At 70.2% G+C, this 452,301-nt stretch carries 434 protein-coding genes, 4 tRNA genes, 5 pseudogenes and 1 other annotated feature (2 of these 444 running past the window's edge); of the genes and pseudogenes, 234 read left to right on the forward strand and 209 right to left on the reverse strand.

What is annotated here, in order from left to right; translation table 11 throughout:
• From prfA to LXM90_RS22680, 3 genes are all read right to left on the reverse strand, one after another.
• On the reverse strand, positions 1–830 hold the 5' portion of the coding sequence (gene prfA / locus LXM90_RS22670; protein ID WP_020091507.1) for a peptide chain release factor 1. It extends 256 nt beyond the left edge of the window; 830 of the gene's 1,086 nt are visible here — the first part of the coding sequence; it begins with the start codon at positions 828–830; the stop codon falls past the left edge of the window.
• Between the two features lie 221 nt (positions 831–1,051).
• On the reverse strand, positions 1,052–3,313 hold the full coding sequence (gene ptsP / locus LXM90_RS22675; RefSeq protein ID WP_020091506.1) for a phosphoenolpyruvate--protein phosphotransferase: 2,262 nt from the start codon (positions 3,311–3,313) through the stop codon (positions 1,052–1,054).
• A 186-nt stretch (positions 3,314–3,499) separates the two neighbouring features.
• Positions 3,500–4,735, reverse strand: a complete 1,236-nt coding sequence (locus tag LXM90_RS22680) for an aspartate kinase (protein ID WP_020091505.1) — start codon at positions 4,733–4,735, stop codon at positions 3,500–3,502.
• A 226-nt stretch (positions 4,736–4,961) separates the two neighbouring features.
• Here LXM90_RS22680 and ubiG point away from each other — a divergent pair, with 226 nt between their 5' ends.
• The 6 genes from ubiG (at position 4,962) to LXM90_RS22710 (ending at position 9,162) form a co-directional block, all read left to right on the forward strand.
• Entirely contained in the window at positions 4,962–5,723 is a 762-nt protein-coding gene (gene ubiG / locus LXM90_RS22685; RefSeq protein ID WP_020091504.1) for a bifunctional 2-polyprenyl-6-hydroxyphenol methylase/3-demethylubiquinol 3-O-methyltransferase UbiG, read from the forward strand.
• A 46-nt stretch (positions 5,724–5,769) separates the two neighbouring features.
• A complete protein-coding gene (locus LXM90_RS22690; protein ID WP_020091503.1) occupies positions 5,770–6,342 on the forward strand; it encodes a YbhB/YbcL family Raf kinase inhibitor-like protein in 573 nt (190 codons plus the stop codon).
• Between the two features lie 133 nt (positions 6,343–6,475).
• Entirely contained in the window at positions 6,476–7,096 is a 621-nt protein-coding gene (locus LXM90_RS22695) for a PAS domain-containing protein (protein ID WP_234081061.1), read from the forward strand.
• A 177-nt stretch (positions 7,097–7,273) separates the two neighbouring features.
• Complete coding sequence (gene ykgO / locus LXM90_RS22700) at positions 7,274–7,399, forward strand: type B 50S ribosomal protein L36 (protein ID WP_003601867.1); 126 nt, start codon at positions 7,274–7,276, stop codon at positions 7,397–7,399.
• Between the two features lie 138 nt (positions 7,400–7,537).
• Positions 7,538–8,149, forward strand: coding sequence for a tetratricopeptide repeat protein (locus tag LXM90_RS22705; protein WP_012317156.1), 612 nt, complete (start codon positions 7,538–7,540; stop codon positions 8,147–8,149).
• Positions 8,146–9,162, forward strand: a complete 1,017-nt coding sequence (locus LXM90_RS22710; RefSeq protein WP_020091501.1) for an alpha/beta fold hydrolase — start codon at positions 8,146–8,148, stop codon at positions 9,160–9,162. The genes LXM90_RS22705 and LXM90_RS22710 overlap by 4 nt, the downstream gene beginning before the upstream one ends.
• Positions 9,163–9,198: 36 nt before the next feature.
• Here LXM90_RS22710 and pyk (LXM90_RS22715) read toward each other — a convergent pair whose 3' ends face one another.
• The 3 genes from pyk (LXM90_RS22715) to LXM90_RS22725 form a co-directional block, all read right to left on the reverse strand.
• Positions 9,199–10,635: a pyruvate kinase gene (gene pyk, locus LXM90_RS22715; protein WP_020091500.1), complete on the reverse strand. Its 1,437-nt coding sequence runs from the start codon at positions 10,633–10,635 to the stop codon at positions 9,199–9,201.
• A gap of 139 nt (positions 10,636–10,774) precedes the next feature.
• Positions 10,775–11,257, reverse strand: coding sequence for a DUF1036 domain-containing protein (locus LXM90_RS22720; protein WP_026604677.1), 483 nt, complete (start codon positions 11,255–11,257; stop codon positions 10,775–10,777).
• Positions 11,223–12,542 (reverse strand): glycerate kinase type-2 family protein, encoded by a 1,320-nt coding sequence (locus tag LXM90_RS22725; RefSeq protein WP_205833368.1) that lies wholly within the window; start codon positions 12,540–12,542, stop codon positions 11,223–11,225. The genes LXM90_RS22720 and LXM90_RS22725 overlap by 35 nt, the downstream gene beginning before the upstream one ends.
• 190 nt (positions 12,543–12,732) lie before the next feature.
• On the opposite strand from LXM90_RS22725, the gene LXM90_RS22730 reads away from it, so the two are divergent.
• From LXM90_RS22730 to LXM90_RS22740, 3 genes are all read left to right on the forward strand, one after another.
• Positions 12,733–13,497 (forward strand): N-formylglutamate amidohydrolase, encoded by a 765-nt coding sequence (locus LXM90_RS22730; protein WP_020091497.1) that lies wholly within the window; start codon positions 12,733–12,735, stop codon positions 13,495–13,497.
• 62 nt (positions 13,498–13,559) lie between these two features.
• Positions 13,560–13,868 carry a DUF1244 domain-containing protein gene (locus tag LXM90_RS22735; RefSeq protein WP_020091496.1) on the forward strand — a complete coding sequence of 103 codons (309 nt, stop codon included), beginning with the start codon at positions 13,560–13,562 and terminating at the stop codon, positions 13,866–13,868.
• Between the two features lie 130 nt (positions 13,869–13,998).
• Positions 13,999–14,277: a DUF2312 domain-containing protein gene (locus LXM90_RS22740; protein WP_026604676.1), complete on the forward strand. Its 279-nt coding sequence runs from the start codon at positions 13,999–14,001 to the stop codon at positions 14,275–14,277.
• Between the two features lie 353 nt (positions 14,278–14,630).
• Here the strand turns inward: LXM90_RS22740 and LXM90_RS22745 are convergent, their stop codons facing one another.
• Positions 14,631–15,668, reverse strand: a complete 1,038-nt coding sequence (locus tag LXM90_RS22745; protein ID WP_020091495.1) for an aspartate-semialdehyde dehydrogenase — start codon at positions 15,666–15,668, stop codon at positions 14,631–14,633.
• Positions 15,669–16,029: 361 nt separating this feature from the next.
• Here LXM90_RS22745 and LXM90_RS22750 point away from each other — a divergent pair, with 361 nt between their 5' ends.
• The 3 genes from LXM90_RS22750 to LXM90_RS22760 all read left to right on the forward strand — a co-directional run bounded on the left by LXM90_RS22750 (position 16,030) and on the right by LXM90_RS22760 (position 19,169).
• Positions 16,030–16,833, forward strand: coding sequence for a hypothetical protein (locus tag LXM90_RS22750; RefSeq protein ID WP_042675206.1), 804 nt, complete (start codon positions 16,030–16,032; stop codon positions 16,831–16,833).
• A gap of 136 nt (positions 16,834–16,969) precedes the next feature.
• Positions 16,970–17,392 (forward strand): hypothetical protein, encoded by a 423-nt coding sequence (locus LXM90_RS22755; protein ID WP_020091493.1) that lies wholly within the window; start codon positions 16,970–16,972, stop codon positions 17,390–17,392.
• 157 nt (positions 17,393–17,549) lie between these two features.
• Positions 17,550–19,169 (forward strand): gamma-glutamyltransferase family protein, encoded by a 1,620-nt coding sequence (locus LXM90_RS22760; RefSeq protein ID WP_020091492.1) that lies wholly within the window; start codon positions 17,550–17,552, stop codon positions 19,167–19,169.
• Positions 19,170–19,173: 4 nt separating this feature from the next.
• Here the strand turns inward: LXM90_RS22760 and LXM90_RS22765 are convergent, their stop codons facing one another.
• From LXM90_RS22765 to ruvA, 8 genes are all read right to left on the reverse strand, one after another.
• Positions 19,174–20,142: a hypothetical protein gene (locus tag LXM90_RS22765; RefSeq protein WP_020091491.1), complete on the reverse strand. Its 969-nt coding sequence runs from the start codon at positions 20,140–20,142 to the stop codon at positions 19,174–19,176.
• A gap of 75 nt (positions 20,143–20,217) precedes the next feature.
• Positions 20,218–21,576: a DUF817 family protein gene (locus LXM90_RS32105; protein WP_020091490.1), complete on the reverse strand. Its 1,359-nt coding sequence runs from the start codon at positions 21,574–21,576 to the stop codon at positions 20,218–20,220.
• Between the two features lie 13 nt (positions 21,577–21,589).
• Positions 21,590–22,237 carry an alpha-ketoglutarate-dependent dioxygenase AlkB gene (locus LXM90_RS22780; protein WP_020091489.1) on the reverse strand — a complete coding sequence of 216 codons (648 nt, stop codon included), beginning with the start codon at positions 22,235–22,237 and terminating at the stop codon, positions 21,590–21,592.
• The gene (locus tag LXM90_RS22785; protein ID WP_026604675.1) at positions 22,238–22,876 is read right to left on the reverse strand and encodes a 2,3-bisphosphoglycerate-dependent phosphoglycerate mutase; all 639 of its coding nucleotides are present in this window, start codon (positions 22,874–22,876) and stop codon (positions 22,238–22,240) included.
• Positions 22,877–22,893: 17 nt separating this feature from the next.
• A complete protein-coding gene (gene dapB, locus LXM90_RS22790) occupies positions 22,894–23,691 on the reverse strand; it encodes a 4-hydroxy-tetrahydrodipicolinate reductase (RefSeq protein ID WP_020091487.1) in 798 nt (265 codons plus the stop codon).
• A 119-nt stretch (positions 23,692–23,810) separates the two neighbouring features.
• Complete coding sequence (gene bfr / locus LXM90_RS22795; protein ID WP_012317139.1) at positions 23,811–24,308, reverse strand: bacterioferritin; 498 nt, start codon at positions 24,306–24,308, stop codon at positions 23,811–23,813.
• A 44-nt stretch (positions 24,309–24,352) separates the two neighbouring features.
• Complete coding sequence (locus LXM90_RS22800; protein WP_083916283.1) at positions 24,353–24,625, reverse strand: (2Fe-2S)-binding protein; 273 nt, start codon at positions 24,623–24,625, stop codon at positions 24,353–24,355.
• Positions 24,626–24,818: 193 nt separating this feature from the next.
• The gene (gene ruvA / locus LXM90_RS22805; protein ID WP_020091486.1) at positions 24,819–25,436 is read right to left on the reverse strand and encodes a Holliday junction branch migration protein RuvA; all 618 of its coding nucleotides are present in this window, start codon (positions 25,434–25,436) and stop codon (positions 24,819–24,821) included.
• Between the two features lie 131 nt (positions 25,437–25,567).
• Here ruvA and LXM90_RS22810 point away from each other — a divergent pair, with 131 nt between their 5' ends.
• The 16 genes from LXM90_RS22810 (at position 25,568) to LXM90_RS22885 (ending at position 39,270) form a co-directional block, all read left to right on the forward strand.
• Positions 25,568–26,200, forward strand: coding sequence for a YceI family protein (locus LXM90_RS22810; RefSeq protein WP_020091485.1), 633 nt, complete (start codon positions 25,568–25,570; stop codon positions 26,198–26,200).
• Positions 26,201–26,397: 197 nt separating this feature from the next.
• Positions 26,398–26,802 (forward strand): hypothetical protein, encoded by a 405-nt coding sequence (locus LXM90_RS22815; RefSeq protein WP_234081062.1) that lies wholly within the window; start codon positions 26,398–26,400, stop codon positions 26,800–26,802.
• Positions 26,803–26,991: 189 nt separating this feature from the next.
• Entirely contained in the window at positions 26,992–27,306 is a 315-nt protein-coding gene (rplU, locus tag LXM90_RS22820; protein WP_010683509.1) for a 50S ribosomal protein L21, read from the forward strand.
• A gap of 84 nt (positions 27,307–27,390) precedes the next feature.
• Positions 27,391–27,657 carry a 50S ribosomal protein L27 gene (rpmA, locus tag LXM90_RS22825; RefSeq protein WP_012317134.1) on the forward strand — a complete coding sequence of 89 codons (267 nt, stop codon included), beginning with the start codon at positions 27,391–27,393 and terminating at the stop codon, positions 27,655–27,657.
• Positions 27,658–27,843: 186 nt separating this feature from the next.
• A complete protein-coding gene (locus LXM90_RS22830; RefSeq protein WP_020091483.1) occupies positions 27,844–28,440 on the forward strand; it encodes a GNAT family N-acetyltransferase in 597 nt (198 codons plus the stop codon).
• A gap of 88 nt (positions 28,441–28,528) precedes the next feature.
• Positions 28,529–29,557 (forward strand): GTPase ObgE, encoded by a 1,029-nt coding sequence (gene obgE, locus LXM90_RS22835; protein ID WP_020091482.1) that lies wholly within the window; start codon positions 28,529–28,531, stop codon positions 29,555–29,557.
• Between the two features lie 70 nt (positions 29,558–29,627).
• On the forward strand, positions 29,628–30,743 hold the full coding sequence (proB, locus tag LXM90_RS22840; RefSeq protein ID WP_020091481.1) for a glutamate 5-kinase: 1,116 nt from the start codon (positions 29,628–29,630) through the stop codon (positions 30,741–30,743).
• A gap of 158 nt (positions 30,744–30,901) precedes the next feature.
• Positions 30,902–32,200 carry a glutamate-5-semialdehyde dehydrogenase gene (locus LXM90_RS22845; RefSeq protein WP_020091480.1) on the forward strand — a complete coding sequence of 433 codons (1,299 nt, stop codon included), beginning with the start codon at positions 30,902–30,904 and terminating at the stop codon, positions 32,198–32,200.
• A gap of 19 nt (positions 32,201–32,219) precedes the next feature.
• On the forward strand, positions 32,220–32,879 hold the full coding sequence (locus tag LXM90_RS22850) for a nicotinate-nucleotide adenylyltransferase (protein WP_026604674.1): 660 nt from the start codon (positions 32,220–32,222) through the stop codon (positions 32,877–32,879).
• 129 nt (positions 32,880–33,008) lie between these two features.
• The gene (rsfS, locus tag LXM90_RS22855; protein ID WP_085986769.1) at positions 33,009–33,341 is read left to right on the forward strand and encodes a ribosome silencing factor; all 333 of its coding nucleotides are present in this window, start codon (positions 33,009–33,011) and stop codon (positions 33,339–33,341) included.
• A gap of 15 nt (positions 33,342–33,356) precedes the next feature.
• Complete coding sequence (gene rlmH, locus LXM90_RS22860) at positions 33,357–33,851, forward strand: 23S rRNA (pseudouridine(1915)-N(3))-methyltransferase RlmH (protein WP_020091477.1); 495 nt, start codon at positions 33,357–33,359, stop codon at positions 33,849–33,851.
• A gap of 12 nt (positions 33,852–33,863) precedes the next feature.
• Entirely contained in the window at positions 33,864–35,219 is a 1,356-nt protein-coding gene (locus tag LXM90_RS22865) for a murein hydrolase activator EnvC family protein (RefSeq protein WP_234081063.1), read from the forward strand.
• Positions 35,219–36,556 carry a S41 family peptidase gene (locus tag LXM90_RS22870; protein WP_020091475.1) on the forward strand — a complete coding sequence of 446 codons (1,338 nt, stop codon included), beginning with the start codon at positions 35,219–35,221 and terminating at the stop codon, positions 36,554–36,556. The genes LXM90_RS22865 and LXM90_RS22870 overlap by 1 nt, the downstream gene beginning before the upstream one ends.
• A 175-nt stretch (positions 36,557–36,731) precedes the next feature.
• Positions 36,732–37,967 carry a divergent polysaccharide deacetylase family protein gene (locus LXM90_RS22875; RefSeq protein ID WP_020091474.1) on the forward strand — a complete coding sequence of 412 codons (1,236 nt, stop codon included), beginning with the start codon at positions 36,732–36,734 and terminating at the stop codon, positions 37,965–37,967.
• 94 nt (positions 37,968–38,061) lie between these two features.
• A complete protein-coding gene (locus tag LXM90_RS22880; protein WP_020091473.1) occupies positions 38,062–38,616 on the forward strand; it encodes an RNA pyrophosphohydrolase in 555 nt (184 codons plus the stop codon).
• A 24-nt stretch (positions 38,617–38,640) separates the two neighbouring features.
• Positions 38,641–39,270, forward strand: a complete 630-nt coding sequence (locus LXM90_RS22885; RefSeq protein ID WP_234081064.1) for a DUF2939 domain-containing protein — start codon at positions 38,641–38,643, stop codon at positions 39,268–39,270.
• Positions 39,271–39,299: 29 nt separating this feature from the next.
• On the opposite strand, the gene LXM90_RS22890 is transcribed toward LXM90_RS22885, so the two are convergent.
• Both LXM90_RS22890 and LXM90_RS22895 read right to left on the reverse strand, forming a co-directional pair.
• On the reverse strand, positions 39,300–39,686 hold the full coding sequence (locus LXM90_RS22890) for a hypothetical protein (protein ID WP_020091471.1): 387 nt from the start codon (positions 39,684–39,686) through the stop codon (positions 39,300–39,302).
• Between the two features lie 24 nt (positions 39,687–39,710).
• Complete coding sequence (locus LXM90_RS22895; protein ID WP_020091470.1) at positions 39,711–40,142, reverse strand: response regulator; 432 nt, start codon at positions 40,140–40,142, stop codon at positions 39,711–39,713.
• A 207-nt stretch (positions 40,143–40,349) separates the two neighbouring features.
• On the opposite strand from LXM90_RS22895, the gene LXM90_RS22900 reads away from it, so the two are divergent.
• The 4 genes from LXM90_RS22900 (at position 40,350) to LXM90_RS22915 (ending at position 43,996) form a co-directional block, all read left to right on the forward strand.
• Positions 40,350–41,024, forward strand: coding sequence for a YoaK family protein (locus tag LXM90_RS22900; protein ID WP_026604673.1), 675 nt, complete (start codon positions 40,350–40,352; stop codon positions 41,022–41,024).
• A complete protein-coding gene (locus tag LXM90_RS22905; protein WP_234081065.1) occupies positions 41,021–42,034 on the forward strand; it encodes a WD40 repeat domain-containing protein in 1,014 nt (337 codons plus the stop codon). The genes LXM90_RS22900 and LXM90_RS22905 overlap by 4 nt, the downstream gene beginning before the upstream one ends.
• Before the next feature lie 92 nt (positions 42,035–42,126).
• The gene (locus tag LXM90_RS22910) at positions 42,127–42,651 is read left to right on the forward strand and encodes a DUF2937 family protein (protein ID WP_020091467.1); all 525 of its coding nucleotides are present in this window, start codon (positions 42,127–42,129) and stop codon (positions 42,649–42,651) included.
• A 106-nt stretch (positions 42,652–42,757) separates the two neighbouring features.
• Complete coding sequence (locus tag LXM90_RS22915) at positions 42,758–43,996, forward strand: hypothetical protein (RefSeq protein ID WP_020091466.1); 1,239 nt, start codon at positions 42,758–42,760, stop codon at positions 43,994–43,996.
• A gap of 4 nt (positions 43,997–44,000) precedes the next feature.
• Here the strand turns inward: LXM90_RS22915 and LXM90_RS22920 are convergent, their stop codons facing one another.
• Both LXM90_RS22920 and LXM90_RS22925 read right to left on the reverse strand, forming a co-directional pair.
• Positions 44,001–45,014, reverse strand: a complete 1,014-nt coding sequence (locus LXM90_RS22920; RefSeq protein ID WP_020091465.1) for an alpha/beta hydrolase — start codon at positions 45,012–45,014, stop codon at positions 44,001–44,003.
• Between the two features lie 115 nt (positions 45,015–45,129).
• Positions 45,130–46,512, reverse strand: a complete 1,383-nt coding sequence (locus LXM90_RS22925) for an RsmB/NOP family class I SAM-dependent RNA methyltransferase (RefSeq protein ID WP_020091464.1) — start codon at positions 46,510–46,512, stop codon at positions 45,130–45,132.
• Between the two features lie 155 nt (positions 46,513–46,667).
• On the opposite strand from LXM90_RS22925, the gene LXM90_RS22930 reads away from it, so the two are divergent.
• Positions 46,668–46,841, forward strand: coding sequence for a hypothetical protein (locus LXM90_RS22930; RefSeq protein ID WP_020091463.1), 174 nt, complete (start codon positions 46,668–46,670; stop codon positions 46,839–46,841).
• A 21-nt stretch (positions 46,842–46,862) separates the two neighbouring features.
• On the opposite strand, the gene panE is transcribed toward LXM90_RS22930, so the two are convergent.
• The 3 genes from panE to LXM90_RS22945 form a co-directional block, all read right to left on the reverse strand.
• Positions 46,863–47,807 carry a 2-dehydropantoate 2-reductase gene (panE, locus tag LXM90_RS22935; RefSeq protein WP_020091462.1) on the reverse strand — a complete coding sequence of 315 codons (945 nt, stop codon included), beginning with the start codon at positions 47,805–47,807 and terminating at the stop codon, positions 46,863–46,865.
• 7 nt (positions 47,808–47,814) lie between these two features.
• Positions 47,815–49,308 (reverse strand): IMP dehydrogenase, encoded by a 1,494-nt coding sequence (gene guaB / locus LXM90_RS22940; RefSeq protein WP_020091461.1) that lies wholly within the window; start codon positions 49,306–49,308, stop codon positions 47,815–47,817.
• A gap of 218 nt (positions 49,309–49,526) precedes the next feature.
• Positions 49,527–50,417, reverse strand: coding sequence for a DUF3313 domain-containing protein (locus tag LXM90_RS22945; protein WP_020091460.1), 891 nt, complete (start codon positions 50,415–50,417; stop codon positions 49,527–49,529).
• 207 nt (positions 50,418–50,624) lie between these two features.
• On the opposite strand from LXM90_RS22945, the gene LXM90_RS22950 reads away from it, so the two are divergent.
• On the forward strand, positions 50,625–52,073 hold the full coding sequence (locus LXM90_RS22950; protein ID WP_020091459.1) for an MFS transporter: 1,449 nt from the start codon (positions 50,625–50,627) through the stop codon (positions 52,071–52,073).
• Here the strand turns inward: LXM90_RS22950 and LXM90_RS22955 are convergent, their stop codons facing one another.
• From LXM90_RS22955 to LXM90_RS22970, 4 genes are all read right to left on the reverse strand, one after another.
• Positions 52,074–52,601, reverse strand: a complete 528-nt coding sequence (locus tag LXM90_RS22955) for a DoxX family protein (RefSeq protein WP_020091458.1) — start codon at positions 52,599–52,601, stop codon at positions 52,074–52,076.
• A 74-nt stretch (positions 52,602–52,675) separates the two neighbouring features.
• Entirely contained in the window at positions 52,676–53,842 is a 1,167-nt protein-coding gene (locus tag LXM90_RS22960) for a multidrug effflux MFS transporter (RefSeq protein ID WP_042672169.1), read from the reverse strand.
• A gap of 192 nt (positions 53,843–54,034) precedes the next feature.
• On the reverse strand, positions 54,035–55,321 hold the full coding sequence (locus tag LXM90_RS22965) for an MFS transporter (protein WP_020091456.1): 1,287 nt from the start codon (positions 55,319–55,321) through the stop codon (positions 54,035–54,037).
• Between the two features lie 29 nt (positions 55,322–55,350).
• Positions 55,351–55,767 (reverse strand): MarR family winged helix-turn-helix transcriptional regulator, encoded by a 417-nt coding sequence (locus tag LXM90_RS22970; RefSeq protein WP_020091455.1) that lies wholly within the window; start codon positions 55,765–55,767, stop codon positions 55,351–55,353.
• A gap of 159 nt (positions 55,768–55,926) precedes the next feature.
• Here LXM90_RS22970 and LXM90_RS22975 point away from each other — a divergent pair, with 159 nt between their 5' ends.
• Positions 55,927–60,771 (forward strand): NAD-glutamate dehydrogenase, encoded by a 4,845-nt coding sequence (locus tag LXM90_RS22975; RefSeq protein WP_020091454.1) that lies wholly within the window; start codon positions 55,927–55,929, stop codon positions 60,769–60,771.
• 4 nt (positions 60,772–60,775) lie between these two features.
• Here the strand turns inward: LXM90_RS22975 and LXM90_RS22980 are convergent, their stop codons facing one another.
• Complete coding sequence (locus LXM90_RS22980; RefSeq protein ID WP_020091453.1) at positions 60,776–61,951, reverse strand: MFS transporter; 1,176 nt, start codon at positions 61,949–61,951, stop codon at positions 60,776–60,778.
• Between the two features lie 153 nt (positions 61,952–62,104).
• Positions 62,105–62,605 (reverse strand): MucR family transcriptional regulator, encoded by a 501-nt coding sequence (locus LXM90_RS22985; RefSeq protein ID WP_020091452.1) that lies wholly within the window; start codon positions 62,603–62,605, stop codon positions 62,105–62,107.
• 318 nt (positions 62,606–62,923) lie between these two features.
• Here LXM90_RS22985 and LXM90_RS22990 point away from each other — a divergent pair, with 318 nt between their 5' ends.
• On the forward strand, positions 62,924–64,702 hold the full coding sequence (locus LXM90_RS22990; protein WP_020091451.1) for an outer membrane beta-barrel protein: 1,779 nt from the start codon (positions 62,924–62,926) through the stop codon (positions 64,700–64,702).
• A 7-nt stretch (positions 64,703–64,709) separates the two neighbouring features.
• On the opposite strand, the gene LXM90_RS22995 is transcribed toward LXM90_RS22990, so the two are convergent.
• A complete protein-coding gene (locus LXM90_RS22995) occupies positions 64,710–65,414 on the reverse strand; it encodes an SDR family NAD(P)-dependent oxidoreductase (protein ID WP_020091450.1) in 705 nt (234 codons plus the stop codon).
• Between the two features lie 58 nt (positions 65,415–65,472).
• On the reverse strand, positions 65,473–65,961 hold the full coding sequence (locus tag LXM90_RS23000; protein WP_020091449.1) for a nucleoside deaminase: 489 nt from the start codon (positions 65,959–65,961) through the stop codon (positions 65,473–65,475).
• Positions 65,962–66,107: 146 nt separating this feature from the next.
• Here LXM90_RS23000 and LXM90_RS23005 point away from each other — a divergent pair, with 146 nt between their 5' ends.
• The 4 genes from LXM90_RS23005 to rsmD all read left to right on the forward strand — a co-directional run bounded on the left by LXM90_RS23005 (position 66,108) and on the right by rsmD (position 69,069).
• A complete protein-coding gene (locus LXM90_RS23005; protein WP_020091448.1) occupies positions 66,108–66,299 on the forward strand; it encodes a CsbD family protein in 192 nt (63 codons plus the stop codon).
• A 77-nt stretch (positions 66,300–66,376) separates the two neighbouring features.
• Positions 66,377–66,553, forward strand: coding sequence for a DUF1328 domain-containing protein (locus LXM90_RS23010; protein WP_012317097.1), 177 nt, complete (start codon positions 66,377–66,379; stop codon positions 66,551–66,553).
• Positions 66,554–66,685: 132 nt separating this feature from the next.
• Positions 66,686–68,515 carry a pseudouridine synthase gene (locus tag LXM90_RS23015; protein WP_020091447.1) on the forward strand — a complete coding sequence of 610 codons (1,830 nt, stop codon included), beginning with the start codon at positions 66,686–66,688 and terminating at the stop codon, positions 68,513–68,515.
• Complete coding sequence (gene rsmD / locus LXM90_RS23020) at positions 68,512–69,069, forward strand: 16S rRNA (guanine(966)-N(2))-methyltransferase RsmD (protein WP_020091446.1); 558 nt, start codon at positions 68,512–68,514, stop codon at positions 69,067–69,069. Before LXM90_RS23015 ends, rsmD begins: the two co-directional genes overlap by 4 nt.
• A 7-nt stretch (positions 69,070–69,076) precedes the next feature.
• On the opposite strand, the gene LXM90_RS23025 is transcribed toward rsmD, so the two are convergent.
• The 4 genes from LXM90_RS23025 to LXM90_RS23040 form a co-directional block, all read right to left on the reverse strand.
• Positions 69,077–69,451 carry a cupin gene (locus tag LXM90_RS23025; protein WP_020091445.1) on the reverse strand — a complete coding sequence of 125 codons (375 nt, stop codon included), beginning with the start codon at positions 69,449–69,451 and terminating at the stop codon, positions 69,077–69,079.
• A gap of 56 nt (positions 69,452–69,507) precedes the next feature.
• Entirely contained in the window at positions 69,508–69,948 is a 441-nt protein-coding gene (locus LXM90_RS23030) for a helix-turn-helix domain-containing protein (RefSeq protein WP_020091444.1), read from the reverse strand.
• 397 nt (positions 69,949–70,345) lie between these two features.
• The gene (locus tag LXM90_RS23035; protein ID WP_020091443.1) at positions 70,346–71,284 is read right to left on the reverse strand and encodes an alpha/beta fold hydrolase; all 939 of its coding nucleotides are present in this window, start codon (positions 71,282–71,284) and stop codon (positions 70,346–70,348) included.
• Positions 71,281–71,820 (reverse strand): phasin family protein, encoded by a 540-nt coding sequence (locus LXM90_RS23040; RefSeq protein ID WP_020091442.1) that lies wholly within the window; start codon positions 71,818–71,820, stop codon positions 71,281–71,283. The genes LXM90_RS23035 and LXM90_RS23040 overlap by 4 nt, the downstream gene beginning before the upstream one ends.
• A gap of 220 nt (positions 71,821–72,040) precedes the next feature.
• Between LXM90_RS23040 and LXM90_RS23045 the strand changes: the two genes are divergently transcribed.
• On the forward strand, positions 72,041–73,693 hold the full coding sequence (locus LXM90_RS23045; RefSeq protein ID WP_020091441.1) for an AMP-binding protein: 1,653 nt from the start codon (positions 72,041–72,043) through the stop codon (positions 73,691–73,693).
• 40 nt (positions 73,694–73,733) lie between these two features.
• On the opposite strand, the gene LXM90_RS23050 is transcribed toward LXM90_RS23045, so the two are convergent.
• The 8 genes from LXM90_RS23050 to LXM90_RS23085 all read right to left on the reverse strand — a co-directional run bounded on the left by LXM90_RS23050 (position 73,734) and on the right by LXM90_RS23085 (position 81,906).
• Entirely contained in the window at positions 73,734–74,501 is a 768-nt protein-coding gene (locus LXM90_RS23050) for an SDR family NAD(P)-dependent oxidoreductase (RefSeq protein WP_234081066.1), read from the reverse strand.
• A 175-nt stretch (positions 74,502–74,676) separates the two neighbouring features.
• Complete coding sequence (gene mutL, locus LXM90_RS23055) at positions 74,677–76,623, reverse strand: DNA mismatch repair endonuclease MutL (RefSeq protein ID WP_020091439.1); 1,947 nt, start codon at positions 76,621–76,623, stop codon at positions 74,677–74,679.
• 58 nt (positions 76,624–76,681) lie between these two features.
• Positions 76,682–77,035, reverse strand: coding sequence for a hypothetical protein (locus LXM90_RS23060; RefSeq protein WP_020091438.1), 354 nt, complete (start codon positions 77,033–77,035; stop codon positions 76,682–76,684).
• A 144-nt stretch (positions 77,036–77,179) separates the two neighbouring features.
• The gene (locus tag LXM90_RS23065; protein ID WP_020091437.1) at positions 77,180–78,166 is read right to left on the reverse strand and encodes a branched-chain amino acid ABC transporter permease; all 987 of its coding nucleotides are present in this window, start codon (positions 78,164–78,166) and stop codon (positions 77,180–77,182) included.
• A gap of 20 nt (positions 78,167–78,186) precedes the next feature.
• Entirely contained in the window at positions 78,187–79,074 is an 888-nt protein-coding gene (locus LXM90_RS23070) for a branched-chain amino acid ABC transporter permease (RefSeq protein WP_020091436.1), read from the reverse strand.
• A gap of 28 nt (positions 79,075–79,102) precedes the next feature.
• Positions 79,103–80,320 (reverse strand): ABC transporter substrate-binding protein, encoded by a 1,218-nt coding sequence (locus LXM90_RS23075; RefSeq protein WP_020091435.1) that lies wholly within the window; start codon positions 80,318–80,320, stop codon positions 79,103–79,105.
• 94 nt (positions 80,321–80,414) lie between these two features.
• Positions 80,415–81,155 (reverse strand): ABC transporter ATP-binding protein, encoded by a 741-nt coding sequence (locus LXM90_RS23080; RefSeq protein WP_042674624.1) that lies wholly within the window; start codon positions 81,153–81,155, stop codon positions 80,415–80,417.
• Positions 81,148–81,906 carry an ABC transporter ATP-binding protein gene (locus tag LXM90_RS23085; RefSeq protein WP_026604669.1) on the reverse strand — a complete coding sequence of 253 codons (759 nt, stop codon included), beginning with the start codon at positions 81,904–81,906 and terminating at the stop codon, positions 81,148–81,150. The genes LXM90_RS23080 and LXM90_RS23085 overlap by 8 nt, the downstream gene beginning before the upstream one ends.
• 211 nt (positions 81,907–82,117) lie before the next feature.
• On the opposite strand from LXM90_RS23085, the gene LXM90_RS23090 reads away from it, so the two are divergent.
• Both LXM90_RS23090 and LXM90_RS23095 read left to right on the forward strand, forming a co-directional pair.
• Positions 82,118–82,996, forward strand: coding sequence for a 2-dehydro-3-deoxygalactonokinase (locus tag LXM90_RS23090; RefSeq protein ID WP_020091432.1), 879 nt, complete (start codon positions 82,118–82,120; stop codon positions 82,994–82,996).
• Positions 82,993–83,628 carry a 2-dehydro-3-deoxy-6-phosphogalactonate aldolase gene (locus LXM90_RS23095; protein ID WP_020091431.1) on the forward strand — a complete coding sequence of 212 codons (636 nt, stop codon included), beginning with the start codon at positions 82,993–82,995 and terminating at the stop codon, positions 83,626–83,628. The genes LXM90_RS23090 and LXM90_RS23095 overlap by 4 nt, the downstream gene beginning before the upstream one ends.
• 210 nt (positions 83,629–83,838) lie before the next feature.
• Here the strand turns inward: LXM90_RS23095 and LXM90_RS23100 are convergent, their stop codons facing one another.
• From LXM90_RS23100 to LXM90_RS23120, 5 genes are all read right to left on the reverse strand, one after another.
• Entirely contained in the window at positions 83,839–84,081 is a 243-nt protein-coding gene (locus LXM90_RS23100) for a hypothetical protein (RefSeq protein WP_020091430.1), read from the reverse strand.
• A gap of 143 nt (positions 84,082–84,224) precedes the next feature.
• Positions 84,225–84,398 (reverse strand): hypothetical protein, encoded by a 174-nt coding sequence (locus tag LXM90_RS23105; RefSeq protein ID WP_020091429.1) that lies wholly within the window; start codon positions 84,396–84,398, stop codon positions 84,225–84,227.
• Between the two features lie 185 nt (positions 84,399–84,583).
• Positions 84,584–85,504, reverse strand: coding sequence for a histone deacetylase (locus LXM90_RS23110; RefSeq protein ID WP_020091428.1), 921 nt, complete (start codon positions 85,502–85,504; stop codon positions 84,584–84,586).
• Positions 85,501–86,442 carry an NAD(P)/FAD-dependent oxidoreductase gene (locus LXM90_RS23115; RefSeq protein ID WP_103984716.1) on the reverse strand — a complete coding sequence of 314 codons (942 nt, stop codon included), beginning with the start codon at positions 86,440–86,442 and terminating at the stop codon, positions 85,501–85,503. Before LXM90_RS23115 ends, LXM90_RS23110 begins: the two co-directional genes overlap by 4 nt.
• A gap of 171 nt (positions 86,443–86,613) precedes the next feature.
• Positions 86,614–86,698: transfer RNA gene (locus tag LXM90_RS23120), tRNA-Leu, on the reverse strand.
• A 124-nt stretch (positions 86,699–86,822) separates the two neighbouring features.
• Between LXM90_RS23120 and LXM90_RS23125 the strand changes: the two genes are divergently transcribed.
• Positions 86,823–87,404: a YqaA family protein gene (locus LXM90_RS23125; RefSeq protein WP_020091426.1), complete on the forward strand. Its 582-nt coding sequence runs from the start codon at positions 86,823–86,825 to the stop codon at positions 87,402–87,404.
• 2 nt (positions 87,405–87,406) lie between these two features.
• On the forward strand, positions 87,407–87,895 hold the full coding sequence (locus LXM90_RS23130) for a disulfide bond formation protein B (protein WP_020091425.1): 489 nt from the start codon (positions 87,407–87,409) through the stop codon (positions 87,893–87,895).
• 23 nt (positions 87,896–87,918) lie between these two features.
• On the opposite strand, the gene LXM90_RS23135 is transcribed toward LXM90_RS23130, so the two are convergent.
• From LXM90_RS23135 to cpdR, 4 genes are all read right to left on the reverse strand, one after another.
• On the reverse strand, positions 87,919–88,371 hold the full coding sequence (locus tag LXM90_RS23135) for a DUF1178 family protein (protein WP_020091424.1): 453 nt from the start codon (positions 88,369–88,371) through the stop codon (positions 87,919–87,921).
• 20 nt (positions 88,372–88,391) lie between these two features.
• Positions 88,392–89,249: a carbon-nitrogen hydrolase family protein gene (locus LXM90_RS23140; protein WP_020091423.1), complete on the reverse strand. Its 858-nt coding sequence runs from the start codon at positions 89,247–89,249 to the stop codon at positions 88,392–88,394.
• Complete coding sequence (grxC, locus tag LXM90_RS23145; RefSeq protein WP_020091422.1) at positions 89,242–89,511, reverse strand: glutaredoxin 3; 270 nt, start codon at positions 89,509–89,511, stop codon at positions 89,242–89,244. Before grxC ends, LXM90_RS23140 begins: the two co-directional genes overlap by 8 nt.
• A 116-nt stretch (positions 89,512–89,627) precedes the next feature.
• Positions 89,628–89,984, reverse strand: coding sequence for a cell cycle two-component system response regulator CpdR (cpdR, locus tag LXM90_RS23150; RefSeq protein ID WP_003603128.1), 357 nt, complete (start codon positions 89,982–89,984; stop codon positions 89,628–89,630).
• 206 nt (positions 89,985–90,190) lie between these two features.
• Here cpdR and LXM90_RS23155 point away from each other — a divergent pair, with 206 nt between their 5' ends.
• Positions 90,191–91,093, forward strand: coding sequence for an N-formylglutamate amidohydrolase (locus tag LXM90_RS23155; protein ID WP_026604666.1), 903 nt, complete (start codon positions 90,191–90,193; stop codon positions 91,091–91,093).
• Positions 91,094–91,432: 339 nt separating this feature from the next.
• On the opposite strand, the gene galU is transcribed toward LXM90_RS23155, so the two are convergent.
• Complete coding sequence (galU, locus tag LXM90_RS23160; protein WP_020091420.1) at positions 91,433–92,302, reverse strand: UTP--glucose-1-phosphate uridylyltransferase GalU; 870 nt, start codon at positions 92,300–92,302, stop codon at positions 91,433–91,435.
• A gap of 171 nt (positions 92,303–92,473) precedes the next feature.
• Between galU and galE (LXM90_RS23165) the strand changes: the two genes are divergently transcribed.
• From galE (LXM90_RS23165) to LXM90_RS23175, 3 genes are all read left to right on the forward strand, one after another.
• Positions 92,474–93,466 carry a UDP-glucose 4-epimerase GalE gene (gene galE, locus LXM90_RS23165; RefSeq protein WP_020091419.1) on the forward strand — a complete coding sequence of 331 codons (993 nt, stop codon included), beginning with the start codon at positions 92,474–92,476 and terminating at the stop codon, positions 93,464–93,466.
• Positions 93,467–93,470: 4 nt separating this feature from the next.
• Positions 93,471–94,658 carry a lytic murein transglycosylase gene (locus LXM90_RS23170; protein ID WP_020091418.1) on the forward strand — a complete coding sequence of 396 codons (1,188 nt, stop codon included), beginning with the start codon at positions 93,471–93,473 and terminating at the stop codon, positions 94,656–94,658.
• 93 nt (positions 94,659–94,751) lie between these two features.
• Entirely contained in the window at positions 94,752–96,182 is a 1,431-nt protein-coding gene (locus LXM90_RS23175) for a DUF459 domain-containing protein (protein ID WP_051123716.1), read from the forward strand.
• Between the two features lie 35 nt (positions 96,183–96,217).
• On the opposite strand, the gene LXM90_RS23180 is transcribed toward LXM90_RS23175, so the two are convergent.
• Together LXM90_RS23180 and gltB are read right to left on the reverse strand one after the other, a co-directional pair.
• Entirely contained in the window at positions 96,218–97,651 is a 1,434-nt protein-coding gene (locus tag LXM90_RS23180; protein WP_020091416.1) for a glutamate synthase subunit beta, read from the reverse strand.
• A gap of 102 nt (positions 97,652–97,753) precedes the next feature.
• Positions 97,754–102,469 (reverse strand): glutamate synthase large subunit, encoded by a 4,716-nt coding sequence (gene gltB / locus LXM90_RS23185; protein ID WP_026604664.1) that lies wholly within the window; start codon positions 102,467–102,469, stop codon positions 97,754–97,756.
• A gap of 426 nt (positions 102,470–102,895) precedes the next feature.
• Here gltB and LXM90_RS23190 point away from each other — a divergent pair, with 426 nt between their 5' ends.
• The gene (locus tag LXM90_RS23190; protein ID WP_234081067.1) at positions 102,896–103,879 is read left to right on the forward strand and encodes a hypothetical protein; all 984 of its coding nucleotides are present in this window, start codon (positions 102,896–102,898) and stop codon (positions 103,877–103,879) included.
• 23 nt (positions 103,880–103,902) lie between these two features.
• Here LXM90_RS23190 and fdhD read toward each other — a convergent pair whose 3' ends face one another.
• Complete coding sequence (fdhD, locus tag LXM90_RS23195; protein WP_020091413.1) at positions 103,903–104,676, reverse strand: formate dehydrogenase accessory sulfurtransferase FdhD; 774 nt, start codon at positions 104,674–104,676, stop codon at positions 103,903–103,905.
• A 370-nt stretch (positions 104,677–105,046) separates the two neighbouring features.
• Here fdhD and coxB point away from each other — a divergent pair, with 370 nt between their 5' ends.
• The 10 genes from coxB to LXM90_RS23245 all read left to right on the forward strand — a co-directional run bounded on the left by coxB (position 105,047) and on the right by LXM90_RS23245 (position 114,448).
• Positions 105,047–105,886: a cytochrome c oxidase subunit II gene (gene coxB, locus LXM90_RS23200; RefSeq protein ID WP_056522032.1), complete on the forward strand. Its 840-nt coding sequence runs from the start codon at positions 105,047–105,049 to the stop codon at positions 105,884–105,886.
• A gap of 50 nt (positions 105,887–105,936) precedes the next feature.
• Positions 105,937–107,565, forward strand: coding sequence for a cytochrome c oxidase subunit I (ctaD, locus tag LXM90_RS23205; RefSeq protein ID WP_234081068.1), 1,629 nt, complete (start codon positions 105,937–105,939; stop codon positions 107,563–107,565).
• 215 nt (positions 107,566–107,780) lie between these two features.
• Positions 107,781–108,731: a heme o synthase gene (locus LXM90_RS23210; protein ID WP_020091410.1), complete on the forward strand. Its 951-nt coding sequence runs from the start codon at positions 107,781–107,783 to the stop codon at positions 108,729–108,731.
• Positions 108,732–108,736: 5 nt separating this feature from the next.
• Positions 108,737–108,901, forward strand: a complete 165-nt coding sequence (locus LXM90_RS23215) for a hypothetical protein (RefSeq protein WP_020091409.1) — start codon at positions 108,737–108,739, stop codon at positions 108,899–108,901.
• Positions 108,902–108,911: 10 nt separating this feature from the next.
• Positions 108,912–109,523 carry a cytochrome c oxidase assembly protein gene (locus tag LXM90_RS23220; RefSeq protein ID WP_026604661.1) on the forward strand — a complete coding sequence of 204 codons (612 nt, stop codon included), beginning with the start codon at positions 108,912–108,914 and terminating at the stop codon, positions 109,521–109,523.
• 147 nt (positions 109,524–109,670) lie between these two features.
• On the forward strand, positions 109,671–110,534 hold the full coding sequence (locus tag LXM90_RS23225) for a cytochrome c oxidase subunit 3 (protein ID WP_020091407.1): 864 nt from the start codon (positions 109,671–109,673) through the stop codon (positions 110,532–110,534).
• A gap of 115 nt (positions 110,535–110,649) precedes the next feature.
• Positions 110,650–111,060: a DUF983 domain-containing protein gene (locus LXM90_RS23230; RefSeq protein ID WP_170855114.1), complete on the forward strand. Its 411-nt coding sequence runs from the start codon at positions 110,650–110,652 to the stop codon at positions 111,058–111,060.
• Positions 111,057–111,821 (forward strand): SURF1 family protein, encoded by a 765-nt coding sequence (locus tag LXM90_RS23235; protein ID WP_020091405.1) that lies wholly within the window; start codon positions 111,057–111,059, stop codon positions 111,819–111,821. Before LXM90_RS23230 ends, LXM90_RS23235 begins: the two co-directional genes overlap by 4 nt.
• Positions 111,822–112,033: 212 nt before the next feature.
• Entirely contained in the window at positions 112,034–113,149 is a 1,116-nt protein-coding gene (sfnG, locus tag LXM90_RS23240; protein ID WP_020091404.1) for a dimethylsulfone monooxygenase SfnG, read from the forward strand.
• A 42-nt stretch (positions 113,150–113,191) separates the two neighbouring features.
• Positions 113,192–114,448 (forward strand): SfnB family sulfur acquisition oxidoreductase, encoded by a 1,257-nt coding sequence (locus LXM90_RS23245; RefSeq protein WP_020091403.1) that lies wholly within the window; start codon positions 113,192–113,194, stop codon positions 114,446–114,448.
• A gap of 8 nt (positions 114,449–114,456) precedes the next feature.
• Here LXM90_RS23245 and LXM90_RS23250 read toward each other — a convergent pair whose 3' ends face one another.
• The 3 genes from LXM90_RS23250 to LXM90_RS23260 all read right to left on the reverse strand — a co-directional run bounded on the left by LXM90_RS23250 (position 114,457) and on the right by LXM90_RS23260 (position 115,914).
• The gene (locus LXM90_RS23250; RefSeq protein WP_020091402.1) at positions 114,457–115,344 is read right to left on the reverse strand and encodes a cation diffusion facilitator family transporter; all 888 of its coding nucleotides are present in this window, start codon (positions 115,342–115,344) and stop codon (positions 114,457–114,459) included.
• A gap of 97 nt (positions 115,345–115,441) precedes the next feature.
• Positions 115,442–115,660 carry a hypothetical protein gene (locus LXM90_RS23255; protein ID WP_020091401.1) on the reverse strand — a complete coding sequence of 73 codons (219 nt, stop codon included), beginning with the start codon at positions 115,658–115,660 and terminating at the stop codon, positions 115,442–115,444.
• Entirely contained in the window at positions 115,657–115,914 is a 258-nt protein-coding gene (locus LXM90_RS23260) for a hypothetical protein (RefSeq protein ID WP_020091400.1), read from the reverse strand. Before LXM90_RS23260 ends, LXM90_RS23255 begins: the two co-directional genes overlap by 4 nt.
• A gap of 98 nt (positions 115,915–116,012) precedes the next feature.
• On the opposite strand from LXM90_RS23260, the gene queA reads away from it, so the two are divergent.
• Positions 116,013–117,077, forward strand: a complete 1,065-nt coding sequence (gene queA / locus LXM90_RS23265; protein WP_020091399.1) for a tRNA preQ1(34) S-adenosylmethionine ribosyltransferase-isomerase QueA — start codon at positions 116,013–116,015, stop codon at positions 117,075–117,077.
• On the forward strand, positions 117,074–118,210 hold the full coding sequence (gene tgt / locus LXM90_RS23270) for a tRNA guanosine(34) transglycosylase Tgt (RefSeq protein ID WP_020091398.1): 1,137 nt from the start codon (positions 117,074–117,076) through the stop codon (positions 118,208–118,210). The genes queA and tgt overlap by 4 nt, the downstream gene beginning before the upstream one ends.
• A 7-nt stretch (positions 118,211–118,217) precedes the next feature.
• Here tgt and LXM90_RS23275 read toward each other — a convergent pair whose 3' ends face one another.
• Complete coding sequence (locus LXM90_RS23275; protein ID WP_020091397.1) at positions 118,218–119,261, reverse strand: hypothetical protein; 1,044 nt, start codon at positions 119,259–119,261, stop codon at positions 118,218–118,220.
• A 211-nt stretch (positions 119,262–119,472) separates the two neighbouring features.
• Here LXM90_RS23275 and LXM90_RS23280 point away from each other — a divergent pair, with 211 nt between their 5' ends.
• Together LXM90_RS23280 and LXM90_RS23285 are read left to right on the forward strand one after the other, a co-directional pair.
• Positions 119,473–120,225: a class I SAM-dependent methyltransferase gene (locus LXM90_RS23280; RefSeq protein ID WP_020091396.1), complete on the forward strand. Its 753-nt coding sequence runs from the start codon at positions 119,473–119,475 to the stop codon at positions 120,223–120,225.
• Between the two features lie 148 nt (positions 120,226–120,373).
• Positions 120,374–121,084, forward strand: coding sequence for a restriction endonuclease (locus LXM90_RS23285; protein ID WP_234081069.1), 711 nt, complete (start codon positions 120,374–120,376; stop codon positions 121,082–121,084).
• 960 nt (positions 121,085–122,044) lie between these two features.
• Here LXM90_RS23285 and LXM90_RS23290 read toward each other — a convergent pair.
• The 4 genes from LXM90_RS23290 to LXM90_RS23305 form a co-directional block, all read right to left on the reverse strand.
• Entirely contained in the window at positions 122,045–122,431 is a 387-nt protein-coding gene (locus LXM90_RS23290) for a hypothetical protein (protein ID WP_234081070.1), read from the reverse strand.
• 155 nt (positions 122,432–122,586) lie between these two features.
• Complete coding sequence (locus LXM90_RS23295) at positions 122,587–123,732, reverse strand: tyrosine-type recombinase/integrase (protein WP_234081071.1); 1,146 nt, start codon at positions 123,730–123,732, stop codon at positions 122,587–122,589.
• A gap of 208 nt (positions 123,733–123,940) precedes the next feature.
• The gene (locus tag LXM90_RS23300; protein WP_234081072.1) at positions 123,941–124,354 is read right to left on the reverse strand and encodes a hypothetical protein; all 414 of its coding nucleotides are present in this window, start codon (positions 124,352–124,354) and stop codon (positions 123,941–123,943) included.
• Positions 124,351–124,701, reverse strand: coding sequence for a hypothetical protein (locus tag LXM90_RS23305; protein ID WP_234081073.1), 351 nt, complete (start codon positions 124,699–124,701; stop codon positions 124,351–124,353). The genes LXM90_RS23300 and LXM90_RS23305 overlap by 4 nt, the downstream gene beginning before the upstream one ends.
• A gap of 286 nt (positions 124,702–124,987) precedes the next feature.
• On the opposite strand from LXM90_RS23305, the gene LXM90_RS23310 reads away from it, so the two are divergent.
• Complete coding sequence (locus tag LXM90_RS23310) at positions 124,988–125,881, forward strand: hypothetical protein (RefSeq protein ID WP_234081074.1); 894 nt, start codon at positions 124,988–124,990, stop codon at positions 125,879–125,881.
• Between the two features lie 5 nt (positions 125,882–125,886).
• On the opposite strand, the gene LXM90_RS23315 is transcribed toward LXM90_RS23310, so the two are convergent.
• Genes LXM90_RS23315 through LXM90_RS23325 form a run of 3 tightly spaced genes read right to left on the reverse strand, consistent with a single transcriptional unit; the run spans position 125,887 to position 126,978 of the window.
• Positions 125,887–126,354, reverse strand: a complete 468-nt coding sequence (locus LXM90_RS23315) for a hypothetical protein (protein ID WP_234081075.1) — start codon at positions 126,352–126,354, stop codon at positions 125,887–125,889.
• Positions 126,351–126,719 (reverse strand): helix-turn-helix domain-containing protein, encoded by a 369-nt coding sequence (locus LXM90_RS23320; RefSeq protein WP_234081076.1) that lies wholly within the window; start codon positions 126,717–126,719, stop codon positions 126,351–126,353. The genes LXM90_RS23315 and LXM90_RS23320 overlap by 4 nt, the downstream gene beginning before the upstream one ends.
• Complete coding sequence (locus tag LXM90_RS23325) at positions 126,712–126,978, reverse strand: hypothetical protein (RefSeq protein WP_234081077.1); 267 nt, start codon at positions 126,976–126,978, stop codon at positions 126,712–126,714. Before LXM90_RS23325 ends, LXM90_RS23320 begins: the two co-directional genes overlap by 8 nt.
• A gap of 101 nt (positions 126,979–127,079) precedes the next feature.
• Between LXM90_RS23325 and LXM90_RS23330 the strand changes: the two genes are divergently transcribed.
• On the forward strand, positions 127,080–127,346 hold the full coding sequence (locus LXM90_RS23330) for a hypothetical protein (protein ID WP_234081078.1): 267 nt from the start codon (positions 127,080–127,082) through the stop codon (positions 127,344–127,346).
• 120 nt (positions 127,347–127,466) lie between these two features.
• A protein-coding gene (locus LXM90_RS23335) for an IS3 family transposase (protein ID WP_091713013.1) occupies positions 127,467–128,695 on the forward strand; the annotation gives its coding sequence in 2 pieces (ribosomal slippage) (positions 127,467–127,755 and positions 127,755–128,695; 1,230 coding nt in all).
• Positions 127,748–127,864, forward strand: a sequence feature (AL1L pseudoknot). Its footprint overlaps the gene before it by 117 nt.
• A 202-nt stretch (positions 128,696–128,897) precedes the next feature.
• Here LXM90_RS23335 and LXM90_RS23340 read toward each other — a convergent pair.
• From LXM90_RS23340 to LXM90_RS23375, 8 genes are read right to left on the reverse strand one after another with little or no spacing between them, the layout of a single operon-like run.
• Positions 128,898–129,035, reverse strand: coding sequence for a hypothetical protein (locus tag LXM90_RS23340; RefSeq protein ID WP_234081079.1), 138 nt, complete (start codon positions 129,033–129,035; stop codon positions 128,898–128,900).
• Positions 129,035–129,715, reverse strand: coding sequence for a hypothetical protein (locus LXM90_RS23345; RefSeq protein ID WP_234081080.1), 681 nt, complete (start codon positions 129,713–129,715; stop codon positions 129,035–129,037). The genes LXM90_RS23340 and LXM90_RS23345 overlap by 1 nt, the downstream gene beginning before the upstream one ends.
• Positions 129,712–130,260, reverse strand: coding sequence for an NUMOD4 motif-containing HNH endonuclease (locus LXM90_RS23350; protein WP_234081081.1), 549 nt, complete (start codon positions 130,258–130,260; stop codon positions 129,712–129,714). Before LXM90_RS23350 ends, LXM90_RS23345 begins: the two co-directional genes overlap by 4 nt.
• Entirely contained in the window at positions 130,260–130,982 is a 723-nt protein-coding gene (locus LXM90_RS23355; protein WP_234081082.1) for a YqaJ viral recombinase family protein, read from the reverse strand. Before LXM90_RS23355 ends, LXM90_RS23350 begins: the two co-directional genes overlap by 1 nt.
• A 5-nt stretch (positions 130,983–130,987) precedes the next feature.
• Positions 130,988–131,350: a hypothetical protein gene (locus tag LXM90_RS23360; RefSeq protein WP_234081083.1), complete on the reverse strand. Its 363-nt coding sequence runs from the start codon at positions 131,348–131,350 to the stop codon at positions 130,988–130,990.
• Complete coding sequence (locus LXM90_RS23365) at positions 131,347–131,727, reverse strand: hypothetical protein (RefSeq protein WP_234081084.1); 381 nt, start codon at positions 131,725–131,727, stop codon at positions 131,347–131,349. The genes LXM90_RS23360 and LXM90_RS23365 overlap by 4 nt, the downstream gene beginning before the upstream one ends.
• Positions 131,724–131,942 (reverse strand): hypothetical protein, encoded by a 219-nt coding sequence (locus LXM90_RS23370; protein WP_234081085.1) that lies wholly within the window; start codon positions 131,940–131,942, stop codon positions 131,724–131,726. Before LXM90_RS23370 ends, LXM90_RS23365 begins: the two co-directional genes overlap by 4 nt.
• Before the next feature lie 2 nt (positions 131,943–131,944).
• Positions 131,945–132,319 (reverse strand): helix-turn-helix domain-containing protein, encoded by a 375-nt coding sequence (locus tag LXM90_RS23375; RefSeq protein WP_234081086.1) that lies wholly within the window; start codon positions 132,317–132,319, stop codon positions 131,945–131,947.
• Positions 132,320–132,479: 160 nt separating this feature from the next.
• On the opposite strand from LXM90_RS23375, the gene LXM90_RS23380 reads away from it, so the two are divergent.
• On the forward strand, positions 132,480–132,893 hold the full coding sequence (locus tag LXM90_RS23380) for a hypothetical protein (RefSeq protein ID WP_234081087.1): 414 nt from the start codon (positions 132,480–132,482) through the stop codon (positions 132,891–132,893).
• A gap of 240 nt (positions 132,894–133,133) precedes the next feature.
• Here LXM90_RS23380 and LXM90_RS23385 read toward each other — a convergent pair whose 3' ends face one another.
• The gene (locus LXM90_RS23385) at positions 133,134–134,024 is read right to left on the reverse strand and encodes a S24 family peptidase (RefSeq protein WP_234081088.1); all 891 of its coding nucleotides are present in this window, start codon (positions 134,022–134,024) and stop codon (positions 133,134–133,136) included.
• Positions 134,025–134,122: 98 nt separating this feature from the next.
• Between LXM90_RS23385 and LXM90_RS23390 the strand changes: the two genes are divergently transcribed.
• The 17 genes from LXM90_RS23390 to LXM90_RS23470 all read left to right on the forward strand — a co-directional run bounded on the left by LXM90_RS23390 (position 134,123) and on the right by LXM90_RS23470 (position 144,312).
• Entirely contained in the window at positions 134,123–134,398 is a 276-nt protein-coding gene (locus LXM90_RS23390; protein ID WP_234081089.1) for a hypothetical protein, read from the forward strand.
• Positions 134,398–134,550 (forward strand): hypothetical protein, encoded by a 153-nt coding sequence (locus tag LXM90_RS23395; RefSeq protein ID WP_234081090.1) that lies wholly within the window; start codon positions 134,398–134,400, stop codon positions 134,548–134,550. The genes LXM90_RS23390 and LXM90_RS23395 overlap by 1 nt, the downstream gene beginning before the upstream one ends.
• Positions 134,551–134,639: 89 nt before the next feature.
• Positions 134,640–135,056, forward strand: a complete 417-nt coding sequence (locus tag LXM90_RS23400; RefSeq protein ID WP_234081091.1) for a hypothetical protein — start codon at positions 134,640–134,642, stop codon at positions 135,054–135,056.
• Between the two features lie 360 nt (positions 135,057–135,416).
• Positions 135,417–135,905: a hypothetical protein gene (locus tag LXM90_RS23405; RefSeq protein WP_234081092.1), complete on the forward strand. Its 489-nt coding sequence runs from the start codon at positions 135,417–135,419 to the stop codon at positions 135,903–135,905.
• Between the two features lie 2 nt (positions 135,906–135,907).
• On the forward strand, positions 135,908–136,282 hold the full coding sequence (locus LXM90_RS23410) for a DUF2829 domain-containing protein (protein WP_234081093.1): 375 nt from the start codon (positions 135,908–135,910) through the stop codon (positions 136,280–136,282).
• Positions 136,283–136,372: 90 nt separating this feature from the next.
• Positions 136,373–136,933: a hypothetical protein gene (locus LXM90_RS23415; protein WP_234081094.1), complete on the forward strand. Its 561-nt coding sequence runs from the start codon at positions 136,373–136,375 to the stop codon at positions 136,931–136,933.
• A 15-nt stretch (positions 136,934–136,948) separates the two neighbouring features.
• A complete protein-coding gene (locus LXM90_RS23420) occupies positions 136,949–137,407 on the forward strand; it encodes a RusA family crossover junction endodeoxyribonuclease (RefSeq protein WP_234081095.1) in 459 nt (152 codons plus the stop codon).
• The gene (locus tag LXM90_RS23425; RefSeq protein WP_234081096.1) at positions 137,404–137,604 is read left to right on the forward strand and encodes a hypothetical protein; all 201 of its coding nucleotides are present in this window, start codon (positions 137,404–137,406) and stop codon (positions 137,602–137,604) included. Before LXM90_RS23420 ends, LXM90_RS23425 begins: the two co-directional genes overlap by 4 nt.
• Entirely contained in the window at positions 137,601–138,215 is a 615-nt protein-coding gene (locus tag LXM90_RS23430; protein WP_234081097.1) for a class I SAM-dependent methyltransferase, read from the forward strand. The genes LXM90_RS23425 and LXM90_RS23430 overlap by 4 nt, the downstream gene beginning before the upstream one ends.
• Before the next feature lie 3 nt (positions 138,216–138,218).
• A complete protein-coding gene (locus tag LXM90_RS23435) occupies positions 138,219–139,076 on the forward strand; it encodes a hypothetical protein (protein WP_234081098.1) in 858 nt (285 codons plus the stop codon).
• Complete coding sequence (locus LXM90_RS23440) at positions 139,009–139,647, forward strand: hypothetical protein (RefSeq protein ID WP_234081099.1); 639 nt, start codon at positions 139,009–139,011, stop codon at positions 139,645–139,647. The genes LXM90_RS23435 and LXM90_RS23440 overlap by 68 nt, the downstream gene beginning before the upstream one ends.
• Before the next feature lie 759 nt (positions 139,648–140,406).
• A complete protein-coding gene (locus LXM90_RS23445; RefSeq protein ID WP_234081100.1) occupies positions 140,407–141,756 on the forward strand; it encodes a hypothetical protein in 1,350 nt (449 codons plus the stop codon).
• Positions 141,757–141,972: 216 nt separating this feature from the next.
• Positions 141,973–142,704 carry a hypothetical protein gene (locus tag LXM90_RS23450; protein ID WP_234081101.1) on the forward strand — a complete coding sequence of 244 codons (732 nt, stop codon included), beginning with the start codon at positions 141,973–141,975 and terminating at the stop codon, positions 142,702–142,704.
• Positions 142,704–142,907, forward strand: a complete 204-nt coding sequence (locus tag LXM90_RS23455; RefSeq protein ID WP_234081102.1) for a hypothetical protein — start codon at positions 142,704–142,706, stop codon at positions 142,905–142,907. Before LXM90_RS23450 ends, LXM90_RS23455 begins: the two co-directional genes overlap by 1 nt.
• A gap of 104 nt (positions 142,908–143,011) precedes the next feature.
• Entirely contained in the window at positions 143,012–143,335 is a 324-nt protein-coding gene (locus LXM90_RS23460; protein WP_234081103.1) for a PadR family transcriptional regulator, read from the forward strand.
• Positions 143,320–143,811, forward strand: a complete 492-nt coding sequence (locus tag LXM90_RS23465) for a hypothetical protein (protein WP_234081104.1) — start codon at positions 143,320–143,322, stop codon at positions 143,809–143,811. Before LXM90_RS23460 ends, LXM90_RS23465 begins: the two co-directional genes overlap by 16 nt.
• Before the next feature lie 258 nt (positions 143,812–144,069).
• Entirely contained in the window at positions 144,070–144,312 is a 243-nt protein-coding gene (locus tag LXM90_RS23470; protein WP_234081105.1) for a hypothetical protein, read from the forward strand.
• Positions 144,313–144,315: 3 nt separating this feature from the next.
• On the opposite strand, the gene LXM90_RS23475 is transcribed toward LXM90_RS23470, so the two are convergent.
• Entirely contained in the window at positions 144,316–144,555 is a 240-nt protein-coding gene (locus LXM90_RS23475) for a hypothetical protein (RefSeq protein WP_234081106.1), read from the reverse strand.
• 248 nt (positions 144,556–144,803) lie between these two features.
• Between LXM90_RS23475 and LXM90_RS23480 the strand changes: the two genes are divergently transcribed.
• The 8 genes from LXM90_RS23480 (at position 144,804) to LXM90_RS23515 (ending at position 150,935) form a co-directional block, all read left to right on the forward strand.
• A complete protein-coding gene (locus LXM90_RS23480; protein ID WP_234081107.1) occupies positions 144,804–145,577 on the forward strand; it encodes a recombinase family protein in 774 nt (257 codons plus the stop codon).
• Positions 145,574–145,804, forward strand: a complete 231-nt coding sequence (locus LXM90_RS23485; RefSeq protein WP_234081108.1) for a hypothetical protein — start codon at positions 145,574–145,576, stop codon at positions 145,802–145,804. The genes LXM90_RS23480 and LXM90_RS23485 overlap by 4 nt, the downstream gene beginning before the upstream one ends.
• On the forward strand, positions 145,795–145,992 hold the full coding sequence (locus tag LXM90_RS23490) for a hypothetical protein (protein WP_234081109.1): 198 nt from the start codon (positions 145,795–145,797) through the stop codon (positions 145,990–145,992). The genes LXM90_RS23485 and LXM90_RS23490 overlap by 10 nt, the downstream gene beginning before the upstream one ends.
• The gene (locus LXM90_RS23495; RefSeq protein WP_234081110.1) at positions 145,992–146,165 is read left to right on the forward strand and encodes a hypothetical protein; all 174 of its coding nucleotides are present in this window, start codon (positions 145,992–145,994) and stop codon (positions 146,163–146,165) included. The genes LXM90_RS23490 and LXM90_RS23495 overlap by 1 nt, the downstream gene beginning before the upstream one ends.
• 142 nt (positions 146,166–146,307) lie before the next feature.
• Positions 146,308–146,598 carry a DUF5681 domain-containing protein gene (locus LXM90_RS23500; RefSeq protein WP_234081111.1) on the forward strand — a complete coding sequence of 97 codons (291 nt, stop codon included), beginning with the start codon at positions 146,308–146,310 and terminating at the stop codon, positions 146,596–146,598.
• Positions 146,588–147,910, forward strand: coding sequence for a PBSX family phage terminase large subunit (locus LXM90_RS23505; protein WP_234081112.1), 1,323 nt, complete (start codon positions 146,588–146,590; stop codon positions 147,908–147,910). Before LXM90_RS23500 ends, LXM90_RS23505 begins: the two co-directional genes overlap by 11 nt.
• The gene (locus tag LXM90_RS23510) at positions 147,907–149,865 is read left to right on the forward strand and encodes a portal protein (RefSeq protein WP_234081113.1); all 1,959 of its coding nucleotides are present in this window, start codon (positions 147,907–147,909) and stop codon (positions 149,863–149,865) included. The genes LXM90_RS23505 and LXM90_RS23510 overlap by 4 nt, the downstream gene beginning before the upstream one ends.
• 59 nt (positions 149,866–149,924) lie before the next feature.
• Positions 149,925–150,935 carry a hypothetical protein gene (locus LXM90_RS23515; protein ID WP_234081114.1) on the forward strand — a complete coding sequence of 337 codons (1,011 nt, stop codon included), beginning with the start codon at positions 149,925–149,927 and terminating at the stop codon, positions 150,933–150,935.
• Between the two features lie 52 nt (positions 150,936–150,987).
• Here the strand turns inward: LXM90_RS23515 and LXM90_RS23520 are convergent, their stop codons facing one another.
• The gene (locus LXM90_RS23520; RefSeq protein ID WP_234083050.1) at positions 150,988–153,339 is read right to left on the reverse strand and encodes an EAL domain-containing protein; all 2,352 of its coding nucleotides are present in this window, start codon (positions 153,337–153,339) and stop codon (positions 150,988–150,990) included.
• Positions 153,340–153,890: 551 nt separating this feature from the next.
• On the opposite strand from LXM90_RS23520, the gene LXM90_RS23525 reads away from it, so the two are divergent.
• From LXM90_RS23525 to LXM90_RS23570, 10 genes are all read left to right on the forward strand, one after another.
• Positions 153,891–154,988: a N4-gp56 family major capsid protein gene (locus tag LXM90_RS23525; RefSeq protein WP_234081115.1), complete on the forward strand. Its 1,098-nt coding sequence runs from the start codon at positions 153,891–153,893 to the stop codon at positions 154,986–154,988.
• A 94-nt stretch (positions 154,989–155,082) separates the two neighbouring features.
• Entirely contained in the window at positions 155,083–155,475 is a 393-nt protein-coding gene (locus tag LXM90_RS23530) for a hypothetical protein (protein WP_234081116.1), read from the forward strand.
• A 93-nt stretch (positions 155,476–155,568) separates the two neighbouring features.
• Positions 155,569–156,207 carry a hypothetical protein gene (locus tag LXM90_RS23535; protein ID WP_234081117.1) on the forward strand — a complete coding sequence of 213 codons (639 nt, stop codon included), beginning with the start codon at positions 155,569–155,571 and terminating at the stop codon, positions 156,205–156,207.
• Between the two features lie 7 nt (positions 156,208–156,214).
• Positions 156,215–156,868, forward strand: coding sequence for a phage adaptor protein (locus tag LXM90_RS23540; RefSeq protein ID WP_234081118.1), 654 nt, complete (start codon positions 156,215–156,217; stop codon positions 156,866–156,868).
• A 1-nt stretch (position 156,869) separates the two neighbouring features.
• The gene (locus LXM90_RS23545) at positions 156,870–158,384 is read left to right on the forward strand and encodes a hypothetical protein (RefSeq protein WP_234081119.1); all 1,515 of its coding nucleotides are present in this window, start codon (positions 156,870–156,872) and stop codon (positions 158,382–158,384) included.
• Positions 158,381–158,686 (forward strand): hypothetical protein, encoded by a 306-nt coding sequence (locus LXM90_RS23550; RefSeq protein ID WP_234081120.1) that lies wholly within the window; start codon positions 158,381–158,383, stop codon positions 158,684–158,686. The genes LXM90_RS23545 and LXM90_RS23550 overlap by 4 nt, the downstream gene beginning before the upstream one ends.
• The gene (locus tag LXM90_RS23555) at positions 158,686–159,108 is read left to right on the forward strand and encodes a hypothetical protein (protein ID WP_234081121.1); all 423 of its coding nucleotides are present in this window, start codon (positions 158,686–158,688) and stop codon (positions 159,106–159,108) included. Before LXM90_RS23550 ends, LXM90_RS23555 begins: the two co-directional genes overlap by 1 nt.
• Position 159,109: 1 nt before the next feature.
• Entirely contained in the window at positions 159,110–160,396 is a 1,287-nt protein-coding gene (locus tag LXM90_RS23560; protein WP_234081122.1) for a hypothetical protein, read from the forward strand.
• Positions 160,397–160,405: 9 nt separating this feature from the next.
• Positions 160,406–162,142: a hypothetical protein gene (locus LXM90_RS23565; protein ID WP_234081123.1), complete on the forward strand. Its 1,737-nt coding sequence runs from the start codon at positions 160,406–160,408 to the stop codon at positions 162,140–162,142.
• A 3-nt stretch (positions 162,143–162,145) separates the two neighbouring features.
• Positions 162,146–165,394: a hypothetical protein gene (locus tag LXM90_RS23570; protein ID WP_234081124.1), complete on the forward strand. Its 3,249-nt coding sequence runs from the start codon at positions 162,146–162,148 to the stop codon at positions 165,392–165,394.
• A 230-nt stretch (positions 165,395–165,624) separates the two neighbouring features.
• Here LXM90_RS23570 and LXM90_RS23575 read toward each other — a convergent pair whose 3' ends face one another.
• On the reverse strand, positions 165,625–166,107 hold the full coding sequence (locus LXM90_RS23575) for a hypothetical protein (RefSeq protein ID WP_234081125.1): 483 nt from the start codon (positions 166,105–166,107) through the stop codon (positions 165,625–165,627).
• A 163-nt stretch (positions 166,108–166,270) separates the two neighbouring features.
• Between LXM90_RS23575 and LXM90_RS23580 the strand changes: the two genes are divergently transcribed.
• From LXM90_RS23580 to LXM90_RS23635, 12 genes are all read left to right on the forward strand, one after another.
• The gene (locus LXM90_RS23580) at positions 166,271–167,002 is read left to right on the forward strand and encodes a hypothetical protein (RefSeq protein ID WP_234081126.1); all 732 of its coding nucleotides are present in this window, start codon (positions 166,271–166,273) and stop codon (positions 167,000–167,002) included.
• Between the two features lie 15 nt (positions 167,003–167,017).
• On the forward strand, positions 167,018–168,259 hold the full coding sequence (locus LXM90_RS23585) for a phage tail protein (RefSeq protein ID WP_234081127.1): 1,242 nt from the start codon (positions 167,018–167,020) through the stop codon (positions 168,257–168,259).
• Between the two features lie 7 nt (positions 168,260–168,266).
• Entirely contained in the window at positions 168,267–168,833 is a 567-nt protein-coding gene (locus tag LXM90_RS23590) for a hypothetical protein (RefSeq protein WP_234081128.1), read from the forward strand.
• Positions 168,830–169,303 carry a hypothetical protein gene (locus tag LXM90_RS23595; protein WP_234081129.1) on the forward strand — a complete coding sequence of 158 codons (474 nt, stop codon included), beginning with the start codon at positions 168,830–168,832 and terminating at the stop codon, positions 169,301–169,303. The genes LXM90_RS23590 and LXM90_RS23595 overlap by 4 nt, the downstream gene beginning before the upstream one ends.
• Positions 169,304–169,305: 2 nt before the next feature.
• Positions 169,306–170,475 (forward strand): hypothetical protein, encoded by a 1,170-nt coding sequence (locus tag LXM90_RS23600; RefSeq protein ID WP_234081130.1) that lies wholly within the window; start codon positions 169,306–169,308, stop codon positions 170,473–170,475.
• Positions 170,476–170,477: 2 nt separating this feature from the next.
• Positions 170,478–170,714, forward strand: coding sequence for a hypothetical protein (locus tag LXM90_RS23605; protein WP_234081131.1), 237 nt, complete (start codon positions 170,478–170,480; stop codon positions 170,712–170,714).
• A gap of 8 nt (positions 170,715–170,722) precedes the next feature.
• Positions 170,723–172,351, forward strand: coding sequence for a glycoside hydrolase family 55 protein (locus LXM90_RS23610; protein ID WP_234081132.1), 1,629 nt, complete (start codon positions 170,723–170,725; stop codon positions 172,349–172,351).
• 64 nt (positions 172,352–172,415) lie between these two features.
• Entirely contained in the window at positions 172,416–172,748 is a 333-nt protein-coding gene (locus tag LXM90_RS23615; RefSeq protein ID WP_234081133.1) for a septal ring lytic transglycosylase RlpA family protein, read from the forward strand.
• Between the two features lie 13 nt (positions 172,749–172,761).
• Positions 172,762–173,382, forward strand: a complete 621-nt coding sequence (locus LXM90_RS23620) for a lysozyme (RefSeq protein ID WP_234081134.1) — start codon at positions 172,762–172,764, stop codon at positions 173,380–173,382.
• On the forward strand, positions 173,382–173,657 hold the full coding sequence (locus LXM90_RS23625; RefSeq protein WP_234081135.1) for a hypothetical protein: 276 nt from the start codon (positions 173,382–173,384) through the stop codon (positions 173,655–173,657). The genes LXM90_RS23620 and LXM90_RS23625 overlap by 1 nt, the downstream gene beginning before the upstream one ends.
• A complete protein-coding gene (locus tag LXM90_RS23630) occupies positions 173,657–174,070 on the forward strand; it encodes a hypothetical protein (RefSeq protein WP_234081136.1) in 414 nt (137 codons plus the stop codon). The genes LXM90_RS23625 and LXM90_RS23630 overlap by 1 nt, the downstream gene beginning before the upstream one ends.
• Positions 174,071–174,116: 46 nt before the next feature.
• Positions 174,117–174,473 (forward strand): hypothetical protein, encoded by a 357-nt coding sequence (locus tag LXM90_RS23635; RefSeq protein WP_234081137.1) that lies wholly within the window; start codon positions 174,117–174,119, stop codon positions 174,471–174,473.
• Positions 174,474–174,592: 119 nt separating this feature from the next.
• On the opposite strand, the gene LXM90_RS23640 is transcribed toward LXM90_RS23635, so the two are convergent.
• Positions 174,593–175,690, reverse strand: a complete 1,098-nt coding sequence (locus LXM90_RS23640; protein ID WP_234081138.1) for a hypothetical protein — start codon at positions 175,688–175,690, stop codon at positions 174,593–174,595.
• Positions 175,691–175,964: 274 nt separating this feature from the next.
• Between LXM90_RS23640 and LXM90_RS23645 the strand changes: the two genes are divergently transcribed.
• Complete coding sequence (locus tag LXM90_RS23645) at positions 175,965–176,426, forward strand: hypothetical protein (RefSeq protein WP_234081139.1); 462 nt, start codon at positions 175,965–175,967, stop codon at positions 176,424–176,426.
• Positions 176,427–176,912: 486 nt separating this feature from the next.
• Here LXM90_RS23645 and LXM90_RS23650 read toward each other — a convergent pair whose 3' ends face one another.
• The 6 genes from LXM90_RS23650 to LXM90_RS23675 all read right to left on the reverse strand — a co-directional run bounded on the left by LXM90_RS23650 (position 176,913) and on the right by LXM90_RS23675 (position 181,214).
• Complete coding sequence (locus LXM90_RS23650; RefSeq protein ID WP_234081140.1) at positions 176,913–177,626, reverse strand: hypothetical protein; 714 nt, start codon at positions 177,624–177,626, stop codon at positions 176,913–176,915.
• Positions 177,627–177,760: 134 nt separating this feature from the next.
• A complete protein-coding gene (locus LXM90_RS23655; RefSeq protein ID WP_234081141.1) occupies positions 177,761–178,642 on the reverse strand; it encodes a hypothetical protein in 882 nt (293 codons plus the stop codon).
• 19 nt (positions 178,643–178,661) lie between these two features.
• Complete coding sequence (locus LXM90_RS23660) at positions 178,662–178,835, reverse strand: hypothetical protein (protein WP_234081142.1); 174 nt, start codon at positions 178,833–178,835, stop codon at positions 178,662–178,664.
• 300 nt (positions 178,836–179,135) lie between these two features.
• Positions 179,136–180,128: a UDP-glucose 4-epimerase GalE gene (galE, locus tag LXM90_RS23665; protein WP_234081143.1), complete on the reverse strand. Its 993-nt coding sequence runs from the start codon at positions 180,126–180,128 to the stop codon at positions 179,136–179,138.
• 207 nt (positions 180,129–180,335) lie between these two features.
• A tRNA-Pro gene (locus tag LXM90_RS23670) sits at positions 180,336–180,412 on the reverse strand.
• 85 nt (positions 180,413–180,497) lie between these two features.
• Positions 180,498–181,214: a 4'-phosphopantetheinyl transferase family protein gene (locus tag LXM90_RS23675; RefSeq protein ID WP_020091393.1), complete on the reverse strand. Its 717-nt coding sequence runs from the start codon at positions 181,212–181,214 to the stop codon at positions 180,498–180,500.
• Positions 181,215–181,344: 130 nt separating this feature from the next.
• Between LXM90_RS23675 and LXM90_RS23680 the strand changes: the two genes are divergently transcribed.
• The 3 genes from LXM90_RS23680 to LXM90_RS23690 all read left to right on the forward strand — a co-directional run bounded on the left by LXM90_RS23680 (position 181,345) and on the right by LXM90_RS23690 (position 186,076).
• Positions 181,345–182,637 (forward strand): MFS transporter, encoded by a 1,293-nt coding sequence (locus LXM90_RS23680; RefSeq protein WP_234081144.1) that lies wholly within the window; start codon positions 181,345–181,347, stop codon positions 182,635–182,637.
• A gap of 64 nt (positions 182,638–182,701) precedes the next feature.
• On the forward strand, positions 182,702–185,134 hold the full coding sequence (gene ligA / locus LXM90_RS23685; protein ID WP_234081145.1) for an NAD-dependent DNA ligase LigA: 2,433 nt from the start codon (positions 182,702–182,704) through the stop codon (positions 185,132–185,134).
• Between the two features lie 72 nt (positions 185,135–185,206).
• Positions 185,207–186,076, forward strand: coding sequence for a 3'-5' exonuclease (locus LXM90_RS23690; protein ID WP_020091390.1), 870 nt, complete (start codon positions 185,207–185,209; stop codon positions 186,074–186,076).
• Between the two features lie 6 nt (positions 186,077–186,082).
• Here the strand turns inward: LXM90_RS23690 and LXM90_RS23695 are convergent, their stop codons facing one another.
• Together LXM90_RS23695 and LXM90_RS23700 are read right to left on the reverse strand one after the other, a co-directional pair.
• A complete protein-coding gene (locus LXM90_RS23695; RefSeq protein WP_020091389.1) occupies positions 186,083–187,141 on the reverse strand; it encodes a GntG family PLP-dependent aldolase in 1,059 nt (352 codons plus the stop codon).
• 15 nt (positions 187,142–187,156) lie between these two features.
• Positions 187,157–188,041, reverse strand: a complete 885-nt coding sequence (locus tag LXM90_RS23700; protein WP_020091388.1) for an amino acid ABC transporter substrate-binding protein — start codon at positions 188,039–188,041, stop codon at positions 187,157–187,159.
• 185 nt (positions 188,042–188,226) lie between these two features.
• On the opposite strand from LXM90_RS23700, the gene LXM90_RS23705 reads away from it, so the two are divergent.
• On the forward strand, positions 188,227–189,189 hold the full coding sequence (locus tag LXM90_RS23705) for a LysR substrate-binding domain-containing protein (RefSeq protein ID WP_234081146.1): 963 nt from the start codon (positions 188,227–188,229) through the stop codon (positions 189,187–189,189).
• On the opposite strand, the gene LXM90_RS23710 is transcribed toward LXM90_RS23705, so the two are convergent.
• The gene (locus LXM90_RS23710; protein ID WP_020091386.1) at positions 189,159–191,360 is read right to left on the reverse strand and encodes a 3-hydroxyacyl-CoA dehydrogenase NAD-binding domain-containing protein; all 2,202 of its coding nucleotides are present in this window, start codon (positions 191,358–191,360) and stop codon (positions 189,159–189,161) included. The genes LXM90_RS23705 and LXM90_RS23710 overlap by 31 nt on opposite strands.
• A 113-nt stretch (positions 191,361–191,473) precedes the next feature.
• Between LXM90_RS23710 and LXM90_RS23715 the strand changes: the two genes are divergently transcribed.
• Positions 191,474–192,253 (forward strand): EAL domain-containing protein, encoded by a 780-nt coding sequence (locus LXM90_RS23715; RefSeq protein ID WP_020091385.1) that lies wholly within the window; start codon positions 191,474–191,476, stop codon positions 192,251–192,253.
• Between the two features lie 30 nt (positions 192,254–192,283).
• Here the strand turns inward: LXM90_RS23715 and LXM90_RS23720 are convergent, their stop codons facing one another.
• From LXM90_RS23720 to ccmA, 6 genes are all read right to left on the reverse strand, one after another.
• Complete coding sequence (locus LXM90_RS23720; protein WP_020091384.1) at positions 192,284–192,799, reverse strand: hypothetical protein; 516 nt, start codon at positions 192,797–192,799, stop codon at positions 192,284–192,286.
• A gap of 120 nt (positions 192,800–192,919) precedes the next feature.
• The gene (locus tag LXM90_RS23725) at positions 192,920–194,128 is read right to left on the reverse strand and encodes an acetyl-CoA C-acetyltransferase (protein ID WP_234081147.1); all 1,209 of its coding nucleotides are present in this window, start codon (positions 194,126–194,128) and stop codon (positions 192,920–192,922) included.
• Between the two features lie 279 nt (positions 194,129–194,407).
• Positions 194,408–195,904 carry a chromosomal replication initiator protein DnaA gene (gene dnaA / locus LXM90_RS23730; RefSeq protein WP_020091382.1) on the reverse strand — a complete coding sequence of 499 codons (1,497 nt, stop codon included), beginning with the start codon at positions 195,902–195,904 and terminating at the stop codon, positions 194,408–194,410.
• A 489-nt stretch (positions 195,905–196,393) separates the two neighbouring features.
• Positions 196,394–196,660, reverse strand: coding sequence for a 30S ribosomal protein S20 (gene rpsT / locus LXM90_RS23735; RefSeq protein ID WP_007561677.1), 267 nt, complete (start codon positions 196,658–196,660; stop codon positions 196,394–196,396).
• A 311-nt stretch (positions 196,661–196,971) separates the two neighbouring features.
• Positions 196,972–197,640, reverse strand: a complete 669-nt coding sequence (gene ccmB, locus LXM90_RS23740; RefSeq protein ID WP_026604658.1) for a heme exporter protein CcmB — start codon at positions 197,638–197,640, stop codon at positions 196,972–196,974.
• Entirely contained in the window at positions 197,637–198,275 is a 639-nt protein-coding gene (gene ccmA / locus LXM90_RS23745) for a heme ABC exporter ATP-binding protein CcmA (protein WP_020091380.1), read from the reverse strand. Before ccmA ends, ccmB begins: the two co-directional genes overlap by 4 nt.
• Positions 198,276–198,402: 127 nt before the next feature.
• Between ccmA and LXM90_RS23750 the strand changes: the two genes are divergently transcribed.
• Positions 198,403–198,588, forward strand: a complete 186-nt coding sequence (locus LXM90_RS23750) for a hypothetical protein (protein ID WP_020091379.1) — start codon at positions 198,403–198,405, stop codon at positions 198,586–198,588.
• Here the strand turns inward: LXM90_RS23750 and LXM90_RS23755 are convergent, their stop codons facing one another.
• The gene (locus LXM90_RS23755; RefSeq protein WP_020091378.1) at positions 198,589–199,374 is read right to left on the reverse strand and encodes an RNA methyltransferase; all 786 of its coding nucleotides are present in this window, start codon (positions 199,372–199,374) and stop codon (positions 198,589–198,591) included.
• Between the two features lie 206 nt (positions 199,375–199,580).
• On the opposite strand from LXM90_RS23755, the gene LXM90_RS23760 reads away from it, so the two are divergent.
• Positions 199,581–200,795: an NADP-dependent isocitrate dehydrogenase gene (locus LXM90_RS23760; protein ID WP_020091377.1), complete on the forward strand. Its 1,215-nt coding sequence runs from the start codon at positions 199,581–199,583 to the stop codon at positions 200,793–200,795.
• Between the two features lie 78 nt (positions 200,796–200,873).
• Here LXM90_RS23760 and LXM90_RS23765 read toward each other — a convergent pair whose 3' ends face one another.
• From LXM90_RS23765 to LXM90_RS23775, 3 genes are all read right to left on the reverse strand, one after another.
• Positions 200,874–201,053, reverse strand: coding sequence for a hypothetical protein (locus LXM90_RS23765; protein WP_020091376.1), 180 nt, complete (start codon positions 201,051–201,053; stop codon positions 200,874–200,876).
• A gap of 2 nt (positions 201,054–201,055) precedes the next feature.
• Positions 201,056–201,679, reverse strand: coding sequence for an acyl-homoserine-lactone synthase (locus tag LXM90_RS23770; protein WP_026604656.1), 624 nt, complete (start codon positions 201,677–201,679; stop codon positions 201,056–201,058).
• A 175-nt stretch (positions 201,680–201,854) separates the two neighbouring features.
• A complete protein-coding gene (locus LXM90_RS23775; protein ID WP_020091374.1) occupies positions 201,855–202,583 on the reverse strand; it encodes an autoinducer binding domain-containing protein in 729 nt (242 codons plus the stop codon).
• Between the two features lie 150 nt (positions 202,584–202,733).
• On the opposite strand from LXM90_RS23775, the gene LXM90_RS23780 reads away from it, so the two are divergent.
• Positions 202,734–202,964 carry a hypothetical protein gene (locus LXM90_RS23780; RefSeq protein ID WP_020091373.1) on the forward strand — a complete coding sequence of 77 codons (231 nt, stop codon included), beginning with the start codon at positions 202,734–202,736 and terminating at the stop codon, positions 202,962–202,964.
• A gap of 31 nt (positions 202,965–202,995) precedes the next feature.
• Here the strand turns inward: LXM90_RS23780 and LXM90_RS23785 are convergent, their stop codons facing one another.
• Together LXM90_RS23785 and LXM90_RS23790 are read right to left on the reverse strand one after the other, a co-directional pair.
• Positions 202,996–203,433: a DUF3429 domain-containing protein gene (locus tag LXM90_RS23785; RefSeq protein WP_020091372.1), complete on the reverse strand. Its 438-nt coding sequence runs from the start codon at positions 203,431–203,433 to the stop codon at positions 202,996–202,998.
• Between the two features lie 138 nt (positions 203,434–203,571).
• On the reverse strand, positions 203,572–206,841 hold the full coding sequence (locus LXM90_RS23790; protein ID WP_020091371.1) for a tetratricopeptide repeat protein: 3,270 nt from the start codon (positions 206,839–206,841) through the stop codon (positions 203,572–203,574).
• Positions 206,842–207,142: 301 nt separating this feature from the next.
• Here LXM90_RS23790 and LXM90_RS23795 point away from each other — a divergent pair, with 301 nt between their 5' ends.
• Positions 207,143–208,930, forward strand: coding sequence for an acyl-CoA dehydrogenase C-terminal domain-containing protein (locus LXM90_RS23795; protein WP_020091370.1), 1,788 nt, complete (start codon positions 207,143–207,145; stop codon positions 208,928–208,930).
• 128 nt (positions 208,931–209,058) lie between these two features.
• On the opposite strand, the gene LXM90_RS23800 is transcribed toward LXM90_RS23795, so the two are convergent.
• The 3 genes from LXM90_RS23800 to LXM90_RS23810 form a co-directional block, all read right to left on the reverse strand.
• A complete protein-coding gene (locus tag LXM90_RS23800; protein WP_020091369.1) occupies positions 209,059–210,339 on the reverse strand; it encodes an O-acetylhomoserine aminocarboxypropyltransferase in 1,281 nt (426 codons plus the stop codon).
• Between the two features lie 101 nt (positions 210,340–210,440).
• Positions 210,441–210,641: a hypothetical protein gene (locus LXM90_RS23805; protein WP_234083053.1), complete on the reverse strand. Its 201-nt coding sequence runs from the start codon at positions 210,639–210,641 to the stop codon at positions 210,441–210,443.
• Between the two features lie 51 nt (positions 210,642–210,692).
• On the reverse strand, positions 210,693–210,935 hold the full coding sequence (locus tag LXM90_RS23810; protein ID WP_020091367.1) for a hypothetical protein: 243 nt from the start codon (positions 210,933–210,935) through the stop codon (positions 210,693–210,695).
• A 191-nt stretch (positions 210,936–211,126) separates the two neighbouring features.
• On the opposite strand from LXM90_RS23810, the gene LXM90_RS23815 reads away from it, so the two are divergent.
• The 3 genes from LXM90_RS23815 (at position 211,127) to LXM90_RS23825 (ending at position 215,141) form a co-directional block, all read left to right on the forward strand.
• A complete protein-coding gene (locus tag LXM90_RS23815) occupies positions 211,127–211,327 on the forward strand; it encodes a hypothetical protein (RefSeq protein WP_026604654.1) in 201 nt (66 codons plus the stop codon).
• A gap of 290 nt (positions 211,328–211,617) precedes the next feature.
• Positions 211,618–213,456, forward strand: coding sequence for an ATP-binding protein (locus LXM90_RS23820; protein ID WP_020091365.1), 1,839 nt, complete (start codon positions 211,618–211,620; stop codon positions 213,454–213,456).
• Positions 213,453–215,141: a putative bifunctional diguanylate cyclase/phosphodiesterase gene (locus tag LXM90_RS23825; RefSeq protein ID WP_020091364.1), complete on the forward strand. Its 1,689-nt coding sequence runs from the start codon at positions 213,453–213,455 to the stop codon at positions 215,139–215,141. Before LXM90_RS23820 ends, LXM90_RS23825 begins: the two co-directional genes overlap by 4 nt.
• 27 nt (positions 215,142–215,168) lie before the next feature.
• On the opposite strand, the gene LXM90_RS23830 is transcribed toward LXM90_RS23825, so the two are convergent.
• The 8 genes from LXM90_RS23830 to LXM90_RS23865 all read right to left on the reverse strand — a co-directional run bounded on the left by LXM90_RS23830 (position 215,169) and on the right by LXM90_RS23865 (position 226,233).
• Positions 215,169–217,043: a Hint domain-containing protein gene (locus tag LXM90_RS23830; protein ID WP_020091363.1), complete on the reverse strand. Its 1,875-nt coding sequence runs from the start codon at positions 217,041–217,043 to the stop codon at positions 215,169–215,171.
• A 757-nt stretch (positions 217,044–217,800) separates the two neighbouring features.
• Positions 217,801–219,702, reverse strand: a complete 1,902-nt coding sequence (locus LXM90_RS23835; RefSeq protein ID WP_234081148.1) for a TRAP transporter large permease subunit — start codon at positions 219,700–219,702, stop codon at positions 217,801–217,803.
• Positions 219,703–219,714: 12 nt separating this feature from the next.
• Positions 219,715–220,731 carry a TRAP transporter substrate-binding protein gene (locus LXM90_RS23840; protein ID WP_020091360.1) on the reverse strand — a complete coding sequence of 339 codons (1,017 nt, stop codon included), beginning with the start codon at positions 220,729–220,731 and terminating at the stop codon, positions 219,715–219,717.
• 303 nt (positions 220,732–221,034) lie between these two features.
• Positions 221,035–222,057 (reverse strand): transketolase family protein, encoded by a 1,023-nt coding sequence (locus LXM90_RS23845; protein ID WP_026604653.1) that lies wholly within the window; start codon positions 222,055–222,057, stop codon positions 221,035–221,037.
• Complete coding sequence (locus LXM90_RS23850) at positions 222,054–222,905, reverse strand: transketolase (protein WP_020091357.1); 852 nt, start codon at positions 222,903–222,905, stop codon at positions 222,054–222,056. Before LXM90_RS23850 ends, LXM90_RS23845 begins: the two co-directional genes overlap by 4 nt.
• Positions 222,906–222,918: 13 nt before the next feature.
• A complete protein-coding gene (locus LXM90_RS23855) occupies positions 222,919–223,668 on the reverse strand; it encodes an SDR family NAD(P)-dependent oxidoreductase (protein WP_020091356.1) in 750 nt (249 codons plus the stop codon).
• Positions 223,669–223,887: 219 nt separating this feature from the next.
• Positions 223,888–224,784 (reverse strand): LysR substrate-binding domain-containing protein, encoded by an 897-nt coding sequence (locus LXM90_RS23860; protein ID WP_020091355.1) that lies wholly within the window; start codon positions 224,782–224,784, stop codon positions 223,888–223,890.
• A gap of 840 nt (positions 224,785–225,624) precedes the next feature.
• Positions 225,625–226,233 (reverse strand): PAS domain-containing protein, encoded by a 609-nt coding sequence (locus tag LXM90_RS23865; protein ID WP_020091354.1) that lies wholly within the window; start codon positions 226,231–226,233, stop codon positions 225,625–225,627.
• A gap of 170 nt (positions 226,234–226,403) precedes the next feature.
• Between LXM90_RS23865 and LXM90_RS23870 the strand changes: the two genes are divergently transcribed.
• On the forward strand, positions 226,404–226,712 hold the full coding sequence (locus tag LXM90_RS23870) for a hypothetical protein (RefSeq protein WP_020091353.1): 309 nt from the start codon (positions 226,404–226,406) through the stop codon (positions 226,710–226,712).
• Between the two features lie 66 nt (positions 226,713–226,778).
• On the opposite strand, the gene LXM90_RS23875 is transcribed toward LXM90_RS23870, so the two are convergent.
• Positions 226,779–227,171, reverse strand: coding sequence for an Ivy family c-type lysozyme inhibitor (locus tag LXM90_RS23875; protein ID WP_081636440.1), 393 nt, complete (start codon positions 227,169–227,171; stop codon positions 226,779–226,781).
• A gap of 220 nt (positions 227,172–227,391) precedes the next feature.
• Here LXM90_RS23875 and LXM90_RS23880 point away from each other — a divergent pair.
• Positions 227,392–227,844: pseudogene (locus tag LXM90_RS23880) on the forward strand (IS5/IS1182 family transposase); the annotation flags it as partial.
• A gap of 200 nt (positions 227,845–228,044) precedes the next feature.
• Complete coding sequence (locus LXM90_RS23885) at positions 228,045–229,262, forward strand: flagellin (RefSeq protein ID WP_234081149.1); 1,218 nt, start codon at positions 228,045–228,047, stop codon at positions 229,260–229,262.
• A 445-nt stretch (positions 229,263–229,707) separates the two neighbouring features.
• On the opposite strand, the gene LXM90_RS23890 is transcribed toward LXM90_RS23885, so the two are convergent.
• Positions 229,708–229,884, reverse strand: coding sequence for a hypothetical protein (locus tag LXM90_RS23890; protein ID WP_020096387.1), 177 nt, complete (start codon positions 229,882–229,884; stop codon positions 229,708–229,710).
• 395 nt (positions 229,885–230,279) lie between these two features.
• Positions 230,280–231,971 (reverse strand): methyl-accepting chemotaxis protein, encoded by a 1,692-nt coding sequence (locus LXM90_RS23895; RefSeq protein ID WP_043713604.1) that lies wholly within the window; start codon positions 231,969–231,971, stop codon positions 230,280–230,282.
• Between the two features lie 1,117 nt (positions 231,972–233,088).
• On the opposite strand from LXM90_RS23895, the gene LXM90_RS23900 reads away from it, so the two are divergent.
• On the forward strand, positions 233,089–233,538 hold the full coding sequence (locus LXM90_RS23900; protein ID WP_042669594.1) for a MucR family transcriptional regulator: 450 nt from the start codon (positions 233,089–233,091) through the stop codon (positions 233,536–233,538).
• Between the two features lie 417 nt (positions 233,539–233,955).
• Here LXM90_RS23900 and LXM90_RS23905 read toward each other — a convergent pair.
• Positions 233,956–234,045, reverse strand: a tRNA-Ser gene (locus LXM90_RS23905).
• A 178-nt stretch (positions 234,046–234,223) separates the two neighbouring features.
• Between LXM90_RS23905 and LXM90_RS23910 the strand changes: the two genes are divergently transcribed.
• From LXM90_RS23910 to LXM90_RS23955, 10 genes are all read left to right on the forward strand, one after another.
• Positions 234,224–234,297: transfer RNA gene (locus LXM90_RS23910), tRNA-Gln, on the forward strand.
• Positions 234,298–234,498: 201 nt separating this feature from the next.
• Positions 234,499–234,810, forward strand: a complete 312-nt coding sequence (locus tag LXM90_RS23915) for a hypothetical protein (RefSeq protein ID WP_020096383.1) — start codon at positions 234,499–234,501, stop codon at positions 234,808–234,810.
• Between the two features lie 39 nt (positions 234,811–234,849).
• The gene (locus LXM90_RS23920; protein ID WP_020096382.1) at positions 234,850–236,226 is read left to right on the forward strand and encodes a PepSY-associated TM helix domain-containing protein; all 1,377 of its coding nucleotides are present in this window, start codon (positions 234,850–234,852) and stop codon (positions 236,224–236,226) included.
• A 25-nt stretch (positions 236,227–236,251) separates the two neighbouring features.
• Positions 236,252–236,644, forward strand: coding sequence for a DUF2946 family protein (locus tag LXM90_RS23925; RefSeq protein ID WP_234081150.1), 393 nt, complete (start codon positions 236,252–236,254; stop codon positions 236,642–236,644).
• A 56-nt stretch (positions 236,645–236,700) separates the two neighbouring features.
• On the forward strand, positions 236,701–239,010 hold the full coding sequence (locus tag LXM90_RS23930; protein WP_020096380.1) for a TonB-dependent receptor family protein: 2,310 nt from the start codon (positions 236,701–236,703) through the stop codon (positions 239,008–239,010).
• A 123-nt stretch (positions 239,011–239,133) separates the two neighbouring features.
• Complete coding sequence (locus LXM90_RS23935) at positions 239,134–240,111, forward strand: ABC transporter substrate-binding protein (protein ID WP_026605450.1); 978 nt, start codon at positions 239,134–239,136, stop codon at positions 240,109–240,111.
• Entirely contained in the window at positions 240,108–242,174 is a 2,067-nt protein-coding gene (locus LXM90_RS23940) for a sensor histidine kinase (protein WP_042674860.1), read from the forward strand. Before LXM90_RS23935 ends, LXM90_RS23940 begins: the two co-directional genes overlap by 4 nt.
• Positions 242,171–242,569: a response regulator gene (locus LXM90_RS23945; RefSeq protein ID WP_020096377.1), complete on the forward strand. Its 399-nt coding sequence runs from the start codon at positions 242,171–242,173 to the stop codon at positions 242,567–242,569. Before LXM90_RS23940 ends, LXM90_RS23945 begins: the two co-directional genes overlap by 4 nt.
• Positions 242,566–243,831, forward strand: coding sequence for an adenylate/guanylate cyclase domain-containing protein (locus LXM90_RS23950; protein WP_020096376.1), 1,266 nt, complete (start codon positions 242,566–242,568; stop codon positions 243,829–243,831). Before LXM90_RS23945 ends, LXM90_RS23950 begins: the two co-directional genes overlap by 4 nt.
• A 134-nt stretch (positions 243,832–243,965) precedes the next feature.
• Positions 243,966–244,952, forward strand: coding sequence for an ABC transporter substrate-binding protein (locus LXM90_RS23955; RefSeq protein ID WP_234081151.1), 987 nt, complete (start codon positions 243,966–243,968; stop codon positions 244,950–244,952).
• A 63-nt stretch (positions 244,953–245,015) separates the two neighbouring features.
• Here LXM90_RS23955 and LXM90_RS23960 read toward each other — a convergent pair whose 3' ends face one another.
• The 4 genes from LXM90_RS23960 to LXM90_RS23975 form a co-directional block, all read right to left on the reverse strand.
• The gene (locus LXM90_RS23960; protein ID WP_026605449.1) at positions 245,016–245,492 is read right to left on the reverse strand and encodes a YidB family protein; all 477 of its coding nucleotides are present in this window, start codon (positions 245,490–245,492) and stop codon (positions 245,016–245,018) included.
• Between the two features lie 63 nt (positions 245,493–245,555).
• Positions 245,556–246,971, reverse strand: a complete 1,416-nt coding sequence (locus tag LXM90_RS23965; RefSeq protein WP_020096373.1) for a TAXI family TRAP transporter solute-binding subunit — start codon at positions 246,969–246,971, stop codon at positions 245,556–245,558.
• A gap of 94 nt (positions 246,972–247,065) precedes the next feature.
• Positions 247,066–247,269: a CsbD family protein gene (locus LXM90_RS23970; protein ID WP_234081152.1), complete on the reverse strand. Its 204-nt coding sequence runs from the start codon at positions 247,267–247,269 to the stop codon at positions 247,066–247,068.
• A gap of 216 nt (positions 247,270–247,485) precedes the next feature.
• Positions 247,486–248,946: a helix-turn-helix transcriptional regulator gene (locus tag LXM90_RS23975; RefSeq protein ID WP_026605448.1), complete on the reverse strand. Its 1,461-nt coding sequence runs from the start codon at positions 248,944–248,946 to the stop codon at positions 247,486–247,488.
• 167 nt (positions 248,947–249,113) lie between these two features.
• On the opposite strand from LXM90_RS23975, the gene LXM90_RS23980 reads away from it, so the two are divergent.
• Positions 249,114–249,836, forward strand: coding sequence for a sigma-70 family RNA polymerase sigma factor (locus LXM90_RS23980; protein ID WP_234081154.1), 723 nt, complete (start codon positions 249,114–249,116; stop codon positions 249,834–249,836).
• Positions 249,837–249,925: 89 nt separating this feature from the next.
• Here the strand turns inward: LXM90_RS23980 and LXM90_RS23985 are convergent, their stop codons facing one another.
• A complete protein-coding gene (locus tag LXM90_RS23985; RefSeq protein WP_020096367.1) occupies positions 249,926–250,423 on the reverse strand; it encodes a DUF6894 family protein in 498 nt (165 codons plus the stop codon).
• Positions 250,424–251,219: 796 nt separating this feature from the next.
• Here LXM90_RS23985 and LXM90_RS23990 point away from each other — a divergent pair.
• Complete coding sequence (locus LXM90_RS23990) at positions 251,220–251,507, forward strand: hypothetical protein (protein WP_026605446.1); 288 nt, start codon at positions 251,220–251,222, stop codon at positions 251,505–251,507.
• A gap of 55 nt (positions 251,508–251,562) precedes the next feature.
• Here the strand turns inward: LXM90_RS23990 and LXM90_RS23995 are convergent, their stop codons facing one another.
• From LXM90_RS23995 to LXM90_RS24020, 6 genes are all read right to left on the reverse strand, one after another.
• Positions 251,563–251,760, reverse strand: a complete 198-nt coding sequence (locus LXM90_RS23995; RefSeq protein WP_020096365.1) for a hypothetical protein — start codon at positions 251,758–251,760, stop codon at positions 251,563–251,565.
• Between the two features lie 837 nt (positions 251,761–252,597).
• Positions 252,598–254,160, reverse strand: coding sequence for an ISL3 family transposase (locus LXM90_RS24000; RefSeq protein WP_042669342.1), 1,563 nt, complete (start codon positions 254,158–254,160; stop codon positions 252,598–252,600).
• Between the two features lie 226 nt (positions 254,161–254,386).
• Positions 254,387–254,941: a PAS domain-containing protein gene (locus LXM90_RS24005; protein WP_020096604.1), complete on the reverse strand. Its 555-nt coding sequence runs from the start codon at positions 254,939–254,941 to the stop codon at positions 254,387–254,389.
• Between the two features lie 346 nt (positions 254,942–255,287).
• A complete protein-coding gene (locus tag LXM90_RS24010; RefSeq protein ID WP_026605331.1) occupies positions 255,288–256,325 on the reverse strand; it encodes a YihY/virulence factor BrkB family protein in 1,038 nt (345 codons plus the stop codon).
• A gap of 498 nt (positions 256,326–256,823) precedes the next feature.
• Positions 256,824–257,543 (reverse strand): SDR family oxidoreductase, encoded by a 720-nt coding sequence (locus LXM90_RS24015; protein WP_020095751.1) that lies wholly within the window; start codon positions 257,541–257,543, stop codon positions 256,824–256,826.
• Between the two features lie 56 nt (positions 257,544–257,599).
• Positions 257,600–258,256 carry an SDR family NAD(P)-dependent oxidoreductase gene (locus LXM90_RS24020; protein WP_020095752.1) on the reverse strand — a complete coding sequence of 219 codons (657 nt, stop codon included), beginning with the start codon at positions 258,254–258,256 and terminating at the stop codon, positions 257,600–257,602.
• Positions 258,257–258,289: 33 nt separating this feature from the next.
• On the opposite strand from LXM90_RS24020, the gene LXM90_RS24025 reads away from it, so the two are divergent.
• The gene (locus tag LXM90_RS24025) at positions 258,290–259,273 is read left to right on the forward strand and encodes a LysR family transcriptional regulator (RefSeq protein ID WP_199778782.1); all 984 of its coding nucleotides are present in this window, start codon (positions 258,290–258,292) and stop codon (positions 259,271–259,273) included.
• A gap of 250 nt (positions 259,274–259,523) precedes the next feature.
• Here the strand turns inward: LXM90_RS24025 and LXM90_RS24030 are convergent, their stop codons facing one another.
• Both LXM90_RS24030 and LXM90_RS24035 read right to left on the reverse strand, forming a co-directional pair.
• Positions 259,524–260,222, reverse strand: a complete 699-nt coding sequence (locus LXM90_RS24030; protein WP_419149838.1) for a DsbA family oxidoreductase — start codon at positions 260,220–260,222, stop codon at positions 259,524–259,526.
• The gene (locus tag LXM90_RS24035) at positions 260,215–260,838 is read right to left on the reverse strand and encodes an FMN-dependent NADH-azoreductase (protein ID WP_020095755.1); all 624 of its coding nucleotides are present in this window, start codon (positions 260,836–260,838) and stop codon (positions 260,215–260,217) included. Before LXM90_RS24035 ends, LXM90_RS24030 begins: the two co-directional genes overlap by 8 nt.
• Before the next feature lie 86 nt (positions 260,839–260,924).
• Here LXM90_RS24035 and LXM90_RS24040 point away from each other — a divergent pair, with 86 nt between their 5' ends.
• Positions 260,925–261,332 carry a winged helix-turn-helix transcriptional regulator gene (locus LXM90_RS24040; RefSeq protein WP_051123789.1) on the forward strand — a complete coding sequence of 136 codons (408 nt, stop codon included), beginning with the start codon at positions 260,925–260,927 and terminating at the stop codon, positions 261,330–261,332.
• Positions 261,333–261,731: 399 nt separating this feature from the next.
• Positions 261,732–263,561 (forward strand): putative bifunctional diguanylate cyclase/phosphodiesterase, encoded by a 1,830-nt coding sequence (locus tag LXM90_RS24045; protein WP_234081157.1) that lies wholly within the window; start codon positions 261,732–261,734, stop codon positions 263,559–263,561.
• A gap of 89 nt (positions 263,562–263,650) precedes the next feature.
• Here LXM90_RS24045 and LXM90_RS24050 read toward each other — a convergent pair whose 3' ends face one another.
• The 4 genes and pseudogenes from LXM90_RS24050 to LXM90_RS24065 form a co-directional block, all read right to left on the reverse strand.
• Positions 263,651–264,685, reverse strand: a complete 1,035-nt coding sequence (locus LXM90_RS24050; RefSeq protein WP_020095758.1) for an HD-GYP domain-containing protein — start codon at positions 264,683–264,685, stop codon at positions 263,651–263,653.
• A gap of 38 nt (positions 264,686–264,723) precedes the next feature.
• The gene (locus LXM90_RS24055; protein ID WP_020095759.1) at positions 264,724–264,990 is read right to left on the reverse strand and encodes a hypothetical protein; all 267 of its coding nucleotides are present in this window, start codon (positions 264,988–264,990) and stop codon (positions 264,724–264,726) included.
• Between the two features lie 46 nt (positions 264,991–265,036).
• Positions 265,037–265,507 carry a PAS domain-containing protein gene (locus LXM90_RS24060; protein ID WP_020095760.1) on the reverse strand — a complete coding sequence of 157 codons (471 nt, stop codon included), beginning with the start codon at positions 265,505–265,507 and terminating at the stop codon, positions 265,037–265,039.
• Positions 265,508–266,155: 648 nt separating this feature from the next.
• Positions 266,156–266,722: pseudogene (locus tag LXM90_RS24065) on the reverse strand (catalase); the annotation flags it as partial.
• Between the two features lie 316 nt (positions 266,723–267,038).
• On the opposite strand from LXM90_RS24065, the gene LXM90_RS24070 reads away from it, so the two are divergent.
• Complete coding sequence (locus tag LXM90_RS24070) at positions 267,039–268,121, forward strand: catalase family protein (RefSeq protein ID WP_020095762.1); 1,083 nt, start codon at positions 267,039–267,041, stop codon at positions 268,119–268,121.
• 310 nt (positions 268,122–268,431) lie between these two features.
• Positions 268,432–269,013 carry a cupin domain-containing protein gene (locus LXM90_RS24075; RefSeq protein ID WP_234081159.1) on the forward strand — a complete coding sequence of 194 codons (582 nt, stop codon included), beginning with the start codon at positions 268,432–268,434 and terminating at the stop codon, positions 269,011–269,013.
• 296 nt (positions 269,014–269,309) lie between these two features.
• Here LXM90_RS24075 and LXM90_RS24080 read toward each other — a convergent pair whose 3' ends face one another.
• From LXM90_RS24080 to LXM90_RS24090, 3 genes are all read right to left on the reverse strand, one after another.
• Positions 269,310–269,675: a response regulator gene (locus LXM90_RS24080; protein ID WP_020095764.1), complete on the reverse strand. Its 366-nt coding sequence runs from the start codon at positions 269,673–269,675 to the stop codon at positions 269,310–269,312.
• A gap of 21 nt (positions 269,676–269,696) precedes the next feature.
• Entirely contained in the window at positions 269,697–272,045 is a 2,349-nt protein-coding gene (locus tag LXM90_RS24085; RefSeq protein WP_267965771.1) for an HWE histidine kinase domain-containing protein, read from the reverse strand.
• Positions 272,046–272,456: 411 nt separating this feature from the next.
• Positions 272,457–273,044, reverse strand: coding sequence for a substrate binding domain-containing protein (locus tag LXM90_RS24090; RefSeq protein WP_020095766.1), 588 nt, complete (start codon positions 273,042–273,044; stop codon positions 272,457–272,459).
• Between the two features lie 115 nt (positions 273,045–273,159).
• Here LXM90_RS24090 and LXM90_RS24095 point away from each other — a divergent pair, with 115 nt between their 5' ends.
• Positions 273,160–275,274 (forward strand): ATP-binding protein, encoded by a 2,115-nt coding sequence (locus tag LXM90_RS24095; protein WP_020095767.1) that lies wholly within the window; start codon positions 273,160–273,162, stop codon positions 275,272–275,274.
• A gap of 238 nt (positions 275,275–275,512) precedes the next feature.
• On the opposite strand, the gene LXM90_RS24100 is transcribed toward LXM90_RS24095, so the two are convergent.
• The 4 genes from LXM90_RS24100 to LXM90_RS24115 form a co-directional block, all read right to left on the reverse strand.
• Entirely contained in the window at positions 275,513–275,998 is a 486-nt protein-coding gene (locus LXM90_RS24100) for a response regulator (protein ID WP_020095768.1), read from the reverse strand.
• Between the two features lie 343 nt (positions 275,999–276,341).
• Complete coding sequence (locus tag LXM90_RS24105) at positions 276,342–277,394, reverse strand: HD-GYP domain-containing protein (protein WP_043713236.1); 1,053 nt, start codon at positions 277,392–277,394, stop codon at positions 276,342–276,344.
• Positions 277,395–277,453: 59 nt separating this feature from the next.
• The gene (locus LXM90_RS24110; protein ID WP_020095770.1) at positions 277,454–277,801 is read right to left on the reverse strand and encodes a hypothetical protein; all 348 of its coding nucleotides are present in this window, start codon (positions 277,799–277,801) and stop codon (positions 277,454–277,456) included.
• 7 nt (positions 277,802–277,808) lie between these two features.
• The gene (locus tag LXM90_RS24115; RefSeq protein WP_246757425.1) at positions 277,809–279,506 is read right to left on the reverse strand and encodes a methyl-accepting chemotaxis protein; all 1,698 of its coding nucleotides are present in this window, start codon (positions 279,504–279,506) and stop codon (positions 277,809–277,811) included.
• A gap of 627 nt (positions 279,507–280,133) precedes the next feature.
• On the opposite strand from LXM90_RS24115, the pseudogene LXM90_RS24120 reads away from it, so the two are divergent.
• Positions 280,134–280,511: pseudogene (locus LXM90_RS24120) on the forward strand (MucR family transcriptional regulator).
• A gap of 312 nt (positions 280,512–280,823) precedes the next feature.
• On the opposite strand, the gene LXM90_RS24125 reads toward LXM90_RS24120, so the two are convergent.
• Positions 280,824–281,852, reverse strand: a complete 1,029-nt coding sequence (locus tag LXM90_RS24125) for an IS110 family transposase (RefSeq protein WP_091980604.1) — start codon at positions 281,850–281,852, stop codon at positions 280,824–280,826.
• 61 nt (positions 281,853–281,913) lie between these two features.
• On the opposite strand from LXM90_RS24125, the gene LXM90_RS24130 reads away from it, so the two are divergent.
• Complete coding sequence (locus tag LXM90_RS24130; protein ID WP_107351057.1) at positions 281,914–282,345, forward strand: pyridoxamine 5'-phosphate oxidase family protein; 432 nt, start codon at positions 281,914–281,916, stop codon at positions 282,343–282,345.
• A 1,320-nt stretch (positions 282,346–283,665) separates the two neighbouring features.
• Here the strand turns inward: LXM90_RS24130 and LXM90_RS24135 are convergent.
• The 8 genes from LXM90_RS24135 to LXM90_RS24170 all read right to left on the reverse strand — a co-directional run bounded on the left by LXM90_RS24135 (position 283,666) and on the right by LXM90_RS24170 (position 294,085).
• Complete coding sequence (locus LXM90_RS24135) at positions 283,666–284,253, reverse strand: TetR/AcrR family transcriptional regulator (RefSeq protein WP_020095775.1); 588 nt, start codon at positions 284,251–284,253, stop codon at positions 283,666–283,668.
• On the reverse strand, positions 284,250–284,714 hold the full coding sequence (locus LXM90_RS24140; RefSeq protein WP_020095776.1) for a DUF1348 family protein: 465 nt from the start codon (positions 284,712–284,714) through the stop codon (positions 284,250–284,252). Before LXM90_RS24140 ends, LXM90_RS24135 begins: the two co-directional genes overlap by 4 nt.
• 244 nt (positions 284,715–284,958) lie before the next feature.
• The gene (locus LXM90_RS24145) at positions 284,959–288,102 is read right to left on the reverse strand and encodes a multidrug efflux RND transporter permease subunit (protein WP_234081162.1); all 3,144 of its coding nucleotides are present in this window, start codon (positions 288,100–288,102) and stop codon (positions 284,959–284,961) included.
• Between the two features lie 18 nt (positions 288,103–288,120).
• Positions 288,121–289,299: an efflux RND transporter periplasmic adaptor subunit gene (locus LXM90_RS24150; RefSeq protein WP_020095778.1), complete on the reverse strand. Its 1,179-nt coding sequence runs from the start codon at positions 289,297–289,299 to the stop codon at positions 288,121–288,123.
• A gap of 26 nt (positions 289,300–289,325) precedes the next feature.
• Positions 289,326–291,134: an ABC transporter ATP-binding protein gene (locus tag LXM90_RS24155; RefSeq protein ID WP_020095779.1), complete on the reverse strand. Its 1,809-nt coding sequence runs from the start codon at positions 291,132–291,134 to the stop codon at positions 289,326–289,328.
• Between the two features lie 18 nt (positions 291,135–291,152).
• A complete protein-coding gene (locus LXM90_RS24160; RefSeq protein WP_020095780.1) occupies positions 291,153–291,749 on the reverse strand; it encodes a TetR/AcrR family transcriptional regulator in 597 nt (198 codons plus the stop codon).
• 273 nt (positions 291,750–292,022) lie between these two features.
• The gene (locus LXM90_RS24165; protein ID WP_020095781.1) at positions 292,023–293,423 is read right to left on the reverse strand and encodes a sensor histidine kinase; all 1,401 of its coding nucleotides are present in this window, start codon (positions 293,421–293,423) and stop codon (positions 292,023–292,025) included.
• Positions 293,420–294,085, reverse strand: a complete 666-nt coding sequence (locus LXM90_RS24170; RefSeq protein WP_020095782.1) for a response regulator — start codon at positions 294,083–294,085, stop codon at positions 293,420–293,422. Before LXM90_RS24170 ends, LXM90_RS24165 begins: the two co-directional genes overlap by 4 nt.
• A 116-nt stretch (positions 294,086–294,201) precedes the next feature.
• Here LXM90_RS24170 and LXM90_RS24175 point away from each other — a divergent pair, with 116 nt between their 5' ends.
• Both LXM90_RS24175 and LXM90_RS24180 read left to right on the forward strand, forming a co-directional pair.
• On the forward strand, positions 294,202–295,278 hold the full coding sequence (locus tag LXM90_RS24175) for an ABC transporter substrate-binding protein (RefSeq protein ID WP_020095783.1): 1,077 nt from the start codon (positions 294,202–294,204) through the stop codon (positions 295,276–295,278).
• A 192-nt stretch (positions 295,279–295,470) separates the two neighbouring features.
• Entirely contained in the window at positions 295,471–296,763 is a 1,293-nt protein-coding gene (locus LXM90_RS24180; protein WP_020095784.1) for an MFS transporter, read from the forward strand.
• A gap of 158 nt (positions 296,764–296,921) precedes the next feature.
• Here the strand turns inward: LXM90_RS24180 and LXM90_RS24185 are convergent, their stop codons facing one another.
• Positions 296,922–297,710: a GntR family transcriptional regulator gene (locus LXM90_RS24185; RefSeq protein ID WP_026605337.1), complete on the reverse strand. Its 789-nt coding sequence runs from the start codon at positions 297,708–297,710 to the stop codon at positions 296,922–296,924.
• Between the two features lie 163 nt (positions 297,711–297,873).
• Between LXM90_RS24185 and LXM90_RS24190 the strand changes: the two genes are divergently transcribed.
• The 18 genes from LXM90_RS24190 to LXM90_RS24275 all read left to right on the forward strand — a co-directional run bounded on the left by LXM90_RS24190 (position 297,874) and on the right by LXM90_RS24275 (position 314,454).
• Positions 297,874–299,298: an MFS transporter gene (locus LXM90_RS24190; RefSeq protein WP_026605338.1), complete on the forward strand. Its 1,425-nt coding sequence runs from the start codon at positions 297,874–297,876 to the stop codon at positions 299,296–299,298.
• A 135-nt stretch (positions 299,299–299,433) separates the two neighbouring features.
• Positions 299,434–300,225: a sterol desaturase family protein gene (locus LXM90_RS24195; RefSeq protein WP_020095787.1), complete on the forward strand. Its 792-nt coding sequence runs from the start codon at positions 299,434–299,436 to the stop codon at positions 300,223–300,225.
• Between the two features lie 50 nt (positions 300,226–300,275).
• The gene (locus LXM90_RS24200) at positions 300,276–300,665 is read left to right on the forward strand and encodes a hypothetical protein (RefSeq protein ID WP_020095788.1); all 390 of its coding nucleotides are present in this window, start codon (positions 300,276–300,278) and stop codon (positions 300,663–300,665) included.
• Positions 300,666–300,693: 28 nt separating this feature from the next.
• A complete protein-coding gene (locus LXM90_RS24205) occupies positions 300,694–300,909 on the forward strand; it encodes a hypothetical protein (protein ID WP_020095789.1) in 216 nt (71 codons plus the stop codon).
• Entirely contained in the window at positions 300,909–301,229 is a 321-nt protein-coding gene (locus LXM90_RS24210) for a DUF6166 domain-containing protein (RefSeq protein ID WP_020095790.1), read from the forward strand. Before LXM90_RS24205 ends, LXM90_RS24210 begins: the two co-directional genes overlap by 1 nt.
• A 153-nt stretch (positions 301,230–301,382) precedes the next feature.
• Positions 301,383–302,672, forward strand: a complete 1,290-nt coding sequence (locus tag LXM90_RS24215; RefSeq protein WP_020095791.1) for a cystathionine gamma-synthase family protein — start codon at positions 301,383–301,385, stop codon at positions 302,670–302,672.
• Positions 302,673–302,909: 237 nt separating this feature from the next.
• Positions 302,910–304,202, forward strand: a complete 1,293-nt coding sequence (locus LXM90_RS24220; protein WP_020095792.1) for a YjgN family protein — start codon at positions 302,910–302,912, stop codon at positions 304,200–304,202.
• 3 nt (positions 304,203–304,205) lie between these two features.
• The gene (locus LXM90_RS24225; protein ID WP_020095793.1) at positions 304,206–305,342 is read left to right on the forward strand and encodes a M48 family metallopeptidase; all 1,137 of its coding nucleotides are present in this window, start codon (positions 304,206–304,208) and stop codon (positions 305,340–305,342) included.
• Between the two features lie 175 nt (positions 305,343–305,517).
• Positions 305,518–305,889 carry a DUF971 domain-containing protein gene (locus LXM90_RS24230; RefSeq protein WP_020095794.1) on the forward strand — a complete coding sequence of 124 codons (372 nt, stop codon included), beginning with the start codon at positions 305,518–305,520 and terminating at the stop codon, positions 305,887–305,889.
• A 64-nt stretch (positions 305,890–305,953) separates the two neighbouring features.
• On the forward strand, positions 305,954–307,705 hold the full coding sequence (locus LXM90_RS24235) for a fumarate reductase/succinate dehydrogenase flavoprotein subunit (RefSeq protein WP_020095795.1): 1,752 nt from the start codon (positions 305,954–305,956) through the stop codon (positions 307,703–307,705).
• Between the two features lie 26 nt (positions 307,706–307,731).
• Positions 307,732–307,965 (forward strand): 4Fe-4S dicluster domain-containing protein, encoded by a 234-nt coding sequence (locus LXM90_RS24240; RefSeq protein WP_020095796.1) that lies wholly within the window; start codon positions 307,732–307,734, stop codon positions 307,963–307,965.
• A gap of 8 nt (positions 307,966–307,973) precedes the next feature.
• Positions 307,974–308,939, forward strand: a complete 966-nt coding sequence (locus tag LXM90_RS24245) for a HEAT repeat domain-containing protein (protein ID WP_020095797.1) — start codon at positions 307,974–307,976, stop codon at positions 308,937–308,939.
• 165 nt (positions 308,940–309,104) lie between these two features.
• The gene (locus LXM90_RS24250) at positions 309,105–309,881 is read left to right on the forward strand and encodes a Crp/Fnr family transcriptional regulator (RefSeq protein ID WP_020095798.1); all 777 of its coding nucleotides are present in this window, start codon (positions 309,105–309,107) and stop codon (positions 309,879–309,881) included.
• A gap of 164 nt (positions 309,882–310,045) precedes the next feature.
• A complete protein-coding gene (locus tag LXM90_RS24255; protein ID WP_026605340.1) occupies positions 310,046–311,470 on the forward strand; it encodes an ABC transporter substrate-binding protein in 1,425 nt (474 codons plus the stop codon).
• A gap of 6 nt (positions 311,471–311,476) precedes the next feature.
• The gene (locus LXM90_RS24260; protein ID WP_020095800.1) at positions 311,477–312,367 is read left to right on the forward strand and encodes an ABC transporter permease; all 891 of its coding nucleotides are present in this window, start codon (positions 311,477–311,479) and stop codon (positions 312,365–312,367) included.
• 72 nt (positions 312,368–312,439) lie between these two features.
• Positions 312,440–313,300: an ABC transporter ATP-binding protein gene (locus LXM90_RS24265; RefSeq protein WP_020095801.1), complete on the forward strand. Its 861-nt coding sequence runs from the start codon at positions 312,440–312,442 to the stop codon at positions 313,298–313,300.
• A gap of 23 nt (positions 313,301–313,323) precedes the next feature.
• The gene (gene fdxA / locus LXM90_RS24270; protein ID WP_020095802.1) at positions 313,324–313,662 is read left to right on the forward strand and encodes a ferredoxin FdxA; all 339 of its coding nucleotides are present in this window, start codon (positions 313,324–313,326) and stop codon (positions 313,660–313,662) included.
• Between the two features lie 18 nt (positions 313,663–313,680).
• Positions 313,681–314,454 carry a ferredoxin--NADP reductase gene (locus tag LXM90_RS24275; RefSeq protein ID WP_042670077.1) on the forward strand — a complete coding sequence of 258 codons (774 nt, stop codon included), beginning with the start codon at positions 313,681–313,683 and terminating at the stop codon, positions 314,452–314,454.
• Between the two features lie 47 nt (positions 314,455–314,501).
• On the opposite strand, the gene LXM90_RS24280 is transcribed toward LXM90_RS24275, so the two are convergent.
• The 13 genes from LXM90_RS24280 to LXM90_RS24340 form a co-directional block, all read right to left on the reverse strand.
• Positions 314,502–316,541, reverse strand: a complete 2,040-nt coding sequence (locus LXM90_RS24280) for a molybdopterin-containing oxidoreductase family protein (RefSeq protein WP_020093169.1) — start codon at positions 316,539–316,541, stop codon at positions 314,502–314,504.
• Positions 316,542–316,767: 226 nt separating this feature from the next.
• Positions 316,768–317,460 (reverse strand): GntR family transcriptional regulator, encoded by a 693-nt coding sequence (locus LXM90_RS24285; RefSeq protein WP_020093168.1) that lies wholly within the window; start codon positions 317,458–317,460, stop codon positions 316,768–316,770.
• 85 nt (positions 317,461–317,545) lie between these two features.
• Entirely contained in the window at positions 317,546–318,310 is a 765-nt protein-coding gene (locus tag LXM90_RS24290; protein ID WP_020093167.1) for a carboxymuconolactone decarboxylase family protein, read from the reverse strand.
• Complete coding sequence (locus LXM90_RS24295; RefSeq protein WP_020093166.1) at positions 318,307–318,696, reverse strand: cupin domain-containing protein; 390 nt, start codon at positions 318,694–318,696, stop codon at positions 318,307–318,309. The genes LXM90_RS24290 and LXM90_RS24295 overlap by 4 nt, the downstream gene beginning before the upstream one ends.
• 9 nt (positions 318,697–318,705) lie before the next feature.
• Positions 318,706–319,611, reverse strand: a complete 906-nt coding sequence (locus LXM90_RS24300; RefSeq protein ID WP_020093165.1) for an NAD(P)-dependent oxidoreductase — start codon at positions 319,609–319,611, stop codon at positions 318,706–318,708.
• Between the two features lie 26 nt (positions 319,612–319,637).
• Complete coding sequence (locus tag LXM90_RS24305) at positions 319,638–321,014, reverse strand: MFS transporter (RefSeq protein ID WP_020093164.1); 1,377 nt, start codon at positions 321,012–321,014, stop codon at positions 319,638–319,640.
• 70 nt (positions 321,015–321,084) lie between these two features.
• A complete protein-coding gene (locus LXM90_RS24310) occupies positions 321,085–321,486 on the reverse strand; it encodes a carboxymuconolactone decarboxylase family protein (protein WP_026604928.1) in 402 nt (133 codons plus the stop codon).
• Positions 321,487–321,544: 58 nt separating this feature from the next.
• A complete protein-coding gene (locus LXM90_RS24315) occupies positions 321,545–322,981 on the reverse strand; it encodes an aldehyde dehydrogenase family protein (RefSeq protein WP_020093162.1) in 1,437 nt (478 codons plus the stop codon).
• 4 nt (positions 322,982–322,985) lie between these two features.
• Positions 322,986–323,858, reverse strand: a complete 873-nt coding sequence (locus tag LXM90_RS24320) for an NAD(P)-dependent oxidoreductase (RefSeq protein WP_020093161.1) — start codon at positions 323,856–323,858, stop codon at positions 322,986–322,988.
• Positions 323,859–323,913: 55 nt separating this feature from the next.
• Entirely contained in the window at positions 323,914–324,240 is a 327-nt protein-coding gene (locus tag LXM90_RS24325) for an NIPSNAP family protein (RefSeq protein WP_020093160.1), read from the reverse strand.
• Positions 324,241–324,252: 12 nt separating this feature from the next.
• Positions 324,253–325,062, reverse strand: coding sequence for an N-acyl homoserine lactonase family protein (locus LXM90_RS24330; protein ID WP_020093159.1), 810 nt, complete (start codon positions 325,060–325,062; stop codon positions 324,253–324,255).
• A gap of 127 nt (positions 325,063–325,189) precedes the next feature.
• Positions 325,190–326,428, reverse strand: coding sequence for an MFS transporter (locus tag LXM90_RS24335; RefSeq protein WP_020093158.1), 1,239 nt, complete (start codon positions 326,426–326,428; stop codon positions 325,190–325,192).
• 146 nt (positions 326,429–326,574) lie between these two features.
• A complete protein-coding gene (locus tag LXM90_RS24340; RefSeq protein ID WP_234081165.1) occupies positions 326,575–327,327 on the reverse strand; it encodes an IclR family transcriptional regulator in 753 nt (250 codons plus the stop codon).
• 409 nt (positions 327,328–327,736) lie between these two features.
• Between LXM90_RS24340 and LXM90_RS24345 the strand changes: the two genes are divergently transcribed.
• The 8 genes from LXM90_RS24345 to LXM90_RS24380 all read left to right on the forward strand — a co-directional run bounded on the left by LXM90_RS24345 (position 327,737) and on the right by LXM90_RS24380 (position 336,224).
• On the forward strand, positions 327,737–328,747 hold the full coding sequence (locus tag LXM90_RS24345; RefSeq protein ID WP_234081167.1) for an ABC transporter substrate-binding protein: 1,011 nt from the start codon (positions 327,737–327,739) through the stop codon (positions 328,745–328,747).
• Positions 328,748–328,797: 50 nt separating this feature from the next.
• Positions 328,798–329,949, forward strand: a complete 1,152-nt coding sequence (locus LXM90_RS24350; protein ID WP_020093155.1) for an acyl-CoA dehydrogenase family protein — start codon at positions 328,798–328,800, stop codon at positions 329,947–329,949.
• A 5-nt stretch (positions 329,950–329,954) separates the two neighbouring features.
• Positions 329,955–331,088 (forward strand): acyl-CoA dehydrogenase family protein, encoded by a 1,134-nt coding sequence (locus LXM90_RS24355; RefSeq protein ID WP_020093154.1) that lies wholly within the window; start codon positions 329,955–329,957, stop codon positions 331,086–331,088.
• 15 nt (positions 331,089–331,103) lie between these two features.
• Complete coding sequence (locus LXM90_RS24360) at positions 331,104–332,360, forward strand: CaiB/BaiF CoA transferase family protein (protein WP_020093153.1); 1,257 nt, start codon at positions 331,104–331,106, stop codon at positions 332,358–332,360.
• Complete coding sequence (locus LXM90_RS24365) at positions 332,357–333,160, forward strand: enoyl-CoA hydratase/isomerase family protein (RefSeq protein WP_020093152.1); 804 nt, start codon at positions 332,357–332,359, stop codon at positions 333,158–333,160. The genes LXM90_RS24360 and LXM90_RS24365 overlap by 4 nt, the downstream gene beginning before the upstream one ends.
• A 169-nt stretch (positions 333,161–333,329) precedes the next feature.
• Positions 333,330–334,331 carry a TRAP transporter substrate-binding protein gene (locus tag LXM90_RS24370; RefSeq protein ID WP_026604925.1) on the forward strand — a complete coding sequence of 334 codons (1,002 nt, stop codon included), beginning with the start codon at positions 333,330–333,332 and terminating at the stop codon, positions 334,329–334,331.
• A 25-nt stretch (positions 334,332–334,356) separates the two neighbouring features.
• Complete coding sequence (locus LXM90_RS24375; RefSeq protein ID WP_020093150.1) at positions 334,357–334,944, forward strand: TRAP transporter small permease; 588 nt, start codon at positions 334,357–334,359, stop codon at positions 334,942–334,944.
• Positions 334,941–336,224 (forward strand): TRAP transporter large permease, encoded by a 1,284-nt coding sequence (locus tag LXM90_RS24380; RefSeq protein WP_020093149.1) that lies wholly within the window; start codon positions 334,941–334,943, stop codon positions 336,222–336,224. The genes LXM90_RS24375 and LXM90_RS24380 overlap by 4 nt, the downstream gene beginning before the upstream one ends.
• A gap of 134 nt (positions 336,225–336,358) precedes the next feature.
• Here LXM90_RS24380 and glpT read toward each other — a convergent pair whose 3' ends face one another.
• From glpT to LXM90_RS24395, 3 genes are all read right to left on the reverse strand, one after another.
• Positions 336,359–337,699 carry a glycerol-3-phosphate transporter gene (gene glpT / locus LXM90_RS24385; RefSeq protein WP_020093148.1) on the reverse strand — a complete coding sequence of 447 codons (1,341 nt, stop codon included), beginning with the start codon at positions 337,697–337,699 and terminating at the stop codon, positions 336,359–336,361.
• A gap of 256 nt (positions 337,700–337,955) precedes the next feature.
• Positions 337,956–339,461: a glycerol-3-phosphate dehydrogenase gene (glpD, locus tag LXM90_RS24390; RefSeq protein WP_020093147.1), complete on the reverse strand. Its 1,506-nt coding sequence runs from the start codon at positions 339,459–339,461 to the stop codon at positions 337,956–337,958.
• Positions 339,462–339,558: 97 nt separating this feature from the next.
• Positions 339,559–340,320, reverse strand: a complete 762-nt coding sequence (locus LXM90_RS24395) for a DeoR/GlpR family DNA-binding transcription regulator (RefSeq protein WP_020093146.1) — start codon at positions 340,318–340,320, stop codon at positions 339,559–339,561.
• 218 nt (positions 340,321–340,538) lie between these two features.
• Between LXM90_RS24395 and LXM90_RS24400 the strand changes: the two genes are divergently transcribed.
• The 3 genes from LXM90_RS24400 to fixJ all read left to right on the forward strand — a co-directional run bounded on the left by LXM90_RS24400 (position 340,539) and on the right by fixJ (position 346,152).
• A complete protein-coding gene (locus LXM90_RS24400) occupies positions 340,539–343,877 on the forward strand; it encodes a PAS domain S-box protein (RefSeq protein WP_020093145.1) in 3,339 nt (1,112 codons plus the stop codon).
• A gap of 114 nt (positions 343,878–343,991) precedes the next feature.
• Positions 343,992–345,545 (forward strand): PAS domain S-box protein, encoded by a 1,554-nt coding sequence (locus LXM90_RS24405; RefSeq protein WP_020093144.1) that lies wholly within the window; start codon positions 343,992–343,994, stop codon positions 345,543–345,545.
• Entirely contained in the window at positions 345,535–346,152 is a 618-nt protein-coding gene (fixJ, locus tag LXM90_RS24410; protein ID WP_234081169.1) for a response regulator FixJ, read from the forward strand. The genes LXM90_RS24405 and fixJ overlap by 11 nt, the downstream gene beginning before the upstream one ends.
• A gap of 95 nt (positions 346,153–346,247) precedes the next feature.
• Here fixJ and efeB read toward each other — a convergent pair whose 3' ends face one another.
• The 3 genes from efeB to LXM90_RS24425 form a co-directional block, all read right to left on the reverse strand.
• Positions 346,248–347,489, reverse strand: a complete 1,242-nt coding sequence (efeB, locus tag LXM90_RS24415; protein WP_020093142.1) for an iron uptake transporter deferrochelatase/peroxidase subunit — start codon at positions 347,487–347,489, stop codon at positions 346,248–346,250.
• 78 nt (positions 347,490–347,567) lie between these two features.
• Positions 347,568–348,455, reverse strand: a complete 888-nt coding sequence (gene efeO / locus LXM90_RS24420; protein WP_020093141.1) for an iron uptake system protein EfeO — start codon at positions 348,453–348,455, stop codon at positions 347,568–347,570.
• Positions 348,456–348,696: 241 nt separating this feature from the next.
• Positions 348,697–348,882, reverse strand: coding sequence for a hypothetical protein (locus tag LXM90_RS24425; RefSeq protein WP_020093140.1), 186 nt, complete (start codon positions 348,880–348,882; stop codon positions 348,697–348,699).
• 209 nt (positions 348,883–349,091) lie between these two features.
• On the opposite strand from LXM90_RS24425, the gene LXM90_RS24430 reads away from it, so the two are divergent.
• Both LXM90_RS24430 and ugpB read left to right on the forward strand, forming a co-directional pair.
• Positions 349,092–351,437: a sensor histidine kinase gene (locus tag LXM90_RS24430; protein WP_026604924.1), complete on the forward strand. Its 2,346-nt coding sequence runs from the start codon at positions 349,092–349,094 to the stop codon at positions 351,435–351,437.
• Positions 351,434–352,819: a sn-glycerol-3-phosphate ABC transporter substrate-binding protein UgpB gene (gene ugpB, locus LXM90_RS24435; protein WP_020093138.1), complete on the forward strand. Its 1,386-nt coding sequence runs from the start codon at positions 351,434–351,436 to the stop codon at positions 352,817–352,819. Before LXM90_RS24430 ends, ugpB begins: the two co-directional genes overlap by 4 nt.
• 129 nt (positions 352,820–352,948) lie before the next feature.
• Here ugpB and LXM90_RS24440 read toward each other — a convergent pair whose 3' ends face one another.
• From LXM90_RS24440 to LXM90_RS24460, 5 genes are all read right to left on the reverse strand, one after another.
• Positions 352,949–354,586 (reverse strand): ABC transporter substrate-binding protein, encoded by a 1,638-nt coding sequence (locus tag LXM90_RS24440; protein ID WP_020093137.1) that lies wholly within the window; start codon positions 354,584–354,586, stop codon positions 352,949–352,951.
• Positions 354,583–356,910, reverse strand: a complete 2,328-nt coding sequence (locus LXM90_RS24445) for a sensor histidine kinase (protein ID WP_020093136.1) — start codon at positions 356,908–356,910, stop codon at positions 354,583–354,585. Before LXM90_RS24445 ends, LXM90_RS24440 begins: the two co-directional genes overlap by 4 nt.
• A 244-nt stretch (positions 356,911–357,154) precedes the next feature.
• Entirely contained in the window at positions 357,155–357,370 is a 216-nt protein-coding gene (locus tag LXM90_RS24450) for a hypothetical protein (protein WP_020093135.1), read from the reverse strand.
• Positions 357,371–357,385: 15 nt separating this feature from the next.
• Entirely contained in the window at positions 357,386–357,655 is a 270-nt protein-coding gene (locus LXM90_RS24455; protein ID WP_020093134.1) for a hypothetical protein, read from the reverse strand.
• Between the two features lie 141 nt (positions 357,656–357,796).
• On the reverse strand, positions 357,797–358,561 hold the full coding sequence (locus tag LXM90_RS24460; RefSeq protein ID WP_020093133.1) for a response regulator: 765 nt from the start codon (positions 358,559–358,561) through the stop codon (positions 357,797–357,799).
• Between the two features lie 134 nt (positions 358,562–358,695).
• Here LXM90_RS24460 and LXM90_RS24465 point away from each other — a divergent pair, with 134 nt between their 5' ends.
• Complete coding sequence (locus tag LXM90_RS24465) at positions 358,696–360,450, forward strand: DUF3369 domain-containing protein (protein WP_020093132.1); 1,755 nt, start codon at positions 358,696–358,698, stop codon at positions 360,448–360,450.
• A 316-nt stretch (positions 360,451–360,766) separates the two neighbouring features.
• Here the strand turns inward: LXM90_RS24465 and LXM90_RS24470 are convergent, their stop codons facing one another.
• Both LXM90_RS24470 and LXM90_RS24475 read right to left on the reverse strand, forming a co-directional pair.
• Complete coding sequence (locus LXM90_RS24470; protein WP_234081171.1) at positions 360,767–361,276, reverse strand: c-type cytochrome; 510 nt, start codon at positions 361,274–361,276, stop codon at positions 360,767–360,769.
• Positions 361,277–361,330: 54 nt separating this feature from the next.
• Positions 361,331–362,722: a PLP-dependent aminotransferase family protein gene (locus LXM90_RS24475; RefSeq protein WP_020093130.1), complete on the reverse strand. Its 1,392-nt coding sequence runs from the start codon at positions 362,720–362,722 to the stop codon at positions 361,331–361,333.
• A 205-nt stretch (positions 362,723–362,927) separates the two neighbouring features.
• Between LXM90_RS24475 and LXM90_RS24480 the strand changes: the two genes are divergently transcribed.
• The 9 genes from LXM90_RS24480 (at position 362,928) to LXM90_RS24520 (ending at position 373,547) form a co-directional block, all read left to right on the forward strand.
• On the forward strand, positions 362,928–363,332 hold the full coding sequence (locus tag LXM90_RS24480; protein ID WP_085986796.1) for a DUF983 domain-containing protein: 405 nt from the start codon (positions 362,928–362,930) through the stop codon (positions 363,330–363,332).
• Between the two features lie 399 nt (positions 363,333–363,731).
• Positions 363,732–364,868: an AAA family ATPase gene (locus LXM90_RS24485; RefSeq protein ID WP_267965803.1), complete on the forward strand. Its 1,137-nt coding sequence runs from the start codon at positions 363,732–363,734 to the stop codon at positions 364,866–364,868.
• Positions 364,865–365,317, forward strand: a complete 453-nt coding sequence (locus tag LXM90_RS24490) for a hypothetical protein (protein ID WP_158684213.1) — start codon at positions 364,865–364,867, stop codon at positions 365,315–365,317. The genes LXM90_RS24485 and LXM90_RS24490 overlap by 4 nt, the downstream gene beginning before the upstream one ends.
• A complete protein-coding gene (locus tag LXM90_RS24495) occupies positions 365,314–366,417 on the forward strand; it encodes a hypothetical protein (protein WP_020093126.1) in 1,104 nt (367 codons plus the stop codon). The genes LXM90_RS24490 and LXM90_RS24495 overlap by 4 nt, the downstream gene beginning before the upstream one ends.
• 77 nt (positions 366,418–366,494) lie before the next feature.
• The gene (locus LXM90_RS24500; RefSeq protein WP_020093125.1) at positions 366,495–367,226 is read left to right on the forward strand and encodes a hypothetical protein; all 732 of its coding nucleotides are present in this window, start codon (positions 366,495–366,497) and stop codon (positions 367,224–367,226) included.
• Positions 367,211–370,186: a hypothetical protein gene (locus tag LXM90_RS24505; RefSeq protein ID WP_234081175.1), complete on the forward strand. Its 2,976-nt coding sequence runs from the start codon at positions 367,211–367,213 to the stop codon at positions 370,184–370,186. The genes LXM90_RS24500 and LXM90_RS24505 overlap by 16 nt, the downstream gene beginning before the upstream one ends.
• A gap of 110 nt (positions 370,187–370,296) precedes the next feature.
• On the forward strand, positions 370,297–371,223 hold the full coding sequence (locus LXM90_RS24510) for a LysR substrate-binding domain-containing protein (RefSeq protein WP_020093123.1): 927 nt from the start codon (positions 370,297–370,299) through the stop codon (positions 371,221–371,223).
• A 129-nt stretch (positions 371,224–371,352) separates the two neighbouring features.
• Positions 371,353–372,597: an MFS transporter gene (locus tag LXM90_RS24515; protein ID WP_043712583.1), complete on the forward strand. Its 1,245-nt coding sequence runs from the start codon at positions 371,353–371,355 to the stop codon at positions 372,595–372,597.
• Complete coding sequence (locus LXM90_RS24520) at positions 372,594–373,547, forward strand: alpha/beta fold hydrolase (protein WP_020093121.1); 954 nt, start codon at positions 372,594–372,596, stop codon at positions 373,545–373,547. The genes LXM90_RS24515 and LXM90_RS24520 overlap by 4 nt, the downstream gene beginning before the upstream one ends.
• A gap of 44 nt (positions 373,548–373,591) precedes the next feature.
• Here LXM90_RS24520 and LXM90_RS24525 read toward each other — a convergent pair whose 3' ends face one another.
• Positions 373,592–374,017 (reverse strand): MucR family transcriptional regulator, encoded by a 426-nt coding sequence (locus LXM90_RS24525; protein WP_026604922.1) that lies wholly within the window; start codon positions 374,015–374,017, stop codon positions 373,592–373,594.
• A 473-nt stretch (positions 374,018–374,490) separates the two neighbouring features.
• Between LXM90_RS24525 and LXM90_RS24530 the strand changes: the two genes are divergently transcribed.
• A complete protein-coding gene (locus LXM90_RS24530) occupies positions 374,491–375,192 on the forward strand; it encodes a GntR family transcriptional regulator (protein WP_020093119.1) in 702 nt (233 codons plus the stop codon).
• A 10-nt stretch (positions 375,193–375,202) separates the two neighbouring features.
• Here the strand turns inward: LXM90_RS24530 and LXM90_RS24535 are convergent, their stop codons facing one another.
• Entirely contained in the window at positions 375,203–375,619 is a 417-nt protein-coding gene (locus LXM90_RS24535) for a nuclear transport factor 2 family protein (RefSeq protein WP_020093118.1), read from the reverse strand.
• 196 nt (positions 375,620–375,815) lie between these two features.
• Between LXM90_RS24535 and LXM90_RS24540 the strand changes: the two genes are divergently transcribed.
• Genes LXM90_RS24540 through LXM90_RS24555 form a run of 4 tightly spaced genes read left to right on the forward strand, consistent with a single transcriptional unit; the run spans position 375,816 to position 381,250 of the window.
• Positions 375,816–376,997, forward strand: a complete 1,182-nt coding sequence (locus LXM90_RS24540; RefSeq protein ID WP_234081177.1) for an ABC transporter substrate-binding protein — start codon at positions 375,816–375,818, stop codon at positions 376,995–376,997.
• A gap of 8 nt (positions 376,998–377,005) precedes the next feature.
• Positions 377,006–377,875, forward strand: coding sequence for a branched-chain amino acid ABC transporter permease (locus LXM90_RS24545; RefSeq protein ID WP_020093116.1), 870 nt, complete (start codon positions 377,006–377,008; stop codon positions 377,873–377,875).
• 4 nt (positions 377,876–377,879) lie between these two features.
• A complete protein-coding gene (locus LXM90_RS24550) occupies positions 377,880–380,348 on the forward strand; it encodes a branched-chain amino acid ABC transporter ATP-binding protein/permease (protein WP_026604921.1) in 2,469 nt (822 codons plus the stop codon).
• Positions 380,349–380,359: 11 nt separating this feature from the next.
• Entirely contained in the window at positions 380,360–381,250 is an 891-nt protein-coding gene (locus LXM90_RS24555) for a polysaccharide deacetylase family protein (RefSeq protein ID WP_020093114.1), read from the forward strand.
• 22 nt (positions 381,251–381,272) lie between these two features.
• Here LXM90_RS24555 and LXM90_RS24560 read toward each other — a convergent pair whose 3' ends face one another.
• From LXM90_RS24560 to solA, 5 genes are all read right to left on the reverse strand, one after another.
• On the reverse strand, positions 381,273–382,052 hold the full coding sequence (locus LXM90_RS24560) for an amino acid ABC transporter ATP-binding protein (protein ID WP_042674771.1): 780 nt from the start codon (positions 382,050–382,052) through the stop codon (positions 381,273–381,275).
• A gap of 4 nt (positions 382,053–382,056) precedes the next feature.
• Complete coding sequence (locus LXM90_RS24565; RefSeq protein WP_020093112.1) at positions 382,057–382,908, reverse strand: amino acid ABC transporter permease; 852 nt, start codon at positions 382,906–382,908, stop codon at positions 382,057–382,059.
• The gene (locus LXM90_RS24570; protein ID WP_020093111.1) at positions 382,905–383,654 is read right to left on the reverse strand and encodes an amino acid ABC transporter permease; all 750 of its coding nucleotides are present in this window, start codon (positions 383,652–383,654) and stop codon (positions 382,905–382,907) included. Before LXM90_RS24570 ends, LXM90_RS24565 begins: the two co-directional genes overlap by 4 nt.
• Positions 383,655–383,691: 37 nt before the next feature.
• Positions 383,692–384,534, reverse strand: a complete 843-nt coding sequence (locus LXM90_RS24575) for a transporter substrate-binding domain-containing protein (protein WP_020093110.1) — start codon at positions 384,532–384,534, stop codon at positions 383,692–383,694.
• Positions 384,535–384,605: 71 nt separating this feature from the next.
• On the reverse strand, positions 384,606–385,778 hold the full coding sequence (gene solA, locus LXM90_RS24580) for an N-methyl-L-tryptophan oxidase (protein WP_020093109.1): 1,173 nt from the start codon (positions 385,776–385,778) through the stop codon (positions 384,606–384,608).
• Between the two features lie 194 nt (positions 385,779–385,972).
• Here solA and LXM90_RS24585 point away from each other — a divergent pair, with 194 nt between their 5' ends.
• Positions 385,973–386,929, forward strand: coding sequence for a GlxA family transcriptional regulator (locus LXM90_RS24585; protein WP_020093108.1), 957 nt, complete (start codon positions 385,973–385,975; stop codon positions 386,927–386,929).
• 24 nt (positions 386,930–386,953) lie between these two features.
• Here LXM90_RS24585 and eutC read toward each other — a convergent pair whose 3' ends face one another.
• The 12 genes and pseudogenes from eutC to LXM90_RS24645 form a co-directional block, all read right to left on the reverse strand.
• Positions 386,954–387,733 carry an ethanolamine ammonia-lyase subunit EutC gene (eutC, locus tag LXM90_RS24590; RefSeq protein WP_020093107.1) on the reverse strand — a complete coding sequence of 260 codons (780 nt, stop codon included), beginning with the start codon at positions 387,731–387,733 and terminating at the stop codon, positions 386,954–386,956.
• The gene (locus tag LXM90_RS24595; protein ID WP_020093106.1) at positions 387,730–389,133 is read right to left on the reverse strand and encodes an ethanolamine ammonia-lyase subunit EutB; all 1,404 of its coding nucleotides are present in this window, start codon (positions 389,131–389,133) and stop codon (positions 387,730–387,732) included. The genes eutC and LXM90_RS24595 overlap by 4 nt, the downstream gene beginning before the upstream one ends.
• 97 nt (positions 389,134–389,230) lie before the next feature.
• Positions 389,231–389,935, reverse strand: coding sequence for a L,D-transpeptidase (locus LXM90_RS24600; protein WP_020093105.1), 705 nt, complete (start codon positions 389,933–389,935; stop codon positions 389,231–389,233).
• A 259-nt stretch (positions 389,936–390,194) separates the two neighbouring features.
• Positions 390,195–390,955, reverse strand: a pseudogene (locus tag LXM90_RS24605) (SDR family NAD(P)-dependent oxidoreductase).
• Positions 390,956–390,976: 21 nt separating this feature from the next.
• Positions 390,977–391,969: an acetamidase/formamidase family protein gene (locus LXM90_RS24610; RefSeq protein WP_234081179.1), complete on the reverse strand. Its 993-nt coding sequence runs from the start codon at positions 391,967–391,969 to the stop codon at positions 390,977–390,979.
• Positions 391,970–392,001: 32 nt separating this feature from the next.
• Positions 392,002–392,712, reverse strand: coding sequence for an ABC transporter ATP-binding protein (locus LXM90_RS24615; protein WP_020093102.1), 711 nt, complete (start codon positions 392,710–392,712; stop codon positions 392,002–392,004).
• Complete coding sequence (locus tag LXM90_RS24620; RefSeq protein WP_020093101.1) at positions 392,705–393,451, reverse strand: ABC transporter ATP-binding protein; 747 nt, start codon at positions 393,449–393,451, stop codon at positions 392,705–392,707. The genes LXM90_RS24615 and LXM90_RS24620 overlap by 8 nt, the downstream gene beginning before the upstream one ends.
• Positions 393,448–394,512 (reverse strand): branched-chain amino acid ABC transporter permease, encoded by a 1,065-nt coding sequence (locus LXM90_RS24625; RefSeq protein WP_376738921.1) that lies wholly within the window; start codon positions 394,510–394,512, stop codon positions 393,448–393,450. Before LXM90_RS24625 ends, LXM90_RS24620 begins: the two co-directional genes overlap by 4 nt.
• A 4-nt stretch (positions 394,513–394,516) precedes the next feature.
• Complete coding sequence (locus tag LXM90_RS24630; RefSeq protein ID WP_234081181.1) at positions 394,517–395,389, reverse strand: ABC transporter permease subunit; 873 nt, start codon at positions 395,387–395,389, stop codon at positions 394,517–394,519.
• A gap of 103 nt (positions 395,390–395,492) precedes the next feature.
• A complete protein-coding gene (locus LXM90_RS24635) occupies positions 395,493–396,740 on the reverse strand; it encodes an urea ABC transporter substrate-binding protein (protein WP_020093098.1) in 1,248 nt (415 codons plus the stop codon).
• A 35-nt stretch (positions 396,741–396,775) separates the two neighbouring features.
• Positions 396,776–397,417, reverse strand: a complete 642-nt coding sequence (locus LXM90_RS24640; RefSeq protein WP_020093097.1) for an ANTAR domain-containing response regulator — start codon at positions 397,415–397,417, stop codon at positions 396,776–396,778.
• Entirely contained in the window at positions 397,414–398,568 is a 1,155-nt protein-coding gene (locus LXM90_RS24645) for a transporter substrate-binding domain-containing protein (protein WP_020093096.1), read from the reverse strand. Before LXM90_RS24645 ends, LXM90_RS24640 begins: the two co-directional genes overlap by 4 nt.
• Positions 398,569–398,996: 428 nt before the next feature.
• Here LXM90_RS24645 and LXM90_RS24650 point away from each other — a divergent pair, with 428 nt between their 5' ends.
• From LXM90_RS24650 to LXM90_RS24675, 6 genes and pseudogenes are all read left to right on the forward strand, one after another.
• On the forward strand, positions 398,997–399,614 hold the full coding sequence (locus LXM90_RS24650) for a glutathione S-transferase family protein (RefSeq protein ID WP_020093095.1): 618 nt from the start codon (positions 398,997–398,999) through the stop codon (positions 399,612–399,614).
• 57 nt (positions 399,615–399,671) lie between these two features.
• Positions 399,672–401,735 carry a pyridoxamine 5'-phosphate oxidase family protein gene (locus LXM90_RS24655; protein WP_026604918.1) on the forward strand — a complete coding sequence of 688 codons (2,064 nt, stop codon included), beginning with the start codon at positions 399,672–399,674 and terminating at the stop codon, positions 401,733–401,735.
• A 174-nt stretch (positions 401,736–401,909) separates the two neighbouring features.
• A pseudogene (locus LXM90_RS24660) lies at positions 401,910–402,044 on the forward strand (DUF1348 domain-containing protein); the annotation flags it as partial.
• Between the two features lie 81 nt (positions 402,045–402,125).
• Positions 402,126–403,016 carry a LysR family transcriptional regulator gene (locus LXM90_RS24665; protein WP_020093092.1) on the forward strand — a complete coding sequence of 297 codons (891 nt, stop codon included), beginning with the start codon at positions 402,126–402,128 and terminating at the stop codon, positions 403,014–403,016.
• 215 nt (positions 403,017–403,231) lie between these two features.
• Positions 403,232–404,380, forward strand: a complete 1,149-nt coding sequence (locus LXM90_RS24670) for an acyl-CoA dehydrogenase family protein (protein WP_020093091.1) — start codon at positions 403,232–403,234, stop codon at positions 404,378–404,380.
• Positions 404,377–404,943, forward strand: coding sequence for a cytochrome b (locus LXM90_RS24675; protein ID WP_020093090.1), 567 nt, complete (start codon positions 404,377–404,379; stop codon positions 404,941–404,943). The genes LXM90_RS24670 and LXM90_RS24675 overlap by 4 nt, the downstream gene beginning before the upstream one ends.
• A 28-nt stretch (positions 404,944–404,971) precedes the next feature.
• Here the strand turns inward: LXM90_RS24675 and LXM90_RS24680 are convergent, their stop codons facing one another.
• From LXM90_RS24680 to LXM90_RS24690, 3 genes are all read right to left on the reverse strand, one after another.
• Complete coding sequence (locus LXM90_RS24680) at positions 404,972–406,459, reverse strand: HWE histidine kinase domain-containing protein (protein ID WP_020093089.1); 1,488 nt, start codon at positions 406,457–406,459, stop codon at positions 404,972–404,974.
• Positions 406,460–406,619: 160 nt separating this feature from the next.
• Positions 406,620–407,960 carry an LLM class flavin-dependent oxidoreductase gene (locus tag LXM90_RS24685; RefSeq protein ID WP_026604917.1) on the reverse strand — a complete coding sequence of 447 codons (1,341 nt, stop codon included), beginning with the start codon at positions 407,958–407,960 and terminating at the stop codon, positions 406,620–406,622.
• A gap of 139 nt (positions 407,961–408,099) precedes the next feature.
• The gene (locus LXM90_RS24690) at positions 408,100–408,615 is read right to left on the reverse strand and encodes a DUF4188 domain-containing protein (RefSeq protein ID WP_020093087.1); all 516 of its coding nucleotides are present in this window, start codon (positions 408,613–408,615) and stop codon (positions 408,100–408,102) included.
• A gap of 709 nt (positions 408,616–409,324) precedes the next feature.
• On the opposite strand from LXM90_RS24690, the gene LXM90_RS24695 reads away from it, so the two are divergent.
• Entirely contained in the window at positions 409,325–409,747 is a 423-nt protein-coding gene (locus tag LXM90_RS24695) for a VOC family protein (protein ID WP_020093086.1), read from the forward strand.
• A gap of 423 nt (positions 409,748–410,170) precedes the next feature.
• Here LXM90_RS24695 and LXM90_RS24700 read toward each other — a convergent pair whose 3' ends face one another.
• Both LXM90_RS24700 and LXM90_RS24705 read right to left on the reverse strand, forming a co-directional pair.
• Positions 410,171–410,848 (reverse strand): hypothetical protein, encoded by a 678-nt coding sequence (locus tag LXM90_RS24700; RefSeq protein ID WP_020093084.1) that lies wholly within the window; start codon positions 410,846–410,848, stop codon positions 410,171–410,173.
• Positions 410,849–411,103: 255 nt separating this feature from the next.
• The gene (locus LXM90_RS24705) at positions 411,104–412,396 is read right to left on the reverse strand and encodes an NAD(P)/FAD-dependent oxidoreductase (protein WP_020093083.1); all 1,293 of its coding nucleotides are present in this window, start codon (positions 412,394–412,396) and stop codon (positions 411,104–411,106) included.
• A gap of 662 nt (positions 412,397–413,058) precedes the next feature.
• On the opposite strand from LXM90_RS24705, the gene LXM90_RS24710 reads away from it, so the two are divergent.
• The 3 genes from LXM90_RS24710 to LXM90_RS24720 all read left to right on the forward strand — a co-directional run bounded on the left by LXM90_RS24710 (position 413,059) and on the right by LXM90_RS24720 (position 415,695).
• A complete protein-coding gene (locus LXM90_RS24710) occupies positions 413,059–414,039 on the forward strand; it encodes an aliphatic sulfonate ABC transporter substrate-binding protein (protein ID WP_020093082.1) in 981 nt (326 codons plus the stop codon).
• Positions 414,040–414,047: 8 nt separating this feature from the next.
• Positions 414,048–414,827, forward strand: coding sequence for an ABC transporter permease (locus tag LXM90_RS24715; RefSeq protein WP_106735915.1), 780 nt, complete (start codon positions 414,048–414,050; stop codon positions 414,825–414,827).
• Between the two features lie 85 nt (positions 414,828–414,912).
• Positions 414,913–415,695, forward strand: coding sequence for an ABC transporter ATP-binding protein (locus LXM90_RS24720; protein WP_020093080.1), 783 nt, complete (start codon positions 414,913–414,915; stop codon positions 415,693–415,695).
• A gap of 21 nt (positions 415,696–415,716) precedes the next feature.
• Here LXM90_RS24720 and LXM90_RS24725 read toward each other — a convergent pair whose 3' ends face one another.
• From LXM90_RS24725 to LXM90_RS24735, 3 genes are all read right to left on the reverse strand, one after another.
• Complete coding sequence (locus LXM90_RS24725) at positions 415,717–418,884, reverse strand: efflux RND transporter permease subunit (protein WP_020093079.1); 3,168 nt, start codon at positions 418,882–418,884, stop codon at positions 415,717–415,719.
• Positions 418,877–419,986 (reverse strand): multidrug transporter, encoded by a 1,110-nt coding sequence (locus LXM90_RS24730; RefSeq protein ID WP_020093078.1) that lies wholly within the window; start codon positions 419,984–419,986, stop codon positions 418,877–418,879. Before LXM90_RS24730 ends, LXM90_RS24725 begins: the two co-directional genes overlap by 8 nt.
• Positions 419,987–420,178: 192 nt before the next feature.
• Positions 420,179–420,577 carry a hypothetical protein gene (locus LXM90_RS24735; protein WP_020093077.1) on the reverse strand — a complete coding sequence of 133 codons (399 nt, stop codon included), beginning with the start codon at positions 420,575–420,577 and terminating at the stop codon, positions 420,179–420,181.
• A gap of 566 nt (positions 420,578–421,143) precedes the next feature.
• On the opposite strand from LXM90_RS24735, the gene LXM90_RS24740 reads away from it, so the two are divergent.
• From LXM90_RS24740 to LXM90_RS24755, 4 genes are all read left to right on the forward strand, one after another.
• Positions 421,144–422,349 carry an O-antigen ligase family protein gene (locus LXM90_RS24740; RefSeq protein ID WP_020093076.1) on the forward strand — a complete coding sequence of 402 codons (1,206 nt, stop codon included), beginning with the start codon at positions 421,144–421,146 and terminating at the stop codon, positions 422,347–422,349.
• Between the two features lie 128 nt (positions 422,350–422,477).
• Positions 422,478–423,230 carry a glycosyltransferase family 25 protein gene (locus tag LXM90_RS24745; RefSeq protein ID WP_020093075.1) on the forward strand — a complete coding sequence of 251 codons (753 nt, stop codon included), beginning with the start codon at positions 422,478–422,480 and terminating at the stop codon, positions 423,228–423,230.
• Positions 423,231–423,530: 300 nt separating this feature from the next.
• Complete coding sequence (locus LXM90_RS24750) at positions 423,531–425,210, forward strand: hypothetical protein (protein WP_020093074.1); 1,680 nt, start codon at positions 423,531–423,533, stop codon at positions 425,208–425,210.
• Positions 425,207–425,620, forward strand: coding sequence for a DCC1-like thiol-disulfide oxidoreductase family protein (locus tag LXM90_RS24755; protein ID WP_020093073.1), 414 nt, complete (start codon positions 425,207–425,209; stop codon positions 425,618–425,620). The genes LXM90_RS24750 and LXM90_RS24755 overlap by 4 nt, the downstream gene beginning before the upstream one ends.
• 42 nt (positions 425,621–425,662) lie before the next feature.
• Here LXM90_RS24755 and LXM90_RS24760 read toward each other — a convergent pair whose 3' ends face one another.
• Positions 425,663–426,589, reverse strand: a complete 927-nt coding sequence (locus LXM90_RS24760) for a glycosyltransferase family 2 protein (RefSeq protein ID WP_026604916.1) — start codon at positions 426,587–426,589, stop codon at positions 425,663–425,665.
• An 808-nt stretch (positions 426,590–427,397) separates the two neighbouring features.
• Here LXM90_RS24760 and LXM90_RS24765 point away from each other — a divergent pair.
• The 8 genes from LXM90_RS24765 (at position 427,398) to LXM90_RS24800 (ending at position 435,630) form a co-directional block, all read left to right on the forward strand.
• Positions 427,398–428,906 carry an oligosaccharide flippase family protein gene (locus LXM90_RS24765; protein WP_042672444.1) on the forward strand — a complete coding sequence of 503 codons (1,509 nt, stop codon included), beginning with the start codon at positions 427,398–427,400 and terminating at the stop codon, positions 428,904–428,906.
• A gap of 85 nt (positions 428,907–428,991) precedes the next feature.
• Complete coding sequence (locus LXM90_RS24770) at positions 428,992–429,915, forward strand: LysR family transcriptional regulator (RefSeq protein ID WP_020093070.1); 924 nt, start codon at positions 428,992–428,994, stop codon at positions 429,913–429,915.
• Between the two features lie 165 nt (positions 429,916–430,080).
• On the forward strand, positions 430,081–430,896 hold the full coding sequence (locus LXM90_RS24775) for a putative hydro-lyase (protein WP_020093069.1): 816 nt from the start codon (positions 430,081–430,083) through the stop codon (positions 430,894–430,896).
• A gap of 43 nt (positions 430,897–430,939) precedes the next feature.
• Complete coding sequence (locus LXM90_RS24780) at positions 430,940–432,211, forward strand: MFS transporter (protein WP_020093068.1); 1,272 nt, start codon at positions 430,940–430,942, stop codon at positions 432,209–432,211.
• Positions 432,212–432,239: 28 nt separating this feature from the next.
• Positions 432,240–433,001: a 5-oxoprolinase subunit PxpA gene (locus LXM90_RS24785; protein ID WP_020093067.1), complete on the forward strand. Its 762-nt coding sequence runs from the start codon at positions 432,240–432,242 to the stop codon at positions 432,999–433,001.
• A complete protein-coding gene (locus LXM90_RS24790) occupies positions 432,998–433,732 on the forward strand; it encodes a 5-oxoprolinase subunit B family protein (protein ID WP_020093066.1) in 735 nt (244 codons plus the stop codon). The genes LXM90_RS24785 and LXM90_RS24790 overlap by 4 nt, the downstream gene beginning before the upstream one ends.
• The gene (locus LXM90_RS24795; protein WP_020093065.1) at positions 433,732–434,748 is read left to right on the forward strand and encodes a biotin-dependent carboxyltransferase family protein; all 1,017 of its coding nucleotides are present in this window, start codon (positions 433,732–433,734) and stop codon (positions 434,746–434,748) included. The genes LXM90_RS24790 and LXM90_RS24795 overlap by 1 nt, the downstream gene beginning before the upstream one ends.
• A 93-nt stretch (positions 434,749–434,841) precedes the next feature.
• Positions 434,842–435,630, forward strand: a complete 789-nt coding sequence (locus tag LXM90_RS24800) for an aldolase (RefSeq protein WP_020093064.1) — start codon at positions 434,842–434,844, stop codon at positions 435,628–435,630.
• 7 nt (positions 435,631–435,637) lie between these two features.
• Here the strand turns inward: LXM90_RS24800 and LXM90_RS24805 are convergent, their stop codons facing one another.
• A complete protein-coding gene (locus LXM90_RS24805) occupies positions 435,638–436,930 on the reverse strand; it encodes a lytic murein transglycosylase (RefSeq protein ID WP_020093063.1) in 1,293 nt (430 codons plus the stop codon).
• A gap of 155 nt (positions 436,931–437,085) precedes the next feature.
• Between LXM90_RS24805 and LXM90_RS24810 the strand changes: the two genes are divergently transcribed.
• The 3 genes from LXM90_RS24810 to LXM90_RS24820 all read left to right on the forward strand — a co-directional run bounded on the left by LXM90_RS24810 (position 437,086) and on the right by LXM90_RS24820 (position 439,369).
• Complete coding sequence (locus tag LXM90_RS24810) at positions 437,086–437,580, forward strand: SRPBCC family protein (protein WP_020093062.1); 495 nt, start codon at positions 437,086–437,088, stop codon at positions 437,578–437,580.
• Positions 437,581–437,732: 152 nt separating this feature from the next.
• Positions 437,733–439,145 (forward strand): pyruvate kinase, encoded by a 1,413-nt coding sequence (gene pyk / locus LXM90_RS24815; RefSeq protein WP_020093061.1) that lies wholly within the window; start codon positions 437,733–437,735, stop codon positions 439,143–439,145.
• 95 nt (positions 439,146–439,240) lie between these two features.
• Positions 439,241–439,369: a hypothetical protein gene (locus LXM90_RS24820; RefSeq protein ID WP_012320301.1), complete on the forward strand. Its 129-nt coding sequence runs from the start codon at positions 439,241–439,243 to the stop codon at positions 439,367–439,369.
• Between the two features lie 65 nt (positions 439,370–439,434).
• On the opposite strand, the gene LXM90_RS24825 is transcribed toward LXM90_RS24820, so the two are convergent.
• Positions 439,435–440,622, reverse strand: coding sequence for a patatin-like phospholipase family protein (locus tag LXM90_RS24825; RefSeq protein WP_026604915.1), 1,188 nt, complete (start codon positions 440,620–440,622; stop codon positions 439,435–439,437).
• 509 nt (positions 440,623–441,131) lie between these two features.
• Here LXM90_RS24825 and LXM90_RS24830 point away from each other — a divergent pair.
• The gene (locus tag LXM90_RS24830) at positions 441,132–441,668 is read left to right on the forward strand and encodes a GcrA family cell cycle regulator (protein ID WP_026604914.1); all 537 of its coding nucleotides are present in this window, start codon (positions 441,132–441,134) and stop codon (positions 441,666–441,668) included.
• 12 nt (positions 441,669–441,680) lie between these two features.
• On the opposite strand, the gene LXM90_RS24835 is transcribed toward LXM90_RS24830, so the two are convergent.
• Complete coding sequence (locus LXM90_RS24835) at positions 441,681–442,679, reverse strand: TAXI family TRAP transporter solute-binding subunit (protein ID WP_026604913.1); 999 nt, start codon at positions 442,677–442,679, stop codon at positions 441,681–441,683.
• A gap of 230 nt (positions 442,680–442,909) precedes the next feature.
• Here LXM90_RS24835 and cysK point away from each other — a divergent pair, with 230 nt between their 5' ends.
• From cysK to LXM90_RS24860, 5 genes are all read left to right on the forward strand, one after another.
• Positions 442,910–443,884 (forward strand): cysteine synthase A, encoded by a 975-nt coding sequence (cysK, locus tag LXM90_RS24840; protein ID WP_020093057.1) that lies wholly within the window; start codon positions 442,910–442,912, stop codon positions 443,882–443,884.
• A 322-nt stretch (positions 443,885–444,206) separates the two neighbouring features.
• Complete coding sequence (locus tag LXM90_RS24845) at positions 444,207–444,710, forward strand: hypothetical protein (protein WP_020093056.1); 504 nt, start codon at positions 444,207–444,209, stop codon at positions 444,708–444,710.
• Positions 444,711–444,791: 81 nt separating this feature from the next.
• Complete coding sequence (locus LXM90_RS24850) at positions 444,792–444,971, forward strand: hypothetical protein (protein WP_020093055.1); 180 nt, start codon at positions 444,792–444,794, stop codon at positions 444,969–444,971.
• Positions 444,971–445,285, forward strand: coding sequence for a hypothetical protein (locus LXM90_RS24855; protein WP_020093054.1), 315 nt, complete (start codon positions 444,971–444,973; stop codon positions 445,283–445,285). Before LXM90_RS24850 ends, LXM90_RS24855 begins: the two co-directional genes overlap by 1 nt.
• Positions 445,282–445,440, forward strand: coding sequence for a hypothetical protein (locus LXM90_RS24860; protein ID WP_020093053.1), 159 nt, complete (start codon positions 445,282–445,284; stop codon positions 445,438–445,440). The genes LXM90_RS24855 and LXM90_RS24860 overlap by 4 nt, the downstream gene beginning before the upstream one ends.
• Positions 445,441–445,490: 50 nt before the next feature.
• Here LXM90_RS24860 and LXM90_RS24865 read toward each other — a convergent pair whose 3' ends face one another.
• The gene (locus LXM90_RS24865) at positions 445,491–445,742 is read right to left on the reverse strand and encodes an RAG2 PHD domain containing protein (RefSeq protein ID WP_419149839.1); all 252 of its coding nucleotides are present in this window, start codon (positions 445,740–445,742) and stop codon (positions 445,491–445,493) included.
• 148 nt (positions 445,743–445,890) lie between these two features.
• On the reverse strand, positions 445,891–447,714 hold the full coding sequence (typA, locus tag LXM90_RS24870) for a translational GTPase TypA (protein ID WP_020093051.1): 1,824 nt from the start codon (positions 447,712–447,714) through the stop codon (positions 445,891–445,893).
• A 362-nt stretch (positions 447,715–448,076) separates the two neighbouring features.
• On the opposite strand from typA, the gene LXM90_RS24875 reads away from it, so the two are divergent.
• Both LXM90_RS24875 and LXM90_RS24880 read left to right on the forward strand, forming a co-directional pair.
• Entirely contained in the window at positions 448,077–450,737 is a 2,661-nt protein-coding gene (locus LXM90_RS24875; protein ID WP_020093050.1) for an ABC transporter ATP-binding protein, read from the forward strand.
• Between the two features lie 77 nt (positions 450,738–450,814).
• Positions 450,815–452,251 carry a cytochrome P450 gene (locus LXM90_RS24880; RefSeq protein WP_020093049.1) on the forward strand — a complete coding sequence of 479 codons (1,437 nt, stop codon included), beginning with the start codon at positions 450,815–450,817 and terminating at the stop codon, positions 452,249–452,251.
• Here the strand turns inward: LXM90_RS24880 and LXM90_RS24885 are convergent.
• On the reverse strand, positions 452,241–452,301 hold the end of the coding sequence (locus LXM90_RS24885; RefSeq protein WP_020093048.1) for an alpha/beta fold hydrolase. 824 nt of this gene lie beyond the right edge of the window; only the last 61 of its 885 coding nucleotides appear in the window; its start codon lies off the right edge, out of view; its stop codon occupies positions 452,241–452,243. The two genes, LXM90_RS24880 and LXM90_RS24885, sit on opposite strands and share 11 nt — an antisense overlap.

Genomic DNA, 452,301 nt, shown 5'->3' on the forward strand with positions numbered 1-452,301 from the left:
GCCCGCAGGAGCGCCATGGCACGGGCCCGGTTCTTGTGCTGCGACCGCTCCTCCTGGACGAAGACCACGATGCCGGTCGGCAGGTGCGTGATCCGGATCGCCGATTCCGTCTTGTTGACGTGCTGGCCGCCCGCGCCCTGGGCCCGCATCGTGTCGATCTTCAGGTCCGCGTCGTTGACGTGGATGTCGACCTCCTCGGCCTCCGGGAGCACCGCGACGGTGGCGGCGGAGGTGTGGATCCGGCCCTGCGTCTCGGTGTCGGGCACGCGCTGGACCCGGTGGGCGCCGCTCTCGAACTTGAGGCGGGCGAACACGCCCCGGCCCTTCACCTCGGCCACGACCTCGCGGAAGCCGCCGACCGTGCCCTCGCTCTCGGAGATCACCTCGACCCGCCAGCCCTTCGACTCGGCGTACTTCGCGTACATCCGGAACAGGTCGCCGGCGAACAGCGCGGCCTCGTCGCCGCCGGTCCCGGCGCGGACCTCCAGGATCGCGCTCTTCTCGTCGGCGGCGTCCTTGGGCAGGAGCAGCAGCTGGAGGCCCCGGTGGGCGGCCTCGAGCGCCTCCTGCGCCTCCGGCTTCTCCTCGGCGGCGAGGGCCCGCATCTCCGGATCCGTGCCGGGCTCGTCGATCAGGGCCTCGACGCCCGCGAGGTTCTCCAGGGCGGCGCGGTAGGCGCGGATCGCCGCCACGACCGGGTCGAGGTCGGACAGCTCGCGGGAGAGCTGGACCACCGTCTCGGGATCGATCTCGCCGGAGGCGAGCTGCGCGGTGACGATGTCGTGCCGCGCCAGGATGGCGTCGAGGCGCTCGGTGGGAAAGGGGATCATCGCCCGTGTTTCTGCAGGTCTGCGCGTGCGGTTGCGGGCCGGGCGCGCGTCTCGTCCTGCGGGACGGAGCTGCGTGGCTTGGAGGGTGTAGGACCCGGCAGGACGTCCCCCAAATCCACGCCTCGTCCGTCCGAGAGCGGAAGCCGCGGCGCGTCGACCGAAATCGTCGTGGCGTTGCCGTACAACCCCGGCCGAATGTTCGGCAAGGGTCGCGTTCGCGCTTAGATAGGGATGCCGTGCGCGTGCGCGAAGGCCGTCAGCGCCGGGCGCAGGGAATCGCCGTCGTGCATCCGCGCCATCTCGGCGTCGATCAGCGCGGCGATCGCGGCCGCGTCGAGGCTCAGCACCATCGCCTTGACCGGGCCGATGGCGGCCGGCGACATCGACAGCTGTCGGTAGCCGAGGCCGATCAGCGCCATGGCGTCGAGGGGCCGGCCGCCGATCTCGCCGCACACCGTCACCGGGCAGGAGGCTGCGTTGGCCCGCTCGGCGATCAGACGGAACGCGCGCAGCGCCGCGACGCTCAGCGGATCGAACCGGTCGGCGACCCGCCGATTCTCGCGGTCCACCGCGAACAGGAACTGCATCAGGTCGTTCGAGCCGACCGAGAGGAAGTCGGCCTCCTTGGCGATCTCGTCGATCTGGAACAGGAGCGACGGCACCTCGATCATCGCGCCGAGGCGGCAATCGGTCGGGAGCCGGTAGCCGTGGCGCTTGAGGTAGGCCTTCTCGCGCTCGACGATGCCGCGAGCGCGCACGAACTCGTCCACCGTGGCGACCATCGGGAACATGATCTTGAGCGGGTCGCCGTCGGCGGCCTTCAGGAGGGCGCGCAGCTGCATGCGCAGCAGCGCCGGCCGGTCGAGGCCGATGCGGATCGCCCGCCAGCCCAGCGCCGGGTTCTCCTCCTCGAGCTTGGCCATGTAGGGCAGGATCTTGTCGCCGCCGATGTCGAGGGTGCGGACCGTGACGGACTTGCCGGCCGAGGCCGCGAAGACCTTGCGGTACAGCTCCTCCTGCTCGGCCGCCGACGGCATGCGCTGCGCCACCATGAACTGCAGCTCGGTGCGGAACAGGCCGACGCCCTCGGCCCCCGTCTCCTGCAGGTGGCTGAAATCCACCAGCAGGCCGGCGTTGAGGTGCAGGCCGACGCGCACGCCGTCGCGGGTCTGGGCCGGGACGTCGCGCAGCGCCCGGTACTGCTCCTGCCGGCGGGCGCGCAGGCGCACCATCTCGGCGTAGGCGGCCTCGACCTCGGGACCGGGCCGGACATGGATCTCGCCGGCCACGCCGTCGACGATGATCGCGTCGCCGGCGTCGCACAGGGCGGTGGCGTTCTCGACCTCGCCCACAGCCGGGATGCCGAGCGCCCGGGCGACGATGGCGACGTGGCTGGTCGGACCGCCCTCCTCCAGGACGATGCCGCGCAGGGTCGAGGCCTCGTAGTCCAGGAGCGCCGCCGGGCCCATGGTGCGCGCCACCAGGATGGCGTTCTCGGGCAGCACCAGGGCGCCGGCCGCCTCGGGGCCGATCAGCGTGCGCAGGACGCGGTTGGCGAGGTCGTCGAGATCGTGCAGCCGCTCGCGCAGGTACGGATCCGATTGCCGCATCATCCGGGCGCGGTTGTCCGACTGGACCCGCTCGACCGCGGCCTCCGCGGTCAGGCCCGAGCCCACGGCCTCGCGCATCCGGCGGAGCCAGCCCTTGTCGTGGGCGAACATCCGGACGGTCTCGAGCACTTCGCGGGACTCCGCCGTGCCGATCCGGTCGCCGCGCTCCACCAGGGCGTCGATCGCCGAGCGGACCTCCTCGATCGCCGCGTCGAGGCGCGCGACCTCGCGCTCGACGTTCTCGGCGATCAGCGTCTTCACCACGACGCGGGGCTCGTGCAGCACCACGTAGCCGAGGCCGATGCCGTCCGCGAGGGCGATGCCCCGGGCCAGGACCGGGCGGCGGGCCGCGGTGCCGGCGTCCGGCGCGAGCCCCTCCAGCTCGCCCGAGGCGATCATCTCCGAGAGCACCATGGCGGTGGTCTGGAGCGCCTCGATCTCCTCCTCGGAGTAGACGCGGTAGGTCTTGTTCTGGACCGTCAGGACGCCGAGCGTGTTGCCGGCGCGCAGCAGCGGCACGCCCAGGAAGGCGTGGTAGGCCTCCTCGCCCGTCTCAGGCCGGTACGAGAAGGCCGGGTGGTTCTGGGCGTCCGAGAGCGAGAGCGGCTCCGCCGTGCGCGCGATGAGGCCGACGAGGCCCTCGTCGGTGCGCATGCGGGTCTGGTGCACCGCCTCGCGGTTCAGACCTTCCGTGGCGAACAGCTCGAGGGTGTTGTCGTCGCGCAGCACGTAGACCGAGCAGACCTCGGCCACCACGTTGGCGGCGATCAGGACGACGATGCGGTCGAGGCGCGCCTGGGGGCTGACCGGCTCCGCCATCGCTTCGCGGAGGCGGCGCAGCAGCAGGCGCGGGCCTCCGGGCGCAGCGGGCATCGGTTCGTCGTTCCAGCGTCGGTGAGCGGCCTTGGCGTCGACCACCCTGCAACCTTGGCGCCAGACCCGGGACGGCCGGCGCCGGATGGACCGGGTCGCTGGTCCCAGAGGCGTTCTGGGATCGGCGGATCGGCCCGTGACTGTTCAGTTCACACCACGCGCCCCGCTCGAACCCGCGTCCCAGGCTCAGGCCTGATCCAGGCCGTATAGCGAGTGAAGCGTGCGCACGGCAAGCTCCGTATAGGCGGCGTCGATCAGCACGGAGAACTTGATCTCCGAGGTGGTGATCGCGCGGATGTTGATGCCCTTCTCGGCGAGCGCCCGGAACGCCTTGGCGGCGACGCCCGCGTGGCTGCGCATCCCGACGCCGATCGCCGACACCTTCACCACGTCGGTGGCGCCCTCGATCTGCGCGTAGCCGATCTGCGCGCGGGCCTCGTCGAGGATCTTCCGGGCCCGCTCGTACTCGGCGGACGGCACCGTGAAGGTCATGTCGGTGGTCGACTGGTCGCCCGACACGGTCTGGATGATCATGTCCACGTTGATGTTGGCATCCGCCAGCGGCCCGAAGATCGCGGCGGCGACGCCCGGGCTGTCCTTGACCTTGCGCAGGGTGATCTGCGCCTCGTCCCGGGAGAAGGCGATCCCGGTGATGATGTGCTGTTCCACGATGTCGTCCTCGTCGCAGATGAGGGTGCCCGGGCGCGCGGCGTCCGGCGGATCGAAGGAGGACCGGACCGTGGTCGGCACCCGGTGGACCATGGCGAGCTCTACAGAGCGGACCTGCAGCACCTTGGCGCCCAGCGAGGCCATCTCCAGCATCTCCTCGAAGGTGACCCGCTCCATGCGACGGGCCTTCGGGACGATGCGCGGATCGGTGGTGTAGACGCCGTCGACGTCCGTGTAGATGTCGCAGCGCTCGGCCCCGATCGCGGCCGCCACGGCCACCGCGGAGGTGTCGGAGCCGCCGCGGCCGAGCGTCGTGACGCGGCCGGTCTCGTCGTGGACACCCTGGAAGCCGGCGATGACCGCGACCTCGCCCTTGGCGAAGCCCGCCTCGAGATTCTTCGGGTCGATGTCGGCGATGCGGGCCGATCCGTGCGCGTCCGACGTCACGACCGGGATCTGCCAGCCCTGCCAGGAACGGGCCTTGAGCCCGTCCTTCTGCAGGGCGATCGCCAGGAGGCCGGCGGTGACGAGTTCGCCGGACGCCACGACGGCGTCGTACTCGCGCGGATCGTAGATCGGGTTCGCGTCCTTGACCCAGTCGACCAGTTCGTTGGTCTTGCCCGACATGGCGGACACGATCACGGCGACGTCGTAGCCGGCCGCCACCTCGCGGGCGACGTGGCGCGCCACGTTGCGGATGCGGTCGACGTTGGCGACGGAGGTGCCGCCGAATTTCATCACCAGACGGGGCATGGTCTCTCGGTCGCGGGTTCCCGGTGGCGATTGGACGGGCCGCTGCAGCCCCGTCCGGACGGTGCCCGGCGGGTACAAGCGGCCCGGAGGAGTGTCAACAACCGGCCAAGCATGGCGCCCGCGCGCCGCGGCGACTTCCGGGCGATCGCCGTGCTAGAGCGCGAGCACGATGCAGGCACGAAACCGCGCGGCGGATCCCGGCCGCCGGCATGAGGACGGAACACGCATGGACAGGTCAGCCACGGACCGGGTCACGGAAGGGTTCGTCGACCGCGCCGAGGTCGCGCGCTTCGACGCGCTCGCCGCCACGTGGTGGGACGAGACCGGCCCGATGCGCGTCCTGCACCGGTTCAACCCGGTGCGGCTCGCCTACATCCGCGACGCCCTCTGCCGGCGCTTCGGTCGCGACCCGAAAGCCCCCTTCCCGCTCGACGGGCTGACGATCTGCGACGTCGGCTGCGGCGGCGGCGTTCTCTCGGAGCCGCTGGCCCGTCTCGGCGCCCGGGTGACCGGGCTCGACCCGGCCGAGCAGAACGTCGCGGTCGCCCGAACCCATGCCGAGGCGGCCGGGGTGCCGGTGGATTACCGCGGGCAGACCATCGAGGCGGTGGTCGCCGGCGGCGAGAGCTTCGACGCGGTGCTGATCATGGAGGTCGTCGAGCACGTCTCCGACATGCCGGCCTTCGTGCGGACCGCCTGCGCGGCGGTGAAGCCCGGCGGCATGCTGTTCGGGGCCACCCTCAACCGGACGCTGCGCTCCTTCGCGCTCGCCATCGTCGGCGCCGAGTACGTGCTCGGCTGGCTGCCGCGCGGCACGCACGACTGGGAGAAGTTCGTGACGCCGGACGAGCTCGCCCGCGCGATCCGGGCCGGCGGCCTCGACGTCACCGACACGGTCGGCGTCGTCTACAACCCGCTGACGGACGGGTGGCGCACCGGCCGCGACAAGGCGGTGAACTACATGGTCGCGGCCGAGCGGTCGGCGTGAACCGGTCGCGTCCGCCGCCGTTGCCATCGCGGCGGAGGACGCGGCGATGCTCGAGAAGATTCCCGGTGTGCTCGGCGAGGCGCTGTCGGGGCTGAAGGCGGGCCTGGACAAGACGACGTCCCGCGCTGACTTCCCCGACGTGCCCGAGACCGTGACGCTGTCGAGCCCGGCCTTCGCCGACGGGGCGGACTTGCCCGCCCGCTTCACGGCCGACGGCGCGGGCGTGTCGCCGCCCCTCGCCTGGAGCGGGCTGCCGGCGGGCACCGCCGCCCTCGTCCTCCTCGTGGAGGATGCGGGCAGCCCGACGCCCCGGCCGCTGGTCCATCTCATAGCCTGGTCGGTCCCGCCGGAACCCGCCGGCCTGTTGGAGGGTGCGCTGCCGGGTCCCGGCCACGCGGGCACCGTGGAGGCCGTGGGCCGGAACAGCTTCCTGCGCGCGGAATGGCTGCCGCCGGACCCGCCCACCGGCCACGGGCCGCACCCATACCTCTTCCAGATCTACGCGCTGCGGCAGCCCCTCGCCCTTGCCGAGGCGCCGGGCCGCGGCGCGCTGATCGAGGCCATGCGCGGTCAGGTCCTCGCGAAGGGGATATTGACCGGCGTTTACCATCGTCCCTGATCCGGCCGATACCGATGCGATACAGCTCAGCCCTGCAGAACTCGCGCGTTGTGCCGCATTCGTGATCTCAGTATTGTGTCGACCAACGAAGCGGTCTGGGCAGACCGCCTGAAAATGGCTGGAGATCGGGCCTGTGGGCGTCGGCGTGCGCACGAAGCGGCGGGGCGGCAGCAGTGTGGCGCGCGCGCTCGCTGTGTCGGATGTCGGGACTTGGACCTGGCACATCGCCGACGATGTTCTCCGGTGCGACCCCGTCGCGGCGACGATGCTGGGCCTGCCCCGAACGAAGAGCAGCAGCGGGACGACTTTCGGGGCCTTCCTCGACCGCATCCACCCGGAGGATCAGCGGCGGATCGCGTCGATCCTCGACGACCTCCGCCGGCAGGGCGGCCTGTACATCGCGCAGTACCGGACCGTGCCGGAGCCGGGCGAGGTCCGGTGGATCCTCGCGCGCGGCCGCTTCATCCTCGACGCGCAGGGCGGCGTCAGCGAGGCCCACGGGATCGTCATCGACGTGACCGAGCGCGGCCGCGACGGCTTCCTCGACGAATCCGCCTTCTGCGCGACCGACGTGGCCGCCGGCGGCATCGACCGGGTCGCCGAGATGGCCCTGGCCCTCTACAACGCCGCCGAGGACGGCCTGCCCCAGCCGGGGTTCGAGCGCCTGAAGCCGCTGCTCGACGTGCTGCTGCACGAGATCGGCCGGCAGCTCGTGCTCGCGCCGGCCGTGCCGGATCTCGACAGGGTTCACTGAGCCGCCCCGCCTCCGCTCGATGCCCGTCGCGCCTTGCCTTCCGGGGGCGAATCCTGATATGGCCGCGCCATCCCGCGATGCGTGAGCCGTGATCGCCGGACGCGACGCCGCGTCCAGCCTCGTGACCACGTTCCCGACACCCTACACAACGGACGGCCCTCCGGGCTCGAGAGACCCATGAAGATCCGCAACTCCCTCAAGTCCCTGCGTGGCCGCCACCGCGACAACCAGCTCGTGCGCCGCAAGGGCCGGGTCTACGTGATCAACAAGACCCAGAAGCGCTTCAAGGCCCGCCAGGGCTGAGGCAGCTCCGCCCGGTCAGGCCGGGTCGGACGACGATCGACGTTGGGACGGCCGTACCCGAAGGGGCGCGGCCGTTTCCGCATGCGCGCGGCACCGCGGCACGTTGACGGATCCCGGGCCGGCGCACAGTCTGGCCGCATGACGCCGACCCGCCTCCTCGCCGCCCTGGTCTGCCTGTCGGGCCTCGCCCTGGACATCCCGGCGGCGCGGGCGGCTCCGGAGACCGGGCGTCCCGGCCGCACCGCTCCCGAGGGGAAGCCGGCCCCCAAGCCGCCGAGCCTCGACGACCTGTTCGCCCGCCTCCGCGCCAGCGAGGACCCGGCCGAGGCCAAGGGCATCGCCCGGCTGATCGAGCGGCGCATGGCCGGGTCGGGCAGCCCGACCGCCGACCTCCTCACCGACCGCGCCCGGCAGGCGGTCACCGCACACGACTTCCCCCTGGCGGCCGAGCTGATGGACCGCGTCACCGCCCTCGAGCCGAACTGGTCGGAGGGCTGGAACCGGCGCGCGACGGTGTTCTGGCTCCTGTCCGACAAGGACGACGCCCTGGCGGACCTGCAGCGGGCCCTGGTGCTGGAGCCGCGCCACTTCGAGGCCTGGGCCGCGATGGGCCGGATCTACGAATCGCTCGACGACAAGGCGCGGGCGCTCGCCGCCTTCCGGCGGGCGCGGGCGCTCTACCCGCAGATGGAGAAGATCGGCGAGGCGATCAACCGCCTCACTCCGGAGGTCGACGGCCGCGACCTGTGAGCCGGGTGACCGCCGTCCTCCTCACCCTCCTGGCCCTGCCCTTCGCCCTCGCCGGGCTCGTCCTCGCGGCCGGCGCGCTGGCGACGCTGGCCATCACCCTGCGGGTCGGCGCCGCCCACCCGCCGGCAGGCCCGTTCGTGGCGGTCACCGGCGGCCGGCTCGCGACCCTGCAGGACGGGCCGGCCGACGGACCGCCCGTCGTGCTCCTGCACGGCGCCTCGGCCAACGCGTCGGATCCGATGGAGGGGATCGGCCACCGGCTCGCGGCGCGGGGTTTCCGGGTCATCGCTTTCGACCGGCCGGGCTTCGGCTGGAGCGAGCGGATCGGTGGCGACGCCGCCGCGCCCCCCGCGTCGCAGGCCGGACTGATCGCGGAGGCGCTGGAACGGATGGGTGTCGGCCCGGCGCTCGTCTTCGGCCATTCCTGGGCCGGCGCCCTGGCCCTCGCCCTCGCGCTGGATCACCCGGACCGGGTGTCGGCCCTCGCCCTCGCGGCGCCGGTGGCGATGCCCATGCCGGACCGGATGCCCGATCTGCCCTGGTACTGGCGGCTCGCCGTGACCCCGCCGGTGGCGTGGCTGCTCAGCCGGACGGTCGGGCCGCCCATCGCGCAGCACTACCTGCCCGAGGCGGCGCGCCGGGTCTTCCAGCCGCAACCGCCGCGTGCGGATTACCCAGACCTGGCGCGGTCGGACCTGGTCCTGCGGCCCGCAACGCTGCTCGCCAACGTCCAGGACCTGCTCGGTTTGCCGCTTGCCCTCGCGGCGCAGAGCCCGCGCTACGGCGCGATCCGCGTGCCCACCGTGGTGATATCCGGCGAGGCGGACCCGATCGTCCGCGCCGACACGCAGGCGGTGCCGCTGGCCCGCGCGATCCCCGGCGCGCGGCTGGTGCTGCTGCCGGGCATCGGCCACATGCTCCAGTACGTCGCCGCCGATCGGGTCACCGAGGAGGTGGCCCGGCTGGCCGGCGCGACGGGCGCGGCCGGCCCGGAGCCGGCCGTCGCGCACTGACACGCCGGCCGGTCCCGCTCTCGTATCCCGGTGGCGTCAGGCCTTCTCGGCGTGCTCGCGGGTGATGAAGGTCAGCCGCACGAGGTTGGTGGCGCCCGGCGTGCCGAACGGCAGGCCGGCCACGACGATCACCCGGTCCCCCACGGCGGCGAACTTCTCGCGCACGGCGAACTTGGCGGCGCGGAACGACATGTCGTCCACGTCGCTGGCGTCCTTGGTGACGATCGGGTGCGTGCCCCAGGCCAGGGCGAGGCGCCGGGCGGTCTCGCGCCGCGGCGTCAGGGCGATCACGGTGGCGTTCGGGCGCTCGCGCGACAGGCGCAGGGCCGTCGAGCCGGAATTGGTCCAGGCCATGATCGCGTCGAGACTCAGCGCGTCGACCATCTGGTGCGCCGCCGCCGCGATGGCGTCGGCGGCCGTCTCGTCCGGGGTCGCGCTCTGCGCCCGGATGATCGACCAGTAGATCGCGTCCCGCTCCACCTGCTCGGCGATCCGGTTCATGGTCTCGACCGCCCCGATCGGGTGGGCGCCCGAGGCGCTCTCCGCGGAGAGCATCACGGCGTCCGCCCCCTCGTAGACCGCCGTGGCGACGTCGGAGACCTCGGCCCGGGTCGGCACCGGCGCGGTGATCATCGATTCGAGCATCTGGGTGGCGACGACCACCGGCTTGCCGTAGCGCCGAGCGCCGCGGGTGATGCGCTTCTGAACGCCCGGCACCTGCTCCAGGGGCATCTCCACGCCGAGATCGCCGCGGGCGACCATCAGCCCGTCGGAGATCTCGATGATCTCGTCGAGACGCGCCAGCGCCTGCGGCTTCTCGATCTTGGCCATCACCAGGGCGCGGCCGGCGCAGACCTTCTTCACCTCGGCCACGTCCTCGGGCCGCTGGACGAACGAGACGGCGATCCAGTCGGCGCCGGCGTTCAGGCCGGCATCGAGGTCGGCCCGGTCCTTGTCGGTCATCGCCGGCACCGGGATCACGGTGTGCGGCAGGGACACGCCCTTCCGGTTCGAGATCCGGCCGCCGACCTCGACGCGGGTCACGGCCCGGTTGTGCGCCGTCTCGAGCACGGTCAGCCGCAGCTTGCCGTCGTCGACCAGGATGGCGTGGCCCGGCTCCAGCGCCTCGAGGATCTGCGGATGCGGCAGGTGGCAGCGCGCGGCGTCGCCGGGGGTCGGGTCGCCGTCGAGCACGAAGGTGGCACCGGCCTCGATCATCGCGGCGCCCTCCGCGAAGGTGCCGAGCCGCAGCTTGGGTCCCTGCAGGTCGACCAGGATGCCGATCGGCCGCTTGGCCTCGCGCTCGATGGTGCGGATCGCCTCCACCTTCTCGGGCAGCTTCTCGCGCGGGAGGTGGCTCATGTTGAGCCGGAATACGTCGACGCCCGCGCGGAACAGCCGCTCGATCATCTCCGGCGAATCGGAGGCCGGACCGAGGGTGGCGACGATCTTCGTGCGGCGTGACCGTTTCAAGCGTATTTCCTCCGTGTTCTCGTTGCCGCGCGGCGTCGAGCGCCGGCGGTTGAAAGATCTGGCTCAGGGAGCGCAGATCGGCTGTGAGCATCTCGGGCCGGACAGCGTCAAGACCGCGGTCTCGGCCGCCGCCTTCACATTACGGTTTCGCCGGCGCGTCCGGCCGGTTCGGATCCGTGAGCTGGATGGTCCAGCTCTTCTGCTCGCCGGTGTCGACTTCGAAGAAGCCGTTGCGGTCGTAGCCGCGGGCGAGACAATCCTCGATGCCGCGAATCGTGAACTCCGAATCGCGGGTGCACATCAGCGAACGGCCGCTCCACTCGCCGCCGCGCGTGTAGTCGACCGCGAAGACGTAGTAGAACCGCGCCGCCAGCGCGCCCTTGAGCAGCGTCTCGCAGGCCTTCGGCGCCAGATCCCACCAGCCCTCCGTCACCCAGCCCTGGGGATCGCGGTAGCCCAGCGAGATCCCGACCTTGCTGGCGGTCTGGTTGCACAGGCGCAGGTCCGCCCGGGCGGGGCTCGCGCCGAGGAGCGCGAGGCCGAGGACCGTGACTGCCGGGAGGAGCTGAGCCGCCGAGACGCGAGAGCTAATTGACGAGGATGATGCGGCAGTCGTTGACATTGGTACAGGTCGGACCGGGGTTCACGAGGTCGCCGAGGGCCGCGAAGAAGGCGGTGGAGTCGTTCTGCTCCAGCATCGCGGCCGGGTCGAGGCCGGCGGCCCGGGCCCGTTCGAGGGTCGTGGGGTCGACGAGGCCGCCCGCCGGGTCGGTGGAGAGGCCCCGCCCGCCGTCGGTCCCGTCGGTGTCGGCGCTGATGCCGAAGATGCCGGGCTCGCCGTCGAGCGCGACCGCCAGCGCCAGGGCGTATTCCTGGTTCGGGCCGCCATGGCCCTCGCCGCGGATGGTGACGGTGAGTTCGCCGCCGGAGATCAGCGCGACGCGCTTGCCGGCCGCCTTGTGGCGCTTGGCCTCGGCCGCGTGCTCGGCCGCGACCTCGCGGGCCTCGCCCTCCAGGTCGGCGCCCAGGAGGATCGGCTCGTAGCCGGCCGCGCGGGCCGCCTCGGCGGCGGCGTTCAGGGCGTCGATCGGCCGGGCGATGATGCGGTACTCGGCGCGGGCGAAGGCGGGATCGCCGGCCTTCGGCGTCTCGTTGTTGGGGTCGTTCAGGAGGCGCACCGCCTCCTCGGGCAGCGGGATGCCGCGCTTCTCGCAGATGGCCCGGGCATCGGCCAGGGTCGACGGATCGGGCATGGTCGGCCCGGAGGCGATCACCGCCGGATCGTCGAAGGGCACGTCGGAGATCGCCAGCGTCAGGACGCGCCGGGCATTGCGGGCCGCGAGGGCCAGGCGGCCGCCCTTGATCCGCGAGATGTGCTTGCGCACCGTGTTGATCTCGCCGATCGGCGCGCCGGAACGGAGCATCGCCCGGGTGATCGCCTGCTTCTCGATCAGCGTGAGGTCGCCGGCGGGGGCGATCCAGTTGGCCGAGCCGCCGCCCGAGAGCAGCACCAGGACCTCGTCGTCGGGCCCGGCCTCGGTGGCGAGCCGCAGCGCTTCGCGGGTCGCCGAGATGCCGGCCTCGTCGGGGACCGGGTGGCCCGCCTCGACCATGTGGATCCCCGGCGCTTCCTGCCCGTAGCCGTGCCGCGCCACCGCGAGGCCGACGATCCGGTCGTCACCCAGCCCGTGCTTCTGCCGGTAGAAGCGGCTCGCCACGGCGCTCATGCTGCCCGCGGCCTTGCCGGCGGCCAGGATGATCAGGCGGCCCGGGCTCGGCTCCGGCAGGTGCGGCGGCAGGCAGAGATCCGGATGGGCGGCGCGGATCGCGGCCGTGAGGATCGAATCGAGGAGCGCGCGCTGGTCCCGGGTGGCCGCGTCGGTGACGGGCGGAACGGTGTCGGTCATGGCGTCGAACGGGCTCCTCTCTCCATTGTGTCGCGCGATCCCCGCCCGTTTCTTCCCTGGGCGGCGGGCCCGTTTCTTGCCGTGAGCGCACGATCCTTGATAGGTGATCTGCCCGAGCGGCCGCGCGACGGCAAGCGCCATCGGTGCCCTCGCACAGATCTGAAGACCTCTCTGAAGACCTCGGAGCCCCGTGACCCGACCGGAGACAGAATCGGCCGTCCCGCCCGCGCATCCCTGCGAGATCATCCCCGGCGACCCCGCCTGCGGCCTCGTCATCGCCTGCGACCACGCCTCGAACTTCGTGCCGCCGGACATCGCGCTCGGCGTGCCCGCGTCGGAATACGCCCGGCACATCGCCTACGACATCGGCGCGGCGGCGGTGACGCGGAGCCTCGCGGCGCAGCTCGGCGCCCCGGCGATCCTGACGAACTTCTCCCGCCTCATCATCGACCCGAATCGCGGGCGCGCCGATCCGACGCTGGTGATGCGCCTGTCCGACGGCGCCGTCGTGCCGGGCAATGCCCGGATCGACGAGGCCGGGAAGCAGGCCCGGATCGCGCGGTTCTACGCGCCGTTCGACGCGGCCATCGACGACGCGATCGCCGCCGCCCAGGCTGCGGGCCGGCCGCCCGTGCTCCTGACCATGCACAGCTTCACGCCCTACTGGCGCGGAATCGCGCGGCCCTGGCAGGTCGGGATCCTGTACGACCGGGACGACCGCTTCGCCCGCCCGCTGATCCGCGCGCTGGAGGCCGATCCGGCCGGGCTCACCGTCGGCGACAACGCGCCCTACGGCGGCGGCCTGCCGGGCGACACGATCGACCGCCACGCCACCGCGCGCGGCCTCGCGAACGCCCTGGTGGAGATCCGCCAGGACCTGATCGCCGGCGCGGACGGCCAAGCGGAGTGGGCGGCGCGCTTCGCCCGCGTGCTGCGCCCGCTGCTCGCGGCTTGATCTCCGCCGGGCCGACCCCGAAATCGGGTGTGGCCCGCCCGACCCGAAGAGAGTTGCGACCGATGAGCGAGATCGATCCCAGGACCCAGACGGAACTCGAGGCCGCGGTCTTCCGCCGCCTCGTCGCGCATCTGCGCAACCGGACGGACGTGCAGAACATCGACCTGATGAACCTGGCGGGCTTCTGCCGGAACTGCCTGTCGAACTGGCTGAAGGACGCCGCCGACGAGACGGGCGTCGCGCTGACCAAGGACGAGAGCCGCGAGGCGGTCTACGGGATGCCCTACGCCGAGTGGAAGGCGCGCTTCCAGACGGAGGCGAGTGCGGAGCAGCAGGCGGGCTTCTCGGCCGCGCAGGCCAAGGACCATTGATCAAGGACCATTGATGCGGCGGCCGGACGGCGGCGAATCGGCTAAGCTTCCGGTAAGGCGCGCCCGTTAACCACGGGTCCAGGGCGCAACCGCGCCGTGCATTCGGGAGAGCCCCATGAACGCCCATTCGATGCCCACCGCCGCGCAGCGGCCCGGCGGCGACGTCTCGTCGGCCGAGGGCGTGGCCGCGGACGAGCTGAAGCAGTTCATCGAGCGCCTGGAGCGTCTCGAGGAGGAGAAGGCCGGCATCATGGGCGACATCAAGGAGGTGTTCGCCGAGCTGAAGGGCCGGGGCTTCGACGCGAAGGCCGTCCGGACGATCCTGCGCATCCGCAAGCAGGACCACAGCGAGCGCCAGGAGCAGGAGGCGATCCTCGAGCTCTACATGCAGGCCCTCGGCATGGCGTAGCCGGACCGAGCGGCGAGAAGTCCGCCCATTTCGCGCCCGCGTGCCCGACGGAACCGCACCGCGGCGGCGGCCGGAAGCGGGACGATGCGACGGTCGGTACCAGCAGGCGGATATCGGTGACGCCTGACCCGCTTCCGGCCGTCGATGACCGGAATGGTCGCGGCGCTCAACGAGCGGCCGCGAAGCCTCTCGGCTATGAACAGCCGGCCCGCGCACGCAGTGCGGACACGTCGCGGACGGAAGGTCCGCACCACCGATCCGCGTCACGATCCCGAGCCGTGACGGATCCTCGGGACCGTGTCCCGAGGATCCGTCGGACAGAGCCCCCTCCCCCAGCGGGAGAGGAAACAGTCTCAGGCGGCGCGCTTGGCGCGGTTCAGCAGCTTGCGGTTGACCAGCACCTCGGCGATCTGGATCGCGTTGAGGGCCGCGCCCTTGCGCAGGTTGTCCGAGACACACCAGAAGTTCAGGCCGTTCTCCACCGTCGCGTCCTCGCGGATGCGCGAGATGTAGGTCGCGTCCTCGCCGGCCGCCTCGTGGGGGGTCATGTAGCCGCCGTTCTCGCGCTTATCGATCACCAGCACGCCGGGGGCGGCGCGCAGGATCTCGGTCGCCTTCTCGGCCGTGAGCGGCTGCTCGAACTCGACGTTCACCGATTCCGCGTGACCGATGAAGACCGGCACGCGGACGGCGGTCGCCGTCAGCTTGATCTTCGGGTCGAGCATCTTCTTGGTCTCGGCGACCATCTTCCACTCTTCCTTCGTGTAGCCATCCTCCATGAACACGTCGATGTGAGGGATGACGTTGAAGGCGATGCGCTTCGTGAACTTGCCGCCCTGCTTGATCTCGCCGGCGGTGAACACGGCGCGGGTCTGGTTGAACAGCTCGTCCATCGCCTCCTTGCCGGCGCCGGAGACCGACTGGTAGGTCGACACGACGACGCGCTTGATCGTGGCCGCCTCGTGGAGGGGCTTCAGCGCGACGACCAGCTGGGCGGTCGAGCAGTTCGGGTTGGCGATGATGTTGCGCTTGGTGAAGCCCACCACCGCGTCGGCGTTCACCTCGGGCACGATCAGCGGCACGTCGGCGTCGTAGCGGAACGCCGACGAGTTATCGATGACCACGCAGCCCTGCTGGCCGATGCGGGGCGACCACTCCTTCGACGCCTCGCCGCCGGCCGACATCAGGCAGATGTCGGTGTCGGAGAAGTCGTACGTGTCCAGCGTTTTGACCTTGAGCGTCTTGTCGCCGTAGGAGACTTCCTGACCCTGGCTGCGGCGCGAGGCCAGCGCCACGACCTCGTCGGCGGGGAAAGCCCGCTCGGCCAGGATATCGAGCATCTCGCGGCCCACGTTGCCCGTGGCGCCGACGACGGCGACCTTGTAACCCATCTCTCGTCTCCGCGCGGAAAACCCCGACCGATCCGGGTGCCGCGCCTGTGCCAGTACAATCGGCCGAAGGATCGTTCGTGCCGGACGCGCCCGCCAAACGGGCGCGGCCGCAGACCCCGTCCTCCGCGGAGGTGGGGGCGACGGCCGGGTCGAGCAAGGCGCGCAAGGGCGCGTGCTGTCAAGGCCGCCGACGGCGCAACACTCGATTCACCCTGCCTCCGGAAACCCGGTGACGGTCTCGGGCCGGCAGAGGGAATTCAATCCTTCGGCGCGACGCTGGCGTCCACCCCGCGGCCTCCCGCCGCCACGGAGCACGACCCTGACCGGAACAGCGCCCCTCGTCGATCGGATCGGGCTCGGCGTGCCGGGCGGCCGGGCCGCGCGCGCGCCGGACGCCCCGGTCTCCCCGGGATCTCTCGGCCTGCGCATCGCCCTCGCCGCGGCGGCGATTGCCGTCCTGTGGGCCCTCCCCCGCTGGCCCGGCGAGAACCCGACCTCCGCGCCCGCGCCGCCGCCGGCCGCGGAGACCGCCTTCGTCCCGTCGGTCCAGGCCTCGCCGGCACCGCCCGCGGCCTCGGTCGCCCAGTTCGGGCTCGCGGAACCCGGGCTCGATCCGGTGCGCGTGTCCGCCCGCGTCGATCCGCGGACCGGGCTGCGCGAGGACACCCTCATCCGGGGCGACGTCGCGGCGATCGAGGCGCCGGTCCTGCGGGTCCAGCTCACCCGCGGGCCCCGCTCGGGCGCACCGCCGACGCTCTTCGTCCTCATGGCCCGGCGCGCCGCGAACGGTCCGGCCCTCGACCGGCCGGCCCTGGCGGTGGCCCGGACCGGCGCCCGCGATCAGATCCGCACGAAGTTCGGTGCGGTCGAGACCCTGGAGGTGACCTTCGCGGGCCCCGCGCAGCGGACCTGCACCGGCTTCGTCACGCGCGACACGGCTTTCCAGCTCGACGGATGGCTCTGCGCGCCCCTCGCGCGCCCGCCGGAGCCGCAGGCCCTCGGCTGCATGCTCGACGCGCTGAGCCTCGTCGACCTCGCCGATGCCGCCACGACGGCGGCCTTCTCGGTCGCGCCCGATCCGGCGGGCGCGTGCCCGGCATCGGCCGCGACAGAGCCTCCCGGGAGGGTCGGATCGTTAATCCGGCGGCCGCAAAATAAAAAATGAGGCCGGAGTGTGGCAAAACGCACAAGCTCAGCCATAAGGGCGGAACAACAGCCTCGCCCAAGCGTCTTATCGTCAAAGGCGGCGAACTGTTAAGCTTCGGTCGCCATACTGATGGCACTCAAGGACAAGGTTGGCCATGCGCTCGCTCAAGATCGCCCTTCTCGGCGTCGTCGCCGCCACCGGCCTCGGCGCCCTGGCCTCCGCGCCCGCCCAGGCTCAGGATGGCTACGTCCCCGGCCCGATCTACCGGGTCAGCCGGCCGCTCCCGATCCGAGTGCGCCCGCGCAGCTGGCTCGATGCCGGTAACGTGCCGCTGACCTCGAACGTTCCGGGCGCCGGCGGCTCGCGCAACCCGGCCCTGAACCCCTACCTGATCGCGGCGTCCAACCAGCTGACCCCGCCCTACGGCCCGACGGACCGCTTCGGCCGCGGCATCCTGCCGGATCCGATCACCAACGGGCCGTTCATCGGCGCCCGTTCCTCGGCGATCCGCAACGTCGACCTCTCCTTCGTCGACCGGCTGGACCCGACCTCGCCGCTCTACGGCCGCCCCTACTGAGCGGCCCGGCAAGGCAGCATCACGTTCACGAAGCGCGGGTCCTCGGGCCCGCGTTTTTCGTTGGCGGGCATGCCCGGCCACGCCTTCACCGGGGCCGGATATCCTGTATGCCAAGTGCCGCGGGAGCGCGTGGGCTGCCGAGACCGGGAACTGAGCGATGAAGCCGTTCGACTGGGTGACCGGGTATCCGTCGCTGCGGATGCCGATGTTCGGGCGCAACTGCGTGGCGACCTCGCACGCGCTGGCGGCGCAGGCCGGCATCCAGATGCTCCAGGCCGGCGGCAACGCGGTCGATGCCGCGATCGCCACGGCGGCCGCTAAGACCGTCACCGAGCCGTGCAGCAACGGTCTCGGCTCCGACGCCTTCTGCATCCTGTGGGACGGGAAGGCGCTGCACGGCCTCAACGCTTCCGGCGGGGCGCCGGCCGCCTGGAGCCGGGACTACTTCCTGAAGAAGTACGGCGCCGGCGAGCGGCCGCCGATGCGCGGCTGGGACTCGGTCACCGTGCCGGGCGCGGTCGCCGCCTGGGCGGCGCTGAGCGAGCGCTTCGGCCGCCTCCCCTTCGCCGACCTGATGCAGCCCGCGATCCGCATCGCCGAGCGGGGCTACCTCGCGCCGGTGGTGGTCCAGCAGAAATGGGCGGCCGCGGCCCGGATCGAGGCGATCACCCGCCAGCCGGGCTTCTCGGAGTTCTTCCTGCCGCGGGGCCGGGCGCCGGATGTCGGCGAGCTGGTGACCTTCCCGGGTGCCGAGAAGACCCTTCGGCTGATCGGCGAGACCAAGGGCGAGGCCTTCTACCGGGGCGAGATCGCCGAGGCGATCGCCGCGCACGCGCGGGCCAACGGCGGCGCGATGACCGCCGCCGACCTCGCGGCGTTCCGCCCCGAATGGGTCACGCCGACCGCGAAGGACTATCACGGCTACACGCTGCACGAGATCCCGCCGAACGGCCAGGGTATCGCGGCGCAGATCGCGCTGGGCCTCCTCGAGCAGTTCGACCTCGGCGGCCTGCCGGTCGATGGGCCGGAGTCGCAGCACCTGCAGATCGAGGCGATGAAGCTCGCCTTCAGCGACACCTACCGGTACGTCGCCGACCCCCGCGGGATGGAGGTGACGCCGGAGGCCATGCTCGACCCAGCCTACCTCGCGGAGCGCGCCAAGCTGATCGACCGGAATCGCGCCCAGGTCTTCGGGCCGGGCAAGCCGCCCGCGGGCGGCACGATCTACCTCACCGCGGCCGACGAGTCCGGCATGATGGTGAGCTTCATCCAGTCGAACTTCATGGGCTTCGGCTCCGGCGTGGTCGTCCCGGGCTGGGGCATCTCCCTGCAGAATCGCGGCTACGGCTTCGTGCTCGTTCCGGAGAGCCCCAACGTGGTGGCGCCCGGCAAGCGCCCGTTCCACACCATCATCCCGGGCTTCCTCACGAAGGACGGAGCCCCGGTGATGAGCTTCGGCGTGATGGGCGGCAACATGCAGCCGCAGGGGCACGTCCAGACCCTGGTGCGGATGATCGACCACGGCCAGAACCCGCAGGCGGCCTGCGACGCGCCGCGGTGGCGGGTGAACGAGGGCCTCGACATCAACGTCGAGGCGGCGATGCCGGGCGCGACCCTGGAGCGCCTGAAGGCCCTCGGCCACGAACTCGAGGTGATCGAGGACAGCTACCAGGATTTCGGCGCTGGCCAGTTCATCTGGCGGATGGGCGATCCGGCCGTCGAGGGCTACGTGGCCGCGAGCGACCCGCGCCGCGACGGGCAGGCCGTGGTCTGGTGACGCGCTACTTGACCTGCACGCTGTCCACCACCTGGCGGAACTTGGCGAGGACGCCGTCGCGCTGATCCTGCCGCACGACGCCGAGGGCGCGGACGTAGCCGTCCGGTGCGAACCGGATGGTCTGCATGACCACGACGGGCTGGTTGGTCGGCTGATCGAGGGCGCGGGCCACGATCTCGTGCCAGTCGACGCCGTTCGAGCGGTAGCTCTGCGCCCGCTCGATGACGAAGTCCTTGAGGGTCTGATTGGACGCCAGGGCGGCGCGGGCGAAGCCGTCCCGCTGCTCGGCCCCGGGCGGCTGCTGCACGGCCTGCGCGAGGACGAGGATCGGCTGTTCCAGATTCTGCATCTGGTCCTTCGGGCCGCTGGTGAGGAGGACCGAGTTGCCGGCCATCACCCGCACGGGCCGGAAGCCCGCCATGTCGGCGATGCGGAAGGGCAGCGCGTCGACCTGCTGGGTCAGCGACAGGGCCGGCCGGAGGGTGACGCCGGTCACCATCTTGCGCATCGAGGCCTCGGTCTCGGCGTCGGGCAGCGCCTGGGCGATGATCAGCCCGGTCACGGTCGGTGTGCCAACCACGAGGATCCACTTCCGGATAGCCGGCGCGGACGAGCCGGGATCGGCGGGCTGCTCACCGGTGTAGAGCATGCCCTCGTTGTCGCCGATCTTGACCTCCTCGCGCTTCTCGACCGCGAAGCCTTGGCTCAGCAGGTTGGCGTCGGTGAAGCCGCTGACGAGCTCCGCGAAGGCGTTCGCGGGCAATTCGACGACCGACACGGTCGCGCCACCCTCTTTCCGCTCGAAGCCCGAGAAGCGCCGCGACAGCGACATGTCGGCGGGCGGGTCGAAGCCGAAGCGCGAGCCCGCGGGATAGACGGGATCGCCGGCCCGGGCGGCCGAGCCGAGGCTGGCCGCCAGCGCGGCTGCGCATAGAACCCGTCCGAGACGCAGCGTCAGGTTGCGCATCCGCATCGAAAACCGGTTCTCCTGGTGGACCCAACTTTGGGTTAGTCCGCACCCGATGGGTCTGCCGGGCGACCTGTTCTGTCAAGCCGGCAACGCGGCGCGCCTGCGTTCACGATGAAGGGAAAGCGCGAGCGCGGCGGCGGCGCCGATCCCGACGCCGTAGGCGAGGAGATTCCACGGCGAGAAGATGGAGCCGAGGAGGAGCTGACCCGGCAGGGTCGTCCGGAAGGCGTCGAAGGCCGGCGTGTGGACGAGCCGGCTGCTCTCGATGAGCGCGGCGGCCGCGAAGGCGGCGATCAGGCAGGTGCGCAGGCCCCAGCTGCCGGGTCGCAGGGCCGCGACCAGAAGGAACAGCATCGCCCCCCACAGGATCCCGCCGCCGTAATGGTGGATCGCGAGCGGCAGGCCCCAGTGCGGCACGCGCAGCAGCAGGCCGAGGGCGATCACCGCGGCCGCGAGGCCGAGATGGGTCGCGCGGGCCATCGGCAGCTCCCGACGCGCGGGCGCGGCCAGCACGGCCGGCCAGGTCGCGATGCCGTTCACCCGCGCGACCAGCGTGTAGGACACGATCATCAGCAGGAACCAGGACGAGAGCTTGGCCACCGGGACGATGGACCAGTGCTGCCGCTGGTTCGGGTAGAGCCACGTGCCGGACAGTGTGCCGAGATTCTCGGCGAACCAGATGAACAGCGCGACGAGCAGCAGGCCGAGCAGGAGCGGCATGGTGCGGTGCTCCCGCCAGACCTTGAAGTACACGGTCGCGGGGGCGAAGGCCGCGACCGCGACCGCGATGAGTCCGACACGCAGGTCGATGCCGCGATGATCGATGAGGAAATTGACGTAGATCGCCACCGACAGGACCGCGAGCAGGCGCAGGCTCGGGTGCCGCGTGAACCGGAAATCGAACAGGCGCCAGACGCGGGCGAGATAGCTGCCGACCGCCGCGTACATGAAGCCCGTGAACAGCGGGACGCCGCCGAGCCGGAACAGGTTCGCCTCCGGGTAGACCCAGCTGCCGATCGCGGTCTTGTGGATCTCCATGGCCGTGCCGATGACGTGGAAGACCAGGATCACCCGGGCCTCCGACCACGTCTCCATCCGCAGCCGCAGCATCGCGACCTGGAGCACGAGGGCGGCGAGGAACAGCGCGTCGTACCGGGCGACGGGCGCGTGGGCCGGCCAGACGAGGCGCGTGCCGAGCATGAGCGCCAGGAGCAGGCCGCCGAACAGGCAGGCCCAGCCCTGCTTGAGCCCGAACCGGACGAACTCGTAGAGCCCGGCCGTGACGCGCCCGCGCGCCAGGACCGCCTCCTGGAGGCGGGCCTCGGCCGCGACGAAGCCGGCGAGCGCCGGCCACTGCGCTGCCGCGCTGACGCGCCCGCCGGGGATCGCCGGCGGCATCGCGGTCGGCACCGGCTCCGGATCTCGCTCGCGCGTCATGGCGTGTCGCGCATCATGGCGTGGCCGGCACCGTGACGCGTCGCAGGGTGAGATTGCAGCGGCCGCCCGGCGGCAGGAACCCGGGCCCGTCCGCCGCTTCCAGCAGGTCGCCGTCCGGGTAGAGCCGGTCGATGCCGTGGAAGACGAGCCGCGCGGCGCCACCCATCACCAGTGCGTCGCCGGCCTGCAGCCGGACCGAGCGGGTCGGGTCCGACCGGCTCAGGCCGCCGTAGCGGAACAGGGCCGCCGCGCCGAGGGACAGCGACACGACCGGCGCGGCGAGATCCGCCTCGTCGCGGTCCTGGTGGAGGCCCATGCGGGTCCCCGGCGCGTAGATGTTGACGAGGCAGGCTTCCGGCGGAGCCGGATAGGCCGCCAGCGTCTCCCAGGCCGCGCGGGCGGTCGGCGGCAGGGCCGGCCAGGGTCGACCGGTCTCGGGATGGTGCGGCTGGTAGCGGTAGCCCACGACGTCGGAGACCCAGCCGAGGGGTCCGGCATTCGACATCCGCACCGAGAACGGCTTGCCGGTGCGGGGCATGCGCGGCGTCACGGGCGGCGCCTCGGCGAGAACCGCGGCGATCTCCGCGGCGAGCCGCGCGCGGGCCGCCGCGTCGAGGAAGCCCGGATGGTGGATCAGGCCCGGTCCGAGTTCCGTCGCCACTCAGCGGTCCGCGTCGACGACCTGCTCCAGCACGGTCTTGGAGGCGACCGTGGTGTCGGCGTTCAGGCGGTAGACCAGCGGCACGCCGGTCCGGATCTGGAGATCGGGCACCTGCGCCTCGGTCAATCCGTCGAGGACCATCACCAGGGCGCGGAGCGAGTTCCCGTGGGCCGCCACCAGGACCCGCTGGCCGGCCATCACGCGCGGCAGGATCGTCGCGACGTAGCAGGGCAGAACCCGCGCGGCCGTGTCCTTCAGGCTCTCGCCGCCGGGCGGCCGCACGTCGTAGCCCCGGCGCCAGGCGTGGACCTGCGCGTCGCCCCAGCGGGCGCGGGCCTCGTCCTTGTTGAGGCCGGAGAGGTCGCCGTAATCGCGCTCGTTGAGGGCGCGCTCGCGCAGGACCGGGATCTCGGACAGGCCCATCTCCTCGAGGATCAGCGCACAGGTGCGCTGCGCGCGGACCAGTTCGGAGGTGAAGGCCACGTCGAACCCGTAGCCGTCCCTCTTGAGGCCGCGCCCGGCGGCCCGGGCCTCGGCGACGCCGCGTTCGGTGAGGTCCGGGTCGCGCCAGCCGGTGAACAGGTTCTTCAGGTTCCACTCGCTCTGGCCGTGCCGGACGAGGATGAGGAGCCGCTCCATCGCCGTCGCGCCGCCGGTCACAGGCCGAGCACGTCGGTCATGGTGTAGAGCCCCGGCGGCTTGGGATGCGCCCAGAGCGCGGCCTTGACGGCGCCCGTGGCGAACAGGCCCCGGTCGGCGGCGTGGTGGCTGATCGTCAGGCTCTCGCCGGTTCCGGCGAAGATCACGCTGTGGTCGCCGACGACGCTGCCGCCCCGCAGGGTGGCGAAGCCGATATCGCCCGGCCGGCGGGCGCCGGTATGCCCGTCCCGGGTCGAGACCCGAACCGCCTTCAGGTCGACGCCGCGGCCCTCCGCGGCGGCCTCGCCGAGCATCAGCGCGGTGCCGGAGGGGGCGTCCACCTTCATGCGGTGGTGCATCTCGGCGATCTCGATGTCGAACTCGTCGCCCAGGGCCTTGGCGACCCGCCGGACCAGCGCGGCCATCAGGTTGATGCCGAGCGACATGTTGCCCGACTGCACGATGCGGGCGTGGTACGAGGCCGCCTTCAGCTTGACGAAATCGTCCTCCGAGAGGCCGGTCGTGCCGACGACGTGGACGATGCGCGCCTGGGCGGCGAGCTCGGCGAAGGCGACCGTGGCGGCCGGCGCGGTGAAGTCGAGGACGCCGTCGGCGCCCGCGAAGGCCGTGAGGGCGTCGTCGGTGACGGGAACGTCGAGGGGTGGCAGCCCGGCGAGGACGCCGGCGTCCTCGCCGAGCGCCGGCGAGCCGTCGCGCTCGATCGCCGCTGAGAGCGTGCAGCCCTCGGCCTGCGCCACCGCGCGGATCAGCATCCGCCCCATGCGCCCGTCGGCGCCGACCACCACGAGCCGCATCCCGTTCCCCAGCTTGCCGTCTCAGGCGGGCAGGAACGCGGCCGCGCCGGCCCCACCCCTGCCCGCATCACTGTCCGGGTCCCCGCTCCGCCGCGCGGGCGGCGGGAGCCCGGGCGCTGTCACTCCTTCTCGGGGGCGATCTGCTCGAGGCCGCCGATATGCTTCTGCGCGTAGAGCGGCAGGCCGATCTGCTTGATCAGCTCGAGCTGGGTCTCGAGGAAGTCGATGTGACCCTCCTCGTCCTCGGCCAGATCCTCGAAGAGGCGCTTGGACACGCGGTCGTTGATCGAATCGCAGTACTTCGCGGCCTCGAGGTAGAGGCTGCGGGCCTCGTTCTCGGCGGCGAGATCGGATTCCAGGATCTCCTGAACGTTCTGGCCGATCCGCAGCGGGTCGAGCTCCTGCAGATTCGGGAACCCGTCGAGGAACAGGATCCGGTCGATGAACCGGTCGGCGTGGTTCATCTCCTCGATCGATTCCTTGCGCCAGAACTTCGCCAGCTCGACGTAGCCCCAGTCATTGAGCATGCGGAAATGCAGCCAGTACTGGCTGACGGCCGTCAGCTCGCTGCGCAGGCCGCGATTCAGATACTCGATGACCTTGGTGTCGCCCTTCATGCCCCCGTACTCCTTACCGTGCTCTCAGGCGGGGGGTAGAAGCATCAGGCCGCGACTCCCTCATCCGCAGTTTGGAATTTCACCAAACTACAGGCGCTCGCGCAAGCCGTCGTGCAAGCATGGCTGCTCTCCGCCGCCGCGGCCTCGCCCAGCGCGGTCTGCATGATCGCGCGGATCGTGCGGGCGCAGCGCCCGCATTTCGGGCTGCAGCCGAGGCAGGCGTAGACCTGCGCGGGCGTGCGCGGGCAGCCGGGTCCGGGGGCGAGGCAGCCGCGCACGGCGCCGTCCGATAAGACGTTACAAGAACAGACGATCATGCGCGCCGCAAATCCCGTCATCCCCGTGCCCGCCGCGGTCGTCGACGACCGTCCGGGGCACCCGCGCCAGTTTAGAAGAATTGAAAAGTAGCTTGCTTTTCAATACCTTATTGGCGCGGGTCGACATGGCACCGCCGCCCGCGCGGGTCAAGGGCGTGCGATCTAAGTGCGCCCCAACTGTCAGGTCGGGCCGTCAGCGGGCGAGTTCGCGCAGGCCGAGCCGGATGAGCACCTTGGCCTCGGCGCCCTCCCCCGCACCCTTGAGCGCGGCCGCGATGGCGGCGGCGGCCTGGACCTGCGGGTAGCCGAGATTGACCAGTGCCGAGACGGCGTCCGCCACCGGCTGCGGGGCGGCGCCCTCCTCGACGGCGCCCGCAAGGGCGACCAGCGCGGGATCGACGGGCGCGAAGGCCGGGGCCTTGTCCTTGAGCTCGGCGGCGAGCCTGGCGGCGAGGCGCGGCCCGACGCCCGGGGCCCGGCTGATCGAGCCCTTGTCGCCGGTGGCGATGGCGCTCGCCAGCGCCTCGGGCTCCAGCACCGACAGAACGCCGAGCGCCACCCGCGCGCCGACGCCCTGGACGGTCTGGAGCAGGCGGAACCACTCGCGCTCGGCGTCCGAGCGGAAGCCGTAGAGGCGGATCATGTCCTCGCGGACGTGGGTCTCGATCGACAGCGCCGCGGGCTCGCCGACCTTGGGCATGCGCTGCAGGGTCCGCGCCGAGCAGTGAACGATGTAGCCGACCCCCGACACGTCGAGGATCACGAAATCCTCGCCGAACGAGTCCACGACGCCCTTGAGCTTGCCGATCATGCCACGCCTGCCGCTACCTCGGCTTGCCTACAGAACCGCGGCGGCCTTCGCCAGACGTGCTTGAGCGCGCAGGGAGATCATGAAATCACGGGCCCGCGCCGGCCGAGCTTGGCCGGTCACGGGGGGATGACATGCGCGCGCCACTTCTTGTCCTGATCGGCCTGCTCTGCGCCGGCCCGGCCCGGGCGGCGGACAACCCGGCAGCCCCGCCCGCACCGGTCGCGCCGAGCGCGGATCCGACGCAGGTCCGGCCCGGCAGCTACGTCCTCGATCCGGATCACGGCAAGGTCACGTGGTCGGTCTCGCATCTCGGCTACTCGACCTATTACGGCCAGTTCACCGGCCTGAGCGGCACGCTCCAGCTCGACCCGAAGGCGCCCGAGAAGAGCCGCCTCGAGGTGACTGTGCCGCTCGGCGGCGTCATCACCGGCAGCACCCGGCTGAACGAGCACTTCGCGGCCCCGGATTTCTTCGACACGGCCAAGTTCCCGAGCGCCACCTTCACCGCCACCAAGGTCGAGCCCACCAGCCCGACCACCGCGCGGATCACCGGCGACCTCAACCTGCGTGGGACGGTCCGGCCGTTCGCGATCGACGCCACCTTCAACCAGGCCGGCATCCACCCTGTGGACCAGCGCTACACCGTGGGCTTCGACGGGCGCGCGGTCGTCAAGCGCTCGGATTTCGGCATCAACGCCTACCTGCCGCAGCTCGGCGACGAGGTGAGCCTGCGCATCGAGGGCGAGTTCAAGGCCGCGCCCTGACGGCCGGTCTGTCTGCCGACCGCGGGCCGACGCGGCGGGTGACGCCCCGTCGCCGGACGTGTAGTCAGCCGCCGTCGCGGCGCCGCGGCGAGGGGCGCGCCCAAGGGAACGCGCGTCTCCCGGTCGGCGCCCGGCATCGTCGCGAAGGTGCGGGTGCGCCACCGCGCCGATCGATGCTTACCCTGGAGGTCTCAGCCGTGCGGCGTGTCGGTGTCCCCACCCTTGCCCTGACGCTAGCCCTGACGCTGAATCTCGCGGGGACGGCCGCCGCGCAGGCGCCCGCCGCGCCGGCCAATCCGGCCGCGCCGGCCTCGGCCCTCGACAATTACGCCTCGGCGGCGGCCACGACCATCATCGCCGAGCAGGCCTGCCCGGGCGTGCAGGTCCGGGCCGGCCAGCTGACGACGCTCCGCCTCGCGGCACGCGTCAATGCCGGGCAGGAGGCGATCCTGGAGGAGAAGCTGCGCACCCGCGCCACGCAGGTGCGCCAGCAGCTCGCCGCCGACGGCCGGGAGACGTGGTGCGCGCAGGCCCTCGCCGCCTTCGGCCCGGCGGGCAGCGTCGCGAAGGGCATCCTGGCGACCGGCGCGCCGATCCGGTGACACCGCCCGGCAGGCCGCCGCGGATTGACACGGCGCCGCCGCGCCCGTACTGACCCCGCATGGCGCGCGGCCTCAGCTGGGGTCCGCGCGTTTCGCGTTGTCCGGGCCGAACGCCCGTTCAATGACTTCAAACAAGAAGCCGGTCCAGGGGCAGCCGCCCCGGAGGCCGTTCGAGAACACGAGAGAACGATGTTCGCAGTCATCAAGACGGGCGGTAAGCAGTACCGCGTCGCCGCCAACGACACCATCACCATCGCCTCCCTGGCGGGCGAGGCCGGCGAGGCCGTGACCTTCGGCGAGGTCCTCCTGTTCGCCGACGGCGCGGGCGCGACCCAGGTCGGCGCCCCGACCCTGTCGGGCATCAGCGTCACGGGCGAGATCGTGCGCCACGGCCGCGACAAGAAGGTCATCGCCTTCAAGAAGCGCCGCCGGCAGAACTCCCGCCGCAAGCGCGGCCATCGCCAGGACCACACGGTCGTGCGCATCACCGGCATTTCGGCCTGACGCACGCCAGACGCTGGGCGCGTACGGTCCTGAGGGACCGATCCGCGACCGCATCCACGCCACTCAGAATTCGGAGCTCATCCCATGGCACACAAGAAGGCTGGCGGCTCGTCCCGCAACGGTCGCGATTCGGAAGGCCGGCGCCTCGGCGTCAAGAAGTTCGGCTCGGAGGCCGTCATTCCGGGCAACATCATCGTGCGTCAGCGCGGCACCAAATGGCATCCCGGCGCCAATGTCGGCATGGGTAAGGACCACACGATCTTCGCGCTGGTACCGGGCCATGTCCGCTTCGAGACGCGCCGCGGGCGCGCCTTCGTAGGTGTTACCCCGCTGGCCGAGGCCGCGGAATAAGAGGCGGGCGCCCTGAGTGGCGAAGCTGGCGTCCCGCCCGGTGTCCCACACCGGACCGGAGACGTCGTTGCCGAGCCCCTGACGGGCCAGGTCGGACGGAAGACCGGGGAGGATGGGACGCCATCCTCCCCTTCGTCGTCTTGAGGCGGTGCCCCGGAGCCGGGAGCGCCGCCCTGCGAGGGCACGATGTTCCCCGATCTGACCCGTGATGACGTTTTCCGGATCGAGACGCGGCGGCTGTGGCTGCGCTGGCCGACCGCCAAGGACAGGGACGCGATCCTGAAGCTGGCCGGCGACCCGTCGGTCGCCGCGATGCTGGCGCGGGTGCCGCACCCGCTCCCGGCCCCGGAGGTGGACGCGTTCCTGCTGCAGGCGCGCTCGCGGAACGCCGCCGGTTCGGCGCTCACGCTCGCCCTCGCGCCGCGGGCGGCGCCGGGCAGCCTCATCGGCGTCGTCAGCATCGAGGGGCGGAGCGACGGACCGCCGGAACTCGGCTACTGGCTCGGGCAGCCCTACTGGGGCAGCGGCCTGATGGCCGAGGCCGTGACGGCCCTGTGCCACGCGTTCTTCGCCTATACGGGCGGGACGGAACTCGCCGCCTCGGCCCGCACGGTCAACCCGGCGTCCCGGCGCGTGCTGGAGACCTGCGGCTTCGCGCAGGCCGGCAGCGCGATCCGGCCCTTTCCGGCGCGCGGCGCGGACCTTCCGGTCGATCTCTTCAGCCTCGACCGGCAGCGCTGGCAGACTCCGCCGTCCGAGCCGGCGATGACGCGGGCCGCCTGAGGCGGCCCCGCGGCGCCGGACTGGCCGGCGGCCGCCGACAGGGTGATGGTGCGGGTCGCGAATCCGCGCCCGACAAAGGATTCAGGTCGTGAAGTTCCTCGACGAAGCCAAGGTCTATGTCCGCTCCGGTGATGGCGGTCCCGGCTGCGTCTCGTTCCGGCGCGAGAAGTTCATCGAGTTCGGTGGACCGAACGGCGGTGACGGCGGCCGCGGCGGCGATGTCTGGGTGGAGTGCGTCGAGGGTCTCAACACCCTGATCGACTACCGCTACCAGCAGCACTTCAAGGCCAAGAAGGGCGAGCACGGCATGGGCTCGAACTGCCACGGCGCCAACGGCGCCGACACGGTCCTGAAGGTCCCGGCCGGCACGCAGATCTTCTCCGAGGACGGCGAGACGCTGCTCGCCGACCTGACCGAGGTCGGCCAGAAGATCCGCCTCGCCAAGGGCGGCAACGGCGGCTTCGGCAACGCCTACTTCACGACCTCCACGAACCGGGCCCCGAAACACGCTAATCCCGGCCTGGAAGGCCAGGAGATGTGGATCTGGCTGCGGCTCAAGCTGATCGCCGATGCCGGACTCGTCGGGCTCCCGAATGCCGGCAAGTCGACCTTCCTGGCGAGCGTCACCGCGGCGAAGCCGAAGATCGCCGACTACCCGTTCACGACACTGCATCCCGGCCTCGGCGTGGTTCGCTCGGACGGGCGCGAGTTCGTGCTCGCCGACATCCCGGGCCTGATCGAGGGCGCCCACGAGGGCGTCGGCCTCGGCGACAGGTTCCTCGCCCATGTCGAGCGCTGCCGGGTGCTGCTGCACCTCGTGGACGGCACGAGCGAGCATGCGGGCAAGACCTACAAGCTGGTTCGCGGCGAGATCGAGGCCTACGGCAACGGCCTCGCGGAGAAGCCCGAAGTCGTGGCGCTCTCGAAGACCGACGCGCTCGACGCCGACACGCTCAAGAGCCAGGTGGCCAAGCTGAAGCGCGCCGCCGGCCGCGCGCCGCTGGTCCTGTCCTCGGCGAGTCGGAAGGGCGTTCCCGAGGCGCTACGCGCGCTTCAGGCCGAGATCGATGCCAGCGCCGAAGCCGAGCGGAAGCCGGCGGCCGCCTGGCAGCCGTAGCCCTCGACCGACTGTTCAAAGGGCGGGTCTTGGTTCACACCCGCCCCGAACGCGCCGTCCCGCAAGAATCATGATCCCTGCCCTCGAAGAATTCCGCCGCGTGGTCATCAAGGTCGGCTCGGCCCTGCTGGTCGACCGCAATGCCGGCCGCCTCCGCCACGCCTGGCTCGCCGCGCTGGCCGAGGACATCGCGGAGCTGCACGGGCGCGGCGTCGACGTCCTGGTCGTGTCCTCGGGCAGCATCGCCCTCGGCCGGACGGTGCTGGGCCTGCCGCCCGGCGTCCTGCGCCTGGAGGAGAGCCAGGGCGCGGCCTCGGTCGGACAGATCACCCTCGCGCGCCACTGGGCCGAGGCGCTGGGCCATCACGGCATCGTCGCCGGCCAGATCCTCGTGACGCCGCAGGACACCGAGGAGCGCCGCCGCTACCTCAACGCCCGTGCCACCGTGCTGAAACTCCTGGAGATGCGCGCGGTGCCGGTCGTGAACGAGAACGACACGGTGGCGACCTCGGAGATCCGCTACGGCGACAACGACCGGCTCGCCGCCCGGGTCGCCACCATGATCGACGCCGACGTGCTGGTGCTGTTCTCGGACATCGACGGCCTCTACACGGCGCCGCCCCAGAGCGATCCTGAGGCGCGCCACCTCGCCGTGGTCGATCGGATCACTCCCGAGATCGAGGCGATGGCCGGCGGCCCGGCCTCCGAGCTGTCGCGGGGCGGCATGCGCACCAAGGTCGAGGCCGCCAAGATCGCGGCCTCGGGCGGCACGCACCTGGTCATCGCGGACGGGCGCGGGAAGAACCCGCTGAAGGCCGTGCGGGACGGGGCGCGCTGCACGTGGTTCCTCTCGGGGTCCACGCCCACGGCCGCCCGGAAGACCTGGATCGCCGGCTCGCTGGAGCCGCGCGGCACCCTGACGATCGACGCGGGCGCCGAGCAGGCGCTCCGGAGCGGGGCCAGCCTGCTTCCCGTGGGCGTGCGCGCGATCGAGGGCAGCTTCTCCCGCGGCGATGCCGTGATGATCCGCGATCCGGAGGGCCGGATCCTCGGCCGCGGTCTCGTGGCCTATGACAGCGCCGAGGCCGCGCTGATCATCGGTCATCCGAGCGCGCGCATTCCGGAACTGCTCAATTATCCCGGTCGCGCCTGGATGGTGCACCGCGATGACTTGGCACTATTCTAGAAATCGTCGACACAAGCTAATCTATTTACAATTTTTGTCTCGATGATCGCCACCGTTCCCGGCCCGGCACTCTTGTCGAGACGGCGTTCGATGTGCAAATACGGCGCTCTCCCCCGTCCGGGCCGCGCGCGCGGCCGTCGACAACCGAGGACGCCAGCGTGCCCGTCCTGAACCTGAGATCGGACTTCGCCGAGGCCGACGCCCTTCCGGAGCAGATGGCGGCGATCGGCCGCCGCGCGCGGGCGGCGGCGCGGCGCATGGCGCTGGCCTCGGCGCGGACGAAGGACGTCGCGCTCAAGCTGATCGCCGAGCGGATCCGCGCGAGCCGCGACGAGATCCTGGGCGAGAACGCCCGGGACGTGGCCGCCGCCCGGAGCGCTGGCCAGACCGCCGCGCTGATCGACCGTCTCACGCTCGACCCCGGGCGCCTCGCGGCCATCGCGGACGCGGTCGAGAAGGTCGGGTCGCTCGCCGACCCGGTCGGGCGCCAGCTCGCCGCGATCGAGCGGCCGAACGGCCTCCTGATCGAGCGCATCGCGGTGCCGCTCGGCGTCGTCGGCGTCATCTTCGAGGCGCGCCCCAACGTGACGGCGGATGCCGGCGCGCTCTGCCTCAAGGCCGGCAACGCCGCGATCCTCCGGGCCGGCTCGGACAGCCATCGCAGTGCGATGGCGATCGCGAAGGCCATGAGCCGCGGGCTCGCCGATGCGGGCCTGCCGGAGGACGCGATCCAGCTCGTGCCGACCCGCGACCGCGCCGCGGTCGGGCTGATGCTCGCGGGCCTCGACGGCTGCGTCGACGTGATCGTCCCGCGCGGCGGCCGCGGCCTCGTGGAGCGCGTCCAGGCCGAGGCGCGCGTGCCGGTCTTCGCCCATCTCGACGGTATCAACCACGTCTACGTCGCCGCGGCGGCGGACCTCGACATGGCCCGCAGCGTGCTGCTCAACAGCAAGATGCGTCGCACCAGCGTCTGCGGCGCAGCCGAGACCCTGCTGGTCGACCGCGCCTGCGCGGCGACGCATCTCGCGCCGCTGGTCCAGGCCCTGCTCGACGCCGGCTGCGCCGTCCGGGGCGATGCCGCGACGCGCGCGGTCGATCCCCGTGTGACGGACGCTTCCGAGCAGGACTGGCACACCGAGTACCTCGACGCGATCATCGCGGTGCGGGTGGTGGACGGGATCGAGGCCGCCATCGAGCACATCGAGACCTACGGCTCGCATCACACCGACGCGATCATCACCGAGAACGACGCCGAGGCGACCCGTTTCCTGGCCGAGGTCGACTCGGCGATCGTCACCCACAACGCCTCCACGCAGTTCGCCGACGGCGGCGAGTTCGGCTTCGGGGCCGAGATCGGCATCGCCACGGGGCGGATGCACGCGCGCGGGCCGGTGGGCGTCGAGCAGCTGACCACGTTCAAGTACCGGGTCCACGGCAGCGGCCAGATCCGCCCGTGACGCGCACTGACGGTTCGGCGTGCGGCTGACCCTGCCGCCGAGCGCTCCCGGCATGCGGATCGGCCTCTACGGCGGATCCTTCAATCCCGCCCATCTGGGCCACCGGCACGTGACGCTCGCGGCCCTGCGTCGGCTCGGGCTCGACCGGGTCTGGTGGCTGGTGAGCCCGGGGAACCCGCTCAAGAGCCGGAGTGCTCTCCCCTCCGTCGCGGCGCGGTGCGATCAGGCGCGCCAGATCGCCCGGCACCCGCGGATCGCCGTGACCGGGATCGAGGCTGCGCTCGGCGTCCGCTTCACGGTGCAGACGCTGCGCTTCCTCACGCGCCGGTGCCCGGGCGTTCACTTCGTCTGGGTCATGGGAGCCGATTCCCTCGGGACCTTCCATCGCTGGAAGGGCTTCGCCGAGATCGCCCGCCTCGTGCCGATCGCCGTCATCGACCGGCCCGGCTTCACCATGACGCCGCTGAGTGCCCGCGCGGCCCGACGCCTGGCCGGTGCCCGGGTCCCCGAGGCGGCGGCGTCGACGCTCGCGCTGCGGTCGCCGCCGGCCTGGATGTTCCTGCACGGGCCGCGCTCGACCCTGTCGTCCACGCAGATCCGCGCGCGCACGGGTCGGGGGACGGCGCCGCCGAAGCCTGCGCGGTTGCAATCGCGGCCCGATACCGCCAATTTCACCTGATCCCGCAAGGCCCGACGTCGCCGTGCGGCAGAACGAGGAACCAGGACTCTGCCCGAAACCAGTCACACGGAGACGATCCGCACCCCCGTCCAAGCCCCGGTCGAAGCCGGTCAGGCGCGCTCGGACGACCTGAAGGCGCTCGCCCTCGAATGCCTCGACGACATGAAGGCCGAGGAGACGATCGCGATCGATCTGGCCGGCAAGACCTCGCTCGCCGACACGATGATCATCACGTCGGGTCGCTCGCAGCGTCACGTCGGCTCGATCGCCGACAAGATCATCCAGGAAATGAAGAATCGTGGCTACGGGAACGCCCGGGTCGAGGGCATGCCGGCCTGCGACTGGGTGCTGATCGACGCCGGCGACGTGCTGGTGCACATCTTCCGCCCCGAGGTCCGCGGCTTCTACAATCTCGAGAAGATGTGGGGCGCCGACCGCCCCGTCGGGATCGCGGCCGGCTAGGCCGGATCCGAATCCGTGCGCCTGGTCCTGGCCGCGGTCGGACGGCTGAAGGCCGGGCCGGAGCGCGAACTCGCGTCACGATATCGCGACCGCGCCGCGCAACTCGGACGCGGCCTCGGCTTCCCGTCCTGCGACAGCGTCGAGATCCCGGAATCCCGCGCCCGCCGCGCCCCGGACCGGTGCGTCGAGGAGGCGGCGGCGCTCGCGACCCATCTGCCCGCGGGCGGTGTCCTCGTCGCCTACGACGAGCGCGGTCGGGCCGATCTCGCCAGCGAGGCCATGGCCGAGCGCGTCGCCGCTTGGCGCGACGCGGCCCGGCCGGCCCTGGTCGTGGTGATCGGCGGCCCGGACGGGCTGGACGCCTCAATTCGGACGCGCGCGGAGCTGATCCTGTCGTTCGGGGCCGCCACCCTGCCCCACGGACTCGTTCGCGTGCTCGCCCTCGAACAACTCTATCGCAGCCTCACCATCCTGGCCGGTCACCCGTACCATCGCGGTGAGGCGGGCTGAGCGGCCGTGAGGATGTCCGAGCCCGAGTCGAAGCCTGGGTCGCGGCGCGCGCGCGCGGCACTCGCCCTGCTGGCCGCGCTGTCGATCACTGTCGCCGCGCGCGCCGAGACCCCGAAGCCCACGGATCCCGAGGCGATCCAGCGGGCCAACGAGGAGCGGGAGCGCCGGGCCGAGAACCTGAAGCGCGTGCAGGACGCCCTCGCCGCCAGCGCCGGACAGCGCGCGCAGTTCGAATCCGAGATCGCGGCGATCGGGTCCGACCGCGCGAAGCTCGACACCGCCCTCCTCGACGCGAATCGACAGGCGCAGGCGACGGAAGACCGCCTCAGCCGCCTGGAGGAGCGCCTGAAGGCGATGAGCGAGAGCGAGGCCGCGATCCGGCACTCGCTGCAGGGTCGGCGCGGCATCGTCGCCGAGATCCTGGCGGCGCTCCAGCGGATGGGCCGCCGCCCGCCGCCGGCGGTGCTGGTGAGCCCCGAGGACGTGCTGGCCGCGATCCGGACCTCGATGCTGCTCGGTGCCGTGGTGCCGGAACTGCGCGGCGAGGTGGACACGCTCGCGGCCGATCTCGCGGAAATGATCAGGCTGCGCGGTTTGATCGCGCAGGACAAGGAAGGCCTCTCGAACGACCTCGCCGGCTGGGCGCGCGAGCAGCAGCGCCTGCAGGCCCTGGTCGCCGCCCGGCGCGCGCGGCAGGCGGAGGTGGAGAGCGGCCTCACGGCCGAGCGGCGCCGCGCCACCGAGCTCGGCGCGCAGGCCAAGAACCTGAAGGACCTGCTCGACCGCACAGAGGCGGAGGTCGCCGCGGCGAAGCGCTCCGCCGAGGAGGCCAAGGCTGCCGCGGAGCGCGAGGTGCGCATCACGCAGGAGCGGTTCGCCGCGGCCGGCTTCCGCGATCCGGCGCGGCTCGCGCCCAAAGTGCATTTCGCCGAGGCGCGGGGCGAAGTGCCGCGGCCGGTGAGCGGACGCGTCGCACGCGGCTTCAATCAGCCCGACGGCAACGGCGGGACGACCCGCGGCGTGTCGTTCACGACCCGCCCGAAGGCGTCGGTCTCGTCCCCGGCCGACGGGTGGGTGCAGTTCGCCGGGCCGTTTCGGTCCTATGGCCAACTCTTGATCATCAACGCGGGCGACGGCTACTATCTTCTGCTCGCGGGAATGGACCAGATCAGCGTCGAGGTCGGTCAGTTCGTGCTCGCGGGCGAACCGGTCGGCAGCATGGGCGACAGGGGTGGGGGTCCCGGCGGGTCCGAGGGTGATCCCACGCTCTACGTCGAGTTCAAGAAGGACGGCGGCTCCATCGATCCGGAGCCGTGGTGGGCGAAGAGCCAGAATAATACGGTACTTGGCGAGAAGGTTCGCGGCTGATGCGCAAGACTTCCCTGATCATGCTCGGCGCCTTCCTCGGTGCCGGAACGTCCATGGTGGCGACCCAGACCGACTTCTTGTCGGGTCCGCGGGCCGTGGCCGCCTCGGCCGAGACCTACCGCCAGCTCAGCCTGTTCGGCGACGTCTTCGAGAAGGTCCGCACCGACTACGTCGAGAAGCCGGACGAGTCGAAGATGATCGAGGCGGCCGTCAACGGCATGCTGACGTCGCTCGACCCGCACTCGAGCTACATGGACGCCAAGGCGTTCCGCGACATGCAGACCACCACCCGCGGCGAGTTCGGCGGCCTCGGCATCGAGGTCACGATGGAGGACGGCTTGATCAAGGTCGTCACGCCGATCGACGACACCCCGGCGGCGAAGGCGGGCCTGCTCGCGAACGACATCATCACGCAGATCGATGACGACCAGGTCCAGGGCCTCACCCTGAACCAGGCGGTCGACAAGATGCGCGGCCCGGTCAACTCGAGCGTCAAGCTCAAGATCAGCCGCAAGGAGTCGAAGGACCCGATCGACGTCACGCTCACCCGCGACGTGATCAAGATCAAGCCGGTGCGCTCGAAGATCGAGGGTGGCGACGTCGCCTACATCCGCCTGACCCAGTTCAACGAGCAGACCTTCGACGGGATGCGGGCCGCCATCGACAAGCTCACGGGCGAGATCGGTGCCGACAAGATCAAGGGCTACATCGTCGACCTGCGCAACAACCCGGGCGGGCTGCTCGATCAGGCCGTGATGGTCTCCGACGCCTTCCTCGATCGCGGCGAGATCGTCTCCACCCGCGGCCGCAACCCGGACGAGACGCAGCGGTTCTCGGCCAAGGCCGGCGATCTGACCAAGGGCAAGCCCATCGTGGTGCTGGTCAACGGCGGTTCCGCCTCGGCCTCCGAGATCGTGGCCGGCGCCCTTCAGGATCACAAGCGCGCGACCATCATGGGCACGCGCTCCTTCGGCAAGGGCTCGGTCCAGTCGATCATCCCCCTCGGCGGCTCGGGCGCCCTCCGGCTCACCACGGCGCGCTACTACACGCCGTCGGGCCGCTCGATCCAGGCCAAGGGCATCGAGCCGGACGTCGAGGTCACGCAGGACGTGCCGGACGAGCTCAAGGGCAAGGACGAGACCAAGGGTGAGGCCGGGCTGAAGGGCCACCTGAAGCAGAAGGACACCGACGAGCGCGGCGGATCCTCCGCCTACGTCCCGCCGGATCCGGCCAAGGACAAGCAGCTGATCTCGGCCGTCGACTTCCTCCACGGCATCCAGAAGGGCGCCGCCAACGGCACGCCCGCGCAGCAGCAGAAGCCGAGCCTGCCGAACTGATCGCGCGGTAACCCCGCGCCGCTCTGACCCGATCCCGTCCGGCCTCCCGCCGGGCGGGATTTCCCGTTCTGGGACCGGGCGTTAGCGGAACGTTAACCATACCCGGCCGCAATGGATGCGAGGGTTGGGACCGCGCCGACCGGCGCAAGAACCGCGATCCCGTATCGAGAGCCGCTTGACCGAGTCCACCGACGATATCCTCACGCGCCCCCTCGGGGTGCCGGAGGCGGCGCCGGAGCAGCCCGCAGGCCGGATCGGACGGCTGATCGCGGCTGCCCGCAGGCCCCAGGTCGCGGCCGCGGCGCTCGCGGCCGGCTTCGCGGTGGCGGCCGGCCTGGTGCTCGCGCTGGGCGACCCCCAGGGCGGTGAACCCCGGGTCCAGGTGGCGATCGCGACGCGCGAACCCGCGCCCCATCCGGCCGCACAGGCCCCCGTCGCCCAGCAGCCCCAGGTCATCACGACGGCGCCGGGAACGGCGCCCCTCCAGCGCAGCGCCGAGGAGGTCGAGACCGCGTCCGGCGTGACGGTCGTGCGCCCGGCCGGCAGCGGGCCGAGCGAGGCGGTGGTGATCCGCGTGCCGCCGCCGAGCGCCCCCCGTCTCGCCCAGGCCCCCGACCCGCGGATCAGCGAGGCGGGCCGCCACGGTCTCATGCCGAAGCTCGGCGAGGGCCGCATCCGCGCCCTCGACGTCTACGCCCGGACCGAGGAGGCCGGCAGCGGGCCGCGCATCGCGATCGTGGTGACCGGTCTCGGCGTCGGTCAGGCCGCGACCGCGGGCGCCACCGCGCGCCTGCCCGCCGCCGTGAGCCTCGCCTTCCTGCCCTACGGGGGCGAGGCCGAGCGCGCCGCGGCGCGCGCGCGGGACGCCGGCCACGAGATCTTCCTGCAACTCCCGATGGAACCCTTCGACTATCCCGACAGCGATCCGGGTCCGCAGACGCTGCTGTCCGCGCTGCGGGGACCGGAGAACGCGGACCGCCTCGCCTGGGCGATGAGCCGCTTCCCGGGCTACGTCGGCGCGGTGAACTTCATGGGCTCCAAGCTGATGGCCGACGCGGCTTTCGAGCCGGTCCTGCGCGAAATCGGTGCCCGCGGTCTCGGGTTCCTCGATGACGGCACGGCTCCGAAACCCGCGGCGGCGCCCGCCAACAAGGGCAAGACGCCGGTGGCCCGTGCCGAGATCGTCCTCGACGCCACGCCGCGCGCCGACGCGATCGACGCCGCGCTCGCCCAGGCCGAAGCCCGGGCCCGCGCCAACGGCTTCGCCCTGGTCTCGGCGACCGGGACGCCGCTGAGCATCGATCGGATCGCCCGCTGGGCGAAGGAGATCGACTCGCGCGGGCTGCGCCTCGTGCCGGCGAGCGTGGCGCTGCGGGGCGCCCGCGACAAGCGGGTCTCGACTGCCGATTGAGCGTGTCCGTGTCCAAAGTCAGCGCAAGTAGATCCGGCGCCTTCCGGGCCGGTGAAGACTTGGTCGACGTTGCCGCCTCGCCTCCCCCTGACCTATGGTCGCCGCGATGGTAACGGATTCCGACCCGGGCATCGCCCTGCCCTACCGCCCCTGCGTGGGCATCGCCCTGATCGCGCCGTCCGGCGGCGTCTTCGTCGGGCGCCGCAGAAAGGATGCCGGTCCCGAGCACGTCGACGGTCCGCACATGTGGCAGATGCCGCAGGGCGGCATCGATCCCGGCGAGGACGCGGAGGCCGCCGCCCGCCGCGAGCTCTACGAGGAAACCAACGTTCCGCCTGAGGCCGTGAAGCTCCTGGCCGAGATTCCGGACTGGCTCCCCTACGATCTGCCGCCGGCGGTGATGAAGCAGGCTTGGAAGGGCCGCTACCGCGGACAGACGCAGAAATGGTTCGCCTACGGCTTCGTCGGCAGCGAGGATCTGATCGACGTGCTCCGGCCCGGCGGCGGCGCCCACAAGGCGGAGTTCGACGCCTGGCGGTGGGCGCGATTTTCCGAGCTTCCGGACCTGATCGTTCCCTTCAAGCGGCCGGTCTACGAGCGCGTCGTCGCCGCCTTCGCCGGCCTCGATCGATGGGCGGCGCGGTCATGACCGCGCGGACGGGGCGCTGAGGCCGTGCGCTGGCTCGCGGTCCCGGTCGCCCTCGCCCTGGCGTGGCTCGCCTTCACGATGAGCCCGCTCTGGTCGCTCTACGACCTGGCGCAGGCGGTGCGCCGGCACGATGCCGCCTATGTCGAGAGCCACGTGAACTTCCGGACGCTGCGCCTGTCGCTCGTCCGGCAGATAACCGCCGCGATGCGCGCGGCGTCCGAGACCGATCCCGACCTCGAGCCCCGCGACCGCCAGCGTCTCAACGACGCCGCCTACGGCCTCGGCCTGGCGCTCGCCGAGACGATGGTGACGCCGGAGACGGTGATGGACCTGCTGGCCAATGGCTGGCCCGACAAGCTCGACCTCGAGCGCCCGGCCGGCACACGGCCGGAGGGCCTGGTCATCCGCGGCCTCGGGCGGCTAATGCCGTACTACGCGGCCCTGGAGATGCGCGGCTTCCGCGCGGTCGTGATCCCGATCCCGCCGGAAGGGTCGCGCGCCGAGCGCACGCGGATCCGGCTGCGGCTGCGCGGCCTGAGCTGGCGCCTGGTGGATATCGAGATGGCGGAGATGCTGCGCGCGCAGATCGCCGCCAAGCTCAGCCGCGCCCTGGCACGCGCCAAGATCGGGGCCAGTGCCGGCGAGGAGCGCTGAGAGGGCGCGGCAGCCTGGACGGCGAGGCGCTATTTCGCCTTCGGCTCGCCCGGCGCGTTCTTGGGCTCGCGCGCCGCGGCCTTGGGCTCGCGCGCCTCGATCAGGTCCTCGGCCTTCTCCTCGTCGGTGTCGCCGCTCTGCTCGATAGTCTTGCCCGGATTAGCGAGCAGGGAGCGCACGATCCCCAGCAGAACCTCGCACTCGCCGGGGAACTTGTAGCTCTCGAGGACGATCGCGGCGTCGCGCAGAGTCCGCAGATCGCGCACCAGCTGGGCGTTGGCGTCCTCGCGCAGCTCGCTTTTCTTGGCGATAGCCTCCTCGATCTGCGCGCCCTTCACGTCGCAGGCGGCCCGGGCCGGCGATGCGACGACCGCGGCGGCGAGTGCGAGACCGAGTGCGGGAAGAGAGCGCCACATGGCGGGTATCCTCGAAGATCCAGTTCAGAGGGTGTGCAGGGGCGCGGCGCGCAGGACATCCTGCGTCAGCGCCACGAGTTGGCTCGGACGGTAGGGCTTCGGCACGAAGACCGAGCCCGGAACGGCCTCGCAGCCCGCCAGGGAAGCCCGGCCCCCGGAGGTGTAGACGACCGGGAGGTCGGGCGAGAGCCGGCGGGCGCACCGGGCGAGCGACAGGCCGTCCGTGTTGCGGGCCAGATCGATATCGGTGAAGAGCAGGTCGACGCTCTCCCGGGCCAGGATCGCCTCGGCTTCCCAGGCATCCGCGGCGGTGAGCACCCGGTACCCCTCTTCGAGGAGCGCCTCGGCGGCCAGCTCGCACACGGTCGGCTCATCCTCGACGACCAGGATCGTGGCGGCGCCCCGGTCCGGGACGGGTAGGGTCGGGCAGACGAACGCGGCGGCGAACGGAACCATGACGCAACTCCCACTCACCCGGCGGGGGCACGGTGTTCCCGAGCCGGATCGCTGGGGCAACGACCCCTTCCGACGCGGCGTTCACCGTGTTTGCATCGAATTGCTCGGGTTTGGTGAGCGGCGCGTTAACCGCGGCCCGTCACCCCTGAACGAAGGCATCCGAATGGTTAACAGAGCGTTACCGATCTGCGACCGCGGGGCCGAACCGTGAACCGCCCGGCTCAGTTGGGCGTCGGCCTGCTCCTCACCGGTATGGCCGGCTACGTCGACGCCCTCGGCTTCGTACGGCTCGGCGGCCTCTACACATCCTTCATGAGCGGCAACACCACGCAGCTCGCCGTTCTCGGCGCCCAGGTCGAGCTGCACCACATGATCCTCCCGGCGATCCTGATCCTGGCGTTCCTGACGGGATCGGTCCTCGGGAGCGGGCTGGCGATCCTGGTGCCGCCGCGCTGGGCGACGCCGGCGGTCCTCGCCTACGAGTCGCTCCTGATCCTCGCCGGTCTGGGGCTCGGACTCCAGTCGCCCGAGCTCGGCGTCGCGGCCTTCTTCGTCGCCTTGGCGATGGGATCCCAGAACGCGGTCCTGGCGCAGGTGAAAGGCTTCCGGGCCGGCACCACCTTCGTCACCGGCGCGCTGTTCAGCCTCGGCCAGAAGATCGCGCAGGCCCTGACCCGCACCGGAGATCCGCTAGGCTGGCTCGGCGACGCCTCCGTCTGGATCTCGCTACTGTTCGGCGCCTACCTGGGCGCGCGGGCCTATCAGCAATTCGGTCTCTACGCGCTGATCGCCCCGGCGGCGATCTCGGGTGGCCTGGCGTTGATTACCGCCTTCCTGGTCTTGCGCACCGCGCCGCCGGCCGCAAATGTCCCCCCGACATGAGCAGCCCCGTCAGCAACCCGTCCCTCACCAGTCACGTCGCCACGCTGGAGCCCGGCGAGCACGTGCTCGCCGCGCATTTCCTGAAGGACGTGCCGGCCCTGGCGCTCAGCGACGGCACGGTCGCGCTGGTGCGGGAGGACGGGATCGCCCGCGTCGCCGCCCATCCCGACAGCGGGATCCTCGTCGCGGCCGGCGGAGTCGACCGGCTGCTCACCGGGGGCGACGACGGCCGCGTGGTGGCGATTCGCGCCGACGGCGCGACGGAGCAGCTCGGCCTCGCCAAGGGCGGCGCCTGGATCGACGCGCTCGCCGCCCATCCCGACGGTGCGGTGGCGTGGTCGGCCGGCCGGACCGTCGTGGCCCGCGACGCGAAGGGCCGCGAGAAGACCTTCGAGGCGCCGTCCTCCGCCCGCGGCCTCGTCTTCGCGCCCAAGGGCTACCGGCTCGGCGTCGCCCACTACAACGGCGTGAGCCTCTGGTACCCCAATCTGGAGACGCCCGCAGAGGTCATCACCTGGAAGGGCTCGCATATCGACGTCACGTGGTCGCCGGACGGGCGCTTCGTAGTGTCGACCATGCAGGAGAACAGCCTGCACGGCTGGCGCCTCCAGCCGGACCGCGGGCACATGCGGATGTCGGGCTATCCCGGCAAGGTCCGCTCGATGTCGTGGTCGTTCGACGGGAACTTGCTCGCCACCAGCGGGGCCGAGGCGGCGATCGTGTGGCCCTTCGACTCCAAGGAAGGTCCGACCGGCAAGGCCCCGCGGGAATGCGGCGTCCGCCCGGCCCGTGTCTCCCGCGTGGCGTTCCACCCGAAGGCGCCGGTCCTGGCCATGGGCTACGAGGACGGCTGCATCCTGCTCGTCCGCTTCACCGACGCGGCCGAGTTGCTGGTGCGACCGGCCGTCCAGGGGAGCGGCGTCACGGCGCTCGGCTGGGACGCGCGCGGCGGCCGCCTGCTGTTCGGCTGCGCCGACGGCAAGGCCGGCCTCCTCACGCTGCCGGGCTGAGACGCCGGGTCAGGGGTCGTCGCACCCGCGGCTGGAACCACCGCCCCGCGCATGCTCTTTGTCGGGGGTCGATTCCCCGCCGGAGGCCAGGCATGTTTCGCGTGTTCCGCACCTTCGGCCTCGCCCTCGGCCTGCTCGGAGGCTTGGTCGCCGCGCAGGCCCCAGAATTCGCGCAGCAATACGCGCAGCGCCTCGGGGGCGCCGCGGACGAGCTCCGTCGGCAGGTGGCGGTCCTCGAATCCGACGCGCAGGCGTCCGGGACGACGCGCGAGGGCGCCGTCGACCGGCTGCGCGCCAACCCGGACCAGCTCGTCGCCCGCCGCGGCGAGGCCGCGCGGGCCGACATCGCCCGTCTCGCCCGCCTGAGCGCCCAGCAGCAGGCCCTGAGTGCGGCGACGAGCCCACTCGGACGTGTGGTGGCGATGCTCCGCGACCCTGACGTGCCGGTGGCCGAGGCCGCCTATCACGACTTCAGCCCGGCCGTGCCCACGAACGCCGACGGCTTGGCCGCGGGTCTGATCGGGTTCTTCGTCGCGTGGGGCGGCTGGCGCGTCGCCTCGGATGTCGGCCGGCGGGCCGCACGCCGGCGCCCGCGGGAGACCGCGACCGTCGCCTGAGCGCCGTTCGCGCGGGCCAGACTGTGGCGCAACGTCTACAGCAGCTTGCGCGAGCCTTGCGTATCGAGCAGGGATCCGGCCGTCCCGGTCCGGGAGAAGGCGCAAGATGCCGCGCGCGTCGAACTCCACCACCATCGATCCGGCGCTCGACGCCGCCGCGCTGCTGCGGCGTATCGGCTTCTTCGGCCTCTTCGTGGTTCTCCCCGTCCTCGCACAGGTCGCCCGCCGCGCCTCGGTGATCCTCGCGCCGATCGCCGTGATCCTCCTGATCATCGCCAGCGTCATCGACCGGCGCCAGCGTCCGGTCCGACCGGCGACCTATCGCCTCCTGACGGCTCCGGCCTTCCTGGCGGGCATGCTGGTCGTGCTGTGGTCGGCGCTCTCGCTGACCTGGACGCCCTTCCTCGGGCCGGCGCTAGAGCGGCTGGCCAATCTCGGCGCAACCATCGGCCTCGCCCTCCTGGGCTACCTCGCCCTCCCCGACAGGATGCGCTCGGCCAACCTCTACCTCCTGCCGCTCGGTGTCGTGGCAGGCGCGATCGTGGCGATCATGCTCGGGCTGTTCGGCGCCCACATCGCGCCGCCCGGCGTCGAGGATGACGGGGCCCTCGATCGCGGCCTCGTCCTGCTCATCCTGCTGCTCTGGCCGGCCCTCGCGTGGCTGCGGTCCCGCCGCCGCGACCGGGAGGCGCTGGGCCTCGCGCTGCTCGTCGCCCTGGCGCTCACGGTCCAGCCAGACGGGACGCAGATCGCCGCCCTGTCGGTCGGTGCCGTCGCCTTCGCGGTGACGAGCTACCGGCCGAGGCTCGGGGTGACGCTCACCGCTCTCCTCTTGGCCGCCCTGCTGGCGGCGGCGCCGTTGCTCCCCTTCCTGGCGCGGCCGGTTGGCGCCGCTCTCTTCGGGCCGGTCGCACCCGCGGTGCTGTCGCTGAAGAGCTGGCAGAAGGTCGTCACCTCCGATCCGGTGCGGCTGATCACCGGGCACGGCTTCGAGACGGCCCTGCGCGGACGCCTGGTCGGCCTCCTGCCGGCCAACGCACCGACCACGGCGCTCTTCGAGTTCTGGTACGAGCTCGGCATCGTCGGCGCCCTCGCCGCCGCCTTCGCCCTCTACGCCTCGATCCGGCGGGCCGGCCGGGACGGCCCGGCCCTCGTTCCCGGCGCGATGGGCTGCTTCGCCGCCGCCTTCACGGTGGCCTGCCTGAGCGTCGGGCTGACTGCCGTCTGGTGGCTCACGACGATCGCCATCGCGATCGTGGTCTTCGTCGCGGTGGAGCGCGGCCAGTTCCGGACCAGCCGGCCGAAGGTCGCCAAGCTGCATCGCATGCAGACGCGGGGGGAGTGAGCGGTCAGGCGCGCAGGAAACCGTGCAGGCGGATCCAGGCCAGGAAAAGGCCCGGCCAGGCCGCCACGGGTGTCCCGGGCGCGCCGAGCCCGAAGCCGTGGCCGCCGCGCTCGAACAGGTGCAGCTCGGCCGGCACCCGCGCCTTGCGCAGCGCCGAGAACATCAGCAGCGGGTGGTCGGCCACGGCGACGGGGTCGTCGATCGCCTGGACCAAAAAGGTCGGCGGCGTCTCCGGCCCGACCTGCAGATCCACCGAGTAGGTCTTCATCTCGTCGGGGGTGACCTCGTCGCCGACCAGGATGCGGCGGGTCGCGGTCCGGTCGAACGGCTTGCGCATGGTGATGACGGGGTAGATCAGACCGGCCAGCACCGGCCGGGTCGGCTGGGCGTCGGCGGTGTCGACGCCCGCGTACAGGTCCCGGGCGCTCCCGACGGCGGTCTCGCCCATCAGGTGGCCGCCCGCCGAGAAGCCGAGGACGCCGACCCGCGCGGGATCGATGCCGAACTCAGCGCCGCGCGCCCGGACCAGCCGGAGGGCGCGCTGCGCGTCCTGCCGCGGCGCGTCCGGCCCCGAGCCCCAGCCCTCCGCGGGCAGGCGGTAGACGAGGAGGAAGACCGTGATGCCGGCGGCGTTCAGGACGCGGCCGACCGGGACGCCCTCGTTACCGAGGGCGATGAACTCGTAGCCGCCGCCCGCCGCAACGATCATCGCGGCGCCGTTCGGGTTGGCCGGACGCATGACCAGCAGACAGGGCCGCGCGACCCGGGTGACGTCGCCGAAGGTCCCCTCGACGTAGCGGTAGCCGTCCGGGTTCGGCCCGTCACCGCCGCCCGGCGGCGCGCCGGGCCACAGCTCGATCACCTGCAGATCCGCGCCGGGCAGCGAGCGCGGCAGAGCCCGGATCGACTCGTGCGGCGCGGGCTGCGGTGCCGTCTCCGCCGGCCCTTCCGCCCGGGCGTTGCGCAGCCCGAGGACGCTTCCGAGACCGGCGAGCAGGAGACGGCGGTCGAGGCGCAAAGGCATCTCCCGGGTGAGGCCGCGCGCGGGACCGCCCCCCGGCGAGCCCGGCTCCCGCGGGAGCGCGGGGGCAACGCCCAAGGACGCGAGGCGGGTTCCGTCGCGGCGGCGCGCCTCAGCTCTTTCGCGCGATGACGGCGACGTAGAAGCCGTCGGTCCCAGTCCGCAGCGGGCTCATCTGGATCCCGTGGGCCGTCTTCCGCACGGCTGACCGGAGCGAATCCGGCCCTGTTGCCAGCACCTCGTCCGCGGGGACGACGTCGAAGCGGCCGCGCCAGCCCGACAGGAGGCCGGAGACGGCGGCGTCGTTCTCCGCCGAGAGCAGCGAGCAGGTGATGTAGACGATCCGGCCGCCGGGCCTGACGAGCCGCGCCGCCCGATCGAGCACCTGGGCCTGTTCGGCGGTCCGCAGCGCGAGACTTCCGGGCCGCAGCCGCCATTTGGCATCCGGATTCCGGCGCCACGTGCCGGACCCGGTGCAGGGCGCGTCGACCACCACCCGGTCGACCTTGCCGTCGAGATCCTCCAAGACGTCGGCGCGCGCCTTGCCGCTGCGCGGGGTTCGCACCTCGGCCAGCGCACCGGACCGGCGCAGGCGCTCGTGGATCGGCGCGAGCCGGCGCGGATCGCCGTCGGTGGCGATCAGGCGGGCGCCGTTGCCCGTCTCCGCCGCGAGGGTCAGGGTCTTGCCGCCGCCGCCCGCACAGAGGTCGACGATGGTCTCGCCGGCGCGCGGCGCGGCGAGGAGCGCGGCGAGCTGCGAGCCCTCATCCTGGATCTCGTACCAGCCCTCCAGGAACTCGGCCTCGACGTGGAGCGCCGGACCGCGCCCGTCGGCGCCGATCGGGACGCGCAGGCCCGCCGGCGCGTGCGGTGTCGGCGCGGCGTCGTAGGCCGCGAGCGCCGGCAGGATCGCGTCGCGGTCGCCGCGCAGGGCGTTCACGCGGATATCGAGGGGCGCGCGCCGCGCCAGCGCCTTCAGCTCCGGAACGAGGTCGTCGCCGAGCGTGGCCGCGAGGTCCGGGAGCACGAAGGCCGGCGCGTCGCCCGCCACCTCCGGCGGCGCATCCTGCAGCGTCCCGCCGTCGAGGCGCGCGCGCTCGTCGTCGCTGAGCGGGGCCGGCGCGAAGCGCTCGCCGGTGAACAGGGCCGCGACCGAAGCCGCCGCGAGCCCCTGCTGCAGGCGCAGTGTGCCGATGAGGACGGCGCGCGGCGTGTCCGCGCCCATGATCCAGGCCGCCGACGCCCGCCGCCGCAGGGCGTCGTAGACGAGGCTGGCGATGCCCGCGCGGTCGCCCGAGCCGGCGAAGCGGTGGGCGAGACCCCAGTCCTTGAGGGCGTCGGCGGCCGGCCGACGCCGCTCGGCGATATCGGTGAGGACTTCGATGGCGGCGGAGCAGCGAGCGGCGGGGGTCAGAGTTCGGATCCTTCGGAATGCCTCAGCGACGCTATGAACGACGCCGTGAACGATGACGCGAAACGGCCACGCTTGGCCCACGATGCCGCCACGTTACGGCCGAGCTTCCTGCACCTTCGCGGCGCAGACCGTGCTGCGGTCGGTCCGCCGTGCGGGCCGCCGCGTGTCGTATGGCATCCGCCCGCCCCGGACCAGACCGGTCCGTCGCCGGGCGCATCCCGGGAGTACCTCAGCCCATGACGTCCACCGTTCGCGTCACCCTCGCGGCCCTGGTCACCGCCTCGCTCGCCGCCTGCGCGAGCGCGCCCGCCGCCCAGCCGGAGCTGACGCCGGTGCCGCGTCCGCGGGTCGATGCCAAGACGCAGCTCGAATACGGCAACCCGCCCCCGCCGCCGCCCGGCCGCTACTGAAGCGTCCGCGCGGGGGGCGGCTCAGGCCGCCTCCCGCGCCCGGCGGGCCTCGTAGGCCTTGAGGCCGGTATAGACCGCGGCCAGGAGCGGGAACGGCACCTCCGGCGCCAGCCGCTGGCCGCGGGCGATCAGGTCGCCGATCACGTGGTCCGCCTCGATCCGCCCCTTGTTCTCGATGTCGCGCAGCATCGAGGCCGTGAAGGTGGACCCGGCCGCCGTCAGCTGCGCCCGCGCCCGCTCGGCCACGACGGCGCGCGGCTCGTAGCCGCTGGCCGCGGCGACGCTCGTGCATTCGGCGTGCAGCGCAGAGATCAGCGCGGTGCCCTCGGGCGCCGCCACGATGTCGCCGACCGCGGCGCGCATCAGCGTGGTCGCCCCGGCGAGCGTCGCCAGGAACACCCACTTCTCCCACATCTCCTGCAGGATCACGTCGCTCAGGCGCGGCTGAAACTTGAGGCCGCGCATCAGGGCGTCGACCGCCTCGATCCGCGCCGAGCGCGACCCGTCGCGCTCGCCGTAGGTGATGCTGCACAGCTCGCTCATGTGGCGGATCGCGCCGTCCGGCGCGAGCGTCGCGGCGATTGCGCAGGAGCCGCCGAGCACGCGCCCGGCGCCGAACCGGGCGTCGAGCACGTCGAGATGCGACATGCCGTTGAGCACGGGCAGGATCGCGGTGTCAGGGCCCACGGCCGGCGCGAGGTCCGCGACGGCGCTGTCGAGGTCGTAGGCCTTGCACGACAGCAGGATCAGGTCGAACTGCCCGGCCCCGGCCAGCTTATCGGCCGTGACGGTGGGCGGAGCGGGCAGGTGCAGGTCGCCGAGCGGCGAGCGGACGTTCAGGCCGTCCGCCGCCAGCTTCGCCGCCCGCGCCGGCCGAACCAGGAAGGTCACGTCGGCGCCCGCCTCGGCGAGGCGCGCCCCGAAATAGCCGCCGGTCGCGCCGGCCCCGACGATCAGCGTGCGCATCGATGCCTCAGGTCCGCGACGGGTAGTTCGGGCTCTCGCGGGTGATCGTCACGTCGTGGACGTGGCTCTCGCGCAGGCCGGCATTGGTGATGCGGATGAACTGCGCCCGCTCCTGGAACTCGGGGATCGTGGCGCCGCCGACGTAGCCCATGGCGGCGCGCAGGCCGCCGGCGAGCTGGTGCAGGACGTTGCCGACTGGGCCCTTGTAGGGGACCTGCCCCTCGATGCCCTCCGGCACGAGCTTGTGCGTGTCGTTCACCTCGGCCTGGAAGTAGCGGTCGGCCGAGCCGCGGGCCATGGCGCCCACCGAGCCCATGCCGCGGTACGACTTGTAGGAGCGGCCCTGGTAGAGGAACACCTCGCCGGGCGCCTCGTCGGTGCCGGCGAGCAGCGAGCCGAGCATCGCCACGGAGGCGCCGGCCGCGATCGCCTTGGCGAGGTCGCCCGAATACTTGATGCCGCCGTCGGCGATGACCGGGACGTCGGCCTCGCCGGCCGCCTCGACCGCCTCCATCAGCGCGGTGAGCTGCGGCACGCCCACGCCCGCCACGATGCGGGTCGTGCAGATCGAGCCCGGGCCGATGCCGACCTTGATGGCGTCGGCGCCGGCATCGATCAGCGCCTTGGCGCCGTCCCGCGTCGCGACGTTACCGGCGATGACCTGAACGGCGTTCGAGAGCTGCTTCACCCGGGCGACGGCATCGAGCACCTTGATCGAGTGGCCGTGGGCGGTGTCGACCACGATCACGTCGCAGCCGGCGTCGATCAGGCGCTCGGCCCGCTCGAAGCCGCTGTCGCCCGTCGTCGTGGCGGCGGCGACGCGCAGCCGACCCTGCTCGTCCTTGACGGCGTTCGGATAGGCGACGCGCTTCTCGATATCTTTGACGGTGATCAGGCCGATGCAGCGGTAATGGTCGTCGACGACCAGCAGCTTCTCGATCCGGAACTGGTGGAGCAGCCGCTTGGCCTCGTCCTGGGTCACGCCCTCGCGGACCGTGATCAGGCGGTCGCGGGTCATCAGCTCGGCGACCGGCTGGTTGGAGTTCGTCGCGAAGCGGACGTCGCGGTTGGTCAGGATGCCGACGAGCTTGCCCCGCGAGCCGTTGGGGCCGCGCTCGACCACCGGGATGCCGGAGATCCGGTTGAGCTTCATCACCTCGAAGGCGTCGGCGAGCGTCTCGTCGGGGTGGATGGTGATGGGGTTCATAACCATGCCGGACTCGTACTTCTTGACGAGGCGGACCTGCTCGGCCTGCTCCGGCGGCTCGAGGTTGCGGTGGATGACGCCCATGCCGCCGTTGGCCGCCATGGCGATCGCCATCGGCGCCTCGGTGACCGTGTCCATCGCCGAGGCGAGGATCGGCAGGTTCAGCGGAATCGTGCGGGTCAGCCGCGAGGCGACGCTGACTTCGGTCGGCATCACCGAGGAGGCGGCGGGCCGCAGGAGCACGTCGTCGAAGGTCAGCCCCTCGATGATCGATGCGGTTTCTACTCGGGCCATGTGCCAACTTTCCTCGGACGGCAGCGCGCGTGGAGGCCGCGCTGCGGGATCGGGTTGGCAAGTGCCAGTATCACGGGCTCCGCGAAGGCGCCAATGCGCGGTTGATGCGTCGCAGCGCGAAAACGCGCATGGCTCGAGGCTTATCCACGCCCGCTCGACGGGCGCGTCAGTGCCATGAACGGACGTCTGCGGTCAGACGCGGAGTTGGCGCGGGCGCTTCAGCGCATCGCCGGCGTGGCCGGGCCCTTGTCGGTGTATTCGGGCGGCAGGCCGATATAGTCGCCGAGCATGCCGTCGATGCCCGGCGCGCGGCCGAAGGCCTCGCAGTCCGGGTCGAGGGGCGCCTCGCCCAGGGTGGTGATGCGGATCCGGTCCCAGGTCGGGATCGTGTTGGGGGCGGTGAACGGGTCATCGCCGGTCGCCAGCATGTAGCCGAAATCCTGGCCGAACTCGCCTGCGAGGTCGTAGGCGTCGCTGGCGCGGGAGAAGCGCGGCTGGCTGGTGAACGAGTTGGCCGCTCCGCCCCAGACCATGGCGGCCCGCTGCTCGCGGCGCCGGTCCAGAGCCTCGGCCTCGACCGTCAGGCTCCCGAGCCCGATCGGCACGCGCGGGATCGGCACGCGCCCGACACCCTCGGCGAAGCTCAGGCCGAGCTGCGAGGCGACCGTCACGCCCGCCGAGCCCGCGATGGTCGCGCCCGCACCGAGAAGGTCCGTCGGATCGACGCGGGTGACCTGCGCCCGCACGGTCAGGTCGGCGTCACGGCTGGTGACGATGTCGTACTTCAGCGACAGGTCGTAGCACAGCGCCCGGTCGGCGGCGTTGGCGATGAGCCGCCGCTCGGCGGCCGTCAGCGGGGCGGCGCCGGACACGTCGGCGTGGAACGCCGTCGGGATGATGCGGACGGTGCGGGCCTTCGCCAGGGCCGGCCGGTCGACGTAGATCCGCGAGGCCGAGGCGACCTGATCGCTGGACTTGAGCCGGTCGTAGCGGGTCAGCGAGCCGCGATCGTTGAGCAGGACAGTGCCGCAGGCGGCGACCATCGAGAGAAGGGCGACGCCGGCGGCGATCCGCGCCACGGAGCGGACCTTGCTGGGGCTGGGCTGCATCGAAATCCTCGCGCGCCGGCCCCGGGCCGGCTGGAGCGGCCTCACGGACGCGTGATGGAAACTTAGCCATTGGCGCACCCGCAAAAAAGGTGGCTCCGCGCCGCGGCTCAACCTCTGTTGCACGATGGATACATTCGCGAAACACGAGGGTGCGAGGTGGCCGCGCTGCCGTGCAACCGCGGCGGCGCGACATGCGTCTGCTGTGTGATGCCCGCGACCACCCAAAGACCGCTCTGGATCGTCCCCCTGACGGTCGCCACCGCGCTGTTCATGGAGAACACCGATTCCACGGTGATCGCCACGGCGCTCCCCAGCATCGCCGCGAGCCTCCACGAGGACCCGATCGCCCTCAAGCTCGCGCTGACCTCCTACCTGGTCAGCCTCGCGATCTTCATCCCGGTGAGCGGCTGGATGGCCGACCGGTACGGGTCGCGGACGGTGTTCCGCGCGGCCCTCGTGGTGTTCATGGCCGGCTCGCTCGCCTGCGCGGCCGCGAACGGCCTCGCGTGGTTCGTCGCCGCGCGTTTCCTCCAGGGCATGGGGGGCGCCATGATGGTGCCGGTCGGGCGCCTCGTGGTGCTGCGCAGCGTGCCGAAATCGCAGCTCGTGACGGCCCTCGCCTACCTGACCTTCCCGGCGCTGGTCGGCCCGGTGCTCGGTCCGCCAGTCGGCGGCCTGATCACCACGTGGTTCGACTGGCGCTGGATCTTCTTCATCAACCTGCCGATCGGCTGCGCCGGGATCGTGCTGGCGAGCCTGTACTTCGAGGACGTGCGGGAGCCGGAGCGGCCGCCCCTCGACCTGCTCGGCTTCGCGCTGCTCGGGACCGGCCTCGCCGCCCTGATGCTCGGCCTCGCCTCCCTCGGCCGCCACCTGCTGCCGGCGGAAGTCTCCTGGGGCTGCCTCGCCGCGGGCGCGGTGCTCCTGCCGCTCTACTGGGCACATGCCCGGCGGGTGCCCTACCCGATCGTCCGCCTCGACCTGATGCGGCGGCCGACCTTCCGGGTCGCGGTGCTCGGCGGCAGCCTGTTCCGGATCGGCACCGGGGCGATCCCGTTCCTGCTGCCGCTGATGCTGCAGGTCGGCTTCGGGCTCGACGCCCTGCAGTCGGGCCTGATCACCTTCGCGGCGGCGGCCGGGGCGATGTTCGTGAAGACCCTGGGCCCGCGGATCCTGCGCCGCACCGGCTTCCGCGCCCTGATGGTCTGGAACGCGCTGCTGGCCTCGGCCTTCCTGGCGGTCAACGGGTTCTACACCGCGCAGACGCCCCACTGGATCATGGTGATCCTGCTGTTCGTCGGCGGCTGCTCGCGCTCGATCCAGTTCACCTGCGTCAACGCCATCGCGTACGCCGACCTCGAATCGAAGGAGATGAGCGCGGCCACGAGCTTCGCCAGCGTCTGCCAGCAGCTGTCGCTCAGCCTCGGCGTCACGCTGGGCGCGCTGGCGCTCGAGGGGAATGCCGGGTTTCACGGCCGAACGGAGATCCAGGCCTCGGATTTCGGGCCGGCCTTCTTCGCCGTCGCCGTGATCTCGGCGGCCTCGGCACTGGCCTTCCGCAACCTGTCGCCGGATGCCGGCGCGGAGATCTCCGGGCGGAAGATGACTGCCGCGCCGCCCGCCCCGACGACCGAGATGAGGCCGCGGCACGGCTGATCAGGCCGCGGCGCGGGCCGGCGGCCGGCCGGCAGCGCGCTTGCCGGCGTTCCGCGGCGCGCTGCCCTTGCCGGAAGCCTTCGCGGAGGCGGGCTTCGCGCTGGGCGCCGCCGCGCGAGTTCCGGCGCGCCAGCCCTGCCAGCTGAGCGCGCCCGGACCGCTCAGGGCGTACATGAGGAACCCGCCGGCGAGGCCGAGATCGGCCAGCATCAGCGTGCGCTCGGCGACCGCGGCGGGTCCCACATAGTACCAGAACGGGTGGAGCACGAAGGCCGTCACGGCGGCGAAGAGCGCGAGCGCCAGCCCGGTGAGCCCCGGCAGGACGCCGAGGATCAGGGCGAGCGGTCCGAACACCTGCACCACCACGGCGGCGGTGGCGACGCCGTTGGGAAACGGCATCCCGGCCCCCGCGAGCGTCAGCGCGAACCCCGACACGTTGAGCGCCCGAGCGATCCCGGTCGGCAGGAGCGCGGCGGCCAGCAGCAGGCGCGCGACGAGGAGGGTTCCGTCCTGGGCGCGGGCGAGCATCGGCGTGTCCGGTCGGGTGGATCAGGACGGCAGTGTTGCAACTTTCCGCTGAAGACCCCGTTAAGGACGCCACCTCAACCGCCGACGCCGCCGCGGAACAGCCGGCCACGCTCGGTCCAGGCGACGACGAGGAGCGCCAGGGCGCCGAGACTCGCGTAGCCGATCGCCACCGGGAGCACCGTGCCGTCGAAGGACTGACCGATCAGGAAGCCGCAGAACGCGCCCAGGATCGTCGTGTAGAAGCCGAGGAACGACGAGGCCGTGCCGGCGATGGCCCCGAGGGGCTCCAGCGCGAGGGCGTTGAAGTTCGGCATCGCGAAGCTGATCAGGAACTGGTTCACCGCGAGGATCGACAGGAACACGGCCAGCGGCGGGTGGCCGTGATAGGCCAGCCCGACGCCGACCTGCGCGAGGCCGACGAGCGTGAAGGCGATGACGCCGCTGTGCGACATCGCCCGCATCCCGAGCCGCCGGACCACGCGGGCGTTGATCAGCGTCGCCGCCCCCATGGCGCCGGCCACGAGCCCGAAGGCCAGCGGGAAGAGCGGGCCGAGGTGGTACAGGCCGGTATCGAAGACCTGCTGGGCCGAGCCGACGTAGCCCATGATGCAGCCGGTCATCAGCCCGAGCGCGGTGGCATAACCGACGGCGACGCGGGTCTTCAGCGTCAGGCGGATCGCCTCCCAGGTCGCGGCCGGCGAGAGCGGCCGGCGATATTCCGGGTGCAGCGTCTCGGGCATCCGCAGGGAGAACCAGATCGTCAGCCAGAAGGCGAGGACCAGCATCGAGACGAAGACGTAGACCCAGGAGCCCAGCGCCAGCATCATGCCGCCGATCGCCGGCGCGATCATCGGGACGATCAGGAACACCATCATGGTGAGCGACATGACGCTCGCCATCTCGCGGCCCGCGAACCGGTCGCGCACGATCGCCACCGACAGCACCCGCCCGCCGGCGGCGCCGATGCCCTGGATGATCCGGGCGGCGAGCAGCCAGCCGAAGCTCGGCGCCACCATGGCGAGGAAGCAGCCGATCACGTAGACGGCGAGGCTCGCCAGCAGCACCGGCCGTCGCCCGAGGGCGTCGGAGACCGGCCCGTAGACGATCTGCGCGAAGCCGAAGCCGATCATGTAGACGTAGACGAGGAGCTGCAGCCGGTTGGGATCGGCCACCGCGAACCGCGCCTCGATGGCCGGGAAGGCGGGCAGCAGGTTGTCGATGGAGATCGCCGTCACCGCCATCATCAGGGCGATGATGGCGACGAACTCGGCGAAGCCCGGCCCCGACCAGGGCCGCGGGGCGCGGACGTCCTGGACCGGCGGCACGGGCCGAATCGCAATGGTCACGGCGGGCTCTCGGGGTGCGCGGGAACGGGCCGATCAGGGCTCGTCCTTCACGGCACAGTTGTGACAACCCTGCCCGCGCCGCGCAGTTCAGACCGGCAGCGGGCGCAGGGCCGGCGCGTCGGGCTTGCGGCCCACGAAGGCGGCCATCAGGGCGGCGACGAGGCAGAGCAGGCCGGCCGCCACGAAGGCGCCGAGATAGGTGCCGCTCTCGGTCCGGACCATGCCGGCGAGCCACGCCGCGGACGCCGCGCCGATCTGGTGCGCGGCCGCGATCCAGCCGAACATCAGCGCGGCGTTCTCCTCCCCGAACGATTTGCCCGCGAGCTGAACGGTGGGCGGCACGGTGGCGATCCAGTCGAGCCCGTAGAAGACCGCGAACAGCGACAGGCCGTAGAAGCTGTAGTCGAACGAGTAGGGCAGGAAGATCAGCGAGAGGCCGCGCAGGCCGTAGTACCACGCCAGCAGCTTGCGCGAATCGAACCGGTCGGTGAGCCAGCCCGAGGCCGTGGTGCCGATCAGGTCGCAGATCCCCATGAGCGCCAGCAGGCCGGCGGCCGTGACCTCGGCGATGCCGTGATCGATGCAGGCCGGGATCAGGTGGGTGCCGATCAGGCCGTTGGTCGAGGCGCCGCAGATGAAGAACGTGCCGGCGAGCAGCCAGAAATCCCGGGAGCGCAGGCCGATGCGCAGGCCCCTGAGCGCCCGCACGGCCGGGTTCTCGGTCAGCACCGGCGTCGGCGTCACCGCGTCCTCGCCGTAGCGGGGCAGGCCGAGATCCGCCGGCCGGTCGCGCAGGAGCAGGGCCGCCAGCGGGATCAGCGCCAGGGTCGCAGCGGCGACGACCAGGGAGACGGAGCGCCAGCCCTGCCCCACCGCGATCGAGGCCAGCATCGGCAGGAAGACGAGCTGGCCCGTGGCGCTGCTCGCGGTCAGCAGGCCGAGCACGAGGCCCCGGCGCTTGGCGAACCAGCGCCCGGCCACGGTGGCGCCCAGCACGTTGGCCACCATGCCGGATCCGGATCCGACGACGAGGCCCCAGAGCACGACCATCTGCCAGGGCGCGGTCATCAGGCTCGTGGCGGCGGTGCCGATCGCCAGGATCAGGAGTGCGCCGCAGACCGAGCGCCGCAGGCCGAACCGCTCGATGATCGCCACCGCGAAGGGGCCGATCATCCCGTACAGGAAGATGTTGAGCGCGATGCCGACGCCGATCGTGGCCGCGGTCCAGCCGAATTCCCGCTCCCAGGGGACGATCAACACGCTCGGCGTGGCGCGGACACCGGCCCCGACGAGCAGGACCAGGAAGGTCACCGCGACGACGATCCAGGCGTAGTGCAGGCGCGACCCGGGGCGCGTCTCTGTCAGGGCGGTCATGGACGGGCTCCGGAAGCGGGGCGGATCGGTCAGGCGGCGGAGATCAGGGACTCCGCCAGGGCGGAGACGGTCGCGGGATCGACCCGGGCGTTGATACGGCTCTGCGCCTCGCGCCAGTAGGGCGTCGCGGCCGCGAGGGCCTCGCGGCCCGACGCGGTCAGGGACACGCGGCGCTCGCGCGGATCCGACGTGCCGGGCGTGACCGAGACGAAGCCGCGGCGCTTGAGCGGGTCGAGATTGCGGCCCATCGTGGTCCGCTCCAGCGCTGCCTCGGCGGCGAGGCGGGAGACCGGGACCGGTCCGAGCCGGTCCAGCAGCCGCAGGATCGCGAACTGGGTCACGCGGAGCCCGGTCGGCTTCAGGGCGGCGTCGTAGATCGCCGTCAGCGCCCGCGTGGCGCGACGCAGGGCGGAGCAGGTGCACGGCTCGGGTGACGGGGCGCTCATGGTATGGGTGTATATGCACGCATCGGGCGTTCGGCAAGGCGAAGCTGACGGTTCGCAGCGATCGACACCCGTTGGCCCGGAAACGGGCGGGCGCTGTCATCGACACGGCCGGTCACGCTGCTATCGCTTGGGCGAGTGACCCGGTTCGGGAGAAGCGCGATGACACTCGAGACCGCGACGGCGTTGTCCTCCTCGGAGCAGAAGACGGCCCGCACCGGGCTGATAGAGGCGGCCGCCGACATCGTCACCGAGCAGGGCGGACCCGGCGGCTTCGTCCGCGACCTGTTCGGCCGCGTGACGCCGGAGGATCTCGCTCCCTACGATCCCTCTGTCCTGGCGGATCTCGCCGCCCGCGCCCGCGCCTTCCTGTCCGAGCCGCGGAGGCCGGGCGACCCGGCGCGGCTGCGCCTGAGCGACAGCCAGCTGGTGCGCGACGGCCGTGCGCGCGAGACGACGGTCCTGGAGGTGATCAACGACAACCGTCCGTTCCTGCTGGACTCGACCCTGGCCGAACTGACCGAGCAGGGCCTCGCCCCGCAGCTCGTGGCGCACCCGATCCTCGGGGTGGAGCGGGACGGCGCGGGCGGGCTCATCCGGGTGGTCGGGGAGACGACCGCGGACGCGCAGGGCAGTCTCGCGCGCGAGAGCTTCATCCACATCCACCTCGACCCCGTGGCGGCCGAGACCGGCGAGCGGCTCCTGAACGCGCTCGCGACGGTCTACCGGGATGTCGCCCTGGCGAGCGACGACCACGACGCCATGCTGGCGCGCCTCACCGACCTCGCCGCCGATCTCGGGCGCGGGCCGACCCCGATGCCGGGACCGGAGACCGAGGAGGCGCGCGCCTTCCTCGAATGGCTGACCGACGGCCAGTTCCTCATCCTCGGCCTGCAGGAGCACGGCATCGCCGGCGACGCTCACCCGCTGGTCGAGGGGTCGAGCCTCGGCGTGCTCCGCGATCCCGGCGCGACGCCCCTGCGCCGTGGCCGGACGCCGGTGGACTACACGCCGGAGATCCTCGCCTTCCTGGAAGAGCCGCAGCCGCTGATCATCACCAAGGCCAGCGTGAAGTCCCGAGTCCACCGCTCGGCCTACCTGGACTATATCGGCGTCAAGCTGTTCTCCGGCCTCGGCAAGCTGTCGGGCGAGGTGCGGATCGTCGGCCTGTTCACCGCCTCGGCCTACACGAGCCCGGCCCGCGAGGTTCCGGTCCTACGCCGGAAGGTCGAGGCCGTCGTCCAGCGCGCCGGCCTCGACCCGACGAGCCATGCCGGCCGCAGCCTCCTCGCCGTGCTGGAGAGCTACCCGCGGGACGAACTCTTCCAGATCGACGGCGAGCGGCTCTACCGGTTCACCCTGGCCATCGCCGCCCTGGCCGACCGCCCGCGGGTCCGCGTGCTGTCCCGGCCCGACCGGTTCGGCCGCTTCGTGTCGCTGCTCGTCTACGTCCCGAAGGACCGCTACGATTCCGCGATCCGGGGACGGATCGGCAGCTACCTCGCCGAGACCTACGGCGGGCGGCTCAGCGCGTCCTACCCCGACTACCCGGAAGGCTCGCTCGCCCGGATCCACTACATCATCGGCCTGCCCGATCAGGGCAGCCCCGAGCACGATCCCGCCTCCCTGGAGGCCGGGATCGTCGCCCTGGTCCGGACCTGGGGCGACGCGCTGCGGGCGGCGCTGGCCGAATCCCAGGGGGGCGACCGCGCGCGGCAACTCGCCGCCCGCTACGGCGACGCGTTCTCGGCCGCCTATCGGGACAATTTCCAGCCTGAGGTCGCCGTCGCCGACGTGACGATCCTCGACAGCCTCGGCGAGACTCAGCCGCGGGCCGTCCATCTCGATCGGCGGCCCAGCGACCCCGAGGCGCAGGTCCGCCTGAAGGCGTTCTCGCGCGGCACGGCGATCGCGCTGTCCGACCGGGTCCCGGCGCTCGAGAATCTCGGCTTCCGCGTCATCAACGAGCGCACGTACCAGATCGCGCCGGCCGGGACGGACGAGGCCGCGCGGGTCTGGCTGCACGACATGCTGATCGAGCGGGCCACCGGCGCCCCGATCGACCTCGCGGCGCTGGAACGCCCGCTGGAGGCCGCGATGCTCGCCATCGCGGACGGCATCGCCGAGTCCGACGGGTACAACCGGCTCGTCCTTGAGGCAGCCCTCCCCTGGCGGGAGGCGGCCCTGCTGCGGGCCCTGGGCCGCTACCTGCGCCAGCTGCGTATCCGCTACGGGCAGGACTACCTCGCGGGCACGCTGAGCCGCCACGCCGGGATCGCGCGCGCGATCGTGGCGCTGTTCCGCGCCCGGTTCGACCCGGCGCTCACCGGTGACCGGACCGCGCAGGAGGCCGAGGTACGCGCCGAGATCGAGACGGCGCTCGCCGAGGTCACGAGCCTCGACGACGACCGGATCCTCCGCCGGTTCGTCAACCTCGTCGAGGCGGCGGTGCGGACGAACTTCTACCAGACAGGCGCCGACGGGCAGCCGCGAGAGACGATCAGCTTCAAGTTCGCCTGCGCCAAGGTGACGGCGATGCCGCTGCCGCGGCCGTTCTTCGAGATCTTCGTCTACTCGCCCCGCGTCGAAGGCGTGCACCTCCGCTTCGGCTACGTGGCCCGCGGCGGCCTGCGCTGGTCCGACCGGCCGGAGGATTTCCGCACCGAGATCCTCGGCCTCGTGAAGGCCCAGCAGGTGAAGAACGCCGTGATCGTGCCGGTGGGCGCCAAGGGCGGCTTCTTTCCGAAGCGGCTGCCGCCGGCCTCCGACCGCGCCGCCTGGATGCAGGAGGGGACCGAGAGCTACCGGATCTTCATCCGCACGCTGCTCGAACTGACCGACAACATCGTCGACAACGCCATCGTGCCGCCGCCCGACACGGTGCGGCACGATCCCGACGACGCCTACCTGGTGGTCGCCGCCGACAAGGGCACCGCCACCTTCTCGGACATCGCCAACGCCCTCTCGCTGGAGAAGGGCCACTGGCTCGGCGACGCCTTCGCGTCCGGCGGCAGCCAGGGCTACGACCACAAGGGCATGGGCATCACCGCCCGCGGCGCCTGGGAGGCGGTGCGCCGGCATTTCCGCGAGATCGACGTGGACGTGCAGACCGACCCAATCACCACGGTCGGCGTCGGCGACATGTCGGGCGACGTCTTCGGCAACGGCATGCTCCTCTCCGAGAGCATCCGCCTGATCGCGGCCTTCGACCACCGCGACATCTTCCTCGACCCGAACCCGGACGCCGCGGCGAGCTTCGCCGAGCGGCGGCGCCTGTTCGATCTGGGGCGGTCCTCCTGGGCGGATTACGACAAGAGCCAGATCTCGGAGGGCGGCGGCGTGTTCCCGCGCAGCCTGAAGACCGTGCCGCTCTCGGAGGCGATCCGGTCGGCGCTGGGCTTCGACCGGTCCGAGGCGACGCCCACCGAGCTGATGCAGGCGATCCTGAAGGCGCCGGCCGACCTGCTCTGGTTCGGCGGCATCGGCACCTATGTCCGGGCCACCACCGAGACCGACGAAGATGCCGGCGACCGCGCGAACGACGCCCTGCGCATCACTGGGCCGGAGCTGCGCGCGAAGGTCGTCGGCGAGGGCGCCAATCTCGGCCTGACGCAGCGCGGGCGCATCGAGGCGGCGCGCGCGGGCGTCCGCCTCAACACCGACGCGATCGACAACTCGGCCGGCGTGAACACGTCGGATGTCGAGGTGAACATCAAGATCGCGCTGATGACGCCGGAGCGGGACGGCAGGCTCAGCTACGAGGCGCGCAACACCCTGCTCGCCGACATGACCGACGAGGTCGGGCGCCTCGTGCTGCGCAACAACGAGTTGCAGACGCTCGCCCTGTCCCTTGCCCAGCGCGGGGGGCTGGGGGAGACCGGTTTCGCCATGCGGACGATGCAGGCACTGGAGGCGGAGGGCCGGCTCGACCGGGCGGTGGAGTTCCTGCCGGACGACGGCACGCTCGCCGAGCGCATGCGGCGGAACGAGGGGCTGACCCGCCCGGAATACGCCGTGCTGCTCGCCTACGCGAAGCTGTCGCTGCACGACGCGATCCTCGAGAGCGCCGTGCCGAACGACCCGTACTTCGACCGGGAGCTGCAGCGCTACTTCCCGAAGGCCCTGCGCGAACGCTTCCCCGACGCCGTCAAGGGACACCGCCTGCGCCGCGAGATCATCGCCACGGCGCTCGCCAACATCATCGTCAATCGCGGCGGCCCGTCGCTGGTGACGCGCCTCGTCGACGGCACCGGCGCGGACGCCGCGACCATCGCCAAGGCCTACGCGGTGACCCGCGACGCCTTCGGCCTGATGGAGCTGAACCTCGCCATCGACGGCCTCGCCGGTCGGGTTCCCGGCCAGGGCCAGCTCGACCTCTACGCCGAGGTGCAGGATCTGCTGACGAACCGGATCGTCTGGTTCATCCGCAACCTCGACCTGGGCGGCGGCCTCGCCCCGGTGGTCGCCCGCTACCGGGACGGCATCGCCGCCGTGGAGGCCGCCCTACCCAACGTGCTCGGCGACGAGGCGCTGGCGACGATCGGCGCCCGCGCGGCGGAGCTGACCGGGCACGGCATGGCCCCGGCCCAGGCGCGGCGCCTGGCCTCGCTCAGCGCGCTGGTCTCCGCCCCCGACATCGTCCGGGTCGCGGAGGCCAGCGGCCGGCCGGTCGAGGAGGTCGCGGCCACGCATTTCGCCCTGGAGCACGCCTTCCGCCTGGACGACCTCGCCGCCGCGGCGCGGACCGTCCCGGTGGCCGACACGTTCGACCGCGTGGCCCTGGAGCGCGCGGGCGCCGGCATTGCTGCCGCGCACCGCAAGTTGACGGCCGAGGTCGTGGCGGATCTCGGCGCCGGGCCGGAGGCGGTGGAGGCCTGGATCCGGGCGCGCGGCACCTCGCTCGCCCGGATCCGCGAGGCCGTGGACGCGATCAGCGCCTCCGGCCTCACGGTCTCCAAGGCGACGGTGGCGGCGAGCCTGCTCGGCGACCTCGTCCGGGCCGACTGATCGATCAGGCCCCGGGCGCGGATGCCGGTATGACGCTCCGGCGTCCGCGGCCGACCGCGGTGAGCACCAGTCCGAGCCCGGCGAGCGACACCGCGGCGGCGATCAGCGGGAGCTGGCCGTAGCCGGCCCCGAGGGTCAGCGCCGTGCCCCCGATCCAGGCGCCGGTGGCGTTGCCGAGGTTGAACGCGCCCTGGTTCAGCGTGGAGGCAAGGTTCGGCGCGTCGCTCGCCGCCTCCACGACCCAGATCTGGAGGGGCGAGACCAGGGCGAAGACCAGGCCCGACCAGAGCACCACGACCGCCACCGTGAGCGCCGGATGGTGCGCGACCGCGGCGAGCACCAGCAGGGCCGCCACGATGCCCAGGAAGCTGCCGACGATGGTGGCCATCGGGCCCCGGTCGGCCAGATGCCCACCGAGGAGATTGCCGACGGTCAGGCCCGTGCCGGCGGCGAACAGCACGCCGGTCACGCCCTGCGGCGTGAAGCCGGTCACGCCGGTCAGGAACGGCGTGATGTAGGTGAACACCGTGAAGAAGCTCACCGAGGACAGCGTCGAGATCAGCATCGGCCGCAGCACCGGCCAGCGCCCGAGCGCGCGAAACTCGCTGACGAGCCGGCCGCGGGTCCCGGGAAGCCCGTCCGGCACGCAGAGCTGGATCGCGAGCCCGGCCGCGAGCCCAATCACGACCACCGCCCAGAAGGTCGAGCGCCAGCCCGCCTCCTGCCCGAGGGCGGTGCCCAGCGGCACGCCGAGCACGTTGGCGAGGGTGAGGCCCGCGAACATCAGCGAGACCGCCTGCGTGCGCTTCTCCCGCGGCACGAGATCCCGCGCCACAACGGCGCCGATGCCGAAGAACGCGCCGTGCGCGAAGGCCGTCAGGATCCGCGCGGCCATGAGCAGGGCGTAGCTCGGCGCCAGCGCGCAACCGAGATTGCCGGCCAGGAACACCGCCATCAGCGCCAGCAGCGCGGTCTTGCGCGGCAGGCCCGCGGTCGCGATCGCCACGATCGGCGCGCCCACGACCACGCCCATGGCGTAGCCCGAGACGAGGTAGCCGGCCTGGGGAATGGTGACGCCGAAGCTCTGCGCCACCTCCGGGAGCAGGCCCATGATGACGAATTCGGTCGTGCCGATCCCGAACGAGGCGACGGCGAGGGCGAGGATCGGCAGGGGCGGCACGGGGACGTCCTTCGGCGCGGGCTGAGCTCGATGGTGCAGAGCAGCATCGCAGCGCGTTCGCCGATGGATAGCGTCGGAGGCGCGGCGCACAGTTGCGCGGCGCGCAAGGGCCGCGTCGCGGATACGACGCGGCTTAGCCCCGGCTCGGACCTCTCACTCAGCCGGTACCTTCTTCCGTCTCCGCGCCTTCGCAGTCGGCGCAGGGGGCGCCTCGATGGCGGCCGCGGCCCCTCCGCGGGTCTTCCGGCGCTGCTGTCCGAGCCCGAGGGCGCGTGCCAGCTCAGATCGCTGCGCCGAATAGCTCGCCGCGGTCATCGGATAGTCCCGGGGCAGGCCCCACTTCTCCCGGTAGGCTTCGGGCGTCAGGCCGCGCAGCGTCAGGTGACGCCGGAGCGTCTTGTACGGCTTCCCGTCCTCGAAGCTGACGATGTGATCATTCGTGACCGATTTGCGGATCTGCGACGGACTGAGCTTCTCGACGCTCGAGTTCGCGGCGCGACCTTGAGTTGTCAAACTGTTCAGCGCCGCGTGGATACCGCCGATCAATCCGGGAAGTTCGGAGACCGGAACGGAGTTGTTCGACACGTAAGCGGCGACGATATCGACCGCGAGCCCGATCGCCGGGCTGAGCTCACTGCCTGCGTTCTCACTCACGGCAAACCTCAAGAGTTACAATCATTCAGGCCGATCAATTCCTCTCGGAGTCGATCGAAGTCTGCACCTATGTAGCATAGTGCACGAATTAGCTCAAACGTATTCGTGATCGACAGGTGAGATCGGATCGATGGGCCGCAAACCTTCCGCCCCACCGCCGTTGACGGGGCATTAACCACGTCGCCGCTAGGGTTCGTTAACCATACCGGCACTGTTCCGGGGTGGTGTGACCTGCAATCTCCGCGCTCTGGTGCCGGGGACTTTGGCGGAGACCGGGATCAGGTGCGGACGGCGGCTGACCGGTGGGAACGGCGGAGGATGCGGCTCGCCGCCGCGGCGCTCGGCGTCACGCTCGCGGCACCGGCGGCAGCCCAGCGGTTCGACGCGACCAGCCCGGTTACCGGCCAGCCCGACAATCCCGGCATCGGCCAGGACACGGGCCCGAATGGCCTGCCCACACTCAAGCGCACGATCCCGGACGGCCTGAGCCGCGACCAGAATCGCGGGGCGCTCGGCGGCGACGCGGCGGGCGGCGAGCAGACCGGCGGTGACAGCCTTCGGTCGCCGCTCTCGCCCCCCGCGCAGACGCAGATCCCGGGTCAGCCCGGCGTGTCCCAGCTCAGCACCCGCGTCACCACAGGGGGACGGCGCACCGGCGGATCTTCGACGGCACCGGCCAATCTCGCGCCGTCGACTCTCCTGCGCACGCGCGCCGCTCCGCCGCGGCGGATCGGCTCGGCGACGCGGCGGGTCACTCAGGACGTCACGCAGATCCCGCCGCCGGCGCTGCGGCTGACGCCGGTGGTCCAGCAGGCGGTCGTCGGGGTCCCGAACCCGCAGGTCGTGACGCCGATCCGGCCGATCCTCCCGTTCCAGTCGATCGCGCCGGCCCTCGGCCTCCTGACCCCGGGCTTCATCCTCGGCACCGACCTAGCGCGCGCGATCCCCACCGATCCGGCCTACGCGCCGATCGGCTATCAGGTCGGCACCTTCACGGTCCTGCCCACCTTCGCCCAGAGCGTCGGCTACGATTCGAACCCGGACCAGACCACCCGCCAGATCGCCAAGGGCTCGGTCGCGCTGCGCACCGACGCCACGGTCGACTTCCGGAGCAACTGGTCCTCCAGCTCGCTGCAGGGCTCGCTCCGGGGCTCGTACCTCGAGACCCCGCAGAACGAGGCCGCGAGCCGCCCCGCGGCAGACGGCGTGGTCCGGCTGCGCATCGACGCCAACCGGGACCTGCGCATCGACGCGGAGGGGCGGTTCCTGGTGGACACGCAGCGCACGTCGAGCGCCAACCTCCAGGCTGCCACCGCCACGACACGGCCGCTCCTGGCCGTCTACGGCGGTTCGCTCGGGGCGACGGAGACGTTCAACCGCCTGTCGGTCACCCTGCGCGGGTCCGTCGACCGCTCCGAGTTCGACAATGCGCGTTTGGCGGACGGGACGATCGTCAATCAGTCCGACCGCAACCTGAACCAGTACAGCCTGCAGCTGCGCACGGCCTACGAGATCAACCCGGATTTCAGCCCGTTCATCGACCTGCTCGGCGACACGCGCGTCTACGACCGCCGCTTCGACGCGACGGGCGTCCGGCGCGACTCGGACGGCATCGCGGTCGCCTTCGGGACGAGCATCGGCCTCGCGCGCTCGGTGACGGGCGAGATCTCCGCCGGCATCCAGCATCGGACCTACGTCGATCCGAGCCTGCGCGACATCAACGCGCCGTTGCTCAACGCGGCCCTGGTCTGGGCGGCGAGTCCGCTCACGACCGTCCGTCTCACCGCCGCGACCGGCGTCACCGAGACGACGATCCCGGGCTCCAGCGGCGTGCTCACCGAGGTCGCGACGCTCGAGGTGCAGCACGACCTGCTGCGCAACCTCTCGATCGTCCTCGGCGGATCGTATCTCCGGAACGACTACCAGAGCAGCAGCATCCGTGAGAACGGGTTCTCGGCGACCGCGCGGCTCGACTACCACTTCACCCGCTGGCTGACCCTGCGCGGCACGTACATCTATCAGAAGTTCGACAGCACGGTCGCCGGGTCCAGCTTCCGGGAGAACACCTTCCTGCTCGGCCTGCGCGTGAATCCCTGAGGCGGCCTCAGAACCGCTCCGTCCAGGGACGCAGTTCCAGTTCGGAGGTCCAGGCGCTCCGATCCTGGCGCAGGAGGTCGCGATAGGCCCTGGCGATGGCGTCGGGATCGAGATGGCTGTCGGGGGCCTCCGGCGGCTCGCCGCCGCGGGCCGGATTGCGGATGGCGCCGTCGATCACGATGTGCGCGACGTGGATCCCGTGGGGCTGCAATTCCCGGGCGAGGCTCTGACCCAGTCCTCGCAGCGCGAACTTCCCCATCGCGAACGGGGCCGATCCCGCGAAGCCCTTCACGCTCGCCGAGGCGCCGGTGAGCAGGATCGCGCCGTGGCGATGCGGCAGCATGCGGCGCGCCGCGGCCTGCGCCACGAGGAAACCACCGTACGCGGACACCATCAGCGCCTGGGCGACCGCGTCCGGGTCGAGATCGGCGACCGGGCCGCGGAGACGACCGCTCGCGTTGTAGACGACGACGTCCGGCGGACCGCCGAGCGCCGGCTCCAGGCGGGCGAACAGCGCTTCGACCTCAGCGGGCTGGCTGGCGTCGCAGGCATGGACAGCCGCGCCCGTCTCCGCCGCCAGTGCGGCGAGCTTGTCGACGTTCCGGGCGGCGAGGCCGATCGTCATGCCGTCGGCGGCGAGCAGGCGCGCGAGCGATGCGCTGAGGCCGGCGCCCGCCCCGACGATCAGGGCTCTGGAATAGGTCGGGATCATCCTCTCCTCCTCTGCTGACCCGCCCAGGGCCGATGGGAACCTGTACGCCCGCCCCGCGTCAGTCGCGGCGCTGCGCGAAGAACGCCCGGAGCAGATCGGCCGCCTCGCGCTCGCGGAACCCGCCGTAGACCTCCGGCACGTGGTGGCAGGTCGGCTGATCGAAGACGCGCGGCCCGTGCTCGACCCCACCCCCCTTCGGATCGGCCGCGCCGTAGTAGAGTCGCCGGATGCGCGCGAAGGATATCGCGCCCGCGCACATCGGGCACGGCTCCAGGGTGACGTAGAGATCGCAGCCGACGAGGCGCTCGGTGCCGAGGGCCGCGCAGGCCGCGCGGATCGCCAGGATCTCGGCGTGCGCCGTCGGGTCGTGCAATTCGCGCGGCCGATTATGCGCCACCGCCAGGATGACCCCGTCCCGGACCACCGCGGCGCCGACCGGGACCTCCCCGGCAGCGGCCGCGGCGCGGGCGGCCGCGAAAGCGTGATCGAGCGCGGTCAGCGGTCCGGACGTTTCCGCCCGTGCCGGATGGATCGGATCGGCAGCCAAGCTGTTCTCATCCCACTGACGCGACGGGCCCGGGGCGGCGGGCTGGCCTGACCCAAGTCAATGTTAAGGCCTGGAACATTCCGCCGACCGTGACCGTTTCAGGAACCAGTGCGGCGCCGCCGCAGATCGAACAAGAGGACAACGCCATGAGCAGCACCACCGACAAGATCAAGGGCGTCGCCAACGAGGCCGTCGGCAAGGCCAAGCAGGGCATCGGCGACGTGACCGGTAACGACAAGCTCAAGGCCGAAGGTGCCGCCCAGGAACTCAAGGGCAAGGCCCAGGGCACCGTCGGCGACGCCAAGAGCGCGGTGAAGTCCGCCACCGACAAGCTCTGATCGTCGAGCGCGACCGGAACGGAACCCGCCTCGGGCGGGTTCCAGAACTGAACCGACCCGAATAACGCGAGGATGCCATGATCGGCTGGGCTGTCACGTTTCTCGTCGTCGCTCTCGTGGCGGCGCTCCTCGGTTTCGGCGGCATAGCCGGCACGGCGATGGAGGCGGCCAAGATCGTCTTCTTCGTGGCGATCGCGCTGTTCCTGATCTCCGCCGTGTTCGGCGTGATGCGCGGGCGCTCGCCGAGACTCTGACGAATGCGGGTCTTCGACCCGCCATCCAAGTCTTCGAGGCGGTCCCGACGGGCCGCCTCTTCGCGTTGAGGCGACTCGCACCGGTGCACAACCCGTCTCGCCTGTCGGAACCGGCTCTGATAAGCGGCAGGCATGAGCGACTTGCCGAACGACGATAAGCCGGAGGGGACCGCCCGTCCGGCCCCCGAGTCAGCGCGCACCGAGAGTTGGGCACCGCCCACCGATGCGGGCCGTGCCGATGCCGACACCGAGCGGCCTGCCAGTTCTGCCGCGAAGAAGACGGCGCGGAAGGCCAAGCCGCAGCCCGCCCCGCAGGCGGAGCCTCTGCCAGAGCCGCAGCCGGAGCCAGGCCCCGAAGCGTCCGCGGACGCCGAAGCCCTGATCGAGACGCCGCCCGGCGAGCGCATCGCGAAGGCGATGGCACGGGCCGGCGTCGCCTCGCGGCGCGACGCCGAGACGATGATCCTGGCCGGACGCGTCAGCGTCAACGGCGAGACGCTGACATCCCCGGCCCGCAATGTCACCGAGAACGACCGGATCCTGATCGACGGCGAGCCGATGCCGTCGCGGGAGCGCAGCCGCCTGTGGATCTTCCACAAGCCGCGGGGCGTGGTGACGACCGCCCGGGACCCGGAGGGCCGCCAGACGGTGTTCGACGTGCTCCCGGAGGATCTGCCCCGGGTCGTGGCGGTCGGACGGCTCGACATCAACACCGAGGGGTTGCTGCTGCTCACCAATGACGGCGGGCTCGCCAAGGTGATCGCGCATCCCGACACGGGCTGGCTGCGCCGCTACCGAGTCCGCGCCCACGGCGACACCGATCAGGCGCAGCTCGACCGGCTGTCCAAGGGCGTCACCATCGACGGGATGGAGTACGGCCCCGTCGAGGCGACCCTCGACCGCGTGCAGGGCGATAACGTCTGGCTGACGCTCGGCCTGCGCGAGGGCAAGAACCGAGAGGTCAAGCGCATCCTCGAGCATCTCGGACTGTCGGTGAACCGGCTGATCCGGCTCTCCTTCGGGCCCTTCCAGCTCGGCGACCTGGAGGTCGGCCTGGTCGAGGAGGTGCGGACCCGCGTCCTCAAGGATCAGCTCGGCAAGAGCCTCGCCGAGCAGGCCGGCGTGGATTTCGACAGTCCGGTCCGCGAGCCGATCTCGCCGTTCGGTGGCACCCGCCCGGCGGATCGGGACGCCCAATCGGCGCAGCCGGCATCTTCCCGGCGCAATGCCGCGCGTCCCGCGCCGGCGCCGCGCGTCTCGACCGGGGGCACCGGTCCCGGACCGCGCAACTCCGCGTGGCGCGACGAGAACGCGGCCAAGCCGCGGGGGACGCGCATTCCCCGGCGCGGCGCGGATCCCCGGGCCGCGCAGGCGGCCGCGGCAGAACGCGGCCGCGAGCGCGTCGGCTCGATCCGAGCCGGCGACCGCCGGGTCGTCGTCGAGCGCCTGTCCGCAACGCCGGCGGAGCCCGAGCCCGTCGCCAAGCCGAAGCGCCGCTTCGCCGACCGGGGGATGCCGGAGCGGCAGGAGCGCCCCGCCGGTCGGCGCGATGAGCGCCGCGGCGATGAGCGCCCGCGCCGCGAGAGCGCGCGGAGCGAGGCTCCGCGGGACGAGCGGCGATTCGACGAGCGCGGCGGCAAGCCCGGGGGCCGGCGCGACCGACCGTTCGACGCCGGGCCGGCGGAGGGCGCGTCGCGGAAGCCAGGCGGCTTCCGCGGCCAGAAGCCCGCTGCCGCCGGGGGCAAGCCCGCGTTCGGTGGCCCGAAGACCGGGGGTGCGCGTCCCGGCGGAAGCCGCCCCGGTGGCAAGCCCGGCGGTTTCGCCGGCAAGGGGACTGGCCAGGGTCGGCGCAACGGACCAGCGGGCGGGTCGGACACGGGCGGTCGTCCTGGTGCTCGTCCCGGTGCGCCGCGCGGGGGCGCCAAGCCCGGCGGCGGCCGGCCGCCGCGCGGGACGCGGTGAGGATCGTCGGCGGCGCGTGGCGCGGCCGCAGGCTCGCCACGCCGCGCACCGACGCCATTCGGCCGACATCGGACCGCCTGCGGGAATCGTTGTTCAACGTGCTCGCCCACGCCTACGACGACGCCGTCGCCGGCGTCCGGGTCCTCGACCTGTTCGCCGGTACGGGTGCCCTCGGCTTCGAGGCGCTCTCGCGGGGCGCCGCCTACGCCCTCCTCGTCGACGAGGGCGCCGAGGCGCGCGCGGTGATCCGCGAGAACATCGAGGCCCTGGGTGCCGAAGGCGTGACGCGCCTGTTTCGGCGGGACGCGACCCGTCTCGGCCCGGCCTCCACGTCGGGCACCTTCTCGCTGGTCTTCTGCGATCCGCCCTACGGCCGTGATCTCGCGCCGCGCGCCCTGAAAAGCGCCGCCGAGGGCGCCTGGCTGGCGCCCGGGGCTCTCATCGTCGTCGAGGAGGTCGAGGCCGCGCAGGTCGTGTGGCCGGCCGGCTTCGCGGAACTGGAGCGGCGCGTCTACGGGGATACGGCCGTGGCGATCGCCCGATTCGCCGCCTGAATCGTGCTTAGTCCCGATCGCGCGAAGCCGGATCCGTAGCGCCGACTTGAGACCCGAAATGGATCGCCAGCCAGACGGTGGGTGAGTCGGTCCACTCCACCCGGTGCCGACGATGCGGCGCGATCAGCACGGCGTCACCCGCGACGAGGCGACGGGCCCCGGCCTCGTCGGCGAACCGAAGGTCGGCCGCGCCCGTCAGGATGGCGACCCACTCGGTATCCGGCTGGTCGTAGTAGAATCCCGGCGGGCTCGCCTGACCGGTCGAGACGATGCGCTCCACCCGCAGGCCCGGCTCGGAGACCAGGACCGACACGATCTCGTCGTCCGCCCGGAGCGGCAGGTCGGCGAGCAGGTGGGTCACGCGCGTCGGGAGAGAGTCCATGATCCCGCCTGCAGGGACCGCACGGCGCCGGATTGGCGCCGGGCAAGGCCCGGATGTCAGGAGTTGCGCAGAGCGCCGCCCGCCTGCGGTGCCGCGCCGTCCGACGTCTTGGTCTGACCGATCCGCGCCGCGGATTTGACGAGGGAGAGCACGTCGCGGCGCATCTGATCGTCAGCGATCTGATTGTAGGCCCGGAGCAGTTCGACGGCGCCGGCGACGCGCAGCAGCGCGGGACCGCTATCCGTCGTCGCCTCGGGCTCGGGCTCGAAGAAGCTCGAGACCGGAACGCCGAGCCGCTCGGCGATCGCCTGCAGGCGGCCGGCACCGACACGGTTCTTGCCGGTCTCGTACTTCTGGACCTGCTGGAAGCTGACGCCCAGCGCGCTGGCCAGCGCGGACTGGCTCAGTCCATTCGCCGCCCGAAGGAACGCGATGCGGCTGCCGACCCCGTGATCGATGGCTGTGGTCTGCTTCGGCTTGGGGGTTGGGTTCGCCATAGTGGGTAGTCCGGATGTTCTTGCTGTCTGCAGGCTTGCTCGCCCGGATCCAGGGCGCCAATCACAACCGACAGGTGCAACATTGCGCGGCCAAGATCCAGACCTGACATCTGTTAGTGCCACAGGTCAGCCGCGCGTGCAACGAATGGTTACGCTCTCGAAATCTTAGGTCCGGAAGACCGCAATTTGGGCCCTCCAGTGCCCGCCGCGAGAACAACTCAAATACCGGGCCCGATCAAATATAAGTGAGCGAGATCAGCTAAAAATTCACTCTCGAACACTGCCGGGCGATATCGGGTTGCCTGCGCCGCGTTGGGCCCGGCGGGCCGATCCCAGTGAAATCCGTACGACAGCAAACGGTCGACTCAGGGCTCGGTGGCGCGCGCCGGCGACGGAATCACGCCGCCGGGCCGAGCCAATCGAGGACGATTCGCAACTGGTCGTCGTCGAGCAACGCGGGCGCGTGGCCGCAATCGGGAATCTCGACGCGGCGCGTCGGCGGTCCCCGGCGCGTCATCTCGTCGGCCGTCGAGGCGAGGAGGAGTTCCGAGTGCTCGCCGCGGAGCAGCAGGACCGGACAGGTGATCGCGTCCCAGTCGCGCCACATGCTCACGCTGTAGACGCGGCCCGGTCGGAAGGCGTCTCCGATGCCGGGATCGTAGTGGGGCCGCCAGCCGCCGTTGGGCTCCTGGAAGAAGCTGTGCTTGGCGATGTGGCGCCACTGCTCGTCGGTGAGCGGCCCGAACGCGCCCAGCACCGTGCGCAGACGCGATTCGCCCGAGGCGAGGTTATGGTGCAGCCGGGGCGCGTCCCGCAGGCGCGACCCGATCTCGCGGATGGGCGCCCAGGGCAGGAACGGGCCGATATCGTTGATCACCATCCGGCGGATCGGGGTGCGGGCGGCCGCGGCCAGGACCATGCCGGTCAGGCCGCCGAGAGACGTGCCCACCCAGTCGATCTTCCCGGGGACCCGGAGATGGGCGATGAGCGCGGCCATGTCGGCGGCGTATTGCGGCAGGCCGTAGAGTTCCGGGTCCTTCAGCCATCCGCTGAGGCCGCGCCCGGGCAGGTCCGGGCAGATCACCCGGTACCCGAGCTTCGCGAGGCGATAGCCGAGGGCGTCGAAATCGCGGCCCTGGCGGCTGAGACCGTGGACGCAGACGACGACGTGCGGGCTGTCCGGGTCACCCCATTCCACGTAGGCGATGCGGTGGAAGTCGTGGGGCGCGTAGGCCTGGAAATGGCCGGTCCGGAACGGCACGTCGGCGCGGCTCAGGTCGTCGAGCCGCGGCGTCGCCTCAGGTCCGGGAACGGGCGCCGCGGTGCCGGCCGTCACGGGGTCTCCGTGCGCGCGGCGGCCTCGCGGGCGAGACGGCCGGTCGTCTGATGGAGGTCGACCATCTGGTCGGTCAGCCGGCGCGCCTGCTCCTGCAGGAACGCGATGTTCAGCGCCGCGACCTCGCGGGCATCTGCCGCCTTGGCGACGCGGTCCGCGAAGTCGAGGCTCGCGCGGACATTGGTGTCGGAGGCCACGAGGATCCGGTGGCCGATCTCGCGCATCGCCGCCATGGCGTGGACGGCGTTGTCCTCGAACGCGTTGTAGAGCCGGGCGCCGGCGGCGTCCCACTGCTCGCGCACCCGGCGGGCGCCGGCCACGTTGCTGTCGGTGAGTTGGTGCGCGGTCTCGCGGCTGGAGCCCATCACCGCGCGCCAGCCCTCGAAGCTCTGCGCCATCGAGGCCTCGAAGGCGTTCAGCGCCATCTCGCCCGCCTCGGCGAAGCGCTCGTACGCCTCGCGCGCCCGGGCGACGCTGCCCTCCACCGCGGCGCGGCCGGTCTCCCCGGAGATCGCCGGCAGGTTGTCGTTCCCCACAATCGTCTCCCGCAGATGGGCCGGTCGCACGCGGTCCCGACGGCGCGTCGCTGGAATACGGGCATCCGCCAGGGGCGATCTCCCGTCAACAGGGCCCTGTAACAGAATCCGCGCGCGGCCCACATTGTCACGGTGGCCGCGATTGACAGGCACGACGGCGGCGAAATCTTCGTCGCGCGGAGCGCACGCCACGCCCGCCGCCCGATCAGAAGGCTGCACGATGACGGACACCCGTCCGACCCAGACCGAGGTCCGCGAGACGGGCTCTCATCCGTTCGAGGCCGGGCTCGCGCGCCGGCCGGCCAACTACGTCCCGCTGACCCCCGCCAGCCTGCTGGCGCGGGCCGCCGCCGCGGCGGGCGGGCGGATCGCCGTAATCGACGGCCACCGCCGGCTCACCTACGCGGACCTCTACGCGCGTTGCCGGCGCCTCGCCGCGGGCCTCGCGGCCCGGGGGGTCGGGCCACTCGACACCGTGGCGATCCTGGCGCCGAACGTCCCGGAGATGATCGAGGCGCACTTCGCCGTGCCGATGCTCGGCGCGGTGCTGAACCCGCTGAATACGCGCCTCGACGCGGCGACGATCGCGTTCTCGCTGCGGCACGGGGGCGCCCGGGCGCTCCTCGTCGAGGCCGAGTACGCCGCGCTGGCCGCGCGGGCGCTCGCGGAACTCGCCGAGCCGGTCCTCGTCGTGGTGATCGGCGCGACCGGGATCGACGGGGCCCTGCCCTACGAGGATCTGCTGGCCGAGGGCGATCCGGACTACGCCTGGCACGGCCCGGAGGACGAGTGGCAGTCGCTCTGCCTGCTCTACACGTCGGGGACGACCGGCGATCCCAAAGGCGCCGTCTACAGCCATCGCGGCGGCTATCTCCAGGCGCTCGGCAACGCCGTCACGTTCGGCCTGACCGGCGAGAGCGTGTATCTTTGGACGCTGCCGATGTTCCACTGCAGCGGTTGGTCCTACCCATGGGCGAGTGTCGCCGCCTGCGCCACGCAGGTCTGCCTGCGCAAGGTCGAGCCGGCGGCGATCTTCAGGCTGATCGCCGAGCACGGGGTGACGCATCTGTGCGGCGCCCCGATCGTCCTCTCGATGATCGCGCACGCGCCGGCGCAGGACCGTGTGCCGTTCCCCCAGCGCGTGCGCTGCGCGGTCGGCGGCGCGGCGCCGTCCTCGACGATCATCCGCACCATGGAGGAGCTCGGCTTCCAGGTGACGCATCTCTACGGCGCCACCGAGAGCTACGGCCCCGCGACGGTCTGTCTGGCGCAGCCGGACTGGACCGATCTCCCCGACACCGAGCGACACGCCCGCATGGCCCGCCAGGGCGTGCCGCTGGCCACGCTCGAGGCGGTGAGCGTCGCCGACGTCGCGAGCGACGCGCCGGTGCCGCGGGACGGCACGACGGTCGGCGAGATCCGCCTGCGCGGAAACACGGTGATGAAGGGCTACCTCGGCAACCCGGGCGCGACCGAGGAGGCCCTCGCCGGCGGCTGGTACCGGACCGGCGACCTCGCGGTCTGGCATCCCGACGGGTCGGTGGAGATCAAGGACCGGGCGAAGGACATCATCATCTCGGGCGGCGAGAACATCTCCAGCCTGGAGGTGGAGGAGGTGCTGATGCGCCATCCCGCCGTGATGCTGGCGGCCGTCGTGGCGCGGCCGGATCCGACCTGGGGCGAGAGCCCCTGCGCGTTCCTGGAGGTGAAGCCCGGCGCAGCGGTGCCGAGCGACCAGGAGTTGATCGCGTTCTGTCGCGAGCACATGGCGCGGTTCAAGGTGCCGAAGACGGTGGTGTTCGGGCCGCTGCCGAAGACCTCGACCGGCAAGATTCAGAAATTCGTCCTGCGCGAGCAGGCGCGGACCCTCTGACCCGCGCCGGTCCCGTGACGGGAGCCGTTTCGGGCGACCACTACAGGCCGGAGACGAGGTGGCCGCCGTCGACCGCCAGGACGCTGCCGGTCATGTAGGCGCCGGCCTCCGAGGCCAGGAGCAGGAGCGGCCCGTCGAGTTCGGCGGCCTCGCCCAGCCGGCGCTGCGGAATGCGCCTGATCAGCGCCCGGCCGGCATCGGACTCGAAGAAGGCGTCGTTGAGCTCGGTCTTGATGTAGCCCGGCGCGAGGGCGTTCACCTGGATCCCGTAGCGGGCCCACTCGAGCGCGAGGCTCTTGGTGAGCTGGACAACCGCCGCCTTCGAGGTGGCGTAGGGCGCGAGCCCGCCGGTGACCCGCAGCCCGAGGATCGACGCGATGTTGACGATGCTGCCGCCCGCCCCGTGCCGGACCATGCGCCGGCCGGTGGCCTGGGCGACCTGCCAGACGCCTTTGAGATTCGTGTCGAGCACCGCGTCCCAGTCGGATTCCGCGAGGTCGAGGGCCGGCTTCGTCGCCGTCACGCCGGCATTGTTCACCAGCACCGCCACCGGTCCGAAGCGCTCTTCGGCGGCGTCGAGCGCCCGCTCAACGCTCGCGGCGTCGGTGACGTCCATCACGACGGCGTGGGCCTCACCGCCCGCCGCCGCGACGCGATCGACGGTCTCGGCGAGGGCGTTGGCCCGGCGGGCGCCGAGCGACAGGCGCGCGCCTGCGCGGGCCAGGGTCCCGGCGAAATGGCGGCCGAGGCCGCTGGAGGCCCCGGTGACGAGAACGTGGCGGCCAGCGAGGTCGAACGGATTCGCCATCTCAGCGGGCCGCGGCGACGCTCGGCAGGGCGACCCGGAACGCGCCGGTGATGACGAAATCGGTCATGGCTCTGCGCTTCCCCTGCACGCGCCGCCAGTCTTCAGGCCGCGGCGCCGGACCCTGTTGTGGACCGGCTCCGCCGGGTCCGCCAGCCGGCACGGAGCCCCTGCCCGCTCATCGGCGGCCGAACAGCCGCTCGATGTCAGCGAGCTTCAGTTCGATCGAGGTCGGGCGACCGTGGTTGCACTGTCCGGAATTGGGCGTCGCCTCCATCTCGCGCAGCAGGGCGTTCATCTCCTCCGGCCGCAGGCGACGCCCAGCGCGGATCGAGCCGTGGCAGCTCATGCGCGACAGGATCGCGTCGAGACGTCGCCCGAGCGGGCCGCCCTCCGTCGCCGGGACGCCGCCCTCCTCGTCGCCGCTGGCCTCCAGGGCGTCGAGGATGTCGGTGACGAGGTTGCGCGTCGAGGCTCCGATCAGCGCCGCCGGCACCTCCCGCACGAGCACCGCTCCGGGCCCGAAGGCCTCGATGGTGAGGCCCAGCCGGTCGAGATCGGGAGCGGCCGCGACGAGCCGGTCGGCCTCCTCGGGGCTCATCTCGACCACGTCCGGGATCAGGAGGCCCTGCCGGGCGATGCCGCCTGCCTCCCGCTCGGCCTTCATCCGCTCGTAGACGAGGCGCTCGTGGGCGGCGTGCTGGTCGACGATCACGAGGCCGTCGCGGGTCTGGGCGAGGATGTAGGTCTCGTGGATCTGCGCGCGGGCGGCCCCCAGCGGATGATCGAGCGCCTCCACAGCGTCGGCGGCAACGCGGGTGTCGGCCTGGGGCGGGGCCGCCACGGCTTCGGGCTCGGGCCCGGCCCAGACGGCCTGAGCGGCCTCGCCGAAGCCGGGCGGCTCGACCTGCGCCGGCTGCGGCGCCGGCCTCCACGCCGCCGAGGAACGGTAGCCGGGCGGCGCTGCCACCGAGGGTGCACCGCTCGGGAACGGGCCCGGCCGCGTCGGCCGGAACAGGCTCGGCGCGGTGGCGCCGCTGTGGGTGGCGAGCGGCGCCCCGGCCGGGCGCAGGGCGTCGAGGGTCCGCGCGGCGCCGGTGGTGGCCGAGCGGGCGCCGCCGCGGCGCAGGGCGTCGTGGATCGCGCTCACGATCAGCGCCCGCACGAGGCCCGGCTCGCGGAAGCGCACCTCGGTCTTGGCCGGGTGGACGTTCACGTCGACGAGGCCGGGGTCGCACGCGACGGCGAGGCCGAGAACCGGGTGCCGGTCGGAGGCCAGCGTGTCGGCGTAGGCGCCGCGGATCGCCCCGAGCAGGAGCCGGTCGCGCACGGGGCGGCCGTTGACCGCGAGGTGGATATGGGTCGCCGCACCGCGATGGTAGGTCGGCAGGCCGACATGGCCCGTCACCGCGAAGCCCTCCCGGGCCAGGGAAACCGGCAGGGCGTTGGCGAGGAAGTCCTGTCCCAGCACCGCCGCGAGCCGGCGCAGCTCCGCCTCGGCCCCGGTCTCGGCCGGCAGGACCAGGGGCTGGCCGGAATCGGCCCGCAGGGTGAAGCGGATGCCCGGCTGCGTCGCGGCGAGGCGGCGCAGCGTCTCGGCGATGGCGGCGTTCTCGGCCCGGTCCGATTTCAGGAACTTGAGCCGCGCCGGCGTGGCGGCGAAGAGCTCGGTCACCTCGATCCGGGTGCCGCGCTGGGCCGGGGCCGGACGGACCTGCCCCTTCATCCCCGCGTCGACGGTGAGGCTCGCCCCCGCCTCGGCCTCCGGCGTGCGGGTGACGATGGCGAGCCGCGACACCGCGCCGATCGACGGCAGGGCCTCGCCGCGGAATCCCAGGGTGTCGATCGCCGTGAGGTCGCCGCCCGGGAGCTTGGAGGTGGCGTGCCGTTCGACCGCGAGGTCGAGATCGTCCGGCGTCATGCCGCGGCCGTCGTCGACGACCCGGATCAACCGGCGCCCCCCGGCCTCGACGGTGACCTCGATCGCCCGGGCCCCGGCATCGATCGCGTTCTCGACCAGCTCCTTAACGGCCGAGGCCGGGCGCTCGACCACTTCGCCCGCGGCGATGCGATCGACGAGGACGGGGTCGAGGCGGCGGACGGACGGCGCGGACAGGGAGGACATCGGCGCGTAGGATAGTCCCTGCGCGGCGGCGATCCAATTGGCCGGTCGTGCCGACCCGTCAGGCGCGGCGCTTCGACCCGCCCAGGGAGATGCGGCCGGCGCCCCCGCGCGGTCCGTGGCTCGCCGCCGCCACGGGACGGCGGGACAGGTCGTAGAGGACGTTCCCGACGAGGCCCGCGGTCCGCCGGAGGGTCGGGCCCTCGCAGGTCGCCGCGACGCGGACGCCGATCGCGTGGGTGTGACTGCGGCCGTAGAGCCAGACGGCGAGCCGGGCGCGCGTCGCCTCCGGGATCCCGTCGAGCAGAAGCGCGGCCCCGTCCGGGTCGGCCTTGATCAGGCGGCCGACCACGTCCGGTGCGACCGGGCAGTCGAGGGCCGGGTCGTCGATGCTGAGCGTTCGGTCCTGGGTCATGGTGGCCCTGACAGCGTGGAGCCGTCAGCGTGGGCAGTCTTGGTTAACGAAAGCTCACCACAAGTCGCAGCCCCGATCCGCCATTGCAGGTCGCGACGGGGGCGTTGCCGCGATGCAACCGCCACCCGCCCCGGATCCCGCGTCCTAGAGCGGCCGTCGGATCAGCCGGGCGATCAGGCCGACGATGCCCTCGCGGAACAGCAGCACGCAGAGCACGAAGACGCAGCCCTGGATGATCGTCACCCAGGCACCGAACTGCGCCAGATAGGTCTCCATCGTGACGATCACCAGCGCGCCGACGATCGGCCCGAACACCGTCCCCATGCCGCCGACGAGCGTCATCAGCACCACTTCGCCGGACATCGACCAGTGCACGTCGGTGAGCGAGGCGAGCTGGAAGACGATCGCCTTGGTGGAGCCCGCGAGCCCGGCGAGCGTCGCCGAGAGCACGAACACCGCGAGCTTGTACTGGCTGGCGCGGTAGCCGAGCGAGATCGCCCTCGGCTCGTTGTCGCGGATTGCCTTCAGCACCTGCCCGAAGGGCGAGTGGATGATCCGGTAGATCAGCAGCATCCCGGCCATGAACACGACGGCCACGACGGCGTACATCACCCGGTCGTCGGCGAGGCTGATCGCGCCGAACAGGTTGCCGCGCGGCACCGCCTGGATGCCGTCCTCGCCGCCGGTGAACTTCGCCTGCAGGGAGAAGAAGAACACCATCTGGGCGAGCGCCAGGGTGATCATCGAGAAGTAGATGCCCTGCCGGCGGATCGCCAGGGCGCCGAAGACCAGACCCAGCAGGGCGGCCGTGACCGTGCCGGCGAGGATCGCGAGCTCGGGCGTGAAACCCAGGCTCTTGGCCGTGTACGCGCAGAGGTAGCTCGCCATGCCGAAATAGGCGGCGTGGCCGAAGGAGAGCAGGCCGCCGTAGCCGAGCAGGAGGTTGAAGGCGAGCGCGAACAGCGCGAAGCACAGCACCTTCATCAGGTAGACGGGGTACAGGACGAGCGGTGCCACGACGAGCAGCACCGCGATGCCCACGAAGATGAGGCGGTGGAGCGCCTTGTCGTCCCGACTCGTCGGCACGGCGGCGGCGATCGGGGCGGCGTCGAGGGCGGCGGTGTCGGCCATGGGGGTGCCTCAGATCGCGATCAGGCCGTGCGCCCGAACAGGCCGGCGGGTTTGACGAGCAGCACCAGCACCATGATCACGAAGATCACGGTGGCGGACGCCTCCGGATAGAACACCTTGGTCAGTCCCTCGACGAGGCCCAGGGCGAAGCCCGTGATTACCGAGCCGATGATCGAGCCCATGCCGCCGATCACCACCACAGCGAAGACCACGATGATGATGTCGGCGCCCATGTTGGGATTGACCGAGTAGATCGGCGCAGCGAGCACCCCGGCGAAACCCGCGAGCGCGACGCCGAACCCGTAGGTCAGCGTCAGGAACAGCGGCACGTTGACCCCGAACGCCTGGACCAGGGTCGGGTTCTCGGTTGCGGCGCGCAGATAGGCGCCGAGCTTGGTCTTCTCGATCACGAGCCACGTCGCGATGCAGACGGTCAGCGAGGCGACCACCACCCAGGCGCGGTAGTTCGGCAGGAACATGAAGGGCAGGCGCTGGCCGCCGGACAGCTCGGCCGGGATCGCGTAGGGCAGACCCGACACGCCGTACTGGTTGCGGAACAGGCCCTGGATGATCAGCGCGAGACCGAAGGTCAGCAGCAGGCCGTAGAGGTGGTCGAGCTTGTGGAGCCGGGCGATGAGCACCCGCTCCAGCACGATGCCGAAGGCGCCCACCACGAGCGGTGCGAGCCCCAGCGCCCACCAGTAGCCGAGACCGACATAGGTGAGCAGCATCCAGGCCACGAACGCGCCCATCATGTAGAGCGCGCCGTGGGCGAAGTTGATGATGTTCAGGAGCCCGAAGATGATCGCGAGCCCGAGCGACAGGATCGCGTAGAACGAGCCGTTGATCAGGCCGAGCAGGAGCTGACCGAACAGGGCCTGCGTCGGCACACCGAAGATCGTGGTCATGGCCGGTCTCCGCGCCCCGAACCCACCGTCAGCCCTTCACCAGGGGGCAGTTGCCCTCGTTGAGCGGCCGGAAGACCTGGTCGCCGGGAATCGTCTCGAGCTTCTTGTAGAGGTCCCACTCGCCCTTCGACTCGGCGGGCTTCTTGACCTCGAACAGGTACATGTCGTGGATCTTGCGGCCGTCCGCGCGGATCACGCCCTTGCCGAACAGAGGGTCGTCCGTCGGCATCGCCTTCATCTTGGCGACCGTGGCGGCGCCGTCGGCGGTCGACTTCGTCTCGGCCACAGCCTTCAGGTAGTGGAGCACGTCCGAGTAGACGCCCGCATGGTTCGCGGTCGGCTTCGAGCCGTTCTTCATCTGCTTGGCGAACCGGTCCGAGAAGGCGCGGGTCTGGTCGTTCAGGTCCCAGTAGAACGGCTCGGTGAGCACCAGCCCCTGCGCCACCTTGGTGCCCAGCGAGTGCACGTCCGAGGAGAAGACCAGGAGGCCGGCGAGCGCCTGGCCGCCCTCGGTGATGCCGAATTCACCCGCCTGCTTGATCGCGTTGATCGTGTCGGTGCCGGCATTGGCCAGCCCGATCACCTTGGCGCCCGAGCCCTGCGCCTGCAGCAGGAAGGACGAGAAGTCCGAGGTCGGGAACGGCGTCTTCACCGAGCCGACGACCTTGCCGCCGTTCTTGGTGATGACCGTGCTGGTGTCGCGCTGGAGGGTCTGGCCGAACACGTAGTCGGCGGTGAGGAAGAACCACGTGTTGCCGCCGCGCTTGACCATCGCGCCGCCGGTGCCGTTGGCGAGCGCCACCGTGTCGTAGACCCAGTGGATGGTGTTCGGCGTGCATTGCGGGCCGGTGAGGTCGGCGGTGCCGGCGCCGGTATCGATGAAAACCTTGTTCTTCTCCTTGGTGACCTGGCTGATCGCCAGCGCCACCGAGGACGTCACGCCGTCCGTGATCATGTCAACGGCGTCGCGGTCGTACCATTGCCGGGCGATGGCCGCGCCGACATCCGGCTTGTTCTGGTGGTCGGCCGAGACGATCTCGACCTTCAGCCCGTGCTGCTCGGGCTTGAAATCCTCGACCGCGAGCTTCGCGGCCACGACCGAGCCCTCGCCACTGATGTCCGAGTAGGCGCCCGAGCGGTCGCCCAGGATGCCGATCTTCACGTTCGTCTGCGCGGCTGCGGTGCCCATCATCAGGGCGCCGGCGAGGGCGGCGAGGGTCACGGGCCGGGCGATGCGTCCGAGCATTTTCGTTTCCATCCTCCAGCGGCGCGGCGGATCTCCGCCGGCCGAATATCGAGTCGCCGTTTTCTGGCGCTTCTACGGTTTTCGCGTGCGAGATTCAGACGCCGAGATAGGCGTGCAGCTTGTCGATATTGGCGTCAAGCTCGGCATTGGGGATCATGTCGACCACCCGCCCCTGCTCGATCACGAAGTGCCGGTCCGCCAAAGTCTGGGCGAAGCGGAAATTCTGCTCCACCAGGACGATGGTGTAGCCCTGAGTCTTCAATTGCTGGATCGTCCGGCCGATCTGCTGGACGATGACCGGCGCGAGACCTTCCGTGGGCTCGTCGAGCAGGATCAGCTTGGCGCCGGTGCGCAGGATGCGCCCGATCGCCAGCATCTGCTGCTCGCCGCCCGAGAGCTTGGTGCCCTGGCTGCCGGCGCGTTCCTTGAGGTTCGGGAACAGCGTGTGGATGTCTGCCACTGACATGCCGCCGGGCTTCACCCGCGGCGGCAGCATCAGGTTCTCGTGGACCGTCAGGCTCGCGAAGATGCCGCGCTCCTCCGGCACGTAGCCGATCCCGAGCCGGGCGATGTTCCGCGACGCCATCCGGACCGTCTCGACGCCGTCGTAGACGATCGAGCCCGAGCGCTTGCCGAGGATCCCGATGATCGCCCGGAGGGTCGTGGTCTTGCCCGCGCCGTTGCGGCCGAGCAGCGTGATCACCTCGCCCGCGCGCACGTCGATGTCGATGCCGTGGAGGACGTGGCTCTCGCCGTACCAGCCCTCGAGGCCGCGGACGGTCAGCAGCGCGTCGGTCGCGGCCGCCGGAGGTGTCTTCAGAGCCGCCTCAGGCATGTCCCGCCCCGATATACGCTTCGACCACGCGCGGATCCTTCGAGACCGTGGCGTAGTCGCCCTCGGCCAGCACCTGCCCGCGGGCCAGCACGGTGATCCGGTCCGACAGGGAGGCGACCACGGAGAGGTTGTGCTCCACCATCAGGATGGTGCGGTCCTTCGAGACCCGGCGGATGAGTTGCGCCGTGCGCTCGACGTCCTCGTGACCCATGCCGGCCATCGGCTCGTCGAGGAGCAGCATCTCCGGATCGAGGGCGAGGGTCGTGGCGATCTCGAGCGCGCGCTTGCGCCCGTAGGACAACTCGACCGCGAGCACGTCGGCGAAGTCGGAGAGGCCCACCGCCTCGACGAGGGCGAGCGCCTCGCCGTTCAGCGCGCGCAGGACCCGCTCGGGCCGCCAGAAGTCGAAGGAATCGCCGCGCCGGCGCCGCTGGAGGGCGATGCGGACATTCTCCATCACCGTGAGGTGCGGGAACACGGCCGAGATCTGGAACGAGCGTACGAGCCCGAGGCGGGCGACGTCCGCCGCCTTCAGGCCGGTGATGTCGCGGTCCTTGTAGCGGATCGTTCCCGCGGTCGGGATCAGGAACTTCGTCAGGAGGTTGAAGCAGGTGGTCTTGCCGGCTCCGTTCGGCCCGATGAGGGCGTGGATGGTGCCGCGCTCGACCTGCAACGCCACGCCGTTGACGGCCCGGAATCCGCGGAATTCCATCGTCAGGCCATCGGTCGCCAGGATTACATCCCGTGCCAAGCGTGTCCCTCCCGGGTTCGATTTCTTGCCGCCATATCGCCGATCCCAAGCCGCGCAGTCCATCGCAAACGCTCGTGGCGGCGCGACAATCCCCCGGGAGTGATATCAGTGGCCCTCCGTGTCACGACGGCCGCCGGACTGAACTTGACCGCGCCGCGCGCCGCACTTAACTCAGACAATTCGTCGAGTGGCTTTTCTGAGAGGTTTCGGCATGGGCGATCGCCCGGCCTACATCGCCGTCGACTGGGGCACGACGAACCGGCGGGCCTTCGCCGTCTCGGAAGCGGGCGTCATTCTCGACAGCCTGCACGACGAGCGTGGCGTCCTCGCCCTGTCGCCCGACGCCTATCCGGCGGAGATCGCGGCCCTGCGCGCGCGACTGGGCGCTGACCTCATCGTCGCCGTCGGCATGATCGGCTCCAACCGGGGCTGGCAGGCGGCGCCCTACGTGGCCGCGCCGGCCACCCTCACCGCCCTGGCCGAAGCCTGCCTCGAGCCCGCCCCGGGCGTCCGGATCGTCCCCGGCGTCGCTCTGCGGGGCGGTGGTCGCCCCGACGTGATGCGGGGCGAGGAGATCCAAGTCTTCGGGGCGATCGGAGCGGGCGTGGTGCCGGCGACGGCCCTGTTCTGCCAGCCCGGTACGCACAACAAGTGGATCGAGACCTTCGACGGGGCCATCACGGACTTCACCACCGTGATGACCGGGGAATTCTTCGCCCTCCTGCGGGCACACGGGATCCTGGCCGGGACGCTCGACGGCGCGATCGGGGATGGGGCCCCCTTCCGCGCGGGTGTCCGGCGCGGCCTCGCGTCCCGCAACCTCGCCGCCACCCTGTTCGAGGTTCGCTCCGGCCTCCTGCTCGACCGGCTCGCCCCGGAGGACGCGGCGGCCCATGCCAGCGGGATCCTGATCGGCGCCGATATCGGCACCCGGGACGACCTCCGGCGGCGCCCGGTCCATCTCCTCGGCGGCGGCCGCCTCGGGGCACTCTACGCCGCCGCCATCACCGAAGCGGGCGGGGATCCGGTGATCGTGCCGGACGGTTCAACCACGGCCGGTATCCACGCCATCTGGAGTCTGCGGGCATGACCATCCTCGACCGGTTCGAGGCGGCCTTCGCGGCCTGCCCCCTCGTCGCCATCCTGCGGGGGCTCACGCCGGACGAGGCACTCGCCGTGGGGGAGGCGCTGGTCGGAGCCGGGTTCACCCTCGTCGAGGTGCCCCTCAACTCGCCGGACCCGCTCCGGAGCATCGCGACGCTCGCCGAGCGCCTCGCCGGGCGGGCGCTGGTCGGGGCCGGCACGGTCCTGACGCCGACTCAGGTCGGCGAGGTCGCCGCTGCTGGCGGAACCCTCGTGGTATCGCCAAACGGCGATCCGGTCGTCATCGGCGCCACCGTCGCGGCGGGCCTTGTCTCCCTTCCGGGCTATCAGACGCCCACGGAGGCTTTCGCGTGCCTGGCGGCGGGAGCAACTGCGCTGAAGCTGTTCCCGGCGGATGTCGCGACGCCCCTGGCGCTCCGGGCGCATCGCGCGGTCCTTCCGCCGGACACGCGGGTTCTGGCCGTCGGCGGAGTCTTGCCCGAGACCATCGCGGGCTGGCGGCAGGCGGGCGCCGATGGATTCGGTCTCGGGTCCAATCTTTACCGGCCCGGGAAGGCGGCGGCCGACGTCGCCCGCGACGCCGCGGCCTACGTGGCGGCGTTCGAGCGCTCGGCCTGAAGACACCGACGGCGGGCCGTCCGGTCGGGCCGAGCAGACACGGCAGAGCGTGTCAGCCGCGCCCCCTGACCTTCGCGCGATGCGCGCCTCCGCAGGCGGCCTGACCGCGCCTTTGCGACCGGTTCACAGCGCGATCGCCGCCGCGTCGTCGCGGTAGGCCACTTCACCGGCGAGGCCCGACCGCGGGTCGCAGGCTGGCGGGGTGTCGCGCTATCGGCGGTTCGCGATCTCGCGGGCCGGCCGGTCGGATCGGTCGACCACCGTCCGGCACGCGCCGCTCAGCGACACCCGCTTCTCGCGGAGGCAGAGTGTGATCGCCCCCGCGTTCGGGATCTGGGCAGCGCACAGGCGCATCACGTCCGGCGTGCAGGCGGCCCGGTCCGCGCCGGTCTCCGCGAGCGCGGGCGCCGTGCCGACCAGGACCGCGAGGAGGGCGAAAGTGGCGGACTTCATCAAGGATGTCTCCTGAGCGGATCGGGGCCGCGAGCGGCCAAGCCTCGGCGTCCGGCGAGAACGCCGAGGCCGGAAAAGATATCCCGTCGTGCTTGTTTCAATCTGACGCAGGTTCGCGGCCGCGGAGCGAAAGGCCGCTGACGTCACGGACGTATCGCCGGTGCGATCGCACCGGTCGTCGCAGGCTCGACCAGAGCCGCGCCGACGACCGGTTGTGATCTCTGGCGATCGAGCTTGTCCGCCGAGACGAGGGCGGCGGCGATCAGGGCCGACACCGCCAGCGTCGCCTTCACCACGTCCCAGACCCGCGCGAGCATGGTCGATCTCCAACGGCGTCATCGAGTGCGAGCAGCGGATCCGCCTCATCAATCCGCCTGCCCCGCATCCTCGACCGGAGCCCTTCCCAAAACCTTTCCCGTGAACCCGAGGACTGCATATCGACCGTCGCGTGATGCAATCCGGTCTCACCCCGAGAACTCGCGCAGATTTCCCGCGCAGCATCTCACGCGAGCGTCGATCCCGCGGCCGCCTCGGCGGCCAGCGCCTCGAAGACCAGGGCGTGACGGCGCGCCAGGGCCTCGACATCGTGCGTGTACCCGCCGCCAATCACCGCGGCGAGCGCGATCCCACGGGCGCGGGCCTGCGCCACGACGTAGCGATCGCGGGCGAGCAGTCCGTCATCGGTGAGGCAGAGACGGCCGAGACGGTCGTCCCGATGGGGATCGACGCCCGCGTTATAGAAGACGAGATCCGGCGCGAACGCGTCGAGGAGCGGCGGCAGGCGGGCGCGCAGGACATCGAGATAGGCGGCGTCGTCGAGCCGGTCGGGCAGGCCGATGTCGAGGTCGCCGGCGATCTTCTGGGCCGGGTAGTTGTTCTCGCAATGGATCGAGAGCGTGAACAGGTCGGGACTGAGGGCGAGGCAGTCCGCGGTCCCGTCGCCCTGATGCACGTCGAGGTCGACCACGAGGACGCGCCGGACCAGACCTTCGGCCTGGAGGGTGCGGGCCGCCACCGCGACATCGTTCAGCACGCAGAAACCGGCGCCCTGCCGGCGCCGCGCGTGGTGGCTGCCGCCGGCGGCGCTGCCCGCGAGGCCTTCCGCGAGGGCGAGGCGCCCGGCCAAGAGGGTGCCGCCCACCGAGGCGCGGGAGCGGCGGACAAGGGCGGCGTCGACCGGCAAGCCGATCGCCCGCTCGATGCCCCGGCCGACATCGCAGGCGAGCACCGCGTCCACGTAGGCCGGATCGTGGGCGCGTAGCAGGATCTCGGCACTGGCGGGCTCCGGCGTGACGAAGCCTAGGGGCGCCAGACCCTTGGCGACCAAGGTCTCGGCGAGCAGGCCGTACTTGCGCATCGGGAACCGGTGGCCTGACGGGAGCGGCGCCTCGTAGGCCGGATGGAAGGCAATCGGCGGGATCACGCGGGCCGGCCCAGATCAGCCAGGAGGCACCGGGCCAGTGCCTGACCGCTGTCGTAGGCCGCCTCGATCCGGGCGCCGAGGCACCAATCCCCGCCTGCCCCGAGACGCAGGTCCGGATCGTACAGGCAGGGTTGCTCCAGGGCGGTCTCGACCTGGGCGTAGCGCCAGCGATGTGCCTCCGCGTGGGACGGCCGGAGCGTGGCGCCGAGGACGTCCTCGGCCGCTCCGAGAAGCGCGGCAATGACCGCCTCGCGCGGGGCCTCGAGATGTCCGCGGGACCAGGCGGGCGTCGCGTGCACCGTGAGCCGCGAGCCGGCAGGCCTCCCGGGCTTCGCGGAATCGTGCGCGATCAGGCCGATCGGATCGGTCCGAGGCTGGACGAGGACATCCCGTGGTCGCGTCTCCGTCGTCACCATGAGCGACCAGCACGGCGCATAGGTGGCGCGCCGGACACCGGGCAACGCGACGCCCGATGCCTCGAGCAGCGTCGTGACCTGAGGGGCCGGGAAGGTGATCGCGACGGCGTCGAACGGGCCGTGCACGGTGCCGGCCGCGTCCTCGAGGTGCCAGCGCGCTCCCTGCCGTCGAAGCCGCACGACGGTCGTCGCGCTCGATACCGGAAGGTCCGAGAGCAGGGCGCGGACGGGCTCCGTCATGCCCGGCACGCCGACATGGCGGTCGGAGCCGGCCCAGGGCGCGACGATGCCCAGCCGCGTCCACCGGCCGAGCTCGGCCGCGAAGGCGGGCCCGCGCGCGCGCATGAATTGCGCGCCGTGGTCGAACTGCATCTCACCGACCCGCCGGGTCGCCATGCGTCCCCCGACCCCGCGCCCCTTGTCGAAGACCCGGACGCGGAGGCCCGCCTCGGCCAGCCGGCGCGCGGCGGCCGCGCCTGCCATGCCGGCTCCGAGGACCGCGACAATTCCGTGCTCGTTCACGCCCCTGCCCCGTCTGAACGACCGGCCCCGCCGCCGCGTGAGGGCGAAGATAGGGGCCGAGCCACGCGGCGTCAGAGCGACGGAATCGCGCTCGTCATGGACGGGACCTGTGTTCGCGGCGCGGATACGGTCCGGCTGTCCGGCGAAGTCCCGCGGCGATGGGTGGCGCCGTGGTGCGGGTAGAGGGAATCGAACCCCCACGCCTTGCGGCTGGCGATTTTGAGTCGCCCGCGTCTACCAATTCCGCCATACCCGCGTGCCAGCGCTCTTCGCATAGGTCGGCGGCTCCGGCCAAGTGTTGTTTTGCGTCGGTCGGCGATCTGGCCAAGGCGGGGCGCCTATGCTCAAAGGGCGGCCGATCTCATAATCCGGGACCTTGAATGCTCCGCCGGCTCTACGCGTGGATCCTGGCCCTCAGTGACCGGCCATCCGCGCCCTACGCGCTCGGTGCTGTGGCCTTCGCCGAAAGCTCCTTCTTTCCGGTTCCACCGGACGTGATGCTCGTCCCGATGGCGGTCGCCCGGCCGGATCGGGTCTGGTTCTACGCCGCGATCACGACGGTCGCCTCGGTCCTCGGCGGTCTGGTCGGCTACGCCATCGGAGCCCTGCTGTTCGACTCCGTCGGTGAGTGGCTCATCCGCCTCTACGGCTTGCAGAACTCGGCCGCCACCTTCCAGGACTCCTACGCGCGCTACGGCCACTGGGTGATCCTGCTGAAGGGGCTCACGCCGATCCCCTACAAGCTCGTGACGATCACGTCGGGTTTCGCGCATTACAGCCTGTTCTGGTTCACGATCCTGTCGATCGTGACCCGCGGAGCCCGCTTCTTCATTCTCGCCGGATTGCTCGGCCGCTACGGTGTCCAGATTCGCGGCGTGCTCGACCGGCACCTGAACGCGGTCGCGGCGATCTCCGTCGCCGTCATCGTCCTCGGCTTCCTGCTCTTCAAGGTGATCCTGTAGCGATGAACACGGCGGCTGCCCTGCGCCTCAAGACCGCTGGCCTCTGGCTCGCGATCGCCTCCGCCCTCACCGTCGGGGCCGCGCTAGTCCTCCAGTACGGATACGGCTACGCGCCGTGCAAGCTCTGCCTGACCGAGCGGCTGCCCTACTACGCCGCCGTGCCGCTGGGCCTGCTGGCCCTGTTCCTGCCGGAGCGCTTGGCGCGGATCGCCCTCGGGCTCGCGGCCCTCGGCCTGCTCTACGGGGCCGGGATCGGGGTCTACCACGCCGGCGCGGAATGGGGCTTCTGGCCGGGACCCGCCGATTGCGGCGGCGGCACCGGCGCCAATCCGGGCCAGGTCGGCGACTTCCTCAACAGCCTGCAGACCACGAAGGTGGTCGACTGCTCGGTGGCCGCGCTCCGGGTGCTGGGCGTGTCGCTCGCCGGCTGGAGCGCCGCGATCTCGGCCGTGCTGGCCTCCTTCGCGGGGACCGCCGCGCTGCGTCCCTGACGCGCGCGGACCGGCGAGGCCGATCAGTTCCGGTCGTCGGGCAGGATCGGAATCGCCGCCACCTCGATGCCCTCGTCGATCAGGGCCCGCGCCTCCGCGGGGCTCGCCTCACCGTAGATCGAACGCCCTTCCGCCTCGCCGTAGTGGATCTTGCGCGCCTCCTCGGGGAAGCGCGCCCCGACATGCTCGGCATTCGCCACGACGTGCTCCCGGAGCGCGCGCAGCATCGCCCGCATCTGACGTTCCGGCTCGGCGATCATGGTCACCGGCGCCTCCGCCTTCGGGATCGGCGGCGGCGCGCGCTCCCGATCCGTGCGGGCGACGCTTGGCACCATCAGTGCCTTGCTGACCTTGGCGCTGTCGCAGACCGGGCACGTCACGAGGCCGCGCGTGACCTGCGTGTCGTAGGAATCGGAGGACGGGAACCAGCTCTCGAAGCCGTGCCCGGCATCGCAGACGAGACTGTACCGGATCATTCTGTTGCTTGCTGTGGTGACTACTGCGCGGCGCGAGTCCGCGGACCGACGCGCTCGACGGTGAAGGGCCGGCCGTGCTGCAGCGAGGGAATGCGGGCCCGGGCCTCCGCGACCTGCGCGAGGTCGATCTCCGCCAGGATGATCCCCGGCTCGTCCCCGCCGGCATCGGCCAGGACCCGGCCCCAGGGATCGACGATCAGCGAGTGGCCGTAGGTCTCGCGCCCGTCCTCGTGCCGACCGCCCTGCGCCGCCGAGATCACGAAGGCGCCGGTCTCGATGGCCCGGGCCCGTTGCAGGACGTGCCAGTGGGCCTCGCCGGTCTGCCGGGTGAAGCAGGCGGGGGCCGTCAGCACGTCCGCGCCCGCCTCGGCGAGGGCGCGGTACAGCGAGGGGAAGCGGATGTCGTAGCAGATCGTCAGGCCGAGCGTGGCCCACGGCGTCTCGGCCAGCACCGCGCGGGCGCCACCGGAATAGGTCGCGGATTCCCGCCAGCGCTCGCCGCTCGGCAGGTCGACGTCGAAGAGATGCAGCTTGTCGTAGGAGGCCAGGATCTCCCCGTCGGCGCCGATCAGGTAGGCGCGGTTGGCGATCTTGTCGCCGGCCCTGACCGCGATCGAGCCGATCTGGACGACCGTTCCGGTCTGACGCGCGGCCTCGCGGAGCGCCGCCAGGGTCGGGTCCTGCTCCTCGGTGGTGACGTGGGCGAACAGACGCTCGCGGCTCCGCTCCACCAGGGACGTCATCTCGGGAGTCTGCACGTAGGCCGCGCCCCGCGCCGACGCCTCGCGCACGCCCGCCACGGCCGCGTCGCGATTGGCGGCAGGGTCGCGCCCCGACCGCATCTGCACGCAGGCAGCCGTGAAGCGGGGCTCAGGCATCGGCCGTGTCCTTGAGCAGCGGGTCGAGCTTGCCGGCGCGATCGAGGGCGTACAGGTCGTCGCAGCCGCCGACATGCGTGGCGCCCACGAAGATCTGGGGAACGCTGGTGCGGCCGCCGGCGCGCTCGACCATGGTGGACCGGGCGCCCTGCACGCGCTCGACGTCGATCTCCTGGAAGGCGACGCCCTTCTCCTTCAGCAGGCTCTTGGCCGCCGAGCAGTAAGGACACCAAGCCGTGGTGTAGATTGTGACCGGCTGCATCGCGATCGTCGTCCCGCGCGTGAACTCGGGACATATAGGAGCGCGGGGCGCGCCTTGCCTATGCCCGTGTGGTCACAGGGCAACGCGCGCGCGCCGTCGACGAAGCACCGGCAGGATCAGGCGGCCAGGAGCTTCTCGACCTCGTTGACGAGGTCGCGGAGGTGGAAGGGCTTCGACAGGACCTTGGCGTCCTTCGGGGCCTTCGAATCCGGGTTGAGGGCGACCGCCGCGAAGCCGGTGATGAACATCACCTTGATGTCGGGATCGAGCTCGGTGGCGCGGCGGGCCAGCTCGATGCCGTCCATCTCGGGCATCACGATGTCGGTCAGCAGCAGCTCGAACGGCTCCTCGCGCAGCCGGTTGTAGGCGGAGAGGCCGTTGTCGAAGGACAGGACATCGTAGCCCGCGTTCTGCAGCGCCTTGGCCAGAAACCGGCGCATGTCGTTGTCGTCTTCCGCCAGCAGGATTTTCATCGGCCGGATCCGAGCCTTCGAGTCGAGAAGTTGATCCCATAAAGGGAGGCGATGGTAAACAAGGTGTTAGGATGGAGCGCGCAGCCGCCGCCGCGTGTCTCCCGGGCGACTGCGTCGGCCGCCGGTGCGGAGTGGACAGGCGATCGATCGCACACCACAGTGAGCGCCTGCCGTCCTCGTTCAACCGCCGGGGTGTCCACCAGCCGATGACTGCAACCGAACCGGTACAGCCAGACGCCTTCGGATTTGCCCCGGCCTTCGTGGTCGACGAGCCCGCGGCGCACACCCTGCCTTTCGTCTTCAATACCGGTCATTCCGGGGCCGTCTACCCCCCCGACTTCATCGCGGCCTCGCGGCTCGACGCGCTGACCCTGCGCCGCTCCGAGGATGCCCACGTCGACCGCCTGTTCGGATCGGTCGTCGGACTGGGCGCGCCGCTCCTGCGGGCCAACTTCCCCCGCGCCTTCCTCGACGTGAACCGGGAGCCCTACGAACTCGACCCGCGCATGTTCGAGGGGCGCCTGCCGCCCTTCGCCAACACCCGGTCGATGCGCGTCGCGGGCGGTCTCGGGACCGTGCCCCGGGTCGTCGCCGACGGCCAGGAGATCTACGCCCGGCGCCTGCCGGTCGCCGAGGCGACCGCCCGGATCGAGAGCCTGTACAAGCCGTATCATCGCGCGCTGCGCGGACTGGTCCAGCGCACGGCGCGCACCCACGGCCACTGCATGCTCGTCGATTGCCACTCGATGCCGTCCTCGAGCCTCGGCCGCGATCCGGACATGAAAGCCGACGTGGTGCTGGGCGACCGCTACGGCACGGCGTGCGCACCCGTCCTGATCGACGGATTCGAGGCCGCGTTCCGGGCCCGGGGTTTCCGCGTGGTCCGCAACAAGCCCTACGCCGGCGGCTTCATCACGGAGCATTACGGCGAGCCGAACCTCGACCGCCACGCGCTCCAGATCGAGCTGAACCGGGGTCTCTACATGAACGAGGCCAGCCTCGCGATGACGGCGGGCTTCCCGGCACTGGTCGAGGCGCTGCGCGGCGTCGTCGCCGATGTCGCCAAGGACCTCGACGATCTCGTCCCCCGCCGGATGGCCGCGGAATAGGGGCGCTGTCCCGACCGTTCACGAAGAAGAGCGGCGGTATACCGGAAAGAAAAAAGGCCACTCCCGAAGGAGCGGCCCGAAGTCTAGGGAGGAAACGCCCAAGAAGGGCAGCGAGACCGCGACGCCATCGCGATCTCGCAACGCACAAACTAAAGTGCGCCGCACAAGAAGCAAGCGCAATTCGCCCGCCGCGGCCGCTCTGCGCGCATACCTGAAGCGCGTTCTCTGGCCGCCGCGCGTCGCCGCGTGCAGGCGTAGCTCGGACGAGAGCGAGAACCGATGCGGTCACACGTGTCGCCTAGCGGGGCGCGGTGATCGGATCCGCGCCCGCAGCGCCATTCAGCCCTGGCTCTTGAGCAGCTTCTCGATCTCGGCCCGCAGGGGTCCTGCGAGATCGTTCCGCTCAAGGGCGTAGGCGAGATTCGCCGTGAGGAAGCCGAGCTTCGAGCCGGTATCGTAGGTCCGGCCCTCGTAGCGCATGCCGTAGAACGCCTGCTTCTCCATCAGGTCGATCATGGCGTCCGTGAGCTGGATCTCGCCGCCCGCGCCCTTCTTGCCGTGCTCGAGGATCCCGAAGATCTCGGGCTGGAGGATGTAGCGCCCGGAGATGATGAAGTTCGACGGCGCCGTGCCCTGCTTGGGCTTCTCGACCATCCCGGTGATCTGGAAGGACTGGCCGTAGGTCTCGCCCACGCTGACGATGCCGTACTGGTGCGTCTCCTCGGGCGCCACCTCCTCGACGGCGATGATGTTGCCGCCGTGGCGATCGTAGGCGGCCAGCATCTGCTGCATACAGCCGCGGCTCAGCATGTCGGGGAGCAGCACCGCGAAGGGCTCGTCGCCGACGATCTCGCGGGCGCACCACACCGCGTGGCCGAGGCCGAGTGGCGCCTGCTGGCGGGTAAAGCTGGTCTGGCCGGCCTTCGGCAGGTCCTTCTTCAGCTCTTCATAGGCGGCCGTCTTCCCGCGCTCCTGAAGGGTGTGGTCGAGCTCGAACGCAATGTCGAAATGGTCCTCGATCACCGCTTTGCCGCGGCCGGTGACGAAGATGAAGTGCTCGATCCCGGCCGCGCGCGCCTCGTCGACGACGTGCTGCACCACTGGCCGGTCGACGACCGTGAGCATCTCCTTCGGGACCGCCTTCGTGGCGGGCAGGAAGCGCGTGCCGAGGCCCGCGACGGGGAGGACGGCCTTGCGGATCGGTTTCATCGAGCGGTAACCCCGGAACTGGATGGAACGACGTGGTCAGCTGTGCGGTCAGTGAGATAGCTTAACGCGAGCCGTCGCAAGCATGTACATCGTTAGTATGAGGCGGCGGGGCGTAAATTTCCCGTCTGCAAAGGCGTAAGCAGTTGCCGGGATGGCGGCAGTGAGGGCGAGATGGCGGTTCTGGTGACGGGGGGTGCCGGCTACATCGGCAGCCACATGGTGCTGGCGCTCCTCGACGCCGGCCATGAGGAGGTCGTCGTCCTCGACGATCTCTCCACCGGCTTCGACTGGGCGGTCCCAGAGGGTGTGAAGCTCGTCGTCGGCGACGTGGCCGACCAGGCCCTCGTGACACAGACCATCCTGCAGCACCGCATCGATGCCCTGGCCCACTTCGCCGCCAAGATCGTCGTGCCCGAATCCGTAGCCGACCCCCTGGGCTACTACCTCGCCAACACGGTGAAGACCCGCGCGCTGATCGAGGCGTCGGTGCGTGCCGGCGTCAAGAATGTCATCTTCTCCTCGACCGCGGCCGTCTACGGTGAGCCCGAGGCCTCGCCGGTTCCCGAGGACCTGCCGCTGAAGCCGATCAATCCCTACGGCCGCTCGAAGCTGATGAGCGAGTGGATGATCGCCGACGCCGCCGCGGCGCACGGCTTCTCCTACGTGGTCCTGCGCTACTTCAACGTCGCCGGCGCGGATCCGGAGGGACGGTCCGGCCAGTCGACGCCCAACGCCACGCACCTGATCAAGGTGGCCACGCAGGCAGCGCTCGGCCAGCGCGCCCGGCTCGACGTCTTCGGGACCGACTACCCGACCCCGGACGGGTCGTGCCTGCGCGACTACATCCAGGTCTCGGACCTCGCGGAGGCGCATCGCCTCGCCCTCGACCATCTGCGCTCCGGTGGCGAGAGCCTGACGCTGAACTGCGGCTACGGGCGCGGTTATTCGGTCCTCGAGGTCGTCGAGGTCGTGAAGCGGATCTCGGGCCGCGACTTCGAAGTGCGGCTGTGCCCGCGCCGGCCCGGCGATCCGGCCCAAATCGTCGCCGAGGCGGCGCGCATCCGCGATCGCCTGGGCTGGCAGCCCCGGCACGACGACCTCGACGCCATCGTCGGCCAAGCCCTCGCCTGGGAAGAACGCCTGGAGAAGCGCAATCGGATCTGACCGGATGCATTCCCGTCGATGGATCCTGGCCGCGGCGGCGTGCCTCGCGACCGGCCCGGCCCGCGCCGAGGACGCCTTCCGGGCGTTCGTCGAGGCCCTGCGTCCGGACGCGGCGGCGCGGGGCGTCTCCGCCGCGACCTTCGACGCGGCGTTCCGCGGGATCACAGGACCTGATCCCGGTATCCTGGCGCGAACCCGCCGCCAGAGCGAGTTCAGCCGGCCTGTCTGGGAGTACCTCGTCGGCGCGGTCTCGGCCGGCCGCATCGCGCGCGGTCGCGACCGCGCCGCCACCCTCGCGTCGACCCTGACGGCGATCGAGGCCCGCTACGGCGTTCCGGGTCCGGTGGTGATGGCGTTCTGGGGCGTCGAGTCGGATTTCGGAGCGAGTGCGGGCAGCGTCCCGACCGTCCGGGCGCTGGCGACGCTCGCCGAGGCGCGGCACCGCGGCAGCCTGTTCCGCGACGAGCTCCTCGCCGCCCTCACGATCCTGCAGCGCGGCGACATCGCGCCCGACCGGATGAGCGGCAGCTGGGCTGGCGCGATGGGTCAGGTGCAATTCCTGCCCTCCACCTACCTGGCCCACGCGGTCGACTTCGACGGCGACGGCCGGCGCGACATCTGGACCAGCGCGGCGGATTCGCTGGCCTCGATCGCCGCCTATCTCAAGGATCTCGGCTGGAATCCGACCTTTTCCTGGGGCTACGAGGTGCGCCTGCCGAAGGAGTTCGACCTGAGCCGCTACGCGGGCGATCTCGCGAGCTTCGCCGAGCGCGGCGTTCGCCGCACCGACGGGCAGCCGCTGCCGGGGGCCGGGCGCGCCAGCCTGTTCCTGCCCGGAGGCCTCGGCGGGCCGGTCTTCCTGATCACCGATAATTTCGAGGTGGTCCGGGGCTACAACACATCGGATTCCTACGCGCTGGCAGTGGGTCACCTTGCCGACCGCCTCGCCGGCGGTCCGCCGCTGGCCGCGCCGTGGCCCGCCGGAGCCCGCCTCGACGGGCCGGGCCTCCGCGCCCTGCAGACCGGCCTCGCGGCTTCCGGCTTCTACGACGGGCCGACGGATGGACGCGCGGGCCCGAAGCTGCGCGAGGCGGTGCGGCGCTATCAGATCAGCGTCGGATTGCCGGCCGACGGGTACGCGACGCCGGCCCTGCTCGCCCGCGTGGCCGGGAAGGCAGCGCCGCGACGCTGAGCCCGGCGAGAGGTTTAGACCCGCGCGCGGCTTCCACCTATAGTGGCCGCGGTCCGAACGGGCCCGGTTCGGCGTAAAGCGTACGGGATGCGCATGGTCCTCGCTCGTCGGCGTCCTTCGGAACGCCCCCTCATCCTCGGGCTCTCGGTCCTGTTGGGGCTCGCGGAGGTGTCGACCTTCGGGGGCGGTCCGGCCTGCGCGCAGTGGGGCGACAGCTACCAGCAGCAGCAGGGCGGCACCTATTACCAGGCGCCGCCGCGCCGGCGGCCGCGGGACGCCTATTACCGCGACGACGGGACGTCCGGGCGCCAGCCCCGCTACGCACCGCAGCAGGAGGCGCCGCGCCAGTTCTACTGGCCCTGGGAGGACAGGCCGCAGCCGGTGGCGCCGCAGCCGGAGCGCACCTACCGGGCCCCGCGCCAGCGAACCAATCCCTACGCGACCGGAGAGGCGCAGCGTCCGCCTCCCGCGGTGAAGCGGCGGGTCCGTCCGGCCCGGGCGCCGACACCGCCGAAGCCCGCGGTCGCCAAGACCGAGCCGAACGTCCAGATCGCCGTCTTTGGCGATTCCCTCGCCGACCATCTCGCCAAGGGCCTCGACGACGTGTTCGAGGACAATGCCGACGTCGCCGTGATCGACCGCGCGAAGGGCGACAGCGGTCTGGTGCGCAAGGACGTGGTCGACTGGCCGAAGGTCGCGCAGGACTACCTCCAGAGCAACGCGAAGGTGCGCTACGCCCTGGTGATGTTGGGCGCCAACGATCGGCAGCCGATCCGCGAGGGCGACGAGACGGCCGATCCCCTCACGGACCGCTGGCGCGCCCTCTACCGCGCCCGGGTGGAGGCGCTGGCGAAAGTCTTCACCGACCGCAAGATCCCGCTGATCTGGGTCGGGCTGCCGCCGGTCCAGAGCGAGTCCCTGAGCCGGGACCTCGCTTCCCTGAACGACATCGTCCGGGACACCGTTACCAAGGCCGGCGGGACCTACGTCGATATCTGGCCGGGCTTCGTCGACGACCGGGACCGGTACGCCGCGTCGGGCCCGGATCCGGAAGGCCAGATCGCCAAGCTCCGTACCGCGGACGGTGTCCATTTCACCAAGGCGGGCGATCGGAAGCTGGCCCACTTCGCCGATGTCGAGCTGAAGCGGCTGATGGGCGCGGTGCCGGGCACGGCCGAGCCGTCGCCGACCGCGACCGTGGCGCCGACCGCACCGCCCGCGACACCCGGGCCGAGCCTCGACGGTACCGCGCCGGCCACCGATACCGCAGCGATCGATCGTCAGATCACCGCGATGCTGCCGAGCCTGCCGGAGCCGCCCGGCGTGCCGGCGCTCCCGGTGAAGCCCGCGGCCGGCCCCGTGGTACCGTTGAGCCGGAGCGAGGTGTCGCCCGGCGGCGCGCTGCTGAATGGGCGTCCGCGCGATCCGGACAATTCCGGGACCGTGGAGCGGACGCTGCTGCGCGGCAACGCGCCGATGCCGCAGCCCGGCCGAGCCGACGATTTCCGCTGGCCGCCGGGCTGAGCCGGGCGGGCCCTTCGCGCGCGCTCAGCAGGCCGTCAGCGCGGCAGGACGCTCGCGCCCATCAGCATCTCGTCGATGGCGCGCGCCGCCTGACGGCCCTCGCGGATCGCCCAGACCACCAGGGACTGGCCGCGCCGCATGTCGCCGGCGGCCCAGATCTTCGCGTCCGACGTGCGGTAGTCGTCCTCGTTCGCCTCGACATTGCCACGCTTGTCGACGCCGACCCCGGACTGCTCCAGCAGACCCTTCTGGACCGAGCCCGCGAAGCCGATCGCCATGAAGACGAGGTCGGCCGGCAGCACGAACTCGGTGCCGGCGATCGGCTGGCGCTTGGCATCGACGCGGGCGCAGACCACGCCGGTGAGCTGGCCCTTCTTGTTCCCCTCGAGCCGCAGGGTCGCGGCCTGGAACTCGCGCTCCGCGCCCTCCGCCTGGCTGGACGAGGTCCGCATCTTGGTCGGCCAGTAGGGCCACACGGTGAGCTTGTCCTCCCGCTCCGGCGGGCGCGGGCGGATGTCGAGCTGCGTCACCGACAGGGCCCCCTGGCGGAACGCGGTGCCGACGCAGTCGGAGGCGGTGTCGCCGCCGCCGATGACCACCACGTTCTTGCCGGCGGCCAGGATCGGCTGCTCGCCGTTGCCGCGCATCGGCTCGGCGCTCACGCGCCGGTTCGACTGGACGAGGTAGGGCATCGCGTAGTGGACGCCCTCGAGGTCCTGGCCGGGAAGCTGCGGGTTGCGCGGATCCTCGGCGCCACCGCAGAACATCACGGCGTCGAACTCGGCCTTGAGCTCGTCGACCGACTTCGTCACACCGATGTTCTGGTTGTAGTGGAAGACGACGCCCTCGGCCTCCATCTGGCGCACGCGCCGGTCGATGTGGCGCTTCTCCATCTTGAAGTCCGGGATGCCGTAGCGGAGAAGGCCACCCGCCTTCGGCTCGCGCTCGAACACGTGGACGTCGTGCCCGACGCGGGCGAGCTGCTGCGCCGCCGCCATACCGGCCGGTCCGGAGCCCACGATCGCGACGCGCTTGCCGGTGCGGGTCTGCGCCGGCTCGGGCTTCACCCAGCCCATGTTCCAGGCGCGGTCGGCGATCGCCTGCTCGATCGTCTTGATGGCGACCGGCTGGTTCTCGAGGTTGAGCGTGCACGCCTCCTCGCAGGGCGCGGGGCAGACGCGGCCGGTAAACTCCGGGAAGTTGTTCGTGGAGTGGAGGTTGCGGGACGCCTCCTCCCAATCCGACTGGAAGACGAGGTCGTTCCAGTCCGGGATCTGGTTGTGGACCGGGCAGCCCGTCGGCCCGTGGCAGAACGGGATGCCGCAATCCATGCAGCGCGCGGCCTGTTTCGTCAGGTCGTGCTCGTCGAGCGGGAGCGTGAACTCGCGGAAGTGCCGGACCCGGTCGGCGGCGAGCTGGTACTTCTGCTCCTGCCGGTCGAACTCGAGGAAGCCTGTGATCTTGCCCATTGGTCAGCCCCTGGGCCGGCCAGTCTCTGACTGCGCTGCCCGCGTCGTCGTCTCGTGTGGGTGCGTGACCGGGCGGGAGCCCGCCCGGTCTCAGGAAGTCGCCTACTCGGCGGCCACCGGCATCCGCGCCATCTCCATCTCGCGAAGCGCCCGGCGGTACTCCACCGGCATCACCTTCACGAACTTGGTGCGGTAACCGCTCCAGTCGTCGAGGATCGCCTTGGCGCGGGGGCTGCCCGTGTACTTGAGATGGTTGGTGATGAGCTGCGTCAGCCGCTCCTCGTCGTGCCCGGACATGTCGGCCAGGATGTCGACCCGCCCCTTGGTCTCCAGGTCGCCGTCCTGATGGAAGCGACGCATCAGGTCGTCCTCCTCCTCGACCGGCTCCAGGTCGACCATCGACAGGTTGCAGCGCGCCGAGAAGGAGCCGTCCTCATCGAGCACGTAGGCGATGCCGCCCGACATGCCGGCCGCGAAGTTGCGCCCGGTCTCGCCGATCGACACGACCACGCCGCCGGTCATGTACTCGCAGCCATGGTCGCCCATGCCCTCGACCACCGTGATCGCGCCGGAGTTCCTGACCGCGAAGCGCTCGCCCGCGGAGCCGCGGATGTAGCACTCGCCCGCGATCGCCCCGTACAGCACGGTGTTGCCGACCATGATCGTCCGGTCCTGCGGCGACTTCAGCGCGTCGCTCGGCCGGATGATCAGCTTGCCGCCCGACAGGCCCTTGCCGACGTAGTCGTTGCCGTGGCCAGTCAGCTCGACGGTCACGCCGGCCGCCACCCAGGCGCCGAAGCTCTGGCCCGCCGTGCCGGCGAGCTTCACCACGATCGTGTCGTCGGGCAGGCCCTCGTGGCCGTGCGCCTTGGCGACCATGCCGGAGAGCATCGCGCCCGCGGCCCGGTCCGAGTTCCGGATGGTGTCGGTGATGACCACCGGCTCCCCGGTCTCGATCGCGTGCTGCGCCTTCTCGATGAGGCGCCGGTCGAGGACCGTGTCGATCGGGTGGTGCTGCACCTCCACGTGGCGGATCGCCGTGCCCTCGGCCACCTTCGGCCGGTGGAACAGCTTGGTGAAGTCGAGCCCGCGCGCCTTCCAATGGGCGATGGCCTCGACCTTGTCGAGCACGTCGGAGCGGCCGACCGCCTCCTCCAGCTTCGTGAAGCCGAGCGAGGCGAGGATCTCCCGCACCTCCTCGGCCACGAAGAAGAAGTAGTTCACCACGTGCTCGGGCGTGCCCTTGAAGCGCTTGCGCAGCACCGGATCCTGGGTGGCGACCCCCACCGGGCAGGTGTTCAGGTGGCACTTGCGCATCATGATGCAGCCGGCGGCGATCAGCGGGGCCGTCGAGAAGCCCATCTGGTCGGCGCCGAGGAGCGCCGCGATGATCACGTCGCGCCCCGTCCGGATGCCGCCGTCGGCCTGCAGGGCGACGCGCCCGCGCAGGTTGTTGAGCACCAGCGTCTGCTGGGTCTCGGCCAGCCCGGTCTCCCAGGGTCCGCCCGCGTGCTTGAGCGAGGTCAGCGGCGCCGCACCCGTGCCGCCGTCGAAGCCCGAGATCGTGATGTGGTCGGCGCGCGCCTTGGCGACACCGGCCGCGACCGTGCCGACGCCGACCTCGGAGACGAGCTTCACCGACACGTCCGCCGACGGGTTCACGTTCTTCAGGTCGAAGATCAGCTGGGCCAGATCCTCGATCGAGTAGATGTCGTGGTGCGGCGGCGGCGAGATCAGGCCCACGCCCGGGGTGGCGTAGCGGACCTTGGCGATCTTGGCGTCGACCTTGTGGCCGGGCAACTGGCCGCCCTCGCCGGGCTTGGCGCCCTGCGCGACCTTGATCTGCATCATGTCGGAATTGACGAGGTACTCCGTCGTGACGCCGAAGCGCCCGGAGGCGACCTGCTTGATCGCGGACCGGCGCGAGCGCCCGTCCGGCAGCGGCTTGAACCGCTCGACCTCCTCGCCGCCCTCGCCCGAGTTCGAGCGGCCGCCGAACGAGTTCAGCGCGATGGCGAGCGTCTCGTGCGCCTCCTTGGAGATGGAGCCGTACGACATGGCGCCCGTGGCGAAGCGCTTGACGATCTCGGAGGCCGGCTCGACCGAGTCCAGCGGGACCGGCGCGCGACCGAGCTCGGCGGCGGACTTGATGCGGAACAGGCCGCGGAGCGTCTTAAGCTGGTGCTCCTGGCGGTTCACCAGCTCGGCGTATTCGCGGTAGCGCTCCGGCACGTTGAGGCGCACCGCGTGCTGCAGCGTCGCCACCGTGTCGGGCGTCCAGGTGTGGGTCTCGCCGCGCAGGCGGTAGGCGTACTCGCCGCCGACATCCAGGGCGTTCCGGTAGACCGGCGCGTCGCCGAAGGCGTCGCGGTGTCGGCGCGCGGTCTCCTCGGCGATCTCCGCCATGCCGACGCCCTCGATGGTCGTCGCCGTGCCGAAGAAGTCGCGGCCGACGAAGGTCGAGTTCAGGCCGACCGCGTCGAAGATCTGCGCGCCGCAATAGGACTGGTAGGTGGAGATGCCCATCTTGGACATCACCTTCAGCAGGCCCTTATCGATCGCCTTGATGTAGCGGTAGATGATCTCGTCGTCGGTGAGGTCCGGCGGGAACTCGTCCTTCATGTCGAGCAGCGTCTCGAAGGCGAGGTACGGGTTCACCGCTTCGGCGCCGTAGCCGGCGAGACAGGCGAAGTGGTGCACCTCGCGCGGCTCGCCCGACTCGACCACGAGGCCGACCGAGGTCCGGAGCCCCTTGCGGATCAGGTAATTGTGCACGGACGCCGTGGCCAGCAGCGCCGGGATCGGGATCCGATCCGGCCCGACCGCCCGGTCGGTGAGCACGATGATGTTGTAGCCGCCGCGCACCGCCGCCTCGGCGCGGTCGCAGAGGCGGTCGAGCGCCCCGTCCATGGCCGCCGCGCCGGTCTCGGCCGGGTAGGTCATGTCGAGGGTCTTGGTGTCGAACCGATCCTCGAAATGGCCGATCGAGCGGATCTTCTCCAGATCGGCGTTGGTGAGGATCGGCTGGCGGACCTCCAGGCGCTTGCGCCGGGACGCACCCTCCATGTCGAGCAGGTTCGGCCGCGGCCCGATGAACGAGACGAGGCTCATCACGGCCTCCTCGCGGATCGGGTCGATCGGTGGGTTCGTGACCTGCGCGAAGTTCTGCTTGAAGTAGGTGTAGAGGAGCTTCGACTTCTCGGAGAGGGCCGAGAGCGGCGTGTCCGTGCCCATGGAGCCGACCGCCTCCTGGCCGGTGACGGCCATGGGCTGCATCAGCAGCTTGAGATCCTCCTGCGTGTAGCCGAAGGCCTGCTGGCGATCGAGCAGGCTCACGTCGCCGCGGGACTCGCGCGGCTGAACCGGTCGCAGGTCCTCCAGGACGATCTGGGTGTTCTTCACCCACTCGGCGTAGGGATGCGCGGCGGCGAGCTCGCCCTTGATCTCCTCGTCGGAGACGATGCGGCCCTTCTGCAGGTCGATCAGCAGCATGCGGCCCGGCTGCAGGCGCCAGGACTGGACGATCTTCTCGTCCGGGATCGGCAGGGTGCCCATCTCGGAGGCGAGCACCACGAGGCCGTCGTCGGTGACGATGTAGCGCGCCGGGCGCAGGCCGTTGCGGTCGAGGGTGGCGCCGATCTGGCGGCCGTCGGTGAAGGCCACGGCGGCGGGACCGTCCCACGGCTCCATCAGGGCGGCGTGGTACTCGTAGAAGGCGCGCCGCTCCTCGCTCATGAGCGGGTTGCCGGCCCAGGCCTCCGGGATGAGCATCATCATCGCGTGGGCCAGCGGGTAGCCGCCCTGCACGAGGAACTCGAGGGCGTTGTCGAAGCAGGCCGTGTCGGATTGGCCCTCGTAGGAGATCGGCCACAGCTTCGAGATGTCGTTGCCGAACAGGTCGGAATCGACGCTCGCCTGGCGGGCCGCCATCCAGTTGACGTTGCCGCGCAGCGTGTTGATCTCGCCGTTATGCGCGACCATCCGGTAGGGGTGCGAGAGCCGCCAAGTCGGGAAGGTGTTGGTGGCGAAGCGCTGGTGGACGAGGGCGATCGCCGAGACGAAGCGGTCGTCCTTCAGGTCCAGGAAGTAGCCGCCGAGCTGCGTGACCAGCACCATGCCCTTGTAGACGATGGTCCGGGTCGAAACGGAGACCGGGTAGAACTCCTTCACCCGCGGGTCGTCGAGGCCGTAGACCTTGTTGGAGATCACCTTGCGGGCGACGTAGACCCGGCGCTCGAACGCGTCCTGGTCGGTGACCGAGGCGGGCCGGCCGATGAAGACCTGACGGTGGTGCGGCTCGGTCGCCTTCACGGCGTCGCCGAGATCCTCCGGATCCACCGGCACGTCGCGCCAGCCGAGGAGCGGCAGGCCCTCGGCGGCCAGGGACGATTCGACGATCTCCTGGATGATCGCCCGCGGCTCCTCCGCCTTCGGCATGAAGAACTGTCCGATGGCGTACGAGCCCGCCGGCGGCAGCTCGAAGCCGAGGCGCGAGCACTCCTCGGCGAAGAAGCCGTGCGGGATCTGCGTGAGGATGCCGCAGCCGTCGCCCATCTTGGGATCGGCGCCCACCGCGCCGCGATGATCGAGGTTCTCCAGGATCTTCAGACCCTGCTCGACGATCGCGTGGGTCCGGCGGTCGTGCATGTCGGCGATGAAGCCGACGCCGCAGGCGTCGCGCTCGTGGGCCGGATCGTAGGAACCCTGGGCTTTCGGGAGGGCGGGGTCGCGCACGATGAGCGGCATCGCGCCGCCGCGCGGGGCGGCAGCCTGGGCCGTGGACGCAGCAAACTCTTCGGCGGGTCTGCGTTGTGACATGCTTCGTCTCGTCCTTCCCTCGAACCCGTCCGCAGCCAAGAACCCGCGAGCATGTTTCATGCCCGCAAGCCGTCGGCGCCACGCGCCCGGCCTCTTGCCGCAGGCCATCCGGCCGGTCCGGGAGGACACGTCCGTCGGCCTGCGTTCATCGAGGACCCGGACCGCTCGGAGAGCGGTGCGCTGGCGCGCCCGTGTCCGTCTGCCGAAACTTCTCGCCCGCGCGCGAGACGGCGACGGCCGGGATGCACGGCCGATGGGACAGTTGTGCTGTCCTAAGTCGCGAAACTGCCAGATTGAAATGTTTTCAGCAAGAGACTGCAGGCCGCGACGGTGTCGCCGCTCTGGATGATGGGCCGGGATCCGCTCCGCGCCTCCGCAATCTCGCCCGAATCGCGGGATCTACGGGTCGTGCCGAGCACAAGCGGCATGCGGGGCAACGACCTCGCCGGCATGGTCGAGGTCCGGGTCTACCGGCCCGGACCATGCCGGAACCGGACACGAACCGGACACTCTGCCGGGTCTCCAAACCCAGAACGCACAAGAGTGACGATGACGAGCAGAGCCGCTGCGCGCTTCCCACGCCCGATGAGCCGGACGCTTCGCGCCGCGTGCCTGTCGGCGCTCGCTCTCTTGGGCGCATCGGGCGGCGCGCGCGCGCAATTCGCCTTCGAGGAGGAGGTCCTTCCGCCTCGCGTCGTCGCTTGGCGCCTCGCAGATCGCGGGTTCAGCGGCCTGAGCCGCCCGCGCTTCGACGGGCGGGTCTACGTGGTCGACGCCGTCGGTCCCGCCGGCGCGCCCGTCCGGCTGTTCGTCGATCCCATGACGGGCGGGATCGTGGGCCGCCGGCCGATCGGTGCGCCCGAGACCGTCGCTCGGCTGGAGCGACCCGCACCGGGCTTCGGCTGGACCGAGGACGAGGTCGTGCCCCGCCGCGCGATGCGTCCGGTCCCGCCCGAGGACGGTCCGATGGCTCGACCCCAGCGCCGGCCGGGCACCGAGGCCCTGCGGCCCGAGGCCAATCCCGAAGGCGTGAATCCCGACAGCGTCGGCCGGACCGCTCCGCCCAACGCTCCGCCAAAGCGGGTCGCGCGCGGAGCGCTCGCCCGGACGCCGGAGCTGAAGCCGCCGCCCCGCACGTCTCCCGAGGCACCGGCCGCCAAGCTCCCGCCGGCCGATACGGCCAAGGCGGATCCGAACGCCGGTCCCGCGCCCGAGACCAAGGCGGCGGCGATCGAGAAGGCCCCGGCCCCGGTTCCCGCTGCGCGACCCGCCGCGCCGTCGAAGCCGGCCGACGCCGCCGTGGCCGAGACGGCCAAGCCGGCCGCGAAGGATTGGAAGGATCCGCCCACGGACAAGAAGCCGGTTCGGGTGATCGGCGGCGCGACCATCGTCCCCGGCCAGGCCGAGTAAATTCGGCGGACGGAACCGGCGCGTCACGCGCCGTCCGTCAGCCGCTCGGCTCCCGTGAACACCGTCACGGTGTCGGCCCGCGCGATGGCGCAGAGCGTCATGCCGTAGGACCGGGCTCGGTCGAGGGCCAGCGACGTCGGCGCCGAGATGGCGACGATCACGGCCGCGCCGAGCCGCGCGGCCTTCTCGACCATCTCGTACGAGCAGCGGCTGGTGATGACCAGGAAACCCGAGTCCGCGGGCGTCCCGGTCCGCATCAGGGTGCCGATCAGCTTGTCCAGAGCGTTGTGGCGGCCGACATCCTCGCGCACAGCCGCGAGGCCGCCGTCGAGGCGCGCCCAGGCCGCGGCGTGGACCGCGCGCGTCTCCGCGCCGAGGCGCTGGGCGCTGTCGAGATTCGACAGGGCGCGGGCGATGGCGGGCAGCCCGACCCGGACCTCGGAGTCCGCCCGCTTACCGGCCTGCGGCAGTTGCGCCAAGTCCTCGATGCCGCAGACCCCGCAGCCGGTGCGGCCGCTGATGGCGCGCTTGCGCGCCAGATGCTCGCGGAGCCGGCCCGGCGCGAGATCGACGTGAAGGCGCAGGCCGTCCGGCGCCGTCTCGACGCGGGTCGCGCGGATCTCCTCCGCGCTGTCGACGATGCCCTCCGTCAGGCTGAAGCCGTAGGCGAAATCCTCGAGGTCGGCGGGCGTCGCCATCATCACGGCGTGCGGCACGCTGCCGTAGACGAGGTTGACCGGCGCCTCGACGGCCAGCGCCCGCGTGTCCGGCCTCGGCGCCGAGCCCGTATAGGTCATCACCTGCATCGGCGCCGGCACTGCGCAGGGCAGAGGACCGGAGGTGGGGCTGCCGGTTTGGGTGGACATCTCGAACTCCGCAGGCGTGGCACGAACGCGTCGCGACGCTTCATCCCCGGCGCGACGTGACAGGGAACGATTTCGCCGGCCCCTAGTGCGCCGACGCCACGAGGCGCCGTCAACTGGCGGGAAAGCGCGCGATGCGACGCTTGTGCGGTTGCACGTGGCCGGCCCTTGTGGTCTGAAGCGCCGGTCGGATAATGCCGGGTGACACAACCGGTACTCCGTCACGTCGGTACAATCCCGCACGCGTTCAAGACGGGGAGGTCCGGCGGCAGCCAGACAGTTTCAGGGGAGCCACGAGAGGCAGATGCGGACGGTGCGGACGATCAACCGGTCACTCTGGAGCCTCGCCGCTCTCGGCGCCCTGCTCTTCCCGATATCCGGCGCGCAGGCCGCGGGCTTCGGTCAGCCCGTGCCGTGGGAGATGGACCGGCAGATCCCGGTCACCGAGAACGCGCGCGACATCCTGAACTTCGAGATCGGCCTGCACTGGCTGTCCCTCGCCATCTCGGTGTTCGTCCTCGGGCTCATCCTGTGGTGCGTCTACCGCTTCGGCGAGAAGCGGAACCCGACGCCGTCGCGCACCACGCACAACACCGCCATCGAGGTCGCCTGGACGATCGTGCCGGTGCTGATCCTGGTCGCCGTGGCGATCCCGTCCTTCCGCCTGCTGCGCACGCAGCTCTCGGACCCGAAGGCCGACATGATCGTCAAGGTCGTCGGCCACGCCTGGTACTGGTCCTACGAGTACCCGCAGACCGAGGCCGGCGGCGGCTTCACGTTCGATGCCAACATCGACGAGGACAAGCAGCCGCGCCTGCTCCAGACCGACAACGAGATGGTCGTTCCGGTCAACAAGATCGTGAAGATCCAGGTCACCGCCGCCGACGTGCTGCATTCCTGGGCGATGCCGGCCTTCGGCTTCAAGATCGACGCCGTCCCCGGCCGCCTGAACCAGATGTGGTTCAAGGCCGACAAGGAGGGCACCTTCCACGGCCAGTGCTCCGAGCTGTGCGGCCAGCGCCACGCCTACATGCCCATCGTGGTCCGCGTGGTCAGCGAGCAGGCCTACGCCGACTGGCTGAAGGAGGCGAAGACCAAGTACGCCCGCATCGACAACGGCACGAGCTTCGCCGAGGCCCGCTGAGCCCCGGCTGATCGAACAGACCCCATCAGATCCACAAGGCATTCGAATCCATGGCTACAGCCGCAGCCCATGCCGGGGCCCATGAGGTCCACGACCACAAGCCGTCGTTCTTCGCCCGCTGGTTCCTGTCGACGAACCACAAGGACATCGGCACCCTCTACCTGCTGTTCGCCTTCTGCGCCGGAATCATCGGCGCGTTCCTCTCCTTCGGCATCCGGATGGAGATGGAGGCGCCCGGCCTGCAGTATTTCTCGAACCCCGCGACCTACAACGTGTTCGTCACGGGCCACGGGCTCATCATGGTGTTCTTCATGGTGATGCCGGCGCTGATCGGCGGCTTCGGCAACTGGTTCGTGCCCCTCATGATCGGCGCGCCCGACATGGCATTCCCGCGCATGAACAACATCTCGTTCTGGCTGACGGTGGCGGGCTTCTGCTCCCTGCTCTGCTCGCTGTTCGTCGAGGGCGCGCCCGGCGCGTCCGGCGCCGGCACCGGCTGGACCGTCTACCCGCCGCTCTCCACCGCCGGCCATCCCGGCCCGGCCGTCGACTTCGCGATCTTCGCGCTCCACCTGTCGGGCGCGGGCTCCATCCTCGGCGCGATCAACTTCATCACCACGATCCTGAACATGCGCGCCCCGGGCATGACGCTGCACAAGATGCCGCTCTTCGCCTGGGCCGAGCTGGTGACCGCGTTCCTGCTGCTGCTCTCGCTGCCGGTGCTCGCGGGCGCCATCACGATGCTGCTGACCGACCGCAACTTCGGCACGACCTTCTTCGACCCGGCCGGCGGCGGTGACCCGATCCTGTACCAGCACCTGTTCTGGTTCTTCGGTCACCCCGAAGTGTACATCATGATCCTGCCGGCCTTCGGCATCGTGTCGCACATCATCGCCACGTTCTCGCGCAAGCCGGTCTTCGGCTACCTCGCGATGGCCTACGCCATGGTGGCGATCGGCGTCGTCGGCTTCGTCGTGTGGGCGCACCACATGTACACGGTCGGCCTGTCGCTGCAGACGCAGTCCTACTTCGTGTTCGCCACGATGGTGATCGCGGTCCCGACCGGCGTGAAGATCTTCTCGTGGATCGCCACCATGTGGGGCGGCTCCATCCGCTTCACCGCCGCCATGCACTGGGCGGTGGGCTTCATCTTCCTGTTCACGGTCGGCGGCGTCACCGGCGTCGTGCTGGCCAACTCGGCGGTCGATAAGTACCTGCACGACACCTACTACGTGGTCGCGCACTTCCACTACGTGCTGTCCCTCGGGGCCGTGTTCATCATCTTCGCCGGTGTCTACTACTGGTTCCCGAAGATGACCGGTCACATCATCCCCGAGTGGGCCGGCAAGCTGCACTTCTGGCTGGCCTTCATCGGCGCGAACGTCCTGTTCTTCCCGATGCACTTCCTGGGCCTCGCCGGCATGCCGCGCCGCTACGCCGACTACCCGGACGCATTCGCCCAGTGGCACAAGGTGTCGACCTACGGCGGCCACATCTTCGCGCTCGGCATGTTCGTGTTCGTGATCGGCGTGATCCTCGCCTTCCGCTCGAAGGAGCGGGCCGCGGACAACCCGTGGGGCGAAGGCGCCACCACCCTCGAGTGGACGCTCTCCTCCCCGCCCCCGTTCCACCAGTTCGAGACGCTGCCCCGCATCGTCGACGAGTCCGGCGCGCACTGATAGAGATCCCGCGAGGGCCGCGTCCGCGGCCCTCGCCCTTCCCCGGAGGCCGGTCGGCCGACCTCCCGGCAAGGGCGAGCGATGAGGGCGACCCGCACGGGCCGAGGGAGAAGTCCCGGGCCCCGCTCACGCCGATCCTTGGAACACGTCGATTTCGAGACACGACTCGGCCGTGACGCGCGCGGCCGGGCGCCGACACAGCAGCGGCAGACGCGATGACGAGCCTGACGAACACGATCGGACCGGACGTTCCTGCCCCGGCACTCACGACCGCCGGCGGCGACGTTCCGGACTACTTCGCCCTGCTGAAGCCGCGGGTGATGGTCCTCGTGATTTTCACCGCACTGGTCGGAATGGTGGTCTCGCAGGGCCACGTGCAGCCGGCCATCGGCGCGATCTCGCTCCTCGCCATCGCGGTCGGCGCCGGTGCGTCCGGCTGCCTCAACATGTGGTGGGACGCCGACATCGACGCGGTCATGAGTCGGACCGCCACCCGGCCGATCCCGTCGGGCCGGATCACCTCCCAGGAGGCACTGGGCTTCGGACTGTTCCTCTCGGTCGCCTCCGTGGTGGTGCTCGGGCTCGCCGCCAATCTCCTGGCCGCCGCGCTCCTCGCCTTCACCATCGTGTTCTACGCCGTGGTTTACTCGATGTGGCTGAAGCGGGCGACCGCGCAGAACATCGTCATCGGCGGCGCCGCCGGAGCCCTGCCGCCTGTCATCGGGCAGGCGGTGGTGACCGGGTCGGTCGGCGTCGAGTCGCTGATCCTGTTCGCCATCATCTTCATCTGGACCCCGCCGCACTTCTGGGCGCTGGCCCTGATCAAGGCCGACGAGTACGCCCGCGCCGGCATCCCGATGATGCCGAACGTCGCCGGTCCCGCCTCCACCCGCCGCCAGATCGTCTGGTACTCGCTGCTCCTCGCACCCCTCGGCCTCGTGCCGGTGGCCCTGGGCTTCGGCGGCCTCGTGTACGCGGTGGTCGGCCTCGTGGGCGGCCTCGGCATGGTAGCGTTCAGCATCCGCGTGCTGCGGAACCGCGAGGGCGATGCCGAGCGGCGCGCCGCCATGGGCATGTTCGGCTTCTCGATCCTCTACCTGTTCGCGCTGTTCTCGGCGCTCCTGGCCGAGCAGAGCTTCGGCCTGTTCCGCCCGGTCCTGGGTTGAGCGCCATGGCGGATCCCGAGATCCAGTACCGGCCGCTCACGCCCGAGCAGGAGGCGCGCCGCCGCAAGCGCTCGATCGCGATCGCGCTAGCGCTGGGAGCCTGGGTCCTGCTGTTCTTCGTGCTGACGATCGTCAAGCTCGGCCCTCAGATCCTGACCCGGCCGCTCTGAGGCGCTCCCGATGACAGTTCCTCCATCAGGATCGAACCGAGCCGCCACGCGCACCGCCCTCGCCTGCGCGGGTCTCGCCGTGGGCATGATCGGCCTCGCCTTCGCGTCGGTGCCGCTCTACGACGCCTTCTGCAAGGCGACCGGCTACGACGGCACGCCCCGGCAAGGACCGGCCCTCTCGGCCTCCGCGGCGCGGACCGACGACAGCATGGTCGTCCATTTCGACACCAACGTCGCGCCGGGGCTGCCCTGGAAATTCATCCCGGAAGTGAGCAGCGTCGAGGCGAAGCTCGGTGAGACCAAGACGGTCTTCTTCCGCGTGCAGAACACCGGCAGCACGCCCTCGGCGGGTGTGGCGACCTTCAACGTCCAGCCCGGGTTGATGGGTGGTTACTTCGTCAAGATCGCCTGCTTCTGCTTCAATGAGCAGACGCTCCAGCCGGGCGAGACGCTGGACGTGCCGGTGGTGTTCTACGTCGATCCGGCCGTTCGGGACGACTCGAACACCGCGCATCTCTCGGAGATGACGCTGTCCTACACGTACTTCGCCTCCAAGAACGGTCAGCCCGTGAAGGCGGCGGTGGCGAAATCGTCTTCCTCGGGAACGAAGGGCGATTTCTGATCGCGGACCCGTGACAACACGGGGCCGCAGCGACTAAAGCTGCGAGCAAGCTTGGGTGTGGTGCGTGCCGCGCCCGGCCTAGGGCAAGCAACGAACAGCGTTAGGCCGGGAACGGTGCAGGGCGCGAGGGTGAGGAGCGACGGGACGATGGCCGAGGCGCACGCCAAGAATCACGACTACCACATCCTGAATCCGAGCCCGTGGCCGTTGATCGGGGCCTTCTCGGGCTTTCTCATGGCGTTCGGCGCCGTGTTCTGGATGAAGAGCCTCACGATCGGCACCCTGGCTCCTGGTCCCTACATCTTCGGGGCCGGCACGATCGGCGTCCTCTACACCATGTTCTCGTGGTGGAAGGACGTCGCGCACGAGGCCAATTCCGGCGACCATACCCGCGTCGTCCAGCTTCACCACCGCTACGGCATGATGATGTTCATCGCCTCCGAGGTGATGTTCTTCGTCGCGTGGTTCTGGGCCTACTTCGAGGCCGCCCTCTACACCGCCGACCCGATCCAGGTCTCGCGCGTGGAGTTCACCGGCGGTGTCTGGCCGCCGAAGGGCATCGAGGCGTTCGATCCCTGGCACCTGCCGCTCCTGAACACGCTGATCCTGCTGACCTCGGGCACCACCGTCACTTGGGCGCACCACGCGCTGATCGAGGGCGACCGCAAGGGCCTGAAGTACGGCCTGTGGCTGACGATCATCCTCGGCGTTCTGTTCACCGCCTGCCAGGCCTACGAGTACAGCCACGCCGAGTTCGGTTTCTCGGGCAGCATCTACTCGTCGACCTTTTTCATGGCGACGGGCTTCCACGGCGCCCACGTCATCATCGGCACGATCTTCCTGGCGGTGTGCCTGTTCCGCGTCTACGCGGGCCAGTTCACCCCGCGTCAGCACCTCGGCTTCGAGTTCGCCGCTTGGTACTGGCACTTCGTCGATGTCGTGTGGCTGTTCCTGTTCGCCGCCATCTACGTGTGGGGTTCGGGGGTCTTCCACGGCGGCGGCGCTCACTGAGCGGAACCATCCCGTCGCCGCATGGCGGATCTGCGAAGGGCGGCTCAGGCCGCCCTTCTGCGTTTCCGACGCCGCGCGAACCCCGTATCGACGAGAGCGGCCAGCGCGCGGGTCGATGGGGTCCCGCACGGAACAGGTCTGGAGTGTGCCCGTGAACAACCGAACCTACTCGCCGCCTCCGCCGATCCCGACCGGCCTGCGCGGCCGGTGCCCGCGCTGCGGTGAGGGTCACCTGTTCAAAGGGTTCCTGAGCCTGCGCCCCTCCTGCGAGGCGTGCGGGCTCGACTACGCGCATTTCGACTCCGCGGACGGGCCGGCCTTCTTCGTCATGTCGATCGTCGGCCTGATCGTGGTCGGTCTCGCCCTCTGGCTGGAGATCACCTACGAGCCGCCGATCTGGGTCCACGCCCTGGTGGCCTTGACCCTCTCGGTCGGGCTCAGCCTGATCCTGGTGCGGCCCCTCAAGGGCCTGCTGATCGCCCTGCAGTTCAGCAACCGGGCGGAGCAAGGGCGCTTCGAGCCGTGACCGCGAGCGGACCGCACCGCGCTGGCTGGCGCGACCTCGTCGCGCCGGGACTCGCCTCGCTGATCGCCCTGGCCATCCTGCTCGGTCTCGGGACGTGGCAGCTCGAGCGCAGGGCCTGGAAGGAGGATCTCATCGCCCGGATCGTGCGCCAGAGCCGCGCGGAGCCGGTGGCGCCTCCGGCCGCGGATGTCTGGGATCCGGCGCGCGACGAGTTCCGGCACGTCCGGGTCAGCGGTCAGTTCCTCAACGACCGGGAAACCCTCGTGCACGGGCTGGCGCCCGGCGAGACGCCGGGCCGCGCCCTGCAGGGCTACTACGTGCTCACGCCGTTCCGCCGGGACGACGGGAGCATGGTGATCATCAACCGGGGTTTCGTTCCCACGGAGCTGAAGGCGCAGGGCGATCGCCGGGACGGCCTGATCGACGGGTCGACGACGGTCACCGGCATCCTCCGCGCGAGCGAGGCCCGGGGGATGTTCGTGCCGGAACCGGATCCCGCCCGCGGGGAGTGGTTCAACCGGGACATCGCCGGCATCGCGGCGGCGCGCGGCCTCGGAACGGTCGAGCCCTACCTGATCGAGGCCGACGCCGTTCCCGGGCAGACGACGTGGCCGCGCGGCGGCCAGCTCCGGGTCGATTTGCCGAACAACCACCTGCAATACGCATTCACGTGGTTCGGCCTCGCCGCCTGCCTGATCGGCGTGTTCTCGGTCTTCGCGTGGCGCCGCCTGCACGATTCGCCCGCGGCCCGCGCCGCCTAGGACAAAGCCGCGCGCGCAGGATCTCGGCGAAGAAGAGTCTCGCCGAGATCGGCTTAAAAACGGCAACCCGTTCCTTTGACCGACGGCCGTCGCCCCGGAATACTTTCGGTGTTCTTGAGCGATCGGTCGCGTTCTGCATAGTGTATTCAGTTCGCGGCGATCATCCGAAGACGACACGGCGCCCGACCGCCGTGCAACTGAGGTAACGCCGGATGACCAGCCATATCGCCGACGCGGCGGCGCGCGAGCCGATCCGCTTCGCCTACTGGGTGCCCAACGTCTCCGGGGGGCTTGTCATCAGCAAGATCCCCCAGCGAACGAGCTGGGATGCCGAGTACAATCGGAAGCTGGCGCAGATCGCCGAGGAGGCAGGGTTCGATTATGGGCTGACGCAGATCCGGTTCACCGCGGGCTACGGCGCCGAGTACCAGCACGAATCGGTCGCCTTCAGCCACGCCCTGCTGGCCGCGACCACCAAGCTCAAGGTGATCGCCGCGCTCCTGCCCGGTCCCTGGCATCCGACCCTGGCCGCCAAGCAGATCGCCACGATCTCGCAACTCACCGAAGGCCGCATCGCGGTGAACATCGTCTCCGGCTGGTTCTCGGGCGAGTTCCGGGCGATCGGCGAGCCCTGGCTCGACCACGACGAGCGCTACCGCCGGTCGGAGGAGTTCATACGGAGCCTGCGCGGGATCTGGACGCAGGACAGCTTCACCTTCCGCGGCGACTTCTACCGCTACAGCGACTACACGCTGAAGCCGAAGCCGGCCCAGCCGCTGCCCGAGATCTTTCAGGGCGGCTCGTCGCGCGCCGCGCGCGACATGGCGACCCGCGTGTCGGACTGGTACTTCACGAATGGCGGCACGCCGGAGACGATCCGCGCCCAGGTGGACGATATCCGCGCCAAGTCGGCCGAGACCGGCAATCATCCCCGGATCGGCGTCAACGCCTTCGTCATCGCCCGCGACACCGAGGAGGAGGCCCGCGCCGTCCTTCAGGAGATCATCGACAACGCCGACCCGGACGCCGTGAAGGCCTTCGGTCACGAGGTCAAGAATGCCGGCAAGGCCTCGCCGGAAGGGGAAGGCAACTGGGCCAAGTCGAGCTTCGAGGATCTCGTTCAGTACAACGACGGCTTCAAGACCGACCTGATCGGCACGCCCGACCAGATCGCCGAGCGGATCCTGGCGCTGAAGGATGCGGGAGCGGACCTCGCCCTGCTGGCCTTCCTGCATTTCCAGGAGGACGTCGCGTATTTCGGCGCGCACGTGATCCCGCGGGTCCGCGCCCTCGAGGCCGCCCGCGACCGGCGCGCCGAGGCCGCCTGAGCGCCGCCCGCCGAACCGTATCCCGACTGATCGGAGTGAGCCATGAACATCGCCGTCGATGCGCGCACGCTCGAGCCGGAGCACCGCCCGGGCGCTCCCGGCCCCGCGCGGCCGCCCTCACCCGCCCACGTGATCCGTGACGACGCCGAGGCGCTGGCCGTGGCCCACGGGCTCGCGGCCGAGTTCCGGGCCGGCGCGTCGGAGCGGGACCGCCACGCCGTGCGGCCGCTCAAGGAGCTCGACGCCTTCTCGCAGAGCGGCCTCTGGTCGATCAACGTGCCGCGCGCCTACGGTGGCCCCGAGGTTTCGTACCGGACGCTGGCGCAGGTCATCGCCATCGTGGCGGCCGCCGATCCCGCCATCGCGCAGATCGCCCAGAACCACCTCGGCATCCTGGCGGCCATCCGGACCGTGTCGGACGAGGCGCAGAAGCACCTGCTGTTCGGCGAGGTCTTGCGCGGAACGCGGTTCGGCAACGCCTTCTCGGAGCGCGGCACCAAGCGGGCGGCCGATTTCGACACGCGCTTCACCGATCACGGCGACCACGTCGTGGTGCGGGGCCGGAAGTTCTACGCCACCGGCGCCCTCCTCGCGCACCTGGTCCCGATCGTCGCCCTCGATGCCGAGGGACGCGCCTGGTACGCCATCGCCGAGCGGGACGCGCCCGGACTCACGGTGATCGACGACTGGTCGAGCTTCGGCCAGCGCGGCACGGCGAGCGGGACTGTGCTGATCGACGACGTGCGCGTGCCCAAGACCCATCTGGTGCCGGCCTGGAAGGGCTACGCGGCGCCGACCGCCGACGGCGCCGTGTTCCAGATCATCCAGGCCGCGGTCGATGCCGGGATCGGCCGCGAGGCCCTGGACGACACCATCGGCTACGTCCGCGAGAAGGCCCGGCCCTGGATCGACAGCGGGCTGGAGCGGGCGGCCGACGATCCCTACACGATCCAGGCGGTCGGCGACCTGACCATCCGGCAGCACGCCGCCGAGGCGCTGCTCGACCGGGCCGGTCTCGCCCTCGACGCGGCGGTCGCGCGGCCGGACGCCGAGACGGTCGCGGCGGCCCAGATCGCGGTCGCCGAGGCGAAGGTGCTGACCACCGAGGTCGCCCTGGCGGCGTCGAACAAGCTGTTCGAGCTGTCGGGGACCCGCTCGACTCTGGCCGCCGAGAATCTCGACCGTCACTGGCGGAACGCGCGCACGCACACGCTGCACGATCCCGTCCGCTGGAAATACGCGATCGTCGGCAACCACGCCCTCAACGGCGTGAACCCGCCGCTCCACGCCTGGAGCTGATCGGCGGCCTACAGCACCGGCAATCCCCGCGCCTTGGCCTCCTCGCCGGGCTCGACGTGGATGGTCACCACCGCCCCGGGGATCGTCGTCTCCAGGGCGGATTCCAGCCGGTCGCAGATCGCGTGCGAATCCTCGACGGTCATCGCGCCGGGGACGACGAGGTGGAAGTCGATGAAGGTTGCCTGACCAGCGGAGCGCGTGCGCACGTCGTGCGCCTCCAGCGCGCCCTCGCCGTGCTGGGAGATGAGCGACCGGATCTGGCTCACCATCTCGGCCGGGGCGGCCCTGTCCATGAGGCCGTCCACCGATTCCCGGACCATGCGGAAGCCGGACCACAGGATGTTCATGGCGACCAGCCCGGCCACCACGGGGTCGAGGACCGGGTAGCCCGTCACCACCACGGCGCCGACGCCGGCCAGGACGCCGCAGGACGTGACCACGTCGGCGAAGACGTGGCGCGCGTCGGCGATCAGGGCCGGCGACCGCCACCGCCTTCCCCAGCGCATCAGTGCCGCCGCCCAGACCGCGTTGACGATCCCGGCCGCGAAGTTGATCGCGAGGCCGACCGCGGGCGCGTCGAGGGCCTTCGGGGCGAGCAGCCCGAAATAGGATTCGCGCAGGATCAGCAGCGCCGCCACCACGATCAGCGCGCCCTCGATCACCGCCGAGAAGAACTCGGCCTTGTGGTGACCGTAGGGATGGTCCTCGTCCGCCGGGCGCGCGGCGACCCGCAGGGCCACGAAGGCGCCGATTGCGGCGACCACGTTGATGATGCTCTCCAGCGCGTCGGAGTACAGGGCGAGGCTGCCGGTGAGCCACGCCGCGTAGAACTTCATCGCCGTGACGGCGAGGCCGATGCCCGCGCTGAAGAGGGCGGCTTTCTGGGTGCGGTCCATGGTTCGCGCCGTTGGGGTGACGCCGCGCCCATACGGCACCGGCCGCGGCCAAGGCCACGGCAAAGGTTCGACGCCGCCGAAAACGTGTTAGCCGCGGCTAAGTCTCCGACGCGCCGCCGTTGTCGCGGGCGGCCTCGCGCCGCCGGCTCGGCTCCGCCTTGGCACGCGCTGCCTCCGCCTTGCGCAGGAAGCGACGGCGCTGCCAGGCGAAGCGCGCTCCGGCGGCGAGGGTCTCCAGCCGGGCGGCCTCGCGCTCCCAGTACCCGAGGAGCTGCCCGTCGAGGGTGACCCGCCGGGGGCGACCGCGGGGCGTCACGCGTCGCTCCCCCGCGGCGCCGGCGGCTCGCCCGTCTCGGCCACGACCAGGGCGTCCGGATCGCCGCGGAAGCTGCCGGCGCCGGTATTCGGCACCGGGATTCCGGGGCTGCCGAAGGGCTGGCTCGGGTAGGCCGATTCGAACTTCGCGCGGGCGGTGTCGGGATCCTCGGCCTTCAGCACGATCTCGGACGTGCCGGGGAGCGGCCAGCGGGGATCGGCGGCGTCACGGGGGCGAACGGCGTACCAGGGCATGGATCGGGAGCCTCGCGTCTCGGTGACGCTGGAAACGGACGCGCTCCCCGGCGGTTCCGCGGTTGAAACCGCGTGCCGTTCGGTGCAGGCAGCCGGCGATGCGCGTGGACCTCTTCGATTTCGATCTGCCGGAGACCAGCATCGCCCTGCGCCCGGCCGAGCCGCGCGACGCCGGGCGGATGCTCGTGGTCCGACCTGGCGCGCCGCTGGCCGACCGGACCGTGCGCGACCTGCCCCAGGCCCTCCGGGCCGGCGACGCCCTGGTCTTCAACGACACGCGGGTGATCCCGGCCCGGCTGAACGGCGTGCGCACACGGCCCGGCGCCCCCGGCCAGCGCACCGAGGTGATGCTCCACCTGCGGGAAGCCCCCGACCGCTGGCGCGCCTTCGCGCGTCCGGCCAAGCGGCTCGCGGCGGGCGACGCGCTGCGCTTCGGCGATCTGGCGGCGACCGTTCTCGAGAAGGCCGAGGCCGGGGAGATCGTCCTCGCCTTCGACCGGGCCGGGCCAGACCTCGACGCGGCCATCGCCGCGGAGGGTGCCCTGCCGCTGCCCCCCTACATCGCGGGCAAGCGCGCCACGGATGACCGCGACGCCACCGATTACCAGACGGTCTACGCCCGCAATCCGGGGGCGGTCGCGGCTCCCACGGCCGGCCTGCACTTCTCCGACGCGCTGCTGGCCGATCTCGACGCCGCCGGTCTGCGGCGCCACCACGTCACGCTGCATGTCGGCGCCGGGACCTTCCTGCCGGTCAAGGCCGAAGATACCGAGGCCCACCGCATGCACGCGGAGATCGGCATCCTCGACGCCGCCACGGCCGAGGCCCTGAACGCCGCGCGGGCCGCGGGCGGCCGGATCGTCGCGGTCGGGACCACGGCGCTGCGGCTGCTGGAGAGCGCGGCCCGACCGGACGGCACGCTCGCGCCCTTCTCGGGACCCACCGAGATCTTCATCACGCCGGGCTACCGGTTCCGCGCGGTCGACGCCCTCGTGACCAATTTCCACCTGCCGCGCTCGACGCTGTTCATGCTGGTCTCGGCGTTCTCAGGTCTCGCGACGATGCGCGCGGCCTACGCGCACGCGATCGCCGCCGGGTACCGGTTCTACTCCTACGGCGACGCCAGCCTGCTCTTCCCGGGCCCGGGCGCGGACACCCCATGACCGACAGCGCACACTTCCGCTTCGACCTGCTGGCCCGGGACGGCACCGCCCGCACCGGCGTGATCGGGACGCCGCGCGGCGAGATCCGGACCCCGGCCTTCATGCCGGTGGGCACGGCCGCGACCGTCAAGGCCATGTATCCTGGCCAAGTCCGCGATCTCGGCGCCGACGTGGTCCTGGGCAACACCTACCACCTGATGCTGCGGCCCGGCCCCGAGCGTATGGCCCGGCTCGGCGGCCTTCACCGCTTCATGAACTGGGACCGGCCGATCCTGACCGATTCCGGCGGCTTCCAGGTGATGTCGCTCTCCGCATTGCGGAAGATCGACGAGCAGGGCGTGACCTTCCGCTCGCACATCGACGGCACCGCGCATCACATGAGCCCGGAGCGCTCCATCGAGATCCAGGGTCTGCTCGGCTCCGACATCCAGATGCAGCTCGACGAGTGCGTCCGCCTGCCGGCGGACCACGGGGCCATCGAGAAGGCCATGCACCTGTCGCTGCGCTGGGCCGAGCGCTGCCGCGTCGCGTTCGGCGAGCAGGCGGGACGGGCCCTGTTCGGCATCGTCCAGGGCGGCGACGTGCCGGCCCTGCGCGTCGAGAGCGCCCGCGCGCTGACGGATCTCGATCTCAAGGGCTACGCGGTGGGCGGCCTCGCCGTCGGCGAGCCGCAGGCGGTCATGTTCGCCATGATCGAGACGGTCGAGCCGCACCTGCCCGCCGGCAAGCCCCGCTACCTGATGGGCGTCGGCACGCCGGACGACATCCTCGGCGCGGTCGCCCGCGGCATCGACATGTTCGACTGCGTGATGCCGACCCGCGCCGGCCGGCACGGCCTCGCCTACACGCGCCACGGACGGGTCAACCTGCGCAACGCCCGCCACGCCGAGGACACCGCGCCGCTCGACGAGACCTCGACCTGTCCGGCCGCGCGGGACTATTCCCGTGCCTACCTGCATCACCTCGTGCGCTCGAACGAGATCCTCGGGATGATGCTGCTGACCTGGAACAACCTCGCCTACTACCAGGACCTGATGGCCGGCGCGCGCGCGGCGATCCGGGACGGCCGCTACGCGGAGTACTGCGCAGAGACCCGCGCCGGCTGGGCGAGCGCCGAGCGCGCCGCCGCCTGACCGGGCGTCACGGGTGCGCGAGCACCCGGTAGATTCCATCCGGATCGTCGCGGCCGGTGGCGACGGCGCGCGCGAGATCGGAGACGACGCGCCCCGCCACGGGCAGGCGGTAATGCAGCGCGTCCCAATAATTCGCGTCCCGGGTCGTCAGCGGCGAGATCCGGCGAAAATCCACCACGACCGCGCCCCGGCGCTTCCCGATCGCCGCGGCGCGCGCCTTGCAGGCTTCCTCGCGACGGCCCGCCGCCGATCCCGGTGAACCCTGCGCCCCCGCATGCACCGGCATGAAGGCCACGATCTTCAGGGCCTCGGCGGGCACGCGACCGAGGAGATCGTCCAGGCGGTCGAGGGCCGGCATCGGCAGCTCGGGGGCGTCCGCCGCCGCCGAGTCCACGCGGCCTGCGCGGATATGGGCCTGGGCGCGTGCGAGGTCGTAGCGCGCCTCGGGCGGCGTGAAGACCGCGTAGCCGTCTCCGCGAATCCGCGCCCGCGTCAGCCCGAGATCGGCGAGTCCGGCCCGGACGGCCGTCGTGACCGAGCGCAGGCTGACCTGACGCAGGACATCGCCGGGCACGCGGTCCGCGTAGAGCCAGTCGGGAAAGGCATGGGCGGTCCGGGCCGGCGGATCGGCGGCGCACCATGGGGCATCGAGGCCGAACAGGACCGCGCGGATCGGCCGGCGGGCCAGGAACAGCGCGGCGAGTCGACCCTGCTCGTCGGGCGTCGCGGCATTCACCGCCAGATTGGCGAACCGGACACCGAAGGCCGCGTCGAGAGCCTGCGGGTCGAGCAGTCGCGCCGTCGAGGTGCCGAAGACCGCCGCGTCGAACGGCCCCCCGCGGGCGATCTGCGGATAGGAGAGCCGCTGATTGGCATCCATGATCGGTCCCGGCGGATGCCCGGGCGCGGCCCGCAGTCCGTAGGGATCGACCGCGGCCACGAAGCCGATCAGCGCCAAGCCCATGAGGGTGGCGCAGACGAGGAAGCTGCGCGCGAAGCCGACCCATCCAGCGGGTCGCCGGCCGGCTCGATGGTGAGAGGACGGATCCATCGGGCGGCTACATACGCCGTTCGACGGGCCCCGTCGCGGGCATCGCGTGCCCGGCCGCACCGTGGAGGCGGCGGTCGCGCCGACCTGACCCATCCCGCCGGTCGACCGTTCGATACGGGCGGATCGACAAAGCGCGTGAACCGATCGGCCGCCGCCCGTATAGACGGACGAAGGCGTTGCCCGGCACGAGTGGGCGGCGTGGGGAGGCGGCATGACGTTCACGGCACACAACATCCGCCTCGCGGACGGGTCCGAGACCTTGCCCGAGGCGGGCTGGCTGATCGGCGACAGCCCCTGGACCCAGGCGGCCCTGCGCTCGCTCCGGCTGTTCTACGGGCACAGGCTGGCCGGCCGGTCGATCGTCGATCTGGGCTGCCTCGAGGGCGGCTACACGCTCGAATTCGCCCGCGCCGGGATGCGCGCCACCGGTGTCGAGGTGCGCCGCTCCAACTTCGAGAACTGCCTGCGGGTCAAGGAGGGGACGGGCGTCCCCGACCTCGCCTTCGTCAACGACGACGTGTGGAATCTGGCGGCCCACGGCCCCTTCGATGCCGCCTTCTGCTGCGGACTGCTCTACCACCTCGACAGGCCGGCCGCCTTCATCCGCCTCATGGCCGAATGCGTCCGCGACGTGGTCATCCTGCACACGCATTTCGCGACCGAGACCAACGAGGCCCTGTTCCAGCTCTCTCCGCCCGCCGAGAACGAAGGTCTGCCGGGTCGCTGGATGCACGAGCACGATCTCGACGACACGAGCCAGCTCGAGGCGCACAAATGGACCTCGTGGAGCAACAAGCGCTCCTTCTGGCCCACCAAGCCGGCCCTTATCCAGCTTCTCAAGGAGTGCGGCTTCGACATGGTCTACGAGCAGTACGACATGCTGGGACACGACATCCGCGGCTCGATGGAGAGCGGCTACTACCACCAGCAGGGCCGGAGCATGTTCGTGGCCATGCGGACCTGAGCGGCTGCGGGGCGGACATAAATTTAGAATTCACCATCTCCAAAGACTTGCACTGGTCGGCTCAGTACGCATGTGACCGGCAATGTCCGCTTAATTCCTGCGGCGGATAAATGGCGACATAGGCCTTATTTCGCAAAGTCCCGCCGCCATGTTCGCGACGAGCCTCGCCCTGTGGGTGATAGCCATCCTGCTTCTGCTCTCTTGGTTGCATCTGCAGGAGCGGCTCACCGAGCGGTGTCGCCGCGCGATCCGACCGCAGATCGAGCGCCTGTTCATCGAGAACCGGTGGATGGAGCACCACGCGCGCGGAGCGGCAGCGTTCGAGGCGCTCTGGGACCGGGAACTCGTCAGGCTGCACCGCGCCCATCTCTCGCGCCCGCTCCGCGCCGTCGTCCGGTTCCGCGGCTTCAGGCGCCTGGTCAGCGCGGAATTCGCGTCGATCCTGCCGGCCGAGGTCGCGTCCTGGACCTTCCTCGACCGCGTGAGCGCCTCGCAGGCGCATTACGAGGCGCTGATGCTGCGGTGCCTGAAGGCGGCCGGCTGGCGCCTGGATTACCAGGATCAGGACCACTTCGTGCTCCTCCGGGCCCGAACGCGCGTCGTCGTTTGCCTGCATTGGGCGGACCGCGACGTCGCGTGTCTCCCGATCTCCGACGTCGCGGCGGCGGCGGAGCGCGCCGGGTCGACCACGGCGTGCGTGATGACGAATGGTCGGTTCAGCGGCGCGGCGCGCGCCATGGCGGAGGAGCAGAACGTCCTGGCGCTGCACTGCTCGCAGATCGACCTGCTGCTGCCCCGGGACAAGTCGACGGTCGCGCCCCGCACGGCCCGCGGAATCGGTTTCCGGCTCGCCGCCTGACCGCGCCCGGACCCCGCGTCGTGCGATGAGGGCCCATGAGAACGACGACATCCCGCACGGCCGCGCGCCGGGTCCATTCCTCGACGCACCTCCCTCTGTCCCGCCGATGAACTGACCGGCGCGCACGCTTTCGTCAGGGACAGGCGCGATGCTCCTCTACGCATCGAGCGCCCCGGGCCTCGCCCGCCGGTCCGCCGATGCGGGCATCGTCTTCCGCGATCGGACTAACGCTCGCTTCACCATCACGGGCGGAGGCTGAGGCCGAATCGTGGTTCGAGCCGTTGAGGCGCATGGATCAGTCCGCAGCCCTCAGAACGGACCACCCCGCGACCGAACAGGACGCTCTCGCCGAGTTGCCGGCGGGCGATTTCGTCAGGCGATGGCGGCAGATCACCGGCGAGCCGCCGGCCATTCTCCTGAGCTCACGGTCCGAGATGATCGCGCTGCTCGTGGAGAGCGTGCCCATGGCGCCCCTGATCCCGCAGGGCGAGAGCCCCGGCACGGCGGGGTCCGGGGAGACTCCGTCCCAGGATCACGGCTCGGACGGGCCAGACGGGGCGGCCTCAGGATCCTCCGCGCGCAGTGATCAGCGGGGTGCGAGACAGGGACCGGCCTGATGCGGAGCCGGGATGGCGCGACGGCTTCGGTCCGGTCGAGGTGGCCGCATTCGCGAGAGTCTGGGAATACGCGGACGCTGACCAGCGAAGTCACGCGTCATGCGTCAACGAGGTCCCTTGCGAAGGGTGACCGTCCGTTCTCGCTGAACTTGAGATCGCGGGAATTTTGGTCGGAGTGGCAGGATTTGAACCTGCGACCCCCACGTCCCGAACGCGTTTCCATTCGATCCTGCTGCGTCGTCCCTAGGAGACGCTCGGATCATCACCCCGCTTTGTTCACGTTCGGTGCGCGGGAAAGCGTCCCGGTAGGCGTCCCGGTGAATGACCCGCGCCGGCGCTACGATTATCGCAAAGCCGGATCGGGCGCACTCTTGAGAGGCGCACCAACCTGAGAGGTGCGTTCGGCTTTAGGCTCGGCTGTGAGTGTCGCTGGCGTCAGTCCGATGATGATCGCCACAGCACCGCTCAAAATCGTCCAAAAGACTCGGGCAAACTGCTGTGCCTTTCTGAACTGATCCAGCTGAGGCCCTGGTTCGGGCGCCCAATATTCTTCTAGCGTGAACCAATTCGGCAGCAGGAATATCCATAAGGCGATACATATATCCCTGTATGTATGGTCTTTCGATGCAATAAATTCTGGAAGTTTGTGATTGCCGAACAACATGCCCGAAATCAATAATAGTCCGATTGTGACTGCAAGAATGATAGCAATCGTATGTGCGATTTTCACGACGCACCTCTGTGAATCGGCGTTCGATCGCAGATCAAATCAGATCTCGGTAGACATTACTAATTAAAATTTTGGTCGGACGCTGGAGGTCGGGTCAGCCCCACCTCGATCGAGCTTGGGTTGAGGTCCGCCTCGCGCGAGCCCTCAACGCTCCCTCAGGTAGATCCCGCAAGTCTCAGCGCAGGCTTGACGGTTGTCTTGCGTCCACCGATCGCTTGGAGGGCGCCCTGGAAGTGCTCAGGGCAATGGTGGCCGTAGACGTCCTGCAGAACCTCCAGCGTCACGCCGAAATAACCGCACGCCTCCCATGGCGGGCAACCGCCGCGGAGCGCCAGGGTGATTGCCGTGTGGCGGAACGAGTGCGGGATGACGTCGGCGCCGAACCCGGCATTCTCACGTACTGAGCGGAAAGCCTTGTTGATCCGCCCTACCCGCTTGCCCTGCCACTCGACCACGTAGCGGGACGCGATGCCGGTCCGCTCCCAGCGCCGGAGGTGGGCGAGGAGGCGCGGGTGCAGCGGCGCGGGCGGCTGGCGCTTCTTGGTCTGCCGTGAGCCCGGCGCCCGCCGGTAGAAGGTGCCGTGCTCGAGGTCGACGTAGCCGCTGCCGACCGTCGGGCGGATGGCGGCGCCGCAGATCGCGCCGGCCCGGGTGCCGGTGTAGATCGCCACCAGGATGAACCGCGCAACATGCTGGCGCGATCGCCGGCCAGTCGCATGGCCCTTCTGCACCTCGCGGTAGCGCCAGGCCGACCAGATCAGCTTCGCGACCTCGGAGCGGGTGAGCCACCGCTCCCGCGCGGCGCCCCGTTCCGGCAGAACCACCGGCACCGGCGAGGCGAGATGCCCCTCGCGGTGGTAGTGGTTGATCGCTGCCCGGAAGTCCTCCAGCTCGCGCCGCGCCACTGCGAGACCGCGGTGCTCCGCATAATCCCGGCAAGCCCGGCCGGTGACGGTCGCCAGCCGCTTGCCCTCGAAGAACGCCAGGATGTTGCCCAGGCGGCCGGCGATCTCCTTCGGCCGCGCCTTCTTACTGGCGATGTCGTCGAGGTAGACCGAAACTACGTCGGCGACCCAGACCTCAGCGGGGTCACGGTCGCTCTCCCGCGCGGGCTCGTGCTTTTCGGCGATGTAGGCGGCGAGCCGCTTTTCAGCCGCTGCAGCCTCATCAGCGCGGCAGCCTGTGCGGATTTTCCGTCGTCCGTCTCGGATGATCCAGGACGCGTGCCGGGTGATCCGGCCTTCGGAATCCGTCTCTGCCCGTTCGAGCTTGAGGTGGGGGCCTTCGGAGCGGCGCGGCATAGCTCGATCATCTCGGCAATCGCACGAAGCGTGGTCCAGTCTTTCCCCGCCACGCGCGAGACAGCAAGCCGGTTGCGGGCGGCCTCGCGGCGCAGGCCTGCGCCCGTCATTGCGCCGCCGGGGAAGGCGATAGCGGCCGCCACGTCGAGCCGCAGCGGTGTGGTGTCGTCGACCTCGTGCCGGTCCGGCATGCGAACGCTACGGGGCATCAGCGCGGGCCCTCCAGCATCAGCGTGTCCGTCGGCATCCGGCCCTTGTCGTAGGCGACCTGAAGCTGCGGCTCGATCCAGTCGCCGACCGTGCTGCCGTCCGGCAGGACGACATGCGCGAGCCACTCTTGCTCCACCGTCGTGATGCCCTGGGCGACGGCCTCGATCTTGGCCTTCACGACGAGGTGCACGGCGCGCCAGATCGCCCAGCAATTCTGCTCGCTCGCGTCGCCCGGGATCGCAATGCGCAGGCGTATCAGCCGGCCGGCCAGCATGAACATGCCGATCGCCTCAAGCGGCTCATCCATGGTGGCGATGCGGCTGGCTCCGGCCTTGCGCAGGATGGCCTCGATCTGGCCCCTGCTCCGGACGGACGAGACCTTGGTGTCCTCGGCGTAGAAGCGGCGGTTCATGCTGCCCTCCCGCTCGTGTCCTCGGTCGGGCGCTCGCCGCGCTCGGCCAGCGCCTCGAGGTCCGGGATCATCTCGGCGCGGATCTCGCGCTGGATGTAGCTCCAGCCGGGCAGCAGCTCGTGGATGTAGCGGCCGGTCTTGCCGTTGATCCGGTGGAAGCCGGTCAGGTTCGCCCAGCTCTCCCACCATTTGCCGCGGCGCGGGCGCGCCAGGTCGACGTGCGCGACGCTCTTCGCGCCCATGGTCGACGGGTCGGCGATGGCCGCGCGCAGGGCCTGGGCAGCTTCGCCCGCGCGGCGGCGCTCGTCGTCGGTCGGCGGCGGGAGGGGCTTCGGGGCGCGGGCCATCACTCTGCTCCAGGATGCGCGGGCACGTGGCCGCCGCTGAAGCCACCACCACCGGGCAGCTTCACGGGATCGGGCACTGCGGCCTGTCGCCCGCCACGTTTCGGCGAGGAACTGGAGCCGGACGCCGCCGGCCACGACCGACCCGTGCCGGTCGATCGCGCCCTCGCCGCCGCGGTGGTGGAGGTGCTGGAGGGTTTGCTTCTGGGCGGGGTCACAGGTGCACCTCCGGGAATCCGAGTCTTGCAGGACCTTCCCTTCGCGTTCCATGAGGCGGTAGGAGGGACTTATGGACAGAGTAGATCCGGTTCGACCCGCACAATTTTGGCGCTTGGTTGCGCTTATGTGTTTGTCGGGGCTGACGATTTTCGCAGGAAAATTGCTGCTTCCCGCGATGATGTGCCCTGTTCCAGCAGACATCCTCACTGAAGAACAGCTGAAACTTACAGCGCCGGGTCCGTTTGGACCTGGAATGACAATGAAATTCTGCTTCGATTTCTGGATAAATAGATATCAAACAATGATCGGCGCCGGCGTGGCGCTTCTCGCGGGATACTTGGCACTGATTGGCGCAAAGGGACAGATCCAGGTCGCGAACAAGCAACTTCCGATGATAGGACAGCAGACCGAGGCAATCAGGGCGGAACAAATATCTAATATTATCGCAGCCACTATCCGGCTTGATGAAAAGATGACGGTCATTTTTGAAAGGCTCAACAAAATATTTTTTATCATGAGAGACATTAATAGCGTAATGAAGGTCGACGGCCCAGTTGCCAATGTTGTCCTCGCTCTGAATATGACTGTAAGTCAAACAGAAGACATAGATCAGAAATTTGATGATATCGATGCGATAATAGATGTAATTACGTCCGATTTCGTCGATCTTTACCAAAAAAGGGCTGCCGCATACGTCAACCCGTCGCTTGAGTATGCCCTTAAAGCATGCACCGATCTGGATCGGAGCTTTTTTTATTATAAAAGTAGTGTTTATTGCATGAAAAAAATATTTCATGGAACAGCAGCGCAGATCACGGCACATTCTTGCAACGCTATGCTTTACGATAGAGAATTTCGTGGATCGAATGATATCGCTATTCCCGCCCGTGTCGAAATGCGTCCATCTGTCGAAAATATGAGGAAACAACTCAGGGCGATAACGGCTAGCATGCTCGATAAATGAAATATTCATGCCGCCACCCCTTCGCCGCTCGCCGGGGCGCGCCGCTTCATGCCGCGGCGCCACTGGGCCCAAATCCGGACGTCGTCGTAGGTCGTGGCGTGCAGGACGCGCCAAGCCTGCCGGAGCTGGTCGAGGGAGAGGTGTGCGAGAAGCCCTTCCTGGTCAGCCATATCGAGATGGTCCGCGAGGAAGGCGCGGACGCGGGCCGCGGCCGGGGACTGCTCGGTCGGCGGTGCCTGCCGGACAAGCGGCACGACCACCTGCAGGCAGAGCAACGCGCGGGCGTTGACGGTCGCCTGCCCGGCCGGGAGCCCAACGCAGCCGTCGTCCTTGTCCTGATGAGCCCACGACGCCGGGCACACCGAGCAGGCCCACACCCACGCGTCGGCGATTTCGGGGGTGTGCGCGTCGACGTCGCGGCCGTCGACGAGGGCGCATTCGGTGCCGCAGTCGGCGCAGAAGATTGCGCTCACGCCGCCACCTGCAGGGCAGCCGCCTCACGCTGAAGAGCGTCTTCGAGGGCCTTCGTCGCAGCGCGATGCTCGGCCCAGGCCTGCTCGACCGTGAGCGGCGGGGGCGCCTGGATCTCAGCCGGCCCGTCGTAGAAGGACTCGACCGGCACACCGAGCAGCTCCGCGACCCGCTGGAGGTTGGCGGCGCAGATCCGGTTCTTGCCCTGCTCGTACTTCTGCACCTGCTGGAACGAGATGCCGAGCGCGTCGCCGAGGCTGGTCTGGCTCACCCGCGCCCGCTCCCGGGCGATGCGGATCCGCCCGCCGATCCGGGCATCGAGCTCTGTGCAGCGCTTCGGGCCGGGCGCGGTGGTGGCCTCAGACATCGAACATCTCCGCAATGTCGCGATCGACGGGCAGGCCCATGGCCCGGTTGAGCGTGGCCTCGACGACGAGGTCAGCCATGCTTGGTTCGGGGTCGTGGCCTTGGCGGCGCGCGCGGCGCTCAGCCTCGCGCACGAAGACCGGGTGCTCCGGCACGCAGGCGCGGGCCGCCTTGAGCCCGTGCTTCGCCTTCACGTGCGAGAACAGCGCCTCGCTGCTGGCGAGCGTGCGGGTGCAGTGGGGGCAGCGGAGCGCGGTCATGATCTCGCCACCGCAACCGCTTCGGTCGTTGCTGCGCTGCAACGGACAGGTAACCAAGCGGTCCCTACGCTGGGCATTTCCACCCGGAGGACACGCGCAGCATGGCCAACAAGCACTTCACTCAAGCGTCCACGCACCCGACGGCCGCGATCCGCCTCGGCAGCTTCGACGTGCCGTGCACGGTGTTGTCGTCCAGCGAAGCGACCGCCCACGTGCGCCTGGTCACCGCCGGCGGCATCCCAGAGCACCTGACCTTCATGCGTGATGGCGAGGTCCGGCGCGCCCGTGTCGCTCTGCGCAAGCAGGGCCCGCTTGGCTTGGACCTTTGGCTCGATCTCCAGGTGGCGCAGGACGCTCGCGCGGCCTGAGATAGGCTCACCCACCGCCTCGCACACGAACCGCGCCACCGCCGCGCAACCGCATGCGGCCAGCGGCACCTGAATCGCCCCGGGATTTTCGGAGGCTCCAACTCTTGAGAGACTGGAGCCATGACGAAGCATACCCCACCCTTTTCCCCTGAGGTTCGCGAGCGGGCAGTCCGGCTGGCCCGGGAGCATGAGAGCGAGCACGGTTCGCAATGGGCCGCGATCCAGTCGATCGCGGCCAAAATCGGTTGCTCTGGCGAAACGCTGCGCAAGTGGGTCCGTCAGGCCGAGCGCGACCGGGGCGTGCGGGCCGGACCGACGACGGATGAGCGCGAGCGGATCAAGGCGCTGGAGCGGGAGAACCGCGAGCTCCGGCAGGCCAACGAGATCCTCAGGAAGGCGAGCGCGTATTTTGCCCAGGCGGAGCTCGACCGCCGGTTCCGGTCATGATCGCCTTCATCGACGATCATCGTGCGCTCTACGGGGTCGAGCCGATCTGCAAGGTTCTGCCGATCGCCCCGTCGACGTACCACGCCCATGCCGCGCGACGAGCCGATCCCGGGAGGCTGTCGGCTCGAGCCAAGCGGGACGCGGCACTCATGGTCGAGATCCGGCGCGTGTACGAGGCAAACTTCCGGGTCTACGGCGTGCGCAAGGTCTGGCGGCAGCTCGCCCGCGAAGGGATCATTGTGGCGCGCTGCACGGTGGTCCGGCTGATGCGAACGATGGGCTTGGCTGGCGTCGTCCGGGGGCGGAGGGTTCGCACCACCGTTCCCGATCCGGCGGCGGCCTGCCCGCTCGACCGGGTCAATCGACAGTTCAGGGCCGAATGCCCGAACCGGCTATGGGTGGCGGATTTTACCTACATCGCCACCTGGGGCGGCTTCGTCTATGCGGCCTTCGTGATCGACGTCTTCGCCCGCCGGATCGTGGGCTGGCGTGTGTCGCGCTCGGCCCGGGCCGACTTCGTGCTCGATGCCTTGGAGCAGGCCCTGCACGAGCGCCGCCCCTTCGCCGGCAGCGGCCTCGTCTGTCACTCGGATCGCGGATCGCAATATGTGAGCATCCGCTACACCGAGCGCTTGGCCGAGGCGGGCGTCGAACCCTCCGTCGGCAGTGTTGGCGACTCGTACGATAACGCTCTCGCCGAGACGGTGATCGGCCTGTTCAAGGCGGAGGTCATCCATCGACGCGGGCCGTGGCGGTCCTTTGAGGCGGTCGAGTACGCCACGCTGGAATGGGTGGACTGGTTCAACCACCGTCGGCTGCTCGAACCAATCGGCCACATCCCTCCCGCCGAGGCGGAGGCACGCTATTATGCCCAGGCCGAGGTCCAAGCCTTGGCCGCCTGAGCCAAACCAAACGGCCTCCGGAAAACCCGGGGCGATTCAACCAGCACACCGCCGTCGTCCGGATCGGGGCCGCCCATGTCATCGCCGAAGTCGATGTCGTCGGCCTCGTCGCTCCAGCAATCCGGCTCGGGACAGCCGTCGCAGCCGCACCGGTCGAACTCGTCGCTGCCGCAGCAGTAGTTCCCGCACGCGTTGCACATGGTCAGATGTCCCTCTCAGGCCGATCGGCGCGCGCGGCGCTCTCGGCCTTGAGGGCGCGGTGCGAGGACACGAGGCCCCAGGCGGCCCCGGCCAGGGCGAGACCCGCGGCCAGCCCGATGAAGAAGCCCGGCCAGCACATCAGGCGGCCTGCTCGTCTGCCGGCGCGAAGCCGGGGAAGCCATCGTCGTCGGCGACGTCCGCGCCGGCTGCGATCCGCTCCAGCTCGGCGCCGATCTCGTCGAGGACGCGATCAGCCCGCTCGGGAAGCCCGTCCCGGAACGCCCGCAGCGCATCGCTACCCTTGGCGGCCTCGACCCTGGCCGCGGCGAACATACGCTCGCGCGGACCCGGCTGGCGCGGGGCTTCCTGCTCGTCGCCGGCCGTGCGCGCCTCGTTCCTCGGCCTCTCCGGCGGCGGCGCCCGCTCGTCGGCCAGCGGCTTGACCGTGAATGGCTTGCGGCTCGCCCGGGTCACCGTGAGCGCCATCGTCACCGCCGAGGAGATCCCCGACATGTGGCTGATCCGGATCCCGCCGACGGCCGCGCCGCCGAACTGCACGGCGTCGTCCCGGTAGAGCGTCATGCGCCGGCCGGCATAGGCCTCGCCGTCGCTGCCCCAGATCCGCAGGAGCACGCGGCGCATCGACTTGCCGGGCTTGTAGGGCTTGCCGCCGTCGCCCTCGAAGTAGATGGCGATCGGCTGGTCCGGCTCCTTCATCTTCGACACGCGCGTGACCGTGATGGTGCGCGGGCCGCCGATCAGGTCGTCGGCGTTGAGCTGGTCCGACCGAGGGGCCGTGGTCTGCGAGATGTCGATCACAGGTGCCTCCAGATTTTCTTCGAGCGGATCAGACAGACGGTGGCAGGGCTCACCCCGTGCTCGGCCGCGAGGGATCTCCCGGTGCGCGCGGCCGCCGACCTGATGGCGATCACCGCCGCTTCGCTGAGCTTCGCGTGACCGTGCAGCTCGCCGCGCGGGGTCCGTTCGGGCTTCGTGCTCCGGCCGTGGCGCGGGCCGATCGCGCGCGTGCCGTGGGCTACGCAGTCACGCATGTTCTCGGCGCGCGTCGCCCAACGGAGGTTGTCGGCCCGAGCGTTCGAGCGCGTGCCATCGCCATGGGCGACCTGGTGTCCCGGGGTTGGCGCCGGGCCGTGGAACGCCTCGCAGACGAGGCGATGTACGAGGCGCCGGAAGGTCCGGCCGTCCAGTACGAGGCCGACCGTTGGGTACTGGTGGTTGCCCAGCCAGGGGACCAAGACACGACATGCATGGTTGAGGGCATCCGGCCTGGACCGCCTCACACGCCCGAGGTCGCTGACCTCGTAATCGGGGAAGCCGACGACAGGCATCCAGATCTCGGCCATCACGCCATGATCTCCCGTTCGATGCGCTGGGTCGGGATGGCTCCGGCGGAGGCGACCACGTCGCGGTAGCGGCGCATTGCGTCCCGGAGGCGCTGCTCGAAGTCGCCGGCGGCGGAGAGGATCGCGGCCTGGATCTCATCGTCCGGGTAGGCGCGGATCACCGCGAGCGGCAGGCCGCCGGAATACGAGACGAGGTCACACCAGAGCCGCTCGGAGACGAGGAGACCGGTCTGGATCTGGAGCGCGTAATCCGCGGGGATAGCGCCCTCGGGCACATGCTCGAGGAAGGTCTGGACCTGGTACTTCTGCCGGCGCGACTTGCACTCGACGAGGCCGTCGGTGCCGACCAGCGCGTCGGGTGAGTAGCCGAGCGTGAAGCCCCATCGGTCGTTGGTGATGAAGCCGACGGTCTCGGTCTCGGCGTAGTGCCGCGCGTAGAGGGTGAGCGCCTCGACCTCGTCGTCGCGGCCGCGCAGCATGTCGTCACTGACGTACCGGGGCTCGACGAACCTGGTGATTCGCTGGGCGAGCAGCTCGTAGAGGTGCGCCCGCTCCTTCTCGTTCCTGGCTGCCTTGAGGGTCGGCGTGAGGATCAGCGACATCTCGCTGGCGGTGAGCATCCCGCAGCGGGCGGCGATCCACTCGTCGGTGCCCTGGTAGAGGTCGGCGTGGATGCGCACGGTGGACGGGCGCACCGGGGCGTCGGGGGTGAGCAAAGCCATCGCGCTCACTCCCCTGCCCGCTTGGCCTGGCGCTCCAGCCAGCCGCGGACCTTCGCGTCGTCGGTCTGGACGAGGACGGATTCCCCGCTGTCCCGGGTGAAGGACAGGCCGAACCCAGCGGAGCGGGATGCAAGCGCGATGCGCCGGTCGCTGCCGCCCCGGATTGCCATGATGACGTTGCCGCGGCGCCAGCGGCTTCGGCTCTGGCCGACCTGCACGTGGATGGTCTCGTCCGGCGGCAGCAGAGCGAGCGCCTGCGCGGACGTGAGGCGGAGATCCTCGATTGCAGTCGGGCGGAGCTCCGGGGCGGCAAGCGCCAGGGCCGTTGGCAGCGCCAGGGTGAGGTCGAGATAGCTGACGATGCTCATCGCGCACCCGCCAGCTTCGCTGTGATGCGGCCGGCCGAGATCTCCACCTTCTGGTGAACCTCGGCGATACGGCTGTTGATGCGCTCGAGCTTGTCGAGGTCGTAGGCCTGCCCGGCACCACGCTCGACGGCGCGCTCGACGTGCCACGCCATCATGGCGAGGGACTCGATCAAGCCGTCCAGGCCGGAGATGCTGGCGCCGAGCTCGCCGACGGAGTGGGCCTGATCGAAGGCGGATACCCGCGCGGCGATCTCGTCGACGGTGACGCCCGGCGCCAGACGAACGAGGGGCTGATCCACAGCGACGCTCTCGACGAAGTGCGGGGCGACCTTGGGCAGGTGGCCGATGGCGGCGCGGATGGGGTGCTGAGCGTTCATGCGGCCTCCAGGAACTGCTGGGCCTCGAAATCCGCGATGGCGGCCAGCTCGTCGGCGGCCTCCAGCGCGAGGGAATCGGCGTGTTCCTGGGCGGCGAAACAGGCCTCGGCCCAGCAGTCGAAGTCGTCGCCGAGGGGGCCGTAGGGGCCGCGCAGGGCGTAGCCGGCGGCATGGCCGCGGATCGCGTAGCCGGCGGGGAGGTCGAGGCGCGCCATGGTCAGGCCGCCGCGCCGATGAAGGCGATCGCCGATGCGCCAGTCAGCTCGCCCTCGCGCTGCTTGGCTGCGAAGTAAGCCTCGGCGGCATCGCACAGGCTCTCGCGGGCCCTGTCGACGGTCTGCGGGGCCGTCAGCGGCGCGGGCGTCTCCGGCACGTCGAAGAATGACGCGATGGGCGCGCCGGTGAGCTTCGCGATGATGCTCAGCGCGATCGCGCTGATGCGGTTCGTGCCCTTCTCGTACTTCTGGAGCTGGGCGGCCGAGACGCCGATCTCGGCGGCAACCGTGCGCTGGGTGAGGCGAGCGCGGATCCGGGCAGCGCTGATGCGCGCGCCGATCCGAACGTCGACGTCGGTCGCAGGCTGGCCGGCCATGTCAGCGCCCCCAGCCGAGGGACATGCCGACAGCCGGCACGCCGAACGCGAGGAGGACCGCGCTGACCGCGATCAGGGTGAGGACGAGATCTGCGGGGGCATCGAGCATCTGGGGCTCCATCGGCTCGGTGAGTGGCGATGGGCAGATGATAATGGGCAAATGCCCCCTGTCAACGAGCAAATGGGCAAAAGCCCCATGTGCCCATCGATCGTTGTCCACAGGCCCAGCGAAAATCTGGGGATCGTCGCGCAACTCCGTTCCCGTTTCGTTCTTTTAGGGTCAACCTTGAAGCGAACGGAGCTCGGGGGGTCGGACTTGCCAAGCCTCACCTATTTCGTCGTTCAGCCATTCTGCGATGCCGGCCGCGGGCGGATCGCGCCTGGTGAGCCGCGACGCGTGCATTCACGGCGTGAGGCGGAGCGCATCGTGGAGACACTGCGCGGCGGTCTTGCTGGTGCGCTGGCGTTCTCACGGACGGGCGATCCTGAGGAAGAAGACTGGGCGGACGCAGAGGTCTTCGCCCAGAATGGTTCTGTACCGCTTGAGTTTTTGGAGGGTTCGCTTCCGTGGTAATGGCAAAAAGGAAGCCGGTTGACCCTCGCCTATCTACACCACTTACATCAGCTCCATCGGTCCGAGTGCAGTGCGACGACTGCGGCCACATGGGCTACCTAGATGCAGATCGACTTGCGGACCTTTCGGATAGGGGTTGCATCACGTTCGACGATCTTGGGCGCCGACTGAAATGTCACGACTGCTACGCCGCCGGAGGCCTCGGAAAAAGCATATCGCTCGAAGTGGTCGGCACCGATCTTAGACGTACAGCGAGCCGACGATGACATGTACCGATTTAACCAGGGAGCGATGAAGCTCGATCTCCTCGCCTGGATTGTGCTGCCAGAGCACTAGCTTCGTCGGCGTCAATTTTACGAATTCCTTGATGTAGCCCTCTGGCGCTTCGCCTTCATTCTCCGGGTGTAGCTGGACCACGACGTCGTCGCCCTGGCGCGGCGGCCGGTGGGGATGAACCCAGACCTTCTCACCCGGCTTGAAGCGCGGCCGCATGCTGTCTCCGACGACGTAGGTTGCGTATGCCTCGTCGACGTTCTCAAGCTGAGGCGGACGTGGAATCGTCTCGATCACCTGCCCGTTATAGATGAGCTTGCCGTCGTCTCCCCCGCGTGAGACGCCAAGGACGTCCAATGGTGGCCCATAAGATGGTGCCAGCTCCCGCCGCGACGCATTCGGCTTCATCGTCACGGTCGCGCTGCCCCTCGGCTCGACAGGTCCAGGCTCAGCCGTGCCGAGCAGCCATTCGCTCGATTTGCCGAGTTCGGCGGCGACCTTGAACAGATTTTCCAGCTTGCCGCGGCCTCGCTTGAGGGCGTCGCGGACGTAGGTCTCTCCTAGGCCAGCGGCCAAGGACAGCTCCTTCATCTCGCGACCCTGCGCCTGCATCTCGTCTTCGAGGCGACGGCGAACTGCGTTCTCGATCATAGTGGGAGACTGCCCACCGTTCTGCCCATCGCCAATATGGCAGATGCCCATTGACTTGATGGGCAAATGCCCTTTATCTCGCCTGCCATGAGCGAGACCAGCCAGCTTCTCCGCGAGATCGAGTGCTTCATCCGCGATGCGCGGATGGCAGCAAGCACGTTCGGCCGGAAGGCCGTAAACGACGGCAAGCTGGTCAGTCGCCTCCAAGCCGGGAGCACGGTGACGCTGGAGAAGGCGTCGCGCATCCGAGCGTACATGCGCGACAACCCGCCCTCAGCCTCCCCGGTCGAGGAAGCGGCCGCGTAATGCGCCGCGCCCTCCTCCTCGCCGCGACGCTCGCCCTGGCCGGCTGCGAGGCCGACGCGATCGCCGCGCGCGCCACGCTGAAGGATCTCGGCTTTCACGGCATCGCCGTCGAGCGGGCGCCGTTGTTCGGACGGCCCTGCGGTTGGGGCGAGCCCTTCGCGGTACGCTTCCGGGCGACGCGCGAGGACGGCTCGGCCGTCGCCGGCACGCTTTGCTCGGCCGACGAGGCAACCGAAGACGCGCGCCTCCTCCCGGATGCGGAGGCCCGGAGCTGATGCTCGCGGCACTGGTCTTCCTCCTCAAGCTAATGGTCGTGGCCTCTGCCGGCGTGGCCGCCGGTAGCCTGCTTGGCTTCCGGCCGATCATCGCGGCGATCACCGTGCTGCCGGCCCTGCTGATCGGCTGTCGCGCCCTGGCGGTGCTGTGATGGCCGCCCCTCGCCTTTCGCCGCGTGCCCCTGCCGTCGCCAGCGTCGAGGCTGCGGCCTCGGTGGCGGTCTCCTGCCAGGAGCCCAACGTGACCGATGCGAAGAACCTACTGGCCCTTGGCTGCGCCTGCCGCCGCGCTGCGGGCGCGTTCGCGATCCTGGCGTCGAGTCTCGCCAACGAGGTCGAGCGCGGCGAGCAGCCGGACACCGGCGCGCCGGCCGAGATGGCGCAGCAGGCCCTCGACCTGGAGCGCGCCGCGCAGCACCTCCAAGCCCAAGCCCAGGATTCCGAGTTGCTGGCGCTCCTCCCGCACCGGGAACGCTTCGCTGATCTTCTGCGCATGGCCCAGGCCATGGACCGCGGGCTGGTGTTTGTGCCGGTCGAGCCCGTCGCCGCGGACCAATCTGAGCGACCGGTGGATGTTGTCGTTGTCGGCCAGGACAACACCGCCTCGCTTCGCGAGCGCATGGGCCGTGGTCTGGCGCGTCTTCGGAGGCGCGCCTGAGATGTTGTTTCCGATCGCCATGGCCGGGTCTACCGTTCTCTTCCGCGAGAACTGTAACGCGCCGGCCCTGCCGTCGTCTTTACTGGCTGTCGCGTGCCTGTGCACAGCTTCCCCCCATCGCAGCGGTCGCAGGCTCACGCCTCCCGCCGGCGAGCGACCCGGCCGAGACCATCGCAATCTCGGACCCTCGGCCGGGTCGTCCCTCTACCTGCGCGCCCGTCCATGCCGCCAAGCCAGCGGTCGCGCTCGTGTGTCTGCGTACTCCGTCAACCTCCCGCATTCGCTGCGCTCCTCGTCGACATCCGCAAGATGTCGCGAAGGAGTGGGCCAGTGGGGACAAAGACTGACCGGAACCGAGCAATGCTGACCGCATCTCAAGCTCGGGACGAGACCTTGCCGAAGCTGTCGGCGCTCGTCCGCCTCGCCCAGTCGAGCATGGGCTCGAAGATGGCCGCCTACGACGCGGTTGGGCGCCGGATCGGCGCCTCGGGCTCCTGGGTCCGCAAGTTCATGGGGCGCCAGGACACCGGCCTGGACGGGCACGTCCTGCACAACATCCGGGCCGCTTACGAGCGGCTCTGCTCGAACATCGAGGCCGCGGCCGACGCCGCAGAAGCCACCAACGCTCTGCTCCGGGAGGATCTCCATGCGGCTCTTCGGGGAGATCGGGCGGCTCATCCGCGCACACCGGGAGGCACGCCGGCTGCGGGCGCAACTCCGCGCCGTCCAGGACGGGCGGCCGCATCGGCACTGGTCGTTCCGGATGCTCGCCCGCGTGTGCCGGGCCTGCCGGGTGCGGGTGATCTGACGGACCTGCCGCTGTGGCGGGCCGTGAGCGAAGAGGAGTGACCATGGGCATGGGTCGCAAGGGCGAAGACGGCGACACCGCTTCGGAAGATCAGACGGTGGTCGGCCCTGCCACGTTCGGTCTCGATTTCGGCGACGCGCTCCGTGCGCTGAAACGAGGCGAGCGCGTCTGCCGGGCTGGATGGAACGGCAAGAGCATGTGGCTGGCGAAGACGCCCGGCTCGATCGTGCCGGCCACCGCAGCCTCTCGGACTGGCGCTCTCCTCGCCTACGTCGAGGCCGAAAGCGTCGAGGAGGTTCGCATCCTCCCGCACATCGACATGCGCGCCGCCGACGGCAGTCTCGTGATCGGCTGGCTCGCCTCCCAGACGGACATGCTCGCCGAGGACTGGATGATCGTCCCGGCCGACGCTGCCTGACCCCGAAAACAGAACCGCCCGGCCTGCTGTGGGAGCGGATGCCGGGCGGTCTGAACCGAATGGGCGTAGTGCCCATCCATGGAGAGAGCAATGGAAGCCACAACAGACGCGGTCGCGCAAGCCGAAGCCGCTGTAGAGCTCGGCATCGAGACCTTGCGGGGCGACATCCGCGACCGGATCCTCGACAACATCTGCCGGCAGATGCCGTGCTGGACCAAGATGTCCGAGCACGAGCAGCGGCTGATGATCGGCCGCTGCGACGAGGTCGCCGGGAAGACGGTGCGCGAGGCCATCAAGGTCGTCGCGCATCAGGGCTTCGACCACTTGGTGGTCTCGACCGGCAAGTGGACCGTGAAGGACGGCATCAAGCTCGAGGTCGGCGCCTCGGGCTCGGTCGACGACATCACGAAGCTGGCCGAGCACGGCGCGAAGCCGGCAGTCCTCGTCCTGGCCGAGCCGAGCGTCTTCTTCGGCCAGCGCGCAGACGCGGTCGCGGACAAGGACCAGCCCGACCTGCCGATCGACGAGGGCGATGAGGCCGAGGACGGCGACGAGGAGGCTGAGGAGACCGAGGCCGACCGCTCGCCTGTGCCGGAGCCGCCGGCCCGGGAGACCCGGTCGCGCCGCACGCGCGAACCCGCGGACGCTTGAGCCTGGAGGCGCGCGGTGTCCGAGACCGTCATCATTCGCCTGCCGGGTGCCCCTCGCGGGAAGGGCCGGCACCGCGCGCAGCTCGTCCATCGGGGAGGCGTGGCGCGGATCCACTCCCATCCCGACCAGAAGACCAAGGCGTACGAGAGCGCCCTGCGCTTGGCGGCCGGTGCCGTCATGAGCGGGCGCGTCCTCCTCTCCGGGCCACTGGAGGTCCGGATCTTCGCTACCATGCCGATCCCGGCGAGCTGGTCGAAGCGAAAGCGGCGTGACGCCATCGAGCGCCGCCTGCGGCCCACGACCAAGCCCGACTGGGACAACATCGCCAAGGTCATCGACGCGCTGAACCATGTCGTCTGGGCCGACGACGCGTCCGTGGTCGATGGCCTTGTCCGCAAGTTCTACGGCGAGATGCCCGAGCTGGTGATCCAGGTCACGGCGCTGGAGCCGCAAGCCGTTGGGGCGGCGGCATGACATGGGTGCTCATCTTCTCGGGCCGCGAGCTGTTCCGCGGCACCTATCGCGGCGCGCTCGACGCGGCCGAATCCATGCGCCTCTGCGAGCGCTCCTTCCATCCGGACGGGACGGAGCTGGCGCCGCGCCAGGATCGCGGCGTGATGCTGGTGCTCGCGCGGATGGTCCCGGCCTTCCGACGGAGGGCTGCAGCGTGAGCCACCGCGAGAACAAGGCGCACGCGCTCTCGGAGCGCGGGAACGACCTCTACGAGACGCCGGCCGCGGCCGTGCGCGCGCTGCTGGCTGTCGAGTGGCTGCCGCAGCGGATCTGGGAGCCGGCCTGTGGTCCCGGCGCCATAGTGCGCGAACTGGCCGCTGCCGGGCATGACGTTCTGCCCACCGACCTCGTCGACTACGGCTGGGAGGGGCAGGAGGCCGGCTTTGACTTCCTGAAGTATGAGCGGGCGCCCCACGGCATCGACTGCATCGTCACGAACCCGCCCTACAAGGACGCCCGCGCCTTCGTGGAGCAAGCCGTGCGGCTCTGCCCGCGCGTGATGATGCTGCTGCGCTTCTCGTTCTACGAGAGCATCTCGCGCGGCTCCATCCTCGACACCGGCACGCTGGCCCGGGTGCATTGCTTCCGGAAACGCCTGCCGATGATGCACCGGCACGGCTGGGAGGGACCCAAGGCCTCCTCGAACATGGCGTTCGCCTGGTTCGTCTGGGACGTCTCCCACCACGGTCCGACGCAGCTCGGCCGCCTGTCCTGGGAAGATTTCACCGACGAGGCCGGCGCCGATCCTGTCCTCATGGCGGCGGAATAGGCGATGGCGATCCGTTCAGAAGCCCTTCGCGCGCTCGTCGCGGCCGGGGCCTCGGCCGAGATGCTGCTCGCGGTGATCGAGGCGGACGAGAAGGCTACGGCTGCCGAGGTCGATGCCAAGACCGAGAAGCGCCGCGCCCAGACCGCCGCCCGAGTGCGCCGGCACCGTGAAACGCACCGTAACGCTGGTAACGGCGGTAACGCGTTACCCCCCGTCCCCTCCCCGGATGGTCCGCCCCCTCCTCCTGCACCTCCACCCCCACCCCTTAACCCCTCCCCGACCCCCGGTTCCGACCCTGACGGGTCGGCCGACGATGTCGGGCAGGCTGGCGGCGCTGGTGCGACCGAACAGGCTCGAGCCTTCCGCCGGGAGCTGCTGACCCGGGGCGCCGCGCTGATCTGCGCCAACACTGGCCGGTCCCAACGCTCCGCCCTCGCCCTGATCGGCCACTGGCTGGCGATCGCCCAGGACGAGGCGGTGGTGGTGCTCGGGCTGATCGAGGACGCCGACGGCCGCGAGCTGGCCGACTTCTCGAGCTGGGTCGACCGGCGCCTCCAAGCCCGCCGCGAAGCGATGGGTCGGCGCCCAGACCGCGGCCGCCCTGCCCAGCCCGCGCCTACCGGCCTCGCCGCCCGCCTCATCCGCCAACGTGCCGAATCCCTGACGGGAGCCTACGATGTCGAACCGCCTTCCATCGACGCAAACGACCCCGATGCCGGCCCAAGTCGAGGCGAGGATCTCGGCACTGCATGGCAGGCTGGAGGCGCATCCCGTCCTTCCGACCCGCTGCTGCGTGCGGCGGGACAGGGCGGTCTCGACCACCGAGCGGCAGCAGCTCTGCGTGCTCGCCGAGCGGCTTAGGGCCGAGCTGACGGCAGCCTCGAATCCCCGCCACGTCGACACGGTCGTGACCCGGGTGCTGCTGGGATTTGAGCAGGGCCGCGGGCGCGGCGACGACGAGAACGAGGTGCTCGTCGCGGAGTACGTCTCGGCGCTGAAGGACCTCCCCTTGGCCGCGATTCACGAGGCGGCCGAGCGCTTCCGGAACGGCAAGACGCTGCGGCCCTGGGTGAAGCGCTGGCGGCCCTCCCCGGCCGAGTTCGCCGACGAGGCGCGCGAGGGCCTGATCCCGCTCCGGACTCAGCTCCTGCACATCCGGCGCGTGCTCGACGCCGAGATCTACGACGTGCCGACGCCGGAGCAGCGCGCGGAGGTCGCGAAGGCGGCCGAGGCGCACCTGCAGCGCATGCGGCAGGCCGAGCCCCAGCCCGAGCGCCGTCGTGCCGAGACGCCGGCCGAGATCGCCCGGGCGCAGCGGGCGAAGTTGGACGAGGACCTTGCCCGGCTCCGCGCGACGGGCCACGGGCCGGACATCGGCAGGCTGATGGCGCGCCTCGACCAGCGGCAGGGCCAGGCGGGAGGCGCACGGTGAGCCGGCGCCCCGATCTCTGGAAGGCCGAGCTTCTGTGGTCGTGTGTCGACTTAGAATGTCAGGCAGCGGTCGAAGCGATGGCTATCATGCCTGCGAGCCTTGATGCGGTGCAGTAGCCATCTGCTCCAACGCAGGCCACCAACTCGCACCTGTTTGGCAATCGAGCCGCGTGAGGAGCGTCGGCGTCGCCGGCACGTATGATGGTAGAGCGAATTCCTGAATCCGTCCCACTGGCCTATCCCCCGCTGCATACAATCCGCGGCGTGAAGGCTTGGGCGATCCACCACCTCAACGCTTACAGGCCCGCCCTTCCCCGGAATGCGCTGACCACCGGGGAAGCGCGCCCCAAAGCGGATAGGGAGTTCCGGCGGCTCTTGGACCAGGCGGTGCGCGATCCCGTGCACAGGCGTCAGTTTGCGGCTTGGTGCACGGCACTGGCCAACCCCAAAGATCAAGATCTGTCGTTTGCGAGCACTTGCATCCGCAACGGATGGCCAGCATCGACCGCCGAGCGCAATGTTGACCGTGCGCTTACCGCTCTTGTGCTCGCATTCAATCGCAACATGTAGTACTTATACTGATATTACGCACTTAGATAAGTCAGTAATAATTATGAATTTTCAAAATAGCCAACTTGGCCAGAGCCGTCAAAAATGTGACGTATCATTGTCAAATTTATACTGACGATAAAAAATGAAATGCTTTACAATTCCGACGTGGTCAATTATGATATGGATATTTCACGCGGAGTGATTGGCCATGACGGATCTTGGCAGAAAGAAAAGGTTGTCAGCTCGTGCTGCGTCGGCGATTACCGCTTCAGTATTTCTGATGATTTTTTCCGCAATTGAATTGGCTCCCTTATGGATCAATCGGAATGACCACAGTCCAGATAGGTCGCAAAATAAATGTGATCCCATCCTAAATCAGATACAAGACCCCCGAAAAACAATACGACCTAATGATGATTTGAAGATCATTAGACTCACAAATTCTGGAGAATTTGTGAGTCGGTGCGATTTAACAAATGTCCTCTATGAATTGAACTGGGATAAGAAAAGGCCAGCCTGGGCTTTCGGTCCCTCTTCAGATGACCAAGCTCCGCACCTTCCAAAACTCGCCTTGCTGTACATACACGGTTGGAAGCATAGTGCCGACAAAGACGATGATGATCTTAAGCATTTCAGCAGACTGGTCGAGAATTTGCGAGATAAATATCGAGACCATAAACGCGTTGTTGGCATTTATGTAGGCTGGAATGCGAGCGCTGATTTCTGGTCGTGGGCTAGTTTTTTAGAAAACACCACGTTCTGGGTAAAAAAGAACAATGCCGATCGAATAGCGCAGAGCGCGGCTGTAACCATGATTGTTAGCGCAGTCGGTAGCGCCACAAAAAAAGCAAATAATCCGAAAGATCAGTTTATTGCCATAGGTCATAGTTTCGGGGCCCGGCTGCTTTATTCTGCAACTGCGCAATCGCTAGTCACCGCAGCTCAGCAGGCGCACCCTGGTTATCCAACCGGTACTTACTCGCGCATAGAAGGAGTTGCGAATGCGGTCATACTACTCAATCCCGCGTTCGAGGCATCAAGATATTCAATTATCAACGACTTTACCCGGAATGAAGAGCGCTTTCTTGCATCTCAGCCGCCGCTCTTAATCACTGTTTCATCACGGGGGGATCTGGCGACGCGGGATGCGTTCCCGCTCGGGCAATGGCTCGGACTTGCGAGAAGTGAAAGAGAGAAAACAACGCTTGGAAATTATAGGCCCTTCGTGACGCATGCGTTGGAAAGATCTTCTAAAGAAAAATGCGCGCATGTAGACGGAGACGGTGCGTTTGAAAACAACTTCTCAGCCAATTTTTGCTTGCGCCGAATTTCTCCTCAGCAGGAGAGTATCACAAATTATAAAGGCGGTGGATCAATACAGTACAACAATCCGTTTATAGTCGCGCAAACAGACGAAACAATAATTAAAGATCACAACGATATTTGGAATGATGATTTCACATCATGGATGACGGAAATAATCCAAGGTTTGGAACAACGCCACGAATTGGTGCCTGGGGCTCAGCCGGAAAGCGATGCTCCTAGCATCAGTAGATAATCATGTGCCTCCAAAGATTAATCTGATCCGATAAGCACACACGGGTGTCATCTTTGGAAGATCGATAAATCACTTATTGTTGCAATGAGCTGCGAGATTGCTGTTTCCAAATTAGCAACATCGTGCCCTAAGTTAGCGCTTGACAGTGATGGCGAGCGCTTTCGACTGAAGCGGTCACAGATCGGCTGGAAGCCAGCCGCTTCAAGAGGCAAAACCGTGGCACCGACGAGGACCAAGGCCATCACCCTAGCCGGCTCGCCGGCTACCCAGTCGCACGTGCGCATCGAGAAGCGCTCTGCCGGCGCGCGGCGCCGGGCGGCCGCGTCTCAGCCGATCACGGCGCGCGACCGCGAGATCCAGCCCGGGGCCACGACGGTCCCGTGCCCCTACGAGCTCGGCACCTTCATCCCGGCCACCGTCAACCGCCAGGTCGACGTGCTGGCCGCCGAGCGCGCCCGCGGGGACATCACTGACGCGCAACTCTTCGTCGGCCGGCTGATCCAAGCCGTGTACGAGCGCGGCTCCGGCGCCCGGCTCGGCTCCGGCGGCTGGGACATCTCCAGATCCCGCGACCAGACGATCGCCCACGAGCTGGCCATCATCTACAGCGTCGAGGACGCCGAGCGGGTGCGGAAGTTCTCCGCCCGCCTCGAGCGCGCCGTCGGCTCCGTCGGGGCCCGATTCCTCCGGGCGATCCTGACCGAGGGCTGGACCTTCCGGACCTACGCGGCGGCCCGGGGCAAGGGCAGCGAGAAGGGCACGGCCCAGGTCGCGGCGCACTTCCGCTTCCTCCTGGAGGGCCTGACCGCAGCTCAGCACACCGCCCGCGGAGCCGCGCGGCCGACGCCGGACGATGTCTACCTCGCGGACGCGCAGAGCGTGCCGGCCCGGATCGCGGCGGCGAAGGCGCGGACAGACGAGGCAGAAGCCGAGGCCGAGCCGGCCTGATGTGCGGCAGCCTCATCAGCCATTCGCCGCTCGGCTGGCGACGTGTCGAGCGGCCGCGCGTCCGATACGAGTGCCTCAACCGCTTCGCCTCCGACCGGATGCTGGCCGCGCAGTCGCCAGCCGCGCACCGCTTCTGGAAGCGCGTCCTCGACGCGACGGTGACCGTCGAGGCAACGTGGGTGCGCGACGAGGCCTATTGCTAGGCTTGGCGACGGGCGCACGGTTTCGGTTCGTGACACAGGACGCGCTCTAGACGGCTCGAACGAAAGTCGATATAGGGCTATATCGACTTTCAAATGAGGCTGCGATGGCAGACCGAGACCCACGGCTGTCGGGACCCACGCTTAAAGTTCTGCGGCTGTACCTCATGACGCCTCGCGAGGATCGCTCCGGCGCGGCGATCTCGAAGGCCACTGGCGTGGGAGCCGGTACGCTCTACCCAATGCTCGCTCGGCTCGAAGAGGCGGGCTGGTTCGAGAGCGAATGGGAGAACATCGATCCGAGCGAGGCCGGGCGGCCGCGTCGCCGGTTCTACCGCATGACTGGCCTGGGCCAGACCAGGGCACGCGCCGCCCTTGCCGAGTTCCAGATACCCTCGATGGATGGAGAGGCAGCATGGGCACCGCGCTGACGATCCTTGCATGGGTGGGCGGTGTTATTGGCGCCGTTGTACTTGGACTTCTAAAGGACGAGGCAACATCTTGGTTTCCAAGGCTTAACAAGTTCATCCTTGATGTCGCTGCCAAACGAATGCCGCCTGAAAGGCGGGAGCGAAGTCGTGAGGAATGGGCCGCTCACGTCGATGAGTATCCCGGAAAGATCAGTCAGCTATTTCAATGCCTAAGATTTCTTAAGGCATCCGACGAGTTCGTGGTCATCGATGCGGCGGAGATCGACCAGAACCTGAGATATACCGGCTACGCAATGATATTGCTGAATATATCCCAGTACTTCACCGATGGAGTCCGCGGGCTTGGTTTTTGGCCAGAGCACGTTGTCGGCTTTGTCGAATTCCTTTTGTCCATCCGTGTATGCATTGCTCTCTGGTGGATGATACGCTTTAAGCCACAAATCCTCCGTAGGATCGGTCAGGGCGAAGGTCCTTGACCCGTCGGGCGAAACCCGGCAAAACCTGACCGTCGCGAGACGCACGCCCGGGGCTGAGAAGCCGCCGGGCGTTTGCATGTCCGCTCCGATCTTCCGGTACGGCACTGGCGGACGCGCCGGGCTCTGGCCGGCAGGGGCGCGGCACCGGCTGAACGAGCCGGGCACGGCCCCGTAAGTTTCCCGAGACCGAACCCGCTCAACAGCTTAGGCGTTGTCCCGGCAGACGCTGGCGGTGTTCCATGTCATGATCGGTCCCTGATGAGCGCCCACGCTATCGTCACCGCGATCGAGGAGGAGAGCCTTGCGCTCTGCCGCCTCCGCGCGACTGGGCGCCAAGACATCGACATCGAAGCCCGCGATCATCACTGCCGGCGCATCCGGTCGCTGATCCGCCAGCTCCGGCCCCTCATCGGCACCGTCGAGAAGCGCACGTTCGGCCTGTCCGGACAGAGCGAGAAAGGCAAGCCGTTCACCGTCGCGAGGCGGCGCCGGGCGGCCTAATCCTTACTTCGGGCTGCATCCGATGCAGATGCCACGGCTGAGCCTGTCGCCAACCGCATCGTTCTTCGCTCGGCCAGCCGCCGCTCCTCGAAAGGTCATGTCGGCTGGGCGGCGGGGCGGCTTGGTCTGACCCAGGGCGGTCGTGTCGCGGACGAGCATCACCGACGCGCCGATCGGTTCGGCCCCGACGGCTGTCGGGGCGATGATCGCGACGGCGAGCGTCAGTGTGCGCAGCAAGGTCATGGTGTTCCTCTTCGAGAGGTAACGTCCGCCGATCCGCTTCACGGGTGCGGCGTCTTCACCGTTGAGACGTCTATCCAACGTCCCGATGCGGAATTACCAAGACATTTCCGCAAGAACCGCCCCGACAGCGTAAATAATGAAGCAATATGAGTGACTTACCCGCGATTTCAGGGTCGCGGCGAACCGCTCGCGCCCGGGGCAGAATAAAAACCCAAGAGGCCGCGAAGGCGGTTCTGGCCACCCGAGCGGTGGCCTACCTCCGGGTCTCCACCGATGAGCAGGCCGCTCACGGTTTCGGGCTAGAGACGCAGGAGCGAGCCCTCCGCGCCTTCGCCGAGAGCCAGGCCTACGAGCTTGTCGCGGTCATCACCGATGCGGGCGTGTCCGGAGCGACCCGGCCCGCCGATCGCGCCGGCTTCGGCGAGGTCCTGCAGCTCGCGGCCGATGGGAAGTTCTCGGTGCTGCTGGTCTACCGGTTTGACCGGCTGGCCCGCGAGATCCGGTACGCGGTTACCACGGTGGCGGATCTCGCCGAGACGCACGAGGTTGGCATCCGGTCCGTCACCGAGCCGATCGACACGGCGACGCCGATGGGGCGCACCGTGTTCGCCATCCTCGCCGGCATGGCGGAATCGGAGCGCTTCACGATCCGGGACCGGACCGCAGGCGGGAAGCTCGCCAAGGCCGGCCGGGGCGGCTTCGCTGGGGGCCGGGTCCCCTACGGCTACGCGACCGACCGAGCCGGCGGCCTTGTCATCGTTCCGGAGCAGGCGGCGATCGTCCGGCGCATCTTCCGAGAGCGGGGGCGCGGCAAGCGCCCGCGGGCGACCCTCCAGGCGATCGCCGAGGGGCTGAACCGCGACGGCATCTCCTCTCCGACCGGCCGCCGGTGGCGGCACGATACGGTCGGCTACGTCCTCGACAACCCGAAGTACCGCGGGGCGGTCGAGTACCTGTTCACTTGGACCGGCGCCGAGCAGCACGTGCTCCAGCCGGGCGCCCATGAGGCGATCATCCTTTGACCGCACGCCCCGACTTCACCCCGGCCGACGCGGACCGGGCGCTTCGCCATGCGCAGCGCCTCCAGCGCGACCCGGCGGCCCAGGCCTACGGCGACCACCTCCGCCGACAGGGCCTGATCCCGGGGCGGATCCGGCTCCCGGCCGAGACCCCGTACGACGAGGCCAAGGCCGGCGAGTTCGAGGTCCGCCGCTCCATGGCGATGAGGAACGCCCGGCCATGCTGCTGAAGCGCCTCGTCCTCCGCTGGCTGCTCAGCACGCGCCCAGCTGGCCCCGCGCCGGCCCGCGTCCACCGCGGCGAGCACGAGCTGTCCGTCGGCGCCGCGAACCTCGGCGCGCCGGCCGGCCCGATCGCGAAGCTCTCTCGCGAGGACGCTGAGCGCCTGCTCGGCTTTCCGGTGAGGATCCTGCGCTGATGCCCCGCCTCTGCGCTGCCATCCTGCTCGCCGGCATCGCCGCGGCGGCCCTGCGCCCGCGCCGGCCTGCCTCCTTCGTGCTGGTCCGGCCTGCCGTCCCCGACGACGTGCGCGTCATGGCCGAGCGCCTGACACTCATGTTCGGCGACATGCCGTCCCGGGCGGTGCACTGATGCGCGGAATCGTCGGCTTCCGGCACGTCGCCGGCATCCTCCTGGTGCTCGTCGCGGGCTGGGCCTGGGTGTGGGTGTTCGACCGCCCCGCGCAGGCAGCGTCTTGCTGCGGCGGACCTGAGATCAGGCACGAAACAGGCCCATGAGCCAGTTCCAGCCCGGCCAGTCCGGCAACCCTGGCGGCCGCCCAAAAGCGTCGGCCAAGGTGCGCGACCTCGCCCGCGCGCATACCGAGACAGCTCTGCAAGTCCTCATCGACATCGCGACCGCCGGTGAGAGCGAGGCCGCGCGGGTGGCGGCCGCCAACGCCATCCTGGATCGCGGCTACGGCAAGCCGACCCAGCCCATCGACGGCGATGGCGAGGGCGGTGCGATCCCGACCGGCATGACGGTCACCTTCATCCGGCCCGGGCAGCCGCCCGATGCAGGTTGAGTTCCCGGAGAAGCTCGCCTTCCTGTTCGAGCCGGCCCGCTACAAGGTCGCCTATGGCGGCCGCGGCGGGGCGAAGTCGTGGGGGTTCGGCCGGGCGCTCCTCATCATGGGCGCGCAGCGGCCGCTCCGGGTGCTCTGCGCGCGCGAGTTCCAGAACAGCATCGCGGAATCGGCGCACGCGCTGTTCGCGCAGCAGATCGACCTCCTCGGGCTCGATGGCCTTTACGAGGTCCAAGAGAAGCGGATCCTCGGCCGGAACGGCACCGAGTTCATCTTCAAGGGGCTCCGGCACAACGTCGCCTCGGTGAAGTCGACTGAGGGCGTCGATATCGCGTGGGTTGAAGAAGCCCGCACCGTCTCGAAGACGTCCTGGGACGTGCTGATCCCGACCATCCGCAAGGAAGGCTCGGAGATCTGGATCAGCTTCAACACCGAGCTGGAGGAGGACGAGACCTACCAGCGCTTCGTGAAGAAGCCGCCGACCGGCGCGCGGGTCGTAAAGATCGGCTGGGAGGACAATCCCTGGTTCCCCGACGTGCTCCGGCAGGAGGCGTTGGACCTGAAGGAGCGCGACCCGGTCGCCTACGAGACGGTCTGGGGCGGCAACTGCAAGGCCGTGCTCGACGGCGCGATCTACGCGAACGAGATCCTGGCGGCGACGACCGCCAAACGGTTCACCAAGGTCCCGTACGACCCGACGAAGCCGGTTCACACCTTCTGGGACCTGGGCCGGGCCGACAAGACCAGCATCTGGTTCGCCCAGATTGTCGGCTTCGAGTTCCGGCTGATCGACTTCTACGAGAACCGCGGCCACGCGCTCGGCCACTACCTCGAGGTGCTGAAGGAGCGGGCGCTCCCGGTCGAGCAGGGCGGGAAGGGCTACGTCTACGGCGAGCACTGGCTTCCGCACGATGCCCGCAACGAGCTGCTCGCCTCCGAGCGCACGATCGAGCAGCAGATGTGGGCGGCCGGGCACCGTGTCCGGATCACGCCCCGCCTGACGGTCGCCGCCGGCATCGACGCGGCCCGCAAGATCTTCGCGCGGTGCTGGTTCGACGAGGAGGCCTGCGCCGACGGGCTCCAGGCGCTCCGAAACTACCGGTTCGACGTCGACCCGAACACGCAGGCCTTCTCCAAAGCGCCTTTGCACGACTGGGCGAGCCACGCAGCCGACGCCTTCCGGTACTTCGCCATCGGCATCGCCGAGCCCCGTGAGGACGATCCGCCCCCGGATGGTCCGAACGACGTCTCCGCGCGCCGGCGCCGCCGCGAGGCGGAGGAATCGACATCAGGATCAGGTTGGGCGGCATGACGGACACGGACGCGCCCGCCATCGACGGCGAGGCGGTGGATCAGGCTGGGCTCGACCGCGAGGCGCTCTTCCGCCGCCTGCGCGGCCAGTACCGCACCGATCGGGAGGCCTCCGCGAAGTGGCGCGAGGATGCGCGCGAGGACTTCGACTTCGTGGCCGGCCGCCAGTGGAGCACTGAGGATGAGGCCGTGCTGCGCCAGCAGGGCCGGCCGCCGGTGACGTTCAACCGGATCCTGCCCGTCATCAAGGCGGTGGCCGGCTCCGAGGTAAACAGCCGGCAGGACATCCAGTACCTGCCCCGCGAAATCGGCGACGCGGCCAAGAACGAGCTGCTCACCGAGGCCTCCCGCTACCTCGCGGACGAGGCCGAAGCGGAGGACGAGGAATCCGACGCGTTCGTCGACTGCGCGATCTGCGGCATGGGCTGGGTCGAGATGCGTCTCGACTATGAAACCAACCCGGACGGCGCCTATGTCGAGGACCGGATCAACGCGCTGGAGATGATCTGGGACGCGGCCGCGCGGAAGCGGAACCTCGCCGACGCCCGCCGCCTGTTCCGCGCGAAGACGATGGACCGAGCCGAGGCCGAGGCGCTCTTCCCCGAGGTCGACCCTGCGCTCCTCGACGCCGCCTGGGCCGAGGATCGTGACGGTGACGGCGAGCACCGCGAGATCCAGCCCGGCGAGCGCCGCATCGACCGCCCGGGCCAGGATGCCGACGCCTCGTCCTCGCGCGTGACGATCGTCGAGTGCCAGTGGTGGGAGCGCGCCCGCGTCGCGCTGGTGATCGACCCCGCGACCGGCGAGCCCCAGGAGATGGAGCCGAAGCAGGCCGCCATCCTCACCCGCCGCGCCGAGATGCTCGGCATGCCGGTGAAGGTGTTTCACCGGATGAAGCGGGTCTACCGCCGCGCCTTCCTCGGCGCCGTGGTGCTGGACGAGGGCCCTGCCCCGGCCGGCGACCAGTTCTCCTACGCCTGCCTGACCGGTGACCGCGACCACAACAAGGGCACGTGGTTCGGCATCGTGCGGCCGATGCGCGATCCGCAGCGCTTCGCCAACAAGTGGCTGTCCCAGACCCTCGACATGCTCAACCGCCAGTCCAAGGGCGGCTGGATCATGGAGAAGGGCGCCGTCCCCGACCAGCGCGCCTTCGAGGCCAGCATCGCCAAGCCCGGCGCGGTGTCGTGGGTCTCGGACGGCGCCCTGATGTCGGCGCGCATGAAGGAGAAGCCGCTGCCGGTCCTGCCGTCGGGCCACTGGCAGCTCATGGAGTTCGCGATCGGCTCCATCCGCGACACGTCGGGCGTGAACCTGGAGCTCCTCGGCCAGAAGCAGAACGACCAGGCCGGCGTGCTGGAGTACCAGCGCAAGCAAGCCGCCATGACGATCCTGGCGACGCTGTTCGACTCGCTGCGTCGGGCCCGGAAGCACATCGGCCGGGTGCGCCTGTTCTTCATCCAGAGCTACCTCTCGGACGGCCGCCTGATCCGGATCGTGGGCGACGAAGGCGCCAAGGTCGTGCCCCTCATCCGCGACCAGACGATGGGCGATTTCGACGTGGTGATCGACGATGCCCCGGCCTCGCCGAACCAGCAGCAGATCGTGTGGCAGACCTTCACCAGCGTCCTGCCGATCATCAAGGACATGATCACCCCGCAGGTCCTGCTCGAGATCCTGCCGTACTCGCCGTTCCCGGCCTCGTTCGTGGCCAAGATGCGCGACCTGCTCGCCCAGTCCGCCGACACACCGGAGCAGGAGCAGCAGAAGGCGCTCGCCGTGCAGTCGGCTGTCGCCAAGATCCAGGACATGACGGCCGGCGCGAACCTGAAGAACGCCAAGGCCGGGCGCGAGCAGGCGCTCACCCACCAGGATCACGCTTCGGCCGCGGTGCAGCTCGCCCAGCTCCTCACGGCGCCCGAGGCCGCAGCCCAGGCCGCGGAAGCCGCCGCCTGACCCCTTCGCCCGCCGGCGGCGCACGCCGGCTTTCGTCCCCTTCACGTCACGAGGACCACATGACCGATACCGACCTCGCCATCGGCGGCGGCGAAGACGCCTTCACGCCCGAGGAGCAGGCTGCCTTCGAGGCCTACGAGCGCGGCGACGAGACGCTCGCCTCCGATGGTCTGACCCCTCCGGCCGCCGAGCCCGCTCCGGCTGCTGCCGAGCCGCCCGCGGCCGATCCCGAGACCGCCGAGCCCGCGGCTGCCCCCGAGGCGCAGCCGCGCGACGAGAAGGGCAAGTTCGTCCCGCACGGCGCCTTGCACGAGGAGCGCGAGCGTCGGAAGGCGGTCGAAAAGGAGCGCGACGAGCTGCGCGAGCGCTTCGCCCGCGGCGACGAGCGCCTGCGCATCCTGTCCGAGGCGATGCAGCGTCCGGCGACGCCTGCCCAGCCCGCCCCGGAGCCGGTGAAGGTGCCGGACCCGGCCGAGGACATCTTCGGCTATGCGAAGCACCTGGAGCAGCAGATCGAGGCGCTGCGCACGGGGCAGACTCAACTCACCGAGAGCCAGAAGCAGGCCGAGGAGACCCGCCGCGCCAACGACGAGCGGAATGAGGTGATCGGGTTCTACCAGCAGGACCTCCGGACCGCGATCCAGGCCGATGCGTCGGTCGCGGACGCCTACGAGCACCTGTTCGCCGGCCGCGTGGCCGAGCTGACCCTGTTCGGCATGGACCGGAAGGACGCGATCGAGGCGGTGCGCGATGAGGAGTTCAACCTCGCCCAGACGGCCCGCCAGCGTGGCCAATCGCCGGCGGCCCTGATCGCCGCGCTCGCCAAGACGCGCGGGTTCGCCCCGAAGGCGCCGGAGCCCGCCCCGGCCCCCGCCCCGCAGGAGACCGCCGCCGAGAAGGCCGCGCGCGCCGCCGCCGGACAGGCCGGCCCGGGCCGCTCGCTCTCGGCCGCCGGTGGTCAGCCCGCCGGTGAGATCACGCTGGAGACGCTGTCCAGCATGTCCGAGGCCGACTTCGAGAAGCTGATGACCGCGAACCCGGCCCGCGTCCGCGCTCTCATGGGCGGCTGATCCAGTCGAGAGTATCGGTCCTTGTTGAGCAGGGCCGCCAACCATTCGGTGGTCAAATTGCCATAGCAGGCGGCTGCGAAGTTGTTAGACGTTCAGGGCGACCGATCAAGTAGCCCTGAACCGCATCGCAGCCGAAGCGCCTAAGAAATTTTAGTTGGTCCGCTTCTTCGACACCCTCAGCTATAGTTCGGATATTCATGTCGCGAGCCATTTGGGTGATCGCCTTGACCACCGCCATGCAGTGATTGTCACCAAGCGCTGCCGCGACGAAACTACGGTCAATTTTGATCCGGTCCAGCGGCAAATCGCGAAGATGAGCCAGTGAGGAATATCCTGTCCCGAAGTCGTCCATCGCGATCTTCAAACCGAGCCGGCGCAGGGCTGAGAGGGTGTGAACGATCTGGCGGCCATCCTCGACTAACGCTGTCTCCGTCAGTTCGATTTCCAATCGGTGTGGGGGCAAGCCGCTTTCTGCGAGCGCCGACGTGATGTGAGCCAGAAGCATCGGGGAACGGAACTGTATGGCCGATACGTTCACGGCGACATGCTGATGGGCGTGCCAAAGTGCTGCTTGGCGGCAGGCTTCAGTCAACACCCACGCCCCAATCGGCACGATGAGACCAGTCTCTTCCGCCAGTGGAATGAAGCTAGCCGGCGAGACGAAACCTCGCGTCGGGTGCTGCCACCGAATGAGTGCTTCATAGCCGACAATATTGTCATCAGCGAGCGACATGATGGGCTGATAGGCAAGATGAAATTGCTGCTCGGTCAAAGCAAGACGAAGGTCGTGCTCCAAGGCATGCCGCTCAGCAACGGCCTCCATCATGCCCGATGCATAGCGAGCCGCGCGACCGCGTCCGTGTCGCTTCGCTTCGTATAGAGCGATGTCGGCACGCTGCATCAGCTCTTCAGGGCTTGACTGATCTTCGTTTCCACTCAAGCCAATGCTGCAGCCTATGACAACAGTGATATCATTTAGATCGTATGGTTTTTCGACTTCGATAATAATATTTTCCGCTAAGCGGTTCACCGATTCGATGCCCAATTGGGTGATCACCGCCATTTCGTCGCCGCCAAGCCGTGCCACGAAGCCTGTCTCACCGATTTGTGAGCGCAGTCGTTCTGCGACTTCAACGAGCAGGCGATCGCCGATACCATGGCCGAAGGTGTCATTGACAGCTTTGAAGCGATCAAGATCGATCAGTAGCAGGTCAAACTGTTTCTCTTTGGAATACAGCAATTCCATATATTCGATGAGCGATCGGCGGTTGGCGAGCCCTGTAAGAGGGTCATGGTAAGCGAGATGAAGGATTTCCTGTTGGGCTCTTTTTTCTTGAGAGATATCATCGAAAGTCAATACCGCGCCGCCATCGATTGGCTGGCATACAATGGAAAGAATGCGTCCGTCTTCAAATATATGCTCCACCTGTGTTTCTGTACTTCGCGCCATCCAAGCTCGATGATTTGCAAGCACGCGCTCAGTTCGGTGCTGGTCCCAGCCATTGGCACGGCCAGTAAGCTCTAAAAACTGTGTCAAAGTCATGCCGCGGACAAGATTTCCAGGGGGTAGCATGAGCATGGAGCGCAATTTTTCATTGTATAGTTCGATTATCTCAGTCCCAGAAATCTTCAGAATGCCATTGGACATATTCTGAAGGGTGGTTGTGAGAATGCGGGCGTGCGCGGCCTCTTGTCCTTCAAAACGTCTCGCAACTACTAGGGCAAGAAGAGTGCCGAATAGCAGCGTAGCCGCTCCCGTCGCGGCAAGAATACCGAGTTGCAGCTGCATGATTGGGAGCAACTGGTCAGACGATGCGCCAACGAGCTTCGTGCCGGCAATGGAAACGAAGTGCGTCCCACAGACAGCCGCAACTATGAGGGAAACGGTGACCAGTGGCTTATAGGCGCGTCGCGCCATAATTTGAGCAGTCGCCATAAAAACTGCGCCAATCAGGCAAGCAATGACATTGAGACCGGCCGACTGCGTCTGAGCGCAATCCTTCAACGCAGCCATGCCAATGAGATGCATGGCTGCGATACCCAAGCCGGATATCGCTGCGGCTGCTGCACTCGTCCACGCTCGTGAACATTGCGTTGATAGAGCCAATGGGCCACCCACCGCGACGATCGCCACTAGTGCGGAGCAGAGGGTTCTAGTAGTATCGTAATTCAGGAGGAGATCAGTACGGTACCCGAGCATAGCGACGAAGTGGGTGGTCCACACCCCTGTCCCCGCGACTACAGCTGTCCCCACCATCCACCATTTTCTATCGACCTTCGTCGCGGTCTCAGCCTGATGGACGAAGTGTACGAGCAACCACGCGCTTAGATAGCATATGGCAATCGCCGCCAACACAAAGCCAGCGGCCTGATTGTCGAGTAGAAATGAGGACGGCAGGTGCATAATGAGATTGTGCACAACAAAGATTTTTTCCGTCTAAACTATCGTAGTGAACGACTTATCTCAGATGATAAACTCGGGGCGATCTTCGCAACTACTAATTGCAATATCATGATCGTAGCCATACGTCTGCGCTATCGAACAAGTTTAGGTGAGGCGGTTCAGGTGGTGGATGCAACGGCCCGCATTCATGGGTCGTTGGGGGGCCCCGTTTAAAGCGCAACGGCGTTTCCGGGTTGACCCGACGGGCGAACCCGCGCAAAGGACTATCCGTCGCGAGACGTGCGGGCCCTGCCCCGTCTCGGCGCCTTCCCGAGTTCCGTCCGGTCCCGTGCCGCACCCTGCTGCAAGGCGGGGCGCTCGCGCGTGTCCGGTCGTTCGTCTGATCCACGCCAGGATCCGCCCGGCCGCGTCAGTGCCTTCGTCCGCGCCACGCACGGCGCCCGTCCGACCCCGTCCCCAACGGTCACTCTGGGGCCCGGCTTCCGTCCGCGTGCCGACGCACGGCCCGCACGAACCCTCCCCCACGGAATCCAGCCTTCAGAGGCACCCCCATGTCCTACACCGCGTTCGGGCAGAACGACCCGATGGCCGTCAAGCTGTGGAGCAAGAAGCTCGCAGCCGAAGCCAACAAGTCCATCGACATCGATCCCCTGATCGGCACCGGCGACGACGCCGTGATCCAGGAGAAGACCGAGACCAAGAAGGGCAACGGCGACCAAGTCACCTTCGGCCTGCGCATGCAGCTCCGCGGTCCGGGCTTCTCCTCGTCCGACGTGGCCGAGGGCAACGGCGAGCAGATCGGCGTCAACTCCGACAAGGTCACCATCGACGAGCTCGGCGAGGTCGTCGGCGTGAAGTCGGAGAACACGATCGACCAGCAGCGCGTGCCGTTCAATCTGCGCGAGACCGCCCGCGCCGGCATCGCCGACTGGTTCCAGACCCGCCGCACGGTGTGCTTCTTCAACCACGTCTGCGGCTTCACCCCGGCCAACCAGCTCAACGGCGCCAAGAAGTTCACCGCCAACAACGTCGTCACCGCGGCGACGGCAGGCCGCATCTTCCGCCCGAATGGCCGGGCCGACGACGCCGCCCTGACCAACGCGGACGGCTTCACCCTCGACCTGATCGACAAGGCGGTCGAGCTCGCCAAGACCGGCGGCAAGAACCGCAAGGTCATGATCCGCCCGGTCGTGGTCGGCGGGCGCAAGCTCTACGTGCTGTACCTCGCCTCCGAGCAGGTCACGTCGCTGCGCACCAACACCGGCGCCGGCCAGTGGCTCGACATCCAGAAGGCCGCGATGGCCGGCATGCAGTCGAGCAAGAGCCCGATCTTCTCGGGCGCGCTCGGCGAGTACAACGGCGTCGTGCTCCGCGAGGCGCAGGACGTCACGGCGGGCGTCTCGCCCGACGGCATGTCCGCTGTGCCGCTGACCCGGCGCGCGGTGCTGCTCGGCGCCCAGGCGGCGACCATCGCCTACGGCAAGGCCGGCGGCGACACCCGGTACCGCTGGAACGAGGAGCTGCTCGACCACAAGCGCAATCTCGAGGTCTCGGCCTGGGCGATCTGGGGCCTGAAGAAGACGACCTTCAACGGCGACGACTTCGGCACGATCGTGATCCCGACCTACGCCAAGCCCGTCGACGCCTGATCGGCCGCCCATCCAGCCTGACGGCTGACCCGGGCCGGGGCCTCGCGCTCCGGCCCGCCGCTCCTCCCTGCCTGTCCCGAACCCGGAGGCCACCGTGCCCACCAACGTCACCCCGGTGCAGCCGCCCGCGCGCGAGCTGCGCGAGCAGGTCTCGCACACCATCCGCAAGACCGTGAACTTCGCCAACGGCGCTTTCGTCATGCCGGCCTCGCTGCCGGCCGGCGCGCTCATCACCTCGCTGCTCGTGCTGGTAGAGACCGCCTTCACGGCCGGCGCCTCCCTCACGCTCGGCACCTCCGCCGGCGGCAACGACCTCGCCGCCGCGGCCGACACCGCCGTCACCGCGGCCGGCGTGAAGCGCGTCGACACCGCGACCCTGAAGGGCCGCCTCGCCGCCGATACCCCCGTCTACGGCACCATCGCCGGTGGCCCGGCAGCGGGCGTGGCCACCCTCGTCCTGCACTACGCCCCGGACAACGACGCCTGATGTCGGCGTGGATGCTGCTGCACCTCGGCGCGGCAGTCCTGGCGGCGGAGCCCAGCGCCCCGCCGTCGCCCTCGAAGACGGAGACGGTGCCCGATGCCGACACAGGACGGGCGGCCGACGCTCGCCGATCTGTACGCGGAGATCGCGGACGACATCGAGCGCGCGGACCTTGGCCCGCAGATCGCGACCGCCGTTGACCGAGCGATCCGGTTCTTCCAGCCGGACCGCTTCTTCTTCAACGAGGGCTACGTGACGTTCCAGACTATCGCCGGGTCGGACGTCTACTCGGCCGGCGATGCGGGTGCGATCCCCGACCTGATGGCGATCGACAGTGTCGTCATGCTCGACGGGGAGACCCCGACTGTCCTGCAGCGCGTCGACGAGGCCTGGATCGAGAAGGGCGACGAGCCCACCAGCCAGTCGCGGCCGTGCGCCTACTCGTACTTCGACCGGTCCATCCGGCTGTGGCCGATGCCGTCGGACGCGTGGACGGTCCGCCTCATGGCGCATGTCCGGCTGCCGGCCCCGGCGCTCGACGACGCCAACGCCTGGACCGACGAGGCCTCCAGCCTGATCGCGGCCTACGCGAAGCGGCACCTCGCCCGCAACGTCCTGCGCAGCCCGGCGATGGCGCGGGATCAGGCCGAGATCGTCGCCGAGGAGCTGAGCGCCCTGCGCGGCCGCTCCAACGTCATCGCCTCCACCGGCCAGGTGCAGGCCTACTATCTCTGAGGCAGCCGTGGCCGCACCGATCACCGATCTGGCGAGCCTTCAGGCCGCCGTCCTGGACTACATCGCCCGCCCCGACCTCGCGGACGCGGTGCCGGGCTTCATCGCGCTCGCAGAGAGCCACTTCAACGCGATCCTGCGCGCGCGCGAGATGGAGGCGGAGGCGACCCTCGGCACCGCCGCGGCGCCGGTCGCCGTGATGCCCCTGCCGGCCGACTTCATCGAGTGGCTGGCCGTCTCTTGGGCCGGATCGGGCCGGACGGCGCGCCCGACCTTCGCGGAGGCCGACAGCCCGGAGGCGCGCTTCCGGCACCGCCCCGGCGGCGACCCGCAGTACTTCACGATCCGCGCCGGCAAGGTGCGCATGGTGCCGGAGAAGCCCGGCGCAGTGACGCTGGCCTACTATGCCGCGATCCCGGCGCTGACCGATGCCGCGCCCTCGAACTGGCTGCTGGCCAAGGCGCCGGACGCTTACCTCTACGCGGTTCTGGCGGAGGCCTACCTGTTCCAGAAGGATCCGGCCGCCGTACAGGCGCATACCGGGCTGATGCTCTCGGTGCTGAACGCGCTCGGGATCAAGGCGGACACCGCGAAGGTCGCCAAGCGCACCGGCCGCCCGGCGGAGTTGCAGGCCTCCGCCCAGGCCGTGGCGCGGCCCGAGTAGCATGAACCCGATCAAGCTGGCGCCGTACGCGCCCGACACGGCCTCGGTCGACGCCTCGGTCTCGGCGGTCGCCACGAACGTCGTACCGCGCTCGGACGGCTACGGCCCGGTCCTGGCGCCCGTGCCGCTGTCGCTCGCGCTGCCGGCGGAGTGCCGCGGCGCCATCGCGGTGTTCTCGCCGACCTACAATTTCCCGATCTACGTCGCGGGGACCAGCACCGGCCTGTTCGTCTACAAGACGACGGATCAGGCGTGGCACGAGGTGACGAACCCGACCACGCCCTACAGCGTCCCGCCCGGGGACTACTGGTCCTTCGTGGTCTACGGCACCCTGCTGCTGGCCTGCTCGGCCGGCACCCGGATCCAGAAGGCCACCATCGATGTCCTGCAGGCCGGTTCCCAGCCGTTCGCGGACCTCGGCGGGAATACGGACGGCGTGGATAAGCCCCCGCGCGCCCGGCACATGGGCGTCGTGGGTGACTTCCTGGTGCTGGCCGGCCTGCCCGACTCGCCACAGACGGTGCGCTGGTCGGACAGCGGCGATATCGAGAAATGGGGTCTCGGCCTGGCCCAGCACGAGGCCGACGAGCAACTGCTCCCCGACGGTGGCGCCGTGACCGGGTTCGCCGGCGGCGAGTACGGCGTAATCTTCCAGGAGCGGGCGATCCGGCGCATGACGCTGAGCCCCGACTCCGGCAACATCTTCGACTGCTCGGTGCTGGAGGAGAACCGCGGCGCGGTGGCGCCCTGGTGCATCGCCAAGGTCGGCCCGCGCATCTTCTTCCTCGACCGGGACGGGTTCTACGCCCTGGTGATCGGCGGCGGCCCGTCGCAGCCGATCGGCGCCGAGCGGGTCAACCGGTTCTTCTTCGGCCGGGTCGACCCCGAGCGCGTCGGCATGACGGTGGCGTTCCGCGACCCGACCGGCGAGCGGATCCTGTTCGCCTACCGGCTCGCCGGCACGGACGCCGCCGACCCGTCGCTGCTCGGCGAGGCGCTCCTGTACGACTGGCTCCTCGACCGCTGGTCGTTCCTCAACGTGCCGTTCCGCTTCGGCCTGTCCGCAGCCACGCCCGACGTCTCGGTCGACTCCATCGAGGGCTCGGTCGACGATCCGGGCCAGCCCTCGCTCGACGATCCGATCTACCAGGGCGGCGCCACGCTGCTCGCGGTGATGACCACCGACAACCGGCTCGCCCTCCTCGACGGCCCGGCGCTCGAGGCGACGGTGCAGACCCCCGACGCGATGCTGGCGCGGCCGAACCGCTCGTTCCTGCGCGGCGCCCGCCTCGACACGGATGCCGACGACTGGCGCGTGGCCATCGGCGTGCGCGAGAGCCTCGCGGCCTCCTCTCCGGTGCGCTGGCTGCCGGAGACGGCGCCGACGGTGGAGCGGATCGCGCCGACCCGCGCCTCGGGCCGCTATCACCGCGCCCGCGTGCGCATCCCGGCGGGCACGACCTGGTCCTACGTCTCGGCGATCGAGCCGGACGCCACCGCGGAGGGCGCGCGATGAACGTCCCCGGCCAGAACGAGAAGGACCTGTCGCTGTTCGCCCGCGCGATCGGCGAGCTGGCCCGCGGCGCCACCAACGCGATCTCGGCCGACACCTTCACCCTCGCCAACGGTGTCTCGCGCACGACGGTGCCCTGCGAGAACGGCGGCTCGGGCGCCCTGCCCCGCTGGGTGCCGATCACGGAATCCGCCTCGAAGGCGACGGTGTGGCTGATCTCGGCCGACCGCCGCAGCTTCACCGTCGGGCACAACCTCGACGCGGCCACGGACCGGACCTTCCGTTACGAGATGCGCCGGGCCTGATGCACCTCCAGCCCCTGTCGATGCCGCTCGCGCCCGACCTCGCCGAGCGCATCGAGGCATGTCTGGCCGCCGCCTGCGCGCGGCCCGGGTGCGATGCCACCGCCCCCGCGCTGCTGGCGATGGCGGCGGTCGGCGAGGCGCAGCTCGTCGGGATCTTCGACGGCGACCTGTTCGTGGCGGCGGGCGTGACGCAGGTCTGTCGCCGCCGCGACGGTGAGATGGCGTGCTGGGTGCTGTCGCTCGGCGGCCGCGCGGCCGGCCCGTGGGGTGCGGTAATCGCCGCCGTCGAGCGCGGCGCCGCCCGGCTCGGCTGCTCGTCCGTCCAGTTCATCGGCCGCCGCGGCTGGGCCCGCGTGCTGCCGGATTACACCGCCGCGCCCTGCGCCTCCGGCATCCACTTCACGAAGCACATCGGGGCCTGAGATGAGCGGCAAGGCCAAGACGCAGACCACGAACACCAGCTCGACGCAGGAGCCGTGGGCGCCTGCGCAGCCCGCGCTCCAGGGCATCATCAACGGCTCGACCGCGGCGTACAATTCCGGCGTCGGCTCGCAGGTCTACGGCGGCGAGCGCTACGCGGGTCTCGGGGATGTCTCGCTCGAGGCGCTGAACAGCATCGCCGGCAGCGCCAGCGCGGGCCAGGGCGCGGCCAAGGCCGGCGACAGCTACCTGACCGGCCTGCTGTCGAACGGCGGCACCACGTCGGGCATCCAGTCCGCGCTCGCCGGCCTCGACAGCATCGGCAAGATCGACACGTCGCGCATCTCGTCGCTCGCCGACCAGATGGCGGACCCAAACAACCTCGCCTACTCGACCGCGCGCAAGCTCACGAACGGGGACTACAACCTCTCGACCTCGGGCTACACGGGCCTGCTCGACGGCCTGAAGGGCCAGACGCAGACGGAGAAGTCCCTCCAGGATGCCGCCGACGGCAAGTTCCTGGGCGGGGCCAACCCGTACCTCGACGCGGTGATCGGCCGGAGCCAGGGCGAGGCCGCCTCGACGATCGCGCAGAAGATGGGCGCGGCGGGCCGCAGCGGCTCGGGCCGGTACGCGGCGACGATCGCCGACACCCTCGGCGGGATCGCCACGCAGGCGCGGTACACCGACTACGATAACGAGCGCACGCGGCAGGCGCAGGCGGCCACGGCGATCGACAGCTCGCGCAACGCCCGCACCAGCCTCCAGCAGGGGCTCTATGGGTCGATCAACAACGCCGAGCAGGCCAACGCCAACATCGCCCTGTCCGGCGCCGGCCTCTACAACTCGACGAACACGACTGCGCTCGGGGGCGCGACCGCGCTGGCCGGCGTCGACGGCCAGAACATCCAGAACGGGATCCAGACCGCCGGCATGAAGCTGTCGGCGGCCCAGGCGGACCGCGCCGCGGCGCTCCAGGGCCTCGGCATGGTCGGGACGAACATCGACAACCTGCAGCGGCCCGGCCTGACCCTGGCCGGTGTCGGTGCGGCGCTCGATGCCGACCGGCAAGGCCAACTCGACGCCGCTCAGCAGGTCTTCGACGAGCAGCAGAGCGCCCCCTGGCGCCAGCTCGGCCTCTACAGCGGCCTCGTGAACCCGATCGCCGGCCTGGGCGGCTCCTCGAGCGGCACGTCGGTGCAGAAGATCCCGCAGCCGGGCGTGCTCCAGCAGCTGCTCGGCGGCGGGCTGGCCATCGCCGGCACCGCCTCGAAGTTCATGGGCAAGTAGGAGCGCCTCGTGTCCGCAGGTCTCATGCCGTTCGGCGCCCTCTCCCCGGCCGACATCACCCGCCTGATGCAGCAGGCGCGGCCGCAGGTGGATGTCGGGGCCGACGACGTTCCGGCCGCCATCCCGCCGGGCTTCACCGGGTTCGTCCCGCCGACGGCGCCGACGATGCAGCCGCCCGTCGCTGCGGCGTCCGTCCCCGGTTCCGAGCCGGAAGCGCCGGCCCGCGCGCCGCTGCGCATGTTCGGCTCGCTGCCGCCGCAGATGTCGGCGCCTGTGGCCGCAAAGCCGGATCGGTCGCCGCTGCCGAGCCTCGTCGGCTCGCGCGCGCCCGCTCTGCCGGTCAGCGCGTCGGCCGCGCCGCGTGGTGATGATGAGGCGCCGGCCACGCCCGCGCGCCCGCTGATTTTTGGCAGTCTGCCGGCGCCCGCCGCACCGGTGACGACCGGGTCGACGAACGCCCCTGCTACGACCGTGCCGCCCTCTCCCGCAGCGGAGCCGTCGTTCCTGAACCGGATCGGCGACGGACTGCGAAATCTCAACGCAAACGGGGGTGGCGATCTGCTGACCTCGCTCGGGATCGGCCTCATGTCGACGCCCGGGTTCGGTCGCGGTGCCGCGGCCGGGCTGAAGGCCTACCAGGACAACGAAGGGAAGCGCGCCGCCTCCGATCTCGCCCGGGCCGAGTTCGGCCTGAAGGTCCGGAAGGATGCACAGGAGCAGCGCCAGCTCACCGGCAACGCCCAGTACGTCACGAGCAAGATCCCCGGCATCAGCCCGGATCAGGCCCTCACCCTGGGCGGCAATCCCGCCTTCATGAACGAGCTGTTCAAGGGCGTCCTGCCGCCGGCGGAGCTGTACAAGCAGTACACCGACGCGGACGGCAACCGCTGGAACCGCAACGAGCGGACCGGCCAGGAGACGGTCGCGCTGCAGGCGAAGGACGACAAAACCGTCACCCCGGTCTCGGAGGCCGACCGGGTGGCGCTCGGCCTGCCCGCCGGCTCCTACCAGAAGGACGCCAACGGCAAGATCAGCCCCATCAACGCGACCGGCACCACCATCAACATGGGGGCCGAGAAGGCGCAGGACGCGACTGTGGGCAAGGCGTACGGCGACTATCAGGTCGACCTCGCCACCAAGGGCCGGAACGCCGGCAACACCCTCAACAGCCTCGCCCTCATGGAGCAGGCTGCCCGCAGCCCGAACTTCTACTCCGGCACGGGCGCCGAGACGGTGAAGCGCGCCAATCAGTTCCTCGTCGCGATGGGCGTGAAGGACGCGAACTACACCAAGCCCACCGAGGTCTTCGACGCGCTCTCCAACAAGGTCGTGCTCGACGGCCTGGGCGGCTCGCTCGGGCCCGGCATCTCGAACACGGACCGCGACTATATCGGCCGCACCGCGCCGACCCTGGCCCAGAGCCAAGCCGGCAACCTCGAACTCATCGCGATCGCCCGCTCGCTCGCGCAGCGGCAGCAGGCGGTGGCAAAGCTCGGTCGGGACTACGCCGCGGCGAACGGCGGCCGTCTCGACTCCGGCTTCGACCAGAAGCTCGAGGAGTACGCTGCGGCCAACCCGCTGTTCCCGGCCGCGCAGGCATCGGCGACGCAGCGGTCCGACGGCGCCACCGGGGCGAATGGTCCCGGCGGCATCGCTGCCCCGCGCTCCCAGGCCGATTTCGATGCTCTGCCGAAGGGGGCGATGTACGTCGACCCCGCCGACGGCCGCCGCTACCGGAAGAACTGATCCATGGCCGGACCCCGCTTCAGCGGCACGCTCGTCGAGGATGATGCGGCGCCGGCACCGGCCGGACCGCGGTTCTCGGGGACGCTCGTCGAGGACGACGCCCCGGCGGCCGGTCTGCCGGGCGATGCCACCGCCGCGGTCGGCCGCGGGCTGGTCGACGGCGTTCCCGTCGTCGGCCCGTACCTGCTCGGCGGGCTGAACCGGGTGGCGGCGGGCGTCCGCGCGCTGAAGAACGACAGCCGGTACAGCGACGAGCTGAAGGCGGTCGAGGACTTCGGGCAGCGCACCGCGTCCGAGCATCCCTATGCCAGCGGTGCCGGTGAGATCCTCGGCGGCGTGCTCGGGACGGCTCCTCTGGTCGCGGCAGCTCCCGCTGCGTTCGGCGCGTCGGGAGCGGCGCTTCCGGCGCGGATGCTGGCATCTGGCTTCTCCGGCGCGGCGCTGGGTGGCGCCGATGCTGTGGTCCGTTCAGGCGGTGATCTCGGCGCCATTGAGTTCGGCGCGGGTCTCGGCGCGGGTCTCGGCGCGGCTGGCCCTGCGGCTGGCCGTCTCGCCGGCAAGGTGGTTTCTGCCGTCACCGGTGGCGGTCGCGGCCAGGGTGTCGTGCGCGAGGCGCTGGAAGGTCTCGACGAGAAGGACCTGGAAGCCGCGCAGCATCTGATCCGGCAGGCGCGGGATCTCCCTGGCGGCGGTGTGCCGCTGTCCCTCGACGAGGCGCTGAACGCCGCGACCGGCGGCCGCGCGGTGCGCGCGTCGCAGCTCGCCCGGGTAGTGGCCAATTCCGGCGGCGATGGCGGCCGCGTCATGAGCGAGTTCTACGCGGCGCGCCCGGCCGCGATCGACAACGTGGGTCGTGAGGCCCTCGAGCGTCTCGCCCCGATGCCCGAGGCGCCCTCCGCACTCGGCCCGCAGATCCAGGAAGCCGCCCGCGCCGGCGTCTCGCAGACCCCGGAGGGGATGGCCTTCTCGGCGGCGCGCACGGCGGCCGGTCCCCGGGTCACGCCCGAGCAGGCCGGCCAGACGATCCAGGGCGAACTCTCCGGGATCCGTGGTGGCCTCGAGGCGACGCGGAAGACGGCGAGCGACCCGCTGTACGAGGCCGCGCGCAACGCTCCGGAGCGCGCCGGTATCGAGCGGATGATCACCGTCGAGCGGCCCGGCGACCCCATCGTGACGCCGCAGGCCTACTCGCGCCCGCAGTTCACGGATGTTGCGCCGCGCCCGCTGGAGGCCTTCGTGCGTCCGGATGCCGAGGCCGCCGCCGCGGGGCCCGAGAGCCTCGCGCGCTTCATCGCGCGCAACGGCGGCATCCGGCTCGATGGCGATGTCGCCGCGACCGATCTGCACCGGTTTAACATCCCCGGGCAGGGCAACGTCGCCCGCCCGACCGGCAAGGGGATCGACGACTTCTGGCGCGAGCGGCTGATCGAGGAGGGGTACTTCCGGCCCGACGCCGACGGCGGCATGGCGCGGGACATCTCGTCCGAGCTCCTGCGCAAGCTTCAGAACGAGCAGCGCGGCTTCCCGTCGTACCCGCTCGGCACGAGCCGGGGCGCGGGCGGCGCGCCGACGGCAGGCCAGCTCGCCGACGATTACAGCCAGGCGGTGTCCCTCGCGAACAGCCGCCTCCGCGAGGACCTCGGCAGGGTCGGCATCGACGCGAGCACACTTCACCCGGACGTCCGCGACCGGGTGATTGGCTCTCTGGTGCGCGGCCAGCACGCCGACCCGCTCGACGCCTTCGAGGCCGTCGTCGGTGCGATGCGCGAGCCGCCCGCGCCCCTCGTGAAGTCGACGACCATCCAGGAGCAGATCCCGGATGTGCGGTTCGGGCAGGTGAACCCGCAGCCCGGCATCGCCGCGATCGACGGCCTGCTGCAGACCGCGAAGGGCGATGTGCGCTCCGGCCTCCAGGCCGCGCGCCGCAACCTGTTCGAGGGGGCGAACCCGGACGGGCAGGTCGACATGACCGTGGCGGGCAATCTTCGCGCCCGCGAGCGGCTCGACCAGGATGTACGGTCCGCCATCGAGATCGGGGATGGCACGAAGGCCCGCGACCTGACGATCGCGCGCCAGGGCATCGACCGCGGGCTCAAGGACGTGCCCGAGGTGGTGGCGGCCGACGAGGTGTTCGCGCGCCATTCCGTGCCGCTCGAGCCCTACACCCGGCCGAACGCGCCGCTCGGGCGCGCCACGGATCGGTTCGAGACGCCGGCCGGCGACGGGCCGTTCCGGATGCCGGCCGAACAGGTGCCCGGCACCTTCACGGGCGCGACCGCCGCCCGCGAGCTGCTCGCCCAGCCTGCTCCGCTCTCGCGCGAGGCTCTGGAACGGTATGTGACGACCCAGGTCCTAGACCGTGCAGCCGGCGCAGGCGGCAACCTGTCGTCTGAGGCGATGCGCACCGCGATGCGCAAGCATGCCGACGTCCTGGATCAGCTCCCGGGCGCTCGCGACCGGCTCTCGAACATCGTGCTGGCCCGCGAGGGACTCGCGCGGGTCGAGGCCTCTCCGCTAGGCCAACTCGCGCGATCGCCCGATGTCGGCAACGCCGTGCGGACGCTGTTCAACCCGAACCCGGCACCGGGCAGTCACACCGAGGTGGCTGCCGCCATGCAGGCGCTGGCGGCCAATCGCCCGCAGCAAGCACGCGAGCTGTCGCGGACCTATCTCGAGACCGTGTTCAACGAAGCGACACAGCAGACCAAGGGCCTCGCCTCGCAGTATGGCGGCGCGGGCTTCGCGTCCGCGGTCCGGGGCAACGCCCAGCAGCGGCACAACCTCGAAGCCGTGATGCGCGCCCTGCCGGAGGGCGAGACCCGATGGATGGCGCTCGACAAGATGCTCACCACCCTGGAGGCGACCGGCTATCGCCCGAACAAGGGCAGCGACACGGCCTTCAACGCCGCCATCCAGGAGCGTCTCAAGAACGGGACCCCGGTCGCGGCGGCGATCTCGGACGCCGTGACCGGTGCGGTGGCGGGCGGAACGGCCGCTGGGCCGTTCGGCGCGGCGGCGGGCGGTTTGGTCGGCGTCCGCAGGGCTGCTGCCAACGCTCTCGGCGAGCGGTCTCGAGACCTGAACAACGCCGCCATCGCCCGCATCTTCACCGATCCGCAGGCTGTGCCGGATCTCCGGGCGCTGGCGAAGTCGGCGCCGGGCAGCAAGAACGCGGAGATGTTCACCCATCGGCTCCTGACGCTCGCGAATGGCGGATCCGGTCTGCTCAGGCAGTCAGCGGCGGCGCGGTAGAAGCCGCTTCATCCGACCGGCCCTGTCGCGGGGCCAAAAGCCAAAGGCCCCGCACAGGACGAGGAAACCAGTCAGGAGGACGCCGTGCGCGGTGTGGCCCACGGTCTCGTCCATCCACGCGGTGAACCCTGGAATCGTAGCGTGTAGCCCGGCTGTCAGCACCGCTCGCACGGCGAGCATGATCCCGACGAAGACAGCGAGGGCGAGGATGATCCGGAGCCAGCGGGGCATCACGGCTTTATCGCATATTGTGGACCGCAGGGCGCCTGCATCGTGCTCGATTTTGCGATCGCCGGCGTGATCTTGCTGATGGTCCAGACCATAGTCCCGATACCGGCGTCATTCTGACGGATTAGATAGGTCTCAGAGAAGTCCGCACCATAGGCAGAAATCAGCATGGTTTTGGTGGCTTGATCGAAGTTGATCAGTCCCACTTTGTAACCTGCTTTGAGATAGCTACGTGTGGCCGCCCTGTCTTTCACAAGCAAATCGAGCTGATCGTTTTCATTGAGGAATACGGTCACGCGCCCGTCGTCAACGCCGTCCTTTTTCCAGCCACCTTGGCCAGGTCCGACAAAGCCGCCCTCGAAATAGTATGATTGCCCATCAGACGCCCCGCACCGAGCGAGGATGGTGACGTCCTTCGCTTCTCCGACAGCCGGCGTCATGAGCAGAGCGGTTGCCACGGCGACCTGGTGCCATTTGTTGCGCATGCGACAACCTACGCGAGCACTTGGTGCGCTGAATATGACGTGCCAGCCACACACTTGACCCGACGGGCGAAGTGCCCGAAACAGCCAGCGTCGCGAGCGCTGTGCGCCCGACCCTGCAAGGCCCGCCATCGCGCGGGCCTTTTGCGTTTCAGGACCTCCCGACATGCCGACTGCCGCAGACCGCGACGCGCTGATCGCCAGCGCGCAGCGCATCGGCGCGGACCCGCTCGACCTTGCGACCGTGATGTCGTTCGAGAGCGGGTTCAGCCCTTCGATCCGGGGCGGCTCGGGCAACCGGCACATCGGCCTGATCCAGTTCGGGCCGACGGAGCAGCAGAAGTACGGCGCGAGCCAGGACCAGAGCTTCGCCGACCAGCTTCCCGCCGTCGAGCGATACCTGACCGACCGTGGCTTCAAGCCCGGCATGGGGATGCTCGACCTCTACTCGACGGTGAACGCCGGCTCGCCCGGGCTGTACGATCGGAGCGACACGGCGAACGGCGGCACGCCCGGCACGGTCGCCGACAAGGTCAACAGCCAGATGGCCGGGCACCGAGCGAAGGCCGCGGCCTTCCTCGGCGGTGCGTTCTCGCCAGGCTCGGCCTCGCCCCGCGGCGCCTTCGGCCTGTCCGGGCCGGTCGCGGCCGGTACCGAGGGTTCGGTGACGCCCGCCGGCGGCGCCGCCATGCAGTCTCCGGAGGCGGATCGCACCCTTCAGGTCGCCGCGCTGCTGCGGACGCTCACCGCAGCCGATGCGCCGGCCGCGTCGCCGGTCGCGCAGGCCGCCGCGGCGCCCGCGCCGGCCCCGATCCAGGCGCAACCGGTCCGCCGGCAGGGCCCCGCCTTCGACGCGCAGCGCTTCTTCGCGCTGCTGCCCGGCACCAAGACCCGCTAACCCGAGGACGGCCCTATGCCCGGCGCCATCAACTGGGACGAGGCGCCCTCGGGCAACGACGTCTCGGATCCGCCCATCATCTTCAATGAGGGGCAGCCGGCCAAGACCATCAACGACGCCATGCGGGCGCTGATGGCCTCCATGAAGCTCTGGATGCTCGACAACTCGGGCGTGAACCAAGCCTACGGGTCAGACGCCTACACGGTGCTCACCCGCCAGGGCGTGTCGGCGAAGGCCGCCGCCCGGGCACATACGCTCAAGTTCCGGACCACGACGGCCAACCTCAATCCCTGCACCCTGTCGGCGGACGGGAACACGCCGCGGCCGTGGCTGCGGTCGGATGGGTCGCAGTTCGGGCCCGGCGACATCTACCCGACGGTGTGGTCGGTCGTGTACGACCCCGACGCGCAGGTCTACCGCACCCTGTCACCGACCACGGAATCGGCCGGGAAGATCGCCGCGTTCGGCGGCCCCAACGTCCCCTCGGGCTGGGAGATCTGCGACGGCCGGCCGGTCTCGCGGGCCTCCTACGCCGCCCTGTTCGCCGCGATCAGCAGCCTGTGGGGCGTCGGCGACGGCTTCCAGACCTTCAACCTGCCGGACCTGCGGGGGCGCAGCCTGTTCGGCGCGAACCGCGGGCTGAACCTGCTCACCTCGGCGGGCGGCCTCGTCGGCTCGCTCGGCACGCTCGGCGGGGCCGAGACGGTGGCGATGCTGGCGACGCAGATGCCGCGGCACATGCACACCTCGACCATGTCGCCGGCCGGCTTCTTCCAGCCGGAGATCCAGAGCGCCGGCAGCCACAACCACGGCGGCACGAACATCGACGGAGCCCACGACCACACCGGCTCGACGAACCTCACAGGCAACCACGCCCACACCGGCACCAGCGACATCAGCGGCGACCATGCCCACGTCGTGCAGTACGGCTACGGCCTGGTCAGCACCCAGACGCCGAACAACGCCCAGGTGGTGACCGGCATCAACCTCGGCTCGCAGGGCAACGGCCAGACGACCCAGAGCGGGCCGCATTCGCACACCTTCACGACTGGCGCGACCGGCAACCACGCGCATAGCTTCGCGACCGATCCGGGCGGCACGCACAGCCACGGCCTCCAGCTCGACGGCAGCCACGTCCACACGATCGATCCGACGCCGAACCACACCCACACGCTGGTGATCGACACGGCCGGCTCGGGCGACCCGCACCCGAACGTGCCGCCGGGCGCCGTGGTGACCTGGGCCATCAAGACCTGAGGACCCGATGAGCGCTTTCGACTGGTCCACCAACGCGGGGCTGAACGCCATCGCGGACAAAGCCATGCCCGTGCAGGACGGCGTGTCGGCCCGCGTCTACGCGAGCTTGGTGCGCGGCCTCATGGCCGGCGTGGCGCAGCTCATCGCCGACACGTCGGGCGCGCTCGTCTCGGTCGGGCTCACCGACCTATACGCAGTGAACACCTTCTCCGGGCTGAAGCCGAAGCCCGGGACGATGATCGCCTTCTGGGCGCACCGGACGAACGAGGCCGAGCCATCCCTGATGGTCGACGGCTACGGGCCGGTGGCGTTCCTGGCGGCCGACGGGAACGAGCTCGCGCCCGGCACCGTCGTGCAGGGTCAGCTCCAGATGGTGGTCTGGGACGAGGCCGTTTCGCCCGAGAAGCCGGCGTGGCGGAAGATCAACCCGGCGGCGACCGATCTGCAGGTGCTCAACGCAGCGACGGCCATGGAAGCGCTCGCCGCGCTCCTGCCGAAGGAAGCGCCCGATGGCGCCGGCAAGCTCTGGTACAACAACGGCATCTTCCAGGTCACGACCGGGGCGCAGTCGTGAGCGTCTTCGACTGGTCGACGCGCCCGGCCGCCAACGCGGTCTCGGATGCCGGCGTGCCGGCGCTCGACGGCGCCTCGGCGCGTGAGCTGCCGGGCCTCATCCGCGACGTGATGGCCGCCTTTGCCGGCTACGTCGCCGATCAGGGCGGCGCGATCCGGGCAGGCGGCGTGTTCAACGCCTACGTGGCGCGGACCTTCTCCGGCGTCCGTGCGATCCGCCCCGGTGTCGCCGTGCTCGTCCAGGTCGACCGGGACAACACCGACAGCCCGACGCTGAACGTCGACGGGACCGGAGCCCGGCCCTGGCTCGACCTCGACGGTTCGGCGCCGCCCCCCGGCACCGTGCGCGCGGGCGCCTTCTATCTCGCCATCGCGTCCGGCCCGGGCTGGGTCAGCGACTTCGGCGGCCTCGCGCGGGCCGATGCCGAGGACGCGGCGATCACCGCGGCCCTGATCTTCGGCGGCATCTGACCATGAAGCAGATCGACCTCACCGGCGTGGTGCTGAACCCCGCCGCGGGCACGCTCGACTTCTCGGGCGTGAACATCGACCCGCGCACCGTGCTGGCGGTCCTGCACGAGCCGACGAACCAGTTCATCTACGCGGTCGGGCGCCGCGGGCTCGGCCGGAAGGCGGTCGACGGCCAGGTTCTGACCCTGGCCTTCAACACCAAGCCGCTGTCGGCGGGGCCGATCACCGGCTTCCGCGACGATGGCGCCGATGTCGCGACAGATGTCCGGCTGGAGGCCTGCCGGGTCCTACTCGCCACCGGCAACGCGACGCTCTCGAACATGGCCACCGGCATCGGCACGCCCGCCGACGTGGCGCCGGGCTCGGATGCCGGCGCGGGCTCGCTGATCGCCAAGGTGACGCGGCTCCTGCTCACGCAGAGCGGGATCGCCACGGTGCTCGCCGCGATCCGGGACCGGCTGCCGGCGGCACTGGTCGGCGGTCGTCTCTCCGTCGATGGCTCGGGCGTGACGCAGCCGGTGTCCGCTGTGGCCCTGCCCCTGCCGGCCGGCGCCGCGACCTCGGCGCTCCAGGGCACCGGCAACGCCTCGCTGTCGAACCTCGCGACTGGGCTCGGCACGCCCTCCGACACGGATCCCGGTTCGGACACGGCGCCGGGCTCGGTCCTGGCCCTGATCCGGCGCGGCCTCGGGAACTGGACGGCGCTGCTGGCCCGGGTGCCGGCGCTCGTCGGCGGCCGGATCCCGGTGGACGGGTCCGGGGTCACTCAGCCTGTATCCGCCGCGGCGCTTCCGCTGCCGGCCGGCGCGGCCACCGATGCGAAGTCCGAGGCGATCCGTGCGCTTCTCGCCGGCACTCTGAAGGTCGCCACCCCGACGCCCGCCAGCATCGTCACCGGCCAGGTGAAGATCGCCACCACCGGCACGGCCGTGGCGCTGCCGAACGTGGCGCTGGCCAACGGCATCGTCGTGAAGGCGAAGACCTCGAACGCGGCGCAGACCTCGGCCGCGCCCGGCGTGGTCGGGCCGGCCGGCGTGACGACGGTGATCGACGGGACCGGTTCGGGCTATCCGCTGGCGCCCGGCGAGGCCGCCTCGTTCGCGTGCTCGAACGCGAACCTCGTCTGCGTCAACGGCACGGCCGGCGACGTCTTCTTCTTCGAGGGGAACTGATCATGGCCGCGCCCGCGATCCCGCCGCCGACTCCGCTGCAGTTCGCCACCACCGTCCAGGCGCAGGCCGCGCTCGACCCGGGCACGATGATCAGCCCGGCGCTCGCCCTGGCCCTGCTCAAGGCCCAGCCCGGCGCGGTGCTTCGCGCCGCGTACGACCTGCTGCCGAGATCCCCGGACGGCCTCAACGTCGGAGACCCCTGGATCTCTGGCAACGCCCTCCAGTTCGTCGCTTCGTGAGGATCGACATGCCCTCCCGTCTACTGGCTCGCGTCCTTACGGCGTTCGCCGCGCTCCTGATCGCCGCCCCTGCGGTCGCGTACGACGCCACCAAGGCGCCGCGCTACGCCTCGCCGGACATGTACCGGCCGAACGTCGACCGGATTATCCTCAACGGGCCCGGCTCGACCGGCCCCGTGGACGGGATGAGCGTCACGGTTCCGGGCGGTGTCTCGAGGTCGCTCGCGGACCGGGCGGCCGACGTCCTGAACGCCGCCGATTTCGGCGTGAAGGCGGACGGGGTCACCAACGACACGGCCGCGATGAACACGGCGCTGGCCGCCGCGGTGGGGCGGACGCTGCTCCTGCCGAAGGGCACGATCCTCGTCGACGCGCTGACCTACGCGCCCCCGTCGAACAAGCCGATCACCCTGCGCGGGCAGGGGCGCGGCTCGACGATCATCCAGAAGCGGACCGCGACCCCCAACAACGTCCTGACCATCGGGTCGAACCCCAGCCCGTTCGTGCTCAACGACGTCCGGGTGGAGGGCATCACCTTCGACGGCTTCGACCCGACCGCGACCTACGCGGCGATCGAGGGGCTCGACCTCTGGCGCGTGACGTTCCGGGACGTCGAGGTCCGCAAGGCGAAGATTGGCCTGGAGTGCCTGAGCTGCATCTGGGTCACGTTCGACGCTTCGATCGCGCAGAAGAACAAGACCGGCCTGCGGTTCAACACCTACGGCGGCGCGTCCTACCCCAGCACCCCGCCGAACCTCGTCCAGATCCAGAACTCGCAGGTCAACGAGAACACGGTCCTCGGCATCGACTATGACGTCGGCGCGCTGATCAGCCTCCGCGGCTCGAACGTCGAGTACAACGGCACCACGGCGGGCGCCGTCGGCCAGGGCGGCATCATCATCGGGCCGAACGTCGGGCAGTTCAATCCGGGCACCGTGATGCAGGGCCTCCAGGTGGAGGACACCTGGATCGAGGGCAACAAGGGCCAGGCTCACATCGTCCAGCAGAGCGGGCGCAGCTCGTACCGCAACCTGCTGTTCTGGACCCCCGGCGGCGACACGACCAACGACCTGCTGATCACCGGCGGCTCGTACACGGTCGACAACGTCGTCACCTCGACGCCGAAGACGGCGAACCTGCTCGAGGGCCCGAACGTCCTGGCCGGCAACGTCATCCAGAACAGCCCCAGCCTCGCGCTATCCATCGACAGGACCAAGACCACCGTCGTGGCGCCGCGTGGTCAGGGCAGCCGGGTGCGCCTCCAGGCGGCCTCGATCGCCAACAACGCCGACACGACGGTGAGCTGGGGCGCGGCGGAGTTCGACGACACCGGGGCGCTCACGTCGGGGACGACGCTCACCGTGCCCGCCGGTACCAGCCGGGTGCGCGTGTCGGTCGGTCTTGGCTGGGCCAGCAACGGCACCGGCCTGCGCAAGGTGCGGATCCTGAAGAATGGGGCGGAGGTCGCCGCCACGACGCAGGCGGCGCTCGGCTACAATTTCCAGAACCTGGAGACGGGACTGATCTCGGTCAGCCCCGGGGACACGTTCACGGTCTCCGTCTACCAGAACAGCGGCGGCGCCCTCGCGGTGCTCACGAACCAGGACGACTTCTTCGTCATGGAATCCGCGCGCTGACCGCGCCCGTGATGGGGCCGGCTTAAGCGGCCGGCCCCTCTTCGATCCCTCTCAGGACTCCGTCATGACCCTGCGCTTCCCGGCGCGGGCCGCCCTCGCGTGCCTCGTGCTCGCGGGATCGGCCCCGTGCGCCTTGGCCGAGACCGCCTCCTGGTACGGCTCCGGCCGCCGCACCGCGAACGGCGAGCGGTTCGCGCCCGACGGCCTGACCGCGGCACACCGCACCCTCCCCTTCGGCACCCGCGTGCGGGTGACCTACGGCGCCCGCTCGGTGATCGTGCGGATCAACGACCGCGGCCCATTCATCGCCGGCCGGGCGATCGACCTCTCGCGCGGCGCGGCCCGGGCCATCGGCTTGTCGGGCGTCGGCCGCGTCCACCTCGCCATCCTCGGCTGACCCGGAGACCACCATGGACGTCTCGCCCATCGGACGCGCCGCCCTCGAGGCGCGCGAAGGCACCCGGCTGACCGCCTACAAGGATTCCGTCGGCGTCTGGACGATCAGCACCGGCATCACGACCGCCTCCGGGCTGATCAAGGTGGTGCCGGGCCTGACGATCACGCCGCTCCAATCCGACGCGCTCTTCGCCGCCGCGCTGGAGAAGTACGCGGCGCCGGTCCGCGCTGCCCTCGCCAAGCCGGTGCCGCAGCCGTTCTTCGATGCCTGCGTGAGCCTCGCCTACAACATCGGCCCGGTCGGCTTCGCGCACTCGACCGTGGTCCGTCGCGCCAACGCCGGCGACCTCGCTGGCGCCGTCGAGGCGTTCCTGATGTGGAACAAGCCGGCTGCGATCATCCCGCGCCGGCAGGGGGAGCGCGACCAGGCCGCCCTCGCCTCCTACGCCGGCGCCAAGGTCTACGCCCGCCGCGGCGACCGCGCGCCCGTGAAGGCGATGGCCGGCACGCTGCCGGCGCCCGCGACCGCGCCCGACCCGCTCGCGCCGATGACAGGCGCGAAGCCGGCGGCCGCGGCCCGGCCCAGCCTCTTCACCCGCCTCGTCGACCTGTTCCTCGGACGAAAGGCTCCCTGATGCCCCGTTCTCGCTTCCACCGTGCCCGCATGCTGTGGCGACGCCTCAGCGGGTGGCGCACCTTCATCTTCTTCACGCCGGCATTCCTGCTGGCGCTGCTCGACGCCCTTCACGCCGTCGACTTCCGGCAGCTGCTCATCGACATGGGCGCGCCGGAGGGCACCGCGAAGGCGATCGTGGCCGGGTGCTTCCTGATGGGCGTCGTGATGCGGGCCTACACGACCACGCCGCCGATGCGCGCGCCGGATCGTGACGTACCTGGAGGGCCCCGCTGATGCTCGCCGCCCTCCTGACCCTCGTCCCCAGCCTGCTCGGCAAGATCCTCGACTTCGCCAACAAGCGGGCGGACACGGATCTCGCCAAGCACCAGGTCGATGTCGGTGCCGACGTCTCGACCAACGCGCAGATGTTCGAGGCCTGGATCGTGGCCCAGCAGCAGGTCGCGGCCGCGCGCAACGCCGACCGGGCTTCCCTGCTGACCGCTTGGATGATGCCGGTCGCGTTCGCGATCGCGATCATCCACTTCGGCGCCGTGACCTTCGATTGCTTCCCCTGGGAGGGGCACACGGTCGGCTCCTGGCGGATCGCAGCGATGCCGGGCGAGTACCTGGAGATCCAGAAGACGATCATCTGGGCCGGGGTCGGGCTGATCGGTCTGCTCGGCGTCAAGAAGACCTTCACCCGCTAACCCTCTCCCGCCCCGGAGAGGGGCAGGGCTGCGAAAGACCGCCGCCATGGACACGTCTTTCCTGTCGCCCGGGCCGATCACCTGGGCGCAGCTCATCGCGCTCGCGCTGTTCCTGATCGCGCTCGGCAAGGGCGCGGACTGGATCATCGGGAAGCTGCGCACCGGCACGAAGGAAGCGGTCTCGCCGCTTACGATCGACATGGCGGCGGCCAAGATCGAGATCCGCTCGCTCGAGGAGAAGCTGAACGCCTTCAAGATCGAGGTGGCGCGGACCTACGTGACCGGCGACGTCATCACCCGCCTTGAGCGGCGGATCGACGACATGGTCAGCTCGGTGCGGGGTGAGATGAAGGAGACGCGCGAGGCGATGCTGAAGGCCTTCATGCATCGGCCGCCCGACTAACCGGCGGCCATTAACATCCGTCAACGCTCTGGGCGCCCTGGCTTCGGCCGGGGCGCCTTTCTTTGTGCTCACTCAGATCCATCACTTCGGATCGATTGAACTCTTTTGTCGTATAGCTACTACGGATTGCCGGAGGGCGGACTAGACACATCCCATACCTCCCCAACCATATCGATTACGCTTCTCAAATAATCAAGCCTCGATTTTGCGAGTGCAATCCTGAGTGGCTCGCGCATCTCGACATATCGATTATGCAGCATTGAGGCGCCGTCTATAAATTTTCTTTCCTGGGCCAGGTAATCCGCTGCCGCTGTTTTTGCCGGACCCCAGTTCGGATCTGCTTCCACCGGTTCATCTGTAAAGGCGGTTGTCATAGTCCCGACCGATTTTTCGAGCCGGCCAATTTCTTCCTCGATGTGGCTTAGCGTTGATACAGGCTGACCCTGTATATCCAGGAGATTTGGAAAATCAGCCGGCGCCACTCTCGTGAGCGCAGACTCTATGGCAAGCATCGATCGCTGCACAATATCTCCGATCCTGAGGGCCTCATTTGGGCTCAAGCGATCTCTAACATTGATGTGACCAATTCTCGTTATGCCGATCTCATGAACGAGGTCATGCCGTGATGAATAGAGATTATAAAGATCATCAAACTCAACGGTTTCAACCCAAGGCTTTCCGGTGCCTGGGCGCTCCGCCTTGAGGGCAGCCCACGCGTCGATTTGTTGTCCCAATGCTTCAAATATGCGGGCAAATATATTCAAATAATCATCTAGATTGGACACGCTCGTAACCGCGCCGACGATTGCCGGCAAGGTTACGTTCGCGGCGAACATTTCTATTACAACTTTTTCCTTGATGACCCTGAGATCGTCAGTTTTTGCCGCTGAGGGCTTGAACGTAAGCAGGTCGACAAGCCGCGATCGAGCGTGCCATTCAAGGCACGTGACAAATGCTACGCCATAATACGAAATTATTTCTGAGCCGACCCAAGGTGCCCATCTGTTATCCTCTGGCACCCATTTGTCAAAATTATCTTTGAGATTTTTCGCATCTTCAAGCAATTCATCTAGACGGTATAATGCTGCCCCAGCGTTCAGATAATTGTCTGCAGGCGATCCATATCGTTCGGCAAATTTGACTGCGTAGTGGGGAGCTTTACCTGACACGCCTGCCTCCAAATGACCTATACTCAGCACCTTAAAGTCGAACAGCATTTCCGCAACTGGCGGGAGGTTGTCACAGGGCGCAAAAGCAAGGCGCGCTTCGACCACTTCTTCGGGTGCCGGACAAAGCCGCTTCAGCCCTGGGGGGCGCTGGTCTGGAAGTTTTGCTTCGCAGAGGTCTGCCGAAGTACCTGACTGGCCTCGCCTTTCCGAACGTCATCCACACCGCTCCACCACGATCTCGCGCACCGCGGCCGCCGCCGGTTGAAGCGCGCCGCTGCCTCAGGCTTGTTCCGTGTTCGTTCGCGAGCGGAGGGCCACCAGAATGGGGCGCCTGAGAGATGCGACGCCCGGTCGGGTGTACGTCGACTGCGCGACCTGCAAGCGCTCGGGCCGTTACACCGTCGCCAGCCTGATCGACCGCTACGGGGCCGACATCTCGACGCTCGACCTGCTCCGGCACCTCACCGCCTCGTGCCGCTACCAGCGCGCGCCCGGGGCGCCGCCCGCGCGGAGGTACGAGCACCTCTGCCTCGCCGCGATCACGCTGCCGCCGCCAGCCAGGAAGATTCCGCCAGTGCCACCGGGCACCCCCTACACGGTCGAGATCTGGCGCGAGACCGGCGGCAACGTCGAACTGCACCTCGCCACCATCTACCCGCTGTCGATGGCCAAGGCAGCGTTCGATGTCGCATGCCTGGAATGGCCGACGCACGAGATCACCCTGCGAGATCGGGCGCGGATCATCGAGAGGCGGGAGCGGCCGCTGCGGAGCGCCACCGGGTAACGTTCCGGCGCAGTTCGCTGACCGCGAGGCCATCAGCCTCCAGGCGCGCCAGCGCGCGAGCGGCGTGCATGCCGCGCTCCCGGCCTGGAATGCCGGCGCGCTCAGCGATCTCAACGGCGGTCGCTGGCTCGTACGTCAGCGCCGCCAGCACGCGCGGGCGAATATCCTGGCGTGGCCGGGCGCCTCGAGGCGATGGGACCTTCGACACGGCGCCGGGCTAACGCGCGAGGCCGTCATCGACGAGCCGGCGGCTCGCGGCTAGGCGCCACAGGTCTTCGGCCGGGATCAGACTGACGGCACCGTCAGCTACAACCCGACTCGACTGCACGAGTGCGCGCCGGAGCTGTCCGAAAGCGGTAATACCGCGGCCGTCTCGCCAATCAGGCGCAGAGTGGATCGAGAACCTGTCCATACTGACAGCCATCATTCGGATCGGCGGATGACTCCCGGCGGCGGCCTGGCGCCGATGGTAGGAGTGCTTGTCTTTCACCAGTTCGGCGCCGGTGCCGGCACCGGCCATTTGGTGCGAATTTCTCGTATGAAGGCTTTCACAAATCTTCGATCATTAAATTGATAGGCGTAGTTCTGCCGAAATCCATCAGGCCATAAAATATTGCTTCTGCACCTGCATGTCTGCGGGTTGTGCCAAACACCGTCATGATCGACGACGCGGACGTCGCATCCGCATATCACAGCCTCCCGAAGGATATTGCTATAGTGATCATAAGAATATAGGGTACGTGTCCTGCGCAACGTATCCCCGAGGCTGGCCATAGTCGGAGTGATATCCTCAATCGGAATGACACCTGCCTCGGAAGGTAGAGGGAAACGATTGTATAGGACCCAACCTTTGTGCGTGAAAGAACAATCAATCGTCCTTTCGGATGTGGTTGATGGATAAATGTGCGTCGGGTCGACCAGACCGAGCCACAGTACACGCCGCGGTCCAAGCATATGTCCAGCCGCTCGACTAACAATGCTGAGTTTTTGCGGGTCGTAGACGAAGACCATTTCCGTCTCGGCATACGATGTTTCGCCAGCGATGAGCCCGGGCTCATTCAAGGCCCATCGAACTACCTTGCGCGCGCCATACGGATTACCGACGACGATTTCGGGATAAATAACAATCGCATCGTCAATCGGCCCCGCATAAAGCGGCGCATTCCATTCATGAGAAGAATTTCCCTCACCTGCAAGCATGCCGCTTGGGTAACCGGACTCATTCAGATGATGGCAGAGCCTATAGAGCGCCCTGACACCAGAACTTCGATGGGTGTAGGGAGGGGCCCAAATCAGAAACACACGGCGCGCGCGAGGATCTGGGTTCTTGAACATTATCGCTGCCTGTAGGCGGGAAAATAGCCGTCGCCGTCCTTACCAGCACAAAGCTCTGCATATCGGGGCCGATCGTTGACAATACGCAGCAGGTAGACGGGCGCGAAACTGTTCGCCCAACGCTCCTTGAATATCCGAAGCCCATCGGCACCTGCATCTGGCATTCCGCCGGTCAGCAGACGCAGCCTATGAGCGCGTGCGTAGTCCTGCAAACCATGCATGAGAAGGTAAGATGCATTCCAACGCAAGCCATGTTCGGAAATGACAGTATGCAAAATCTGCAGTATTCCTGCGAATTCGACTCCGCAGGCCATCGCACCTAAGCCCTGGTTGTTCAATACTCGAAAGAATATCCCATTATTTAGTTCCGAAATGTTTTCGAAGTACCGCCTGCCGTGATCGAATAGGCCGCCGGTCAGCCCACGCCGATGCTTGAGGCCTTCATACAGCCCAACCATCTCCATCCGCTGATGCTCATTAGACACCACTTCGAAGGCGGCATGCGCCTCGCAGCGCGAGAGCCGCTCGCGAGCCCGTCGGCTCAGCGGGCGACGGGGTAGGCCTGGGTCATAGACGTAGTGCTGTTTCAAAAATTTGGCGTCGTCGCCCTTTGCCTTGGGGACGTGGCCGGGTTGCGTCACAATCGAGAGTGTAACGAGATGGCGAAAGCCCACGTAGAGCTTCTCAATGTCGGCATCGCTTTCAATCCAAAGGTAAGGCCAGGGGCCGACCCCGTCTGAATATGCGGTTCCAGGGATCCGCCGACGCAAGACCGGCAGCTGGAACGTCGGATCCATTTCGACCTCGCCAAGGTTCGGCAATGCTTTGGCATAAACCTCGGTATTAAAAGGGCACGCCGTAATAATATCAAATTTGTTCATCGACCTGATAAAATATAATTCAGTTTATCGAATGGATCGCGCCGATTGATGGGCCAAATCCGACATGTGCTTGCGGTCGCACACGGGTTTGCCCCAGATCCACCAGTACGGCGTTGAACGCGGCGTCGATCTCATGATTGCTGATATTTGCGGCCTCGCGCAGCACGAAGACGGTCCATGGTTCCTTGGCCATGGCGGCCTATTGCAGCTGGGTCGACGTCGAATCCATGGGTCCGAGGCGGACAGCGAGGGCGAGCAGGTCGCCATCCGTCAGCGTCTCACCGTCGACCGGCCAGTAGGGCAACCCTCCGGTCCACGGCTCCGCCTTTTGGCCGCGCGCTCGGAGTGCCACAACGGCTTCGCGAATTAGGTCGTAGCCCTTACTCATCCCTTCACCGGATTCGCCAGCAAGATCGCGGTCCGGACCATGTAGCGCTTTTAGGCCGGCTTGTCGGTGGTGAGCGCCGCAGCCGACGGGAAAATGGGCACAACGTCAGATCCGATTGCGCTTCTCCAGACGCTCTTCCCAGGCGAGGGCTTGGCCGACGATGGCGTCGAGGTCGTCGTGCCGGGGCTGCCAGCCCAGGCAATCGCGGATGCGCGCCGCCTCGGCGACGATCTGGGCCGGATCGCCGGCCCGGCGTGGGCACAGTCGCACCTCGAAGTCTCGGCCGGAGATCCGCTTCACGACCTCGACGACCTCGAGGACCGAGTAGCCGCGCCCGTAGCCGCAGTTCAGCGTCAGGCTCTCGCCGCCGGAGCGCAGATGGCCGAGGGCGAGGCGATGCGCCTCCGCGAGGTCCGAGACCTGGATGTAGTCGCGCAGGCACGACCCGTCCGGGGTCGGGTAGTCGGTCCCGAAGACGTCGAGTCGGGCGCGCTGGCCGAGCGCCGCCTGCGTGGCGACCTTGATCAGGTGCGTGGCGTTGGGCGTCGACTGGCCGGACCGCCCGTCCGGATCCGCGCCGGCGACGTTGAAGTAGCGCAGCACCACGTAGGAGAAGCCGTGCGCCGCGGCGGCGTCGGCGATCATCCACTCGCTCATCAGCTTCGAGCGGCCGTAGGGGTTGATCGGCTTCAGCGGCAGGTCCTCGGGAACCGGCGAGACGTCGGGCTCGCCGTAGACGGCTGCGGTCGAGGAGAAGATCACGTGCTTGACGCCGGCGCGCACCGACGCCTCGATCAGCGCGCGGGTCTTCACCGTGTTGGCGAGGTAGTAGCCGAGGGGATCGGCCATGGAATCGGGCACGACGATCTTGGCGGCGAAGTGGGCCAGGGCGTCGATGCGGTGCTGAAGGATAGTCTGTGTCACCAGGGCCTGGTCGGCAACGTCACCGACGACGAGCTTCACGCCCTCCGGAACCGCCCAGTCGAAGCCGGTGGAGAGATCGTCCAGGACGACGACCTCCTCATGGCCGGCATCGAGGAGCGCCAGCACCATGTGGCTGCCGATGTAGCCGGCACCGCCCGTCACCAGAACCGCCATCTTGGTCTCCGCTATCCGACCGTCTTACTGCAACGAAATGCCCACAGCGTCGATCTCCTGATCGGTCACCTCGGCGGCCTTACGCAGCTCGGAAACAGTTGGATTGGACGCCATAATGCACCGCAGCAAAACCGCGTTAGCGTCCCGATAAACGTCCCGGTGCGGTGTGCCGGTCGTTCAGGGGCGGTGCTAAGTCTCGGGAAAGAATGGTCGGAGTGGCAGGATTTGAACCTGCGACCCCCACGTCCCGAACGTGGTGCGCTACCAGACTGCGCTACACTCCGAAGGCCGTCCCGCGTGTCCGCCAGGGCCGGCGAGCGGGTGTATAGCCGCGCCTTTCCCGCACCGCAAGCGCGCTGTTGCGCCTTTTCAGCCCAGATGATCGGGCCAGTCGTCCGGGAGACGGTGGCAGGTGATCTCCGCCTCCGCGGATCGGGACGCCACCGTGGCGACGTGATCGCGCCCGCAATCGACCTCGGCGAAGCTCCAAGGACCGTCCAGGTTCCAGGACGCGTCGCCGTCGGCCCGGAGAAGGCGCGGCGCTTCGGGCGGAACGCTGACGCTGAACCGGTCGAGGGGCAGCGACAGGCCGCTGCCCAAAGCCTTCACCACCGCCTCCTTGCGGGTCCACAGTCCGAAGAAGCGCCGCTCGACCGCGCTTCGCGGGGCTCCGGCCAGGGCCGTCACCTCGTCGGCGGCGAAATGGGCCGCCGCGATCCGCAGCGCGTCCGCGATCGGCCGCACGGCCTCGACATCGACGCCGATCGCCGCGCCGCGGGTGAGCCCGATCAGCGCGCGCGCCCCGGAATGGGAGAGGTTTAATTCGGCGGCGCCCCGTGCCGGGCCCGCGAGCTCCGGCTTGCCGCCGGCTCCGGCGGCGAACTCGACGTCGGCCGGCGCGAGACCGAGCGCGTCGCCGAGGACCAGCCGCAGCGCGGCGTGGCTGGCGCGGAACCGCGCCCGATCCGCCGGGCGCAGGAAACGGTCAGCCCGCGCGCGCTCCGCGGCGTCGAGGACGGCATCGCACCGGTCGACCTGGCTCGAAGTCAGGGCGAGGTCGACGATCCAGACCTGCACCGCGCTCACGCGACACCTCGCGAGGCGGGAGCTGGGGCGCTAGCGTCGGGAGAGCGAAACGGCACGGGCGACGATCCGATGGGGCAGGAATGAGCAGCATCGGATCGCGGCCCGTCTCCTGCAAGAAGCGCCGCGCGCGGTGACGCGGTCCAGCGCGGATCTCCGCGTCGGCCTCCTGGGTAGACCGAGCCTCGGCCAGCGGTCCGTCCGCTACGGCGTCTTCTTCGCCACCTACCTCTACCAGGGCCTCGTCGCGGGTTTCTCGCTGACGGCGCTCGCCAACCACCTCGCGGCTAGGGGCGTCCCGGCAACCGAGGTCGGGCTGCACTTCGCCCTGGCCGGCCTGCCCTGGACGCTGCAGCCGCTGCTGTGGGGGCCCTGGGTGGACCGGGCCGGGGACACGCGGATGGGACGGCGCCGGCCCTTCGCGGTCGCCGCGCTGGTCGGATGCCACGCGACGCTGGCGCTGCTCCTCGTCGCCGGGGGCGACGCCGTCGGCGCGCTCGGTCCGGTCTTCCTCGTCCACAGCCTGTTCGCCTCGCTCCTCGATACCGCCTGCGACCGGATGATCATGGACCACGTCCCCACCCGGGAACTCGGCCGGGTCAGCGCCTGCACCCGCGCGGGCTTCGTGGCCGGAACGAGCCTCAGCGCCGCCGTCTTCGGATGGACGCTCGCGAATTGGGGTTTCGCCGCGAGCGCCCTCTGGCTGCTCGTCGCCGCGATCGTCGCGAGCCTGCCGATGCTGCTGGTCCGCGAGGCGCCCGCCGATCCGCTCTGGTCGCTCGAGCGCCGGGGACCGGCGCCGCGGCGCCTGCCGTTCCGCCGCTTCCTGCGCCGCACCGTGATCGCCCTGCGCCGCCCGCGCGCCCTGCGGCTGCTCGCTCTGTGCTTCGGCCTCGACGCGGCGCTCGGCCTGTTCGAGCTGCCCTTCTCGATCGACCTCCTCCAGCGTCAGGGCTGGGAGGCCGCGAGCCTGTCGCGTCTCCAGGCTTTCCTGACCCTGGTGAGCGGCACGGCCGGTGCGGTCGCGGTGGGACTCTGGTCGGACCGCGCGGGCGCGGCGTCGCCGCTTCGCGCCCTGCTGCTGGGCAGTGCCCTCACCTTCGTGCTGGTCGGGATCCTGATCGGCGCCGGCCTCGTCGGGGCCGCGGCGCCGGCGATCCTGGCGCTCACCAGCGTGCTGCCCGGCCTGCTGATCGTCGCCCTGATGCCGGCCCTGCTCGCGGCGAGCCGGGGCCGCCCGGGCGCGGCCACGCAGTTCGAGGTCTACATGGCGGCCATGAACCTCGGCTCGGTCGCCGGGACGGCGGTCGCGGGCTGGCTGGCCCCGGTCCTGCCTCTGCAAGCAATCGCCGCCCTCGTCGCCGCGACGTTCTTCGCGGCCTTCCGGATGGCGGGGCGCGGCGATCTGCTCGGTGCCCGCCGGTGAGGGAATCGGGGATCGCGCGCCGTGGCCGGCTCCCCGCCGGCCGCCGATGCGTTAGAACCCCGGCATGGCCGCCACGAAATCCGAACCGCTCGATCTCGACCTCAGCGCCGAGGAAGCGCGCGCCGAGTACGCGCGGCTGTCGGACGCGCTCCTGGAGGCCGACCGCCTCTACTACCAGGAGGACGCGCCCGAGATATCGGACGCCGAGTACGACCGGCTGCGCCGCCGCCTGGAGGACATCGAGGCCCGCTTCCCCGATCTCGCCGGCACGGGCGCCGCCAGCACGTCGGTCGGCGCCAAGCCCTCGGAGAAGTTCGCCAAGGTGCGGCACGCCGTGCCGATGCTCTCGCTGGGCAACGCCTTCGACGACGCGGAGGTGGCCGAGTTCGTCGCGCGCGTGCGCCGCTTCCTCGGCTGGCCGGACGACGCCCCCCTCGCCTTCACGGCAGAGCCGAAGATCGACGGCCTGTCCCTGTCCCTGCGCTACGTGAACGGCCGGCTCGACACCGCCGCCACCCGCGGCGACGGCGAGGTGGGCGAGAACGTCACGGCCAACGCCCGCACGGTGCAGGACATCCCGGCGGTGCTCGCGGGGTCCGGCTGGCCGGAGATCTGCGAGGTGCGCGGGGAGGTCTACCTGTCCCACGCCGACTTCGCCGCCATCAACGCCCGGCAGGAGGCGGCCGGCAAGCCGCTCTTCGCCAACCCGCGCAACGCCGCCGCCGGCAGCCTGCGCCAGCTCGATCCCGCGATCACCGCGTCCCGGCCGCTGCGATTCTTCGCCTATGCCTGGGGCGAGCTGTCGGCGCCGATCGCCGACACGCAGACCGGCGTGCTGGAGCACTTCGCGGCCTGGGGCCTGCCGGTGAACCCGCGGACCCAGACCTTCACCGACACGGAAGCGATGCTCGCCCATTACCGCGGCATCGAGGCCGACCGCGCCGGGCTCGGCTACGACATCGACGGCGTCGTCTACAAGGTCGACGACCTCGGGCTCCAGAAGCGGCTGGGCTTCGTCTCGCGCTCGCCCCGCTGGGCGCTCGCCCACAAATTCGCCGCCCAGGAAGCCACGACGGTGGTCGAGGACATCGTCATCAATGTCGGCCGCACCGGCTCGCTGAACCCGCTCGCCAAGCTCCGTCCCGTGACCGTCGGCGGCGTCGTCGTGTCGAACGCCACCCTGCACAACGAGGGCTACGTGAAGGGCGTCGGCGCCGACGGCGAGCCGATCCGCGACGGCCGCGACATCCGCGTCGGCGACACGGTCACGGTGGTCCGGGCGGGCGACGTCATCCCGAAGGTCATGGATGTCGACCTGACGAAGCGCCCGGCCGACTCGCGGCCCTACGCCTTCCCGGAGACCTGCCCGGCCTGCGGCAGCCGCGCCGTCCGCGCCATCAACCCCCGCACCGGCCGGCCCGACGCGGTGCGCCGCTGCACCGGCGGGCTGATCTGCCCGGCGCAGGGCGTTGAGCGGATGAAGCACTTCGTGTCGCGCAACGGCTTCGACATCGAGGGCTTCGGCGAGACCTATATCGAGGTCCTGTTCGAGGCCGGGCTCGTGCGCCAGCCCGCCGACCTGTTCCGCCTCGACTTCGAGGAACTCAAGGCCGCAATCGTGGCGCGGCGCGAAGCGCTGTCGGCCGAGCGGCGCGCGGACTCGGGGACGAGCGAGCCGCCGAAGAAGGCCGCCAAGAAGAAGGGCGACGAGGACGACAAGGCGATCCGGAACCTGCTCGCTGCTGTCGAGGCGCGGCGCGCCGTGCCGATGAACCGCCTGCTCTTCGCCCTCGGCATCCCGCAGATCGGCGAGGCGACCGCCAAGGCGCTGGCGAAGCGCTTCGCCGACATGCCGACGCTGATCGCGGCGATCCGCGAGGCCGCGGCGGCGCAGCCCGGTCCCGACTGGGTCGAGCTCACCGCAGTGCCGCGCGTCGGGGGCACGACCCGGGACCGGCTCCTCGATCTCGGCTTCCCGGAGGACGACGCGGCTCCGGCCAAGGAGCGGGCGCGCCTGAGCGCCGTGCAGCGCGAGAACCTCCTCGCCCATTACGGCGACGTCGACGCGGTGCGCGCGGCGATCGCGCGGGCTGCGGCGCAGCGTCCCGGCGACGCCTACCGGGTCTTCGCCGACGACGGCGAGATCGGCCCGGTGGCGACCGACGCGCTGCTCCTGTTCTTCGCCGAGCCGCACAATGCCGACGCCGTCGCGGCCCTGCTCGACGCGGTGGCGGTGCAGCCGATGGAGCGGGCCGCCGCGGCCTCAGCGTTCGCGGGAAAGACCGTGGTCTTCACCGGCACCCTGGAGAAGATGACCCGCAACGAGGCCAAGGCGGTGGCCGAGCGCCTGGGCGCGAAGGTCTCGGGCTCGGTCTCGGCCAAGACCGACCTGGTGGTGGCCGGCCCCGGTGCGGGCTCGAAACTGAAGGACGCGCAGAAGCACGGCGTCCGGGTCGTCTCGGAGGACGACTGGCTGGCGATGGTGGCGCAGGGTTGATGCCCGAGTCCGGGCGGCCTAGACCTCTCGGGGAACACCCCGAGAACTTCCACCCGGCATGGTTGAACCGCGATGACGGTCCTGGCCCTCGACTTCGAGACGGCCAACGAGCGGCGTGACAGCGCCTGCGCGGTGGGTCTGGCCTGGATCGCCGACGGCCGCGTCGTGCGCCGCGCGAGCCACCTGATCCGGCCGCCCGAGATGCGCTTCGCACCGGGCAACATCCGCGTCCACGGAATCCTGCCGGCCGACGTCGCCGACAAGCCCGACTTCGCCGCCGTCATGGCGCCCTATCTCGGCGATCTCGGGCGGGGGCTGATCCTGGCGCACAACGCGAGCTTCGATATCGGAGTCCTGCGCGCCGGGCTGACGCGGGCCGGCCTGCCGGTCCCCGATCTCGCCTATCTCTGCACGGTCCAGGTGGCACGCCGGGTCTTCCCGGCGCCGGAGGGCTGCGGGCTCGGCAAGGTCGCGCGGCGCCTCGGCATCCGCTTCGAGCACCACGACGCCGGCGAGGACGCCTTCGCCTGCGCGGAGATCGCGCTCGCCGCGATGCGCGAGCGGGCGGTCGCGGACGTGCACGCCCTCGCGGCCGCGCTCGGCCTCCCGGTCACGCGGGCGGTCGGCGGCCCAGCCGTGCCGCGCCGCATGCCGGGTGCGATCAGCGCCCGGGCCGTGGCAAGCTTCCCCGACACGCCGGCGGCCCTGCGGTTCGCCATGCGCGGCTCAACCGGCAACCGCTACCACGTCAGCCTGGAGGAACGGCCGGGGGGCCCGGAGCTGCGCTGCACCTGCACGGCCGGCCGCTACGGCATGCGCTGCCGCCACGTGAAGGCGCTGGAGGTCGGCGACATCACCGACCTGCTCTCGGACAATGCCGGCGACGTCGTGCTCCTCGCCCGCATGCTCGGCGCGAAGACCCGGGTCGCGGGCGCGGCCTGACCGGGCTCAGGCCGCGTCGAGGCAGGCGCGGAAGGCCGCGACGGCGCGGTCGATGTCGGCCGCCGCGATGTGCCGGTGCGTGACGAGCCGCAGCCGCCGCGGGCCGAGCGGGCGCGTGCGGATGCCGGCCGCGTCGAGATCCGCGACCCAGCGCGCGCTGTCCCGCCCGGTCCGAGAGAGGTCGACCTGCACGATGTTGGTCTGCGGCAGGTTCGCCGCGAGGCGCGGCACGGCGTTCAGCCCGGCGCTCAGCTGCCGGGCCCGGTCGTGGTCCTCGACGAGGCGCGCGCCCATGACGGTGATCGCCTCCAGCCCGGCGGCGGCCACGATCCCGACCTGCCGCTGCGTTCCGCCGATCATCTTCCGCAGGCGCCGTGCCGCCGCGATCACCGGTCCGTCGCCGGCGAGCACGGCGCCGACCGGGGCGCTGAGGCCCTTCGAGAGGCACAGAGACACAGTATCGACATGGGCCGCGAGGTCCGCCGACGCGACCCCGAGATGGGTGGCGGCATTGAACAGGCGGGCCCCGTCGAGATGGACCTTTATGCCGCGCGCGCGGGCGATTTCCGCCACCGCGGCCATATGGTCCGGCGGCAGCACGGTGCCGCCGGCGGCGTTGTGCGAGGTCTCCAGCGCGATCATGGCCGTCGACAGCGGGCTCGCGCCCGGCCGGAGGGCGTCCTCGAGCCGGTCGAGATCCATGGCACCGTCGGTCCCGGCGATCCCGTCCAGGAACGCCCCGGTCAGGGTGGCGGCGCCGCGCTCGGTGTGGAGCATGTGGGCCTGGGCCTCGAGCAGGACCTGCTCGCTGCGCTGAACCTGGGCCAGGATCGCCAGCAGATTGCCCATCGTGCAACTCGGCACGAACAGGGCCGCCGCCTTGCCGAGCATCGCGGCGGCGGTCTCCTCCAGCGCGCGGGCGGTCGGGTCAGCGTCGAGCCCGTCGTCGCCCAGCGGCGCCGACCGCATCCGGGCGTACATCGCCTCGGTCGGCCGCGTGACGGTGTCGCTCCGCAGGTCGACCGCGGACGGCGCGTCCGTGGCTTCGCCGTGATCGTCTCGCATGTCGGTCTCGCCGCCCTACCGGTAGGCCGCCTCGTCACCGGAATCGGTGGGGTTGGCCAGGGCCCGCTTGAGCACGTCGCTCATCGGCAACTCCAAGTTGATACCTTTCGGCGGGATCGGCTGCTCGAAATACTTGCCGTAGAGGCGCGCCACGGTCCCGTCCTGGATCAGCTCGACCACCGCCTTGTCGACCGCAGCCTTGAAGGCCGCGTCGTCCTTCGGCTCCAGGATCCCGTAGGGCGCGAATTCCAGGCCCTTGGTGCCGATCTTGTAATCCGCCGGCCGCTTGGCCCCCGCAACCGTGGCGTGGGCCAGGGCGTCGTCGTTGATGGCGCCCGCCGCGCGGCCGGTCTCCACGAGCAGGAACACCTCGGCGGTGTCCTTGGCCGGCATCACCTGGATGTCGAGCTTGTCGCGGACGTTGATCCGGGTGGCGACGCGCTGGGTCTCGCCGCCGGCCTGCGCCGAGATGGCCTTGCCGCGGAACGAGGCGATGTCGTCGACATCCACCGGCGTGTCCTTCTTGGCCACCAGCACCACCTGCGCCACGAAGGTGGTCGGCGCGAACGAGACCAGCTTGTGCCGCTCGGGCAGGTTGCTGGCGGTGCCGCATTCCAGGTCGATCGTGCCGTTGTTGATCAGCGGGATCCGGGTCGCCGACATCACCGGCACGTGGCGCACCTCGAGCCTGGGCAGGCCGAGCGCGGCCTTGAGCTTCTGCGCGACGTGTTCGCATATCTCCAGCGAATAGCCGACCGGCTTGGCGTTCTGGTCGAGGAAGCCGAAGGGCGGCGACGCGTCCGGGAAGCCGAGGCTGATCTGTCCGGTCGCGCGGATCTTGTCGAGGCGCCCCTCGGCGACCGACGGCGCGGCGAGGCCGGCCCAGCACAGAGTGGCCAACAGAAGCGGCAGCGTCCTCGACACGATCCGAACCCCCTCGCTATGTCTGAACTGGCGCAGCGCCCGGCCGCCCCGACGGGGAGTCGGCCCGAAGCTTTGCCGACTGATCCTAGGAGCGGCCGCGCGCGTGCGTCCAATGCCGATTCACCTGCCGAGCATACGGATCTGATATGGCCGAGCGGCGCATGACCTTCCGGCACATCGAGGCCTTCCGGGCCGTGGTGGCCACCGGGTCCATGACCGAGGCGAGCCGCCGGCTCCACACCTCGCAGCCACAGGTCAGCCGCCTGATCGCGCAGCTGGAGGCGATCACCGGCCTGCCCCTGTTCGACCGGAGCGGGAGCCGGGTCGTGCCCTCCCTCGACGGGACGCGGTTCCACGCGGAGGTCGAGCGCGCCTTCGTGGGCCTCACGAGCCTGGAATCGGCGGCCGCGCGCATCCGCGCCTTCGGGGCGGAGCGGCTGCGGGTGGCCGCGATGCCCCGACTGGCGGGCGGGCTCCTCGCGCGCGCGGTCGTGCGCTTCCGCGCCGCGCATCCGGACGTGATCGTGGCGATCCATTCCGGCGACGACGAGACCGTGAACCACTGGCTCGCCACCGGCTCCTGCGACGCCGCGCTGACGATGCTGTACGGCGACGCCCCGGAGGCGCGCGCCGAGCATGTCGAGACGCGCGCCTGCGTCGCCGTCCTGCCGCGGGACCACGCCCTCGCCGCGCGGGAATCGCTCGCGCCCGCGGATTTTCAGGGCGTGCCCTTCGTCGCCGCGTCGCTCGGGAGCGCCCTGCGCGACCGGACCGAGGCCGTCTTCGAGGCCGCCGGCATCGGCCTGACCATCACCGCCGAGGCCGGCCTCGGCGCCTCGATCTGCACCCTCGTCTCGGCCGGGCTCGGGGTCAGCGTCATGAACCCGCTGGCCGCCCACGAGGAGGCGAAGGTCTCGCCGATCGCGATCCGTCCCTTCGCCCCCGCGCTCCCGGTGCACTTCGCGCTGCTGTTCCCCCCGGACCACGCCCGGGGGCGGCTGATGCGGGCCTTCGGCGCCTGCGCGCGGACGGTCCTGCTGGAGGAGCTCGCCCAGCTGCCGGACGCCGCGGGCGGGCGTCCGGCCGACGTCGCTCAGGCGGCGCGCTTCTCGGCGCCGGCGTAGAAGGTGCCCCCGCGCTCGGCCATCGCGGCCAGGTTGTCGGGCACGTGGAAACGGGGCCCGTGCTTGGCCTCGAGCGCCCGCGCGAGGTCGACGAAGGCCGCCGCGCCCATGAAGTCGATGTACGACAGGGTCCCGCCGGTGAACGGCGCGAAGCCGAAACCGAGGATCGAGCCGACATCGGCCTCGCGCGGATCGGTGACCACGCCCTCGCCGACCGTGCGGGCGGCCTCCAGCGCCTGGACCACCAGGAGCCGCTGCTTCAGCTCGGTGAAGTCGACGGCGTCGGGGTCGAGGCGGTTCGGCTGCAGGTCCTTCAGGCCGGGCCAGAGGCGCTTCGGCGCGCCCTCGGGATAGTCGTAGAAGCCCTTGCGGTTCTTGCGGCCGAGCCGGCCCTGGTTCTCGACCATCTCGGCGAGGACCGCCTTCTGCGCCGGGTCGACGGCGCCCTGCCCGACCTGCGCCTCGGTGGCCTTGGCGATCTTGAGCACGAGGTCGAGGGCGACCTCGTCGTTGAGCGACAGCGGCCCGACCGGCATGCCCGCCTGGCGGCCGGCGCTCTCGATCATCGCCGGCGGCACGCCCTCGAAGAGCATCTTGTGGCCTTCGAGGATGTAGGCGCCGACGCAGCGGTTGGCGAAGAAGCCGCGGGCGTCGTTGACGACGATCGGGGTCTTCTTGATCAGCCGCACGTAGTCGAGAGCGGTGGCGAGCGCCGCGTCCCCGGTCGCCTCGCCCTTGATGATCTCGACGAGCATCATCTTCTCCACGGGCGAGAAGAAGTGGATGCCGACGAACTGCGCGGGCCGCTGCGACGCCTTGGCCAGGCCGGTGATCGGCAGGGTCGAGGTGTTGGACGCGAAGATCGCGTCGGGGCGGATCACCGCCTCGACCTTCTGGATCACCTCGGCCTTCACCCGCGGATCCTCGAAGACGGCCTCGATCACGAGGTCGCACTCCGCGAGGGCGCCGTAATCCGCCGTGGCCTGGATCCGGCCGAGCAGCGCCTCCCGGTCGGCGGTCTTGGCGCGGCCCTTGTTGATCTGGCCGGTGATGAGCGTGTGGGCGTAGGCCTTGCCCTTCTCGGCCGCCTCGACCGACTGGTCGACCAGCACCACCTCGATCCCGGCCTGGGCGGTGACGTAGGCGACGCCCGCGCCCATGAAGCCGGCGCCGATCACGCCGACCTTGCGCAGGTTCGTGGCCGGCACGTCCTTCGGGCGGCGCGCACCCTTGTTCAGCTCGCCCATGGAGATGAACAGCGTGCGGATCATCGCCGCCGCCTCGGTCGAGCGCAGGATATGCGCGAAGTACCGGCTCTCGACCCGCAGGGCGAGGTCCATCGGCAGCTGAAGGCCCTCGTAGACGGAGGCCAGGATCGCCTTGGCAGCCGGGTAGTTGTCGTGGGTCTCGCGCCGGTAGATGGCGTTGGCCGGCGGCCAGATCATCATGCCGGCGGGCGAGTAAACCTTGCCGGACGGCGCTTTGAACTTCGGCACATCCCAGGGCGCCACAGCCGAGCCGCCCTCGCGGATCCAGGCCTTGGCGCGCTCCACGATCTCGGCCTGCGGCGCCACCGCGTGGATCAGCCCCATGCCCTTGGCCATGGGCGCGCGGATCTGCTCGCCCTTGAACAGCATCTGCAGGGCGTCGCCGGTCTGCATCAGGCGGGCGACCCGCTGCGTGCCGCCGCCGCCCGGGAACAGGCCGACCTTGATCTCCGGCAGGCCGACCCGGGTCTTCCCGTCGTCGGAGGCGACGCGGTGATGGCACGACAGCGCCAGCTCGAAGGCGCCGCCCAGGCACAGGCCCTGAATCGCCGCCGCGAAGGGCTTGCCGCAGGTCTCCAGCCGCCGGAACAGCAGCGACAGGCGTCGGGAGGCCTCGAAGAAGTGGCGCATCGCCACTTCCTCGCCCTGCTCGGCCTTCAGCTGCTCGTAGGCCCGGCCCAGGCCCTGGAGCATGGTGAGATCGGCGCCGCCGGAGAAATTGTCCTTGCCGGTGGCGATGACGCAGCCCTTGATCGCCGGGTCGGACGCGACCTGCTCGATAATCTGCTCGAGCTGGTCCATCACACCTTCGGTGATCACGTTCATCGAGCGGCCGGGCATGTCCCAGGTCGCCAGAGCGACGCCGTCGGGATCGGTCTCGAAGCGGAAATCGGTCAGCGTCACGGTGCCGTCCTCCCTGGGTTCCGCCGACGATCCGCCGGCGCACTTGCATTAAGGTTGTGTTGAGCGCGTCCGGCCATTGTCTGCCGGCCGGGGTCACTCACCGAAAGCCGCACATGACGAAGGATTCCGGCTGCCGCGCCTGTCGCGCCGGCACCAAGCTCGACTTCGACTTCACGATGGCGTTCCAGCCGATCCTCGACCTCGCGGACGGCAGCGTCTGGGCCTACGAGGCGCTGGTGCGCGGCCCGAAGGGTGAGCCGGCCTACACGATCCTCGACCGGGTGACCGACGAGACCCGCTACCAGTTCGACCAGGCCGCCCGCGTCAAGGCGATCGAGCTCGCCGGCACGCTGTTTCCCCGCGACAGCGCCACGCGGCTGTCGATCAACTTCATGCCCAACGCGGTCTACGAGCCGAATGCCTGCATCCGCGCCTCGCTCGAGGCGGCGCGGCGCATCGACTTCGCACACCGGCGGATCATGTTCGAGTTCACCGAGCAGGAGCGCTTCCGAGACATCGATCACGTCAAGGGCATCGTCGCCGCCTACCGGAAGCAGGGGTTCCTGACGGCGCTCGACGATTTCGGCGCCGGCTTCGCGGGCCTGAGCCTGCTCGCCAATTTCCGCCCCGACCTGATCAAGATCGACATGGACGTGCTGCGCGGCCTCGACAGCGACGCCGGGCGCTACGCCATCGTCTCGGGCGTGGTCGCAATCGCCCGAGCCCTCGACGTGGCGGTGCTCGCCGAGGGCGTGGAGACCGCGGCGGAGCTCGACGCCCTGCGCAGCATCGGGATCACGCTCGTCCAGGGCTACCACTTCGCCAAGCCCCTCCTGGAGGGGCTGCCCCCGGTCGCGGGCTTCACCCCCATGGTGGCCGCGCGCGCGGCCTGACGCCGGACCGACGCGCGCGGCGCTCATCGCCTACTTCGGCGCCGGGGCCGGAGCCGCGGCCGGCGGAACCGTCGGCACCGGCGGGGCGCCGGGCTTCGGTCCGTTGTCGGTCGCCGCGGCCACCGCCAGCATGTTGAGCAGCTTGGTGACGGAGTTCTGCGAGATCGCCGTGACCGACGAGTTGGGGTCGGCGTTCATCGTCTGGAACTTGAGGTAGGTCGGGTCCGAGTAGATCTCGTCGAGGTGCTTGAGCTCGGCGAGGCTGAATTTCTCGGCGTAGTCCTTCGAGAGCCCCTGGACCATGAGGGTCCGCTGCTTCTCGAACTCGTCCAGCAGCTCCTTGCGCACGGCCTCGGCGCGGGCCTCCGGCATCGGCGCGACGGTCTTCTCCAGGGCGACGTTGAACCCGGTCTGGAGGTTCTTGATCAGGGTCTTGTTGACGAGGTTGGTGGCCGCGGCCACGCGGTCCGCCGCGTCATCGGCGCGGGCGGCCACCGGCAGGCTCAGGGTGACGCCCAGACAGAGCGTCGCAATCAGGCGGTTCAAGGGCTTGTCTCCCGTTGTTTTATCGTCCGGACCGCGAAAGGGCCGAGCGTCGCCCGCGCCTCTAGCAGCGTTCCCGGACTTTGGGGAGCGGCGCGGCGCCGCTCCCGGGCGCGCGGGGATTCACACCCGCTCGATGATGGTCGCGGTGCCCATGCCGGCGCCGATACACAGAGTGACCAGCGCGCGCTCCTTCCCGGTCCGCTCCAGCTCGTCGAGCGCGGTTCCGAGGATCATCGCGCCGGTGGCGCCGAGCGGGTGGCCGAGGGCGATGGCCCCGCCATTCACGTTGACCGCCTCCGGGTCTAGGTCAAAGGCCTGGCAGAAGCGCAGGACCACGGCCGCGAAGGCCTCGTTGACCTCGAACAGGTCGATGTCCGACAGGCTCAGGCCCGACTTCGCCAGGACCTTGCGGGTGACGTCCACCGGCCCGGTGAGCATCAGGGCCGGGTCGGACCCGATATTGGCGAAGGCGCGGATCCGGCCGCGCGGGCGCAGGCCCGCAGCCTCGCCGGCAGCGCTAGAACCGATCAGCACGGCGGCGGCGCCGTCGACGATGCCGGAGGAGTTGCCGGCGTGATGGACGTGCTCCACGCTCTCCACGTCCGGATGCGCGTCCGTCGCGACGGCGTCGAAGCCGCCCATCTGGCCCATCTGCACGAACGACGCCTTCAGCGCGGCGAGCGACTGCATGTCGGTGCCTGGACGCATGTGCTCGTCGCGGTCGAGCAGCGTGATGCCGTTCACGTCGCGGACCGGCACCACCGAGCGGTCGAACAGCCCCTCACCCCAGGATTTCGCCGCGCGCTCCTGAGAGCGGACCGCGTAGGCGTCGCAATCGTCCCGCGTGAAGCCGTACTTGGTGGCGATCAGGTCGGCCGAGACGCCCTGCGGCATGAAGTAGGACTTGATGGCGATCGCCGGGTCGACCGGCCAGGCGCCGCCCGAGGCGCCGATGCCGATGCGACTCATCGATTCGACGCCGCCGCCCACCGCCATCTCGTGCTGGCCGCTCATGACCTGCGCGGCGGCGAAGTTCACCGCGTCGAGGCCGGAGGCGCAGAAGCGGTTGATCTGCACGCCCGGCACGTGCGCGCCGTAATCCGCCACGAGGGCGGCGGCGCGGGCGATGTCGCCCCCCGCCTCGCCCACCGGATCGACGCAGCCCAGCACCACGTCGTCGACGAGGCCGGTATCGAGTCCGTTGCGGTCCTTGAGGGCGCGGAGCGCCGTCTCGGCAAGCCGCAGGGCGGTGACTTCGTGGAGGGAGCCGTCCGCCTTGCCGCGCCCGCGCGGCGTGCGAACGTGGTCGTAGATGAAGGCGTCCGTCATCAGCACTCCCCCGGGGCGTCGATCTTCGCCGGTCGGCGACGCGGCCTTACAGGGCCGTCTCGGTTCGCGCCAGTCTGCCACGGCGCGCGCGCCCTCGGCCAGCCCCGATAGCGGGGAGCCGGCGAAGGGCGCGTGACAGCGGGGGTGGTTTGGTCGTGCTCGTCCGGGCTCGGCCAGATCAGCCGGGTGCCCGGCCGTCCCCGCGCCCGCCCGGATCGAACCTGCTCCTGAAAGAGCAAACTCAGCCCGGATGCGATGCGGGAAATCTCGCGCGTTCGACTAGTCCTGAAGCATCCGCTTCAGCAGCTCGACCTCGTCGCCGAGCACCGAATCTTCGCCGATCTGCTTCTCGATCTTGCGCACGGCGTGCAGCACCGTGGTGTGGTCGCGGCCTCCGAAGCGGCGGCCGATCTCCGGCAGCGAGCGCAGCGTCAGGACCTTCGACAGGTACATGGCGATCTGGCGCGGCTTCACCACCGCGGCGGTGCGCCGTTCCGACAGGATGTCGGACCGCGAGACGTTGTAGCGCGAGGCGACCAGCTTCTGGATGTCCTCGATCTTGATCCGCTTCGGCTCGCGGTTCTTCACGAGGTCGCGGATCGCGCTCTCGGCCGTCTCCATCGTCACGGCGGTGCCGGTGAGCGTGGCGTGGGCCAGCAGGCGGTTGACCGCGCCCTCGAGGTCGCGGCCGTTGGCGGTGATCGCGCGGGCCACGTAGGCCGCCACCTGCGGCGAGACGTCGAAGCCCGGATGCGCGGCCCGCACGGCGGCGAGGCGTGCCGACAGGATCGAGACGCGCAAAGCCTCGTCGAGGGCCGTGATCTCGACCACGAGGCCACCGCCGAGCCGCGAGCGCACCCGCTCGTCCAGGGCCTCGAGCTCGGTCGGGGGCCGGTCGGAGGCGACGACGACCTGACGGCCGGCATCGATGAGCGCGTTGATCGTGTGGCCGAACTCGGCCTGGATCGACTTGCCCTGGATGAACTGGACGTCGTCGAGGATCAGAAGGTCGATTCCGCGAAGCCGCTCCTTGTAGGCGAGCGCCGACTGCGTCTTCAGGGCGTTGACGAAACCGTACATGAAGCGGTCGGCGGTCAGGTAGATCACCCGGCGGCCGGCCTCGCGGGCGGCGTGGCCGATCCCGTGCAGCAGGTGTGTCTTGCCCAGCCCGACGCCCGCGTGGAGGTAGAGCGGGTTGTAGAGCGCGCCCTCCCCCTGATGGTTGGCGACCCGCTCGGCGGCGGCGTGCGCCAGCGCGTTCGAGCGCCCGATCACGAAGCTCGCGAAGGTCAGCCGCGCGTCGAGCGGCGTGCCGCTCAGGTCACCGCCGGCCTCGGCGCCGCGCGCCTCGGGCGTCGGCGCGACCGCGGCGACCGGCATCGGCGCGCTGGTCGCGTGGAGGCGGGCGAGCGGGCCGCTGACCGGGCCTGCCTTCGCGGCTCCGACGGCGACCGGACGGACCGGCGCCCCGGTCCCGCGCACGCCGACCTCGATCCGCGCGATCTCCTCGACCTCGGCCTTGAAGGTGTTGAGGACGCGGTCGAGGTAGTGCGACTCGATCCAGCTCTTGAGGAAGCGGGTCGGGACCGTCAGGCGGGCCGTTCCGCCGGCCACGGCCTCCAGCTCCAGCCGGGCGAACCAGCTGGCGAACACGTCCTCGCCGAGTTCGGCCCGCAGCCGGCGCTTCACCCGGGCCCAGGCAGACCCGTAATCCGTGTTGCCGCCGCCGTTGCGGCCCCCGTCGTCGTCGCTCGCCACCGTTCCGTCGACACGCATCACTGGCTCTCCCGACGCTGCCCACGGAATCCCGCAGGCGGCGCGTACGCACGAATTACGCCCTCAGCGTCCCGCAAGAACGGGCGGGACAGAGTCCTCTGGACGGAGTCAACCCCACCGCGAGGAACTTTTGCCGATTGGGAGAGCCTATCAACAATTACCTACGGTTCCTTTAACAGTGGGACTTGTGGGGACGGCGCCGATTCCCATTCGCAAGTGTTCCGGCGGGAGCTGAACACGGCGGCTAGAGTCTTGGCGAATCAGATCGATTCGCTGGAGTCCCGAAATCGTCGTGTTTTGCTTGTCCGCTGTCAGTTTCTGTTAAGTTACACGCCGTTTCCGGGAACCGCAATCGTGCCGATTCTTGGATAGGGTTAACGCTTTCGACTCATGGCGCCGCCGGCAGCGCGCGGCCCGATCCGGACAGCGCGCACGAAAAAGCCCGGCGCGAAGGCCGGGCTCGAGACCGTCTCGGTGGTGCGTGGCGTCTTAGGCGGCGAGCGCCTTCACGCGGGCGGCAAGGCGCGAGACCTTCCGCGAGGCGTTGTTCTTGTGAACGATGCCGTGCTGGGCGGCGCGCATCATCTCGGGCTCGGCGGCGCGGAGGGCGGCCAGCGCGTCCTGCTGGTTACCGGTGGCGATGGCCTCCTCGACCTTGCGGACGAAGGTCCGCATGCGCGAGCGGCGTGAGCGGTTAATCGCCGTGCGCTTGGCGATCTTGCGGGTCATCTTCTTGGCCGAAGCGGTGTTGGCCATGTACGTCCTCGTGTTTCTCGTCGGGCGATGCCGACGGGCCGGCTGTGCCGGAAATCGGTCGTCGCGTCAGGTTGTCTGGCGATGGCCGAGACGCAACGCGCGCGAAAGCGCGGCCCCTCGGCGAAGCGGCTTCTATAGTCAGGGGGGCGCCGCGCGTCAACGCGCTCGGAGGCGAAACCGGATCGCGGGCCTCGGCCTCAGTCCGGGCGCCGAGACGCATCCGGCAGACCTCCCCGAAGACGTCGGATCGCGGGAGGCCGCATCGCCGCGACGATGACGGGCGCCGGCCGGCTCTCGCAGGAGCGCTCCGGCTATTCGGGCCAGCGCAGGGCCGCCGCCGCCGCCAGCGTCCCGACCACGGCGGCGATCAGCGTCAGCGCCGCCAGCACCGCCAGCGGCACGAGGAACGGCACCGTGCCGCCGCTCGCCGCCTGCGCGGCCGAGACGCCGAAGATCAGCGTCGGGATCATCAGCGGCAGGACCAGCACGGCCAGGATCAGGCCGCCCCGGCGAATCGAGGCGGTGAGCGCCGCGCCCACCGCGCCGATGAAGCTCAGGGCCGGGGTGCCGGCGAGCAGCGTCAGGGACGTCGCGCCCATGGCGGTGCCGTCGAGGGCCACCAGCAGCCCGAAGAGCGGCGCGGCCAGGGCGAGCGGCAGGCCCGTGGTCAGCCAGTGCGCCGCGACCTTGCCGAGCACCACAAGCTCGAGGGGCACCGGCGCGGCGGTCATCAGGTCGAGGGAGCCGTCCTCCTCGTCGGCCTGGAACAGGCGGTCGAGGCCGATCAGCGTCGCCAGAACGGCGGCGAGCCACAGGATCGCCGGGCCGATCCGCGACAGCAGGTTGAGATCGGGCCCGAGGGCGAAGGGCACCAGCGCGACGATCATCAGGAAGAAGACCAGCGACAGGGCGCCGGAACCGCCGACCCGGCCGGCGAGGCGCAGGTCGCGGGCGACGAGGGCGATGACCGCGCGAATCACGCCCACTCCTCCAGCACGTCCGCGACCGGCGCCGCGGCAGCGGTCTCGATGCGCAGCTCCGCCGCGCGGGCGAGGCCGAGCGACTGGTGGGTGGCGGCGATCACGAGCCCGCCGCCGGCCCGATGGCCCTCCATCAGCTCGGCGAGCACCGCCTGCGAGGCCGTGTCGAGGGCGGCGGTCGGCTCGTCCAGGAGCCAGAGCGGACGGGCGCAGACGAGGAGCCGCGCCAGGGCCACGCGCCGCCGCTGGCCCGCCGACAGATAGGCCACCGGCAGGTCGTGCGCGTGGCCGAGGCCGAGCCGCACCAGCGCGGCGCGCGGGTCCAGGCGCGGCGCGCCCAGGAGCCGCTGGGCGAACAGGAGGTTCTCGCCCGCCGTGAGCGAGCTCTTCAGCCCGTCGCGGTGGCCGACCGCGTGGAGGCACTCGGGCAGGCTCGCCTCGCCGACGTCGGAGACGTCGACCCGCCCGGCATCGGCCCGCAGCCGGCCCGACAGGATGGCGAGGAGGCTCGACTTGCCCGCGCCGTTCCGCCCGGTGATCGCCAGGGCGTCGCCGGGTCCGAGGGCGAAGGACAGATTGGCGAAGATGCGGCGGCCGGAGCGGCGGCAGGCCAGATTGTCCACGCTGAGCCGCACCCGATACCCCGCCCTCGTCCCGCCACCGCGCGGCCGCTCGGCCAATCGCCGACTCCATGCCCGATTGCGCCGCGGAACGGAACCGCACGGCCCAGCTGCGCTTTCGTTCTGCAACGGAGGATTGCCCATGGCCGAGGCGAGAAACCCGAGCGAGACCGAGGTCGCCGCGACGCCCGACGCGGTGGCCGGACGCGCCAAGGTCGAGGCGCGCATGGCGCAGTGCACCCCCGAGGAGCAGACGGCGTTCTGGGAGGCGGTCGGCCGCTGCTTCGGCGGCGGCAAGCCGCCGGAGATGAAGCCGGCCTCCGGCTGATCAGCCGCCCTTCCGCGCCAGGGCCCGCAGCGCCCCGCGAAACGTCCGCACATCCTGCTCGGTCAGGCACATGCGGTGAAGCATGTCGCGCATGTTGCGGGCGATGATCTCCTTCTTCTCCGGCGGGTAGAAGCCGGCCCCGTCGAGCGCCGCCTCCAGGCTTCCGAACAGCGCGATCAGCGCCTCGCGGGTCGCCGGCGGCGACAGGAGTTCGCCCGTGAAGGGCAGGCGCGCCCGGCCGTTCGCCTGCCGCCACGCGTAGCCGACCAGCAGCACCGCCTGGGCGAGGTTGAGCGAGGGAAAGTCCGGGGAGACCGGGAAGGTGACGATCGCATCGGCGAGCGACACCTCGTCGTTGGTGAGGCCGACCCGCTCGCGGCCGAACATCACCGCGGTGCGCTGGCCCTCACGGGCCGCGAGCTCGCCCATGGCCTCCTCGGGCGCGAAGACCCGCTTCATCTGCCCGCGCTCCCGCGCCGTGGTCGCCAGCACGTACCGGCAGTCGGCGATGGCGTCGGCGACGCTGCCGTAGATCGTGGCCGCGTCCAGGACGTGCGTCGCGCCCGAGGCCGCCTCGCGCACGCCCTTCTTGGGCCAGCCGTTCTTCGGGTTGACGAGGCGCAGCTCCGAGAGGCCGAAATTCGCCATGGCACGGGCGGTCATGCCGATGTTCTCGGCGAGCTGCGGCTCCACCAGGATCACCGCGGGGGCGATCCCGGGCGGCAGTTCGGTGACCTTCCTCGGGAAAACCTCGGGGGCGTCGCCCTGTGCGTCTCGGCTCGTCATGGCGGCCGTCTGGCACGGCGGGCCCGCACCCGTCGAGGGCCGAGTGACGATGCCGCCCGGATGACAGCGAGCGCCTTCCGTCGCCGGAAGGGCCGCGCTATGTCGCGGGGCGATTCCGGCCCGGGGCGCCCGTCAGGCCACTCGGGACAACGACCGCACGGCCCTTGCATGCCGTGCGCGGGGACAACGCGGGAAGGCATCGGTCCATGGCGAAGATCAAGGTAGCGAACCCCGTCGTCGAGCTCGACGGCGACGAGATGACCCGGATCATCTGGGCCGAGATCAAGAACAAGCTCATCCACCCCTATCTCGACGTCGATCTCGAGTATTACGACCTCGGCGTCGAGCACCGCGACGCCACCAACGACAAGGTCACGGTCGACGCCGCCGAGGCGATCAAGCGCCACGGCGTCGGCGTGAAGTGCGCCACCATCACCCCCGACGAGCAGCGGGTGCAGGAGTTCGGCCTCAAGGAGATGTGGCGCTCGCCCAACGGCACGATCCGCAACATCCTGGGCGGCGTGATCTTCCGCGAGCCGATCATCTGCAAGAACGTGCCCCGCCTGGTGCCCGGCTGGACCCAGCCCTTCGTGATCGGCCGCCACGCCTACGGCGACCAGTACCGCGCCACGGACTTCAAGGTGCCCGGCAAGGGCCGCCTGACCATCAAGTTCGAGGGCGATGACGGCACGGTCATCGAGAAGGAGGTGTTCAAGTTCCCCGAGGCCGGCGTCGCGATGTCGATGTACAACCTCGACCAGTCGATCATCGACTTCGCCCGCGCCTCGATGAACTACGGCCTCGCGCGCAAGTACCCGGTCTACCTGTCGACCAAGAACACGATCCTCAAGGCCTATGACGGCCGGTTCAAGGACCTGTTCCAGAAGGTCTACGAGGAGGAGTTCGAGTCGAAGTTCAAGCCGCTCGGCATCACCTACGAGCACCGCCTGATCGACGACATGGTGGCCTCCTGCTTGAAGTGGTCGGGCGGATACGTCTGGGCCTGCAAGAACTACGACGGCGACGTGCAGTCCGACACGGCCGCGCAGGGCTTCGGATCCCTCGGCCTGATGACCTCCGTGCTGATGACGCCGGACGGCCGGACCGTCGAGGCCGAGGCCGCGCACGGCACCGTCACCCGCCACTACCGCGAGCACCAGAAGGGCCGCGAGACCTCGACCAACTCGATCGCGTCGATCTTCGCCTGGACCCGGGGCCTGTCGCACCGCGCCAAGCTCGACGGCAACGACGATCTGGCGAAGTTCTCCGCGACCCTGGAGAAGGTCTGCGTCGACACGGTCGAGGCCGGCCACATGACCAAGGACCTCGCCCTCCTCGTCGGACCGGACCAGAAGTGGCTCTCGACCACCGGCTTCCTCGACAAGGTTGACCAGAACCTGAAGACCGCGATGGGCGCCTGAGGCTCCAGCCTCGACGCGAAAAGCGGCGGGCGCCCTCCGGGACGGCCGCCGCTTTCACATCCGCGTGCCGCCGGCGCCTCAGGCGCCGCTCGCCTGGTCCTGCGGACCCGTCTGGGCGAGGGCCCGGGCGACCTCGAGAAGCAGGAGGTCGATGGCGGCCCGCATCAGCGGATCGCCGACCGAGTCGATGAGTTCGCGAACCCGCAGGCACTGCGCGGCGAGCGCGTCCAGCGCGGTATCCTTGCTGTCGAAGATCATGTTCAGGCCACCAGGTAAGCGGGTTCGGAGACGAGGACCGAGCGACTGTCGCCGCGGACGGCGCGGAGCTTGGCCAGGGTGCGGGCGTCGAACCGGGCGGTCGCGGCCATGATCTCCTCGCCGGCGATCTGGACGGGCAGGCCGAGCGGCTGCGGGCGGAAATGCAGCTGGATGACGTGGATCATGTAGAGGGTCGGCATCTGCAGCAGCAGGCTGTTGACCCCGTGGGCGAGGCCCCACTCCACGATCCCGGTGAGCAGCGCGATCGAGACCGGATTGACGACGCGGCCCTTGGCCCGGTGCGAGCGAGCGACGCCCTGGCGGGTCCACTCCCAGATCTGGGGGCCGACTGGCCGCTCGCCCTCGCAGAGCTGCGGCAGGACGTCCGACAGGAGATGCGGGCGCGTGGTCGGCAGGAGCCGGCTGTAGCCGACGACGGTGTCGTCCTCCATGGCGAGGAAGTGGATCGCGTGCGGCGTGTCGAACTGGTCGATCTCGCGGCCGTCCGGCCTAGCCAGCTCGCTCCAACCCTTCTCGGCGACGAAGATGTCGTGGCGCAGGCGCCAGGCCTGCTCCATCGCGTCGGCGTAGCGATCCGCGTTGGCGGGGGTGACGATGTGGATCACGAGCAAACCTCACGTTGGTCTGGCGTGAGTTTTCGTCGTTTCACCGGGGGCTGTGTACTACGAGAAACCGTAGGGTCCGCGAGCGCAGCCGGCAGCGGCGCCAAGGACTTGCCGCGGTGCGAACCGCGTTCACCGATGCCGGGCCGCGGAATGTGCGGACTGCGTGGCGCGTTCTCTAGGTTATCAGACCCGCTCGGAGCGCCTGCGCCACGGTGTGGGCGCGGTTGACGGTGTCGAGCTTCGCCCGGGCCGAGCGCAGATGGTAGTCGACGCCGGCGGCAGTGATGCCCATGACGATGCCGATCTCGACGTCGGTCTTGCCCTCCGCCGCCCATTGCAGGGTCTCGCGCTCCCGCGGCGAGAGGCGCACCGGCGCGCGCCCAGCCGGCCGGCTGTTCATCAGCAGCAGCTGACCGACCGCGTAGGTCGCGACGAGGTTGAGGGCGACGCGCTCGGCCGGATCGATCTCGATCCGCTCCCCCGAGACGCTGATCCCGCCCGGCTCGCCGTCGAGGGTCACGAACGGGATCGTGATGCCCGCGCGTATGCCGAAATCGCCGGCCTCGTTCATGACGCGCCCGGCCGTCGGGGTATCCGGCAGCACGGCGCTCCAGTCGAACGGCGTCGCCGTGGTGCACAGCCGCCGGACCGTGGGGTCGTGGAGCGCGTAGCCCTGCGTCACGTACCGGCGGGCCCAGCCCTCCGGCATGGTGCTCGCGAGCACGAACCCGGCGTGCCGCCGCTTCGGCAGGCCGGGTTCCGGGACGATCCCGGCCATGATGTACGAGACCCCGTAGCGGGTGAAGGCGTCGACCAGGAGCCGCGCGATCTCGTCGGGCGATGCGGCCCGTTCCAGATCGCGCAACACGCTGAAGGTCCTGTCGAGGTGCTTCGAATGCGGCATGCCCTAGCTCGAAATTGATGCACGCACTGCGACAAATGATGAGTCGAACGCAACCTGAGGATGGCATCGCCGCCGCTGAAAGGCTAGGGTAGCCGCGGAAAGCTCTGCCGTTTGAATCGGTCCAGCGGGCGGAGTGCGAGTTTCAACGGTATGACTGACGACGCGACCCCGCCGACGACGCGCTGGCTACTGGAACGGATCGCAGCCACGCTGAATGTTTGTCCGACCTATTTCCTCCAGACGGAGCGGCCCGACGAGACCGCGGCGGACCAGGACGCGCGCGACTGCGCGGAGGTCGCCGCGCTGTTCCAGGCGATCAAGTCGCCGGCGCGGCGCACCGCCGTCCTGAACCTGCTGCGCGAGATGAGCCGCGAGACCTGACGGCGCGTGCCGCACGCCCGCCGCTCCGCGGTCAGGCCGCCACGAGGAGCGCGGCGCCGGCGACGCCTGAGAGGACCAAGCGCAGGCGGCCGAGCCAGAGGGGCGTGAGCCCGCGGCGGGGCAGATCCTGATCGATGAGGCCCCAGGCGAGCACGAGGCCGCCGAGGATGCGCAGGTCCCACGGTGCGGGGGCGGCCATCGCGGCCCAGGCGACCAGGGATGGCACGATGGCCACGAGATAATCGCCGTTGCCGCCATTGCGCGCCGCGGCGGCGCCCCAGCGGATCCCGCCGAGGAACGAGGCGATCACGGCGCCGTAGGCCGACAGGATGGTGCGCGGCGACAGGCCGATGCTGCTCAGGCCGCCGTCCGTGCCCGACACCGCAAGGGCAGCGAAGCCCAGGAACGGGATGAGTCCGGCCACGCCGAGAACGATTGCGCCGATCGGGACAGAGTTCCGGTGCGCCATCCATCCTCCGGGCATCGGCAAGGGTTGGCGACCCGCGCGATCCGACCCCGGTCCGACGCCGCCCTGCCGCAGCGTTCCCGCATCGCGGCGTGGCGGTCAAGGTCGGACCCGCGGCCGGGCCGCGGGCCCGCAGCGGCGTCAGCTCCGGCGCGGCGGCGCCGTGAACGGGACAGCGCCGGGCATCGGCGCGCCGAGGAGGGACATCGGCGCGCTCGCCGGCATCTTCGGCGCGGGCGGCTCGTTGACCGCCGCGTCGATCTTTCGCGGCTTGAAGTTCGCCGCGAGGCTCTTGGCGCTGGCGAGATCGGCGGGGCTGAGCTTGTTGGCCACGTCGTCGCGCTTCTTGCCGGCATCGTCGTCGCCTTGGCTCGCGGCGGCGGAGAACCACGCGTAGGACTGGATCAGGTCCTGCGTCAGGCCGAGGCCGCGCGCGTAGAGGACGCCGAGATTGTACTGGCTGTCGCGGACGCCGAACTCGGCGCCCTGCCGGAACCACGAGGCCGCGGAGGCGAAATCCGGCTTGCCGTTGGCGGCCGGGTTCTCGGCGTAGAGCACCGCCAGATTGTGCATGGAACGGGCGTGGCCCTGCTCGGCGGCGCGGCCGTACCAGAGCTTCGCCTTGTCGAGGTCGCGGACGACGCCCGAACCCTTCTCGTAATGGCCCGCGACCTTGTACTGGGCGGGCGCGTAGCCGGCCGCGGCCAGCTTCTCGAAGAGCTTGGCGGCGATCGACAGATCGCGCGGCATGCCGCGGCCATCGGCCTCCCGCGTGGCGAGGTCCCAGATCGACGCGCCGTCACCGTCGAGGGCGGCGAGCTTCACCTTCGCCAGCGCCGGCGGCAGGTTGCCGAACTCGGCCTGCAGGCTGTTCATCCCCGAGACCTGCGGCACCGCCGCCTTGGCATTGGGCCGGGCGTCCGGGGGAACGGAGTTGGGCAGAGACTGGGTCGTCGTCGGATCAGCCGGCGCCGGCTTCGACTCCGCGCTCTCTTTGGCGGCGTCCTTCGAAGCGTCCTTCGAAGCGTCCTTGGAGACGTCCGCATTGTCCTTCTGGACCTCCGCGGCATCGCCGCGGGACGGCGCGACCTGGCTCGTCGGAGCCGCCGGCCGCGGCTCGTCCGCGCCGCGCATGGTGATCGCCTGGAGCGCGCCGAGAGCCAGCACGATGGCCGCGAGGCCGAGCAGCAGCGGCCGGCGCCGGCGATCGATCTCGGCGCGCAACCGTCCGAGGCGGCCGGTCGCTGCCCCCTGGAGAGCGGCGACCCGGTCACTCCGGGCTTCCCGGCGCTCGGCGGGCGCCTCGGTGGCCAGCTCCGCCTGGGCAGCCTGGGCCGCCCGGCGCGCGGCCGCGATGAAGCTGGTCTTGATGTCGGTCTCGGACTTGGAGTCGGCCGCGGATCGCGCGGCGACGACGTCGCCGAGGCGCTCCTGCGCGGCCCGGCGGGCGGAGGGCTCGCGGGCCGCGCGCGGCTCGCGCGGCGGCCGGCCGCTGCCGGGCTCCAGAAGGTCGTCGGCGAGGCGGGATGCCTCGGCATTGTCGCGCCGCGACCTTGCGCGCGCCTCGACGGGCGCGAGGGCCACATCCGGGCTCGTAGACGACATCAGGCGCTCGTCGAGGGACGGCCCCCGCGCCGGGACGGTCTCGGCGGGCCCGAGCCGGACGAGGAGCCGCTCCAGGGCCGACTGAACCCCGTCGAGGGTCGCGCCGAGGCGCTGATCGGAGGCCACCTGCCGGGCCTGCATGTCCGCGAGGCTGGCGCGCAGGAGGCCGATCTCGCCCGACTCGGCGGCACCGAGGCCGGATGTCTGCAGGCTCTGCGCGACGGCGTTGCGGGCGGCGCGCTCCATCGCGGCCTCGCTCGGCGCCGATTCCCGGAGCGCCGTGACCTGCCGCAGCAGGTCGCTCATCGTGCGCTCCAGCCCGGCCAGCGCCGGATCGGCGCTGTGCGGCGCGTCGAGGCGGCCGGCCAGCGAGACCACCTGCCGCTCCAGGGCGTCGAGGCCCTCGTGCTCGGACCTGGTGCCGACCTGATCGACCTTGTCGGCGAGGCTGCGGAGCATGGCGTGGATGGAGGCCATGTCGCCCGAGCGGGCCACGTTCACGTCGCCGGTGCGCTCGGACCAGTCGTCCCGCGCGCAGAGCACGTCGACCTTCTCGGCGAGTGCCTGGATCTGCTCCGCCAGCGCCGCCGGCGCGGCGATCTTCACGTCGCTGCGGATCTCCTCCAGGATCGGCCGGAGGTCCGGGCCTGCGGCCGTCCGCTGCAGCTGGGCGATCTGCGCGCTCACCGCCTGCAGGCTCTGCGCGAGACCCTGGATGCGCTCCGGGCCGGCGAGCGCGGCGATCTGACGGCGGATCTCCTCGAGTTCGGCGAACAGGCCTGCGAGGGTCCGGTCGTCCGGACCGGCGGCGCCGGTCGCGGCGGCGGTGTCGAGGCGCTCGGCGAGGCGCCGGACGTCCTCCGCGACGCGGCTGTGGACGTTCTCGGCCACCTCCTCGGCGAGGCGCTCGACCTGGGCCCGGACCTGCTCGATCGGCACCGCGATGGCGGTGAGATCGGTCCCCGCCTGGGCGCGCTCGATGCCGCTCGCTAGGGTGACGACGGCCTGCTCGAGGGCGCCGATGTCCCGGCTCGTCGCGAGCTGGTTGATCGCCTCCCGCAGGCGCGTGGTCTCCTCCTGAAGCTCGATCAGGGCGGTCGACGGGGCGACGCCCTCCTCGATCCGCGCCTCCAGACGGCGGGCGAGGTCCAGGCGCATGCTGGCGACGACGCCGCCATCGGCCGCGGACGCGGCGAGCGCCGGCTCGGCGCCCTGTGCCAGCTCGCGCTGGCGCTGGCGGATGTCCTGGACGGCGCTGCGGATGTCGGCGGCGGCGGGACGCGGGCGACGGCCGGGCGGCCGGGTCGCGGCGACCTGCTCGCCGAGCTGCGACATGCGGCGCTCGATGTCGCCGAGCCGCTCGGTGACCTGCTGGACGGGGGCCGACTTCAGGGCGCGCTCGATGCGGGCCTCGATCTCCGCGAGGCGGCGCGCCTCGGCGTCCTGGGCGGCGCGCCGCTCGTGGTCGAGGGCGCGGTCGAGACCGTCGAGGCGGTCCATCAGAGCGGCGATACCGTCGCCATAGCCCTCGGCGCGCGGCGCTGTCCCGTGGGCCCGCTGGTCGGGCGAGGCCGGCGGGAGGGCGCGCTCGGCCGAGGCCTCCGGCCGGTTGCCGCCGAGGGCGAGCTGCTCGGCGCGGTGGCGCCGCCGGTGCCGGCGATTTCCCTGACCGGCCGATTGCTGCTGCGGCACCACCGACGCGATCCAGGTCTCGAGCGGGACCCCGGCCCGCGCCGCCACGTCGCGGGCCGCGTCGAGCACCTCGGGATCGAAACTGTCGAGCTGCGGCATCGCGTTGCGGGTCATCGGTGGCCTGTCGTCGGCAGCGTTCGGCGTCCGTTTCCTCGGCGCAGAGCGGGACCGGAATTCGGTATCCACGGACGCACGCGTCGGATCGTTCGAGCGTGACCATTAACTTTCTTGGTAAACACGAAGTTAAGGTTTGATGGGCCCGGTAATGGCCGCGACCACGCGGCTGCTGAGGAACGGCCGCGCCTGTCGCGCTCCGGGCGGGCGAAGCCGTTGCTCCGGGAGCGGCGCGGCGTTTACATGCGGCCAACGCGGCGGGCCGTTCCGAGAGGCCCGCACCAGACGGGGGAAGCCAGAGATGCCGCAGTATCGCGCTCCGGTCGAGGATACGCTGTTCTTGCTCACCGACGTCCTCGGCTTCCATGCCCGGGACAACCTAGCGGGCTTCGCCGACGCCTCGCCCGACGTGGTCGAGGCCGTCCTGCGCGAGGGGGCGAAGCTCGCCGAGGAGGTGCTCGCCCCGCTCAACCGCACGGGCGACGTCGAGGGCTGCCGCCGCGAGGCCGACGGGACGGTGCGCACGCCGACCGGCTTCAAGGCCGCCTACGACACCTACGCCAGCGGCGGCTGGATGGGCCTGTCGGTGCCGGAGGCCTATGGCGGCCAGAGCCTGCCGCACACCCTGAACACGGCGATCCAGGAATTCGCCTCGGGCGCGAACCTCGCCTTCGGCATGTATCCCGGCCTGACGCAGGGCGCGATGGCCGCATTGCTGGTCCACGGCTCGGAGGAGCAGAAGGCGCTGTACCTGCCCAAGATGGTCGAGGGCGCCTGGACCGGGACCATGAACCTGACCGAGCCGCATTGCGGCACGGATCTCGGGCTTCTCAAGACCAAGGCCGTGCCGAACGGCGACGGCTCGTACAGCATCACCGGCACCAAGATCTTCATCTCGGCCGGCGAGCACGACCTCGCCGAGAACATCGTGCACCTCGTCATCGCGCGGATCGAGGGCGCGCCCGCCGGCACAAAGGGCATCTCGCTGTTCGTGGTGCCGAAATTCCTGGTGAACGCCGACGGGTCCCTCGGGGCGCGCAACGGCGTGTCCTGCGGCTCCCTCGAGCACAAGATGGGCATCCACGGCAACGCCACCTGCGTGATGAACTACGACGGGGCTACGGGCTGGCTCGTGGGCCAGGAGAATCGCGGCCTCAACGCCATGTTCGTGATGATGAACGAGGCGCGGCTCGCCGTCGGCGTCCAGGGCCTCGGCCAGTCCGAGGTCGCCTACCAGAACGCCGCCGCCTACGCGAAGGACCGGCTCCAGGGCCGCGCCCTGACCGGCGCCAAGGCGCCCGAGAAGGCCGCCGACCCGATCATCGTCCATCCGGACGTGCGCCGCACGCTGATGCAGATCCGCGCCTTCAACGAGGCGGCCCGGGCCCTCATGCTCTGGACCGCGCTCCAGGCCGACATCCTGCACCGCTCCGAGGATGCCAAGGAGCGGCAGGCCGCCGACGACCATCTCGGCCTGATGACCCCGGTGGTGAAGGGCGTATTCACCGACCGCGGCTTCGCCAACGCGGTCGAGGCCCAGCAGCTCCTCGGCGGCCACGGCTACATCGAGGAATGGGGCATGTCGCAGTTCGTGCGCGATGCCCGCATCGCCATGATCTACGAGGGCGCCAACGGCATCCAGGCCATGGACCTGATCGGCCGCAAGCTGCCGAAGGACGGCGGCCGGGCGATGATGACGTTCCTGGGCGAGGTCCAGACCTTCCTTAAGGACCACGGCGAGGATCCCGCCATGGCGCCGTTCACCAAGCCACTCCAGGCCGGGCTGAACGACCTCCAGGGTGCCGTGATGTGGCTGATGCAGAACGCGTTCAGCAAGCCCGACAATGCCGGCGCCGGCGCGACCGACTTCATGCACCTCTTCGGCCTCGTGGCCCTCGGCTACATGTGGGCGAAGATCGCAAAGGCCGCCCAGGCCAAGCACGCCGAGGCCCCCTCCCCCCGCTGGGAGTCGAAGCTGACGAGCGGCCGGTTCTTCATGGAGCGGATGCTGCCGGAGACCGCCCTGCGCCTCAACCGGATCAAGGCCGGGGCCGAGAGCACCATGGCGCTGGAGGCGGAGGCGTTCTGAGCAGCCCGCCGGCTGTGCGCCTCGCGCCAGCCGGCGGCTTCTGGTCAGATCGCTGGAAGCACCGCCGTCCTTGCGAGCGGAGCGAAGCAATCCAGGATCGCTTCACCGCGCTCGCGATGACGCCGGGCTCACGCACCGAGTGCCGCGTCCAGATCCTCGATCAGGTCGGCCGGATCCTCCAGGCCGATCGACAACCGCACCACGTCGGGTCCCGCGCCCGCGGCAGTCTTCTGCGCGTCGGTGAGCTGGCGGTGGGTCGTCGAGGCCGGGTGAATGATCAGGGAGCGCGTGTCGCCGATATTGGCGAGGTGCGAGAACAGCTGCAGGCTCGACACCAGCTTGACGCCCGCGTCGTAGCCGCCCTTGAGCCCGAAGGTGAAGACGGCCCCCGCGCCGTTCGGCGTGTAGCGCCGGGCGAGCTGATGGTACCGGTCGGTCTCCAGGCCGGGATAGCTGACCCACGACACCGCCGGATGCGTCGACAGGTGCTTGGCCACCGTCAGCGCGTTGTCGGAGTGGCGCTGCATGCGCAGCGGCAGCGTCTCGATCCCGTTCAGGATCAGGAACGCGTTGAACGGCGACAGCGCCGGCCCGAGATCGCGCAGGCCCAGCACCCGGCAGGCGATGGCGAAGCCGAAATTGCCGAAGGTCTCGGCCAGAACCATGCCGGAATATTCCGGCCGCGGCTGGCTCATCATCGGGTAGCGCGCGTCGCCGGCCCACTGGAACGAGCCGCCGTCGACGATCAGGCCGCCGATCGAATTGCCGTGGCCGCCGAGGAACTTGGTCGCCGAGTGCACCACGATGTCGGCGCCGTGCTCGAACGGCCGGATCAGGTACGGCGTCGCCATGGTGTTGTCGACGACGAGCGGGATGTTGTGCTTCTTGGCGATCTGCGACAGCGCTGCCAAGTCGGTGATGACGCCGCCGGGATTGGCGATCGATTCGCAGAAGATCGCCTTGGTGCGCGGCGTGATGGCCGCCTCGAAGGAGGCGGGGTCGTCGTTGTCGGCCCAGGCCACCGACCAGCCGAAGTTCTTGTACGAGTGGTTGAACTGGTTGATCGAGCCGCCGTAGAGCTTGTTGGAGGCCACGAACTCGTCGCCCGGCTGCATCAGGGCGTGCATGGTCAGGAACTCGGCCGCGTGGCCGGAGGCCACCGCCAGGGCCGCGGTCCCACCTTCGAGCGCCGCGATGCGCTCCTCGAGGACAGCGTTCGTCGGATTGGTGATCCGCGTGTAGATGTTGCCGAAGGCCTGGAGCCCGAACAGCGACGCGGCGTGGTCGACGTCGTCGAACACGAAGCTGGTGGTCTGGTAGATCGGCGTCGCCCGCGCGCCGGTGGCCGCGTCGGGGGCGGCGCCCGCGTGGATCGCCAGCGTGTTGAAGCCGGGCATGCGGTCGGACATCGTCGGGTCTCCTCAGAGCATCCGAGCCTGTACGCACGCCAGGGAGTGCGGCGCAAGACTCGGACGCGAAGACTCATCCGCGACCGGGCGCGCCGCAATCCCTAGGCGTCCGGCCGATGGCCGATGTCGATATGCGGCTGGCCCGCATCGACAAGCGCACGGTCCACGGCCTCGATGGCGAGCAGGGTCCGGGTCAGGTCCTCGGCCATGGAGATCGGCGCCAGGTCGAGGCCGCCCAGGCGCCGCGCGATGGCGTTCCGCTGGCGGGCCAGGGCGGCCCGCGCCCAGTTCAGATCCTCGATCTCGTCGCGGCGGTCATCCGCGCTCCTTCTCGTCGGGGTGCCTCGCCGCGCTCAGGCGCCCGGCGTCCAGTCGATGTTCGGGCGCTGGGCCAGCATGCGCTCGAAGTAGTTGGCGACGGCCTGCGCCCCGTCCGTGTGCATCATCGCGACCGGATGCGCGAGGTAGGCGCGGGCAAGATCGACGGGGATCCGACCGCCCTGGAGCGCGCTCAGCACCTCGTCGATGAAGGCGTCGTTGGCCTCGTTGAAGTCGTTCGACAGCTTCTTGCGGTCGTTGAGGGCCTTGATCGGCATTCAGCATCCTTGTCGCTCGGAGCCGGGTCGCGCCCGGCCGGAGGGCTGGGGCCCGAACCGGGCCTCGGCGGGGAAGGTTCCGGCCATGGAACCTGACGGACAGGTCCAAATCGCGTGCGCGCCCACACAGCTCGGTAACCTTCCACACACGATCCGTGGAGCGGAGTCCCGCGCTCGAGCGTTTAACGGTCATGACGACCGAAATCACGCGCTCGCATACCGTCGAGATCGTCCCGTGCGTGGACGATCCGCGGTGTTTCCGCTGGATCATCCGCAGCCGCGGCGGCGCGGTGGTGGAGCACTCACCCTACGCGTTCGTAACGCAGAACGGAGCGCGGATCTCCGGAGAGTGCTGGATGCGCGAGCATTTCGCCGACGGTCAGGTGGCATAGGCTGCGGCCGGAACCGGCAGGAGCGGGCACGACCTTCCATGTGGATTGTGCGCGGGTGCTCCCGCGCCGCGCCGGTCCGCCGATGTCAGACGCTCCTGCTGCATTTCGCGCGGACCGGTCCGCCGCCTCGCGCGCGGCCGTCGAGGCCGTCCTCAAATACAACCTTGACGATGCTCACGAACCGTAAGGCATCGGTTAAGCATTGTTCCGCTGGGCTTATTTCTTTGTCAGAACTTTAATCACGCCCGACCAGTATCGCGCCGATTCTGTTTCTGACCAGGGTGCGAACGATGCTGAGCGGCGACGGAACGGTCCGGCACGACGATGCCGCGTCGCCCATGGGCGCGGTGACGTCGATCGAGGGATCCAAGGTCCATCTCGAACTCATCGTGCAGGGCGGCCGGCCCAGGGTGCGCGTCACCGTCGGCAATCTGGTCCGGATCCGTGCCGGAGAGGCGATCCTCGTCGGCATCGTCACCACGCTGTCCTCGGGCAGCGAGCGCGGGCACCGTCCGGGCGCCTACGCGATCCTCGACCTGCTCGGCGAGATAGTCGCGGCGCACGGGGCGCACCGCTTCAGCCGCGGCGTGAGTTGCTATCCGGCAATCGGCGACGATGTGGAACTCCTGTCCGCCACCGACCTCCGGATCGTCCATCAGGTCTCGGCGACCGGTACGGCGGCCGTGGGCGCGCTCTACCAGGATCCCGAGACCCCGGCCTGCATCAAGATCGACGACCTGCTCTCCAAGCACTTCGCGGTGCTCGGTGCGACCGGTGTCGGGAAGTCCAGCGGCGTCACCGTCATCCTGGACGAGGTGATGCGGGCGCGACCGTCCGTGCGCGTCTTCCTGCTGGACGTGCACAACGAGTACGCCGCCAGCTTCGGCGACCGCGCGAGCGTCATCAGCCCGCGGACCCTCAAACTGCCGTTCTGGCTGTTCAACCTCGAGGAGATCGCCGACGTCATCTACGGCGGCCGGCCGGCCGTGGACGAGGAGATCGAGATCCTGGCCGAGGTGATCCCCCTCGCGAAGAGCAAGTACGGCCAGTACAAGGAGGCGAGCGACCGCCAGATCGTCAAGCGGCCCTTCGGCAAGGGCGCCGGCTACACGGTGGACACGCCGGTCCCCTACATGCTGCAGGACCTGCTCGCGCTCATCGACGAGCGGATGGGTCGGCTCGAGAACCGCGTGTCCCGGATGCACTATCACCGGCTGATCACCCGGATCGAGGCGATCCGGAACGATCCCCGGCACGGCTTCATGTTCGACAACGCCAATGTCGGCGGCGACATGATGGGCGAGATCCTGGCGCACCTGTTCCGGCTCGATCCCGACGGGCGGCCGATGACGATCATGCAGCTCGCCGGCCTGCCGATGGAGGTCGTCGACGCCGTCGTGTGCGTGCTCTGCCGCCTCGCCTTCGAGTTCGGCATCTGGAGCGAGGGTGCCGTCCCGCTGCTGTTCGTCTGCGAGGAGGCCCACCGCTTCGCCTCGGCCGACCGGTCGGTGGGATTCACGCCGACGCGCCGAGCCCTGGCGCGGATCGCCCGCGAGGGCCGCAAGCACGGCGTCCATCTCGGGCTGGTCACCCAGCGCCCGGCCGAGCTCGACGCGACGATCATGTCGCAATGCAGCACCCTTTTCGCCATGCGCATGACCAACGCGCGCGACCAGGCCTTCCTGGCCGCGGCCGTTTCGGACGCCACCAACCTCCTCACCTTCGTGCCGTCCCTGGGCACCGGCGAGGTCATCGCCTTCGGCGAGGGCGTCCCGATCCCGGCGCGGATGACCTTCCGGCCGCTGCCGTCGGCCCGTCACCCGCGCAACGACGCGAGCGGCAGGGCCGTCGAGGACGACGCCACCGTCGCCGGCGCGGCCTTCGTCGGCGCCGTCGTCGAGCGCTGGCGCGGCGCCACCATGAACAAGGTCGCCGGGTACGACAGCGATCCGGCCGCGGCGGCGCGCCTCGGGCGTGAGGCGGGCTCGGACAGCCCGCACGGCGCCGCCCTCGAGCAGGTGCATCGCCGTCTTCTCCGCCGCCCCCTCGAGGGCGGCGACCAAGCCCAGACCGGTGCCCAGACCGGAGCCCAGCCTGCCAAGCCCCTCTGGCAGCAGGGCGGGGCATGAGCGAGCCCGCTTTCCCGGAGCGTCGAACCCTGCTCGAGGCCGCCCTCCAGGCGCTCCCTGTCGGGGTCGTGGTCCATGACACGCAGGGTCACTGCGTCCTCGCCAACGCCGCCGCGCGCGCCCTCGGCGACAGGGCCGTCCAGGCGCTTCCCGCCGCGGCGGGAAGCGCCCGGGACGCCGCGACCGTCGAGGCGCTCGACGACCGGATGTTCGAGGTGCGGACGCGGCCGGTCGCCGAGGGCCGGGACGGTTTTACGCTGACGACCCTGACCGACATCACGCACCATCACCGGATCCAGCGGGAGCTGATCACCAAGGCCTTCATCGACGCGCTGACCGGCCTGCCCAACCGGACGATGTTCGAGCAGAGCATCGCGGATGTCCTGGCGGGATCCGCGCCGGGGGACCGGTTCGCCCTGGCCTTCATCGATCTCGACAACTTCAAGCACATCAACGACTACTACAGCCACGCCGCGGGCGACGCCCTGCTGCGCAAGGTGTCCGACCGGATCGGCGGCGCGCTGCGCCCGAGCGACCTCCTGGCGCGGATCGGCGGCGACGAGTTCGTGCTGCTCCTCGCCCCCGTCACCGACGGGGATGCAGCGCTGGAAGCCGTGCGCGCCATCTCGGAGCGCCTGAAGCAGCCGTTCTTCATCGACGGGCACGAGATCTTCGCCTCCGCCTCCATCGGCGTCAGCCTCTTCCCGGAGCACGGCGACAGCTACGAGACCCTCGCCCGGCAGGCCGACAACGCGATGTACCGGGTGAAGGGCGAGCTGAAGGGCGGCGTCAGCGTCTTCGACGACGCGATGAGCCAGGCCGCCACGGCCCGCATGGCCGTGGAGCAGCGCCTCCGGCTGGCGATCCGCGACCGCTGCTTCTGCTGCGCCTTCCAGCCCAAGGTCGACATGCGCTCCCACGCGGTCACGGGCGTCGAGGTGCTCCTGCGCTGGCGCGACGAGGTCGGCATGATCCAGGCGCCCGGCGACTTCATCGCCCTCGCCATCGAGCTCGGGCTGATCAACGAGATCACCCTGCAGCTCCTGGCAGAGACGGTGCAGGCGATGCCCGACATCGACGAGGTGTTCGGACCCGACGTCACTGTGAGCCTCAACATCGCCGCCAAACAGGCCTGCGACGTGCCGTTCATGACCGCCTTCTGCGCGGCTCTCGGCGAGACCGGCCTCGCGGAGCGCTTCGTGCTCGAACTGACCGAGGAGGCCTTCTTCACGACGGGCCGCTTCCAGCGCGAGGTCCTGCCGAAGATCCGGGCGATCGGCGCGCGCGTCTCGATCGACGATTTCGGCGTCGGCTACTCGTCCCTCGCGGCCCTGGCAGACATCACCGCGGACGAGCTGAAGATCGATCGCTCGTTCATCACCGACATCGACAAGCGGCCGCGCAGCCAGATCGTCCTGAAAGCGATCGAGTCGCTCGGTGCGGCGCTGGGCATGACGGTGGTGGCCGAAGGCGTCGAGACCTTCGAGGAGGTCGCCTACCTGCTCGGCGCCACGCAGATCCGCTGCGCCCAGGGCTACTACTTCGCGCGCCCGCTGCTGCTCGACCAGATCCGGCAGGCCGAGCCGCCGCGCATGTCCGGGGCTCGCGGTCCGGCCGCGCGCGGCCGCGCGTCGGACCTGCGCGCGTCGGACCTCCGCGCGTCCAGCCTGATGCGGCGCGCCTGACGTCCGCCGCGCGGCCGCGGTGGCGCGTCAGGCGGCCAGCAGGGGCCGCCACACGCCCGCCGCGTCCGCGGCCATGGCGCAGATGACCGCCTCGTCGATCGAGCGACGCACCTCGACCACGTGCGGCACACCGGGAGCGAGGGGCGCCTCGACGCCGAGGTCGAATCCGTGCCGGCCGTCGCCCACGCCCGCCGCCGCGATGTCGGCGCGGTACTCCGCCGCCACCGTCACCGCCACGATCGTCCCGTCGACCACGATGTCCAAGCATACGGGGGCGTCGGGCTGCGCGGCGTCGTGGGCCCAGCCGGCCACGCGCAGCGCGCCGTCCGCGCGCAGCGCGCAGCGATCCAGCCACGCCCGCACGGCGCCCGGACGCGACGTCGCGCCGGCCCGACGGATCAGCCGCCTGCGCAGGGCGGCGAGCTGGGGACCGAGCGCGGTGCGCGGCGCGTAGGCCTGCGGACCGATCGCGCTGTCGTCCGGATCGCGGCCGTCGAAGAGCCGCCGGAGGCCGGGAGCGGGCAGGAAGCTCTCGGCCGGCGCGCCCTCCGCCAGCAACAGGTCGTGGCTGTCGAGCTCGATATGCCAGTAGGTGAGATCGATCACGCGCTCACCGCGGGTGATGCTGGTTCCGTTGACGAGGTGGCCGGCGGCGACGAACAGCCCGTCCAGCCAGACGGCGTGGTCCGGCGAGACGAGCAGGTCGCGGGCGGGGACACCGTCGTCGAGCGCGCCGGCCCGGATGCGCACGGGCCGCTCGGTCGGCGGGGCCGACGATCCGGGATAGGTGCGGCGACCGATCCACCGGATCGGCCGATGCAGGCCCGCGGCCGTGACGACCCTGTCGCCCACCGCGAGCCGCTCGACAGCGACGTCGCCGCGGTCGGTCCTGATGGACGTGCCGGTGCAGTAGCACGGGGCGTTTCCCGGCGCCGCGGTCCCTTGAGCCGTCCCCGAGGACGATTGAGAAGATCCATTCGACCCGTTGGCGCCCGATGCAGGCGCCGTCGAACCGGAGTTCGACCCGGCCGCGCCCGGCTGCGCTCCGGCCGCGCCGGCGCCCGACCGGAGACCGGCCGTCGCCCCGTACAGACCCGGATCCCGGCCATCCGGCGACGACACGCGGTCCTGCGGCACCGCGACCGCGTTGGGGTTGTTCGAGTAGACGCGGATATAGTCGATGCTCGAGCTGAAGCGGGTGCCCGTCGTCGCCGTGCTCTGCACGGCCAGGTTGGCCAGCAGATACATGGGGCTGTGCAGGTCGGACGGCGTCGCCTGCGAACCGACGAGCTGACCGTCCACGTAGAAGCTGATGCGATCGGCCTGCCAGTTCATGCCGTAGGTGTGATACCCGTTGGGATTGGGCATCTCGCTGTAGACTTGGCGGGTCTGCTGCCAGGTCGTTCCGGGCGGCTGCGGGTCGGTCGTGTGGATCGTGCTGTAGACGCCGCGGTCGTTGTTTCCGTAATGCTCGACGACGTCGAGCTCCTGGTGCCCGTTGGCGCTGCTCGACTGCGGGCTCTGCTGATTCGGCAGCAGCCAGAAGGCGTCCCAGGCATCGGGATTGTTGGAGAAATCCGCGCGGATCTCGAAGTAGCCGTAAGTCTGCGAGAAGTTGCCCTGCGTGCTGATGAGCCCGGACTGCCAGCTCCCCGGATAGCCGGACGCGCTCGTCCCGGGCGGCGCCGCCGTGATCGTCAGGACACCGTTCTGGACGCTGAAGGGATCGTAACCGGACCCGGAATCGAGGAACGAGGACCGGCCGAAGCCGATGTCGGAGTTGGCGTCGTACCGCCACTCGGCGCGAATATCGCGGTAGGTCGTCCCGACCCCGTTCTGCGAGATGCTGCGCGCGTTGAACTCGTCGTCGTAGGTCAGGCGATAGCCCGTCAGATCAAGCATCGACGCCGTCTCATCACCATTCTGGTTCGCCGGACGTGGCGCGCTGTCAAATCAAGATTGCCAACAAGCAATCCGCGAATAGTTAATAATGTCCTGCGTGTCGCGCGGACGAAGTGAGCATCGGCTGCGACAGGCCATCGCCTGAACGCCCGCCGGTCGCGTCGCGCCATCGCGCAGGCAAAGACGACACGGTTAAGGCTGACTAACCGTATCGGCCACGTGGCGCAAATCAGTCACGGCGCCGCGCGGCTGCGGCCGTACTGGCTGACGGTCAATCGAGGCGCCGCACGGAACGGCCGTGACGGGCTGGGGGGCCGGTGACGGCGGGGGCCTCTACCGCGTCATCGCGGCCAGCGGATCGGAACGCTGGGTGATGCTCGACCGGATGCTCGGACGTCGCCGCGCGATGAGCCTCGGGTCCGCCCCTGCTGTCGCCGTAGAGGCTGTTCAGGCAGGCGATCGATGCCGGCCCGCAAGCCATTTCGGCTCCGATCTTCCGGGCCAGAACGCGCGTGCATTGGAAGGAGCCGGCGCAGTCGCTCGCGATCGCGGGGGCAAGCGGCGATCCGATCCAGCACGTGGCCTTGTCCAGGGCGACCGATGAGCGACAGGCCGCGCTCACTGCCCTCTTCGGTCGGGCCGTGCGGCCTCGCGGGTCGGCGGCACCTCACAGGATGCGCTGATCGGACAGTCCCCCGACGAGGAAGCGGCTGCATCCCAGTGGATGCAGTCGCGCCCCGGATCGCGTTGCATCGCCTCAGAGGAAGCCGATCGAGAACCAGGGGACGAGGATGATGGCGAGCAGCCCGACCAGCAGGGCCAGGATGTAGCCGACGATCGGGCGCATCCCGGCGTCTGGGTTGATCCGGCTGATGGCGCAGGCGGCGTAATAGCCGACGCCGAAGGGCGGGGCGAACAGGCCGATGCCCATCGCGAGGATGACCACCATCGAATAGTGCACCTCGTGCACGCCCGCCGCCCGCGCGATCGGGAACAGCAGCGGCCCGAACAGCACGATCGCCGGTATGCCTTCCAGCACCGAGCCCAGGATGATGAAGGCGAAGGCCGAGACGAACAGGAACCCGGGCGCGCCGCCCGGAAGGCCCTTCATCACGACGGCGAGCGTCTCCGAGAAGCCCGACTGGGTGAGCGCCCAGGCCATCCCGGTGGCCGCGCCGATGATCAGCAGGATCGCGCCGGACAGCGCGGCGGTGGTCACCAGCATCGGGTAGAGCCGCCGCCACTCGAACTGGCGGTAGATCAGCAGGCCGGCCAGCGCCGCGTAGACGATGCCGATGGTCGAGACCTCGGTGGCGGTGGCGATGCCCTCGACCACGGCGAAGCGGATCACGAACGGCAGCGCCAGCGCCGGGATCGCCACCAGGAAGGCGCGGCCGATGACCCGGCCGGACGGCCGGGCGACGTGGCTCAGGTCCTCGCGGCGGTAGCGCCACCAGACCAGCGCGCAGAGCGTCGCGGCGAGGACGAGGCCCGGCATCAGGCCGCCGGTGAACAGCGCGGTGATCGACACGCCGGTGACCGAGCCGATGGTGATCAGCACGATCGAGGGCGGGATCGTCTCGGTCTGCGCGCCCGTGGTGGCGAGCAGGGCCACGAGGTCGCCCTCCTTGGCGCCGCGGGCCTTCATCTCGGGAAACAGCACGGGCGCCACGGCGGCCATGTCGGCGGCCTTGGAGCCGGAGATGCCCGAGACGAGGTACATGGCCCCGACCAGCACGTAGTGCAGGCCGCCGCGGACGTGACCGAGCAGCGAGGCCAGGAAGCCGACCATGGCTTTCGCCATGCCGGTCATCTCGATCAGCAGGCCGAGGAACACGAACAGCGGCACGGCGAGCAGGATGAGGTGGCTCATGCCCTCGTCCATGCGGCCGACCACCACCATGGAGGGCGCGTCGGTGGTCAGCGTGATGTAGGCGAAGGTCGACAGGCCGAACGCGAAAGCGATCGGCACGCCGGAGAAGACCAGCGCGCCGACGCCGACGACGAAGAACAGCAGCAGGTTGAGGTTGCCCAGCCCCGCCAGCCAAGGCTGGAGGGCGGCGAGCCCACCCGCGACCGCAACGCCGAGCACCAGCGCGCCGGCCGTCATCCGCCAATCGGCCGTTTCGAAGAGGCGGATGACGGCGACCAGCAGCATCAGGCCGAGGCCGATCGGCAAGGCAGCGGCGCGCCACGCATTGTTGAGATCGAGGGCCGGCGTCTGGACGTAGATTTCCTCGGCCGCGAACTCGTAGGCCGGGTGCAGGACGAGGCTCACGAAGATCAGGCCGGCCACCAGCGCGACTGTTTCCAGAAAGGCGCGGGTGCGGGGTCCGGTCATCGCGACGATCGCCGTCATGCGCATGTGCTCGGCGCGGCGGAAGGCGACCACGGCGCCCAGCATGGCGAGCCACAGGAACAGGATGCCGGCGAGTTCGTCCGACCAGACGAGCGGCTCATGGAAGATGTAGCGGCTCACGACGCCGGCGAGCAGCACCCCGATCTCGGCCAGCACCAGCAGGGCGGCCGGGATCTCGACGAGATGACCGAGGAACCGATCGGCGGTCCCGAGCCATGGGTGACCGCTCAGCGGGGGCCCGTGCAGGCCGTGACTGGGCGTTGCCTCGACAGAGGCGGCGGCGGCGATATCGACGTGCATGACACCCCACCCTCAACCGAGCTTGCCGGATACGGCTTCGAGGTGGCTCCAGCCGACTTCACCGAACTTCGCCTTCCAGTCCTTGTAGAAACTCGTCTTGGCGAGAGCGGCACGGAAAGGCTCGCGGTCGACATCGATGAACCTGATCCCTTTCTCTGACAGGGTCGTGCGCAGAGAGTCGCTGAGCCTGGCCACGTCCGCACGCTGATCCTGACCCGAGCGGTCGAACTCCCTGGTCACGATCGCGCGCAGGTCCTCGGGCAGCTTCTGCCAAGCGCGCTTGTTTCCGAGGATCCAGTAGCCGTCCCAGACGTGGCCGGTCAGGCTGCAGGACTTCTGCACCTCGTAGAGGCGCGTCGTGGCGATGATCGGCAGCGGGTTCTCTTCGCCCTCCACGACCTTGGTTTGGAGCGCCGAGTACAGCTCGTTGAAATTGATGGGCGCGGCCCCGGCGTCGAGAGCCTTGAAGAGCGAGGTCAACATCGGTGCTTGGGGCACGCGAATCTTGAAGCCCTTCAGATCCTCGGGCGTCCTGATCTCACGAGTCGAGGAGGTGATCTGACGGAAGCCGTTGTCCCAGCTCTTGCAGATGGTCGTGATCGGCGTCTTGGCGATCTCGGCGCGGACATAGTCGCCGAGCGCCCCGTCCATGGCCTTCCAGACGGCATCGTAATCCTTGAAGGCGAAGCCGGTGTTGGGCAGGCTGGACGCCGGCACGAAGGTCGACAGGATCGAGTGTGAGAGGTTGAAGAACTCGACCGAGCCGTTCCGCACCTGCGACAGCAGGTCGGTGTCCGAGCCGAGTTGATTGGCCGGGAACAACTTGATGTCGACGCGCCCGCTCGTCGCCTCGCGGATCCGGTCGCACGCTTCCTGCGCCCGGACATTGACCGGATGGGTCGGGTCCTGCCCGGTGGCGAGCTTGTAGCCGAATTCGGCGGCCTCGCCCCGGCGCGTGATGATGCCGAAGATCGGGACAGCCGCGGCGCCGGCAAGAAGTGTCCGACGGCTTATGTTGAATGTGCTCACGATGTCACTCCCTGATGATGCTCGGTGGCGCGATCCGGCCTGCTACGGTCTTTGAGATCGCCGGCCTCTGCCCATGCGTGCAGGTCGCCCTTTTGCTGAGCGTTTTTATTTTTTTGATCGAATATTGAATTCGTTAATTGTTTTCAGGCGCTCATCATCGCTCGGAGCGCGCGATCCGACCGAATGAATAGAGAAATCTTTCTACGGCACAGCATGATCGCGGACGCGGAGATCCGCGATCATCTCAATTCAGCTCAGCTATGGGTGCGAGTAGTCGCTTGTTGTCGCGAGCGACGGCTGCGCCTACAGCCAACCGCGGATGCTTCGGGCCATCGCCTCGGTCGAGATGCCGTAGCGGTCGTGAAGGGTCGGCAGCGCTCCGGCGTCGAGGAACTCGTCCGGCAGGCCGACTTGACGGAAGCCGCGCTCCGGCAGGGTACCGTCGCGCATCAACAATCCCGCCACCGCCTCGCCGAGGCCGCCGACCACCGAGTGGTTCTCGGCGACGACCAAGAGGCGCCCACCGCGACGGGCCTCGGCCAGGATCGTCGCCGCGTCGAGCGGCTTGATCGTCGGCACGTGCAGCACCGCTACGTCGACCCGATCCTCGCGCAGGGCCTCGGCAACCTCCAGGGCGCGCATCGTCATCAGGCCCGACGAGATCACCAGCACGTCGCGGCCATCGCGGATCGTCTTGGCCTTGCCCCACTCGAACCGGTAGCCGTACTCGTCGAGCACCAGCGGGACGTTGCCGCGCAGGAGCCGCAGGTAGACCGGGCCTTGATGAGCGACCATGGCCGTGACCATCTGCTCGATCTCGTGCGCGTCGCACGGGTCGAGGATCGTGATGTTCGGCATGCCGCGGAAGATCGCGACATCCTCGGTCGCCTGATGGCTGGGCCCGTAGCCGGTGGTCAGGCCGGGCAGCGCGCAGGCGATCTTGACGTTAAGGTTCTCCTCCGCGATCGCTAGGCAGATGAAGTCGTAGGCGCGCCGCGCCGCGAACACCGCGTAGGTGGTGGCAACCGAGACGAACCCCTCGCGGGCGAGGCCGGCGGCCGCGCTCATCAGGAGCTGCTCGGCCATCCCCATCTGGTAGAACCGGTCAGGGTGGGCCTGCGCGAAGATGTGCAGGTCCGTGTACTTGGCCAGATCCGCCGAGAGGCCGACGATGTCGGGCCGGGTCTTGGCGAGTTCCACGAGGGCGTGGCCGAACGGGGCGGGCTTCGTGCGCTGCCCAGGGGCGGCCAGCGAGGCGATCATCGCCGAGGTCTTGGCGCCGCCACCGACGCGCGGCGCGGGCCTCTCATATTTCGAGCGTCTCACTGCACCCTCCCCTCGTCCAGGATCTCCAGCGCCTGCGTCCACTCGGCCGGCTCGACCCGCAGGAAGTGGTTGCGCTCGCGCTCCTCGAGGAACGGCACGCCCTTGGCCATCTTCGTGTCGCAGATGATCACCCGGGGTTCGGGGCCCGGATGGTGCCGGGCGGCATCGAAGGCCTTCACGAGCGCGTCGAGGTCGTTGCCGTCGACCCGCTGAACGAACCAGTTGAACGCCTCGAACTTCGGCGCCAGCGGCTCGAAGTTGAGAACCCCGTGCGAGGGGCCGTCCGCCTGCATGCCGTTCACGTCGACGATGCCGATCAGGTTGTCGAGCTTGAACGACCCGGCCGACATGGCGGCCTCCCAGGTCGAGCCCTCGTCGAGCTCGCCGTCGGAGAACAGGTTGTAGACGAAGCTCTTCGCGTTCTTCCGCTTCAGGCCCAGCGCCATGCCGACCGCGATCCCGAGCCCGTGGCCGAGCGACCCGCCGGTGATCTCCATGCCGGGCGTGTAGGCGGCCATGCCGGACATCGGCAGGCGGCTGTCGTCGCCGCCGTAGCTCGTCAGCTCGTCCTCCGGGATGATCCCGGCCTGGATCAGCGCCGCGTAGAGGGCGATGGCGTAGTGGCCGATGGAGAGGCAGAAGCGGTCGCGGCCCTCCCATTCCGGATCCTCCGGACGGTAGGTCATCGCGTGGAAGTAGCTCACCGCCAGCACATCGGAGATGCCCAGCGCCTGGGCGATGTAGCCCTGGCCCTGGACCTCGCCCATCAGCAGGGCGTGGCGGCGGATATTGTAGGCCCGGTCGGCCAGCGAGATGTTCGAACCCTCGTGGGGCCGTTCGGTTGACATGAGGTCCTCCCTCTCAGTGGATCAGCATGCCGCCGTTCACGTCGATCACCGCGCCGGTGATGTACGCGGACAGGCCGGAGGCCAGGAACAGGCAGGCATTGGCGATGTCGTCGGCGACGCCGAGGCGGCCGAGCGGGATGCCCTTGGCGATCTCGACCTTGAGCTCGGGGGTGAGCTTGTCGCCGGTGATGTCGGTCTGGATCAGACCGGGAGTGACGGAATTGACCCGGATGCTGTCAGCGCCCAGTTCGCGGGCCATGGCCTTCTGCAGGCCGAGGACGCCGGCCTTCGCCGCGGAATAGTGCGGACCGCCGAAGATGCCGCCGCCGCGCTGGGCCGAGACCGACGACATGCAGACGATCGAGCCGGATTTCTGCTTCCGCATCTGCGGGACCACGGCCTGGCTCATGTAGAGCGTGCCGCGCAGGTTGACGTCGGTGACCGCGTCGTAGTTCTCCGGTCCCACATCCATCAGCTTGAGCGGCTGGGTGATGCCGGCGTTGTTGATCAGCACGTCGATCGAGCCGAGGCGGGCGATCGTCTCATCGGCGGCAGCTTGGCATGCGCCCCGGTCGGTGACGTTGCAGGCGAGGCCGAGATGGCCGTCACCGAGGTCGCGGGCGGCCGCCTCGGCCTGGCCGGCGTCGAGGTCGAGGATGACGACGCGGGCGCCCTGCTTCGCGAAGAGCCGGGCGGTGGCCTTGCCGATGCCGCGGGCGGAGGCCGCCCCGGTGATCACGCAGACCTTGTTCTCGAGAAGCATGTAGACCCTCCCTGCAAACCGGCCGAACCCGGCTTCTTCTGCGATGGGAGGCGGAGAAAGCGTGGCATGAAGCCAGCTCACCCTCTTGGGCCGCGCTCTGACGGGCGTCAGCGTCTGAGCCGTTTCCTCGCGTCCTATCGTTGACGCCCTTATGGCTGCCCGAGAGGCAATGAACAAACGCGAAGATTGCATTCAAACATGAATGAAATTCATTAAACGCTATTCCAGCTCCGAGCTAAGCGATACAGACAGTTCTCTAGCGAGCCAGCGCGCGAAGATCCTCAGAGGTTCGCGCCGTCGCGATGATGGCGGAAAGACGAGATGGTGACCGGTGTAGTGGATATCCACTGACCGACCTGCAAGCGGTGCCACGAGGCGTCCGATCGTCATTTCCCGTTCCGCGAGACGCGTCGACTCCAGGGCGACGCCGAGGCCGTCGGCCGCTCCGGTCAATGCCAGGAAGCTGCGGTCGAAGCGCAGGGCTGCGGATGCCGGCGCCGTCAGGCCGTTCTTGTCGAACCAGTGCGGCCAGCGCACCAGTTTCGTGTCGCTCTGGATCAAGGGATGCCGGAACAGATCGGACGGCTTCTTGATCTGCTCTGCTCGCGACGGGTCGCAGAGCGGTGTCACCGTTTCAACGCCGAGAGGCATGCGCAGCAAGCCCTCGCCGCGCGGGGGGCCGTAGACGATATCGGCATCGAACTCGTCGTTGGTGAAGCGCGCGTAGTCCATGCCTGCGGCCAGTCGCACCTCCATCCCAGGATGGTCGCGCAGAAAACCCGACAGCCGGGGCGTCAGCCACTGTGCGGCAAAGCTCGGGGCGCAATGCAGGCGCAGCAATTGCGAGCCGCGCGTCGAGATCATGTCGAGCCCGCGATGCAGCTCGGCGAAAGCCCGGCTGACGTGGTCGAGGAGCGCCTCTCCCGCTGTCGTTGGCGCGATACCCTGCCCGACGCGCTCGAAGAGAGGCACGCCGAGCGACTCCTCGAGCTTGCTCATGGCGTGGCTGACAGCGCTGGCCGAGAGGTTCAGCTCGCCGGCAGCCTCCTTGAAAGAGCGACGTCGCGCCGCTGCCTCGAAGATGCGGAACGCGGACAAAGGAAGATCCGAAGCCATGACGCTATCTTAAAGTCTTCCATTTTACGAGAGTATCGCATCGCCTATTTGCGAGCAGTTTCCTCACGATGCTTGATCTTGTTGCGCTGACTGCATCCGCGACAATGAATAACGCGTCACGATGCCCTACTCGCCTTATGACCGGTCGCCTTCCGGGTTGAGGGTCTAGGCATTCCATAGGGGCACCTGCCGCATGAGATGATGCGCCAGTGTCTGGTCGAAGCAACACCTATCGGACCGCTTCCCCTTCTGTCCGCGCGGGGAACCAGCGCGCATCGGTCCAATCAGCAGGATCGAACCGGAGGCAGCATGTCCGCTTCGAGACGAAAGCGCGACATCCGATTGCGATCCTGAGCGGACAATCAGGACCGGCTCCGGCAGCCCGACACGGTCGTCGCGTTCCTCGCACGCCCACTTTTCTGGACGCGCTTCGGATCCGGGGACCGGTCGCGCGAAAATCCATGAGGCCGTACAAGCTGGACGAGGATAGACCGGGCTGCCCCTCGAACTCGGCTCGACTGGTATCGGTGACGCTGTACTCGACGTTCTCGAGATCAGTCGACCCGGTGGCGACGACCAAGCCGACCACCTACAGGCCACACAGGTAACCGCTCACCTGATAGAAGCGGCGTCGGTCTGAGCGAGCGTGCGGAGCCGGCAGAGGCTTGCAGGCGAGATCCGGCACATCGGCCGCGAGTCTATCGATCGTCAGCTCACCCGTCAGTGGAGATGGCGTGGTAGCCGCCGGCCATCCTGCCGATGAGCGGCCTCGCGTCGCGGCTCACACGCTGGTGACGTCGGGCGCGCTTCCGCGTCGTGAGGGGGCAAGAGCGCCCTCGATCAGTTCATCTTCCGGCGCCGGTCCTGCACCTCTTGCTGCGCAAGCTTCCGGCCCAGCGATATCAAGAGCGCGTCGGCCAGCGCTTTCAGAGCCGGATCTCGCAACTCCACAATCGCCTGCTGTGCGGCGATGGCGCGATCGGCGGCCCGGTCGAGCGCGGTTTCATCGGGGCGGCGCGTGCCCTCCGCGAAAGTGCCCTCGCTCATCCGCAGTGAGGTGATGTCCACGAGGATGCCGCCACCACCGACCGGTCGCCCCTGATGATCAGCGGTGAAGCGGCCTCGCGCCAGAACCCAGCGGGTCTGACGGTCGACCGAGATGACCCTGTACTCGGTCAGGAAGGTGCTACCTTCGCCGGCGCTGCGCCGGATCAGATCGAGAACCCGCACCCGATCCTCGGGGTGTATGGCTTCGACGTATTGGGTCAGTGGAACGCCCGCCTCCGCCTGCTGCGGGTCGACATCGAAGAGCAGCGCCACGAAGGCGTCCGAGCGCGCGCAGTCCGTCGCCGCGTCCCACTCCCACTGGCCGATGACGTCGAGTTCATCGAGCGCCGACTGAAATGCCTTCGGACACGTCTGACCGCCAAGGGATCGGGGCTTCGGCACGCCGTACCTGCTCTCGCTGTTCGCTCACACCCATGTGACCTGTCGCACGACACAACCACAAAGGGCAAGCTTTGCGCTAGCACAACCGTTGCGCTTCACACGCATTCAAATAGAATTTGAAACGGTATAACAGTGTACACGGCGCGTGCGGGACGCCGAGACGGAGGCCTATGAGCAGCAAGACGCCGCCCCCCAGCGCCCTTCATCATGAGGAGGAATGCTGGGTCTCGACGCTTCGGCAACAGAGAACGGAACGGCTCCTGAGTCGTATCGCGGAAGCGGTGCAGGTGCCGCCCTCTGCGTTCTACAGGCCACCGAACGCCGTCGATGCGGGAGCGTCCGCCGCGGCAATTCCGGTGGCCCCGGTCGCCAGCGACGCTGAGTGCGCGGAGTTGCTGGCCGCTTTCAATTTAGTCCGTGATCCTGAGGATCGACGCAGGCTCCTGGAGCTGATGCAGAAGACGGCCGAGCGCGCCTGAGGCTGAACACCGGCCCTCCGCCCGGTGAGCCGATCGGGACGTCGCGACGTGGAATATGCGACCGCCTCAGAATCCGATCCGATCGGCCGCCTTCCTGAGCGCCGGCGATGGGCTGCCTATCCAGCTGGTGCGGCCGTTCTCATACAGCCGGCCCCACGCGCGCCGCCCGCCCGGCGCGAATATCACCTGAAGTTTATGGTCGAGGCAGTCGTGGACCTTGCACACGTCAGCGAGCAGGTAGGTTTCGCCATCCGCTTTTACTTCTCTGGAAGGTTGGGACGGTCCGTTCGACGTGCGGCTATAGGCCGTCACCCACTTCGGCACTGAAGGACCACTTCTCAGCATCGCGTTGTAGGCGCGCTCGTAGTCGGGTCGGCGCAGCAGATCGAACAGGTAGACATCCGCAGCAGCGGCCGGTCCGACAGCGACGAGACTGAGTACAGCGAAGACTGTGTGCATAAGAATGAGAATAGCTCAGCCGCCGGCGCCGGCAACTGCTGGACCCAAGACATCAGCCTTAGCAATATGGTCCGCGGTATGCGACACCCGTCTGGTTCTTCCAGACCATTATCTCCGGCCCCGCCGACACCGCCGCGCGGGGCTATTGTGCATTCTGCTCTTCAGACGCGCTCTCAGGCTGTTAGGGTCCTGATTGGGGCTGATGCTCGGGTGGGTGGGGATGAGCCCTGCCCGCGAGCCGTATCTGCCCGACGTTTCCGATGAGGAACGGGCGCCGGTCGCGCACGAACTGACGCTGCTGCGCGAGGATGCCGGTCAGCGCGAGCATGCGTTGCGGGAGGTGTTCAGCGCGCTGCGCCACATCGTCAGGACCGGCTGCCTGTGGCGGCTGAGGCCGCACGACCTGCCGCCCTGGTTTGCCGTGTATCGGCAGGCGCAGCGCGGACTATCAGGTGGCTGCTTCGAGCAACGGGCCGAGGATCCGCGCGCGGTGCTGCACCTCGCCGCGGGTCGGGCGCCGGAGCCGACCGCAACCATGCTCGACGGCCGGACCTCGCGCTCCTCGCCCGAGAGCGGCGAACGAGCGGGCTACAATGGGGCCAAGCGCGAGAAGGGCTCGATGCTGCGCATGGCGGTGGAAACCCTCGGCCCTCTCCTGACGCGGCACGTCACTTCAGAATCAACCCTTGGGCGACTCGACGTGTCTCAGTTCCATGAAAAGTATAGTCGCCGGCAACGCGCGTCGTTATATTTCTGTTCACTTCGGTAATTTAATTTCTGCATTGTTTCCGAGTCGAGCTTGATCAATTTCGAGCGCCGTTGTCCATGAGCCCGCCGAAAAAGCGGCGCGTTGAGTCAGAAAGATAGCGATCCATGTCTTCGATCACCCTGTCGGCCGCGACGCGTCAGAACCTGCTCTCGCTGCAGGACACCGCCCAGCTGATGTCGACCACCCAGAACCGGCTCGCGACCGGCAAGACCGTCAACTCCGCCCTCGACAACCCGACCAACTTCTTCACCTCCCAGGCCCTCGACGGACGCTCCTCGAGCCTGAACTCCCTCCTCGACGGCATCTCCAACGGCATCCAGTCGATCCAGGCCGCCAACCAGGGCATCACCTCGATCCAGAAGCTGGTCAGCCAGGCCAAGTCGATCGCCAGCCAGGCGCTCTCGACCCAGCTCTCCACCACCGGCACCGCCGCCAACGCCTACAGCGCCAGCACCGCCTCCTCGACCGTGCTCCTGACCATCAACGGCAGCTCGGTCTCGGCCACGGTCGCCGCCTCCTCGAGCATCAGCGCCACCGTCGCGGCGCTCAACGCCGCGGTCAGCTCGGCCTCGACCGCGTCGAGCGGTGCCTTCGGCGCCGGCGCGATCTTCTCGGCCGACAGCACCGGCACCAAGATCGTCCTGAACGCCCAGGCGGACGTGGAATTCCAGAACTCCGGCAGCCAGACGGCGCTCGGCTTCACCGCCTCGGCCACCACCGCCTCGACCTACGGCACCGCCGCCAGCACCGTGATGTCCAGCGACCTGTCGATCTCGGGCGTGACGCAGCGCGCCTCGCTGGCCAACCAGTACAACAACCTGCTCAACCAGATCACGCAGCTCGCCAGCGACGCCAGCTACAACGGCGTCAACCTCATTGCCGGCAAGGGCAATGACATGAACATCAAGTTCAACGACACCGGCAGCTCGAACCTGAACGTCGCCTCGGTCGACGCGACCTCCAGCGGCCTGGGCCTGTCGTCGATCACCAGCTCGAACAGTTCGTCGAGCCAGAACGGCCTCGGCAACTTCCTGCTGAACGCGGACGTCAACAAGACCTTGTCGACCCTGACCAAAGCCGACGCGACCTTGAATTCCGCGGCGAGCGCGCTGGGCTCGAACCTGTCGGTGGTTCAGAACCGCCAGGACTTCTCCAAGCAGCTGATCAACGTGCTGCAGACGGGCTCGGCCAACCTGACCAACGCCGACCTGAACCAGGAGGCGGCGAACTCGCAGGCGCTGTCGACCCGCCAGTCGATGGGCATCTCGGCCCTGTCGCTGGCCAACTCCGCCCAGCAGGGCGTCCTCCAGCTCCTGCGGTAAACCTCACCCTGAGCGTCTACACCACGCCCGGAGCTCGGCTCCGGGCGAACGCATTCCAAGGTATGGATGGTGGCTCCCGGCTACCGGCGATCGATTGCCGGGCGCCGAAAGCTCGCAGAAGCGAGACGATTACAGCGCTACTGCCCGGAACGTAGGGGAATCGTAGATCTGGAAGCAGCCTGCCGAGTGCAGGGCCAGAGATGCTCCAGTGCCCTATGTTGAGGAACCTCAATTCATTCTGAGCCGATGTCGATGACTGACTGGCGGATGGCTGCTTTCGGGATCAGCCAGACAGCTGTCCACAAAGCGGTATGGGTCGGCACCAGTCCGTTCGGTCCTGGAGCCGGTCGATCCGATCCAGCAGCCGCTCGAGCACGGACAGGGCCGGGAGGATGTCGGTCGGAGCGAGGAGCCGGGCCTGGGCCTCGGCGCGGGCAGCGTTGCCTCAGGTGAGAAACAGAAACAGGGCGCCGGTCGCGCGCAGCGGCTCCGAAGTCAGCCCGGCGACGTCGCCGACGATGAGGTCCGGCAGCTCCGCCGGCGCGATGTCGTCATACAGGTCGTGGACGGTGCAACGCCGCGCGGGGCCGAGGGAACGTGCGAGGCGCCCGGTCCGGATCATCAGAGATCAGCAACAGCCCGCCCAAGGCGGCCTCCGTGCGACGACGGGGCGGTGCAGCGTCCAGCTTCGATTGGCGGCCACAGTCACAGAGTGGGCGGAAACCGCTGCGTCGAGTTGGCGAGCTCCTCTGCCGCGCTCACGAAGCTTCGCAAGGCTTCGATCGTGGCAGCATCCTGCAGCCCAAGCTCATGGAGCGAGAGATCCATATCCTTGATCGGGTGCTCCAACGCGCGGCTCAGTTGGAGCAGCCTTTCGCCGCCGGCCTAGATGTGCGGCGCGCGCGCCGAGATCCTCGCCCCGCGCGTACGCGGCAGCGAGATTTGCGTGCAGCCGGTCGGACTGGTCTGAGCCGTTCGGCCGGGCCGGGACGACGCGGATCTCGGCCGTGGCCACCCTCAGGCGGCGCGCACGGTTGCGAGGAAGCGGGCGACCTCGGCGCCGAGATGCTCGGATTGCCGCGACAGCTCCGAGGCCGCCGACAGGACCTGCGAGGCCGCAGCCCCCGTCTCCTCCGACGCCTGCGCCACGCCGGCGATGTTGCCCGTCACCGCGTGCGTCCCCGCCGAGGCCTGCGCCACGTTGCGGACGATCTCCTGGGTCGCCGCGCCCTGCTCCTCGACGGCGGCCGCGATCGAGGTCGCCACGCTGTCGATCTCCTGGATGCGGCCCGTGATCCCGCCGATCGCCGTCACCGCCTGCGCGGTCACCCCCTGGACCTCGCCGATCTGGCGCGCGATCTCCTCGGTCGCCTTGGCGGTCTGCTCGGCCAGCGCCTTCACCTCGGAGGCCACGACCGCGAAGCCCCGCCCGGCCGCGCCGGCGCGGGCCGCCTCGATGGTGGCGTTGAGCGCCAGCAGGTTGGTCTGGCCGGCGATGCCGGAGATCATCCCGACCATGTCGCCGATCCGCGCGGCGTTCTGGCTGAGCGCCTGGACGAGGTGGGCGGTCTGGTCGGCCTCGCCGACCGCGGCCTGGGCGAGGTGGGCCGAGCCGGTCACCTGCCGGCCGATCTCCTGCACGGAGGAGCCGAGCTCCTCGGCGGCGGCAGCGACCGTGTTGACGTTGGTCGACGCCTCCTCGGCGGCGGCGGCCACGGTGGTCGACTGGGATGCGGTCTCCTGGGCGGTGGCGGTCATCTGCTGGGCGGTGGCCTGGAGTTCGGTGGCCGAGGACGAGACCAGGCCGACGATCCCGCCGACGGCGCGCTCGAAGCCGTCGGCGAGCTCGATCATGGTACGCTTGCGCTCGGCAGCCGCGGCCTCATCGGCGCGGCGTTTCACCTCGGCCTCCTCGGCGGCCTTGCGGGCGACCATGGTCTTGATGCCCTCGACGGCCTGGCCGACGGCCCCGATCTCGTCGCCGCGGGCGGCCTCGCGGATCTCGGCGTCGACCGCGCCCTTGGCCATCCGCTGCAGGACGCCCACGAGGCTGCCCAGCGGGCGGGTGATGCCGAAGATCACGATCAGCGCGGAGAGCGCGACGGCGCTGACGAGGCCAGCCACGGAGGCGCCGATCAGCACGGTTTTAGCCGTGGTGACGGCCTGCTCGGAGTCATCGCGGGCTTGGCGCAGCTCGGCGTTCAGCCGCGTGACGCGACCTTGAACAAAATCCCGCATCTTGGTGCGCGCGGCAGAAGCGTCAGTCAGAAGGACCTTAGCAGCAGCTTCATTGTCATTCTTGAGGCCGAGCGCGTTGGATTTATCCAGAGCAGAGTAGAACTCCTTGAGAATACTCTGGAGAGTTTCGTTGGTGACCTTCCGATCGGGCGTGTCCGCCATCGCGATCAAGGTGTTCGCAGCATCGAGTGACGTCTTTACAGCCGCATCGTACCGCACTTTATAGCCGGCCATCTCCTGCTCGCGGGTTTCGAGAATGAGGTTGCGCGCCTGGATCGCTGCATCGTTGGTGTTGACCTGAACAGCCAAGATCCGTTCGAGGCGGACTGCCTGCGTGTCGACGATCTCGCGCATTTGCCCTGCGAGTAGATTGAGCTCTCCGATGGCGTAATGAACCAGGCCGGCGGCGACTGCGGCCATGATCAGCAGCGGAACAGACGCCTTGATCAGGATACTGGAGTTTCGCAGCATAGAGGCACCACTTTATACTTCTTTAAGTGACACAAAGTAATCTGCATTACTTAAAATAATATTAAAATACATTGATTATGCAGATCATGCAACAGAGATTTCAATATAATATTCGATAATAGAATGATGGAGTAGATTACGAGTGTGCACCTGAATATCGTTATCTGGAGATACGACAACGCAATCAATCGATGCTTAATGGCGAATATCGGTATCCAGGATGCATTCGCGAGACAGGTCACGCTCGATGGCTGGCTGCCTCGGCATCATCATCGGTGTAGCAGATTTGATCGCGGTCACCGCCGCCTTATGGCGCACCGCATGCCTGATCCTTAACATTCAGCGTCGGGGTAAGCTCCAAGACAGCCGACGCCCTCTTAAGCCTCATGGCAGTTGACGTATCTGACCCGTCAACGGTCCGAGGCGTGACGCGATCGCGGCCAGGCGATCGGCGATTGCCGAAAACTTGCAGCTTCATCCCGGCTACCGGGATATCCTCTGGAAGAAGCCCGCACCCGAGGGTCCGACGGTCTCTATAGAGATCCAGAAGACTTGCCCCACGGCAATCGCGTTCCGGGATGTGAGACCGCACTCAATCGATGGAGTCCGACGATCCGTGGAAGGCCGCTTTCAGGAACCGTCAGCTCCGTTCCGGCCGTCTGGGTTGGGTCGCGATTGGCCGTGAGCATAGTCACGCTGACAGGGCCCTGTTCCGAGCAGACAAAATCCGGCGCTGGAGCGCTGTTATGCGACCGGCCGCGGGCGTCGGGAAGGGATCCAGACTCGTCAGGGCGGAAACGCGGTGAGCGATTCTGATGGCCTCGTGACGAGTCGAGCCGCCTGCAAGACGCGGCCTGCTGTGAGGCGCGTCATGCGCTCGACGCCACCCTGCGTTGAATCACGATAAGCGCATTGTCCTAAGCACGCGATTCCGAGTGCCTCGAAGCGCTGTATCGCCCGGATATCAACCACCGATAGCCAGATCAACGCGAGTGCCTTTACCTAAAGTAGTCATTATGAATACATTACATTAATGTGGATTAGATTTCATATGCGCCGCGTCTTTCTAAGACGTATAGACAATTTTCGACCGAAATGTGCGGGAGTAGACAGAGAAATGAATAATGATGCGGCCAACGCATGCAACGTCTCCCTCGATTACAGCGCAATGACGGCGAACCTCGTGGCGGCCTACGTGTCTCACAATCGCGTCGCAGCCTCGGAGATGCCGGCGCTGATCGCGACGGCGGCCGCTGCCCTGACCGGCCTTCAGCCCACCGATCCGTCGACCGCGGATGGAGACAGGAAAGCGACACCGAAGATGGTCCGGGCGTCGATCACACGCGAGGCACTGATCAGCTTCGAGGATGGTAAGCGGTACAAGACGATCAAGCGGCATCTGACCGCCTGTGGTTTGACGCCGGAGACGTACCGGGCGAAGTGGGGCCTGCCGAACGACTACCCGATGGTCGCTCCTGCCTACGCGGCGAAGCGATCCAGGATCGCCAGGAGCTTGGCGCAGGGTCGGTCCCAGCGCGATCCCGGTCCGGAAACTGCAGCCGGATAGCTGGCGCATTCCGAAGCTTCGTGCCCAGTCATGAAGTTCGCAAGATATTCGAAAGGTGATGGCTGGCCAGAGTGGTTCTGCCCCGGTCCGCTTTCAGGGGGCAGAGGCATCGGAGCGGACATCGCCATTCGGCCCGCTGCCGATCCTTAACCGATCTGAAGCCGGTGCGATCCCCTTCCGTGATCGGGCGAATAACCCGGCAGGGCACGCCTGCGGCGACGATATTCGGCGGTATGTTCTTCGTGACGAGGCTGCCCGCCCGGACGATGCCGTGATCGCCTGATCCGTGATCTCGGCGGCCTCGCGCAGTCCGGAGACGGTCGCGGGTCCCTGAGCCAACGAGTCCCGTCAGCTGGTGGGGCAGACGGTGGGGTGGACCGCCAAACGGCGGGAAGCTTGTCCACGATCCAGGCCTGCTGGCGGAAGGGGTGGGATTCGAACCCACGGTGGAGTTGCCCCCACGGCGGTTTTCAAGACCGCTGCCTTAAACCACTCGGCCACCCTTCCTGGCAGCATCCGCGACCTCACGGTTACGGCCGCGGCCGAGGTGGCGTCAACAGCAGAACAACCGGTTGACCTCCCGAACCATTCCGCCTATCTCACCGCCCACGCCCGGAGCCGCTCGATGCGCTGCGGGCTCTGCCCCGCCATCTTCGAAACCGGATGCGCAGGGCTCACGGCTGATTGGGGGATAGTTTAACGGTAGAACGGTGGACTCTGACTCCTCTAGTCCTGGTTCGAATCCAGGTCCCCCAGCCACCGCGCCGGCCCGCCCGATCTCCGATCCGGCGGGTTTTTTCTTGCCCGGAGCCCGGCGCATCCTCCTCTGATCCTCAGCGAGGTGTGGGTCTGGCACGGACCGAACAGCGGTCGGCCGTTGACGCGCCGCGGCGCGGCCGCCTAGATCGGTCCATGCGCCGGTGCCAGCCTCTCACGGTTCGAGGGCGCGCGATCATCGGCTTGGTCGCGCTCTACGCGCTGCTGCTCCAAGCCTTCCTCGGCTTCGCCACCCCGGCACAGGCCTGGGTCGATTCGGACGCGGCGATCTGCGCCGGTCACGCCTCGGGCGACCCCGCCGGCCCGGTGGCGCACGCTCATCCGTGCTGCACGCTCGTGCAGGCCGGCGCGCTGGTCCTGCCGACCGTCGACCCGACCGCGACCGGCTGGCCCGTCGCCGCCGAGACGCGCCGCGCGTGGCGCCCCGAATCCGAGATCCCGACGACCGGCCCGCCGGCCTCGACGGGCACCGCGCGAGGTCCACCCAAGGCCTGACGATCCCGCTCCCGATCGTTCAGGCCCGGACCTCCCATCATGTCGATTGTTCTCCACGGCGACGCCCCCGCGTACGGGGCGGCGGCAACGCGGCGACTGTCCCGCGACGCCGTCTATCGGGCCGTCTGGCGGTGGCACTTCTACGCCGGCCTGCTCTGCCTGCCCTTCCTGATCGGCCTCTCGGCCACCGGCGCGCTCTACCTGTTCAAGGACGAGATCAATGGCAGCCTGTTCGCGTACCGGACCCGGGTCGCGCCGCAGGCGACGGCGCCGATCGGCCCGGACCGGCTGATCTTCAACGCGCTGCAGGCCGTGCCCGACGGCGCGCCCGTCACCTACATCGACCCGGCCGCGCCGGACGCCGCGGCGCGAGTGACGCTCGCTTCCGGCGACCGCCGGATCCACGTCTACCTAAACCCCTATACCGGCGACGTGCTCGACCGCGTCGACCGTGACCGCGAGCTCATGGCGGTGATCCGCGGACTGCACAGCCTCGCCCTGGTCGGGCCCCTCGCGAACGCCGTCATCGAGATCGTCGCCGGTTTCGCGATCGTCCTAGTGTTGACCGGCGCGTATCTCTGGTGGCCCCGCGGCCGCGCGGGCGGCGTCGTCACGGTGCGCGGCGGCCCGCGCCGGCGCGTGTGGTGGCGCGACCTTCACGCCGTCACCGGGTTCGTGGCCGGCGGCGGGCTGCTCTTCCTGGCACTCACGGGCCTGCCCTGGTCGATCTGGTGGGGGCAGGAACTGCGCGCGTGGTCGAACGCCGCCGGCCTCGGGCAACCGGCCGCGCTCTGGGCGAATCGGCCGGTCTCGACGGTGCCGCTGCGCGACCGGCTGGAGGATGCCGGGTGGACCCTGCAGGACGCGCCGGTGCCGCGCTCCGTGCCGGCCGCGGCCGCGAGCGTCGGGATCGACGACGCCGTGGCGATCCTTCGACATCTGGGGATGCCCCCCGGCTTCGAGCTGGCGCTGCCCGTCGGCGCGGACGGCGTCTACGCCGCCGCGATCTACCCGCGCGACGTCACGCGGCAGCGGGTCATCACCCTCGACCAGTATTCCGGCCGGCCGCTGGTGGACGTCCGTTTCACCGATCTCGGACCGGTCGGCCGGGCGATCCAGTACGGGATCGGCATCCACAAGGGCGAGCACTGGGGCCGCGCGAACCAGATGGCGATGCTGGGCTTCTGCCTCGCCACATTCCTGCTCGCCGTCACCGCCGGGACGATGTGGTGGAAGCGGCGCCCGGCCGGCGGCCTCGGCGTGCCGCCCTGGCCGGCGGATCGGCGGGTGGCTGCGACCGTGACCGCGATCATCCTCGGGCTCGGGGCGCTCTTCCCGCTGACCGGGCTCGCCATCGCCGCCATGGTCGGTCTCGACCTCGCCGCGGGCCGACTGCGAAGACGGTGGGCGCGCTGAGCCGGTGCGGGCGGGCGCCGTGCCCGTGCACACGTCTCCGCGCCTGAGACGCGGGCGCCCGGGCCTCCCGGGCGCGGTGCTGATCGCGCTCGCGCTCTGGATCCAGGCGCTCGCGCCGGCCGTCGCGCTCCGGATGGCGCAGGCGGATCGGGGCGCGCTGCCCGGCCAGATCCTGTGCGGGCACGCGCCGGATCAGGCCGGTGACACGGCGGTCGGCCCGGGCGCGCCGGCACCGGGGTCCTGCGCCCTCTGCGGGCTGTGTCGGGCCGGTGCCGTCCCGCCGCTGCTCCCGCACGCGCCCGGCCTCGCGCGCCGCCTGCGCTGGACGGCGGTGGCGTGGCCGATCCCGCCCCCCGTCCGGACCGCGTCGGTCCCCGCCTTCATCGGCCAGCCCCGCGGGCCGCCCCGCTGTGCCTGATCGCCCGTCCTCCGGGCGGCGCCGCCGCTCGCCCCATCGATCAGACGAGACCTCCGATGACCTCCGACTCCCCCGTCCTGCGCGGCGGCGCCCTCGCGCTCCTGCTCGCCGGAAGCCCCCTCCCCGCCCTCGGCCAGACCGCCGTCACCCTCGAGGAACTCTCAGTGGAGGGCGAGGCCGCGCCCGTTGCGGGCCGGCCCGCCGCGCCGGCCTTCGGCGTGGCGGCGCCGCCGGGCTCGGCGCCCGCGGTGATCGAGCACCCGGTCGGCGAGATCGTCACCGGCATCGGCCGCGATGACACGATCGCGAACCGGCCGGCGACCAGCATCGGCTCGGTCCTGGTGAACAGCCCCGGCGTGACCGTGCGGCAGGGGAACGGCGGCCGCGACGTGGTCATCTCGATCCGCGGCAACAACGCCCGCTCCACCGGCGTGATCAAGAACACCGTCGTCCTGGAGGACGGCTTCATCCTCACCCAGCCGGACGGGGCGGCGCGCTTCGACCTCACGGACCCCCGCGCCTACGGCCGGATCGACGTGTTCCGCGGGCCGCAATCGCCGCTCTTCGGCAACTACGCCACCGGGGGCACCATCGCGTTCCGGACACGCACCGGGCGGGAGATCGACGGCTACGAGATCGGGGTGGATGCCGGCAGCTTCGGCTACCTCAGCAACTATTTCACCGTCGGCGGCGTCAGCGGCCCGTTCGAGATCAGTCTGTTCGCCAGCGATGTCCGCGCGAACGGCTACCAAGACCACGCGAGCTACGACACGCAGACCATCAACCTGCTCGCGAGCTACACCCCGACGCCGGACAATCGCTTCACCCTGAAGGTGATCAACAACACCCTCGACGCCAACCTGCCCGCCCGTGCGTCCCTGGCCCAGTACCGGATCAACCCGTACCAGCGCGGCTGCGCCGCGGCCGCGAACGCGGCTCCGGGCTGCACCACCTTCAACCTGTTCCGGAACGGGGCGTTCGGCGCGACCGTGCCGGTGACGGCCGACGAGGGCAGCTTCGGGCGCAACGACCGCCGGACCATCGTGGCCGTCCGCTGGGAGCACGACCTCGACGCGTTCACCACGTGGCGCACGCAGCTCGGCTTCGACGAGCGCAACTTCGACCAGCCGTTCTACACGACCGCGTCGCGGGGCTCCTACCCGTCCTGGAACTTCCTGACCGACCTGACCCGGCAGGGCGACGTGTTCGGCCTGCCGGCGACGGGCTACGTCGCGCTCGCCTACAACACGATCGACAACCACATCACCACCTTCAACCGGGCCCCCTACGTCGGCCCGCGCCTGGGGGCGCTGATCGGCGATCAGACGGCGGTGCAGTCCAATCTCGGCGGCCGGGCGCGGCTGGAGCTGGGGCTGTTGGACCAGTGGACCGGCATCCTCGGCCTGAGCGCCGAGACCACGACGATCACCGGGCGCAACGTCGCCTACGCGCACGCGGCGAGCGGCACGACGCGGACGGTGGCGGACGCGAACCGGTCCTTCCTCAACGTCGCCCCCGAACTGGCCCTGGTCTACCGGCCGGACGCGGCCTGGGCGCTGCGCGGCCGGGTCGCCACCGGCTACACCACGCCGGCCGCCAGCAACCTGTTCATCACCCCGGCCGGGCTGCCCGGCAACAACACGCAGCTCCGGACGCAGGAGAACCTCGGCTTCGATCTCGGCGCCGAGTGGAGCCCGGTGACCGATCTCCGCCTGAGCGTGACCGGGTTCTACGAGTTCTTCCGCAACGAGCTGGTCTCGCAATCGCCGGGGGCCGGCCTCCTCGCCTACACGTTCAACGCGCCGGCCTCGGAGCATCGCGGCATCGAGGCCGGCGCCGACTGGGCCTTCGCGCCCGGCTGGCGCGGAACGCTGGCCTACACGTTCGACGACCAGATCTACACCCGCTACGCCGAGCAGCTCAGCGCCGGCAGCCTGAGCCGGTCCTTCGACCGGGCCGGGAACCGGATCCCCGGGGTTCCGGCCCACCAGATCCTCGCCCGCCTCGGCTACGACGTGCCGAGCGGCCCGCTCGCGGGTCTCGGCGCCTTCGTGGAGACGGTCGTCCAGGGCGATTTCTACCTCGACAACGCCAACCTGCTGAAGGCGCCGGGCTACGCGGTGGTCAACGCCAACCTGCACTACGCCACGGAGCTGACGGGCGGCTACGCGAAGCGGCTGAGCCTGTACGTCGAGGTGCGCAACCTGTTCGACACGACCTACGTCGCCTCCGCGCAGAACCTCGCCAACAGCATCAGCGGCACGACCGGACTCCAGAACGGCGCCGCCGTGCTGGCGACCACCACGGGATCGGTCTTCGCGGGTGCTCCGCGAAACATCGTCGGCGGCATGCGGCTGGCATTTTGATAACCGCGCGGCGGCTCGCGCGTGGTGTCGCAGTCGAGCGTACACTATGCTTCGGCAGTCGATCGCAGGGCGGGGCCTGAGCGCGCGGCGGGGCCGTGGGCGGGGATGTGGCGCGATGGTCCGATGAGGCGGCGAACCGTACTCGCTGGGTTGCCCCTGGCGCTCGCCGGGTGGCCGCGCACCGTGCTGGCGCAGGGTCAGGCCCATGTCGCGGCCCTCTGGCCGTTCGCGGAGGGCGATCCCGAGGGCCGGGTGCTGGCGGAATCGTTTCATGCCGGCCTGCGCGACCACGGTCATCCCGATCAGCGGGTCGACGATCGCTGGACCGGGGCCGACCGCGAGCGCACGCGTCTCCTCGCGACCGAACTCGTGGCCGCACAGCCGCAGGTGATCTTCGCCTACCTCAGCGCGCAGCTCACGGCCGTGGCGGCTCTGACGAAGCAGATCCCGATCGTGTTCGTCGGCGCCTCGAACCCGGTCCGCTTCGGGTACGTGGAGAGTCTCCAGCGCCCGGGCGGCAACATCACCGGCTTCACGCTCTACGAGGCGCCGCTGGGCGGGAAATGGGTGGCGGCCCTCAAGGAGGCTGTTCCGAGCCTCAGGCACGTCACGCTCCTGTCCAATCCGAGCACCGAGATCCGCGGCGAGAACCTCTACGCCGAGCCGTTCCGCGCCACCGCGGCCGCGCTCAGGATCGAGCCGGTGGTGGTGAAGATCGACAAGGCGGCCGAGATCGAGCCGGTGATCGCCGCGCTCGCGCGGCGGGGCGACGGGGGCCTGATCGTCGCCCCCGGCACGTTCAGCGAGGCCAACGGCGACCACATCGTCGCGCTCACCACGAGTCTCCGGGTCCCCGCGGTCTTCGCGATCCGGCGTTTCGCCTATCGGGGCGGCCTGATGTCGTACGGACCGGATCCGGTGGAGACGGTCCGCCGGGCGGCCGCTTATGTCGGCCGCATCCTGCGCGGCGAGAACCCCGCGACCCTGCCGGTCCAGGCGCCGACGAAGTTCGACTTCATCGTGAATCTCAAGACGGCCCGCAGCATGGGCGTGACGATCTCGTCGGCGCTCCTCGCCCAGGCGGACGAGATCGTCGAATGACGGCGCCGCGCCCGACAGCCTCCCCGCCGGCCGCGACAGCGCCGCCGCGCTGGTTCCGCCTGCCGCTCGCGGGGAAGTTCGCGGTGGCCTTCGTGGGCCTGGTCAGCCTCGTGCTGCTCATCAACGGCGCCGTCGACCTGACGCTAAACTACCAGGACGCCAAGCGGACCGCGATCGAGACGCAGCGCACCAAGGCGCGCGCGGCCGCCGAGCGCGTCGACGCCTTCCTGTCCTCGATCGAGGGCCAGATCGGCTGGACGACGCGCGCCGAGTGGCGGCGCGTCTCCCCCGAGCAGCAGCGCTACGACTTCATCCGCCTGCTGCGCCAGGCGCCGGCCATCACGGAGGTGGCGTACCTCGATCCGGCCGGCAAGGAGCAACTGCGCGTCTCCCGGCTGGAGCCGGACGCCGTCGCCAGCGGCAAGGATTTCTCGACCTCGCCGCGCTTCACCCAGGCGCTCGCCCAGAAGACGTGGTTCGGCCCGGTCTATTTCCGGCGCGGCTCCGAGCCGTACATGACCGTCTCGGTGGCCCATGCCGGCCGCGACCCGGGCGTGACCGTCGCGGAAGTCAATCTCAAGCTGATCTGGGACGTCGTCAGCGCGATCAACGTCGGCGAGCACGGCTACGCCTTCGTGACGACGGCGACCGGTCGCCTGATCGCGCACCCGGACCTCAGTCTCGTCCTGCGCGACACCGACCTCTCCGGCCTGCCCGAGGTCGCGGCGGCCCTGCCCGGCTCCCGCATGGCGGGTCAGGACTACGAGATCACGACCGGCCTCGACGGCGGCTGGGTGCTGGCGGCCCACGCCACCATCCCGCGGGTCGACTGGATCGTCTTCGTGCAGGAATCGCTGCGCGACGCCATGGGGCCGGCGCTCGAATCCGTGATCCAGACCACGTCGCTGATGGGTCTCGGCGTCCTGCTGGCGGCGGTGGCGGGCACCTTCCTGGCGCGGCGCATGGTCGTGCCCATCCGCGAGCTCGAGGACGGGGCGGAGCGGTTCGGCGCGGGCGACCTGTCCGAGCGGATCGTGATCCGCACCGGCGACGAGATCGAGACCCTCGCGCACCGGTTCAACACGATGGCGAGCCGGGTCCAGGATTCCTACGAGACGCTCGAGGCCAAGGTCGAGGAGCGGACCCGCGACCTCAACCGGTCGCTCGACGATCTCCAGCGGGCGCAGAGCCGGCTCGTCCAGTCCGAGAAGCTCGCCTCGCTGGGTCAGCTCACCGCCGGCATCGCCCACGAGATCAAGAACCCGCTGAACTTCGTCAACAACTTCGCGTCGCTCTCGAACGAGCTGGTGGACGAGCTGCGGGAGGTGCTCGAACCGACGACCCTCGACCCGGACACGCGCGCGGAGGTCGAGGAGCTCGCCGGCCTGCTCAAGAGCAATCTCGAGAAGGTCGTCCAGCACGGCAAGCGCGCGGACTCGATCGTCAAGAACATGCTGCTGCACTCGCGCACCGGGTCCGGCGAGCATCGCCCGGTCGAGGTCAACGCGCTGGTCGAGGAGAGCCTGAATCTTGCCTATCACGGGGCCCGTGCGGCGAAACCCGGCTTCAACGTGACCCTCGTGCGCGATTACGATCCGGCGGCCGGCCTCGCCGACCTGTACCCTCAGGAGATCACGCGGGTCCTGCTGAACCTGATGTCGAACGGATTCTACGCCACCGAGAAGCGGGCCGCCGATGGCGAACCCGGCTATGCGCCCACGCTCTCGGTCGCCACCCGGGACCGGGGCGACGGCGTCGAGATCCGCGTGCGCGACAACGGCACCGGCATCCCGGACAGCGTCAAGGCCAAGATGTTCGACCCGTTCTTCACCACCAAGCCGGCCGGCGAGGGAACGGGGCTCGGCCTGTCGCTGAGCCACGACATCCTCGTCAAGCAGCACGGCGGAACGGTTGACGTCGCCACGGAACCGGGTGCCTTCACGGAATTCATCATCACCCTGCCGCGGCAGAGTGTTACGCCGGACGCGCCGCCTCGGCCACCGACCTTGGCGGCGACCGAGCCGGCGACCGAGGCGGCGACCGAGACTGAGAGCCAGCCATGAACGTCCTGATCCTCGTCGTCGATGACGAACCCGACGTGACAGACCTGTTCCGGCAGCAGTTTCGCCGCGAGCTGCGCGCCGGACGCTTCGCGATGGCCTTCGCGCACTCGGCCGCGGAGGCCCTGGAGCGGATCAACGGCTCGAACGAGCCGAGCCTGATCCTGATGCTGTCGGACATCAACATGCCCGGGATGACCGGCCTCGAATTGCTGCCCCTGGTGCGCGCGGCCCGCCCCGACGTGCCGGTGATCATGATTACGGCCTACGGCGACGCCGAGACGCGCGAGAAGGTCCGCGCCGCCGGCGCCGTGGGCCTGATCACCAAGCCGATCGACTTCGCCGTTCTGAAGGCCGAGATCGATCGCCGTCTGTCCGCCTTCGCGGGGACCGAATGACGCCCGGTGCGCCGAGCGCCAAGATCCTCGTCGTCGACGACGAGCCGGATCTCGAGGCGCTGATCACCCAGAAGTTCCGCCGCCAGATCCGGCAGGGCCTCGTCACGTTCCTGTTCGCCCACGACGGGCAGGAGGCGCTGGACCGCCTGGCCGAGAGCCGCGACGTCGATCTGGTCGTCTCCGACATCAACATGCCGCGGATGGACGGGCTGACCCTGCTCGCCAAGCTGCAGGAGCTGGCCGAGCGCCCCTCGATCATCATCGTCTCGGCCTACGGCGACATGGCGAACATCCGCACGGCAATGAACCGGGGCGCCTTCGACTTCCTGACGAAGCCGATCGACTTCGCCGACCTCGAGACGACGATCGAGCGGACGCTGCGCCACGTCGAGGACCTGCGCGAGGGGCGGCGGCGGCAATCGCTCGCCGAGCGGGCCCACGCCTCCCTGGCCCGGTACTTCTCGCCGAACCTCGCCGAGCGGCTCGCGGGGGACGCGTCGGGCCTCGAACTCGGCGGCCACCGCCGCGACGTGGCCTCCCTGTTCACCGACATCGCGGGCTTCACCAGCCTGGTGGAGAGCCTCGACCCGGCGCAGCTCGCCGAGATCCTCAACGGCTATTTCGCCGAGATGACCGACGTGGTCTTCGCCCACGAGGGGACGGTGGCCAAGATCGTCGGCGACGCCCTGCACGTCCTGTTCGGCGCGCCGGGGGACCAGCCGGACCACGCGGCGCGGGCGGTGGCCTGCGCCCTCGCCCTGGACGAGGCGGCCGAGGGCTTCCGCAATCGCTGGCGCGAGCGGGGAATCGAGATCGGCGTGACGCGGATCGGCGTTCATGCCGGCCCGGCGATCGTGGGCAATTTCGGCGGCGGCCGCTACTTCGACTACACGGCCTACGGCGACACCATCAACACGGCCGCCCGTCTGGAGAACGCCAACAAGGCCTTCGGCACGCGGATCTGCGTCAGCGACGCCGTCGTGATCCGCGCCGGACAGTTCCGCGGCCGCCCCCTCGGCGACCTCCTCCTGCGCGGCAAGCAGACGGCCCTGCGCGCCTACGAACCCCTGACGGAAGCGGCCTACGGCGACGCGCTGCTCGCCCAGTACCAGGACGCCTACGCCAAGCTCGATACCGGGGAGGCCGGCGCGCTGGCCGCCTTCGCGGCCCTGGTCGGTCTGCGCCCCGACGACGGGGTGGCGGCCTTCCACCTGAAGCGGCTGCTGAACGGCGGCAGCGGCAGTCGGGTCGAGGTCCGCTGAGTCGCGCGCGGCTTCCCCGTCGCCCGCCCCGATAGCCCCGCCTTAAGGCAGCGCCTATTACCGTCCGAGGGCGTGCGATCGGAATCCCTCCCGATCGGCGATGCTCGGAACGGGTTCGGACGGGAGACCGGCGGATGAGACGGCGCGACGTCATCGCGGCCCTCGGCGGCGCGGCCGCGTGGCCGGCCCTCGCCGCCGCGCCGGCGAAGGGTCAGCGTCGCCTGGGGATCCTGCTGGTCTACGGCGAGGCGCATCCCGACAGTCCCGTCATCGTCGAGACGCTGAAGGAGAGCCTGAAGCGGGCCGGCTGGATCTGGGGTGAGAACCTGACGGTCGACCTGCAGTACGGCAACGGCGACGCCGAGCGGATGCGCGTCCAGGCGGAGGAGATCGTCGCGCGCGCGCCCGACGCGGTGCTCGCGCAGGGCGTCGTCGGCGCGACCGCGCTCCAGCGGACGACCACGACGGTTCCGATCGTCTTCATGATGCTTCAGGACCCGGTCGGCGGCGGCTTCGTGACGAACCTGTCGCGGCCCGGCGGGAACCTCACCGGCTTCACCAACTTCGACTTCGTCCTCGTCGGCAAGTGGCTGCAGCTCCTGAAGGAACTCAGCCCCGGCGTGACGCGGGCGCTCGCCCTCATCAACCCCGATTACCGGGCGCGCTTGGCGGGCTACACGGCCGAGATGGCCCGCATCGGCCCAGCACTCGGGATCGACGCCCGGATCGCGGGCGTGCACGACGCGGCCGAGATCGAGGCGGCGATCGCCGGCTTCGCCGGACAACCGGAGGGCGGCCTCATCGCGCTGCCGGACGCGGTGACCGGGGTGTACGGCCAGCTGATCGTCGATCTGGCGGCGACCCACCGCCTGCCGGCCGTGTACGCCTACGCGGCGCCGGTCCACCTCGGCGGCCTCGCCGCCTACACGACCAGCGTCGAGCAGGACGTGCAGCGGGCGGCGGGCTACATCGATCGGATCCTGCGCGGCGCAGTGGTCGGCGACCTGCCGGTGCAGGCGAGCGAGCGCTTCATCACCCTGCTCAACCTGACGACGGCCGCCTCCCTGGGATTGACCATCTCGCCCTCGCTGATGGCGAAGGTGGACGAGCTGGTCGAGTAGCGGCCGCCGGAACCGGTGCCGGTCGTCGCGGCGGCACCGCCGCGACGACCGCGACGGAGCGGATCAGCTGAAAGCCGGCAGGCGTCCGTCGGGCGAGTAGCGGTCGATGGCCGAGGGCAGGTCGCGCGAGAGGCGCGCCAGCAGCTCGCTCTTGCTCAGGCCGGTGCGCTGCTCCAGGGCCGCCAGCGTGTCCGGTCCGATGGCGCGCTCCAGATCCGCGGTCGGGATGTCGCGGTTCGGCCCGTGATTGATCCAGGACTGGGCCGTCTCGGCGTGGCCGCCCTTGGTGAAATGGTCGACCAGCTCGGTCAGGCCCCCGGCGATGAGGCCGCCGACGCCGCCCGCGCTGGCGCCGCCGAGGAGCCGATCCAGGTTCGCCGGGATGGTCGAACCCGTCGCGGGCGGGACCTGCGGCGCCGGCGACCGGGACGCGTCCTTGGCGTGGCCGCCGAGCCACTCGGCGATCCGGTCGCGGTTCTGGTAACCGGCCACGGCCAGCAGGCCCAGCAGGGCGGTCATCGAAGGGTATCCCTTGCTCATCGCGTCGTCCTCTTGAGGCGGGCCCTCGGCCCGGGTGGTACGGCGGTCATCCGCCGCAATGGGTCAGGCCCCGCTCGGGCCCGCGTCGCTCGCGACCGTCCGGCCAGCCAACGCGGACCCGTCCTCCGCGCTCCGGCCGGTCGTGATGGCGCGCTTGACGGTCGAGCGGGCGGCGTCGATGGCGATGGCCGCGGCCGACATGGTCCGCGCCTCGGTCGGTCGCTCGAGGGCGTGCTTGGCGATGTCGCCCGCGAGATCGTCGATCTCCCGGGCGAGGCTCTCGAGACGCGCCGGGTCGGTCGTCTCCTGCGCCTCCTGGCGGATCCTCAGCAGGCGGTCCGTCGCTTCCTCGACGCGCTCCCGGCGCAGGCGCGACAGGCGCTGGCCGATCCAGGCGAGCGCGGAGCCGATACCGCCGCCGAGGAAGGCGAGCAGGTAGATCCAGGTCTCGTAGCGCTCGATGAAGCTCTGCTGCTCGCGCTCGTAATAGTCGACAGCGCCGGGATGGATCGGCAGCCGGGCGCTCGTCGCGCCGACGGTCCCGTCATAGGCGGGCGCCTGAAAATAGTCGGCCGCGGGCGTGACGTTGGCCATGGCGCTGCGCAGCTCGAACAGGTGCTGGGTGACGTCGGCCGCCACCGACCGGGCGAGGTTCGCGCGCGCCATCAGGCGGTACGAGGCGCCGACCGTGTGAACCTCCTCGTCGGGCACCTTGGGGCTGCCGCCGAAGGTCTCGGCCGGCATGGTGACGACCTGCAGCCGCGGTAGACGGGCAACGATCGCCTCGGCGTTCTCGACATCCACGAAGGAGATCTTGCGATCGCGGCTGGCCGCCTGGACGAGGCCGACGATCCGCTGCGCCGTCGGCGCGGTCGGCGCGATGACCGAGATCACCGCGTCGACCCGCTTCCGGGCGAAGGCCGCGCCCAGGTCGCTCTCGGCCATCTCGACCAGGGCGACGTGGCGCGGCGGCAGCGCGCCTGCCGGCTCGGTGGTCACCAGCGTCAGACCGTAATGCTCCAGCATGGCGCGGATGAGCGCCTCGTCGGCGTCCCTGTGGGCCAGGATCGCCAGGCGCTTGCGGTCGAGATCGGGGAAGCGGGCGATCCCGGCGGATTCCGGCGACGCGATGATCATCGCCTGATCGCGCAGGATCGCCAGCGTCAGGCCGTTATCCGGAAGCTCCACATCCGGCCGCACGATCGCCAGATCGGCGCGGCCGTCGCCCAGCGCCTCGGCGCTGTCGCGCACGTCGTCGAAGGGCAGGATCTTGAGGCGGATCTCCTTGTGGCGCTTGGCCAGAGCGTCCGCGTAGGCCTGGATCAGGGCCGGCTCGGTTCCGTCCTTCGGGGCGACAGCGATCGTCAGGACGGTGGCCCGCGACGCCCAGTAGGCCACGCCCGCGCCGACACTCAGCAGGATGGCCAGCATCAGGAAGACGAATTCCTGACGCAGGAAGAGGCTGGCGAAGCGCCGCATCGGCTCTGCTCTCGCGCATCGAGCGGCCAGGCCCGGCACCGTGCCGGGCGAGGGCCTGAGGGCGGCGCCGAGGGGACGGCGCCGCGGGACGGGCTCAGTGCTTGCCGATGATCTTGTCGGCGACGAACTTGGCGCCGTCCTTGACGTCGCCGACGGTCTTCTGCGCCTCGCCCTTCAGCTCCTGCGCCTTGCCCTCGGCCACCAGCTTGTCGTTGCCCGTCGCCTTGCCGGCCGCCTGCTTGACGTTGCCCACCGCCTCGTTGGCCAGGCCCTCGATCTTGTCGGTCGTGCTGCTCATCGCGTGCGCTCCTTCACGGTCGTGGTGGCGGTCGTACTCGTCGGTCGAGAGGTCCGGTCGGGCGCGCGGCCCACCGGGATAGACGGCCCCCGCATGCACGCGGGGGCCGAGGGGATCACCGGGTGACCGGAGAACGGTCCGCCGACGGTGAGATGGCGGTCAGATGATGGCGACGTCTGGTGGATCAATAGTTCCAAATTACCAGTATAATGAAATTCAGCCACCGGGTCCCTGGAGTGGAAATCCGTTCTCCCGGCCCCAAACAACCGCTTCGGTCCGGCGATGGACTCCGAGCTTCCGGTACAGTGCGGCGCCGTGATTGCGCACCGTGTTGCGCGACAGCCCGAGCTTGCGCGCGATCGCGTCGTCGCTGAGCCCCGAGCAGATCAGGTTGAGGATCTGGCGCTCGCGCACGGTCAGGTTCGGCGCCGCCGCGTCGCCGCCCTCCCGGCCAGGCCGGCGCAGGTTCGCCAGCTTCTCGATCAGCCCGCGGCTGAACCACGACGTGTCGGCCATCACTGTCTCGATCGCGTCGAACAGCTCCCGCTCGGAGTGCTTGCGCTCGGTGATGTCCTGCAGCACCAGCAGAAGGAAATCGGCGTCGTTGATCGTGATCCGCTCGGCCGAGACCAGGCAGTCGAGGTTCGCGCCGCTCTCGTGGCGCAGGCAGACCTCAGTACCCAGTACGTAGCCCTCGCTCACCAGCCTCTTCTCGAAGGCCTCCCGCTGAGACGACGTCACCCACAGGCCGGCCTCCTCCAGCGAGCGGCCGACGACGCGGTCCTCGCCCAGGCCGAAGGCCCGGCTGAACGCCTCGTTCACGCCCGTGACCTGGCCGTCCTCGGCCCGCACCAGCACGGTCGGGATCGGCGTCAGCCTGAACGCCTTGGCGAAGCGCTCCTCGCTCTGGCGCAGGGCGGCCTCGGCCTTCCGGCGCAGCTCCAGGTCCGCGAAGGTGAACAGCATGCAGGGCTCATCGCCCATCTCGATCGGCTGCCCGGCGACGATCACGAAGCGACGCCCGCCGTCGGGCAGGTCGAGGCAGGCCTCCATCTGCGGGATCGTGCCGCCCGCATTGAGCCGCGCGACGGCGAGGTCGCGGTTGCGCGCGCCGGCCAGGACGTCGACCTCGTAGACGCTGCGGCCGATGACGGCGTCGCGGGTGTGGCCGGTCATCTCCAGGAAGCCGAGATTGACCCTGACGTGGCGCAGGTCGGACAGCCGCGTGATCACCGCCGGGGCCGGGTTGGCGTTGAAGGTGCGCTCGAACCGCTCCTCGGCCTCGAACTGGTCGGAGACGTCCTTCAGGATCAGCGCGAGGCAGCTCGGGTTGCCGTCGCGGTCGGTGGCGACCAAGCCTCTGAGGGAGTGAACGAACTCGACACCGGGCCGGTCTGTCCGCGTGACCTCGACCACCACGTCGTGGAAGGTCTCGCCAGCGATCACGCGCTCGATCGGGTAGTTCTCCGGCTCGTGATTGTTGCGGTAGCGGAGGCAGAAGCGGTCGCGATAGGCGTCGACGGTTGGGCCGAGCTCGTCGAGGCTCTCGGCACCGTGCATCGCCAGGGCGGCCGCGTTGGCGTAGGCGATGGTCTGGTCGGGCTCGACCAGGATCACGCCCTCGCTCAGGCCGGCGATGATCTGCCGGAGCTCATGCCTGTCGACACCCGCCGTCACGATCCGTCCGGTCCCCGCCGCCTCGACGCCGCGCCCCTCGCAGCGGGGCACAAACGGGTTGCGCGCAAGCAGGTTCCGCCCGATCCGCAATTTTCACTGGTATACCTGCATCATTGACATCGTCGAGATCAACCAGAGATAAGTTCGCAGCCCTCCCGCGAGATGTCGTGCCCGTCGCGACGCTGTCTCCACCCCATCGAGCCCAGAGCTTCACCGTGAAGCCCGCTGTCGAAGAGCGCGATCCGGCCGGCGCGTCCGATCCCGTCATCTCGTATATCCAGGCGCAACTCGGTCATCGGCTGCGCCAGTACTATTCAGAAGTTGCACCGATCGAGATGAGCTCACGGCTGGCCGGCGTGCTGGGCCGCCTGTCCGCGGCCCTGGATGCCGCCGAGTCCGAACGGCAGGTTCCCGGTGCGTTCAAGGACGATCTGATCGCCCTGGTGCCGCGCCTGCGCCGCTACGCCCTGTCGCTGACGTTCGACGGTGTCGAGGCCGACGATCTCGTGCAGTTCACGCTGCTCAAGGCGTGGGAGCACCGGCAGCGCTTCCAGCCCGGCACGAGCCTGGTGGCCTGGCTGTTCACGATCTTGCGCAACGGCTTCATCAACGGACGACGCAAGCGACGCTTCGAGGTCCCCGATCCCGACGGCGCGCACGCCGTCACCCTCTTCGAACCGGCCGCCCAGGAGCACAGCATGGGCCTGAAGGAGGTCCGGGCCGCGATCGATCGGCTCGACCCGGCCTATCGCGAGGCGCTGATCCTCGTGGCCGTCGACGGTCTTGCCTACGAGGCCGCGGCCTCCGTAATCGGGTGCCCGCCGGGCACGGTGAAGAGCCGGGTCAGCCGCGCCCGCGACCGCCTGCTTCACGAGCTGGGCGAGCGCTGACACACGCGCGACTCCGGTGGCCGGCGCAGGATGCTGGGCCATCGTCGCGAGCCAGCAATCGCGGGGACGCGAACGCCGCACCCGATCGATCAGGCGGAGCGGCGGTCGGGCCGTGTCTGCGCGGGCGTCCGCTCGATGGGCAGGCGCGCGACCGAAGCCCCTCTGGCATCGCGCACCACCAGCACCCAGTCCTCCGCGTAGCCCTCGTCGGCGAGCTCCTGGACCATGTCCCGGATCACGCTCCGGGCGTCGTCGAGCGCCTGGTCGATGCTCGTGGCCTCGATGCCGATCTCGTCCTTGATGATCTCGCGACCGTGCTCGATGTCGAAGTAGAGGCGGCGCGGAACGAGCCGAAAGTCGCTGCGGTCGCCGCTCGTGAGCCTGTCGATGTCGAAGATCTTCGCCGGATCCTGCGAAGTCCGGGACCTCGCGACCTTCAGGAGCGCGAGTCCGCCACCCACCAGTACGGCGGCTGCACTGGCGACACAGGACGCGAGTATTATCGTGTAGAAGCCGAACGTTTGCCAGCCAAAGGCAAGCACAGGCAATCCGCCGCACAGGGCGGCTAAGATGACAACCAGCGGCATCCCCCCGGCCCTCGATCGCGCGTTGGCTCTCCGATGTGGGGTATACGGCAAAACTCCGGTCCGCAAGAACGTCCTGACAATCGGTGCGCGTTCGACGGGACGGGCTGAAATTAACGCTACTCGCGCGACCGACGGATCGAGTATCCCGCGTGAAGAGCGAACACAGGGCGCCGAAATCCGTCTCGCGCGGTCGCTGGTCGATGGTTCATCCAGCGATCGGAACGCGGTCGAGCGCTCGGATCGCGAGATCTGGCGCACGCGGAGAGGCACAATCTCGTGAGCCTGCACGTGTCGACTGACGGGACCTCGCGCGCCACGCACCGCGCAGTCTGATCGAAAGCCTATCGGAACTCACCGGCGCCTCTGTCCACGCCTTGCCATCACCGTGGGCGGCAAAATCATCGTATGTCGCCAGGACGGCCCTGAACTTGGCGACGAGCGGGCTGTCGACCGGGTCCGCCAGCTGGCCGAGACTCGCGACGCTGCCGCTAGGAAGGGTCGCCGCCGCATTCGCCTCGGATCGCGCGTCGCTCGAATTGCGCCACTGTCTGCCATTCTCGGCAGGACGAGGCCGCTCCGGTTCGTGCGTGGGAGGAGCCGTTCGCGCATCCAGGGCCCATGCGTGAGCTGCATTCAGCGCGAGGCACAGAGCGATGAGGTGACCGCGGCGCATAGTCCAGATCCCGTTTCCCGCGTGTTTCCCGCGCGACGCCACGCGCCGCGTGGCGGGGCCCGCCTGTGCCAGGGCGGAGCCGTCCGTGATACGATGGCATACGACTGCGCGATGAGGACAGGGATGCGCGTGCGCGGCGTCGACAACCGAGAGCTTAGGCAATGGTTCTACGACAGCCGACCAATGGTCTTCGGCTTCTGCTTGACGGCGTTCGTCGCGATCTTCTGGCAGGTCAGCCGGTTCGAGGGCTTTCAGCCGATCTTCTCCTGCGCCCGCACGACGGACGTGGACCGTCAATTGCTGCGCCTGGGAATGGATGCCTGCATGGGCAACGCGCGCACCCAGTCGGATCGCGAGGGATGCATGCGGACCGTCCATCTGCTCGCTTGCATGAAGGAGCGCTGGCGCTGATCGACCGCGGCCGCGGCGCGAGAACCCGCAGCGGGGTTGCAGCGGACGCGATCACCTACAGCAGGCCGCTCGACGCGCCCCCGTTCAGCGAGCGGCTGGCGCGCGCGACCAGCTTCGCGAAGGCCAGAGCCGCCGCCGAGGCCTGCGTCCGGGAGGGAAACGACCGGTCGGATTCGGCCACCGTCATCTCGGTCTCGTCGAGGAGCACCCAGGTCCAGAGATGCTGTCCGGTGGCTTGGATCCTGAAATGCATCGCGAACTCGCAGGCTGAGGCATCGTGCGATCATGCCCGGCGGAAAGTCGCGCCGTGTTAATGGGTTGCGCCGCGCAACATCCTATGTCGGTGGGATCGCGTTCCATCCCCGATATCCCCGCCGATCACAGGCTGCGACGCTCGGCAGCGATCGATCGGAGATTCGCACGACGCGCTGAGCCGGCAATCCGATCGGCGCGAAGGCATCTTTTGATGAGGACAGCGACGCCGGATGTTGGTCGTAAGGCACCGTTGTCGCCGACCGCATCCACGGGGCCCCGAGCGCCCCGGGCGAGCAGCCTTCGGGCATGCGTTCGGCCGGAGATGCTTCCGCCTCGCTGATGGATCAGATCGCCCCCGCTCGTACCGGCCGCACCCGCAGGAGGCCTCATCCGGCCCTTGTCGTGGCGTCTGTCGCCCTCGCCATCGGCCTCTGGTTCGTCATCTACGCGGTGGCCGGACGCGCCATCTGGTTCTGGTGAGGCGGGACACCCGGCCCCGTCCCGCCGGAGCTTCCTAGCCCTCAAGAGGTCGCGACTGGGCCGGCGCAAACCATCGCCAGTAAAGAAGCTCAGCGGCTGGACGACGCGCGTGCCTCGAGGGCGCGGAGCGCCCACGGAACGAGCCGGGCTTTCCGCGCAATCAGGTTTCTTGGAGAAAGTTCGCAGATTCTGGTGACTGCCAGCGTGCTGGCGCTCCCAAGGGGACCGCGCCGAGGCTGATGCATCAATGCTTTAGGCCGAAGTGGGACCCGATAACCGCCCACGGGATCATTGGGCTTTTTGCCCCTGAGGTGTGTTTAAGCGTGGAATAAGGGCTCTGACGCACTTTCGCTGATCATCCGGAGGTCAATCCGATCAGGCGAGCTTGCAACAGGTCGATCTTGCCGCGGCCATACATCTGGCGCTTTACCAGCTTGAGTTTGGTGATCTGCCCCTCTGTCTGGCCGTTCGACCATCGCAACGTGATCGCTGTCCGAACCGCAGCTCGGTCCTGACCGACTCCGCGGGCGAACGAGGCGACGAGGCCTGTGCCAGCACGCGTGAGCCACCCTTCGAGCCTGTCCGGCGCCATCGCCCGAACCATCGTCTGGAAAGCGCCCACCACCTCGCGCGCCTCAACCAGCGCCGGCACGCCGTCCTCGACGGCAGCCACGGTCAGCGTCTCCGCCTTGGTCAAGCGGTCGCGACCTGTCGTCAGCCATCGCGCCAGAGTTCGTGCCGACGGCACACGCTGTAGCCGTTCGATCTGGGCCTGCTCCGCGCGTCGACGCCGCGTTGCCCATTCCCCGACCACGCGCAGCGATCCTCGGAAGCCTTGTCCCTTCGCCCTGCGCCAAAGCTCGGTCGCGTTGCGGCTGCCAGCATCCCACTGGGCATCGAGCCAGGGCAAATGGGCATCGAGCGAACTCTGGCGGACGCGGAAGACGTCGGTACGCTCCCCACGCAGGACCGCACGCACCACCTTACGGCTGTGGCCAAGACGTTGGCAGATCCGGCGGATCGGAACGCCTGCCTCGGCGAGCGCGCGGATGGCCGCGTCCGCCTCCTTCCGCCGCAGGTAACCCTCGTACTGGATGCGCTCGGCCGCAGTGAGCAGCGCCGGATCGATTGTGGCTGCGCCGACGACCTCGCGAACCTGTCGCATCGACCTGCGCACGGCATCGAGGAAGCCACGGCTGGCGTTCTCCATGAGGTGCCACCGGTCGGCGACCTGGATGGCCTGCGGCAGAGCACGGGCAATGGCCTCGCCATATCCACCCCCGCGGTCGCGGGCGACGATCTGGATCGAGCCGTTCATCTTCAGCCAAGTCTGTGCGGTAGCCCGCTCGCGGTCGGGCAGGAGCGCTACGATGCGGCGGCGTTCGAGATCGCAGACGAGGGTGCCGTAGCGGTGATTGCGCCGCCAGGCGAAGTCGTCGATGCCGATGACGCTGAGTGGATCGGAGTGTGTCGCCGCCCGACGGCGGATCACGCGCAGGAGCGTATCTCGACTGACGGGCAGCATGAGACGCTGGGCAAGCCCCGCACCGGGCCGACCACCGAGTGCGAGCCCGAGGTGATGGACGATCTGCTCCAGCCGTGAGGTGCGCCGAGCGAAGGCAGGCAGGACGTCGTTGGAGAAGCGCTCGGCGAAGATCTTCCGCCCACAGGCCGCTGCGTCACACCAGAAGCGTCTCACCATGACTTGGAGTTCGACGCGCCGACCACCGAGCGGCAGGTCGGCGGCACGGCGCTGGTAGCGGCTTTGGATGCGACGTGACGAGGTCCGGCAGTCTGGGCACGTCGCCGTCGCAGATCCGGACCTCACGACCAGACCAATCCGATCGGTGCCGACATCGAGGTGATCGACGACGAATCCGGCAGGTACGAGGCTCGACGGTCTGAAGCGAGGGCGCATGCTGCAGCTCCATCGTGGATATCCTCAACCTCAACGCCGCCGGCATCAGCGAAAGTGAGTCAGAGCCCCGATTGGAAGCCGATCCGGGGTCCCGTTCCAATGCCGTTTGACAGGTCAGGGCACGCTTCCCATCCCGAGCCGAAATTGCCGGAGGGCTTACGAATAGCTGCTCTCAGAAACAGCCAAGGGCCGACTTTATGGCATCCTTGGGCGTACAGCAGCCCATTCAATGGAATTGGTCGGTCGGTTCAGACGAGCTCATGCTCCGCGCCAGCAGAATGCCCGCCACCACGAGTGCCTGTCTCAGCACAGGGAGCATTTCCTTGGCGCTGTCCTGCTCAATGAGCCCGTGCGCGATCAGCAGGTAGTCAGCTACGGCTTCCAGGGCTGAGCCGGGTGGCGTCGTCGGGCTCGTAGGCGGAGGGACAAAGCGCGCGAGGGTGCCGTAGGCACTCAGCGGCTCCGAGCCGCTGGAAATGATCTCGGTTAGTGAGCCTAGGTAGCCCAGGAAGGTGTGCCCCGGTGGACCATAGGATGGCACGGCGCCGATCATCACCCAGGCGTAGCTGCCATCGGCCCGACGTAGGCGAGTGCGGAGGCTGTATTCGCTCTGCTGATCACGGACGCTGCGCAGGAAAGTGACGGCAGTCTCGTAGTCGTCAGGATGCATGCAGATGAGCCATCCGTGTCCCACGGCTTCAGCAGCTGCCTGGCCGATGAATGCGGCCCACTCGGGGCTGACGTAGGTCACGCGGCCGTCCGCCTGTGTGACGAAGATCATTTCGATATATCCGAGAGCCGAATGGTGAGTTGTCGGACCGTAACCTGTATAAAAAATCAGCTTCGTCCAGAAGTTGACAGGCGCTTTCTGAGACACTTTCTCCGCGAGTGGCCTCGGCACCATCATGAACGGGGTTGCGATCCCGCAGGCAGGCGGCGTTTCGGAAAACCGCTTAGGCGTACGGCGTACCCCTCGGACAGTTCTTAGCGGGTGTGCCCTCGGCAGTATCGATGGCAAGGGAGGACGAGTGCGAATGACCGCTTCCGGGACGCACCGACGGCGGTCCAAGCGGCTGGTATGGGTCGGAAGACGCCTTTCGAATGCCCAAGCTGGTGAGTTCAAACCCTTAGGGTGGCCCGACCGTGTCGGCGGCAAATGCCTTTCGAGATCCCAACGGCCTCGGTTGGCCAATGGTGCTATCCCGCGCCGTCTGTCGTTCCATCTCGGAGTTCAGTTCAGCACCAAGAAGGACGATGACTATCGAGATCCAGATCCAGGACATAAAGCCAATGCCAGCTCCGAGAGAGCCATAAATACGGTTATAGCTATCGAAGGTTACGACATACCAAGAGAATGCGGCCGAGGCGCCTACCCATCCAATCGCGGCAACGGCACTACCCCAACTGACCCATCTCCACTTTGCCTCACGGCGGCTTGGGCCGTATCGATAAACAAGCGAAAGGCCGAGGCTAACGAGGAAGATCAGAGCTGGCCAACGCATGATCCGGATCACTGTGTCCGTTCGTGCACCAAAGCCGATCTCGTTCAGCAGAATGGGAACGCCCACCACGATGCCGATAGCGGCCACTGTGACGATGGCTCCGGTCGTCGTGAACAGGAAGGTGGTCGCGTAGACACGCACTAAGGCTCGCTTCTCGCGCTCCCGATAGATGACGTTCAGTGCGTCGAAGAGGGCGACAACCCCTGAGTTGGCGCTCCAAAAGGCGATGAGGAAGCTGAGCAGTGAGGCCGTGCTGAGGGTCCCTGTGCCCTGTTGGGCAACGTGCTGAAGCTGAGCCGAAATCAGATCGAGAACGCCGTCGGGTAGGACCCCTATGAGCACGCTCAAGTGCTGGCCAATGACAGCAGGATCTGCGAACAAGCTGTAGAGTGATACGATCGTCGCGATGCCTGGGAACGTGGATAGAAGGGCGAAGAAGGCAACGCCACCAGCCGTTGACAGAACACGGTCGCGAGGGACCGCCCAGAAGACCCTCTTGAGAATGTCCCGCCATCCAGCGGGAGGTATTTCAGATGGCTGAGCCGCAGAGCGGCCATGGCCAAGCTCACGAGCCCGCTCTTTCGCTATCCTGATTGTTTCCTCATCGGGAAGGCGCGTGCTGACCGAACGCCAATCGTCACCGTCTGCCTCTTCTCGATTCATGAGATGGCTCACAGTGCGAAAGCGGGCTCTATGTCGAGCTTAGCCACCTTCCCCTCAATGGGCCAATAGGCCCATAGCTCGAGGTTCCCGTGTGCCTATGGCTGATGGATCTTACCTGGGAGCGCGGACCGCTCAAGAACGCTTGAGGCGGAAGGCTTCTCTACCAACGGGCGTGATGACGTCGTTCAAGCAGCAACACCGTGACTGAACGGCATGCCCATCTTGGCACCTAGCTGATTGGATGGACGGCGTTTCATATTCGAGACAAGCCCGCTCCCGACCCTCTGCCGACCGCGCAGATGTCCGCATCCCGGCCGCATGACCGACGGCGAGTTCTGACTGCAGCGGGTGGTTTCCTGCGCGTCGGCTCTGGGCGCTTGCCGCCCCATAAACGGACTAGTCGTCAGCGAAACCAAGCTATGCTGCCACCGGTCGCTTGGCGTCCGCCCGTCGACCCTGTCTTTGACGTTTGGGTGGCGTCGAGGACTGGGGATTCGATCACGCGATGGTGCCGCCGCCATCGACGCGTACGTTCGACCCCGTCGCGAACGGAGTGGTTGCGAGGAACATCACCGCGTTGGCGATGTCCTCGGACTGGCCCACACGCCGCGCAGGCAGCCTCTCGGCCGCGCCGGCATACATGGCCGCCCGGTCCTTCTCCGGCATGCGCGACCAGAGCGGCGTCTCGATCAGGCCGGGCGAGACGGTGTTGACCCGGGTGGGCGCGAGTTCGAGCGCCAGCCCGCGGGCGAGGCTCTCCAGCGCCGCGTTGATCGCGCCCTGGAGCGGAGCGGCGGCCTGGGGCCGCTCGCTCATGAAGCCCGAGATGAAGGTCAGCGTGCCACCCTCCCTGATCCGCATGAACCGGGCGATCCGGTAGGCTCCCCAGAACTTGCTCTCCACGGCCGCCTTCGCGGCATCGAGGTCTAACTGCCGGACGGGGCCCCGCGCCGTCTCGGCCGCCGAGACCGCGATGTGGTCCCAGGGCGCCTGATCGGCGAAGAAGCGCTCGATACCCTCGGCCTCGCCGGTGTCCAGCACGGCGGCGCTGGCGCCGGTCCCGAGCGTGCCGATGGCGGCGTTCAGCTTTTCCCTGGAGCGGGAGGCGATCGTGACCTCGGCGCCGGCCGCGAGGGCCACTGCCGCGATGGCCAGGCCGATCCCGGAACTCCCGCCGACGATTAGGAAGCGTTGGCCTTTCAGCGTCTGCGTCGTCATCGACGTACCCCCGTTCCGTGGATCGGCTTGCGTGTCGTCGGTCACCCTGAAATGGCTCAGCCCTTCGGGGTGTACATGGCCTCGACTTCCCAGGCGCCCTTCGGCTGGCTGTGGAGCTGCCAGAAGTGCTCGGCGACCGCGTTGGCGTCTTCGGCGGTGGTGACGAAGCCCGCGACCGTCACGGTGGCGACGTGTACGCCCTTCTCCTTGAACGGCTCGAAGATGCCCAGCGCCAGGGCGCGGATGCCGGCCTTGCCGATGCTGAGCGAGAGGTACTCGGGATGCGGCTGCAGCCCGAAGCCGCCGCCCGTGAACAGGACGGAGCCCGATCCGCGCTGGAGCATCTTCGGCGCCGCGGCCTGGGCGGCGACGGCGGCACCGCCGATGTTGACGGCGAGGTCGGTGTTGAAGCTGTCGCGCGGCTGGTCGGCCAGCGTCTGGTTGCGCATCGAGGCGGCGTTGAAGTGCAGCACGTCGATGCCGCCGAAGTCGCGCTCGACGCCCTCGACGAGCTTCGCGACGCTGGCGGGGTCAGCGGCATCCACGGTGCGGACGTCAACCTTGTGGCCCTTGGCCTTGAGCTGCTCGGCGAGGTCCCTCACCTTGCCCTCGTCGCGGGCGCTCAGGACGACCTGGAAGCCCTCGCGGGCGAAGCGCTCCGCGGTCGCGAGACCCATGCCTGGGCCGGAACCGATGCTGAGGAAGGTGCTCATCGTTTGTGTCTCCTCGACGTTTCGATGCACCCGATGTACGCCTTGCACCTGGTCGGATTAATCCGGCGTCCTCGCATTTCACTCGTGCAGGTCATGCAGGAATTGCCGAATCAAATCAGCTTGGACGAGTTGGCTGCCTTCGTAGCGGTCGCTGAGGCGGGCAGCTTCGCCATGGCCGCGGAGGCGCTCGGCCGGGACGCCTCAGTGTTGTCGCGGCGCGTTAGCCAAGTCGAGCAACGCCTCGGGGTCCGCCTGCTGTCGCGCACCACGCGGCGCGTGGCGCTCACGGAGGTCGGCGCGACCTACTGTAGGCGCGTCCAGGCGCTGCTTGAGGAGCTGGCGAGCGCGAGCCGGGAGGCCAGCGACCATGCTGCCAGCCCGCAGGGACTCGTACGGGTCTCCCTGCCGCTGACCTTCGGACGCCAGTGGGTCTCGCCACTGCTGCCCGGCTTCCTCGCACGTCACCCCCTGATCCGACTGGACCTGCGGTTCACCGACCGCTTCGTCGACCTCGTCGCCGAAGGCATCGACGTCTCAATCCGGGTCGCGGCGGGCAAGCCGCGCGACAGCAGCCTGACCACTCGCAAGATCGCGACCTACCGGAACCTGCTGGTGGCCTCGCCGGGCTACCTGGCCGAGCGGGGCAACCCGGCTACGCCCGCCGACCTCGCCGGCCATGCCTGCCTGGGCTTCACCGGCTACGCCGCCTGGCCCGACTGGCCGCTGACGAAGGGCGGCCGGCGACAGACGGTGCGCCCCGACTGCACGCTCGTCGCGGACCACTCGGAGGTCTTGCTGGCCGCGGCGGTCGAGGGCGCCGGCATCACCTTCACGGCCGACTGGCTGGCTGGACCGGCCCTGCGCGATGGCAGTCTGGTCGCGGTGCTGCCGGGTTGGGGCGGACGCGAGGACGGCGGCGTCTACGCTGTGATGCCTCCGGGCCGCTTGGTGCCTGCGAAGACGCGCCTGTTCGTCGATGAAGTCGCCTCAGCCATCAAGGCGGGGTGGGTGCGCTGAGTTGCCCTCGCTGTGCATCCTGCACGTCCGCTTCGGAGAAGAGCCCAGAGCCCGTTCTGCGTCTGGGTTGGGTCGGGTGCGGAACAGCCGCTTGGGGTAGGCTTCCGCCGGTCCGCTTCCGAGCAGCAACGGACAGAAGCGGACCTTGTATCTTCTGCCGCTTCCGACCGTCGACCGGCGCAGATCTTGCTCATTCAGTCGAACGACGCTCGATCCATTTGCTCACGGGCTATCAGCGTGCTTACGATCCCTAATGGTTGGTCGTAGCCCCACCCGTGGCCTGTTGGATGGCCAAGGCTATCTCCTCCTCACTGCGTCCCCCGCTAACGGCGAAGCGGCCTCCGAAGACAAAGTGAGGGACCGACCTGACCCCGGCGGCTGCCGACCGGGCCGCCTCCTGCTCGACGCGTCGGTGCTGCGCGGGATCGAACGCCAGCGCGCGGGCTTCCTGACGCTCGAACCCGTAGGCCACGGCGATATCGGCGAGGATATCGGCGTCCGAGATGTTCTTGGCTTCGAGGAAATGGGCACCGGTAATCGCGACTGCGAGCCGGTGCTGCGTACCGCGTTCCCGCGCCGCGAGGATCAGCCCGTGCGCCGCCTGCGTCCTGTAGGTCCAGGCTTGGCGGCTCAGGTCTAGGTCGAGGCCGGACGCCCGCGCCTCCGCCTCGGGCCGGGCGGACGACACCTTCGGGTCGGTCACGCCATAGCGCGAGCGGAGAAGGTCGGGAATGTGCAGGCCCTCCGCGGGCGCATCGGGAAGCAGGAGGACCGGATGCTGACGGATGTCTACGTCGAGCTCGGGGAAACGCTCCGCCAGGACCTTGTCGAGACGATGGTGTCCGATGATGCACCAGGGACAAGTGACCTCGGTGTAAAGGTCGATTGGCAGCGTCATGGCATCACCCTGATCGGGCGGACGGGACTGGGGACCACTCAGATCACGCATGCAGCGTTTCCAGGACCGAGCGGACCCGGCCTGTGGTGACGTCGATGGCGGCCCGAGCCGCCTCCGGCCCGAAGACGGTGCCTTCCACCCGGACGAGTTCGACGTCGGTCAGTCCGATAAAGCCCAGCAGGTGGTGCAGATATCCGGTCTGGAAATCGAAAGGGGCCCATTCGCCTTCGGAGAAGACGCCGCCTGCGGCGGCAACGAGATAGACCTTCTTGCCGGTCAGGAAGCCTCGCGGCCTGCCGCCTTCGCCGTAACCGAAGGTCACGCCCGGCCAAGTGATGTGATCGAACCAGGCCTTGAGCTGCGACGGCGGGCCGAAATTGATCATGCCAGAGCCCAGGACGATCGAGTCGGCGGCCTTCACCTCATCGACAAGCTCCTGGGCAAGGCGGACCGCCTCGGCCTGCTCGGGCGTGCGCTCCTCGGGGGGCGCGACGCGGCCTTGGATGTAGGCCTGTCCGATATGCGGCAGCGGGGCGGCCGCGAGATCGCGGATCGAGAGGGTGCCGCCTGTGCGAACCATCAAGCCTTCGGCGATCTCGGTCGCGAAGCGGGTGGAGAGGCTATCGGCGCCACGGGGGCTCGACGTGACAAGGAGTATGGAGGCCATCGTTGCTCCGACACGACCAGGACGGTAATTTATTGTTACCGACCCTATTAAAGTGCCTGCTCCGACCCTCGCAAGAAGGCATTCCTATGACACTTAGTGACATCGATTTTCCTACCCCCGGCGAAGGTGACGATTGCCGGGTGGTGCGCGAAATCCTCGATCTCGTCGCCGACAAATGGAGCCTGTATGTCATCGCCACGCTCAAGGATGGACCAGTTCGGTTCAATGAGCTGCGGCGTCGGATCGACGGGATCTCGCAACGGATGCTGACGATCACCTTGCGCGGACTGGAACGCGACGGCTTGGTCAAACGGACACTATTCGCGACTATTCCGCCGCGCGTCGATTATGAGTTGACGGATATGGGGCGGACCCTGTTCGCTCCAGTTATGGCTCTCGTAACTTGGGCGAACACCAACCAGGGCAGCATCCAACGCGCCCGGGTCCGATATGATGAAGGCCAGGGCGCGCGTGCGGGACAGCCCGCACAGTAGCCTGACGCTGACGACGGCTTCGTCTTTGTTCTTGGGCGAGCCACGCCATCAAGCTGCGCCCTACACCACCAAGAAGTGGCCGCTTTTGGGTTGCGCGGACGGCGACTTGAATGTCTGTGTTGGGTCGATTGCGGATCGATCACTTCCGGCTCAAGGGCCGAGGTCCCTTCGCCATCCTCCGCGGCCACTTACGCAAGGGCACCTCTTCAATATAAAACAATCCTTGTATTTTTCATGATTTCGAGCAGGCGTGATTGCGAAAATAATATTGCAAGATCTTATCTGCGTTCGAATACCGGCCGGATTTGCCTCGTGATATAATTGCGCGATCTTATCTGTTAATTTGGAAAAGGTGCGATTTTGCTGTAGGAAAGGCAATCCATAGCTAAGGGAGCCCCTGTGTCCCATCCCGATCTGAGGCTTGTCGAGGCTGTTGATAGTCCGGGAGATGAGGCGCTCCTACGACATGCAAACACGTCGATTTCTGTTCGGGACAACGCCGTAGCTTCGCATGCAGAGCTCGGCAATAATGCCGGCATCGCCTTCCCAGGCATGGTCGCGACTGAACAGAGTCTTCTGTTCGAAGCCGCTTTGCAGAACATGATCCAGGGCCTGTGCATGTTCGATGCGCAGGGCCGCCTCGTCGTGTCGAACAGGCGCTATCGCGACATCTTCGGCATCCCGCAGGACATGATCCTCACGGGCATGACCCAGCGCGATATCTGTGCCTCTTTGGTTGCGCGGGGCCTCTACTCGCCGGGACTCAGTCTCGAGGAGATCGAGCGCAGCACTCAGGACGCGCTGCAATCGATCGAGCCCGCGCCGATCACGCGCGAACTCACCAACGGACGCACGTTGGCGATCAACTATCGCGTCATGAACGGCGGCGGCTGGGTCTCGACCTTCGAGGATATCACCGAGCAGCGGCGGAGCGCGGAGCGCATCGCCTACTTGGCCCACCACGACGCCCTGACCGACCTTGCCAACATCCGGTCGATGCGCCAGGGCTACCGCGACCTGGTCGAGGCGCGGGACGACGAACAGCCGCTGCTGGCGATGTTCTACATCGACCTCGACCGCTTCAAATTCGTCAACGACACCTACGGGCACGCGGCCGGCGACGAGCTCCTGCAGGAGGTCGCCGCGCGGCTGCGGAGGAACACGCGGCGGGGCGACGTCGTGGCCCGCCTCGGCGGCGACGAGTTCGCGCTCGTGCAGCGCGTGAGTGTCGATGCCGCTGCGACATCGACCGCCCAGCGCCTCGTCAACGTCCTGTCGGAGCCGTTCGATCTCGCGTGCGGCCGCGTCCATACCGGCGCCAGCATCGGCCTCGCGATCCGCGCGGTCCAGGACCTGGACATGGACCCGCTGCTGCATGATGCCGACCTCGCCCTGCGCCATTCGAAGACCGAGGGGCGCGGCATCGTCAGCGTCTTCGAAGCCAGCATGTCGGAGGCCTTCGAGGCGCGTCGGCAGATCGAAGCCGACCTCCAGGCCGCGCTGACGGCGGAGCAGTTCGAGTTGCACTACCAGACCCTCGTCGATGCCCGAGACGGACACGTCGCCTGCGTCGAGGCGCTGGTGCGCTGGTGCCATCCGACACGCGGCCTGCTCCCACCGCTGTCCTTCATTCCCCTGGCGGAGGAATCCGGCCTCATCCTGCCCCTCGGCCGCTGGATCCTGAAGCGGGCCTGCCTGGATGCCTTGGCGTGGCCCGAGACCGTCGATGTCGCCGTCAACGTCTCCAGCGTCCAGATGCGTCAGAAGGGTTTCGGCGCGGAGGTGCTTGCGTTGTTGGCGGAGACCGGCCTGGCCCCCGCGCGGTTGGAGATCGAGATCACCGAGACCGCGCTGCTGGAGGAGAGCGAGGCGACCCGGGACAATCTCGCCGCGCTCAACGGCGCCGGCATCCGGATCGCCATGGACGATTTCGGCACCGGCTACTCGTCTCTGAGCTACCTGCGCCGGTTCCCGATCGACAAGATCAAGATCGACCGCTCGTTCATGAGCGAGGCCGAGACAAGCCCCGACGCGCGCGCCATCATCCGGGCCGTGGCCGGCCTGGGCGTCAGCCTGGGCATCACCACGGTGGTCGAGGGCATCGAGACGGCGCAGCAGCTGGAACTCGCCCGGGCCGAGGGCGTCGGGCAGGTCCAGGGCTACCTCCTGAGCCGGCCGCAGCCGCACGCGGCGCTGTCGAGAACAGGTCTTCCGAAGCACGTCTGGTGAGCCGTGCGGTCATCATCGAGACCGCAAAGGCCTAAATGGGCGGGAACGGCGCGGCCCCCGCTGAGAAGGTCAATACCGAAGCCGCCGTGCTAGGCGCCGTCCGGATCGAAGGCAATTATCACCGGGCGGAACGCGTTGACGAGATCGGCGTCTAACCGGCCGGTCATCGATTGCACGATGCTGTAAGCCTCTCGACCCGTCATCGCCGGCCGGTACGGGCGCCGCTCGATGAGCGCACCGTAGATGTCGCAGATCGTCACCAGCCGCACCAGGTCGGGGATCTCCGGCGCCCTCAGGCCGTCCGGGTAGCCTGAGCCGTCGAGCATCTCGTGATGCGACCGCACGACCTGCAACACCTCCTGCGAGAAGCCGCTGTCCACCAACATCTCGTAGCCGATGGCCGCGTGCATGCGCATCACCGTCATCTCCGGCTCGGTCAGTCGACCCGGCTTGTTGAGGATCGACAGGGGAATCTTCGTCTTCCCGACATCGTGCACCAGAGCCGCCTTTGTCAGCCTGGAGCTGTCAAAATCATGGAGCCCCAACTCGATCGCGAACGCGGCAGAGAGGCCGGCGACGATCAGGCAGTGCTGCTGCGTTGCCTCGTCGAAGCGCCGTACGGCGCTGATCCAATCGCGGATGCCGCATTGCTGTACCGCGCGCATGACCAGTTCGGCGCCGGTGCTCGCTAGCTCCGGCGTGACCGCCCGGCCGGAGAAGAAGGTCTGAACGAAGAAGAGCCGTGCTGCGGCCGCCAGCTCCGTCGCGATAGCAGAGCCACCCTGATCCTGAAGCTGCTCGATCGTCTCTCGCATCAGCTCGATCGCCGATGTGGCTGAGAGAGTATCGTCGGCACTGAGCAGCCGCGCCTGTGCCTCGGCACGAGCGGCGTTGCCGTGGATCAGGAACAGGAACGGCGCGCCCGCTGCGCGTACCGGCTTCAGAAGCCGTTTGAAGCGCACGATCGCGTCCGAGGTGAGCTGTGCCACGTCGCCTATGATCAGGTCGGGCACAACTGCCGGTTCCACTTCGGCGTAGAGGTCGTGGATCGAGCAGTGTCGTGTCGAACCGAGGTCGCGGGCGAGGCGCCCGGACCGGGACAGATCGTCGGAGATCAACAACACTGCGCCCCTGTGCTTCCCCCTCGCAAACGCTGGGATTGTCAGGCGTTGGCCGGAAACCGCTGCGCCGTACCGGCGAGCCTCTCGACCGCACCGACGAGGCACCGCAGCGCTTCACACGTTGCCGGATCCAACAGGCCGACCTCGGTCAGCGATCGATCCAGCCCGTCGAGGGCACCCTGGAACGCACGGCTCAGCTCCAGAAGCCTCTCACTGCCTGCATGGATGTACGGCACCCGCGAGCCGAGATGCTCCCCGCGCGCGTGTGCGGCTGCCAGATCGGCACTCAGGCGCCCAAACTGGCTCAAGCTGGAAGGCCGGATCGGAAGTCGTATCGAGGAAGTTGCCGTTGGCCTACAGGATCGTGCCGGTCGGATCGAAGGCGATCACCGCCTGCGACCGGTGCAGCGCCGCGATCTGACCGGCATAGTCGAGCATCTGCAGCTTCTGCGCCGTGACGTCGGACGCGACTTTGACCACCTTCACGACGCGGCCGGAGCGGTCGAGCACCGGGTTGTAGCTCGCCTGGACCCAGACGTACCGGCCGCCCTGGGCGATCCGCTTGAACTCGGCGACCTGATGGGTGCCCTGCCGCAGGGCGTCCCAGAAGGCGTGGTACGCGGGTGTCTCCCGATGCGCCGCCTCCACGAACAGGGCGTGGCGCTGGCCCCGGATGTCGGGCAGGGCGTAGCCCATCATCGTCAGGAAATTGGCGTTGGCCGTGATGATGGTGCCGTCCGGCTCGAACTCGATGACGGCCTGAGACCGGTCGAGGGCGTCGAATGTGAATGAAATATCCCTACGTGCGCCCCCAATACCGAACATGACTTCCCCCGAAGCGGATTATAATTTTTGTAGCGATGTACGTCGAAGAACGCTTTGCTTAGAAAGCGTCGACCGAGAATGAATATTTTGTTGACATGAAGATTGCGTACAATATTAAATTAGCGATTAAGGATGGCCGACCTGCTCCTTGGTAAATTCTAACATCAGTATAGCGTCAATCAAAAGCGATGCGTGATAAGGCAAAATCATCTAGTAATTGTGCATTTATACTCAGTTCGCCATATAAGAGAATTTCCGGATTTCAGCAGAGATTGGTCATATCTTGGGTTGACTGTCACCTGCCAGATTAAAATCAAAGTTGAATTGCCGTGAGTTGTGCTTTTTGTCGCAAATGGGCCTCTGACCGAGCAAAGGCTCAGAACCCATTGAAGAGGGGCTATGCCGCTCGGCATGTTTGGGGCGAGCGACTGCCGTCCCTTTCCGACCCGAAGTTGCCAGTCGGCCGAGGAGTGACCGCTTTCGGGAAGCACCGCCTACTTTCCGGACGGCTGGGTCGGGTCGCAAGCAGAAGGACCGCTCAGGGTGGGTTTCTGCCTGTCTGGTTTCGAGCGGATTAGCGGTGAAGCAGACATCGCCGTCGAGCTCGACCCACGATACCTACGGCAGTTGGAACTTCAGGATATCGCTTCAGCGCGCCGCACCCGGCTCGTGGATCGGGCAGCGGTTGAACCGCTCGCGGAACCCGGCCGAATGCCTGTAGGGGGCGTTGCGGGCGCGGTTGATGTTACCGAGGGGGCGGTGAGCTGCAAGGCCGGTCCAGACGCTGAAGCGCATCTCCTCGTCTACCGCCTGCACCCGGGCGGGGTCCCAACTGTCCTGCGGCTGAACCCGGACAACCCCAACCCGCTGGAACGGTGTCTCGTCCTCCTTCCACTCCATCGTCGGGTCCTCGACCGGCTGGCGTTCGAGGTCGCGGCAGAGTTGGACCCGGAACTCCCATTCGCCGGTAATGCCGATCATTTCAGACTGCACCGTCTCGCGAATGGCGTTCGGGCGGCCGGAGGCATCGATCTCAGTGCCGGTGAGGGCGGTCAAAGCCGGAGCGACGGGGGCCAGCGAGAACTTGGCGATGTAGTCGCCGTACCGGAACGGGGTCAGGCTGTAGTAGGTCTCGCCGAGCGGATCGACATTGGGCGCGCCGCCCAGCGAACCGATGGTGGGGCTGTCGATGCCCACCGCATGCAGAGCCTTGTTGCTGCTTGATGGTCTGCCCTTCGTCCGGCGTCACCGCCTCGACGTCAGGAGCGTATCGCACCGGTGATCGCAAGGTCTGTCTCCCGCTGGCGGCCAGGACAGAACACCCGCTCCCCCGGCCACGTTCCGGGTTGTGCGACATTCAATCGCCCATGAACGAGGTGTGGAACGGCAGGAGGCCGGCGCGGCTTGTCGGCAGTGCGGTCTTTCTCTCCGCCTAGGCACGGCCGCGATCCGGCGGCCTTCGGACCCCGCGTCCCGATCCCAGCCTTCGTCAAACCATCCTGCAGGCGGACGACACGTCGAGGATACGCCGATGACATTCCTTCGCTACGCCCCCGACGTCGAGACGCCCGCTCCGGACGAGCAGAAGTCCATCGACGGCATCATCCAGGGGATGACGCAGCAGTCGCAGGTGGTGGAGAAGCGCGAGCACCACGCGGTACGCGCGAGCCACGCCAAGAGCTCCGCCTGCGTCGTCGGGGATCTGGTCGTTCCGGAGAACCTGCCCCCGGAACTCGCGCAGGGCCTGTTCGCCAAGCCTGGAACGTACAAGATGGCCGTGCGCTTCGCGCAGGGCCCAGGCGAGACCCTCGGTGACCGGGTGTCCACGCACCGCGGCATGTCGATCAAGGTCTTCGGGGTGCCGGGCGAGAAGCTGCCTGGGCACGACGTCGACACCCAGGACTTCGTGCTGGCCACCGGTACGACCTTCCCGTCGGGCACGGCGGCGGGCTTCCTGCGCGACGGCACGGTCATCGGGAAATCGACGGGCCTGCCGGAGGGCGTGAAGAGCGTCGTCGCGGCCACGGCGCGCAACCTCAACCGGGTTCTGCACGCGTTCGGCACGGAGAGCGCCATGGCCGATTTCCTCGGCCATCCCTACAGCCACCCGCTCGCCGACAGCTACTTCAGTCAGGCCCCGATGCGGTTCGGCGACTACGTCGCCAAGATCGGGGCGGTCCCGGCTTCGCCCGCCCAACGTAACCTCGCCGAATGGCGCCTTGATCCACACTGGGACGAGGACGGTTTCCGTCACGCGGCCGCGGCCTTCTTCCGCGACAACGAGGTGGTCTACGAGTTAAAGGCGCAGCTTTGGGCGGATTCCGAGCGCCAGCCCATCGAGGATGCCTCGGTCGACTGGCCGGTCGCGATCAGCTCGTACCGCACGGTGGCGACGCTCCGCCTGCCCCAGCAGGATGCCTACTCCCCTAAGCGGGTTCACTACTTCGACGAGGTGATGACCTTCCGCCCCGCGCACAGCCTCACGGCGCACCAGCCGCTCGGTTCGGTGATGCGGGCGCGGCTTCAGGTCTACCGGGCGCTGAGCGATTTCCGCCACCGGGAGAACGGCGTCACCGCCGAGAACACCGCATCGCCGGAGAGCATTCCGGCCTGAGGCCGCCTCCTTCAGCGTCCCGAATGGACCGACAGCAGTCCCATCAACCTGAGGGACGCTGAAAGCCTCGACGGTTTCAGGAGGGGCTTCGGCCTCGGCACGACGGAGGCGGGACCAGCTACGTGGCTTGCGCCTTCGGATGGCGCCTTTTACCGAAATTATCTGTACTTTACGGCATATTTGCAAGCAACGGCCGCACAACATACGATTACCAACAACTGGATGGCAGTCTTACGGGAAGAATTTTACCTGAGGCTTGATCAACGATCCAGCCGACGCGTCCTTTGCGCGCATTGCGGGGAGCGAGACGATGGCCCTCGACACCGCCAGGGTGGCCGAGACTCGATTGTGCGCTAACTCGTCGTCGAGCCTGTCGCCAACGGGCGGGGGACGATCCATGACCAAACGCCTTCGGACCATCGCCACCGGTTTCGCGGCCTTGATCGCCAGCACGGGCGCGGGCCTCGCGCAGGACCATGGGACGCACGGCGCGGTTGCGCTGCCGGATGCCGCGAGCGCGACCTACCAACCGGGACCGCCGAACCTACCGAAGGGCACGCAGATCAGCATGGTCTCAGGCGATCCGAGCAAGCCCGGCCCCTTTGTCCTGCGGGTGAAGTTTCCCGCCAACACGGTCATCGCGCCCCATACTCATTCCGAAGCCGAGACGCTGACGATCCTCTCGGGCTCGATCTATCACGAGCACGGCACGACCATCGACAAGGCGAGAGGCAAGGAGCTGCGCGCGGGCGGGTTCGTGTTCCTGCCCAAGGACATGCCGCATTCGCTCTGGACCAGCGAGCAGCCGGTAGAGCTTCAGGTGAATGGCTTTGGGCCCTTCGGGCTGAACTACATCAATCCCGCTGACGACCCGAGCAAGTCGGTTCAGTAGATCTGAACCCTCGTACCAAACGCCTCATCCGAGGTGCCCGCTACGACGGACACTGCGCCCGCAATGGCCCCTCTGTCGTGTTGAGGAGGCGCCGCTGTTCGGCCGCGTCGAGGAGTCGGAGTAGACTGCAGATCCGTGCCCTGTCCTCCCGTCCATCTGCGCCGGCCTGATACCGTCTACTCAGGGTGGAAAGCGGGCAGTCTGGTTCCGGAGGATCAGAACAGAGAAGCGGCCATCGCCATCGCGCGCTTGGCCGTCCTTTCCCTGCGAACTGGAAGGTCTGCCGTTCGGATCAATCAGGCCGCGAACTGCCGCAGCGCCCGGGTCACCTCGTCCCGCTTGTACGGCTTGGAGAAGAACACGCCGCGCACCGGGAGATCCTCGGGCGTGGGACGGTGCTTACCCGAGATGATGATTAGTTCGATGGGCGGCCAGCGGTCACGGATCATGGCCGCGAGCTTCATCCCGTCGACGCCGCCGGGCATGTCGATGTCCGTGAACACCACCCGGATGTCGAGGCGGTTCTCCAGGATGCGCACCGCCTCGTCGGCGCTGCGAGCCTCGACCACGTCGAACCCCGCCATCTCGACGAGATCGACCGCCATCATGCGCTGAAGGGGCTCGTCCTCGACCACGAGGATCACGGCGGAGGCCGCTGGCATCGCTTGTCCCATGACGGCTTCCTAGGACTGATGGATCTGCGCGAGCGGCGCGCGCATCTCGGCCCGGAAACCGGTGGGCTGGTAGCGTAGGTCGACGTCGCCCGTTCCGACCAATCCGAGACGGATCAGTCGCGAGCCGAAGCCGCGTCTGGCGGGTTCCTTAACGGGCGGCCCACCGCTCTCCTCCCAGTCGAGCACTAGGTCACCTTCATCGCTATCGCCATCGACGCGCCAACTGACCCCGACGTGGCCCTCGTCGTTGGAGAGAGCCCCGTACTTCGTCGCGTTAGTCGCGAGTTCGTGCAGCAGAAGAGAGACAGATAGGGTCGCGCGCGGCCCAAGCGAGACCTGCGGCCCAGAAACCTTGAGCCGTGTGGTTTGGGCGAAGGTGCGCAGAACCGCGCTGGCGACCGCGTCCAGGGGGGCCGCCGTCCATTCCTGCTGCAGCAGGACGTCGTGCGCCGCCGAGAGCGCGTGGATGCGCTGCTCGAACGCCTCGACTGGTTCTCGGTCGGGCACCGTCTTCAGGGTCTGGGTCGCGATGGAGAGGACCATGGCCAGCATGTTCTTCATGCGGTGGCTCAGTTCCTCGTTGAGCACTCTCTGCTGCTCCTCCGCCTCCAGGCGACCGATGGCGGCCCGGGTGCGGTCGGCGACGTTGCGCAGGAAAGCCTGCTCCTCAGCCGTCCAAGCGTGCGGTTCGGCCTTCAAGGCGAAGAAAAGGGTGACGAACTGCCCGTGCTCCATCAGCGGGATATTGGCGATGGACCGGACGCCGACGGCTGCCAGGGCGTCGCTGCCGCCGGCCGTGCGCGGATCGTCCGTCGCGTCGGCGATGAACACGGCCCGGCCCGCCTTGAGGTCGTCGACGTAAGACCCGTAGCTCCGGAAAGGGTACACGCCGTTCAGGCGATCGACGCCCTCCGCGACGTGGTCGTCGGCGATGGTGACGGTGTCGCGCACATGGTCGACATCGCCGTACCCCACGTGGCTGAGCCCTAGCGTCCGCGCCAGGATGTCCGCCGCGACCGGCGCGACATCCGCCTTGGCGGTGACGTGGCGCAGCCGGTCGCCGAGTTCGATCAGGGCGTTGCGGCGTTCCTCGGCTTGCTTGCGCTCGGTGATGTCGATGAACATCACGGCGAGGCGCTGATCCGCCTCCTTATGGCCGTGTGCCTCGAAGGTGCGGTTCAGGGCGGGCACGGCGACCTCGAACGTCGCGGGCTCGCCGGTGTCGACCACGCCCGCGTAGATGTCGATCAGCCATTGCGGGATGGTCGGGATCACTTCGCGGATGGTCCTGCCCACGGTTTGGTTCGCCGGTAGGCTCGACTGGATCTCGAAGGCGGGATTGACCTCCAGGAAGCGCACATCGACCGCGTGACCCTCGTCGTCCCGCAGGATCTCGGCGGAGAAGAACCCCTCGTGCATGCTGGTGAACAGACTCCGCCAGCGGTCCTCGCTCGCCGTGGCGGCGCGCTCGGCATCCTTCTGGACCGTGATGTCCCGTGAGACCGAGAGCAGCTTCTCGGGGACGCCTTGCGCGTCGAGGATCGGCGTGACCTGGACATCCCACCAGCGCGGGTTACCGGCCATGGTGCTAGCCCCGCCCTGGAAGCGGCCGACGCCTCCTGCCTTGGCCGCCACGACGGCAGCCTTGGCGTCCGCGTTGCCCTGGCCCTGCCAGAAGTCCGGCCAAGGGCAGCCGCGGATGGCGTTGAAGTCGCCGACCTCCATCACGCGCTTGCCACCCTCGCTCATGAACGTGAGGCGCGTATCCAGGTCGAGGACCTTGATGCAGTCGGCGGACGAGGCGAGCACGCTGCGCATGAACGCGGCCTCCTCACGCCTCTCCCTGAGGGCGCGCCGCAGTTCGAGCTGCGTCATCACCTGATGCGCGAGGACGCGCAGGGTCTGCTGCTGGACGGCGGTGAGATCGCGCGGCTCGTAGTCGAGCACGCAAACGGTGCCGATGGCATGGCCCTCGGCGGTCTTCAGGAGCGCCCCGGCGTAGAACTTCAGATGGGGCTCGCCGGCGACCAGCGGATTGCACGCGAAGCGCGTGTCGCGGGTGGCGTCCGGGACGAGGAGGAACTCCTCTTCCAGGATCGCGCAGGCGCAGAACGAGCTGTCGAGCGGCGTCTCGCGCACGCCGAGGCCGACTTCCGCCTTGAAGAACTGGCGGCCCTCGCCGATCAGGTTCACGACCGCGATGGGCGTGCCGCAGACCGCCGAAGCGAGTGCGGCGATCTCGTCGAACCCCGGTTCACGCGGCGTGTCGAGGATCTGGTAGCGGTGAAGGGCCGCCAAGCGGGCGTCCTCGGCGTCGAGGCCAGCGACAGCCACGGGCGACTTTACTGGTTCAATCATGAACGAGGTCGCTGCCGATCCGCGTGCCCGAACTCACTGTCAGCCTGTGTAGCGGTAGGAAGTGTGCGTTCGGGAATGGGGAGATTTTCTGAGGGTTGTGGAGGGGCATCGGCGACAGGCGGTGTCGAGTGACATGCCCTTTACCACAGGAGCTTCGATTGCGCATGAGACGATTGCGCGAGGGCTGAGCGGCCCACAGGACACCGGTCCTCGTACAAGCGGTTCGGGCCGGTCGACCGGGGCCAAAGCCGATACCGTGCAGCGTCCGACCCATGACCGCTTTCGGGCAGCTCAGAAGGCTGTCCGCGCTTCCGAGTCGGGTCGGGTGCGGTACACCAGCTCGGGGTGGTTTCCCGACCATCCGCTTCCGAATGGTCGATGTATAGAAGCAGACCTACCCACGGCGACCATTTACTTCCCCGCTGGACTTTTGAGCAGCTTGTCCCGAGGTGTTGGGGAATGAAACATACCTCCGAGGAAAGCCGGGAAGGCGTTCATATTCTGGTTGCCGTGTCGGCTCTCCGGCCGCAACGCGGTGACGACGGAACGCTCGACAGAAAACTTCCGCAGGACAGGCACCAGCGCACCTCGCTCGACGTGGAACGCGACGACATACGACAGCGAGATGCCGATGCCGCCGACCACGAGGATGGCCGCGACCGCATCGCTGAAGTCTGCGACGCCGCCGGCGTTCGGCGTGAGATCAACCGCGCGGCCGCCGATCCGGAACGGCCAGCGCAAAGCCTGGCCCGCACTCTGGAAGCGGAAATTCAAGCGGTCGTGGTGGATGTGGTCGTCCGGATGCTGCGGTGTCCCGCGCTGCTCTAGGTAGATTTGGGACGCGAAAGCGCAGAGCCGATGCGGCGCGAGACGCCGGGAGAGCAAGCGGGAGCCGGGCAGTTCGCCCACGCGGACCGCCACGTCAATGCCCTCCTCGATGAGGTCGGCGACGCGGTCCCTAGGGCGCTGGTCGACAAATAGTTTGGGGTGGCGCTTCACGGATTGCAGCCCCGGCGGTGTGCAAGGCTGGTCAGGAACCTTCCTCGGGGTAAACGCACTTGGATTAGCCACGAGAGGCGCCGCGGCCGCGGTAAACGGAAGAGAAGCATCCTTCGTGTCGGGGGACGAACTGAAGACCCTCTCCCGTGGGGAGCTCGAGGCCGAGATCCTGCGTCTGCGCGGGTCCGAGGCCGCCATCCGTCAGAGGGAGGAGCGTTTCCGGACGATCCTGGAGACGGTCGATGCGGCCTTCGCCATCGTCGAGGTCAAGTTCGACGCCGAGGACCGGCCGGTCGACTACCGCTTCGTAGAGGCCAACCCTGCCTTCGAGCGCGAGTCGGGCGTCAACCTTCGCGGCAAGTGGGTAACCGAGTTCGCCCCTGACCTGGAGCCCTTCTGGTTCGAGACTTACGGGCGGGTCGCCAAGGCCCGGGAACCCGCGAACTTCGAGAGCTATGCTGAGGCGTTCTCGCGCTGGTTCGACGTGCGCGCTGTTCCCGTCGGTGACCCTGCGGACCGGCAGATTGCCATCATCTTCAACAACGTGACCGCCCGACGCGAGGCCGAAGAGCGCCTGCGCGCCAGCGAGGCGCTCGCACGGGCTAACATTGAGCGCGTGCAACTCGCCCTGGCCGCTGGCGCGATCATCGGCACGTGGCACTGGGACCTACCGTCCGACCGGTTCACGGTCGACGAAGCCTTCGCCCGAAGCTTCGGGCTCGATCCAGCGCTCGGCCGCGAGGGCATCCCGCTGGCGCAGATCGTAGCCACCGTACATCCTGACGACCAAGCGGGTTTGGCGGAAGCGATCAACGAGGCCGTCGGCCGGGGCGGCGCCTATGCGCACCAGTACCGGGTGCGCCGGTTGAACGGGCGCTACTACTGGATCGAAGCCAATGGCCGGGTCGACCACGCGCCGGACGGCACGCCCCTGAGCTTTCCCGGCGTGCTCCTCGACGTCGAGGAGCGTCGTGTTGTCGAACAGGAGCGGGACCGGGCCATCACCCAGTTGCGCGCCCTCACCGAAACTCTCGAGCAGCGCGTCGGCGAGCGCACGGCCGAGCTGATGAACGCTGAGGAGCAGCTCCGCCAATCGCAGAAGATGGAGGCGGTCGGACAACTCACGGGAGGGCTTGCCCACGACTTCAACAACCTGCTGGCCGGCATCTCCGGCAGCTTGGAGTTGATGGGCACCCGTATCGAGCAGGGGCGCCTCAAGGACGTCGACAAGTATATGGCCGCCGCGCAGGGGGCGACGAAGCGGGCGGCGGCGCTGACCCACCGCCTGCTGGCCTTCTCGCGTCGGCAGACGCTCGCGCCGAAAGGCACCGACGTGAACGCCCTGGTCGATGGCATGCTCGACCTGATCCGGCGGACGGTCGGGCCGAGCGTTCAGCTTGAGACGGCCGGACCCACGGACCTATGGCCGACTCTGGTCGACCCGTCCCAGCTCGAGAACGCGCTGCTGAACCTCTGCATCAACGGCCGCGACGCGATGCCGGACGGGGGGCGCATCGTCATCGAGACCGGCAACCGTCGGATCACTCCCCGAGTCGCCGAGCGACAGGATATGCCGGCCGGTGAGTACCTGTCGCTGAGCGTCTCGGACACCGGCACCGGCATGCCCCCGGAAGTGGTGGCGAAGGCGTTCGACCCATTCTTCACGACCAAGCCGCTCGGCCAGGGGACCGGCCTCGGCCTTTCGATGATCTACGGCTTCGTCAAGCAGTCCGGCGGGCAGGTCCGCATCCACTCGAACGTGGGGCAGGGCACAACGGTCACGGTTTACCTCCCGCGCCACAGGGGCGAGGCTGAGCGTGACGAGGCCCTGCCGGAGGAAGGATCCCCGGCATTGGCACAGGCCGGCGAGACCGTCCTTGTGGTGGACGACGAGCCCAGCGTGCGCATGCTGGTGACGGACGTGCTGAGCGACCTCGGCTACACCGCCGTGGAGGCTGCGGATGGGGCGGGCGGTCTTAAGGTGCTCCAGTCCGACGCCCGTATTGACTTGCTCGTCACCGATGTGGGCCTGCCCAATGGCTTGAACGGCCGTCAGATGGCCGACGCCGCTCGGGTCTCGCGGCCCGGCCTCAAGGTTCTGTTCATCACCGGCTACGCCGAGAGCACGCTGCTGACGGACGGCCAGATGGAACCGGGGATGGCCGTCCTGACCAAGCCGTTCGCCGTCGATGCGCTGGCATCGCGCATCCGCGATTTGATCGCGAATTGACGGTAACCTGACACCCCTGTCGAAGGACTGGCGCACGGCTGCTTCGCAGAGCCGCCGCTTGTGGTTCGGACGACAGCAATGGGTCGGTCGCGGGAGGACCCCTCTGGGTAGATTTCAGTCAGCTCAGGTTCTGAAAGTCGTCAAAGAGGATATCGCCCTCCCGCCCACTCGCCGCCCGCACCGACATTGTGGCAGCCAAGCCGAATGTGTTCAGACTTAGCCGGCCTGACGGCCGGGGCTACGTTTTGTCCGGCTCGGTCGTGGGAGCTGCGACAACGCCCATCCCGCTGCCCATCTCCGTCCCGGTATGGGGCGGCACGCCGCTCGGGAGCACGGGAGCGCCTGAGGGCTCGTCCTGTACCTGTGCGAGGCCAGCTTCCACCTCATGGATGAGGTCTGCAAAGTCGTAGGGCTTGCTGAGCAGTCGCGTGCCCGGCGGCAACTCCTCTCGGAGATCTGATCCGGCTCCCGAGGTGACGATAATGCCGACAGTGGGCCAACGGTGATGAACGAGGTGGGCAAGGGCAACACCATCGCCCACGATGCCGCGTCCAGTGATCAGCATGCTCACAGGCATCGGTCCTTCGAGAACCGCCAGCGCCTCGGCGGCTGTGCGGACCTCTATAGTCTGGAAGCCGACGTCTTCCAGCATGTCGGCCGTGACCATACGGACGACCTCATCAGCCTCCGCGATGAGGATGGCTAAAGGCCTGCTGTTAGCCAAAACCGTGCTCCGTATGATCAGGCCGGGAGCGCTCACCGCTCTCAGGCACTGACGGCCGGGTCCGAAGCCAGTGATGATCCCTTATGCGCTATTTATTCGCCCAGGGCGATGACCGTGGTTTGTGGCGGCTCGTCACCTACGGGCGTACCCTGGCAAGGCCGCCTTCCCCGAACTGACGTCGCCGGGCCGTCGATGAATGGCGGCTTTCGGGAAGCGTCAATGCAGATCTGTACGGCCCGAGTGGGTCGGTCGCGGAATGACCGGAAAGGGTGGATTTCCGGCGGTCCGCTCTGGAACAGCAAGCGCATCGGAGCGGACGTCGCGGTCCCACCCAATTCCGACCCTAAGCCGCAGCAGTGCCGGCCGGATCAAACGTGGTCATCACTGGGCGGAACGCCGTGACCAGATCAGGGTCGAGCCGGCCTGTCATAGACTGCACGATCCCGTAGGCCTGCCTTCCCGGCATCGGTGCCCGGTACGGCCGCCGCTCGATCAGCGCGCCGTAAATGTCGCAGATCGTTACCAGCCGGACGAGGTCCGAGATCTCAGGTGCCCGCAGCCCGTCCGGGTAGCCGGAGCCATCGAGCATCTCGTGATGCGAGCGGACCACCTGCAGCATCTCCCGCGAGAAGCCGCTATCCACCAGCATGTCGTAGCCCAGCGCCGCGTGCGTCCGCATCACCGTCATCTCTTCGTCGGTGAGCCGCCCGGGTTTGTTCAGGATCGCGGTCGAGATCCGGGTTTTGCCGACGTCGTGCAGCAGCGCCGCCTTGGTCAGGCGGTAGCTGTCCAGATCGGCAAACCCGAGCTTCGCCGCGAACGCGGCAGCGAGACCTGTAACGATCAGGCAGTGCCGGTGCGTGGCCTCGTCGAAGCGCTGTACCGCCCCGATCCACTCGCGGAGGCCACAATGCTGCACGGCTCGGGCGATCAGGCCGGTGCCGGTGCTCGCGAGCTCGGGCGTGATTAGCTGGCTCGAGAAGAAGGTCTGGTCAAAGAATTGCCGCGCCTCGTCCGCCATCCGAGCAGCGACGGCGGAGCCACCGACTTCCAGAAGCCGGTCGATCCGAGCCAGCAGGCGCTCAAGCATGGTCAGGGCCGGGAGGATGTCGGTGGGAGCGAGGAGTCGCACCTGGGCCTCAGCGCGAGCGGCGTTACCGTGGGTCAGGAACAGGAACGGGGCGCCGGCCCCGCGCAGCGGCTCTAGCATCCGCTGCAGGCGCGCGATCGCCTCGGAGGTAAGCTGAGCGACGTCGCCGACGATCAGATCCGGCTGCACCGACGGCAGGCTGTCATCATACAGGTCCTGGACGGTACAGCGCCGGGTCGGGCCGAGGGAACGCGCAAGGCGACCGGTCCGGGCCAGGTCGTCGGAGATCAACAACAGCCTGCCCAAGCCGGCCTCCATCTGATGCTGGGGCCGGTCTTACGTCCGGCCCGAAGTCGTGAGCGCAGTCAGAGGGTCGCTGGGTACCGCTGCGCTAGGCCGGCGAGGCCGTGCACGGTGTGAGCGAAGCTCTGCGCCGTGTTGGCGAGGCTCTCGGTCTTGATGACGAAGTCTCGCAGGGCTTCACGCATGTCCGGATCCCGGAGACCGAGCTTGATCAACGTGAGATCCAGATCCTCGATCGCGCGTTCCAAGGCGCAAGTCAGTTCGAGCAGCCTGTCGCCACCTGCTTGGATGTGAGGGGCTCGGGGGCCGAGATCCGCGCCACGTTCGTGCGCGGCGGCTAAGTCCGCGTGCAGTCGGTCGAACTGGTGCGTGCCGTGAGGCCGGACCGGGAGGGCGAGGATCTCGACCATAGCCATCTCAGGCGGCGCGGACGGTGGCGAGGAAGCGGGCGACCTCGGCACCGAGATGCTCGGATTGCCGCGACAGCTCCGAGGCCGCCGACAGGACCTGCGAGGCCGCCGCCCCCGTCTCCTCCGACGCCTGCGCCACGCCGGCGATGTTGCCCGTCACTTCGTTCGTCCCCGCCGAGGCCTGCGCCACGTTGCGCACGATCTCCTGTGTCGCCGCCCCCTGCTCCTCGACGGCGGCCGCGATCGAGGTCGCCACGCTGTCGATCTCCCGGATCCGCCCGGTGATCCCGCCGATCGCCGTCACCGCCTGCGCGGTCACCCCCTGGACCTCGCCGATCTGACGGCTGATCTCCTCCGTCGTCTTGGCAGTCTGGTCGGCGAGCGCCTTCACCTCGGTGGCCACGACCGCGAAACCCCGACCCGCGGCACCCGCCCGCGCCGCCTCGATCGTGGCGTTGAGCGCCAGCAGGTTGGTCTGGGCGGCGATCCCCGAGATCATCCCGACCATGTCGCCGATCCGCGCGGCGTTCTGGCTGAGCGCCTGGACGAGGTGGGCGGTCTGGTCGGCTTCGCCGACCGCGGCCTGGGCAAGGTGGGCCGAGCCGGTCACCTGCCGGCCGATCTCCTGCACGGAGGAGCCGAGTTCCTCGGCCGCGGCCGCGACCGTGTTGACGTTGGTCGAGGCCTCCTCGGCGGCCGCGGCCACGCTGGTCGATTGCGCAGCGGTCTCCTCGGCGGTGGCGGTCATCTGCTGGGCGGTGGCCTGGAGCTCGGTGGCCGAGGACGAGACCAGGCCGACGATGCCGCCGACGGCGCGCTCGAAGCCGTCGGCGAGCTCGATCATGGTGCGCTTGCGCTCGGCAGCCGCGGCCGCGTCGGCGCGGCGCCGGACCTCGGCCTCCTCGGCGGCCTTGCGGGCGACCATGGCCTTGATGCCCTCGACCGCCTGACCGACGGCGCCGATCTCGTCGCCGCGGGTGGCCTCGCGGATCTCGGCATCGACCTCGCCGTGGGCCATCCGCTGCAGCACCCCCACCAGGCTGCCCAGCGGGCGGGTGATGCCGAAGATCACGATCAGGGCGGAGAGCAGGGCGGCGCCGACGAGGCCGGCCGCGGAGGCACCGATCAGCACGATCCTGGCGGTGCTCACCGCCTGCTCGGCATCGTCGCGCGCCTGCCGCAGCTCGGCGTTGAGGACATCGACCCGTTCCTGCACGAACTCGCGCATCTTTTTGCGCGAAGCCGCAGCGTCGATCAGGAGAGCCTTGGTCGCGCCGTCGTTGTCGTTCTTCAGGCCGAGAGCGGTTGCCCGATCCTGCGCGGCATAGAACTCCTCCAGGATGGTCTTGAGCGTCTGATTGGCGGCTTTACGCTCTGGTGTGTCGGCCAAGGAGATCAGGGTTTCGGTGGCCTCTTTAGTAGCCTTCAACGTGGCGTCGTAGCGAGCCTTGTAGGCGGCCATCTCCGCCTCACGGGTCTCAAGGATGAGATTGCGTGACTGAATGGCGAGTTCGTTGACATGGGATCGCAGGCTCAGGATCCTTTCGAGCCGAACAGCTTGCAGGTCGACGATCGTGCGGGTTTGCTTGGCAAGTGCGTCGAGGCATGTAATCGCATAGACCATCAATCCCGCGGCAATGAACGCCATTAAGGCGAGCGGCACGATGGCCTTGATGATGATTTTCGAACTGCGCAGCATGGATATGCCCTAGACCGACTAATCCCGATCAGATCATATGATCCGCCGCATATTACTAAAAATCTAACGTTTTCAAATTTTAAGATTGACGACTTCTAGGAATGATTTATTCGGAGTCGATCTTATATTGAGTGCATTTGAATCCGTGCGCGCGTCGGGTCTCGAACATTTTCGAAGAACGTCGGGCATATTCACGCTCCGGACTCGGGTGGGAAATCATCCGGATATGACAGATCGATCTCGCGCGCCGCCGCTTCCCGGCAGTCGGCCGGGATAAAGCTGGTGCGACCCATGACGCCCCAGAAAGCACTCGAAGCCCCCCCCGCGCTCGCGACATGCGCGCTACGGCACCCTGCGTTGGACAGCAATCATCGCAATGTCATCCAAGCGACAATCTTCGTGGCCCTCAGCACTCTTTCGTCTGCAATTTCAAGCAATAGTATGTGTGAAAGATCATGACCTCATCTTAAATGATTGTATTTTGAATAATCTCACTATTCATGGATGAAGTTTAACATTCGAATCGCTTCTCCCGCGCGTATAGTCAATTCACGACGCGAACGTATGGGAGTGAACATACCGATGGATACTGACGCAGTCTTTGCAGGAAACAGCCACCTCGATTGCGGCGAGATGAACGCTAACTTAGTGGCGGCGTATGTGTCGCACAATCGCGTCGCAGCCTTGGAGGTGCCTGCACTGATTACGGCGATGGCTGCGGCCTTCACCGGCCTTCAAACTTCCGATCAGTCGGCCGTGTCGGGAAGCAGAAGGGTTACACCGGCCCAGATCCGAGCGTCGATTAGGCACGAGGCGTAAATCAGCTTCGAGGACGGCAAGCCGTACAAGACGATCAAGCGGCATCTGACGGCGTGTGGCCTGACGCTGGAAACGTACCGAGCTAAGTGGTGCCTGCCAAGCGACTACCCGATGGTGGCCCCTGCCTACGGGGCCGAACGGTCCAGGATCGCCAAAAGCTTGGCTATGGGTCGACCTCGGATCGTCCGCTAATCGGAAGCGCTCGACGGCCCCGGGGCGACTGGGTTGGGTCGATAGGGGGCCGTCCTGTGTGGATGGCTCCCGCATTGCAAGTGGCGAATTGAGCTTCTGACGCGTTGGTCGGGTGCAGTCTTGTGTCCGGCCTGTTGATGCAGTCGTTCATGTTGACTGCTGGCCCTGATGGTATCCGTGAGCTGGGTCCCACTCTGCTTTGCGGGCTATGACGCCCTGGACAGCCGGCGGGGTGTCCCGGCTCCCGGTCTGACCGGTTCGCCATCAACTCTCATCGTCCTCGCAACCTGGAAACGTCTCCTCTACGTGCTGTCAGGCGGCCGTGGCCGCCGGTGCGCGGTAGGTGCCGCCGCGGGTCATGATCGCCCAGGCGACCCGCGCCGTGCGATTGGCCGCCGCCACAGTCACCACGCGCACTGGCTTACGCTGCAGCAGCGCCGGCAGCCGCGGGTCGACCGAGGTCGGTGTCGTCTTCGCGCGCCGGATCAGAGACGTCATGCCGACCACGAGCAGCCGGCGCAGGTAGCGGTCGCCCATGCGTGAGATCCGGCCCAGGCGCTCCTTGCCGCCACTGCAGTTCTGCAGCGGTGTCAGGCCCAACGAGGCAGCGAACTGCCGACCGGAACGGAAGCGCTCGGGCTCGCTCACCGAGGCGGCCAGCGCGGTTGCCGACACGATGCCGACACCCGGGATCGTCGCAAGCCGCTGCGACAGGTCGCTGTCTCGATGCCAGGTGAGCAACTCCTTCTCCAGTCGGGTGAGCTGAATCTGCAAGGCACCGATCTGATCGGCCAACCCGGTCACCACGCGCTGGGCTAACGGCGGCACCTCGGCCGCGTCTCCGGCCGAGAGCCGGGCCGCCAGTTCGAGCGCGTGCCGCAGGCCCCGCGCCATCTCGATCCCAAACTCGGCGAGCAGGCCTCGGATCATGTTCACCAGCTGCGTGCGTTGCTTGACCAGCAGGTCGCGCGTCCGGTGCAGCGCCAGCGCCGCCTGCTGCTCGGTCGCCTTCACGGGCACGAAGCGCATGCTCGGGCGCGTCACCGCCTCACAGATGGCAGCGGCATCGTTCGCATCGGTCTTGCCGCGCTTGACGTACGGCTTCACGTAAGCCGGCGGCATCAGCCGCACGTCATGGCCGAGCTTTATGAGTTCCCGGGCCCAGTGGTGCGCTGTGCCGCACGCCTCCATGCCGATCAGGCACCGTGGCAGCTTGGCGAAGAACGGCGTGACCTGCGCCCGCCGCAGCGCCTTCCGAACGACGACGTGCCCAGCTGCATCGACGGCGTGAACCTGAAAGATGCTTTTGGCCAGATCGATGCCGACGGTGGTGATCTCCATGGGGATGGCTCCTGCATGAGCGTGGCTGCTGCTTCGACAGCGACCACATCTTGGCACCGAGATGCCGTCAGTCGGAGCGGGAGCCATCCACCCCATCTGCTTTTCTCGCGGACCTTCACGGAAGACCAACCCGAAGCTCGGCCTGCTGTTCATCGACTTCGAGACGCCGCACCGCCTGCGCCTCCACGGCACGGCGCGGATCGCCCGCGACGCGAGGGACCTGGAACGTCATCCTGGCGCCGAGCTGGTGCTCAAGATCGATATCGCCGAGGTGTTCGTGAACTGCCCGCGCTACATCCACCGTTACCGTCGGGAGGCTGCGTCAGGCTTCGTGCCGGGGCGGGCACGAGCGGGCGAGGTCCCGGCCTGGAAGAGGATCGATCTGTTCGCGGATGTTCTGCCCGACCGCGATCGGCGAGCGATCGACCCGCGCGACACCGGGACAATGACCCTGGCCGATTACCGCCTGCTGTTGGAGCGTGGGGAAACCTGACCCCGCACGGCCGCGGCTGGCTGTCAGGCCGGAACGTCTCGACCGTCTGCGACGGGTCGCCAACCCATCCTCTCGATCGGTCCCGTCCGGAGCCGGCCGGTCAGCCCTGACCCATCGATGACCCCATCGACCCGCAGGATGCGCGATCTGCTGGATCGGCCTCCGATAAGGCGTGAGGCGCCCACGGCCTGACCAAGTTTCCGGTTCGCGGCCTCGTCACTGGCGGCGCTCCGAGAGAGCCACCGCCCGTCACGCCACGACCCGGGTCTCAACTGCACGGCAGCGGCGACGGGCGAAAGATCCGAGCCTCACCACGCCTGCTCGAGGACGAAGCGTCCGTGATCCTGCTCGCGCCGGGATGGCTCCTGATCGTTCCGACGATCATCGATGCTGACGATCACGGTCCCCCGGCGATCTTTGCCAATCCAGAGCTTCCCCGAGGGGCCTCGGAAGCCCGCATAACCGTTCGCACAAGAGACGGTCCCTGCACTCTCCGTACACAGCTGGGCTACGGCGGCCGGTCCCGCCGCGAACAGCGCGGGGGCGAAGGCGACGGCGGACCCCGCAGAGAGCAACACGGAGGCGAGGCCAATGGCGGATGTGACGCGCATAGCCGCAGATTATGCAGCCTGTGGTTGAGTCTCAAGACAACTACGCAACCTGACCCCGGAGCTTCCCAGGACATCGAACGGCTTGGTAAATATCGGTCGGCTGTCGGGTCGATCGAGGGACCGGCACCCGGCGGCCGCGATCGCTGTACCACGCCGGATTTCCCGAGACAGTTTGGTTCAGCTTGCGAGCCGCGACACGGCTCGGTGCGGCCTGGACGTCGGCCCGATCGAGCCAGGCAGATGGCGACCGCGGCCATCCCCGAGATTACGGAAGATCGGGCCGCCTGCGGAACGAAGTCGTCCGCTCCGATGCCCCTGCAGCTCGGAAACGGAACGGCAGAGATTCACCCGTCGGAGACGCTCGTGCGGGCGGTCTGCGGCGGCCGATGCTGGCGGACGCCGGGTGATCGGCACGGAAGGCCGGCTGCCGGAAGAGAGGACGGACGCCTCGCGACCCAACCCAGCCATTCCGGCCTGTTCAGCGGCATCCCCGAACCGGACATTCGGATGCAAGCAGCGGTGTCACCGTCTCATATGCCGAGTGCAGTTCACGACGAGAAATGCGGACTTGATCGCGGTGGAGACGGATCGTCGCCGGGCACACTCGATCGGGCGAACAATTCGTCGCGAGCGTCAAATGTTACAAATTTCGACTGATCGTTGAATGTGTAATTGTCATGGCAGGCCACTGCGAATGATCAGACCTCTATCATTCCGCACTAGAATTGGCGAATGCATCGATCAAGACGGAACGCTGTCGATGAACCACCCGGAGAAAGACGGCATCGTCCTCTAAGGCTCGCGCCAGCACGATCGCGCCCTGTATCCCCGAAACCGCCTCCTCAGCGAGTTGCGAGGCTTGCGGTTCGTGAACGCCGCCGGCTCTCAGGCACCGGGCCAGAGCCGATATCCAGCGCGCGAAGTAGCTCCTTATCCGCTCCGCGAAAACGGCTCCGGAGGCATTCAGGCCAATGCAGCCGACGAGACAGACTCTCCTGCCGGATCGGAAGTATTCCGTCACATCGTCGATCATGGACGTGACGGCCGCTGTCGGATCGCGCGCATGCTCCAACGTCGAGAAGATGACCTTCTCGAACCAAGCGTCTATGTCGGCGAGAACCGCCTCCATCATCTCTTCCTTCCCGCCGGGAAAGAAGTTGTAGAGGCTGCCCTTGCCGAGGCCAGTCGCCTTCGACAGCACCGACAGGCTCGCGCCCTCGAACCCGTGCTCGCGGAACGCTTCCGCGAGTGCCGGCACGGCACCGGCACGTTCGGTGAGGACGCGCTTCGTGCTCAAAGGCCCAGGTCACTCAGCGAGGGGTGATCGTCGGGTCTGCGCCCGAGCGGCCAACGGAACTTCCGTTCCGCCTCGGTGATCGGCATCTCGTTGATGCTGGCATGCCTGTGCGCCATCAATCCGTCTTCGGCGAACTCCCAGTTCTCATTGCCGTAGGCGCGGAACCAGTGCCCGCCGTCGTCGCGATACTCGTAGGCATAGCGCACCGCGATACGGTTGCCGGTGAAGGCCCACAACTGCTTGATCAGTCTGTATTCGTGCTCCTTGTTCCACTTCCGAGTGAGGAAAGCTTGCGCCTCCTCGCGATTGGTCGCGAACTCGACGCGGTTCCGCCAGCGCGTGTCGGGCGTATAGGCCTGCGCGACCTTGGCCGCATCGCGCGTGTTCCAGCCATCTTCGGCAAGACGCACCTTCTGGATCGCGGATTCCTCGGTGAACGGGGGAAGCGGGGGTCGGGACATCGGGATCACCTCTCAGGACCATGTTGTACCGTTCGGTACAACATGGTCGCCGATAGATCAAGCGCCCTGAAAGCCCTCCGGCTCTCGGTCGGGAAATCTGCAAGCGGCGAAGGGCATCTTTTCCGGAGTGCCGTTCCCGAAGCGGACCCGCGGAAGCCCACCCGACCCCGTCGGTCACCTGCGGCTGCGCGGCTCGCGTCAGCGGAGGGATGTCCCGCCGCGCCCCTGGCAAGGACGAGCACCCTCAGGGCACCGGGATGCCGCGCCGGACGGGACCGGCCTCCGGCTGGCCGGCCGCCGCGGAACCGAAGACCCGCGCGATCAGGACGTAGAAGAGCGGCGTGACGAAGACGGCGAGCACCGTCGCGGTGACCATGCCGCCGAGCACGCCCGTGCCGATGGCCCGCTGGCTGTTCATGCTGGCCCCCGTCGCGACGGCGAGCGGCACGACGCCGAGGATGAAGGCGAACGAGGTCATGACGATGGGCCGGAAGCGCAGCTCGCACGCCTCCAGCGCCGCCTCCCGGACGGGCACGCCCCTGGCCACGAAGTCCTTGGCCACCTCGATGATCAGGATGGCGTTCTTCGCGGTCAGGCCGATCACCGTGATCAGGCCGACCTTGAAGTAGACGTCGTTCGGCATGTCCCGCATCAGCATCGCGAAGACCGCGCCGACCACGCCGGTCGGCACCACGAGCAGCACGGCGAGGGGGATCGACCAGCTCTCGTAGAGCGCGGCGAGGCAGAGGAAGACGCAGAACAGCGCCAGCGCCAGCAGATAGACAGCCAGGGAGCCCGACAGCTTCTCCTGCAGCGATTGCCCGGTCCAGGCGAAGTCGAAGCCCGGCGGCAACTGCCCCGCCAGGCGCTCCATCTCGGCCATGGCGTCGCCGCTGGCGTAGCCGGGGGCGGCGCTGCCGGAGATCTTGATGCTCGGGTAGCCGTTGAAGCCCACGACCTGCGACGGGCCCATCGTCCATTGCACCCGGGCGAAGGACTGGAACGGCACCATCTGCCCCTTGGCGTTGCGGACGTTCAGGTCGAGCAGATCCTCCGCCTTCATGCGCCGGGCCGCCTCGGCCTGGACGATCACCCGCTGCATCCGCGCCTGGTTCGGGAAGTCGTTGACGTAGGCCGAACCCAGGCTCGTGGAGAGGGCGTCGTTGATGTCGGCGAAGGTGACACCCAGCGCGCTGGCCTTCTGCCGGTCGAGGACGAGCTCGATCTGCGGCGTGGTCGGCAGGCCCTCGACGTAGACGCCCTGCAGGATCGGGCTCTGGGACGCCGCCTTGACGAGCTGGTCGCGCGCGGCCGCCAGCGCCGCGTGGCCCTGCTGCGCCTTGTCCTGGAGGCGGAAGGCGAAGCCGCTCGAATTGCCGAGCGAGTCGATGGCCGGCGGCGAGAGCGACATGGCGATGGCGTCGGGCAGGCCGCCGAGGGCGGCGTTGGCGCGGGCCGTGATGGCGTCGGCGCTGTCCTGCGGCCCGCGCTCGCCCCAGGGCTTCAGCCCGACGAAGTTGATGGCCGCGTTCTGCCCCTGGCCCGAGAAGCCGAACCCGAGGAGCAGCGTCTGGCTGTCGATGCCGGGCTCCTTGGCGAAGTGCTCCTCAATGCGCTTGGCCACGTCGAGCGTGCGGCCGGTGGCGGATTCCGGCGGGGTCTGCGCGTCGACGATGACGTAGCCCTGGTCCTCGATGGGCAGGAAGCTCGACGGCATGCGCCAGTAGCCCCAGCCGAGCGCGGCCACGAGGAGGCCGTACACCAGGAGCGCCCGAACGGGCCGGCGCAGCAGGCCCGCCACGCCGGACCGGTAGGCCCCCGTGCCGGCGTGGAAGCGGCGGTTGAACCAGCCGAAGAAGCCGCCCTTGGCATGATGGTGGCCCTTCTCGACCGGCTTCAGCAGCGTGGCGCAGAGCGCGGGCGTCAGCGAGAGGGCCAGGAAGGCCGAGAAGGCGATCGAGGTCGCCATGCTGACGGCGAACTGCCGGTAGATCACCCCGACCGAGCCGGGGAAGAAGGCGAGCGGCACGAACACCGCGACCAGCACCGAGGTGATGCCGACGATGGCGCCGGTGATCTGGCCCATCGCCTTGGCGGTGGCCTCCCTCGGCGGGAGCCCCTCCTCGCCCATGATGCGCTCGACGTTCTCGACCACCACGATGGCGTCGTCGACGAGGATGCCGATGGCCAGCACCATGCCGAACATGGTCAGCACGTTGATCGAGAAGCCGGCGAGCAGCAGCGCGCCGCAGGTGCCGAGCAGCGCCACCGGCACCACGATGGTCGGGATGAGGGTGTAGCGGACGTTCTGCAGGAACAGGAACATCACCGCGAAGACGAGGGCCATCGCCTCGGCGAGCGTCATCAGCACCTTCCGGATCGACACCTCGACGAAGGGCGTGGTGTCGTAGGGCACCGTCACCCGGATGTTGGCGGGCAGCGTGCGCTGGAGCTGGGCGAGCTTCGCCTTGACGCCGCCGGCGGCCGCGAGCGCGTTCGCGCCCGGGGCGAGCTGGATGCCGATGCCGGCGGCCGGGCGCCCGTCGAGGCGGGTCTGCATCGTGTAGGACTGGCCGCCGAGCTCGACCTCGGCCACGTCGCGCAGGCGCACGAGCGACCCGTCGGGGTTGGCGCGCAGCACGATCTCGGCGAACTCGGCGGGCGTGGTCAGCTGCCCCTTCACCAGCACGTTCGCGGCGATGCGCTGGCCCTCGGCCGCGGGCTGCGCGCCGACGGTCCCTGAAGCGATCTGCGCGTTCTGCGCACCGACCGCGGCCGTGACGTCGCCCGGCGTCATCCCGAACCCGACGAGCTTGACCGGGTCGATCCAGATGCGCAGCGCCTTCTCGGATGAGAACAGGGTGGCCCGGCCGACGCCCGGCACCCGCCGCAACTCGCCGAGGAGGCGGCGGGCGGCGATGTCGCCGAGGTCGGTCTCGCTCAAGGAGCCGTCCTTCGAGGAGACGGTGACGAACTGCAGGAAGCTGGTGCTGGCCTCCTCGACGATGACGCCCTGCTGCGTGACCGCCCGGGGCAGGCGCGCCTCGATGCGCTTGATCCGGTTCTGCACCGCCACCGTCGCCTTCGACGGGTCCGAGCCCGGCGCGAAGGACGCCATGATCTGCGCCATGCCGGACGTGTCGCTGGTGCTCTCGAAGTACATCAGCCCGGGGATGCCGTTCAGCTCCTCCTCGATGATGCGCGTGACCCCGTCGTAGAGCCGCTCGGGCGGAGAACCGGGATAGGTCGCGCTCACCTGGATCGTGACGGGCGCCACGTCCGGGTATTGCGACACCGGCAGGAACGCGAGGGAGATCGCCCCCACCAGCACGATGAAGATGGAGATCGCCCAGGCGAAGATCGGGCGCGCGATGAAGAAGCGGGTCATGGTGCGGTCCCGGCGCGGTCAGGGCTTCGCGGAGGCGGAGGACGTCCGGGCGCCCTGCCAGGGCGCCGGGTTCACCGCCATGCCGGGCTGTATCCGCTGGAAACCCTCGACCACGACGGTCTCGCCGGCCTTGAGCCCGTCCTCGACGATCCAGCCCGCATCCGTCAGCGCCCCCGCACGCACGGGGCGCAGCGCGACAATCCTGTCCTCCCCGACCACGAAGACCTGCGCGACGCCGGCGCTCGACCGCTGGATGGCCTGGGCCGGGACGACGACCGCGCCCGGCAAAATTCCCTGCGCGAGGCGGATACGGACATAGGTGCCCGGCAGCAGGACGACCTTCGGGTTCGGGAACGTGGCCCTGAGCGACACCTGCCCGGTGCCGGGGTCGACGCTCACATCCGTGAACAGCAGACGCCCGGCATCGGCGTGGAGCGCGCCGTCGGGCAGGACGAGGCGGACCGCCGTCTCCTCCTTGCCCGTGGCCCGCTCCGCCAGCCGGCCCGGATCGGCCGCGGGGGCGTTGAAATCGGCGAAGATCGGATCGACCTGCTGGATCAGCGCGAGCTTGGTCGCCTCGCCCTGGCCCACGAGGGCGCCCTCCGTGACGAGGGCCCGGCCGATGCGGCCGGCGATGGGCGCCCGCACGGTCGCGTAGTCGAGGTCGATCCGGGCGCGGGCGAGCTGCGCCTTCGCGCTCGCGACGTCGGCTTCGGCTTGGCGCAGGGCGGCGATCGTGAGGTCGTGCTGGGCGGTGCTGGCGGCCTGACGCTCCAGAAGGGTCTCGGTGCGCTCGGATTGCTTCAGCGCCTGCACCCGCGTGGCCTCGGCCCGGTCGAGCGCCGCGGACTTGGCATCGACCTCGGCCCGGTAGACGGCGGGGTCGATGCGGAAGAGGACATCGCCCTTCCGGACGAGGCTGCCTTCCTCGAAAGCGCGCTCCTGGATGATGCCGGCGACCTGGGCCCGGACCTCGGCGACCCGCGTGGAGGTGAGGCGACCCGGCAGGTCGAGGGTGCGGGGCACCGTCCCGGGCTCGGCTCGAGCGGTCGAGACGTCGGGCGGCGAGCCCGCCGATCCGGGACCGCCCGGTGCCTGACCGTCCGCCCCGGGCTTGCAGCCCTGCAGGGCGAGCGCCGCGACGAGGCCGAGGGCGGCGAGGGTCGGCGACCGCCGGGCCGGTGCGTGTGAAGGCATGGAGATCCGTCCTGGAATCGTGGTCGTCAGGCCGCCTTGCGCACGAGGCGCGCGTAGGCGCCTCCGCGGGCGAGCAGGGCTTCGTGCGTGCCGCATTCGACCACGCGCCCCCGATCGAGCACGACGATCTGGTCGGCCCGGCGGACGGTCGAGAGGCGGTGGGCGACGGTGATGGTCGTGCGGGGCTTGCCCGGACGGGCAAGGGCCTCGACCATCGCCCGCTCCGTCGCCGTGTCGAGGGCGCTCGTCGCCTCGTCGAGCAGCAGCACGCGCGGGTCGCGCAGGATGGTCCGTGCCAGCGAGAGGCGCTGCCGCTCGCCGCCCGAGAAGCGGTGCCCGCGCTCGCCCACCAGCGTGTCGTACCCGTCCGGCAGGGCGGCGACCATGTCGTGCAACTGGGCCGTCCGGGCCGCCGCGACCATCTCCGCGACCGTCGCATCCGGCCGGGCGAAGAGCAGGTTCTCGGCCACGCTGGCATGGAGGAGGAACGGGTCCTGCGTCACGACCCCGAGCACCTCGGAGAGGGAGGCGAGACTCAGGTCGCGCACGTCGACGCCGTCGTAGAGCACGGCGCCGCCATCGACGTCGTAGAGCCGGGCCAGGAGATGGCCGAGGGTGGACTTGCCCGAGCCGGTCGCGCCGACGATGGCGGTGTGCGACCCGGCGGGGATATCGAGCGTGACGCTGGCGATCGTCGCGGGGCCGGCTCGGTCGTAGGAGAACGTCACGCCGTCGAGGCGCACGTGGCCGGCGACCTCGGCGGGGTCGAGGGTGACGGGGTCGGGCCGCTCGGTGATGCCGACCGGCTTGTCGAGGTACTCGAAGATGCGCGCGAACAGGGCCCGCGTCTTCCGGGCCTCGACGCCCGTGCGCAGGACCTCCTCGAGCGGGAACAGCATCTGCTCCTGCAGCGCGATCATCGCGACGAGAGTGCCGATGGTCATGGTCGTCCCGGCGCCCGCCATCCAGCCGCCGAGGAACAGGGTCAGGGCCGGCAGGGCTTGCAGCACGAGGTCGATGACCGACCACTGCCACTGCCCGGCCGTGTGGGACCGGACCTCCAGGTTCGCCACCGCGCGCGAGGCCCGCGCGAAGCGCTCCGCGAGATGGGGGACGCGGCCCATCGTGCGGGCGAGGACGATGCCGGAGACCGAGAGGGATTCCTGCACCGCGGACGTCATCTCGGCGATGCGTTCCTGCTGCGCGTAGGTTGTCTCCTCGCGCAGCCGGCCGACGCGGACACTGATCCAGGTCGCCGGCGGCAGGACCAGGAACGAGAACAGGGCGAGCCGCCATTCCAGCAGCAGCATGGCCGCGGCGGTCATCACCACCGCGCTGGCGTTGCGCGTGGCCTCACCCGCCGTGTGGGTGACCAGCGCCTGGAGGGCGCCGATGTCGCTCGCGATGCGGGACTGGATGTCGCCGGAGCGGGTCGCCGTGAAGAACCCGAGCGGAAGCGACTGCAGGTGCGCGTACACGCGGACCCGGAGGTCGTGCATGAGGGCCTGCCCGACCTTCGCGGTGACGAGGGCCTGCAGCACGCCGATGCCCGCCCCGAGCGCGGCGAGGCCCACCATGCCGGCGGCGAGCCGGCCGAGCAGTCCGAGGTCGGCGCGCGGCAGCGCGACGTCGACGATCTCGCGGAGCAGGAACGGGGCGGCGAGCCCCACGGCGGAGGCGAGCGCGATCAGCCCGATGACGAGCGCGATCCGGCTCGCGTAGGGGCGGAACAGGGTGAGGATCCGGGCGACGGAGACGTGCCGCGCGGCCAGGTCGCCGTATTCCGCGGCATCGCCCGGCCCGTCCGCGCCGCGGGCGGGGGCGAACCCATCCATCGAGGTCGATCCCATGGCTCAGTCCCGGTCGCCGCCCGGGTGCGCGGACGGTTCAGCCAATGTCATCGCGACGAGGCGGTCGCGGAGCGCGTCGAGGGCAGGGACCGGGTCGCTCGGCTTCTCGCGCACGAGGTAGGCGAGCCACGCGCCGTCGGCGGCGAGCCGGACGAACTCGAGGTCGGCACTCCCGTCGGTGTCGCGGTGGCGGTGCAGGCGTTCCGCGAACCAGGCCGACACCATGCGGCGCAGGGGCGGCTCGGCGAGGATCGAGATGTGGAGAGCGGCCCACTGGCTGCCCTCGGTCATCATCGGGTCGTGCAGCGTGATGTCGACGTAGGCGCGGGTGTACCGGCCGTACGGCCGGGGATCCTTCGCCATCGCCGCGTCGATCTCCGCGTCGAGCTGCGCGATCAGGTCGGCGACGACGCCCTCGACCAGGGCCTGCTTGCTCGGGAAGTGGTGGAACAGGGCCCCTTTGGTCACCCCGGCGGCGTGGCAGACCGCCTGCACGGTGACGGCGGACAGGCCCTGTTCCAGGGCGAGCTTGGCTGCGCAATCGAGCAGCGCGCGCCGGACGAGCTCGGGCCGCTTCTTGCGATGATAGGCGGTCGCCATGGCCCCTTCCCAGGAGTGACGGGAATCGTCCCCGCCTCGAAGATACCTACCGTGCGGTATCTTTCAAGTGCCGTGATCGGATGACGTGTCCGAGACGCCGGCGCGCAGGTGCGCAGCTCCCCGCCGGCTTCGGCTTACCGGAGGGCGTCGGCCTGTTCCGACCGGGCACGAGAGCAGGCCGGTGCAGATCCGAGCCGGCAACCACGGCGAAGGCGACCCGGGTCGGGCGGCCGGACAAGGCCGAACGCACCGGACCGTCGTCCCGCGCAGCGACTACGGCGCGCGGAAGCTCGCCCGCGCGAGCAGTCCCGATCCGCCTGCGCGGGAACCGAGCGTGACCGCCCCGCCGATCCGGTCCGCGAGGGCTCGGACGATCGCGAGCCCGAGGCCGCTGCCGTCAGGACCGTCTCGCGTCGCGACACGGTAGAATCGCTCGAAGACCTTCTCGCGCACCTCCGGCGGTATGCCCGGGCCCTCGTCCTCGACGTCCAGGCAGGCGCCCGTCTCCGTGCGCCGGACACGGACGACGGTGGTGCCTTCGGGACGGTTGTAGCGGATCGCGTTGTCCACGAGATTGGTGAGGATCTCGCCGACGATGAACGCATCGCCCACGACCGGTACCGCGCCGTCGGGGCGATCGAGCACGATCTCGCCCCCGCGCGCGAGGGCGTGGGGCACCTGCTCCGTGACCACGCGGGCCGCGATGTCGTTCAGGTCGGTGATCGCCGCGGCGGCGTCCGTGGCGGCCGCGCCCGCATCGGCGCGGGCGAGCGCGATCAGTTGCGCGAGGAGGCGTTCCAGGCGCCGCGCGGCTCCGTCGATATCGTCGATCGCCGCGGCGTGGGCCGGTTCCCCGGGCGTGAGCCTGCGGAGCAATTCCACGTGCATCCTGAGCACGGCGAGCGGCGTCCGCAGCTGGTGCGAGGCGTCCGACGTGAAGGTGCGCTCCCCCGCGATCGCCTGCTCCAGGCGCTCGAGCAGCGTGTTGAGGGCGAGCACCGGGGCCAGCGCCTCGCGGGGCACCCCGGCCACGTCCAGCGGCTGCAGGTTGATCGCGCCCGGGACCGCCCGCCGGTCGATCGCGTCGCTCAGCCGGGTCAGCGGCCTCAGGCTGCTGTCGATGCTGTACCACGACAGGGCCCCGATCAGGCCCATCAGCCCCAGCTCGGCCAGTGCGAGCCCGGCGAGCAGGCGTCGCTCTAGGCCCTGGCGGGCCTCGCGCGTCTCGGCGACCTGCACGAGGACCGGGTCCGGCTTCCCGTAGACCCGCCGGGCCTGGGCGGCGATCCGCACGGCCGCCCCGCGGACGATGCCGTCGCGATGGTTCGTCACCCCGAGCGGGAGCGTATCGACGTCCAGGCCCGGGAGGTCGCGATAGCCGGTCACCAGCGCCCCGCCGTAGGTGACGCTGTAGTAGATCCGGTCCTGCGCCTGGCTCTCCAGCATCCCGAGGGCGACGCGGGGCAGGTCGACCGACACCTCGCCGTCCTCCACGGTCAGCCGCTCGGCGATCGCCAGGACGGACCCGTCGAGCAGGCGGTCGTGCGTCGTCTCCACGACGTTCCGGATCACGAGCGCGCCGACGAAGCCCAGCAGCAGCGCGAGCGCCAGGGCCGGGAGCAGCATGCGGACGAGCAGGCGCCGCCGGATCGAGGGCGCGCGCGGCCGGGTCACACCGGCATCAGCAGGTAGCCGAGGCCGCGGATCGTGCGGATCTCGGGACCGTCCGGCTGCAGCTTCTTCCGCAGGCGGGCGACGTAGAGTTCGAGGGCGTTCGGCGCGACCGCCTCGTCGAAGCCGAAGATCTCGGCGCTGAGCCGTTCCTTCGGGACGGGTTTCCCGGCGCGCGTCATCAGGATGGTCAGGACGGCGAGTTCCCGGCGGCGCAGCGCGACGGGCGCCCCGCCGAGGGTCACGGTGCCCGCGGCCCGGTCGAGCTCCAGCGCGCCGCAGCGCAGGACCGGGTTCGGCACCGCCTGCCCGCGGCGGACGAGCGCCCGCACCCGCGCCTCGAACTCGGCGAGGTCGAACGGCTTGAGCAGGTAATCGTCCGCCCCGAGATCGAGCCCGCGGACGCGGTCGCTGATGGCGTCGCGCGCGGTCAGGATCATGACCGGAACGGTCGAGCCGGCCGCCCGGACGGCCTTGAGGACCTCGAAGCCCGGCAGACCCGGCAGGCCGAGGTCCAGGACGATGAGGCTGTAGGGTTCGCTCAGCGCGAGCTGCACCGCGTCCGCTCCGTCCGCCTCGTGGTCGACGGCGTATCCGCCGTGCCGGAGGGCGGCGACGAGGCCGCGCGCCAGGGCGGCATCGTCCTCGACGACCAGAACGCGCATGCTCCTCCCGTCATCGATCGTGTTGGCCGAAGCGGTCCTCCGAGTTTAGCATTCCCGCCCGGTCTCTGCACGGCGAAGCTGCGGGGACTCCCGCGGCTCTCGAAGGGCAGACCCTGGTGCGCGCTCCCGCTGTCGTCGGCCTCGTCCTGCTGCTGATGGCCGGTCCGGGCCCGGCCTCGGCACAGGTCGAACCATCTCCGACGGCCGAGGGGACCGGGTCCGCCGCGGCCCGCGGCGCGACCGTCGTGGTCGTGCGGGCGACGACCGACGAGGCCGAGGTCGCCGACCTCCTCGCGGGCTTCCGCGAGGCCCATCCCGGCGTGGCGGTCTCCTACACCAAGATGAATTCCGCGACCCTGTACGACGGCTTCGTGGAGGAGGCCGCGGCCGGCGCGGTCGAGGCGGACATCGTGTGGAGTTCCGCCATGGATCGCCAGATCAAGCTGGTGAACGACGGCTACGCCGCCCACTACGCGTCCCCCGAGGCGGCCTCCCTGCCGGCCTGGGCCGTGTGGCGCAACGAGGCGTTCGGCGTCACGGCCGAGCCGATCGCCATCGCCTACAACAGGACGCTCCTCCCGCCGGAGCAGGTTCCCCAGACCCGCGCCGACCTGATCCGAGCCCTGACGGACCACCCCGAGACGTGGCAGGGGAAGGTCGCCGCCTACGATCCGGAGCGGAGCGGCGTCGGCTCGCTCATCCTCGCGCAGGACGCGGACGTGACGCCCCGGACGTGGGACCTCGTCTCAGCCCTCGGGCAGGCCGGCGTGAAGCTCTACACCCGGACGGAGACCATGCTCGACCGCATCGCCGCGGGCGAGGCCGTCCTCGCCTACGGCGTGTTCGGCGCCTACGCCCTCGAGCGGGCCCGGCACGATCCGGCGATCGGCCTCGTGCTGCCCACGGACTACACGCTCCTCGTCTCGCGGATCGCCTTCATCGCGAAGGACGCGCCGCATCCCGTCGCAGCCCGCATGTTCCTCGACTACATGCTCTCCCGCGAGGGGCAGGCGCGGCTCGCCGCCCGGTCGCTCACGCCGGCCCGGACGGATGCCCGCCGGGCCGACGACCCGGTCGCGTCCGCCACGGCCCTGCGGCCGGTCCCGGTCGGGCCGGAGCTGCTGGCCAATCTCGACCAGATCCGGCACGCCCGCATGCTGCGGCGCTGGCGGCGCGCCATGGAAGGCCGCTGAGACCGGGTCCCGCGACAGCTTCGTGACAGGTTGACCGGCGTATAGCGGCGTCAAGCGCTGCGAAGTCGGCGCGAATACATGGGAGGATTGGTTTGCGGCTGCAGCCCGATCGCCACGAGCGATCGTCAGCCGTTCAGAACCGACGCTTCCCTCGTGCGGTTGCGACCGCTCCGGCGCCTGAGGGAGACAGCAATGATACAGGCCCATCCGTCGAGTTCCAAAGTCGCCACGGTCCTGCGCGTGACCAGCGGCAACTTCCTGGAGATGTTCGACTTCTTCCTGTTCGGCTTCTACGCCACCTACATCTCCAAGACCTTCTTCCCGGTCGGCAACGAGTTCGCCTCGCTGATGCTGACCTTCGTGACGTTCGGCGCCGGCTTCCTGATGCGGCCCCTCGGCGCGATCTTCCTCGGCGCCTACGTGGACAGTATCGGCCGCCGGAAGGGGCTGATCGTCACGCTCGGCATCATGGCGGCCGGCACGATCCTGATCGCCTTCGTCCCCGGCTACGGCACGATCGGCCTGTTCGCGCCCTTCCTGGTCCTCGTCGGGCGCCTGCTGCAGGGCTTCTCGGCCGGCGTCGAGCTCGGCGGCGTCTCCGTCTACCTGTCGGAGATGGCCACCCCCGGCAACAAGGGCTTCTACGTGTCCTGGCAATCCGGCAGCCAGCAGGTCGCGGTCATGTTCGCCGCCGTGATCGGCTACATCCTCAACCACGCCCTCTCTCTCGCCGACATGAACGACTGGGGCTGGCGGATCCCGTTCTTCATCGGCTGCGCGATCGTGCCGTTCCTGTTCTACATCCGGCGGTCGCTGGAGGAGACGGAGGAGTTCCTGAAGCGCAAGCACCGCCCCTCCATGAAGGAGGTGTTCGGCTCGCTCGCCAGCAACTGGCAGATCGTGCTGCTCGGCATGCTGCTCGTCGGCATGACCACGATCTCGTTCTACACGATCACCGTCTACACCCCGACCTTCGGCAAGGCCGTGCTCAAGCTGTCCGACACCGACAGCCTTCTCGTGACCTTCTGCACCGCGCTGTCGAACCTGTTCTGGCTGCCGGTCATGGGGGCCCTGTCCGACCGGATCGGGCGCAAGCCGCTCCTGCTGGTGTTCTCGGCGCTGACCCTGCTCACCGCCTACCCGGTGCTGGGCTGGCTCGTGGCCAACCCGAGCTTCGGGAACATGCTGATCGCTCTCCTGTGGCTGTCCTTCCTGTACGGCAGCTACAACGGCGCGATGGTGGTCGCGCTGACCGAGGTGATCCCGGCGAGCGTGCGCACGGCCGGCTTCTCCCTCGCCTACTCGCTGGCGACGGCACTCCTCGGCGGCTTCACGCCCCTCGTCTCCACGTGGCTCATCGAGGCCACGGGCAACCGCGCGGCCCCCGGGCTGTGGATGGCCTTCGGCGGGGCGTGCGGCCTCGTCGCCACGCTCCTGATCTACCGCCGCGCGACCCAGCCGGTCGCTCTGGGAGCCCCCGCGTGACCGGCTCGCCGGGAGCACCCCGCCTCGGAGACTCCGCGCGCGTCGCGTCGTAGGGGTCACGACAGAGGGGCGGCCGGGACTGGATCGCCGGCCGCCGCCCGCCCCTCCCCTGACTGACCGCCGCGCCGACCGCCCGACACGGGTCCCGTCGCGCGACCTCAGAGATCCAACGTCTTGCGGGCGAAGCTCTCGATGTAGTCGACGAGCCTGTCCGACGCGGCGCCGGCAGCCTCGACGTCGCGACGCGCGACCGCCTCGCAGACGTCCGCGTGGAGGTTGGCGGTCAGCGGCAGATCGGCCGCCTGCTTGTAGTGCTGGTACCAGAACCGCCGCGACAGGCCCGCCATGCTCTCCAGCGAGCGCACGGCGAACTCGTTGCGCGAGGCCGTCGCGATCAGCTCGTTGAACTGCCGGTCGAGGCGCATGAACGCCAGATCGTCCGACGCCGCGGCCGCGTCGCGCATGTCCTGCGCGAGCCCCGCGAAGACCTCGCGCTCCTCGCGGGTGGATCGCTCCGCGGCGAGGCGGGCGATCAGGCGCTCCAAGACGCGCCGCGTCTCAAGGAGCCGCAGCTGCGAGCGCACGTTGATGTCCGACACCAGGATGCCGCGCCGCGGCATGACCACGACGAGCCCGTCGCGCGCGAGGCGCTGAAGGGCTTCCCGGATCGGGGTCCGCCCGATCCCGAGCCGTTGGACCAGGTTCTGCTCGCCGAGCACGAGGCCGGGCGGGAGCACCAGGGTCGTGATCATCTCTTCCAGCTGCTGGTAGGCCCGGTCGGTCAGCGTCAGGTCGGGCAGATCGTCGTTGCCGCCCGCGGCATAAGAGGCCCCCTGGGAGGCCTCCTGTGGGGCCTCCTGGGACGCCCCTTTCACGGCCTTCCGCGCCCGCTTGCGGCCCGGCTCGGCGGCGCGGACGGACGTCGTCTTCCCGGTCACGAAGTTCATGGACGACACCCCCGCCACGGCCGGGCCCGCACACCACGCCGCGATCCGCGTGCATGGGGCGGGCCCGCGCACCGCGCAAGGGCATACGTCTGATATATCTTGCGCATCTTAGTAATATCCTGCATGACGACTCGCCGCATATAACTGCGAGGGAGGTTGAGCCATGGCAGGGCCTGTAGCGATTTCCGCCGGCGACGTGCTGCCGGACCGGGTGACCGCGGACGCCACCGCTCGCGCCGCGGTCGGGTCGGGCGCGCTGATCGCGGCGCGCCTCGAGCGGCTGCCGATGACCGCCTTCCAGCGCAACATCTTCCTCATCATCGCCACGGCGTGGTTCTTCGATTCGATCGATCTCGGCTCGCTCACCTTCCTCCTCGGATCGATCAAGACCGAGTTCGGCCTGACGACCGCCCAGGCGGGACTGCTCTCGAGCATGAGCTTCATCGGCATGTTCGCGGGCGCGGCCCTGTCGGGCATGCTCGCCGACCGGTTCGGGCGGAAGGTGGTCTTCCAGATCAGCATGGTGTTCTGGGGGCTCGGCAGCCTCTGGTGCGCCTACGCCCCGGACGCGACGATGCTGGGCTATGCCCGCCTGCTGCTCGGCTTCGGCATGGGCATGGAGTTCCCGGTGGCGCTCGCCATCGTCTCGGAGTTCCTGCCGACCGCCAAGCGCGGCCGCTACCTCGCCATCATGGAAGGGTTCTGGCCGCTCGGCTTCATCGCGGCCGGCTGCCTCAGCTACGTGCTGCTCAGCTATTTCGACTGGCGCGCTGTCTTCCTCGCGCAGGCCGTGCCGGCGCTGTTCCTGTTCGTGATCCGCTTCCTCGTGCCGGAATCGCCCCGCTGGCTCGCCGACCGCGGCCGGCACGCGGAGGCGGACCGGGTGATGGCGCAGATCGAGCGGCAGGTCGCCCTGCGCCTCGACGGGCGTCCGCTTCCGGAGCCGACCGTCCTGCCCGAGCCGGCGCGGGGTGAGCGGCGCTTCTCGTTCCTCGAACTCTGGAGCCCCGGCTACGCCAGCCGGACGGTGATGATCTGGCTGACGTGGTTCTTCGCCCTGCTGGGCTTCTACGGCCTCACCACCTGGCTCGGCGCGCTCCTGCAGGAGGCCGGCTACAGCGTCGCCAAGTCGGTCACCTACACGATCCTGATCTCGCTCGCGGGCGTGCCGGGCTTCATCGCCTCGGCGATCCTCGTCGAGCGCTGGGGCCGCAAGCCCACCGCGGTCCTTATGCTCCTGGGCAGCGCCGTCGCCGCCTACCTGTACGGTCACTCGCCGTCGTTCGGCTGGCTCATCGCCTACGGGCTGATGATGCAGTTCTTCCTGTTCGGCATGTGGTCGGTGCTCTACGCCTACACGCCCGAACTCTACCCGACGCGGGCGCGCGCCACCGGGGCCGGCTGCGCCTCGGCCATCGGCCGCGTGGGCTCGCTCATCGGACCCTTCGCCATCGGCCTGATCTTGCCGGTGCTCGGCCACGGCGGCGTCTTCGCCCTGGGCGCCGGCTCGTTCGTCATCGCCGCCGCGAGCGTCGGGTTCCTCGGCATCGAGACCAAGGGCAAGTCCCTGGAAGCCATCTCGCACTGACCGGACCGGCCCCGACCGGACGGTGGCGACGTCGCCGCCCGGTCAGGTTGACAACTGATATATCAACGGTATCTCTAATCTAGCAGATCTCGGTGGGGGCGCGGCGTCACCCCCATCCCAGCGAGGAGGCGCATCATGGAACTCGCCAACACCCGCATGAGCGAGCGGCAGCGGAACTACCGCGCCAATTACCGCCAGCGCGTGGCCGGCTGGTACAACGGCTTCCTGCACATCGCGATCATCTACACGATCGGCCTCACGGCCCTGTACATCTACGTCTCGAACATCCACGCGCCGAGCTGGATCGAGCTCGCGACGGTCCCGGTCGTGTTCCTGTTCTGCAATTTCTTCGAGTGGTGGCTCCACCGCTACGTGATGCACCGGCCGCAGAGCAATCCGATCGGGCGGGCCGTCTACAATCGGCACACGCTGCAGCATCACCAGTTCTTCACCGACCACGAGATGCGCTTCGCCGACCACCGGGACTACCGGGTGACGTTCTTCCCGCCCTACGCGCTGGCGACGTTCACGCTGATGTCGATCCCCGGCGCCGTCGTGCTCGGCAACATCTTCACGCCCAATGTCGGGTGGCTGTTCATCACCACGACGACCAGCATCTACATGATCTACGAGTTCATGCACTTCTGCTGCCACGTCGAGGAGAACTGGTTCGTCCGCAACATGCCGTTCATCAACACGAACCGGCGGCACCACACGGCCCATCACGACCAATCGATCATGATGGAGCGGAACATGAACCTGACCTTCCCGATCATGGACTGGCTGTTCGGCACCTCGGACCTGAACCGCGGTCTCATCGGGACGCTCTTCAACGGCTACGACACGCGCCACGTGAAGAACGACATGCGCAAGACCGCGCGCACGCCCGGTGCCCCCGAGCCCCGGGCCATGCAGGCCGCCGAGTGACCCGCCGCGCAACCCGCCGCCTAGACTGACGAGCAGCTCGGAACGCCGCCATGGACATGATCGAACCGAACGTCGCCGCGCTCGCGTGGTTCGCCCTCTTCGCCGGGGTCGCCTGCACCGGCTTCTACGTGCTGGCCGGGATGTTCCCGCTGGAGACCCGCCCCGACCTGAGGGCGCGCCCCCTCGGCCTCGCGCTGATCGCGGCCAACGTCCTCCTGCTCGCGGCGCTGACCGGCGGGATGCTCGCCTACGGAGCCGCCGAACTCCGCTGGTCGAGCCTCGTGATCGTGGGCGGCTTCGCCATCCTGTTCGCGCCCGGCCTGTTCAACGTCTGGCCCCAGCGCTGGCGCGACGGCGTCGCGGGCCTGGCGATCGTGCTCGCCGCCCTCTGCGGCGCCCTCGGCCTGCTGCAGCAGGTCGGCACCGTCTTCGTCCTCTGACCCGCACGCGCGATCCGGGAGGGATCCCATGCCGTTTCCGATCAAGTTCGGCCTGTCGGTCGCCGTCGCGCTCGCGGCGCTCGCCGGCTGGTTCTACATGGGCCATCTCGGCCAGACCGGGCCGCGCTGGGCCGTGGCCTTCCTCGGCCCGTTCATGGTGGTCAGCCTCTGGATCTTCCCCGAGGTGATGCGCAACCGCTCCGACGGCCGCACCCCGCGCCACCGGATCCGGGAGGCGCGGTGATGGACAAGGTCTATGCCGGGGACCGGACGATCGACGGGATCGTCGTCACGGTGAACGGGGCGCCGCTGCCGGATCGGGCCGAGGCCAAGTGCTACTCCCGGAACGGCTTCGAGTGGAGCTACGAGGGTCCCGAGCCCTCGCAGCTCGCCTACGCGATCCTGGTGGATCATCTCGGCGACGCGGCGGAGGCGGAGCGCCTGCAACCGCGCTTCATGCGCGGCGTCGTGGCCAACTTCCAGAACGAGTGGGAGATGACGACGGCCGACGTCGCCCGCGTCCTGGAGCGCCTGGATTCGGGCGGCGCGGCGCGGTCCGGCTGAGACTTGCAGCGCCCTCCGCCGCGGCGCGTCGGGACCGCGGCGGCGTTCCGTAGCGGCCCTGCCTGTGCCATGCTCCCGCGTCCGGAACCCCGGAGTCAGAGCGCAACCGGGCTGCCCAGCCCCGGGCTGGGGGCCTGTCGGAGCGAGGCCAGCATGTCCGACGACCGCTACCACCGGAAGGCGCTCGGCGACCGCCCGCTCCGTCCCGAGACGCTGATGCTCGGCTACGGCTACGACCCGGCCCTGTCCGAGGGCGCGGTGAAGCCGCCGGTCTTCCTGACATCGACCTTCGTGTTCACCTCGGCCGAGCACGGCAAAGCCTTCTTCGACTACGTCTCGGGACGGCGCGAACCGCCGGTCGGCGAGGCGGCGGGGTTGGTCTACTCGCGCTTCAATCACCCGAACAGCGAGATCGTCGAGGACCGGCTGGCCGTCTTCGAGGAGGCCGAGGCCGCGCTGGTCTTCTCCTCCGGCATGTCGGCGATCGCCACCACGATCCTGGCCTTCGCGCGGCCCGGCGACGCGATCCTGCACTCGCAACCCCTGTACGGCGGCACCGAGACCCTGATTGCCAAGACCCTGGCCGGGTTCGGCATCGCGCCGTTCGGGTTCTCCGACGGCACCGATCCGGCGAGCGTGCGCGCCGCGGCCGACCGCGCGGCGGGCGCGGGACGCGTCAGCGTCGTCATGGTCGAGACCCCCTCGAACCCGCTCAACACCCTCGTCGACCTCGGCCTCGTCCGGGCGGTCGCCGAGGAGATCGGCGCCCGGCAGGGCGGCGAGGCGCCGGTCGTCGTCTGCGACAACACCCTGCTCGGGCCCCTCTTCCAGCACCCGCTGCGCGAAGGCGCCGACATCTCGGTCTACTCCCTGACGAAGTATGTCGGCGGCCACTCCGACCTGATCGCCGGCGCCGCCCTCGGCTCGGCGGCGCGGATGAAGCCGGTGCGGCTTCTGCGCTCGGCGATCGGGACCGGTCTCGACCCGCATTCCTGCTGGATGCTCGGGCGCTCGCTCGAGACCCTGTCGCTGCGGATGAGCGCCGCCAACCGCAACGGCGAGATCGTCGGCCGGATGCTGGCGGCGCACCCGAAGGTGGCGCGCCTCCACCACCTCGCGCATCTCGAGCCGGGATCGCGGCAGGCGCAGGTCTACGCCAAGCAGTGCGCGGCGCCGGGCTCGACGTTCTCGTTCGACATCGTCGGCGGCGAGGCCGAGGCGTTCCGGGTTCTCAACGGCCTCCAGCTGTTCAAGCTCGCCGTCAGCCTGGGCGGAACCGAGTCGCTCGCCAGCCACCCGGCCTCCACGACCCATTCCGGCGTGCCGAAGGCGGTGCGCGACCGGCTCGGGATCACGGACGCGACCATCCGGGTGTCGATCGGGATCGAGCACCCGGACGATCTGGTCGCCGACCTCGCGGCCGCTCTGTCCGTCCTGGGCTAGGGACGCGCCCAATTGCGGCCGGGCGCGGTGCGCACGCCGTCGAGGCGGCTCGGTCGCATCGCCCGGCAACGCGTGTCCGGCAACCGGAGACCGCGCGTTAACGACGCCCCGCATTTCGAGCGGTCGCTGCACGACATTGGGGGGACGGGACAGAATTGGGGTCGCGCGGAACTGGTCAGCGCAGGCCTTCCTTCCTAGTGTCTGGCCGCGAAACGCGGCGGGACGATCGACGGATCCATGAATTTGGCAACCGGCACCCAGTTCGACACGCGGAGCGGCGCTCCGGGCACGCGCGTTGCCGCCGTGACCTTCGACCCGCGGGTGAAAGGTCTCACCTGGCTGGCGCTGAAGGGCTTTCTGCTCTCGATCGTGACCTTCGGCATCTACAGATTCTGGTACGTCACCAATCTGCGCCGCTTCTTCTGGGAGCGCACCGCGCTCGACGGCTCGCCCGCCGAGTATACCGGCACGGGCAAGGAACTGTTCCTCGGCTTCCTCGTCGCGCTCGCGATCCTCGTGCCGATCTACGTCGCGCTGTTCGCGCTCTCGCTCGTCGCGCCCGCGCTCGCCCCGTTCTCGGTGGTGATCTCCTTCGTGTTCCTGTTCCTGCTGGGACAATTCGCGATCTACCGCGGGCGCCGCTACCGCGCGATGCGGACGCTCTGGCGCGGCATCCGCCTCGGGCAGGACGGCTCGGGCCTCGCCTACGCAGCCCGCGCGGGCGGCTGGTGGCTGCTCACGCTCGTCACCTTCGGCCTGGCCTTCCCGTTCATGCGGGCGAGCCTGGAACGCTACCGCATCGACCACACCCTGGTCGGGACCAGCCGGATGCACTCGACGGCGCGGGGACGCAGCGTGCTCGGCCCCTGGCTGTTGCTGTACGTAATCGGGCTGGGGCCGCTGATCGGGCTCGGCATCGCCCTCCTGGTCGCGACGGATTTCTCGCTGCCCACGGACCTCCTGGTACCGAAGCCCGGCGGCAAGGCCGGCCAGACGATCCTCAACCCCGCCTACGCGGCCTCGAAGATCGGCATTCTCCTCCAGGCGATGGGCTTCGTGGCCGCCATCTGCGTGCCCGCGGCACTGCTCCTGCTCCCGTACTACCGCGCCCGCGAGACGAGGGCGTTCATGGGGGCCGCCAGCCTCGGTCACGCCCGCCTCATCTCGAGCCTGAAGGCGCGGCAGTTCTACTGGCCGTACATCGTCTACATGCTGTCGCTCCTGGGCTTCCTCGTCGTGCTGGGCCTCGTCGCGGCTCTGCTGATCTTCGCCGCACGGGCGGCGGGCGATCTCAGCATGCTCCACTGGCTCGTCGTCGTCATCTACCTGGTCGGCGCGCCGCTCTTCGCGGTGCTCTACGTGCGCGTGGTGCAGGCCCGCCTGTGGGCGGCGGTCGCGACGAGCACGACCGTGACGGATCCCGAAGCCCTGGATGCCGTCCTCGCCTCGTCCCGCGGTGCCGGCAGCGGTCTGCAGGAGGGCCTCGCCGACGCGCTCGACGTCGGAGGCGCGCTCCAGATCGGCTTCTGACGCTTGACCCGCGCTTCCCAGGCGATCGACGCGACGCCGATCGAGGTCGAGGGCCGCTACTTCGACGGCGTCAGCGCGCGGGCACATCCCGTCGCGCTGCGCCTCGACGACCGCTTCCGCGTCTCCGGGCCCGGGATCGCCCAGGACTGGAACCTGCTCGACCTGCGCGCCGCCGTCTCCCTGCCGCCGCTGATGCGGATCGGTCCGGCCGGCGAGCCGGTCCGCGTGGAGTTCTCGGACGCGACGCTCGCCGCCGCGCTCGCGGCGCGCTGCCCGGACCTCCATCGCCGGGAGCGCTCGGGCGGCACGGTGCGGCTCGTGCTCTGGTCTCTCGCGGCCGGTCTCTCGGTCCTGCTCGTGGCGGTCTTCGGCGTCCCGCAGATTGCCGGGCTGCTGGCCCCGCTGGTGCCGGACGCGGCCGAGTCGCGGCTCGGGGCGGTGGCGGAACCGCAGGTCCTGCGCTTCCTCGGCGACCCGCCGGCCTGCGCGGAACCGGCCGGCCGCGCCGCGCTCGACACGCTCGTGGCCCGCCTCGTCGCGGCCGGTCGGGCGGAGGGCTCGCTGCCTCCCGAGGTGGCCGTGAGCGTGCGCCGGCACGGCACGGCCAACGCCTTCGCCCTGCCGGGCGCCCGCGTGATCGTGCTCTCGAGCCTCATCGCGCGGGCGCGCTCGGCCGACGAGGCCGCGGCGGTCCTGGCGCACGAGCTCGGCCACGTCCGCCGACGCGATCCGACCCGCTCCCTCATCCGGGCGTCGGGCACCTCGTTCCTGTTGAGCCTCGTCCTGGGGGACCTGACCGGCTCGACCATCATCATCGCGCTGGGCGACGCGGTGCTCTCGGCCGGCTACAGCCGCGACGCCGAGCGGGCGGCGGACGCCTACGCGGTCGACCTCATGACCCGCGCGGGCGGCAACGGCGCGGCGCTCGCCGACATCCTCGAGCGCATCGCCAAGGACAAGCACGACGGGAAGAGTGACGTGCTGGACCTGCTGCGCAGCCATCCCTTCACGCGCGAGCGCGCCGCCGCGATCCGCGCCCAGGCGGGCTCTGGGGCGGCCGAACGCCAGATCCTGTCCGGCGCCGCCTGGACGGCACTCAGGGGCATCTGCGGGCCCGAGACGAAGACGACCGAGCCGTAGGTCCGGATCACCGGGCGGTCGCTGTCCGCGGGCGGCCGCGGCGGATGGCCCGGCTCCGGTCTCCGAGCCGGTCGGTGTCGCCACGGCCGGCAGCCTGACTGAGATTCTGAGCAACTAATTGCTGTCGGATCGCCCGCCCCTCGGCTTCTGTGACGCCGGCACAGAGGAGGAGCGGATGGCACACCACGCGACCGGGGTTCCGAACCCGCCCCCGTTCGATCCCGAGGCGATCCCGGAGGCCGCCACCCTCGCGCGCGGCGGGACCGGCCTCCGGTTGCAATGGCGCGACGGGCTGACCGCGACGCTGTCGGCGGAGCGGCTGCGGCTGCGCTGCCGCTGCGCGTGGTGCACCCGTGACCGGGTCGAGCGACGCTTACCTCAGGCCGCCGCCGACATCGCCGTCGCGCGGGTCGAACCGATGGGCGGCTACGCCGTCCACATCGCGTTCTCCGACGGCCACGCCCGCGGGATCTTCCCCTGGTCCTACCTGCGCGCCCTCGTCGCCGAGGCCGTCGACGACCCGCCCGACGCCGCGCAGGCCGCCTGACCGCGCGATCCGATCCTCCGGCGATCCCACACGCCCCGCCCCTGACCTGACGCGAGATCTTGCCATGAACGCGTTCGAATCCGCGACGAAGACCGAGATTATCGAGACCGACATCCTGGTGATCGGCGGCGGCACCGGCGGTCCGATGGCCGCGATCAAGGCCAAGGAGGCCGATCCGAAGCTCCGGGTCGTCCTGATGGAGAAGGCCAACGTCAAGCGCTCGGGCGCGATCAGCATGGGCATGGACGGGCTGAACAACGCCGTCGTGCCGGGCTACGCCACCCCCGAGCAGTACGTGAAGGAGATCACCGTCGCCAACGACGGCATCGTCAATCAGAAGGCGGTGATGGCCTACGCGCAGGGGTCGTTCCCGATGATCCAGTACCTCGACAAGCTCGGGGTCAAATTCGAGAAGGACGGCTCGGGCGAGTACAACATGCGCAAGGTCCACCACATGGGGACCTACGTGCTGCCGATGCCGGAAGGGCACAACGTCAAGAAGGTCCTCTACCGGCAGCTCCGCCGCCTCCAGGTCGGCGTGACCAACCGGTACATGGCGACGCGCCTGCTCAAGGGCGCGGACGGGCGCATCGCCGGAGCGATCGGCGTCAACACCCGCACCTCCGAGTTCCTGGTGGTGAAGGCCAAGGCGGTGATCCTCGCCTGCGGGGCCGCCGGCCGCCTCGGCCTGCCGGCCTCCGGGTACCTGTTCGGGACCTACGAGAACGCGGCGAATTGCGGCGACGGCTACGCGATGGCCTACCACGCGGGCGCGCAGCTCGCGAACCTCGAGTGCTACCAGATCAACCCGCTGATCAAGGACTATAACGGCCCCTCCTGCGCCTACGTCACCGGCCCGTTCGGCGGATACACGGCCAACAATCGCGGCGAGCGCTTCATCGAGTGCGATTACTGGTCCGGACAGATGATGCTCGAGTTCTGGCGCGAGCTGCAGGGCGGCAACGGCCCGGTCTTCCTCAAGATGGACCATCTGCGCGAGGAGACGATCTCCGAGATCGAGACGATCCTGCACTCGAACGAGCGCCCCTCCCGCGGACGCTTCCACGAGCGGCGCGGCACCAATTACCGCCAGCGTCCCGTGGAGATGCACATCTCCGAGATCGGCTTCTGCTCGGGCCACTCGGCCTCGGGCGTCTTCGTCGACGAGTTCGCGCGCACGACGGTCCCCGGCCTCTACGCGGTCGGCGACATGGCGAGCGTGCCGCACAACTACATGCTGGGCGCCTTCGTGAACGGCGGCATCGCCGGGGCCGACGCCGCCGCCTACTGCACGGCCAACGCCCTCGCCGACCATGACCCGGCGGACATCGCCGTCGAGCGCGAACGGGTCCTGGCGCCGACCCGGCGCGTCGACGGGCTCACCCCGCACGAGATGGAGTTCAAGACCCGCCGCTTGGTGAACGACTATCTCGAGCCGCCGAAGGTGACGGCGAAGATGGAGCTCGGCCAGCGCCGCTTCGCCGAGATCCGCGAGGACCTCGACCTGCTCTGCGCCCGCGACCCGCACGAGCTGCACCGGGCGCTCGAGATGCAGACGATCCTCGACTGCGCCGACATGGCGGCGGCCGCCTCGCTCTACCGCACCGAGAGCCGTTGGGGCTTCTACCACCTGCGCGTCGACTATCCCGAGACGAACGACGCCGAGTGGGCCTGCCACACGGTCCTGTTCAAGGACGGCCAGGGCCGGATGGCCCACGCGAAGCGCGCCGTCGACCCGTTCATCGTGCCGGTCGCCGCCGAGGAGATGGGCGCCTACCACCAGCTCCGCATCAAGACGCCGGCCGCCGCCGAGTAATCCCGCCCCGTACCGGAGATCGATCCATGCCGATCATCAATCAGGCCAGCAGCGCCGCGGTCGTCATCGACGACGCCAAGTGCATCGCCGAGAAGGGCTGCCGCGTCTGCGTCGACGTCTGCCCGCTCGACATCCTCGCGATCGATGAGACCCGGCAGAAGGCCTACATGAAGTACGACGAGTGCTGGTACTGCATGCCCTGCGAGGTCGACTGCCCGACGAACGCGGTCAAGGTCAATATTCCCTACCTGCTGCGCTGAGGCCGACCATGAGCCCCGTGTTCGATTCCTTCGACGACGATCTCGACGACGTGGCCGAGCGCTGCGCGAGTGCCGACGCCGGCGTCCGGCGCGTCGCGATGATGGAGCTCGCCGAGGCCGTCGGCCCCGCGGCGAAGGTCCTGCTCCTCAAGGGCCTCGGCGATCCGGACGCGGCCGTCCGCGCCGCGGCGGCCAAGGCGCTGGACGAGCACGACGGCGCGGACGTCGTCGAGGGCCTCGTGCGGTCCCTGGAGGACGACGACGAGGCCGTGCGCCGCACCGCCGCCGATACCCTGGCCGAGAAGAAGGAGCCGGCCTGCGGGCCGCTCCTGATCGAGCGCGCCGCGCACACCGACCCGTTCGTGCAGGCCTCCGCCCTGCGGGCCCTGCGCGAGCTCGTCCTGCCGGACGCCCTGTCGGCCGCACTGAAGGCGCTCCAGAGTCCGTCCCCGGAGGTGCGCCGCGAAGGTCTCGGCGTCATCGGCTACCTCAAGGCCGAGGAAGCGCTGCCGGCGCTGATCGCCACCGCGGGCGATCCCGACCCGACGGTCCGGCGCGCCACGATGGCGGCGCTGGTCTTCCTGCGCCCCGGCGGTCCGGGCATCGGCACGTTGATCGCCGGCCTGTCCGACGAGCACTGGCAGGTTCGCGAGGAGGCGGCCGTCTCCTGCGCCAAGATCCGGCTGCCCGAGGCGACGGCGCCCCTAATCGCCGTGATGGACGATCCCGTCTGGCAGGTCCGCACCAAGGCGGCCAATGCCCTGGGCCGGATCCGGGCGCCGGCGGCCGTCGAGATCCTGGGCCGGGCGCTGACCTCGGAGGTCAGCAACCTGCGCAAGGAGGCGGCCGCAGCCCTCGGCGAGATCGCCGACCCGCGAGGCCTCTCGGCCCTCGAGGCGGCCGCCAACGATCCCGATCCCGACGTGCGCAAGCTCATCCAGTGGGCGATCGGACGCTGTCAGGGACGCCCCTGATCGATCCGGCCGTCTCGGCCTCGTCGCGGCGCCGCATCCTCCGGGTGCGGCGCCGCTTCACGTCCGCTCGGCTCCGCGATATCCAGACGCTGCCGGTGCCGGCGGCCAGTTTAGAGCTGGTACAGGGTTTGCTGCGCCGCGGCAGGTAGGTTGCTGGAGGCGGCAATGCAGACCACGGCGCCGATACGCCCGTCTCAGGCCCCGGCGGGGCTCCAGACCCAGGCGAGCGCCCTCCTGCTGTCCGAGGCCGCGCCCAAGGCCGGAACCGGGCAGCGCCCTCTCCTCGACGGGCTGACCGAGCGCGAGGTCGCCCTCGTGCTGGAGAAGGGCCGGCGCCGCGTGCTCTACCGCGGCGCGACCCTGTTCACCCAGGAGACGCCCAACGACGGGATCTGGATCATCGAGAGCGGCCGCATCCGGGTCTTCTACGCCGCGCCGTCCGGTCGCGAGATCACGCTGGCCTACTGGTACCCCGGCAACTTCGTCGGCGGTCCCGACGTGTTCGGCGCCGGCCTCCACAAGTGGTCGGGCATGGCGGCGAGCAATTCCAGCGTGCTGCACCTGCCGGCCAAGGCGCTCCGGCAGCTCGTGACGCAGATCCCGGCCCTCGCGATCGGGGTCATCGACGGCCTGACCTTCAAGGGCCGCTGCTACTCGACCCTGGCCCAGATGCTCGGGACCCGCTCGATCACCGAGCGCCTCGCCCACCTGCTCCTGCACCTGTGCGACCTCTACGGCGTCGCGGAGGAGGACGGGACGGTGATCGCGGCGACCTTCACGCACGCCGACCTCGCCCACATGGTCGGCGCCACCCGGCAATGGGTGACGATCAGCCTGAAGCGGCTCTCGGAGCAGGGCGTCCTCGTCACGCGGCGCACGCAGATCGTCGTCCTGCGTCCGGACATCCTGGCGGCGATGCGCGGCGGCGAGGAATGCGCCTAAAACGCGAGCGTCCCGCACAAAACTGCAGCACATCCGGAGCCGCTCGACTTTTTTGCGCAACTAATCGACCCGCAGGCGTCCTCGGCATTTGATCGGACGCGCCGCAGCGCCCGATCATGCCGTCGATGTCTTCGCGACATCGGGCCGAAATGTTGGAGCGGGCGATGACTGGACGATTTCCCGGGCTCAGATCGGTCTCCGCTCTCGCGCTCCTCGCGCTGGCGGGCGCCGGGATCGGGGCACCGGCCCGCGCCGAGACCCTCACCGTCGGCATCGGCACGCAGGACACGACGACCAACACCGCGACGGTCGGCGTGGTGATCCGCCAGCTCAAGCTGCTGGAGAAGTACCTGCCCAAGACCGGCAAGTACGCCGGCACGACCATCCAGCTCGACTGGCAGAACTTCACGTCCGGGCCGCCGGTCACGAACGGCATGATGGCCGGGAAGCTGCAGTTCGGCGCGATGGGCGATTACCCGCTCGTCGTCAACGGCGCGACGTTCCAGAACAATCCCGAGAGCCAATCGCGGCTGATCGCAGTCGCCGCCTACAATCTCCACGGATCCGGCAACGGGATCGTGGTCAACAAGGCTTCCGAATACTTCTCCTTCGAGGATCTGAAAGGCAAGGTCGTCAGCGTGCCCTTCGGGTCGGCGGCCCACGGGATGGTCCTGAAGGCGCTGCAGGACAAGGGCTACCCGGCCACCTATTTCCGCCTGGTCAGCCAGAGCCCGGAGGTCGGCTCGACCAATCTCCAGGAGCGGAAGATCGACGCGCACGCGGATTTCGTCCCCTTCGCCGAGCTTCTGCCGTTCCGCGGCTTCGCGCGCAAAGTGTTCGATGGCGTCGAGACCAACCTCCCGACCTGGCACGGCGTGGTCGTGCGCTCCGACTTCGCCGACCGCTACCCCGAGATCGTCGAGGCCTACCTGAAGGCCGTCCTCGACGCCGACGCCTGGGTCAAGGCCGATCCGAAGCGCGCCGCCGAGCAGATCGCGGCCTGGACCGGCACCGACAAGGAGGTGGTCTACATCTTCCTCGGGCCCGGCGGGATCATGACCGTCGATCCCACGATCAAGCCGCAGCTGGTCGAGGCCGCCCGCGAGGACGTCAAGGTCCTGCAGCGGCTCGACCGGATCAAGACGTTCGACGTCGGTCCGTGGGTCGACGACGGGCCGCTGCGCAAGGTCTTCGCCGAGCGCGGCCTGGACTACGCGCAGCAGCGCGCGAGCACCGCCAATTACGAGGTGCGCGGCGAGGACACGTACTGCAAGAGGCCCGTCACCGAGCCGCGCAAGGCCGGCGAGATCTGGGTGAAGGGCGGGGCGATCCAGCCCTACGCGAGCGCGGCCTGCACGCTCGGCGCGCTGAACGAGATGAAGTCCAAGGGGCAGGCCGTCGACGTCGCCTACGTCTTCGACACGGCCCGCGGCATCAAGCTGTTCGCCCGGGAGGCCTTCTACGTCGTCGACGGCAAGGGCGGCATCGCGCCGTTCCTGCTGAAGCAGGACGCCGAGGCCGCGGCGCGGGGCGGCGGCACGGTGATGCCCTACGACGAGGCCCTGAAGGCCGCTGTGACGGGAGGCTAGAACCGCATGGAAGCTGTCGCTCGCCGGCCCGCCGCCGAGTCGCGCCCGCCGCGGGCGGCGCCCCTCCCGCCGCCGGCCGCGTCCGCCCGCCCCGCGACCGGCCGCGTCCGCCGCTGGCTGCGGCTGCATCACGGCGCGTTCCGAGCCGCGCTGATCGGGCTCACCTCCCTGATCCTGTTCGTCGCGCTCTGGCAGTATCTGACCGCGAACCGCGTGACCCTCTACGTGCGGTTCCTGAACATCCCGACGCCGATGGACGTCGTGGACCGCGCGGCGATCGCCCTGCGCAGCCCGAACTTCGGCGACCACGTGCTCATCTCCTGCCGCCGGATCCTCTTCGGATTTCTCCTGGCCGGCGGCGTCGCCGTGCCGCTCGGGCTCCTCATGGGGCGCTACCGCCTCCTGCGCGAGATCGCCTTCCCGATCTGCGAGGTGCTGCGGCCGATCCCGGCGATCGCCTGGGTGCCGATGGCGATCATGCTCTGGCCGACCAACGAGGGCTCGATCGTCTTCATCACCTTCCTGGGCTCGTTCTTCCCGATCCTGATCAACACCCTCCAGGGCATGGTCCAGGTCGACCCGGTCCTGGTGCGGGCCGCACGCTGCCTCGGCGCCCGCGAGGCGGCGGTGTTCCGCGAAGTCTACCTGCCGGCCTCGCTGCCGCAGATCTTCACCGGGCTGACGGTCGGCATGGGCGTGGCCTGGGTCTCGCTGATCGCCGCCGAGATGATCTCCGGCCAATTCGGCATCGGCTACTTCACCTGGGAAGCCTACTCGCTGGTCCAGTACCCGGACATCGCCCTCGGCATGATCACGATCGGGCTGCTCGGCCTCGGCTCCAGCTTCGCGATCCGTCTCGTGGGCCGCCTCGTCATGCCCTGGGCCGCGGCCCGCTAGGCCTCGGCCGGCCGCCCGGCGCGGCCCTCGCGGGACCGGTCCTTCACGCGCGTCACCAATCGGGAGCTTGCCATGGCCGAATCGAGCCGGGGCCTGATCGAGGTCAGCGACTTCTGCCTGCGCTACGAGACGATGGAGGGGTCCGTCGAGGCCGTCTCGAACGCCTCGCTCACCGTCCATCCCGGCGAGTTCGTGTCGATCATCGGGCCCTCGGGCTGCGGGAAGTCGACGCTGCTCAACGCGCTGGCCGGCTTCCTCAAGCCGTCGTCCGGGCGGGTCACCGTCGACGGCGAGGCGATCGCGGGACCGAGCGCGGATCGCGGCATGATCTTCCAGCAATACTCCCTGTTTCCCTGGAAGACGGTGCGCGAGAACGTCGAGTTCGGCCTGAAGATGAAGGGCGTCCGGCGCAGCGAGCGCGAGCGTCAGGCGCGGACGCTGCTCGGCCTCGCCGGGCTCACGGCGTTCGAGAACCACTATCCGGACCGATTGTCCGGCGGGATGAAGCAGCGTGTCAGCATCGTGCGCGCGCTCGCCACCGGCCCGCGCATCCTGCTGCTCGACGAGCCGTTCGGCGCCCTGGACGCGCAGACGCGGCTGATCATGCAGCAGATCCTCACCAACATGTGGCAGCGCCTGAAGATCTCGGTGCTGTTCGTGACCCACGACATCGACGAGGCGATCTTCCTCTCCGACCGCGTCTACGTGATGACCGCCCGACCTGGGAGCATCAAGGCCGAGGTCGTGGTGCCCCTGCCCCGCCCGCGCCAGCCGGCCCTGACCCTGTCGTCCGAGTTCCTGGGCCTGCGCCGGGGCCTGATGTCGCTGATCCGCGAGGAGAGCCTGCGCGCGATGGGCGGCGAGGTCAGCGCCGAGGCGATGAAGGGACTGGCGATCGATCTCGAGGGCCAGGATCTCCCCGCGCTGCTCTGACCCCTGCGCCGAGGTGCGAAGTCATGACCTATGTCGTCACCGAGAACTGCATCCGCTGCAAGTACACCGACTGCGTCGAGGTCTGCCCGGTCGACTGCTTCTACGTCGGCGAGACCATGCTGGTGATCAAACCGGACGAGTGCATCGATTGCGGCGTCTGCGAGCCCGAATGCCCGGCCGATGCCATCAGGGCCGACACCGAACCGGCGATGGCGGGCTGGAAGACCTTCAACGCCAAGTACGCCGATCTCTGGCCCAACATCACCGAGAGGACCGAGCCGGCCGACGACGCCGCGGCGTGGGACGGCCGCGGCGGCAAGCTGCTCGACCTGTTCGGGACTGCCGACCCGGCGTCCGCCTGAGCGAGGACTGATCCGTCGATGAGCAAGTTCTACGAGGAGCGCGTTCTGTCGGTCCACCACTGGACCGACAACCTGTTCTCGTTCCGCACGACGCGGGATCCGGCGTTCCGGTTCCGCAACGGCGAGTTCACCATGATCGGCCTGGAGGTCGAGGGCCGGCCGCTGCTGCGCGCCTACTCGGTGGTCTCGGCCAACTACGAGGAGGAGCTGGAGTTCTTCTCGATCAAGGTCCAGGACGGCCCGCTGACCTCGAAGCTGCAGCACCTGAAGGTCGGCGACCCGATCATCGTCGGCAAGAAGCCCACCGGCACGCTGGTGCTCGACAACCTGCTGCCGGGCCGCAACCTGTACCTGCTGGGCACCGGCACCGGGCTGGCGCCGTTCCTGTCGATCATCAAGGATCCCGAGGCCTACGACCGGTTCGAGAAGGTCGTGCTGGTCCACGGCTGCCGGCAGGTGCAGGAACTCGCCTACGGCGAGACCATCACCGAGACGCTGCCGCGCCACGAGTTCCTGGGCGAGATGATCTCGAACCAGCTGGTCTACTACCCGACCGTGACCCGCGAGCCGTTCCGCAACCGCGGCCGGATCACCGACCTGATGGTCTCGGGCAAGCTGTTCGAGGATATCGGCCTGCCGCCGATGGCGATCGAGAACGACCGCTTCATGCTCTGCGGCAGCCCCGACATGATCCGCGACACCCGCGAGCTCCTGACCTCGCGCGGCTACGAGGAGGGCAACCACGGCGAGGCCGCCCACTACGTCATCGAGAAGGCCTTCGTCGAGAAATAGCGCACCCGCGCAGGCCGGTTCGGCCTCAGCCCGGTGCGGTCCGGAATTCAGGCTGCGCGAACCCAGACCGCGGTGTCGTGGAAGGCGGCGCCGTCGTTGGGCGCGGCCGGCGCGGACCCGATCAGCGCGTTGATCCCGCTGCCCCCGCCGATGAAGGCCGCGCTCGGCCACAGGCTCTCGACCACGACGACGCCCGGCTGCTGCCCGTCGGCGAGCCGCGCGTGCAGCCGGACCCGGCCGCGGGCGTTGCCGACCTCGACGGCGTCCCCCGTGCCGATCCCGAGCCGGTCGCCGTCCGCGGGGTGGATCAGGCAGGTTGGCCGCCCCTCGCGGCGGAGCGACTCGGGCACGTTGGTGAAGGTCGCGTTGAGGAACTGGCGGGCCGGCGGGGCGATCATGCGGAACGGGTGCTCCGCGTCGGCGGGCTCGGCCTCCGGCCAGTGATCCGGCAGGGACGGCATCCCGGCCGCGCGCGGGCCCAGTGACGCCCAGTCGGGCGCGAAGCGGAAGCGCCCGTCGGGATGGCCGAACCCGTTCAGGAAGTGGCTCTCGGCAAAGTCCGGCTGCGCGTCGATCCAGCCCTCCGCCTCCAGCCTGTCGAGGCCGCCCCAGCCGGAGCGTGCCAGGGTCGCGTCGGCGAGGTCCCGGGCGCTCAGGTGGAAGCCCGCGTGCTCCGCGCCGAGCCGGGCGGCGAGCGCCGACAGGAGCGCGTGGTTCGAGCGGCACGCGCCCGGCGGCTCCAGGATCGCGGGGCCGGCCTGGATGTGGCTGTGGCCGCCGGCCCCGTAGATGTCGTCGTGCTCCAGGAAGGTGGTGGCCGGCAGCACGAGGTCGGCGAGCGCGGCCGTCTCGGTCAGGAACTGCTCGTGCACGGCCACGAACACGTCCGGCCGCGCGAGCCCGGCGCGCACCCGGGCGCTGTCGGGCGCGGAGACCGCGGGATTGGCCGACTGGATCAGCATGGCGCGGACCGGGGGCCCGCCCTGCAGGGCGTCGGGATCGTCGGCGAGCACGGCGCCGATCCGGCTCATGTCGAGCTCGCGCACGCCCGGCGCCCGGGCGTCGAGACCCTCTGTCAGGGTCTTGTCCCAGTTGAAGATCGCGGCGTGCTGCCAGAGGGCGCCGCCGCCCGGGTGCTGCCACGCGCCGGTGACGGTCGGCAGGCAGGTCACCGCGTGCAGGTTCACCGCGCCGTTGCGGCTTCGGGTGAAGCCGAAACCGCAGCGGATGTAGCTGCGCGGCGTGTTGCCGTAGAGGGCCGCGAAGGCCTCGATCGCGGCGGGCTCCAGGCCGGTGATCGCCGCCGCCCATTCGGGCGTGCGCGACGCCAGATGCGCCTCCAGCGCGGCCGTGTCCTGCGCGTGCGCGGCGAGATAGGCCCGGTCCGCGTGGCCGTCGCGGAACAGGACGTGGAGCACCGCGCAGGCCAGCGCCCCGTCGGTGCCGGGACGGGGCGCGAGGTGGAGGTCGGCCGCCGCCGCGGTCCCGGTGCGGTACGGATCGATCACCACCAGCTTGGCGCCGCGCGTCTTGCGGGCGCGGCTGATGTGGGTCATCGCGTTGACCTGCGTGCTGACCGGGTTGCCGCCCCAGACCACGATCAGGTCGGCCAGCGCCATCTCGCGGGGATCCGGCCCGGCGATCCGGCCGACCCCGGCGCTCCAGCCCGCGATCGCCACCGCCGTGCAGATGGTGCGCTTGCGCCGCGAGTAGCCCATCACGTGGGTCAGCCGGTGGATGCCGTCGCGCTGGACGAGGCCCATGGTGCCGCCCGAGTTGTACGGCCAGACCGCCTCCGGCCCCCAACGGTCCGCCGTCTCGGAGAAGGCCGCGGCAAGCCGGTCGAGCGCCGCGTCCCAGGAGATCCGGCGCCACGCCCCGCCGCCCTTCGGCCCGACGCGCTCCATGGGGTGCAGGATCCGGTCCGGGTGGTGGACGCGCTCGCCGTAGCGGCTGACCTTCGCGCAGATCACCCCGGCCGTGTAGGGGTTGTCGCCGCCCCGGACCGAGACGACGCGCCCGTCCGCGACTTCCACGTCGAGGCTGCAGGCGGAGGGGCAATCGTGCGGGCAGACGGTCCGGACCAAGCGACGAACTCCCGTGGCGCCAGCATGGGGAAGCAAGGACCGTGCGGTTCTGGGCCTTCCGCCGGGGGACCGCAAGGCGTGTTGCCGCCGGTCGCTCGGCGCAGGGCGCCCGACATCACCGACAGGGCACCGATCCCCTGGACCGCATCGGCCACGGGCGGCGCCGCGGAGGCGACCTCGCCGGCCTCCCCCGTGCAGGGTCCGCGCGCGCCCGCGGACCGCGCGCTCAGCTCACCGCGTCGAGGGACGTCTGCGCGATGCGGAACGCGAGCTGCTTGAGGGCGACCGCGCACGCGTTGGTGACGTGGAGGCGGGCCAGCTGCTCGGCCTTCGCGGCGTCCCGGGCCTGGAAGGCCGCGACGAGGGCGTCGATCTCGGCGAGGCTGTGCGGCAGCCGCTCGGGATGCATCAGGGACGTCGCGCGCAGCAGGTTGATCCGGGAGTAGAAGCCGCGAAGGGTCTCGCGGACCAGATCGTTCCCGCAATGGCTGAGCATCACGTCGTACAGGACGCCCTTGGCGCGCAGGACGCGGTCCGTGTCGCCGCTGCCGGCAGCCTCGCGCAGATCGCCGGCTGCGCGTCCGAACTCGGCGATCGCCGCGTCCGTGGCCTGGGTGGCGAATTCGTGCGCCGCGTAGCCCTCCAGCACGGCCCGCAGCGCGTAGAGCTGACGCGCCTCCTCCACCGAGATCGAGGCCACGACCGGGCCGCGATGCGGCACCGTGTGGACGAGCTTCTCGGCCTCGAGCCGGCGCAGGGCCTCGCGCACGGAGGCGCGGCTGACGCCGAGCCCCTCGCACAACTCGCGCTCGATCAGCCGCTCGCCGGGGGCGTAGACGCCGGACGTGATCGCCTCGCGGACGGCGTCCTCGACCTTTTGCCGGAGCGTGTCCGGCTGGATGGCCCTGATCTTGTTCATCGCTGGGGGTTCGGGGATCGCTGGCGAGCCGAAGCGGTGGCATGGCGCAGCCTCGGGTGGCAAGGCGTGCCCCGGCGCGCGTCGGTCAGCCCCGGCCCCGCGCGGCCAGTTCGTCGCGCAGGATCGGCGCGGCCAGTTCCGCGCCGTGCATGCCGATCAGGCTGACGATCTCGAGGACTTCCATCAGCTCCTCCTTGGTCGCCCCGTAACCGAGGGCGTTCTTCATGTGCATCTTCAGGCCCGGCACGTAGAGGTGCGTCGCCGCCGCGTCGAAGGCGCAGTAGACGAACTCCTTCATCTTCGGCGTGAGCACGCCGTGGCGCCAGGGCCAGGCAGAGAAGTCGAGGTAGCCCTCGAACAGGTCGGGATCGAGTTCGAGGAGACCGTCCCAGAACGCGTGCCAGTAGCCCCGGTCGCGGGTGAAGTCGGATTTCAGCTGCTCCTGCCGCGGCGTTAGCGGCGCGGGGCCGCTCCGCTGACCGGCCTCCTCCAGCACCTCCAGCAGCAGCGGCACGCCGATGTTGCAGGCGTGGATGCCGAGGGTCGCCGTGAGCGCGAGCACCTCCGTGATCTCCTCGGCCGTCGCGCCCGCGTCGAGGGCGTTGCGGATCTGGCGGCGCGTCCCGGGCGCGTAGAGGTGGGTCGCGGCCGTCGCGGCCGAGAGCGCGATCAGGGCGCGGTCCTTGGCGCCGAGATGGTTCTTGCGCACGGGGACCATCGCCAGCCGGGCCCAGGCGTCGAGGAAGCCCGGGGCCAGCTCGGCGAGGGCCGCCTGCTCCGCGTCCCAGTAACCGAGCTCGCCCTGCACGGTGTGCCGGAGGCTCTCCGGGCTCGGCGCGGGCCCGGTCATGCCGTGGCTCCGGCGTAGTCGGCCTCGACCACCTCGTCCTGCCAGTCGGTCTTGCCGAGCGAGATCGCCGTGTGGAGCAGGTAGCTGTCGGCGGCCGCGCCGTGCCAGTGCCGCTCGTCCGCGGGGATCCAGACGGTGTCGCCCGCGCGGATCGGCTGCGCCTGCTGGCCCGCGACGCAGATCCAGCCCTTGCCGGCGGTGACCTGCAGGATCTGGCCCTGCGCGTGCGCGTGCCAGAAGGTCCGCGCGCCGGGCGTGAAGAAGACGTTGTTGATCATCACGCCGCCCGTCGACGGCATCACCGGGTCGGCCCAGACCTGCCCGGTGAAGGTCGGCCCGCGGCTCTCGGACTTCGCGCTGTTCTCGCGGCCGTGGAAGATCTGCATCGTATCCTCTCAGTTCTCGTGTCGGTTGCCGTGGAGCCGGACGCCGCCGGAGACGTCGCCGATGGCGTCGACGACGCGGTTGGAGATGACGTCGCCGTAGCCGAGCGCCGTGGCGAGCCCGAAGCTCGCCATCGGGCCGGACGCGTTGAGGGAGGCGACGCCGAGCTCGTGCAGGAGATCGGTGTAGAGCACGACGTCCTTGGTCATCAGCTTGCCGGTCAGGCCGCCTTCCAGGTAGTCGCCGTCGACGATCTTCGGGAAACGGTTCAGCGTCGCGAAGTTGACGCCGCTGGAGGCGTTCAGCACCTCCAGGAGCCGGTGCAGGTCGAGCCCGGCCTTCCGGCCCGCGACCATGACCTCCGCGGTGGCGGCGAGGCTGACCGCGTTCAGGAAGTTGTTGAGCAGCTTGGTCGTGTGGCCGGCCCCCGATCCGCCCATCACGACGACCTTCTGGGCGATCGGCGCGAACACCCAGCCCAACCGGTCGATGACGGCGGGATCGCCGCCGACCATCAGGGTCAGCGTGCCTTTCTCGGCCGCGGCGGCGCCCCCGGAGATGCCCGCATCGACGTAGGCGACGCCGCGCTCGGCCAGCGCCGCGGCGATGCGGCGCGTCGAGCTGGCCGAGGCCGTGCTCAGGTCGACGACGATCTGCCCGTCCCGGCAGCCCGCGAGGACCCCGCCCGCGCCGAGCACGACGCGCTCGACCACCTTGCTGTCGGGCAGGGACATCAGGACCACGTCCGTCTCACCGACGACCGCGGCGATCGAGCCCGCGTCCGTCGCGCCCCAGCGCGCGGCGGCCTCCCGGTCGGTGTCGAAGCCGACCACATCGATCCCCGCGCCGATCAGGCGGCGCGTCATGCGGCCGCCCATGTTGCCGAGCCCGATGAAGCCGATCCGGTTCCCGTTCATGCTGCGTCCTCCGCGCGGCGTCCGGCTCAGTGGCCGGTGCCGAAATCGACGTCCTTGGTCTCCGGCCCGATGAGCGCGCCCACGGTGCCGATCAGGCCGCCGACGATGAGCAGGGCCACGGGCGTCAGCGCGAGCGGCATCAGCGCGCTCAGCCAGTCCATGTAGAAGGCGTAGAAGGACGGGATCACCACCGAGAGGCTGAAGCCGATGCCGAAGCCGGTGGCGCGGACATCCGTGGCGAAGCGCTCGTTGATGTAGGTGACGATGACGCCCCAGGGCGAGGTCACGATCACCGCCAGGAGGCTGACCAGCAGCACGCGGGTGCCGAACGCCATCTCGGGCGTGACGGTCAGCGTGTAGAGGATGTACGCGCCCACCGTCGCGATCAGCGGGCCGACGATCACGAAGAACCGCCGGCGGCCGATGACCTGCCCGAGCAGGCCGGAGCCGATGTAGCTGAAGAACAGGATCGTGTAGCAGATCATCAGCGTCGCGGTCAGCGCGAAGCCGTTGAGGTGCAGGGTCTTCACCAGCAGACCGGTCGGCAGGTAGATCGTGATGATGTTCTGCGTCGTCCAGAAGCCGGTCATCAGCAGCAGAACCTGCAGGAGGTCGCGCCCGCCCTTCCCGGAGAACAGACCCGCCATGGGCGATGCCTCGGCCTGTTCGGCCCCGGCAGCGGCCTCCTTCTTCCAGACCTCCGATTCCGAGACCTTGTGGACGTAGTAGAGGGCGAGCAGGCCGGCCAGCGCCGCGCCGACGATGAAGGGGATGCGCCAGCCCCAGACCGTGTAGGGCGACCCAGGCCCGTCGAGCGGGAACAGGTAGAACATCAGCATCGTGATGAGGTTGATGCTGACGTAGGCGGCCGGGAAGCCCGCGATGATCAGGCCGCCGACGAAGCCGCGCTTGTCCTTCTTGGAATACTCGATGGCGAGCGGCATCGCCCCGGTGTAGCCGCCCCCGAGGAAGATCCCGTCGAGGAAGCGCAGCAGCACCAGCAGGATGTACGAGGCGAGGCCGAGCGTCTCGTAGCCCGGCAGCAGGCCGATCAGCAGCGTGATCACCCCGAAGCCCGCCACCGAGTAGATCGAGGCGGCCCGGCGGCCGACCTTGTCGGCGATCAGGCCGAAGATGAGCGCGCCGATCGGGCGGCCGAGCAGGGTAGTGATGAAGACCAGCGAGGCCAGCACCGTCTCCATCTGGGGAGACAGGTTCTTCGGCTGGAACATGAACATCACCGGCGCCAGCGCGACCACCGGCAGGTAGATGTCGAACATGTCGATGTATTCGGAGAAGAACGCGCCGCGGATGGCGCTCTTCCGCTTCTCCTCGATCGACTGGGACGCGGCCGGGCGCGCACCCGCCGTATCCGTTGCCAAGGCTGCCGACGTGACCGACATGGCGTCTCCCTCCCTGTTCGTCTGCCGCGCGAGTTTTCTGACTGCGTCGGACCTGGGCGCGGGTGCGGGCTCAGCGCCCGCTGGCGTGCTCTCTGTCCCAATCGGCGATCGCCGCGGAGGCGGTCCGGAAGGCAGCCAGGGCCGCCGGGGCGCCGCAATAGACGAGCGCCTGCATCAGCACCGCCTGGATCTCGTCCTTCGTGACGCCGTTGTTGAGGGCGCCTTTGACGTGGACGCCGAGCTCGTGGTGCTGGTTCATCGCGGTCAGCATCGCGATGTTGAGCATGCTGCGGGTCTTGAACGGCAGCGTCTCATCGCCCCAGACCGCGCCCCAGCAATACTCCGTCACGAGCCGCTGGACCGGACGGTTGAACGCGTCGGCATTGGCCCAGGACTTCTCGACATGGGCGGCGCCGAGGACGGTCTTGCGGTTCTCGAAACCCTGGCCGAACAGCTCGCTCTCGTCGGACATCTGGTTCTCCTGGTCGGGGCCGACGCGCGCGGGCGCCGGCCGCATCGCGCGGGACGGATCAGTCGAGGCCGAAGCCGATCATCGCCTTGGTCTCGAGGTATTCCTGGAGACCGGCCTCGCCCCATTCCCGGCCGTTGCCGGACTGGCGGTAGCCGCCGAAGGGCGCGTGGACGTCCGGGGGCGGGTAGTTGATGTGGACCTGCCCGCCGATGAGCCGCCGCGCCACGGCGCGCGCCCGGTCGCGGTCCCGTCCCTGCACGTAGGCGGCGAGCCCGTAGCGCGAGCCGTTGGCGATCGCGATCGCGTCGTCCTCGCTGTCGTAGGCGAGGATCGACAGGACCGGGCCGAAGATCTCCTCCCGCGCGATGGTCATGTCGGGGGTCACGTCGGCGAAGATTGTCGGGCGGACGTAGAAGCCGCGGTCGAGGTGGTCCGGCCGCTCCGGGCCGCCGGCGACGAGCCGCGCGCCCTCCGCGATGCCGGTGCGGATCAGCCCGACGACGCGCTCGTACTGGGTGCGGTTGACCACCGGGCCGAGATCCGTCTCGGGGTCCGCGGTCGGGCCGAGCCGGAAGACCGCCGCCGCCTCGGCCGCGATGGCGGCCGCCTCGTCCATCCGGGCCCGGGGCACGAGCATCCGCGTCGGGATCGAGCAGGACTGGCCCGAATTCGTGCAGCAGGCCGCGACGCCGCGCCGGACCGCCTGATCGAAGTCGACGTCCTCCAGCAGGATGTTGGCGGACTTGCCGCCGAGTTCCTGCGCGACGCGCTTGATGGTCGGGGCCGCCGCTCGGGCGATCTCGATCCCGGCGCGGGTCGACCCGGTGAACGAGACCATGTCGATCCCCGGATGCGCGGCGATCGCGGCGCCGACGCCGGGGCCGTCCCCGTTCACGAGGTTGAACACGCCCGGCGGCACGCCCGCGTCGTGCAGGACCTGCGCGAACAGCATCGCGCTGACCGCCGAGTACTCGCTGGGCTTGAGCACCATCGTGCAGCCGGCCGCGAGCGCCGGGGCGATCTTCACGACGATCTGGTTGATCGGCCAGTTCCAGGGGGTGATCAGGCCGCAGACGCCGATCGGCTCGCGCCGGATCCGGGTGGTGCCGCGATCCTCCTCGAACGCGAAGCGCTCCATCACCGCGATGAGCGCGTTGAGGTGCGCCGGGCCCCGCGCCGCCTGCCCCTTGCGCGCGAAGCCGATGGGCGAGCCCATCTCCTGCCGGATCGTCTCCGCGAAGATCTCGAACCGCTCCTCGAAGAGCGCGAGGATCCGGCGGAGGAGCGCGACGCGTTCGGCGGGCGCCGTCTCCGAGAAGGCCGGGAAGGCGGCGCGGGCCGCGCGCACGGCCCGGTCGACATCCGCGGCATCGCCGAGCGCGAGGGTGCCGAACGCCGTCTCTGTGGCGGGATCGATCAGCGGGAACGGCTGAGCCGAAACCGGCTCGACCCAGGCGCCGTCGATGTAGAAGCGGCTCAGGTCCGTAAGCGCCATGGTCTCAGGCTCCCTCGGCCAGCAGGCGGTACATCTCGGTGTGGTCGGCCGCGGGCCCGACCTCGCCGGCGATGGCGTGCCAGGTCTCGATGCAGTGCCGGCCGAAGCCGAGCGGGTAGTCGACCGAGTCAGCCAAAGCCCCAGCGATGCCGAGATCCTTGTCCATCAGCTTCAGCGAGAAGCCCGAGGCGAAGCTGCCGCTGAGCATGAACTGCTTGACCTTGTTCTCGGAGGTGTTGCTGCGCCCGGACGAGGCGTTGAGCACGTCGGTCATGGCCTCCGGCGCGATGCCGAAGCGCTGCGCCACGTGGAGCGCCTCGACGGTGGCGAGCAGGCCCGCGGCGGAGACGAAGTTGTTCAGCGCCTTGGCGGCGTGGCCCGATCCCGCTTGGCCGATATGCAGGACGGATGAGCCCATCGCCTCCAGCACCGGCCGCCAGCGGGCGAGGAGATCCGCCTCGCCGCCGACGAGGATCGCGAGCGTGCCGTCCACGGCCCGCCGCACGCCGCCCGAGACCGGCGCGTCGAGATAGCCGAGCCCCTTCCCGGCGAGCGTCTCGCCGAGGGCGCGGGAGCGCACCGGCTCCGACGAGCTCATGTCGATCACGGTGGCGCCGGCCGGGAGCGCGTCGGCCCAGCCCTCGTCGAGCAGCACCGCCTCGACGATGGCCGAGTTCGGCAGCATCGTGATCAGCAGGTCGAGTTCGGACGCGTTCTCCCGCGTGAGCGTCGCCGCGCCGAGATCCCGGGCGAGCGCGTCGGTCCGGCCGGCATCCGCGTCCAGCAGGCGGAGCGCGTGCCCCGCTCGGGCCAGGCACCGGCTCATGGGATCGCCCATCATGCCGAGGCCGATGACGCCGATGGTTCTCTGTTCCATGCCGTGAATATCCCTCTGGGCGACGGCCGGACTGGCCCGGCGCCGCGTGTCCCCGTCAGCGCAGGGCGGAGAAGTCCGTGGGGGCGAGGAAGGTGTTCTCGATCCGGGCGACGATCGGCCGGTCCTTCTCGGTCTCGGCGCGGGCGGCGATCCAGTCCGGATCGGCCTGGAAGGCGTTCCAGCGCGCCTCGCGCTGGGCCATGTCCTCCCACTTGAGCAGGTAGGTGAGCGCGTGGTTGTCGGGACCGACGAGCGTAGTCCAGAAGCCGACCTGCTCGATGCCGTATTTCTGGAAGAAGCCGAGCGTGGTGGAGCGGAACCGCTCCAGCAGGGCCGGCAATCGGGTCGGGGCGCAGTAGTAAACGCGCATCTCGACGATCATGGAATCCTCCGGTCAGTAGGTCGGTGAAGCGGTCGGAGGCAGGTCGACGCGCGCGATCCAGCCGGCGACATCCGCGGACGCCGGCGGGTAGATCGCGAGAACCTGCGGATCGTGGCCCGGGACGATGTGATCCTCGGACTCGGCCAGATGCCGGACCGTCCGGTAGCCCTCGAACATGTCGCCGACATTGTAGACGATGGGATAGGCGAGCCGGCGACCGATATTGGCGTAGAAGTGCGCGGCGTCGGAGGCCAGTACGACCCAGCCGCGCGCGGTCCGGACTCGGACGATCTGCAGGCCGTCCGAATGGCCGCCGACCCGGTGGAGGGTGATCCCCGGATACAGCGTGTCGGTCGTCTCGCGGAAGCGGACGCGGTCCTCGAACAGGCGGTCCACCATCGCCTTCACGTCCTCGGCGGCGAAGGGGTGGCGGACCTCCGGATGGCACATGCACCGGCCGGTGCAGAACGCCATCTCGCGTTCCTGGACGTGGAAGCGGGCCGTCGGGAACAGGTCGTGGTTGCCGGCGTGGTCGTAATGCAGGTGGGTCAGGACGACGTCCTCAACCCGCAGCGGGTCGACACCGATCCGCGCCAGGCCCTCCTCGACCGGCCGCACGATGCTGCGGCCCCGCTTCGTCGCCATCGCGCGGTCGAAGCCGGTATCGACGACGATCGTCCTGCCACCGCCGACGACGACCCAGACGAAGTAATCGATCGGCATCGGGCCGTCGTGGATGTCCCCGCCGATGAAGTTCTCGCGGGCCATACGGTGATGATGCGCGTACTTGATCGCGTAGATCTCGTAGATCTCTGCGTCCATGCGGGCGTTTCCTTCGGGCGGCCGGTTGACCCGGCTCATCCTCGCGGATGCCTCTCATCCGCGGGCCGAATGGAGCACATCGTCCGACAATCTGTCAATCTGGCAAAATCTGGTCCGCATCCGCCGATCAGGCCGGCGCCCTCGGGCGACGCATCGCGAAGCCGAACACCCACAGGGACAGGCCGAGATTGATCGCCGCCACGGCCAGCATCACCTCCAGCAGGGGCAGCAGGCCGAGCCGTTCGGCGACGTAGCCGCAGGCCAGGGGCGTGATCGCCTGGCCGAGGAGCGGGAGGCGGGCGAGCCGGCCCATCGCCGCCGCGTACTGGCCCTGTCCGTAGAGCGCCAGCGGCAGCGTGCCCCGCACGACGGTGCGCATGCCGTTGCCGGCGCCGTAGAGCACCATCGCGAGCCACGCCAGGGACGGGATCGTCGCTAGCAGCAGGAGCCCCAGCCCGACGCTGGCGCTCGACAGGAGCAGGGACCAGGCCGGGTGGGCGCGGCGGCCGAGGGCCAGTTCGACGACGCGCACGCCGACCTGGGCGGGACCGATCAGGCCGGTCAGGGCCACCGCGGCGGTCGCGCCGACGCCCAGCGTCTGCAGCAGGTTGAGCAGTTGCACCGAAGTGGCGGTCATGATCATCGCCGCCATCGTGAAGGTCACGGCGAGCAGGCGCTCCGCCGGCAGGCGCGCCGCTTCGGTCGAGCCGGTCGGCTCGTAGGGCCGGGGCGCCGCGGCGGGCTCGACCGCGCCCCGGCTCCGGGCCGGCAGCGCCCAGGCGAAGAGTGGGACCACGAGGGCGACAGACAGGATCGCGTAGGTGAGGCAGGCCCCGCGCCAGCCGACATGATCGACCAGGAACCGCGTGGCGGGCCAGCAGAGCGAGACCGCGAAGCCCGACGAGATCGCGATCTGGGTCATCGCCCCGCGCGCGGCGGCGCCGTAGGCTTGGCCGATCGCCGCGAAGAGCGGGTCGTAGAGCGCGGCCGACATGCCGAGGCCGGCGACCATCCAGGCGAGCAGGAAGACCGGGAGGGACTGCGCGACCGCCATCAGCACGAGGCCCGCCGCGATGATCGTGGCGCCGGCTACGAGGACCGGCCGCCCGCCGTGACGCCGGATCATGCGGCCGACGAACGGCGCGGGCAGGCCCGACACGAAGATCGCGAGCGAGAGCGCGCCCACCACCATCGCCTGCGGCCAGCCGGTCTCGGCGACGATCGGGTCCGAGACGACGGCGGTGAGGAAGAACGTGCCGCCCCACAGGACGATCTGCGTGACGCCGAGGGCGACGTTGCCGGCGATGGTCGGACGCGGTAGCGTATCGGGCGGCTCTGAGCCGCGCGCGGTTGGGGCGCCGGGCACGATGATGATGTCTCCCAGTGGTCGTCTTCGAGGCTGCAGGGCCTCGAGCCTCACTAGCGCGCTACCGGGCCGATCAGCCCCGCAATCCTCGATCTGCAGCCGTGCGCGGGGTTCGGAGGTGACGGCGGGGTCGACGGCGACCGGCCTCAGGGCCGCGACGGATCCTCCGGCAGGAACCGCGCCACCGCGTCGTGGATCGTCGCGGCGATCTCCGCTTCCCGACGCTCGAACTCGTCGAGCAGGCCGGACACGGCGACCGCCAGCGGGCGGCCCTTGCTGTCGATGCGCCGGGGCAGCGGGACCGCGATCGAGCCGGCGCCCGGCGTGACGAGCCCGCGGGAGAGGAAGTGCCCGTCCCGCCGCAGCCGCGCCAGGTTGGTCAGGACGGCCGCGACCGCGATCGGCGGCTGCTCGGCCGGCGCCTCCGCGTTCGTGCGGCGGACCAGCGGACCGATCTCGGCCTCCGGGCTGTCGGCGAGGAGCGCGGTGCCAGTCGCCGACCAGACGACGAGGCGGCGCGTCCCGGGCGGAACGTGGAAGCGCATGGCGGTGCGCGCCTGCAGGACGTGGACGTACTGCGAGAAGATCGCGTTGCGCGCGGCGAGGATCACCGTCCCGCCCGTGCGCTCCGACAGGTGCTCGAGCATGCGCACGAGGCTGCCGTCGCGCACCGGTCCCTTGTCGAGCCACGCGCCGAGGAGCGCCACCCGGGGCGACGGCAGGAAGCTGCGGCTCGCCGGGTCGTAGTCGAGATAGCCGAGCCGGACGAGGCTCTTCAGGAGCACCGAAGTCGAGGATTGCGGGACGCTCAGCCGCTCGGCGATCTCGGAGACCCTGGCTTCCCGCTGGATCTCGTCGAACAGCTCCAGGATCTGGAGCACCCGTCCGGCGGACTTCACCAGGGCCACATCCGAACCGGCGGGATCGGCCCCCACCGTCAGGTCCGTGGACGCGCCCCCCCGAGCGCCGATGCGCTCACCCATGCCGCGACGCGCGAAACGGCGGCCCCGGAAGCCGCACGGTTCGCAACGGCCCTGGTCGCCCACGCGCGGATCCGTGGTGATCGCGGCGCATCGCCGGCACGTTCCCCCATCTGCCGCGGCGCCAGACCGCGTGCCGCTCAACAGCATTATAGAACCTGCACGATCGTGGAGATCCATCACACATGTGATATTGTACAGCAGGTGGGCGATGGCGGTTGATGCCGGGGGCGCGCTCTGCCCTACTCGCCCGCGGTGTCGGTCCCGCCTGACCGACCGGCACCGGGAGACCGCGCGGCAAGCGCGGCCCTGCTCGGGAGGAATGCCGATGTCGATCCGCCACGCGGCCGTCGCCGCGCGCCTCCTCGCCGCCACGCTGCTGCTCCCGGCCCTCGGCGGCGCGGCCCGGGCCGAAACCACCTCCGTCCGGATCGGCCTCCAGTACGGCCTCGTCTACCTGCCGGTGATGATCGCGCAGAGCGAGGGTCTCTTCGACAAGCGCGCCAAGGCCGCGGGGCTCGACGGCTTGTCGGTCACGCTGACGCGTTTCAGCGGCTCGACCGCGATGAACGACGCGCTGCTCTCCGACAGCGTCGAACTCGGCACCCTCGGCTCAGCCGGTGCCCAAATCGCCTGGGACAAGACCCGCGGGAGCCAGCAGATCAAGAGCCTCACCGCCCTGAGCTCGGTCGTCTACACGCTGTTCACCGGCAAGCCCGGCGTCGCCGCGTTGAAGGACTTCACCTTCGGCGACAAGATCGCGGTCCCGGCCTTCAACTCGCCCCAGGCGATCCTGCTGCGAGTTGCGGCGGCCCAGCAGCTCGGCGGATCGGCCAAGGCCGACGCGCTGATGGTGAGCCTGCCCCATCCGGACGCCACCGCGGCGATGCGCGCCGGACAGGGGATCGCCGGCTACTTCGCGACGCCACCCTTCACGCAGGTGCTGCAGGCCGATCCCAAGATCCGGACGGTCATGACCTCGACCGGCCTGATCGGCAGCGGCGACATCACCGCCGCGACCCTGAACGCGAAGCAGGGGTTCGTCGACGCGAACCCGAAGGTCGCGCAGGCGATCCGCGCCGGGATGGAGGATGCGGTGGCGCTGATCCGCAGCGACCCCAAGCGCGCGGCGTCGATCTATCTCGCCTCGGAGCAGGTTCAGATCGACCGCGCGCAAGTTGAGGCGATCCTGACCGACGGTTCCATCGTCTACGACGTGGCCCCGAAGGGAATGGTCGCCCTCGCCAAGGCGATGGCGACGCAGGGCTTCCTGCGGAAGGTGCCGGGCGACTGGCAGGAGATCTTCTTCCCCGGCCTCGAGGGCCGCGACGGCAGCTGAGCGCCGCGGATTCGGCACCGCCAGCCCGTCCCGCCGCTCAGGGAGCCCCGATGCACAGTTTCCGCTTCAGCGCCGAGCCGCTCCCGCCCGAGGCCGAGGCCGCCCGCGCGTCCGTCCGCGCCTTCCTCGACGCGGAACGGGCGGCCGGGCATTTCGTCCCGCACCGGACCTCGTGGACGACCTTCGACGCCGCCTTCAGCCGGCGCGCGGGGGCCGCGGGCCTCATCGGCCTGACCCTGCCGGAGGCCTATGGCGGCCACGGCCGCTCCGGCCTCGTCCGCTTCGTCGTCACCGAGGAGATGCTGGCGGCCGGCGCGCCCTGCGGCGCGCACTGGATCGCCGACCGCCAGTCGGGGCCGCAGATCCACCGGCACGGCACCGAGGCGGCCAAGCGGGCGATCCTGCCGCGAATCTGCCGGGGCGAATGCGCCTTCGGCATCGGCATGAGCGAGCCGAATTCCGGCTCGGACCTCGCCGCCGTCCGGACCCGCGCGGTGCGCGACGGCGACGGCTGGGTGATCAACGGCTCCAAGATCTGGACGACGAACGCCCATCAGGTCGATTACCTGCTGGCCCTCGTCCGGACCGGCGAGCCCGGGCCGGACCGGCACGGCGGGCTGACCCAGTTCATCGTCGACATGGCGGCCCCCGGGGTGACGGTCCGGCCGATCCTCGACCTGTCGGGCCATCACGAGTTCAACGAGGTGTTCTTCACCGATTACCGCGTCGCCGACGCGATGCGGGTCGGCGCCGAGGGCGCGGGCTGGGGCCTCGTCACGGAGGAACTCGCCTTCGAGCGCTCCGGGCCCGACCGGTTCCTGTCGGATTACCGGCTGCTCGTCGAACTCGTCGACCGGATCGGGCCGGAGCCGGACCGGTTCCAGGCGGTCGAGACCGGACGGATGGTGGCCCAGCTCACCGCGCTGCTGGGCATGTCGGCCTCGGTGGCCCGCCTCCTCGATCAGGGCGTCGTGCCGGGCGTCGAGGCGGCGCTGGTCAAGGATGTCGGCAACGGCTTCGAGCGCGCCGTGCCGGAGATCGCCCGGCGGCTCGTGCCGGTCGAGCCGAGTCTCACCGCGCAGGGCGACGCCTTCCGCGAGGCTTTGGGCGGCGTGACCCTGCGGGCGCCCTCCTTCACCCTGCGCGGCGGGACCCGCGAGGTCCTGCGCGGCGTCATCGCCCGGGGGCTGGGGCTGCGATGAGTCGGATGGACCACGCGGCGGAGGCCGGCGACCCGGTCGACGGGATCGTCCTCGATCAGGTCGAGCGGCTGCTCGCCCAGCACCTCACGCCGGCGCTGCTGGCGGCCTGCGACGGGGCCGCGGGCGCGACCGCAAGGGCGGCGGATCTCTGGCCGGCGGATCTCTGGACGGCGCTCGCCGAGAGCGGCCTGCCGCTGGCGCTGGTGCCCGAGGCGGAGGGCGGGATCGGTCTCGCCGCCACGACCGCGGCCCGGCTGATCCGGCGTTGCGGCCGGGCCGCCCTCCCCCTGCCCCTGCCGGAGACCGTCGCGGGCGCGGCGCTCTGGGCTGCCACGGGGGGACAGGTGGCCGAAGACGCCCTGTCGCTGGTCCCGGGCGGTGGCCCCGTGCGGATCGCGCCGCACGCGGAGGGGTTCGTCCTGGACGGCCGGGTCGCGCAGGTGCCCTGGGGCGGTTCGGTCGCGGCCCTGCTCCTTGACGCCGTCGACGCGGCCGGCATCCCGCACCTCGTGCGGATCGCCGCGCCCGGGACGCTCCGCGACACGCACCACAACCTCGCCGGCGAGCCGCGTGACACCCTCGATCTGACCGGCTGCATCGTCCCGGCCGCCGACGTCCGGGCCGCGCCGGGCTGGGCTGCCGGAGCGGGGGCGCCGTCCGTCGAATCCGTCGGCGCCTGGGTCCGGGCGCAGCAGATGGTGGGCGCCCTGGAGACCTGCCTCGGCTCGGCCCTCGCTCACGCCCAGGAGCGGCAGCAATTCGGCCGGCCGCTCGCCAAGTTCCAGGCGATCCAGCACATGCTGGCCGAGGCCGCGGGCCATGTCGCCGCCGCAACCGCAGCCGCCGACCTTGCCGCCGCCTGCTGGGGCGACCCGCGCTTCGTCCTCGCCACCGCCATCGCCAAGGCGCGCTGCGGCGAGGCGGCGGGCCACGTCGCGGCGATCGGCCACCAGATTCACGGGGCCATGGGCTTCACCCAGGAGCACCCGCTCCACCGCGCGACGCGGCGGCTGTGGTCCTGGCGCGACGAGTTCGGATCCGACGCCCTCTGGCAGGAGCGGATCGGGCGCGCGGTCTGCGCGGGCGGCGGCGCGGCCCTCTGGCCGATGCTGGTCCGGCTCCGGGGCGGCGCCGGCTGAGATGGGAGAACTGTTGTGCTGGATCACTCCGCCGAGACCCACCTCGCCGAGACGAACACGGCCGGCCCGCTCGCGGGCGTGCGGGTCGTCGACCTGACCAGCGTGATCATGGGGCCCTCGGCGACCCATATGCTGGCCGATCTCGGCGCCGACGTGATCAAGATCGAGACGCCGGAGGGCGATTCCTTCCGGCATTACCGGCCTGCCCGCGGCGCCGGGATGGGCGGCAACTTCCTGCACCTCAACCGCAACAAGCGCAGCGTCCGCCTCGACCTGAAGCGGCCGGCGGCGCGGGCCGCCCTCGACCGGCTGATCGCCACGGCCGACGTCCTCGTCCACTCCATGCGGCCCGACGCGATCCTGCGACTGGGCTACGGCTACGAGCGGGTGCGCGCACTCAGGCCCGACATCGTCTTCTGCGGCGCCTACGGGTTCGGGGCCGACGGCCCCTACGCCCATAAGGCGGCCTACGACGACCTGATCCAGGCGGGCTCGGGCCTCGCGGCGCTCCAGACCGCCGCGTACGGCCAGCCCGGCTACCTGCCCACGGTGCTGTGCGACAAGATCGCCGGACAGGCCATCGCCTGCGCGATCCTCGCCGCCCTCTACGAGCGCCGGGCCGGCGGCGGCGGGCAGGCGGTCGAGGTGCCGATGTTCGAGACCATGGTGGAGTTCAACTTCGTCGAGCACATGGTCGGCTACGCCTTCGAGCCGCCGCTCGGTCCGCCGGGCTTCAACCGGGTCCTGAGCCCGCGGCGCAAGCCCTACCGGACCCGGGACGGCCACGCCTGCATCCTGCCCTACTCGGACCGGAACTGGCGCGACTTCTTCATCCACACCGGCCGGCTCGAGTTCGTGGATGACCCGCGCTTCGCGCCGCTCGCCGTGCGGGTCGAGAACATCGAGATCCTCTACGCGCTGGTCGAGGAGGAGGCGCCGCGCCGGACCACCGCCGAGTGGGTGGCATTTTGCGATTCGGTGAGCATCCCTTGCATGCCGGTCCTCGGCCTGGAGGACCTGCCGGAGGACGCGCACCTGAAGGCGGTGGGCTTCTTCGGCAGCGCCGAGCATCCGAGCGAGGGGCGCTACCGCACCATGCGCCGGCCGGTCTCGTTCAGCGGCAGCCGCTTCGCGATCCGCCGCCACGCCCCGCGGCTCGGCGAGCACACCGCCGAGGTCCTGGCCGAGGCCGGGCTCGAACCGGCCGAGATCGCCGCCCTGATGGACGCGCCGGACAAGCCCGACACCGCGCCCCTGGAGGCCGCCCGATGAGTGCTGAAGCCGAGACACAGGACGCCGGCGAGGACCTGCTGTTCTCCGTCGCCGACGGGGTGGCGACCATCACGCTGAACCGGCCCGAGCGGAAGAACGCCTTCACCTTCCCGATGATCGAGGCCTGGACGGAGGCCCTGCAGCGCTGCCGCACCGACGCGGCGATCCGCGTCGTGGTGGTGACCGGCGCGGGCTCGGCCTTCTGCAGCGGCGGCGACATCGTCGAGATGGGCGAGCGCCTCGACCAGCCGCCGGCACGACGCAAGGAGGAGCTTTACGGGCGGATCCAGCGCATCCCGCTGACGCTGGAGGATCTCGACAAGCCGGTGATCGCCGCCCTGAACGGCGTGGCCACCGGCGCCGGCCTCGACCTCGCCCTGATGTGCGACCTGCGCTACGCCGCGCAGAGCGCCCGCTTCGCCGAGACCTACGTGCGGGTCGGCCTCGTCCCCGGCGCGGGCGGCGCCCATTTCCTGCCCCGCCTCGTCGGGACCGCGAAGGCGCTGGAGCTGTTCTTCACCGGCGATTTCGTCGACGCCGACGAGGCCCTGCGGATCGGTCTCGTCAACGGCGTCCACGCCGACGCGGACCTGAGCCCGGCCGTGGCGGCGCTGGCGCGGAGGATCGCCAAGGCGCCGCCGCTGACGCTGAGCCTGATCAAGCGCGCGGTCTACCAGGGCATGCGCAACGACCTGCGCACCAACCTAGACCTGATCTCCTCCCACTACGCCGTCGTCACCGCGACGCCCGAGCATCGGGAGGCCGTGCAGGCTTTCATCGGGGCGCGCGACAGGACCTGACGCGTCGGGCCCCGGTCCCATTGCCGCCCGCATCAAGACCGAAACGTTTGTGCGGGCGACATCTTCCCCCCGGCGTCGCACTTTCGCGCTTGTCGCCACCGCGCTCACCTGCAAGTCTATCCAAAATTCAATCCGCGCAACGACGCGGGCTCAGGTCTGGGAGGACGCGATGACGGCTCGGATACTCGGTGCGCTCGTGTGTGCGCTCGCCTTCGTCACGCCGGCCGCGGCGCAGAGCCCCATCGTCATCAAGTTCAGCCACGTCACCACCACCGACACGCCCAAGGGCCAGGGCGCCGAGCGGTTCAAGCAGCTCGCCGAGGAGCGCACCAAGGGTGCGGTCAAGGTCGAGATCTACCCCAACAGCACGCTCTACAAGGACAAGGAGGAGGTGGAGATGCTCCAGCTTGGCGCCGTGCAGATGCTGGCGCCGTCCACGAGCAAGTTCGGGCCCCTCGGCGTGAAGGAGTTCGAGGCCTTCGACCTGCCCTACATCTTCCCCAACGAGCAGGTGCTGCGGCGCGTCCAGGACGGGCCGATCGGCCAGGGCCTGTTCAAGAAGCTCGAGACCAAGGGGATCAAGGGGCTCGGCTACTGGGACAATGGCTTCAAGATCCTCACCGCCAACAAGCCGATGCACGCCCCCGAGGACGTGAAGGGCCTGAAGTTCCGGATCCAGTCCTCGAAGGTTCTGGAGGCGCAGTTCAAGCAGCTCGGGGCGCTGCCGCAGGTGCTCGCCTTCTCCGAACTCTACCAGGCGCTGCAGACCGGCGTGGTCGACGGCCAGGAGAACCCGCCGTCGAACGTGACGACCCAGAAGCTCAACGAGGTGCAGAAGCACGCCACGCTGACCTATCACGGCTACATCGGCTACGCGGTCATCGTGAACAAGGGCTTCTGGGACGGGCTGCCGGCCGACATCCGCACGACGCTCGAGGGCGCCATCAAGGACGCGACCGCCTACGAGCACGAGATCGCCGACAAGCAGAACGAGAAGGCGCTCGCCGACATCCGCGCCACCGGCAAGACCGAGGTGTACACGCCGACCGAGGCCGAGAACGCCGCGTGGCGCAAGGCCCTGGCGCCGGTCCAGCGCGAGATGGCCTCCCGCGTCGGCAAGGATCTGGTCGCGGCGCTGAACAAGGAAGCCGAGGCGGCGCCGAACAACTGATCCCGCCGCCGCGCCCGGACCGACCATGTTGCTGAAACTGCTCGATCGGCTCGAAGAGGTGCTGATCGGAACCCTGATGGCGGCCGCGACCGTCATCACCTTCGCCACGGTGGTGCACCGGTTCCTCTCCGGCATCCCGGCGCTGCAGGACTACACCGACCGGATCGACTTCGGCTGGTCACAGGAACTGTGCATCTACATGTTCATCTGGGTCGCGAAGTTCGGCGCGGCCTACGGCGTGCGCACCGGCATCCACGTCGGCGTCGACGTGCTGGTCAACCGCCTGCCGCCGGGCGCGCGCCGGGTGATGGTCCTGGTCAGCCTCGCGGCGGGCGCGCTGTTCACCGGGATCGTCGGCACGCTCGGCACGAACTTCGTCTGGCGCATCGGCCACACCGACCAGACGACGCCCGACATGGAGATCCCGGTCTGGATCGTCTACCTCGCGATCCCGCTCGGCTCCTACCTGATGTGCTTCCGCTTCCTGCAGGTCGCGTGGAGCTACTGGAAGACCGGGCACCTGCCCGCCCGCGACCACGCCCATGTCGACGGCGTCCCGACCGTCGAGGGCGTCGACCCGATCCAGCTCGGCCGCGAGGGAGGCCCCGCATGAGCGGCCTGATCATCTTCGGGCTGCTCATCGCCCTCATGCTCACCGGCATGCCGATCTCAATTGCGCTCGGCCTGACGGTGCTGACCTTCCTATTCACCCTCACGCAGGTGCCGATCGAGAGCGTCGCGCTCAAGCTGTTCACCGGGATCGAGAACTTCTCGATCATGGCGATCCCGTTCTTCATCCTCGCCGGCAACTTCCTGGCCCATGGCGGCGTGGCGCGGCGGATGATCGCCTTCACGACCTCCCTCGTCGGGCACTGGCCGGGCGGCCTCGGCCTCGCCGGCGTGGTCGCCTGCGCGCTGTTCGCCGCCGTGTCGGGGTCCAGCGTGGCGACCGTGGTGGCGATCGGCTCGATCATCCTGCCCGCCATGGTGGCGGAGGGCTACCCACGGCGCTTCGGCGCCGGGGTGATCACCACCTCGGGGGCGCTCGGCATCCTCGTGCCGCCCTCGATCATCCTCGTGCTCTACGGGGTGTCGACGAATTCCTCGATCGGCAACCTGTTCCTCGCCGGTGTGATGCCCGGAATCGTCCTGTCGGCGATGCTGGCGAGCGTCACCTTCGTCATCGCCAAGCGCCGCGGCTATCCGCGCATGCCGAAGGCGTCCTGGGCCGAGCGCCTGCGCGCCTTCCGCGAGAGCGCCTGGGGCCTGTTCCTCGTGGTGATGGTGATCGGCGGCATCTACGCCGGCACCTTCACCCCGACCGAGGCGGCCGCGACGGCGGCCGTCTACGCCTTCGTCATCGCGGTGTTCGTCTACCGGGACCTGAAGCTGTCGGACGTGCCCCGCGTGCTCCTCGCGTCCGCCAACATGAGCGCGATGCTGCTCTACATCATCACCAACGCGGTGCTGTTCTCGTTCCTGATGACGTCGGAGAACATCCCGCAGACGATGGCGGCGTGGCTGATCGCCATGAACTTCAGCCCGCTGGTCTTCCTGCTCGTCGTCAACATCATCCTGCTGATCGCCGGCAACGTGATGGAGCCGTCCTCGATCCTGCTGATCATGGCGCCGATCCTGTTCCCGATCGCGGTCAAGCTCGGGATCGACCCGATCCATTTCGGGATCATCATGGCGGTCAACATGGAGGTCGGCCTGTGCCACCCGCCGGTCGGGCTCAACCTCTACGTGGCGAGCGGGATCGCCCATATGGGCATCTCCGAGCTGACCGTCGCGGTGCTGCCCTGGCTGCTGACGATGCTGGCCTTCCTGGTCCTGGTGACCTACTGGCCCGCCCTGTCCCTGTGGCTCCCGCGGGCGCTCGGGGCGATGTGACGGCCTGACGACCGGCGGAAGGATCCGATCGTCACGCTCGGCGCCGGGACGGCCGCTCCGGGCGCCCGTCCCGATCGCACCGGCACGGGCCGGCAGGAAGCCTGAGCATCCCTGCCGCCCCCGGGAACCGCCGCTCAGGCAGGCTGCGCGACCGCGGTGCTGCTGTGCCGCAGGGTCAGCGACAGGCAGACGATGGCGAGGACGCAGGCCGCCAGCAGGAGAATGAAGCAGCCGTTCCAGCCGTAATGGTCGGTCGTGTAGCCGACCAGCGCGCTCGCCGCGACGGAGCCGCCGAGATACCCGAACAGGCCCGTGAAGCCCGCCGCCGTCCCGGCCGCCTTCTTCGGCACGAGCTCGAGGGCCTGGAGGCCGATCAGCATCACCGGCCCGTAGATCAGGAAGCCGATGCAGATCAGGGCCGCGAGGTCGACGCCCGGATTACCCTCGGGATTGAGCCAGTAGACCAGCGTCGCCGCCATGACGCCGAACATGAACACCACGCCCGTCGCGCCCCGGTTGCCACGGAACAGCTTGTCGGACAGCCAGCCGCAGAGAAGGGTACCGGGAATGCCGGCCCACTCGTAGAGGAAGTAGGCCCAGGAGGTCTTGTCGACCGAGAAGTGCTTGGCCTCCTTCAGGTAGGTCGGCGCCCAGTCCAGCACGCCGTAGCGGAGCAGGTAGACGAAGACGTTGGCGAAGGCGATGTACCAGAGCATCCGGTTCTTCAGCACGTGCTCGACGAAGATCTCGCGCGTGGAGAACTCGCGCTCGTGGTTCGCGTCGTAGCCGTCCGGATAATCGTCCTTCCAGGCTTCCACGGAGGGCAGCCCGCAGGATTGCGGCGTGTCGCGCATGGTGATGAAGGCGAAGACCGCGACGCCGAGCGCCACGGCGGCGGGCACGTAGAACGCCGCGTGCCAGTCGTTGAACCAGGCCAAGCCGAGCAGGAAGAGCGGGCCGATCAGGCCACCGCCGACATTGTGCGCCACGTTCCAGACCGAGACGACGCCGCCGCGCTCCTTCTGGGACCACCAGTGCACCATCGTGCGGCCGCTCGGCGGCCAACCCATGCCCTGGAACCAGCCGTTGAGGAACAGCAGCACGAACATGATGCCGACGCTGGAGGTCGCCCAGGGCACGAAGCCGAACAGGAACATCACCAGCGCCGAGAGCACGAGGCCAATCGGCAGGAAGTAGCGCGGGTTGGAGCGGTCCGAGACCATGCCCATCAGGAACTTGGACAGGCCGTACGCGATGGCGACGGCGGAGAGCGCGGTGCCGAGCTCACCGCGGCTGTAGCCCTGCTCGACGAGGTAGGGCATCGCCAGCGAGAAGTTCTTGCGCAGAAGGTAATAGCCCGCATAGCCGAGAAAGATGCCCGCGAAGATCTGCCAGCGCAGCTTGCGGTAGGTCGGATCGACGCGATCCGTCTGAATGGGTGGCCTGTGGGCCGCGGGAGCGAGAAAGCCGATCATGGCGCGCCTTGGTGCTTGAGACCGCGGATGGACCCGGGCTCATCCCGGGCGCATCTCGGATTGGACGGGGTGCTGAGGTGCCGCACTCAGCGTCGTGCCGTATCGGCGCGCCGACGCGCGATCCGCGCGTCCGGTCTCGACCTGTGGCGATGGTGGACGGCATGGTCCGGTCGCGGCATCGTTTCCTCCTGTGATGCGGCGCCTCTCCGGCTCGGCCGGGTCGCCGTCTCTCGGTCTCGGTGCGTCCTTGCCGGTCTCAGACGGCGGCGGCCATCGCGCCGTCGGTGCGGCCGGTCATGGCCGCGATCCGCGCTCGGAGCGCCGCGACCTCGTCGGGCGAGAAGGCGAGACCGAGCTTCGACCGGCGCCAGAGAACATCCTCGGCGGTGCGGGCCCATTCCCGGTCCATCATCCAGCGCAGCTCGCCCTCGTGGAGGCCGTGTCCCAGATCGGGTCCCAGATTCGAGGCGATGCGCAGCGCGTCCGTCCCGTAGGCGGCCACCATGCGCTGGACCGTGGCGGCGCCGAGCCGGGGCGCGGTGCGGGCGAGGCGCGCCTCGAGCTCGGCCACCCCGTCCACCGGGAAGTCGCCGCCCGGCAGCGCGGCGGCTCCGGTCCACGAGCGGCCGCGCGCCCCGAGGCGCTGGCCGATCTCCTTCAGGGCATCCTCGGCCAGCTTGCGGTAGGTGGTGATCTTGCCGCCGAAGATGTTCAGCACCGCCGCCTCGCCGGCCGCGCCGTCCGTCTTCAGCACGTAGTCGCGCGTCGCCTCCTGCGCCGCGGAGGCGTGATCGTCGTAGAGGGGGCGCACCCCCGAGAAGGTCCAGACGATGTCCTCCCGGCGAAGCGGCGTCGCGAAGTACTCGCTGGCGGCGCTCAGGAGATACGCGGTCTCCTCCTCGGTGATCGCCGCGTCGGCGGGATCGCCGGAGAAGTCACGGTCCGTCGTGCCGACGAGCGTCGTGTCGTTCGCGTAGGGGATCGCGAAGATGATGCGCCCGTCCGCGTTCTGGAAGATGAAGGCCCGGTCGTGGTCGTAGAGCTTGCGCATCACGATGTGCGAGCCCTGCACGAGGCGCACGTGCTTGGCCTCGCTCCGGCCGAGCGGCCCCTGGATCACCCGGTCGACCCAGGGGCCGGCCGCGTTGACGAGGAAGCGCGCGGCGATCTCCTCCTCGCGGCCGGTCCGAAGCTCGCGCCGGACGATGCGCCAGAGATCGCCCTCGCGCCGGACCGAGACGACGCGGGTCCCCACCGCGATCTCGGCGCCCCGCGCCTCGGCGTCGCGCGCGTTGAGCACCACCAGGCGCGTGTCGTCGACGCGCGCGTCCGAGTACTCGAAGCCGCGCCGGAACTCGGATTTGAGCGGGGCGCCGATGGGGCCGGAGAGGTCCACGGGGCGCGTGCCGGGCAGGCGCTTGCGGCCGCCGAGATGGTCATAGAGGAATAGGCCGATCCGCAGCAGCCAGGCCGGACGCAGGCCCGCGTGGAGCGGCAGGACGAAGCGCAGCGGGCGCACGATGTGGGGCGCGATCCCCCAGAGCACCTCGCGCTCGGCCAGCGCCTCCCGCACGAGGCGGAACTCGTAGTGCTCCAGGTAGCGCAGACCGCCGTGGATCAGCTTGGTCGACCATGACGAGGTGCCGCTGCCCAGGTCATTCTGCTCGGTCAGCGACACCGAGTATCCCCGGCCGGCCGCGTCCCGCGCGATGCCGCAACCGTTGATCCCCCCGCCGATGACGGCAACGTCGAACGTCCGCATGATCCTCCCCCTCTCGTGCCGCGGCGTCGGACGCGCGGCTGCGAAAGCAGAGGAATTGAATACGAAACCAAAGGAAAGTCAATCGAAACCGATACGCTCAGCGACCGGTTTCGACGAGCCGCACTCCGGACGCGCGGCACAGGTCGCGCAGCGTATCGCTGGGGCAGCGATCGGTCACGAAGGTGCCGACTTGGCTGAGCTGGGCGAGCCGGACCGGCGCGCTGCGCTCGAACTTGGTGGAATCGGCGACCAGCACGACGTGGCGGGCGTTGGCGATGATCGCCTGCGCGACCCGGACCTCGCGATAGTCGAAGTCGAGGAGGGCACCGTCCTCGTCGATCGCCGAGGCCCCGATCACCGCGAAATCGACCTTGAACTGGCGGATGAAATCCACCGCCGCCTCCCCGACGATCCCCCCGTCCGAGCGGCGGATCAGGCCACCCGCCACGATGCACTCGATCTCCGGGCTGGGCCGCAGGGCGAGCGCGACGTTGAGGTTGTTGGTGATCACCATGAGGCCGGAATGGCTCAGCAGCGCCCGGGCGACGGCCTCGGTGGTGGTGCCGATATTGATGAACAGCGAGGAGCGGTCCGGGATCAGGTCGGCGGCCGCGCGCGCGATCGCCGCCTTCTCGGGCGCCGCGATCGCGTTGCGTGCCTCGTAGTCGAGGTTCTCGGCGCCCGCGCCGAGCACCGCCCCGCCGTGGATGCGCGAGAGGAGGCGCGCATCGCAGAGGTCATTCAGGTCCTTCCGGATGGTCTGCACGCTGACCGCGAACCGGCCGGACAGGGCATCGACCGAGACGCGCCCCTCGGTCCGGGCGACGTCCATGATCGCATTCTGACGCTCCGAGAGCATGCCTTCAGACCTCCGCGCGGCGAAAACGAAACCGGTTTCGGTGCGAACGCGCGAACGATGCCGGAAAGCGAAGGCGCGCTCTGAACCGGCCTTCACGCCTAGCGGATTCACCTCCGGGAAGAAACTTCGGGACCCCGCGGCCCGGCCCGGCGGATGTTGACGATGCGCGCCCGCGCGTCGACAAGCGCCGCGATGGAACGGTTTCGGTATTCGCATCGATGACGCGCGCGGCCGTCCCGCAGAACTGGTCTCCGGTCGGAGGCGGGGATCTCGGCGACCTGATCCGCGGTCATGACTGGGCGGCGACGCCGCTCGGGGCCATCGCCTCCTGGTCCGCGCCCGTCCGGACCATCGTCCAGACCCTGCTGCTCTCGCCGGTCCCGACGGTGGCGATCTGGGGAAGCGACGGGATCCTGGTCTACAACCGGGGCTACGCGGAGGTCTGCGGCCCGCGCCATCCGGAGGCCCTCGGCGGGCGTCTCCTGGAACTCTGGCCGGAAGCCCGCGCCTTCAACGCGCACGTGATCGCGAGTGGCCTGGCCGGTCGCCCGCTCAGCTTCCGCGCCCAGGAACTGGAGCTCTGGCGACACGGGCGTCCGGAGACGGTCTGGATGGACCTCGACTACACGCCCATCCTGGACGACGACGGGACGCCGATCGGCACGCTCGCCACGGTGCGCGACATCACCGAGCGCGTCCTCAGCGAGCGTCGGATCGCCGAGAACGAGAGCCGCCTCGGCTTCCTCGACCAGCTGGGCCAGGCAACCGCGAACGCCCGCGACGCCGGCACGATCCTGGAGATCACCACGCGCTGCGTCGGCGCGCACCTGAACCTGTCGAATTGCGCCTACGCCGACATGGATCCGGACGGCGACGGCTTCACCATCCGCGGCAACTGGCACGTGCCGACGGCGCCCTCGATCCTCGGGCGCTACAGCCTCGCCGATTTCGGCGCCCTGGCCGTCCAGGAACTCAATGCCGGCCGGCCGCTCATCATCAACGACAACGCCGCCGAGCTCGCCCCGCACGAGGCCGAGGCCTTCCGGGCGATCGGGATCGCGGCCACCATTTGCATGCCGCTGGTGAAGGACGGACGGCTCGCCGCCCTGATGGCCGTCCACCACGCGCGGCCTCACCGCTGGTCGCGCGCCGAGCTCGCGCTCATCCGCGAAGCGACCGAGCGCTGCTGGGCGCATATCGAGCGTGTCGGCGCGGAGGCGAGCCTGCGGCTCAGCGAGGCGCGGCTCCGCGCCCTGGTCCACGCGACCTCCGACGTGGTCTACCGCATGAGCCCGGACTGGCAGGAGATGCGCCAGCTCGACGGCCGCGGCTTCCTGTCCGACATGGCGGAGCCGAGCGTGCGCTGGCTCGACCGCTACGTCGATCCGGCCGACAGGCCTGAGGTCATGGCCGCCGTCAACGACGCGGTCAGCCGCAAGGGCCTGTTCGAACTCGAGCACCGGGTCCGGCGCGCCGACGGCGGCGTCGGCTGGACGCTGTCGCGCGCGGTGCCGCTGATCGATCGGCACGGGACCGTCACCGAGTGGTTCGGGATGGCCAGCGACGTCACGTTCCGCCACGAGGCCGACGCGCGGCTCAGGGAGAGCGAGGCCCGCTTCCGCGCCATGGCGGACGACGCGCCGGTGATGACCTGGATCACCGACGAGACCGGGGCGTGCATCTACCTCAACCGGCGCTGGTACGAGTTCACCGGGCAGGCGGAGGCCGAGGCGCTCGGCCTCGGCTGGCTGGACGCGATCCATCCCGACGACCGCGCCCACTCCGAGCAGGTGTTCCTGGCGGCGAACGCCGACCGAGCGTCGTTCCGCCTCGAATACCGCCTCCGGGACGGGGACGGCCGGTACCGCTGGGCGCTCGACGCCGCGTCGCCGCGGTTCGCCTCCGACGGCGCGTTCCTCGGCTATTTCGGCTCGGTCATCGACATCGACGAGCGCCGCGAGGCCGAGGCGCGGCTGCGCACGCTGACCGACGTCGTGCCGGCCTTCGTCTGGTTCGCCTCGCCGGACGGCCGGCTGCATTACCTGAACGACCGCTGTTGCGCGTATACCGGCCTCGACACGCAGGCGTCGCTGCCCGATGGCTGGATCGAGGCGGTGCATCCGGACGATCGCGCGCGGACGGCGGCGGTCTGGGCGGACGCGCGCGAGTGCGGTGTCACCTACGAGATCGAGGTGCGCTATCGGCGGCACGACGGCGCGTATCGCTGGTACATGGCCCGGGCCGAACCGCTGCGCGATCCCGGGGGGAGCATCACCGCCTGGTTCGGGACATCGACCGACATCCACGACCGCAAGCTGGCGGAAGACGGCCTGCGCGAGCTGAACGAGACCCTGGAGAGCCGTGTCGCCGAGCGCACCGGAGAGCTGCTCAAGACCGAGGAGGCGCTGCGCCAGTCGCAGAAGATGGAGGCCGTGGGCCAGCTCACCGGCGGCGTGGCGCACGACTTCAACAACCTGCTCACCATCATCCGCTCGTCTGTCGACTTCCTGCGCCGGCCCGAGCTGCCCGAGGCGCGCAAGGCCCGCTACCTCGACGCGGTGTCCGACACGGTCGATCGCGCCGCCAAGCTGACCGGCCAGCTTCTCGCCTTCGCCCGCCGCCAGACCCTGGACCCGCAGGTCTTCGACCTCGGCGACCGGTTGCGGGCCGTGGCCGAGCTGCTCGACACGGTGACGGGCGCGCGGATCCGGGTCGTCACCGCGATCCCGGAAGTCTCCTGCGCCGTGCGCGCCGACCTGAGCCAGTTCGAGACGGCGCTGGTGAACATCGCCGTCAACGCGCGCGACGCGATGGACGGCGAGGGCACCCTCACGCTGCGATTAACCTGCACCTGCCCTCTGCCGGCGATCCGCGGGCACGCGGCGAGTGCGCGGCCGTTCGCGGCGATCGCGCTCACCGATACAGGCTCCGGCATCGCCCCGAACGTGCTGGACCGGATCTTCGAGCCGTTCTTCACCACCAAGGAGGTCGGCAAGGGGACGGGCCTGGGCCTGAGCCAGGTATTCGGCTTCGCGAAGCAGTCCGGCGGCGATGTCGCGGTCGAGAGCGTGCTCGGCGCGGGGACGACCTTCACGCTCTACCTGCCCGAAGTCGCGGCCGAGTCCGCGCCGTACGCCGCCGTCGCCCCCGCGGAGCCGGCCTCCCCCATCGGTTCCGGCCAGCGCGTTCTGGTGGTGGAGGACAACGTCGAGGTCGGCACCTTCGCCACGCAGATTCTGGAAGATCTCGGTTACGAGACCACCTGGGCGGCGAATGCCGAGGAAGCCTTGGACCGGCTCGGACCCGAGGGAACGGAGTTCGACGTCGTGTTCTCGGACGTGGTGATGCCGGGAATGGGCGGGCTGGCCCTCGCGCAGGAACTCAGGCGCCGGATGCCGCGGCTTCCGGTGCTCCTGGCCTCAGGCTACAGCCACGTCCTCGCGCAGGACGGCGCGCACGGATTCTCGGTCCTGCACAAACCCTACTCGGCCGAGCAGCTCGGACGCCTGCTCCGGCAAGTCACCGCGCGGAAGCAGGGCGCGACGGCGACGCCGTGAGCCGCTGCGGCGCGCACGCGCGCCCCCCGGCTGTTTGCTGATGCAACCGGCGGTGTAAGACGGGCGCCGACGACCCGGACGGATGACGGTGCCGTCCCCCCGCGCGCGACTGACATGACGACGCCTGAACACCCATACGCGCCCGCCACCGGCGACGGCGGCCCGTTCGACGCCGACGGCCTGCGGCTGACGCTGGACGAGGCCGGCATCTGCGGCTGGGCCCTCGACATCCCGACCGGGCGCGTCACGATCCTCCCGTCCTGCATCCGCCTGTTCGGCGTGCCGCCGGACCGTCTCACCACCCTGGACGAGATCCAAGCGCGCGTTCACCCGGACGACCGCGCCGCCCGGGCGGCGGCGATCGGGCACGCGCTGACGGACGGCGGAAGCTACGAGATCGACTTCCGCGCCGTGCATCCCGATGGACGCGTTCAATGGTTGCGCTCGCGCGGGCGCGTGCAGGTCGATGCCGGCGGCCGGCCGTGCCGGCACCGGGGCGTGGTCTTCAGCATCCACGCGCAGAAGCAGGCCGACGAGGAGTTGCGGGCGCGCGAGGCGCACCTGCGCTCGATCCTCGACACGGTCCCCGATGCGATGATCGTCATCGACGAGCAGGCGCAGATCAAGTCGTTCAGCGCGGCCGCCGTGCGCCAGTTCGGCTACGGCTCGGACGAGATGGTCGGGCGGAACGTCAGCGTGCTGATGCCGGAGCCGTACCGCAGCCAACACGACGCCTACATGGCCCGCTACCTCCGGACGGGCGAGCGCCGGATCATCGGCATCGGCCGCGTCGTGGTCGGCCAGCGCAAGGACGGCTCCACCTTCCCCATGGAGCTGTCGGTCGGGGAGATGCGCTCGGGCGGCGAGCGCTACTTCACGGGCTTCATCCGGGACCTCACCGAGCGGAACGAGACCGAGACGCGCCTGCAGGAGCTGCAGTCCGAGCTGGTGCACATGTCGCGCTTCACCGCCCTCGGCGAGATGGCCTCGACCCTGGCCCACGAGATCAACCAGCCCCTGACGGCGATCGCGAGCTACCTGAAGGGCTGCCGCCGCCTCCTCGGGCGCATGGAGGGTCCCGAGGTGCCCCTGCTCGCCGACGCGGTGAATCAAGCGGCCGACCAGGCCCTGAGAGCCGGGCAGGTGATCCGGCACCTGCGGGATTTCGTGTCGCGCGGCGAGAGCGAGCGCCACATCGAGGGATTGCCGAAGCTGATTGAGGAAGCGAGCGCCCTGGCCCTCGTCGGCGCCAAGGAGAAGGGCGTGCGCGTCCGCTTCGATCTCGACCCGGACGCGCCCCTCGTGATGGCGGTCCGGATCCAGGTGCAGCAGGTCCTGCTCAACCTCATCCGCAACGCGATCGAGGCCATGCAGGACGTCGCCCGGCGCGACCTGACCGTCGCCACGCGGGCGCTGCCCGCCGAGGGCCTGGTCGAGGTGCGCGTGTCGGATACCGGGACCGGCATCGCGCCCGAGATCGCCGAGCAGCTCTTCCAGCCCTTCGTGACGACGAAGGCGAACGGCATGGGCGTCGGCCTGTCGATCTGCCGGACGATCGTCGAGGCCCACGGCGGCAAGATCCAGGCCGGACCCGGTCCGGACGGCGGGACGACCTTCCGCTTCACCCTGCGCACCTTCGACCGCGAGGAGATGGCTCATGTCGAGTGACGCGCCCGTGCACATCGTGGACGACGATCTCGCGGTGCGTCAGGCGCTGGCCTTCCTGCTGGCGACCGACGGGCTGACCGTCCGCGTCCACGATTCCGCGACCGCCTTCTTGGCGGCAGAATCCGAGCGCGTCGGCTGCGTCGTCACCGACGTGCGCATGCCCGGCATCGACGGCGTTGAGCTCCTGCACCGCCTCCGTCAGCGGGGTAGCCTGCCGCCGGTCATCGTCATGACGGGCCACGCGGACGCCGCCCTCGCGGTCGCGGCCATGAAGGCCGGCGCGGTCGACTTCATCGAGAAGCCGTTCGACGACGAGGTGCTCCTCGCCAGCATCCGCTCGGCCCTGGCGCGCTCGGACCGGACGGCCAAGCGCGCGTCCGAGCGCGACGCGGTGCGGGCGCGCCTGGCCGAACTGACCGAGCGCGAGCGGCAGGTGCTGGAGGGACTGATCGCCGGCAAGGCCAACAAGGTGATCGGCCTCGATCTCGGCATCAGCCCGCGGACGGTGGAGATCTACCGGGCGAACGTCATGTCCAAGCTCCAGGCCGGCAGCCTTTCCGAACTCGTCCGCATGGCCCTGATCGCGGGGCAGACGGACGGCGACTGAGCGCGGGAGCGGTCCCGCGGGCGGCCGGTCTCTCGGGCGCCCCGGGCGCAGCATCCGGGGGCGGTGGTCCGAGCCGGAATCCGCGTCGACGCCGTCTAGGTCGTGGCCAGCATTCCTTCCCCGAGGAAGGAGCCGGGCCCCGGCACGCCGGGCAGAGCGAAGAAATAGCCGCCGCCGATCGGGCGGATGTACTCTTCGAGCCCCTCGCCGGACAGACGGTTCTGCACGGTGACGAATCCGGCGGCGAGGTCGGCCTGGTAGCAGACGAACAGCAGGCCCATGTCGAGCTGGCCGGCGGCGGTCAGCCCGCGGGAATAGTTGTAGCTGCGGCGCAGGATCAAACTGCCCTCGGTGCCCGGCAGGCGCGGATTGGCGAGACGGATATGGGCCGCCAGCGAGATCGCCTCGCCGTCCGGGTCGGCGGCGTAGTCGGGGACGTCGCGCTCGTGTCCCTGCCGGAGCGGCGCGCCGCTGCCCTTGTGCCGCCCGATGATGGCCTCCTGCTCGCCGAGCGGCGTGCGGTCCCAGCGCTCGACGAGGGTGCGGATGATCCGCACGACCTGGTAGCTTCCGCCCGTCGTCCAGGCCGGCTCGTCCTGCCCCGCTCCGACCCAGACGTAACGGTCCATCATCCGGAGGTCCCGCACGTCGAGGTTGGCGGTGCCGTCCTTGAAGCCGAGCATGTTGCGCACGGTGTCGGCCCCCATGGTCTTCACCACGTGGGGCGGGAGGAAGCCCTCCATCTTCCAGCGCGGCGTGAGGAGGCCGGGCGTCGCCTTGATGACGTCGCGCAGGGCGTGGATGTTGGTCTCGGCGGTGTTCGAGCAGAACTGGATCAGCAGGTCGCCGTGGCACTGCGCCGGGTCGAGGGCGTCGTTGGGGAAGCGCTCCATCGGCCCGAGATGGCGCGGGCGGGCGCGACCCAGGCCGAACCGGTAGTCGAACAGGCTCGCGCCGACCGAGACGGTGGCGGTGAGATTGTCCGGGAGGATGGTCGGCCCGAGGATGCCGGAATTGCGCGGCGGGAGCTGCGGGTGAAGATCGGGCACGGCACCGCCGCGCGTCAGGAAAGCGAGGCGCTCGGTGAGCGTCCGGAACAGGCGGGGCAGCTCGCCGCGCCGCTCGGCCAGCACGTCGAAGGCGACGTACAGGGCGGCGGCCGGCTGCGGGGTGACGATCCCGGCCTGGTGGGGGCCGTAGAAGGGCTGGGCGACGAGCGTCCCTTCCGTGGCGATGGTCGGCGTCGCGTCCTCGGCCCGGGCGGGCCCGAGGAGCGCGGCGGCGCCGAGGCCGCCGAGAAACCGGCGGCGGGTGGGAACCGGTGAAAGGAAGCGCATCGTCGCTCGGCAAAATCTGGTCGCGCTGCCGCCTTTAGCCACGAAGAGAGGCCACAGCGCGGCACCTCGGCAATGATATCAGTCTAGACCGAGCCGGCCACGCAGCGTCGACAGATCTTCAGCCAGAAGGGTGATGGGCCCCTTCAGGGCGTTGCGGTCCCGGGCGGTAAGGTTGTCGTAGCTCTGGAAGCCGCCGTCCGGACTGCGGTAGCGCGCGAGCAGGTCCTCGACCCGCTTGTAGCTGCGCTCGACCCGGGCCACGAAGTCCCGGTCCGTCAGCAGCGGCCGCAGGAGCGTGAACACCACCTTCGAGCCCTCGATATTGGCCTGGAAGTCCCACAGGTCGGTGCGGCTGTAGCGCTCCTCCTCGCCGCTGATCTTGGTGGCGGCGATCCCCTCGATCAGGGCCGAGGCCGCCCCGACCGCCCGGGCGGGCGGGATGGCGAGCGCCGCGAGTCGGTCGCGCAGGGTCACGGTCTCGGCGGTGAGCCGCTCCGCGACCTCGCCGAGCCCCTCCGTGGTGCCGAGGGTGAACAGCGCCATCTCCAGCCGATGGAAGCCGACGAAGGCGGGATCGCGCTCGCGCAGCTCGAACTCGTCGCTGCGCACGTCGAGACGCTTGATCAGCTCGGGAAACAGGGCCGCCACCGGCTCGATACGCTCGTAGGGCGCGCGCGCCGGGGCGTAGAGCCGGCGCGCCTCCGCGAGCTGCCCGGCCTGGATCGCCGCGACGAAGCGCGCGGTCTCGCGCACGAAGGCGTCGGCCTGGGCCACGACGTAGGTCCTGTAGGCCGCGAGGGCCGCGGCCAGCTCCGGCGGCACCGGCCGGGACGGCCGGGCGGGACGCGGGCTGTCCGGCATGTCGAGGGACCAGCCCGGGCGGGGATCGCCGACGCCGATCAGCGTCGCCAGAGCGAGGGCCGCGATGCGGGATCGGTCCCGGGCGAGGCTTGGAGACGCGGGCATGGGCGGCGGCGCATCGTGACACGGGGCGCGGCCCGAGCCGGCCGCATCGACCGGCTAATCGAGGCCTCACCGGCGGGCAACTGCCGACCGCGGCGGCGGTTCGCGGCGGGCCCTGGTCGACCGGCCTTCCGGCGGCCTCGCGGAGCATGATCGCGGCGCGCTCAGACGAGGAGCGGGATCACGATCGCGAGCAGGACATTCCCGCCGACGAGCAGGATCAGAGGAAGCGTCTCCATACCGGTCAGCCCAGGCAGGACCGGGCGCGGATCCCGGCCATCGCGGGCTTGACCGGGCAGGCGGGCGCGTCCGCGGCGTAGCTCCGGGTGCCGGCCGGCTGCCCGGTGACGGCCTGCGAGAGCGCCGGCAGGTAGGTCGTGCCGACCATGATGCCGGCCGAGAGCAGGAGGCGGGCGATGACGTCGAGCATGGTGTTTCCCCTCATTCGGCCTTCGAGGACCGTTGTGCGGGGCGGTATCTACGCAAGCGGTGCTGCGGGAATATTGCGTCCCGTGTTGCTTCAGCGCTCTCGGGAAGTCATCGCGCCGATGGCACAATAACGGACTGTGTCGTCGCGGAATCAGCGATGGATCGGGGAGCGGGACGGGTGACGGGGCGCGGGACACGGTGCGCGGCGCGATGATCCGCGGGTTGGGGAGGTCCGGGATCGCGCGCCGCGTCCTCGTGGTCGGCGCGATCCCGATTCTCGTCGCGGCCGCCATCGCGCTGGGCGCCTGGATCCTGCTCTACGAGGCCGAGCGGGCCCGGACCGGCGCCGTGGTGGCGACGGAGACCGCACAGACGCTGACGTCGATGAACCGGGCGCGGGCGGATGCCGTCAGCGGCGGCACCGCGCGGCGGGACGAGGCCGAGCGTCGCTTCGACGAGCGGGCCGCCACGGCGGCCGGGCAGCTCGAACGCCTGGAGGGTCTCGCGCGCACGCGCGGCCAGTCGGCTCTCGTGGCGACCGTCACGGGCGATCTGAACTCGCAGGTGACGCGCATGCGCTCGCTCCTGCTCTCCGAGCGGACCGCGAACGCGACGATCGCCGATATGGCCCGGCGGGCGGACGCCCTGGTGGCCCTGACCGACGTTGCGCGCCGGCGCCAGCAGCAGGACAACGCTCAGCTGATCGCCGTCCTGGCCGTCAAGGATGCCGAGCTGGAGCGGAACCAGGGCGTCGTCACGGCTCTCCGGGAGCTCCGGGAGGCGATCAGCACCGCGGAGCTGAACCGGGCGCGCATCGGTCGCCCGGTCTTCCCGATCGAGTTCGATGAGCTCGCCGCCGACCTTCGGCAGCTCGATGCGGTGGGCGACCGGCTACGCCGCGTCCTGCGGGTCGACGGCGAGGCGGGGGCGGCGGACCGGGCGACAAAGCTCCTGAAGGCGTACCGCGACCGGAGCCGGACCGAGGACGGCCTCAACAGGGTGCTCTCCGAGGGCTTCGAGCTGACCCGCGCGACCCAGGCCGGCCGCGTCCTGGTCGAGTGGTGCGACCAGCTCGTCCAAGTGAACGTCACCCGGCAGAACCGGCTGTACGAGGAGGTCGCGCTCCTGATCCGTCACTCGGTCCTCTCGAACGAGGCCGAGCTCTCCGCCCAGGACATCGCCCTCACGGCCCTGCGCCTGGCCCGGCGGACGGATGCGGCCCTGGCGCGCCGGGATACTGCGGAAGCGTCGCGGGTGCTGGAGGCGGGCGCGGAGCTGTCGGGCACGTCCCGGACGCTGCTCATCCCGGTGAGCATCCGGGACGAGATGGCGGAGGCGATCGACGGGTGGCGCACGCAGCTCGCCGCGACGATCGGGAAGATCGGCGAGCAGAACGAGACCATCGCCGACATGGACAGCCGCGCCGCCACGATGAGCGCCAACGCGCAGACCTTGAGCCGGGCCTTCATCGACGATGCCGACCAGTTCGGCAGCGTGATCCGGCAGTTGCTGGTCGTGGGGGCGGTCGGCGCCCTGTGCCTGGGGATCGGCGCCGCCGCCGCGGTGGCGCGCTCGATCACCCGGCCGCTGCACGCGCTCCAGCACAGCATCGTCACCGCCGCCGCCGCGCCCGCCCCCGAGGATATCGGCCGCGACAGTCACCTGCTCACCCGACGCGACGAACTCGGCGACATCGCCAGGGCGACCAACGCGTTCCTGGAGCAGATCCGCCGCCGCGAAGCGGACCGGCGCAACGCCTCCCAGCGCGCCGACGACGCGCTCACGACCCTGCGGCAGGCCCAGGAGGACCTGATCCGCGCCGAACGGCTCGCCTCGCTCGGGCAGCTCGTGGCGGGCGTCTCGCACGAGATCAGCACCCCGCTCGGCATCGCCCTGACCACGGCGACGCAGGTCCAGTCCGACTCGGCGGCGTTCGCGCGCATGGTCGGGGACAACCAGCTCTCCCGGTCGCGGCTGACCCAGTATGCCGGGCGGATGCGGGAGGGCGCGCAGCTCCTGACCAGCAACCTGATGCGCGCGGCCGATCTCCTCTACAGCTTCAAGCAGGTGGCGGCCGATCAGGCCATCGAGGACCGCCGCCCGCTGAACCTCGCGGACTGGATCGACGAGCTCCTGAAGAGCCTGCGCGCCCTGGCGCGGCCGGGCCGCCACGTCTTCGAGGTCGACTGCCCGCCCGATCTCGTCGTCGACACCCTGCCGGGGATCCTGGCGCAGGTCGTCTCGAACGCCGTCAAGAACGCGATCGAGCACGGCTTCCAGGATCGGGAGGGCGGCCGCATCACCATCACGGGGATCCGGTCCGGGGACGGCATCGGCCTCTCCATCGCCGATGACGGGCGCGGCATCGACGGGGCCGACCTCGGCCGCGTGTTCGACCCGTTCTTCACGACGGCCCGCGCCCGCGGCGGCACGGGCCTGGGCCTGCACATCGTCCACAACCTCGTGGTGAACCGCCTCCAGGGGCGGGTCGAACTGCAGAGCAGCGCGGGTGCCGGCACGGTGCTGCGGCTGTGGCTACCGGAGCGGCTGGCATGAGCGGCGCGACGCAACCCATCCGGCGCGGCGTCGGCCGCTCGAGGCTGCCGAGCGCCGGCCTGCTCATGACGCTGCTCGTCGGGCTATTCGTCGGGCTGCCCGCCGCGCTGCGCCCGCTGCCCGCCGCGGCCCTCACCGAGATCCAGTTCTGGCACGCCCTGGACGGGCCGAACGGCGAGCTGGTGACCCGCCTCGCCGACACCTTCAACGCCTCCCAGCCGGACTACCGGGTCGTGCCGGTCTACAAGGGCTCCTACGCCGAGACGATCAGCAGCGGCATCACGGCCTACCGCACCGGCGCGGCGCCGCACCTGCTGCAGGTCTTCGAGGTCGGCAACGGCACCATGGCGGCCGCCGTCGGCGCCGTCAGATCCGTCGCCACCGTGATGCGGGAGGCCGGGCTCTCGGTGACGCCCGAGGACTTCCTGCCGGTCGTCGCCACCAACTATCGGGATGCCGAGGGCGGGATGCTGTCGCTCCCCTTCAACGTCTCCTCGACGGTGATGTGGATCAACCGCGACCGGTTCCGTCTGGCGGGACTCGACGCCAAGCAGCCCCCGGCGACTTGGCCCGAGGTCTTCGAGGCCGCGCGGCGGCTCAAGGCGGCGGACGGCAAGCGGTGCGCCCTGTCCTCCGCCTGGCCGACCTGGGTGCATCTCGAGCAGCTGTCCGTCTGGCACGACCGGCCGCTCGCGACCCGTTCCAACGGCCTGGACGGCTACGATGCCGAACTCGTCTTCAACGGCCCGCTCCAGGTCCGCCACCTGCAGAACCTCGTCGACCTGAAGCGCGCGGGCGTGTTCGAGTACAACGACCGCGTCAATCGCGGCGAGAGCCGGTTCGTCTCGGGCGACTGCGCGATCTTCCTCACCTCGTCCAGCCTGTACGGCAAGGTCGCCACCGCCGCCCGGTTCGACTGGACGGTCGTGCCCATGCCCTTCTATCCCGACGTCGTGCCGGAGCCGCAGAACGCGATCCTGGGCGGCGGCTCGCTCTACGTGATGCAGGGCAAGACAGCGGACGAGTACCGCGGCGTCGCCCGGTTCCTGGCCTTCCTGATGGACGGGCGGCAGCAGGCCGCGATGTACCGGAACACTGGCTACATCCCCACCACGCGCGCCGCCTACGACGACGCGGTGGCGGAGGGCTTCTTCGAGCGGCACCCGCAGCTCCACGTCGCCGTGCAGGAACTCACCCGGCGGCCGCCGACACGCAACACCGCCGGTCTGCGTCTGGGCAACATGCTGCAGATCCGGGACATCTGGGCCGAGGAACTGGAGGCGGCGCTCGACGGCGCGAAGGCGCCGCAGCGGGCCCTCGACGACGCCGTGGCGCGGGGCAATCAGGTGCTGCGGGTCTTCCAGCAGCGGACCAAGAAGTGAGCGTGGCGGGCGGTCGGCCCACACCGTCATCGCGAGCGCCGCGAAGCGACCCAGGGATGCGCGCCGTGAGTGAACGTGGCGCTGCTGGATTGCTTCGCTCCGCTCGCGAGGACGGTGCTGTCGTTGCCGTCAGCGCGGGTCGCGGAACCGTACCGTCTCGAACAGGTGGCGGCCGAGGGGATCCATCGTCAGGCCGAGCACGTCGTCGCGGAGCGCCAGATGCACCTTGGTGTGGGCCAGGGGCACCCAGGGCATCGCGCGCCGGGCGATGGCCTGAGCCTGCCGGTACAGAGCCTGGCGCGCTTCCCGGTCGCCGGTTCGGCGGGCGGCCTCGACCAGCCGGTCGTAGGCCGGGTCGCACCAGCGGGCGAGGTTGGCGCCGCCGGTCTGGGCGGCCTTGCAGCCGAGCAGGACGTTCAGGAAGTTGTCCGGGTCGCCGTTGTCGCTCGTCCAGCCGTAGAGCATCAGCGTGGGCTCTCCGCCGTACAGGGCGGCGCGGTACGCGTTCCAGGGACGCGTGACCGGGCGCGCGCGGATGCCCACCTGCGCGAGGTCGGCCTGGATCATGTCGGCGACGCGCCGGCCATTCGGGTTGTAGGGTCGGCTGACTGGCGGATACCACAGATCCACGTCGAAGCCGTCGGCGAGCCCGGCCTCGGCCAGCAGGCGCAGCGCCTCGCCGCGATCGAAGGGGGTGTCCGGCAGGTCCGCGTCGTGGGCCCAGATCCCGGGCGGCAGCGGCCCCTGCGCCAGGATCCCGGCGTCGCCGTAGACGCCCGCCACGATCGCCCGCCGGTCGATGGCGAGGTTGACCGCGCGCCGCACCCGGACGTCGCCGAAGGGCGCGCGGGTCGTGTTGAGGGCGAGATAGGCGACGTTCAGCTCGGCCAGCGCGAGCAGCGTCAGGCCCGGCTCCGCCCGGATCGCGTCGAGGTCGCCGGTCGCCGGGAACGCCATGGCGTGGCACTCGCCGGCCCGCAGCTTGTTCAGCCGGACCGCCGCGTTCGGCGTGATCGCGAAGACAAGACCGTCGGGGCGCTCGCCCGGCTCGTTCCCGTCCGCGGCGCGGCGCCAGTAATCCGGGAAGGCGCGGTAGCGGAGGACCTGATCCGGCCGGTACCCCTCGAAGACGAACGGGCCCGTCCCGATGGGCGCCCGGGCGAGGTCGTCCGACGCGTTGCCGGCCGCGAGGGCGGCCGCGTACTCGAGGGACAGGATGGCGCCGAAGGCCTGCGCGATGTTGGCGAGGAAGGTGGTGTCGGCCTCGCGCAACCGGAAGCGGACGTGGCGCGGATCCGGGGCGTCGACGGTCTCGATCAGGTCGGCGAGGCCGAGATCGTGGAAGTAGGTGAAGCCCTGCGCGGCGCCGTCGGGCCCGGAGCGCCGCTGCCGGGTGAACGAGAACACCACGTCGTCGGCGTTCAGGGCGCGCGTGGGGGTGAAGCGCGCGTTGGCGTGGAAGCGGACGCCGTCCCGCAGAGCGAAGACGTAGGTCCGGCCGTCTTCCGAGACCGTCCAGGATTCGGCGAGGGCCGGGCGGATCGTCGTGGTGCCGGGCACGAACTCCACGAGCGTATTGTAGACCTGCCACGCGGCGTTCATCGTGGTGGTGGTCGTGGCGCGGGCGGGATCGAAGGTTTCCGGGCTGCCTTCCGAGCAGAACACGAAGGTGCGCGCCGATGCCGGGCCGTGCCCCAGGAGCACCGCCGAGATGAAGCCGGCCGCCAGGGCGCGCTGGCCGGCGCGGTATGCCGCGGCCGGCCTCACGGCGTCCGGATCGCGCCGGTCCGCGGCCGGGCGGCCGCTCCAGCACCCTGGGCGGGAAAGTCGACCTGCACGACGGTCCCCTGGCCGGGCTCGCTGCTGACCGCGATGCGGCCGCCGAGCTTGGCGGTCACGAGATTGTGGACGATGTGCATGCCGAGCCCCGTGCTGCCGGCGCTGCGGGCCGTCGTGAAGAACGGGTCGAAGATCCGGTCGAGGTGCTCCGGCGGGATGCCCTGACCGGTGTCGCGGACCTCCATCCGCACGAGGCCGCCCTCCCGCTCCGACACATCCACGGTGATCCGGCCCGGCTCGCCCGCCCGGAACCCGTGCACGACCGCGTTCGCGATGAGGTTGGTCACGATCTGCGCGAGCACGCCGGGATTGGTGTCGATGACGAGGTCCGCGGGGCAGGCGCGCTCCACCGTATGGCCGCCCTTGCGCAGCATCGGCCTGAGGCTCGCCAGCAGGTCGTCGAGCCAGGTCGCCAGCACGACGCTGCGGCTCTCGTCGCTGACGCGGTCCACCGCGACCTGCTTGAAGCCCTGGACGAGGTCGGCGGCCCGGGTGAGATTCGTGCAGAGCAGGGTGGCGCCCTCCTCGACCCGGTCGACGAAGTGGTTCAGCCGGGACCGCGACAGCGTGCCGGCAGACAGGCCGGTGCGGAAGGCCCGCGCCTCGTCGCTCATGAGCGTCCCGGTGGTGAGCGCGATGCCCAGCGGCGTGTTGATCTCGTGGGCGACCCCGGCCACGAGCTGCCCGAGGGAGGCGAGCTTCTCGGCCCGGACGAGGTTGTCCTGGGTCCGGCGCAGCTCGACCAGGGCGACGTCCGCCTGATCCTTGGCCCGGCGCAGCGCGCCTTCCCGGCGGGTGATCTCGGAGACGAACACCGCGGTGGCGCGGGCGATGTCGCCGAGCTCGTCCCGGCGCGCCGTGCCCCGCACGGCCGCCCCCGCCGGGTTACCGGTCAGCATGACCATGTCGCCCTGGAGGGCGCGCAACGGCACCAGGATCGAGCGGGCGACGAGGATCACGACCAGCGCGCCGAACAGCAGGAGCCCGGCCGCGCCGGCGAGCAGGATCCGCTGGATGACGATGCCGGACCGGTCGGCGTCCTCCACGAAGGCGTCGTTGAGCGCCTTGGCGCTGTCGATCATCGTCGCGGCGAGCCCGTCCATCGCGACGATCATGGCGTTCTGCTGCCGCAGGCCCCCGATGGTGGTGGTGAGGCGCCCGCGCCACCCGTCGAGGGCCTGGACCATCTCGGCCTGGATCAGCGGCGAGATCGGCAGCGAGGCGGCGCTCCGGGCGAGGCGCTCGCCCTCGTCGCGCATCCGCTCGGCGAGGGCCGCGTCCCGGTGCAGGAGGGCGCCCGCGGTGCGCGGCCCCAGCTTGAGGGTGCTGATCGCGACGTTCTGGGTGGCGCGCTCGATCTCGTTGGCCTCCACGGAATAGGCCAGCAGCTGCGCCACCTCGTCGTGCAGGCTCTCCTGGCCGGACGTCTCGATCTTCAAGGTGCGCTCGATCCAGGCGTCGAGCCTCGCGCGGAGGTCCGGCTTCGACCCCGCCGTCTCGGCGGTGAGCGCGTCGAGGGCCTCCGCGTCGGCGTCCCGGCCGTCGGCCCGCAGCGCCGCCGCGAGGTCGCGGCTGGCGGCGCGGAAGAGGCCCTGCGCGCGCGGGCCGTCGCCCTCCGAGACCGCCGCTCCGGCGGGGCCGGCCGCGGGCGCATCGCTCCGGGCCGCGGCCTGGGCGGCGAGCACGGCGCTCTCCGCGCTCCGGGCTCGCAGGGCGTTGAGGCGGGCGACGAGGCCCCGGGCGACCCGCAGCGCCTCGACCTTCTCGGCCGTCGAGCGCGCGAGGTCGGCGTTCGAGGCCTGCTGCCGCAGGCGCGCCCGGTCGGTGAGGTCGATCAGGGTGTCGGCCCGCTGCGTCATCTCGCGGATCAGGCCGTCATTCTCCCGGGTCCGGCGGACGAAGGCGTCCATCTCGCCCCGGTAGCCGGCCAGCGCCCGCTCTACCGAGGCGGTCCGCGCGCGCTGCTCGTCGATGCGGGCGAAGCCGGCGAGCCGGCCGAGGCCGGCCTCGGCCCGTGCCGTCAGGCTGGCGAAGCGCTCGGCGTAGGCGGGCCGGTCCTGCGCGTCCGCGGCGGCGTACTGGTCGCGGACCAGGCGGGCGGTGGCGATGTCGTGGTACACGTCGGCGGCCAGGACCGCGCCGCGCCGGGCGCGCTCCTCCTGCGCCAGGAGGAGCCAGCCGGCCATGGCGATCGCGCCGGCGGCGAGGATCGGCACGCCACCGACCAGGGCGATCTTGGGTCCAACCCGCATCCGCGTCCCGACATAGGGGTCCGGCAGCAACTTAAGGCCGTGCCGGAGAGCGGTGCAATCGGGCGGCGTTCCGGCGACCGGATCACCCGGTGTCCGCGCGCAGTCTTCGGTCGCTGCCGCCCGCTCCGTCATCGCGCGCGCAGCGAAGCGACCCAGGGCTGCGCGCGTCCGGCCGATACGGCGCCGCCGGATCGCTTCGCTGCGCGCGCAGAGACGGCGTCGAAGCCATCCGCCACGGGTGGTCTCAGCGATGTCGGGATCGGGGCGGCCGCGGGTCCGGGCCGGCCAGCACGGCATCCTGCGCGTCACGCGCGCGATCGCGCGGCGCCGGCACGCCGAACCGCTCGGCGCAGGTCGGCAGGCGCCGCGGAGCGCGTTCTCCGCCGTGCAGCATGCGGCGCAGCGCGCCGAGCAGGTCGGGATCTTCGTCGGCACCGGGGTCGTCGCTGAAGTGCGGCATGGCGGTTCGCGCCCCTCATCGACGGCCGGGCGCGGCGTCGACCGCGATGAGCCGGACGCGACGGCCCGCCGGGTCGCCGACCGGGCCGGCACCCGCGCAGGCGCCGGGCGGGTACGGCCAGGCCGCCCCGCCACAGGCGGCGCCGTCACGGGCCGCCGCGGAGGCTTTTGCGCCCCCGCTGGCCTGCATCGGCACCGTGCTGGCCGCTTGGGTCCAGCCGACGAGCGCCAGGACGCAGAGCGTGCCGAAAGCCGCGGCCGACGAGGTACCGATCACGTGTCGCATGGCCCGTCCTCCGGGCACTTGCGGCCCTCGGTCCTGCCACGCTGATAGGGACGCTCCGTACCGCGGATATTGCTTTCAGCCCGATCTGGAGCGTGAATTGTTGCGTCACCCCATCACGACGCAACATTGATCCGGGTCGCATCAGTCTCCCTCGGGGCGGAATATGTATCCGAGGCCCCGCACGGTGCGGATGTAGCGCGGATTGCCGGGGTCCGGCTCGACCTTCTTGCGGATGCGGTTGATCCGTACGTCGATGGCGCGGTCGAACGCGTCCGGGTCGCGGGCGTCCGCGAGGTCGAGCAGGCGCTCGCGCGAGAGCGCCCGCCGCGGATTGTCGGCGAACGCCTTCAGCAGGTCGAATTCCGAGCGGGTGAGCGCCTGCTCCAGACCGGCATCGTCGCTGAGGCGCAGGGCGTCGAGCTCCAGCCATTTCGTGCCGAACCGGATGCGGCGCCCGCTCACGGGAACCGGGGCCGGCGCGGCGGCGGTCGGCGTCTGCACGCGGCGCAGGACCGAGCGCACGCGGGCGACCAGCTCGCGCAACTCGCAGGGCTTGGGCAAGTAATCGTCGGCCCCGAGCTCCAGCCCGACCACGCGGTCGATCGCGCTCGCCGTGGCGGTGAGCATGATGATCGGGATCGCGGTCCGGGCCTTGAGGTCGCGCACGATGGAGAGCCCGTCCTCCTCGGGCATGTTCAGGTCGAGCACGATCAGGTCCGGGCTGTGGCCGGCGAGGTGCTCCCGCAAGGAGCGCCCGCCGTCGCACAGGACCACCGAGAACCCGTGGAGCTTCAGGTAATCCCCGACCATCTCACGGGTCGCCGCCTCGTCGTCCACCACGGCGATCGACGGGATCGCCGCACCGCCGCGGGCGGCGCCGGGGGCGGGGCTGTCTGGTATGGTCATCGCAGCGGTGCGCACTTTCCGGGTTCGCTCTTGAACGAATGCAGGAATCGTATCGGCTCACGGTAGCGTGACAAGTTTTCAACACGATTTCTAGCGTAGTCGTCCGATTGCGAGCAGCATTTCAGGTCATAGCCATGGACGATGACACCCTCACGCTGATCCCTGACGACCTCGACGAGGCGCAGCCGACCGCGGGAGCCTGGGTGATCGCCGTGATCGACGACGATCCGGCCGTGCATGACGGCACGCGCTACGCGCTGGCGAGCTACACCCTCGACGGGCGCGGCCTGGAGATTCTCACCGCCCGTTCGGCCGCGGAGGCGCGGGTGCTGCTCGCCGAGCGCCGCGACGTGGCGGTGGTGCTGCTCGACGTGGTGATGGAGACCGACAATGCCGGGCTGGAGCTGGTGGACTACATCCGGCGCGAGCTCCGGCAGGAGACCGTGCGCATCATCCTGAGGACCGGCCAGCCCGGGCAGGCGCCGGAGCGGCGGATCATCGTCGACTACGACATCAACGACTACAAGGCGAAGACCGAGCTGACCGCCGACAAGCTGTTCACCAGCCTCACCGCGGCCCTGCGCGCCCATCAGCAGCTCAAGCGCCTCGACGAGACCCGGCGCGGGCTCGAGATCATCATCGACGCCGCGCCGATGCTCCTCGATCACAAGTCGATGCAGCGCTTGGCGGAGGGTGTCCTCACCCAGGTCGCCTCGCTCCTGAACGTCGCCTGCGCCGGCATCTTGGTCCTGCGCGAGACCGCCGCCCCGCAGGAGCGCTTCTGCGTTCTGGCCGGCTCCGGCTGTTACGGCCACTACGCCGGCCGCGAGCCGTGCTGGCCGCTGGAGGAGCGGGTGCAACCCCTCGTCGAACGCGCCTTTGCCGAGCGCCGGCACAGCTTCGGCGAGCACTGGTCGACCCTGTATCTGCACACGGCGAGCGGCAGCGAGATCGTCGCGCTGATCGAGGCCGACCGCCAGTTGTCCGAGACCGACCGGTCGCTCATCGCCCTGTTCACGAGCCGGCTGTCGATCGCCTTCGACAACGTCATCCTCTACGAGCGGCTACAGCTGACCAACGCCGACCTCGAGCGGCGGGTCGTCGAGCGGACCGCCGAGCTGATCCGGGCGAATCGCCGGCTGGACCTGCAGCGCTCGGACCTGCGGCGCGCCAACAGCCTGAAGACCGAGATCCTCGGCACGATCGCGCACGATCTGAAGAACCCGCTGGCGGTCATCCTCGGCCGCGCCGAGATGCTGTCCGACCTGATCGACATGCAGGGCGACCGGGAGCAGATGCGGGCGCAGGTGCAGCACGTGCGCACCAGCGCCAAGGGGCTGACGACCATGATCGACAGCCTCATGGCCGACGCGATGAACGACGCCCTCGACATCAGCCTGCGCCGGGAACCGGTCGACCTCGCGGGCCTCGCCCGGGAGGTCTGCGAGGCCGACCGGCCGCTCGCCGACGCGAAGGACCAGACCCTGGTCTGCGAAGGCCCGGACGAGCTGTTCCTCTGCGGCGACGCCGAGCGCCTGCGCGAGGCCCTCGACAACCTCGTCTCGAACGCCATCAAGTACAGCCCGACGGGCGGGGCGATCACGGTCCGGGTCAGCCGCGAGCCGGGCCCGCGCGGCGCGGAACTGATCTGCGCCGTCGCCGACCACGGGCCCGGCCTCTCGCCGGAGGATTCGGCCCGCGTGTTCGGGCGGTTCCAGCGCCTGTCGGCCAAGCCCACCGGCGGCGAGAATTCGACCGGTCTCGGGCTCTCGATCGTCCGTCGGATCGCCGAGCTTCACGGCGGCCGCGCCACGGCGGAGAGCGCCGGTCCCGGGCTGGGGGCGGTCTTCGCGATCCGCTTCCCGGAAGAATCCGTCGGGCTGATCTGAGGGATCGCCGGGTCAGTCCGTGCCGCCACGCGAGACGTCGCGCAATCCGGCGGCAGAGGAGCTTGACCACAACGCCGCTCCGAGGCGGCCGATCACCGGCCGCGACCGCGAGGGGACGGCCGATGGCGACGCGCAGGATGACGAAACCGCGTCCGGATCCGACCGGCTCGTCGCTTGGTCGATGATCGCGGGTCTCGCACCAACTCTGATCCAGTACGCGCACGGCGTCGCCCTGCCCACGCGCTTCGTCGGACCGGCAGGACGATCCCGACTCCGATCGCGTCGCGAAGGACGCGCGATGCCGCCGGGGAGCCGCTCAAGGCCGCGACGGGTGCGCCTCTGCGTCACCGTCCCCCGGTGACCGGGTCCGGAGATAGGCGATGAGATCCCCCCGATCGAGGGGATCGGGAAGGCCGCGGAAGGTCATGCGCGTGCCGGGCGCCAGCTTCGCCGGGGCGGCGAGCCAGAGGTCCATCCGCTCCGGTGTCCAGACGCCGCCCAGCGCCCGGAGCGCCCCGGTATAGCCGTAGCGCCGGCTGTTGTTGGCGACCGGCTTGCCGAGCACGCCGTAGAGTTCGGGTCCGTTCCGATCGCCCGCCCCCGGGCTGATCGTGTGGCAGGCGGCGCACTGACCGAACAGCCGCCCGCCGCGCTCCGCGTCGGCCACCCGCATGACGTCGTCGAACGTCGGGGTCTCGCCCAGGGCGCGGCGGCGCTCCCGTCCGTCGTCCGAGCAGGCTGACGCGAGCAGTGCCAGCGCCAGTGCCGAGACGCGCGAGGGACGACGCGGGATGCGCGGGCGCGTCCGCCTGAGACACCGGAGCATCGCGTTCCCTTCGCGGTCAGAGGGGTCGGACCGGCACGCGCCGCCTCTGCCGGCTCAGACAACGGTGGAGATCGCGCCGGGCGGGTGCGCCAGCAGCGTCGCGAGCAGGCTGAGGCCGTACCGGAGCGTCTCGGCGTCCGGCGCCGCGCCCAGGGAGACGCGGATCGCTTCCGGGGCGGCCCCGACCGCGAAGGCGTCGCTCGGGACGACCGACACGCCGAGCTGGCGCGCGTGGGCGCCGAACTCGCCGCGACGCCAGGGATCGGGCAGCCGGAGCCACAGATGGTGCCCGCACGGATGCGCCCAGACGTCTAGGTCCCGGAGCGTCTCGCGCGCGACCGCCTGCCTGAGCTCGTTCTCCTGCCGGATCGCCGCGACGATGCCGTCGAGTTCGCCCTCGGCGATCCAGTGCGAGGCGAGCGCGGCCGTGAGGGGCGAGGCCATCATGTTGATCGCGCGCAGCTCGGCCGCCAGCCGCACCGCCTCGTTCGTTCCCGGGACCGCGACGTAGGCGATGCGCAGGCCGGGACTCGCGCATTTGGACAGCGTCGCGATGTGCCACGTGATGTCGCTCGCCTGAGACGCGATGGGAGCCGGCGCGTCGTGGGGCAAGGCGCCGTACGCGTCGTCCTCGATGATGGCGACGCCGTGCGTGCGGGCGATCTCGGCGATCCGCCGACGCCGGATTGCCGGCAGGGTCGCGGTGGTCGGGTTGTCGAGGGTCGGCACGAGGTACAGGGCCCGCGGCCGATCGGATCGGCACCGCTCGAGCAGGGCGTCCGGGTCGAGCCCCTCCGCGTCGCCGACCACAGGCAGGAGGCGGACGCCGCGGCGCTCCGCGGCCATGCGCAGCCCGGGATAGGTGAGCGCCGGGACGCAGAGGGCGTCGCCCGGCTTCAGGACGGCAGCGAGCACGGCGGCGAGCACGACCTGGGCACCACCGGCCACGAGGACGCGCTGCATCGGGAGCGCCCCGAGCCGTTGACCGAGCCAGTGGGCCGCCGCCGCCCGGTCGGCGAGGTTCCCGGCACTGTCCTGGTACTGCATCCGGGCCAGGAAGGTCGACGAACCGGCCAACCGCGACAGACCCGCCTCCAGGCGCTCCGCCAGCCGCGCCGCCTCCGGCTGGGGCGGCATGTTCATGCTGAAATCGACGCTGCCGGACGGATCGGGCCTGCGCATCTCCGCGGCCGGCGAACGGGACGCCCGGACGAAGCTGCCCCGGCCCGCGGTCGCGTCGATCAGGCCCGTTCGGCGCGCCTCGTTGAAGGCGCGCGTGACCGTCGTGAGATCGACGTTGAGGTGCTTCGCCAGGGCGCGCTGCGGCGGAAGGCGCGCTCCCGGCGAGAGCCGGCCGGCCCGGATGTCCTCGGCCAACGCCCGGACGATGGCGAGGTACTTGGGCCCCGTGTCGCCGGCGATTGTCGGGCTCCAGGATTCCATCATTGACCCCTGTAATCCCACCACTGTATGCATACATTGAGCGTGCGGCCAGAGCGCTCAGTGTTCCAAACCGGCCGCGATCCGCCAGAAACCTGTCGGATGGCTCAGTCTCAACCGCGATTGTATGGCTTGATATGCCATACAATCGGCAGGCGCAAGGCCGGTCGATCAGGGATCGGCGCCGGCCTGTTGCTCAGGACCGTCGATGATGCAGAGGACCACCGACCAATCGCTCATGTCCGTCGGCCTGCGCTGCCGCTGCCCGCGCTGCGGGACAGGACGCCTGTTCGACGGCTTCATCACCCTGCGGCCGCGCTGCGAGGCGTGCGGGCTGGACTACGGCTTCGCCGATCCGGCGGACGGGCCCGCCTTCTTCATCATGATGACGATGGCGTTCCCCGTCACCGCTTTCGGGATCTGGCTGGAACTCACCTACGATCCGCCGCTCTGGGTCCACGCCGTGGTGACGCTGCCGCTGCTCCTCCTGGCCTGCGTGCCGATCATCCGGCCGCTGAAGGGGCTCTTCATCGCCAGCCAGTACATCAACAAGGCCGAGGAGGGACGCCTCGCGGTCCCGAAGGCGCCGGTCTCCGGTCCGACGTCGCGGGACTGACCGCGTCGCCGGTGCGTGCGCGCCGCCGCGATGGTCAGGCGGCGGTCGCGGCACGTTGACCGGAAGTCGACCGCCGGGCTAGCCTCGCGGAATCAGAGTATTCCGGGATGTCTCGTGGTCAGAATGTTTCGCCTGATCGTCCCGGCGCCGGGGCTGCGCGACGATAGTGGGACGCGTACACGGGCAGATTTGGCATCTCGGCAGATGCCGATGATCGGGACGCGCGGCCGCACAGGAAAGTCTTCGGTCCGGCCGCGCCTCACGTCACGGGACGGGCTCCGTGAGGCGCCCGCCGCCGGCTCGACGGCGCAGCGCGGGACGGCACCGCGACCGATCGCCCTGTCGCGGCGAGCGGGCCGAACCTGACGGGAGGGGGGTATCGATACCGCGATCGCACGCCTGGAGCGCGCCATCAGCCGCGCGGCCCGCGGCCTCGTCGGGCGTCGCCACGTGGTGGAGCTGGTGCACCTCGCGCTGGTGGCGCGCGAGCATCTCCTTCTGATCGGACCGCCCGGCACCGGCAAGTCGGCCGCGGTGCGGGCCTGCGCCGCCGGGACCGGGGCGCGCTGCTTCGAGTACCTGATCGGGCGCTTCACGGAACCGGCCGAACTGTTCGGCCCGCTGGACCTCGAAGCCCTGCGCGCGGGCAAGCTGCGGCCGGACATCTCCGGCATGCTGCCGGAGGCCGAGTTCGCCTTCCTCGATGAGGTCTTCCTCGGCTCGACCGCGATCCTGAACGCGCTTCTCGGCGTGCTGAACGAGCGCCGCTACCGCCGGGGGCATTTCGACACCGCCGTCCCGCTGCGCTGCTGCGTCGGCGCCAGCAACGCCCTGCCGGAGGATCCCGGTCTCGCGGCCTTCGCCGACCGCTTCCTCGTCACGGCCTTCGTCGATCCCCTGGCCGACACCGACCTGGAGGCCCTGCTCGCCGGCGATCCGGTCGCGTCCGTCGAACCCGGCGACGGGGAGGCGCCGCTGACGCTCGCGGAGATCGACGCCCTCGCCGAGGCCGCCGCGCGGATCGACCTCTCGCCGGTCCGGCCCGCCTACGCGCAGGTGGTGCGCAAGCTGCGCGCCCGCGGCGTGCGGCTGAGCGACCGGCGCGTAGTGCGGGGCCAGTCGCTCGTCGCGGCGGCGGCGCTCATCGCGGGCCGGACGGCTGCGGAGGAGGCCGACTTGTGGCCAATGATCCACCTCGTCCAGGACCGGATCGCGCAGGACGAGGCCCGCGACCTGCTGCGCGTCGAGCTCGGCGCCGCGGCGAGCCCCGTCCTGCCCGCCGCCGCCAAGGCGGCGGGCTACGGTCCGGCCGCACGGGCCGCGGACCTCGCCAAGGAGGGGGAGGCTCTGGCCGCCTCCGCCCCGGACGACCGCACCGCCCCCGCCTTCGAGGCCTGGCTGGTCCGCGCCGAATCCTTCCTCGTGCAGATCGACGCCGCCTTCGGGGCGGAGGAGCGCCCGCGGGCCCTCGCCGCGGCGCGGGACGCGCTGCTGACGCGCTGCCGGGCACCGGTCGCGGGCGTGACCCCGGCGTGATCCCGGATCCGGCGCGTCTTCCCCTGCGGTTGATGCCGGCGGCCGGCGGCTCGCCGGTGGGTCTGCGCCTCACCCGCAGCGACGCGGCCGGTCTCTTGGCGCGGATCGCCCCGCGGATCGGCCGCTACGCCACCCTGCGCCTGGCGCTGGCGGGCGGCGAGGCCGTCCTGTTCGCCCCCGACACAGGCTCGGGCCGGCCGGCGCTGCCCTGGTGCGCGACGCCGCTCGGGTGGCTGGCGGCCGACGGGCCGCTGCTCCTGCCCTTCGGGTGCCGCCTCGCCGTGCCGGCGCCCTGGCGCGCCGAGGTCGCGCGCCGCCTGCTCGACCGGCACGGTCTGGGCGGTCCGGCCCTGCTCGTCCCCGAGGGCGAAACCCTGCGCCTGCTCGACCTCGCCGGTTCGCGCGCCGTGCCGGACATCGATACCGGCCGCCTGGGAGAGGCGGCGTGAGCGCCGCATCGACCGGTCCGCGGACGACCCTTCCGCCGGCGCTGGCATCCTGGACGACGCTCTTCTCCGACATGGCGGAACCGGATCTGCGGATCCTCGCGGCGCTGGTCGAGGCGCTGCGGCCCCTCGTCGAGCGGGCCGACGGCGCGGGCGGGCAACCGCAGGGCGAGATCGACGGGCTGGGGGGCCTCGGAACACGCGGCGGGATCGAGCGCCTCGTCGCCTCGGAGTGGCTCTGGCGCGACCTCGATTCGGACGCCTTCCTGCAGCGCGCGGCCGAGCGCGACCTGCTGACCCTGGAGCCGGTCTACCGTCAGGCGGCGGATGCGGGCGCCGTGCTGGTCGTGGTCGATGCCGGGCCGGAACTTCTCGGCGCCCCCCGCCTCGTGGCCTTCGCGGCGCTGCTCTGCCTCGCCGGTCTCGCCCGGCGGCGCGGCGCGCGCCTGCTCTGGGCCTCGACCGCCACGCCGGAGCGGCGCTGGCTCGGCGCGTTGAAGCGGTCCGACGCCGCGGTCCTTCTCCGCGAGAGCGCCGCCACATCCCTCGACGCGGTCGAACTCGAACGGGTCGTGGCCGAGCCGGTCGCGACCCGCGCGGCCGGGCGGCCCGGCGCCAGCCTCTGGCTCATCGGCGGGTCCGACCTGCCCGAAGCGGCGCGACCGTGCCGGCGGATCACCATCGAGGAGCGGCCGCGTCTCGGGCCGGACGGCCTCGCCGTGGCCGCCGACGTCACCGTGCTGGACGCCACCGGCCCTGTCGCCGCCGCGCGCCTCGACCTCCCGCCGGAGCGCGAGGCGGTGGCGCTGTTGCGCGACCCGTTCCGGCCCCGTCCGGCTCCCGGACGCCCGCCGCCCCGGCGGTCCGCGCCCGACCGGAGCGCGGCGCCTCCGGACTGGGCGCCCCGCGGGCTGGCCTTCGCGCCCTGCGGCGAGCACCTCCTGGTGGCGCGGCCCGACGGCATTCTCATCGTCCCCGTCACCGGCACCTCCGGCGCGCTGCGCCTGCCGGTCGCACCCCACGAGCGCCTCGTGGGCTCGCCGTCGGCCGGTCGCGGATCCGGGCCGCGTGCCTCAACGTCTACGCCGACGACGCGCGCCTGACGCTCCGCAGCTGGACCTTCGACCGCTCGGGCGCCGCTGCGACGCTCGACCGGCGGATCCCGCGGGATCATCCCCTGGTGAGCCCGCGCCTGCCGAAGGCGGTTCTGCCGCCCCTCGGGACGCTGAAACGCCGCAACCGGTCCTGGCTCCTGGCGGCCGACGGCACGGCCTTCCTGGTCTCGGAGACGCGGCTGATCGACTACGCGCCGCTCGCGGGCGAGCTTCCCCTCGCGGTCACGCCCGCCGGTCTGCTGATGCGCGATCGCGCGGATGGGGTGATCGCGCGGCGGCCGTCCGACGGGAAGGTCGTGGCGCGGTTCCCCGGCCGGGCCGGATCGCTGCGGCCGGGCGGCGGCCTCGCCCTCTGCGCGGTGCGCGGGCAGCCCACCCTGGGGATCGAGCAGGCGGGCGGGCACTGGCACGTGGTGAGCGCCGCGGACGGAGCGGTCGCGCACCTCGGGCCGCAGGGCCGGATCATCGGCATCGTGCCCCCGTACGACGGCGTGAGCGCCCAGGCCGTCGAGGGCCCCCTGGCCCTCCATCTCGACCGCGACGAGGCGGGCTCGGCGCGCCTGACGTTCCGGACCCCGGACGGCGCGGCGGCGTGCGATCCCCTGACGCTTCCGGACGCGACCCTCGAGGCGGTGCGCGTCGCCGTCGATGCCGATGCCGTCCCGTGCATCGCGGCCGCGCGGTGCGACGCCGCGGGCTTCGTCGACGCGCTCGCCTTCGGCCAGCTCGACCGCGGATGGTCCCACCTGAGAGATCTCGGCGCGTTCGCGGAAACCGTCCCGTGCCTGGGCGCCTGAGGCCGCCGCCGGTCCCCGATGCCCGGGAGCCGCTCGCGGCCCTGCGCCCGCGCGGCTGGATGCATGCCGGCACGATCCCCCTCGACGGGATCCTGATGGCGCGCGGCTCCGCGGGGCCGGACTGGCGCGCCCGGCTCCTTCCCTGGCTCGAGCACGCCGCGGAGGTGCGATCACGCGGCGATCGCGTGCTCGTGCTGTTCGCCGCGCCCGTCACGCGGGACTGCGCGGCCCTCGGACCGGTCCTGCCGGTCGTGCGCAGTGCCGGGATCCTGACCGCCGTACCCCTCGCCGAGCCGGAGCCGCCCGTCGCCGCGGCCCTGCGGGACCATGTCGTCCACATGACGGGGGGACGCCTCGCCGCCGAGCCGCTGGCGGCCTTCGCTAGTCTCGACATCGCCGGTTGGTGGGATCTCGACGCGATCGCGGTACATCCGGCCGAACGCCTGCCGGTCCTGCGACCGGCGGCGCCGGCGCGCCGCCTCGTCAACGCCCCCGCCCTCGTCGCCGACGCGGACCCCCTCGCGCCGGTCCGCGACGCCGTGACCCGGCGGCCGCGGCGCCGGACGAAGCACGTCCTCGGCGATCTCGTCACCCGCTTCCGGCGCCTGATCGGCGGCGCGTTGGGGCTCCTCTGGACCGCCTACGTCGTCCTGCTGGCCTCCATCATGGTCGGCGCCATGGTGCTTGGCTTCGCCGAGAACGTCCGGACGACGGCGGAGCACGGGGCCGCCGCGGCCCACTGGGGCAGCCTCGCGCTGCCGGTGCTGGTCCTTCTCGTCATCGCGTGGTTCGCGTTCCGGCGCCGCGGAGCGCGGGCCGGGCGTGAGGGCGCCGCGCCCTCGGCCAGCCAGCCCGCCGGAACCGGCAGCGGACGCACGCCCATCTGGTGCCGGGCGGCGGCGTGGCTCGCGTGGCGCTCGCCCTACGCGGTCCATCTTCGCCGCCTCTATGCCCGGCGGCTCACCGAGGTCGAGCGGCTGTTCGCGGCGGGGCGCGTCGACGAGGCCCTGTACCGGGCGATCGGTCTCGGCGGCGCGGCGCGGCGCGGGAGCGCCTTCGCCGACCTGCCGCTGACCGGGCCCGGGCTGCGCAGGAGCCTCGACCTCGATCTCGGGCCGCAGCGGGCGAGCGGACTGAGCCTCGCGCCCGCGGACGAGATCCGGCTCGCGGCGCTCTACCGCGCGCAGGCCGTGGCGATGGCCGGACGCGGCGACACGGATCGCGCGGCCTTCGTGCTCGACAGCCTGGTCGGGAACCCGCACGAGGCGGTGCGCCTCCTCGCGGAATCCGGGCGCCTGGAGACCGCCGCCCGTCTGGCCGAGGCGCGCCGCCTCCCGCCCGCGACGACCGTCCCGCTCTGGTTCCGGGCGGGGCAGACCGAGCGGGCCCTGGCACTCGCCGCCCGCCACGAGGCCCACGCGGAGCTCTGGAAGGAACTCGGGGCCGACGATCCGTTCCGACCGGTCCTGGCCGAGGCCTGGGCCGCGCGCCTCGTCGGGATCGGCGCCCTGGATCGCGCCGCCGCGGTCACCTTCGGCCTGCCGGCTCTGGCCGAGCGGCGACTGGACTGGATCCGGCAAGCCCTCGACGCCGAGACGCCGGTGCCGGCCGCGCCGCTCGCCCGGGCCCTGCGCGCCCTGCCCTGGGAGGGACGGGACGGCGACCGGCTGCACGCCGCCTTCGCGGACCTGGTGAGCGCGACCGGGGCCGAGGCGGCGGCGCGCCGGAGCGCGGTGGCCGCGCTCCTGCTCGACGCGCAGTTCGAGGGCGGTCCGGAGCGGCCGCCGACGCCCGCCTTCGCGCTCCTCTGCCGCGGCCTCGCGCGCCGCCTCGCCGCGGATGACGGCATCCTCGGCCACGATGCGGAGCGCGCCCGGCTCGCCGGGCGCTTCGCGGAAGCCGGTGGACAGGTCGCCCTGCGCCAGCATCTCCGGCAGCTCAGGACGCGCACCGCACCGTCCGCCTCCCGCCTGGCGGGCCCGCTCGTCGTCCCTGACGGCCCGGCGCTCTCCGAGATCGCCGATGCCGCGCTCCTGTCGGGCGGGCGGCTGCTCCTGGGCTACCGCTCCGGGCTCGTGCGCCTCCTCGGCCGCGCCGGCCGCGAGCGCTGGCGGGGACAGGTGGATGGCCTGACGGGCTTCGCGCGTCTCGGCGCGGGCGACCGGGCCCTCGTTCTGCGCGAGACGCTCGACGGCCCCGACGTCCAGCTCTTCGACGCCGGCACCGGACGGCTCCTGCCGCTCGGTCCGCTGCCGATCACGCACTGGCATGGTCAGGCGGACGAGACCGGCTGGCTCGTCTTCGACGGGGAGGCGCTCGTCCGGCTGGACACCGCCTCGCTCCTCGGTCGCGCGGGCGGCGCGCCCGGCTCCGACGGCGCCCTGGCGCACCATTGGCGCCTGCCCATGACCGAACCGGGCCGGCCGCTGCTGCTCGCCGCCTTCGCGGACGCGAGCGCCCTGATCTACGCCCGGCACGACGGCCTGATCGAGTGGTGGAGCCTGTCCTCCCGCACCCTTGCGGTGACGTGCCGGTTCTGGACGCCGCCCGATCGCGGCGTCGGCGTGCTCGGCCTGACCGAGGCCGTCGCTTGGTCCCTCGAGGGGACCGGCGCGCATCCGCACCTGCGGGCGCATCCCCACGCTTTCACGACGGCCTCCCGGGAGCAGGAGCGCGCGTTGATCGAGGCCGCCGCGCGCGCGGAGCCCGCGGACCCGCCGCGCCTAGTCGCGGCGGAGAACGGCCGCCTCTGGGCCGCGACCGCCACCGAGGAGGGGACGCTCTGGGCCAGCGTGCCCGGCGCGAACCGGATCCGCGGACCGGCCGTCCTGTGGCAGGGCAGCGGGAGCCTGCGCGCGCGCTTCGCTCCCGAGGGCGACGCCGCGGCCGTCTTCGACGGGCGGGGTCGCCTGATCGTGTTCGAGACCGTCACCGGACAGGTGATCCTGCGCCTGATCTGACCGGCCGGGCGCACGCACCGCCTTGGGCACGCGACACCATCCGGGCTAGCTTCCCCGTCGGACGACGACGTCGCTGCCCCGGCGACCGGCAGGCTCACCCCGACGATCCCATGCGGCCCCGCACGCCTCCCCTCTCCACGCTCAGGCTCTTCGAAGCGGCCGGCCGCCATCTCAGCTTCGCCCGCGCGGCGTCCGAACTGAACCTGACGCCGAGCGCCGTGAGCCACGGGATCGTCGGCCTCGAGAAGGCGCTGGGCGTCAAGCTGTTCGTCCGGGAGCCGGGCCGGCTGGCGCTGACGCGCGAGGGGGCCGAGTACCTGACCTACGTGTCCGAGGCGCTGTCCCTCATCCTGATCGGCACGCGCCGCCTGCCCACGCCGCGGTCCGGCAGGACCCTGGCCATCAGCTGCGCACCGACCCTGGCGACGCGGTGGCTGCTGCCCCGGCTCCCGGCCTTTCGCAGCCGCCACCCGCAGATCGCGATCCGGATCGACACCTCCCACCGGCAGGTCGGCTTCCCGATCGACGGCTTCGACTTCGCCCTCCGTCTCGGCCGGGTTCCGACTCCGCGCCACCGCAGCGTCCGCCTGTTCGAGGATTGGCTGCTCCCCGTCTGCAGCCCGGCCCAGCGCGGGGCCGTCACCGGTCCGGACGGCGCCCTCGACCTCCGGCGCGCGACGACGATCCACGTCACCTCCGCGACCGAGGACTGGCAGGCCTGGAGCGACGCGTCGGGGGCGGTGGAGCTGGCCTCGGCCGACACCCTGCACGTCGACACGTTCGCGATGGCGCTCCAGGCCGCGGCCGCGGGCCTCGGCATCGCCCTCGGCCGGGGGGCGCTCATGGACCGGGAGCTGCGCGAGGGTACGCTCGTCGGGGTCGGCCCCGCCGTCCCGGCGGCGACCTCCCACTGGCTCGTGAGCGCCGAGGGCGACGACGACCGGCCGGAGCCCGACCTGTTCCGGACCTGGCTGCTGGCAGAGGCGCGCCGGTTCGCGGCCGAGCAGAAGCGGCGCTTCCCGACCGGCGCCGCCTGAGGGCCCGACGGGACCGGGACGGCGCGCCCCGCCCGTGAGCGGCGTTCACTGCCCGTGGAAATCTTCTCGTTTGTCGCGCCGGCCACCGGCTGCGACCGTCTCCGAAGGCGACAGCCAACGGAGGCCGCGATGGCAACGATCGGGCGCGCGCGCGCAGGGCGACGGGGCGGGTTGCCGGTGGTGCCGGTGGCGGTCGCGGCCGGCCTGGTTCTGAGCGGCGCGATGGGCATCCGGCAGACCTTCGGGCTGTTCCTCGGGCCCTTCTCCCTCGAGACCGGCATCCCGGTGGCGACGACCGCCCTCGCCATCGCCCTGCACAACCTCGTCTGGGGCTTCGCGCAGCCCTTCGCGGGCGCGGCGGCGGACCGCTACGGGGCCGCGCCGGTCGTCGCCCTCGGCGCACTGGTCTACGCGGGCGGCCTCGTCCTGACGGCGCTCGCGCCGGCGGCGCCGACGCTGCTGCTCGGCCTGGGGCTGCTGGTCGGGATCGGGATCAGCTGTACCAGCTTCGGCGTCGTCCTGACCGCGGTCGGTCGCGCCTCCGCACCGGAGCGTCGCAGCGCGGCTCTGGGCCTCGCGAGCGCCGGCGGCTCGCTCGGCCAGGTGCTGCTCGTCCCGTTCGCGCAGTCCGTGACCGCGGTCGCGGGCGTGAGCGCGGGGCTCCTCGCGCTCGCGGCGATCATCGTCGCGCTCGCGCCGCTCGGTGTCGCGCTCGACCGCGCGCCCCGCGCCGGCGTGCCGGACGGCTCTTCGGCGGCCGGCAGCCTGTCCGAGGCGCTCCTGCGGGCGTGGCGGCACCCGGGCTACCGGCTGCTGACGCTCGGCTTCTTCACCTGCGGCTTCCAGCTCGCCTTCATCGCGACCCACCTTCCGGGGTACCTCGCCCTCTGCCACATGCCGGCGGGCCTGGGCGCGACCGCGCTGGCGCTGATCGGCCTTTTCAACATGGCCGGGAGCTGGGGGTGCGGCTGGCTCGGCGGCCGGTACCGGCCGCAGCACGTCCTGGTCTGGCTCTACCTCATCCGCGCCGCCGCGATCGGCACCTTCCTCGTCGCGCCGAAATCCGAGGCTGTCGTCCTGGCGTTCGCGGCCGTGATGGGCCTGACCTGGCTGGGCACGGTCCCGCTGACGAGCGGCCTGGTGGCGCGGGTCTTCGGGATCCGTCACCTCGGGACGCTGTTCGGGATCGTCTTCCTCAGCCACCAGATCGGCTCGTTCCTCGGGGCGTGGCTGGGGGGCGTGGTTCTGGAGGTCTCCGGATCCTACGATGGGGTCTGGCTCGCCACGGCCCTCGCGGGCCTGATCGCCGCGCTCCTCCACCTCCCGATCGACGATCGTCCGGTCCCGGCGGCCACCGCCGAGGGGGTCCGATGACGCCCGTCCGCCACGCGCCCGCCGCGACCGCCGGTGTCGACGCGCGACCCGTGGCGATCGCCTGCCGCGACGGCTACCGGCTCCGCGGTCACCTCTGGCGCCCGGGCGCGAGCGGGTCGCCGGGCCGGGGCACGATCGTCGTCAACCCGGCGACCGGCGTCCGCGCGCGCTACTACTACGCCTACGCGCGGTTCCTGGCCGAGCGGGGCTTCGTCGTGCTCACCTACGATTACCGCGGCATCGGCGAATCGCGGCCCGCGCGCCTGAGGGGATCCGGCATCCGCTGGCGGGACTGGGGCGAGCTCGACTTCGACGCCGCCGTCCGATGGATTCGGCAGCGCGAGGCGGGGCCGCTCACGGTCGTCGGCCACAGCATCGGCGGCTTCCTCCCCGGCTTCGCCGAGGCCGCGGGCGCGGTGGACCGCATCCTCACCGTCGGCGCGCAATTCGCCTATCGCCGCGATTATCGCGCCCGCGAGAGGCTCAGCATGATCGCGAAGTGGCACCTGCTGATGCCGTGCGTCACCGCCGTCGTCGGCTACTTTCCCGGCCGTCGGCTCGGATGGCTCGAGGATCTGCCGGCCGGCGTGGCCTACGAGTGGGCATTCCGCGGGCGGCGCATGGAGGCGAGCTACCCGGCCGCCGAGCGCCCCGCCCTCCTCGCCCGCTTCGCCGCCGTCCGCGCCCCGATCCTGGCGGTCGGTACGCCGGACGACCCGTTCGGCACGCCGGCGGCGATCCGCCGGGCCCTCGGCTACTACGTGTCGAGCCCGCGCATCCAGGTACAGCTGACCCCGTCCGCGATCGGCGCGGAGGCGCCCGGCCATTTCGGCCTGTTCCACGCGCGCAGGAGCGGCGGATTCTGGGCCGACACGCTGCGCTGGCTGAGCGACGGGCAGAATCCCTGGCCGGACTCCGTGATCGATCCGGGTCGCCCGATCCCCGCCTGACCGCGTGTATCGCGGCGAACCGCTCCGGACGCGATTGAGAGGGCCTATCCCGCCCTGTGTCGCAGCTGCAGCGATCGCGCGATCTCCGAGCGCTTGGCGGCGTAACCCGGAGCCACCATCGGATAGTCGCGCGGCAGCCCGTACTTGGCGCGATACTCTTCCGGTGTCAGCCCGTAAGCCGTCAGGTGACGCTTGAGCGTCTTGTAGGACCTGCCGTCGATGAAGCTGATCAGGCCCTCGGCCTGGATGGACGCGCGGATCTCCCGCGCGGTGGCGGCCTCGGGCGTCGCGACCGCGCGCGCCGGTCCCGCGCTGATCTGGCTAAGCATTTCGTACGTACTGGCTAAAATCTCACAGAGTTGGACAGGGGATACCGGATTCCGGATCACGTAGGCGCAGACGATCTTGATTGAATTTCTCAAGGACGAGTCAGAAAATTCTCCCGCACTGGCACCAACCTCAGGTAGCATACCTGCCATTCTCCCTCTAAACGCACCTCACGAGAGTTGTATATCAATTTTCGCATGTCAATCCTTCATCTTGATTGAGCTTCAAAAAAGAACATCGTGACCACTATTCTACTTATAGAAACAGTGGCTACAAAATTTCTCAACCAGAAAGTGGCTCCATCCTCCCCGCTGATCTGGGTACCGAACAGGTTGCTGGACTGGATCTGCGAGACGTCCGTGGCGGCGACTTTGTCGGAAGCGATCGCGCCGGTCCCGCACGGGACGCCCACGGACGCGGATGGAAGCGCGATCGGCGGAGTTCGCGCACGGCGGACGGTCGCCGACGACGCTGGCGCGACCGTTGCACCTCGGGTCCCAGGTCTGCGAAGAGCCCAGCCGGCACGGGACCGGATGCGGGGCGCCGGATCGCGTCGAGAGAGGATCATGACGGATCAATCCGCACGGACACGGGCGACAGAGTCCGGACGCCGTCCATGAAGGCGGGAGACGAGGGCGATCGCGTCGGGGCGATCTGCCAGGCCCTGAGGCGGGCCATCGTGGAACGGGCGCTCGCCCCCGGCGACCGGCTGCCGGAGGACGCCCTCGGCGAGCGGTTCGGGGTGAGCCGCACCATCGCCCGGCAGGCCCTGCTGCGGCTGGCCGGGGAAGGCTTGGTCGATCTGCGCCGCAACCGCATCGCCGTCGTGGCGACGCCGAGCTGGGAGGAGGCGCGCGACACCTTCGACGTGCGCCTCGGCCTGGAGCGGCTCGTGGTCCGCCGCCTCGCCGGGCGGCTCAGCGCGGAGCAGCGTCAGGTCCTGCTGGACCAGATCGCGCGCGAGGAGGCCGCACGGGGCGGCCCCGAGGCGCTGTCGATCCGGCTCGCCACGGAGTTCCACCTGATGCTCGCCGAGATGACCGGCAGCGCCGTGCTGATCCGGTACGTCGCGGAACTCGGCTATCGCTGCGCCCTGATTCTGTCCCTCTACAGCCGCCCGCATTCCTCGGACTGCGCCGTGAGCGAGCACCGGGACATCGTCGCCGCCCTGGTCTCGGGCGATGCCGAGCGCGCCGCCGCGCTCATGGACCACCACCTCGACGCGGTCGCCGACCGGGCGCGGATCGTGCCCCCGGCCCCGCGCGAGCGCGATCTGGCACGCCTGCTGGCGCCCTACGTCGCGGGCGGCGGGGCCTGAGCCCGCCGCGTCAGGCCGTGAGGCCGTGCTTGGTCAGCAGGCGCTCGGCGCTGTCGTTCCAGACCTCCATGCCGACGATCAGCCCGTCGCGCACGGTGAAGCGGTCGACGTAGCGGTTGCCCTCGAAGGGCGTGCCGTCCGGCCACGCGCCGTACAGGGTCCCGAGGCTGTAGACCGTGGTGACGCCGTCGCCCGGCACCACGTCCAGCCGCTCCATCCGCTTCTTCACCCAGGCGTAGCGGCCGGCATTGAAGGCCGTGACCTCGGACGGATGGTTGAACACCCGGGCGCCGGTGAACACGATCCGGGTGCCCGGGGCCATGTAGCGTGCGGCCGTCTCGGGATCGGGCACCATCGAGGCCTCGAGATAGGCGGTGACGTTGGCGGCATCGCGGGCGGTCGCCGCATCGTGGGTCATGTCGGTCATGCAGGCCTCCTGTCGGCCCAACGTGCCGCAAAAGGCCGGCCCGTGCATGCAGGAAGTGTATGCACTTTGACGCCAGATTGAGCACAGATTGCCTCCGAGGATACAGGCACCGGTCTGTGCAGCGGCCGAAGCGGCCAATTCCTGGTGGCATGGAGGTTGCGCAAAGCAGGCTGCGCCCCGCCCTCGGAGACATGCCATGGCCTCCTTCCTGCCCCCGACCCTGCGCCGCTTCGCGGTGACGACGAGCGCGCTGCTCGGCCTCGCCGTCTCGACCGCGCAGGCGGCCGACACCGTCAAGATCGGCCTCGTGACCGCCCTGAGCGGCCAGTCCGCGAAATCCGGCGAGGCGATCTCCCGCGGGATCGGGCTCGCCATCGACGAGATCAACGCCAGGGGCGGCGTCCTCGGACGCCCCCTCGAGCTCGTGGCCCGCGACGACGAGGCCAACCCGTCCAAGGGCGTGCTGGCGACCCGCGAGTTGATCCAGCGGGTCGGCGTCGTCGCGGTGGTCGGCGGCCTCGACACGCCGGTCTCGATGGCGATCGTGCCGATCGCCAACCAGATGAAGGTGCCGTTCATCGGCCCCTGGGCGGCCGGCACCGGCATCACCCGCAACGGCGCCGCCGACAACTACGCCTTCCGGGTCTCCGCGGTCGACGCCCTCGTCGACGAGGCGCTGGTCGCCTACGCGGTGAAGACCTACGGGGCGAAGAAGCCCGGCATGATCCTCGTCAACAACGCCTGGGGCGAGTCGAACCAGAAGGGCCTCAAGGACGCCCTGCAGGCGGCCAACCTCCCGGCGGCGGGCATCGAGAAGTACGAGGCCAACGACGTCGACATGGTGCCCCAGCTGTCCCGGCTGAAGGAGGCCGGGGCCGACGCGCTGTTCCTCGTCGGCAATGTCGGGCCCTCGGCCCAGGTGGTGAAGTCGCTGGACCGGATGGGCTGGTCGGTGCCGGTCGTCTCGCACTGGGGCCCGGCGGGCGGCCGCTTCGACGAGCTCGCCGGCCCGAGCGCCGGCAAGGTCCATTTCATCCAGACCTTCACCTTCGCGGGCAACGCGTCGCCGAAGGCGAGCGCGGTGCTCGACGCGCTCAAGGCCAAGTACCCGGCGATCAAGTCGATGGCCGATGTCACCCCCGCCGTCGGCATCGCCAACGCCTACGACGCGACGCACCTGCTGGCCCTCGCCATCCAGGCCGCCGGCTCCACCGAGGGCCCGAAGGTCCGCGACGGCTTCTACAAGATCGGCACCTATCCGGGCCTGATCAAAACCTACTCCACGCCCTTCACGCCCGGCCAGCACGACGCGCTCGGGCCGAACGACTACGTGTTCACCCGCTTCAAGGACGGTGAGATCGTCGCGGTGACCAACTGAGCCCGGCGATGCTGACCTCCATCCTCGTCAGCGGCCTCGGCCTCGGCAGCATGTACGGGCTCGTGGCCCTGGGCTTCCACGTGACCTACGCGGTGTCGGGGACCGTGAACTTCGCGCAGGGGAGCGTCGTCACCCTGGGCGCGGTCCTGGCCTACGCGCTCGGCGTCACCCTCGGCTGGCCGATGCCGGCCGCGATCGTCCTGGCGCTCGCCGGCTGCGCCCTGTTCGGCCTCGTGGTCGAGCGGGCGCTGGTCCGCCCGTTCGTTGCGCGCGGCTCGGACGCGTGGCTCCTGGCGACGGTGGCGGGCGGCATCGTGCTCGACAACACCGTGCTGTTCACCTTCGGCAAGGAGCCGCGCAGCCTGCCCTCGCCGCTGGCCACGAAGCCGGTGGAGATTCTCGGGACCGGCATCTACCCGCTGCAGCTCGTGATCCCGGTGGTCGGGATCGCCCTTGCCTTCGCGATCCGCACGGTGTTCCGGAAGACCGATCTCGGCCGCGTCCTGCTCGCCGTGGCGCAGAACGCCGACGCCGCCCGGCTGATGGGGATCGACGTGCGCCGCACCGTGGCCTGCGCCTTCGCGCTCTCGGCAGTGCTCGCCGGCATCGCGGGCCTGCTGATCGCGCCGCTCTTCTCGGTCTCGGCCGAGCTCGGCACGCTGTTCGGCATCAAGGCCTTCGCGGTCGCGATCCTCGGCGGCATCGGTTCCGCCACCGGGGTGATCCTGGCGGGGCTGCTCTACGGCCTCGTCGAGGCCGGCGTCACCGCGACCCTGGGCTCGACCTACACGCAGCTCGTGGTGTTCTCGGTGATCATCCTGGCCCTCACCCTGCGCCCCGACGGCCTGCTCGGCCGCGCCGCGGTCAACAAGGTCTGACGCGATGCCGTACCTGCGCTCAGGCCCGGCGATGCGGCTCGGCATCGCCGGCCTCACCGCCGCCGCGCTCGGCCTCGTGGCGCTGACCGCCGGCTACAGCCACTTCGTGATCGCCCTCATGGCGCTGACCACGGTCGCGGGCGTCGGCCTCAACGTGCTCCTCGGCCTGACGGGGCTGATCTCTTTCGGCCAGGCCGGCTTCTACGCGATCGGCGCCTACGCGAGCGCGATCCTGACGCTCCACGGCGTCAGCTTCTGGCTGGCGCTCCCGGCGGCGGCCCTGATCGCGGCGCTCGTCGGCGGCCTCGTGGCGGTGCCGGCGATGCGGGTGAAGGGCCCCTACCTCGCCATGCTGACGATCGCCTTCGGCTTCATCGTCGAGCACGGCCTGATCGAGGGCGGCGAGCTGACCGGCGGCCAGAACGGCCTCGTTGTGACCGACGCGCCGAGCCTCCTCGGCGAGCCGCTCTCGCCGGCCGGCCTCGCGGTGCTGGCGGTGCTCGCCGCCGGGGCGAGCCTCGCCGTGTTCGACATCCTCGCCCGCAGCCGCCTCGGCCGGGCGATGCGCGCCGTGCGCGACGCCGACGTCGCCGCGGCGGCTCTGGGCTTCGACCCGGTCCGGGTGAAGACCCTGGCCTTCGCGATCTCCGCCGCCCTGACCGGCCTCGCGGGGGCTGTCCTGCCGCCGCTGATGCTGTTCATCGCGCCGAGCTCGTTCCCGTTCTCGCAGTCGATCCTGTTCGTCCTCTCGGTGATCGTCGGCGGCGCCGGCACGGTGCTCGGCCCGCTCCTCGGGGCCCTCGTCACCGTGCTGCTGCCGGAGGCGCTGTCCGGCCTCGCCGAGTACCGCCTGCTGTTCTTCGGCGTCGCGACCCTCGCGGTGCTGTGGCTGGTGCCCTCGGGGCTGGTCGGCAGCCTCGCCCGCCTGCTGCCCCGGGGCCGGGACGCGCCGGCCGCCGCCGAGGGCGAGGAGGTGCCGCTGCCCGGCACGGCGGCGCGCGAGGCCCTCGTCCTCGAGGGCCTCGGCATCCGCTTCGGCGGCATCACGGCGGCGGACGGCGTCGACCTCACGGCGCGGCCGGCGGCCGTCACCAGCGTGATCGGCCCGAACGGGGCCGGCAAGACCACCGTGCTCAACATGGTTTCGGGCTTCTACCGCCCGAGCGCCGGGGCGATCCGGCTGGGCGGGCGCGACCTCGCCGGGCGGCCGGCCCACGTCGTCGCCCGCGCCGGCATCGCGCGCACCTATCAGACCACGCGCCTGTTCGGCTCGCTGCCGGTGGCCGACAACGTCGCCCTCGGCCTCGCGCCGGGCCGGCTGTGGCGCCGCGCGCGGGCGCGGGACCGCGCGACGGCCGCCGCGCTCCTCGCCTTCGTCGGCTACCGGGGCGCCCTCGACCGCCCGGCCGCCGAGCTGCCCCACGTCGACCGGCGGCTCGTGGAGATCGCTCGAGCGCTCGCCGGCAGCCCCGCGGTGCTACTCCTCGACGAGCCCGCCGCCGGCCTGTCGCGGGCCGACACCGACCGGCTGGCCCGGCTGATCCGCCGGATCGCCGACAGCGGCGTCGCGGTGGTGCTGGTCGAGCACGACATGCCGCTGGTGATGGGCATCTCCGACCACATCCTCGTCATGGATGCCGGCCGCCCGATCGCGCGCGGCACGCCCGCTGAGATCCGGCGCGACCCGGCGGTGCTGCGCGCGTATCTCGGCGGCGCCGACACCCCGGCCCGGCCGCGGAGCGCGCCGTGGCAGGGACCGGCGGACGCCGTCCTCTCGGTCCTCGACCTGACCGCCGGCTACGGCGCCGCGCCCGTCCTCGACGGCGTCCATCTCGACGTGCGGCCCGGCGAGACCGTCGCGCTCCTGGGCGCGAATGGGGCCGGCAAGTCCACGGCGATGCGGGCGCTGGCGGGGCTGCTGCGCCCGGTCGCGGGATCGGTCGTGTTCGACGACCGGCGCGTCGACGCGCTGCCCGCCCACCGGATCGCCCGCGGCGGCCTCGTCCTGGTGCCAGAGGGGCGGCAGGTCTTCCCGGAGCTCACCGTCGTCGAGAACATCCGCCTCGGCGCCTTCGGGCGCGGGTCGCCGATCGACCCGGCCGAGGTCGAGCGCCTGCTCGACCGGTTCCCGCGGCTGCGCGACCGGGCGGCGAGCCGGGCGGGCCTGCTCTCCGGCGGCGAGCAGCAGATGCTGGCCATCGCCCGCGGGTTGATGGCGCACCCGCGCATCCTGCTCCTCGACGAGCCGTCGCTGGGCCTCGCCCCGGCGATGATCAACGCCCTCTACGCGACCGTGGCCGAGCTGCGCGACGAGGGCGTCACCATCCTGATCGTGGACCAGATGGCGGCGCTGGCCCTCACGGTCGCCGACCGCGGCTACGTGCTGGAGCAGGGCCGGGTCGTCGCGCGCGGAACCGCCGCGGAGCTGTCGGCGGACAAGGGGCTGGAAGCGGCCTATCTCGGTGCGGCGTAACGGGGGCTCTGATGGACACGAATGCCGGACACGGTCGCTACGGCTACAGCGCCCTCCCCGACCGCCCGGTCTACGACTGGCCGGAGGGCAAGCGGCTGGCCGTCTATGTCGGGCTGAACCTCGAGACCTTCGCGTTCGGCGAGGGCCTGGGCGCCGAGCTGGCGCCCGGCGGCCCGCAGCCGGACGTGCTCAACTACGCGTGGCGCGACTGGGGCAACCGGGTCGGCGCGTGGCGGATCGCCGAGATGCTGGACGCTCTGGCGATGCCGGCGAGCGTGCTCGTCAACAGCAACCTCTACCGGGACTGCCCCGGGCTGATCGAGGCGTTCCGGGCGCGGGGCGACGAGATCGTCGGCCACGGACGCACCAACGCCGAGCGGCAGGGTACCCTCGACGAGGACGCGGAGCGGGCCCTGATCGCCGAGACGACCCGCGAGATCGCCGCGCGGGAGGGCCGCCCCCCCGCCGGGTGGCTCGGGCCGTGGATCTCGCAGTCGCGGGTGACGCCCGATCTCCTCGCCGAGGCCGGGTACCGCTACCTGCTCGACTGGGACCACGACGACCAGCCGACCTGGTTCAAGACCCGCGGCGGCGGCCGCATCCTGACGGTGCCCTACCCGCAGGAACTCAACGACATCCCCGCGATCGTCGCCCGCAAGGAGACGGGCCGCCAGTTCGCCGAAGCCATCGTCGACGCCTTCGAAGAAATGCTGGAGCAGTCTCGGGGCGCGCCGCTGGTGATGGGCATCGCGCTCCATCCCTACATCGTCGGGCGCCCGCACCGGCTGCGGCCCCTGCGGCAGGCGCTCCGGCACATCGCAGACCGCCGCGACGCCATTTGGCTCACCACCGCCGGGGCGATCGCCGACCACATCGTGGCGCGGGAGGCCGCGCCGCGCTGACGCGGCCCTGACCCCGGCGGGCTCAGAGCACCTGCGACAGGAACCGGCGCGTGCGCTCGTCCTGGGCGGAGGCGAAGAAGGTCGCGGGCGGGCCGTGCTCGACGATGACGCCGCGGTCGGTGAAGTAGATGTGGTCGGCGACGTCGCGGGCGAAGTTCATCTCGTGCGTTACGAGCATGCAGGTCATGCCCTCCTCGGCGAGTTCCCGGATCGTCACCAGCACCTCCTTGACCGTCTCCGGATCGAGGGCGGCGGTGACCTCGTCGAACAGCATCACGTCCGGCCGCATCGCCAGCGAGCGGGCGATGGCCACGCGCTGCTGCTGGCCGCCCGACAATTCGCCCGGATAGGCGTTCTCCTTGCCGGCGAGCCGGACCTTGGCGAGGAGCGCCCGCGCCCGGGCCTCGACCTCGCGCTTCTCCTGCCCGAGGACGTGGATGGGGGCCATCATCACGTTCTGAAGCGCGGTCTTATGCGGGAACAGGTTGTACTGCTGGAACACCATGCCGACCTTGCGGCGCAGCGCCAGCTTGTCGAGCCGCGGATCGGTCACCTCGATCCCCTCGACTTGGATCGAGCCCGCGCTCACCGGCACCAGGGCGTTGACGCAGCGGATCAGCGTCGACTTGCCCGAGCCCGAGGGGCCGATGATGCACACCACCTCGCCCTTGCGGACGTCGAAGCTGATTCCCTTCAGCACCTCGAACGTCCCGAAGGATTTGTGCACGTCGACGACGCGGACGATCGGCTGATCGGGGGTCCAGCTCGGGGACGGGGTGGCGGCCAGGGTCGCGCGCGTCATGGTCTCAGCGGGTCTCGAAGCGGCGTTCCAGGGCGGCGGTGAACCGGTCGATCGGGTAGCAGTAGAGGAAGAAGCAGAGCAGCGCGAAGCCGTAGAGCGGCGCGAACAGCTCGGGGCGGCCGCCCTCGGCGGCGTGCACCTGCGCGGTCAGCGTCAGCATCTCGGTGACGCCGACGATGGAGGCCTGCACGGTGGCCATCGCGATGAGCGAGTAGACGTTCATCCAGGGCGGCAGCATGCGCTTCGCGCACTGGGGCAGGATGATGCGCCACATCGTCTGGCGCCGGGTGAAGGCCAGGGATTCGGCGGCCTCCCACTGGGTGTTGGGCACCGAGCGCACCGCACCGCGGACGATCTCGGCGACGTTGGCCATGACCGGCAGGCTGAAGCCGAAGGTCGCCTTGACCCAGTCGGGCAGCGGCACGCGGACGCCGAACACAGTGACCTGGAACGGGACCAGGAACATCACGAAGAACAGCAGGACCAGCCAGGGCACGTTGCGGAAGACCTGCGTGGCGCACCACGCGAGACGGGGCAGGACCCGGCCCTCCGCCAGCATGGCCAGACCGAGCCCGATGCCCGCCACCGTGCCGATCGCCATCGCCATCAGCGAGATCGCGACGTTGAAGGCGAAGCCCGTGAGCAGGAGGGGCGCCCACTTGATCACCACCTCCAGCGGCGACAGCGCGGCGGCCCCGCCCTGCGCCCAGGCCGGGACGGCGACGAGGGCGAGCGCGGTGAGCAGCCAGAGATGGGCCGGGCGCAGGCGCGCCGCCGCGCGGTCCCTCGGGAGCGCGAAGGGCAGCAGCACCGGCAGGTCGCCCGGTCGCCCGCCCCGCGGATCGGCAGCTTTCATCGGCCGTATCCCGGGATCCGCAGGGCGCGTTCCCAGCGGTGCATGATCCAGACGAGCACGCCGACGAGGACCGCGTAGGTCGCGAGCAGCACCAGCATCATCTCCAGCACGTTCTGCGATTCGGACCAGATCTGCTTGACCGCGTACAGCGTCTCCGGGACCGCGATGGCGTAGGCCAGCGTGGTGGTCTTGAGGAGGTTGATCAGGTTGTTGTTGAGCGCCGGCAGGCAGACGCGCAGGGCCAGCGGCAGGACGACGTACCGGTAGGCCTTGAAGCGGGTGTAGCCCAGGGCCTCCGCGGCCTCGACCGTGGTCCGCGGCACCGCCTCGATGCCGGAGCGGAAGATCTCCACGTTGAACGCGCCCGCGAACAGCGACAGCGAGATGATCGCCCACTGGACGTTGTTGAGGATCGGCGCGCGCAGCCCGTCCGCCGAGCGGATGTCCGGCAGCAGCGTCCCGAGGCCGAAATAGAAGAAGAAGATCTGCACGAGCGGCGGCGTGTTCCGGAAGACCACCACGAAGCCGTTGACCAGCGCCCGCAGGACGCGCGACGGCCCGCTCTGCAGGAGCGCGCCGACGGCGCCGATGACGAGGCTCGCCAGGATCGTGCTGATCCCGAGGAGCAGCGTCATCCGCAGGCCGGCCACGTACCGGCCCCAGTCGTAGGGATCGTAGAAGACCGTGAAGTTGAAGCCCGTGGTCTCGTAGAGCTGCTGGAACCACGCCTGGATCGTGGCGATCATCGCGGGCTAACGCTCGGTGTTGTCGCGCAGAACCGCATCAGTTGGTCGCGTTCTTGTACTTCTCGTGCATCGCCTTCGAGTAAGCGGTCGGCTCGATGCCCCACTTCTTCTCCTCGTTGACGATGAAGCCGGTCTTCATCCAGTCCTTGGTGGCGTCCTCGACCGCGGCCTGGAGCGTGGTGTTGCCCTGCGCCACCGCCATCATCCACGGGGCGTCGAGGATGCCCTTGAGCGGCAGCGCGTAGTTGGCCTTCCAGTCGTCGTCGAGCAGCTTACCCTGCAGCATGCTCTGGTCGTAGACGTAGCCGATGCAGTTGCCCTGCTTGAGCGCGAAGAGCGGCTTCTCGGACCCGTCGAAGGCGACGATCTCCGCCCCGTAGGTCCGCGCGACGTCCTTGTTGTACCAAGCGCCCGAGGTGGCGCAGAGCGGCTTGCCCTTGAGCTGCGCCCAGTCGGTGATGCCGGACGACTTGGGCAGCAGGACGTTCACGAAGTCGGAATAGTAGTTCGGGTCGATCGCCTGCACCACGCGGCGGCGCTCCGGCTTGTCCGACAGGGTGGCGATCAGCAGATCGACCTTGCCCTGCTGCAGGAACTCGATCCGGTTGGCCGAGACGACCGGCACGAGCTCGAGCTTCACGCCGAGCCGCTTGGCGAGGTCGGCGGCGAGGTCGGGCTCCAGGCCGATGATGGTCCCGCTCGGGTCGCGGAAGCCGAACGGCTTGTAATCCGCCTTCACGCCGACGATCAGCGTTCCGCGCTTCTTGATCGCGTCGACGCCGTCGGCGGCCGTGGCCCGGCCGGGCAGCGCGACGGTCGAGAACGCCGCGAGCGCGGCCAGCGCACCGGTGGTCAGAAGGGTGCGGACGGTGAGACGCATCGGATCTTTCCTGCTCGGGTCGACGGATCTTGGCATGGTTTCAAGCAATCCACGAGCCATTGGCCGGCGCATCAACTGAAACGTGCCAGAGCGAAGGGCTTGAGATCGACGGTGCTACCGGTCCCAGCCAGCTCCGCGGCGACGGCCTCGCCGATGCCGGCCGAGTGCTTGAAGCCGTGCCCCGAGCAGGCGGAGACGACCAGGATCCGCTCCATCGCGGGATGCCGGTCGATGATGAAGCCGCGGTCGGGGGTCACCGTGTAGACGCAGGCGGCGGCCTGGACGACCTCCGGGGTCGCGCCGGCCAGCCGGTTCGCGACGCGCAGCCGGTACATGTCGTCGGATTCCGACGGATCGACGCGGCGCTCCACCCCGTCGGCGGTGGTGGTGGTGCTGTACTGCTCCGTCGCGACCTTGATGGACCCGTCGAGCGGCGGGAAGCCGTAGAGGTATTCCGTGTCGCTCGTCCCGTACATCCAGATGAAGACCGGCGCGTGCGGCCCGTAGGCGGTCTCGTCCGCGAGCGCGTACCAGTGCAGCAGTTGGCGACGGACGGTCAGGAGCCGGTCGAAGGGGCTCCCGAGCAGGGGGGCCGTCCAGGCGCCCGCGGCCACGACGGCGCGGTCGGCCAGGATGGTCTCCTCCGCCGTCTCGATGCGGACGCCGCTCCCGTCCTGCTGCAGCCCGACCACCGTGCAGTTGGTGCGGATCTCGGCGCCCGCGGCACCCGCGCGGCCGAGCTGCGCCGCGAGGCATCGCTCCGGGAACACGTAGCCGCCGCCCGGCTCGTAATAGGCCTTCTCGTCGCCCGCGAGGTTCAGGAATTGCGGGAAGCGGCGGGCCACCTCCGCCCCTGTCAGCACCTCGTGGACGATGCCGGCGCCCTCCGCGGCGCTGATGGACCGGCCCACGAAGTCCGGTTTGCCGTGGTGCGAGGAGACGCCGTGGCCCGGGGCCATGACGAGCGCCCCGCAGGCGTTCAGCAGGGTCTCGCCCGTCTCGGCCTCCAGCTCGCGCCAGATGCAGTGCGAGGCGGTGACGAAGGGGACGTAGTCGGCGCCCTCACCGACCGCCTGACGGGTGATCCGCGTCTCGCCGTGGCTCGACCCGAGCGCGTGGGGCGGCGCGAAGCGGTCGAGCCCGATGACCGCGGCGCCCCGCTTCGCCAGCTGGTAGAGCGCGGCGCTGCCCATCGCGCCGAGACCCAGCACGGCGACGTCGTAGCGGCGGCTCACGGCCGACACTCCCGCTCGATTCCGGGACGGGCCGCCGCGGCGGCGCGGAACGGAGGAAGATCGGCAGGTCGAGGCATCCGGAAGCGATCTCGCGCGGGACGGGGTAACGGCACACAGCATGATCAATGCCGAGGCGGGCGTTTGACTGAAACGGACGGTTTCCTGCACGTTTGAGCCATCGAGGAGCGGAGGGGGCGTCCGAGATGGAGGCGGAGACCGGGGATCGCCCACAGGAGATCGGCTTCATCCTCGTGCCCGGCTTCGCGCTGCTGTCCTTCGCTTCGGGGTGCGAGCCGTTCCGGGCGGCCAACGAACTTGCCGGGCGGCCGCTCTACCGCCTGCGCTACTTCGGCGAGTCGGAGGGCCGGGTGGCCGCCTCGTCGGGCGCCGAGGTCCCCACCGAGGCGCTGCCGCGCCAGCGCGGCCACCTCCACACCCTCTTCGTCTGCGCGGGCGGCGAGCCGACCGGGTGGGACAGGCCCGAGATCCACGCGACCCTGCGGCGGATGGCCCGACTCGGCGTCCGCATCGGCGGCATCTCGGGCGGTCCCTACCTGATGGCCGAAGCGGGCCTGCTGGCCGATCGCGCGTTCACGCTCCACTGGGAATATGCCGGTGCCACGGTCGAGACCTTCCCGGAGGCGCGCCTGAGCCGGGCGCGCTACGTCGCCGACGGCGATCGCCTGACCTGCGGCGGCGGCGTCGCGCCCCTGGAGATGGCCCACGCCCTGATCGCCGAACGCATGGGCGAGGCCTTCGCCCGGCGCGTCTCCGACTGGTTCCTCCACACCGCCATCGGCGCCGCCGACGACCCGCAGCGGGCCTCCGCGGTCGAGCGCTACGGAATCCACCATCCGGCTCTGCTGGCGGTGCTGGAGACGATGGAGAAGACCGTGGAGGCGCCGCTCGGCCGCCTCGCCATGGCGCGCCTCGCGGCGATCAGCCCGCGCCACCTCGACCGGCTGTTCCTCGACAAGCTCGGGCTCAGCTTCTCGGCCCAGTACAGGGCGATTCGCCTCGCCCACGGACGCCGCCTTCTGCGCCAGAGCCCGCTCAGGATCGGGGAGATCGCGACGGCCTGCGGCTTCACGAGCGCGGCCCATTTCGCCCGCTGCTACCGGTCCCATTTCGGCTGCAGCCCGTCCGCGGAGCGCGCGTGACGTCCGCCCGGGTCGTCCGAGCGGTCAGTCCCGCGCGTCCGGCAGCGCCTTCGGGTCTGCGGGATCGTCCCGGCGCAGCGCGACGCCGCTAGTGCCCTGGGCCAGCATCGCCCGTAGCAGCGCCTCCATCTGCCCGGCGGCCGCCTCGACCGCCAGGCCGCCCTCCCGGATGTTCGAGATGCAGTTCCGCCGGGAATCGGGCAGCCCCGGCGCCGGGCCGAACGTGACGTAGCAGCCCAGGCTGTCGGAGGCCGACAGACCCGGCCGCTCCCCGATCAGAACCACGACGCAGCGCGCCCCGAGTCGCGCCCCGATCGGATCGCCGATCGCTACACGTCCCTGGCTCGCGACGACCACCGGCGCGAGGCGCCAGCCGGCCTGCCACACCCGCGCTGCCAGCGCCGCCGCCGCCGGGACCGCGTTCAGCGCGACGGCCGTCGCCGACAGCCCGTCCGCGATCACGATCGCCACGTCGAAGCCCGGCCCGTGCCCGTCGAGCACCGACCCGGAGTCCGGATCGAGGGTGCGGCCCCTGTCCGGCCGGCGCAGGTACTCCGCCCGGTCGGCCACGGCGGAGCGGACCTCCACCGCGTCGAGGCCCTGCGCCCGCAGCCCTTCGCGGATCGCGGCCGCGTCGAGGGGCGTCCACACCGCCTCGCGGGCGCGGGCATGGTCGAGCCCGAAGGCGAGCGCCGCGCCGGTCGGCAGGCCAGCGCCGTGCGCGCCGAGCGCGATGCGCGCCTGGGTCAGCCCGCGCAAGTCGCGCAGCGTCGGGGGGCCCAGACGGGCCGGCTCGCCGCTCACGCGGCCCGCCCAGGCAGGAGTCGGGACGCCTCCGCCAGGGCCGGGGGCAGCGCGCCCGTCGCGCTGGCCAGCCTGCCCTGCCCGTCCGTGATGCCCACGGCCCGCAGCCACGCCTCGAATTCCGGGGCCGGACGGCGACCCAGGGTCTCGCGGGCGTAGACAACGTCGTGGTGCGACAATGACTGGTAGTTCAGCATCACGTCGTCTGCCCCCGGCACGGTGATGACGAAGTTGACGCCGGCCGCGCACAAGAGGGTAAGGAGGGCGTCCATGTCTTCGCCGTCGGCGTCGGCATGGTTGGTGTAGCAGACGTCCACGCCCATCGGCAGGCCGAGCAGCTTGCCGCAGAAGTGGTCCTCGAGTCCGGCGCGGATGATCTGCTTGCCGTTGAAGAGGTACTCGGGACCGATGAAGCCCACGACCGTGTTGACGAGCAGCGGGTCGAACTCCCGCGCCACCGCGTAGGCGCGCGCCTCCATGGTCTGCTGATCGACGCCCCAGTTGGCGTCCGCGGAGAGGGCCGAACCCTGCCCGGTCTCGAAATACATGAACTGACCGCCCGCCGGGCAGCGGCCCAGCGACCGGGCCGCCTCGGAGGCCTCGCGCAGGACGGCGAGATCGACGCCGAAGCCGGCATTGGCCTTCTGCGAGCCCGCCACCGACTGGAACACGAGATCGACGGGCGCCCCGCGCGCCATGGCCTCGATCGCCACCGTGACGTGGCCGAGGCAGCAGTGCTGGGTCGGCACGTCGAGGCGCAGCCGCAGGGTCTCCAGGAGCTCGACGATGCGGATGTAGTCGGGGAGGGAATCGGTCGCCGGATTGACCCCGATGACCGCGTCGCCGGAGCCCATCAGCAGGCCGTCGAGGGCCGAGATCAGGATGCCCTCGGACGAGTCGGTCGGGTGATTGGGCTGGTTGCGGGTCGCGAGCCGGCCGGGCAGGCCGATGGTCGAGCGGAATCGCGTCACCACCGGCCGCTTGGCGGCGACGGCGACGAGGTCCTGCAGCCGGCAGATCTTGGAGACCGCCGCGACCATCTCGGGCGTGAGGCCGGGCGACAGGGCGGCGAGCGCCGTTGCGTCGGCGGCGGGGGAGAGCAGCCACTCGCGGAAGGCGCCGACCGTGAGGGCGGAGACCAACGCGAAGGCGGCCGCGTCGTGCCGGCGGGCGATGAGGTCCGAGACCTCGTCCTGATCGGAGGGGATCAGCTCCTCGGCCAGGAAGGTCTTGAGCGGCAGGTCCGCGAGGGCGATCTGCGCGGCCAGGCGCTCCACCGGCCCGTCGGCGCAGAGGCCGGCGAGCTGGTCGCCCGAGCGCTCCGGCGTGGCCTTGGCGAGCAGGCTGCGCAGGTCGGGGAAAGTGAAGCGTGTGCCTTCGATCGTCGTCGCGTAGGCCATGCGGGCGCTCCCGGCGCGCTGTCGGACGTCAGCGAACCCGATCCTGCAGGATGTCGGGGCCGCCGGGAAGCGGGGACGGCGCGGACGCTGCCCGCCCTCAGGCCGGCAGCACGACCACCTTCGTCTTCACCGGCGTGCGCGCGTAGAGGTGGATCATGTCCTGGCTGAGCAGGCCGACGCAACCGCTGGTGATGCCCGTGCCGATCGATTCGGCGTCGCTGCTGGCGTAGATCGTGTAGAGCGTATAGGCGCCGTTCTGGTAGAGGTGGAGCGTGCGCGCGCCGAGCGGGTTGTCGAGGCCGCCGGGCATGCCGCGGGCGTATTTCGCGGCCTCGGGCTGGCGCCGGATCATCTCCTTGGGCGGGGTCCAAGTCGCCCACTCGGACTTGCGGCCGACATAGGCGTTCCCGTTCCACAGGAAGCCCTGGCGGCCGACATTGGCGCCGTAGCGGGTTGCGGTGCCGTCACCCTCGATGCGGTAGACGTAGTAGTTGGCGGGATCGACCACGATCGTGCCGGGCGCCTCCGACGAGGCGTACTGGACCGTCCGCCGGTAGTATTTCGGGTTGACCTTGCTGACGTCGACCGCCGGGATCGGGAACTTCTCGTTCGGCATCGGCCCGTAGGTCTTCGCCGCCTCGGCCATGAGCAGGGTGTCGGTCGTCCCGCACCCGCCGAGCGAGAGGGCGCCGATCCCCAGGGCCGAGCCGGCCAGGAACGACCGGCGGCTCAGACGCCCGGCCTCGCGCTCCGGATGCCCGCGCTCGTCGAGGCCGCCGGCCATGCGATCGTCCGTCATCATCGCCCTGGACTTCCCTGTCCTGCAGCCCGGCGCGACCGCGCGGCGTGCCTTTGCCGCGCGAACGGCCAAGCTCGAGAGTGCCGCGTGCCAGCGCACCTGGCAAGCTTGTCCTTACAGAGCCGAGAGCGGCCGAAATGCGTCGCAAGTGTGGTGGATCCTCGCGATCTCCAGACTTCGTCGCCGAACTTGCGTATCGAATGTGCCGCGCGTGCTTCGACTGCCGCAGGCGCCCCCCGGACGGCGACGCCTGTCGGCGGAGTCAGAACTGCACGCCGCGGGTCAGGCTGCCGTCGACCACGAGGTTGGTGCCGGTGATGAAGCTCGCCGCCGGGCTCGCCAGGAACACGGCCGCGCGGGCCACCTCCTCCGGCCGCGCCATCCGTCCCGTCGGGTTCAGCCGGAGCGCCTCGGCGAACAGCGCGGGGTTGCCGGTCTCGATCTGGTGCCAGACGCCGCCCGCGAAGTAGGTGTTGCCGGGCGAGACCGAGTTGGCCCGGATGTTCCGGGGCGCGAGCTGGAAGGCCAGGCCCTGCGCGTAGTGGATCAGCGCCGCCTTGAAGGCGCCGTAGGGCCCCTCCGCGAAGTCGATCTCGCGCCCGGAGACGCTGGAGATGACGACGATCGCGCCGGCCTCGGAGCGCTCGAGGTACGGCATCGCCGCCTCGACCGCCGTGACGGTGCCCATCATGTCGACCGCGAAACCGCTGCGCCACGCCGCCTCGTCGCTGCCGACCGCCAGCGCGCTGACGTTCGGCACCACGATGTCGAGGCCGCCGAGCTCATCGGCGGCCTCGGCGACCCAGCCGCGCAGGGCGGCGGAATCGGCGACGTCGACGGCGCGCCCGGTCGCCGCCACGCCCCTGGCGCGGAGGGCCGCCACCTTGGCGGCGACCTCCGCTCCGTTGCGGGCGCAGAGGGCGACCGCCGCCCCCTCGTCGGCCAGCAGGTCGACGATCGCCGCGCCGATACCTTGGTGCCGCCGGTCACCAGCGCCCGGCGGCCACTGAGCCCGAGATCCATGCCGTCCTCCTCCGTCGCCGATCAGGCGTGGGCGATCGCCTTCGTGATCGAGGCGCCGAGCGTGTATTTCGGATCGACCATGTTGCCGAGCCGCACGCGCCCGCACTGCGTGAGCAGCATGTAGGCGTCGATCTCGTCGAAGCCGAAATCGGCCGCGAGCCAGCGGATCAGCTCCCGGTAGGCGATGCGCGCCGCGTCCTCCATCGGCCGGGACGAGCCGATCGTCATGTAGAAGTCTTCGGTCTCGAGCCGCGGCCAGCGGAAGGTCCAGCCCTTGATCAGGTCGATCTGCACCGTCGTGTGGGTCGGGTGCTCCACCGCGACGCCGCAGAGTTCGCCGTCGCCCTGCGCGGCGTGGCAGTCGCCGAGGTAGAGGAGTGCGCCCTTCGCATTCACCGGCAGGTAGATCACCGCGCCGACGCCCACGTCCGGCAGGTCCATGTTGCCGCCGTAATAGTCCGGCTGCAGCGAGGAGATCGCCTCGATCTCCGGCGAGGTGCCGATCGTGCCGATGAACGGCTGGTAGGGCAACGTGATCCGGTCGTTCCAGCGCACGCCGGTCTCGGCCGTGACCTCGAGCTTGCGCACCCGCTCGGGGAGCGGCGGATTGAGGAGCGCGGTGTCGCCGGTGGCGACGAGGCCGCCGAATTCCGGCATGATCAGCGTCGTGCCGCAGGGCTGCGGGCCGCGCGGCCGGATCGAGCGGATCGCCACCGCGAGGCAGTCGCCCTTCTCGGCGCCGTTGACGTAGATCGGCCCGTTCTGCGGGTTGAGGTAGGGGAAGTTCAGGATCTGCGTCGGGCTGTCGGTCTCGTGGCGGATCTTGCCCTCGAAGGCGTCGTGGGTCTCGACGGTGACGACCGCGCCGGGATCGACGGTCAGCACCGGCTCGGCGAAAGGCCCGTAGACGTAGTGGTAGCGGCCCTGCTCGACCTCGGTGATCCTGTACTCCCGGCCGGGCTTGCCGCCGGCGACGCCCTTGCGGGCCATGATGGACTGGTCGAGCCACTGCATGGTCGTCTCTCCCTTGGTTGTCTGCCGTGTCGTCAGACGGCGAGGTGGCGCCGCACGAGGTCGCGGTCGTCGAGGTCGCGGGCCGTCAGCTCCGCGACGATCCGGCCCTTGTCCATGACGTAGCTGCGCTGGGCCATGGCGCGGATCAGGTCGAGGTTCTGCTCCACGAACACGATCGTCACCCCGGTGCGGTGGTTGAGATCGACCAGGGTGCGGCCGATCTGCTGCACCACCGAGGGCTGGATGCCCTCGGAGGGCTCGTCGAGGAGGATCAGCGCAGGTTCGCCGACGAGGACGCGGCCGATGGCGAGCTGCTGCTGCTGGCCGCCCGAGAGCGTCCCCGCCCGCTGCCCGCGCCGCTCCCGCAGGATCGGGAAAGGCCCGAAGGCGCGCTCGTAATCCGGCCGCTCCCCCTTCGGCAGCAGCGACGCTCCGACCGTCAGATTGTCGACGACGCTCATGCGCGGGAAGACATCGCGGCCTTGCGGCACGTAGCCGATGCCGAGGCGGGCGCGCCGGTGGGCGGCGAGCCCCTCGACCGCCGCACCCCGGAACGCGATGCCGCCCGCGGAGGCGGGCAGGAGCCCGACGAGGCTGCGCATCAGCGTCGACTTGCCGACGCCGTTGCGGCCGATCACCGCCACGATCTCGCCGGGCCGGACCGCGAGGTCGATGCCCTGCAGCACGGGCTTGCCGCCGTAGCCGGCGCGGAGGCCGGTCGTCGCGAGGAGCGCCTCAGGCATCGGCGACGCTCCGCAGCGGCGGCGCGTCCGCTTCCCCGAGGTAGATCGCGGCGACTCGCTCGTCCGCGATGATCGCGTCGGTGGTGCCCTGAGCGAAGATGCGCCCGACATGGAGCACGGTCACCCGCTGGGCGATCTGCCGGACGAAGGCCATGTCGTGCTCGATGGCCAGCACGGCGACGCCGTCGCGGTTGAGCGCCTGCACCATCGCGCCGGTGGCGAAGGTCTCGTCCGGCGACATCCCGGCGGTGGGCTCGTCGAGGAGGAGCAGGCGCGGCTTGAGGCTGATCGCCATGCCGATCTCCAGCCACTGCTTCTGCCCGTGGCTGAGGTTACCGGCGCGGTCGGAGGCCGCCGCGGTGAGATTGAGGAAGGCGAGCAGTCGGCGGATCTCGGCACCGAGCGAGGCGCCCTCGAGATGGTGCTGCAGGGCTATCTCCAGGTTGTGCGCCACCGACAGGCTCGGGAAGATGCCCGGCACCTGGAACTTGACGCTCATGCCCCGCCGGATCCGCGCGAAGGGCTTGAGCGCGGTGATGTCCTCGCCGGCGTAGAGGATCTGCCCCCGCTCCGGCGTGTACTCGCCGAGCAGCAGGCGGAAGAAGGTGCTCTTGCCGGCGCCGTTCGGCCCGATCAGGCAGTGGATCTCCCCCGCCGCGAGGGCGAAGTTCACGTCGTTGGTGACGTGGAGCCCGCCGAAATGCTTGCTCAGATCGCGGGTCTCGAGCAGCGGATTCATCGGCCCACCTCCCGGCGGCGGAGGCGCCCGAGCCCGCGCATGGCCGCCACCACGAGGCCGTCGGGCGCCGCCAGCACCACCACGACGAGGAGCAGGCCCATCACCACCAGGGCGTACTGGCTGCCGTAGATCGTCAGCGCCTGGAAGCCGCCGAGGACCACGAGCGTGCCGATGAGCGTCGCCGTCAGGTCGCCGCGGCCGCCGACCGCGACCCAGATCACCGGCAGCGCGGCGGCGGTGAGCCCCATGCTGGAGGGCGTGATGTACTGGCCCCAGGCGGTGTAGAGGGTGCCGCTCAGCCCCGCGAGGGCCGAGCCGATCACGAAGGCGGCGAGCTGGTAGCGCCGCACGTCGTAGCCGAGCATCTCGGCCCGTTCCGGGTTCTCGCGGATCGCCACCAGCACGTTGCCGAACCGGGCGTTCACCAGGATGCGCAGCGCGAGGTAGACGACGATCAGGAGGCCCAGGAGGCCGTAGTAGAGGGCGACGTCGGGAAACAGCACGACGTCGCCGTCGAGCCACGGCACGGTCAGGGGCGGCATGCCGCTCATGCCGTTGTAGCCGTTGAGGCGCGCCGCCCCGATCTTCCATTCCGGACCGGCGGTCTGCGCCATGAAGCGCTCCAGGGCGAGCGTCACCGACAGGGTGATGATGCCGAGGAACACCCCGCCGATCCGGCCGAAGAACAGGAAGTAGCCGAGGAGCGCCGCCATCACGGCCGAGAGCGCGACCGCCAGCACCAGGGCCGCCAGGGTGAAGCCGTAGGCCGCGCCAACATTGAGCGTGAGCACGCCGTAGGCGTAGCCGGAGAGGCCGAAGAAGGCGGTCTGGCCGAAGCTGAGCGCGCCGCCGTAGCCCCAGATCAGGCACAAGCCGAGCGCCATGAATACCCAGCAGAAGAAGTAGGCGGTGTTGCCGACCGTGTAGCCGTCCGCGAACCACGGGTAGGCCACGGCAGCCGCCACCGCGAGGGCGAAGGCGGTCCAGAAGGCCGGGCCGCGCCCCAGGGTCTGCGGGCCCTCGAGGCGCCGGAGCAGGGTCATCGCCGGAATCATCGCCATGGCTTCAGGCCCGCTCGCGCAGGATCAGGCCCGAGATGCCCCGCGGGAGCACCCGGATCACCAGGATCACCGCGACGAGGAGGCCGATCTGGCCGAAGAGCTGGCCCTGCCACGTCGTGAGCAGCGCCCGCACCGTGCCCAGCACGAGCGCCGCCGGCGCCGTGCCGAGGAAGATGTCGGCGCCGCCGACCACCACGGTGACGAAGGCCTCCATGATGAAGGTCGTCCCCATGGTCGGCACGATGGTCATGGTCGGCGCGTAGAGCCCGCCCGCGAGGCCCGCCAGCGCCGCGCCGAGGCCGAAGGTCAGGGCGTAGACCGTGCGGGTGTCGACGCCGAGGGCCTCGGCCATGTGCGGCACCTGGATGGTGGCGCGGGCGAGCGTGCCGAAGCGGGTGGCGTTGAAGGCGAGGTAGAGCCCGGCCAGCACCGCCACGGCGGCGACCATCAGCACGACGCGGTAGGTCGAGTAGGAGTAGCCGCCGACCGTGAAGCTGCCGAGCGGCGTGCCGATCCCCGGCATGCTGGAGCCCAGCAGCATCAGCGTGCCCTGCGTCGCCGCGAGGCTGATGCCCCAGGTCGCCACGATCGTGTCGAGGGGCCGCCCGTAGAGATGGCGGATGACGAGGCGCTCCATCACCATGCCGACGGCCCCGGCGACGAGTGCGCCGGCCAGGATGCCCAGCGGCAGCGGCAGCCCGGCCCGCGTGGACGCCGCCGTGACGTAGGCGCCGCACATGATCAGCTCGCCGTGCGCGAGGTTGATCACGCCCATCATGCCGAACACCACCGCGAGGCCGCAGGCGGAGAGGACCAGGAACGAGAACGCATCGCCGATCTGGTAGAGGAACGTGAAGGCGTGAGTCAGCAGATCCATCCGGAGGCCCGATCGTGATGGCTGTGGGCCGGGGCCTCGGCCCCGGCGATGTCGCGTCGTCTCCGGCCCGGGGCCGCGGCGCGCGGATGACCGACCCGGCAGGTCAGGGCTTCGGCGGGTTGCTCGGCGTGTACTGCGCCATCGGATCCTTCTGCGTCAGGTCGCAGCCGGCCTTCCCGAGCCAGTAGGGCTGGATGTTGTCCCAGGTCTTCGGGAAGGAGATCGCGTGCTTCTCGTCGACCTTCGCGAGGTAGATCGTGTGGGAGGCGTGCTGGCTCTTCGGATCGATGCAGACCTTGCCCTCCGGCGCGTCCACGCAGACGTCGCCCGCCGCGATGACCTTGCGCAGGTCGGCGCGCTTGGTCGAGCCGTTCGCCCGCTCGACCATCTGCTTGTAGAGGTAGACCGCGAGGTAGGAGTTCTCTGCCTCCTGGTTCACGTACGGCTCGTTCGGGAACTTCGCCTTCCACTTGGCCAGGAACGCCTTGCTCGACGGGCTGTCGACCTCCTCGATGTAGTTCGTGGTCACGTACATGTTGGCGAGGCTCGGGGGCTGGAAGCGCTTGTGCTCGTAGCCCTGGCCGATATTGACCGAGGAGCCCATCGGCACCTTCAGGTTCGCGGCCGCCGCCTGCTCGTAGTAGGAGGCCTGCGCCGTCCCGACGAGCAGCGTCATCAGGATGTCGGGCTTGGCCTTCTGGATGTTCTGGATCGTCTGCGAGAATTGCGACACGCCGAGGGGGATAAATTCTTCCCCGACCATCTCGCCGCCGTTCTCCTTGACGATGTTGCGCACCCACTCGGCCGAGATCTGACCGAAATTGTAGTCGGCCGCGATCGTGTAGACCCGCTTGCCGAACTTCTCCATCATCCACGGGATCAGCGTCGAGAACTGCTGCTCCGGCACCGCGCCCGTGACGACCATGTGGCCGTCGCAGACGCCGCCCTCGTACTGGTTGTTGTAGAACGCGAAGCCGTCGAGCTGGTCGACGATCGGCCGGTAGGCCTCGCGGGACGCGCTGGAGAAGCCCGCGAAGACGGCGTTGACCTTGTCGCGCTGGAGCACCCGACGCATGAATTCCTGATAGCGCGTGTTGTCGGACTGCGTGTCGTAGATCACGAGCTCCAGCTTGCGCCCGGCGATGCCGCCCGCGGCGTTGATCTCGTCCGCGGCGAGCTGGATGCCGTGGACCTTGCCGATGGTGGCGACCGCGAAGTCGCCGGACTGGTCCTCGAGGACACCGAGCTTGATCGGGTCGGCGGCGCGCGCCGCCGGGGCGGCCAGGGATACGCTCGCGAGCAGGGCGGCCGCGAGGGCGGACAGGCGGGATCCGCGGGGCGTTCTCGTCATCGGGTCGTCCTCGTCTACGGGGTGGAGTGCGTGCTTCAGGATCGGGCCAGCCGCGGCGAGAGGGCCGGCGCGGCGACGGACGGACGGGCGCGGACCAGCGCCTCGCAGTAGGCTTCCAGGGGCTGCCGGGCGCGCATGGCGTCGCGCCGCAGCGTCTCGTAGGCCGCGTCGTCGTCGAGGCCATGCTCCTGCATCAGCCGGAGGATCGCCTTGACGACGTGGCGCCGGCCGCGCCGCCGCTCCTCGTGGCGGGCAAGCCGTTCTTCGAGGAGACGGCGCCGGTTGTGCTCGTTCACCGCCAGGAACAGGGCGGCGTAGACCGAGGCGCCGTGGATCGGCTTGCGCAGCAGGCCGGTCGCGCCGAGCTGGAGCAGCCCCTTGAGCCGGCTCGGCGCCTCGACGCCCACGAGCCCGACCACCGGGACCGGCGGCAGGTCGGGCACGGCGCTCGCCGCGAGGCCCGGCAGCGGCAGGTCGCCGTCCACGATGACGATGTGGTGCTCGGGGTCGAGGATCTCGAAATCGAGCCACGGCGCCTCGCCGGCCGGGAGGACCGAGGCCACGGTCAGCCCGAGCTTCATCAGGGTGCCCGCCAGGACGTCCGTGGCGGTGCTCGGCGGCGCGATCAGCAGGGCCTGCGCACCGCTGAAATTCTGGATCAGCCGGGGCGTCGTCATGGCACCACCTTCAGGTGCGGGCGCCGGCTCACCGGCACGACGCGCGGATCACTGCGCACCAGGTAGGGGTCCGGCGCGACCGGCGCCTCGGCCTGCGCCACGATGGTGAAGCGGGCCGCCGCCGTCGAGAGGCCGATCCGGGGGGTCAGGCAGGCGTGGAGGGTCGTCTCGTCGAGGCGCACCGGTCCCTGGGGCGCCTCGAACTCGTCGGCGCAGGCTGCCCGGCGCACCGTCGCGGCCTCCTCGGTCCCGGCCCGCGCCAGCGCCCGCGCCAGGAGATGCACCGCGATGTACGAGGATTCCGCATCCGCCGAGGGGGTCGGGCCTTCGGGGAAACGCGCCGCGTAGGCCGCCATGAAGGCGCGGTTGCGGGGCGTGTCGATCGACGTGAAGTAGACGCTGGAGGACAGGTGGCCGTCGACCGCCTCCGGCCCGATCGCCTCCAGTTCCGGCTCGGCGAGGCTGCAGCTCGCCACCGGCATGGTCCGCGCCTGGTCGATGCCGCGCGCCGCGCAGGCACTCCGGAAGTCGCGGAAGAACCGGTACGCCGAGATGCCGATCAGCGTGTTGAAGACGAAGTCCGGCTTCGCGGCCAGGATCGCCGCGATCACCTGATCGAAGGCAGTCTCGCCCACCGCGAGGTAGCGCTCGCCCGCGACGTCGCCGCCGGCGATCGCCAGCGTCTCCCGCAGGATCCGGTTGTTCTCCCAGGCCCAGATGTAGTTGGAGCCGACGCAGAAGGCCGTGCGGCCGCCCCGGGCGAGGAGGTGCCGCACCAGCGGGACGATGTGCTGATTCGGCGCCGCGCCGGTGTAGACCACGTTCGCCGAGGTCTCGAAGCCCTCGTAATGCGACGGATACCAGAGCAACGCGTCCCGCTTCTCGAAGATCGGGATGATCTCCTTGCGGCTCGACGAAGTGTAGCAGCCGACGACGTGGCGGATCCCCGCGTCGAGGAGCCGCTCGGCGCCGGCGACGTAGCCCGCGAGGGCGCCCTGCGGATCGCGGATCACCGGCTCCAGGACGCAGTCGCCCCGCGCGTTCACCTCGTCGACCGCCAGGAGCGCGCCGTTCAGCATCGCCCGCCCGACGAGACCGTAGGGTCCGTCCGCGGAGAACAGGATTCCGATGCGGTGATGGCTGAGGCCCATGCAATCCTTCAGAACGCAAAAAGCCCGCCAGTGCGGAAGCACTGCGGGCGGCATCGCCGTGAAAGATGGTGACGTATTGGCGCGAAACTGGGCAGCTTTGCCCCGCGCCTGAAAACTAGGCTCCTCGGTAATGGCCTCGGTGTCAAGTCCCGCGCAGTCTTTTCGGAACCGGCGTCTTGATGATTGCTTCCCGGGTCGCGGATCGGCGCCCGCGCCAGGCCCCTCCGCGGCGCCTGTACCCGCGGAGGCGAGGCGGATAACGGCCGCGCCAGGCCGGCGCAGGATCGCTCGGCACCTTTGGCCCGCGCGATTATTCCGATTTCCGGAATTATGAACTGCGGAGAACGCCTATTCTGCTCGCCCGAACGCGGCGGCATTCTCCTCACACGGCCTGGGGCGATCCCGGCCCCCGACGGAGATCCACGGTCATGAAGCTCTACCACCATCCCCTCTCGGGCCACGCGCATCGGGCCCGCCTGTTCCTCTCCCTGGTCGAGGCCCCGCACGAGCTGATCGAGGTTGACCTGAAGGCGGGCGGACACAAGACGCCGGCCTTCCTGGCCATGAACCCGTTCGGTCAGGTGCCGGTGCTCGACGACGACGGCGTGATCGTCTCCGATTCCAACGCCATCCTCGTCTACGTGGCGAAGCGGCTCGGCCGATCCGACTGGCTGCCCGAGGATCCGCGCGCCGCGGCGGCGGTCCAGCGCTGGCTCTCGGTCGCGGCGGGCGAACTCGCCTACGGGCCGGCGGCCGCGCGGCTGATCACGGTGTTCGGCGCCACGTTCCATCCGGAGGAGGTGATCGCCCGGGCGCACACGCTCCTGGGGCGGCTCGAGGCGCATCTCGATGGCCGGAACTGGCTCGCGGCCGAGCGGCCGACCGTCGCGGACGTGGCGGTCTACAGCTACCTCGCCCGCGCCCCGGAGGGGAACGTGGACCTGTCGGGCTACCCGCGGGTCGAGGCCTTCCTGCGCCGGATCGAGGGCCTGCCGGGCTTCGTCCCCTTCGCCCAGACCCCCGCGGGCCTCACGGCCGCGGCGTGACCGGAAGGCCCCGGGCGCACCCGCGCCCGGGAGCGGATGCAGATGGAGGGCGCGAAGATGGCTGACGGTCAGACCCTTGCGACGCTGCCGACCTGGCATGCCGGCGAGACGTCCATCCAGGAGACGGTCGGCGCCGCCGACCGGATGGCGGTGGTCGGCCAGCGGGTGGTGCGGGACTTCATGCCCGATCAGCACCGCGCCTTCTTCGCGGAGATCCCCTTCATCGTGCTGGGCAGCGTCGACCGGCAGGGCGACGCCTGGGCCACGCTCCTGGCCGGCCGTCCCGGCTTCATCTCCTCGCCGACCGCCACGACCCTCGACATCGCCGCGCGGCCGGACCCGGCCGACCCCGCGTTCGACGGCACGGGCGACGGCGGCGCAATCGGCCTCCTCGGGATCGCGCTGGACAGCCGCCGCCGCAACCGCGTCAACGGCCTCGTCCGCTCCACGGCCGGCGGCGTCCTGCACTTCGCCGTCGACCAGAGCTTCGGGAACTGCCCGCAATACATCCAGCTGCGCGACATGAGCTTCGTCCGCGAGCCGGGCGCCCCCGCTCCGGCCCCCGCCGAGGAGAGCGCGGAGCTCGACCCGGAAGCCCGCAGCCTGATCGCGGCGGCGGACACGTTCTTCGTGGCCTCCTACGCCGACCGGGAGGGCCGGCGGCAGGTCGACGTCTCGCATCGCGGCGGCAAGGCGGGGTTCGTCCGCATCGCCGCGGACGGCACGCTGACCATCCCCGACTTCGCCGGCAACCTGTTCTTCGCCACGCTCGGGAACATCTTCCTGAACAGCAGGGCCGGCCTGGTCTTCACCGATTTCGAGACGGGCGATCTCCTGCAGCTGACCGGCGACGCCGCGGTGATCCTGGACTCGCCCGAGATCGCGGCCTTCCAGGGCGCCGAGCGGCTCTGGAGCTTCCGGCCGCGCCGGGTGATCCGCCGACGCGGTGCCCTGCCGCTGCGCTGGTCGTTCCGGCCGGACGGCTGGTCGCCGAACGCGCTGATGACCGGCGACTGGGCGGAGGCCGCCGACCGCGTCCGGGCGGCCGAGCGCGCGACGCAGTGGCGGCCGTTCCGGGTAGCCGAGATCGTCGACGAGAGCCGCACGATCCGGTCCTTCCACCTGACCCCGGACGACGGGGCCGGGCGGCTCCCGCACCGCGCGGGCCAGCACCTGCCGATCCGCGTCACGCTGCCGGGGGCAGACGCGCCAGTCATAAGAACCTACACGCTCTCGGTCGCGCCCTCGGACCCGACCTACCGGATCAGCGTGAAGCGCGACGGCACCGTCTCGCGGCACCTCCACGACCGAGTCCAGGTCGGCGACATCGTCGAGGCGCGCGCCCCCGGCGGCGGCTTCACCCTCGATGCGAGCGCGGCGCGCCCGGCCGTGCTGCTCGCCGGCGGCGTCGGGATCACGCCGCTCCTCGCGATGCTCCGGCACGTGGTCTACGAGGGCCTGCGCACCCGCAAGATCCGGCCGACCACGCTCGTCTACGCTGCCCGCACCCGCGCCGAGCGCGCCTTCGACCGGGAGTTGTCCGAACTCGCCGCGGCGGCGCAGGGAGCCGTGCGGATCGTGCGCGTCCTGAGCGATGTCTCCGATGCCGCGGCTGGCGTCGATTACGAGGCCGCGGGCCGGATCGACATGGCCCTGCTCACGCGGTTCCTGGCCTTCGCGGATTACGATTTCTACCTGTGCGGCCCGTCGGCCTTCACCCAGGCGCTCTATGACGGCCTGCGCGGCTACAACGTGGCGGACGACCGGATCCACGCGGAGGCGTTCGGTCCATCGGGGCTCATCCGCGACACCGGAACGGCGGCGGCCGTGCCTCCGCGGCCACCGGCCTCCACGGAGACGGTGCCGGTCGCCTTCCTCGACACCGGCAAGGAAGCGCGCTGGACGCCGGATTCGGGCAGCCTCCTCGACCTCGCCGAGGCGCGGGGTCTCGCACCGGAGTTCAGCTGCCGCGAGGGCAGCTGCGGGACCTGCCGCACCAAGCTACTGGCCGGCGCGGTGACCTATCTGAGGGAACCGAGCGCACCGGTGGCTGAGGACGAGGTGCTGATCTGCTCCGCGGTGCCCGCGGAGGGCACGGACCGGGTGCAGCTGGCGCTCTGACGCGCGCGACGGCACGGCGCGCGCCGTGTTCCGCCTCGCGGGACCGGCGCCGGCGGATCATCCTGCGCCGCTACCGGAGCCGGGCTGAACCTTCCCCGAGGACAAGGAGCCCATCCTGTCCGTCCGCCGCTGCCGCCCTTCGACGCGCAGAGCACGATCACGAAGGTCCGCCTCGCCGAGGACGGGCTGATGCGCTATCGGCACAGCAGCATCAACGCGTTGCCGATCGCGGAATCGGACCGCGAGTTTCACTGGCCCCTCGGGCGCCGGCCGGACGACCATCCGGACCTGAGCCAATTCGTCTTCTGACCGATCGGCCGGGACGCCGACGCGGCGGGCCGGATCGGGCGTGAGCGTCGCGACACGGCCGCGAGAACCCGGAGCGAGGCTATGGATCGGTGGCAGGCCATGCGCATCTTCGCGAAGGTCGCCGAGACGGCGAGCTTCGCGCAGACCGCCCGCCTCCTGCACATGAGCCCGCCGGCCGTGACGCGCGCCGTGGCGGCGCTCGAGGAGACCATCGGCGCCCGCCTCCTGATCCGGACGACCCGCTCCGTGAAGCTCACGGAAGCGGGCAGCCGGTACTACGAGGATTGCCGGCGGATCCTGGCCGACATCGCCGAGGCGGAATCGGCGGCGGCCGGCTCCAACGCGACACCGTCGGGCACGCTCGCGGTGACGGCCTCGGTCCTGTTCGGACGGATGCACGTGCTCCCGATCGTCACCGATTACCTCGACACCTACCCGACCATGGTGGCGCGGACCCTCTTCGTCGACCGGCCGGTCAGCATGGTGGAGGAGGGAATCGACGTGGCGATCCGCATCGGCCACCTGACCGATTCCGGGTTCACGGCCGCTCGGGTCGGGTCGGTGCGCCACGTCATCTGCGGCGCCCCGGACTACTTCGCGCGGCACGGCGTGCCGGCGACCCCGGCAGATCTCAAGCGCCACCGGATCGCCGTCTCCACCGGGGCCTTCGCGTCGCCGGAGTGGCGGTTCGGCCGGAACGAGCGGGTGGTCGTCCGCCCCACTCTGGAGGGCAACACCAACGAGGTCTCGATCGGCGCCGCACGGTCGGGCTGGGGGCTGGCGCGTGTCCTGAACTACCAGATCGGCCCGGACCTGCGGGACGGCCGGCTGCAGATCGTGCTCGCCGATTACGAGGAAGCGCCGCTGCCCGTCCACGTCCTGTACCCGGAAGGCCGGCACGCGCCCGCGAAGGTGCGGACGTTCGTCGACCTGGCCGTGGCGCGGCTGCGCGCCAACCGGACGCTGAACTGAGAGCAGCCCGGATCGACGACGGTCGCATTGGTCGCAGCCGCGGCCGGGGAAAGGATGGCTCAGTCTTAGGTTAGTTTTTTAGGATCTTCCGCATCTTCTGCGGGCAATGGGGGCCCATACGTGACGAGACCCGAGCGCGCGACCGTGGGCAACCGCCCCTCAGCGGCCATTCGCCTGGATGTCGACGCGGTGGCGCTCTGAGAGGAGTCAGGCGCATGGATCAGTGGACCCGCCTGGATCCCGTCTACGATTCCGAGGCGGCCGCGCGCGCGATCGCCGCGTCGGCGCCCGCGCGCGCCGACGCCCAGGATCACGACGACGGCTTCCCACAGGACGATATCGCCGATCTCGCCCGCCTGGGGCTGCTCGCCGCGCCCGTACCGGTGGATCACGGCGGCGCGGGCCTCGGGACGGAGCCGGGCGCCGGTGCCCTGGCGGAGGTTCTGCGGCTGGTCGGCTACGGAAGCCTCGCTCTCGGCCGGCTCTACGAGGGTCACGTCAACGCCCTCCAGCTCGTCGCCCGTTACGGCTCACCCGCCCAGCGCGTCCGCCTGTTCGCCGACGCGCGCGCCGGCCACCTGTTCGGTGTCTGGAACACCGAGCCGGGGGAAGGCGGCCTCACGATCGAGGCCTCGGACGTCGACGGCCATCTCCGCGGCGTGAAGACCTACGCGTCGGGCGCCGGCTTCGTCACCCGCGCCCTCGTCACCGCCCGGCATCCGGGACAGGGCGGCACGGCGATGATGGTGGTGCCGCTCGACGCCGGCACGCGGTCCGATCTCTCGGCGTGGCGGGCGCAGGGCATGCGCGCCTCGGCGACCGGCACGATCGACTTCACCGGCCTCGCCTTCGCGGCCGACGATATCCTCGGCCAGCCCGACGATTACTTCCGGCAGCCGGCCTTCTCGGGCGGCGCGTGGCGCTTCGCGGCGGTGCAGCTCGGCGGCATCGAGGCCGTGTTCGATGCCTGGCGCGGCCATCTGCGCCGCCTCGGCCGGGGGAGCGATCCGCACCAGCTGGCGCGCCTCGGCGAGGGCGCTATCGCGGTCGAGGGCGCGCGTCTCTGGGTCGAGCGCGGGGCGCAGGTCGCGTCGGACGCGGCGATGCCGCCGGAGCGCGTCGTCGCCTACATCAACCTGGTCCGCCTCGCGGTCGAGCGCGCCGGCCTCGACATCCTCCAGCTGGCCCAGCGCTCGGTCGGCCTCCAGGGTTTCCTGCGCGGCCATCCGCTGGAGCGGCTGTCGCGCGATCTCGCCACCTACCTGCGCCAGCCCGGACCGGATCACGCGCTCACCAGCGCGGCCTCCGAGATCCTGCGCGGGGACGGCCTGGCCGGTGACCTCTGGACCGAGAACGCCGCGTGACGGAGCAGAGCGGCCACGCCACCGCATCGCGGACCGTCTGGCTGGACACGCCGGAGCGGTACGGTCGCGTCAGCCGCGGCTTCCACTGGGTGATGGCGGCCCTGTTCGCCTGGCAATTCACCGGGGCGCTGCTCTACGTCACGATCGGCGATGCGGCGCTCACCCGCCTCGTCGGCGGCAGCCACTTCACCCTCGGCTTCACCCTGTTCGTGCTCGTGCTCCTGCGCGGGGTGTGGGGCCTCGCGAACCTTCACCGGCGCCCCGCCCATCCGGGCGCGCCGGGGCGCGCGGTCGCGGCCGGTCACGGCCTGATCTATCTCCTGATGGTCCTGGTCCCGAGCCTCGCGCTGCTGCGCCAGTACGGATCGGGCAAGCCCTTCGCGCCCTACGGCATCCCGGTCATGCCGGCGCGCGAAACGAAGATCGAGTGGATGATGCTGCCCGCCGACCTGTTTCACTACTGGCTGGGCTTCACGCTCCTCGTCGTCGTGCTCGGCCACGCCGCGATGGCGTTCCTGCACCGCAGGCTCTGGAACGAGACCGTCCTGACCCGCATGACCTGACCGGCGGCGGGCCCGCGGGACGCGATCCTCAGCCCGTCGCCTCCGCCGCGGCGGGCGCGCGGTCGGGCAGCGGCGCGTCCAGCGTGAAGACCACGCCGCGGGGGCGGTACTCGATCTCGGCCGAGCCGCCCATCTCGGCGGCCAGCGCCCGCTCGATGAGGCGCGTGCCGAACCCGCCGCGGGCCGGTGCCGTCACCGCGGGTCCGCCGACCTCCTCCCAGCGGAACCAGAGACGGGCCGGCGTCGCCCCGTCGACCACGTCCCAGTTCAGGACCACTCGCCCCCGGTCGTTCGACAGGGCGCCGTACTTCACGGCGTTGGTCGCCAGTTCGTGCAGCGCCATCGTGAAGGCGAGCGTCAGGCGCGGCGTCAGCCACACCTCCGGTCCGTTGATCAGGAAGCGCTGTCCCGCCCCGCCCCGGAACGCCTGGAGGGTGCCCTCCACGATGACGTCGAGCGTGGCCCCGATCCAGCTCTGGCGGGTCAGGACGTCGTGGGCCGCCGAGAGCGAGTGCAGCCGCGCGTCGAGGGTCCTGTGCGCCTCCTCCAGGGAGGCGGCGTTGCGCAGGGTCTGGTGCGCGATCGACTGCATAGTCGCCATCGAGTTCTTCACCCGGTGATTCAACTCGTCGGCCAGGAGGGCGCGGTGCTCCTCCGCGCGCTTGCGCTCGGTCACGTCGATGGAGACGCCGGCCATGCTCAGCGGCTGCCCGACCGAGTCGTAGAAGGTCTGACCCCGGATCTGCAGCCAGCGAAGCTCGCCGCCGGGCGTGCGCGCCCGGTACTCGATGTCGTAGTCGCTGTGCTCGCGGATCGAGGTCTGCACCGCGGCCTGCATGCGCGGCCGGTCCTCGGGCTCGATCGCGGCGATCAGGTCCTCGTAGCTGAACGCCTCGCCCGGCACCCGCCCGAAATTCTCCTTGCAGGTCTCGGAGGCCACGAGCCGCATGTCGGCGAGATCGAGGGTCCACGAGCCGAAACGTCCGGCCTTCAGGATGAATCGCAGCCGCTCCTCGCTGCGGGTGAGGTCGCTGGTGCGGCGCTCGATCTCCTGCTCGAGCGCCTCCCGGTCGCGCTGCATCCGCGCGAGCTTCTCCCGCTCCAGCGTCACGTCGAACTGCGACGCGAAGAAGTAGGTGAGCTCCCCGGCGCGATCGAAGACCGGCGAGATCAGCAGCCGGTTCCAGAAGAGCTCGCCGTTCTTCTTGTGGTTCAGGAGCTCGATCTCGATCGGCACGCGGCGGGCGATCGCCGCCCTGATCTTCGCGATGTCGGCCTTGCTGGTCTCAGGCCCCTGAAGGAACCGGCAGTTCCGGCCGATGATCTCGTCGTGGCCGTACCCGGTCAGCTTGGAGAAGGCGGCGTTGACGAAGACGATGGGGTTGTCCGGCTGATGGGGATCGGTGATCAGCATCGGCATCCGCGTCGCCCGGACGGCGGAGACGAAGGGGTCGGTGCTCGCGTCGGTCCGGGCGAATTCCGCCTCGAAACGCGTGCGTTCCTGCTGATCCGTCAATGCCCGGTCGCCCCTGTCACGACTCGCCGATGGCGGCCTTCGGCCCTCGTGGCGTGGCTGTACCACAGCGGGGATAGCTTGTGCGCAATCATGATGCGGTCCGAGACGCCGCAGGGGGTCGCGACGCCTCGCCCGATCGGACCCGGGAAGAGGCCCGCCGCTACACCGCGGCCCGACCGGGGCCGAACCCGGCCGGCGGGCGCGAGCCGAGATGGTCCCGCAGCGTCCGGCCCTCGTACTCGGTGCGGAACAGGCCGCGCCGCCGCAGCTCCGGCAGGACCAGCGCGATGAAGTCGTCGAGGCCGCCGGGCAGCGTCGGCGGCATGATGTTGAAGCCGTCCGCCCCGCCGGCCCGGAACCGCGCCTCCATCTCGTCCACGATCTGGGCCGGCGTGCCGACGATCTGCGAGTGGCCGCGCGCGCCGGCGATGCGCAGGTAGAGTTGGCGCAGGGTCAGGCCCTCGCGGCGGGCGAGGTCGAACATGAGCTGCTGGCGGGACTTGATGCCTTCGGTCTCGGGCAACTCCGGCACCGGCCCCTCGGGATCGTAGCCCGACAGATCGTGGCCGCCGATCATGCGACCGAGCAGCGCCAGCCCGACCACCGGGTCGATCAGGTCCTGCAGCGCCTCGAACTTCGCCCGCGCCTCGGCCTCGCTGCGCCCGACGACGGGGAACAGGCCGGGCATGATCTTCAGATCATCCGGCGCACGACCGAAGCCGGGCATGCGCCCCTTGAGATCGCCGTAGAACTCGACCGCCTCCTCCAGCGTCTGGTTCGCGGTGAAGACGATCTCGGCGGTCCGCGCCGCGAGGTCCTTGCCGGGCCCGGAAGCGCCGGCCTGCACCAGCACGGGCTGGCCCTGCGGCGTCCGCGAGATGTTGAGCGGACCGCGGACCTCGAAATGCTTGCCCCGGTGATCCAGCGGGCGGAAGCCGTCCGGCTTCGAGAACTGGCCGCTCGCGCGGTCGATGATCACGGCGCCGTCGTCCCAGGTGTTCCAGAGGCCGAGGACCACGTCCGCAAATTCCTCGGCGCGCTCGTAGCGGTCGGCGTGACGGCCGATCCGGTCGCCGCCGAAATTCGCCGCCTCCGCGTCGGTCGCGGAGGTCACGAGGTTCCAGCCGGCGCGCCCGCCGCTGAGATGGTCGAGGGAGGCGAACCGGCGCGCGACGTTGAAGGGCTCGTTGAAGCTGGTGGAGGTGGTGGCGACGAGACCGATCCGGCGCGTCACCGCCGCGAGGGCCGACAGCAGCGTCAGCGGCTCGAAATGGGTCGAGCGCGCGGTGCGCTCGCTCGACCGCAGGTCGAGGTCGCGGATCCCGCTCCCGTCCTCCAGGAAGATGAGGTCGAACTTCGCGGCCTCGGCGCGCTGCGCCCAGCCGACGTAGCGCTCCAGGACGAGCCCGCCGTCGGCCTCGCTGGAGGGATGGCGCCAGCCCGCGACGTGGTGGCCGGTCGCGTAGAAGAACGCGCCGAGGCGCAGGGTACCCTGTCTCATCGAACCGACCGTCATCGTGCCTGATCCGCTCCGTGCCTTCCGCGCGGGCCGGTGTCCAGCCGAACCGTGCGCACGGGCGGACCCCGCGTCGCGCACGGCTCATCCGCCGCACCGGAACTCCGGCCGGGCGGCCGGAGCCTCAGCGCGGGACTGCGGCGTCCGGCGCGTTGTCGGCGGGGAGGTCGCGCAGGTCGGACGAGGCGTAACGCCCGTGCCGGGCCGCCAGCGAGCCCCTCGCCTCCTGCATCGGCATGAAGGCCGCGAATCCGACCGGCTCGGCCACGTCGTGGTAGATCGCCTCCATGCCGCCGCGCATGTGGTAGGTCTCGTGCCAGATGCCGACGCCGCGCGTGTCGCGCAGGAAATCCCGCCACCAGATCCGGTGCGGCTCGGACTTGGACCACGCGACCATGCTGTCCATGTCCCGCCAGTACCAGCGCATGCCGACATGGAGCGGGCGCAGGCTGAAGATGATGTTGTTCTCGTAGTGCAGGAGGCCCTCTGGCCGCGCCGCGCCGACCCTGTCGATCCGCGGCCCGAAGCCGAGCAGGGTCTTCACGCCGGCCAGGGTGCGGACCTTCATCCCGAGATAGATCACGACGAGGTCCGGGTAGCCCGAGAAGTCCGGGACCGCGTGTCGCCGGTTCGCGCCCATGTTCGCGCCCTCATTCGCCGGCCGGTCCTGGCGGGCCTTCAGCGTCGAGAATAGGCGACGACGCGGTCGGCGAGCAATATTCGTGGACCGCGTTGCTTACGACCTGCGAAGTCCGGCAGTATCGGACGAACCCGGTCGACCTCCGTCACGGCCGCCGCGATCCGGGCGGACGCCCCCGCCCGCACCGCCGCGGAGATCCTCGAGGTTCGCGCCGACCGCCTCGGAGATCTCCGCTCCGTCGCCGGATCGTTCGGGATCGTGCGCGGCTCAGCGCGTGCGCTCCCCGCAATCCGGGCCATTCTGCCGGGAGCGCGGCCAGGCGCGGGTGCGGATGTACTGTTCGACCACGAGAGCCCCTCCTCCAAGAACAACCACAGCGAGAATGGCTTCGCGGAAAGTGCCAGGATCGATCATCGTCTCGACTCCCTGAAGTGAATCGCCCCTGCTGGGGCCTGAGAGCTCTTCAAGTCTGCTCCCCCTCGTCAATCCCTGACCGCTTCCCGGGTTGCGCTGCCTAGCTGACAATTGCCCTTCGACGACGTGAACATTCTGTAAGACTGAGGATCGAGAGAGCGGCGCGTCGGCGCAGAGCGCGCGGCCGGACAATGGGCCCGTCCACCGCGTGCGCCGGCCGACTGGCATCGTGTCGACGGCGCAAGGCCTTCGACATTTCGCGCGACGCGCCCGTGTCGGATGCTAGGATCCGACGATGCAGCAGCAGATCTCAGTCATCACGCTCGGCGTCTCATCGCTCGGCCGGTCGCGCGCCTTCTACGGCGACGGCTTCGGCTGGGCTCCCGTGTTCGAGAACGACGAGATCGTCTTCTACCAGATGAACGGGTTCATGCTCGGAACCTGGCAGAACCCCAACCTCGACCAGGACATGCGGCGCGCGAGCGAACCGAGCCCGAGCGCGTTCTGCCTCGCCCACAACGTCCCGAACCGCGGCGACGTCGCGCCCACCATCGCGCGGCTCGTCGCGGCGGGCGGGACGCTCCTGCGCGCGGCCGACGAACCGCCCCACGGCGGATACCGCGGATATCTGAGCGATCCGGACGGACATGCCTGGGAGATCGCCTGGAACCCGGCCTGGCGGATCGATGAACGCGGTCGGGTGACGTTCGGACTCTGAGCGGGCGCGGAGGCCGCCGAGGAGATCGGCCGTGCCGGGAAGGCCGCGCCTCAGAGGTGGGTGAGCCGCAGGCGCCACCCGGACGAATCCGCGACGATGGCCGGGTCGAGGGCCGGATCGGGCGGCCGCGCCGCGGCCGGCGCGGCCGTCGGAGGCTCCGCCACGGCGATGTCGGCGGACGGGACGCGGCCGGAGACGCAGCCGCAGAGGGGCAGCGCCAGGGCGAGTGCCGCGACGGCGACAGACCGGATCGGTACGGTCCACCCGCGGATCGGCGATGCGGCCTCGACCGCGCGGGAGACCGCGGCGCTCCGTCCTCGGCGCGGAGCGCATCCGGCAACGGGTTCCGGCGGACGGCCCGAAGCGGCGCCACGGTGGGGCCGGGAGCCCGACGCGGCCATGGCCCGGCCCCGGCCCTCGGCCTCAGGCGCCCGCAGGCCCGCGGCTCACGTGGCCGCCCAGAAGGAGCGCCTTGGCGGCCGCGTCGATCCGGCCGAGCCACTTCTCCGCCGTCTCCGCGCGCAGGTCGGCGACGCGGACCTGCTCCTCGGCGGCCCGAACCCAGGCTTCGGCCTCCGCGTGGATCGTCCGGACGCGCGCCTCGGCCTCCGCGCGGATGTCCTGCACCTGGGCGTCCGCCTCGGCCTGGACGCGCTGCAGCCGGATATCGGCGCGGGCCTCGACCTCGCGGACGCGCATCTCGGACAGTTGCAGGCGGTGCCGGGTCTCCGCCAGCGCGCGCTGCGCGGCGGCCAGGGCGGCCTCGTGCGACATGCTCTGCTCCTGCAGGCGCTGCTTCTGCGCTTCGGCACGGCCGGCCATGCCGGTGATGATGTCGAGCGTGCTCATCCAGTCCGACACCGCCTCGGACTCGCAGGGGACGGGCGCGGGACCCGCGTCGTTGACCGCGGGTTCCGGCAGGATTGGCGGGTGCGCGACGGGCTCGATGCGCGGCGCGGACAGCGCGGCCGGCCCCTCGACCGTGTCGAAGGACGGCTTGAGCTTCAGGATCTCGGCGGACGGTCCCTCGACGAAGCGGTCCAGGCTGTCGGCGACCTGCGAGAGGATGTGGGACCACGTGGCTGTGGGGGCCGCGACCATGATGGCTCTACCCTGGCGGGATTTTGGCAATGGCTAATACAATCTCCGGTATGGTTAATGTGTGGTTAATCGGCGGCGCGGCGGCGCGAATCCCGGACGGTTCGTGGCGGCCCGATCAGTCTCGGCAGGCCCGGACGGGAAGGCTCGACAATCTTCCGCCGGATCGGTTCCAGTTTCCGAGGCGCTTCGAGCGGTTTCGGCAGGTTATCGACCGCCGAAGACCGGACTCCCGGACTGGCCGCGATCGGGCCGGCGTCATCGCGCGGCCTGCGTCGCGGGCGCGGCCTGGATGATCGGCGCGGCCGCGGCCAGGATGGACGCGGCGTCGCGGTCGAGGGGCGGATAGATGCGCGTGCCGTTGATGATTTGCTTCGTCGCCTTCGCGGCGGCGCCCGACGAGACCAGCGTGCCGCGATCCCAGCCGGCGGTGTAGACCGCCCCCCAGGCGCCCAGATCCAGCACGGTGACGTAGTCGGGCGCGGCGAAGCGCAGCCGCCGCTCCGGCCGGCCGGCGAGATCGCAGACGGCGTTGAAACCCGCGAACCGACCCATCGGCCGGGCGTGCTGGCACGACATCACCGTGCGATGACCGGCATCGTCCGCCGCAGCCGAGGCGATGTCGCCGGCCGCGTAGACGCCAGCGAGCCCCTGGACGGCCAGGAAGGCGTCGACGGGCAGGCGCCCGAGCGGGTCGAGGGGGAGGCCGAGCGTGCCGCCCAGCGGGCTCGCCCGCATGCCGGTGGCGCAGACACTCGTCCACGCCGGCAGGCGCGTCCCGTCCGCCAGCGTCACCCCGGTGCGATCGACGGCACCGACCCGCGCACCGCCGATGCAGGTCACGCCGGCATCGCGCAAGGCCTCGCGGATCCCCGGCAGGGCCGCCGCGCCCATGGCGCTCCCGACTTCGCGCGCGTGGTCGATCAGGATGGTCCGCACCGGACCCGTGGCCCCGGCCCGGTCCCTGGCAGCGGCGAGCCGGGCGGGCAGCTCGCAGGCGAGTTCCAGTCCCACCAGGCCACCGCCGATGACGACGGCGGTCCAGCGGCCGGCCTCATCCGGCCCGCCCGCGTCACCGAGACGATCGAGATGCGCCGCGAGGGCCTGGGCCCCCGCGAAGGTGTCGACATCGAAGGCGCCCGCGATTCCCGGGATCTCGGGGCGCCACAGCAGGCTTCCGGCGGCGAGGATGAGGCGGTCGTACGCCAGCGTCTCGACGACGCCCGACGACGCGGCGGACGACACCGCGGACGACACCGCGGACGCCGCCGCGGACTCGACCGTGACCGTGCGCGCCGCGGGGTCGATGTCGATCGCGCGCGCCTCGCGGCGTTCCACGCCGATCGGCCCGAGCACGTCGTCGAGGGGTACGCGCAGGGCGCCGAGATCGGCCTCGTAGCAGCGGACCCGGATGACGTGGAACGGGTCCGGCGCGATCACCGTGACCGCGACGCGGTCGCCGAGGCCGAACTCGGTCCGGGCGCGCGCCGCGGCGGCGGCGGCCCACAGACCGGCGAAGCCGCCGCCGATCACGACGATTCTCGAGTCCATGGCAGAGTTCCCCCCGTGCCGGAGACATTGAACTCTGCACGTCGCTCGGCGATGCGGCAACGGTTACAGTCCTGGCGCGGGCGAGGATCGCTTCCGACAGTCGAGCGCCGGCGGTTCAGCCGTCGTGGCAGCCGCCATCCTGGCACGCCTTCGGGCGCCGGAAGGACCCGTCAGCCCGAAGCCGCGGTCTCACGTGAGTGCGGGCCGCGCGGCTCCAGCGTGGCCGCGGCGCGGCCCGGGAGGACAGACGTTGCTCCTCGCGCGCGCGGACGCGTAATTTCTTCTCGTCCTGGGCTGGCCGACCGAAAATTCTTGCTTCGACGCCGCGAAGTAGAGAAAGCCCTTTTGTTGACTCCGCGACCGGCCGACAGGATCTTGTATTCACAGTCACGCTGAGGGCCGCGCAGGTACGATGAAGACGCAGGGGCGGACCGGGCGTGATCCCGCAGCCGGGAGATGTGTCGGCGCGGATCGCGCGATCGGGGCGGTCCCGGGTCTCGGACGCGCCGGATGCGCCCGGCCGATCGTCTCGCCGACGGCGCCGCGTCCCTGAACCCAGCCGCCCGGACGAGACCGCTCGGGACCGCGCCGCGGCGCGGATCCCCTGCCCCGCGCCGGCCCCGCACCCCGCCCTCCGTTTCGCCACGACATCAGGCCCGACCATGCGCTCCACCCGCCGATCCCTCCTGGCCGCCGGCCTCGCCCTGGCCTGCCTCGGCGCGCTCGCGCCGCGCGAGGCCCGCGCCGACGACCCGAAGGAGATCCGCCTGGACTGGGCGACCTACAATCCGGTCGGCCTGCTCCTGAAGGAGAAGGGCTTCCTGGAGGAGGCGCTGGCGCCGCGCGGCATCAAGGTCCGCTGGGTCCAGTCGCTCGGCTCCAACAAGGCCCTCGAGTTCCTGAATGCCGGCGCCATCGATTTTGGGTCGGCGGCCGGCGCGGCGGCCCTCGTGGCGCGCATCAACGGCAACCCGATCAAGGCGATCTACGCCTACTCGCGCCCCGAATGGACGGCGCTCGTGACCCGCAAGGACAGCGGCATCACCAAGCCCGCCGACCTGAAGGGCAAGCGCGTCGCCGTCACCCGGGGCACCGATCCGCACATCTTCCTGATCCGCGCGCTCCAGGGCGCCGGCCTCACCGAGCGCGACGCCAAGCTCGTGCTGCTGCAGCACGCGGACGGGCGGACCGCCCTCGACCGCGGCGACGTCGATGCCTGGGCCGGCCTCGACCCGATGATGGCGGCGGCCGAGATCGAGAACGGCGACGTGCTGGTCTACCGCGACGCCGCGGCGAACACCTGGGGCCTGCTCGACGTCCGGGAGGACTTCGCCACCGCCCATCCCGACCTCGTCCGGACGGTGATCGCGGCCTACGAGCGGGCGCGCGCCTACGCGCTGGCCAACCCGCAGGCGCTCGCGGCGGCCCTCGTGGCGGCCACCAAGCTGCCCGAGCCGGTGATCGCCCGGCAGCTCGAGCGGACCGACCTCTCCCAGCCGGCGATCGGCCCGGCCCAGGCGCAGTCGATCAAGGCGGCCGGCACCGCCCTGCAGCAGGCCGGGATCATCCCGGCGGGCACCGACGTGTCCGCCGCCGTCGACGGGCTGCTCGACACGCGCTTCAATCCCGTCGCCGGACAGTGAGCGGCCGCGTGCCGCTTCTGCGGCGGGGCGGTCGCGCCGGCCTGGGTCTGCTGCTGCCGCTCGTCCTGGCGATCGGCTGGGAGATCGCGGTCGCGAGCGGCGCGGCGTCGGGGCGGCTGCTCCCGCCGCCGAGCCGGATCGCCGCGACCCTCTGGGCCCTGGCCGTCTCGGGCGATCTCTGGATGCATGTCGAGGCGACCCTCGTGCGGGTCGGCCTCGGCTTCCTCTGCGGCGCGTCGGCCGGGATCCTGGCCGGCGCCCTCGTCGCCACGGTCCCGCCGCTGCGCTGGCTCCTCGACCCGAGCCTGCAGGCGCTGCGGGCCGTCCCGTCGCTCGCCTGGGTGCCGCTCTTCATCCTGTGGTTCGGCATCCTGGAGACGCCGAAGGTCCTCTTGATCGCCGTGGGGGTGTTCTTCCCGGTCTATGTCGGCGTCTCGGGTGCGATCGCCTCGGTCGACCGCAAGCTGGTCGAGGTCGGCCGGATCTTCCGCCTGTCCCGCCTCGCCCTCGCCCGCCGGATCCTGCTGCCGGCCGTGCTGCCGGCGACCCTGGTGGGCCTGCGCACGGGGCTCGGCCTCGGCTTCCTGTTCGTCGTGGCGGCGGAGCTGATGGGCGCCTCGGAGGGGCTCGGCTACCTGCTGGTGGACGGCCAGCAGTTCAGCAAGCCCGATCAGATCGTGGCGGCGATCATCGCCTTCGCCCTCGTCGGCAAGGCGGCCGACATGGCCCTGGTCACGCTGACAGCTCCCCTGACCCGGTGGCAGGATACCGTGCGGGACAGCCTGTGACCGCGGCTCCGGCCCGGACGCGGGCCGCGGACCGGGAGGCCGCCCCGCGCCGCGATCCCCACGCCACGCCCGCCGAGAGACGCCCGTGCTGACCGTCGACGACCTCTCCAAGACCTACGCGGACGGCACGCAGGCGCTCGCGGGCATCGACCTGTCGGTCGAGCAGGGCGAGATCGTCGCGCTGATCGGCGGCTCGGGCTGCGGGAAGACGACCCTGCTCCGGCTGATCGCGGGGCTCGACCACGCGAGCGCGGGCGCCGTCGCGGTCGACGGCGAGACGATCCGCGCACCCCATCCGAGCGTGGGCGTCGTCTTCCAGGAGCCGCGCCTGCTGCCCTGGCTCGACGTGGCCGGCAATGTCGGCTTCGGCCTCGCCGACCTGTCCCGGTCCGAGCGCCGCGCCCGCGTCGCCCACGCCCTAGAGCGCGTCGGGCTCGCCGAGCACGGCGGTCGCTGGCCGCGGGAGCTGTCCGGCGGGCAGCAGCAGCGCGTGGCGATCGCCCGCGCCTTCGTGGCGCGGCCGCGGGTGCTGCTCCTCGACGAGCCGTTCTCGGCCCTCGACGCCTTCACCCGCAAGGGGCTGCACGACCAGCTCCTCGGTCTCTGGGCCGAGTCGAAGCCGACGATCCTGATCGTCACGCACGATGTCGGGGAGGCCGTCACCCTGGCCGACCGGGTGGTGGTGATGCGCCCGCGGCCCGGGCGCCTCGACGAGACCGTCCCAGTCGCGCTCGCCCGGCCGCGCGAACCGGTGGCGGCGACCTACGAGGAGGCCGTGCGCCGCGTGCTCGCCGCCCTCGACCACTCCCTGCGCCCGGCGACGAGCAGCCGGCCGCCCGCGCCCGAGACCCGCGCGAGCTGGTGGTAGGGCCGCCGGCGAACCGCGGCCTCAGGACCCGACCGCGGTCAGTTCCAGATCCGCGGGGTCCGCGCGCCGGAACCGGGCGTAGCGCAGCGCCATCACCGGCAGGACCAGCAGGTTCAGCACCGTCGAGGTGATCAGGCCGCCGAGGATCACGAGGGCCATCGGGCCCTCGATCTCGCGGCCGGGCTCCCCGGCCCCGAGCGCCAGCGGCAGCAGGCCGAGGCCCGTCACCAGGGACGTCATCAGGATCGGCACCATCCGGTCCGCGGCGCCCGCCGCCGCCGTGGCGGCGTCCCAGGCGCGCCCGTCCCGGGTGACCATCTGCTCGTAATGGGCGATCAGCATCACGCTGTTGCGCAGCGAGATGCCCGACAGGGTCACGAAGCCGACGATCGAGCCCAGCGACAGCACACCGCCGGTGAGCGCCACGGCCGCGACGCCGCCCACGAACGCGAAGGGCAGGTTGACGAGGACGAGAAGCAGGTTCGCCGCCGAGCCGGTGACGATCGCCAGCAGGACCACGATGCCGAAGCCGGCCATCCCGGCATGGACCAGCAGGTCGCGGCGGGCGGCCGCCTGCGCCTCGGCGGCCCCCGAGAAGGTCACGTAGACCCCTTCCGGCAGCCGCACCTCGCGGGCGATCTTGCGCTTGGCCGCTGCCACGAAGCCCGCGACGTCGCGGTCGGCGACGTTGGCGGTCACCGCCTGCACCCGCTGCGCGCCGAGATGCTGGACCTGGTAGCGGCCGGCGCTCTCGTAGACGTCGGCGACCTGCGACAGCCGGACGTAGCGCCCGCCCGGCGTCCGCAGGGGCAGGTCGCCCACCGCGCTGAGGCGGTCCCGCACGCGGGCGTCGAGGATCACCAGCACGTTGAACACGGCGTTGCCGCGATAGGTCTGGCCGACCGTGTCGCCCTGGTAGGCGGTGCGCACGGCCTCGAGCACCTCCACGGGGTCGAGCCCCCAGTGCCGCAGATCCACCGGCCGCAGCGCCACCGTGACCTGCGGCAGCCCGGCCGGCGAGGCCTGCTGGACGTCCCGGGCGCCCTTCACCTCCGAGAGTTCCTGCGCCACCGAGCGGGCGGCCGCCTCGATCCGGTCGAGGTCGCTGCCGACCACGTTGACCACGACCGGCGCGGTGAAGCCCGAGACCGTCTCCTCGATGCGCTCGGTGAGGAAGGTCTTGAGCGAGAAGGCGGCCCCCGGGAAGCCGGCGATCAGCTGCCGGATGGCGCCCTCGACCCGGCGCTGGGCAGCGCCGTCGAGCCCGGGCTCGAGGTCGATGTGGATCTCGCTGTAGTGCGGCCCGGCGGTGTCCTCGGCGGCCTCGGCCCGGCCGATCTGCGCCGCCACGGCGCGCACCCCGGGGATCTCCTTCAGGTCGCCGGTGATCAGCGTCCCGAGCCGCTCCGATTCCTGCAGCGCGGTGCCGGGGATGGCGACCATGTGCAGGATCATGTGCCCCTCCTTCAGGTCGGGGAGGAACACCGCGCCGAGGGTCGGCAGGACGGCGGCGCCCGCGAGGGTGACCAGCAGGGCGCCCGCCATGGCGACCCGCGGCACCCGCCCGATCCCGGCGAGCAGCCGCAGGTAGGCGGCGCGGCTCCAGCGCACCACGGGCGGATCGGGCGGCGCGGCGCCGGAGTCGCGCCCCATCCGGCCCCCGAGGAGCAGGAGCGCCAGGGCCGGCGTGACCGTGAGCGCCACGAGGAGCGAGGCGACGACGGCCGCGATGTAGGCGAGCGCCAGCGGCCCGAACAGGCGGCCGGCGACGCCGGTCAGCGCCAGGACCGGCAGGAACATCAGGATCACCGCGAGGGTCGCGTAGGCGACCGAGGTCCGCACCTCCAGCATCGCGGCGAGCACCACGCGCGGCAGGCCGCGGCGCCCGCCCCGCGACTCCCGCAGCCGGCGCGCGACGTTCTCGACGCCGATCACCGCGTCGTCGACGACCTCGCCGATGGCGAGGGCGAGGCCGCCGAGGGTCATCGTGTTGAGGCTCTCGCCCCAGGCCTGGAGGGCGAGGGCGGCGGCGATCAGCGACAGCGGGATCGCCGTGGCGCTGATCAGGGCCGCCCGCCAGTCCGCGAGGAAGACGAGGAGCACGACCACCACCAGCACGCCGCCGAGCGCCAGCGCCTCGATCACGTTGCCGGTGGCCACGTCCACGAAGTTCGCCGGCCGGAACAGGTCGGCCCGCAGGCTCACGCCGTCGCGCTTCAGGACCGGGCGCAGCTCGTCGAGGGCCGCCTCCAGGCGGGCGGTCACGGCGCGGGTGTCGACGCCCACCTGCGCGCCGACCATCAGCAGCACGCCGGGCCTGCCGTCTACGAGGGCCGCGCTGATCGCCGGCTCGGGCGCGGCCGTGACGGTCGCCACGTCGGAGAGCACCACGCTCGCCCCGCCGTCGTTGTGGAGCACGATCTGCCCGAGCGCCTCCGGGGTGAGCGACTGCCCCTCGGTCCGGAGCAGGACGCGCTGGTTCGGCGTGTCGACGAAGCCCGCCCCGCGCACGCCGGTCCCCTTCCGGGCGGCCGTGAGGACGTCGTTGAGGCCGATCTGGAAGCGGATCAGGTCGTCGGGGCGGACCTGGATCTGCAGGGCGCGCACGCCGCCGCCGTAGATCGAGACCTGGGCGATGCCGGGCACCGCCTGGAGCCGCCGCCGCACGGTCCACTCCGCGACCTGGCGCAGATCCATGGCGTCGCGGGTCTCGGAGGTGAGACCCACGAGGAGCACGGTCAGCGTCGAGGAGGTCAACGGGGTCATGGCGGGCGCCGCCACGCCGGCCGGCATGCGGCCGGCGAGCGCCGCCAGGCGCTCGTTGACCCGCTGGCGGATGCGGTCGACGTCGCTGCCGGACCGGAACGCGGCGGTGATCACCGACAGGCCCTGGATCGAGGTGGAGCGCAGGGTCTCCAGGCCCGGCAGGCCGCCGACCGACACCTCCACGGGCTGCGTGACCAGCACCTCGACCTGCTCCGAATCGAGGCCCGGCGCCTCGGTCTGGATGGTCACGGTCGGCGGCGCGAATTCCGGGAACACGTCGTAGCGCGCCCCCGAGAGGGCGTAGAGCCCGAAGACGAGGACGGCGCAGGCGAGGGCCAGGACCACCCTGGGCAGCCGGACGGCGAAACCGACGAGGGCCGCCTGCGGACCGCCGCGACCGGCGGCAGCGGGCGGCTCAATCATCGTCGTCGCCCACGACGCGGATGCGGCTCTTCATCTCCTCGGACAGGAGCGCCTGCGCGCCCCGCAGCACGATCTCGCTGCCATCCGCCAGATCCTCGACCACGAAGGCGTCGGCCGACATCGGCGCGTCCGGCCGCACCGGGTGACGCACGAAGGCGCCGTCGCCGGTCCCGCGATACACCCAGGTGCCACCCTCGCCGTGGACGACGGCGTCCTCCGGCACGAGGACGCCCTTCACCGCGCGCGGCGCCGGCAGGAACGCCATCGTGCTGGTCCCGGGCAGGAGACCGCTGTCGCCGGAGACGAGATAGAAGAAGCTCTGCCCCTGGATCCGCGGATCGGTCCGCGTCGCCGGCGAGACCAGCCGGAGAGCGACCCGCTCGCTCTGCGGCGGCACCTCGGCGAAAGCGGCCTTGGGCGCCTGCGGCAGGGTCTCCCCCGGCGGCAACGTCACCTGCATGAGGAAATCGGCCCGCTCGATCAGGCGCGTCACCAGCGGCGACCGCTCGATGATCGCCTTTCCGAGCACCGGCCCCCATTCCTGGCGCGCCGTCGCCGCGAAGGTGCGCAACTGCGATTCCGCCACCGTGACCGACGCCTGATCGGTCAGGAGCGTGCCCTCGGCGGTCTCGATCTGCGCCACCGCCACCACGCCGGCGCCGAGGGTCCGCGCCCGGCGGGCGGCGCTGGCCGAGACCTCGACCCGGGCGCGGGCCGTCTGGAGCGCCGCCACGGCGCCGGCGTAGCTGTTGGTCAGCTCGGTGATGCGGGCGAGGTCGAGGACGCTGCCGTAGGCGGTCAATTCCTGGGGGTGCAGGACGGCGGGACGCGCCTCGGCGACGAGACCGATCCGGGCGCGCTCGGCCGGCGTCAGCCGGACCAGGGTCCGGCCGTCCTCGATGGCGGTGCGCGGCGCGGGAAGCTGCGCCGCCGCCGACAGGTTCTCTCGCCGCTCGGGAATCAGCGCCGCGACGCGCGCCCGTACCTCGGCGACGATCGGGCCGGCATCGGCCCGGAGGCGCGCGCCCGTCGGCGTGACCGCGAGACCGGCCGCAGCGAGCAGGACCCCTCCGATGAGCAGCAGCGCCCGGCGACCACGCACGTCGCTCTCCTCCCCCGAACCGATTGCCGAATCTACCCGGTTTCGGTGCCAAATACAGCCGAACTCGACCAGCTCAAACTGTCACGCTCGGTTCCGGTCGTGGGTCGGGCCTCGGGGGTGCTCGGGAACGCGAAAGCCCGCCTCGACGGTGCGAGGCGGGCTTCCGGTCTGCTGGGATTATGTCGGTTCGGATCAGCAATCGTTGCCGGAGACCGGGGCGGTCTGCCGATCGGCGGCGGCCTTGTTCATGGCGCCGACCGTGCCGGGCGACGCGGGCTGGTTGCCGCCGGCCAGGTTCGCGGCGGCCGGATCGGTCGAGTTCGACTTGGAGCCGGCGTCCGTCTGCGCCTGACGGTCGGCGGTCTGGTTGGCTCCCACGTTGTTCATGGCACCGACCGTGCCGGGCGACGCGGGCTGGTTGCCGCCAGCGAGATTCTTGCTCGACTTGTCGACGTCGGAGCTCTTGGGATTCGATGCCTGCTGATCGGGGCTGTTCGACTTCGTGGTTCCGGTGTTGCACGGGGCCGCGAGGGCGGGCCCGGCAGCGAGGGCCAGAAGCGCAACCGCGCCGGCCAGATGAGAGACCTTCATCAAACGCTCCTCCAGGATTTATCGATCTCCCAAGTGCCTAATCGTCCCGTGAGTTCCGTCGCGACTGCCCAGATCTTCGATTGAGAGCGGGCCGCACACCGGATTTCGGTGCCCTCAACGTGGAGAAATGTATGAATTCAGACATTGGTGCCGAAGATTCCGGGCCGCTCACGTCGCGGCGGCCGATCTTCGGTGCGGCATCTTATCCCACGAGGCCCGGCCGAGCTGTTTCATCGGCCCGGCGGGACCGCGCATCGATCCGGTCGTCACCGAGCGCCGCGCCGCCGCTACCTCGTTTGGTCGAGTTCTTGAGTCCGGGATGCCCGGGATAGCGTCGACTCGCGAGGGGGCGTGTCCGCGGCAGCCTCGAGCGGTGTCAGGCCGCGGGGCGGATGGGACACCGCCTCACCCGGGGCGTCTGAGATCGAGCGATGGCGTTTCCACGACACTTGACGGGCCTCGGACACGGTCCTGCCGGCGGTCTCGCTTGGTCGCCGGGCGGGCCGTACGGAACGGATCACCGCTGGGCCCATTCGGGCGCACCGGGCGATGGCGGGGCCGAGGCCATGCCGCGGCTCGGCGTGGCCGCCGCCGCGTGGATCGTCCTGTTCCTCTTCGCCCCGGTGGTCGGCGAGCAGATCAAGCTGCCGGGCGTCGACAAGGCGATCTGGATCGGCAGCGACCTGATCGCTTTCGCGTTCCTGGTCATGCGCCGCGACCTCGCCGCCACCCTGTTCGGCAGCCGTCTGCTGCTGCTCAGCTGGCCGCTCCTCGCGATCGCGTCCGCCCTGTGGTCCCTCACGCCCGGCCTCTCGGCCTATCACGGGCTCCAGCTGCTCGCGACGATCGTGGCCGGCATCACCCTGCGGACGACGATGGGCCTGTCCCGCCTCGTCAGGATCGTCTTCCTGGGCCTCCTGGCGGGACAGCTCCTGTCGGCCTTTCTCACGGTGGCGGCGCCCGCCCTGACGCGCGGGACGGACGGCAACTGGGCCGGGATCTACTCGCACAAGAACGTCCTCGGATCCCTGTCGAGCCTCCAGATCCTCTGCGCGGCCTGCCTGTTCCTGCAGGGCTGGAACCGTCTCCTGACCGCGTTCGGATTCTGCCTGGCCCTGGCGCTCCTCGTGTCGACGCACTCGGCCACCGCCCTGGTAGCGGCCGCCGCGGGGCTGTTGCCGCTTGCCGCGATCTTCGCGTGGCGCCAGGGAAAGCACGTGACGGGCTTCTGCCTCGGCATCGCCATCGCCCTGGCGGGCGTCGGGATCCTCGTCGTCGCCGCGCGGGGCGCCGACATCTCGGCGAGCGTGCTGTCGGATCTCGGCAAGGACACCACGCTGACCGGCCGCACCATCCTCTGGCAGTTCGGCCTCGACCAGTTCTGGCGGGAGCCGCTCATCGGCATCGGCTACAAGGCCTACTGGGAGAGCCCGCTCACCACGGCCGCCTACCTGCACTTCGTCACGAAGCAGAAGCTGTGGTTCTTCCACAACAATTTCATCGACACGGCCGTAGCGTTCGGGATCGTCGGCCTGGTCCTCTTCACGGCCGCGCTGCTCGACACCGCGCGCCGGGTGATCGCCCATTTCGCGCGCTCCTCCGGCTACGTCGAGGCGTGGCCGATCCTGTTCATGAGCCAGCTCTTCGTCCTGGTCTGTTTCGAGTGCCCGCTCTTCGTCAATCACGGTCTCCACCAACTCCTGCTGGCGGCGATCCTGCCGGTGGTGCGGTCGCCGACCGTCGACGGGAGCGACCCGGCCGCCCGCGATTGAGCTCGCAGGCCGGAGCGCCGTCCGGACCCCGGCGCAGATCCGGACGGCCAGAGCCGGAGGACGCGGTCGGGAAGGATCACGGCCGCCGAACGCGGCCGGCCCGACGGGCCCCATCAGAGGTGACTACGATGTACTGCTTCGGGATCTCCCTGCCCCGGTTCCGCGAACGGCACGCCTACCTATCCCGGCACCTCGCCGAGGTGTGGGGGCCGCGCTGCGAGATCACCGGCTATGAAGGCCCGGTCCCGGATCCGAACGCCCCGTTCCAACCCGACCTGACGGCCGGTCAGATCGGGTGCGCGCTGTCCCACATGAGCGCCTACGAGCGGATGATCGCGCTCGACCTGCCGCACGCGCTCATCGTCGAGGATGACGTCGTTCTGCCGCCGCAGATCCATCAGATCGTGGCCGGCATCGAGGCCGCCCTGCGGCCGGGCGACGTCGTCCTGCTCTTCAATTGGGCCGAGACGGTCGGGCCGTTCAGCTCAGTCGACACCGTCACCATCGGCGAATACCGGTTGTGCCTGCCCATGGACATGAGCAGCCTCGGCACGGCCGCAGCCTACGTGATCACCCGGTCGGCGGCCGAGGGGATCCTGCGGGCCAACCGCCCGGTCGCGGTGACGTCGGACAACTGGGCCTACTTCTTCGAGCGCGGCGCTCTGACATGCGGTCGCGCGCTCGTCCCGAACGCCGTCTCGCGGAAACCTTTCGAATCGACCATCTTCACGTCCCGCTCCAGGATCGCGGCCTTCCTGAAAGGCAACCCGATCCTCAAGCCCCTCTTCGCCGCGCGCCGCCGGGTCCTGGCGGAACGGGTCGCCGCCAAGCTGACATTCGTCGACGAGACCTCACCGCTGGCGGGACAGGCGCCGCGCTGACGCCCGTCCCACCGCGCGCAGCGGCGGGTAGAGCCCGGGGGCCGGGACGGTCGGGGTAGCCGAAAGGCGTAGGGGCGATCGCCCTCTTTGCAGCCTCTCACACCCCCGTGAAGTGCCAAGCTCTCCGGCGAGGCAGGAACCCGGGGCGGCAGGACAGGTCCGCGGCGGGTCCTCCTCGAGACGCCCGCATGACGGCGGACCCCGTTCGGCCGCTGGCCGCCCCGTCAAAGCGGGCCCTTGAGGATGAGAGGCCGTCGCTGCGCGCAGCGGCGGTCGCACCAGCGCGGCGGAAGACAGACGATGAGCAGCACGCTCCCGATCACCGGCCCGGACAAGGCCCTCGACACCGCCCTGCGACGCCTCGTGCGACCAGTGGCGGAGCGGGCGCGCTACTACCTGATCCTGCTCGCGCAGATCGGCGCCCTGCTGGTCCTGCTGAAGATCTCGCACGGCGTCACGGCGATCAACAACTACTACGGCGTGGTGCTGCCCGTGGCGCTGGCCCTCGCGATGACGCGGGTGCGCTTCGCCGCCGCCGATCTCGCGTCGGTCCGGCTGCTGCAGATGATCGGCGTGATCGCGGGCGGCTACGCGCTGATCCACTACCCGCTCTTCCCCGTCATTCTGCCCGGGGCGAAGGCGACCGTCGCCGTCACGGCCATCGCGGCGCTGTGGGTCGCGGCTGTGGCCGGCGGCGTGCTCTGCCTGCGCTGGCCCTCGCTCGCCCTGATCAGCGCCACCTACCTGGTCTGGAGCAAGCAGGCGGTCATCCGGGTGACCGGCCTCTGGCACGGGCACATCATCGACGTGGTGCCGCTCGCGGAGGTGAGCTTCTGCCTCGTCGCGGGCCTGCTGATCGCCCACGGGACGGCGCGTCTGCGCGACTGGCGCGGGCTCGGCGCCGCGGCGCGGTCGGACGTCGCGTCGGCCAGCGCGATGTTCTCGAAAGTGCTGATCGCGGCGGCGATCAGCATCCACCTCGGCAACTACTATTCGTCATTCCTGGCCAAGGTCACGCTCGACGACGGGCCGTTCTCCTGGCTGCTGAACAACGATCCCGGCAAGATCTTCATCGTCGGCCTCGACAACAACCACGTCCCCTACGCCGGCTGGCCCGTGCTGGTGGAGGCGATGCGCACGATCCTGAGCCATTCGAGCGCGCTGACCAACACGCTCATCCTGGTCGGTCAGGGCATCGCCCTGGTGGGGATCCTCATGCCGCGCCGCTGGCTGCTGCTGCTGCTCCTCGGCTTCGACGTGATGCACCTGTCGATCATCGTGCTCATGGGCGCCAACTTCGCCCCCTGGATCATGCTGAACCTCGCCATCGCGGCCGTCGTCGTGAGCCGGCACTACGAGCGGCCCCCGGTCTCGGTCGGGATCCTGTCGGTGCTGTTCATCCTGACCGGCAACACGTTCATGACCCAGGCCTGGCTCGGCTGGTACGACACCCTGGCCAACAACAAGATGTACTTCGAGGCGGTCGACCGGACCGGCCAGCGGCACTACGTGCCGACCAACTTCTTCACCTTCTACTCCTACCCGTTCGCCCACATGGCCTACGGCGCGCCCGACGCGGCGAACGCCTTCGCCCTCGACAACCCGAACGGCGGCACGCAGGTCTTCCGCAAGGTCACGGCCTCGACGACCTGCGACGTTCCCGTCCTGACCGCACCGGACGGCCTGGGTCAGGAATACTCGAAGTCGGAGATCGACGGTCCGGCGCTGGACGCCTACGTCCGGGGCTACCACCGCCTCGTCAGCGCGATCCGCGACAGGACGGGCCTGTTCCCCTACGCGGTCTATCCGCACCACTTCTTCGTCCCGCTCCAGTACGCCGCCGGCTTCGACACCCTCGCCATGGCCGACATCGTCGCCTACGTGTACCGGCGCGAATCCGTCTGCTTCAGCCTGCAGGACGGCGTCCCCGTCCGCCGCGTGGTGTCCGAAGCCGAGCACAGGATCGACCTGACGCCATGACCGCCCCCTCGACCGAGGCCGCCCTGACGGTGGTCTACGACGGCGAATGCCCGTTCTGCTCCAACTACGTGCACCTCATGGCCCTGCGCCGGTCGGTCGGCACCGTCGCCCTGGTGGACGCCCGGAGCGGGGGTCCCCTGGTCGACGAGATCGCGCGGCGCGGGTACGACCTCGACGAGGGCATGGTCGTCCGGCACGGCCCGGACCTCTATTACGGCGCGGACGCCCTCGTCCTGCTGTCGCGCCTCAGCGACGACCGGGGCGCGGCGAGCCGGCTCCTGGCGCGGCTGCTGCGCAGCCCCGGACGCGCGCGGCTTCTCTACCCGGCGATGAAGCTCGGGCGGCGCGTCACGCTCCGGATGCTCGGCCGGACGCGCCTCGCGCGGCCCGGCGGCGCGCCGGCCCGCTGAGCGGGCGGCACTCCCGCGCCTCCCGCCGGCGCGTTCCGCCCCCTAGGCCCGGGCGGGCGGGCGCGTCAGCAGCGTCCGCGCGCTGTGCCAGGCGAAGGCCAGGACGCCGCTCAGATTGGCGGTCACGATGGCGCGCCACGTCAGGCCGAGCTGCGCGTCGAAGCACGGGCCCCCGACCAGTTCGCGGGCGGCGTTGCGGGCGGACCAGTACAGGTGCTTGATCAGCCACGGGCTGCGGCCGATGTGCTTGGCGTAGAGCGCGCCGTTGCCGAACTGGTAGTTCCAGTGCAGCCGGTCGATCGTGCGCGGGTCCCGGCGCCCGTGGAAATGCTTGACGCTCATGTCGGGCACGTACTCGACCGCCACGCCGGCCGCCCAGCCGCGGTAGATGAAGTCCGTGTCCTCCGCCGCGCGGAACGTCGCCCCGGGGCCGAACGCCGCGTCGAACCCGCCGATCCGCTCGATGACGGCCCGGCTGCAGGTCATGTTGCAGCCGTGGACGAAGCCGCCGGGATGAGCCGGGTACGTCAGCCGGCTGGCCAGGGCCTCGGTCTTCGTGGTGAAGTCGATGTCCTGGGTAGATCCCAGCTCGACGCGGCCACCGCGGATGACGCTTTCCGTGTCGCCGGCATAGTGCGCGATCAGATCTCGCAGATACTGGTCCGACACGACGCAATCGTCGTCGATGAACGCGATGATGTCTCCGGACGCGCGCGCGATCGCGGCGTTCCGAGACCCGGCGACACCTGGGCGCGCCTGCGTGAGGAGCAGAACGTCGCGTCGATCGATCGAGATTGACGCGGACCAGCGCTTCAACGCCGCGTCCGTGCCGTCCTCGGACCCGTTATCGACGACGATGATCTCGGCCTCAGCTTCGGGCGCGGCCTCGATCGCGCGGACCACCGAGTCGAGCGTCTGCATAAGGGACGCTACACGGTTGCGAGTACATACGGTGAAGCTGATTTTCATTTGGCATTATTCCATAAATACTGCCAGAATTGCGACCTTCTAAAACGAGTCACAGACAATGTATAGTAATGTTATTGCACTTTCTCGATCCGTGCGCCGTAGGGGCGGCTACGCCTTTTGGATGCGGAACCGAATGTCGTGCAGTTGTGGCGGCGCAATATCCGGCGTCCTCGACGCACAGCGACGGCCGCTTGGATCCTCTGACGGGCTATAGAAAAGTCCGGATCCGCGCCGGCATCGGACGATGATCTCGGGTATTCGATCCCACCGACCCGTCAAGCCGGGAAAATCTTGCGGAGATTTACTGTTCCATCGACGATAACGCGGAATAGGGCACGCGCACGCCGTGACGGAATGCGACCCGTTTAGCCTTTCGACCGGACCTTCAAGTTGTTCCGCGAGGTCTTCGGCCGAAACATCGGATCATCCCGACCGTGCCGCGCGCCGCTTGCACATTTGGATATCTTCGTTCGGCCTCGGCATACGATGCTGCCAGCGTGAACGGGGCTCGAAGTGCGTTCGGTAAGATGAATATATTACGTGCTGGTTCATGACGCGGGCAAAACACGGATATGTGCGTCCGATACAGTCAAATCGGATTCCCGGACTCGGGAGCGGGCGAGTTCTCGGGCCTCTCTGCAGCGCCTGATCTGCACGGCGGCCCGACCTGACCTCGGCCATCGGGCGTGGGCACGGTCCTCCGATTGGCCAGCTGCCGCGGTGCACCGGGCACTGTTAAGCCGTCCCGATCGATTGCGCCCTGGCCGCCGCCAGCGCCGCCGCCACCCTGTCGCGTCCGAAGGATCCCATGGCAGAACTCCGAGAGGGGCCGGAAGCGACGGCGCCGCCCGCGTTCTCGAAGCGCCGGAGCCTGGCCTGGATGGGATTCTGCCAGGGCGGGTTGTTCCTGGCACAGTTCGGCACCTCGCTGGCCCTCGCGCGGCTGCTGACGCCCCACGAGACCGGCATCTTCAGCCTCGCCGCCGCGATCGCGGGCCTGCTGTCCACGCTGCGCTCCTGCGGCCTGTCGAGCTACATCGTCCGGGCGGACCGGGTGGACGGGGCCCTGCTGGCGAGCGTGTTCACGGTGAACCTGATCCTGTCGGGCGCGGCGGCGATCCTGATCCTGGCCTTCAGCGTATTCGGCAGCGTCCTCCTGGGCGAGCCGGAGGTCCAGCGCGCCCTGGCCATCCTCGCAGTCGTGCCGCTGGTCGGCGCGCTGGAGTTCCGCCCGGCCGCCATGATCGAGCGGCACGGCAATTTCCGCGGCGTGGCCCTCGTCAACATGCTGCGCGGTCTCGTCGCCAGCGGCGCGATGCTGGCGCTGGCGCTCCTCGGCTTCAGCTACATGAGCCAGGCCTACGGGCAGGCCGCGGGCGCCGTCGCGGCGGCGCTGGCTGCGAACGGCCTCGGCCTGCGCTACGTGTCGCTGCGCATGGGCCTCGCGGGCTGGCGCGAGATCCTGACCTACGGCGGCCGGCTCTTCGCCATCGCGGGCGTCGCGGGAATCGCCGGCCGGATGGGCGACCTCGTCCTCGGGCGGATGCTCGGGCTCAGCGCCCTCGGCCTGTACTCCCGCGCGGCGAGCCTCAACACCCTGATGTGGGACCACCTGCACGTGGTGATCACGCGCATCACCTTCGTGGACCTCGCGAACCAGCAGCGGAACGGGCAGTCCCTGCGCACCTGCTACCTCCACACGCTGCGGATGATCACCGTGCTGCTCTGGCCGGCCTTCGCGGGCGCGGCCGTCCTGGCCGGGCCGATCATGCGCGTCCTGCTCGGGCCGGGCTGGGAGGGCGCGGCGCTGCCCTTCTGCCTGCTGTCCCTGGCGGCGATCGTCCTGACCTCGCTCAGCATGACCTGGGAGGTGTTCCTGATCCGGGACCAGACCGCCCTGCAGGCGCGGTTCGAGTTCCTGCGCCACGGCGCCGGCCTCGTGATGTTCAGCATCGGCTGCCTGTTCGGCCTCGGCGGCGCGGGCGCGGCGCGGATCGGCGAGGCGTTCCTGGCCGTCGGCCTCTACCGGCCGCATCTCGAGCGGATGACCGACACGTTCCGGCGCGACTACGCCCCCATCTACCTCCACGCCGCCGTCCTGACCGGCATCGCCGTCGCGCCCGCCGTCCTGGTGATGTCGGCCTGGGGATGGTCGGCCGAGACGCCGCTCCCGAGCCTCGCGGCCGCGATCGCCGCCGGGATCGCCGGCTGGGCCTGCGGCCTCTGGTACCTGGACCATCCCCTCGTCGCGGAAGCGCGCCTGCTGCTCGCGCACATGCGCCCGGCCCGTCCGGCCACGAGCGTGTCGAACCTCTAGCGGCGAGCGGCGGCCGCGCGCTTGCGCTCGCGCGCATCGGGGCGCGATATGACCGAGCACGACGGCGAGGCGGGACGATCGCGGGATGGCGGATTTCCGCAGCTTGGAGGTGTTCTACTGGGTCGCGAAACTCTCGAGCTTTCGCCGCGCCAGTGAGAAGGTGAACACCACGCAGCCGGCGGTCTCCCAGCGCATCGCGGCCCTGGAGCACGAGTACGGGACGCTGTTCGAGCGCCGCAGCCGGGACGTCGCGCTGACGGAGCGGGGACGCCTGCTCCTCGGCTTCGCGGAGCGGTTCCTGGCGCTCCAGTCCGAGATGAGCGCGGCCCTGCACGAGACCGGCCGGACGCGGGGCACCCTGCGGCTCGGCGTGTCCGAGACGATCGTGCACCTGTGGTTGTCGCGCTTCATCGAGCGGATGCGCGCCACCCATCCCGGGATCGGCGTCGACATCACGGTCGACATCTCGCCGAACATGCAGGCCGCCCTGGTCGCCGACGAGATCGACCTCGCCCTCCTCGTCGGGCCGATCACCCTGCCGAGCTTCGCCAACCGGCCCCTGTTCAGCACCCCCGTCGCCTGGATCGCCGCGCCCGGCCTGCTGCCGGACGACGAGCCCCTGAGCCTCGGCGCGCTGCTGCACCACCCGCTCATCACCTACCCGCGCAACACCAGCCCCTACGTCGAGCTGCGCGACCTCGTCCTCCAGGAGAACCTCCTGCCGAGCCAGATCCACACGAGCGCCTCCCTGGCCACCATCGTGAAGATGGGCGTCGAGGGCCTCGGGATCTGCGTGATCCCCCCGGCCGTGGTCGAAGCCGAACTGCGTGCCGGCACCCTGCGCGTCCTGCCAGCCGAGCCGCAGCTCTCGGACCTGACCTTCACGGCGATGCACACCAAGCGGCCGGCCCATCACTTCGTGGCGGACGCGGCCCGCCTCGCCCAGGACGTCGCCGAGACCTGGGCCGCCGGGACCTGGGCCGCCGAGACCTGGGCCGCCGGCCGATAAGTCCGGTTTATCGCGCCCCATTCGCAATCACGATTGGCCTGCTCCGCGGCGCGATGGGATCGTTGCCGCAGGAAATGAATCGCTGAAGCGATCGGGATCTCGCGGAATACGGACGGCCGACGCGGCCGCGCCGGCGCGCGACGACCAGCCAGGGAGATCAACGCGGTGAGCCAGCACGCGGGCGCCGACGGCGCGCCACCTGTCTTCGCCGACGCGGCGGACGCGCGGCGCGCGATCCGCGCGGGTCGGTTCCGGGGCCACACCTCGGGTCTCGTCCCCGCCCACGCGCAGGGCAACCTGATGATCCTGCCGCGGGCCATGGCGGAGGATTTCCACCGCTTCTGCCAGCAGAACCCGAAGCCCTGCCCGATCCTCGGCGTCTCGCGGCCCGGCGACCGCGCACTGCCGACGCTGGGGATCGATCTCGACCTCGCCACAGACGTCCCCGGCTACCGCGTCTACGAGGGCGGCGCGCTCGTGGCCGAGCTGCCCGACCTGACCGGCGTGTGGCGGGACGACCTCGTCACCTTCGTCCTCGGCTGCTCCTTCTCGTTCGAGGCCGGCCTGATCGAGGCGGGCATCCCGCTCCGGCACATCGCCCTCGGCCGCAACGTCGCGATGTACCGGACCTCCATCGCCACCCAGCCGTCGGGCCCGTTCCACGGTCCGCTCGTCGTCTCCATGCGGCCCATGAAGGCGGCGGACGCCATCAAGGCCGTGCAGGTGACGGCCCGGATGCCGGCGGTCCACGGGGCGCCGATCCATCTCGGAGATCCGGGCCTGATCGGCATCCGCGACCTCGCGCGACCGGATTTCGGCGACCCTGTGCCGATCGAGCCCGACGAGCTCCCGGTCTTCTGGGCCTGCGGGGTCACCCCGCAGGCCGTGGCGATGGCGGCGCGGCTGCCGCTCTGCATCACCCACGCGCCCGGTCACATGCTGATCACCGACCTCCTCAACCGCGACCTGCCGTTCCTGTGACCATCCCGGCCGCGCGGCGGCCATTCCGCAAAGGAGTTGCGCCATGTGGGTGAGAGACACGAGTCCGGCGGAGCGCCGGGTCCTGGGCGCGGCCTTCGCGGGCTACGGCGTCGATGCGTTCGACTACATGGTCTACACCTTCCTGATCCCGACCCTGGTCGTGGTCTGGGGCCTGACCAAGGTCGAGGCCGGCAACATCGCCACCGCCGCGCTCGTCACGTCGGCGATCGGCGGCTGGGCGGCCGGGATCCTGGCCGACCGCTACGGCCGGGTCGTCGTCCTGCAGGGCACCGTCGCGTGGTTCACCCTGTTCACGGTGCTCAGCGGCTTCACCCAGTCCTACGAGCAGCTGCTCGTGACCCGCGCGCTGCAGGGCTTCGGCTTCGGCGGCGAGTGGTCGGTGGGCTCGGTGCTGATCGCCGAGACGATCCAGGCCCGCTACCGCGGCAAGGCGGTGGGGCTCGTCCAGTCGAGCTGGGCGGTCGGCTGGGCCTGCGCGGCGATCGCCTTCTGGGCCGTGTTCGCCCTGGCGGAGCCGGCGGTGGCGTGGCGGATCCTGTTCTGGCTCGGCGCCCTCCCCTCGGTGCTGATCTTCTGGATCCGCCGCAACATCGAGGACCCGGAAGTCTACCGGCAGACCCGCGCCGCCATGCGGGACGTCGGCGACACCGGCAGCTTCCTCGACATCTTCTCCCGGCCGCTGATCGGCCGGACCGTGCTGGCGAGCCTGCTGGCGACCGGCATGCAGGGCGGCTACTACGCGGTGACCACGTGGCTCCCGACCTACCTGAAGACCGAGCGCAACCTCTCGGTCCTGAACACCAGCGGCTACCTGCTGATGCTGATCTTCGGGTCGTTCGTCGGGTACCTGACCAGCGCCTGGCTCTCCGACCGCATCGGGCGCCGCCTGGGCTTCGTCCTGTTCGGCTTCTGCGCCGGCGTCCTCGTCCTCGCCTACACGCTGATCCCGATCACCGACCCGGTGATGCTGGTGCTGGGCTTCCCTCTGGGCTTCTTCCTCTCCGGCGTCTTCTCCGGGATGGGCGCCTTCCTGAGCGAGCTGTTCCCGAGCCGGATCCGCGGCTCCGCGCAGGGCTTCTGCTACAATTTCGGCCGCGCCACCGGCGCGATCTGCCCCGCCGTGGTGGGCCACCTCAGCGGCTCGCTGACACTCGGCATCGCCATCGGCGTCGTGGCGGCGGGCGCCTATTGCCTCGTGATCGTCGCGGCGCTTCTCTTGCCGGAGACGGCGGGCCGCGCGCTCGATTCTCGCAGCGCGGATCCGGCCGAGCCGGAACCCGTTGCGGCCCTATGAGACCCGATCGGCACGCGGAGCGGCGGCGATGACCAGCGTGGACCTGAATTCCGACCTCGGCGAGGGCTACGGCGCCTACGCCTGCGGCGACGACGCGGCGATCCTCGGGATCGTCACCTCGGCCAACGTCGCCTGCGGCCTCCACGCCGGCGACCCCGAGATCATGGCCCGAACCTTCGCGCTGGCGAAGGAGCGCGGCGTGGCGGTCGGCGCCCATCCGGGCTTCCCGGATCTCTGGGGCTTCGGGCGGCGGCGGATGCCCTACAGCCCCGCCGAGATCGAGCGACTCGTCGCCTACCAGATCGGCGCCGCGCAGGCGCTCGCCGCCTATGCCGGCCACCGCATCACCTACGTGAAGGCGCACGGGGCGCTGGCCAACGTCGCCGCGGAGGAGCGGCCGGTGGCCGACGCCATCGCCCGCGCGGTCCGTGCGGTGGACCGGGAGCTCGCGCTGCTCGCCATCGCGCTGACCGCCCAGGTGCCGGCGGGCGAGGCCTGCGGCCTCGACGTTCACCAGGAGATTTTCGCCGATCGCGGCTACACGCCGACAGGCCTCCTGATCCCCCGCAGCGAGCCCGGCGCGATGATCACCGATGCCGGCGAGGCGGCCGACCGCGTCCTGCGCATGGTCGAGGCGGGCGCGATCCTCACGGCCGACGGTCAAACGCTGCCGACGCCGATCCGCTCGATCTGCGTCCACGGCGATTCGGACCACGCCGTCGCCACGGCGCGGGCGGTGCGGACCCGGCTGGAGGGCGCGGGCGTCACGCTGGCGCCGTTCCGGCCGTGAGCGCGGCGCTGGACGAGCCCCGCCTCCTCGACGCCGGCGAGGCGGCCCTCGTGGTCGAGTTCGGCAGCACCGTCGACCCGGCGATCAGCGACCGGGTCCTGGCCCTCGACGACGCACTCGGGGCGGACCCGCCCGAGGGGCTGCGCGAGCGCGTGCCGACCTACCGATCCCTGATGCTGCACTACGATCCGCTGGTGCTCGACCGCGGGACGCTCGCCGAGCGGGTCCGGGGGCTGGTCGCCGGCGCGACCGCGCGCGCGGCGAGCCCGATACTCTGGACGCTGCCCTGCTGCTACGACGCGCCCCACGGGGAGGACGTCGCGCAGGTCGCCGAGCGGAGCGGCCTGAGCCCGGAGACTGTGGTGTCGACCCACGCGGCCACGACGTTCCGAGTCTACATGTACGGCTTCGCGCCGGGCTTCGCGTATCTCGGCGGCCTGCCGCAGCCCCTGGCAGTGCCCCGGCGGGCGAGCCCGCGGCCGCCGCACCCGCGCAACGCCATCATGATCGGCGGCGGCCTGGCCGCGGTGGCGACCGTGCCGATGCCGACCGGCTGGTACGTGATCGGCGCGACGCCGTCCCGCCTCTACGCGCCGGAGCGCGACCCGAGCTTCTTCGTCGGCGCCGGCGACCTGATCCGCTTCGAGCCCGTGGATGCCGCGACCTTCGACGCCCTCACGGCGCGCGAGGCGGCGGGCGAGCCGGTGGCCCGCCGCGGGGAGGCGCGCTGATGCCCGCCCTCGTCATCGACTCCGCCGGGCCCGGCATCACCCTGCAGGACGGGGGCCGGCACGGCTACCTGCGCTACGGCATCACGGCCGCGGGCCCGATGGACCCGCTGATGCACGCCGCGGCCAACCGGGCGGCGTCGAACGCCCTCGACGCCACCGCCATCGAGATCTCCACGGGCGGCATCACCGTCTCGGCGCAGGACGGCGCCGTCGGGCTCGCCCTGCTGGCGCCGGGCTTCCGCGTCGCGCTGGACGGCGTGCCCCTGCCCGACACGGTCGCGCTCGCCCTGGAGCCCGGCCAGACCCTCGTCGTGCGGGCCGGCGATGCCGGCGCCTGGGGCTACCTCGCGGTCGCCGGGCGGGTCGACGTGGCGCCGGTCCTCGGCTCGGCGGCGACCCATACCCGCTCGGGGCTCGGCGGCCTCGACGGGCGCGGCCTCGCCGCGGGCGACCGCCTCCCCGTCGCCGAGGGCCGAACCCCGGACGGGCCGCCGCAGCGGCTCGTCGCGCCCTGGCTCGAGCGCGACGGCCGGGAGATCCGGGTCGTGCTGGGCCCGCAGGACGACTACTTCGCGCCCGACCAGGTCGAGGCCTTCCTGGCCGGTCCCTGGACGGTCTCGCCGCGGGGCGACCGGATGGCCTGCTTCGTCGACGGCACGCCGCTGAGGCACGCCAAGGGGCACGACATCGTCTCGGACGGCGTCGCCATGGGGGCGATCCAGGTGCCCGGTAACGGCCTGCCGATCATCCTGATGGCCGACCGGCAATCCACCGGCGGCTACCCGAAGATCGCCACGGTGATCGGCCCGGATCTCGGGCGGCTGGCGCAGGTCCGGGGCGGGGCGAGCCTGTCGTTCCGGCGCGTCACGGTGGCGGAGGCGGTCGCGGCGCGCCGCGCCGAGCGCGATCTCCTGCGCGAGGCGATCCCGCGCGAGCCGGTCATCCGCACGGATTTCGCGTCGGACTTCCTGCTCGGCCTCAATCTCGTCGGCGGCGTCACCGACGGCCGCGCCTGAGCGCGGAGCGGCTGCGCAGGGGCGAGCGAGCGTCTAGAGTGCGGGACCGGTCGAGTCCCCGGCCCGAACCCCGACACAGGAAAGCCCGCACGCATGGCGCACGCCGTTACCGCCCCGGGAACCCCGCCCGCCCGCAGCAACGAGCCCCTGAACGCCGATAGCGTGCGCCGCGCCCGGATCGACCTCGCCGCCTGCCTGCGCTGGGCCGCGCGCAACGGCCTGGAAGAGGGCATCTGCAACCATTTCTCGGCGGTGCTGCCGGAGCGGCCCGACCTGTTCCTGGTCAATCCCTACGGCCTCGCCTTCGCGGAGGTCACCGCGTCGAGCCTGCTTCTCTGCGACTTCCACGGCAACGTCCTCGAGGGCGACGGCCAGCCCGAGGCCACCGCCTTCCACATCCACGCCGAGCTGCACCGGCTGAAGCCCCGCGCCCGGGCCGCGTTCCACACCCACATGCCCTATTCCACGGCCCTGGCCATGCTGGAGGGCGAGCCCCTGGTGTGGGCGGGCCAGACGGCGCTGCGCTTCTACGGCCGGATCGCGGTGGACGAGGATTACAACGGTCTCGCGCTCGATTCGTCCGAGGGCCGGCGGATCGCCGAGAGCGCCGGCGAGGCGGACGTCGTGTTCCTGAAGAACCACGGCGTGATGGTACTGGGCGAGACGATCGCGGAGGCCTGGGACGACCTCTACTACCTGGAGCGCGCCGCACAGGCGCAGGTCCTGGCCATGAGCACGGGGCGCGCGCTCAAGGCCGTGCCCGAGGCGATCGTGAAGCGCGTGGCGGCCCAGGAGGCGGCCGGGCGCGCCGAGAGCGCCCGCCTCCACCTGGAGAGCGTCAAGCGGGTGCTCGCCCGGGACGAGCCCGCCTTCCTGGCGTGAGCGTCCGTCAGGGCGCGGCCCGGACCCGGTCCAGCAGCGCGGCGTCGGCGTAACCGTCCGGCGGCAGGCCGACCGACCCCTGGAAGGCGCGCAGCGCCGCCCGCGTCTTCGGGCCGATCTTGCCGTCGACCCCGCCGGTGGCGAAGCCGCGCTCCGTCAGGCGGGTCTGCAGGTCGCGCCGCTCGTCGCCGGTGAGGGGCCGGTCGCCCCGTGGCCAGTCGTGCACCAGGCCCGGGTCGCCGCGCAGGCGGTCCGACAGGAGCGCGACGGTCAGCGCGTAGGCGAGCGCCGTGTTGTAGCGGAGGATCACCGCGAAGTTCGGCTGCAGCAGGAAGGCGGGGCCGCGGATCCCGGCGGGCAGGATCAGGGTCGCCTCGGCCGTGTCCGGCAGGGCGCGGTCGCGGGCGGGCCTCACGCCGAGCGCCCGCCACGCCGCGACGGTGCGGACCGTCGTCTCGTCGGCGAGCGCCGCGTCGAAGGTCTCGGGCAGAACCGCCTCGCTGCCCCATCCCGCGCCGGGCTTCCAGCCGTGGCTGCGCAGGTAGTTCGCCGTTGACGCGAGGGCGTCCGGCACCGAGGTCCAGATGTCGCGCCGGCCGTCGCCGTCGAAATCGACCGCCTCGCGCTGGTAGACGCTGGGCATGAACTGCGTGTGCCCCATGGCGCCGGCCCAGGATCCGGTCAGCCCCGCCGGCATCCGGTCGAGGGGCGCCTGGTTCCAGGCCAGGATTTGGAGCGCCGCCGCCAGCTCGTCGCGCCAGTAGGTCGCCCGGGCGGGATCGCTGCAGCCGAGCGTCGCGAGCGAGCGGACGACCGGCTTCACCACCGCCGGGTTGTCGAGCACGGCGCCGTAGCTCGATTCGACGCCCCAGAATGCCACCAGGATGTGGCGGTCGACCCCGTACTTGGCCTCGATGGCCGCGAGCGTGTCGGCGTGCTCGGCGAGCTTGCGCAGACCGGCCTCGACGCGGGCCGGCGTGACGCTGGCCTCGATGTAGTCCCAGATCGGCCGGACGAACTCGCCCTGGCTCTGGGTCGCGGCGACCACGTCCGGGTCGGGCATGAGGTGGGCGAGCTGCGCCTCGGCGAGGCCCTGCGGCACGGCGCGGGCCGTGACCCAGGCGATCAGGTCGGCCCGGCAGGCCTCGAAGGCCTGCGGCGCGGCCGGCGGCGACGGGTCCGGCCCCGCGGCGAGCGACGGCACGGCCGCGCCGATGACGAGTGCGGCGCCGGTCGCCAGGACCGCGCGCGCGGCGCCGCTCCGGGGCGCGGGCCGCTTCGGCGCGGCGCGATCGTCCATGGGCATCTCCGGTGATCCTGACGGGCGCGGCGTAGCATACCGCGCCGTCAGCGACACCTTCGAGACGCGGTCCGTCGCGGCCCCGGGGCTCGCCGCGGCCGGGCGGCGCCCCAAGTCGCGTCACATCAGCCCGGCGGCCCGGAGACCGACCCGTGATGCATCCCGCTTACCTGACGGCGATCGGCGCGGCCCTCTTGGCCGCCGGACCGGCCAGCGCCCTGGAGGTCACCCGCAGCCGCGACATCCCGGCTCCGCCCGCCGCGGTCTGGGCGCTGGTCGGCGATTTCTGCGCGATCCAGAACTGGCACCCGCAGGTCCAGCGCTGCATCCTGTCGGGCGAGGACGAGGATGACGGCATCCGCGCGCAGATCCGCGGCCTCGTGGTGAAGGGCGGCAAGGGCACGATCGCCGAGGTCGAGACCGCGCGCGACGAGACCGGCATGAGCTACAGCTACAGCTTCATCCAGGGGCCCCTGCCGGTGCGCGCCTACAACGCGACGCTGGCGGTCCGTCGCGACGGCGCGGGCTCCACGGTGATCTGGAGCGCGACCTTCGACGCCGAGGGCATGAGCGATGCCGACGCCGTCGCCGACATCACGGGCGTGTTCGACGCCGGGCTTGCCGGGATCGCCCGGGAGGCGGCCAGATAGCCCCCTGCCGAATCGGCCAGCCGCGCGAAAAATCGCCTGCCGGGCGCCGCGAGGCCTCGCCGCGGGGCCGTCGCGGACCGATGTGAGCGCCGTCGGCGCGACCGAGCGCCCGGCTCGATTCCCAGAGGCAGCCTCAGGAGGCCGAGACCCGCATGCGCCGTCACCGCCACGCCAAGATCGTCGCCACCGTCGGTCCCGCCAGCTCCGCCCCGGACCAGCTCCGCGCCCTGTTCCTCGCCGGCGTCGACACGTTCCGGCTCAATTTCAGCCACGGCCTCCAGGCGGATCACGCCAAGGTCCACGCGGCCATCCGCGCCCTCGAGAAGGAAGTCGGCCGGCCGATCGGCATCCTGCAAGATCTCCAGGGGCCGAAGATCCGCATCGGCACGCTCCAGGGCGGACGGCTCGATCTCCAGGCCGGCGAGACGGTGCGCTTCGTCCTCGAGGGCGCCGACGGCGACAAGCAGGCGATCCCGCTGCACCACCCGGAAATCTTCGACGCCGTCGTGCCGGGCCAGGAACTCCTCATCGACGACGGCCGGGTGCGGGTGCGGGTCACCGGACCCGAGCGGACCTCCATCACCGCCGAGGTCGTCACCGGCGGTCCGATCTCGAACCGCAAGGGCGTGAATCTGCCGGGCACGCTGCTGGACCTGTCGCCGCTGACCGAGAAGGACCGGGCGGATCTCGCCTTCGGGCTCGATCTCGGCGTCGACTGGGTCGCCCTGTCGTTCGTCCAGAAGCCGTCCGACGTCATCGAGGCGCGGGGGATCATCGGCGATCGCGCCGGCATCATGTCGAAGATCGAGAAGCCGCAGGCGCTGGAGCGGATCGACGACATCATCCGGCTCTCCGACGCCGTGATGGTCGCCCGCGGCGATCTCGGCGTCGAGATCCCGCACGAGGACGTGCCGGGGCGGCAGAAGGAGCTGATCCGGGCCTGCCGGCTCGCCGTGAAGCCCGTCGTGGTGGCGACCCAGATGCTCGACTCGATGGTCAATGCGCCCGCGCCCACCCGGGCGGAGGCGTCGGACGTCGCCACCGCCATCTACGACGGCGCCGACGCCGTGATGCTCTCGGCGGAATCCGCGACCGGCCGCTACCCGGTCGAGGCGGTGGCGATGATGGACCGGATCATCCGGAGCGTGGAGGGCCACAAGCTCTACCACTCGATCGTCGCGGCCTCGGAGCCGGGTGAGGAGGAGACGCCGCCTCACGCCGTGGCCACCGCCACGGCCGACCTCGCCGAGGCGGTGCGCGCCGCGGCCATCGTCGCCTACACGGCGAGCGGGACGACGGCCGCCCGGGTCGCGCGCAAGCGGCCCGCGGCCTCGATCCTGGCCCTGACCCCCAACGTCGCGACCTCGCGGCGGCTGAGCCTGCTCTGGGGGGCGCACAGCGTCCTGACGGAGGACGTCGACAGCTACGAGGAGATGACCTCGAAGGCCTGCCACCACGCCCAGGACGAGGGCTTCGCGCGGCCGAACGACGTCATCGTGGTCACCGCCGGCATCCCGTTCCACACGGCGGGCAACACCAACAACATCCGCCTGATGCAGGTCTGAGGCGCCCGATCGGGCGCCGGGCTGGAACGCGGCCCGCGCCTGACCCGTTGTTGGGGAAGCTGCGCCATTTGGGCGCGATACCGGAGGGCCGACCCATGAACCTGATCGGACGCATCGTCACCAAGATCCTCGGCAACGAGAACCGCCCCGTCGACCGGGACGACCGGAACGCCAGCACGGCGACGCCGCTCGGCCGCCTCGTGACGAAGATCCTGGGCAAGTAGGCGCGCCGTCCGCCCGCGCCATTCGCCGCGCGCCCGAGCCGGGCGCGCGGCGGACCGTTAGGCGGTCAGTTCGCGACGGCGCTGGCGGTCGCCTTGAGCACCGGCGCCGCCGGGATCGAGTGCTGCCAGAAGGTGCCGGTCCGGCCCTTCTCGTAACCGGCCTCGTACAGGGCCCGCATGTAGGCGGTGTCGAAGCCCTTCGCGGCGGACGCCTTGGGGCCGTTCTCGTCAATGTAGGTGAGATTGAAGCCGATGCCGTTGGTGCGGGCCAGCGCGTAGGTCGCCGTCAGCGTCGCGCGGGAGCGGGCGCGGCTCGCTGTGGTGAAGGAGCGCTCGACGATCGAGAGCGTGTTGTCCTTCGTCACCTCGAATTCCGGCTCCAGGCGGCCGTTGATCACCACGTAGATCTCGGCCTTGCCGCCGGTGCGGATCCGCCCGTCGCGCAGCAGCAGGGTCTGCGGCAGGGTGAAGACGGGGGTCACCACCGAGCCGTCGACATGCATCTCCTGGAAGCGCGCGTCGCCGGCCGAGACGTCGATGAACTGGGGCGGGAACACCGCCGGGATGCTGGCCGAGGCCGCCAGCACGTCGCGGAACAGCTGGCGGGCGTTGGGCACCCCGCTCGCCGCGATGGCGCCCATGTTCCAGATCACCGCGCGCTGGGAATCGAGGTTCGTCGTGACGACCAGCAGGCGCCGGCCCTTCGCGTGCTCCTCGGCCACGGCCTTGAGGAGATCGTCCGTGACGTAGCGGTCGATGAGGTTGCGCAGGCGCCCGTCGCCGAACAGGCCCGAGCCGAACAGCACGTTGGCCAGGTTCGGCGAGGCCACCAGCTCGCTGGCGACGCCGCTCGTGTAGAACTCGGTCAGGTAGGGGTCGTAGGCCGGGCCCAGGAAGGCGAAGGGCGCGATCAGCGCGCCCGTCGAGACGCCGGAGACCAGGGTGAATTCGGGCCGCTTGCCGGACGCCGTCCAGCCGTTGAGCACGCCCGCCCCGTAGGCGCCGTCGCCGCCGCCGCCCGACAGGGCCAGGTAGGTGAAGCCCTTGAGGCGCCGCTCCGGATTGGCGGCGAGCGCCGCGATCGTGTCCACCGACGCGTCCGCGAAGACGCGCGCGCCGGGGATGCCCGGCACGGTGGCGAAGGCCGCCTGCTCGGCACTGTAGGGGGTCCGCGGAACGCTGCCGCAGGCCGCGACCTGACCCGCCAGCCCGAACGCCACCGCCATGCGCAGGCTGACCTGACGAACACCCATCGTCACTTCCTCGAACCGCGAAACGCGCCCACTCTGCCACACGGAACGAGCTTGGCCGTATCGCCTGTTCCGTCTTAGCCGGCTTCGGAGGAACGATAAGGCCGCGCTGTTGCGGTGGGGTCACGATCCCACGCGATCGGGGCGCAAGCGTGGCCGCTGCGGCCGGCGGCCCGGACGGTGCGGCGCCGTACCGGACACCGGCGGGACCGCGCCGGGGCCGCGCAGGATCGCGCCGGACCCGGCCGACCCGGGCCGGCCCGGGTCATTGCCGGTGGACAGGCGTCGCGGCGGCCCGTGACCGGCGACCGCCCGCCCTTGCAACGTTCGCGAGCGCCGCGCTAGGGTTCCCCCGTGGCCTGGCGAGACAGGGTGTCGCACGCGATGCGGCAGCCGGTGCGCGGGGGCGCGGTCTGCGCGGCGACACGGTCGGCCGGGATAACGGCTCCTGTCGGCTTGGAAGACGCGGACTGGCCTTCGGGAACGCGGCCGAGCCGCAGGGGGCGGAGGGGATGATGGAAGCGGGTCTCGGCTGGACGGACGATCGCGTGGCGCTGCTGCGCCGCCTGTGGGAAGACGGGCAGAGCGCCAGCAAGATCGCGGCGCAACTCGGCGGCGTCACCCGCAACGCGGTGATCGGCAAGGTCCACCGCCTGGGTCTGGCCGGTCGCGCCCGCGGCGGCGAGGAAGCCGCCACCGCCGTCCCGCCGTCGAAGACGGTCGAGATCGAGACCGCCATCGCGGTGGTCGAGACGCAGGCGCCCGAGCCGGTCGCGATCCTGGCCCACCGTCCGGCCCCGGACTTCCCGGCGCCCGCGCCGGCCGCGGCGCCCGCGCCCGTGGCCCTCGCGGTGTCGGAGCGCGTCACCATCATGGACCTCCGGGAATCCATGTGCCGCTGGCCCCTCGGCGACCCGACGACGCCGGAATTCCGCTTCTGCGGCGCCCGCTCCATCACCGGCCTGCCGTACTGCACCCACCACGCCGAGATCGCCTACCAGCCCGCCGCCGAGCGGAAGCGCGATCGCCGCGTCGCCTCGTTCCGCTGAGCCGCCGCGCCGTCAGCGCAGCGTCACGCCGGCTTCGCGGAGGACGCGGGCGGTCCCGGGATTGACCCGGTCCGCCGGGACGAGGCCGACGAGGTTCCTCGGCTGCGCTTCGGTGAGTTCCGTCCGCGCCAGCGCCCGGACGATCCGGTAGGCCGTCTCCTCGTCGAGACCGGGCCGCGCGATCACGAAGCTCCAGGACCCCACCGTCGCGATCGGCTCCGCCTGCCCGGCGAAGCTGCCGGCCGGAACCGTGAGGCGCCGCGTCGCCGCGCCGGGCTGCGCGAGGCGCGCGATGGCCGCCTCGGACGGTCCGAAGAAGCGGGCCCCGCCCGGATCCGCGGCCAGCGCGTGGAAGCCCGGCCAATCGAGGCCGCCGCCCCAGAGCGCGTCGGCGCGGCCCTCCCGCACCAGGGCCGGGCCGTCGCCGGCCCGGTCGAGGAGGATCGGGCTGATGTCGCGCTCGGGATCGAGGCCCGAGGCGCCGAGGACGCTGCGGCCCATGACGGTCAGCCCGGACTTGTGCGTGCCGAGCACGACCCTGCGCCCGCGCAGGTCCGCCACCGAGCGGATCGCGCTGGCCGCCGGCACCACGAACAGGCCCGGCGTCGGGTACATCGGCGCCAGGACGGTCAGGCCGCCGCCCTCGGCGAGGGCCGGGTAGGCGTACTCGCCCTGCACGAGGCCGAGATCGACGCGGCCGGCGCGGAGGAGGCCGACATTCTCGGACGACCCGCCGGTGGCGCGCCGCTCGACGGTCAGGGCCGGGTCCGCGGCTGCGACCGCGCCGGCGAAGGCCTCCCCGAAGGCCGGGAAGCCGCCCCCCGGCGTCGCGGTGGCGAGCACGACGCGGAGCGCCTCGGCGGCGCGCGCCGGCCGCGCCAGGACCAGCCCGAGGCCCGCCAGAAGAGCGGCCCGACGAGTCGGCCGAAGAGGGAGGCCCCGTCCGCCCGTCGGGCAGGATGGTCGGGCAGCGCCGGCCGCGGCCGGACGGGCAGGAGAATAGAATTCCATCAGGAACGGGCCGCTCAATAAAGGTCTTCCACCCCGCCGCGAAAGTTCGCCCAATTCCGGAAAGAACTTTCGGCAACGGCACTTAGCCCGATTGCTCCGGCCGCGGCAACGCGATATCGCAGCCTCCCGTCCGGGCCGGTCAAGCCTCCCCACGCGAGGGCGATCCCTTGGCGGGGCCTCTCCCGGATACGACATCTGTCCGATCCGTCACCACGAGCAGGAGTTCCGCGATGGCCGATACCCTCAACGCACCGGCGAAGGTCGGCCACGGCCGTGTCTACGGCTCGATCACCGAGACGATCGGCAACACCCCTCTGGTGCGCCTGAACCGGCTGCCCAAGGAGCACGGCGTCGACGCCGAGATCCTGCTGAAGCTCGAGTTCTTCAACCCGATCGCGAGCGTGAAGGACCGCATCGGCGTCAACATGATCGACGCCCTGGAGGCCTCCGGGAAGCTCCAGCCCGGCGGCACGCTGGTCGAGCCGACCTCGGGCAACACCGGCATCGCCCTCGCCTTCACGGCGGCGGCCCGCGGCTACCGGCTCATCTTGGTGATGCCCGAGACGATGTCGCTGGAGCGGCGCAAGATGCTCGCCTTCCTGGGCGCGGAGCTGGCGCTCACGCCGGGCGCGCAGGGCATGAAGGGCGCGATCGCCAAGGCCGAGGAGCTCCTGAAGGAGATCCCGGGCTCGGTAATGCCGCAGCAATTCTCCAACCCGGCCAACCCCGAGATCCACCGGAAGACCACCGCCGAGGAGATCTGGAGCGACACGGGCGGCCAGCTCGACGCGTTCGTGGCCGGCGTCGGCACCGGCGGCACCGTGACGGGCGTCGGCGAGGTGCTGAAGCCGCGCCTGCCGAACCTGAAGGTCTTCGCGGTGGAGCCGGAGGACAGCCCGGTGATCTCCGGCGGCCAGCCCGGCCCGCACAAGATCCAGGGCATCGGCGCTGGGTTCATCCCCGACAACCTGCACACGAGCATCCTCGACGGCGTCCTGAAGGTCACCAACCAGGCCGCGTTCGAGACCTCCCGGGCGCTCGCCCGGCTGGAGGGCATCCCCGGCGGCATCTCCACCGGCGGCAACGTCGCGGCGGCGCTGGAGCTGGCCAAGCGCCCCGAGTTCCAGGGCAAGCGGATCGTGACGGTCGCCTGCTCGTTCGCCGAGCGCTACATCTCCTCGGCGCTGTTCGACGGGATCGGCTGAACCGGCCATCGGAGCGGCCTTCGGGCCGCTCCCCTACGGAGCACCGATCGAATCGCACCGGGGCGGATCGCGGCGATGTGGATCCGCGCGCGCTTCCGGTCCGCCGGGGACGGACACGATCGTCGCGACCCACGGAATTTTTCATTTTATCACAGTCATACAATTATTTTTCCTTGATCAGTATCTGTCTCTTTTAAAATTTATTCGCAGCACAATACTGAGTTTTGGGCGAAAATTTCGGATCAACACTGCGATCTCCCGTGCCTGGACGCCAGAAAAACTCTCCGCTAACGCCGATCGGCGAACGGACAGCGATTCTCTCATGCGCGGCCTCCTGCTTCTCGTGTTCGGCCTCTGGGCTCAGTCGGCGATGGCCCTGGGCTTCGCGGTCCACGACCTGACCGGGCTGGCCGAGGCCGCCAGACTGGCGCTGGGACCGGCAGCCACCGCGCAGGCGGAGGCCCAACGTCTCGGCCTGCACTGCGCCGCCTGCGCGGGCACCCCGGCGATCGAGCTGCGGATCGGGCGCCTGACGGACGGGACCGAGGCCCGGGTCCGCTCCGGCAGGACGACCCTCGCGGCGCTCGAGGCGCTCTGCGTGCGGCGCAATCCGGATTGCCGGCTCTCGGCCCTGCCCGCCGGCCCGGCGATCGGCTGGTTGAGCGTGTACGCGCTGGACGGCGGCGCGGGTGCCACCGCGGTCATCCTCCGGGACGGCGATCTGCTGACGATCGAGGCCCGGGCATCGGATCGCGGGGCCGCGGAGGATGCGGCGCGGCGCCTCATGCAGGCCGTCCTGCCCCGGATCGTCGGGCCGGAGACCTGAACCGACCGCCTCCGGTCGCCCGGTCCGCGCAACCCTCATCGGCCGCCTCCGTTGTCCCCCGAAGAGGAAGAGAGGCGAGCCATGACAGACCAGACCGGACGACCCGCGCGGGAGGGGGCCGAGGCCCCGGTGGCCGCGAAGACTGAGACGCCGCGCGAGAAGCTCGGCCAGATGGAGGACAAGGCGCGGTCCGACACGGATCTCGGCGAGGCGATCGACCGCGCCACCGCCGCCGTCGGCCAGGACGACGGGAAGCGCTGATGGTCAGGCCGACGAGCGAATCCGGCACGGTCACCCGCAAGCCCGACGACAAGGTCGGTTCGCGCGGGAGCCCGCCCGCCGGGGGCGGCCATCAGACGGCCGATCAGGCGGCGATCACCGACATGGGCTCCGGCGAGGCGCCGCGGACCGAACCGAAGGAGGGATGGGGCGCGGCCGGAGAGCCCGGGCGCGCGCCGCCGGCGGTCGGCGGCTCCTCGGGCGGCCACTCGGACCAGAAGGCCTCGCGGGGTCCGGCCGCCGACACGAAGGTCGCGGGCGGGCACTACCGGGCGGAGCGGGAGAATCGGGAATGACCGAGCGTCGCGAGACCGGCGCGCAGCCGGACAAGCCGAAGAACGTCGCCCCCGACGCGGTCAAGGACCCGAACGAGAAGACGGAGGGCAAGCCCGGCCAGGGGACGCCCGCCGGCGGAACGCAGAACGACGAGACCGATCCCGGGGGCAGCTGACGCGACCGGGATGCCGCCGCGGCGGCATCCCCCGCGCGGCGACGCGCGGCTCAGGAGAGACGGAAGGGGATCGGCCCGGAAGCCAGCGGGACGTCACCGGGACGGCAGCCGGTCTCGACGCTGGCGTAGCGGATCGCGTCCTGGCGGCTGCGGAAGATGCCTCCGGCACGCCCACCGGTCTCGACGGCGACCCAGTGACCCTCGCCGTCCTGGCCGACGAGGTATGAGGGCGGCGCGGCGGCGGCCTGCGCGAGCGACGGAAGCGGGTTCAGCGCGACGGGCATCGGTGTCACGGGGTTCACGCGGGCCTCTCGGGTCCGCCCCATCGAAGTATTGCCCCCGGCATAAGGGTTCGATGGGTCCGAGAGCGGCCAGGAATAAGGGCCACATCAGCAACCGGGCCTGAGCGCCCGGTTGCCGGTCGTTCACGTTCGGTGACGGTCGCGCGCCTCAGGCGGCATTCTCCTTCGACCGCTCGGCCCGCTTGCGGTCGTTCGGGTCGAGGATCGCCTTGCGCAGGCGGATCGACTTCGGCGTCACCTCGACGAGCTCGTCGTCCTGGATCCAGGCCAGCGAGCGCTCCAGGGTCATCCGGATCGGCGGGGTGAGGCGCACGGCCTCGTCCTTCGACGTGGTGCGGATGTTGGTGAGCTTCTTGCCCTTGAGCACGTTCACCTCGAGATCGTTCTCGCGGTTGTGCTCGCCGACGATCATGCCCTGGTACACCTTCCAGCCCGGCTCGATCATCATCGGGCCGCGGTCCTCCAGGTTCCACATGGCGTAGGCCACGGCCTCACCCTGGTCGTTGGAGATCAGCACGCCGTTGCGCCGGCCCGGCATCTCGCCCTTGTAGGGCTCGTACGCCTTGAACAGCCGGTTCATGATCGCGGTGCCGCGGGTGTCGGTGAGCAGCTCGCCCTGGTAGCCGATCAGGCCGCGGGTCGGGGCATGGAACACGAGGCGCAGGCGGTTGCCGCCCGACGGCCGCATCTCCAGCATCTCGGCCTTCCGCTCGGACATCTTCTGGACGACGACGCCGGAATGCTCCTCGTCGACGTCGATCACGACCTCCTCGATCGGCTCCAGCAGGCCGCCGGCCTCGTCGCGCTCGTACACGACCCGCGGCCGCGACACGGCGATCTCGAAGCCCTCGCGGCGCATGGTCTCGATCAGGATCGAGAGCTGCAGCTCGCCGCGGCCCGAGACGTAGAAGCTGTCCTTGTCGGCCGCCTCCTCGATCTTGAGCGTGACGTTGCCCTCGGCCTCCTTGAACAGGCGGTCGCGGATCATGCGGCTCGTGACCTTGTCGCCCTCGGTGCCGGCGAGCGGGCTGTCGTTGACGATGAACGACATCGTCACGGTCGGCGGGTCGATCGGCTGCGCCTGGATCGGGGTCTCGACCTGCGGGTCGCAGAAGGTGTCGGCGACGGTGCCCTTGATCAGACCGGCGATCGACACGATGTCGCCCGCCTCGCCGATGTCGATCGGCGCGCGCTCCAGGCCGCGGAAGGCGAGGATCTTCGACACGCGGCCGGTCTCGACGACCTTGCCGTGACGGTCGAGCACCTTGATCTGCTGGTTCGGCTTCACCGAGCCCGCGGCGATCCGGCCGGTGATGATGCGGCCGAGGAACGGGTTGGCCTCGAGCAGGGTGCCGAGCATCCGGAACGGCCCCTCCTCGGTCCGGGCCGGCGGCACGTGCTTGAGCACGAGGTCGAACAGCGGCTCGAGGCCGACCGACGGGTCCGCGTCCGGGCTGTCGGCCATCCAGCCGTTGCGGCCCGACCCGTAGAGGATCGGGAAGTCGAGCTGCTCGTCGGTGGCGTCGAGGGCGGCGAACAGGTCGAACACCTCGTTCACGACCTCGTTGATCCGCGCGTCCGGACGGTCGACCTTGTTGATCGCCACGATCGGGCGCAGGCCGATCTTGAGCGCCTTGCCGACCACGAACTTGGTCTGGGGCATCGGCCCCTCGGCGGCGTCCACCAGCACGATCACGCCGTCGACCATCGACAGGATACGCTCGACTTCACCGCCGAAATCGGCGTGGCCGGGGGTGTCGACGATGTTGACGCGGGTGTCCTTCCAGACGACCGAGGTCGCCTTGGCGAGGATCGTGATGCCACGCTCCTTCTCGAGGTCGTTCGAGTCCATCGCCCGCTCCTCGACCCGCTGATTCTCGCGGAAGGTGCCGGACTGGGCCAGCAGCTTGTCGACGAGGGTCGTCTTGCCGTGGTCGACGTGAGCGATGATGGCGATGTTGCGCAGTTTCATGGCGGCCCGAAACGGGTTGTGCCGGCTCCCTGGCGGCCGCGCGGCGCGGCCGTCCGCGCCGGTTCAGGTACGGAGTCGTGGTGGTTGCGTCGCAATATAAGGACGCGCGCGCTTGGGCAAGGCCGCTGAAGTCATGGGGGCCTCGCGTGACCGGGATTGCTGGGGGAAGATCGGCGTCGGGATCCGGCGCCGAGTGCCCTATATGACGGCGCGATGACACCGCGGCCGGCGGGAATCCGCGCCTATCGGGCTGTATTGGATGAAACCGGATCCCTCGGGTAGCGTATCGACCAGGATCAGGCGTCCGGCTGCGGCGATTCGGCCGTCGGGCCGCCAGGGCGGGCTTTCGTCGGAAGGACACGATGCGCGCGCTTGAGCCGCGGCTGTTCCCGTATATCTGGCGCTACTCCAAGGTCGCGCAGCTCCGGATCTGCGCCGTCGTGCTGGCGTCGCTCCCGTTCTATTTCGCCTCGCTCGACCTGCCGAAGCGCATCGTCAACGACGCGATCACGGGGAAGGCCTACGCGCACGGCAAGGCGACCGCGCCGTTCCTCGAGCTCACCGTCGAGTGGCCCGCCTTCCTGGGCGGCGGCAAGACGCACCTGTTCGAGGGGTTCCAGCTCGACCGGTTCGAGCTGCTGCTCAGCCTGTCGACGCTGTTCCTCAGCCTCGTCCTGATCAACGGCGCGTTCAAGTTCTGGATCAACCTCCAGAAGGGCATTCTCGGCGAGCGGATGCTGCGCCGCCTGCGGTTCCAGCTGTTCTCGCTGATGCTGCGCTTCTCCCCGGAGACGCAGCGGGAGGTGAAATCCTCCGAGACCGCGACGATCATCCGGGACGAGGTCGAGCCGATCGGCTCCTTCATCGGCGACGCGATCGTGGTGCCGGTGTTCCTGGGCACGCAGGCCGCGACGGCGCTGGCCTTCATCATGATGCAGAACATCTGGCTCGGTATCGCGGCCGGCGGCATGGTCGCCGTGCAGATGACCGTGATCCCGCGGCTGCGGCGGGAGATCATCCGTCTCAGCCGCCAGCGCCAGATCGCGTCCCGCGCCCTGGCCGGGCGCGTCGCCGAGGTGCTCGACGGCCTGCAGGCGGTGACGCTGAACGACACCGGCCGCTGGGAACGCGCGGAGATCGGCGGCCGCCTCTACCGGCTCTACGACCTGCGCCTGCGGATCTACCGCCGCAAGTTCGCGGTCAAATATCTCAACAACCTGCTCGCGCAGGTGACACCGTTCCTGTTCTACGCGATCGGCGGCTACTTCGCCCTGAAGGGCCAGCTCGACATCGGCCAGCTCGTGGCGGTCCTGGCCGCCTACCGCGACCTGCCGCCGCCCCTCAAGGAGCTGATCGACTGGGACCAGCAGCGCCTCGACGTCGAGGTCAAGTACGAGACTGTGGCGGCGCATTTCGGCCCGCAGCGCCTCCTGCCGGCCGAGCACGAATCCGAGCGCGCGGCGCCCCGCCTCGGCGGGCCACTGCGGCTGGAGGGCCTGCAGCTGCGCGATCCGCAGGGCGGCTCCCTGATCGAGGTCGGCGACGCGGAGGTGCGCCTCCCCGGGCAGGTCGCCCTGGTCCCGCCCGGGGCGATCGCGCAGGAATTCGTCCGCGTGCTCGCCGGGCTCCAGTCGCCGCCCGGGGGCACGGTCCGGATCGGCGAGCACGACCTCTCGACGCTGCCGCGCCGCGACCACGCGCGGCGCATCGCCTACGCGGGCGTCCAGCCCGTGCTGTTCCCCGGGACGCTGCGCGACAACGTCCTCTACGGGCTGCGCGTGCACCCGCTGCGCACCAAGAGCCTCGACCTCAGCAAGGCGCGGATCAACGAGGCGGTGAAGACCGGCAACCCCTGCGACAGCGTCGAGGACCCCTGGATCGACTTCAAGCGCCTCGGCGTCCGGGATGCCGACGAGCTCGACGAGCGCCTGCTCGACCTGCTCGGCCGGCTCGACCTCGGCGACGAGCTCTACCGGTTCGGGCTCGGCGCCCTGAGTTCGGTCGCCCACGACACGCCGGTGGGCCAGCGCATGATCGCGGCGCGGGAGCACCTGCGCGAGCATTTCGCCCAGAAGGGTCTCGCCGACCTCGTGATCCCCTTCGCCCGGGGCCACTACAACGAGCAGGCCACCGTCGGGGAGAACCTGCTGTTCGGCGTCCCCCGCGACCCGACGCTGACGGATCCGCGCCGCCTCGCCGGCGTTCCCCTGTTCCGCGACGCGCTGGAGAAGGTGAAGCTCCTCGACGAGCTCGACCGGATGGGCGTCGCCATCGCCAGCAACCTCAAGGACATCTTCGCCGACGTGCCGCCGGGCCACCCGCTGTTCCGGCGGTTCTCGCTGATCACCCCGGACGCGCTGCCCGACTACCTGCGCCGGCTCGCGCGCCTGCCCGAGGACGGGCGGCTGAGCGAGACCGACAGCGTGGCCTTCCTGGCGCTGGCCCTCGCCTATGTCGAGCCGCGGATGCGCTTCGGGCTGCTCGACGAGACCCTGGCCAAGCGCATGGTCGGCGCGCGGGCGGTCGTGCAGGGCTTCATGCACGGCGACGACGGCTGCGACGTCGAATCCTACGACCCGAACCGGATCAACCCGCGCAGCACCGTCCTCGACAACCTGCTGTTCGGCCGCATCGACACGGCGCGGATGCACGGCGAGGCGCTGATCCAGAAGGAGGCCCGCGCGGTGTTCCGGGAGTTCGACCTGGAGCGGCCGATCCAGCGGCGCGGCCTCGAGAAGGAGGTCGGCAACCGCGGGCAGGCGCTCGCCGAGCGCGTGCGGGTGCGGGTCGGCCTCGCGCGGGCGATCCTGCGCGAGCCGGAGATTCTCGTGGTCGACCGGGTGGACGAGCACCTGGAGCGGGGCGTCGACACGCTGCTCGACGTGACCGAGACCGCCCTGCCCCGGGCGAGCCTCGTGGCGAGCCTGTCGCCGGAATCCGACCCGGCCCGGTTCCCCGCGCGCCTGCCGATCCAGAGTGCCGACCGGAGTGCCGAAGCGCGCCTGCGCGCGGCGGCGGAATGACGTAAGCGTGACCGGTCCGCGCGGGGCGCGGCCGGCGGTTTACAGGGCTGCCCGTCTCCGGCACAGGATGGCACCCCATGCCAACATTCTCGGACGCCACCGCGACCCCGGACCGGACGATCCCGAGCCTCGCCGGGACGCCGCGCGTGGTGCCGCCGCACCGCGCCCCGCCCGAGCGCGAGCTGCCGCTGCCCGCCTACCTGCGGTCGATCCGCGACAACGCGCTCGCGGGCTTCCCCCGGCGCGCCTTCGAGGAGCCGGTCACCCGCCGGGGCCTGCTCGGGCGGTCGAGCTTCGTGCTGAACGACCCCGAGGCGATCCGCCGGGTGCTCGTCGAGAATCAGGCGAACTACGCGCGCACCACCGGGACGACCCGCATCCTGCGCCCGATCCTCGGCGACGGGCTCCTGATCAGCGAGGGCTCGGCGTGGCGGCACCAGCGACGCACCCTGGCGCCGGCCTTCACTCCGCGGGCGATCGACGGCCTCGTGCCCCACATCGCCGCCGCCGTGACCGACGGGATGGAGCGCATCGCCGCCGAGGCCGCGGCGGGGCCGGTCGACCTGTTCACGTCCTTCTATCGGCTCGCCCTCGAGATCGCCGGGCGCGCCATGTTCTCGGTGGGGATGGACCAGCACGGCGCCGAGCTGCGCCAGTTCATCGCCGAGTACGCCGAGCGGATGGGGCGGCCGCACCTCCTCGACATCGTCACCCCCCCGGGCTGGCCGGTGCCCCTCGACTGGTCGCGCCGCCGGTTCCGGCGCCGGTGGATCCCGTTCCTCGACCGGATCATCGCGGCGCGCCGGGCGGTCGAGGGGGACAGGTCCCGCTCGGGCGATTTGCTCGACCTGCTCGCGGCCGCGCGCAATCCCGATACCGGCGCCGCCTTCACGCCCGACGAGCTGCGCGACCAGGTCGCCACCATGATCCTGGCGGGCCACGAGACCACGGCCGGCACGCTGTTCTGGGCGGCCTACCTGCTGGCCCTCGCCCCGGAGGTGCAGGAGCGGGTCGCCGCCGAGGCGCGGGCCGCCGACCTCGCCGACCCCACCGGCTGCCAGAGCGACGGGCGGCTGCCGCTCACCCGCGCGGTGATCGACGAGACCCTGCGCCTGTACCCGGCGGCCTTCGTGGTCGTCCGGCGGGCGCTGGGCCCGGACACAGTGGCGGGCCACGCGGTCAAGGCGAGCGACATCGTCATGGTGAGCCCCTGGGTGCTGCACCGCCACCGGTCGCTCTGGCCGGACCCGGACGCGTTCGATCCGGGCCGCTTCCTGCCCGGCGCCCAGGCCCCGCGGCGCTTCGCCTACCTGCCCTTCGGGGCCGGCCCGCGGGTCTGCATCGGCGCGCAGTTCGCCCTGAGCGAGGCCGTCCTCTCCCTGGCGCGGGTGCTCCAGCGGTTCCGGCTGGTGCTCGACGAGCGCGAGCCGGTGCTGCCCCAGGCGGTCGTAACGACCCAGCCCGATCGCCCAGCGCGCTTCCGGCTGATTCCCCGCGCGCCGTTCAGCCCCTGATCCCGGTGATCGTCGCCGAGATCGCCCGCGGGTCGCGCATCGGCCAGCGG

Source organism: Methylobacterium oryzae (assembly GCF_021398735.1).
Taxonomy (GTDB): domain Bacteria; phylum Pseudomonadota; class Alphaproteobacteria; order Rhizobiales; family Beijerinckiaceae; genus Methylobacterium.

Bases quoted from the DNA above. Each gene is read 5' to 3' on its own strand.
- ptsP (WP_020091506.1), bottom strand. From the start codon at position 3,313: ATGCCCGCTGCGCCCGGAGGCCCGCGCCTGCTGCTGCGCCGCCTCCGC.
- LXM90_RS22680 (WP_020091505.1), bottom strand. From the start codon at position 4,735: ATGCCCCGTCTGGTGATGAAATTCGGCGGCACCTCCGTCGCCAACGTC.
- ubiG (WP_020091504.1), top strand. From the start codon at position 4,962: ATGGACAGGTCAGCCACGGACCGGGTCACGGAAGGGTTCGTCGACCGC.
- LXM90_RS22690 (WP_020091503.1), top strand. From the start codon at position 5,770: ATGCTCGAGAAGATTCCCGGTGTGCTCGGCGAGGCGCTGTCGGGGCTG.
- ykgO (WP_003601867.1), top strand. From the start codon at position 7,274: ATGAAGATCCGCAACTCCCTCAAGTCCCTGCGTGGCCGCCACCGCGAC.
- LXM90_RS22705 (WP_012317156.1), top strand. From the start codon at position 7,538: ATGACGCCGACCCGCCTCCTCGCCGCCCTGGTCTGCCTGTCGGGCCTC.
- LXM90_RS22720 (WP_026604677.1), bottom strand. From the start codon at position 11,257: ATGTCAACGACTGCCGCATCATCCTCGTCAATTAGCTCTCGCGTCTCG.
- LXM90_RS22725 (WP_205833368.1), bottom strand. From the start codon at position 12,542: ATGACCGACACCGTTCCGCCCGTCACCGACGCGGCCACCCGGGACCAG.
- LXM90_RS22735 (WP_020091496.1), top strand. From the start codon at position 13,560: ATGAGCGAGATCGATCCCAGGACCCAGACGGAACTCGAGGCCGCGGTC.
- LXM90_RS22740 (WP_026604676.1), top strand. From the start codon at position 13,999: ATGCCCACCGCCGCGCAGCGGCCCGGCGGCGACGTCTCGTCGGCCGAG.
- LXM90_RS22745 (WP_020091495.1), bottom strand. From the start codon at position 15,668: ATGGGTTACAAGGTCGCCGTCGTCGGCGCCACGGGCAACGTGGGCCGC.
- LXM90_RS22755 (WP_020091493.1), top strand. From the start codon at position 16,970: ATGCGCTCGCTCAAGATCGCCCTTCTCGGCGTCGTCGCCGCCACCGGC.
- LXM90_RS22760 (WP_020091492.1), top strand. From the start codon at position 17,550: ATGAAGCCGTTCGACTGGGTGACCGGGTATCCGTCGCTGCGGATGCCG.
- LXM90_RS22765 (WP_020091491.1), bottom strand. From the start codon at position 20,142: ATGCGGATGCGCAACCTGACGCTGCGTCTCGGACGGGTTCTATGCGCA.
- LXM90_RS32105 (WP_020091490.1), bottom strand. From the start codon at position 21,576: ATGACGCGCGAGCGAGATCCGGAGCCGGTGCCGACCGCGATGCCGCCG.
- LXM90_RS22785 (WP_026604675.1), bottom strand. From the start codon at position 22,876: ATGGAGCGGCTCCTCATCCTCGTCCGGCACGGCCAGAGCGAGTGGAAC.
- dapB (WP_020091487.1), bottom strand. From the start codon at position 23,691: ATGCGGCTCGTGGTGGTCGGCGCCGACGGGCGCATGGGGCGGATGCTG.
- bfr (WP_012317139.1), bottom strand. From the start codon at position 24,308: ATGAAGGGCGACACCAAGGTCATCGAGTATCTGAATCGCGGCCTGCGC.
- LXM90_RS22800 (WP_083916283.1), bottom strand. From the start codon at position 24,625: ATGATCGTCTGTTCTTGTAACGTCTTATCGGACGGCGCCGTGCGCGGC.
- ruvA (WP_020091486.1), bottom strand. From the start codon at position 25,436: ATGATCGGCAAGCTCAAGGGCGTCGTGGACTCGTTCGGCGAGGATTTC.
- LXM90_RS22810 (WP_020091485.1), top strand. From the start codon at position 25,568: ATGCGCGCGCCACTTCTTGTCCTGATCGGCCTGCTCTGCGCCGGCCCG.
- rplU (WP_010683509.1), top strand. From the start codon at position 26,992: ATGTTCGCAGTCATCAAGACGGGCGGTAAGCAGTACCGCGTCGCCGCC.
- rpmA (WP_012317134.1), top strand. From the start codon at position 27,391: ATGGCACACAAGAAGGCTGGCGGCTCGTCCCGCAACGGTCGCGATTCG.
- LXM90_RS22830 (WP_020091483.1), top strand. From the start codon at position 27,844: ATGTTCCCCGATCTGACCCGTGATGACGTTTTCCGGATCGAGACGCGG.
- proB (WP_020091481.1), top strand. From the start codon at position 29,628: ATGATCCCTGCCCTCGAAGAATTCCGCCGCGTGGTCATCAAGGTCGGC.
- LXM90_RS22865 (WP_234081063.1), top strand. From the start codon at position 33,864: ATGTCCGAGCCCGAGTCGAAGCCTGGGTCGCGGCGCGCGCGCGCGGCA.
- LXM90_RS22870 (WP_020091475.1), top strand. From the start codon at position 35,219: ATGCGCAAGACTTCCCTGATCATGCTCGGCGCCTTCCTCGGTGCCGGA.
- LXM90_RS22880 (WP_020091473.1), top strand. From the start codon at position 38,062: ATGGTCGCCGCGATGGTAACGGATTCCGACCCGGGCATCGCCCTGCCC.
- LXM90_RS22890 (WP_020091471.1), bottom strand. From the start codon at position 39,686: ATGTGGCGCTCTCTTCCCGCACTCGGTCTCGCACTCGCCGCCGCGGTC.
- LXM90_RS22895 (WP_020091470.1), bottom strand. From the start codon at position 40,142: ATGGTTCCGTTCGCCGCCGCGTTCGTCTGCCCGACCCTACCCGTCCCG.
- LXM90_RS22905 (WP_234081065.1), top strand. From the start codon at position 41,021: ATGAGCAGCCCCGTCAGCAACCCGTCCCTCACCAGTCACGTCGCCACG.
- LXM90_RS22910 (WP_020091467.1), top strand. From the start codon at position 42,127: ATGTTTCGCGTGTTCCGCACCTTCGGCCTCGCCCTCGGCCTGCTCGGA.
- LXM90_RS22915 (WP_020091466.1), top strand. From the start codon at position 42,758: ATGCCGCGCGCGTCGAACTCCACCACCATCGATCCGGCGCTCGACGCC.
- LXM90_RS22930 (WP_020091463.1), top strand. From the start codon at position 46,668: ATGACGTCCACCGTTCGCGTCACCCTCGCGGCCCTGGTCACCGCCTCG.
- panE (WP_020091462.1), bottom strand. From the start codon at position 47,807: ATGCGCACGCTGATCGTCGGGGCCGGCGCGACCGGCGGCTATTTCGGG.
- guaB (WP_020091461.1), bottom strand. From the start codon at position 49,308: ATGGCCCGAGTAGAAACCGCATCGATCATCGAGGGGCTGACCTTCGAC.
- LXM90_RS22945 (WP_020091460.1), bottom strand. From the start codon at position 50,417: ATGCAGCCCAGCCCCAGCAAGGTCCGCTCCGTGGCGCGGATCGCCGCC.
- LXM90_RS22950 (WP_020091459.1), top strand. From the start codon at position 50,625: ATGCCCGCGACCACCCAAAGACCGCTCTGGATCGTCCCCCTGACGGTC.
- LXM90_RS22955 (WP_020091458.1), bottom strand. From the start codon at position 52,601: ATGCTCGCCCGCGCCCAGGACGGAACCCTCCTCGTCGCGCGCCTGCTG.
- LXM90_RS22960 (WP_042672169.1), bottom strand. From the start codon at position 53,842: ATGGCGGTGACGGCGATCTCCATCGACAACCTGCTGCCCGCCTTCCCG.
- LXM90_RS22965 (WP_020091456.1), bottom strand. From the start codon at position 55,321: ATGACCGCCCTGACAGAGACGCGCCCCGGGTCGCGCCTGCACTACGCC.
- LXM90_RS22970 (WP_020091455.1), bottom strand. From the start codon at position 55,767: ATGAGCGCCCCGTCACCCGAGCCGTGCACCTGCTCCGCCCTGCGTCGC.
- LXM90_RS22975 (WP_020091454.1), top strand. From the start codon at position 55,927: ATGACACTCGAGACCGCGACGGCGTTGTCCTCCTCGGAGCAGAAGACG.
- LXM90_RS22990 (WP_020091451.1), top strand. From the start codon at position 62,924: ATGCGGCTCGCCGCCGCGGCGCTCGGCGTCACGCTCGCGGCACCGGCG.
- LXM90_RS22995 (WP_020091450.1), bottom strand. From the start codon at position 65,414: ATGATCCCGACCTATTCCAGAGCCCTGATCGTCGGGGCGGGCGCCGGC.
- LXM90_RS23005 (WP_020091448.1), top strand. From the start codon at position 66,108: ATGAGCAGCACCACCGACAAGATCAAGGGCGTCGCCAACGAGGCCGTC.
- LXM90_RS23010 (WP_012317097.1), top strand. From the start codon at position 66,377: ATGATCGGCTGGGCTGTCACGTTTCTCGTCGTCGCTCTCGTGGCGGCG.
- LXM90_RS23015 (WP_020091447.1), top strand. From the start codon at position 66,686: ATGAGCGACTTGCCGAACGACGATAAGCCGGAGGGGACCGCCCGTCCG.
- LXM90_RS23025 (WP_020091445.1), bottom strand. From the start codon at position 69,451: ATGGACTCTCTCCCGACGCGCGTGACCCACCTGCTCGCCGACCTGCCG.
- LXM90_RS23030 (WP_020091444.1), bottom strand. From the start codon at position 69,948: ATGGCGAACCCAACCCCCAAGCCGAAGCAGACCACAGCCATCGATCAC.
- LXM90_RS23045 (WP_020091441.1), top strand. From the start codon at position 72,041: ATGACGGACACCCGTCCGACCCAGACCGAGGTCCGCGAGACGGGCTCT.
- LXM90_RS23050 (WP_234081066.1), bottom strand. From the start codon at position 74,501: ATGGCGAATCCGTTCGACCTCGCTGGCCGCCACGTTCTCGTCACCGGG.
- mutL (WP_020091439.1), bottom strand. From the start codon at position 76,623: ATGTCCTCCCTGTCCGCGCCGTCCGTCCGCCGCCTCGACCCCGTCCTC.
- LXM90_RS23060 (WP_020091438.1), bottom strand. From the start codon at position 77,035: ATGACCCAGGACCGAACGCTCAGCATCGACGACCCGGCCCTCGACTGC.
- LXM90_RS23065 (WP_020091437.1), bottom strand. From the start codon at position 78,166: ATGGCCGACACCGCCGCCCTCGACGCCGCCCCGATCGCCGCCGCCGTG.
- LXM90_RS23070 (WP_020091436.1), bottom strand. From the start codon at position 79,074: ATGACCACGATCTTCGGTGTGCCGACGCAGGCCCTGTTCGGTCAGCTC.
- LXM90_RS23075 (WP_020091435.1), bottom strand. From the start codon at position 80,320: ATGCTCGGACGCATCGCCCGGCCCGTGACCCTCGCCGCCCTCGCCGGC.
- LXM90_RS23080 (WP_042674624.1), bottom strand. From the start codon at position 81,155: ATGCCTGAGGCGGCTCTGAAGACACCTCCGGCGGCCGCGACCGACGCG.
- LXM90_RS23090 (WP_020091432.1), top strand. From the start codon at position 82,118: ATGGGCGATCGCCCGGCCTACATCGCCGTCGACTGGGGCACGACGAAC.
- LXM90_RS23095 (WP_020091431.1), top strand. From the start codon at position 82,993: ATGACCATCCTCGACCGGTTCGAGGCGGCCTTCGCGGCCTGCCCCCTC.
- LXM90_RS23100 (WP_020091430.1), bottom strand. From the start codon at position 84,081: ATGAAGTCCGCCACTTTCGCCCTCCTCGCGGTCCTGGTCGGCACGGCG.
- LXM90_RS23105 (WP_020091429.1), bottom strand. From the start codon at position 84,398: ATGCTCGCGCGGGTCTGGGACGTGGTGAAGGCGACGCTGGCGGTGTCG.
- LXM90_RS23125 (WP_020091426.1), top strand. From the start codon at position 86,823: ATGCTCCGCCGGCTCTACGCGTGGATCCTGGCCCTCAGTGACCGGCCA.
- LXM90_RS23130 (WP_020091425.1), top strand. From the start codon at position 87,407: ATGAACACGGCGGCTGCCCTGCGCCTCAAGACCGCTGGCCTCTGGCTC.
- LXM90_RS23135 (WP_020091424.1), bottom strand. From the start codon at position 88,371: ATGATCCGGTACAGTCTCGTCTGCGATGCCGGGCACGGCTTCGAGAGC.
- LXM90_RS23140 (WP_020091423.1), bottom strand. From the start codon at position 89,249: ATGCCTGAGCCCCGCTTCACGGCTGCCTGCGTGCAGATGCGGTCGGGG.
- grxC (WP_020091422.1), bottom strand. From the start codon at position 89,511: ATGCAGCCGGTCACAATCTACACCACGGCTTGGTGTCCTTACTGCTCG.
- cpdR (WP_003603128.1), bottom strand. From the start codon at position 89,984: ATGAAAATCCTGCTGGCGGAAGACGACAACGACATGCGCCGGTTTCTG.
- LXM90_RS23155 (WP_026604666.1), top strand. From the start codon at position 90,191: ATGACTGCAACCGAACCGGTACAGCCAGACGCCTTCGGATTTGCCCCG.
- galU (WP_020091420.1), bottom strand. From the start codon at position 92,302: ATGAAACCGATCCGCAAGGCCGTCCTCCCCGTCGCGGGCCTCGGCACG.
- galE (WP_020091419.1), top strand. From the start codon at position 92,474: ATGGCGGTTCTGGTGACGGGGGGTGCCGGCTACATCGGCAGCCACATG.
- LXM90_RS23170 (WP_020091418.1), top strand. From the start codon at position 93,471: ATGCATTCCCGTCGATGGATCCTGGCCGCGGCGGCGTGCCTCGCGACC.
- LXM90_RS23175 (WP_051123716.1), top strand. From the start codon at position 94,752: ATGGTCCTCGCTCGTCGGCGTCCTTCGGAACGCCCCCTCATCCTCGGG.
- LXM90_RS23180 (WP_020091416.1), bottom strand. From the start codon at position 97,651: ATGGGCAAGATCACAGGCTTCCTCGAGTTCGACCGGCAGGAGCAGAAG.
- gltB (WP_026604664.1), bottom strand. From the start codon at position 102,469: ATGTCACAACGCAGACCCGCCGAAGAGTTTGCTGCGTCCACGGCCCAG.
- LXM90_RS23190 (WP_234081067.1), top strand. From the start codon at position 102,896: ATGCGGGGCAACGACCTCGCCGGCATGGTCGAGGTCCGGGTCTACCGG.
- fdhD (WP_020091413.1), bottom strand. From the start codon at position 104,676: ATGACCTATACGGGCTCGGCGCCGAGGCCGGACACGCGGGCGCTGGCC.
- coxB (WP_056522032.1), top strand. From the start codon at position 105,047: ATGCGGACGGTGCGGACGATCAACCGGTCACTCTGGAGCCTCGCCGCT.
- ctaD (WP_234081068.1), top strand. From the start codon at position 105,937: ATGGCTACAGCCGCAGCCCATGCCGGGGCCCATGAGGTCCACGACCAC.
- LXM90_RS23210 (WP_020091410.1), top strand. From the start codon at position 107,781: ATGACGAGCCTGACGAACACGATCGGACCGGACGTTCCTGCCCCGGCA.
- LXM90_RS23215 (WP_020091409.1), top strand. From the start codon at position 108,737: ATGGCGGATCCCGAGATCCAGTACCGGCCGCTCACGCCCGAGCAGGAG.
- LXM90_RS23220 (WP_026604661.1), top strand. From the start codon at position 108,912: ATGACAGTTCCTCCATCAGGATCGAACCGAGCCGCCACGCGCACCGCC.
- LXM90_RS23225 (WP_020091407.1), top strand. From the start codon at position 109,671: ATGGCCGAGGCGCACGCCAAGAATCACGACTACCACATCCTGAATCCG.
- LXM90_RS23230 (WP_170855114.1), top strand. From the start codon at position 110,650: ATGGGGTCCCGCACGGAACAGGTCTGGAGTGTGCCCGTGAACAACCGA.
- sfnG (WP_020091404.1), top strand. From the start codon at position 112,034: ATGACCAGCCATATCGCCGACGCGGCGGCGCGCGAGCCGATCCGCTTC.
- LXM90_RS23245 (WP_020091403.1), top strand. From the start codon at position 113,192: ATGAACATCGCCGTCGATGCGCGCACGCTCGAGCCGGAGCACCGCCCG.
- LXM90_RS23250 (WP_020091402.1), bottom strand. From the start codon at position 115,344: ATGGACCGCACCCAGAAAGCCGCCCTCTTCAGCGCGGGCATCGGCCTC.
- LXM90_RS23260 (WP_020091400.1), bottom strand. From the start codon at position 115,914: ATGCCCTGGTACGCCGTTCGCCCCCGTGACGCCGCCGATCCCCGCTGG.
- queA (WP_020091399.1), top strand. From the start codon at position 116,013: ATGCGCGTGGACCTCTTCGATTTCGATCTGCCGGAGACCAGCATCGCC.
- tgt (WP_020091398.1), top strand. From the start codon at position 117,074: ATGACCGACAGCGCACACTTCCGCTTCGACCTGCTGGCCCGGGACGGC.
- LXM90_RS23275 (WP_020091397.1), bottom strand. From the start codon at position 119,261: ATGGATCCGTCCTCTCACCATCGAGCCGGCCGGCGACCCGCTGGATGG.
- LXM90_RS23280 (WP_020091396.1), top strand. From the start codon at position 119,473: ATGACGTTCACGGCACACAACATCCGCCTCGCGGACGGGTCCGAGACC.
- LXM90_RS23285 (WP_234081069.1), top strand. From the start codon at position 120,374: ATGTTCGCGACGAGCCTCGCCCTGTGGGTGATAGCCATCCTGCTTCTG.
- LXM90_RS23295 (WP_234081071.1), bottom strand. From the start codon at position 123,732: ATGCCGCGCCGCTCCGAAGGCCCCCACCTCAAGCTCGAACGGGCAGAG.
- LXM90_RS23300 (WP_234081072.1), bottom strand. From the start codon at position 124,354: ATGAACCGCCGCTTCTACGCCGAGGACACCAAGGTCTCGTCCGTCCGG.
- LXM90_RS23305 (WP_234081073.1), bottom strand. From the start codon at position 124,701: ATGGCCCGCGCCCCGAAGCCCCTCCCGCCGCCGACCGACGACGAGCGC.
- LXM90_RS23310 (WP_234081074.1), top strand. From the start codon at position 124,988: ATGGACAGAGTAGATCCGGTTCGACCCGCACAATTTTGGCGCTTGGTT.
- LXM90_RS23320 (WP_234081076.1), bottom strand. From the start codon at position 126,719: ATGTCTGAGGCCACCACCGCGCCCGGCCCGAAGCGCTGCACAGAGCTC.
- LXM90_RS23325 (WP_234081077.1), bottom strand. From the start codon at position 126,978: ATGACCGCGCTCCGCTGCCCCCACTGCACCCGCACGCTCGCCAGCAGC.
- LXM90_RS23330 (WP_234081078.1), top strand. From the start codon at position 127,080: ATGGCCAACAAGCACTTCACTCAAGCGTCCACGCACCCGACGGCCGCG.
- LXM90_RS23340 (WP_234081079.1), bottom strand. From the start codon at position 129,035: ATGTGCTGGCCGGGCTTCTTCATCGGGCTGGCCGCGGGTCTCGCCCTG.
- LXM90_RS23350 (WP_234081081.1), bottom strand. From the start codon at position 130,260: ATGGCCGAGATCTGGATGCCTGTCGTCGGCTTCCCCGATTACGAGGTC.
- LXM90_RS23355 (WP_234081082.1), bottom strand. From the start codon at position 130,982: ATGGCTTTGCTCACCCCCGACGCCCCGGTGCGCCCGTCCACCGTGCGC.
- LXM90_RS23360 (WP_234081083.1), bottom strand. From the start codon at position 131,350: ATGAGCATCGTCAGCTATCTCGACCTCACCCTGGCGCTGCCAACGGCC.
- LXM90_RS23365 (WP_234081084.1), bottom strand. From the start codon at position 131,727: ATGAACGCTCAGCACCCCATCCGCGCCGCCATCGGCCACCTGCCCAAG.
- LXM90_RS23370 (WP_234081085.1), bottom strand. From the start codon at position 131,942: ATGGCGCGCCTCGACCTCCCCGCCGGCTACGCGATCCGCGGCCATGCC.
- LXM90_RS23375 (WP_234081086.1), bottom strand. From the start codon at position 132,319: ATGGCCGGCCAGCCTGCGACCGACGTCGACGTTCGGATCGGCGCGCGC.
- LXM90_RS23380 (WP_234081087.1), top strand. From the start codon at position 132,480: ATGCCCCCTGTCAACGAGCAAATGGGCAAAAGCCCCATGTGCCCATCG.
- LXM90_RS23390 (WP_234081089.1), top strand. From the start codon at position 134,123: ATGCGCCGCGCCCTCCTCCTCGCCGCGACGCTCGCCCTGGCCGGCTGC.
- LXM90_RS23395 (WP_234081090.1), top strand. From the start codon at position 134,398: ATGCTCGCGGCACTGGTCTTCCTCCTCAAGCTAATGGTCGTGGCCTCT.
- LXM90_RS23405 (WP_234081092.1), top strand. From the start codon at position 135,417: ATGCTGACCGCATCTCAAGCTCGGGACGAGACCTTGCCGAAGCTGTCG.
- LXM90_RS23410 (WP_234081093.1), top strand. From the start codon at position 135,908: ATGGGCATGGGTCGCAAGGGCGAAGACGGCGACACCGCTTCGGAAGAT.
- LXM90_RS23415 (WP_234081094.1), top strand. From the start codon at position 136,373: ATGGAAGCCACAACAGACGCGGTCGCGCAAGCCGAAGCCGCTGTAGAG.
- LXM90_RS23425 (WP_234081096.1), top strand. From the start codon at position 137,404: ATGACATGGGTGCTCATCTTCTCGGGCCGCGAGCTGTTCCGCGGCACC.
- LXM90_RS23435 (WP_234081098.1), top strand. From the start codon at position 138,219: ATGGCGATCCGTTCAGAAGCCCTTCGCGCGCTCGTCGCGGCCGGGGCC.
- LXM90_RS23445 (WP_234081100.1), top strand. From the start codon at position 140,407: ATGACGGATCTTGGCAGAAAGAAAAGGTTGTCAGCTCGTGCTGCGTCG.
- LXM90_RS23455 (WP_234081102.1), top strand. From the start codon at position 142,704: ATGTGCGGCAGCCTCATCAGCCATTCGCCGCTCGGCTGGCGACGTGTC.
- LXM90_RS23460 (WP_234081103.1), top strand. From the start codon at position 143,012: ATGGCAGACCGAGACCCACGGCTGTCGGGACCCACGCTTAAAGTTCTG.
- LXM90_RS23465 (WP_234081104.1), top strand. From the start codon at position 143,320: ATGGGCACCGCGCTGACGATCCTTGCATGGGTGGGCGGTGTTATTGGC.
- LXM90_RS23470 (WP_234081105.1), top strand. From the start codon at position 144,070: ATGAGCGCCCACGCTATCGTCACCGCGATCGAGGAGGAGAGCCTTGCG.
- LXM90_RS23475 (WP_234081106.1), bottom strand. From the start codon at position 144,555: ATGACCTTGCTGCGCACACTGACGCTCGCCGTCGCGATCATCGCCCCG.
- LXM90_RS23490 (WP_234081109.1), top strand. From the start codon at position 145,795: ATGCTGCTGAAGCGCCTCGTCCTCCGCTGGCTGCTCAGCACGCGCCCA.
- LXM90_RS23495 (WP_234081110.1), top strand. From the start codon at position 145,992: ATGCCCCGCCTCTGCGCTGCCATCCTGCTCGCCGGCATCGCCGCGGCG.
- LXM90_RS23500 (WP_234081111.1), top strand. From the start codon at position 146,308: ATGAGCCAGTTCCAGCCCGGCCAGTCCGGCAACCCTGGCGGCCGCCCA.
- LXM90_RS23505 (WP_234081112.1), top strand. From the start codon at position 146,588: ATGCAGGTTGAGTTCCCGGAGAAGCTCGCCTTCCTGTTCGAGCCGGCC.
- LXM90_RS23510 (WP_234081113.1), top strand. From the start codon at position 147,907: ATGACGGACACGGACGCGCCCGCCATCGACGGCGAGGCGGTGGATCAG.
- LXM90_RS23515 (WP_234081114.1), top strand. From the start codon at position 149,925: ATGACCGATACCGACCTCGCCATCGGCGGCGGCGAAGACGCCTTCACG.
- LXM90_RS23520 (WP_234083050.1), bottom strand. From the start codon at position 153,339: ATGCACCTGCCGTCCTCATTTCTACTCGACAATCAGGCCGCTGGCTTT.
- LXM90_RS23525 (WP_234081115.1), top strand. From the start codon at position 153,891: ATGTCCTACACCGCGTTCGGGCAGAACGACCCGATGGCCGTCAAGCTG.
- LXM90_RS23535 (WP_234081117.1), top strand. From the start codon at position 155,569: ATGCCGACACAGGACGGGCGGCCGACGCTCGCCGATCTGTACGCGGAG.
- LXM90_RS23545 (WP_234081119.1), top strand. From the start codon at position 156,870: ATGAACCCGATCAAGCTGGCGCCGTACGCGCCCGACACGGCCTCGGTC.
- LXM90_RS23550 (WP_234081120.1), top strand. From the start codon at position 158,381: ATGAACGTCCCCGGCCAGAACGAGAAGGACCTGTCGCTGTTCGCCCGC.
- LXM90_RS23555 (WP_234081121.1), top strand. From the start codon at position 158,686: ATGCACCTCCAGCCCCTGTCGATGCCGCTCGCGCCCGACCTCGCCGAG.
- LXM90_RS23560 (WP_234081122.1), top strand. From the start codon at position 159,110: ATGAGCGGCAAGGCCAAGACGCAGACCACGAACACCAGCTCGACGCAG.
- LXM90_RS23570 (WP_234081124.1), top strand. From the start codon at position 162,146: ATGGCCGGACCCCGCTTCAGCGGCACGCTCGTCGAGGATGATGCGGCG.
- LXM90_RS23575 (WP_234081125.1), bottom strand. From the start codon at position 166,107: ATGCGCAACAAATGGCACCAGGTCGCCGTGGCAACCGCTCTGCTCATG.
- LXM90_RS23580 (WP_234081126.1), top strand. From the start codon at position 166,271: ATGCCGACTGCCGCAGACCGCGACGCGCTGATCGCCAGCGCGCAGCGC.
- LXM90_RS23585 (WP_234081127.1), top strand. From the start codon at position 167,018: ATGCCCGGCGCCATCAACTGGGACGAGGCGCCCTCGGGCAACGACGTC.
- LXM90_RS23590 (WP_234081128.1), top strand. From the start codon at position 168,267: ATGAGCGCTTTCGACTGGTCCACCAACGCGGGGCTGAACGCCATCGCG.
- LXM90_RS23600 (WP_234081130.1), top strand. From the start codon at position 169,306: ATGAAGCAGATCGACCTCACCGGCGTGGTGCTGAACCCCGCCGCGGGC.
- LXM90_RS23605 (WP_234081131.1), top strand. From the start codon at position 170,478: ATGGCCGCGCCCGCGATCCCGCCGCCGACTCCGCTGCAGTTCGCCACC.
- LXM90_RS23610 (WP_234081132.1), top strand. From the start codon at position 170,723: ATGCCCTCCCGTCTACTGGCTCGCGTCCTTACGGCGTTCGCCGCGCTC.
- LXM90_RS23615 (WP_234081133.1), top strand. From the start codon at position 172,416: ATGACCCTGCGCTTCCCGGCGCGGGCCGCCCTCGCGTGCCTCGTGCTC.
- LXM90_RS23620 (WP_234081134.1), top strand. From the start codon at position 172,762: ATGGACGTCTCGCCCATCGGACGCGCCGCCCTCGAGGCGCGCGAAGGC.
- LXM90_RS23625 (WP_234081135.1), top strand. From the start codon at position 173,382: ATGCCCCGTTCTCGCTTCCACCGTGCCCGCATGCTGTGGCGACGCCTC.
- LXM90_RS23630 (WP_234081136.1), top strand. From the start codon at position 173,657: ATGCTCGCCGCCCTCCTGACCCTCGTCCCCAGCCTGCTCGGCAAGATC.
- LXM90_RS23635 (WP_234081137.1), top strand. From the start codon at position 174,117: ATGGACACGTCTTTCCTGTCGCCCGGGCCGATCACCTGGGCGCAGCTC.
- LXM90_RS23640 (WP_234081138.1), bottom strand. From the start codon at position 175,690: ATGCTGTTCGACTTTAAGGTGCTGAGTATAGGTCATTTGGAGGCAGGC.
- LXM90_RS23645 (WP_234081139.1), top strand. From the start codon at position 175,965: ATGGGGCGCCTGAGAGATGCGACGCCCGGTCGGGTGTACGTCGACTGC.
- LXM90_RS23650 (WP_234081140.1), bottom strand. From the start codon at position 177,626: ATGCTTGCAGGTGAGGGAAATTCTTCTCATGAATGGAATGCGCCGCTT.
- LXM90_RS23655 (WP_234081141.1), bottom strand. From the start codon at position 178,642: ATGAACAAATTTGATATTATTACGGCGTGCCCTTTTAATACCGAGGTT.
- LXM90_RS23660 (WP_234081142.1), bottom strand. From the start codon at position 178,835: ATGGCCAAGGAACCATGGACCGTCTTCGTGCTGCGCGAGGCCGCAAAT.
- galE (WP_234081143.1), bottom strand. From the start codon at position 180,128: ATGGCGGTTCTGGTGACGGGCGGTGCCGGCTACATCGGCAGCCACATG.
- ligA (WP_234081145.1), top strand. From the start codon at position 182,702: ATGGCCGCCACGAAATCCGAACCGCTCGATCTCGACCTCAGCGCCGAG.
- LXM90_RS23690 (WP_020091390.1), top strand. From the start codon at position 185,207: ATGACGGTCCTGGCCCTCGACTTCGAGACGGCCAACGAGCGGCGTGAC.
- LXM90_RS23695 (WP_020091389.1), bottom strand. From the start codon at position 187,141: ATGCGAGACGATCACGGCGAAGCCACGGACGCGCCGTCCGCGGTCGAC.
- LXM90_RS23705 (WP_234081146.1), top strand. From the start codon at position 188,227: ATGACCTTCCGGCACATCGAGGCCTTCCGGGCCGTGGTGGCCACCGGG.
- LXM90_RS23715 (WP_020091385.1), top strand. From the start codon at position 191,474: ATGACGAAGGATTCCGGCTGCCGCGCCTGTCGCGCCGGCACCAAGCTC.
- LXM90_RS23725 (WP_234081147.1), bottom strand. From the start codon at position 194,128: ATGACGGACGCCTTCATCTACGACCACGTTCGCACGCCGCGCGGGCGC.
- dnaA (WP_020091382.1), bottom strand. From the start codon at position 195,904: ATGCGTGTCGACGGAACGGTGGCGAGCGACGACGACGGGGGCCGCAAC.
- rpsT (WP_007561677.1), bottom strand. From the start codon at position 196,660: ATGGCCAACACCGCTTCGGCCAAGAAGATGACCCGCAAGATCGCCAAG.
- LXM90_RS23750 (WP_020091379.1), top strand. From the start codon at position 198,403: ATGGCCGAGGCGAGAAACCCGAGCGAGACCGAGGTCGCCGCGACGCCC.
- LXM90_RS23755 (WP_020091378.1), bottom strand. From the start codon at position 199,374: ATGACGAGCCGAGACGCACAGGGCGACGCCCCCGAGGTTTTCCCGAGG.
- LXM90_RS23760 (WP_020091377.1), top strand. From the start codon at position 199,581: ATGGCGAAGATCAAGGTAGCGAACCCCGTCGTCGAGCTCGACGGCGAC.
- LXM90_RS23765 (WP_020091376.1), bottom strand. From the start codon at position 201,053: ATGATCTTCGACAGCAAGGATACCGCGCTGGACGCGCTCGCCGCGCAG.
- LXM90_RS23775 (WP_020091374.1), bottom strand. From the start codon at position 202,583: ATGCCGCATTCGAAGCACCTCGACAGGACCTTCAGCGTGTTGCGCGAT.
- LXM90_RS23780 (WP_020091373.1), top strand. From the start codon at position 202,734: ATGACTGACGACGCGACCCCGCCGACGACGCGCTGGCTACTGGAACGG.
- LXM90_RS23785 (WP_020091372.1), bottom strand. From the start codon at position 203,433: ATGGCGCACCGGAACTCTGTCCCGATCGGCGCAATCGTTCTCGGCGTG.
- LXM90_RS23790 (WP_020091371.1), bottom strand. From the start codon at position 206,841: ATGACCCGCAACGCGATGCCGCAGCTCGACAGTTTCGATCCCGAGGTG.
- LXM90_RS23795 (WP_020091370.1), top strand. From the start codon at position 207,143: ATGCCGCAGTATCGCGCTCCGGTCGAGGATACGCTGTTCTTGCTCACC.
- LXM90_RS23800 (WP_020091369.1), bottom strand. From the start codon at position 210,339: ATGTCCGACCGCATGCCCGGCTTCAACACGCTGGCGATCCACGCGGGC.
- LXM90_RS23810 (WP_020091367.1), bottom strand. From the start codon at position 210,935: ATGCCGATCAAGGCCCTCAACGACCGCAAGAAGCTGTCGAACGACTTC.
- LXM90_RS23815 (WP_026604654.1), top strand. From the start codon at position 211,127: ATGACGACCGAAATCACGCGCTCGCATACCGTCGAGATCGTCCCGTGC.
- LXM90_RS23820 (WP_020091365.1), top strand. From the start codon at position 211,618: ATGCTGAGCGGCGACGGAACGGTCCGGCACGACGATGCCGCGTCGCCC.
- LXM90_RS23825 (WP_020091364.1), top strand. From the start codon at position 213,453: ATGAGCGAGCCCGCTTTCCCGGAGCGTCGAACCCTGCTCGAGGCCGCC.
- LXM90_RS23830 (WP_020091363.1), bottom strand. From the start codon at position 217,043: ATGCTTGATCTGACGGGCTATCGCCTGACCTACGACGACGAGTTCAAC.
- LXM90_RS23835 (WP_234081148.1), bottom strand. From the start codon at position 219,702: ATGCACGTCGATATCGCCGCCGCCGCCTCTGTCGAGGCAACGCCCAGT.
- LXM90_RS23850 (WP_020091357.1), bottom strand. From the start codon at position 222,905: ATGTCAACCGAACGGCCCCACGAGGGTTCGAACATCTCGCTGGCCGAC.
- LXM90_RS23855 (WP_020091356.1), bottom strand. From the start codon at position 223,668: ATGCTTCTCGAGAACAAGGTCTGCGTGATCACCGGGGCGGCCTCCGCC.
- LXM90_RS23860 (WP_020091355.1), bottom strand. From the start codon at position 224,784: ATGGCTTCGGATCTTCCTTTGTCCGCGTTCCGCATCTTCGAGGCAGCG.
- LXM90_RS23870 (WP_020091353.1), top strand. From the start codon at position 226,404: ATGAGCAGCAAGACGCCGCCCCCCAGCGCCCTTCATCATGAGGAGGAA.
- LXM90_RS23875 (WP_081636440.1), bottom strand. From the start codon at position 227,171: ATGCACACAGTCTTCGCTGTACTCAGTCTCGTCGCTGTCGGACCGGCC.
- LXM90_RS23885 (WP_234081149.1), top strand. From the start codon at position 228,045: ATGTCTTCGATCACCCTGTCGGCCGCGACGCGTCAGAACCTGCTCTCG.
- LXM90_RS23890 (WP_020096387.1), bottom strand. From the start codon at position 229,884: ATGATCCGGACCGGGCGCCTCGCACGTTCCCTCGGCCCCGCGCGGCGT.
- LXM90_RS23895 (WP_043713604.1), bottom strand. From the start codon at position 231,971: ATGCTGCGAAACTCCAGTATCCTGATCAAGGCGTCTGTTCCGCTGCTG.
- LXM90_RS23900 (WP_042669594.1), top strand. From the start codon at position 233,089: ATGAATAATGATGCGGCCAACGCATGCAACGTCTCCCTCGATTACAGC.
- LXM90_RS23920 (WP_020096382.1), top strand. From the start codon at position 234,850: ATGTCGATTGTTCTCCACGGCGACGCCCCCGCGTACGGGGCGGCGGCA.
- LXM90_RS23930 (WP_020096380.1), top strand. From the start codon at position 236,701: ATGACCTCCGACTCCCCCGTCCTGCGCGGCGGCGCCCTCGCGCTCCTG.
- LXM90_RS23935 (WP_026605450.1), top strand. From the start codon at position 239,134: ATGAGGCGGCGAACCGTACTCGCTGGGTTGCCCCTGGCGCTCGCCGGG.
- LXM90_RS23940 (WP_042674860.1), top strand. From the start codon at position 240,108: ATGACGGCGCCGCGCCCGACAGCCTCCCCGCCGGCCGCGACAGCGCCG.
- LXM90_RS23945 (WP_020096377.1), top strand. From the start codon at position 242,171: ATGAACGTCCTGATCCTCGTCGTCGATGACGAACCCGACGTGACAGAC.
- LXM90_RS23950 (WP_020096376.1), top strand. From the start codon at position 242,566: ATGACGCCCGGTGCGCCGAGCGCCAAGATCCTCGTCGTCGACGACGAG.
- LXM90_RS23955 (WP_234081151.1), top strand. From the start codon at position 243,966: ATGAGACGGCGCGACGTCATCGCGGCCCTCGGCGGCGCGGCCGCGTGG.
- LXM90_RS23960 (WP_026605449.1), bottom strand. From the start codon at position 245,492: ATGAGCAAGGGATACCCTTCGATGACCGCCCTGCTGGGCCTGCTGGCC.
- LXM90_RS23965 (WP_020096373.1), bottom strand. From the start codon at position 246,971: ATGCGGCGCTTCGCCAGCCTCTTCCTGCGTCAGGAATTCGTCTTCCTG.
- LXM90_RS23970 (WP_234081152.1), bottom strand. From the start codon at position 247,269: ATGAGCAGCACGACCGACAAGATCGAGGGCCTGGCCAACGAGGCGGTG.
- LXM90_RS23985 (WP_020096367.1), bottom strand. From the start codon at position 250,423: ATGCCGCTGGTTGTCATCTTAGCCGCCCTGTGCGGCGGATTGCCTGTG.
- LXM90_RS23990 (WP_026605446.1), top strand. From the start codon at position 251,220: ATGCGCGTGCGCGGCGTCGACAACCGAGAGCTTAGGCAATGGTTCTAC.
- LXM90_RS23995 (WP_020096365.1), bottom strand. From the start codon at position 251,760: ATGCATTTCAGGATCCAAGCCACCGGACAGCATCTCTGGACCTGGGTG.
- LXM90_RS24000 (WP_042669342.1), bottom strand. From the start codon at position 254,160: ATGCGCCCTCGCTTCAGACCGTCGAGCCTCGTACCTGCCGGATTCGTC.
- LXM90_RS24005 (WP_020096604.1), bottom strand. From the start codon at position 254,941: ATGATCTTCGTCACACAGGCGGACGGCCGCGTGACCTACGTCAGCCCC.
- LXM90_RS24010 (WP_026605331.1), bottom strand. From the start codon at position 256,325: ATGAATCGAGAAGAGGCAGACGGTGACGATTGGCGTTCGGTCAGCACG.
- LXM90_RS24015 (WP_020095751.1), bottom strand. From the start codon at position 257,543: ATGACGACGCAGACGCTGAAAGGCCAACGCTTCCTAATCGTCGGCGGG.
- LXM90_RS24020 (WP_020095752.1), bottom strand. From the start codon at position 258,256: ATGAGCACCTTCCTCAGCATCGGTTCCGGCCCAGGCATGGGTCTCGCG.
- LXM90_RS24025 (WP_199778782.1), top strand. From the start codon at position 258,290: ATGTACGCCTTGCACCTGGTCGGATTAATCCGGCGTCCTCGCATTTCA.
- LXM90_RS24030 (WP_419149838.1), bottom strand. From the start codon at position 260,222: ATGCGTGATCTGAGTGGTCCCCAGTCCCGTCCGCCCGATCAGGGTGAT.
- LXM90_RS24035 (WP_020095755.1), bottom strand. From the start codon at position 260,838: ATGGCCTCCATACTCCTTGTCACGTCGAGCCCCCGTGGCGCCGATAGC.
- LXM90_RS24040 (WP_051123789.1), top strand. From the start codon at position 260,925: ATGACACTTAGTGACATCGATTTTCCTACCCCCGGCGAAGGTGACGAT.
- LXM90_RS24060 (WP_020095760.1), bottom strand. From the start codon at position 265,507: ATGTTCGGTATTGGGGGCGCACGTAGGGATATTTCATTCACATTCGAC.
- LXM90_RS24070 (WP_020095762.1), top strand. From the start codon at position 267,039: ATGACATTCCTTCGCTACGCCCCCGACGTCGAGACGCCCGCTCCGGAC.
- LXM90_RS24075 (WP_234081159.1), top strand. From the start codon at position 268,432: ATGGCCCTCGACACCGCCAGGGTGGCCGAGACTCGATTGTGCGCTAAC.
- LXM90_RS24080 (WP_020095764.1), bottom strand. From the start codon at position 269,675: ATGCCAGCGGCCTCCGCCGTGATCCTCGTGGTCGAGGACGAGCCCCTT.
- LXM90_RS24085 (WP_267965771.1), bottom strand. From the start codon at position 272,045: ATGATTGAACCAGTAAAGTCGCCCGTGGCTGTCGCTGGCCTCGACGCC.
- LXM90_RS24110 (WP_020095770.1), bottom strand. From the start codon at position 277,801: ATGGTCGAGATCCTCGCCCTCCCGGTCCGGCCTCACGGCACGCACCAG.
- LXM90_RS24125 (WP_091980604.1), bottom strand. From the start codon at position 281,852: ATGGAGATCACCACCGTCGGCATCGATCTGGCCAAAAGCATCTTTCAG.
- LXM90_RS24130 (WP_107351057.1), top strand. From the start codon at position 281,914: ATGCCGTCAGTCGGAGCGGGAGCCATCCACCCCATCTGCTTTTCTCGC.
- LXM90_RS24140 (WP_020095776.1), bottom strand. From the start codon at position 284,714: ATGTCCCGACCCCCGCTTCCCCCGTTCACCGAGGAATCCGCGATCCAG.
- LXM90_RS24145 (WP_234081162.1), bottom strand. From the start codon at position 288,102: ATGACCCGCTTCTTCATCGCGCGCCCGATCTTCGCCTGGGCGATCTCC.
- LXM90_RS24150 (WP_020095778.1), bottom strand. From the start codon at position 289,299: ATGCCTTCACACGCACCGGCCCGGCGGTCGCCGACCCTCGCCGCCCTC.
- LXM90_RS24155 (WP_020095779.1), bottom strand. From the start codon at position 291,134: ATGGATGGGTTCGCCCCCGCCCGCGGCGCGGACGGGCCGGGCGATGCC.
- LXM90_RS24160 (WP_020095780.1), bottom strand. From the start codon at position 291,749: ATGGCGACCGCCTATCATCGCAAGAAGCGGCCCGAGCTCGTCCGGCGC.
- LXM90_RS24170 (WP_020095782.1), bottom strand. From the start codon at position 294,085: ATGCGCGTTCTGGTCGTCGAGGACGATGCCGCCCTGGCGCGCGGCCTC.
- LXM90_RS24180 (WP_020095784.1), top strand. From the start codon at position 295,471: ATGATACAGGCCCATCCGTCGAGTTCCAAAGTCGCCACGGTCCTGCGC.
- LXM90_RS24185 (WP_026605337.1), bottom strand. From the start codon at position 297,710: ATGAACTTCGTGACCGGGAAGACGACGTCCGTCCGCGCCGCCGAGCCG.
- LXM90_RS24190 (WP_026605338.1), top strand. From the start codon at position 297,874: ATGGCAGGGCCTGTAGCGATTTCCGCCGGCGACGTGCTGCCGGACCGG.
- LXM90_RS24195 (WP_020095787.1), top strand. From the start codon at position 299,434: ATGGAACTCGCCAACACCCGCATGAGCGAGCGGCAGCGGAACTACCGC.
- LXM90_RS24200 (WP_020095788.1), top strand. From the start codon at position 300,276: ATGGACATGATCGAACCGAACGTCGCCGCGCTCGCGTGGTTCGCCCTC.
- LXM90_RS24205 (WP_020095789.1), top strand. From the start codon at position 300,694: ATGCCGTTTCCGATCAAGTTCGGCCTGTCGGTCGCCGTCGCGCTCGCG.
- LXM90_RS24210 (WP_020095790.1), top strand. From the start codon at position 300,909: ATGGACAAGGTCTATGCCGGGGACCGGACGATCGACGGGATCGTCGTC.
- LXM90_RS24215 (WP_020095791.1), top strand. From the start codon at position 301,383: ATGTCCGACGACCGCTACCACCGGAAGGCGCTCGGCGACCGCCCGCTC.
- LXM90_RS24220 (WP_020095792.1), top strand. From the start codon at position 302,910: ATGAATTTGGCAACCGGCACCCAGTTCGACACGCGGAGCGGCGCTCCG.
- LXM90_RS24230 (WP_020095794.1), top strand. From the start codon at position 305,518: ATGGCACACCACGCGACCGGGGTTCCGAACCCGCCCCCGTTCGATCCC.
- LXM90_RS24235 (WP_020095795.1), top strand. From the start codon at position 305,954: ATGAACGCGTTCGAATCCGCGACGAAGACCGAGATTATCGAGACCGAC.
- LXM90_RS24240 (WP_020095796.1), top strand. From the start codon at position 307,732: ATGCCGATCATCAATCAGGCCAGCAGCGCCGCGGTCGTCATCGACGAC.
- LXM90_RS24245 (WP_020095797.1), top strand. From the start codon at position 307,974: ATGAGCCCCGTGTTCGATTCCTTCGACGACGATCTCGACGACGTGGCC.
- LXM90_RS24250 (WP_020095798.1), top strand. From the start codon at position 309,105: ATGCAGACCACGGCGCCGATACGCCCGTCTCAGGCCCCGGCGGGGCTC.
- LXM90_RS24255 (WP_026605340.1), top strand. From the start codon at position 310,046: ATGACTGGACGATTTCCCGGGCTCAGATCGGTCTCCGCTCTCGCGCTC.
- LXM90_RS24260 (WP_020095800.1), top strand. From the start codon at position 311,477: ATGGAAGCTGTCGCTCGCCGGCCCGCCGCCGAGTCGCGCCCGCCGCGG.
- LXM90_RS24265 (WP_020095801.1), top strand. From the start codon at position 312,440: ATGGCCGAATCGAGCCGGGGCCTGATCGAGGTCAGCGACTTCTGCCTG.
- fdxA (WP_020095802.1), top strand. From the start codon at position 313,324: ATGACCTATGTCGTCACCGAGAACTGCATCCGCTGCAAGTACACCGAC.
- LXM90_RS24275 (WP_042670077.1), top strand. From the start codon at position 313,681: ATGAGCAAGTTCTACGAGGAGCGCGTTCTGTCGGTCCACCACTGGACC.
- LXM90_RS24285 (WP_020093168.1), bottom strand. From the start codon at position 317,460: ATGAACAAGATCAGGGCCATCCAGCCGGACACGCTCCGGCAAAAGGTC.
- LXM90_RS24290 (WP_020093167.1), bottom strand. From the start codon at position 318,310: ATGACCGGGCCCGCGCCGAGCCCGGAGAGCCTCCGGCACACCGTGCAG.
- LXM90_RS24295 (WP_020093166.1), bottom strand. From the start codon at position 318,696: ATGCAGATCTTCCACGGCCGCGAGAACAGCGCGAAGTCCGAGAGCCGC.
- LXM90_RS24300 (WP_020093165.1), bottom strand. From the start codon at position 319,611: ATGAACGGGAACCGGATCGGCTTCATCGGGCTCGGCAACATGGGCGGC.
- LXM90_RS24305 (WP_020093164.1), bottom strand. From the start codon at position 321,014: ATGTCGGTCACGTCGGCAGCCTTGGCAACGGATACGGCGGGTGCGCGC.
- LXM90_RS24310 (WP_026604928.1), bottom strand. From the start codon at position 321,486: ATGTCCGACGAGAGCGAGCTGTTCGGCCAGGGTTTCGAGAACCGCAAG.
- LXM90_RS24315 (WP_020093162.1), bottom strand. From the start codon at position 322,981: ATGGCGCTTACGGACCTGAGCCGCTTCTACATCGACGGCGCCTGGGTC.
- LXM90_RS24320 (WP_020093161.1), bottom strand. From the start codon at position 323,858: ATGGAACAGAGAACCATCGGCGTCATCGGCCTCGGCATGATGGGCGAT.
- LXM90_RS24325 (WP_020093160.1), bottom strand. From the start codon at position 324,240: ATGATCGTCGAGATGCGCGTTTACTACTGCGCCCCGACCCGATTGCCG.
- LXM90_RS24330 (WP_020093159.1), bottom strand. From the start codon at position 325,062: ATGGACGCAGAGATCTACGAGATCTACGCGATCAAGTACGCGCATCAT.
- LXM90_RS24345 (WP_234081167.1), top strand. From the start codon at position 327,737: ATGTCGATCCGCCACGCGGCCGTCGCCGCGCGCCTCCTCGCCGCCACG.
- LXM90_RS24350 (WP_020093155.1), top strand. From the start codon at position 328,798: ATGCACAGTTTCCGCTTCAGCGCCGAGCCGCTCCCGCCCGAGGCCGAG.
- LXM90_RS24355 (WP_020093154.1), top strand. From the start codon at position 329,955: ATGGACCACGCGGCGGAGGCCGGCGACCCGGTCGACGGGATCGTCCTC.
- LXM90_RS24365 (WP_020093152.1), top strand. From the start codon at position 332,357: ATGAGTGCTGAAGCCGAGACACAGGACGCCGGCGAGGACCTGCTGTTC.
- LXM90_RS24370 (WP_026604925.1), top strand. From the start codon at position 333,330: ATGACGGCTCGGATACTCGGTGCGCTCGTGTGTGCGCTCGCCTTCGTC.
- LXM90_RS24375 (WP_020093150.1), top strand. From the start codon at position 334,357: ATGTTGCTGAAACTGCTCGATCGGCTCGAAGAGGTGCTGATCGGAACC.
- LXM90_RS24380 (WP_020093149.1), top strand. From the start codon at position 334,941: ATGAGCGGCCTGATCATCTTCGGGCTGCTCATCGCCCTCATGCTCACC.
- glpT (WP_020093148.1), bottom strand. From the start codon at position 337,699: ATGATCGGCTTTCTCGCTCCCGCGGCCCACAGGCCACCCATTCAGACG.
- glpD (WP_020093147.1), bottom strand. From the start codon at position 339,461: ATGCGGACGTTCGACGTTGCCGTCATCGGCGGGGGGATCAACGGTTGC.
- LXM90_RS24395 (WP_020093146.1), bottom strand. From the start codon at position 340,320: ATGCTCTCGGAGCGTCAGAATGCGATCATGGACGTCGCCCGGACCGAG.
- LXM90_RS24400 (WP_020093145.1), top strand. From the start codon at position 340,539: ATGACGCGCGCGGCCGTCCCGCAGAACTGGTCTCCGGTCGGAGGCGGG.
- LXM90_RS24405 (WP_020093144.1), top strand. From the start codon at position 343,992: ATGACGACGCCTGAACACCCATACGCGCCCGCCACCGGCGACGGCGGC.
- fixJ (WP_234081169.1), top strand. From the start codon at position 345,535: ATGTCGAGTGACGCGCCCGTGCACATCGTGGACGACGATCTCGCGGTG.
- efeB (WP_020093142.1), bottom strand. From the start codon at position 347,489: ATGCGCTTCCTTTCACCGGTTCCCACCCGCCGCCGGTTTCTCGGCGGC.
- efeO (WP_020093141.1), bottom strand. From the start codon at position 348,455: ATGCCCGCGTCTCCAAGCCTCGCCCGGGACCGATCCCGCATCGCGGCC.
- LXM90_RS24425 (WP_020093140.1), bottom strand. From the start codon at position 348,882: ATGCTCGACGTCATCGCCCGCCTCCTGCTCTCGGCCGGCATCATGGTC.
- LXM90_RS24430 (WP_026604924.1), top strand. From the start codon at position 349,092: ATGATCCGCGGGTTGGGGAGGTCCGGGATCGCGCGCCGCGTCCTCGTG.
- ugpB (WP_020093138.1), top strand. From the start codon at position 351,434: ATGAGCGGCGCGACGCAACCCATCCGGCGCGGCGTCGGCCGCTCGAGG.
- LXM90_RS24445 (WP_020093136.1), bottom strand. From the start codon at position 356,910: ATGCGGGTTGGACCCAAGATCGCCCTGGTCGGTGGCGTGCCGATCCTC.
- LXM90_RS24450 (WP_020093135.1), bottom strand. From the start codon at position 357,370: ATGCCGCACTTCAGCGACGACCCCGGTGCCGACGAAGATCCCGACCTG.
- LXM90_RS24455 (WP_020093134.1), bottom strand. From the start codon at position 357,655: ATGCGACACGTGATCGGTACCTCGTCGGCCGCGGCTTTCGGCACGCTC.
- LXM90_RS24460 (WP_020093133.1), bottom strand. From the start codon at position 358,561: ATGACCATACCAGACAGCCCCGCCCCCGGCGCCGCCCGCGGCGGTGCG.
- LXM90_RS24465 (WP_020093132.1), top strand. From the start codon at position 358,696: ATGGACGATGACACCCTCACGCTGATCCCTGACGACCTCGACGAGGCG.
- LXM90_RS24470 (WP_234081171.1), bottom strand. From the start codon at position 361,276: ATGCTCCGGTGTCTCAGGCGGACGCGCCCGCGCATCCCGCGTCGTCCC.
- LXM90_RS24475 (WP_020093130.1), bottom strand. From the start codon at position 362,722: ATGATGGAATCCTGGAGCCCGACAATCGCCGGCGACACGGGGCCCAAG.
- LXM90_RS24480 (WP_085986796.1), top strand. From the start codon at position 362,928: ATGCAGAGGACCACCGACCAATCGCTCATGTCCGTCGGCCTGCGCTGC.
- LXM90_RS24510 (WP_020093123.1), top strand. From the start codon at position 370,297: ATGCGGCCCCGCACGCCTCCCCTCTCCACGCTCAGGCTCTTCGAAGCG.
- LXM90_RS24515 (WP_043712583.1), top strand. From the start codon at position 371,353: ATGGCAACGATCGGGCGCGCGCGCGCAGGGCGACGGGGCGGGTTGCCG.
- LXM90_RS24520 (WP_020093121.1), top strand. From the start codon at position 372,594: ATGACGCCCGTCCGCCACGCGCCCGCCGCGACCGCCGGTGTCGACGCG.
- LXM90_RS24525 (WP_026604922.1), bottom strand. From the start codon at position 374,017: ATGCTACCTGAGGTTGGTGCCAGTGCGGGAGAATTTTCTGACTCGTCC.
- LXM90_RS24530 (WP_020093119.1), top strand. From the start codon at position 374,491: ATGAAGGCGGGAGACGAGGGCGATCGCGTCGGGGCGATCTGCCAGGCC.
- LXM90_RS24535 (WP_020093118.1), bottom strand. From the start codon at position 375,619: ATGACCGACATGACCCACGATGCGGCGACCGCCCGCGATGCCGCCAAC.
- LXM90_RS24540 (WP_234081177.1), top strand. From the start codon at position 375,816: ATGGCCTCCTTCCTGCCCCCGACCCTGCGCCGCTTCGCGGTGACGACG.
- LXM90_RS24545 (WP_020093116.1), top strand. From the start codon at position 377,006: ATGCTGACCTCCATCCTCGTCAGCGGCCTCGGCCTCGGCAGCATGTAC.
- LXM90_RS24550 (WP_026604921.1), top strand. From the start codon at position 377,880: ATGCCGTACCTGCGCTCAGGCCCGGCGATGCGGCTCGGCATCGCCGGC.
- LXM90_RS24555 (WP_020093114.1), top strand. From the start codon at position 380,360: ATGGACACGAATGCCGGACACGGTCGCTACGGCTACAGCGCCCTCCCC.
- LXM90_RS24560 (WP_042674771.1), bottom strand. From the start codon at position 382,052: ATGACGCGCGCGACCCTGGCCGCCACCCCGTCCCCGAGCTGGACCCCC.
- LXM90_RS24565 (WP_020093112.1), bottom strand. From the start codon at position 382,908: ATGAAAGCTGCCGATCCGCGGGGCGGGCGACCGGGCGACCTGCCGGTG.
- LXM90_RS24570 (WP_020093111.1), bottom strand. From the start codon at position 383,654: ATGATCGCCACGATCCAGGCGTGGTTCCAGCAGCTCTACGAGACCACG.
- LXM90_RS24575 (WP_020093110.1), bottom strand. From the start codon at position 384,534: ATGCGTCTCACCGTCCGCACCCTTCTGACCACCGGTGCGCTGGCCGCG.
- LXM90_RS24585 (WP_020093108.1), top strand. From the start codon at position 385,973: ATGGAGGCGGAGACCGGGGATCGCCCACAGGAGATCGGCTTCATCCTC.
- LXM90_RS24595 (WP_020093106.1), bottom strand. From the start codon at position 389,133: ATGGCCTACGCGACGACGATCGAAGGCACACGCTTCACTTTCCCCGAC.
- LXM90_RS24600 (WP_020093105.1), bottom strand. From the start codon at position 389,935: ATGATGACGGACGATCGCATGGCCGGCGGCCTCGACGAGCGCGGGCAT.
- LXM90_RS24610 (WP_234081179.1), bottom strand. From the start codon at position 391,969: ATGCAGTGGCTCGACCAGTCCATCATGGCCCGCAAGGGCGTCGCCGGC.
- LXM90_RS24615 (WP_020093102.1), bottom strand. From the start codon at position 392,712: ATGCCTGAGGCGCTCCTCGCGACGACCGGCCTCCGCGCCGGCTACGGC.
- LXM90_RS24620 (WP_020093101.1), bottom strand. From the start codon at position 393,451: ATGAATCCGCTGCTCGAGACCCGCGATCTGAGCAAGCATTTCGGCGGG.
- LXM90_RS24625 (WP_376738921.1), bottom strand. From the start codon at position 394,512: ATGGCGATGATTCCGGCGATGACCCTGCTCCGGCGCCTCGAGGGCCCG.
- LXM90_RS24630 (WP_234081181.1), bottom strand. From the start codon at position 395,389: ATGGATCTGCTGACTCACGCCTTCACGTTCCTCTACCAGATCGGCGAT.
- LXM90_RS24635 (WP_020093098.1), bottom strand. From the start codon at position 396,740: ATGACGAGAACGCCCCGCGGATCCCGCCTGTCCGCCCTCGCGGCCGCC.
- LXM90_RS24640 (WP_020093097.1), bottom strand. From the start codon at position 397,417: ATGACGACGCCCCGGCTGATCCAGAATTTCAGCGGTGCGCAGGCCCTG.
- LXM90_RS24645 (WP_020093096.1), bottom strand. From the start codon at position 398,568: ATGGGCCTCAGCCATCACCGCATCGGAATCCTGTTCTCCGCGGACGGA.
- LXM90_RS24650 (WP_020093095.1), top strand. From the start codon at position 398,997: ATGAAGCTCTACCACCATCCCCTCTCGGGCCACGCGCATCGGGCCCGC.
- LXM90_RS24655 (WP_026604918.1), top strand. From the start codon at position 399,672: ATGGCTGACGGTCAGACCCTTGCGACGCTGCCGACCTGGCATGCCGGC.
- LXM90_RS24665 (WP_020093092.1), top strand. From the start codon at position 402,126: ATGGATCGGTGGCAGGCCATGCGCATCTTCGCGAAGGTCGCCGAGACG.
- LXM90_RS24670 (WP_020093091.1), top strand. From the start codon at position 403,232: ATGGATCAGTGGACCCGCCTGGATCCCGTCTACGATTCCGAGGCGGCC.
- LXM90_RS24685 (WP_026604917.1), bottom strand. From the start codon at position 407,960: ATGAGACAGGGTACCCTGCGCCTCGGCGCGTTCTTCTACGCGACCGGC.
- LXM90_RS24690 (WP_020093087.1), bottom strand. From the start codon at position 408,615: ATGGGCGCGAACCGGCGACACGCGGTCCCGGACTTCTCGGGCTACCCG.
- LXM90_RS24695 (WP_020093086.1), top strand. From the start codon at position 409,325: ATGCAGCAGCAGATCTCAGTCATCACGCTCGGCGTCTCATCGCTCGGC.
- LXM90_RS24700 (WP_020093084.1), bottom strand. From the start codon at position 410,848: ATGGTCGCGGCCCCCACAGCCACGTGGTCCCACATCCTCTCGCAGGTC.
- LXM90_RS24705 (WP_020093083.1), bottom strand. From the start codon at position 412,396: ATGGACTCGAGAATCGTCGTGATCGGCGGCGGCTTCGCCGGTCTGTGG.
- LXM90_RS24710 (WP_020093082.1), top strand. From the start codon at position 413,059: ATGCGCTCCACCCGCCGATCCCTCCTGGCCGCCGGCCTCGCCCTGGCC.
- LXM90_RS24725 (WP_020093079.1), bottom strand. From the start codon at position 418,884: ATGATTGAGCCGCCCGCTGCCGCCGGTCGCGGCGGTCCGCAGGCGGCC.
- LXM90_RS24735 (WP_020093077.1), bottom strand. From the start codon at position 420,577: ATGAAGGTCTCTCATCTGGCCGGCGCGGTTGCGCTTCTGGCCCTCGCT.
- LXM90_RS24740 (WP_020093076.1), top strand. From the start codon at position 421,144: ATGCCGCGGCTCGGCGTGGCCGCCGCCGCGTGGATCGTCCTGTTCCTC.
- LXM90_RS24745 (WP_020093075.1), top strand. From the start codon at position 422,478: ATGTACTGCTTCGGGATCTCCCTGCCCCGGTTCCGCGAACGGCACGCC.
- LXM90_RS24750 (WP_020093074.1), top strand. From the start codon at position 423,531: ATGAGCAGCACGCTCCCGATCACCGGCCCGGACAAGGCCCTCGACACC.
- LXM90_RS24755 (WP_020093073.1), top strand. From the start codon at position 425,207: ATGACCGCCCCCTCGACCGAGGCCGCCCTGACGGTGGTCTACGACGGC.
- LXM90_RS24760 (WP_026604916.1), bottom strand. From the start codon at position 426,589: ATGAAAATCAGCTTCACCGTATGTACTCGCAACCGTGTAGCGTCCCTT.
- LXM90_RS24765 (WP_042672444.1), top strand. From the start codon at position 427,398: ATGGCAGAACTCCGAGAGGGGCCGGAAGCGACGGCGCCGCCCGCGTTC.
- LXM90_RS24770 (WP_020093070.1), top strand. From the start codon at position 428,992: ATGGCGGATTTCCGCAGCTTGGAGGTGTTCTACTGGGTCGCGAAACTC.
- LXM90_RS24780 (WP_020093068.1), top strand. From the start codon at position 430,940: ATGTGGGTGAGAGACACGAGTCCGGCGGAGCGCCGGGTCCTGGGCGCG.
- LXM90_RS24785 (WP_020093067.1), top strand. From the start codon at position 432,240: ATGACCAGCGTGGACCTGAATTCCGACCTCGGCGAGGGCTACGGCGCC.
- LXM90_RS24795 (WP_020093065.1), top strand. From the start codon at position 433,732: ATGCCCGCCCTCGTCATCGACTCCGCCGGGCCCGGCATCACCCTGCAG.
- LXM90_RS24800 (WP_020093064.1), top strand. From the start codon at position 434,842: ATGGCGCACGCCGTTACCGCCCCGGGAACCCCGCCCGCCCGCAGCAAC.
- LXM90_RS24805 (WP_020093063.1), bottom strand. From the start codon at position 436,930: ATGGACGATCGCGCCGCGCCGAAGCGGCCCGCGCCCCGGAGCGGCGCC.
- LXM90_RS24810 (WP_020093062.1), top strand. From the start codon at position 437,086: ATGCATCCCGCTTACCTGACGGCGATCGGCGCGGCCCTCTTGGCCGCC.
- pyk (WP_020093061.1), top strand. From the start codon at position 437,733: ATGCGCCGTCACCGCCACGCCAAGATCGTCGCCACCGTCGGTCCCGCC.
- LXM90_RS24820 (WP_012320301.1), top strand. From the start codon at position 439,241: ATGAACCTGATCGGACGCATCGTCACCAAGATCCTCGGCAACGAGAAC.
- LXM90_RS24825 (WP_026604915.1), bottom strand. From the start codon at position 440,622: ATGGGTGTTCGTCAGGTCAGCCTGCGCATGGCGGTGGCGTTCGGGCTG.
- LXM90_RS24830 (WP_026604914.1), top strand. From the start codon at position 441,132: ATGATGGAAGCGGGTCTCGGCTGGACGGACGATCGCGTGGCGCTGCTG.
- LXM90_RS24835 (WP_026604913.1), bottom strand. From the start codon at position 442,679: ATGGAATTCTATTCTCCTGCCCGTCCGGCCGCGGCCGGCGCTGCCCGA.
- cysK (WP_020093057.1), top strand. From the start codon at position 442,910: ATGGCCGATACCCTCAACGCACCGGCGAAGGTCGGCCACGGCCGTGTC.
- LXM90_RS24845 (WP_020093056.1), top strand. From the start codon at position 444,207: ATGCGCGGCCTCCTGCTTCTCGTGTTCGGCCTCTGGGCTCAGTCGGCG.
- LXM90_RS24850 (WP_020093055.1), top strand. From the start codon at position 444,792: ATGACAGACCAGACCGGACGACCCGCGCGGGAGGGGGCCGAGGCCCCG.
- LXM90_RS24855 (WP_020093054.1), top strand. From the start codon at position 444,971: ATGGTCAGGCCGACGAGCGAATCCGGCACGGTCACCCGCAAGCCCGAC.
- LXM90_RS24860 (WP_020093053.1), top strand. From the start codon at position 445,282: ATGACCGAGCGTCGCGAGACCGGCGCGCAGCCGGACAAGCCGAAGAAC.
- typA (WP_020093051.1), bottom strand. From the start codon at position 447,714: ATGAAACTGCGCAACATCGCCATCATCGCTCACGTCGACCACGGCAAG.
- LXM90_RS24875 (WP_020093050.1), top strand. From the start codon at position 448,077: ATGCGCGCGCTTGAGCCGCGGCTGTTCCCGTATATCTGGCGCTACTCC.
- LXM90_RS24880 (WP_020093049.1), top strand. From the start codon at position 450,815: ATGCCAACATTCTCGGACGCCACCGCGACCCCGGACCGGACGATCCCG.